The sequence below is a fragment of the Psychrobacter pacificensis genome, assembly GCF_018336615.1.
Taxonomy (GTDB): domain Bacteria; phylum Pseudomonadota; class Gammaproteobacteria; order Pseudomonadales; family Moraxellaceae; genus Psychrobacter; species Psychrobacter pacificensis.
In genome coordinates this window covers 57,672-519,044 of record NZ_CP048752.1, presented here as the reverse complement: position 1 = coordinate 519,044, position 461,373 = coordinate 57,672, and the positions used below count along the sequence as shown (strand labels likewise).

General features: G+C 44.6%; 369 protein-coding genes, 13 tRNA genes, 12 rRNA genes and 3 pseudogenes (2 of these 397 running past the window's edge). 163 read left to right on the top strand and 234 right to left on the bottom strand.

Annotated features, from left to right (window positions below):
• The 4 genes from GYK50_RS02245 to GYK50_RS02230 form a co-directional block, all read left to right on the top strand.
• Window positions 1-109, top strand: partial view of a methionine ABC transporter ATP-binding protein gene (locus GYK50_RS02245; RefSeq protein WP_071002983.1) — the 3' portion only. The gene continues 662 nt to the left of window position 1, outside the view; 109 of the gene's 771 nt are visible here — the last part of the coding sequence; the start codon falls outside the window, past its left edge; the stop codon is at window positions 107-109.
• Between the two features lie 19 nt (window positions 110-128).
• Window positions 129-815 (top strand): methionine ABC transporter permease, encoded by a 687-nt coding sequence (locus GYK50_RS02240; protein ID WP_071002982.1) that lies wholly within the window; start codon window positions 129-131, stop codon window positions 813-815.
• A 169-nt stretch (window positions 816-984) separates the two neighbouring features.
• Window positions 985-1,965 carry a MetQ/NlpA family ABC transporter substrate-binding protein gene (locus GYK50_RS02235; RefSeq protein ID WP_071002981.1) on the top strand — a complete coding sequence of 327 codons (981 nt, stop codon included), beginning with the start codon at window positions 985-987 and terminating at the stop codon, window positions 1,963-1,965.
• Between the two features lie 464 nt (window positions 1,966-2,429).
• The gene (locus GYK50_RS02230) at window positions 2,430-3,278 is read left to right on the top strand and encodes an aldo/keto reductase (protein ID WP_186473639.1); all 849 of its coding nucleotides are present in this window, start codon (window positions 2,430-2,432) and stop codon (window positions 3,276-3,278) included.
• Between the two features lie 81 nt (window positions 3,279-3,359).
• Here the strand turns inward: GYK50_RS02230 and ccmE are convergent, their stop codons facing one another.
• The 5 genes from ccmE to ccmA form a co-directional block, all read right to left on the bottom strand.
• The gene (gene ccmE, locus GYK50_RS02225; RefSeq protein ID WP_186473638.1) at window positions 3,360-3,860 is read right to left on the bottom strand and encodes a cytochrome c maturation protein CcmE; all 501 of its coding nucleotides are present in this window, start codon (window positions 3,858-3,860) and stop codon (window positions 3,360-3,362) included.
• A 254-nt stretch (window positions 3,861-4,114) separates the two neighbouring features.
• Window positions 4,115-4,336, bottom strand: coding sequence for a heme exporter protein CcmD (gene ccmD, locus GYK50_RS02220; RefSeq protein WP_186473637.1), 222 nt, complete (start codon window positions 4,334-4,336; stop codon window positions 4,115-4,117).
• A gap of 16 nt (window positions 4,337-4,352) precedes the next feature.
• A complete protein-coding gene (locus tag GYK50_RS02215) occupies window positions 4,353-5,141 on the bottom strand; it encodes a heme ABC transporter permease (RefSeq protein WP_058025463.1) in 789 nt (262 codons plus the stop codon).
• Between the two features lie 230 nt (window positions 5,142-5,371).
• On the bottom strand, window positions 5,372-6,028 hold the full coding sequence (locus GYK50_RS02210; protein WP_186475475.1) for a heme exporter protein CcmB: 657 nt from the start codon (window positions 6,026-6,028) through the stop codon (window positions 5,372-5,374).
• A 135-nt stretch (window positions 6,029-6,163) separates the two neighbouring features.
• Entirely contained in the window at window positions 6,164-6,793 is a 630-nt protein-coding gene (ccmA, locus tag GYK50_RS02205; RefSeq protein ID WP_186473636.1) for a heme ABC exporter ATP-binding protein CcmA, read from the bottom strand.
• 162 nt (window positions 6,794-6,955) lie between these two features.
• Here ccmA and GYK50_RS02200 point away from each other — a divergent pair, with 162 nt between their 5' ends.
• From GYK50_RS02200 to GYK50_RS02185, 4 genes are all read left to right on the top strand, one after another.
• Window positions 6,956-8,065, top strand: a complete 1,110-nt coding sequence (locus GYK50_RS02200) for a hypothetical protein (protein WP_227517142.1) — start codon at window positions 6,956-6,958, stop codon at window positions 8,063-8,065.
• A 30-nt stretch (window positions 8,066-8,095) separates the two neighbouring features.
• Window positions 8,096-8,863, top strand: a complete 768-nt coding sequence (locus GYK50_RS02195) for a type III secretion system chaperone family protein (RefSeq protein ID WP_071002976.1) — start codon at window positions 8,096-8,098, stop codon at window positions 8,861-8,863.
• A 109-nt stretch (window positions 8,864-8,972) separates the two neighbouring features.
• Entirely contained in the window at window positions 8,973-9,890 is a 918-nt protein-coding gene (locus tag GYK50_RS02190) for a histone deacetylase family protein (protein ID WP_071002975.1), read from the top strand.
• A gap of 56 nt (window positions 9,891-9,946) precedes the next feature.
• The gene (locus GYK50_RS02185; RefSeq protein ID WP_071002974.1) at window positions 9,947-10,153 is read left to right on the top strand and encodes a DUF2905 domain-containing protein; all 207 of its coding nucleotides are present in this window, start codon (window positions 9,947-9,949) and stop codon (window positions 10,151-10,153) included.
• A gap of 155 nt (window positions 10,154-10,308) precedes the next feature.
• On the opposite strand, the gene GYK50_RS02180 is transcribed toward GYK50_RS02185, so the two are convergent.
• Together GYK50_RS02180 and coaBC are read right to left on the bottom strand one after the other, a co-directional pair.
• Complete coding sequence (locus GYK50_RS02180; protein ID WP_212564176.1) at window positions 10,309-11,091, bottom strand: sulfite exporter TauE/SafE family protein; 783 nt, start codon at window positions 11,089-11,091, stop codon at window positions 10,309-10,311.
• Between the two features lie 42 nt (window positions 11,092-11,133).
• On the bottom strand, window positions 11,134-12,516 hold the full coding sequence (coaBC, locus tag GYK50_RS02175; protein WP_212564175.1) for a bifunctional phosphopantothenoylcysteine decarboxylase/phosphopantothenate--cysteine ligase CoaBC: 1,383 nt from the start codon (window positions 12,514-12,516) through the stop codon (window positions 11,134-11,136).
• Window positions 12,517-12,644: 128 nt separating this feature from the next.
• On the opposite strand from coaBC, the gene radC reads away from it, so the two are divergent.
• The 3 genes from radC (at window position 12,645) to GYK50_RS02160 (ending at window position 18,463) form a co-directional block, all read left to right on the top strand.
• On the top strand, window positions 12,645-13,334 hold the full coding sequence (gene radC, locus GYK50_RS02170; protein ID WP_212564174.1) for a RadC family protein: 690 nt from the start codon (window positions 12,645-12,647) through the stop codon (window positions 13,332-13,334).
• A 354-nt stretch (window positions 13,335-13,688) separates the two neighbouring features.
• Window positions 13,689-16,595, top strand: a complete 2,907-nt coding sequence (locus tag GYK50_RS02165; RefSeq protein WP_212564173.1) for an acyl-CoA dehydrogenase — start codon at window positions 13,689-13,691, stop codon at window positions 16,593-16,595.
• Between the two features lie 491 nt (window positions 16,596-17,086).
• A complete protein-coding gene (locus GYK50_RS02160) occupies window positions 17,087-18,463 on the top strand; it encodes a dicarboxylate/amino acid:cation symporter (protein WP_212564172.1) in 1,377 nt (458 codons plus the stop codon).
• Window positions 18,464-18,554: 91 nt separating this feature from the next.
• Here GYK50_RS02160 and GYK50_RS02155 read toward each other — a convergent pair whose 3' ends face one another.
• Window positions 18,555-19,310 (bottom strand): TSUP family transporter, encoded by a 756-nt coding sequence (locus GYK50_RS02155; protein WP_093069277.1) that lies wholly within the window; start codon window positions 19,308-19,310, stop codon window positions 18,555-18,557.
• A 499-nt stretch (window positions 19,311-19,809) separates the two neighbouring features.
• Here GYK50_RS02155 and nhaA point away from each other — a divergent pair, with 499 nt between their 5' ends.
• Both nhaA and GYK50_RS02145 read left to right on the top strand, forming a co-directional pair.
• Window positions 19,810-21,012, top strand: coding sequence for a Na+/H+ antiporter NhaA (nhaA, locus tag GYK50_RS02150; protein ID WP_071002969.1), 1,203 nt, complete (start codon window positions 19,810-19,812; stop codon window positions 21,010-21,012).
• Between the two features lie 382 nt (window positions 21,013-21,394).
• Window positions 21,395-22,747 (top strand): oxygenase MpaB family protein, encoded by a 1,353-nt coding sequence (locus GYK50_RS02145; protein WP_212564171.1) that lies wholly within the window; start codon window positions 21,395-21,397, stop codon window positions 22,745-22,747.
• A gap of 10 nt (window positions 22,748-22,757) precedes the next feature.
• Here GYK50_RS02145 and GYK50_RS02140 read toward each other — a convergent pair whose 3' ends face one another.
• On the bottom strand, window positions 22,758-23,492 hold the full coding sequence (locus GYK50_RS02140; protein WP_071002967.1) for an NUDIX hydrolase: 735 nt from the start codon (window positions 23,490-23,492) through the stop codon (window positions 22,758-22,760).
• A gap of 765 nt (window positions 23,493-24,257) precedes the next feature.
• On the opposite strand from GYK50_RS02140, the gene GYK50_RS02135 reads away from it, so the two are divergent.
• The 3 genes from GYK50_RS02135 to GYK50_RS02125 all read left to right on the top strand — a co-directional run bounded on the left by GYK50_RS02135 (window position 24,258) and on the right by GYK50_RS02125 (window position 27,180).
• Window positions 24,258-25,073, top strand: coding sequence for an SDR family oxidoreductase (locus GYK50_RS02135; RefSeq protein WP_093069274.1), 816 nt, complete (start codon window positions 24,258-24,260; stop codon window positions 25,071-25,073).
• On the top strand, window positions 25,066-26,349 hold the full coding sequence (locus tag GYK50_RS02130; protein WP_339605583.1) for an AGE family epimerase/isomerase: 1,284 nt from the start codon (window positions 25,066-25,068) through the stop codon (window positions 26,347-26,349). The genes GYK50_RS02135 and GYK50_RS02130 overlap by 8 nt, the downstream gene beginning before the upstream one ends.
• Before the next feature lie 267 nt (window positions 26,350-26,616).
• On the top strand, window positions 26,617-27,180 hold the full coding sequence (locus GYK50_RS02125; protein WP_058025448.1) for an NUDIX hydrolase: 564 nt from the start codon (window positions 26,617-26,619) through the stop codon (window positions 27,178-27,180).
• An 81-nt stretch (window positions 27,181-27,261) separates the two neighbouring features.
• Here GYK50_RS02125 and GYK50_RS02120 read toward each other — a convergent pair whose 3' ends face one another.
• Window positions 27,262-30,342 carry an insulinase family protein gene (locus tag GYK50_RS02120; protein WP_212564170.1) on the bottom strand — a complete coding sequence of 1,027 codons (3,081 nt, stop codon included), beginning with the start codon at window positions 30,340-30,342 and terminating at the stop codon, window positions 27,262-27,264.
• A 548-nt stretch (window positions 30,343-30,890) separates the two neighbouring features.
• Here GYK50_RS02120 and GYK50_RS02115 point away from each other — a divergent pair.
• Together GYK50_RS02115 and GYK50_RS02110 are read left to right on the top strand one after the other, a co-directional pair.
• Window positions 30,891-31,331, top strand: a complete 441-nt coding sequence (locus GYK50_RS02115; RefSeq protein ID WP_340050041.1) for a universal stress protein — start codon at window positions 30,891-30,893, stop codon at window positions 31,329-31,331.
• A gap of 174 nt (window positions 31,332-31,505) precedes the next feature.
• The gene (locus GYK50_RS02110; protein WP_058025444.1) at window positions 31,506-31,967 is read left to right on the top strand and encodes a universal stress protein; all 462 of its coding nucleotides are present in this window, start codon (window positions 31,506-31,508) and stop codon (window positions 31,965-31,967) included.
• Window positions 31,968-32,066: 99 nt separating this feature from the next.
• On the opposite strand, the gene GYK50_RS02105 is transcribed toward GYK50_RS02110, so the two are convergent.
• Window positions 32,067-33,002: a LysR substrate-binding domain-containing protein gene (locus GYK50_RS02105; protein ID WP_212564169.1), complete on the bottom strand. Its 936-nt coding sequence runs from the start codon at window positions 33,000-33,002 to the stop codon at window positions 32,067-32,069.
• 222 nt (window positions 33,003-33,224) lie between these two features.
• Between GYK50_RS02105 and GYK50_RS02100 the strand changes: the two genes are divergently transcribed.
• Window positions 33,225-34,319 (top strand): YeiH family protein, encoded by a 1,095-nt coding sequence (locus GYK50_RS02100; protein WP_212564168.1) that lies wholly within the window; start codon window positions 33,225-33,227, stop codon window positions 34,317-34,319.
• A 174-nt stretch (window positions 34,320-34,493) separates the two neighbouring features.
• Here GYK50_RS02100 and cspE read toward each other — a convergent pair whose 3' ends face one another.
• Both cspE and GYK50_RS02090 read right to left on the bottom strand, forming a co-directional pair.
• The gene (gene cspE, locus GYK50_RS02095; RefSeq protein WP_025644841.1) at window positions 34,494-34,703 is read right to left on the bottom strand and encodes a transcription antiterminator/RNA stability regulator CspE; all 210 of its coding nucleotides are present in this window, start codon (window positions 34,701-34,703) and stop codon (window positions 34,494-34,496) included.
• 235 nt (window positions 34,704-34,938) lie between these two features.
• A complete protein-coding gene (locus GYK50_RS02090; protein ID WP_071002960.1) occupies window positions 34,939-35,364 on the bottom strand; it encodes a YbaN family protein in 426 nt (141 codons plus the stop codon).
• An 828-nt stretch (window positions 35,365-36,192) separates the two neighbouring features.
• Between GYK50_RS02090 and GYK50_RS02085 the strand changes: the two genes are divergently transcribed.
• Complete coding sequence (locus tag GYK50_RS02085; RefSeq protein WP_212564167.1) at window positions 36,193-37,089, top strand: ABC transporter substrate-binding protein; 897 nt, start codon at window positions 36,193-36,195, stop codon at window positions 37,087-37,089.
• 103 nt (window positions 37,090-37,192) lie between these two features.
• Here GYK50_RS02085 and GYK50_RS02080 read toward each other — a convergent pair whose 3' ends face one another.
• From GYK50_RS02080 to GYK50_RS02060, 5 genes are all read right to left on the bottom strand, one after another.
• Window positions 37,193-38,239 carry an N-6 DNA methylase gene (locus tag GYK50_RS02080; RefSeq protein ID WP_212564166.1) on the bottom strand — a complete coding sequence of 349 codons (1,047 nt, stop codon included), beginning with the start codon at window positions 38,237-38,239 and terminating at the stop codon, window positions 37,193-37,195.
• On the bottom strand, window positions 38,232-39,203 hold the full coding sequence (locus tag GYK50_RS02075; protein WP_212564165.1) for a hypothetical protein: 972 nt from the start codon (window positions 39,201-39,203) through the stop codon (window positions 38,232-38,234). Before GYK50_RS02075 ends, GYK50_RS02080 begins: the two co-directional genes overlap by 8 nt.
• A complete protein-coding gene (locus GYK50_RS02070) occupies window positions 39,196-41,079 on the bottom strand; it encodes an ORC-CDC6 family AAA ATPase (protein ID WP_212564164.1) in 1,884 nt (627 codons plus the stop codon). The genes GYK50_RS02075 and GYK50_RS02070 overlap by 8 nt, the downstream gene beginning before the upstream one ends.
• A complete protein-coding gene (locus tag GYK50_RS02065; protein ID WP_212564163.1) occupies window positions 41,076-41,996 on the bottom strand; it encodes a phosphoribosyltransferase-like protein in 921 nt (306 codons plus the stop codon). Before GYK50_RS02065 ends, GYK50_RS02070 begins: the two co-directional genes overlap by 4 nt.
• 403 nt (window positions 41,997-42,399) lie before the next feature.
• Window positions 42,400-45,333: a valine--tRNA ligase gene (locus GYK50_RS02060; protein WP_212564162.1), complete on the bottom strand. Its 2,934-nt coding sequence runs from the start codon at window positions 45,331-45,333 to the stop codon at window positions 42,400-42,402.
• Window positions 45,334-45,623: 290 nt separating this feature from the next.
• Here GYK50_RS02060 and GYK50_RS12775 point away from each other — a divergent pair, with 290 nt between their 5' ends.
• Window positions 45,624-45,944: a hypothetical protein gene (locus tag GYK50_RS12775; protein ID WP_227674120.1), complete on the top strand. Its 321-nt coding sequence runs from the start codon at window positions 45,624-45,626 to the stop codon at window positions 45,942-45,944.
• A 29-nt stretch (window positions 45,945-45,973) separates the two neighbouring features.
• A complete protein-coding gene (locus tag GYK50_RS02055) occupies window positions 45,974-46,774 on the top strand; it encodes a formate/nitrite transporter family protein (RefSeq protein WP_227674151.1) in 801 nt (266 codons plus the stop codon).
• Between the two features lie 166 nt (window positions 46,775-46,940).
• On the opposite strand, the gene GYK50_RS02050 is transcribed toward GYK50_RS02055, so the two are convergent.
• The 6 genes from GYK50_RS02050 to GYK50_RS02025 all read right to left on the bottom strand — a co-directional run bounded on the left by GYK50_RS02050 (window position 46,941) and on the right by GYK50_RS02025 (window position 52,027).
• The gene (locus GYK50_RS02050) at window positions 46,941-47,864 is read right to left on the bottom strand and encodes a bile acid:sodium symporter family protein (RefSeq protein WP_212564161.1); all 924 of its coding nucleotides are present in this window, start codon (window positions 47,862-47,864) and stop codon (window positions 46,941-46,943) included.
• Between the two features lie 312 nt (window positions 47,865-48,176).
• Complete coding sequence (locus GYK50_RS02045) at window positions 48,177-48,710, bottom strand: YbjQ family protein (RefSeq protein ID WP_212564160.1); 534 nt, start codon at window positions 48,708-48,710, stop codon at window positions 48,177-48,179.
• Between the two features lie 78 nt (window positions 48,711-48,788).
• Window positions 48,789-49,226, bottom strand: coding sequence for a YbjQ family protein (locus tag GYK50_RS02040; RefSeq protein ID WP_186473610.1), 438 nt, complete (start codon window positions 49,224-49,226; stop codon window positions 48,789-48,791).
• Window positions 49,227-49,334: 108 nt separating this feature from the next.
• Window positions 49,335-49,892 (bottom strand): UPF0149 family protein, encoded by a 558-nt coding sequence (locus GYK50_RS02035; protein WP_212564159.1) that lies wholly within the window; start codon window positions 49,890-49,892, stop codon window positions 49,335-49,337.
• Between the two features lie 248 nt (window positions 49,893-50,140).
• Window positions 50,141-50,377, bottom strand: a complete 237-nt coding sequence (locus tag GYK50_RS02030; protein ID WP_057761656.1) for a PA3496 family putative envelope integrity protein — start codon at window positions 50,375-50,377, stop codon at window positions 50,141-50,143.
• 183 nt (window positions 50,378-50,560) lie between these two features.
• Window positions 50,561-52,027 carry a hypothetical protein gene (locus GYK50_RS02025; RefSeq protein ID WP_212564158.1) on the bottom strand — a complete coding sequence of 489 codons (1,467 nt, stop codon included), beginning with the start codon at window positions 52,025-52,027 and terminating at the stop codon, window positions 50,561-50,563.
• A 478-nt stretch (window positions 52,028-52,505) separates the two neighbouring features.
• Here GYK50_RS02025 and serB point away from each other — a divergent pair, with 478 nt between their 5' ends.
• The 6 genes from serB to hemJ all read left to right on the top strand — a co-directional run bounded on the left by serB (window position 52,506) and on the right by hemJ (window position 58,162).
• Complete coding sequence (serB, locus tag GYK50_RS02020; RefSeq protein WP_186473606.1) at window positions 52,506-53,696, top strand: phosphoserine phosphatase SerB; 1,191 nt, start codon at window positions 52,506-52,508, stop codon at window positions 53,694-53,696.
• A 182-nt stretch (window positions 53,697-53,878) separates the two neighbouring features.
• The gene (locus tag GYK50_RS02015; RefSeq protein ID WP_186473604.1) at window positions 53,879-54,886 is read left to right on the top strand and encodes a DUF368 domain-containing protein; all 1,008 of its coding nucleotides are present in this window, start codon (window positions 53,879-53,881) and stop codon (window positions 54,884-54,886) included.
• Window positions 54,887-55,169: 283 nt separating this feature from the next.
• A complete protein-coding gene (aciT, locus tag GYK50_RS02010) occupies window positions 55,170-55,562 on the top strand; it encodes an AciT family ciprofloxacin tolerance protein (RefSeq protein WP_227517140.1) in 393 nt (130 codons plus the stop codon).
• Window positions 55,563-55,751: 189 nt separating this feature from the next.
• Window positions 55,752-56,258 (top strand): SCP2 sterol-binding domain-containing protein, encoded by a 507-nt coding sequence (locus GYK50_RS02005; RefSeq protein WP_071002949.1) that lies wholly within the window; start codon window positions 55,752-55,754, stop codon window positions 56,256-56,258.
• 281 nt (window positions 56,259-56,539) lie between these two features.
• Window positions 56,540-57,652 (top strand): biotin synthase BioB, encoded by a 1,113-nt coding sequence (gene bioB / locus GYK50_RS02000; protein ID WP_071002948.1) that lies wholly within the window; start codon window positions 56,540-56,542, stop codon window positions 57,650-57,652.
• A 75-nt stretch (window positions 57,653-57,727) separates the two neighbouring features.
• Entirely contained in the window at window positions 57,728-58,162 is a 435-nt protein-coding gene (gene hemJ / locus GYK50_RS01995; protein WP_186473602.1) for a protoporphyrinogen oxidase HemJ, read from the top strand.
• 114 nt (window positions 58,163-58,276) lie between these two features.
• On the opposite strand, the gene GYK50_RS01990 is transcribed toward hemJ, so the two are convergent.
• From GYK50_RS01990 to GYK50_RS01970, 5 genes are all read right to left on the bottom strand, one after another.
• Complete coding sequence (locus GYK50_RS01990) at window positions 58,277-59,041, bottom strand: hypothetical protein (protein WP_186473601.1); 765 nt, start codon at window positions 59,039-59,041, stop codon at window positions 58,277-58,279.
• Window positions 59,042-59,306: 265 nt separating this feature from the next.
• Entirely contained in the window at window positions 59,307-59,798 is a 492-nt protein-coding gene (locus tag GYK50_RS01985) for a hypothetical protein (protein WP_186473599.1), read from the bottom strand.
• Window positions 59,799-59,917: 119 nt separating this feature from the next.
• Window positions 59,918-60,634, bottom strand: a complete 717-nt coding sequence (gene rph / locus GYK50_RS01980) for a ribonuclease PH (protein ID WP_093069240.1) — start codon at window positions 60,632-60,634, stop codon at window positions 59,918-59,920.
• 182 nt (window positions 60,635-60,816) lie between these two features.
• Window positions 60,817-62,616: an AMP-binding protein gene (locus GYK50_RS01975; RefSeq protein ID WP_212564157.1), complete on the bottom strand. Its 1,800-nt coding sequence runs from the start codon at window positions 62,614-62,616 to the stop codon at window positions 60,817-60,819.
• A 440-nt stretch (window positions 62,617-63,056) separates the two neighbouring features.
• A complete protein-coding gene (locus GYK50_RS01970; protein ID WP_212564156.1) occupies window positions 63,057-64,784 on the bottom strand; it encodes an AMP-binding protein in 1,728 nt (575 codons plus the stop codon).
• Window positions 64,785-65,557: 773 nt separating this feature from the next.
• On the opposite strand from GYK50_RS01970, the gene parC reads away from it, so the two are divergent.
• Entirely contained in the window at window positions 65,558-67,867 is a 2,310-nt protein-coding gene (gene parC, locus GYK50_RS01965; RefSeq protein WP_212564155.1) for a DNA topoisomerase IV subunit A, read from the top strand.
• A 303-nt stretch (window positions 67,868-68,170) separates the two neighbouring features.
• Here the strand turns inward: parC and GYK50_RS01960 are convergent, their stop codons facing one another.
• From GYK50_RS01960 to GYK50_RS01945, 4 genes are all read right to left on the bottom strand, one after another.
• Entirely contained in the window at window positions 68,171-68,632 is a 462-nt protein-coding gene (locus GYK50_RS01960; RefSeq protein WP_212564154.1) for a BLUF domain-containing protein, read from the bottom strand.
• A 301-nt stretch (window positions 68,633-68,933) separates the two neighbouring features.
• Window positions 68,934-69,407 (bottom strand): BLUF domain-containing protein, encoded by a 474-nt coding sequence (locus tag GYK50_RS01955; RefSeq protein WP_093071089.1) that lies wholly within the window; start codon window positions 69,405-69,407, stop codon window positions 68,934-68,936.
• A gap of 231 nt (window positions 69,408-69,638) precedes the next feature.
• Window positions 69,639-69,947 (bottom strand): BLUF domain-containing protein, encoded by a 309-nt coding sequence (locus tag GYK50_RS01950; protein ID WP_071002939.1) that lies wholly within the window; start codon window positions 69,945-69,947, stop codon window positions 69,639-69,641.
• A 357-nt stretch (window positions 69,948-70,304) separates the two neighbouring features.
• Window positions 70,305-70,898 (bottom strand): hemerythrin domain-containing protein, encoded by a 594-nt coding sequence (locus tag GYK50_RS01945; RefSeq protein WP_212564153.1) that lies wholly within the window; start codon window positions 70,896-70,898, stop codon window positions 70,305-70,307.
• Between the two features lie 394 nt (window positions 70,899-71,292).
• On the opposite strand from GYK50_RS01945, the gene GYK50_RS01940 reads away from it, so the two are divergent.
• Both GYK50_RS01940 and GYK50_RS01935 read left to right on the top strand, forming a co-directional pair.
• A complete protein-coding gene (locus tag GYK50_RS01940) occupies window positions 71,293-72,132 on the top strand; it encodes a Cof-type HAD-IIB family hydrolase (protein ID WP_286708084.1) in 840 nt (279 codons plus the stop codon).
• 483 nt (window positions 72,133-72,615) lie between these two features.
• Entirely contained in the window at window positions 72,616-73,743 is a 1,128-nt protein-coding gene (locus GYK50_RS01935) for an ABC transporter substrate-binding protein (protein ID WP_212564152.1), read from the top strand.
• An 81-nt stretch (window positions 73,744-73,824) separates the two neighbouring features.
• Here GYK50_RS01935 and GYK50_RS01930 read toward each other — a convergent pair whose 3' ends face one another.
• The 11 genes from GYK50_RS01930 to pilM form a co-directional block, all read right to left on the bottom strand.
• Window positions 73,825-75,036, bottom strand: coding sequence for an FUSC family protein (locus GYK50_RS01930; protein WP_186473585.1), 1,212 nt, complete (start codon window positions 75,034-75,036; stop codon window positions 73,825-73,827).
• A 205-nt stretch (window positions 75,037-75,241) separates the two neighbouring features.
• A complete protein-coding gene (locus GYK50_RS01925) occupies window positions 75,242-76,663 on the bottom strand; it encodes a glutamate synthase subunit beta (RefSeq protein ID WP_186473583.1) in 1,422 nt (473 codons plus the stop codon).
• Window positions 76,664-76,895: 232 nt separating this feature from the next.
• On the bottom strand, window positions 76,896-81,359 hold the full coding sequence (gene gltB, locus GYK50_RS01920; RefSeq protein ID WP_186473581.1) for a glutamate synthase large subunit: 4,464 nt from the start codon (window positions 81,357-81,359) through the stop codon (window positions 76,896-76,898).
• An 879-nt stretch (window positions 81,360-82,238) separates the two neighbouring features.
• Window positions 82,239-83,342 carry a hypothetical protein gene (locus GYK50_RS01915; protein ID WP_212564151.1) on the bottom strand — a complete coding sequence of 368 codons (1,104 nt, stop codon included), beginning with the start codon at window positions 83,340-83,342 and terminating at the stop codon, window positions 82,239-82,241.
• Between the two features lie 135 nt (window positions 83,343-83,477).
• On the bottom strand, window positions 83,478-84,587 hold the full coding sequence (gene aroB / locus GYK50_RS01910) for a 3-dehydroquinate synthase (RefSeq protein WP_212564150.1): 1,110 nt from the start codon (window positions 84,585-84,587) through the stop codon (window positions 83,478-83,480).
• Between the two features lie 78 nt (window positions 84,588-84,665).
• Complete coding sequence (aroK, locus tag GYK50_RS01905; RefSeq protein ID WP_093071072.1) at window positions 84,666-85,226, bottom strand: shikimate kinase AroK; 561 nt, start codon at window positions 85,224-85,226, stop codon at window positions 84,666-84,668.
• Between the two features lie 205 nt (window positions 85,227-85,431).
• Window positions 85,432-87,801, bottom strand: a complete 2,370-nt coding sequence (locus GYK50_RS01900; RefSeq protein WP_212564149.1) for a type IV pilus secretin PilQ — start codon at window positions 87,799-87,801, stop codon at window positions 85,432-85,434.
• 27 nt (window positions 87,802-87,828) lie between these two features.
• Window positions 87,829-88,362 carry a pilus assembly protein PilP gene (locus GYK50_RS01895; RefSeq protein WP_058025948.1) on the bottom strand — a complete coding sequence of 178 codons (534 nt, stop codon included), beginning with the start codon at window positions 88,360-88,362 and terminating at the stop codon, window positions 87,829-87,831.
• A complete protein-coding gene (locus GYK50_RS01890) occupies window positions 88,362-89,096 on the bottom strand; it encodes a type IV pilus inner membrane component PilO (protein WP_071002930.1) in 735 nt (244 codons plus the stop codon). Before GYK50_RS01890 ends, GYK50_RS01895 begins: the two co-directional genes overlap by 1 nt.
• Window positions 89,093-89,743 (bottom strand): PilN domain-containing protein, encoded by a 651-nt coding sequence (locus GYK50_RS01885; RefSeq protein WP_212564148.1) that lies wholly within the window; start codon window positions 89,741-89,743, stop codon window positions 89,093-89,095. Before GYK50_RS01885 ends, GYK50_RS01890 begins: the two co-directional genes overlap by 4 nt.
• Window positions 89,743-90,798: a type IV pilus assembly protein PilM gene (gene pilM, locus GYK50_RS01880; RefSeq protein ID WP_212564147.1), complete on the bottom strand. Its 1,056-nt coding sequence runs from the start codon at window positions 90,796-90,798 to the stop codon at window positions 89,743-89,745. Before pilM ends, GYK50_RS01885 begins: the two co-directional genes overlap by 1 nt.
• 192 nt (window positions 90,799-90,990) lie before the next feature.
• Between pilM and GYK50_RS01875 the strand changes: the two genes are divergently transcribed.
• Window positions 90,991-93,636, top strand: coding sequence for a penicillin-binding protein 1A (locus tag GYK50_RS01875; RefSeq protein ID WP_212564146.1), 2,646 nt, complete (start codon window positions 90,991-90,993; stop codon window positions 93,634-93,636).
• 101 nt (window positions 93,637-93,737) lie between these two features.
• Here GYK50_RS01875 and GYK50_RS01870 read toward each other — a convergent pair whose 3' ends face one another.
• The 15 genes from GYK50_RS01870 to GYK50_RS01800 all read right to left on the bottom strand — a co-directional run bounded on the left by GYK50_RS01870 (window position 93,738) and on the right by GYK50_RS01800 (window position 114,438).
• On the bottom strand, window positions 93,738-94,262 hold the full coding sequence (locus GYK50_RS01870; protein WP_212564145.1) for a DUF6586 family protein: 525 nt from the start codon (window positions 94,260-94,262) through the stop codon (window positions 93,738-93,740).
• 165 nt (window positions 94,263-94,427) lie between these two features.
• Entirely contained in the window at window positions 94,428-98,645 is a 4,218-nt protein-coding gene (gene rpoC / locus GYK50_RS01865) for a DNA-directed RNA polymerase subunit beta' (RefSeq protein ID WP_212564144.1), read from the bottom strand.
• Between the two features lie 151 nt (window positions 98,646-98,796).
• Window positions 98,797-102,915 carry a DNA-directed RNA polymerase subunit beta gene (gene rpoB, locus GYK50_RS01860; RefSeq protein ID WP_212564143.1) on the bottom strand — a complete coding sequence of 1,373 codons (4,119 nt, stop codon included), beginning with the start codon at window positions 102,913-102,915 and terminating at the stop codon, window positions 98,797-98,799.
• A gap of 762 nt (window positions 102,916-103,677) precedes the next feature.
• Window positions 103,678-104,052 (bottom strand): 50S ribosomal protein L7/L12, encoded by a 375-nt coding sequence (gene rplL, locus GYK50_RS01855; RefSeq protein ID WP_093071059.1) that lies wholly within the window; start codon window positions 104,050-104,052, stop codon window positions 103,678-103,680.
• A gap of 120 nt (window positions 104,053-104,172) precedes the next feature.
• Window positions 104,173-104,700, bottom strand: coding sequence for a 50S ribosomal protein L10 (rplJ, locus tag GYK50_RS01850; RefSeq protein ID WP_071002922.1), 528 nt, complete (start codon window positions 104,698-104,700; stop codon window positions 104,173-104,175).
• 474 nt (window positions 104,701-105,174) lie between these two features.
• Complete coding sequence (gene rplA, locus GYK50_RS01845) at window positions 105,175-105,876, bottom strand: 50S ribosomal protein L1 (RefSeq protein WP_071002921.1); 702 nt, start codon at window positions 105,874-105,876, stop codon at window positions 105,175-105,177.
• A complete protein-coding gene (gene rplK / locus GYK50_RS01840) occupies window positions 105,876-106,307 on the bottom strand; it encodes a 50S ribosomal protein L11 (RefSeq protein WP_071002920.1) in 432 nt (143 codons plus the stop codon). The genes rplA and rplK overlap by 1 nt, the downstream gene beginning before the upstream one ends.
• 95 nt (window positions 106,308-106,402) lie before the next feature.
• Window positions 106,403-106,933: a transcription termination/antitermination protein NusG gene (gene nusG, locus GYK50_RS01835; RefSeq protein ID WP_071002919.1), complete on the bottom strand. Its 531-nt coding sequence runs from the start codon at window positions 106,931-106,933 to the stop codon at window positions 106,403-106,405.
• 71 nt (window positions 106,934-107,004) lie between these two features.
• Complete coding sequence (secE, locus tag GYK50_RS01830; protein WP_093071056.1) at window positions 107,005-107,490, bottom strand: preprotein translocase subunit SecE; 486 nt, start codon at window positions 107,488-107,490, stop codon at window positions 107,005-107,007.
• A gap of 51 nt (window positions 107,491-107,541) precedes the next feature.
• Window positions 107,542-107,617: transfer RNA gene (locus tag GYK50_RS01825), tRNA-Trp, on the bottom strand.
• Between the two features lie 374 nt (window positions 107,618-107,991).
• Window positions 107,992-109,182 (bottom strand): elongation factor Tu, encoded by a 1,191-nt coding sequence (tuf, locus tag GYK50_RS01820; protein WP_186473561.1) that lies wholly within the window; start codon window positions 109,180-109,182, stop codon window positions 107,992-107,994.
• A 223-nt stretch (window positions 109,183-109,405) separates the two neighbouring features.
• On the bottom strand, window positions 109,406-111,532 hold the full coding sequence (gene fusA / locus GYK50_RS01815) for an elongation factor G (RefSeq protein WP_212564142.1): 2,127 nt from the start codon (window positions 111,530-111,532) through the stop codon (window positions 109,406-109,408).
• 351 nt (window positions 111,533-111,883) lie between these two features.
• Window positions 111,884-112,357 (bottom strand): 30S ribosomal protein S7, encoded by a 474-nt coding sequence (gene rpsG / locus GYK50_RS01810; RefSeq protein WP_057761735.1) that lies wholly within the window; start codon window positions 112,355-112,357, stop codon window positions 111,884-111,886.
• 208 nt (window positions 112,358-112,565) lie between these two features.
• The gene (gene rpsL / locus GYK50_RS01805; protein ID WP_011281154.1) at window positions 112,566-112,940 is read right to left on the bottom strand and encodes a 30S ribosomal protein S12; all 375 of its coding nucleotides are present in this window, start codon (window positions 112,938-112,940) and stop codon (window positions 112,566-112,568) included.
• Window positions 112,941-113,349: 409 nt separating this feature from the next.
• Entirely contained in the window at window positions 113,350-114,438 is a 1,089-nt protein-coding gene (locus GYK50_RS01800) for an EcsC family protein (protein ID WP_071002916.1), read from the bottom strand.
• A 555-nt stretch (window positions 114,439-114,993) separates the two neighbouring features.
• Here GYK50_RS01800 and GYK50_RS01795 point away from each other — a divergent pair.
• Together GYK50_RS01795 and GYK50_RS01790 are read left to right on the top strand one after the other, a co-directional pair.
• Complete coding sequence (locus GYK50_RS01795) at window positions 114,994-116,229, top strand: beta-ketoacyl-ACP synthase II (RefSeq protein ID WP_212564141.1); 1,236 nt, start codon at window positions 114,994-114,996, stop codon at window positions 116,227-116,229.
• Between the two features lie 3 nt (window positions 116,230-116,232).
• On the top strand, window positions 116,233-117,936 hold the full coding sequence (locus GYK50_RS01790; RefSeq protein ID WP_212564140.1) for an anthranilate synthase component I family protein: 1,704 nt from the start codon (window positions 116,233-116,235) through the stop codon (window positions 117,934-117,936).
• A 114-nt stretch (window positions 117,937-118,050) separates the two neighbouring features.
• Here the strand turns inward: GYK50_RS01790 and hisC are convergent, their stop codons facing one another.
• The 8 genes from hisC to GYK50_RS01750 all read right to left on the bottom strand — a co-directional run bounded on the left by hisC (window position 118,051) and on the right by GYK50_RS01750 (window position 126,191).
• Window positions 118,051-119,184, bottom strand: coding sequence for a histidinol-phosphate transaminase (gene hisC / locus GYK50_RS01785; RefSeq protein ID WP_071002914.1), 1,134 nt, complete (start codon window positions 119,182-119,184; stop codon window positions 118,051-118,053).
• 76 nt (window positions 119,185-119,260) lie between these two features.
• Window positions 119,261-120,556 carry a histidinol dehydrogenase gene (gene hisD / locus GYK50_RS01780; RefSeq protein WP_071002913.1) on the bottom strand — a complete coding sequence of 432 codons (1,296 nt, stop codon included), beginning with the start codon at window positions 120,554-120,556 and terminating at the stop codon, window positions 119,261-119,263.
• A 251-nt stretch (window positions 120,557-120,807) separates the two neighbouring features.
• Entirely contained in the window at window positions 120,808-121,500 is a 693-nt protein-coding gene (gene hisG, locus GYK50_RS01775) for an ATP phosphoribosyltransferase (RefSeq protein ID WP_071002912.1), read from the bottom strand.
• A 96-nt stretch (window positions 121,501-121,596) separates the two neighbouring features.
• Complete coding sequence (murA, locus tag GYK50_RS01770) at window positions 121,597-122,865, bottom strand: UDP-N-acetylglucosamine 1-carboxyvinyltransferase (protein WP_212564139.1); 1,269 nt, start codon at window positions 122,863-122,865, stop codon at window positions 121,597-121,599.
• 111 nt (window positions 122,866-122,976) lie between these two features.
• Window positions 122,977-123,228: a BolA family protein gene (locus tag GYK50_RS01765; protein ID WP_058025509.1), complete on the bottom strand. Its 252-nt coding sequence runs from the start codon at window positions 123,226-123,228 to the stop codon at window positions 122,977-122,979.
• Window positions 123,229-123,392: 164 nt separating this feature from the next.
• The gene (locus GYK50_RS01760; protein ID WP_186473550.1) at window positions 123,393-124,382 is read right to left on the bottom strand and encodes an alpha/beta hydrolase; all 990 of its coding nucleotides are present in this window, start codon (window positions 124,380-124,382) and stop codon (window positions 123,393-123,395) included.
• A gap of 320 nt (window positions 124,383-124,702) precedes the next feature.
• On the bottom strand, window positions 124,703-125,503 hold the full coding sequence (locus GYK50_RS01755; RefSeq protein ID WP_186473549.1) for a BON domain-containing protein: 801 nt from the start codon (window positions 125,501-125,503) through the stop codon (window positions 124,703-124,705).
• A gap of 202 nt (window positions 125,504-125,705) precedes the next feature.
• Window positions 125,706-126,191, bottom strand: a complete 486-nt coding sequence (locus GYK50_RS01750) for a YraN family protein (protein WP_212564138.1) — start codon at window positions 126,189-126,191, stop codon at window positions 125,706-125,708.
• A gap of 131 nt (window positions 126,192-126,322) precedes the next feature.
• Between GYK50_RS01750 and rsmI the strand changes: the two genes are divergently transcribed.
• Both rsmI and GYK50_RS01740 read left to right on the top strand, forming a co-directional pair.
• Window positions 126,323-127,282: a 16S rRNA (cytidine(1402)-2'-O)-methyltransferase gene (gene rsmI, locus GYK50_RS01745; protein ID WP_212564137.1), complete on the top strand. Its 960-nt coding sequence runs from the start codon at window positions 126,323-126,325 to the stop codon at window positions 127,280-127,282.
• Window positions 127,283-127,336: 54 nt separating this feature from the next.
• Window positions 127,337-128,356 carry an adenosine kinase gene (locus tag GYK50_RS01740; RefSeq protein ID WP_212564136.1) on the top strand — a complete coding sequence of 340 codons (1,020 nt, stop codon included), beginning with the start codon at window positions 127,337-127,339 and terminating at the stop codon, window positions 128,354-128,356.
• Between the two features lie 115 nt (window positions 128,357-128,471).
• Here the strand turns inward: GYK50_RS01740 and GYK50_RS01735 are convergent, their stop codons facing one another.
• Together GYK50_RS01735 and nfuA are read right to left on the bottom strand one after the other, a co-directional pair.
• A complete protein-coding gene (locus tag GYK50_RS01735; protein ID WP_212564135.1) occupies window positions 128,472-129,782 on the bottom strand; it encodes an O-acetylhomoserine aminocarboxypropyltransferase/cysteine synthase family protein in 1,311 nt (436 codons plus the stop codon).
• 237 nt (window positions 129,783-130,019) lie between these two features.
• Complete coding sequence (nfuA, locus tag GYK50_RS01730) at window positions 130,020-130,682, bottom strand: Fe-S biogenesis protein NfuA (protein WP_058025134.1); 663 nt, start codon at window positions 130,680-130,682, stop codon at window positions 130,020-130,022.
• Window positions 130,683-131,170: 488 nt separating this feature from the next.
• Between nfuA and GYK50_RS01725 the strand changes: the two genes are divergently transcribed.
• The 3 genes from GYK50_RS01725 (at window position 131,171) to GYK50_RS01715 (ending at window position 134,679) form a co-directional block, all read left to right on the top strand.
• Window positions 131,171-132,238, top strand: coding sequence for a bifunctional nicotinamide-nucleotide adenylyltransferase/Nudix hydroxylase (locus GYK50_RS01725; RefSeq protein ID WP_212564134.1), 1,068 nt, complete (start codon window positions 131,171-131,173; stop codon window positions 132,236-132,238).
• A gap of 165 nt (window positions 132,239-132,403) precedes the next feature.
• A complete protein-coding gene (locus GYK50_RS01720; protein ID WP_212564133.1) occupies window positions 132,404-133,819 on the top strand; it encodes a nicotinate phosphoribosyltransferase in 1,416 nt (471 codons plus the stop codon).
• Entirely contained in the window at window positions 133,813-134,679 is an 867-nt protein-coding gene (locus tag GYK50_RS01715; protein ID WP_212564132.1) for an SGNH/GDSL hydrolase family protein, read from the top strand. The genes GYK50_RS01720 and GYK50_RS01715 overlap by 7 nt, the downstream gene beginning before the upstream one ends.
• Before the next feature lie 89 nt (window positions 134,680-134,768).
• On the opposite strand, the gene GYK50_RS01710 is transcribed toward GYK50_RS01715, so the two are convergent.
• The gene (locus GYK50_RS01710) at window positions 134,769-135,047 is read right to left on the bottom strand and encodes a type B 50S ribosomal protein L31 (RefSeq protein WP_093070385.1); all 279 of its coding nucleotides are present in this window, start codon (window positions 135,045-135,047) and stop codon (window positions 134,769-134,771) included.
• A gap of 506 nt (window positions 135,048-135,553) precedes the next feature.
• Between GYK50_RS01710 and GYK50_RS01705 the strand changes: the two genes are divergently transcribed.
• Window positions 135,554-136,159, top strand: coding sequence for a YceI family protein (locus tag GYK50_RS01705; protein ID WP_071002900.1), 606 nt, complete (start codon window positions 135,554-135,556; stop codon window positions 136,157-136,159).
• A gap of 108 nt (window positions 136,160-136,267) precedes the next feature.
• On the opposite strand, the gene GYK50_RS01700 is transcribed toward GYK50_RS01705, so the two are convergent.
• On the bottom strand, window positions 136,268-136,702 hold the full coding sequence (locus GYK50_RS01700; protein WP_212564131.1) for a COG4315 family predicted lipoprotein: 435 nt from the start codon (window positions 136,700-136,702) through the stop codon (window positions 136,268-136,270).
• Between the two features lie 515 nt (window positions 136,703-137,217).
• Here GYK50_RS01700 and GYK50_RS01695 point away from each other — a divergent pair.
• Complete coding sequence (locus tag GYK50_RS01695) at window positions 137,218-138,846, top strand: FAD-dependent oxidoreductase (RefSeq protein ID WP_420070465.1); 1,629 nt, start codon at window positions 137,218-137,220, stop codon at window positions 138,844-138,846.
• A gap of 137 nt (window positions 138,847-138,983) precedes the next feature.
• Here GYK50_RS01695 and GYK50_RS01690 read toward each other — a convergent pair whose 3' ends face one another.
• Window positions 138,984-139,667 (bottom strand): LOG family protein, encoded by a 684-nt coding sequence (locus tag GYK50_RS01690; RefSeq protein WP_075107332.1) that lies wholly within the window; start codon window positions 139,665-139,667, stop codon window positions 138,984-138,986.
• Window positions 139,668-139,971: 304 nt separating this feature from the next.
• On the opposite strand from GYK50_RS01690, the gene GYK50_RS01685 reads away from it, so the two are divergent.
• The gene (locus GYK50_RS01685; protein WP_093070390.1) at window positions 139,972-140,937 is read left to right on the top strand and encodes an alpha/beta hydrolase family protein; all 966 of its coding nucleotides are present in this window, start codon (window positions 139,972-139,974) and stop codon (window positions 140,935-140,937) included.
• An 85-nt stretch (window positions 140,938-141,022) separates the two neighbouring features.
• Here the strand turns inward: GYK50_RS01685 and GYK50_RS01680 are convergent, their stop codons facing one another.
• The gene (locus GYK50_RS01680; RefSeq protein ID WP_348653752.1) at window positions 141,023-141,751 is read right to left on the bottom strand and encodes a putative quorum-sensing-regulated virulence factor; all 729 of its coding nucleotides are present in this window, start codon (window positions 141,749-141,751) and stop codon (window positions 141,023-141,025) included.
• 196 nt (window positions 141,752-141,947) lie between these two features.
• Between GYK50_RS01680 and GYK50_RS01675 the strand changes: the two genes are divergently transcribed.
• Window positions 141,948-142,538 carry a M23 family metallopeptidase gene (locus GYK50_RS01675; protein ID WP_212564130.1) on the top strand — a complete coding sequence of 197 codons (591 nt, stop codon included), beginning with the start codon at window positions 141,948-141,950 and terminating at the stop codon, window positions 142,536-142,538.
• A gap of 67 nt (window positions 142,539-142,605) precedes the next feature.
• On the opposite strand, the gene phoR is transcribed toward GYK50_RS01675, so the two are convergent.
• The 3 genes from phoR to dtd form a co-directional block, all read right to left on the bottom strand.
• On the bottom strand, window positions 142,606-143,721 hold the full coding sequence (gene phoR / locus GYK50_RS01670; protein WP_093070394.1) for a phosphate regulon sensor histidine kinase PhoR: 1,116 nt from the start codon (window positions 143,719-143,721) through the stop codon (window positions 142,606-142,608).
• Between the two features lie 92 nt (window positions 143,722-143,813).
• Window positions 143,814-144,518, bottom strand: a complete 705-nt coding sequence (gene phoB / locus GYK50_RS01665; protein ID WP_058025125.1) for a phosphate regulon transcriptional regulator PhoB — start codon at window positions 144,516-144,518, stop codon at window positions 143,814-143,816.
• A 112-nt stretch (window positions 144,519-144,630) separates the two neighbouring features.
• Window positions 144,631-145,083 carry a D-aminoacyl-tRNA deacylase gene (dtd, locus tag GYK50_RS01660; RefSeq protein WP_212564129.1) on the bottom strand — a complete coding sequence of 151 codons (453 nt, stop codon included), beginning with the start codon at window positions 145,081-145,083 and terminating at the stop codon, window positions 144,631-144,633.
• A gap of 129 nt (window positions 145,084-145,212) precedes the next feature.
• Here dtd and asd point away from each other — a divergent pair, with 129 nt between their 5' ends.
• On the top strand, window positions 145,213-146,046 hold the full coding sequence (gene asd / locus GYK50_RS01655) for an archaetidylserine decarboxylase (RefSeq protein ID WP_212564128.1): 834 nt from the start codon (window positions 145,213-145,215) through the stop codon (window positions 146,044-146,046).
• Between the two features lie 91 nt (window positions 146,047-146,137).
• Here asd and GYK50_RS01650 read toward each other — a convergent pair whose 3' ends face one another.
• The 4 genes from GYK50_RS01650 to fadB form a co-directional block, all read right to left on the bottom strand.
• Window positions 146,138-146,767, bottom strand: coding sequence for an HD domain-containing protein (locus tag GYK50_RS01650; protein WP_212564127.1), 630 nt, complete (start codon window positions 146,765-146,767; stop codon window positions 146,138-146,140).
• A gap of 130 nt (window positions 146,768-146,897) precedes the next feature.
• A complete protein-coding gene (locus GYK50_RS01645) occupies window positions 146,898-147,473 on the bottom strand; it encodes an isochorismatase family protein (protein WP_058025121.1) in 576 nt (191 codons plus the stop codon).
• Between the two features lie 284 nt (window positions 147,474-147,757).
• Entirely contained in the window at window positions 147,758-148,930 is a 1,173-nt protein-coding gene (fadA, locus tag GYK50_RS01640; RefSeq protein WP_071002892.1) for an acetyl-CoA C-acyltransferase FadA, read from the bottom strand.
• Window positions 148,931-149,163: 233 nt separating this feature from the next.
• Window positions 149,164-151,323: a fatty acid oxidation complex subunit alpha FadB gene (fadB, locus tag GYK50_RS01635; protein ID WP_071002891.1), complete on the bottom strand. Its 2,160-nt coding sequence runs from the start codon at window positions 151,321-151,323 to the stop codon at window positions 149,164-149,166.
• A gap of 810 nt (window positions 151,324-152,133) precedes the next feature.
• Between fadB and GYK50_RS01630 the strand changes: the two genes are divergently transcribed.
• The 4 genes from GYK50_RS01630 to GYK50_RS01615 all read left to right on the top strand — a co-directional run bounded on the left by GYK50_RS01630 (window position 152,134) and on the right by GYK50_RS01615 (window position 156,172).
• Window positions 152,134-153,210, top strand: coding sequence for a polyprenyl synthetase family protein (locus tag GYK50_RS01630; protein WP_212564126.1), 1,077 nt, complete (start codon window positions 152,134-152,136; stop codon window positions 153,208-153,210).
• A 42-nt stretch (window positions 153,211-153,252) separates the two neighbouring features.
• Entirely contained in the window at window positions 153,253-154,071 is an 819-nt protein-coding gene (locus tag GYK50_RS01625) for a DUF72 domain-containing protein (RefSeq protein WP_212564125.1), read from the top strand.
• A 31-nt stretch (window positions 154,072-154,102) separates the two neighbouring features.
• Window positions 154,103-155,257 carry a metal-dependent hydrolase gene (locus tag GYK50_RS01620; protein WP_212564124.1) on the top strand — a complete coding sequence of 385 codons (1,155 nt, stop codon included), beginning with the start codon at window positions 154,103-154,105 and terminating at the stop codon, window positions 155,255-155,257.
• A 177-nt stretch (window positions 155,258-155,434) separates the two neighbouring features.
• Window positions 155,435-156,172 (top strand): DUF4145 domain-containing protein, encoded by a 738-nt coding sequence (locus GYK50_RS01615; RefSeq protein ID WP_212564123.1) that lies wholly within the window; start codon window positions 155,435-155,437, stop codon window positions 156,170-156,172.
• 67 nt (window positions 156,173-156,239) lie between these two features.
• On the opposite strand, the gene GYK50_RS01610 is transcribed toward GYK50_RS01615, so the two are convergent.
• Both GYK50_RS01610 and GYK50_RS01605 read right to left on the bottom strand, forming a co-directional pair.
• Window positions 156,240-156,509, bottom strand: coding sequence for a DUF8051 family protein (locus tag GYK50_RS01610; RefSeq protein WP_212564122.1), 270 nt, complete (start codon window positions 156,507-156,509; stop codon window positions 156,240-156,242).
• A gap of 220 nt (window positions 156,510-156,729) precedes the next feature.
• Window positions 156,730-157,359 (bottom strand): superoxide dismutase, encoded by a 630-nt coding sequence (locus tag GYK50_RS01605; RefSeq protein WP_075107319.1) that lies wholly within the window; start codon window positions 157,357-157,359, stop codon window positions 156,730-156,732.
• 527 nt (window positions 157,360-157,886) lie between these two features.
• Between GYK50_RS01605 and rdgB the strand changes: the two genes are divergently transcribed.
• Together rdgB and tig are read left to right on the top strand one after the other, a co-directional pair.
• Window positions 157,887-158,540, top strand: coding sequence for an RdgB/HAM1 family non-canonical purine NTP pyrophosphatase (rdgB, locus tag GYK50_RS01600; protein ID WP_212564121.1), 654 nt, complete (start codon window positions 157,887-157,889; stop codon window positions 158,538-158,540).
• Between the two features lie 439 nt (window positions 158,541-158,979).
• Window positions 158,980-160,323 (top strand): trigger factor, encoded by a 1,344-nt coding sequence (gene tig, locus GYK50_RS01595; RefSeq protein ID WP_186473528.1) that lies wholly within the window; start codon window positions 158,980-158,982, stop codon window positions 160,321-160,323.
• A gap of 205 nt (window positions 160,324-160,528) precedes the next feature.
• Here tig and GYK50_RS01590 read toward each other — a convergent pair whose 3' ends face one another.
• The 7 genes from GYK50_RS01590 to GYK50_RS01560 form a co-directional block, all read right to left on the bottom strand.
• A complete protein-coding gene (locus tag GYK50_RS01590; RefSeq protein WP_212564120.1) occupies window positions 160,529-161,281 on the bottom strand; it encodes a HupE/UreJ family protein in 753 nt (250 codons plus the stop codon).
• 51 nt (window positions 161,282-161,332) lie between these two features.
• Entirely contained in the window at window positions 161,333-162,022 is a 690-nt protein-coding gene (ureG, locus tag GYK50_RS01585) for an urease accessory protein UreG (protein WP_212564119.1), read from the bottom strand.
• Between the two features lie 57 nt (window positions 162,023-162,079).
• Window positions 162,080-162,874, bottom strand: a complete 795-nt coding sequence (locus GYK50_RS01580) for an urease accessory protein UreF (RefSeq protein ID WP_420070464.1) — start codon at window positions 162,872-162,874, stop codon at window positions 162,080-162,082.
• Complete coding sequence (gene ureE, locus GYK50_RS01575; RefSeq protein ID WP_212564118.1) at window positions 162,864-163,448, bottom strand: urease accessory protein UreE; 585 nt, start codon at window positions 163,446-163,448, stop codon at window positions 162,864-162,866. The genes GYK50_RS01580 and ureE overlap by 11 nt, the downstream gene beginning before the upstream one ends.
• Before the next feature lie 180 nt (window positions 163,449-163,628).
• The gene (gene ureC, locus GYK50_RS01570) at window positions 163,629-165,803 is read right to left on the bottom strand and encodes an urease subunit alpha (protein ID WP_212564117.1); all 2,175 of its coding nucleotides are present in this window, start codon (window positions 165,801-165,803) and stop codon (window positions 163,629-163,631) included.
• A gap of 44 nt (window positions 165,804-165,847) precedes the next feature.
• Window positions 165,848-166,150 carry an urease subunit gamma gene (ureA, locus tag GYK50_RS01565; protein WP_057761815.1) on the bottom strand — a complete coding sequence of 101 codons (303 nt, stop codon included), beginning with the start codon at window positions 166,148-166,150 and terminating at the stop codon, window positions 165,848-165,850.
• Window positions 166,151-166,229: 79 nt separating this feature from the next.
• Window positions 166,230-167,252: an urease accessory protein UreD gene (locus tag GYK50_RS01560; protein ID WP_212564116.1), complete on the bottom strand. Its 1,023-nt coding sequence runs from the start codon at window positions 167,250-167,252 to the stop codon at window positions 166,230-166,232.
• Between the two features lie 803 nt (window positions 167,253-168,055).
• On the opposite strand from GYK50_RS01560, the gene clpP reads away from it, so the two are divergent.
• The 3 genes from clpP (at window position 168,056) to GYK50_RS01545 (ending at window position 171,514) form a co-directional block, all read left to right on the top strand.
• Window positions 168,056-168,682 (top strand): ATP-dependent Clp endopeptidase proteolytic subunit ClpP, encoded by a 627-nt coding sequence (clpP, locus tag GYK50_RS01555; RefSeq protein WP_212564481.1) that lies wholly within the window; start codon window positions 168,056-168,058, stop codon window positions 168,680-168,682.
• A gap of 186 nt (window positions 168,683-168,868) precedes the next feature.
• Window positions 168,869-170,143, top strand: coding sequence for an ATP-dependent protease ATP-binding subunit ClpX (clpX, locus tag GYK50_RS01550; RefSeq protein ID WP_071002879.1), 1,275 nt, complete (start codon window positions 168,869-168,871; stop codon window positions 170,141-170,143).
• 342 nt (window positions 170,144-170,485) lie between these two features.
• On the top strand, window positions 170,486-171,514 hold the full coding sequence (locus GYK50_RS01545; RefSeq protein ID WP_083328923.1) for an SDR family NAD(P)-dependent oxidoreductase: 1,029 nt from the start codon (window positions 170,486-170,488) through the stop codon (window positions 171,512-171,514).
• Window positions 171,515-171,607: 93 nt separating this feature from the next.
• Here the strand turns inward: GYK50_RS01545 and GYK50_RS01540 are convergent, their stop codons facing one another.
• The 3 genes from GYK50_RS01540 to argS all read right to left on the bottom strand — a co-directional run bounded on the left by GYK50_RS01540 (window position 171,608) and on the right by argS (window position 175,580).
• Window positions 171,608-172,702, bottom strand: coding sequence for a PTS sugar transporter subunit IIC (locus GYK50_RS01540; protein WP_212564115.1), 1,095 nt, complete (start codon window positions 172,700-172,702; stop codon window positions 171,608-171,610).
• Window positions 172,703-172,850: 148 nt separating this feature from the next.
• Window positions 172,851-173,663, bottom strand: a complete 813-nt coding sequence (locus GYK50_RS01535; RefSeq protein WP_071002877.1) for an SPOR domain-containing protein — start codon at window positions 173,661-173,663, stop codon at window positions 172,851-172,853.
• Window positions 173,664-173,750: 87 nt separating this feature from the next.
• Complete coding sequence (argS, locus tag GYK50_RS01530; protein WP_071002876.1) at window positions 173,751-175,580, bottom strand: arginine--tRNA ligase; 1,830 nt, start codon at window positions 175,578-175,580, stop codon at window positions 173,751-173,753.
• Window positions 175,581-176,023: 443 nt separating this feature from the next.
• Between argS and GYK50_RS01525 the strand changes: the two genes are divergently transcribed.
• Entirely contained in the window at window positions 176,024-176,242 is a 219-nt protein-coding gene (locus GYK50_RS01525) for a DUF2788 domain-containing protein (protein WP_071002875.1), read from the top strand.
• A gap of 35 nt (window positions 176,243-176,277) precedes the next feature.
• Here the strand turns inward: GYK50_RS01525 and GYK50_RS01520 are convergent, their stop codons facing one another.
• From GYK50_RS01520 to cmoA, 3 genes are read right to left on the bottom strand one after another with little or no spacing between them, the layout of a single operon-like run.
• A complete protein-coding gene (locus GYK50_RS01520) occupies window positions 176,278-176,664 on the bottom strand; it encodes a DUF1176 domain-containing protein (RefSeq protein WP_071002874.1) in 387 nt (128 codons plus the stop codon).
• Window positions 176,651-177,703 carry a tRNA 5-methoxyuridine(34)/uridine 5-oxyacetic acid(34) synthase CmoB gene (gene cmoB, locus GYK50_RS01515; protein WP_071002873.1) on the bottom strand — a complete coding sequence of 351 codons (1,053 nt, stop codon included), beginning with the start codon at window positions 177,701-177,703 and terminating at the stop codon, window positions 176,651-176,653. The genes GYK50_RS01520 and cmoB overlap by 14 nt, the downstream gene beginning before the upstream one ends.
• Window positions 177,704-177,753: 50 nt before the next feature.
• Window positions 177,754-178,539 (bottom strand): carboxy-S-adenosyl-L-methionine synthase CmoA, encoded by a 786-nt coding sequence (gene cmoA, locus GYK50_RS01510; protein WP_212564114.1) that lies wholly within the window; start codon window positions 178,537-178,539, stop codon window positions 177,754-177,756.
• A gap of 210 nt (window positions 178,540-178,749) precedes the next feature.
• On the opposite strand from cmoA, the gene msrA reads away from it, so the two are divergent.
• The 5 genes from msrA to GYK50_RS01490 all read left to right on the top strand — a co-directional run bounded on the left by msrA (window position 178,750) and on the right by GYK50_RS01490 (window position 182,539).
• The gene (gene msrA, locus GYK50_RS01505) at window positions 178,750-179,271 is read left to right on the top strand and encodes a peptide-methionine (S)-S-oxide reductase MsrA (protein ID WP_212564113.1); all 522 of its coding nucleotides are present in this window, start codon (window positions 178,750-178,752) and stop codon (window positions 179,269-179,271) included.
• Between the two features lie 137 nt (window positions 179,272-179,408).
• Window positions 179,409-180,074: a thiopurine S-methyltransferase gene (tmpT, locus tag GYK50_RS01500; protein WP_212564112.1), complete on the top strand. Its 666-nt coding sequence runs from the start codon at window positions 179,409-179,411 to the stop codon at window positions 180,072-180,074.
• Window positions 180,075-180,134: 60 nt separating this feature from the next.
• Window positions 180,135-180,293, top strand: coding sequence for a hypothetical protein (locus GYK50_RS12770; protein ID WP_340050293.1), 159 nt, complete (start codon window positions 180,135-180,137; stop codon window positions 180,291-180,293).
• 11 nt (window positions 180,294-180,304) lie between these two features.
• Complete coding sequence (locus tag GYK50_RS01495; protein ID WP_340050292.1) at window positions 180,305-180,853, top strand: DUF1499 domain-containing protein; 549 nt, start codon at window positions 180,305-180,307, stop codon at window positions 180,851-180,853.
• A 225-nt stretch (window positions 180,854-181,078) separates the two neighbouring features.
• Window positions 181,079-182,539: a lytic murein transglycosylase gene (locus GYK50_RS01490; RefSeq protein WP_212564111.1), complete on the top strand. Its 1,461-nt coding sequence runs from the start codon at window positions 181,079-181,081 to the stop codon at window positions 182,537-182,539.
• Window positions 182,540-182,660: 121 nt separating this feature from the next.
• Here GYK50_RS01490 and GYK50_RS01485 read toward each other — a convergent pair whose 3' ends face one another.
• From GYK50_RS01485 to GYK50_RS01470, 4 genes are all read right to left on the bottom strand, one after another.
• Window positions 182,661-182,960 carry a hypothetical protein gene (locus GYK50_RS01485; protein WP_212564110.1) on the bottom strand — a complete coding sequence of 100 codons (300 nt, stop codon included), beginning with the start codon at window positions 182,958-182,960 and terminating at the stop codon, window positions 182,661-182,663.
• Between the two features lie 236 nt (window positions 182,961-183,196).
• Window positions 183,197-184,300, bottom strand: a complete 1,104-nt coding sequence (locus tag GYK50_RS01480; RefSeq protein ID WP_212564109.1) for a DUF4062 domain-containing protein — start codon at window positions 184,298-184,300, stop codon at window positions 183,197-183,199.
• A gap of 165 nt (window positions 184,301-184,465) precedes the next feature.
• Window positions 184,466-185,356: a glutamate racemase gene (gene murI, locus GYK50_RS01475; protein ID WP_420070480.1), complete on the bottom strand. Its 891-nt coding sequence runs from the start codon at window positions 185,354-185,356 to the stop codon at window positions 184,466-184,468.
• Window positions 185,357-185,631: 275 nt separating this feature from the next.
• Window positions 185,632-186,315, bottom strand: a complete 684-nt coding sequence (locus tag GYK50_RS01470; RefSeq protein WP_212564108.1) for a DUF1285 domain-containing protein — start codon at window positions 186,313-186,315, stop codon at window positions 185,632-185,634.
• Window positions 186,316-186,768: 453 nt separating this feature from the next.
• On the opposite strand from GYK50_RS01470, the gene GYK50_RS01465 reads away from it, so the two are divergent.
• The 4 genes from GYK50_RS01465 to GYK50_RS01450 all read left to right on the top strand — a co-directional run bounded on the left by GYK50_RS01465 (window position 186,769) and on the right by GYK50_RS01450 (window position 192,680).
• Entirely contained in the window at window positions 186,769-188,406 is a 1,638-nt protein-coding gene (locus tag GYK50_RS01465) for an electron transfer flavoprotein-ubiquinone oxidoreductase (protein ID WP_212564479.1), read from the top strand.
• A 1,467-nt stretch (window positions 188,407-189,873) separates the two neighbouring features.
• A complete protein-coding gene (locus GYK50_RS01460) occupies window positions 189,874-190,134 on the top strand; it encodes a DUF4212 domain-containing protein (RefSeq protein WP_071002865.1) in 261 nt (86 codons plus the stop codon).
• A gap of 4 nt (window positions 190,135-190,138) precedes the next feature.
• The gene (locus GYK50_RS01455; RefSeq protein ID WP_212564107.1) at window positions 190,139-192,007 is read left to right on the top strand and encodes a sodium:solute symporter family protein; all 1,869 of its coding nucleotides are present in this window, start codon (window positions 190,139-190,141) and stop codon (window positions 192,005-192,007) included.
• Between the two features lie 139 nt (window positions 192,008-192,146).
• Complete coding sequence (locus GYK50_RS01450) at window positions 192,147-192,680, top strand: hypothetical protein (RefSeq protein ID WP_093070463.1); 534 nt, start codon at window positions 192,147-192,149, stop codon at window positions 192,678-192,680.
• Window positions 192,681-192,732: 52 nt separating this feature from the next.
• Here GYK50_RS01450 and GYK50_RS01445 read toward each other — a convergent pair whose 3' ends face one another.
• Both GYK50_RS01445 and GYK50_RS01440 read right to left on the bottom strand, forming a co-directional pair.
• Window positions 192,733-193,338, bottom strand: coding sequence for a rhomboid family intramembrane serine protease (locus GYK50_RS01445; RefSeq protein WP_212564106.1), 606 nt, complete (start codon window positions 193,336-193,338; stop codon window positions 192,733-192,735).
• Between the two features lie 40 nt (window positions 193,339-193,378).
• Window positions 193,379-194,431: a 5'-nucleotidase gene (locus tag GYK50_RS01440; protein WP_186475376.1), complete on the bottom strand. Its 1,053-nt coding sequence runs from the start codon at window positions 194,429-194,431 to the stop codon at window positions 193,379-193,381.
• Between the two features lie 284 nt (window positions 194,432-194,715).
• Here GYK50_RS01440 and GYK50_RS01435 point away from each other — a divergent pair, with 284 nt between their 5' ends.
• Window positions 194,716-195,609, top strand: a complete 894-nt coding sequence (locus tag GYK50_RS01435) for a pirin family protein (RefSeq protein ID WP_186475375.1) — start codon at window positions 194,716-194,718, stop codon at window positions 195,607-195,609.
• Between the two features lie 308 nt (window positions 195,610-195,917).
• Here GYK50_RS01435 and GYK50_RS01430 read toward each other — a convergent pair whose 3' ends face one another.
• The 12 genes from GYK50_RS01430 to GYK50_RS01375 all read right to left on the bottom strand — a co-directional run bounded on the left by GYK50_RS01430 (window position 195,918) and on the right by GYK50_RS01375 (window position 209,611).
• Window positions 195,918-196,628 carry a hypothetical protein gene (locus GYK50_RS01430; protein WP_186475374.1) on the bottom strand — a complete coding sequence of 237 codons (711 nt, stop codon included), beginning with the start codon at window positions 196,626-196,628 and terminating at the stop codon, window positions 195,918-195,920.
• Window positions 196,629-196,847: 219 nt separating this feature from the next.
• Window positions 196,848-196,961, bottom strand: a 5S ribosomal RNA gene (gene rrf, locus GYK50_RS01425).
• 162 nt (window positions 196,962-197,123) lie between these two features.
• Window positions 197,124-199,974 (bottom strand): 23S ribosomal RNA (locus tag GYK50_RS01420).
• Between the two features lie 340 nt (window positions 199,975-200,314).
• A tRNA-Ala gene (locus GYK50_RS01415) sits at window positions 200,315-200,390 on the bottom strand.
• 97 nt (window positions 200,391-200,487) lie between these two features.
• Window positions 200,488-200,564 (bottom strand) — tRNA-Ile (locus GYK50_RS01410).
• Window positions 200,565-200,637: 73 nt separating this feature from the next.
• A 16S ribosomal RNA gene (locus tag GYK50_RS01405) occupies window positions 200,638-202,178 on the bottom strand.
• Between the two features lie 710 nt (window positions 202,179-202,888).
• Window positions 202,889-203,002: ribosomal RNA gene (gene rrf, locus GYK50_RS01400) — 5S ribosomal RNA — on the bottom strand.
• A 163-nt stretch (window positions 203,003-203,165) separates the two neighbouring features.
• A 23S ribosomal RNA gene (locus GYK50_RS01395) occupies window positions 203,166-206,016 on the bottom strand.
• 340 nt (window positions 206,017-206,356) lie between these two features.
• Window positions 206,357-206,432: transfer RNA gene (locus GYK50_RS01390), tRNA-Ala, on the bottom strand.
• 96 nt (window positions 206,433-206,528) lie between these two features.
• A tRNA-Ile gene (locus tag GYK50_RS01385) sits at window positions 206,529-206,605 on the bottom strand.
• 73 nt (window positions 206,606-206,678) lie between these two features.
• Window positions 206,679-208,212 (bottom strand): 16S ribosomal RNA (locus tag GYK50_RS01380).
• The 16S, 23S and 5S rRNA genes sit together here with 4 tRNA genes alongside, the layout of an rRNA operon.
• Before the next feature lie 697 nt (window positions 208,213-208,909).
• A complete protein-coding gene (locus tag GYK50_RS01375; RefSeq protein ID WP_340050119.1) occupies window positions 208,910-209,611 on the bottom strand; it encodes a DNA glycosylase in 702 nt (233 codons plus the stop codon).
• Window positions 209,612-209,979: 368 nt separating this feature from the next.
• On the opposite strand from GYK50_RS01375, the gene upp reads away from it, so the two are divergent.
• Both upp and GYK50_RS01365 read left to right on the top strand, forming a co-directional pair.
• Window positions 209,980-210,639: a uracil phosphoribosyltransferase gene (upp, locus tag GYK50_RS01370; protein WP_058023728.1), complete on the top strand. Its 660-nt coding sequence runs from the start codon at window positions 209,980-209,982 to the stop codon at window positions 210,637-210,639.
• Between the two features lie 73 nt (window positions 210,640-210,712).
• Window positions 210,713-211,465, top strand: coding sequence for an SDR family NAD(P)-dependent oxidoreductase (locus tag GYK50_RS01365; protein ID WP_186474926.1), 753 nt, complete (start codon window positions 210,713-210,715; stop codon window positions 211,463-211,465).
• A gap of 19 nt (window positions 211,466-211,484) precedes the next feature.
• Here the strand turns inward: GYK50_RS01365 and GYK50_RS01360 are convergent, their stop codons facing one another.
• Window positions 211,485-212,138, bottom strand: a complete 654-nt coding sequence (locus tag GYK50_RS01360) for a hypothetical protein (RefSeq protein ID WP_186474927.1) — start codon at window positions 212,136-212,138, stop codon at window positions 211,485-211,487.
• Between the two features lie 175 nt (window positions 212,139-212,313).
• Here GYK50_RS01360 and GYK50_RS01355 point away from each other — a divergent pair, with 175 nt between their 5' ends.
• Window positions 212,314-213,342 carry an alpha/beta fold hydrolase gene (locus tag GYK50_RS01355; protein WP_186474928.1) on the top strand — a complete coding sequence of 343 codons (1,029 nt, stop codon included), beginning with the start codon at window positions 212,314-212,316 and terminating at the stop codon, window positions 213,340-213,342.
• On the opposite strand, the gene GYK50_RS01350 is transcribed toward GYK50_RS01355, so the two are convergent.
• From GYK50_RS01350 to tyrS, 3 genes are read right to left on the bottom strand one after another with little or no spacing between them, the layout of a single operon-like run.
• Window positions 213,339-213,578, bottom strand: coding sequence for a DUF1653 domain-containing protein (locus GYK50_RS01350; protein ID WP_186474929.1), 240 nt, complete (start codon window positions 213,576-213,578; stop codon window positions 213,339-213,341). The two genes, GYK50_RS01355 and GYK50_RS01350, sit on opposite strands and share 4 nt — an antisense overlap.
• 23 nt (window positions 213,579-213,601) lie before the next feature.
• Window positions 213,602-214,180 carry a GNAT family N-acetyltransferase gene (locus GYK50_RS01345; RefSeq protein WP_186474930.1) on the bottom strand — a complete coding sequence of 193 codons (579 nt, stop codon included), beginning with the start codon at window positions 214,178-214,180 and terminating at the stop codon, window positions 213,602-213,604.
• A gap of 38 nt (window positions 214,181-214,218) precedes the next feature.
• Window positions 214,219-215,433 (bottom strand): tyrosine--tRNA ligase, encoded by a 1,215-nt coding sequence (gene tyrS / locus GYK50_RS01340; RefSeq protein WP_186474931.1) that lies wholly within the window; start codon window positions 215,431-215,433, stop codon window positions 214,219-214,221.
• A 143-nt stretch (window positions 215,434-215,576) separates the two neighbouring features.
• Between tyrS and GYK50_RS01335 the strand changes: the two genes are divergently transcribed.
• The 3 genes from GYK50_RS01335 (at window position 215,577) to GYK50_RS01325 (ending at window position 219,410) form a co-directional block, all read left to right on the top strand.
• The gene (locus GYK50_RS01335; RefSeq protein WP_212564104.1) at window positions 215,577-216,968 is read left to right on the top strand and encodes an anhydro-N-acetylmuramic acid kinase; all 1,392 of its coding nucleotides are present in this window, start codon (window positions 215,577-215,579) and stop codon (window positions 216,966-216,968) included.
• Window positions 216,969-217,121: 153 nt separating this feature from the next.
• On the top strand, window positions 217,122-218,456 hold the full coding sequence (gene fabF / locus GYK50_RS01330; protein ID WP_212564478.1) for a beta-ketoacyl-ACP synthase II: 1,335 nt from the start codon (window positions 217,122-217,124) through the stop codon (window positions 218,454-218,456).
• A gap of 168 nt (window positions 218,457-218,624) precedes the next feature.
• Entirely contained in the window at window positions 218,625-219,410 is a 786-nt protein-coding gene (locus tag GYK50_RS01325; RefSeq protein WP_212564103.1) for a hypothetical protein, read from the top strand.
• 109 nt (window positions 219,411-219,519) lie between these two features.
• Here the strand turns inward: GYK50_RS01325 and GYK50_RS01320 are convergent, their stop codons facing one another.
• Both GYK50_RS01320 and GYK50_RS01315 read right to left on the bottom strand, forming a co-directional pair.
• Window positions 219,520-221,337, bottom strand: a complete 1,818-nt coding sequence (locus tag GYK50_RS01320) for an aminopeptidase P family protein (protein WP_186474934.1) — start codon at window positions 221,335-221,337, stop codon at window positions 219,520-219,522.
• Between the two features lie 272 nt (window positions 221,338-221,609).
• Window positions 221,610-223,112: a peptide MFS transporter gene (locus GYK50_RS01315; RefSeq protein ID WP_186475407.1), complete on the bottom strand. Its 1,503-nt coding sequence runs from the start codon at window positions 223,110-223,112 to the stop codon at window positions 221,610-221,612.
• Window positions 223,113-223,507: 395 nt separating this feature from the next.
• Here GYK50_RS01315 and GYK50_RS01310 point away from each other — a divergent pair, with 395 nt between their 5' ends.
• A complete protein-coding gene (locus GYK50_RS01310; RefSeq protein ID WP_186474935.1) occupies window positions 223,508-224,158 on the top strand; it encodes an IS1595-like element ISPssp3 family transposase in 651 nt (216 codons plus the stop codon).
• A gap of 25 nt (window positions 224,159-224,183) precedes the next feature.
• Here the strand turns inward: GYK50_RS01310 and GYK50_RS01305 are convergent, their stop codons facing one another.
• The 3 genes from GYK50_RS01305 to GYK50_RS01295 all read right to left on the bottom strand — a co-directional run bounded on the left by GYK50_RS01305 (window position 224,184) and on the right by GYK50_RS01295 (window position 227,585).
• The gene (locus tag GYK50_RS01305; protein WP_186474936.1) at window positions 224,184-224,636 is read right to left on the bottom strand and encodes a hypothetical protein; all 453 of its coding nucleotides are present in this window, start codon (window positions 224,634-224,636) and stop codon (window positions 224,184-224,186) included.
• A 184-nt stretch (window positions 224,637-224,820) separates the two neighbouring features.
• Window positions 224,821-226,398, bottom strand: coding sequence for an apolipoprotein N-acyltransferase (gene lnt, locus GYK50_RS01300; protein WP_186474937.1), 1,578 nt, complete (start codon window positions 226,396-226,398; stop codon window positions 224,821-224,823).
• Window positions 226,399-226,685: 287 nt separating this feature from the next.
• Window positions 226,686-227,585 carry a CBS domain-containing protein gene (locus GYK50_RS01295; RefSeq protein ID WP_186474938.1) on the bottom strand — a complete coding sequence of 300 codons (900 nt, stop codon included), beginning with the start codon at window positions 227,583-227,585 and terminating at the stop codon, window positions 226,686-226,688.
• A gap of 263 nt (window positions 227,586-227,848) precedes the next feature.
• Here GYK50_RS01295 and GYK50_RS01290 point away from each other — a divergent pair, with 263 nt between their 5' ends.
• Complete coding sequence (locus GYK50_RS01290) at window positions 227,849-229,144, top strand: Lnb N-terminal periplasmic domain-containing protein (protein ID WP_186474939.1); 1,296 nt, start codon at window positions 227,849-227,851, stop codon at window positions 229,142-229,144.
• Window positions 229,145-229,167: 23 nt separating this feature from the next.
• On the opposite strand, the gene GYK50_RS01285 is transcribed toward GYK50_RS01290, so the two are convergent.
• Complete coding sequence (locus tag GYK50_RS01285) at window positions 229,168-229,752, bottom strand: YcgN family cysteine cluster protein (RefSeq protein WP_186474940.1); 585 nt, start codon at window positions 229,750-229,752, stop codon at window positions 229,168-229,170.
• Window positions 229,753-229,912: 160 nt separating this feature from the next.
• Between GYK50_RS01285 and GYK50_RS01280 the strand changes: the two genes are divergently transcribed.
• From GYK50_RS01280 to ylqF, 3 genes are all read left to right on the top strand, one after another.
• Window positions 229,913-230,650 carry a dienelactone hydrolase family protein gene (locus GYK50_RS01280; protein ID WP_071002843.1) on the top strand — a complete coding sequence of 246 codons (738 nt, stop codon included), beginning with the start codon at window positions 229,913-229,915 and terminating at the stop codon, window positions 230,648-230,650.
• 195 nt (window positions 230,651-230,845) lie between these two features.
• Window positions 230,846-233,803 (top strand): DUF2339 domain-containing protein, encoded by a 2,958-nt coding sequence (locus GYK50_RS01275; RefSeq protein ID WP_212564101.1) that lies wholly within the window; start codon window positions 230,846-230,848, stop codon window positions 233,801-233,803.
• A gap of 150 nt (window positions 233,804-233,953) precedes the next feature.
• Window positions 233,954-234,910 carry a ribosome biogenesis GTPase YlqF gene (ylqF, locus tag GYK50_RS01270; RefSeq protein WP_071002841.1) on the top strand — a complete coding sequence of 319 codons (957 nt, stop codon included), beginning with the start codon at window positions 233,954-233,956 and terminating at the stop codon, window positions 234,908-234,910.
• A gap of 21 nt (window positions 234,911-234,931) precedes the next feature.
• Here ylqF and GYK50_RS01265 read toward each other — a convergent pair whose 3' ends face one another.
• Together GYK50_RS01265 and GYK50_RS01260 are read right to left on the bottom strand one after the other, a co-directional pair.
• On the bottom strand, window positions 234,932-235,327 hold the full coding sequence (locus GYK50_RS01265; RefSeq protein ID WP_186474942.1) for a hypothetical protein: 396 nt from the start codon (window positions 235,325-235,327) through the stop codon (window positions 234,932-234,934).
• Between the two features lie 6 nt (window positions 235,328-235,333).
• A complete protein-coding gene (locus tag GYK50_RS01260; protein ID WP_071002839.1) occupies window positions 235,334-236,458 on the bottom strand; it encodes a hypothetical protein in 1,125 nt (374 codons plus the stop codon).
• A 191-nt stretch (window positions 236,459-236,649) separates the two neighbouring features.
• On the opposite strand from GYK50_RS01260, the gene mutY reads away from it, so the two are divergent.
• Complete coding sequence (gene mutY / locus GYK50_RS01255) at window positions 236,650-237,906, top strand: A/G-specific adenine glycosylase (protein WP_071002838.1); 1,257 nt, start codon at window positions 236,650-236,652, stop codon at window positions 237,904-237,906.
• A gap of 112 nt (window positions 237,907-238,018) precedes the next feature.
• Here the strand turns inward: mutY and GYK50_RS01250 are convergent, their stop codons facing one another.
• Together GYK50_RS01250 and rapA are read right to left on the bottom strand one after the other, a co-directional pair.
• Window positions 238,019-238,921 (bottom strand): acyl-CoA thioesterase, encoded by a 903-nt coding sequence (locus GYK50_RS01250; RefSeq protein ID WP_071002837.1) that lies wholly within the window; start codon window positions 238,919-238,921, stop codon window positions 238,019-238,021.
• Window positions 238,922-239,294: 373 nt separating this feature from the next.
• A complete protein-coding gene (gene rapA / locus GYK50_RS01245) occupies window positions 239,295-242,198 on the bottom strand; it encodes an RNA polymerase-associated protein RapA (protein WP_212564100.1) in 2,904 nt (967 codons plus the stop codon).
• A 418-nt stretch (window positions 242,199-242,616) separates the two neighbouring features.
• Between rapA and GYK50_RS01240 the strand changes: the two genes are divergently transcribed.
• Window positions 242,617-243,564 (top strand): D-2-hydroxyacid dehydrogenase, encoded by a 948-nt coding sequence (locus GYK50_RS01240; protein WP_186475408.1) that lies wholly within the window; start codon window positions 242,617-242,619, stop codon window positions 243,562-243,564.
• Window positions 243,565-243,585: 21 nt separating this feature from the next.
• On the opposite strand, the gene GYK50_RS01235 is transcribed toward GYK50_RS01240, so the two are convergent.
• The gene (locus GYK50_RS01235) at window positions 243,586-245,211 is read right to left on the bottom strand and encodes a flavin-containing monooxygenase (RefSeq protein ID WP_212564099.1); all 1,626 of its coding nucleotides are present in this window, start codon (window positions 245,209-245,211) and stop codon (window positions 243,586-243,588) included.
• Window positions 245,212-245,300: 89 nt separating this feature from the next.
• Entirely contained in the window at window positions 245,301-246,014 is a 714-nt protein-coding gene (locus GYK50_RS01230; protein WP_212564098.1) for an RluA family pseudouridine synthase, read from the bottom strand.
• Window positions 246,015-246,407: 393 nt separating this feature from the next.
• On the opposite strand from GYK50_RS01230, the gene trxA reads away from it, so the two are divergent.
• From trxA to GYK50_RS01215, 3 genes are all read left to right on the top strand, one after another.
• On the top strand, window positions 246,408-246,734 hold the full coding sequence (gene trxA, locus GYK50_RS01225) for a thioredoxin (protein ID WP_058023544.1): 327 nt from the start codon (window positions 246,408-246,410) through the stop codon (window positions 246,732-246,734).
• A 524-nt stretch (window positions 246,735-247,258) separates the two neighbouring features.
• On the top strand, window positions 247,259-248,527 hold the full coding sequence (rho, locus tag GYK50_RS01220; protein ID WP_058023543.1) for a transcription termination factor Rho: 1,269 nt from the start codon (window positions 247,259-247,261) through the stop codon (window positions 248,525-248,527).
• Between the two features lie 343 nt (window positions 248,528-248,870).
• Window positions 248,871-249,074, top strand: coding sequence for a glycine zipper 2TM domain-containing protein (locus GYK50_RS01215; RefSeq protein ID WP_227517137.1), 204 nt, complete (start codon window positions 248,871-248,873; stop codon window positions 249,072-249,074).
• Between the two features lie 161 nt (window positions 249,075-249,235).
• Here GYK50_RS01215 and ypfJ read toward each other — a convergent pair whose 3' ends face one another.
• Window positions 249,236-250,126 carry a KPN_02809 family neutral zinc metallopeptidase gene (ypfJ, locus tag GYK50_RS01210; RefSeq protein WP_071002832.1) on the bottom strand — a complete coding sequence of 297 codons (891 nt, stop codon included), beginning with the start codon at window positions 250,124-250,126 and terminating at the stop codon, window positions 249,236-249,238.
• A 545-nt stretch (window positions 250,127-250,671) separates the two neighbouring features.
• On the opposite strand from ypfJ, the gene GYK50_RS01205 reads away from it, so the two are divergent.
• Complete coding sequence (locus GYK50_RS01205; RefSeq protein ID WP_075106425.1) at window positions 250,672-251,049, top strand: hypothetical protein; 378 nt, start codon at window positions 250,672-250,674, stop codon at window positions 251,047-251,049.
• Between the two features lie 237 nt (window positions 251,050-251,286).
• Here GYK50_RS01205 and GYK50_RS01200 read toward each other — a convergent pair whose 3' ends face one another.
• From GYK50_RS01200 to rpmI, 5 genes are all read right to left on the bottom strand, one after another.
• Window positions 251,287-251,586 (bottom strand): integration host factor subunit alpha, encoded by a 300-nt coding sequence (locus tag GYK50_RS01200; RefSeq protein ID WP_186474946.1) that lies wholly within the window; start codon window positions 251,584-251,586, stop codon window positions 251,287-251,289.
• 247 nt (window positions 251,587-251,833) lie between these two features.
• The gene (gene pheT / locus GYK50_RS01195) at window positions 251,834-254,239 is read right to left on the bottom strand and encodes a phenylalanine--tRNA ligase subunit beta (RefSeq protein ID WP_186474947.1); all 2,406 of its coding nucleotides are present in this window, start codon (window positions 254,237-254,239) and stop codon (window positions 251,834-251,836) included.
• Window positions 254,240-254,341: 102 nt separating this feature from the next.
• Entirely contained in the window at window positions 254,342-255,397 is a 1,056-nt protein-coding gene (gene pheS / locus GYK50_RS01190; RefSeq protein WP_093071232.1) for a phenylalanine--tRNA ligase subunit alpha, read from the bottom strand.
• Window positions 255,398-255,704: 307 nt separating this feature from the next.
• Window positions 255,705-256,061 (bottom strand): 50S ribosomal protein L20, encoded by a 357-nt coding sequence (rplT, locus tag GYK50_RS01185; RefSeq protein ID WP_071002829.1) that lies wholly within the window; start codon window positions 256,059-256,061, stop codon window positions 255,705-255,707.
• Between the two features lie 135 nt (window positions 256,062-256,196).
• The gene (gene rpmI, locus GYK50_RS01180; RefSeq protein WP_058023536.1) at window positions 256,197-256,394 is read right to left on the bottom strand and encodes a 50S ribosomal protein L35; all 198 of its coding nucleotides are present in this window, start codon (window positions 256,392-256,394) and stop codon (window positions 256,197-256,199) included.
• A 434-nt stretch (window positions 256,395-256,828) separates the two neighbouring features.
• On the opposite strand from rpmI, the gene GYK50_RS01175 reads away from it, so the two are divergent.
• The 7 genes from GYK50_RS01175 to GYK50_RS01145 all read left to right on the top strand — a co-directional run bounded on the left by GYK50_RS01175 (window position 256,829) and on the right by GYK50_RS01145 (window position 263,077).
• Complete coding sequence (locus GYK50_RS01175; RefSeq protein ID WP_093071233.1) at window positions 256,829-257,272, top strand: thioesterase family protein; 444 nt, start codon at window positions 256,829-256,831, stop codon at window positions 257,270-257,272.
• Window positions 257,273-257,431: 159 nt separating this feature from the next.
• Window positions 257,432-258,268, top strand: a complete 837-nt coding sequence (gene hisIE, locus GYK50_RS01170; RefSeq protein ID WP_093071234.1) for a bifunctional phosphoribosyl-AMP cyclohydrolase/phosphoribosyl-ATP diphosphatase HisIE — start codon at window positions 257,432-257,434, stop codon at window positions 258,266-258,268.
• Window positions 258,269-258,492: 224 nt separating this feature from the next.
• Window positions 258,493-258,735 carry a Sec-independent protein translocase subunit TatA gene (gene tatA, locus GYK50_RS01165; protein ID WP_075106429.1) on the top strand — a complete coding sequence of 81 codons (243 nt, stop codon included), beginning with the start codon at window positions 258,493-258,495 and terminating at the stop codon, window positions 258,733-258,735.
• 26 nt (window positions 258,736-258,761) lie between these two features.
• Window positions 258,762-259,421, top strand: coding sequence for a Sec-independent protein translocase protein TatB (gene tatB, locus GYK50_RS01160; RefSeq protein ID WP_093071235.1), 660 nt, complete (start codon window positions 258,762-258,764; stop codon window positions 259,419-259,421).
• Entirely contained in the window at window positions 259,421-260,308 is an 888-nt protein-coding gene (tatC, locus tag GYK50_RS01155) for a twin-arginine translocase subunit TatC (RefSeq protein WP_093071236.1), read from the top strand. The genes tatB and tatC overlap by 1 nt, the downstream gene beginning before the upstream one ends.
• Before the next feature lie 162 nt (window positions 260,309-260,470).
• Window positions 260,471-261,970: a UvrD-helicase domain-containing protein gene (locus GYK50_RS01150; RefSeq protein WP_212564097.1), complete on the top strand. Its 1,500-nt coding sequence runs from the start codon at window positions 260,471-260,473 to the stop codon at window positions 261,968-261,970.
• Between the two features lie 75 nt (window positions 261,971-262,045).
• Window positions 262,046-263,077, top strand: coding sequence for a tRNA dihydrouridine synthase (locus tag GYK50_RS01145; protein WP_212564096.1), 1,032 nt, complete (start codon window positions 262,046-262,048; stop codon window positions 263,075-263,077).
• A 49-nt stretch (window positions 263,078-263,126) separates the two neighbouring features.
• On the opposite strand, the gene GYK50_RS01140 is transcribed toward GYK50_RS01145, so the two are convergent.
• A complete protein-coding gene (locus GYK50_RS01140) occupies window positions 263,127-263,555 on the bottom strand; it encodes an MAPEG family protein (protein ID WP_379542902.1) in 429 nt (142 codons plus the stop codon).
• 11 nt (window positions 263,556-263,566) lie between these two features.
• Entirely contained in the window at window positions 263,567-263,980 is a 414-nt protein-coding gene (locus tag GYK50_RS01135; RefSeq protein WP_058023529.1) for an OsmC family protein, read from the bottom strand.
• A gap of 451 nt (window positions 263,981-264,431) precedes the next feature.
• Here GYK50_RS01135 and GYK50_RS01130 point away from each other — a divergent pair, with 451 nt between their 5' ends.
• Window positions 264,432-264,953, top strand: a complete 522-nt coding sequence (locus GYK50_RS01130; protein ID WP_212564095.1) for an RNA pyrophosphohydrolase — start codon at window positions 264,432-264,434, stop codon at window positions 264,951-264,953.
• Window positions 264,954-265,099: 146 nt separating this feature from the next.
• Here GYK50_RS01130 and GYK50_RS01125 read toward each other — a convergent pair whose 3' ends face one another.
• A complete protein-coding gene (locus GYK50_RS01125) occupies window positions 265,100-265,933 on the bottom strand; it encodes an NRDE family protein (protein ID WP_212564094.1) in 834 nt (277 codons plus the stop codon).
• A gap of 90 nt (window positions 265,934-266,023) precedes the next feature.
• Complete coding sequence (locus GYK50_RS01120) at window positions 266,024-267,679, bottom strand: mucoidy inhibitor MuiA family protein (protein WP_212564093.1); 1,656 nt, start codon at window positions 267,677-267,679, stop codon at window positions 266,024-266,026.
• A 388-nt stretch (window positions 267,680-268,067) separates the two neighbouring features.
• On the opposite strand from GYK50_RS01120, the gene urtA reads away from it, so the two are divergent.
• From urtA to GYK50_RS01080, 8 genes and pseudogenes are all read left to right on the top strand, one after another.
• Window positions 268,068-269,420 carry an urea ABC transporter substrate-binding protein gene (gene urtA, locus GYK50_RS01115; RefSeq protein ID WP_071002821.1) on the top strand — a complete coding sequence of 451 codons (1,353 nt, stop codon included), beginning with the start codon at window positions 268,068-268,070 and terminating at the stop codon, window positions 269,418-269,420.
• Between the two features lie 447 nt (window positions 269,421-269,867).
• Window positions 269,868-271,463: an urea ABC transporter permease subunit UrtB gene (urtB, locus tag GYK50_RS01110; protein WP_093070193.1), complete on the top strand. Its 1,596-nt coding sequence runs from the start codon at window positions 269,868-269,870 to the stop codon at window positions 271,461-271,463.
• A 10-nt stretch (window positions 271,464-271,473) separates the two neighbouring features.
• Complete coding sequence (gene urtC / locus GYK50_RS01105) at window positions 271,474-272,544, top strand: urea ABC transporter permease subunit UrtC (RefSeq protein WP_071002819.1); 1,071 nt, start codon at window positions 271,474-271,476, stop codon at window positions 272,542-272,544.
• 83 nt (window positions 272,545-272,627) lie between these two features.
• A pseudogene (gene urtD, locus GYK50_RS01100) lies at window positions 272,628-273,389 on the top strand (urea ABC transporter ATP-binding protein UrtD); the annotation flags it as partial.
• Between the two features lie 101 nt (window positions 273,390-273,490).
• Entirely contained in the window at window positions 273,491-274,189 is a 699-nt protein-coding gene (gene urtE / locus GYK50_RS01095) for an urea ABC transporter ATP-binding subunit UrtE (protein WP_058023522.1), read from the top strand.
• A gap of 260 nt (window positions 274,190-274,449) precedes the next feature.
• Window positions 274,450-275,334 (top strand): prolipoprotein diacylglyceryl transferase, encoded by an 885-nt coding sequence (gene lgt, locus GYK50_RS01090; RefSeq protein WP_186474957.1) that lies wholly within the window; start codon window positions 274,450-274,452, stop codon window positions 275,332-275,334.
• Window positions 275,335-275,487: 153 nt separating this feature from the next.
• Window positions 275,488-276,357 (top strand): thymidylate synthase, encoded by an 870-nt coding sequence (locus GYK50_RS01085; RefSeq protein ID WP_212564092.1) that lies wholly within the window; start codon window positions 275,488-275,490, stop codon window positions 276,355-276,357.
• Between the two features lie 79 nt (window positions 276,358-276,436).
• Window positions 276,437-277,027 carry a dihydrofolate reductase gene (locus tag GYK50_RS01080; protein WP_093070169.1) on the top strand — a complete coding sequence of 197 codons (591 nt, stop codon included), beginning with the start codon at window positions 276,437-276,439 and terminating at the stop codon, window positions 277,025-277,027.
• Window positions 277,028-277,120: 93 nt separating this feature from the next.
• Here GYK50_RS01080 and uvrC read toward each other — a convergent pair whose 3' ends face one another.
• Together uvrC and GYK50_RS01070 are read right to left on the bottom strand one after the other, a co-directional pair.
• A complete protein-coding gene (gene uvrC, locus GYK50_RS01075) occupies window positions 277,121-278,965 on the bottom strand; it encodes an excinuclease ABC subunit UvrC (protein ID WP_093070166.1) in 1,845 nt (614 codons plus the stop codon).
• A gap of 152 nt (window positions 278,966-279,117) precedes the next feature.
• Window positions 279,118-280,644, bottom strand: a complete 1,527-nt coding sequence (locus GYK50_RS01070; protein WP_093070164.1) for a DUF3360 family protein — start codon at window positions 280,642-280,644, stop codon at window positions 279,118-279,120.
• 501 nt (window positions 280,645-281,145) lie between these two features.
• Between GYK50_RS01070 and GYK50_RS01065 the strand changes: the two genes are divergently transcribed.
• On the top strand, window positions 281,146-281,706 hold the full coding sequence (locus tag GYK50_RS01065; protein ID WP_093070162.1) for a DUF4442 domain-containing protein: 561 nt from the start codon (window positions 281,146-281,148) through the stop codon (window positions 281,704-281,706).
• 273 nt (window positions 281,707-281,979) lie between these two features.
• Here GYK50_RS01065 and rplS read toward each other — a convergent pair whose 3' ends face one another.
• From rplS to rpsP, 4 genes are all read right to left on the bottom strand, one after another.
• On the bottom strand, window positions 281,980-282,399 hold the full coding sequence (rplS, locus tag GYK50_RS01060; RefSeq protein WP_058023515.1) for a 50S ribosomal protein L19: 420 nt from the start codon (window positions 282,397-282,399) through the stop codon (window positions 281,980-281,982).
• A 205-nt stretch (window positions 282,400-282,604) separates the two neighbouring features.
• Window positions 282,605-283,369 (bottom strand): tRNA (guanosine(37)-N1)-methyltransferase TrmD, encoded by a 765-nt coding sequence (gene trmD / locus GYK50_RS01055; protein ID WP_093070159.1) that lies wholly within the window; start codon window positions 283,367-283,369, stop codon window positions 282,605-282,607.
• A gap of 105 nt (window positions 283,370-283,474) precedes the next feature.
• Window positions 283,475-284,008, bottom strand: a complete 534-nt coding sequence (gene rimM / locus GYK50_RS01050; RefSeq protein WP_058023513.1) for a ribosome maturation factor RimM — start codon at window positions 284,006-284,008, stop codon at window positions 283,475-283,477.
• A 165-nt stretch (window positions 284,009-284,173) separates the two neighbouring features.
• Window positions 284,174-284,443: a 30S ribosomal protein S16 gene (gene rpsP / locus GYK50_RS01045; RefSeq protein WP_021812802.1), complete on the bottom strand. Its 270-nt coding sequence runs from the start codon at window positions 284,441-284,443 to the stop codon at window positions 284,174-284,176.
• Between the two features lie 437 nt (window positions 284,444-284,880).
• On the opposite strand from rpsP, the gene GYK50_RS01040 reads away from it, so the two are divergent.
• The gene (locus GYK50_RS01040; protein WP_093070157.1) at window positions 284,881-286,365 is read left to right on the top strand and encodes an ATP-binding protein; all 1,485 of its coding nucleotides are present in this window, start codon (window positions 284,881-284,883) and stop codon (window positions 286,363-286,365) included.
• 33 nt (window positions 286,366-286,398) lie between these two features.
• Here GYK50_RS01040 and GYK50_RS01035 read toward each other — a convergent pair whose 3' ends face one another.
• The 13 genes from GYK50_RS01035 to GYK50_RS00975 all read right to left on the bottom strand — a co-directional run bounded on the left by GYK50_RS01035 (window position 286,399) and on the right by GYK50_RS00975 (window position 299,350).
• On the bottom strand, window positions 286,399-286,578 hold the full coding sequence (locus tag GYK50_RS01035; protein WP_058023511.1) for a hypothetical protein: 180 nt from the start codon (window positions 286,576-286,578) through the stop codon (window positions 286,399-286,401).
• A 131-nt stretch (window positions 286,579-286,709) separates the two neighbouring features.
• Entirely contained in the window at window positions 286,710-288,398 is a 1,689-nt protein-coding gene (locus tag GYK50_RS01030) for an ATP-binding protein (protein WP_212564091.1), read from the bottom strand.
• A 322-nt stretch (window positions 288,399-288,720) separates the two neighbouring features.
• Window positions 288,721-289,437: a response regulator gene (locus tag GYK50_RS01025; RefSeq protein WP_071002805.1), complete on the bottom strand. Its 717-nt coding sequence runs from the start codon at window positions 289,435-289,437 to the stop codon at window positions 288,721-288,723.
• A 557-nt stretch (window positions 289,438-289,994) separates the two neighbouring features.
• Complete coding sequence (locus GYK50_RS01020) at window positions 289,995-290,411, bottom strand: F0F1 ATP synthase subunit epsilon (protein WP_071002804.1); 417 nt, start codon at window positions 290,409-290,411, stop codon at window positions 289,995-289,997.
• Between the two features lie 115 nt (window positions 290,412-290,526).
• Window positions 290,527-291,960, bottom strand: coding sequence for a F0F1 ATP synthase subunit beta (gene atpD, locus GYK50_RS01015; protein ID WP_071002803.1), 1,434 nt, complete (start codon window positions 291,958-291,960; stop codon window positions 290,527-290,529).
• A gap of 38 nt (window positions 291,961-291,998) precedes the next feature.
• On the bottom strand, window positions 291,999-292,880 hold the full coding sequence (atpG, locus tag GYK50_RS01010; protein ID WP_071002802.1) for a F0F1 ATP synthase subunit gamma: 882 nt from the start codon (window positions 292,878-292,880) through the stop codon (window positions 291,999-292,001).
• 209 nt (window positions 292,881-293,089) lie between these two features.
• Window positions 293,090-294,634, bottom strand: coding sequence for a F0F1 ATP synthase subunit alpha (gene atpA, locus GYK50_RS01005; RefSeq protein WP_071002801.1), 1,545 nt, complete (start codon window positions 294,632-294,634; stop codon window positions 293,090-293,092).
• Window positions 294,635-294,727: 93 nt separating this feature from the next.
• Window positions 294,728-295,351 (bottom strand): F0F1 ATP synthase subunit delta, encoded by a 624-nt coding sequence (locus GYK50_RS01000; RefSeq protein WP_093070149.1) that lies wholly within the window; start codon window positions 295,349-295,351, stop codon window positions 294,728-294,730.
• A 13-nt stretch (window positions 295,352-295,364) separates the two neighbouring features.
• The gene (locus GYK50_RS00995; protein WP_071002799.1) at window positions 295,365-295,835 is read right to left on the bottom strand and encodes a F0F1 ATP synthase subunit B; all 471 of its coding nucleotides are present in this window, start codon (window positions 295,833-295,835) and stop codon (window positions 295,365-295,367) included.
• Between the two features lie 117 nt (window positions 295,836-295,952).
• Window positions 295,953-296,201 carry a F0F1 ATP synthase subunit C gene (atpE, locus tag GYK50_RS00990; RefSeq protein ID WP_010197960.1) on the bottom strand — a complete coding sequence of 83 codons (249 nt, stop codon included), beginning with the start codon at window positions 296,199-296,201 and terminating at the stop codon, window positions 295,953-295,955.
• Between the two features lie 33 nt (window positions 296,202-296,234).
• Window positions 296,235-297,101, bottom strand: coding sequence for a F0F1 ATP synthase subunit A (gene atpB, locus GYK50_RS00985; RefSeq protein ID WP_058023502.1), 867 nt, complete (start codon window positions 297,099-297,101; stop codon window positions 296,235-296,237).
• Window positions 297,102-297,783: 682 nt separating this feature from the next.
• On the bottom strand, window positions 297,784-298,182 hold the full coding sequence (locus GYK50_RS00980) for an ATP synthase subunit I (protein WP_071002798.1): 399 nt from the start codon (window positions 298,180-298,182) through the stop codon (window positions 297,784-297,786).
• Between the two features lie 286 nt (window positions 298,183-298,468).
• The gene (locus tag GYK50_RS00975) at window positions 298,469-299,350 is read right to left on the bottom strand and encodes a metal ABC transporter solute-binding protein, Zn/Mn family (RefSeq protein WP_071002797.1); all 882 of its coding nucleotides are present in this window, start codon (window positions 299,348-299,350) and stop codon (window positions 298,469-298,471) included.
• A 199-nt stretch (window positions 299,351-299,549) separates the two neighbouring features.
• Here GYK50_RS00975 and GYK50_RS00970 point away from each other — a divergent pair, with 199 nt between their 5' ends.
• The 6 genes from GYK50_RS00970 to gluQRS all read left to right on the top strand — a co-directional run bounded on the left by GYK50_RS00970 (window position 299,550) and on the right by gluQRS (window position 305,459).
• Window positions 299,550-300,128, top strand: coding sequence for a Fur family transcriptional regulator (locus GYK50_RS00970; protein ID WP_058023499.1), 579 nt, complete (start codon window positions 299,550-299,552; stop codon window positions 300,126-300,128).
• A 91-nt stretch (window positions 300,129-300,219) separates the two neighbouring features.
• Window positions 300,220-301,017, top strand: a complete 798-nt coding sequence (locus tag GYK50_RS00965) for a metal ABC transporter ATP-binding protein (protein WP_083328917.1) — start codon at window positions 300,220-300,222, stop codon at window positions 301,015-301,017.
• Between the two features lie 125 nt (window positions 301,018-301,142).
• The gene (locus GYK50_RS00960; protein ID WP_071002796.1) at window positions 301,143-301,958 is read left to right on the top strand and encodes a metal ABC transporter permease; all 816 of its coding nucleotides are present in this window, start codon (window positions 301,143-301,145) and stop codon (window positions 301,956-301,958) included.
• A gap of 527 nt (window positions 301,959-302,485) precedes the next feature.
• A complete protein-coding gene (locus GYK50_RS00955) occupies window positions 302,486-303,328 on the top strand; it encodes a metallophosphoesterase (RefSeq protein WP_071002795.1) in 843 nt (280 codons plus the stop codon).
• A 472-nt stretch (window positions 303,329-303,800) separates the two neighbouring features.
• On the top strand, window positions 303,801-304,238 hold the full coding sequence (dksA, locus tag GYK50_RS00950; RefSeq protein WP_071002794.1) for an RNA polymerase-binding protein DksA: 438 nt from the start codon (window positions 303,801-303,803) through the stop codon (window positions 304,236-304,238).
• A 240-nt stretch (window positions 304,239-304,478) separates the two neighbouring features.
• Window positions 304,479-305,459 carry a tRNA glutamyl-Q(34) synthetase GluQRS gene (gluQRS, locus tag GYK50_RS00945; RefSeq protein WP_379542900.1) on the top strand — a complete coding sequence of 327 codons (981 nt, stop codon included), beginning with the start codon at window positions 304,479-304,481 and terminating at the stop codon, window positions 305,457-305,459.
• A gap of 107 nt (window positions 305,460-305,566) precedes the next feature.
• Here gluQRS and ftsW read toward each other — a convergent pair whose 3' ends face one another.
• Window positions 305,567-306,763 carry a putative lipid II flippase FtsW gene (ftsW, locus tag GYK50_RS00940; protein ID WP_186474963.1) on the bottom strand — a complete coding sequence of 399 codons (1,197 nt, stop codon included), beginning with the start codon at window positions 306,761-306,763 and terminating at the stop codon, window positions 305,567-305,569.
• Window positions 306,764-307,051: 288 nt separating this feature from the next.
• Window positions 307,052-308,488 (bottom strand): UDP-N-acetylmuramoyl-L-alanine--D-glutamate ligase, encoded by a 1,437-nt coding sequence (murD, locus tag GYK50_RS00935; RefSeq protein WP_093070146.1) that lies wholly within the window; start codon window positions 308,486-308,488, stop codon window positions 307,052-307,054.
• A 668-nt stretch (window positions 308,489-309,156) separates the two neighbouring features.
• On the opposite strand from murD, the gene GYK50_RS00930 reads away from it, so the two are divergent.
• The 4 genes from GYK50_RS00930 (at window position 309,157) to GYK50_RS00915 (ending at window position 313,852) form a co-directional block, all read left to right on the top strand.
• Window positions 309,157-310,656: a SulP family inorganic anion transporter gene (locus GYK50_RS00930; RefSeq protein WP_093070144.1), complete on the top strand. Its 1,500-nt coding sequence runs from the start codon at window positions 309,157-309,159 to the stop codon at window positions 310,654-310,656.
• Between the two features lie 171 nt (window positions 310,657-310,827).
• Window positions 310,828-311,682 (top strand): universal stress protein, encoded by an 855-nt coding sequence (locus GYK50_RS00925; protein ID WP_093070142.1) that lies wholly within the window; start codon window positions 310,828-310,830, stop codon window positions 311,680-311,682.
• 462 nt (window positions 311,683-312,144) lie between these two features.
• The gene (locus GYK50_RS00920) at window positions 312,145-312,483 is read left to right on the top strand and encodes a P-II family nitrogen regulator (protein ID WP_010197981.1); all 339 of its coding nucleotides are present in this window, start codon (window positions 312,145-312,147) and stop codon (window positions 312,481-312,483) included.
• 106 nt (window positions 312,484-312,589) lie between these two features.
• Window positions 312,590-313,852 (top strand): ammonium transporter, encoded by a 1,263-nt coding sequence (locus GYK50_RS00915; RefSeq protein ID WP_093070140.1) that lies wholly within the window; start codon window positions 312,590-312,592, stop codon window positions 313,850-313,852.
• A 196-nt stretch (window positions 313,853-314,048) separates the two neighbouring features.
• Here GYK50_RS00915 and GYK50_RS00910 read toward each other — a convergent pair whose 3' ends face one another.
• From GYK50_RS00910 to GYK50_RS00900, 3 genes are all read right to left on the bottom strand, one after another.
• Window positions 314,049-314,432, bottom strand: coding sequence for a DUF2147 domain-containing protein (locus tag GYK50_RS00910; protein ID WP_058023491.1), 384 nt, complete (start codon window positions 314,430-314,432; stop codon window positions 314,049-314,051).
• A 260-nt stretch (window positions 314,433-314,692) separates the two neighbouring features.
• The gene (locus GYK50_RS00905) at window positions 314,693-314,956 is read right to left on the bottom strand and encodes a hypothetical protein (RefSeq protein ID WP_093070137.1); all 264 of its coding nucleotides are present in this window, start codon (window positions 314,954-314,956) and stop codon (window positions 314,693-314,695) included.
• Window positions 314,957-315,008: 52 nt separating this feature from the next.
• Entirely contained in the window at window positions 315,009-315,845 is an 837-nt protein-coding gene (locus tag GYK50_RS00900; RefSeq protein ID WP_227674111.1) for a DNA/RNA non-specific endonuclease, read from the bottom strand.
• A gap of 186 nt (window positions 315,846-316,031) precedes the next feature.
• Here GYK50_RS00900 and GYK50_RS00895 point away from each other — a divergent pair.
• Window positions 316,032-316,122, top strand: a tRNA-Ser gene (locus tag GYK50_RS00895).
• 782 nt (window positions 316,123-316,904) lie between these two features.
• Here the strand turns inward: GYK50_RS00895 and GYK50_RS00890 are convergent.
• Entirely contained in the window at window positions 316,905-317,207 is a 303-nt protein-coding gene (locus GYK50_RS00890) for a hypothetical protein (RefSeq protein ID WP_071002761.1), read from the bottom strand.
• A 357-nt stretch (window positions 317,208-317,564) separates the two neighbouring features.
• On the opposite strand from GYK50_RS00890, the gene GYK50_RS00885 reads away from it, so the two are divergent.
• A complete protein-coding gene (locus GYK50_RS00885) occupies window positions 317,565-318,347 on the top strand; it encodes a YdcF family protein (protein WP_093070132.1) in 783 nt (260 codons plus the stop codon).
• Between the two features lie 35 nt (window positions 318,348-318,382).
• Here GYK50_RS00885 and GYK50_RS00880 read toward each other — a convergent pair whose 3' ends face one another.
• The 6 genes from GYK50_RS00880 to ftsL form a co-directional block, all read right to left on the bottom strand.
• Window positions 318,383-319,333: a putative RNA methyltransferase gene (locus GYK50_RS00880; protein WP_186475411.1), complete on the bottom strand. Its 951-nt coding sequence runs from the start codon at window positions 319,331-319,333 to the stop codon at window positions 318,383-318,385.
• Window positions 319,334-319,461: 128 nt separating this feature from the next.
• The gene (mraY, locus tag GYK50_RS00875; protein WP_186474969.1) at window positions 319,462-320,580 is read right to left on the bottom strand and encodes a phospho-N-acetylmuramoyl-pentapeptide-transferase; all 1,119 of its coding nucleotides are present in this window, start codon (window positions 320,578-320,580) and stop codon (window positions 319,462-319,464) included.
• 3 nt (window positions 320,581-320,583) lie between these two features.
• Window positions 320,584-322,032: a UDP-N-acetylmuramoyl-tripeptide--D-alanyl-D-alanine ligase gene (locus tag GYK50_RS00870; protein ID WP_093070127.1), complete on the bottom strand. Its 1,449-nt coding sequence runs from the start codon at window positions 322,030-322,032 to the stop codon at window positions 320,584-320,586.
• Between the two features lie 83 nt (window positions 322,033-322,115).
• Complete coding sequence (locus tag GYK50_RS00865) at window positions 322,116-323,852, bottom strand: UDP-N-acetylmuramoyl-L-alanyl-D-glutamate--2,6-diaminopimelate ligase (protein ID WP_212564090.1); 1,737 nt, start codon at window positions 323,850-323,852, stop codon at window positions 322,116-322,118.
• Between the two features lie 67 nt (window positions 323,853-323,919).
• Window positions 323,920-326,004, bottom strand: a complete 2,085-nt coding sequence (locus GYK50_RS00860) for a peptidoglycan D,D-transpeptidase FtsI family protein (RefSeq protein WP_212564089.1) — start codon at window positions 326,002-326,004, stop codon at window positions 323,920-323,922.
• Entirely contained in the window at window positions 326,001-326,483 is a 483-nt protein-coding gene (ftsL, locus tag GYK50_RS00855) for a cell division protein FtsL (RefSeq protein ID WP_212564088.1), read from the bottom strand. Before ftsL ends, GYK50_RS00860 begins: the two co-directional genes overlap by 4 nt.
• Before the next feature lie 14 nt (window positions 326,484-326,497).
• Here ftsL and GYK50_RS00850 point away from each other — a divergent pair, with 14 nt between their 5' ends.
• Window positions 326,498-326,656, top strand: a complete 159-nt coding sequence (locus tag GYK50_RS00850; RefSeq protein ID WP_156770989.1) for a hypothetical protein — start codon at window positions 326,498-326,500, stop codon at window positions 326,654-326,656.
• Window positions 326,657-326,898: 242 nt separating this feature from the next.
• Here the strand turns inward: GYK50_RS00850 and rsmH are convergent, their stop codons facing one another.
• Window positions 326,899-327,948, bottom strand: a complete 1,050-nt coding sequence (rsmH, locus tag GYK50_RS00845; protein WP_212564477.1) for a 16S rRNA (cytosine(1402)-N(4))-methyltransferase RsmH — start codon at window positions 327,946-327,948, stop codon at window positions 326,899-326,901.
• A gap of 346 nt (window positions 327,949-328,294) precedes the next feature.
• Here rsmH and gltX point away from each other — a divergent pair, with 346 nt between their 5' ends.
• The 5 genes from gltX to GYK50_RS00820 all read left to right on the top strand — a co-directional run bounded on the left by gltX (window position 328,295) and on the right by GYK50_RS00820 (window position 331,611).
• The gene (gene gltX / locus GYK50_RS00840) at window positions 328,295-329,821 is read left to right on the top strand and encodes a glutamate--tRNA ligase (protein ID WP_186475412.1); all 1,527 of its coding nucleotides are present in this window, start codon (window positions 328,295-328,297) and stop codon (window positions 329,819-329,821) included.
• A gap of 144 nt (window positions 329,822-329,965) precedes the next feature.
• Entirely contained in the window at window positions 329,966-330,331 is a 366-nt protein-coding gene (locus GYK50_RS00835; protein WP_186474972.1) for a hypothetical protein, read from the top strand.
• A 122-nt stretch (window positions 330,332-330,453) separates the two neighbouring features.
• Window positions 330,454-330,529 (top strand) — tRNA-Ala (locus GYK50_RS00830).
• 129 nt (window positions 330,530-330,658) lie between these two features.
• Window positions 330,659-330,734, top strand: a tRNA-Glu gene (locus tag GYK50_RS00825).
• Window positions 330,735-330,957: 223 nt separating this feature from the next.
• Window positions 330,958-331,611: a LysE family translocator gene (locus GYK50_RS00820; protein ID WP_186474973.1), complete on the top strand. Its 654-nt coding sequence runs from the start codon at window positions 330,958-330,960 to the stop codon at window positions 331,609-331,611.
• 117 nt (window positions 331,612-331,728) lie between these two features.
• Here GYK50_RS00820 and acnA read toward each other — a convergent pair whose 3' ends face one another.
• Entirely contained in the window at window positions 331,729-334,569 is a 2,841-nt protein-coding gene (gene acnA, locus GYK50_RS00815) for an aconitate hydratase AcnA (protein WP_212564087.1), read from the bottom strand.
• 286 nt (window positions 334,570-334,855) lie between these two features.
• The gene (locus tag GYK50_RS00810; protein ID WP_212564086.1) at window positions 334,856-335,920 is read right to left on the bottom strand and encodes a DUF3025 domain-containing protein; all 1,065 of its coding nucleotides are present in this window, start codon (window positions 335,918-335,920) and stop codon (window positions 334,856-334,858) included.
• Between the two features lie 126 nt (window positions 335,921-336,046).
• Here GYK50_RS00810 and GYK50_RS00805 point away from each other — a divergent pair, with 126 nt between their 5' ends.
• Window positions 336,047-336,772, top strand: a complete 726-nt coding sequence (locus GYK50_RS00805; RefSeq protein WP_212564085.1) for a metal-dependent hydrolase — start codon at window positions 336,047-336,049, stop codon at window positions 336,770-336,772.
• Window positions 336,773-336,798: 26 nt separating this feature from the next.
• A complete protein-coding gene (locus GYK50_RS00800) occupies window positions 336,799-337,305 on the top strand; it encodes a YchJ family protein (RefSeq protein WP_212564084.1) in 507 nt (168 codons plus the stop codon).
• Here GYK50_RS00800 and GYK50_RS00795 read toward each other — a convergent pair.
• From GYK50_RS00795 to GYK50_RS00780, 4 genes are read right to left on the bottom strand one after another with little or no spacing between them, the layout of a single operon-like run.
• On the bottom strand, window positions 337,277-338,575 hold the full coding sequence (locus GYK50_RS00795) for a PDDEXK-like family protein (RefSeq protein ID WP_212564083.1): 1,299 nt from the start codon (window positions 338,573-338,575) through the stop codon (window positions 337,277-337,279). The genes GYK50_RS00800 and GYK50_RS00795 overlap by 29 nt on opposite strands.
• 50 nt (window positions 338,576-338,625) lie before the next feature.
• Window positions 338,626-339,546 carry a class II glutamine amidotransferase gene (locus tag GYK50_RS00790; RefSeq protein WP_093070101.1) on the bottom strand — a complete coding sequence of 307 codons (921 nt, stop codon included), beginning with the start codon at window positions 339,544-339,546 and terminating at the stop codon, window positions 338,626-338,628.
• Window positions 339,547-339,936 carry a hypothetical protein gene (locus GYK50_RS12765; RefSeq protein WP_240365614.1) on the bottom strand — a complete coding sequence of 130 codons (390 nt, stop codon included), beginning with the start codon at window positions 339,934-339,936 and terminating at the stop codon, window positions 339,547-339,549.
• Window positions 339,937-339,984: 48 nt separating this feature from the next.
• Window positions 339,985-341,151: a homoserine kinase gene (locus GYK50_RS00780; RefSeq protein ID WP_093070099.1), complete on the bottom strand. Its 1,167-nt coding sequence runs from the start codon at window positions 341,149-341,151 to the stop codon at window positions 339,985-339,987.
• A 186-nt stretch (window positions 341,152-341,337) separates the two neighbouring features.
• Between GYK50_RS00780 and hisF the strand changes: the two genes are divergently transcribed.
• The 7 genes and pseudogenes from hisF to glmS all read left to right on the top strand — a co-directional run bounded on the left by hisF (window position 341,338) and on the right by glmS (window position 349,126).
• Window positions 341,338-342,120 (top strand): imidazole glycerol phosphate synthase subunit HisF, encoded by a 783-nt coding sequence (gene hisF / locus GYK50_RS00775; protein WP_071002744.1) that lies wholly within the window; start codon window positions 341,338-341,340, stop codon window positions 342,118-342,120.
• Between the two features lie 185 nt (window positions 342,121-342,305).
• Window positions 342,306-342,824: a 6,7-dimethyl-8-ribityllumazine synthase gene (gene ribH / locus GYK50_RS00770; RefSeq protein WP_057762077.1), complete on the top strand. Its 519-nt coding sequence runs from the start codon at window positions 342,306-342,308 to the stop codon at window positions 342,822-342,824.
• Window positions 342,825-343,041: 217 nt separating this feature from the next.
• Window positions 343,042-343,890, top strand: a pseudogene (nusB, locus tag GYK50_RS00765) (transcription antitermination factor NusB); the annotation flags it as partial.
• Window positions 343,891-343,901: 11 nt separating this feature from the next.
• Window positions 343,902-344,945: a thiamine-phosphate kinase gene (gene thiL, locus GYK50_RS00760; protein ID WP_093070094.1), complete on the top strand. Its 1,044-nt coding sequence runs from the start codon at window positions 343,902-343,904 to the stop codon at window positions 344,943-344,945.
• Between the two features lie 3 nt (window positions 344,946-344,948).
• The gene (locus GYK50_RS00755) at window positions 344,949-345,554 is read left to right on the top strand and encodes a phosphatidylglycerophosphatase A family protein (RefSeq protein ID WP_093070092.1); all 606 of its coding nucleotides are present in this window, start codon (window positions 344,949-344,951) and stop codon (window positions 345,552-345,554) included.
• Between the two features lie 167 nt (window positions 345,555-345,721).
• On the top strand, window positions 345,722-347,098 hold the full coding sequence (gene glmU / locus GYK50_RS00750; protein ID WP_093070089.1) for a bifunctional UDP-N-acetylglucosamine diphosphorylase/glucosamine-1-phosphate N-acetyltransferase GlmU: 1,377 nt from the start codon (window positions 345,722-345,724) through the stop codon (window positions 347,096-347,098).
• A 183-nt stretch (window positions 347,099-347,281) separates the two neighbouring features.
• Window positions 347,282-349,126, top strand: a complete 1,845-nt coding sequence (glmS, locus tag GYK50_RS00745) for a glutamine--fructose-6-phosphate transaminase (isomerizing) (protein ID WP_071002739.1) — start codon at window positions 347,282-347,284, stop codon at window positions 349,124-349,126.
• A 424-nt stretch (window positions 349,127-349,550) separates the two neighbouring features.
• Here glmS and GYK50_RS00740 read toward each other — a convergent pair whose 3' ends face one another.
• Window positions 349,551-349,916 (bottom strand): MerR family transcriptional regulator, encoded by a 366-nt coding sequence (locus GYK50_RS00740; RefSeq protein ID WP_071002737.1) that lies wholly within the window; start codon window positions 349,914-349,916, stop codon window positions 349,551-349,553.
• A gap of 86 nt (window positions 349,917-350,002) precedes the next feature.
• Between GYK50_RS00740 and GYK50_RS00735 the strand changes: the two genes are divergently transcribed.
• The 3 genes from GYK50_RS00735 to GYK50_RS00725 all read left to right on the top strand — a co-directional run bounded on the left by GYK50_RS00735 (window position 350,003) and on the right by GYK50_RS00725 (window position 351,850).
• The gene (locus tag GYK50_RS00735; protein ID WP_071002736.1) at window positions 350,003-350,881 is read left to right on the top strand and encodes an alpha/beta hydrolase family protein; all 879 of its coding nucleotides are present in this window, start codon (window positions 350,003-350,005) and stop codon (window positions 350,879-350,881) included.
• Between the two features lie 61 nt (window positions 350,882-350,942).
• Complete coding sequence (locus GYK50_RS00730) at window positions 350,943-351,260, top strand: hypothetical protein (RefSeq protein ID WP_252962747.1); 318 nt, start codon at window positions 350,943-350,945, stop codon at window positions 351,258-351,260.
• Between the two features lie 65 nt (window positions 351,261-351,325).
• Entirely contained in the window at window positions 351,326-351,850 is a 525-nt protein-coding gene (locus GYK50_RS00725; RefSeq protein ID WP_058023454.1) for a PaaI family thioesterase, read from the top strand.
• A gap of 417 nt (window positions 351,851-352,267) precedes the next feature.
• On the opposite strand, the gene GYK50_RS00720 is transcribed toward GYK50_RS00725, so the two are convergent.
• From GYK50_RS00720 to recG, 9 genes are all read right to left on the bottom strand, one after another.
• Window positions 352,268-353,086 (bottom strand): sulfite exporter TauE/SafE family protein, encoded by an 819-nt coding sequence (locus GYK50_RS00720; protein WP_071002733.1) that lies wholly within the window; start codon window positions 353,084-353,086, stop codon window positions 352,268-352,270.
• 66 nt (window positions 353,087-353,152) lie between these two features.
• A complete protein-coding gene (locus GYK50_RS00715; protein ID WP_201587532.1) occupies window positions 353,153-353,656 on the bottom strand; it encodes a flavin reductase in 504 nt (167 codons plus the stop codon).
• A gap of 103 nt (window positions 353,657-353,759) precedes the next feature.
• Window positions 353,760-354,788, bottom strand: a complete 1,029-nt coding sequence (locus GYK50_RS00710; protein ID WP_212564082.1) for a methionine synthase — start codon at window positions 354,786-354,788, stop codon at window positions 353,760-353,762.
• A gap of 57 nt (window positions 354,789-354,845) precedes the next feature.
• The gene (locus tag GYK50_RS00705; RefSeq protein ID WP_071002731.1) at window positions 354,846-355,838 is read right to left on the bottom strand and encodes a DUF1852 domain-containing protein; all 993 of its coding nucleotides are present in this window, start codon (window positions 355,836-355,838) and stop codon (window positions 354,846-354,848) included.
• 264 nt (window positions 355,839-356,102) lie between these two features.
• Complete coding sequence (locus GYK50_RS00700; RefSeq protein WP_212564081.1) at window positions 356,103-356,621, bottom strand: hypothetical protein; 519 nt, start codon at window positions 356,619-356,621, stop codon at window positions 356,103-356,105.
• Window positions 356,622-356,823: 202 nt separating this feature from the next.
• On the bottom strand, window positions 356,824-359,913 hold the full coding sequence (locus tag GYK50_RS00695) for an efflux RND transporter permease subunit (protein ID WP_093070068.1): 3,090 nt from the start codon (window positions 359,911-359,913) through the stop codon (window positions 356,824-356,826).
• Window positions 359,910-361,265, bottom strand: coding sequence for an efflux RND transporter periplasmic adaptor subunit (locus tag GYK50_RS00690; RefSeq protein ID WP_083328910.1), 1,356 nt, complete (start codon window positions 361,263-361,265; stop codon window positions 359,910-359,912). The genes GYK50_RS00695 and GYK50_RS00690 overlap by 4 nt, the downstream gene beginning before the upstream one ends.
• A 102-nt stretch (window positions 361,266-361,367) precedes the next feature.
• Complete coding sequence (locus GYK50_RS00685) at window positions 361,368-362,051, bottom strand: TetR/AcrR family transcriptional regulator (RefSeq protein WP_071002728.1); 684 nt, start codon at window positions 362,049-362,051, stop codon at window positions 361,368-361,370.
• Between the two features lie 73 nt (window positions 362,052-362,124).
• Window positions 362,125-364,476 (bottom strand): ATP-dependent DNA helicase RecG, encoded by a 2,352-nt coding sequence (gene recG / locus GYK50_RS00680; RefSeq protein WP_093070065.1) that lies wholly within the window; start codon window positions 364,474-364,476, stop codon window positions 362,125-362,127.
• Window positions 364,477-364,882: 406 nt separating this feature from the next.
• On the opposite strand from recG, the gene GYK50_RS00675 reads away from it, so the two are divergent.
• The gene (locus tag GYK50_RS00675; protein ID WP_093070063.1) at window positions 364,883-365,869 is read left to right on the top strand and encodes a patatin-like phospholipase family protein; all 987 of its coding nucleotides are present in this window, start codon (window positions 364,883-364,885) and stop codon (window positions 365,867-365,869) included.
• A gap of 140 nt (window positions 365,870-366,009) precedes the next feature.
• On the opposite strand, the gene GYK50_RS00670 is transcribed toward GYK50_RS00675, so the two are convergent.
• On the bottom strand, window positions 366,010-366,597 hold the full coding sequence (locus tag GYK50_RS00670; RefSeq protein WP_058025061.1) for a hypothetical protein: 588 nt from the start codon (window positions 366,595-366,597) through the stop codon (window positions 366,010-366,012).
• A 341-nt stretch (window positions 366,598-366,938) separates the two neighbouring features.
• On the opposite strand from GYK50_RS00670, the gene argA reads away from it, so the two are divergent.
• A complete protein-coding gene (gene argA, locus GYK50_RS00665) occupies window positions 366,939-368,261 on the top strand; it encodes an amino-acid N-acetyltransferase (RefSeq protein ID WP_071002725.1) in 1,323 nt (440 codons plus the stop codon).
• A gap of 94 nt (window positions 368,262-368,355) precedes the next feature.
• On the opposite strand, the gene GYK50_RS00660 is transcribed toward argA, so the two are convergent.
• Entirely contained in the window at window positions 368,356-369,087 is a 732-nt protein-coding gene (locus GYK50_RS00660) for a BamJ family beta-barrel-assembly machinery protein (RefSeq protein ID WP_058025059.1), read from the bottom strand.
• A gap of 477 nt (window positions 369,088-369,564) precedes the next feature.
• On the opposite strand from GYK50_RS00660, the gene GYK50_RS00655 reads away from it, so the two are divergent.
• Window positions 369,565-371,235: a mechanosensitive ion channel gene (locus GYK50_RS00655; RefSeq protein ID WP_093070061.1), complete on the top strand. Its 1,671-nt coding sequence runs from the start codon at window positions 369,565-369,567 to the stop codon at window positions 371,233-371,235.
• Between the two features lie 137 nt (window positions 371,236-371,372).
• Here the strand turns inward: GYK50_RS00655 and GYK50_RS00650 are convergent, their stop codons facing one another.
• A complete protein-coding gene (locus tag GYK50_RS00650) occupies window positions 371,373-372,812 on the bottom strand; it encodes a hypothetical protein (protein ID WP_212564080.1) in 1,440 nt (479 codons plus the stop codon).
• Between the two features lie 294 nt (window positions 372,813-373,106).
• Here GYK50_RS00650 and budC point away from each other — a divergent pair, with 294 nt between their 5' ends.
• Window positions 373,107-373,889, top strand: a complete 783-nt coding sequence (gene budC, locus GYK50_RS00645; protein WP_093070056.1) for a meso-2,3-butanediol dehydrogenase — start codon at window positions 373,107-373,109, stop codon at window positions 373,887-373,889.
• An 18-nt stretch (window positions 373,890-373,907) separates the two neighbouring features.
• Here the strand turns inward: budC and GYK50_RS00640 are convergent, their stop codons facing one another.
• From GYK50_RS00640 to GYK50_RS00630, 3 genes are all read right to left on the bottom strand, one after another.
• On the bottom strand, window positions 373,908-374,609 hold the full coding sequence (locus GYK50_RS00640) for a lysophospholipid acyltransferase family protein (RefSeq protein WP_093070053.1): 702 nt from the start codon (window positions 374,607-374,609) through the stop codon (window positions 373,908-373,910).
• 167 nt (window positions 374,610-374,776) lie between these two features.
• Window positions 374,777-376,666, bottom strand: a complete 1,890-nt coding sequence (gene parE / locus GYK50_RS00635; protein ID WP_186474995.1) for a DNA topoisomerase IV subunit B — start codon at window positions 376,664-376,666, stop codon at window positions 374,777-374,779.
• A 110-nt stretch (window positions 376,667-376,776) separates the two neighbouring features.
• Window positions 376,777-377,430 carry a YqiA/YcfP family alpha/beta fold hydrolase gene (locus GYK50_RS00630; protein ID WP_186474996.1) on the bottom strand — a complete coding sequence of 218 codons (654 nt, stop codon included), beginning with the start codon at window positions 377,428-377,430 and terminating at the stop codon, window positions 376,777-376,779.
• A gap of 188 nt (window positions 377,431-377,618) precedes the next feature.
• Between GYK50_RS00630 and GYK50_RS00625 the strand changes: the two genes are divergently transcribed.
• Window positions 377,619-377,879, top strand: coding sequence for a DUF1289 domain-containing protein (locus tag GYK50_RS00625; RefSeq protein ID WP_071002718.1), 261 nt, complete (start codon window positions 377,619-377,621; stop codon window positions 377,877-377,879).
• Between the two features lie 166 nt (window positions 377,880-378,045).
• On the opposite strand, the gene GYK50_RS00620 is transcribed toward GYK50_RS00625, so the two are convergent.
• From GYK50_RS00620 to GYK50_RS00570, 11 genes are all read right to left on the bottom strand, one after another.
• A complete protein-coding gene (locus GYK50_RS00620; RefSeq protein ID WP_186474997.1) occupies window positions 378,046-378,543 on the bottom strand; it encodes a hypothetical protein in 498 nt (165 codons plus the stop codon).
• Between the two features lie 146 nt (window positions 378,544-378,689).
• Window positions 378,690-378,803, bottom strand: a 5S ribosomal RNA gene (rrf, locus tag GYK50_RS00615).
• A gap of 162 nt (window positions 378,804-378,965) precedes the next feature.
• A 23S ribosomal RNA gene (locus tag GYK50_RS00610) occupies window positions 378,966-381,820 on the bottom strand.
• A gap of 339 nt (window positions 381,821-382,159) precedes the next feature.
• Window positions 382,160-382,235 (bottom strand) — tRNA-Ala (locus GYK50_RS00605).
• A gap of 95 nt (window positions 382,236-382,330) precedes the next feature.
• Window positions 382,331-382,407 (bottom strand) — tRNA-Ile (locus GYK50_RS00600).
• A 73-nt stretch (window positions 382,408-382,480) separates the two neighbouring features.
• A 16S ribosomal RNA gene (locus tag GYK50_RS00595) occupies window positions 382,481-384,013 on the bottom strand.
• A 710-nt stretch (window positions 384,014-384,723) separates the two neighbouring features.
• Window positions 384,724-384,837 (bottom strand): 5S ribosomal RNA (gene rrf, locus GYK50_RS00590).
• Window positions 384,838-384,999: 162 nt separating this feature from the next.
• A 23S ribosomal RNA gene (locus GYK50_RS00585) occupies window positions 385,000-387,852 on the bottom strand.
• A gap of 339 nt (window positions 387,853-388,191) precedes the next feature.
• Window positions 388,192-388,267 (bottom strand) — tRNA-Ala (locus GYK50_RS00580).
• Window positions 388,268-388,364: 97 nt separating this feature from the next.
• Window positions 388,365-388,441 (bottom strand) — tRNA-Ile (locus GYK50_RS00575).
• Window positions 388,442-388,514: 73 nt separating this feature from the next.
• Window positions 388,515-390,045 (bottom strand): 16S ribosomal RNA (locus tag GYK50_RS00570).
• 1,113 nt (window positions 390,046-391,158) lie between these two features.
• Here GYK50_RS00570 and thrS point away from each other — a divergent pair.
• The 4 genes from thrS (at window position 391,159) to rnr (ending at window position 397,616) form a co-directional block, all read left to right on the top strand.
• Window positions 391,159-393,093, top strand: coding sequence for a threonine--tRNA ligase (gene thrS / locus GYK50_RS00565; RefSeq protein WP_186475373.1), 1,935 nt, complete (start codon window positions 391,159-391,161; stop codon window positions 393,091-393,093).
• A gap of 23 nt (window positions 393,094-393,116) precedes the next feature.
• Window positions 393,117-393,620, top strand: coding sequence for a translation initiation factor IF-3 (gene infC / locus GYK50_RS00560; protein WP_071002713.1), 504 nt, complete (start codon window positions 393,117-393,119; stop codon window positions 393,618-393,620).
• A 332-nt stretch (window positions 393,621-393,952) separates the two neighbouring features.
• Window positions 393,953-395,197 carry a toxic anion resistance protein gene (locus tag GYK50_RS00555; RefSeq protein WP_071002711.1) on the top strand — a complete coding sequence of 415 codons (1,245 nt, stop codon included), beginning with the start codon at window positions 393,953-393,955 and terminating at the stop codon, window positions 395,195-395,197.
• A gap of 139 nt (window positions 395,198-395,336) precedes the next feature.
• Window positions 395,337-397,616 carry a ribonuclease R gene (gene rnr / locus GYK50_RS00550; RefSeq protein ID WP_071002710.1) on the top strand — a complete coding sequence of 760 codons (2,280 nt, stop codon included), beginning with the start codon at window positions 395,337-395,339 and terminating at the stop codon, window positions 397,614-397,616.
• 89 nt (window positions 397,617-397,705) lie between these two features.
• On the opposite strand, the gene GYK50_RS00545 is transcribed toward rnr, so the two are convergent.
• The 3 genes from GYK50_RS00545 to hisA all read right to left on the bottom strand — a co-directional run bounded on the left by GYK50_RS00545 (window position 397,706) and on the right by hisA (window position 400,542).
• Complete coding sequence (locus GYK50_RS00545; protein ID WP_071002709.1) at window positions 397,706-398,005, bottom strand: hypothetical protein; 300 nt, start codon at window positions 398,003-398,005, stop codon at window positions 397,706-397,708.
• A gap of 81 nt (window positions 398,006-398,086) precedes the next feature.
• Window positions 398,087-399,715, bottom strand: coding sequence for a mechanosensitive ion channel family protein (locus GYK50_RS00540; protein WP_228724657.1), 1,629 nt, complete (start codon window positions 399,713-399,715; stop codon window positions 398,087-398,089).
• Between the two features lie 89 nt (window positions 399,716-399,804).
• The gene (hisA, locus tag GYK50_RS00535; protein ID WP_212564079.1) at window positions 399,805-400,542 is read right to left on the bottom strand and encodes a 1-(5-phosphoribosyl)-5-[(5-phosphoribosylamino)methylideneamino]imidazole-4-carboxamide isomerase; all 738 of its coding nucleotides are present in this window, start codon (window positions 400,540-400,542) and stop codon (window positions 399,805-399,807) included.
• A gap of 1,082 nt (window positions 400,543-401,624) precedes the next feature.
• On the opposite strand from hisA, the gene GYK50_RS00530 reads away from it, so the two are divergent.
• The 14 genes and pseudogenes from GYK50_RS00530 to GYK50_RS00465 form a co-directional block, all read left to right on the top strand.
• The gene (locus GYK50_RS00530) at window positions 401,625-402,977 is read left to right on the top strand and encodes a Na(+)-translocating NADH-quinone reductase subunit A (RefSeq protein ID WP_212564078.1); all 1,353 of its coding nucleotides are present in this window, start codon (window positions 401,625-401,627) and stop codon (window positions 402,975-402,977) included.
• Between the two features lie 5 nt (window positions 402,978-402,982).
• On the top strand, window positions 402,983-404,218 hold the full coding sequence (locus GYK50_RS00525; RefSeq protein ID WP_071002705.1) for an NADH:ubiquinone reductase (Na(+)-transporting) subunit B: 1,236 nt from the start codon (window positions 402,983-402,985) through the stop codon (window positions 404,216-404,218).
• Complete coding sequence (locus tag GYK50_RS00520; RefSeq protein WP_093070337.1) at window positions 404,199-405,101, top strand: Na(+)-translocating NADH-quinone reductase subunit C; 903 nt, start codon at window positions 404,199-404,201, stop codon at window positions 405,099-405,101. The genes GYK50_RS00525 and GYK50_RS00520 overlap by 20 nt, the downstream gene beginning before the upstream one ends.
• 1 nt (window position 405,102) lies before the next feature.
• A complete protein-coding gene (locus GYK50_RS00515) occupies window positions 405,103-405,774 on the top strand; it encodes an NADH:ubiquinone reductase (Na(+)-transporting) subunit D (protein ID WP_186475369.1) in 672 nt (223 codons plus the stop codon).
• Window positions 405,774-406,382, top strand: coding sequence for an NADH:ubiquinone reductase (Na(+)-transporting) subunit E (gene nqrE / locus GYK50_RS00510; RefSeq protein ID WP_058025262.1), 609 nt, complete (start codon window positions 405,774-405,776; stop codon window positions 406,380-406,382). The genes GYK50_RS00515 and nqrE overlap by 1 nt, the downstream gene beginning before the upstream one ends.
• Window positions 406,383-406,504: 122 nt before the next feature.
• Complete coding sequence (gene nqrF, locus GYK50_RS00505) at window positions 406,505-407,740, top strand: NADH:ubiquinone reductase (Na(+)-transporting) subunit F (RefSeq protein ID WP_071002702.1); 1,236 nt, start codon at window positions 406,505-406,507, stop codon at window positions 407,738-407,740.
• A gap of 177 nt (window positions 407,741-407,917) precedes the next feature.
• Complete coding sequence (locus tag GYK50_RS00500; RefSeq protein WP_071002701.1) at window positions 407,918-408,718, top strand: SDR family NAD(P)-dependent oxidoreductase; 801 nt, start codon at window positions 407,918-407,920, stop codon at window positions 408,716-408,718.
• A 230-nt stretch (window positions 408,719-408,948) separates the two neighbouring features.
• Window positions 408,949-410,028, top strand: a complete 1,080-nt coding sequence (locus GYK50_RS00495; RefSeq protein ID WP_392397120.1) for an FAD:protein FMN transferase — start codon at window positions 408,949-408,951, stop codon at window positions 410,026-410,028.
• Window positions 410,029-410,172: 144 nt separating this feature from the next.
• Window positions 410,173-410,418, top strand: a complete 246-nt coding sequence (gene nqrM / locus GYK50_RS00490) for a (Na+)-NQR maturation NqrM (protein WP_058025258.1) — start codon at window positions 410,173-410,175, stop codon at window positions 410,416-410,418.
• Between the two features lie 330 nt (window positions 410,419-410,748).
• Entirely contained in the window at window positions 410,749-411,963 is a 1,215-nt protein-coding gene (locus tag GYK50_RS00485) for an MFS transporter (RefSeq protein ID WP_071002699.1), read from the top strand.
• A 189-nt stretch (window positions 411,964-412,152) separates the two neighbouring features.
• Entirely contained in the window at window positions 412,153-413,016 is an 864-nt protein-coding gene (locus GYK50_RS00480; protein WP_186475364.1) for an arylesterase, read from the top strand.
• 25 nt (window positions 413,017-413,041) lie between these two features.
• Window positions 413,042-413,761 (top strand): ABC transporter ATP-binding protein, encoded by a 720-nt coding sequence (locus GYK50_RS00475; protein ID WP_186475363.1) that lies wholly within the window; start codon window positions 413,042-413,044, stop codon window positions 413,759-413,761.
• On the top strand, window positions 413,758-416,385 hold the full coding sequence (locus GYK50_RS00470) for an ABC transporter permease (RefSeq protein ID WP_284718859.1): 2,628 nt from the start codon (window positions 413,758-413,760) through the stop codon (window positions 416,383-416,385). The genes GYK50_RS00475 and GYK50_RS00470 overlap by 4 nt, the downstream gene beginning before the upstream one ends.
• Window positions 416,386-416,460: 75 nt before the next feature.
• A pseudogene (locus tag GYK50_RS00465) lies at window positions 416,461-416,619 on the top strand (DUF3969 family protein); the annotation flags it as partial.
• Between the two features lie 179 nt (window positions 416,620-416,798).
• Here the strand turns inward: GYK50_RS00465 and GYK50_RS00460 are convergent.
• Window positions 416,799-417,641, bottom strand: a complete 843-nt coding sequence (locus tag GYK50_RS00460; RefSeq protein ID WP_212564076.1) for a DUF4760 domain-containing protein — start codon at window positions 417,639-417,641, stop codon at window positions 416,799-416,801.
• A 477-nt stretch (window positions 417,642-418,118) separates the two neighbouring features.
• Here GYK50_RS00460 and GYK50_RS00455 point away from each other — a divergent pair, with 477 nt between their 5' ends.
• Complete coding sequence (locus GYK50_RS00455) at window positions 418,119-419,438, top strand: valine--pyruvate transaminase (protein WP_212564075.1); 1,320 nt, start codon at window positions 418,119-418,121, stop codon at window positions 419,436-419,438.
• 163 nt (window positions 419,439-419,601) lie between these two features.
• On the opposite strand, the gene GYK50_RS00450 is transcribed toward GYK50_RS00455, so the two are convergent.
• From GYK50_RS00450 to hisB, 4 genes are all read right to left on the bottom strand, one after another.
• Window positions 419,602-420,531 carry a DJ-1/PfpI family protein gene (locus tag GYK50_RS00450; protein ID WP_212564074.1) on the bottom strand — a complete coding sequence of 310 codons (930 nt, stop codon included), beginning with the start codon at window positions 420,529-420,531 and terminating at the stop codon, window positions 419,602-419,604.
• A 152-nt stretch (window positions 420,532-420,683) separates the two neighbouring features.
• Complete coding sequence (locus tag GYK50_RS00445; protein WP_212564073.1) at window positions 420,684-421,061, bottom strand: hypothetical protein; 378 nt, start codon at window positions 421,059-421,061, stop codon at window positions 420,684-420,686.
• 170 nt (window positions 421,062-421,231) lie between these two features.
• Window positions 421,232-421,867 carry an imidazole glycerol phosphate synthase subunit HisH gene (gene hisH / locus GYK50_RS00440; RefSeq protein WP_212564072.1) on the bottom strand — a complete coding sequence of 212 codons (636 nt, stop codon included), beginning with the start codon at window positions 421,865-421,867 and terminating at the stop codon, window positions 421,232-421,234.
• Between the two features lie 172 nt (window positions 421,868-422,039).
• Window positions 422,040-422,687, bottom strand: a complete 648-nt coding sequence (hisB, locus tag GYK50_RS00435) for an imidazoleglycerol-phosphate dehydratase HisB (protein WP_212564071.1) — start codon at window positions 422,685-422,687, stop codon at window positions 422,040-422,042.
• 399 nt (window positions 422,688-423,086) lie between these two features.
• Between hisB and GYK50_RS00430 the strand changes: the two genes are divergently transcribed.
• The 4 genes from GYK50_RS00430 to GYK50_RS00415 all read left to right on the top strand — a co-directional run bounded on the left by GYK50_RS00430 (window position 423,087) and on the right by GYK50_RS00415 (window position 425,317).
• Window positions 423,087-423,509 (top strand): hypothetical protein, encoded by a 423-nt coding sequence (locus GYK50_RS00430; protein WP_071002690.1) that lies wholly within the window; start codon window positions 423,087-423,089, stop codon window positions 423,507-423,509.
• Between the two features lie 122 nt (window positions 423,510-423,631).
• Window positions 423,632-423,707: transfer RNA gene (locus GYK50_RS00425), tRNA-Phe, on the top strand.
• 194 nt (window positions 423,708-423,901) lie between these two features.
• Window positions 423,902-424,393, top strand: a complete 492-nt coding sequence (locus GYK50_RS00420; RefSeq protein ID WP_212564070.1) for a DUF4385 domain-containing protein — start codon at window positions 423,902-423,904, stop codon at window positions 424,391-424,393.
• Window positions 424,394-424,633: 240 nt separating this feature from the next.
• Window positions 424,634-425,317 (top strand): phosphoglycolate phosphatase, encoded by a 684-nt coding sequence (locus tag GYK50_RS00415; protein ID WP_186475356.1) that lies wholly within the window; start codon window positions 424,634-424,636, stop codon window positions 425,315-425,317.
• A gap of 49 nt (window positions 425,318-425,366) precedes the next feature.
• Here the strand turns inward: GYK50_RS00415 and GYK50_RS00410 are convergent, their stop codons facing one another.
• Window positions 425,367-426,953 carry a YifB family Mg chelatase-like AAA ATPase gene (locus GYK50_RS00410; protein ID WP_186475355.1) on the bottom strand — a complete coding sequence of 529 codons (1,587 nt, stop codon included), beginning with the start codon at window positions 426,951-426,953 and terminating at the stop codon, window positions 425,367-425,369.
• A 375-nt stretch (window positions 426,954-427,328) separates the two neighbouring features.
• On the opposite strand from GYK50_RS00410, the gene hemN reads away from it, so the two are divergent.
• Window positions 427,329-428,822 (top strand): oxygen-independent coproporphyrinogen III oxidase, encoded by a 1,494-nt coding sequence (gene hemN, locus GYK50_RS00405; RefSeq protein WP_420070492.1) that lies wholly within the window; start codon window positions 427,329-427,331, stop codon window positions 428,820-428,822.
• Between the two features lie 77 nt (window positions 428,823-428,899).
• Here hemN and GYK50_RS00400 read toward each other — a convergent pair whose 3' ends face one another.
• The 3 genes from GYK50_RS00400 to GYK50_RS00390 form a co-directional block, all read right to left on the bottom strand.
• Window positions 428,900-429,781 carry an SPFH domain-containing protein gene (locus GYK50_RS00400; RefSeq protein WP_186475353.1) on the bottom strand — a complete coding sequence of 294 codons (882 nt, stop codon included), beginning with the start codon at window positions 429,779-429,781 and terminating at the stop codon, window positions 428,900-428,902.
• A 92-nt stretch (window positions 429,782-429,873) separates the two neighbouring features.
• Window positions 429,874-430,488, bottom strand: coding sequence for an NfeD family protein (locus GYK50_RS00395; RefSeq protein WP_186475352.1), 615 nt, complete (start codon window positions 430,486-430,488; stop codon window positions 429,874-429,876).
• A 205-nt stretch (window positions 430,489-430,693) separates the two neighbouring features.
• On the bottom strand, window positions 430,694-431,233 hold the full coding sequence (locus GYK50_RS00390; RefSeq protein ID WP_186475351.1) for a porin family protein: 540 nt from the start codon (window positions 431,231-431,233) through the stop codon (window positions 430,694-430,696).
• Window positions 431,234-431,516: 283 nt separating this feature from the next.
• Here GYK50_RS00390 and GYK50_RS00385 point away from each other — a divergent pair, with 283 nt between their 5' ends.
• Window positions 431,517-432,749, top strand: coding sequence for an 8-amino-7-oxononanoate synthase (locus GYK50_RS00385; protein ID WP_186475350.1), 1,233 nt, complete (start codon window positions 431,517-431,519; stop codon window positions 432,747-432,749).
• A 50-nt stretch (window positions 432,750-432,799) separates the two neighbouring features.
• Window positions 432,800-433,657: a methyltransferase domain-containing protein gene (locus tag GYK50_RS00380; RefSeq protein ID WP_212564068.1), complete on the top strand. Its 858-nt coding sequence runs from the start codon at window positions 432,800-432,802 to the stop codon at window positions 433,655-433,657.
• A 128-nt stretch (window positions 433,658-433,785) separates the two neighbouring features.
• On the opposite strand, the gene dnaK is transcribed toward GYK50_RS00380, so the two are convergent.
• Window positions 433,786-435,726, bottom strand: a complete 1,941-nt coding sequence (dnaK, locus tag GYK50_RS00375) for a molecular chaperone DnaK (RefSeq protein WP_071002680.1) — start codon at window positions 435,724-435,726, stop codon at window positions 433,786-433,788.
• A 183-nt stretch (window positions 435,727-435,909) separates the two neighbouring features.
• Window positions 435,910-436,509: a nucleotide exchange factor GrpE gene (grpE, locus tag GYK50_RS00370; RefSeq protein WP_186475348.1), complete on the bottom strand. Its 600-nt coding sequence runs from the start codon at window positions 436,507-436,509 to the stop codon at window positions 435,910-435,912.
• 449 nt (window positions 436,510-436,958) lie between these two features.
• Between grpE and GYK50_RS00365 the strand changes: the two genes are divergently transcribed.
• Window positions 436,959-438,353, top strand: a complete 1,395-nt coding sequence (locus tag GYK50_RS00365) for an alpha/beta hydrolase (protein WP_212564067.1) — start codon at window positions 436,959-436,961, stop codon at window positions 438,351-438,353.
• A 17-nt stretch (window positions 438,354-438,370) separates the two neighbouring features.
• Here GYK50_RS00365 and GYK50_RS00360 read toward each other — a convergent pair whose 3' ends face one another.
• The 8 genes from GYK50_RS00360 to fmt all read right to left on the bottom strand — a co-directional run bounded on the left by GYK50_RS00360 (window position 438,371) and on the right by fmt (window position 448,626).
• Window positions 438,371-439,507, bottom strand: coding sequence for a metallophosphoesterase (locus GYK50_RS00360; protein ID WP_212564066.1), 1,137 nt, complete (start codon window positions 439,505-439,507; stop codon window positions 438,371-438,373).
• Between the two features lie 87 nt (window positions 439,508-439,594).
• Window positions 439,595-440,566: a TIGR01777 family oxidoreductase gene (locus tag GYK50_RS00355; protein ID WP_212564065.1), complete on the bottom strand. Its 972-nt coding sequence runs from the start codon at window positions 440,564-440,566 to the stop codon at window positions 439,595-439,597.
• A 327-nt stretch (window positions 440,567-440,893) separates the two neighbouring features.
• A complete protein-coding gene (locus GYK50_RS00350) occupies window positions 440,894-441,523 on the bottom strand; it encodes an L-threonylcarbamoyladenylate synthase (RefSeq protein ID WP_212564064.1) in 630 nt (209 codons plus the stop codon).
• A 123-nt stretch (window positions 441,524-441,646) separates the two neighbouring features.
• Window positions 441,647-442,900 (bottom strand): DNA-processing protein DprA, encoded by a 1,254-nt coding sequence (dprA, locus tag GYK50_RS00345; protein ID WP_212564474.1) that lies wholly within the window; start codon window positions 442,898-442,900, stop codon window positions 441,647-441,649.
• A gap of 57 nt (window positions 442,901-442,957) precedes the next feature.
• Complete coding sequence (locus tag GYK50_RS00340; RefSeq protein ID WP_212564063.1) at window positions 442,958-444,067, bottom strand: LysM peptidoglycan-binding domain-containing protein; 1,110 nt, start codon at window positions 444,065-444,067, stop codon at window positions 442,958-442,960.
• 323 nt (window positions 444,068-444,390) lie between these two features.
• Entirely contained in the window at window positions 444,391-445,812 is a 1,422-nt protein-coding gene (thrC, locus tag GYK50_RS00335) for a threonine synthase (protein WP_212564062.1), read from the bottom strand.
• Between the two features lie 46 nt (window positions 445,813-445,858).
• Window positions 445,859-447,457, bottom strand: coding sequence for a transcription antitermination factor NusB (locus GYK50_RS00330; protein ID WP_212564061.1), 1,599 nt, complete (start codon window positions 447,455-447,457; stop codon window positions 445,859-445,861).
• Between the two features lie 80 nt (window positions 447,458-447,537).
• Complete coding sequence (fmt, locus tag GYK50_RS00325) at window positions 447,538-448,626, bottom strand: methionyl-tRNA formyltransferase (RefSeq protein WP_212564060.1); 1,089 nt, start codon at window positions 448,624-448,626, stop codon at window positions 447,538-447,540.
• Between the two features lie 314 nt (window positions 448,627-448,940).
• On the opposite strand from fmt, the gene GYK50_RS00320 reads away from it, so the two are divergent.
• The gene (locus GYK50_RS00320; RefSeq protein ID WP_212564059.1) at window positions 448,941-451,805 is read left to right on the top strand and encodes a response regulator; all 2,865 of its coding nucleotides are present in this window, start codon (window positions 448,941-448,943) and stop codon (window positions 451,803-451,805) included.
• A 196-nt stretch (window positions 451,806-452,001) separates the two neighbouring features.
• Here the strand turns inward: GYK50_RS00320 and GYK50_RS00315 are convergent, their stop codons facing one another.
• The 8 genes from GYK50_RS00315 to rpmH form a co-directional block, all read right to left on the bottom strand.
• Window positions 452,002-452,676 (bottom strand): riboflavin synthase, encoded by a 675-nt coding sequence (locus GYK50_RS00315; RefSeq protein ID WP_071002669.1) that lies wholly within the window; start codon window positions 452,674-452,676, stop codon window positions 452,002-452,004.
• Window positions 452,677-453,111: 435 nt separating this feature from the next.
• Window positions 453,112-454,167, bottom strand: coding sequence for a bifunctional diaminohydroxyphosphoribosylaminopyrimidine deaminase/5-amino-6-(5-phosphoribosylamino)uracil reductase RibD (gene ribD, locus GYK50_RS00310; protein WP_212564058.1), 1,056 nt, complete (start codon window positions 454,165-454,167; stop codon window positions 453,112-453,114).
• 113 nt (window positions 454,168-454,280) lie between these two features.
• Entirely contained in the window at window positions 454,281-454,739 is a 459-nt protein-coding gene (gene nrdR, locus GYK50_RS00305; RefSeq protein ID WP_071002667.1) for a transcriptional regulator NrdR, read from the bottom strand.
• An 87-nt stretch (window positions 454,740-454,826) separates the two neighbouring features.
• Complete coding sequence (mnmE, locus tag GYK50_RS00300) at window positions 454,827-456,263, bottom strand: tRNA uridine-5-carboxymethylaminomethyl(34) synthesis GTPase MnmE (RefSeq protein WP_093070253.1); 1,437 nt, start codon at window positions 456,261-456,263, stop codon at window positions 454,827-454,829.
• 207 nt (window positions 456,264-456,470) lie between these two features.
• Window positions 456,471-458,153 (bottom strand): membrane protein insertase YidC, encoded by a 1,683-nt coding sequence (yidC, locus tag GYK50_RS00295; protein ID WP_093070251.1) that lies wholly within the window; start codon window positions 458,151-458,153, stop codon window positions 456,471-456,473.
• A 215-nt stretch (window positions 458,154-458,368) separates the two neighbouring features.
• Window positions 458,369-458,737, bottom strand: coding sequence for a membrane protein insertion efficiency factor YidD (gene yidD / locus GYK50_RS00290; RefSeq protein WP_093070248.1), 369 nt, complete (start codon window positions 458,735-458,737; stop codon window positions 458,369-458,371).
• A gap of 1 nt (window position 458,738) precedes the next feature.
• Window positions 458,739-459,110 (bottom strand): ribonuclease P protein component, encoded by a 372-nt coding sequence (rnpA, locus tag GYK50_RS00285; RefSeq protein WP_093070245.1) that lies wholly within the window; start codon window positions 459,108-459,110, stop codon window positions 458,739-458,741.
• 186 nt (window positions 459,111-459,296) lie between these two features.
• Window positions 459,297-459,431, bottom strand: coding sequence for a 50S ribosomal protein L34 (gene rpmH / locus GYK50_RS00280; protein WP_007394757.1), 135 nt, complete (start codon window positions 459,429-459,431; stop codon window positions 459,297-459,299).
• A gap of 589 nt (window positions 459,432-460,020) precedes the next feature.
• Between rpmH and dnaA the strand changes: the two genes are divergently transcribed.
• Window positions 460,021-461,373, top strand: partial view of a chromosomal replication initiator protein DnaA gene (dnaA, locus tag GYK50_RS00275; RefSeq protein ID WP_212564057.1) — the 5' portion only. It continues 93 nt past the right edge of the window; 1,353 of the gene's 1,446 nt are visible here — the first part of the coding sequence; the start codon lies at window positions 460,021-460,023; its stop codon lies off the right edge, out of view.

Genomic DNA, 461,373 nt, shown 5'->3' with positions numbered 1-461,373 from the left:
TCGCGCAGCATTATTGCATCAAGGTCAGCTATTAGAAGTGGCCGATGTACGAGATGGTCTGATTCAGGCAACTACCCCGATTGGCAAAGGCTTAGTCGTTGAGGACTAATGAGGCAGGAGAAATAAATATGTTAACTGGTACTGAATTATCCGCCTCTATAGACAAGCTGCTTGCCCTACGCAAAGAGATTATGAGTGCGTTTGTTGATACGTTTATCATGCTTGGTATTTCAACCACGGTCGCCATCCTTATCGGTGGGCTCTTTGGCGTATTCTTGTTTTTGTCTAGTGACCGACAATTTTTGCAAAACAAGACACTCTATGGCGTACTTGGCGCCATTACCAACTTTATGCGCGCCTTCCCTTTTGTGATTTTGATGATTGCGATGAGTCCGTTTACCAAAGCTATCGTCGGTACTGGTATCGGTCCTATCGCCGCCTCTCTCGTCCTTGCGATTGCGGGTTCGTTTTATTTTGCGCGTTTGGTTGAGCAAAATTTGCGTGAAGTACCGCGCGGTATTATTGAAGCAACTGAATCGATGGGCGCCAGACCTTTTACCATCATCAAAGTACTGCTCAATGAAGCGCGCTCAGGATTGGTACTCTCGGTCACTATTCTTTGTATCAGCTTACTCTCTTACTCAGCAGCGGCTGGTATGATCGGCGGTGGTGGTTTGGGTGATTTGGCCATTCGTTATGGCTATTATCGCTATCAGACCGAGGTGATGATTTTTATCGTGCTGGTGTTGTCAGTGATGGTGATATCGATTCAAGCGTCTGGCAACTGGCTCGCCAATCGTTTAGACAAACGTTAAACCGCTTTAGAGAATACTTGACATTACGAGCGACTAGGTTTATTTTTGGCAACACTCAACCCTTGTCTCAGCTCTCACAAAAAAGCAGCATTACTATTTATAATGTTGCTTTTTTAATGTTTCGACGATAAACGTTTCACTCAATTTTATTCATTATTAAGGACATATTATGAAATTAACAGATATCAGCCGTCAGTTAGCCACCGCATTTGCCGCGGTTGGCGTATCAGGTTTGGTCTTAGTCGGTTGCAGCAACTCATCAGCGCCAGAAGCGAACCAAGAGCCTGTTACCGAAGGTGCCACTGCAGAAACGACTGCGAGTACTAGCGACATCGATCCTGAACACACCAAAATTGTTATCGGTACGACTGAAGGTGATTTTGCTGATATGGTTCGTAACCAAGTAAAAGGCACACTTGAAGCTCAGGGTTATGAGGTTGAGTTAGTTGCATTTACTGATTATGTTCGTCCCAACCTTGCCTTGGCAGAAGGCGACTTGGACATCAACATCTTCCAGCACAAGCCATATCTTGATACCTTCAAAAAAGAGAACAACCTTGATCTCGTTGAAGTATTCCAAGTGCCAACTGCACCACTTGGTATCTACTCAGGCAAAAAGTCTAGCCTAGATGAAGCATTCAAAGGCATGAGTGTTTCTGCACCGAACGATCCAAGTAACTTTGCTCGTGCGTTGGTCATGATGGACGATCTTGGCTGGATTAAACTAAAAGACGGTATCGACCCATTGACTGCATCAAAAGCTGACATCGCTGACAACAGCAAATACGATATCGATATCGTTGAGCTAGAAGCGGCTCAATTACCACGCGCGCGTGATGAAGTTGACTTTGCAGTAATCAACGGTAACTATGCAACTGACTCTGGCATCAAGCTGACTGAAGCTTTATTCCAAGAGCCAAGCTTTGCTTATGTGAACTGGTCAGCGATCAAATCTGCTGATGCTGGTAAGAAATGGGTTGAAGATGTCACCAACGCCTATAACTCAGAGGCTTTCAAAAAGTACGCGCATGAAACGTTCCCTGGCTACAAGTACCCAAAAATCTGGGGTTCTGACACTAGTGCAAGCACTGATACCGCAGCTAAAACTGACAGTACTGAAACGGTAGAAACAGAAGCCGCGGCTCAGTAAGACACTAAAATCATCAGTGCCCAGCCATACGGGTACCTCGATGATTATCGGCGCTCATCACTTAACCGTGGTGGGCGTTTTTTTAATGTCTTCGTTTTGCTGATCTTACCTCTTTTTAAGCTTCCTATCATCCTAACAGGTTATCGAGTTCACGTTACAGCCTGTTTGTCCTTTGTAGGGATGCGTCACACGCTCTTCCACTTTGCTCTAGTTTTTCTTATAGTAGACAAATTTGATTATTAGATGAGCTAAACAACTGCTAAGTTTTTCTACTAATATCAACTGTATTAAATGTTTTTTTTAAAACCATTTTTAACTCAAGACATACTATAAATTATAAATAAAATATAGTTGATCCAATTTAAGAGTGGTACAAGGCAACCGAGTGCAGATGTATACGTCATACTTCAAGCGAGGTTAACGCTGTAACGCTTTTTTAGTGGATTGACTATAAGGATAAAAATATGAGGACTAAAAACTATACTATTCGTACCGCAGGACAAGCAAATATTCCCGTTTTAGGACTGGGTACTTGGCAATCAACTGGTCAAGACTGCGTAGACGTGGTTAAAAAAGCCCTAGAAATGGGCTACGAGCATATCGATACCGCCCAAGCTTATGGCAACGAAAAAGAAGTGGGTGAAGGTATCAAGCAATCGGGCGTGGCGCGCGATAAATTCTTTTTGACGACCAAAATTTTTCCAGATGACATGAAATTTGAGCCAGAAAAGCTCAAAGCTGCAGCTAAAAAGTCTCTAGAAAATTTGGGCGTGGACTATGTCGATCTATTGCTACTACATTGGCCAGATGATCGTGTACCATTATCTGAGACCATCCCTGCCTTGTGTGAGCTGCAAAAGCAAGGGTTGACCCGCCATATCGGTGTGTCTAATTTTAATATTGATCACATCATCGAAGCCAAAAAATATGCGGATGTACCAATCGTTGTGAACCAAGTAGAATTCCATCCGTTCATCAAGCAAGATACCTTGCAGGCATTTTTGAATAACCATCATATTTTGCTAGAAGCTTACTCACCATTGGCACGTGGCGATGTATTTGATAACGATATCATCAAAGAGATTGCAAATAAGCATAACGTCACGCCAGCGCAGATTTCATTGGCATGGATCTTATCAGACAAACACCGCGTTGCCATCCCGAAAACGTCTAACCCTGATCACCTGCAAGGCAATTTAGACGCCATCAAAGTAGAGTTGAGTGCAGATGAATTAGAAAAAATCGGCAAGCTAGCCAGTTCTGATGGTCGTAAGATTGAGCATCCTGATTATAGCCCTGAATGGGATGACTAATCATTGATTGAATAGTCTCAACTCAAAAAAAGGCCACCGATAATCGATGGCCTTTTTATATGTCATCAATACTTATCATCATTACTGTTGCAGGGTTTCAGTCTCATGAATTCTTTCGGCAGGATTGTATTGCTCAGAAGAAGGCACTGCCCCGCTACGATTGTTTTCTTTCATTGATTTAGCGACTTCTGGTGGCATATAGTTTTCGTCATGCTTTGCCAATACTTCACCAGCGACAAAGGTATCGCCTTGCATCTTGCCTGTAGCCACCACACCTGAGTTTTCGGCAAATAAGTCTGGCAAAATACCTTGATAAGTCACAGGTACGGTTGATTGAAAGTCAGTAATCGCAAACTCAACATTCAATGGATTGTCTGCTGCACGCTGCACACTACCAGCCACCACCATACCACCAGCACGAATACGCTTGTCTTGAGGCGCCTCACCTTGAGCGATAGCGGTCGCATCAAAATAATAGTCGGTTTGCTGCCCGATAGCATAAATAACCAATATGACTGCTACAGCTGCACCTGCCAGCGTAAACATCACCCACGTCAGTTTTTTCCGACGAACTGCATTCATACCTCTACCTCGTTGATGAGTCTCTGTTTTAAATACAATTAGCCCATAAAACAGAAAATATTAAAGAAACGACGATTAGAAAAACGCTTGCAAGAAATATTGTCAAAAAATCTTTCTAATCGTAATCTTCTAATGATCATATGATAGCATTTTTCGGACAAATCAATAAGCCCTATAGCTACTCGCGAGGTCATATTTTTGTCAATAAAAGCATATAGTTTCTTATGCTAAAACCCTGATATTAATATATTTTCTCAGTCAGACTGCTTGGTGATCGGTGTGGATTTTTTGGTCGTGCGCTGTGCCTGACGTACTTGTTGAATCGTCAGCTGCTTGATAAGCGCTTGTCTTTGTCTGCGACTATAAATAATAAAGGCCAGCATCACACCGATGGTAATCGCCCAACATGACCATACAAAGACCCCATGCTTACCCATGGCGACAAACTCAGATATGCTATAAAAGTAAGGCTGCATAGTAGGTTCCTAGCCGTTATTTGTGTTGAGCACGAATGTATTCTTTGACCCACGCTTTGCCTTGGTCACGATGTAAGATCAGCGTATTGGTACGATAAATCGCCATGGTCGCAACCAACAAATAACTACCGATAATCATGAGCAACAGTGGCATCCACATGTCAGCTGACATCTTCGGTGCTTCGGTCAGACTAAAAGTGGCCCCTTGATGTAAGGTATTCCACCATTCTACGGAGTACTTGATAATCGGTAGATTCACCGCACCAACAATAGATAAAATAGCAGCCGCTTTACCACGATTGGCCGTGTGCTCAAAAGCAGCAAACAGCGCCATCACCCCTGCATATAGAAACGCTAATATCAGCATTGAAGTAAGACGCGCATCCCATACCCAGTAGGTCCCCCATGTTGGCTTGGCCCAAATAGACCCTGTGAGCAAACTGATCACACAAAGCAAAAATCCCATCGGAGCCAATGCCTGCGCAACCAAACTGGCTGTCTTAATCTTCCACACCAAATAAATCACCCCCAAGACGGCAAGGGAGAAATAGATAGAGATAGCAAGACTGGCTGCGGGCACATGGATAAAAATAATACGGTAGCTATTGCCCTGCAAATAATCAGGCGGCGCAAAAGCAAGACCCCATACGCTACCAATGAGCAAACAGAGACTGGCTAATATCGCGAGCCACTTGACCCAAGGACTAAAAATCTGAAAGAACTGCTTGGTACCTACGGTGGTCAAGAAGCCCTGCCAAATGCGCTGCCATAGGCTAGGAGACGAGACGTTATTCAGGTTGGGCATGGGAATAAACCTATTACACAGCTTACTGGTCATGACCGATGTGGCCTACAAAAGCACACTATCAGCTCACCTGCTGGCGTTAAACACTGGATAGAATCTACAAAGAGCTGTTTACGTATTCAATTGACTATTATACCAAAATTGCCCGTTTTCAACACAATGATAATACATGGCGTTTAGATAACTGGATTTAGACGACTGGGTTTTTTAATATCTGGCAAATGTATTAATCAATTGAGCCATGACATTTTTAGGGTCAGCGCAATGACCCATGGCATCACTAGGACGGATATAATACTTCCTGCCAGCAATAGCGCCAAGATAGGTAAGCCATTCAGGCCAGTGGCAAATAAATCAACCGCGCCTGTAGCAAAAATTAATACTGGCAATTGCATCGGCAAAGCAATTAAAGGCACTAGCACCGCGCCATTCTTCAATGACAGCGTTAAGCTACTGGCGACTGCGGATAGCATCAAAAGCATCGGACTGCCTGTCACGATAGAGGCCATCAATATCCCCGCCTCAAACCAACTCAGCTGAAATAGCGGCACAGCAAGCAGACTAAGCAATGCCACAATACCACTGCTAAAAATCCAATGAATGACCAGTCTAATCAATACCCATAACGGTAGTGACGCGTTGGCGACGACCAATTGCGCAAGCGTACCGTTATCAAGTGCAGGCTTGAACAAGCCATCAACACCCATCACCAAGGACAGCAATGCAGCAATCCACACGGCTGATACGCCAAGACGCTGCAAAAGCGCAGGCTCACTACCGACCGCTAGTGGAAACAAGGTGATAATCACTAAAAACAGTACCAATGGATACAACCATTGTACCGCCCCTTGCTGCTTAACTTGCCATTCACGGCGCCACAACTGCATAAACCCAATACTGCGCGGCGTTGTGACAATAACATTTGATTTTTTATTCGCGGTTATGGTTGTGCTCACTTGCATTGGACTGTCTGTCATTATTCATCCTTTTACCGATACTGATGGTACTGATAGCAGTCACATTTAGACCATGTAATCTGACAAATCGAGCATTTGATTGGCAACACCAACGGCTTGATGGCTGGTCATCAGTATCGAGCCACCAGCATGAGCAAAGTCGCATAACCGTGCTTCCATACGTGCCACCATATCGACATCTAGCGCGGTAAACGGCTCATCAAGTAACCACAGCGGTGTGACAGCTGGCGTCAATAAATACAATCTTGCCAGCGTGATGCGCCGTGTCTGACCAGCGGATAGATGACTCGAGCTGATCGTTTCAAACCCTTGTAGCCCAACCCAAGTGAGTGCATCGTCAATATCAGTCGTGCTTGGCGTGATGCCATATAAATTCAATAAAAATGTCAGGTTTTGTGCCACGGTTAGATTCGGATGGATACCAAGCTGGTGCGAAACATATAACGGTTGAATAGGTAGACCTGATAGACCTTGATAAGAAATCTCACCTGTTAAAACCGGTAATAATCCTGCCAGCTGCATGAGTAACGTGGTCTTTCCGGTTCCATTTGCGCCAATCAGATGACAAATACTACCCGCTGACAAAGTTAGCGTCACCCCTTCACAGAGCGGTATCTCGCCGCGCTGAACCGTCATCTCATCAAGCGTTAGTACAGGCGTATCCAAAACCGTCATCAAAACCTCTGGTTATTTATCAAGCAGCAGTCAATATTCATCACAAACAAAGGTAATGTTCGTGGCATAATACCCTATGCTCACCACAAACACACAGTATAACAAATTGTCGATTACTCTTACTTCAAAAAGTACGAACTCAAAAAAATACGACCTCAAAATATGACTTCAAAACCTATGCAGACTTCACAAGATAGCCAAAATCAAATGCCAGATGCGGAGACTAATAGTGTCAATGTAGACACCAACTTGTCAAAAGCACCATTAACCAGCCGCTTGACGATAGACAGCTTGATTGACACGCAAGTTGATTTTATGCAGCAATGGTTGTTGCAGCAGGCTGAACCGCTTGCCCTCGAAGCATGGCACTGGTTTGGCGCGCAGCCCTTAAGCAACTACATCACCTGTGACCATTTACAGCATTTAATGAAAGACTGGCTGTTAAATCAGCCAATGACTGATGTAATGCGCAAAGATATTCGTGACATTTTGCATACCATTATCTATCATCCAGTCAATGACAACGTGCCTTTGTCTGAGCTGGTCGATGACACCCAAATTCAGACCCTTGCTAACTATATTGGTAGCCATGAGCAGCAGCGTAACGTCCTCATTCATACGCTGGTGGGTAACGAAACCTTTGCGGATCTATTGACCCAAACGCTCTATCACGCTATCAATGATTTTATGGAGACCACGCTTGATAAAGCGGGCGGTGTTGGTAAACTGATGAAGCTTGGGCGCAGCTCGTTTGAGAAAGCGACCAATAGAAACCTCGATGAAAAACTACAAACGTACTTGCATCGCAATATCAAAGACTTGACGCGCAGAGCTGAGGCCAATGCACAAGCGCATTTGTCAAATCAAGAAGTGGCGCGTCTGATGGTCATGGGCTGGGATCGTATCAAAGACCAACCAATCAGTGAGCTACAAACTTACTTAAGCGATGAACCTGATAATAGCAGCATCGATCATATTGAAGCCAGCATCCAGCAAAGCTACAACCGCCTGCGACTGTCACCCTATCTACACAGTTTGGTATCAGCGAGTATTGATACTTGGTATGCCAATCATCAATCCGACACGATAGCGACCATTGCGGCGAGTTTGCATATCAATGAAGAGGCTATGGCGCAATGTAGCAGCGCTCTATTACCTATCGTATACAACGCCATTGAAACGCCTTGGTTAACGGCTCATATTCGTGACATGCTAGAAGCATTCTATGCACAGCCTGCTATCAAAGAAGGCTTGGCGCTCAATCACGATTAATTTACACCCCTTACTTGTCAGCATACTATTATGAGTCAACCCAATAAACTCAGCTTATGGCAAAAAATCAAACAGTTACTGACTGCTTCTGCCCCGCAGCCAGTAACTGATGCTGCGAGAAAGAAAAACAGGATGGCTTCTGCTAATACCACTCAAGCAGCGGACAGCATCAGCCCTGTAGACGGTTCTCATTCGGGCAATGATCAATTATCAACGCCTGATGCCACGCTCAAAACCGATGAAAAAAACACAGCCCCACCACATCATAACGAGACGCCCATCGTTGATTGCTTAAAACAGTACTTCAATGACAAGCAATGGCACTATACGCACTATCGTCCCAAAACCGGCGACAGCCAGCAATCGCATCATTTATCCCTAAGAATGCGTCATAAAAAAATAGACTGTGGTTACCTGTTTCGTGTTCAGGAAAAAAATAAACTGTTAGCAATCTATGGCATTTTGCCATTTTTGATACCAGAGAGTCATCAGAGCGCTGCCCTACTACTCATCACTCAAATTAACTATGACATGCTTATTGGCAACCTAGAGATGGATGTCAATGATGGGGAAATACGCTACAAAAATGCGATCGATGTCGAAGCGGTTGGTATCGATACTGAGATCATTGAGCACTCACTACAAAGCGTCGTTGCGATGACCACGGTTGCAAGCGAGCTATTTGGCGACTTGATTAATAATCAGGACCCTGCTGAAGATATGCAGACATTACTGACAGAGCTGCGCCAGCAATCAGATGCACGCACATTCTTTTTACCGACGCAGTTTGTTCAGTAATGCGTCAGTTTATTCACTCATATAGTTTACGCAATGAGGCCGCACTTAGCGGTCGCTCATCTATCTATTTGCATATCCAAAAAACCATCAATATTAAGCTAGAATTCTTATGCTAAAAATTGCCTACTCTGACGTCTTTCGCTACTCTGTGCCCGAAAAGCACCGCTTCCCCATGCAAAAATACATCTTGATTCCGGAGCGCTTATTGAGTGAGGGCACGGTCAGTCAAGATAACTTCTTTGCCCCTGCCTGCTTAAGCGAAGAGGAGATTTTGACCACTCATACAGCAGAGTACTGGTATCAGCTCAAAACCCAAACGTTACCGCGAAAGGCGGCACGAGCAATTGGGTTTGAGATGACACCGCAGTTGGTGGAGCGCGGTCGCTATATCGCCCATGCAACTTATGAGTGCGCGCTATATGCTCAGCAATACGGTGTGGCGATGAATGTCGCGGGCGGCACCCATCATGCATTTGCCGATCATGGCGAGGGGTTTTGTGTGTTTAACGATGTCTGTATCGCCAGCAATTTATTATTAAATCGCGGACAAGCGAAGAAAATTTTGATTGTGGATTTGGATGTCCATCAAGGCAATGGCAATGCCAGCATCATGGCGGATGAGCCACGCGTTTTTGTCTTTAGCATGCATGGCGCTAAGAACTACCCGTTTCGCAAACAAGTCTCTGACCTAGACATTGAGCTCGATAATAATACAGACGATGCGACCTATCTTAGGTTATTAAAAGACACCCTACCATGCTTGATTACTGAAGTTGCACCAGATATGATTTTTTATCAGTCTGCAGTTGATGTACTGGCGACCGATAAACTGGGTAAACTTGGCTTAACGCAAGCAGGCTGCAAAGCTCGTGATGAATATGTGCTTGAGCAAGCAAAAGCCGCTAGCATTCCAGTTGCTATCGTCATGGGTGGGGGTTATTCTGAAAATATTGAAGATGTGGTCGAGGCGCACTGCAATACCTTTCGAGTGGCACAGCAGCTGTATTTTGGTGAAATAGCTGGTTAAGGTTCAGCGCATGTATGGTGGAGACAAAAGAGTAAAATAAGATTAGCGAGGCTTATATGGCAAAAATACTGATTGTAATTGGCATCGTGTTAGTGGTTGTCGGGGTCATTTGGCTGGTTTTTCCCAATGCCTTTTCGTGGTTCGGCAATCTGCCAGGCGATATCAAACACACCTCAGGCAATACACGGGTTTATTTTCCAGTGGTCACTATGGTAGTTATCAGTGTTATCGCGACCATCGTGTTAAATTTATTCAATCGTTAACCTGAAAAACACTCCCTATAGTCAACTTACTTTAAACCGAGTCAGTGCTACTGGGATGTTGTTTGTGCCGCATCGAACGATAGCAGCACGTAAGCAAGATTTATACCAGTAGCCTGTAATAGTTGATGGTTTGATTCTGTTTATTACTGACCATACTACAAAAACGCCATCACGCCTTGCCAGCCCACGCGTATTCCAAGCACGACTAGAATCAATAAAATAAGCTGACGAAAACGCGCTTGTGGCAAATAACGACGTAGACGAATTCCGACTAAAAGCGTAACAATAGATATCACACTGAGCAAGGCAATCAGCTGCCACTCATCGCTACTCAATGCCATGATAGGCTCACGCAACACGATAATTTGTGCCACTTTGCCTAAGAAATAACACATGTTGCCGACTTTGGCGATGGTGTTTTTATCATCACTGGCAGAGAGCAGATACATCATCAGTATGGTCGACATCGCATTGGTCGAGCCGCCAATGACGCCTGCACCAAAACCAACAGCAATCAACATGGGCTTCGTATCTGCTAAGCGGATTTGTTTGCCCAGCACGCTACTGGTGACATAAAAACCAATGACCGCCGCCAGCATCAATAGGATATAGGCACTGTTTATCCACAGCAGCAACTGAGCACCCAAGATGCTGCCAAGCAAGCTTGTGAGCGCCAGCAGCCAATAGCGTCTGCCATAGTAGATAAAGTTTTGCCAAACACTGCGCTCACCACCTGCTAGCCAAGTCATGATATTAACCACTAGCGAGGGGAAAATCACCAATACAATGGCATATGGCAATGGGTACATGCTAGCAAGCGCGGTAGTCGTGACGAGCGTCGCACCAAGTCCGCTAATACCGTGTAGCAGCGATGCCAGCGCAAAAATGAGCGTCAGCACTAGCATCTGAGTGCTATCGTCACCAGCTATATTAGTCATATTGTTTATACCATTTGAGGCTCAGCGCCTATATTTATACCACTAGCTGTTTTGACATTGAGCGATTGTTTCACCAATAATACTGGCTAACTGCTCAGCGATCTTGTCTTTGCTGGCTTTGTCTAACGTTATCGCATCACGCTCATAGCGCTCAGAGAAAAATACCTGCATGGCATTATCGTCACTAGCAAAACCAATATCTGCCCGTGAGACATCGTTACAGGCAATCATATCTAGCGCTTTTGCAGCTAGCTTACCACGCGCATAACGCTCGACATCCTGTGTTTCTGCGGCAAAACCAACGACAAACAGTTCTGGATGAGCAAGAGAAATCGTCGCTAAAATATCAGGGTTTTTAACCAAGCTGAGATTCATAGCATCTTGTGTCTTTTTAATTTTTTGCGGTGCGGCTTCTTCAGTACGATAATCTGCTACTGCGGCGGTCGCGATAAAGATATCTGCCTTTACGAATTGGTGTTCAGTATAAGCCTGCGGTAGTTCATGCTCATCACCGCAACCACAATCGCCATGATGGTCATGGGTGTGAGAATGATTATGTTCATGTGCGTGCTCATGAGAATGGTCATACTCATCTTCAAGATCCAATTGAAGCTCGCTATGCGTACCATCCACACATTGCTGGGCAGCGATCAGCATATCTTTGGCAGACAGCACATCAATTCGTGTGACATTAAGCGGCGTGGGCAATGCCACTTTACCACCAGCGATTAGGATCACCTCTGCGCCAGCCGCCACGCAAGCGCGCGCTAAAGCAAAGCCCATTTTTCCTGAAGAATGATTGGACAAATAGCGCACAGGATCGATTGCTTCTACTGTAGGTCCTGCGGTAATGACCACTCTTTTGCCTGCTAATAATTGCGGCGTCGTGTTCATTGCTTTGAACAAGAGCACCTCATCTAATAATTGCTCAGGCTCAGGCAGCCGCCCTGCGCCCACGTCACCACACGCTTGCTCACCGCTAGCTGGCTGGATAATCTGATAGTTCATATCACGCAGGGTTTGTACATTCAGATTTACCGCAGGATGCGCCCACATCTGCTGATTCATCGCAGGAGCGATAATAACTGGTGCGGTTGTGGCAAGGCACACTGTGGTCAACAAATCATCAGCCATTCCCATAGCCAGACGTGCGAGCGTATTGGCGGACGCAGGGGCAATGACAATTAAGTCCGCCCATTTAGCCAGCTCAATGTGCCCCATCCCCGCTTCTGCCTGCTCATCGAGTAATGAGACATGCACCTCGTTACCCGTCAATGCTTGCAGAGTCAGCGGTGTGATAAATGCTTGTGCGCCTGTCGTCATAATGACGCGCACATCAAAGCCTGCTTTAATCAACAAGCGGGCAAATATAGCAGATTTATAAGCGGCGATACCGCCAGTAATAGCAAGCACAATATTGGACATAAGCGTGGCTTCAATCAAAAAGTGAAAAGATAAAATTGCGCTTATAGTAACAACTATGAGATAAATTGGGTAAAATTTTCCGTATTTACCTCAGATAACAATTAGCAATTTATTCTTAAGGAGTGGCAATGGCGATTAAAGACTGGCATGAGGATGACAGACCACGCGAAAAATTATTGAAATTCGGTGCCGCTCACTTATCTGATGCGGAGATACTGGCCATATTTTTACGTACGGGTACGCAGTCACAGTCAGCGATTGAGCTCGCGCGTCATTTGATCGATCAGTTTGGCAGCCTAGCTGAGCTGCTTGCCGCACCGCAAAAAACCGTTCTTGCTTGTCATGGGATCGGTCCCGCCAAGTACGCTCAGATATTGGCATCGCTTGAGATGGGCACACGTTATCTGGATAGTAAGCTAAAAACGGGGCAAGCACTTGGGCGCTCGCAAGTGGTCAAAGATTATATTAGCACCCAGTTACGCGGTGAGCATCGTGAAGTATTTGCTGTCCTCTGTCTGGACAATGCGTTGAACCTGTTAAACTTTGAAATACTGTTCACAGGCGGCATCTCATCGTGTTCCGTCTGTATCAAGCATGTACTCCGGCACGCACTAAGCCATGCGGCTAGCCAGCTCATTATTGCGCATAACCATCCTCATACCGATGCCAAGCCCTCAGCTGCTGACAATCTACTGACCTATGAGCTAAAAAAAGCCTGTGACTTATTAGATCTCTCACTGGTTGATCACATTATCGTTGGACGTAACGATACCTTATCTTATGCCGAAAGCAATCTGATACCTTTTGGCACCGACTAACACGAGCGGCTGGGCGACTTATCAATTTTGATAGTTGCTCACCCCTTAAGGATCGCAGCGTTTTAACGATAATCTTTGATACATATTATCGACACAGCGTAGCACTTTGGCTATTGATAGTCATCAACATCTGTTTCATATTAGTAGCTTGTTCTATGGCAGCTGACGCAGTGCGCTTTTGTTTTAGCCGTATACAGTACAAGAGTCTGCTAGCAGCACCAAGGTTATTTATGCTGCCAACTATTATATGGATAGAACTGTTTGTTATAAACCACAACAATAATCATAACGGTTCATATCTTTTTATTTTCTTATATTTCACACTTTTTATTTAGTATCCCACAGGAGATAGTCATGGCAATTGGCTTGTTTATTTTGGCAGTCATCATTCAATTAGCTGTGGTCTTGGCCATCTTTTTGCTGTCCTTATCACGAGTCACGGGCAGTATTGTTGCCTTGATCACCGTCATTGTTACTGCCATTATCAGTCCATGGTCGCTCCTCTTAGGGGTGCCCATCGCGCTGCTTTGCTTGGTTTTACTCATCACTCCACTGCGCCAATCACTCATTACCAAACCTGTCTATAAGGCTTTGGGTGGTGCAATGCCTAGTATGAGTGATACGGAGCGTGAAGCACTGGATGCTGGTACCAGTTGGTGGGAAAAAGAGCTGTTTATGGGAGCGCCAAATTGGGAGGCTTTTGCCAATTACCCTTATCCAAAGCTCTCAGAGGAAGAGCAAAGCTTCATTGATAACGAAGTAGAAACGCTATGCGCTATGCTCGATGAATGGCAAATCCAGCACAAAGATAAAGAGCTTTCACCTGAAGCGTGGCAATTTATCAAAAGTAATGGCTTTTTGGGGTTAATTATTCCAAAAGAGTTTGGTGGTCTAGAATTTAGCTCTTATGCGCAAAGCCGCGTGATGAGTAAAATCGCGTCGCGCTCACCGACTGCGGCAGTGACCTGTATGGTACCCAATTCGCTCGGTCCTGGTGAGCTACTAATGCACTATGGCACGGACGAGCAAAAACAGCGCTGGCTACCGGGTCTCGCCAAAGGTGATGAAGTACCTTGCTTTGGTTTAACGGGTCCTGAAGCGGGCTCTGATGCAGGTGCGATCCCTGATACAGGCGTCGTCTGTTATGGCACGCATGAGGGCGAGCAGGTACTTGGTCTGCGTATGAACTTCTCCAAACGCTGGATTACATTAGCACCTATCGCTACTGTCGTGGGTTTGGCTTTTAAGATGCATGATCCTGAAGGGCTGCTTGGAGATCCCAACAAAACCGATTATGGTATCACCTGTGCACTGATCCCTGCCAATCATGAAGGGGTGGTCACGGGCCCACGTCACAACCCAATCGGCTCGCCATTTATGAATGGTACGGTCGATGGCAAAGATGTCTTTATCCCCTTAGATTACATCATCGGTGGTGTCGAAAACGCTGGTCGCGGTTGGCGTATGCTGATGGAGTGCTTGGGCGTGGGTCGTGGTATCTCCTTGCCTGCCCTATCAACATCAGCCAGTGAAATGACCTATCTGTCTGTCGGTGCATTTGCAAAAGTTCGCGAACAGTTCAAAATATCAGTCGGTAAATTTGAAGGTGTACAGGACGCCACCAGTCGCATGGCAAGTAATACTTATATGTTAGAAGCGTTCCGTCATTTGGTAACTTGCGGGTTAAACCAAGACGGTACGCCATCAGTCATGACTGCAATGGCAAAATACTATGCCACTGAAACCATGCGCGGTGTGGTCAATGATGGTATGGACGTGGTCGGCGGTCGTGCCGTACAGATGGGCCCACGTAACTTCTTAGCGATACCTTATCAAGCAATTCCTGTATCTATCACTGTTGAGGGTGCCAATATTTTGACCCGCTCGCTGATGATTTTTGGTCAAGGCGCGATGCGTTGTCATCCTTATCTATTCGATGAACTGCAACTGCTACAGAGTGAGGATAAAAAAGCAGCGACTGAAAAATTCGACACGCTTTTCTTCAAACATTTAGGCTATACCTTCAACCGCGGTGCAAAGGCGTTTATCGCAGGTTACGTCGGTGGTAGTGATAATGCGCCACGTTTTGCTGATGCCTTTACTCGTCCTTATTACAAGCATATCAACCGCCTTAGTGCTGGCTTTGCATTGACTGCAGATATGGCGTTAGCACTGTTAGCAGGGGATCTCAAACGTAAAGAAATGCTGTCTGGTCGCTTAGCGGATATTCATAGCCACTTATTTATCGCGACGGCTATTTTGCAATTTTATGAGCATGGTAGTAAATCCGAAGCTGAGCGTTTACATGCCAAAGTTGCACTCCAAAATAGCTTATACACGATTCAAGAAGCTTTTGTGTCTTTCTTTGCCAACTTCCCTAATCGTATGGCCGCCAATGTGGTGAGCTTTGTGACTTTCCCAAGTGGCCGTATCTTTACGCCAGCAAGCGATGAGCTAAAACGTCAGCTGGGTGATACCTTTATGGATGATTTTTCTGCCAACCCATTCCGCGATTATCTCAAAACCATGGTTTATTACAATACCGACCCAGATGATTTGACAGGCCGTATGGAGCATGCTTATCAGACCTTGGTTGAGATCGAACCACTGTGGCAGAAGTTTAAAAAGGCAGAACATCAGGACAGCTTTGAAGGCCTAACCTTCGAAGACCATGTGGTACATGCGAGCCAAAACGGCGGTATTACTGAAGAAGAGGCAGAAGTGCTGATTCAATACAATGCCATGCGCTTTGATTCATTATTAACCGATGTATTTGATAAGCATCTATCAGAAGCTCAAGAGCGCGATAATCCACATACGCTCGAAAATGCAGTCAATCAACTAACAAATTATGCAGCGCTAAAAAAAGAAGTAAAAAACAAAAGTGGCGTAGCGACTGACAGTGAGATGCCAGTCACGCATGAGTTAAATGATACGACAAATACAGAACCACAGACTGGTGATGCCAATCCTAATCACGGCTATGAGAGCGATGGTGATGTAGAAATGGTCAGCGAGCAAGATACTGTGAAAGAAATCAAGTCACAGGCGAATTTTGAGAAATCAAATCCTGAAGCCGAAGCGCTTGATCATCGCTACCGTGATGCAGAGTCTCACCTCAATGAGCGTATGAGTAACAACCACAGTCGCCATATTGCTCCACCTGATGAGGTCGACGAAAGCGCAAGTGACAAACACCTCCAAACCTTAGATGATCAGACGCATCTGCCGCGCGAACGTGAAGAAGATGATAAGGTATAACTAAAAGGTCAATTCAAACGCGTAAACTCATGAGTATCGTGATTATTCATGACGATAAATATAAAACTTCAAAAGCCAGACTGTCCACACGCGACAGTTTGGTTTTTTTTGGAGTTGCCAAAATGTAAACGTATTTTATGACATCAAAGTGATAACACTGGTTTAATATCAATAGTTTGATATATCCATTTACCCTAAAAACTCTTTCATGAATATATTGTTTCATATCAGAAACAAACCGTTTACAATAAATAATCACTATTTTATGGGCACATAGTTGTGACAGGGATTGTTCTCTTGGAATAAAATGATAAAAAAATCTTGCAGTGCCCTTAACTATTCTTTTATATTGTCCTCGAAAATGTGACATCAAGCGACAATCACAAGAACTTAATAGTCATAACACGCATTATAGTTAGATTGGCAAACACGGTCACATAGATTTGGGTGACACTGACTATAGCGCTGTTATGCACACAAAGGATATGGATATGTGGAAAAATATGGGACTAACAGGCAAGATTATCGTTGCCATGGTGCTCGGTATCATACTGGGTCTATTTTTAAACTACTCAGGATTGAATGGCGAAGGCAGCTTCGTTAATACTTATATCACAAATGGTGCCTTTGCTATTATCGGCAAGCTATTTGTTAACTCGCTAAAAATGTTGGTCGTACCTTTAGTACTTATCTCACTGATTTGCGGTGTGTGTGGCATTGGTGATATCCGTCTGCTAGGACGTATTGGTACCAAAACATTTATGATCTATATGATGACAACCGCGCTTGCTATTGCAACGGCGATTGGATTGGGTGTGCTATTTGGTATCGGTAAAGGCATGAATATCGAATCCGAAGCCACGTTTGAAGCTGCATCAGCGCCGCCACTGCTTGATGTATTCTCAAACATTATCCCCTCAAATCCCATCAGTGCGATGGCAAATGGCGACATGCTATCGATTATTTTCTTTGCCATTCTAATCGGTATCAGTATTTTGATGGTGGGTAAACCTGCCAAAGGCTTGGTTCAAAGTCTAGAGCTTATCAATGAAGTCATCTTGAAGATGGTGACCATCATTATGAACCTAGCCCCTTATGGTGTATTTGCACTGTTAGCCAAGGCGATGTCTGAGCTAGGCTTTGAGTTAATTTTGTCACTGCTAAGCTATATGGCAGTATTGGTTGGGTCTTTGGTCTTCCATTTCTTCGTTACTATGATGATTGTACTAAAAGTCTCTTCAGGTCTATCTATCAAGACCTTTTTGGCAAAAATGCGCGAAGTACAAATCTTTGCGTTTAGTACGTCAAGCTCAAACGCAACTATTCCGATTACCTTGCGTACCGTTACTAAGCGTATGGGTGTGAATAACTCAGTTGCTTCGTTTACCGTTCCTTTTGGTGCCACCATCAACATGGATGGTACAGCCATCATGCAAGGGACAGCGACCATCTTTATTGCCAATATTTATGGGATTGATTTGGGCGTGACAGAATATCTAACCGTTATCTTGATGTCAGTACTGGCCTCTATCGGTACGGCTGGTGTCCCTGGTGTCGGCTTGATCATGCTATCGATGGTATTTGCGCAAGTTGGCTTGCCAATCGAAGGTATTGGCTTGATCTTGGGTGTGGACCGTATCCTTGATATGTTACGTACGGCTGTCAACGTGGGCGGTGATGCTGCCGTGACAACTATCGTAGCAAAATCAGAAGGTAAAATGGATCTGGCGCTATACAACGATCCTAACGCTGGTGCTAAAGACGTGTTCGATGGTCACATCGATGAAGAAAACGAGCGTGAATTCTCTAAAGTCATGAATGATGGCATCATGGGTAGTGAGTACGATGACGTTGATCGTCGCCACTAATCATCTCTGCTAGATAGACATTCATAAAACAAAAAACCTCAGTCACATTGGCTGAGGTTTTTTGTTGGATAACGTATTTGGTTACTCTCATTTACCCAAAAACGTATTTGGTCAACATTGCCAAACACACCAGCACAATCATCGGACGAATCAGCTTACTACCGCCTTTGACGACCATATGTGAACCAAAATAGGCACCGATGGTTTGTCCAACCATCATTGCCAATCCCACTTTCCACAACACATTGCCACCCAAAATAAAAAATATCAGTGAGCCGATATTGGTCGATAGGTTCAACACTTTTGCGGTGCCTGTCGCTTCAATAATCTGACGACCACGTAGTGCCACATTACCCAGCGCAAAAAACATCCCTGTGCCGGGTCCAATATACCCATCATAAAAACCAATCAACGGGGCCACCCCTTTTTGCCACTTACCCTCTGATATGCGGGGAGCGGCCTCTACCTCACCAAGCCTAGGGGCAAATAAGGTATAAATACCGATAGCGGCAATCAAAAAAGGGATCAGTTTTTCAAGCAAATCAGGTGGTGACATCTGCACCGCAATGGTACCCAAGACAGAACCGATAAACGCGGCAATAATAGCCACTTTAATACGCTGCGGTTTGACGACGCCCTTTTTTATCATGGTAACAGACGCAGCCAATGCACCTGACGCCGCTTGTAGCTTATTGGTGCCAAGCGTGAGCACTGGAGGGATATTGGCCAGTAGCATGGCAGGTATGGTCAACAGACCGCCGCCGCCAGCAATCGCATCAATAAATCCTGCCAATGCTGCGACAGCCGCAAGCATCAAAATAATCTCTAGTGAGAAGGTTAAGTCCATAATACTGACCTACAAAATATGGTGATAAAAGAAAAGAAAGCCTCAGATACTAGGCTAAAAACTTACTAATGACACTACTATCGTTGGTAATAGCTATTGTTGATAGTAGTAGTGATGAGACGATAAATTCCCTGAAAACTTCTTAAGACATGAGATAACGTCATAATGCGTCGATCATTATAGATATAAAACCGCAAAAAAAGCCAAAAACGTCACAAAGTCTGCTAGATTTAGCCAATAGCGTTCCAAATCTCTCATATAACGGACAATTTGTTAAAAAGATTTAACGACTTACAACTATTTTGCTCATCGCAGCGCCTTTATAATGTCACTATCATTGAGACGATATAATGGGCTAATGGCGTTATTTCAGCGTATTTTATTGTCTATATTAATAAGAGTGTGAGAAACTGTTTTTGTCTGCTTGCTATATCGTCATGAATAATAGCGTGGATATTTGAGATTATTTAGTAAATTGTACTTAGGAGATGAGGATAATATGGCAATACGAAGGATTAAGGCATTTTTTGAATTTGAGGCAGCAGGCGGTATCGTCTTAGCACTGGCTGCCGTTGCTGCAATGATCATTGCCAACTCCCCTCTTAATGTTTGGTACGAAGGTTTTATTCACGCACCAGTTGCCATTCAAATTGGTGAGTTTGCCATTGCCAAAGATGCTCATCACTGGATCAATGATGGTCTCATGGCCGTTTTCTTTTTCTTGGTCGGGCTTGAGCTCAAGCGTGAAGTATTGATTGGTGAGTTGTCTAACGTCAAGCAGATTATCCTACCAGCTGGTGCAGCACTGGGCGGTATGATCATGCCTGCGATTGTTTATCTACTCTTTAACTACAATGAGCCTGAGTTTTGGAAAGGTTGGGCCATTCCTGCGGCAACAGATATTGCTTTTGCGCTTGGTATTTTGAGCCTTCTTGGCAACCGTGTACCCAACTCTCTAAAAGTCTTTTTGGTCTCTATTGCTATTTTTGATGATATCGGTGCGATTTTGATTATCGCTCTGTTTTATACCAGTGAGTTGTCACTAGAGTCGTTAGCTTTGGCTGGCCTATGTCTGCCATTCTTGTACCTTCTTAATCGTCGTAACGTTACTAGCATCACGCCTTATCTACTTATTGGTATTATCATGTGGATTGCAGTGCTCAAATCGGGTATCCATGCAACATTGGCCGGTGTGGTCTTAGCACTATTTATTCCTATGTTTGACCGCACTGATCCTGAGCACTCTCCGCTTGAAGAGCTAGAGCATGACCTACATAACACCGTCGCCTTTGGTATTTTGCCAATATTCGCTTTTGCCAACTCGGGTATCTCACTCGAAGGCGCAGGTCTTGCTGAATTATTCCATTCAGTACCACTAGGTATTGCCGCAGGTCTGTTTATCGGTAAGCAGTTGGGCGTCATGATTATGTGCTGGTTAATCTTTAAGCTTGGTATCTCAACCATGCCAAAAGGTATGAACTATAAGCAAATCTACGGCGCAGCGCTATTGTGCGGTGTTGGTTTTACCATGAGTTTATTCATCGGTAGCTTGGCGTTCGCTGGCGACACCACTATGTTTGATGAGCGCTTGGGTATCATCATGGGTTCTATCGTTTCTGGTATCGCAGGTTACATCATGCTCAAAGTGAGCTTGAAAGATAATGTCAGCGGCACATCAGTCGATTTGACTCGCTCTCATTAATAGCAAAACGAGCGACTTATGAGCCTATTAGCTTATAAGTCGCTTTTTATTATCTGCAAAAACTTTTAATCAAAAATGTGTATTCAGCCAAGGTTGATTATTGTTAATGAACCCGCTGTAGCATTAGCAATACAATAATTGTCATGTCGGCAGACGAGAATATCCAATACATCATGCATCCCCTATCGTTAGTGCGAAAGACGCGCGTGCAAGACTGCTGTTCTTATCTGATGAAATATATGACCTAAAATCTCGTATCAGTACGATACAAAGACAACGAGAGTCATTGAGTCCATCAATTAACGCTTATAAGTGATGGTTATGGATCGCTCTTACGATACGAATGTTGTTTTATAGCTGACTTATAAAGGTGTTTGATCATATGGATAAGAAAATCAGCAATACTGCAAATATTCCCACCAATAAGACGCAGCATCCATCAACAGCGTTGTATTTGCGTCATGGGCGTACGACTGCTATCGATGACCATAGTGATTTGCAAGTGTTAAAGCGGATTAAGCGATATCTACTGCCAAAAGACTTTGCTATCTCGCCTGCGCTACTAGAGGAGATAGTCGCCGGCTACGATATTGGCGATCCACTCGCAGATGATTTGGCCGCTAACAATATCCGCTTTGCAAAGCCCCTACAACAGATTATCAGCAGCGGCGATGGTCTAGACCTAAATAGCAATCTCGCAACCAACGCCTCATTTAATGCACTAACCGAGCAATTTAGCAGTCATCCTGATTGGTTCGAACCCAAACTCGCTCAAATCGGTGCGGTCGCCTATCGACGCTATCCACTGATGCTGATTTGGCTACTGCGTAATGTCGCGCTGATGGCAGGTTATAGCATCCCAGCCCTATCACTACCACTCATTCAGACGGGCGCGTTGATGCACGATGCGCTACCACGGCTCATGCGTACCTATGCCTATATCTTGGCGGTGTCTGAGCATCCACAATCAGATATGGGCATGCGCAATCACTCTCAACCTATCGATCAAGTATTGGCGATTGGCTCTGAGGGCTGGCGACAATCCATCAAAGTACGTCAGATTCATACATTGGTACGGCAAAACTTGCTCAAAGGTAAGGGCAATGCTGCTACAGGCCTGATACCAAACGCCGAGCAACATCACAATCCTGATGGTAGCTGGAATACCGATTATTGGGGCGTGCCGATTAACCAAACCGATATGATTGCCACCCATTTACAGTTCTCGTTGTTAATTATGCGTGGCCTACGCCTGCTCGGCGCCCGCATTAGCCCTGAGGAAGCGGAAGGTATTTTGCACTTATGGAATCTTGCCAGCTACTGGATGGGCGTTGATTTAGAGCGTCTGCCAAAAGATGAAGCGGCTAGCTGGGAATGGCTGTATACCTACTTATCAATACAGCAGCTAGACTTTAAGACGGGGCAGCCGCTGGCAAAAGCCTTGCATGATCTACCGCGTCAGTTGATGGGCGAAGACAATCGACGTGGACGCTTTGTGGAGATGGTCAATGCCAGTGTGACACGCACCTTAGTCGGTGATGACATTGGTGACGGCTTAGCTTTACCAAAATCAAAAATACGCTTTGGCGTATTGTCTTCAGTGCCGATTCTTTTTGCGCTTGATACTGCGCGGCAGCACAATGCAACGGTTGCCCAAAAATTAGAAGCATTTCGTGCCAAGCGCCAAGACAATATGAATTGGTGGCTTAAAAAGAACGATGATTATTATAAGTAGATGATATCTATCAGCGTTTGTTTTCTACGCGGTAATACCATTCTAGCTGACGATCAAACCCAGTTTCTAGCAAACTGGCAATGACGCGCCCTGTCAGTCCCCATACCGTCTCACCATCCACTTGCCAACTCGGCGTCAGTATGGTCGCGGTTTGTTCTTGCATTTTATATTCTACCGCATACTCCACCGTTGGCTGGTTGACTAACGACTCTAAATCCGCCCAAAAGATACGCGATATCTCTCCCACTTCAGGAACTAATACCAGACCTGGGGCGATGAGCGCGACAATGGGACGTACACTCATACCGCTTTTGGACGTTTGGATCGGTAGTTGTCCCAGTAATTGCACTTTATTAGGTGGCAGCGCCGTCTCTTCACAAGCTTCACGTAATGCGGTCACGACGTTGTTGCCATCACCTATCTCATGTTTGCCGCCTGCACAGGAGACCTCTCCTGCATGGCTGTTCATATGAGCGGCTCGGCGCGTCAATAAAAGCTTGGGTCGACGCTCATTGGTAATTGCCACCAATATTGAGGCATCGGCAATCGGTGTCTGATACAAGCTGTCCAAAATACGCGTACTTTGTGAGGTGTTGCCACTCTCGTACATCGCTGGACTCGTGAGCGCATTCAATGTCTCGTGTTGTACTCGCTCGGCCAGTTTTCTGAGTGTGGGATGACGAATAAAGCTTGGGACAGCGACGCTAAACTTATTAAAAAAATCAATATTTTCGGGTACGGTCATTATCAAATCCTATGAGTGGTCATTTTCATATTACTCATGAAAATACCGGTGCCAGCATAACAGTATAACCTGTCGCTAGTATGGCAGCCTTTTTTATTAATCAGATTATCGCTTTTGTAGATGTATCTCATATTTACGTTATTTTCGACAAAGTGCGATTTATTGATGCATCAGCTGACTGCTATACATACAGTAGAACCTCAATAAAATTGATACAGCATAGGAAACGCGCTCGATTAAACGCTACTTTTCTTGCTTGCTGTGACTGCGTCTCCAGAGGCTGCGAAAAATAGCGTTTAATCTTGCTATACCATTTTTATAATGGTTTCACTATATATGTGGTCACTATGATAAATATAAAACGGCTTACCGCTTGTGTATAAGCTTTGTTATATAGACTGAGCCTCTATCCAAGTGAGCCTTTCAACTAAATGTCTATTTTTTTGCCGCGTCTTTACACCTTTCTAAATCACTCAATATCTCATACCGTCTGTCTCAGACGGTGATCGTTTTATTAATTAAGATTTTCTCAATATCCTTTTAGCTTGGTACTTATCAATGATAATAAGTATCATAACTGCAGCTTTAAATTACCAAACATTAACCGAGTAATATTTCAAAAAATGCATTTGGGTATTATGATGACTGCTAGCAAGACTATGAGGCGTACATCCTAAAATAGCATTATAAAAATACTGATGCCAACGTCATAGGATTGCTGTAATAACAATAAACAATACCTCAAAAGAACAAAGGATACAGATTATGACAGACCAAATCGACAACATGATGCCACCTGCTGAATATATCAATGATAACTATAAAGGCTCAGGAAAACTGGCTGATAAGCGCGTTTTAATCACTGGCGGAGACAGTGGTATCGGTCGCGCAGTGGCTTTTCATATGGCACGTGAAGGCGCCAAAGTTGCCATCCTTTATCACTCTGACGAAGAGAGCGCCAATGAGACGCGTAAAGGTATTGAAGCAGAAGGCACAGACGCGCTGGTACTGCAGGGTGATACGGCAGATAGCAGTAGTTGCAAAGAGGCAGTCGAAGCGGTCGTGGCACAATGGGGCGGCATTGATGTGCTAGTCAATAACGCTGGTATGCAAAAGCCGTATCATGATTTGTCTGAAGTCAGTGATAAAGACTGGCAACAGCATTTCGATGTCAATATGGCAGGAATGTTTTATGCAACCCGCGCCGCCCTTGAGCACATGAAAGAAGGCGATAGCATCATCAATACGACATCTGTTAATGCATACGTTGGCAATGATGTATTGGTGCCGTACACCGCAACCAAAGGCGCTATCGTTGGCTACACCCGCGCGTTATCGCAACAACTACTTAGTCGCGGTATTCGCGTTAATCAAGTAGCACCAGGTCCTGTAGTGAGCGAGATTCAACTGGTATTTAAAGACTTTGATAAAGATATTTTAGAATCAATGTCCTCACCAATGGGGCGTATGGGTCAGCCACGTGAGATGGGTGCTGCCTATGTCTTTCTTGCTTGCCAAGACAGTAGCTTCGTGACTGGGCAGACGCTACATATCAATGGTGGGATGATTACCAATGGCTGATATCATGGATTCTCCTGACTCTTCTGACCTGCTATCTGTCTGTTGGGCAGATAGCAGTACTCATCGCCGTTGGTTGCTCGCTGAAGGACAACGTTTGCTCGATCATTATGCCAAAGCGCGCGTGCCATCAGGGTTTGCTACTTTGGGTCACGATGGCAACATGGTAGATGACACAGCAAAGAGCATCATCACTGCGAGGATGGTGCATTGCTATGCGCTAGCGGCACTAATGGGTATACCGGGGACGGCAACACTTGCTGACCATGGCCTAGATGCGTTACTTGATGGCCCATTGCGCGACTCGGTACATGGCGGTTGGTTCAGTGATGCTTCTTCAACTCATGAAAACCCATCACGCAAAAACGCCTATCTGCATGCGTTTGTCGCGCTTGCTGGCGCGTCTGCTAGCATTGCTGGTCGCCCGCGCGGTACAGAGTTGATGGAGGCTGCAATAACAATCATTGATCAGCATTTTTGGTTAGAAGATGAGCAATCAATGCTGCCTTCTTTTGCCGCTGATTGGTCTGATCCCGAAGATTATCGCGGCGCCAATTGCAACATGCATACGACCGAAGCCTGCTTAGCACTGGCAGATGCTACGGGTGAAACGCGCTGGCTAGACCGCGCACTACACTTAGCCAAGCGCTTCGGTCATGATATGCCTAGTACTTACGATGGTCGCCTACCTGAACATTTTGATAGTGAGTGGAATCTGTTGCCCGACTACGATGCGAATGAGCCTTCTGATGACCTGCGTCCTTGGGGACTCACACCTGGTCACTTTGCAGAATGGGCAGGACTGCTGCTCAAGGTTGAGTCTGCTTGTACGGCACGTGATTATGAGGTGCCTGATTGGCTGCTACCTGATGCCATCGCATTATTTGATAGCGCTATCAATCGTGGCTGGGCACCTGACGGTCAGCCCGGCATGGTTTATACCATTGGCTGGGATGATGAGATTTCAATACCAAACCGTCCTTACTGGGTACAGGCGGAGATGGCTAATACCGCACTAATGCTATCGCGCCGTACGGGTGATCCGCGCTTTGAATATTACTACCGCTTAGCTTGGGATTATATTGCCAGTACTTTGATTGATCTTGAGCACGGCGGCTGGCGTCATGAGGTAGATGCAGATGGCAACTTAAGTACGGTCATATATCCGACGCGCGAAGATCTTTATCATGACTTTCAAGCCACGTTGACGCCATTGATTCCTATCTCTGCGTCGGTAGCTGGTGGACTACGCACACAAATGCTCAAAATAAAAACCTAATTGCTATGATCTAATTTTTATGACCTAATTCCTATGTAGGATATACTCGATAATATAAGAACGCTTTGATGGCAATTAAAATGCGCTATCAGAGCGTTTTCTTTGTAATCATAAAAATTAAATAAAATAACTTTTTCGTTAAAAGTAAAAGGATATCCTCAAAAGTATTTGTCACTATCGCTGCTGTATACAAAAGCAAACATCAGAACGGCAAAAAAACTTTTAACATAAGTGGACATACAATATTTACTAATAAAGGTAGTTGGTATGAGCTATTGTCTCCAATGCGGTCATAAAGCAGAACGAAAAATCCCACCTACAGATAATATGCCGCGCTTGGTGTGCCCCAATTGTCACTATATCCACTACGAAAACCCAAAGGTTATCTGTGGTTCGCTAGTCGTACACGAAGACAGAGTCCTACTGTGCCGCCGAGCGATCGAGCCGCAATATGGGCTATGGACGATACCTGCAGGTTTTATGGAAAACGGCGAAACCATGGCTGAAGGCGCCGCACGCGAGAGCTACGAAGAAGCTGATGCCATCGTACTGAATCCGCATCTATACTGCATTTATGACCTACCAGATATTGGGCAGATCTACTCTATTTATCTCGCCGATCTAAAAGATGGTGCGTACGGTATTGGCTCAGAAAGCCTTGATTGTGCGCTATTTAGTGAAGAAGATATTCCATGGGATACGCTGGCCTTTGAGGCCATTCGCCTTACCTTAAAAAACTATTTTTCTGATCGTAAGCAGTATAACGAGTTGTCAGAATTCCCGATCCATCAAGACAAAATCGGCAAAGATTTGAGTATCAAACGGTACTAAGCAAATACTACATACAAAAAAGCCAAGCATCATGCTTGGCTTTTTATATTTAACTTTTAATAAAGAACAAACCTAATTGTCTTAGCTCTTAATTCTACATACTTCAAAACCAAGACCTTTCACCGTCTCTTCTTTATCATAAGGTGCTAACACGGCACGTACATGGTTTTGACCTTGCAGATATTGCTTGGCAACACGCTGCAAGTCATCGATAGTCACGGCTAGGATAGCGGCGCGCATTTTACGTTGCCAGTCAGCACCGCGATGATGCAAGTTGGCAAAGCACGCTTTGATCGCCTCCCCTGCAGGCGAGCCCGGTTTATCCATACCGGATATAATACCCAAAATGGCCTCTTCTAATTGCTCATCGTTTTGTGGCTCGTTTAAGATCCACTCAATACTGGCCTCAAAATGCTCAAAGGTTTCAGCGCACTGCGGATCGCGGTAACTAAAAAATTTAAAGGCGCAAGCATTGGCATCATAGCCCGCACCGCCGCCATAAGCACCGCCGCGCTCACGAATGGCACTGTGCAAATAGCCATTACGTAGGTAAGGCGCTAATACCATGAGTGCGGCAGTATCAGGATGGTCAGCCGCTGGTACCGTATAAGCGCTGGCATTATGGTAAACGTTGGTTGGCACCAGCCATGCTAGATCTGCAACATCGAGCACATCGTTTTTAACATCGTCGCCACTCTCTAATACCTTGACTGCATTAGTCTCACCATTTAACGCAGTATCTATATGCAGATTTGCAAACTCACTTGGAATGTTAGCTTCAGTGTTGATTACATTCTCAGCAGCTTGTAGTGCTTGGCTATCTTTCCAACTATTGACGATGAGGCCACTCAAGCGTTCCGTTTGCTCGGCTTCACAAATGATGATGGCATGCTTAGGTAAGCTGATCAAACGTTGATGCAAGTCCATCAAACTGGTCGCTAATTGATCCCACTGTGCATCATCAGTACTGGCATGACCCAAGAACGCTTTTAGTGCGTTTAGTGCTGGTAAACCACTACGCACATATTCTAGCTGCGCTTGACGACTCATACCGCGACTGGCGGTTTGCATTGCATATGAGTGACCAGAACCTGCCAAATTAGATTGCCAGCTGGCTTGACGCTGCTGCAAGATTTCTTTGATACGGCCATGCTCAGTAAAGATGCTATGCTCCATCACCTCTTTGAGCAAATCAATCGCTTCAGGTTTGCGGTTGAGCGCACGCGTTGCCACGACAAAGTAGCTGCTAATGGACTGGCTGTCATCCACATGAGTACGCTGACTGATACGCGCGGTCACACCCGAAGAATGCGCGGCTTGCTTGGCCTGCATCTCATGAGCACTCATCGAATCAGTACCCAGCTCTGATAGTAGGCTTAAATAAATCGGTAGCAATGGATGATTGATCACCTCGTTCACAGGCAAACTGCTGGTGTCCTGATTGCCAATGGCTTCAGTCAACGGCACAATGACTTGATAGTAATAGATACCATTGGTGCCCGCTTCGTACTCAAATAGCGTACTGTCTTGCCCGCTCAGACGCACCTGCTTTTGGGTGCCTTCTTTAAAGCTAATATCGGTTGGTACGTCTTCTAGACCTACCTTTGGCAGTAAGCTCAAATCATCTGGCGCGGCTTGACGGGCTGCCAGATCGAGTGCTTGCTTGTGCAAGATGTCTTTGTCATCAGCGCTCAAGTCCATCGCGATGGTATCTAAACGCACTTGCTCTGCTGCAGCAAGGCGCGTTGATTTTTCGCTATCTGGCGTCATGGTCACGCGCACACGGTGCTGATTGTCCAGCAGATGCGTTTTGATTAAGTTCGGTAGCCACTGCGGATCGACCACTTGCTCGCGCAACCACTGTAGATGCTCATCCACTTCCCACACATCGATAGGATTACCATCATGAATGGCAGTACTAAAGCCCTCTAACATCAGGTTTAGACCATAAGGAATGCTATCACCGCCGATATGGCGCTGATCGATCTCGATCTGATGCAGAATGGTCTCAATGGTTTCATCATCAACTGGCGAGTTTGCCACCTCAGTCAGCAAATCAATGATGCCCTGCTCGACCGCTTCGGCATGCTCTGGGTTAGAGCCGCGCAGACCTGTATAAAAGACCATTTCATAATGGCTGTCATCCAGCCCTAATAGCGGACTTGGCGCTTTACCTAGCGGGTGACTGTCAAGATAGGCACGCAATGGCGAGCCTGAATGCTCAATCAGTACGCCTTCGAGCAAACGCAGCGCCAAACGCTGCTTAGGATCAGTGATCGACGGCAACAACCAAGCGACCACGTGATGGGTCTGATCTGGACCGGCTTCATCAGCAGTGTACGTGTCAACTGCACTAATAGGTGCAGACAAACGCTGCTCTGGACGCGATACGTGTTTTTTACCTGCTTCGAATTGAATCAAAGCATCTTCGTGTATTTTCGCTTGCGTCTCAGCAACAGGAATATTACCAAAACTCATGATGACACTATTCGATGGGTGATAGTGACTCTCATGAAAAGCTGTCAGCTCAGTATGCGTTAAGTCAGGAATCTGAGCAGGATCGCCACCTGAATTGTAGTGATAAGTCGTCGTTGGGAATAGATGATGCGCAACCGTATGATAAAGCTGATCAATCTCACCACTCATCGCGCCCTTCATCTCGTTAAAGACGATACCTTTAAACTGGGGCTTATCGTTTTCGTCCAGCTCTACGCGGATGCCTTCTTGCGCAAAATCAAGCGGATGAATATTGGGGAAAAACGACGCATCAAGGTACACAGCAAGTAAATTAAAATAGTCGTTTTTGTTTTGCGTGGCATACGGATACGCCGTCCAATCGGCTGCGGTCATCGCATTCATAAACGTGTTTAATGAGCGCTTGATCATTGAAAAGAACGGGTCACGTACTGGGAATTTCTTAGAGCCACACAATGCGACGTGCTCCAAAATATGCGCCTCGCCTTTTGAGTCCATCGGCTGAGTACGAAAACCCACCAAAAACGCATTTTCATCGCTTGGGTGCGCTAAATGATAGTGCATCGCGCCTGTCTTCACATGCTGACTGATCAGCACATCCATCGAGAGCGCCTCAATATGGCGATGCTCAATCAGCTCAAATGCTGGATGCAACGTGAGATCAGCAGTAAATGGGGTATCAGTCATAGTTATCCTTATCGCTTACAATGCGTATCGTGTGCCCTGACTATCAGGGTAAATAGAGTGGTAAAAATTATTGAACTATCAGTCGTAAAATATCAGTCGTAAAAATGGCTATTAAAACATTTTGACTTACAATTTCTGAAAAAACTGAATGCTAAAACCCAATACTGGCTTTTGAACTCAATTATGCAGGTATTTATAGTGACTATATTGGCTAAAAAAGAATTGGCTTAGCGCTATTAGTGGGGTTTGGTCGTTGATAAGTCAAGTCAGCACATGGGCAATAATATATCGTGAAATGCTCGCCACTCTTTCAAACAGCCCAACACAATTCCAACAAAAGCTACATTCAAATGATGGTCATATCGCTTAACAGAGACCGTTTGCACTGCTATAGTCAATCAATATTAAAAGTGGTACAAGGCAGACGAGTGCAAGTACTACAGTAGTAGGCTAAACGAATCTAACGCTGTAACACTTTAATAGTGGTTCGACTATACCATGAAGTTCGCTACCAATAGGAGCACCTCATGAGCTACTAACACGTTTTACTGGTTACTGACTTATTATCCGATGCAGACAAGGTTGCTCTAAAAACCAAACGTATACTCGCAGGCTCTCCTAAGGCCAAACTGTCTGTCCTGCATATTGTGGAAGACGATATGGTGCGCTTTGGGTATGAATTAGTACCTTCCTCTAGCCTATCAGGCGATGTCCATAATGAAAAATGGCAAAAAGCGCGTGCTAAGCTGGCGCAGTTTTTGGAGTGCAACGAGCTAGAAGCAGTCAACTCTGAGGTGACGGCTGCCATTTCTAACAGTAAAGGTATTGTTGACTACTGTCATGAAAAAAAGGTCGACTTACTCATCATTGGACGCCATGAACGTCACGGTATCGCCGCTTTGTTAGTCGGTGCAACAGCCGATAGTATCTTGCCAAACGTCCCTTGCGACAGCCTAGTCGTCAAGCTTGATGAGCCAGTATCAGAATAAGGGGTCTGGCTCATCATTCGAGTTAACCTGTATTCGAGTTAACCTGTTATTTGTTAGCATTGCACTCGGGTGTTGTTCTATATCAAAGTCTATGTCTCAGAGATAGACAAGCATTACTTAACAGCGCTCTATAGTAGTGCTATAGTAAATACTATCTGACATGAGGAAGACGTTATGAGTTACGAACATATTTTACTGGTCACCGACTTACTCTCTGATGCGGATATCGTCGCGCAAAAGGCCAAGCGCATCGTTGAAAACCGTCCCGGTTCTAAGTTGTCTGTGCTGCATATTGTCAAAGATACCATGGTGGGCTTCGGCTATGAGCTGGTACCTGCGTCAAGTCTTTATGATGAAATTGATGACGAACGCTGCCAAGAAGCACGGGCAAAACTGGCACAATTCCTTGAACGCAACCAGCTCAATGCGGCAACGTCAGAAGTCACTACCGCTATCTCTAGCAGTGAAGGTATTGTCAGCTACTGTCATAAACACGACGTCGATCTGTTGGTAATTGGTCGCCATAAGCGCACGGGCATTGCCGCATGGATCAGTGGCGCGACAGCAGATAATATCTTGCCTAACGTGCCTTGCGACAGCTTTGTAGTAAGGCTTGATAAACCAGTTTCGACGTAGCAATTTGCTTTGGCTATATGGAATTATCAGTTAACAAAAAGCGCCCTATCATGATTGATACGGCGCTTTTTTATTCCTCACATTTTGACATTATCTCAGTTAATCTTGTTGGATAATATCTATAAACGTCTGCCAAATGGGGCTTTGATGACGGGCTTTGTGCCATACCAGCCACCATGTCCGCGACAGATCGATTCCTGCAACGCTTACTTGCACCAGCTCACCTGTTGCCAATCCTGTCTCAATCACATGCTGCGATAGGCAGCCAAGACCAATGTCTGCACTCACCATATGTTTGATGGCTTCTGATTGGTGTATGGCCTTTACCACTTCTGCATTGGGTAGATACTTTAGCAACTGCTCATCGATAATCTGCCGTGTGCCCGACCCTGCCTCACGTACGAGTAGCGGCAACTGTGCTAGCTGATTAATAGTCAGCTGATAGCAGCCCTCATCTTGGCTATAGGTAGCGACGTTCTTTAACCATTTACTATCACGTTTGGCAAATATCATCAGCGTATCCGTTCGCCATTCGCGCTGCTCAATGGCTTTCATGTCTATCGGACGCGGCATCCCTTCTACTAAAGCAATATCGATATTGAGCTGCTCAACCTCACTCACCACCTCCTGAGTATTGGCAATATACATATCGACATTGGCATCTGGTAGCGCCTCATATAACTTACCAAGCAATGATGGCAGCACGTAATTGCCAATCGTGGTACTCGCCCCGATATGTATCTGCCCCGCCTGATATTGGTGATAATGTTCAAGCGTGAGCGATTGCCCCAAGATAGCCTGTGCCTGTATATAAATAGGATGGGCATTGGGATGCTGATTAAGCCTGCGACCGACGCGCTCAAACAATGGCATCTGTAATCTAGACTCAAGCTCTGTCAGCGCACTGCTGACTGCCGACTGTGATAAATGCATCTCTTCACTGGCACGGCTGGTGCTACCTGTCTGGTAAATACTGACAAAAACAGCGAGCTGCTTAAGTGTAATCTTTGGCAATGTCTGTACAGATTTTTTCATGTTATTGATGATGCCTTATGTCATTTTTTAGCCTGTCTTATTCGCTATACATGTCTTTTTTTGCTACTCATGCGCGGTATATCTATTTCTACCGTAAACACTAACCTAAAATATCGATAGTTTATATCTTATTAATCTGTTTTTATTATAAATATAGTCAGCTTATACTGTCTACTCATAAGCTTATGCTTATTTTAATATCAGTAATAGGATATGCCTCTTATGCATACACTAGCCAAATCAGTCAGTCGCTCAGTGAGTAAATACATTCCAAGCCAACGCCACTTGGCTGGTTTGGCTGTGGTACTGATCGGTGGTTTGCTTTGCTTATGGTTAAACACGAGTTTGAATATGTGGTCAAACGGGCGTATCGTTGGCTTATCCTCTTTAACGCTCGCCATCTTGCTGGGTATGATATTGGGTAATACCATTTATCCCAAGTTCACTGAGCGTCTAAACGGCGGTGTTTGCTTTGCTAAAGGTCAGATTTTACGCCTCGCGATTATGTTTTATGGATTTAAGCTGACTATGACGCAAGTTGCGAGCGTTGGTATGCCAGCGATTATGACCGATGCACTCGTATTGACGTCGACCTTTCTACTGACCTATTGGCTAGGGACTAGATGGTTAAAAGTCGATAAAGAAACGGTGATTTTGATTGGCTCGGGCGCAAGTATTTGCGGTGCTGCTGCCGTCATTGCCGCAGAGCCAGTGGTCAACGCGCAAGCCCACAAAGTCACCATTGCTGTGGCAACTGTCGTGGTATTTGGTACTATTGCGATGCTGCTCTACCCTTTTTTATATCAGCTTGGTTGGTTACGGCCTTGGCTCAGTGCCGAGCAGTATGGCATGTACACGGGCTCAACCGTACATGAGGTGGCGCAAGTCGTGGTCGCAGGCAATGCAATTAATACTGAGATTGGCGATACCGCTGTCGTGACTAAGATGATACGCGTTATGATGCTCGCGCCATTTTTGCTTATTTTATCATTTGCCTTGACCTCATCTGGTAGCGGTCAAGCTGACAAACCTTCCCTAATGAGCCGTGTGCGACAAGTGAATGTCCCTTGGTTTGCTTTTATCTTTATCTTGGTGGTGCTGTTGCACACTTGGATACCGATGTTCGATGGCTTTGAGCAAAGTATGGTGATGTTAGATGATGTGATGCTGACGATGGCGATGTTTGCGTTAGGCTTAACCACACACATGAGCGCCATCAAACAAGCTGGCGTCAAGCCGCTGATTTTAGGAGCGGTGATGTTTGGCTGGTTAATACTGGGCGGTGGTCTGATCAATATCGGTATTAGCTTTATATAATAAGTCAATTGCTCACGCTTATTTACTTACCTCAGTACCCAGTACAAAAATGCCTCTAACCATCCATATAGTCGGAGGCATTTTTATATCTGTCGTTTCATTTAACACCGAATGACAAACGAAAAAAAAACGAACCCGAAGGCTCGTTTTTTGATCATCTTGCTCTAATAAAAATTAGATAGCAACGATGTTATGTGCTTGTGGGCCTTTTTGGCCTTGAGTTACAGTGAACTCAACTTCTTGGCCTTCAGCCAAAGTTTTGAAGCCTGAGCCTGAGATTTCGCTGTAATGAGCGAAAACGTCTGCGCCGTTTTCTGGAGCGATGAAACCAAAACCTTTAGCTTCGTTGAACCACTTAACTGTACCTTTTTGAACGTCTGACATAGTCATAACCCTGATATTTAATTTATTTGTGGTCTAATAGACCGATAACGCTTGCAAATAGCTACTGAACGATAAATATTAAAACGAAGGATTATAACTAATACTACGAGGTAATGATTTGGTGCAGAACTGCTCTTAAGCTTGGATGTATTATAGGGGGAACATCCTAGTATCGCAAGCCTTATCTCAGGTTTTATGTAACTGGACTTAACTATTGCCCTATATATTGGCGACTTTATTTGGCATTTGGCAGACGAAACAAATAGACGGCAACCCCGCTACAGACCAGTGCTACCAGCCATGCCGCCCATGTCATATCAGCGGGCAGACGATAAAACAACATGGCAGTCGATATCGCCATCATGATGGTCGCAAGCCACTTAGCATAAAGCGGCACGGCATGATTTTCTTCCCAATCACGGACGTATTTGCCAAAGTATTTGTGATTGATCAGCCAAAAATGAAAGCGCTTAGAGCTACGCGCCCAGCAGCCTGCTGCAAGTAGTATAAAAGGCGCAGTCGGCATCACAGGCAATAAAATACCGATAATCCCTAAGACAAAAAACACCCAGCCAAGCGTCACAAAAGTCCAGCGTATCATTGGACTTCTAGATTGGTTGGTCTTAGGCCTATGATAAAACGCTTTTTTATTATGGGTCATATAAGTGATGTCGATGGACGGTGCGGTGAATGATTTTGGTAGCCATCAAAAGTATTTACATAGCTACTTGTATGAATAACCAAGCATGCAATATCACCAAAAATTGTACAAGCCCATTTATACAAGCTTTTTGCTATCGATCAGTATCGTTGGTTAGTGATTGGGTAAGTACCAATGACAAATACTGCGCTCTTCTATTAACACGTCGATTGCAAGCGCTTATAAGATTGAAAGCGCTTATAAAAAGCCGTCACAAATGTGAACTGTTATAAAGGGCGGTTAACGAGCGTCAGTCATCACCTTTCATTGTCATTCCTTATACGCTTGCATCGCCGCTTACAAGTCGTCTATAGTAGAACCTCAATAAAATTGATGCAGCATAGGAAACGCGCTCGATTAAATGCTACTTTTCTTGCTTGCTGTGACTGCGTCTCCAGAGGCTGCGAAAAATAGCGTTTAATCTTGCTATACCATTTTTATAATGGTTTCACTATATGATGATGCAGTAGCTATCGATAATAGCCATTAGCAGTACTGATCAAAAATAATGCAGCACCACTTAACCTTGTCGGGGTGCTTTGCTTTTAACCTTGTAACGATTGTTAAAACCATCGCTGAGACACAACCGTGAACCTGAAGCAGTTAGCACTGACGTAGGAAACAAGCATGACAGACCCTAAGCAGTCTATAAATAAGAGAAACCTCTACCTGACGCGCTGATTTGATAGCGCCTTACATGTTGAGATTTTGCCTTTCTTGTTTTGCCTTTTTTGTTTTGTTTAAACAGCATCAGTCTGATTGTTTTCTATCATTAAAAAGGAAACAACCATGCAGCCGACCACCAAACTTACTCTGACCCTCGAATGGTTCTTAAACCCTGATCACCTGCCCTTTATCGCGGGTGTGACCACGGGCGCGTATGAGCAAGCAGGGCTGGATATCACTATCATTGAACCTGATGACCACTATGATGGCTTTGCTGAATTGCAAAATCAAAGCATCGATCTGCATGTGAATGAGCCGATTCATCTGTTTGAGCATTACGCGCCGAATCTGCGTGCGCTTGGCTGTTTTTTTGAGACCGATGGCGGCATATTGATGCAGCAGTCCAGTATGGACAAGCTCAAGAACAATCAGCCGATTCGCATTTGCACCCCTGCTGCTGAAGAAAAAACCAATCGCATTGGTTTTGAGATATTAGCGCGCTATGCTAAGAAAAACGGCTTTAGTATCAGCCGTGACAATGTGAGCTTTGTACAAAAAGACTTTTACCATATAAAAAACCTGCAAGAAGACCCAAGCCTTGATGGTGCATGGCTGTGCTTTTATAACTTTGAAGGCGTTGAGGCCACTCATGAAGGGCTAGACTTTACGTTTATCGATCAGCATCTGTCACCTTATCCGAATTTTTCGGCGTTAGAGATTCTGACGACTGATGAGATCTATAGCGCGAAAAAAGACGCGATAGATACCTTTATCCAAGTGACCAATCAGATGACGGAGCTGTGTAAAAATGATCCAGAGACTGCCCACCATATGTATTACAACTATAGTAAAACTGAGGCGGATACGCTGATGGATGCGATTATTGATAATACGTTGGGCAGATTGATCACGCCAATCACGCCTGATGCGAGTAAGTGGCAAGAGCTACGCGAGATGCTAGCCGAAATCGATATCGTAACGTTGACCGATGAGCAGTATCAATCGCTGTGGGCGCTATAAGCGTTAAAATAGTTTGAGTAATAAAAAACCGCCATCGTGTTTGGTGTGGCGGTTTTAGATTTAACGATTTTCAATATCTATATATAATATAATTTCACCTAGATTAAAGCTGATCTATTGCTTTAGAAACGTATGTAGTTATTTTCACCAAAGTTGTATAAACCGCCCCAGTACCACTATAATTTTTTTTGAAATCTTTCCAGTCTTTAATTATGAAGGTTTTTAGTTCTTTAGCGTTAATCTCACTATTACATAGGATTGCAAATAGACAATCAGAGATTACTATCTCAGTACCTATAGGTAGATAACAAATTTTATCTTGCGAAAAATTCCCAACTCTAGGTATGAGTAAAGCTGGTCCTACTATAATATGCTCGGATACAACTCTAATACTTGTATTGATATGCACTAAGGCATTATTTAGGTCTGTAGTATGTATCAAAGGGTAACTCAGCTCATCATTACTATGCTTTGCCTTAAACATCTGCATTTTCCCTCTTACTACTGCTACTTTATTACTAGGAACAAAGTTACTTGGTAAGTAATCTTGAACAAAAGCTGGCTTAGCCTTTCTCAGCCGAACAATAGAGACTCTAGGACTAACGTTTTTGAATTTTGAATCATAAAAATCTTCTATTACCTCTAACTCATACAGTTTAGATAAGAAAATAATAGCATCTCTATCCCTATCACTAGATAAGCAACCATTGGGTAAAATTGCGACTAGATAACCATTTTCTTTTAAAAAGCACATAGCGTAATACACAAAGCTTAAAGATATACTGGATTGAATATTTTCAGAACAGTTATTCCAATGTAGCAATCGAACATCATTTTGATTAAAAGGAGGATTGAGTAAGACCAAGTCTATTTTTTGATGGAAACTGAAAATTTCAGAACCAAGTACCTGCTCTGTTTTGAGAAAATCTAAATTATAAACAGCCCAATCATATTTTTTTAATTCAGACACAGTATCTGAACAATAATCATTAGCAACAATTTCAAGATTCTGCCATTTTTTTTTTGCAGCCTTCAGTAAGCTACCTTCACCACAAGAAAAATCAGCAACTATATTAGGCTCAAAGCCATTAGGTACTAAGCTTACTAAGACAGAAGCTAATTTGGGATCAGTATAGTACTTATCAAACATTTCTATTTTTTCTTTTAGTTCTTGAGGTAATCCTATCTGGCTTTGCTTTCACTAACGCAGATACGTGGTAAACATGTAGCTTAGAAGTTCCGTCTGTTCTACCAGCCTTTCTAACAGGGTGATCGTAAATTATTTCTACCTCTGGATGATTTAGATAATACATAATAGCAGCTAAAGCATGTGGCTTAGTTCCAATAGGGGCTATTTTTAGCTGCTTACCTTGGTGATTATTATATATGTTATCTAATTTATAATAACAGCTAAACGGACAGTCACTTGGAACATAAATCATAGACTCCCATGCTCTAGTACCTTTTAAAACGTCCATATTATTTTCTAGACTTTCGAAAATATACCATGGACGGAAGCCTGGTAAACCTACTATTGGAAATATATTCCTATGGTTAGGTTGTACTTGTTCCATAAGATATTTGAAGCGTGCACCTTCAAATCCTAATATGGGTATCAATACGAATTCACTACTTTCTTGATTAAAGTTTGCAAATCCTGGCAATGGATAAATACCTCTAATTTTTTCACTCAAATCATAGAACTGGCCTTGAATTGAGGTATTACTTAACATATAAGAGCTAGGTTCGACATACACTACGAGAACGGTAAAGCCTTCGTCAATTGCAGACTTTAAAATTGCAGACCAAGATGAATGGGACATTCCTGTTATATCTATATATACATTTCTACTTCTATCTATATTTGACCACAGCTTGGATAAACTTTTTGAGCTTCTTAACTGTAGCTCCAGTTCCCCTACGGTAATACTAGAGCCGTCTTTATCTATAATTTCTATCAGAGTTCTGTCCGCATCCAAATTGAAGTTACTAATATGAGTACTTCTGAACTCATCACTTTCACCATAAACATATACACTCTCACTTTTAGGCTCGAACTCTGCTGGTGTGCTGTACGTGTCAGTTAAAATAGGCCTCTCTTTCAAACTATTCATAGTAACCCTCAAATAACTGCATCTGATCGGGCAAATCTAATGAAGGCTCTTGACTTCTATTTGACTCCAATACTTTTTTTATACCTTCATGTGGTCTATAAACCAAAGAAAGTAAATCATTCGAGTTTAGAGTTATTTTTCTTTTTTTGCGATAAGAAAATACAAAAAATGCAGAGAAAATTGGATGTATCATATAATCATAATCTTTAGTACTATTTTCTTCGGTTAGTTTATTTCCTGAATGTCTAATTAGAGCTAAATGCATAATGGCTTGTCTAATTATTTTATTAATACTTTCTTCATCTTCTGCCTTGAACCTAATCTGAAACTGATTAGCTTCAGGAGTTTGATTTAAAGGTTTAGAAGCTAGTACACCAAATATACGACCAAGGCTGAGCAAAAGCTTTGTTAACTTAGCTCCTTCAACACTCAAACCCTCTAACTCAGAGAGATTTTTCTTGCCTACCTTGACAGCAGCATATGTCTGTATGGCAGGAGATATTATCGGATACTCATTTACTTCCTCTTTATTTTTACACTCCTCTAAGTAATCTTTCAAAACTGTATCAACTAATTCTAAAAGGTACCTTATATTTCCATTCGCAAGGGCCAAAAGAGTATCCCAACCACAATAATATTTTCTTATTCCAGTTTTCCCTTCTCTAATACCAAATAATGAGGCATAGAAATGATTATTCAGTCGATTTTCCCACTTACTTTTATCCGTTAACCATTCGTCTAACAGACTACTTACTGACTCCCTTTTCTTTTTACTCCAATAATGAATGAAGTACTTATGACCTAAAGAAATATCTAGAGCAGATTTTATCTCTCTATCATTTAAATTAGCATTAAAATCACTTTCAACAGAGTTATTGCTTCCTAAAAGTAACTCTGCTTCTTCAAGGTTACTCAAAGGCTTTAAAATATCAACAATATTTAGTTTTTCGTCGTCAATGATTGAGTGATTTAAACGAGCATTAACAACTAACTCTGCAAAACCTTTAAAATCTTTTGTCACAAAAACTTCAGTTAAATTTATTTTTACATAGTCAGCAGGAGATGTAAGCTGCTCATTATCATTTAAAGTAGACCTTTCTCTAAAACCTAACTCTCTAACTCCAATCTTAAACGTATAATAATCATTATTGTGCTTAATAAGAGTATTCACTATTTTTTGCTGATAGTCCTCAAAGTTTTCAAACTCATCTATTAGAAAGAAGAACTGTTTATTTTTTAATGCAGTATCTGATGTTAGTGATTGACTTAAAATATCAATTGGAGCACCACACATCGTTATGTTTTTTGGAGGCTCATCGATTGCCTGATTTATTGATGCCTCAAACTCAATTATAATTATCTCTAGTTCTTCACTTAATTCCTCTAAATTTCTAATATCATCTGTAATATGTAACGCTCTAAGTATTTTTTTCCAGTTTTGTTCTGTTATATTTATACTTTCTTCAGTGTGCTTTTCAAACCATAGAGCAAATTTCAACAATTCGAAGCAAAAACTCAAGTTAATATAGTGACCAAAGTAACTAATCCATTTATCTGGGCTGATCTCACTTCCTTTGAAAGCTGATACTCTATTAGTATTAACTCTATAGTAAAGCCCATAAAACTCTAAGGCAGAGCTTTCGAACTTTCTACCTTTTTGCATCTTAAGAGCATATTGACCTTCGTATGACAGCCCTTTTAGTACAGTAGTTTTTCCAGTACCTCTACCACCAATCAACACACAGGGACGGCTTTTCTTCAATTCGGAGAAATATCCTGGCTCATTAAAATAATCGAACAATTTAGTACTAAGCCATTCTGCCTTGTATAAACCGATTAATTCTTGAGCTTCAGTCAATTGTTTTACGTAGTTCATAGTGAATCCCTATTTATTAAAGGCTTCCATCCCCTTTCATTAAAATAAAAGATTGGTAAAGTAGCATCAGGTGTCCCATGTTTAAACCCTATAGCTAAACCTAATTTATGGAACCCTTCCCAACTTACTAACTTAGTTCCGTCACCATTATCTTGCACTCTTCCATTAGCTTGGGGTATGCCTGCTCGAATACTAGCATTTTTGACAAATTCAGGACCACCAGCTTTGAAGCCTTTCCAAATATAGGACTGATTATGCAAAGCTGAATGTTCCTTACCTATAAAATGTGAAGCGATTAGATTAACTTTGGTACAATCATGCTGTATTCTTAACTTGCCTATTTCCGTACAAATTATTGGGATATAGTGAAAAGTACATAACGTATCTTCTGCTAGTGTTTCGAAACAATGAGGCGTATCGAAATAACCTTGCCAGAAATCTACAAATTGATTACCAGATCCAACAAAATCATCCACAAAAACAAAGTGTGCATTTACGCCTGACAAAATAATTTGAAATGCTTCACTTACTGTTTTTAGTCTATTTTCTGGTATACCTAAGATGTCTCTAGCCATTCTGGTAAAAATATAACCACTGTCTGCATCACTAGGCTCTTCTCCTGTGACTTTAACTATATAACAGTTATCTAAAAAATTATGCCATTCTACATCTGCAGAACCATAATTAGACTTCCTAGAATTTGGTATAATTGATTTTGAAATAGCCATAAAATTACTTCTAAACATCTGAGTAATCATATCATCAGAGAAATAGATAAAACTTTTGAGTAATCTTTTTGCATAAGGAAGTTCTTCACTCGTAAAATTCTCTAGCCAATCATTAGGTGAAAAATATTTTCTTTCAGGCCAAACTCCTATGTCAACAAGTTTTGTAAATTCATCGTCTAATAAGTTCATTCTTGTTCCCTAAAAAATACTATTGCTTTCTTTTTCGATATATTAAAGCTACTTTTATGCTTGTTTTTTCAGATGCTTATTTTTGCATGATGAACGAGTGCCGATCTATACTTCAGAGATGTGCTGCTTCATAACTCACTGGCTCTTACTTTATTTAATAATTTCGTTGATGAGGTAGGACTCTATCAGATTTCGCAAACAATACTACATGATTAGTTACATTGTGATAATCGCATTTAGCTTGCGATGATATATCTCATTACAGAACATGTTAAATAATAGCACACAAATATTCAGTTATACTGTAGGATCTAAAGCTATTCAGAGAACTAATCAGTAGACAATAAAAACGCCATCAAAATCGTGACAACGTTCTTTATTACTATAGATATTTATGAATTATTTACAACGCCTTTAACTGCTCCATCTGCCCCGCCATAGTCTTAAGCTGACCTTCTAGCTCAGCCAGTTTCGCCTTCTCCGCATCGACTACTTCGGCTGGTGCTTTACTCACAAAGCCTTCATTACTCAGCTTACGCGAGATACCGTCGGCTTGCTTTTGTAGCTTTTCATGCGCTTTGCCCAGACGTGCTAGCTCAGCCGTTGGATCGATGAGCCCTTTCATCGGTACGAGTACCCGTAGCTGACCGACCATACTTGATGACGAGAGTGGCACCTCATCGCCTTCTTTGACGATGGTTAAGCTCTCGACTTTGGCAAGCGCTTTGAACTGGTTTTTGATACGGGATAGACGCGCTTCTTCGTCGCTAGAGACGTTTTGTAGTAGCACTGGCAGGCGTACCGCGTTACCCAGTTTCATCTCACCACGGATGTTACGGACGCTCGCGATGAGCTCTTGTAGCCACGCCATATCCGCTTCAGTCTGCTCACTGATTTGGCTGGCATCAGTCTGTGGGTAGTCAGCGATCACGATGCTGTCGGTGTTTTTGCGACCCAGTAGCGGCGCGATGGTCTGCCAGATTTGCTCAGTCAGATACGGCATGATTGGATGGGTAAAACGTAGCGCCGTCTCTAATACGTGCAGTAGTACATAGCGGATTTGCGCTTTACGCGCATCCGTCACCGAGTCATCGTTGAGGCTGGCTTTGGCAAGCTCCACGTACCAATCGCAGTACTCGTTCCAGATAAATTCATAGATATCTTGGCTGACCATATCGAGACGATACTGGGCGAAATGCTGATGAATGTCTTTGATACTAGAATTCAGACGACTCATGATCCATTTTTCTGGTAGCTCCCACACGTCAGGGTTCGCCGCTTGGTCAATAGGCTTGGCATTGCTGTCACCATCGACACAGTTCATTAGGACAAAACGGCTGGCGTTCCAGATTTTATTACAGAAGTTACGATAGCCCTCAACGCGTTTCAGATCAAAGTTGATATCGCGACCCGTACTGGCTAATGAGGTAAAGGTAAAGCGCAGTGCATCGGTACCGTAAGCTGGGATGCCTTCTGGGAACTCTTTACGCGTTTGCTTCTCAATCTTGGCCGCATCTTTTGGATTCATCATGTTGCTGGTGCGTTTTTCTACCAGCGCTTCTAGCTCAATACCGTCGATGAGATCGATCGGATCTAAGACATTACCTTTTGATTTTGACATTTTTTGACCGTTGCCATCACGTACCAGACCATGCACATAGACGGTCTTAAACGGCACTTGCGGGCTGCCATCTTCGTTTTTCACGAAGTGCATGGTCAGCATAATCATGCGCGCGACCCAGAAGAAAATAATGTCAAAGCCCGTGACCAAGACGCTAGTTGGGTGGAAAGTCTCCATCACGCGTGGATCGGCGTTGACGTCAGCCCAGTCAAGCGTACTGAACGTCCATAGACCCGAGCTAAACCACGTATCAAGTACATCATCATCTTGGCGCAATACCACATCATCGCTTAGATTGTATTTAGTGCGTACTTCCGCCTCATCACGTGCGACATATACCTCACCTGCCGCATCGTCGTACCACGCTGGGATGCGGTGACCCCACCACAGCTGACGGCTGATACACCAGTCTTGCAGGTCAGTCATCCATGCCATATACATGTTTTTGTACTGCGCAGGCACAAATTCAATACGACCATCTTCGACCGCATCAATCGCTGGTCCCGCCAGCTTATTGACGGCGACATACCACTGATCGGTCAACCATGGCTCAACGATCGTACCGCCACGCTCAGCACGTGGGGCTTTGAGTGCGTAGTCCTCAATGTCTTCTAGCCAGCCCTGATCGCCTGCTTGCTCAACAAGGAATTTACGCGCGGCAAAACGCTCAAGTCCTGCGTACTCGCTAGGCGTAGTCTCTAGCTCTGGCTCACGCGTTTGCAAGTCAGGATAGACTTCCATCGCTGGCAAAATGTTGGCGCGCTCATCGAGAATATTGATGAGTGGCAAGCTATGACGACGACCCAATTCATAATCGTTAAAGTCATGCGCTGGGGTAATTTTGACACAGCCTGTACCGAAGTCACTCTCGACATAGTCATCAGCGACGATAGGCACGACGCGACCCGTAATCGGTAAAGTAATGGTTTTGCCGACCAAGTGTGCATAACGCTCATCGCTCGGATTGACGGCGACCGCCGTATCACCAAGGAGTGTCTCAGGACGGGTGGTGGCGACGACCAGATAGTTTTTGCCATCTTGCGTGGTCAGCTCTGTGTCCGTGAAATAATAGCGGAAATGCCACAAGCTACCTTTTTCATCGTGGTTTTCTACTTCTAAATCAGACAGCGCAGTTTGGAATTTTGGATCCCAGTTGACCAAACGCTTACCACGATAGATAAGACCATCGTCAAACAGGCGTACGAATACTTCTTTTACCGCATTAGACAGACCATCATCCATGGTAAAGCGCTCACGCGACCAGTCAACCGAGCTACCCAAACGACGAATTTGGCTAGTGATACTGCCGCCCGACTCTTCTTTCCATTCCCACACTTTATCGATGAAATCTTCACGTGTCATATCACGGCGGCGGATGCCTTGCGCCTCCAAGCGACGCTCAACGACCATTTGGGTTGCAATACCGGCATGATCCGTACCTGGTTGCCACAGCGTGTTGTCGCCATTCATACGGTGATAACGTGTGAGCGCATCCATGATTGCATTGTTAAACCCATGACCCATATGCAGCGAGCCCGTGACATTTGGCGGTGGCAGCGCGATAGAGAACGACTCGTCTTTATCAAATGTTGGGGCAAAATAGCCGCTTTCTTCCCAGCCTTGATACATGCCTGCCTCGACTTGTGCAGGGTTATAGGCGTTTTCTAATTGATTGAGTGCCGCTTGAATAGAGGCAGTTAGGTTATGGTTACTCATAATGGCATTATCTTTTATTGATTGAATGTGATCAAAGTTAATTGAATTAAAGAGAATATAAAAATTAGGAAAATAATGAATAGAGTGATTTTAACGCAGATAGGCAGATTTTGTTAGATGGTAAGGCAATTTATAAAGCCTGAAGGTCATTTTTCATGCCGTTATCGAACAATTAATAACCGCAATTGGTTAAACACTCAACAGAACCTACCACAGTCATACGCTAAAATAGCATCGATAGCGTTGTATCAGCTCTATCCATATACCAGCCGACCAACAGTGAATCACCCTTGTCCCAAAATAACAGACCTAACCAAAGCCGTCGTCAGGATGCTCAGGATATCCTACCAGATAGCGCGCGCGTGAGTACCACCAGTCATTCATCTCAGGATGATGATGTAAGCGATCCTCATAAAAAAGACAATATGGCGCACAGTCATACGCTACAGCACAGTCACACTCCTGAAAACAACGATATAGATATTCATACGCATAGCCACGCAGATGATCATATAAAAGCCACCGAAGATTTAGACAATGATGACCTGCCAGAAGAAATCAGCGACGAAGACAAAGAAACCATTAAAAAGTTGCCAGTGACGATAATTTAAGCCAAGCGAAAAGCTATGCCAGTATTTTGGTGGAGCAAGTCATCCATGCCAAAGAAACCTTTGAGCGCTCGCTTGGCTCGCTGTTTACCAGCGCCTTTACAGCTGGGCTTGAGATTGGTATCAGCTTTTTTGTGATTTTATCGGCGTTTGCCTTACTTAATGATGTGCTGCCGAGTCGCTATGCGATGGTACTGTCCTCCCTGCTCTATCCGATCGGCTTTATTATCGTGGTGATTGGTCAGTCGTTATTATTCACTGAGCAGACCTCCCTACTCAGTCTACCTGTGCTAAACAAGATTGAACCACTGCATAAGCTGCTGCGTCTATGGGGCATCGTTATCGCTGGTAACATCGTCGGTGGCTGTTTGTTTGCCGCTTTAATAATTGGTTTGGGGCTGCATATGCATCTGTTTACCGACCATGCTATCGATGCTTACGCTGAGCATATCTTAGGGTTTGAGTGGTGGGTCATCTTTGGTAGTGCGGTACTGGCAGGTTGGATGATGGGCGTGGCGGCATGGCTAGTCACATCTGCACGCGATACCCTTAGCCGTATTGTTTTGGTTTCCATTATCACTGGTAGTATCGGGTTTTTGGGTCTGCATCACAGTATCGTTGGCAATATTGAAGTGTTTTCAGCATTGCTGTATGGCAATACGGTCAGCCTATGGCACTATTTGATATTTTTAGTCGTGGTCTTGGTGGGCAATACGGTCGGCGGCGTGGTATTTGTCGCGGTACTCAAAAACCGCACATTCTTGTTTGAAATTGAAAGGGTCAAAGAGCAGGCCGCTGAGGCACGAGCAGAAGTAGATAGGCGCAGATTTTAGCGTTGAGCGATGCTATCCGTATTGAATCAACCCACACACTTTAAGAAACCATGATAAATATAACAGCCCACAATAACTCTCATCATAAAAAGTATATTGTGGGCTTATTTTATTGGGTCGTGCACTGCGTACTTAGCAATGCACTGCGGCTTACATTCTGATTAAACTACATTCTTCTTGCAGCCAATACGCTATTTTCTCTGTCTACTCTATTCGCTTTATTGTGTTGCGCGGTAAATACTCTGACCATGATACCTGCGGTTAAGAACATGATTAGCGTATAAATAGCTGGAGTCAACGACATCTTATAGTTAGCGAGCAGCGTCAATGCCATAAACATCGACAGCGTACTGTTTTGTAGACCCACTTCCATGGTGATTGATCTTCTCTGCGCAGGATTTAGACCGAACCATTTACTGGTGTAATAACCAAGCGCCATCGTCGATACGTTCAATATAAGCGATACAGGGCCAGTGGCAACTAAGGCCTCGACCAAAATATCTCTTTGCACATATCCTAAAAAAATTACCAAGAAGCTCAAAAATATCACACCAAAACGAGACACCATCACCTGTGCCTTATCGGCGAAGCTTGCCGCATAGCGTTTGATGAGCATACCAATACTAACTGGCAGTATCGTCAGAGTAATCAAGCTGATCATGGTCTTGGCGACTGGCAACTGAAACTCACTACCAGCACCCATGAAGTACACGAGCGAAAAACTCAGCACGATAGGAATGGTAAAGACGGTGATAACACTGGCGATCGCCGTCATCGTGACCGAAAGCGCGACATCCCCTTTTGCCAAATAAGTAAATAAGTTAGATGTCGTGCCACCAGGACACAGTACTAGCAGCATAACGCCAACGGCATACTCAGGCTCGAGTGACATGAAAGTTGCCAAGGCAAAACCGACCAATGGTAAGAATAGTAGCTGATTGGTCAGTCCGATTGCGACTGCTTTGGGATATTTGACGACTCTTTTAAAGTCATTGGTAACTAAGGACAACCCCATTCCCATCATGATCAAAAAAATACTAATGGGAATGACTTTTGAATTGACAAACGTGATTAACTCCACACCTTCCATAACTACATCCTTGTAGATATAACCCTTACACGGGCAGGTTTATGACAACGTTATGATGCTCAATCAGCCAATCCTGCTGATATCTTGGGTAAAAGCCACCGACATTGTCAGCGTTTTTATACGACACTTTGTACACAACACTTTTTGGAATCATCACTACTGACATACACCCAAAAAATGTCGAAACATTGAAAGTCAGTATATCGTTGTAAAAGTGTATGTATTTGATTTTTCTGACTACTGGTCAGTCAGCGTTGGGTTTTGTGCTGCGACAACCACAGAGGAGAATCTAAATAGCAGTGCTACAAGGTATTAAGAGATGCTAGGACGTGCAGAAGGTACACGTGCAGGCGATGTGTGTGTAGCAGAAACGATAGGTGTGTGATCAGTACTGATGACCGCCGTGCCATAAGCAATGGCTTCTACCATACTGCCCAATTGGTTGATGTTAGTGACTTCTAGACGTACACCATAAATATGAGTGCAGCCTTTAGCTTTCGCTTGTGTACGCATACGGACGATTGCCTCACGGCGCGCGCGATCAAGCAGGGTCTCATAGGTGGTTAGGTTTTTGCCAAAGAGACTAAGCACGCGAGCAATAATCATCTTAAAGTAATCTTGAGCTATGACCACGCTGCCCAGTACCAGCTCGCCCTCACTACCGACAGCCAGCTCAGGACGGTAGAAACGCTCGCTTGAAACTGTAATATCCCCTAACGCCTGCTCTTCTATGCTGAGCTGAGCCAAATGCTGACGCTCGTGACGTGAGCCAAAAAACCAACCAGCGGCGAATAAAAAGATAAACGGCCCATAATTGATAAGCACTTGCGTGAGTGAGTCATTCATGGGACGTTTCTCATTATAAAAATCATTACGGTTTTTAACATTGTTGTTTTTAGTGCTACAGCTTTTAAAGCGCTAAGATCAACCAAAAGGATTAAAACGCGGTAAATCCTCTGGCGCAGTCTGGACTTGAGGGTTGGGTGTTTGACCGGACGGATAGTGATTATCGCTTGGTGGGTTCTGGAACTGCTGCGATACTGGTACCGCTTTGACCGCTGTTCCATAAACAAACAGCTCAGAAGCCCCTTGTGCGATACTAGAGGTAGAGAAACGCAAGCCGACGACAGCATCAGCACCAAGCGCTTCTGCCTTGACAATCATGCGATCGATCGCTTCTTGGCGTGACTCTTCTAACAGCTCGGTATAAGCGGTCAGCTCGCCGCCAACGATGTTTTTTAGCCCAGCAAACAAGTCTTTGCCCACATGCTTTGAGCGCACCGTACTGCCATACACAACATCTAAGCGCTCGGTAATTTGATAATTAGGTAAGTGTTCAAGATTGGAGAGTTGCACAGCCATAGTAAGACCTTATCGGTGACTTATAATGTATCTAAAAGAATGACCAGAGCTGCATGATGCAGTATAAATAAAAGACAGTACTATCAGCAGTACTGTCTTTTAGAATGACTAGTCATTGGTATGAAACAACAAAAACAGCTCGGTCAAATTGCCTTCGATGCTGTTGGCCATTTGAACCATCTTATCTTCATCGCGACGCATTGCTTCTAGCTCTGGATCTTCATCATCAATGCCGCTTAATACAATCATTGGTAAGGTCAACACAGCCACGTCTTCTGCTGTCTCTTCGTCTTCAAACCAATCACTTGCTTCATCGCCATACATGGCATCAATAAAACCAATCGACCAAGCCACAATATCTGACTCATCTGAAAAATCAACCGCCACTTCTTCGTCACCAGCATCTTCACCAAATGGCAGCTCAATCGGAGTCTCGTTTTTTAGCTCAGCCATGATCGAGTCACGCCAGCGCTGAATACCATCGATGACGTTTTCTGGAATCTCACTCACATGACCCTCAAAAAGCGCGTCCATCCAGTTAGGGAGTGGGCGACCAATGACCGTCGCTGTCAAAAACCCATGCGCGGCGACACTATCGAGCACGAACTGGCTCTCTTGGTTGTCCAAATAATCGAGCAGTTCATCAAAACTTAATTGGTTATTCATGGCTTAACAGTCCTTGAGAGATAGCCAACGTCAATCACAGTGATCGATCGGTTAAAGGCAAAAGGGTTTTAAAACAAAGGCTGCTTGAATAGTGAAAAACAAGCAGCCTTTACAACGTAAATATCATTCAATAGAGCGGGTTACACACGTTTATAAAAAGTAATAAGCATCTGGCAACCTATATGACTGATTAGATGATGGTCAATCATTAGAGGACTTTAGTCAGCTTAGACAATGATGCCAATGAATTAAAAATCGTCGTCATCCCAATCATCACCATCTTCATCAAAATTGTCTATATCATCTAGATCATCTTTTAATTCTTTAGCCAAACGCTTCTCTTCTAACAAATTATCGATCAGTCGACGCTTCTCAAGACTACTTAAACGCGTACGTACACTTGTCTCAGCTTCTTCAACCATCTTTGCGTCATCATCGTCGACAAAATCATCATCAAAATCGTCGTCAATATCAGCGTCACTCATGACAAACTCCTATCATTTTTAGGCAAGGGTATTAAAAACACATCAATATATATGCCTTATAAAGTCTCTATTGAATGTTGTCAATCCTTTTTCTTAATATGTCACATTTCAGCCTGAGTACCAAGACTATGATACCAGTTATATAATGGACAATTGTAGTATAAATGACCCATGTTAATACTGCTATGTCGCTGACTCATCTTCGTCTTCAATCATGAGCACGGCATTACGAACATCTGCCAAACGCTGAATCATCGCGTCGTTCCCGCCATCGAATATCGCACACTCGCGCTCATAGACAGTGGTTGGGCGCATGATGCTATGGACCTGTACATGGTTACTGATTTGTTTGAGACCAGCAGCTGGCAGCAATATCAACAGTTGCTCTTTTTTACCGATGCTCTGTAGTAGATGGGTCATGGGCTCTGACTGCGCCTCATCACTCACGCCTGCTTTTGCTGGTAGTGCAAAGCGCGACAGCTCGATATGCTTGTCATGAATGATTTTGTTGAGCATCAAGTACAGCTTGGCAAGCATGACCCCAGCCAGTGCTACTTTGGCATGGCTGTTGTCCGCTTTTAGCACCACGCTTGCACCATCGTCCTCAAAGTGTGCCTCATTGGTCGCACTGACACCCAGTAGTAATGGCTGTTTGAGTAGTTCGGTCACGGCTTGATTGAGCAGCTGCGTACATAGCGCTAGATAAGGCAGGCGCTGCGCTGGCGCAAGGCGCTCAAGCATATTGAACTCATCATGAAAGAGGATTTGCACTCTCACGCTATCGACTGCGCGTGTGGCAGACAATTTAGACGTCTGACCACCAGATTGCGAACTATGACGCTTTGCGGTGCTAACAACCTTGTCTTCAATATCGCCTTCAGACGTAGCTGTTAGACTGCCAGTTTCGTCGCTGCTGCTTTGGTTTTGCTGTGTTCTTAGGTACTCATTGACTTCGTTATGTACATTGAACGGACGCGCCTGTGCTGCATTGCCAGCTGTCTCGCTCTTGGCAGCCAAACCAGCCATTTGACTATCGCTTGGAGTACCATCAGCTAGACTGCCAGTCGTGCCGCGCTCAAGATCACGGCTGTAGCCGCGCTGATCGCCCTGATTGTACTGCTCGCGATACAAGTCCTGAATATTACGGCTCAGCGCACTGATTTGCTCTTTGGTAGGACGAGCAAGATAACCGTAGATTAACCACAGTAATAAATGCAGCAACATAGTGCCAATCACAAACGGCCACTGCATCGCGATGATTTCACCTTTACTAACGTCTTTTAACGTCAGTGCAACGCTACCAATCACCGCATCGCCGTTAGTTGCGATTTGGCGAATCGTATCGCCTTGCTGCATCGGTGCGTTGCCCACAGGCACCAAAATATCGTCTTTATTGTCTTTAATCAGTATTCTTGTTACGTCCTGCTCGCTGGTATAGCGGTTAGCAATCACACTGAGACTGACACGGTCTTTGTTTTCTAAAGACAACCTTGCTTCATCAATCAGCTGGGCGACCATTTGCTCGCCTTTTAACGCACGACTTTTACTCAGCTGCTGGTCGGTACTGATGACCAACAACAGCGTCTGCAAACAAAAACTAACCAGAAGAATAATGGCAAACAACCCTTGCCGCGGCGCTAAATACGTCATGATATGTTAAACTTTTTTGGAGAAAAGAAATTAAAAAACGAGTCTATTGCTCATTTTTTGGCTAATTTTTGAACAATTGTAATGCGCGAATATTGATCGATATTCACGGAAAATCGATAGTATTTCATAGAAATCAGTCATCATATAAAATGCTACTATGTAAAATGGCACTTATTTATTGAGCTAAGTTTGAACGATGATACTATCGCGCGCTGCCTCATGATTATCGCTGCTATTTTTGCCACAGCATCGTTACCAAGGGGCCAGTTTAAGTCATCTACTATATCACCATAATAAGTCTTATAGCGTTAGTCGATTTATAAATTTATCATAATAACTTTGTTGCATTTCAGCAGATTTTAGGCGCTGATAAGCATTTTTGAACACCCATGATACTTTGCATGTCATCTATAGGCGCTGCTCAGTAAAACTGTTATTATTCCCAATCTTATATGAGCATACAAGGGACAATTGAGCCATGCCAAAAAATACATCTTATTCGTTACCAAAAGACAGCAAAGCATGGCAACAAGCCGTCGACTCTATTGCAGAATTATTACCTGATGATACCAATCTGCGAGATTTTGATGCGCTACAGTCGCTGCCTGTTTTTGCGCTCATTGTCGTGCTGCCTACTCAAGTATCAGCGATGGACATTCATCAATATGTTCAGTCTTGGGTCGATGAGCAGCCAAGTTGGCATTTGGTGACGGTCGCTGAGGATACTGAGGCGAGCTTTGTTAATATTACGGTCTCTGATACAGAGCCAACGGCAGCCGATGCACAGCGTCTGCCCTTTACCAATGCTCAAGTATACCGCTATTTGTTGGTACCTGTGACCGATACGCTGATGCACCCTGGCAAAAAGACCGCCGCCGCTCACATCATTGACGATCAGCTGACCACTCGTCTGCGCCATGACTTGTCTGAAGAATACAACCGCACACGCAGTGCGGATAGTACAGGCAATCTAGACATCGTCGATTGTCACATCCTATCGGTCGGTCATATGCTACGTACTCACAAGCTTGCCTGTTTTGACATGGATTCGACGTTGATTGAACAAGAGGTCATTGTAGAGCTGGCAAAAACGGCTGGTATTGGTGAGCAAGTTGAAGCCATTACTGAGGCGGCGATGCGTGGTGAAATTGACTTTGATGAATCATTTGCTCAGCGCGTGGCCTTATTAAAAGGTATCTCTACCGATGTGCTTGATGATATTTGCAACCGCTTGACGTTATCGGTCGGTGCCCGTACCACCATTAGTGCGTTAAAAGCCTTGGGCTACCATACGGTACTGGTGTCAGGTGGCTTTACTTACTTTGCCCGCTATATCGCTGAGCAGTTAGGGATTGACGAAGTCCATGCCAATGCCTTAGACATCGAAGAAGGAAAAGTGACCGGTCACATACAGCTTCCTATTATCAATGGTGCCAAAAAAGCCGCGATTGTCGAGCATACGGCTGAGCGCTTGGGGATCGAGATGTCGCAAGTGGTCTGTGTCGGCGATGGGGCTAATGACTTGCCGATGATGGCGCTTGCCGATTTAGGAGTGGCTTATCATGCCAAGCCCATCGTGCAAGCACGTGCTGATGCCGCGATCAATGTGACAGGACTTGAAGGGACGCTTTATGCACTTGGCTATCCAGCGCTCGCTCCTACTCAGTAATCGCTAAGTATTCTATATCATCCGTTAAGCTGGGTTAATGTCTGTCTCATTAAGCCAGCTTTTATGCGTTAACACATGTTTCATAAAATGATGTTGCTTTAATTTTTAAGTACGTTTCGTTGTAATAACGCCAGATATTTATTTTTAGATAACATTTATTCTCAGATAATAAAGGACTGTTCATGACGGCACCACAATCCCCACGGCCAAACCAGCCGTCAGTAGCAGAGCCATTAGACGCAAGCACGGTCCCCGTCTCTGTCCCTGTGTATACGAATAACCCAAAAGAGCTGCTAGGGGTTTATATCAAAGGCATGGCGATGGGTGCTGCTGATATCGTTCCTGGTGTCTCTGGTGGCACTATTGCATTGATTGCAGGGATTTATGAGCGCCTGATTAATGCGCTCAGTAGTATCGGCCCCAACCTTTGGCAGATATTTCGACAAGACGGCGGAATCAAAGGACTCGCTGCGGTATGGCGACAAGTTGATGCGACATTTTTATTGTGTTTGATACTTGGTATTGCGACGAGTTTTGCTACCTTGGCTGGTATTATCAAATATTTGCTAGACAATCAACCACTGCTTATTTGGTCGTTCTTTTTTGGATTGGTGGTCGCAACGGTATTTATCTTATTAAGTGAGATTAAGCGCTGGAATATAGGACGTGTGGCGCTGTTTGCTGCCGGACTCATTGCTGCTGTGGTCATTAGTAGTCTGCCATTACTCGCGGCGACACCTAGCTTACCGTACTTATTTTTTGCAGGCGCGATTGCGATTTGCGCCATGATATTGCCTGGGGTCTCAGGGTCTTTTATATTGTTGTTGCTAGGTGCCTACGATACCGTATTGGAAGCCGTGCATACTCTTAACTTTACGGTACTATTAACTGTGATGGCGGGCATGGCAACTGGATTGTTATTATTTACCCGTGCTCTAAAATGGTTATTAGCCCGCTACTATCAAGCCACCTTGGCATTGCTGACCGGTTTTATTGCCGGCTCTTTGGTCAAGGTATGGCCATGGAAAGTAGATGTATTAGGCGCTCTTAACAGCGAGGCGATCAATAACGTTATGCCATGGCAGTATCCTACTGGTCCCCACTGGCTGACCACAGTTGGTCTTATGCTACTTGGTGCTATTTTGGTGTCGTTACTATCTTGGTGGGGCAGACGAACCAATAAGGCTTAACTGTTGATCCTCTGTGTGTAAATATTTGATTAAAAAGCCTCTGTTTGAACCATTACAACGGCTCCTACCCTCCCCAATATAAGCGCCCTTTTTTGCGGCGCTTAGCCTACCAGCTAACGATTAAAAATCGTACAAGCTATCCAAAAAAAAGCAACCTTAATCTAAAAAATCAAACGTCAACGGTTGTCGCAAAGTCGCCTAGCGCCTCTTTAGCTTTGCTCAGCAACCTTCCATAATAGTCTCATTGGAGTTCACCTTATGAATAGCGAGATGAATGATGGCAATGACTATTTTTTCTTTTATTGGCGTAGAGATGTGGAGCAGCTCAGCATGGCTAGGCTATAGCTTACTGGCAGGTATGATCGTGGCGCTCGCTCTATCATCGCAGCGTTGGCTGTTGCTATATCTATTTGGTGGTATGGTCTACTGGTTGGCTGTTGAGATGATACAGAATATCTTGGTAGGTCGTCCGATGCTGTCTGCGCTTTCGGAATGGCACCGTTACGTCATCGCGATGGGAATCAGCTGGTTACCTTTGGCCGGCTGGGTACTATACCGAGCACTACGCTACGAGGATGTGAGTCATGCAGTCAGTCGGCAGCGCAAGTTAGAAGCGGCTCGCTATGTCGAACATACGCCTGTTTACGATGATGATTATAAGCCACGCTTTCATTGATACTGCCATACTGATATGAATACCCTACCCATAACAGTGATATTTAATGTTACAAGATACTTAACGCTTTCTACTTAACTCCTAAAGAGTTGAAATCACTCAGTAGGTTATAATCTAATGATGTATTTATCATAGAAACTGGTATAAAGTACGATTTATTTTTATGCCCCATTCTTTAGGAGTTCCACTATGTTTACTATTCCTGTATTAGATATCAAATCTGACCCATTAGATGCGCTGCTAGCCGTGGTTGGCTATCGTCTGTCCATGCTCGCTGATAGCGACAACGAAGACGTCAAAGCACTCTTTGCCGATCGCAATGTCACGATTGAGTTTGCCAGCACCGAATCTGATATCGCGCGTTCTTTTCGCTTTGATAATGGACAATTTAGTCAACAAAGTGGTCATGCAAAAGCAGCAGATTTGACCATTACTTTCAAAGATTCTATGACGGGCGTCAAGCTATTGACCAAAGGTAGCTTGCCTGCATTTATGACTGCCGTGCAAGAAGGCAATCTAAGCATCGAGGGTGACTATAGCCTAATGATGTGGTTCAACAAACTTGCTAAGCATATCGTGCCAGCTGTTCCAGAAGAGTGTAAACCCTACCTCCAAAAAGCCAAGCCTTATGCGTATAAAGCACAGAAGTTTGCTGAGCACTGGGTGGGTTTTGCTAAGCATAAATTGGGCAAGTAAATAGCTGATCCTTTCCTATAAATGAGTAATGCATTGCATGATATTCACTGGTAAAATGGCTGAAATAGGATCAACTAGATAGTTGCTATTTATGTGCGCTATTGTGACAATTATACATGCTCTCTAGCAGTGTTCTGATTTTCTAAAAAGGTTGCGGTATACTATACGGCAACCTTTTTTATTACCTTATAAATGACAATAGACACATACATTGATACTACCTGAAGACACATACATTGATACTACCTGATACCATTTAATTTTATAAAAGGATTTACCTTATGGCAGGACTGCTTAGCATCTCTGAACCAAACGCCGATAGCACAACTGACCTACTCAGCCAACCTGATACTCACAAAGCCGCTCGCACATACAGTCGTGACGACATCGCTCAGTTGTTTGATTTGCCTTTGATGGACTTGTTGTTAAAAGCCCAGACCATTCATAGAGAGCACTTTGTCGCTAACGAAATACAAATCAGTACGCTACTGTCTATTAAGACGGGTAACTGTCCTGAGGATTGTGGCTATTGCTCACAATCAGGTCATCATCGCGATACGACGAAACTGCAGGCAGAAAAACGCATAGAAGTGGATAAAGTCATCGCCGCGGCCAAACGCGCCAAGGCAACCGGTTCATCTCGCTTCTGTATGGGTGCTGCATGGAAACACCCAAGCGCCAAAGACATGCCTTATGTGGTCGAGCTCATCAAAGAAGTGAAAGCGTTAGGACTTGAGACTTGCATGACGTTAGGTATGCTCGATACCAATCAAGCGGCGCAACTCGCGGATGCAGGACTGGATTATTACAATCATAACCTAGATACCTCGCGCAGCTATTACGAGCAAGTCGTCAGCACGCGTAGCTATGATGAGCGCTTAGATACCATCGAAAACGTACGCAACTCTGGTATCAATGTTTGTAGTGGTAACATCGTTGGTATGGGTGAGAGCCGGGATGACCGTATTGATTGGGTGCATGAGCTCCTAAAAATGCCGAAAGCCCCTGAGTCGATTCCTGTTAACCTGCTAGTCCCGATTAAAGGCACACCGATTGGCGATAAAGTATTGGCAGAAGGCCAGTTATCAGTGCTAGAGTGGATTCGTACCATTGCCGTGGCACGTATTTGCTGCCCGACTAGTTATGTGCGTTTGTCTGCTGGCCGTGAAAGCTTATCAGATTCAGAGCAAGCCTTGGCATTTATGGCGGGTGCTAACTCCTTCTTTTATGGCGACAAGTTATTGACGACGGGTAATGCCAGTCAATCAGGCGACGACAGACTCATGCGTGAGCTTGGTCTCACCAAGCAGTTTGCCGCACCAAGAGCGCCCAAAGTATTGCCTGTGATGGATGCGATGAGCGGTCATCAATCGCAGATGGTATTGGCCGATTAGTTTGGCTGTGTGCGGCTAACAACAATGTATGAAAACAAGCCTGATATTACACGGCTGATAATAAGAGATTAAGTAATGGCAGATTATTTTAACTGGATTAAAGCTGCACACATCATCTCGGTGGTCTGCTGGTTTGCGGCGATATTTTATTTGCCGCGTCTGTTTGTCTATCATGCGATGAGTGACGATAGCATCAGCCAAGAGCGCTTTGCCATTATGGAGCGCAAGCTGTATCGCGGTATTATGACGCCATCGATGATAGCGACATGGATCTTCGGTCTATGGATGCTAGGACTGGGCTGGGATGTTTATAAAACCCAAGGCTGGCTACACGTCAAGCTATTATTGGTCGTACTGCTATCAGGCTATCATGGCGCTTGCGGCTTTTATCGCAAAAAACTGATTGATAACCCTCATTATAAATCCCATAAGTTTTGGCGCTGGTTTAATGAGGTACCTGTTTTTGCCTTGGTGATTATTGTCATTTTAGTGGTCGTTAAACCATTCTAAAATCCAGTCGAAATGCTTATAACTGATGACCTACCAATAAAAAGCGTCCGCCACTTCCATAAGTGACGGACGCTTTTTTATTCGTTTTTTGGACTGTCTACCAAATATTATAGATCAAATACTAGGGCGCATGATTTGATAGACATTGCTCAAATCATAAACACGATAACGCGCCGGCTCACGGCGGTTTTCACCAGCATAGCTTAATATCAATGCTTGCTTAGCACGCTCATCGACCCAACCGACGAACAGTCCACTGTGCTCAATGCCATTGTAGCCATGATTAATATAGTAAAGCCAGTCACCTGCCTCAATCTCACTGCTACTAGCATAAGGCCCTTGCGCATACGTGCCTTTATGTATGGTATTACGCGAAACTCCCGCTCGATTAAACACCGCATTCAAATAATCCCAGCAGCCGCCTTTGATAATCGTCCGCTCATTCAGTGCCATTTTACGTGCCGTGCTGACCACTTCGCGGGCAGCCATACTGCTTTGCGTCTCCGCACTACTCAATAGCGGTAAATACTCGCTATCGACATTGTCATAACTCCCCGATAAAAATGCTGGCAACACGGTGGGTGACTGACGCTGCATTTCAGGATAACGGTAAGTGGTACTTAATGCTGGCTGATTGCCATAACTGCTCATGCTATCATTGCTATATGATGGTGAGCGCGCGCGTTGAATAGTAGATTGTGTACTGACTTTGACGGAGGGAACTGCTGGATAAGAAGACATATAGCGCGCACTAGAGTCAGACTGGACGGACTTTTGAGCGATAAGGGCACTCATACTATCTGCATGGGCTTGTATGCTACAAGTGAATAATAATAAACTGCACGACGCTGCGACTGATGACATAGGCAAACGCGACATGACTAACTCCTGATCAAAAAAGTATCAATGACAGTATGCATAATAGTGAAGATTGAATTTTGTAATCTTACTTATAAACCATTTAGACAGGCATCTGCAAGAACTATTCACCTTAGATTGGCGATAGACGGTATAAAAATCATGACGAATGGTCATAATAAAGAAGAGCGTTCAGAAGGGTCAAAGAAGACAAAGCGCGGTGGTGTTAGATAGGATAGAGACTGGAGTGACTTTTGATGAATCAAGCGACTGAGGCGTAAAAATACTAATCACTACTCATTTTAATATTTACGTGGCGTTTTGTCAGTGCTTGCCCTTCTAATATGGCTTTAGTCACTTTCGCCTCTTGGGCACTCTCAAAACCAGTAATATGATACTTGCGTGCCTCACTGCTATCGACAATCTGCAGCCCATCACCGATAAGCACAACTTTATCGTCGTCAGTCAAATGAATGTGTTCACGTTTGCCTAGATTGTCATGTACCAACTCATCCGCTCGCACCCATAATGTACCGCTACTAATCATGCCACTCATGGCTTTTTTATGCTGCTGACGTTTTTTGTTAAAAATAAAACTACCAACGATAAGCAGTGCCAGCGCACCGATAGCCAATCGCTCAGACAATAAGCTCATTGCCATAGCAACTGCCACCGCCCCTATCAGTAATGCAGATCCAAACCAAAACATACCGTTGTCAGCATTATTCGGCTGACGCTGTAAGGTGATTTTAGCGCCATCATCAGTCAGCTTGAGCATGCATTGTTACCTATTGCGAAATGTAAAAAGTGTTTTTTATGAAAAAACTGCCTATCAGAAACCAACAGGCAGTTATCAAAACTAAAAATAAAGACAGCAAATTTTATCTAAATACCAGACTACCAGCCAAGTGCAGTCTGCTGCATTTTAATCAATTCAGCAATGCCTGTTTCAGCCAATGATAGCATGGCGTCTGCTTGAGCGCGAGTGAATGGCTTTTCTTCAGCAGTACCTTGAAGCTCAATAAACTCGCCTTTTTGAGTCATAACGACGTTCAGGTCGGTATCACAGCTAGAGTCTTCTTCGTAGTTCAGATCCAGATAAGCTTCACCACCTTTCATACCAACAGAAACCGCAGCAACCAATCCAATCAGCGGATCAGCTTTGAGTTTTTTGCTCTTTTGGATAGTTTCTAACGCATCGATCAGTGCAACTGCCGCACCAGTGATACTGGCCGTACGAGTACCGCCATCCGCTTGCAACACATCACAATCAAGATAGATGGTGTTTTCACCAAGCTTACTTAAATCAATCATGGCGCGCAAGCTACGACCGATCAGACGCTGGATTTCCTGCGTACGGCCTGACTGCTTGCCGCGAGCCGCTTCGCGTTGATTGCGAGTATTGGTTGCGCGTGGCAGCATACCGTATTCGGCGGTTATCCAACCTTTACCTTTACCTTTGAGCCAGCGCGGTACACCAGATTCGACACTGGCCGTACATAGCACTTTGGTATCGCCAAAACTGACCAATACTGACCCTTCAGCATGCTTAGTATAGTGGCGCTCAAAGCTGATAGAACGAAGTTGGTCAAGTTCACGATTGTCAATACGCATAAAAATTCCTAGTACAATATTATAAAAGCAGTGTCATAAAAGTACGCTATCAGTGGCTAATAAGCAGACCGACAGGTATCTGGTAGACTAAAATCTTAAGATATCCTAACGTGACAGCGGCGCAATGGCAAGATTCACGCCCGCCATTGCGCCGTCAGTTAGGCAATAATGGACGATAGAGGCTATTCTAAGCCTTCCATCTTACGCAATTCTTTACGTAGGATTTTGCCAACGTTCGACTTTGGTAATTCGTCGACGAACTGTATGTGACGCGGACGCTTGTAGCCAGTCAGTTGTTTTTTGCCGTACTCAAGCAGCTCTTTTTCGGTGACATCGCCTTTTTTGACCACAAATAGTTTTGGCTCTTCACCGCGCTCATCATTAGGAACGCCAATGGCACCGCACTCTACCACAGCTGGATGCTCACTCATGGCTTCTTCGATTTCATTTGGATATACATTAAAACCAGATACCAAGATCATGTCTTTTTTGCGATCAACAATTTTGATAAAGCCTTTTTCGTCCATGATGCCAATGTCACCGGTTTTTAGGTAACCACTAGCGGTAAAGGACTCGGTTGTTTCTTTTGGACGGTTTTGATAACCAATCATCACTTGTGGACCTTTGACGCATATCTCACCGCGATCACCCAGCGCGACGACGTTTTCTTCTTCATCGATGAGCACGACATCGGTGCTAGGTGCAGGAATACCAATCTTGCCAGTAAACTCTGCGATGGTCATTGGGTTAAAAGCAACGACTGGTGACGTCTCAGATAATCCATAGCCTTCAACGATAGGTAGACCTGTGATTTTATGCCACTCTTTGGCAACGCTCGGCAATACGGACATACCACCGCCGATAGAGGCTTTTAGATTAGAGAAATCTAGGTCTGCAAAGCTGTCTTTGTGCACTAAGCCATTAAATAGCGTATTCACAGCTGGGATAAAAGAAGGTTTGTATTTACCCATCTCTTTGATAAGCCCATCGAGATCGCGCGGGTTAGGAATAAGCAAGCCTGTATAACCCTGGTACATGCTACATATACCGCATACCATAAATGAGAACACATGATACAACGGCAGTGCTGTCAAGATGATATCTCTGCTGTCTATATCATCTTCGAACGCACTATTCATCAGTGCACTAACCTGTAGCATATTGGCGACTAAGTTGCCATGAGATAGCATTGCCCCTTTCGCCACGCCTGTCGTCCCGCCTGTATATTGTAGTAATGCCACATCACTCAAGTTCAACTCAGGACGCTCATAATGACTGGCAGAGACTGCGCCCAATGCCTCCTTAAAGCTCACGCTATTTGGGATTCGATAAGGAGGAATCATTTTTTTGATATGACGAGCGACGATGTTGACCACGACCCCTTTGACCGTACCCAGCATATCCCCAATCTTACAGACGACAACATGCTCAATCTGCCCTTTATCTTCGGCATCTTGATAGGTTTTCGCAAAATTCTCAACGATGAATAAGGCTTTGGCACCACTGTCACGGAGCTGATGGGACAATTCGCGACTGGTATATAAAGGGTTTACATTGACGAGTATCATACCGGCGCGAATGACACCTAACGCGATGATCGGATACTGCAAGAGGTTGGGCATCATAACCCCAACCTTATCGCCTTTAACCAACCCTAGCGATTGCAAATAACTGGCAATCTGGCGGCTATATAGGTCTAATTGCTTAAAACTAATCGAGGCGCCCATGCAGATATAGGCCGTTTTTTGGCCATAACGGTTAAAATTACGCTCAAACACATCAAGTAAAGAGGTACTGTCCTCTGGCATCTCAATCGTAGCATCAATGCTATAACGCTCATAAGCGCTCAACCATGGACTGTCACTGGCGATAGTCGGCATAGTAGGGAATGCATTGTCTTGATAGATATACTCAGATGCATTGCCTTTATCACTGGTGCCAGCGTTATTATCTGTTGTCTCTTTATTGATATTGTCCGTCATAATTTTCCTTAAATATTACTGTTAAAAACATAGAATACTTTATATAAAAACTCTGTTTTTTTGATGGTGTAATGTTTGATGCAGCATGGTGAAATCGTATTAGATGAGCTCACAGGTCAGCGTAGCTATATCATTTTTATAGTAATCGCTTTGCAAGTCATATTGAGTAAAATCATCACTCTATTATAAATAAATGCAAAAACCTCTTGGCTGGCACTATAGCATTTTTACTAAAAATTCTCTATCTATACTCCTTATGCCTCACTATTCACAACAGGCACAAAGACAAAAAATGATAAGGCAGCACGAGACAACCTTATCATTTTGGTTATAACAATAACTAAATCTGGTTACTCAGCATATTACAAGTACCAATCAATCATAGAGGTACTTATAAATAGCCAGTGATAAAACCCCATCTAAACATAAGCCTTCGTAGATTAACCGTGGTTTTTCTCTTCGAGTGCTCGTAAGTCTTTACGTAAGATTTTACCGACGTTCGATTTTGGTAGCTCGTCAATAAACTCAACATGGCGAGGACGTTTGTAGCCAGTTAGGTTTTCTTTGCCATACTCAATGACTTCCTCTGCGGTCAGACTGGCGTCACTACGTACCACATAAATTTTGGGCACTTCACCACTCTTCTCATCATCAATGCCAATAACCCCGCATTCCAAAATTTTTGGATGGGTGGACATGGCGTCTTCTACTTCATTTGGATACACGTTGAAGCCTGAGACCAAAATCATGTCTTTTTTGCGATCGACAATCTTAAAGTAACCGTCTTCATCCATGATACCGATATCGCCTGTGCGGAAATAACCGTCAGACGTCATAACCTCAGCGGTCGCGTCATCACGCTTCCAGTAGCCTTTCATTACCTGCGGACCACGAATACTAATCTCACCACGCTCACCCAAGGCCACTTCATTGCCTTCTTCATCCAAGACAGCCATATCAGTGGCAGGCATTGGCAAGCCGATGTTTCCTGAGAACTTACCCGTACCATGCGGGTTCGCTGAGGCAACTGGCGAGGTCTCTGACAGACCATAACCCTGAACGATGATATTGCCCGTTACCTGCTCCCATTTGGTCGCCGTGTCTTTGAGTACTGCCATACCGCCGCCCATGGACATCTCAAGCTTGCTATGATCTAACGATTGGAATTCTTCGTTATTGGCAAGCGCGGTAAATAAGGTATTTACTGCTGGAAAAAACGCAGGTGGATAGTCTTTATATGCTTTGATAAGGCTTGGTAGATCACGTGGGTTTGGTACTAGCAGACCGATACAACCACGGTATAGACCAAACATACCGCAGACCGTAAACGAGAAAATATGATATAGCGGCAGAGCCGTCATAATCACTGGCTGCTCATTACTCTTCTCAAACTTATCAAAAGCATCGCCTAAGTAGGTATCGCTTTGGATCAAGTTAGCCACCAAGTTACCATGCGTTAGCATAGCGCCTTTGGCCACCCCTGTCGTACCGCCCGTGTACTGAAGTACAGCGACATCATCGAGGCTGATATTGTTAGGACGTTTATAGCTTTTAGCAGAAAAAAGGTTCATTGCTTTTTTGAACTTGACGCTGCCTTTGATATGATAAGCAGGCACCATTTTTTTGACGTGACGTACCACGGCATTGACAATAAAGCCCTTGAGCGGACTCATCATATCACCCATTGAGGCAACTACGACATGATCGACTAAGTCTTGGCCGATATCTTCATAAGTTTTGGCAAAGTTCTCAAGCAAAATCAAAACTTTGGTATCTGAATCTGTTAACTGATGTGACAGCTCTTTGCTGGTATAAAGTGGGTTGACGTTGACCAATGTCATACCAGCACGTAGCACCCCTAGCACCGCAACTGGTAGCTGCAAAATATTAGGCATCATTACTGCCACTTTATCGCCTTTTTGTAGTCCTAATGACTGAAGGTAAGCGGCAACTTGTTTACTATAGAGATCCAACTCTTCGTAAGACAGCTTAACATCCATACAGACAAACGCCGTTTTGCCTGCATGATTGATAAAGTTTTGCTCAATGATATCAATCAATGAGGTGTTGGCTGGCGGCATATCAATATCATACTGAATGCCAAGTTTTTCGTATGTTTTGAGCCATACTTTGTCGTTGCGACGAATCAGGTTACCTTGATCTTCCATAATCTTTTCTCTCCTAGTAATAATACATTACCGTCAGCTCATGCAAATCACAGTGTGATAAACAGACGAAAAATCAGAGCGCAGTCTCACCATCATGATGACAAGCGAGGCTGCGATATAGTCGTAAGGTGATGAGCAAACAATGTAGTGGTAAATAGCCCTTTGTTCATTAACATACACACTTTATATAGACTACTCAATACAAAAGATTGTTATACGAGTTCTCAAACTGGCTTGACGGCTGATATTTTCATTAATATCAATTATTTGTACCAACAAAAACTGGTCATGTCACTGAATTTTACCCACAGTATCTCTTTTATTTTAGACACAATATTTACATAATAAAACTGCCTTCGCCTGTGCTCTCGAGGGCATCAGCTGGCCCAGTGAGCGCCGTAAAGTTACATCAAGCTCCCTCTTTGTCGCTGCTCGGTTTAGCTGCGCTGGTTCTGTCACTAATTCGGCACTGTCACTCTAAGACATTTATTAAAAACAAATGTTAGTTTTACTATACTTAACTTTATCTATAAAAGCCACGTACGGGGACATGGTAAGTAAAGTCTATAAAAGCCAGTATAAGCACGTCATGAGCTGTCGTATATTCTGATACATGTCTTTTTAATTGGATCAATATCCTTTACGATAGCACTATCTTATTTTTGCATAAGTATCGAGCCGAACCTAAATGAGCATACGGTGCGGTTCACATTCATACTATGCCTGGCTATATAAACCATACTAATTAAAAACTCATAAGCGAAGTCTATTTTATGTCTGATGTTGTTGATCCTACTATTGCCCCAATCATTCCTAATGAGCCGATGGATACTCGCTCAGTGGCAGAGTTCACTGAGCAGGCCTACCTCAATTATGCCATGTACGTCATCATGGATCGGGCGCTACCAAATATCGCTGACGGCCTAAAACCTGTTCAGCGCCGTATTGTCTACGCCATGAGCGAGCTTGGGCTAAAATCCTCTGCTAAGGCAAAAAAATCTGCACGTACGGTCGGTGATGTGCTCGGTAAATACCATCCACATGGTGACAGCGCGTGTTATGAAGCCATGGTATTAATGGCACAGCCGTTCAGCTATCGCTATCCGCTTATCACGGGTCAAGGTAACTGGGGTAGTCCTGATGATCCTAAGTCCTTTGCGGCCATGCGTTATACCGAAGCCAAAATGTCTGCTTATGCCAACACCCTACTTGCAGAGTTGGGACAAGGCACGGTCGATTGGCAAGATAACTTTGACGGCACGATCCAAGAGCCAACCACACTACCCGCCCGCCTGCCCAATATTTTATTAAACGGCACCACAGGAATCGCGGTTGGCATGGCAACTGACATTCCGCCGCATAACCTTAACGAAGTGGTACGTGCTGCTATTCGTTTATTAAAAAATCCTGAGCTGTCTGTTAAGCAGCTTACCCAGTCAATACCAGCACCAGATTTGCCAACGCCAGCTGAAATCATCACTAGCAAAAAAGACTTGCAGACGATGTATGAAACAGGGCGTGGAAGTTACAAAATGCGCGCGACTTTTCATATCGACCCCAAAGAGAAGAATTTAGTCATTATTGACGCGCTGCCTTACCAAGTCTCAGGCAACAAAATCCAAGAGCAAATCGCCAAACTTATGACCGATAAAAAGCTACCTTGGGTGACGGATATTCATGATGAATCAGATCATGAGAACGCTTGTCGTATCGTATTAGAGTTGCGCTCAACGCGCGTCGATGTCGATCGCGTTATGAGCCATCTGTTTGCTAGCACCGATCTTGAGAGCAACTACCGCGTCAATATGAACATGATTGGCCTCAATGGTAAGCCGCAGGTCAAAAATCTAAAAGAAACCTTAGAAGAATGGCTCATTTGTCGCCGCTCAGTGGTCACACGCCGTCTGCAATATCGTCTTGATAAAATCGATAAGCGCTTGCACGTCCTTGCAGGTTTGCTAATTGCGTATCTCAATATCGATGAAGTGATACGTATCATTCGTGAAGAAGACGATCCAAAAGCAACATTGATGCAGGACTATGACCTGACTGACATTCAGGCCAATGCTATCTTGGATATTCGTTTGCGTCAGTTGGCAAAGTTAGAGGAAATTGAGCTACGCCGCGAGCAAGATGAACTCGCTACCGAACGCGCCAACATTCAGGATTACTTGGACAATCCAGATAGTCTGACCAATCTGATGATTGAAGAGCTCACCGCCGATATGAAAGAACACGGCAATGAGCGTGTGTCGCCATTAGCAGAACGCGAAGAAGCACAAGCATTAAAAGAGTCAGACCTCGTACCGAGCGAGCCGGTCACCGCTATCCTATCGAAAGCGGGCTGGATTCGCGCGGCCAAAGGCCATGATGTCGATGCCGCTGGTATGAGTTATCGCTCAGGGGACAGTTATCAAGCGCACGTGCGCGGCAAGTCCAATGAGAAAATTTACGTCCTCGATAGTACAGGACGCAGCTATAGTATTGATACGCACAACCTTGCCTCCGCGCGTGGTCAAGGCGATCCGCTGACCAGTGTGTTAAAACCACCAGCAGGTGCCAGCTTTGAGCAGCTATTGACTGGTGCTGACGATCAACGCATCATTCTTGCCAGCTCGCAAGGTTATGGCTTTATCAACACCCTTGGTAATTTAGACAGCAATCAAAAGGCAGGCAAGAATGTCATTAACCTCGCTGCCGATAGTCGCCTGCTGTCTGTCGCTCGTATCGATGCGCCAGTAAAAATGGCGGATAACACTGACGACGAGACCACCAAGTTAGAGATAACGCCTGACCATGTCGCAGTGGTAACCAATGCCGGATATCTACTAATATTTGCCCTCGATGATTTGCCCGAACAGGCTCGCGGTAAAGGTAATAAACTGATTAAGCTGAAAGATGATGAAGAAGTGCTGGCTATTACGCCACTCAGTTTACAAAACAGCCTCGTCATTACTGCTGGCAAACGCCACGTGACACTCAAGCCAAATGACTTGGCTAACTATACGGGCACTCGCGGTAATCGCGGCGGACGGTTACCACGAGGCTTTCAGAATGTAACGAGTGTTGAAATAGCAGGATAATTCCTAAGCCCAGTTCAGTAGAATGAATTAAGGAGTAACAAAACATGACTTTAAACACTTATTCAGTCGACCTGCTTTATAGGTAAATCAAAAACAGCTCATTCTCAGCAAAAAGCCGCCCATACACAATGTATGGGCGGCTTTTTTGTACTAATAAAGGTTTGTATTACCAAGAACAAAAATTTGTACTACAGCAGAAAAATGTCTGGCCATATTTGAATATTAAAACTAAGAGCCACCGAAACTAGAAACGATCAAAAGTAGAGTGAAAAAACACAGTTGTAGCGAACAGATACGCTCCATTTACATATCGTTAAGCAGTTCATCTGTGAACAGCGCATCCATAAAACTTGTGATTCGATCTTTCGGCATTAGGTAGGGATTAAAGTCAGTACCTGCCGAAAAATGTCTGAGGGTATGCACTTCATATTCAGGAGTTGGTGTTAAGTATCTGATCAAAAATCCATCCCATTTACGTGTCTCTACCTCTTTAATATCTACAACATGGATAAAAAGATGTGGACGTTCCGTGATAATCCTCGTTATCAGCTCGTTGACATCAAGTCTTGAACCTTCAATATTTTGAATAATATAGTTGTCGTTGATGGCCAGTGCTGAGGTTATACCGCTTTTCTCGTTGTTTCGTCTTGCTATCTCAAAAGTACGGGCCATTTTCACGCCATTATCTTTTTCGCGGTTTTTGCCAATATACGTTAGACTGGTGAGAATGTGAGCACCGTTTTTATTTCTCTCGTCTGAAATCATTCCCTTCTCTCTTCTAAATTAGAATTCAATAAATCTACGCATAAGGTATCTAATTAAAAATCCATTTAACTTAAGATACTATTTAAGAATTACCCTAATCAATAGCCCCTTATTTTTTTGTTATATAGTTACTAATTAATAACCTTAAGTTATTAATTCTCGAAGACCCATCTTGTATTTTTATTCCAATTCCACTCAAAAAAAATCTAAAAACAGCATCTATAATATCTTTCTCTGAGAGTTCTGTAGCGAGAACAACTCATCAACTCTTTCTTCACAAACCTTTTCAGTCATTATGTCGTTATAATTTTTTTTGATCTGCAAAAATCTCATGTAAAAAGTTCTCAATCTGACTACTTCTCATAAGGTAAGGATTATAGTCAGCACCTGTCGAGAAGTTTTTCAAAGCATACAATTCATCTTCATTACTTGACGTTAAATGTTTGATTAAAAAACCATCCCATTGGCGTGATTCTATTTCTTCTATGTTGATAATGTTAGGAAAAATAGTTGGATGCTCGTCGAATATCTTGTGCAAGGCAGTACTGATAGCAGGTCTTGTTCCCTGAAAGCTTTGGACAAAATAGCCTTCACTGATAACTAAAGCTGAAACGATGCCGTTTTCTTCGAAATACCTTCTCCAATACTCAAGTGCACGAGTCAACTCGATGCCTGAGTCTAGATCGACATTTCTGGCGATATATGTCATGTTGATAAGAATGTGCTCGCCATTTCTTTTTTTGTTCTCTGAAGCATGGCTTGTCGTTGTATGCATAAGAAACCCTATTTGCAAAATACTTATCTAAATTAAGATACACTTTATTATAAAATATAATCAATGAAATTGTTACGTTTTGACCGAATTTTTACCATCTATTATTATTTTTTAAATTGTGACATGACCTTTTTGATGAGATAGGACACCAGTATTTACTGCCGCGAATTTTACTACAAATGTTGGTGAAAACTGTGTGATTGTATTATTCTAATAGCTCAAAAGCCTAATCTATATCTGACTATAATTACTATTTTTTAATCCCAAAATAGCAATAACTAAGCTTTCCTTAATCGAAAATCTCGAGTTTTCAATGTTTTGAATAAAATAATGATCCTTAATGACAAGCGCTGAAGTGATATTGCTTTTTTCGTTATTTTTTCGTGCCGTCTCAAAGGTACGAGTCAGCTTTATGCCATTATCTTTCTCACGATTTTTACCGATATATGTGAGGCTAACCAGAATATCTGCCCCGTCTTTATCTCCCTCCTCCAAAACTTCAGTACCAGATTCTGAGATGTAATCAATAACTTTATGCATAAAAGATTCCAATGATCAAAAGCCACTTTAAATTAAGATATCCTTTACTCTAAAGTACAATCAACAACATTTTGTATTTTTTAGTAGGTTTTTACCCGTTATTACTATTTTCTAGAGAGGCAACGTTGCAGTTTCAATAAGATAGCGTACTCATACTCCTATCGCTACATCGTAGTACTATAGTCAATCAATACTAAAAGTGGTACAAGGCAGACGAGTGCAAGTACTACAGTAGTAGGCTAAACGAGTCTAACGCTGTAACACTTTAATAGTGGTTCGACTATACAGATTTTGATACATTCAGTGCGGTAGTCTTGTCTGATAAAAAATGAAGCTGAACTATTTTTCGCTATAACACTAATTCAGCCCCAAAATAGGAATCACCAAATCTTCTTCATCAGTGAGGTGTTGCGACAGTAACTCACTTGCATCCATTAAGCGCTGATGCAATTGCTCAACCAGCGCTTTATCTTCAGTATTGCTTGATGCTAGCCTGCTATTTAGCACTTGCAGCTCATTAAGCAGTGTATCCAAATGCACATGATCACGATCTAATATCTCAAACCCTGCTTTTAGTTGAGGGTACATGCGCATGAACTGTGGAAAGTAGCCTGTATCTTCAATATTATGGTGCTGATGTAATTTAAAAATATATTGATTAATCCGTGGTGAGATTTGTGAGCGGTATTCTAACCATTCAATATCACCTGAACGATAGGCATCACTGATTTGGATAAGAACGTGTTGGCGTTTACGTATGTCAGCGTGAATACTTAGCCAAAACGATGTCTTATAAACATAGTCGTTACTGAACCATTGATCTGGTGGCAGTTTGTCATACAAAAATAGCCATTCTGATTGTAATCGGCTCTCAGGGTGACGTGGCATAGACGCATCGAGCGTGTTATCTGCTATGGCATCATGATTTGATTTTGGGGTAGAAGCAGTCATAATCTTGTCCCTATAAATTATTTTGCTTATTCAATTTTCTCTATAAGTGCTTGAGTCGTTATCAATAAACCCTCTTTAAAGAACTTAGCTCAGAAAACGACATAGTAATTTATTAGATAAAATTCATTAGATGAACTAAAAAAATATTTAATTTAAGTGTAGTCTATATATAGTCTAAACATAGAAGATCAACGGTATCTTCGGTAATACGTTAGCAATTTTATGAATCATCAAAGTGAATAGCGTAAGACCCATGCGTTACACAACCTAGTCAAAACCATCCTCATTTTTGGCTAATGAGGCTGTAGGATAAGACGAATAATAAAGTCGCTCGGGCATTAGTAATCAGCTACTATTACCTTTAGTAGCAGCGCTTAAAATGTAAAGGATCATCATGTTTATCGAAGATAAAATTGCTCAAGAAAGTATGAATACCAAATTTTCTACACCTAAAATCATCTTTTTTGATATCGATGATACCCTGAGCCGTAGCGGTATCATCGCTGAACATAATAAAGCGACTCTTGAACAACTGGCAGACACTGATATCAAACTGGTGATTTCAACTGGGCGCTCCAAGGCCATATTGCCTGAGGATATCTTAGCATTGCTTGATGCAGATATATTGGATGCCATTATTTGTATGAATGGACAGTATAGCTTTGATAAAAAGGGCCGAATCAGCCACTATCCATTGTCAGATGAGCAAACAGATAAAATCGTGCGTCTTTGCCAGCAGAGCGACTTGATTCATAAGTTTGACTCTGCTACTCATATCGCATGGTCAGATGAAAACGACCGCTTGCGTGAATTCAATGCTATCACACCCAACTCTATTCTTGACCCTGAGTATTACAAGTCAAATATCGTCTATCAATGCTCAGTATTTTTTAATAATCAACAAGAAAAAATGCAAGATATCGACTTTGCGCAGTATGATTTAAAACTGGTGCATTGGCATCAAATCGGTGCAGATATATTGCCAATAGAGGCATCAAAAGCTCGCGGTATCAAAGATGTCTGCGAATACTATGCGGTAGATGTTAGCGAGTGTATGGCGTTTGGCGATGGTATGAATGACTTAGAAATGTTTGATTTGGTTGGGTTTGCCGTGGCGATGGGAGATGCTCAGCCCGCTCTGATAGAACGAGCAGATTTTGTCACAGGTACGATTGAAGAGTATGGTATCCAAGCCGTTCTTGAGCCGTTCTATACTGCCGCGTCCATCAAATAAATTCTTATTTGAGCATGTGTTACGTACCTATCAACATTCTGTCAAAGCGTCGTTGGACTACCATCAACAGTCATTGAATCTTCGGTGATAGCGGCGCTCAGTCATTGCGTCGCATCCTTTGCCATTCTGGTGTAGCTAATTATTATGTTAAGTTCCAAGTTCTTGGCGCTATTTGACGCTTGAACCTTCGCTTATCCTTATACTTGTAATAGCATAGGTCTATACGGCCATTACTTGTCTCACCCTTGGCAATACTCTAGAAAACCCACTCAGCATTGACTGTCTTTAAACCAATTTTCATTACTCATTTGATTCGTATTATTAGCGACCTTTATTAGCATAACTAAGCATCGTCTTGATAATAGCCCTTTAAATTGTCTAAAGTAATAACCATAATAGTTTTATTAGCGACATCAGGCATCGACTGCCTGATTATTTTTATCAACTTCTTGATTTGCATTATTTTTATCTAGGAGAAGTATTTTGACCCATTTATCATCGTCCCGTCCAGACAATCCAATTCGTATCGGACGTATAGTACCAAAGGCATTATTAGCGGCAGCTATTGGCTTGGCATTATCCAGCTGTAGCAATTCTGACAATGCGGCAGATGCTAGCGCTGCGGCGAGCACTGAGGCGCTCAATTTGTATAACTGGTCAGAATACATGCCACAAGAGATTTTGGATGGTTTTGAGGAAGAAACTGGCATCGCAGTCAATTATACGACGTTTGATTCAAACGAAGCGATGTACGCCAAACTTAAACTGCTCGATGATTCTAGCCAGTATGATTTGGCCATTCCATCGACTTATTATGTCGAAAAAATGGCCAAAGAAGGGCTACTGCAAGAGTTAGATAAGTCTAAATTAAGTAACTTTAAAAACCTCGATACGTCATTTACCAATACCAAAGTCGATCCTGACAATAAATACTCTATACCGTACATGTGGGGTAGCACCGGTCTTGCGATCAATGGCGATAGTGTCGATCCTGCAACTGTGAATAGCTGGAACGACCTATGGGATCCTAAGTACAAAGGTCAGGTGATGCTTACCAACGATGTGCGTGAAGTGTTCGGTATGGCGTTACTGACGCTAGGCTACTCGGGCAACAGTAGCAATCCTGATGAAATCAAAGCGGCTTACGACAAGCTTACAACGTTAATGCCAAACGTCAAAACGTTTAACTCTGATGCGACACGTATGCCGTACATCGAAGGTGAGACGTCTCTTGGCATGACGTGGAATGGCGAAGCGGTCATGGCGAATGACGAAGGTCTAACGAGCCTGGCTTATAAATATCCAACTGAAGGCGCTATCTTGTGGATGGACAACTTTGTCATTCCAAAAAATGCCAAACAGGTTGATGCAGCACATAAATTTATTGATTACTTATTGCGTCCTGAAAACGCCAAAATCGTGAGTGAAGAAATTGGTTATGCCTCACCAAACCAGGCAGCACGAGAGCTGATGGATGAAAGCGTTCGCAACAATCCGACGATTTACCCATCTAAAGACGTGTTAGCCAAAGCGGAATTCCAAGAAGATGTGGGCGATGAAGCACTACAAGTGTATCAACAATACTGGGATAAGCTAAAAACGGGGCGCTAATAGCCATGGTTTAATACCTTTAAAATAAAGTAAATCTTTAAGAAAAAACGCTGATCCTAAATGGTCAGCGTTTTTTGTGCGTTATAAATGCAAATCTGTCTCGCCGCCCTGCTCTTTCATCCGGCGCTGCTCACGGCGCTGATAACCCAGCCCAGATGCAGCAAACCAGTGTGGCTTAGAGGTTTGTAACAGATCACTCAATTGCTGCAACTGGGTTTGCAACGTCTGTGTTAACCAAAAATACCCCTGCCACTCAAATGCTAAGTGCTGCACACTTGGATATTCTGACACAGCAATACGAGTAATCGGGCGAAACACTTCATCGCTTGGACTTCGGAGTACCGCCGCCATATGCTGCATGGCTTGCGTTAATTCGTGCTGATAATGTATCAGTAACACGTGGTTTTCTTCATCAATTTCGATATTCGCCAAACGCGGAGCAGCGCTTAATAATAAATCAATCGTTCCGATAATATTACGATGGGTACGCTGAATGGTCTCTAGCGTCTCTTTTTCGATTCCTGACTCACTTGCTGTCGCGGCGATATGTGGACGCACAGCCAGCAGGCGTTTGTTGATTTGCTGTAGCGCTGTTACCAACTTCCTATCAACGGGTACTTCTTTAATAGGAAAGGCGATTGGGTTTGATTTTTGAGTAGCATTGTCCATTAACCCATCCGCTGCATCAATATGATGACCCACGCCAGCATAGAGACTGCTACAAGCGTCAAGATTACTACTCAATAAAAACCGCCACATCAACGTTGATTTGAGCGGTAAAATCAGCGTCACTGCTACCGAAACACCTGTACCCAGTAAGATATTTAGCGCGCGGTAGATGCCATCTTGACCGATGCTGTTGTGACCCAAGTCAGAGACAATCATCAACATAGTGATACCCGTTAGCAGCCCTGTATATCCGAGCTTTCTGACGGCTAAATAGCCAATGATGCCGCTTAATATACCGATAAGTGCATAATCGATCCATAGCCATGCACCTGCATTTTGAATGAACCACAGCACCCCAAGGGCCGTACCTATGCCTAATAGAGTACCCAAGACACGCTCTTTGGCTTTGGTATAGATAGCGCCTTGATACTGCAATAATCCCAAAATAATAAAAACCGTAATGGTGGTCCACTCACCATGCGGCAGGTTGGTGAGTTTATTGGCCAGTAACGCCAATATGACAGCCGTTCCTAAGCGAATGGCGTGCAAGACGTCGGCATGTTGATAGCGAACATAAGGCTCAGTAAATGGAGCAGTAATAAGCTGGTAAAGGGTTGATTTCACGCAAGGCTACTCTTTTTAGTGAATAAACGAGTTTTAGTGGATAAATGAGGTAAACGATAAAGCATATAGGGTACGCAAAAACATGCTAGCAGTCGAGCCTCGATTTACCAAGCATCACTCAAAAAAAACGCCTTTTGTCTGATAAAAGACAAAAGACGTTTACATCACAAACCACTAATAAATCGTGGAATCTAAATCGAGGTAATTATACTTCTAAAAAGTCTAGTATACCTTCTGCTGCTTCGCGGCCTTCCCAAATAGCCGTCACGACCAAATCAGAGCCACGTACCATATCACCACCTGCAAAAATTTTGGGATTCTGCGTTTGGAATTTAAAGGTTTGTTTTTCTGCAGCCAACACTCGACCAGAGCTGTCCATTGCCACTTGCTGCGACTCGAACCAATCAGCAGGACTTGGTCTAAAGCCAAATGCCATAATCACGGCATCACATGGGATAATCTCTTCAGAATTAGGAATCGGCTCAGGGCGCTGACGTCCGCGGTTATCTGGCGCACCCAGGTGCGTCGTGACTACTTTTACCCCATTGACCTTACCGTTTAAGCCAATGATTTCAGTAGGCTGGCGGTTGAATAAAAACTCAACCCCTTCCTCACGAGCATTGACTACTTCGCGGCGTGAGCCAGGCATATTTTCTTCATCACGGCGATAAGCACAGACGACTTTTTCAGCACCTTGACGAATACTGGTACGGTTACAGTCCATCGCTGTGTCACCACCTCCTAGTACGACAACTCTTTTGCCTTTAAGGTCGATGTACTCTTCGGCATCTTTTTCCCAGTCATTACAACGGTTGACGTTGGCAATCAGGTAATCTAATGCATCATAAACGCCATCTAGCTCTTCACCAGCAAACCCGCCACGCATATAGGTGTATGTACCCATGCCCATAAAGACCGCGTCATACTCAGCCAATAGCTCATCAATGGTGACGTCTGTACCGATCTCTGTCTCTAAGCGAAATTCCATACCCATGTCTTCAAAGATGACACGGCGGTTACGCATGACGTCTTTTTCCATTTTGAACTCAGGAATACCAAAAGTTAATAAGCCACCAATTTCAGGACGTTTGTCAAAGACGACAGGTTTGACACCATTTCTGACCAAGATATCTGCGCAACCAAGACCTGCTGGTCCTGCGCCAATGATAGCAACTTTTTTGTCTGTCCAAACAACTTCAGACATATCTGGGCGCCAGCCAAGTGCAAACGCGGTATCGTTGATATATTTCTCGACATTACCAATGGTCACTGCCCCAAAGCCATCGTTCAATGTACAAGCGCCTTCACACAAACGGTCTTGCGGGCAAACTCGTCCGCATACTTCAGGCAAGGTATTGGTGCGATGGCATAATTCAGCCGCTTGGAATATCTGTCCTTCTGTCGCCAACTTTAGCCAGTTAGGAATATAGTTGTGTACTGGGCATTTCCACTCGCAGTACGGGTTACCACACTCAAGACAACGATGCGCTTGCTGAGCAACAGCTTCGTTTTCAAAAGGTTTATAAATCTCAACAAACTCTGTTGAGCGCGTTGCAATGTCTTTTTTGGTTGGATCAAATCTCGGTACATCTAAAAACTGGAAGTTATTTTCTAAGCGTTTTGCCATGGTGCTATCTCTTTTATATAAGGCTCTTTTGCAGTGGGTGGCGACAGTCATGCGATGTGTTGTTTGTCTAAAATCAAAGACATATATCACTGCTGTCACGTACCTGCTGAAAACCTGTGAGTTAAAACGTCTCTAAAAACGGAACGCTGGCTACCCTAATTAAAGTCATTGTCGATTCCTCAATACGATCTCTTAAGACAATCGATTGACACGACCGACAATGACAAATCGGCTATTGTGGGTCGGCCATGGTAGTTTTAAGAAGACTTGCAATGTTCGCCGCTTTTGGCTTCACCAAATAGAATTTACGAACATAGTGCTCAAAGTCATCCAATATCGTCTGACCCCACGCACTGCCTGTTTTATCTACATGAGCTTCAATCACTTGTTGTAAGTGAATGCGATGCTCTTCTGTTTGCTCGCTTGAGATACGGTTGAGATCGATCAGTTCATGATTGCAACGATCAAAGAAGTCACCTTCCATGTCGAGTACATAAGCAAAACCACCCGTCATACCAGCGCCGAAGTTGAGCCCAGTACGACCAAGAATCGTGACGATACCGCCCGTCATATATTCACAGCAATGGTCACCTGTACCCTCAATGACTGCATGCGCACCAGAGTTACGGACGCCAAAACGCTCACCTGCGGTCCCAGCAGCATATAACTTACCGCCCGTTGCACCATATAGACAAGTATTACCGATGATGGCGGTTTCTTGTGCCGTAAAGTTTGAGTCTTTAGGTGGATAAATGACAATCTCACCGCCAGCCATGCCTTTACCCACATAGTCATTGGCATCGCCTTCAAGCTCGATATTTAAGCCGCCAGCATTCCACACGCCTAAACTTTGCCCTGCAGTACCTGTCAGGCGAAGCTTGATCGGCATATCGCTCATGCCAAGGTTGCCCCATACTTGTGCAATCTCACCAGAGATACGAGCACCAATAGAGCGGTCACAGTTGCCAACGAAATAGCTATAATCGCCGCCTGAGCCTTGGCGAATATTGACGAGCATATCGCGAATCATCTGCTCAGCGAGCAAGCCTTTATCAAACGGCTCGTTACGCTCCACCTGACACGTTTGGGCTTTGCCCACACTGGCTGGGTGACTAAATAGCAATGGCGTTAAATCAAGATGACGCTGCTTGTCCGTATTACCTTCTAAGATATCTAGCAAGTCAGTACGACCGACCAGCTCTTCCATGCTACGAACACCTAGCGCTGCTAACCATTCACGTGTTTCAGTCGCCACAAATTTAAAGAAATTAATCAGCATTTCTGCTTCACCAATGAAATGCTCATCACGCAGCTTGGCTTTTTGGGTAGCAACCCCTGTTGGACAGTTATTTAAATGACAGATACGAAGGTACTTACAACCAACCGCAATCATCGGCGTGGTACCAAAGCCAAAGCTTTCTGCACCAAGAATGGCAGCCTTGACGACATCCAATCCTGTTTTTAAACCACCATCGGTCTGAACACGTACCTTATCACGTAATCCATTCACTCGTAGAGACTGATGGGTTTCAGCCAAACCTAGCTCCCATGGCGAGCCTGCATGATGGATAGACGATAGCGGAGATGCTGCTGTACCACCATCATAACCTGAGATCGTAATCAAATCGGCATAGGCTTTTGCAACGCCTGTCGCGATCGTACCAACACCGGGACGCGACACCAATTTAACGGATACCAATGCGTCTGGATTGACTTGCTTCAAATCAAAAATCAGCTGCGCCAAATCTTCGATAGAGTAAATATCATGATGCGGCGGCGGTGAAATCAAGGTCACGCCTGGCACCGAATAACGCAAGCGCGCAATCAGCGCATTCACTTTACCACCAGGTAGCTGACCACCCTCGCCCGGTTTTGCGCCTTGAGCGACCTTGATCTGCATCACTTCTGCTGAGCGCAGATATGCAGGTGTCACGCCGAAACGACCAGAGGCCACTTGCTTGATCTTTGAGTTACGCAACGTGCCATAACGCGCAGGATCTTCACCGCCCTCACCAGAGTTTGAACGTCCACCGATAGTATTCATCGCCATTGCAATCGATTCATGTGCCTCAGGAGACAGCGCACCTAGTGACATGCCTGCTGAGTCAAAACGCGTCAAAATCTCAGAGATATCTTCAACATCATCGACATCGATACTGTTGTCAGTCTTTAGTTGCAATAAGTCACGTAAGGTCGCCACTGGGCGGCTATTGACTAGATTGGCATAATTCTGATAATTCTCATAATCGCCCGTACGTACTGCCGTATGCAGGCTGTTGATCACGTCAGGGTTAAAGGCATGGTACTCTTTATTGAAGACAAATTTGAGCAAACCGCCCTGATCTAGTGGCGCACGACGCTTAAATGCGTTGGCAGCCAGTTGCGCTTGGTCAGCGGCAAGATCTGCAAAGGTAGCGCCTTTGATACGGCTTTGTACGCCTTTAAAACATAGGCTCACGACCTCTTCAGACAGACCAACTGCTTCAAACAGCTGCGCACCGCGATACGACACAATGGTAGAGATACCCATTTTTGATAAGATTTTTAGCAAACCTTTATCCAAGCCTTTGCGGAAATTAACGCGGGCTTGAATTGGATCACCAAGCAACTCACCAGTCGCCACCAAGTCATCGATGACATCATAAGCCAAATATGGATACACACAAGTTGCACCAAACCCGATCAATACCGCCACCTGATGCGAGTCACGCGCCAGCCCCGTCTCGATGATGAGATTGGCATCGGTACGGATACCTTCTGCAATCAGGTAATGGTGCACGGCTCCTGTAACCATGATGGCATTGGCAGGTACTTTTTCTGCATCGATCTCTTTATCAGACAGTACGATCAAGGTATTGCCCGAACGGATGTTATCTGCCACTTCTTCGCAAATAGCAACGATAGCATCAGATAACTCTAAAGTACGGTCATAGTTCAGATCGACACGAGCCATCTTGAATGCTGGATCACCCAAGGTTTCAAGCTGCTGCATCTTGCTGGCTGACAAGACTGGTGATGATAAAATAATACGGTGAGCATCTCTTGCTGATGGCGCAAACACATTGGTTTCAGCGCCTAGGCAAGTTTGTAGTGACATCACGATTGATTCACGTAATGGATCAATTGGCGGGTTGGTCACCTGTGCGAACTGCTGCCGGAAAAAATCACCCACATGACGTATCTGCTGCGATAGTACAGCCATCGGCGTATCATCACCCATAGAGCCGACGGGCTCTTGGCCGTTTTCAGCATTAGGACGAATAATCTCTGTACGCTCTTCATTGGTGATGTGATACATCTTTTGTAAAGCTTTTAGCTTATCGCCACGGCACGCTTGCGCTGCTAAGGTTTCTTCTAAGCGCTCATCATCACGGACACGTGTCGCTTCTTCACGCAGCCACTTTCGATACGGATGCGCATTTTTCAGCAACGTTGCAACAGCAGTCGTATCCATCACTTGACCTGTCAACGTATCAATAACCAGCATTTGACCTGGGCCGACACGACCTTTTGCCAACACATCTTGTGGTGAGTAGTCCCAAACACCAACCTCTGATGCAACCGTGATATAACCGTTCTTGGTGGTCACCCAACGTGACGGACGCAGACCGTTTCTATCGAGCATACAGACAGCATAGCGTCCATCTTGGATCACAAGCCCTGCAGGACCATCCCACGCTTCCATATGCTGCGAGTAAAACTCATAAAACGCTCGCAAATCCATATCCATGCTATCGACGTTCTGCCACGCTGGTGGCACCAAAATCGACATCGCATGGAACAAATTCATACCACCAGACATTAGCACTTCAAGCATGTTATCTAGGCTTGATGAGTCAGAACCTGTACTGTTTACAAGCGGCGTCAATTCATTCAAGTTCGGCAGTTTGTCTGATTTGAGCTTTGGCGTGCGTGCTTTAGACCAGTTGCGGTTACCTGTAATGGTATTCAATTCACCATTATGAGCCAGATAACGGAACGGCTGTGCCAATGGCCAACGCGGCAAAGTATTGGTGGAGAAACGCTGATGGAAAACCACGATATGTGACGCCAAGCGCTCGTCTTGAAGATCCAAGAAAAATGCTGGCAGGTCTGATGGCATGACCAGACCTTTATAAATAATGGTCTGGCAGCTTAATGAACATACATAAAACAGCTCGTCATCTGTCAGGCGCTGCTCTGCTTTTTTGCGTGCAACAAACAGCTTACGGTTGAAATCTTCAGCAGCCAAGTCATCTGGCGCATTGACAAATACCTGCTTAAAATCTGGTAATGTCTCACGGCCGATCTCACCCACAATACTCAAATCAAGTGGCACATCACGCCAGCCAGCGACTTCTAATCCTTGAGCGGTAATCTCATCGCTCAATACTTGCTGGCTATGCTTGGCTTTACCATCATCCAAATTGACGAACACCATACCAACAGCAAAGTTGTCTGTGATTGCGAATTGCTGCTCATCAGCGATCTGTTTAAAGAAGTCGGTAGGCGTCGCTAATAGTAGACCGCAACCATCACCAGTTCTACCATCTGCCGCCACACCACCACGATGTGTCATGCAACTTAAACTATGAATGGCGGTTTTTACCAAATTATGGCTGGCTTCACCCTTAATATGAGCAATTAGACCAAAACCGCAATTATCAGAAAAATCATCTGGCGTGGCCAGGTGTGTTTGCGAGGAAATCATTGACATAGCTTGTCCTTTTAAGTAGACGGGCAACTTACATCTCCAATGCGGAGCATAAGCTGGTACCCGTAAGCAGAACGGGCTGATAGTGGATATTCGGATAGTTGAATTAGTAAATGGTGCGAGGCTCAATCAACATCATGCTATAAAAGCAAGTAACCCTTTGACCCTCTTGGTCATTAAGTAATGTCGTGACATATGCGTCATATATTAAAGACAGTGAATGGCAGCCCTTTGAAACAGAGTAATTTATACCCCCAAATGCCAATTGCCCAATCAGTAATACGTTATGTCGTTCGTTTAAGCATCGTGTGTTATGTCGTTATATCTAGCAATGAGAGCTGGACATCCAACCATTTAATAATCGTGCATGTGGTTCGTCTTGAATATCTGACGCTCTGTATTCAAGCGCCTTATTCACTCTAAAAAGAGTGACAATAAGAGAGGTTGCGTCACTTACAATGATCTTGATGTCGGTTATAAGTAGCCGCGCTTGAGACAACAAATTTCAGTAATAAACTCTATAAATGATAGATCTATCACTAAATGCTTGTTTAACAATAGTTTTTTACGATAACTATACAGAACGTCGCCCACAGTTATATTAGTTAATGATTCACAAAAAATCTAGTCTTTTCTATCGATTCATCAGCCATAATTTGTATATGGTCTCATTACTATTGGTTATAGGACGATTAAAAACCTATTAGAAATATAATATAAAGCGCCTATGTTAGGGTTACCTGAGGCAATGGATGATATCTGTCTACCTTGAATACTTTGCCCCAAAATAGCGACAGTAGCCACTAATATATTAAAAAAACGAAGTATAAAAAAACCCACTAACCAATTAGCTAGTGGGTTTTCAATAACAAAAAATGCGTATCAGTTGCTTTTGTCCTCTATTAACGACTTGATACTGTCACTATTATTTTTAGGCGCATTATTATTTTTAGGTGCATTTGCATTAATATTTGCCCCATTGTTGCTCGTATTGGGCGGTTTTGGCGCAGGTACAGCGGGTGGTTTTTTAGCGGTGCTATTATCTGCACCTGCTGTTGACGGCTTTTTATTTTCCTGCTTGGAGTTATTGGTATTACTTTGCGTTTGACTTGATGCCTCATCAGTTGACTGTGGCTCATTACCAACTGTGCGCTCTTCTGTGACAGATAATGTTTCAGAGGTATCTGCAGATTGACGGATGCTTTCTACTGGGGCGCTATCGTTAGAGGAACGTTGACTATCGCGACTCGTATTAGTGTTAGCGGCTTCTTGCTCATTAGCCGTATTGTTGACTGCTTGCGCTTGCTGACGTACTGGTATTTCACGCTTAGTCGGTTTTAGATTGACAGCGCGCGTGCGCTTCGTACTTAAGTCTTTTACTGGATCAGGACGCTCGTAGTTATCGATAATACTTACGTATCGATTGATCTCCTCCGGTAGTACACGTACATTGGCAGGCAGTTTAAAATCTGTGAGCTTTGCTGCCCCAACGGCCTCCTGTGGACTACTCATGATTCCGTAAGTCAGCATATAACGGACTTGATTTTCACTATCAAGATAGCGGAAATAAGCGAACTTATCACGATCTTCACGGCCTTCTAAATAACTGACAATCACGTCATTTTCAGCGACATTCATCACCTGCACGGTCCACTTACCCTTGTTGGCAAGTAGATAGCGCTTGTCTTTAAACTCGTCAGGATAATTACGCAAATCACGGACAGTCGTATCAAAACTAATCGGCTGTACATCGGTATCCAGCTCGTGAAGCGACTCGATTTTTAATGGTTGCTCAAACTCATCAGCCAACATTTGCGGTGCTGATACTGGTTCATTTTCAATTTTGGCACCCATCGCTGGCGTTTGGCTTAGCATCCAGACCAACGCTGTCACAACACCTAATAGTAACGTCGCGACCAGCCAGATCAGGGCTTGACGACTGTATGATTGGCCAGCGGTACGCGTCTTCGATTTTGATGCTGCCATAGGAATATCCTTGGTAAAAACATATTTAAGAGCATTACATCAATGCTCATTCAAATAGAAGTGCAGTGAGTGCAGCCTATGAATCTGCTGTACATATCAAGTTTTGGTACGAATACTCACTAAAATTTTGATACATTATGCGCTGTGTTGTGACAATACTTCGAGCAACAGATCGTTATCGAAGTCATTGGTCACTACTGCACTCCCTATTGATTTTAACAAAATCAGCCGGATTTGTCCGTGTTTCACTTTTTTATCGTGTCCCATCAAGTCCAGAGCAGTTTGTACATCAATGGCAGGCGGTTTGGTTGGCAGGTTACCTAGCATCAAAACACGCTCAATGCGCTCAACCTCATCAAGGGTCAACCAACCAATTTTTTGGGACAGTTCAGCTGCTTGCATCATGCCCGCCGCTACCGCCTCACCATGCAACCAATTGCCGTAACCTTGATGGGTCTCGATCACATGACCAAACGTATGCCCAAAGTTCAACAGGGCACGCACACCTGACTCTCTTTCATCTTGAGCGACCACATCTGCTTTGTATTGACAGCAGCGCTTCACGGCTTCGCCAAGTACTGCCAGATCCAACGCCATCATTGCAGTTAAATTCTCTTCAAGCCATGTCAGGAATGCTTCATCCATGATAAGCGCATACTTGATAATTTCAGCGACTCCTGCTGACAGCTCACGTGCAGGCAACGTTTTGAGCGTACTCATATCAGCCAGCACCATTTGTGGCTGCCAAAATGCCCCAATCATATTTTTACCTTGCGCATGATTGATGCCCGTTTTGCCGCCAACGCTAGAATCGACTTGCGATAATAAGGTCGTTGGAATTTGGATAAAGTTGACCCCGCGCATAAAACTTGCCGCAGCAAAACCTGTCATATCACCCACCACGCCGCCACCAAGCGCGATAAGCGTGACATCACGATTGAAATGCTCTGCCATTAGTGCATCATATATTTGGTCAATGCTTGTCTGGTTCTTATATTGCTCACCATCTGGTAACACGCAAACTTTTACCGTAAACTGCTCTGCTAGCTCGTCTTCTAAAGCTTGCAAATATAGAGGTGCCACGGTATCGTTAGTCACAATCAATACTTGGCAACCCTTAATATAAGGTGCGACTTGCTTTGCCATACTGCTGTCTTTTGACGTCGCATCTTCAGTAATAATGATTGGATAATCATGACTTTGCGTACGAACTGTTAAGCTATCATGAAACAGTGACGTTGCCATGAGACACTCCTTAAGCATTTATAATTGGGTAAAAGTAGCTGAGTATACCTACCTATCATATCAATAGATAATATCGGTCTACTCTTTATTGTCTTTTGGTGTTGTGTCAGTACAATCAAAAAATGCGTTCAGCTGCTGCATTAATTGGCTGACCATATGACGCGGATAAGTGTGACCAGTGGGCATAATAATATGCGCGACCTGACGATATAATGGATCGCGAATACTATATAGATCTTGCAGTATTTTTCTAGGATTAGGCTGTTGTAAAAGAGGCCGTGACTTGTCTTTAGAAGTGCGGGCCATTTGCACATCGACTGGGGCATTGAGATAAACCACGATGCCACGCTGTCTTAAGAACTCTCGGTTTTCAGCAGCCAATACTGCGCCACCGCCAGTTGCTAATACAATTTGGGGGGCTTGAGTCAGCTCATCAATGGCACGTGTTTCACGCTCACGAAAACCCGCTTCACCTTCTTTGGCGAATATCCAAGCAATGTCAGCACCGGTTTGCGATTCGATATACCAATCACTATCTACAAAAGTGCGACCTAACTGCTTGGCCAGTAACTTACCGATCGTCGTCTTCCCCGCTCCCATCGGACCCACTAAAAACACCGACGGCAATTCCTGCACCATAATACTCACTCAGCTAAATTAGCTATCATACAACGTCATTGATATTCTGGCTAGTAATGCGCTGTGATTATTGTTAGTAATATTTAGCGCTTATCGTCCATTAATCCATGCATATAGCTCGCAATATTAAAGATGCTAAGTTTATGCACAAAAAAAAGTAAGCACTAAGGTTTACTTTTTTAGTGAATAATAAACAAATTTATGATTAATTCAAGCGCGCTGTACCATCATTGATCAATTTTGGTGTGACAAATATCAACAGCTCTTCCTTATTGTTATTGCGCACATCTTTACGGAATGCACGGCCAATGTATGGTAAATCGCCTAAAAACGGCACTTTGTCCACATTGTTGTTAGTACGGTTTCTAAAGACCCCACCCAATACCACCGTTTGACCATCTTCAACGATCACATTGGTTGAGATAGAATCTTCATTGATAGCAACGATACCATTGGTAAATAATGGTGTACCATTGGTGATAAGTAACTGCAGACCAATTTTGCCATCAGGGGTAATATTTGGCGTCGCCTCTAAACTCAGTGCCGCTTCTCTAAAACTGGTTGTAGTTGCGCCGCTCGCTGAGGCTTCCTGATAAGGAATCTGGGTACCAGAAGAAACTTTTGCGGTTTGCTTGTCGGCCGTCAACACTTTCGGGGTTGAGATGACTTCACCGCGATTGTCCGCTTGCAATGCTGATAGTTCAAGATCAAGCATCACATCAGATAAACTTAATAGGCCAAAAGCGATACTACCGGCTGGATTATCCACCCCTAAATCAACGTTTAAGTTATCAGGACGGCTGATGTCATATGAAGGATAAGAAACCGTTTGTCCATTGACAGTCGTGGTTTCTACGTCAAACTCTTTTAAGTCCCACAAAGTTTGATCACTACCACCAACCAACAAGCTACGATTATTGGCTGCACCATTTGATAAGATTCCCCAGCGAACCCCAATCTCTTTACTAAAGCTGTCAGTGGCACTAACGATACGCGCTTCAATCATAACCTGACGCACAGGGATGTCAATCTTGCTAATTAAGGTACGAATATTTTCAATGCTATTTGCCACATCTTTGACAATCAAGGTATTGGTACGCTCATCAATTGTTACCGTACCACGATCCGACAACAACGTATTATTGTCATTTCCACGATTTGTAAGTCCGCTCGTGCCCCCTATACCGCTACTACCAGATGAACCACTTCCTTGAGAAATCAAAGTCAGGACATCTTGTGCTTTTGCATAGCTTAAACGAATATATTCAGTACGTAATGGCGCATAAGATTGAACAGCTTGCTGCGCTTCAAGCTCACGTGCTTCTTGTTCAGCGAGTTCAGTAGAAGGCGCAACCAAAATCACATTACCATTTTCGCGCTTGCCTAGATTTTTACTTTTTAGGATAATATCGAGTGCTTGATCCCAAGGCACGTTGATCAAACGCAAGGTGATGTTACCAGCGACTGAATCACTCGCAACGATATTCATCTCGGTAAACTGCGCTAAAATATCTAACACACTGCGAATTTCAACGTCTTGGAATTCCATGGACAGTGGCTCGCCGCTGTATACTCTCTCCTCAAGTGTCGGCTCACGTAGCAGCTCAGGCTTGCTAATACTAATATTTAACTGATTGCCCGATTGGTAAGCTTGATACTCGTAATCATCAAACATATTAATAGTGATGACACCATTTTGTCCTTGGTTTTTAGTATCGATGCTACTCACCAAACCACTATTAATATTTAATCGACGTAGCAAGTTTCTTGGGACCGTACTGCCTGTTAAACGTACGACAAGCTTATTACCTTGGCGTTGTACATCTACCGGAATGGCTTCGTTGGCAAGTACCATGCTGACGTTACCGCCACCATCATTACCTGCCGAAAAATTGACCGCGCTGAGACCATCATAGCTGTATTGCTTACTCACTTGTGCCGAAGCAAGTTGCGGGTTCAACAGTGGATTAACTCTGACTACCATCGTATCGGCTGGTACTTCGTTTTCTACCACGACGGTATTATTTGTACTGACAGCTGCAACGGGAACCGTGCTGGTCTCAACGATTGGCGTGACGACTGCAGTGGTGGTGATGCCGCTAGAGTTATTAAGGACATCTTGTACAGGGTCACTAGTAATCACTGGACGATCAGGATCTGTAATGGTCAGTAGTAGCTCGTTACCCTCAATCGCTGTTGTATAATTGCCTGATTGCTTGAGGCCAACGATAAGACGCGTCGTACTGTCGCTACTCAACGTGGTGACATCATTGACCATACCGATATTGTATTCGTTGAAACGACTGGCAAGACCGTTTTGTACTTGTTCAAAGTCTAATACCAAGCGGCTAGGATCATCAAGCTCGTAGGCTGCAGGCAATACTGGTAAACCTGTGAACCCCAAACGCATTTGTGTCACTGCTGGTGCAGTTTGCACTACAGACACATTATTGATGCGCTGTGCAGCGTGGGCGCTACTACTTACTGCCACCATGCTGACTGCCAGTGCTGAAATGGCAAAAGCAGAAGAAACGCGGTTGCTCATCATCATTACCTTGTTATTGCGTACTGTCATTATTTATTCCTCAAAAAATCTGCCGACTTAGCTTATAGGGGATACCAGCGACTGGGGTTTTTCAATAAACCCAGCGCGGCTGTCTGGCACAATTTCAATCAAATTGATCTGGGTCGGCGTGATTTCAACAATACGGCCGTCATTCAATCCAAGATAATCACCTACCTTCACACTAGCAACTGAACCATCAGGACGTTGTACCAATGCGTATCGCTGACCTTCAGGCGACACTACTACGCCTCGAAAAACCAGTTGCGATAACTCGTATTGTTCAAGTGGTTCTTTTACACGTGTAATATCTGGGCGCACGCCATCAATAGAAGTGGTAGGACCCTCTACATTCACCAAGCTCGGTGGTAAAAACGGGCTGCGCTGTGAGCTTGCACTATAGACGAAGTCTTCTACTAGTTCAGCTTTGGGTGGTGGTTCGATAGGCTGCGCTGGCTGGTTACGGATGTCAGTCATCGCTTGCTCTGCCATACCGATACGATCCGTACAGCCAGTCATCGCTAGCACTGAGATACTTAAAGTCAACAGCATGGGTAGTTTTTGCATACTCATTAGTTACCTCCTGCATTTGCATCAGTAGCGGCGGCATCACCTGCAGGAGCCGTTTCATCTTCAGGAGTCGCTTCTTTTGAACGATAGGTTTTGGTTTGCAAGACTAGATTAAGCTCAGGTAAAACATCTAAGCTCGGTTGTGGGTTACTCACCTCAAAATCGTGCATGGTGATGATACGAGGCAGTGCTGCAAGGCCACTAATAAAACTACCAAACTGATGATATTCACCTAAAGCAGCAATGCGAATCGGTTGCTCAATGAAAAATTCATTTTCAATCTCAGGTTCGACAGAGATGTCTTGAAAACGAATATTACTACCGACACCTGTCATATTGATACCTTCTACCAGCTCTGACACACGCGTGTCTTTTGGCAACTGGTCTAATAAGGTATTAAACTCCGTCTCCATCTGAACGACCTGTGCTTGATAGGCTTGTAGGTGACGCGCGCGCGATTCTTTTTCACGATAGCTTTCAAGCAAGGTCTGTTGCTGACTTTCAGCAGCATTGATCTCATCGATTTTGCTACTAATCGGTAGCGCCCATGATAGGGCCGCTATAAAGGTAATAATAAGACCGATCACCGTCACCTTCACTGGTAGCGGCCAGCTGCCATAATTTTCAGAGTCTAGTGACTCAAAACTGCGACGAAATTCATTAAGATCAAACTGCTTCTTTGGTTTTGAAGCAATTTTTTTGGTCTTAATCAGGCTTTTTTTACGGACAAGTTTCATAACTCCCCTCCCACACCATCTTCCGCAGGGACAGGCGTTTCTGATTGTACTTTAGTCGTCACTACGAACTGTACATAACTGTCTTCAGGATAGACTGGACGCGGTGTCTCACCAGCCGTAGTGACGGTATTATTTAGTACAGGGGCCGCTTCATAAGCGCTAATGTTCTGTTGAATATTGCTAACTGCTGAGTTACCCATCCACTTGCTACTATCAATATTACGAATTAAGCTAGATACAATGTTTGGGTTATCAGCCAGACCAGTCAATGTTAATACATCGCCTTCGCGTTTGAGATTGGTTAGATAAAGCGCTGGTGGAATCGCTCTTGCCAGATCATCCCACAAACGTACTGGTACAGGACGCCGACCTTGCAAGTCTTGAATGACCTGCATACGTGAGATAATATCTTCACGGCGCTGCTCTAAACTGTCAATCTCAGTCAATGCGGTGTCTAAGCGTGCATTTTCTTGTTCAATCAAAGCATTAGCATCAAGCTGTTCATCAAGCTCATTGTTAAAATAGCTCCATGAAGCAAAGGCCGCCAATAAAGTGAGCAAAGTCACCGCAACGATCAGAGTCATAAACTCTTTGTTACGACGCTCGCGCTCTTCTTGTCGCCAAGGTAAAAGGTTAATACGAGCCATTAGTCAAAGCTCCTTAACGCAAGACCGCATGCAGCCATTAATCCTGGCGCGTCAATGGTCAATTGCTCATTATCAATATTAGGCGCAATGGTCATATTGGTAAACGGATTGGCAACACTAACGCTCACACCGAGTTTTTGTTGTGCCATCCCAGCAAGACCTGCAATGGAGCTACTACCACCCGCAAGTACCACGTGATCAATACTGCTATACTGACTTGAGGAGAAGTAAAACTGTAAGGAGCGAGTGATTTGCTGAATGGTATTTTCTATAAACGGGGTCAAAACTTCAGGATAGTAGTCATCAGGCAATGTGCGCTCACGTTTGCTCAGCGTTGCTTCTTCAGCTGACAGTCCATACCGGTTTTGAATCGCTTCTGTTAACTGAACACCACCAAACAATTGCTCTCGACTATAAATAAACTCACCATTTTTTGCGATATATAAAGTGGTTTGATTATGGCCGATATCAACCAAAGCGACCAGTTCAGGCATATTGGGCAGATTATCCGCCATCAGTCCAAAAGCACGCTCTATCGCATGTGATTCGATATCCATGACTTTTGTTTGCATCCCGCCAAAAGTCAATGCATCCACACGTTGATCTACGTTTTCTGAGCGAGAGGCCGCAAGCAGGACTTGAACCATATCTTCGCTAACCAAAGAGGGGCCTAATACTTCAAAATCTAAATTCACATCCTCTAAAGGATAAGGTATGTATTGATCAGCATCGAGACGTATCTGTGCTTCACGCTCAACATCGCTTAGCATCATATCCATATCAATAATTTTGGTGATGACGGCAGATCCTGATACGGCCGTTGCAGCATTGCTGCCCGCAACTTGGCAACGTCTTGCTAGACTCGCTATAATGTTGCCAACCGCCTCTGTATCAACTAGGAGTTTGTCGACGACTACACCTTCTGGTAGTCTCTCAATACCGTAAGATTTTAGGTGGAACATGCCTTGTTGACGCTGTATGTCCACTATTTTTACTGAAGTGGCACAAATATCCACACCAATCAAATGTCGACTTTTTGAAGTAAATAGCCTCACAAACTCTATACCTTATATTAAGTGTACAATCTGATAGTTATTTGTAATAATTGAATACAATACTTTACTTAATTGGTAGATTCAAGCGTTTAAAAATATATTAAGGCCTACTTACACATTTATTATGACCTGTTGATTTTGTTCAAGGTATAATACCTTATCCGCTACAAATTCTAATGAATAAGTCTTATTATGGCTAAAAAAAATGCTACCGCTCGTCTCATTCATTTCTTGGTGGGACTCTTTGTCGCTTGCCTAGCATTGGCAGTTATCTTAGCGCTTGCTGTACCTATTGGTTTTTATGGGATGGCGATGTATTTATCGCCAACTTTGCCCAGTATTCAAGAGATAAAAACTGCCAATTTAGAAATGCCATTGCAGATTTATAGTAGCGATGACAAATTAATCGGCCAATACGGCAATCGTTTATCGTTACCAGTCACATTTGATGAAGTTCCTGAAGATTTGACTCACGCTTTTTTAGCGGCAGAAGATGCTTCTTTCTTTCAGCATAGTGGCATCAGTATCAAAGGTCTTGGGCGCGCGGTCACTGAAGTGGTGACTGATGATGACAGTCAGACTGGTGGCTCAACTATTACGATGCAGGTCGCCAAAAATTATTTTTTAAGTCCTGAGCGTACTCTAAACCGCAAACTGACGGAATTATTTTTAGCACGTAAAATCGAAGACGAGCTGAGTAAAAACGATATTTTGACTTTATATGTCAATAAGATTTATTTGGGCGAAGGCGCTTATGGTATCCGCGCCGCTGCCAAAAAATACTATAGTAAATCACTAGATAATCTTACTATTGCTGAAATGGCAATGCTTGCCGGTTTACCAAAAGCCCCTTCTAAATATAATCCTGTTGCCAATCCTAGCCGCGCGTTGACTCGGCGTAACTGGATTATTGGCCGTATGCATGAGTTGGGTTATATCACCGAAGCTCAGCATGATGAAGCCGTTAACTCCCCCGTTGGCATTAAGCTATATCAAGAAAAACTCGACGTTAATATGCCCTATTTGGCAGAAATGACGCGTGCGACCTTAGTTGAACGCTATGGTGAGCAAGTCATGCACAGTGGTTGGCGCGTTCGTCTTACGGTCGATAGTAAGGCACAAACCGATGCAGAAGCGGCCATATTAACAGGGTTAGTAGCTTATGAGCATCGTCATGGCTGGCGCGGTGCAGAGGCAAATGACGAGCCTCTCGAAAACTTTCAGCGCTATAGCAATATGTCTCCTGCCAAAGTTACCAAGGTCAACTCTCGTAGTTTTGAAGCGATATTACAGTCTGGTGAAAGTGTAACGGTCAATTGGTCTGGCATGAGCTGGGCACGCAAATACATCTCTGCCAATCGTATCGGTTACTATCCTAATAATGCTAGCCAAATAGTGAGCAAAAACGATATTGTCCGCGTGATACCTACCGCAAATGGTAATTGGCAACTAGGGCAAATACCCAAAATACAAGGTAGTCTGGTTTCATTAAATCCAGAAACCGGCGCGGTTAATGCATTAGTAGGGGGCTTTGATTTCAAACACAGTAAGTTCAACCGAGCCTTACAAGGATGGCGTCAACCTGGCTCAACAATCAAACCATTGGTCTATACCGCCGCTTTGGAAAAAGGCTACCGCCCAGACAGTATTGTTTCAGATCGCCCTATTCAAGTAGGCGACTGGAAGCCTAAAAATTCGGATGAACGTTTCTTAGGGGATATCACGCTACGTCGCGGTTTATATTTATCGCGCAACTTGGTTTCTATCCGTCTCCTACAGGCCATTGGTATCTCTAATGCGCGCAACCTCTTAGATGAGTTCGGCCTAGACAAAGAAAAACTACCAACAACTTTATCGTTGGCTCTAGGGGCAGGACAAGCAACCCCATTGCAAATGGCAACGGCGTATTCAACCTTTGCAAATGGTGGTCACCGCGTACAACCTTACTTTATTGAGCAAATTTATAACTATAAAAACGAGTTATTATTTCAGGCCAATCCACTTCAGGCTTGCGCCCTATGCTTTAATGAGCAACTTGAAGCGGTTAATAAAAACCTGATAGAAGAATATAACAAATCATTAGAAGATAAAAACAGTACTACTGAAGAATTGGCTACCGAGAGTACAGAGCTAGAAAATAGTGAAAATGTAGAAGAAACGGATGAAGCAATCGATCTTACTGTCTATGACGCTGGTCCACAATCAGATCGCCTAAAAGCACCTGTCGTACAATACATAGCAGCCAAACAAGCACCAAGGATATTAAAGCCTAGAGTAGCATTTGAAATGGCAGATATTTTACGTGATGTGGTGCAACGTGGTACTGCAGTACGAGCAAAAGCCTTAGGCCGTGATGATATTGGCGGCAAAACCGGTACAACCAACGAAGCCAAAGACGCTTGGTTTGCAGGGTTTCATCCTACCAATGCAACGGTTGTATGGATGGGGTTTGATCAGCCAACATCTATGGGTCGCCGAGAGTATGGTGGTGTGGCTGCCCTGCCTGTCTGGATGGACTTTATGAAAGCTCAGCTCAAAGACACACCAAACCAATGGGTGTCTATCAATAACCGCTCAAAATCTAAAAAGCAGCAACAGCAAATTATAGAAATGACCGATAATGGTATTATAACTGATGATGACGACATCTCTGATAATAGCGCACCAGCAAAACCGGTCAAGACTCAAATTCAGCAGCGTAAGCCGACCCTACCTGAACCAACTACAGATACTAGCAACTCAGCAGCTCAAGCAAACAATAGCCGTAGTAACGATAGCGTGCCGCAAAACCCTTTATCGGTCACGCCGGTCCAGCGTATACCCCCGATGCCAGAATAATCTACTGGTATCTCTAGCTACCGATATAAAAAAAGGCTTGTTCAGTCATCACTGAATAAGCCTTTTTTTGTAGATATTATATTTCGAATAGACTCATCCTGCTAAAACTCAACCATCCCTGCACGTAGTTGCTCGATCAGCTCTAAAAGCTGATTACGCCATTCTCTTATCGTTGCCTCATCAGGTAACCATTGATTTGACAAAGTAACGACATTCACAATAAGGTCGGGCGCAGATAAATCGCTACTTGGTTTTTCATCCACAACCGTATCTGGTGGTACTGCATAGAGACAACGCTTATAAGCGCGCTCTATATTTGCAATAAAGCCTTGCTGCTGCAATTGCTGCAAGCGCTGAATCTCAGGAGATACCTGCGTGCGCTCGCTTAGTGCTTGCTCAATATCTGACAAAGTTGGTGCGGTCATATTTAAGCTATAAAAATGACCCAGTTCTTGAGTGAATGCCAACAATGCCCCGTATAAGTGAAAAATAGCCGTTTCACAATGAGCCTGATATAGCTGCTTATCATTGGTGCTGCCTGCTGCTTGACAAGAGAGACGGCAGAAATACAGTTTTTGATTGGTACGATCTGCTTGATATTTGGCAACGCGAGTTTTACCTGCCATGTGCGACTTATCCTTCTATAGATAGTAAATTGAGGCTTATTTTCCAGTGTACTATTTTTTTAGATACTAGCACCATGCCTTTCTCAGTTTTTATACACACAAAAAAGCCAGCGACTTAGGCTGGCTTTTTCTTAAATTGGGAATGAAACAAAATACTTAATAAGATTAATTATTTTGATTTAGCTCTTGAGCAAAGGCCTCATCAAAGCTTGCAAAGTCTTTGCTGTCAGTGCTTGCAGTCATATCAAACGCTGCATTTAGATCACTGTCTTGTAGCTTCTGATCCGCTGTCTCTTTGCGTGCCTTGTGATAAGCAAGACCCGTACCTGCAGGAATCAAGCGACCAACCACCACGTTTTCTTTCAGACCACGTAGCTCATCCACTTTACCAGTCACAGCCGCCGCCGTTAGTACACGGGTGGTCTCCTGGAAAGACGCCGCTGAGATAAAGCTTTCAGTTGCAAGACTTGCCTTAGTGATACCTAATAATTGACGTTCAAACTGTACTGGGAATTTGTCTTCCGCTTCTAGTTTCGCATTCAACGCTTTGATATCTGCATACTCGACCTGATCACCTTTGAAGTGGCTTGAATCGCCGCCGTCAGTGACTTCAACTTTACGCAGCATCTGACGAATAATAACTTCGATGTGCTTATCGTTGATTTTTACACCCTGCAAGCGATAGACGTCCTGTACTTCGTTGACGATATAATCAGCAAGTGCCGTCTGGCCTTTCAAACGCAAGATATCATGCGGGTTTTGTGGACCATCTGCAATAATCTCACCACGTGCTACCGTCTCGTTTTCAAAGACGTTGATTTGACGCCATTTTGGAATCAGCTCTTCATGTACTTCGCCATCTTCATTGGTAATAATGAAGCGGTTCTTACCTTTGGTCTCTTTACCAAAGCTCACGACACCTGTCATTTCTGCCATGATGGCGTGATCTTTTGGACGACGTGCTTCAAATAGATCAGCAACACGTGGTAGACCACCGGTAATATCTTTTGTACCAGAAGAGGCTTGTGGGACACGGCCTAGAATCGAACCTGCTGCTACTTTTTCACCATCGCTCACGCGAATGATCGTTTCAGCTGGTAAGAAGTAAACCACTTCTTTGCCTTCGTCAGTGTTCAAGATAATGGCAGGACGTAAGTCTTTTGCTGAACTTGAACGGTCACGAGTGGCTAGAATCTCAAACGAGCTCATACCAGTGGCATCATCAACCTTAACGGTCGCCGTTGAACCATCAACGATATCACTGAAACGTGCTGTACCAGCAAATTCTGTGATAATTGGATGGGTATGCGGATCCCATTTAGCGATGGTTTGACCGCTTTCAACCTGCTCTTCGTCTTTTACAAGAACGCTTGAACCGTACGGTACTTTATAGCGCTCACGCTCACGGCCAAGCTCATCAGTCAATGCGATTTCAGCTGAACGCGATACGATGACTAAGTGACCATCAGTATGCTGTACCGTTTTCATGTTTTCAAAGTGCGCTTGACCAGCATTACGTACAGAGATGCTGTTGTCCACAGATGCTGAACTCGCAGCCCCGCCCACGTGGAACGTACGCATGGTCAGCTGAGTACCTGGCTCACCGATAGACTGAGCGGCCATAACACCAACTGACTCACCGATGTTCACTTTATGACCACGTGCAAGGTCACGACCATAACACTGTGAACACACACCATGCTCAACATCACAAGTAATCACCGAACGTACCCAGATATCATCGATCGCGTTGTTATCAAGGACGTTAACCCAATACTCATCAATCAAAGTACCGGCTGGAACCAATACTTTATCAGCATCATCGTTATACGTCACATCACGGGCAGTTACACGACCAAGTACGAGCTCACCTAATTTCTCAATGATTTCACCACCTTGGATGTGCGGCTTCATGAGTAGGCCTTCTTCGGTACCACAGTCATCACTGGTCACAACCAAATCTTGCGCCACATCGACCAAGCGACGAGTTAGGTAACCTGAGTTAGCTGTTTTTAGTGCTGTATCCGCTAGACCTTTACGTGCACCGTGAGTTGAGATGAAGTACTGTAGTACGGTCAAACCTTCACGGAAGTTCGCTTTAATTGGTGTCTCAATGATTGAGCCATCTGGTTTCGCCATCAAACCACGCATACCGGCCAACTGACGAATCTGTGCCGCACTACCACGAGCGCCAGAATCCGACATGATAAAGATCGAATTGAATGATTTCTGCTCGTCTTCTTCGCCTTGGGCGTTGATAACTTTATCTGTTGCCAAGTTATCCATCATCGCCTTAGCGACTTTGTCATTGGTACGTGACCAGATATCAACGACTTTGTTATAGCGCTCACCAGCGGTCACAAAGCCTTGCTCAAATTGATCTTCGATTTCGCGAACTTCGCCTTCTGCCCCTTCGATGATTTGCTTTTTCAGTGGTGGAATGACCATATCATCGATACCGATAGACACACCAGATAGCGTTGCTTGAGCAAAACCAAGATACATCAATTGGTCAGCAAACATAACGCTTTCTTTGACGCCGACTTTACGGTAGCAAGAGTTGATCAAACGAGAGATATTTTTCTTCGTCATCTCTTGGTTACACTCATCAAACGTCATACCTTTAGGCATGATGTTCCAGATAAGTAGACGACCAGCAACTGTATCTTTGATACTGGTTTCTTTGGTCTCGTTACCGTCTTCGTCAATTTGCGTCTCAGTGACACGCACTTTGATCTTCGCGTTTACATGTAGATCGTTTGAACCAATGGCACGCAAAGCTTCGTTGACGGTCGAAAATATCATGCCTTCGCCTTTGGCATTGATAGACGAGCGACTGATGTAATATAGACCAAGTACAACGTCCTGTGAGGGTACGATGATCGGATCACCGTTCGCAGGTGACAAGATGTTGTTAGTAGACATCATCAAGGCACGTGATTCAAGCTGTGCTTCAAGGGTCAATGGCACGTGAACGGCCATTTGGTCACCATCGAAATCGGCGTTGAATGCAGTACAAACAAGCGGATGTAACTGGATGGCTTTACCTTCGATCAATACTGGCTCAAATGCCTGTAAACCCAAACGGTGAAGTGTTGGCGCACGGTTGAGAAGTACTGGATGCTCACGGATAACCATGGCCAGCATATCCCATACTTGTGGCTCTTCACGCTCTACCATCTTTTTGGCAGCTTTAATCGTAGTCGCTAAACCATGAGACAATAGTTTGTTATAAGTAAATGGCTTGAATAATTCTAGAGCCATTTTCTTCGGTAGACCACACTGATGTAAACGTAGTGTTGGGCCTACAACGATAACCGAACGACCAGAGTAATCGACACGCTTACCAAGCAAGTTCTGACGGAAACGACCTTGCTTACCTTTGATCATATCAGCCAAAGATTTCAATGGACGCTTGTTACTACCAGTGATGGCACGACCGCGACGACCGTTATCAAGCAACGCATCCACTGACTCTTGCAACATACGTTTTTCGTTACGTACGATGATATCAGGTGCGCTCAGCTCAAGCAGACGCTTAAGACGGTTGTTACGGTTGATCACACGGCGATATAGATCGTTTAGATCTGACGTCGCAAAACGACCACCTTCTAGCGGTACTAACGGGCGCAAATCTGGTGGTAGTACTGGCAAGATATTCATTACCATCCACTCAGGCTTGTTATTAGAGTCACGGAATGCTTCTAATAATTTAAGACGCTTAGACATCTTCTTAAGCTTGGTCTCAGAACCTGTTTGTGGAATCGCTTCACGCAGCTCATCAATCTCAAGATCCATATCGATATCTTTCAATAGGTCTTGGACAGCTTCCGCACCCATCTTGGCAGTGAACTCGTCGCCAAACTCTTCAAGTGCTTTGTAATAATCTTCATCATCAAGCAACTGATACTTCTCTAAAGAAGTCAGACCAGGATCAGTCACGATGTAGCTTTCAAAATATAGGACGCGCTCAATATCGCGCAATGTCATGTCTAGCAATAGACCGATGCGGCTTGGTAGTGATTTTAGGAACCAAATGTGCGCCACAGGACTGGCTAGGTCAATATGACCCATGCGGTCACGACGAACTTTCGCAGTGGTGACTTCAACACCACATTTTTCGCAGATAACGCCTTGGAACTTACGGCGCTTATATTTACCACATAGACATTCAAAATCTTTTACTGGGCCAAAGATTTTGGCACAAAAAAGACCATCACGCTCAGGTTTGAACGTGCGATAGTTGATGGTTTCAGGTTTTTTTACTTCGCCGTGCGACCATGACTTGATGACGTCAGGTGAGGCTAAAGTAATTTGAATGCTATCAAACTCTGTATTACCGTTGCCGGTAGGGCTTTGCATGATATCGAGTAAATCTTTCAAGTTGCTTCTCCGTTATCTTTATAATCATCTGACAGCGTACCATTGACGCAGATAAGATGAATGAAGGCAATGAATAGGGTTGAGACAAATCACTAAAAGCAGCAGCCATAATGCATACTGCCTTTAGTGGACAACTAAGTTAAACAACGGGCTAGTTGCTTTGTTTTAACTCAATATTAATACCCAATGATTTGATTTCTTTGGTCAGTACGTTGAACGACTCAGGCATGCCTGGATCCATATACTGCTCACCATCAACGATGTTTTTGTACATACGAGTACGGCCTTCAACGTCATCCGACTTCACCGTTAGCATTTCTTGCAACGTATAAGTCGCGCCGTATGCTTCTAGTGCCCACACTTCCATCTCACCGAAGCGCTGACCACCAAACTGCGCTTTACCGCCGAGTGGCTGCTGCGTGACTAGAGAGTAAGAACCCGTTGAACGCGCATGCATTTTGTCATCAACCAAATGGTTAAGCTTGAGCATGTACATGTAACCCACGGTCACTTTACGGTCAAATTTCTGACCTGTACGACCATCATATAACGTCTGCTGACCATCGCGATCCATACCAGCAAGCTCTAGTAGGTCTTTGACTTGGCTTTCTCTTGCGCCGTCAAATACTGCTGTGCCCATTGGTACACCGCCACGTAAGTTGTCTGCTAGCGCCATGATGTCATCATCACTTAAGCTATCAAGATCAACTTGCTCACCGCCTACTTGGTTATAGATTTTGTCCAAGAAGTCACGTAGCTCTTTGATCGCTGCTTGAGATTTGAGCATACCATCAATCTTCTCACCCAATCCTTTCGCTGCCATACCCAAATGCGTCTCTAGAACCTGACCAATGTTCATACGAGATGGTACACCAAGTGGGTTCAATACGATGTCAACGGTATTACCATTTTCATCATAAGGCATGTCTTCAACTGGCATGATGCGCGATACCACACCTTTGTTACCATGACGACCAGCCATCTTATCACCAGGCTGAATACGACGCTTAACCGCTAGATATACTTTAACGATTTTTTGTACGCCATGTTGTAAGTCATCACCAGCAGTCAATTTGCGTTTTTTCTCAGCAAACTTCACATCGATGTCTTTTTGCTTATCAACCAAGTAATCAGAGATTTGCGTCAGACGCTCAGAGATTTCTTCTTCTACTGGTTGAATATCAAGCAATGTTTCAAGGCTCATATCTTTCATATCAGCCAATGCCATAACCGTACCGGCTTTTAGACCAGCACCGCCGCTGACTTTTTGGCCATCTAGTAGAGTACTAATACGACCGCGAGCCGCTTCTTCAAAGATACGTAGCTCTTCTTTCAAATCTTTGCGATAGCTATCAAGCTGCGATTTTTCAATCGCTCTTGCGCGTGCGTCTTTTTCAACGCCATCACGGGTGAAGACCTGCACATCAATAACCGTACCTTTACTTGAAGTTGGTACGCGTAGTGAAGTGTCTTTCACATCCGCCGCTTTTTCACCAAAGATAGCGCGTAGTAGTTTCTCTTCTGGCGTTAGCTGCGTTTCACCTTTTGGCGTCACTTTACCAACGAGAATATCACCAGCATCAACTTCAGCACCGATATAGACGATACCTGCTTCATCAAGACTTGATAGTGCGGCTTCACCAACGTTTGGAATATCAGCCGTGATCTCTTCTGTACCTAGCTTGGTATCACGAGCCACACAAGTCAATTCTTGGATATGAATCGTAGTGAAACGATCTTCTTTTACGACTTTTTCAGATAGTAAGATTGAATCTTCAAAGTTGTAACCATTCCACGGCATAAATGCGATGCGGATGTTCTGACCAAGTGCTAGCTCACCAAGATCCGTTGATGGACCATCAGCCAAGATATCACCCAAAGCAATCTCGTCACCTTGGTTAACGATGATACGTTGGTTGATACAAGTGTTTTGGTTAGAGCGCGTGTATTTGATCAAGTTATAGATATCAATACCCGCTTCACCAGCAACCATCTCGTCTTCGTTGACACGAACCACGATACGTGATGCATCAACATCTTCAATCACACCGCCACGCTTAGCGATGACACAAACACCTGAGTCACGAGCAACGTGACGCTCCATACCGGTACCTACCAATGGCTTATCAGCACGTAGGGTAGGAACCGCCTGACGCTGCATGTTCGAGCCCATCAAGGCACGGTTAGCATCATCATGCTCTAGGAACGGAATCAGACCTGCTGCAACCGATACTACCTGACTTGGTGATACATCCATATGCGTCACTTTTTCTGGCGGCATACGAACAAATTCACCATAGCTACGTACACTGACCATCTCGTCAGATAACGCGCCATCCTCAGTCATCGGAGAGTCAGCCTGTGCAATAACAGTACCGACTTCTTCGATTGCTGATAGATATTCAATATCATCAGTCACTTTACCATCAACCACACGGCGATATGGCGTTTCTAAGAAACCAAAGCTGTTGGTTTTAGCAAATGTCGCTAGTGAGTTGATCAGACCAATGTTTGGACCTTCAGGAGTCTCAATAGGACATACACGACCATAATGCGTATCATGTACGTCACGTACTTCAAAGCCTGCGCGTTCACGAGTTAGACCACCAGGTCCTAACGCTGATACACGGCGCTTATGGGTAACTTCAGACAATGGGTTGTTCTGATCCATAAACTGTGACAACTGGCTTGAACCAAAGAATTCTTTAACCGCAGCCGCTACTGGCTTAGAGTTAATCAAATCTTGTGGTGACAAGTTGTCTGACTCTGCTGAGCTCAAACGCTCTTTTACGGCACGCTCAACACGTACTAGACCAACACGGAATTGGTTTTCTGCCATCTCGCCCACTGAACGAATACGGCGGTTACCTAGATGGTCAATATCATCGACATCGCCGCGACCGTTACGAATTTCGATAAGTTCTTTTAGAACATTAACGATATCATCGTTGGTCAATACACTGCGTTCGCGCTGTACGTCTGGATCATCGGTGTTTTCAAATGGCAGACCAAGACGACGGTTGAACTTCATACGGCCGACGTTAGATAAGTCATAACGATCGGCGTTGAAGAACATGCTCTCAAACAGTTTCTCAGCCGTTTCAACCGTTGGTGGTTCACCTGGACGCATGACTTTATAGATTTCGATCAATGCTTCTTCGCGGGTTGAGGTGCTATCAGCACGTAGCGTATCGGCAATATAACTACCTTGGTCGATATCGTTAGTGAACAGAATGCTGAACTCTTTGATGGCACCACTGGCTTCAAATGAGTTCAATTTTACCAATAACTCGTGGTCGATTGGCGTGTTCGCTTTAGCGATGATTTCATCATTAACAACGATGTCTTCAGCTAAAATACGCTCATATAGGTATTCATCAGGTACCGCAATTTTCGTCATACCTGCTTCTTCAAGCTGACGGATACGGCGTGCGTTAATACGTTTGCCCTGCTCTACAATAACGTCACCTTCAGGTGATACGATATCAAACTGCGCCATTTCGCCACGTAGACGATCAGCAACTAGATCAATTTCAAACGTCTCTTCAGCTTTATAAACAGCAACTTTATCAAAGAACAAATCTAGAATTTCAGATGTAGTCAGGCCAAGTGCACGTAGAATGATAGAAGCCAATAGCTTACGGCGACGGTCAATACGAGCAAAGACTAAGTCCTTTGCATCAAATTCAAAGTCTAACCATGAGCCACGATAAGGGATGATACGCGCGTTATAAAGCACTTTACCACTTGAATGCGACTTACCTTTATCATGGTCAAAGAACACACCAGGTGAACGATGTAGCTGAGATACGATAACACGCTCAGTACCATTAATAATGAAAGTACCGTTAGCAGTCATCAAAGGTATCTCGCCCATGTAAACGCTTTGCTCACGGATATCTTTGATAGCGGCTTTGCTATCTTTATCTTTGCTGTCTTTATCTTTGATGATCAAGCGAATTTTGACACGCATCGGCGCCGCAAACGTTGAACCACGTAAGATACACTCACGCTCATCAAATTCAGGCGTACCTAAATAGTACTCAACAAATTGTAACTCGGCGTTACCAGAGTGACTCTCAATTGGGAAAATAGATGAATACGCAGCTTGCAAACCAGTATTCTCACGAGCTTTTGGCTTTTTATGCTCTTGCAAAAATTGCTCATAAGAATCTACTTGAATAGACAGTAAATAGGGAACGTCCATTACAGTGGGCAATTCAGCAAAACTTTTGCGAATACGCTTTTTTTCAGTATAAGAATATGCCATCGAGAGTCCTTACAGTAAACGTGGAAACAAATTAAAAGCGTGGCCAGTATGCATAAATACGATGCACACTTAGCGACGTAAACGATAATATAAAACGGGTTTTCGTGTTCAGTTCATGTCTTTTCTGTCAATTACTACTTTACTCATCAGTGCTTACCTAGCACACTTCACTTAATCTCGTCTTTGCTTGCTAAATTCATGGTAAGTGAATCAATCTATATGACTGTTGCAACCAAAAAATTCAATATTATATAATCTATAATGCCTTGCCTATGAGGCTTAATTTACAAATACATTGCTGGAAAATCACGTCTATGAAGATTGCATATAAGCCACTTGCCATCTAGACTGCTTATTACCGAACTATGTCCCCTACACATGCAAACTGTCTATAAGAGTTAATATCGACAGTCATGCCGCACCAGATAGGCAACTTATGATCAACAGCTTTTTCAGAATACCGCTTTTGTCAGGATTAATAATCGGGGTAACTATAACTTTAAGAATCAGTATAAACTATAGTGTTGATAGGAAAGCATGCAGACACAAAAAAATGCCAAACATCTACAGACGTTTAGCTGATATTAACTGATTTTAAAACTGCTATGTGTTCTTGCATGTATATCGTCTGTCCTTTTGATGGGTATCCACCGTTAATGCATACGTATGTTGGCAGACACAAAAGGTCAAGCTACGAATTATAATAAAAAAAAGCTGGCAATGCAAGGCATTACCAGCTTTTTTTTCTGTACAGTGTTAAACTTATTTTAGTTCAACAGTTGCACCAGCTTCTTCAAGTTTCTTTTTCAACTCTTCAGCTTCAGCTTTAGATGCGCCTTCTTTGATTGGAGCTGGAGCGCCTTCAACCAAATCTTTCGCTTCTTTTAGGCCAAGACCAGTTGCTTCACGTACGGCTTTAATTACGCCAACTTTCTTGTCGCCGAAGCTAGCAAGAACAACGTCAAACTCGTCTTTTTCTTCAGCAGCAGCAGCGCCACCAGCAGCAGCAACAGGTGCAGCAGCAGCAACAGCAGCAGTTACGCCGAATTTTTCTTCCATATCGCTGATTAGCTCAACGATGTCCATTACTGACATTTCAGCGATTGCGTTTAACACATCTTCTTTAGATAGTGCCATGAGAACTCTCCGTTATCTGATAAAAATTAATTGATTTTAATATCGCTTTGATTGATTGCCGAATGTGGCAATAAAATTCAACCAAAATTAGCAATGTTAAAGTTACGTTAAAACAAGCAATTAAGCAGCTTCTTTTGCGTCTTTGATTGCCGCTACAGTGCGAACGAACTTGCCAGGAACAGCGTTCATAGTCTGGACAAGCTTGGTCACTGGTGCGTTCATAGTAGCCATCAAGATAGAGATTGCTTCGTCGCGAGTTGGTAGCTTCGATACGCGCTCTAGCTCTTCTGGACCATAAACTTCACCACCGACTGATACTAATTTGGTCTCTAAAGCTTTGTTATCTTTACTGAAGTCGAAAACGACTCTGGCAGCAGATCCCAAATCTTCCATAGAGAAAGCCAAAAGTAGTGGACCAGTCATACGGTCTGACATGCTCTCAAACTTAGTGCCTTCAAAAGCGCGTTTTGCCAGGGTATTTTTTACCACTTTCAAAACGACACCTTTTTCACGGGCTTGTACGCGAAGCTGAGTAAGCTGTGCAACACCAATACCGTGATATTCGGCAGCTACTGCTGAGTAAGCATTAGCAGCAACTTCAGACACTTCAGCCACAACTTGTTGTTTTTGCTCTAGCGTTAATGCCATAAGTTGACTCCTTTAATCTTATCAATCTGCTTATCATAAAAGCGCTAAAAATCGAAATTTCTGCAAGCTTAAATTTCAAGCTAGGACTGACTTGATACGACACATTACCAGCGGATTCAATTAATAAAAAAAGCATCTACTGGTAACGACTGATTACGGCACCGTTATCAGAATGACGTTGAGTAATAGTTTGAAGATTATATAAATAACCTTACCGCCCTATTCGCTCGTGTCTTAAACTGTATGGGCCACCGTCTGCGTAGGACAACTAAGATTTTCATCTGTCGTCGATTAACAAAAGTGACTCAGTGTCATATTTAACCATTCGAAAATTGTTACTTATGACGCTAAACCACTCTCTACCTACGGTCTTAGACAGCGTAGCAAATACTACGCTGACCTAATTTTTAAATATAGTATGTGCTCATCATTCAAAATACTTGAAGTTCAAGTACTCAAAAATAGAGACTTTAATTATTTTGCAGTACGATAAGGAACAGCGTCGATCGTTAGACCAGGGCCCATCGTGCTAGACAAGGTGATTTTCTTGATGAAAGTACCTTTAGAAGTAGCAGGCTTAGCACGCTTTAAATCAGAAAGAATCGCTTGCGCGTTTTGCTCGATTTGCTCAGCAGTGAAACCAACTTGACCGATAGTTGCATGGATAATACCAGCTTTATCAACACGGTACTGAGCCTGACCCGCTTTCGCATTAGTCACAGCTTCAGCAACGTTTGGCGTTACCGTACCAACTTTAGGGTTAGGCATTAGACCGCGTGGGCCTAGGATCGTACCCAATTGACCAACAACACGCATAGCATCAGGAGCTGCGATCACAACATCAAAGTCCATGTTACCGGCTTTAATTTCTTCTGCTAGGTCTTCAAAACCAACGATGTCTGCACCAGCTTCTTTAGCGGCTTCAGCAGCAGCGCCTTGAGCAAATACAGCAACGCGTTTGGTTTTACCAGTACCAGCAGGTAGATTGGTTGCACCGCGAACGACTTGGTCAGATTTACGTGGGTCAACGCCCAAGTTTACTGCAATGTCGATAGACTCTTTGAATTTTAGCGCTGGCAAATCGTTTAGGATTTGAACGGCTTCTTCTAGCGTGTATTGTTTTTCGTTATCAACACGGCTTTGAATTTCTTTTTGACGTTTGGTTAGCTTAGACATTATACACCCTCCACGGTAATACCCATTGAACGTGCAGTACCAGCGATGGTACGGACAGCAGCGTCAAGATCAGCAGCCGTTAAGTCTGCATTCTTAGTCTTAACGATTTCTTCTAGTTGTGCACGGTCCACTTTACCGACTTTAGCAGTGTTCGGTGTACCTGAACCTTTAGCGATGCCAGCAGCTTTACGTAGTAAGTACGCAGCTGGTGGTGACTTCATGATGAAGGTAAAAGATTTATCGTTATATACTGTGATCTCAGTTGGGATCGGTAGACCTGGCTCCTGGCCTGAGGTCGCAGCGTTAAATTCTTTACAGAACGCCATGATGTTCACGCCTTTTTGACCCAAAGCTGGACCAATCGGTGGTGAAGGATTTGCTTTGCCTGCAGGCACTTGCAGTTTGATGTAACCATCAATCTTCTTAGCCATGATACTCTCCTAAATGGGTGATAGCGCCAAATCAACGTGATATGACATATACCTGGTTGACTAACAGCTCCCCGGTTGATTAACTTTTTGCTGATTTAGTCTAGTTTTTCAACTTTACTAAACTCAAGCTCAACCTGCGTAGGTCGATTAAATACGTTTACCGTTAAATGTAGTTTAGACTTCTCATAATCCACTTTTTCTACCAACCCTTTAAAGTCAGTAAATGGACCATCGATAACCAATAACTCTTCGCCTGGCTCAAATAGAGTCTTAGGACGTGGGTCAGTTTCAGTCTGGTTCAAACGGTTTAAAATGCGATCAGCTTCTACTTGCGTAATCGGTGCAGGCATCTCAGGCGTACCACCGACGAAACCCATAATACGAGGGCAATCTTTTACGATGTGCCAAGTATTATCGTTCATCTCCATTTGAATCAATACATAACCTGGAAAGAATTTACGCTCACTCTTACGCTTTTTGCCGTCTTTCATTTCGACGACTTCTTCAGTAGGAACCAGTACATCACCGAATGACTCAGCAAAGTCACTACGGTTAATACGATCAGTTAACGAACGTTGTACTTGTTTTTCATATCCTGAAAACGCTTGGACAATATACCAACGCATATCACGCTCCTGATCATTATAAATAAGTCGTTATAAGTAAATCTCTCGTTAATAGTCACTAATACGTGCTATTAACCGATAAAGATACCAACGAACCAATTAAAGAAATTATCTAATAACCAAATAAAAAACCCAACAATTCCGATCACGACAATGACTTGCCATGTGTATTGAAAGGTTTCGTCTTTACCTGGCCATGTCACTCGGCGAAGCTCAACACCTGCGTCTCTTAATAATATTTTAAAAGCACGACCTTGATGCGTCAGCGCCAAGCAAATTAATGCAAATACAACAAGTGCAACAATAATACCAATACGTACCCAGACATCGTTGGCAGGTTGCCAATAGCCTGGTAAATATTGATTAACGAGAGTCGCACCGATCAAAACAATTGCGGCAAGTAGCCACAAAATCAAATCTTTGATTGAGCCAGTCTTAGCAACTTCAACAGCAGAAGTACCGCTCGCTGAGATGTGCTTATTTTTAGACAGCATTCCACCAGCAACCGCCTTGGCATCAGATAACTTAGTCTCGAGGTTATCTTGATTATTGCTCATAAAGAACTCGCTTCGGAGATGATGGGGTACAACAAAGATGAGATAAGAAGATGGCAGGCGATGTAGGACTCGAACCTACAACCCTCGGTTTTGGAGACCGATGCTCTACCAATTGAGCCAATCGCCTATGGATGTAAAGGACAGCATTATACAATATCCAGCATAGAATGCAAGCCTTTGGCGGTAAAATTGTTAATTTTTACCTGATATTACATCTATCAAAAGTCACTATATTAATTATAGGCTTTCTCGTTATGGTTTAGATTAACCATACACGTTAAATGCAGCGCTAATATAGCAAGCTATGCGGCAAATTACAATACAGTGCACTATAAATAAATAGCCAGTATCAAATCAAAAGTCACTCCATCAAAAGAACCATTCTACCAAAGCTTAGATCTAATGCTGCAAATACCCCTATTTATCTCCAAAAAAAAAGCCACCCTAGATAGGATGGCTTTTTTATGACTAATTCATAATCTCATTACTGAGACTTAAGTCTTAGTTCAATACGTTAGCAACAACACCAGCGCCTACAGTACGGCCACCTTCACGAATTGCGAAGCGTAGACCTTTGTCCATAGCGATTGGGTGGATAAGCTCTACGCCCATCTCAACGTTATCACCAGGCATGACCATTTCAGTACCGTCTTGTAATTGGATTGCGCCAGTTACGTCAGTGGTACGGAAGTAGAACTGTGGACGATAGCCGTTTAGGAATGGTGTGTGACGACCACCCTCTTCTTTTGACAGTACGTATACTTCTGCGTCAAATTTGGTGTGAGGCGTGATTGAACCTGGCTTCGCTAGTACTTGGCCACGTTGTACGTCTTCACGCTTAGTACCACGTAGTAGTACGCCACAGTTTTCGCCAGCACGACCTTCGTCAAGCAGTTTACGGAACATCTCTACACCTGTACAGGTGGTTTTTTGAGTGTCACGGATACCAACGATTTCGATTTCGTCACCAACTTTTACGACACCAGATTCAACACGGCCAGTTACTACGGTACCACGACCTGAGATTGAGAATACGTCTTCGATTGGCATTAGGAATGCTTTGTCAACGTCACGCTCTGGCTCTGGGATGTAGGTGTCTAGTACGTTTAGTAGTTCTACAACGGCTGGTTGGCCGTATTTTTCTTGTGAGCCTTTTAGGGCTTCAGTAGCAGAACCGTGGATGATTGGGGTGTCATCACCTGGGAAGTCATAGTCGTTCAATAGTTCACGAACTTCCATTTCTACTAGTTCTAGTAGTTCTTCGTCATCTACCATGTCACATTTGTTCATGAATACGATGATGTATGGTACGCCAACCTGACGTGATAGCAAGATGTGCTCACGAGTCTGTGGCATTGGGCCGTCAGTTGCTGATACAACTAAGATTGCGCCGTCCATCTGAGCGGCACCGGTGATCATGTTTTTAACATAGTCAGCGTGACCTGGGCAGTCTACGTGTGCGTAGTGACGTGTGTCTGTGTCATATTCTACGTGTGAGGTGTTGATGGTGATACCACGTGCTTTTTCTTCTGGTGCTGAGTCAATAGACGCGTAGTCTTTTGCTTCGCCACCAGAGGTGATTGCAGCTACGGTTGCGATTGCAGCGGTAAGGGTGGTTTTACCATGGTCAACGTGTCCGATGGTACCGACGTTGACGTGTGGCTTGCTACGTTCAAACTTGGCCTTTGCCATGGGTATTTCCTCTTTTTTTTGGTTCCAAGGCTTAATTCATATAAATATGACAATTAAGAAAATCTTGGTCACCTTAAGATAATTGTTAAAAGGTTACACATACTAATGTGCAGATATTATAAGAAAATTGCGACCAATAACAAGTCTTTTAACAAGTTATTGGCCGATTCTTTAGTGACAATACACAGAGATACTCTATATTGTCACCTTTAGTAAGTTTTATTTACTCGTCATCATCTTTAGAGTTGTACTTAGAGATGATTTCAGCAGCAACTGATTTTGGAATTTCAACGTACTTTTGGAATTCCATTGAGTAAGTTGCACGGCCTTGTGACATAGAGCGCATTTGAGTGGCATAACCAAACATTTCCGCTAATGGTACTTCAGCACGAATCTGTTTAGTGCCACCAGGTAGGTCTTCCATACCCTGTACCAAACCACGACGACGGTTAAGATCACCCATGATGTCGCCCATGTAGTCTTCAGGTGTTTCAACTTCTACTTTCATCACTGGCTCAAGTAGCGCTGGATCAGCTGCTAAGAAACCTTTTTTGAAGGCCATAGAACCTGCCATCTTAAATGACAATTCATCAGAGTCAACGTCATGATAAGAACCATCATACAAAGTCGCTTTTACGCCAACAACTGGGTAGCCTGCAAGTACGCCGTTTTTCATGCGCTCTTGGATACCTTTATCAACAGCACCGTGGAATTCTTTTGGTACCACACCGCCAACAACTTCTTCAGCGAATTCATATTCAGTGTCGCCAGCTGGATCAAGTGGTTCAAGACGTAACCATACGTGACCAAACTTACCACGACCACCTGTTTGACGTACGAATTTGCCTTCTTGTTCAACAGTGTTACGAATCGTCTCACGATAAGCAACCTGAGGTGCACCGATGTTTGCTTCAACGTTGAATTCACGCTTCATACGGTCAACAAGAATCTCTAGATGCAGCTCACCCATACCACTGATAATCGTCTGACCAGATTCTTCGTCAGTGTGTACACGGAACGATGGATCTTCTTTTGCCAAACGGCCAAGCGCGATTGACATTTTTTCTTGGTCAGCTTTGGTCTTTGGCTCAACCGCTAGAGAGATAACTGGTTCTGGGAATTCCATACGCTCAAGCGTGATCACGTTGTCTTCGTCACATAGCGTATCACCAGTCGTTACATCTTTCATGCCGACTAGGGCTGCGATATCACCTGTACGAATCTCTGCAAGCTCTTCTTGAGAGTTTGCCATCATCTGTACAATACGGCCAACACGCTCACGCTTCATTTTAACTGGGTTATAAACACTGCTACCCTGCTTCATGACACCAGAATAAACACGTACGAAGGTTAAGTTACCAACGAACTTGTCGTTCATGATTTTGAACGCTAGTGCTGAGAAAGGTGCTTCATCTGATGCTTCACGGCTGCCTTCGCTTTCGTCTTTGTCATCAAGAATACCTTTAATAGCAGGTACGTCAATTGGTGCTGGTAGATACTGGATAACCGCATCTAGCATCTTTTGTACGCCTTTGTTTTTAAAGGCAGTACCACAAAGAAGTGGGATGATTTCGTTATCAATAGTCAACTGACGAATAGCACTGTGGATCTGCTCTTCAGTCAATTCACCGTTTTCTAGATATTCGTTCATCAACTCTTCATTGGCTTCAGCAGCACTTTCTACAAGGTACTCGCGATACTCGTCCGCTTTGTCTTGTAGTTCAGTTGGGATATCACGCTCATCATACTGCATACCTTGAGACGCTTCGTCCCAATAGATAGCTTTCATAGTCACTAGATCAACAACGCCTTCGAAGTCATCTTCTTTGCCAATTGGAATAACCAATGGTACTGGCTTACCGCCAAGACGGGTTTTGATCTGTTCGATAACACGATAGAAATCAGCACCAACACGGTCCATTTTGTTTACAAATGCAAGACGTGGTACTTTGTATTTGTTCGCTTGACGCCATACGGTCTCAGACTGTGGCTGAACGCCGCCTACTGCACAGTAAACCATGCAAGCGCCATCAAGTACGCGCATAGAACGTTCAACTTCGATCGTGAAGTCAACGTGACCTGGGGTATCGATGATGTTGATACGGTGTTCGTCAAACTGTTTAGCCATACCTGACCAAAAACAAGTTGTTGCTGCTGAGGTAATAGTAATACCACGCTCTTGTTCTTGCTCCATCCAGTCCATAGTGGCTGCGCCATCATGTACTTCGCCAATTTTGTGGCTAACACCGGTATAGAATAAAACACGCTCAGTAGTGGTCGTTTTACCAGCATCGATGTGCGCTGAAATACCAATATTGCGATAGCGTTTTAGGGGAGTTTTACGAGCCATAGTGTTTTCCTAGGAAAAGTCGTGTATATAATAATGTATTGTGTCTCTACCTCATACTCTATGACAAAGCGTTCAGCTTCGTAATATTACTTACTGATTATTGAGCCTAATACGGACAAAAAAAGAGCAAATACTAAGAATAGTGTGGCATCAAATTTGGGATGTTCTCTAATGAAAGGATGAAAGTCATACTTGTTAAGAGAGACATCTTGATAGATGTCCGCCACCCCAGTCATTAATAAATAACATTTATATATGACCGAATGATGATGGCGGCAATCAATAGAATAAACAACAATGTAAGATTAATGAGTATGAGCTATTAATCTCAAGCTACTGTTAAAAAGTAGCTTAGAAACGGTAATGAGAGAATGCTTTGTTAGCATCTGCCATGCGGTGAACTTCGTCACGCTTTTTCATAGCAGCGCCTTTGCCATCAGCAGCATCATTCAATTCACCAGCTAAACGCAAAGCCATTGATTTTTCAGAACGCTTAGCAGCAGCTTCAGCTAACCAACGCATAGCCAAGGCAGTACGACGGGAGGGGCGTACTTCCATTGGTACTTGATAGGTTGCACCGCCAACGCGGCGAGCTTTTACTTCTACCATCGGGCGTACATTTTCAAGCACTTCTTCGAAGAAAGATACTGGATCTTCAACTTTACGCTTCTCACTTACTGTCTCAAGTGCACCGTAAACGATACGCTCAGCAGTAGATTTTTTACCATCACTCATTACATGGTTGATGAATTTTGCAACAGTTTGGCTACCAAACTTAGGATCCGGTAGGATCTCACGGGCAGCAACGACGCGACGTCTTGGCATAATAAATTTCCTTATCTTCAGGAGTGTCTAACATTCACAACATCGACTACTCATCATTAGGGTATAGCAGCGAGTTATCAGTTAGCCTTACTGCATGGTGGTATGTTTTAAGAGCAAATCACTTATATAAAAGTAATATGACTACTGACACCAAACCCATGCACAGTTATTGGGTAGTACAAAAAGCTTTGTTAATAACGTTTAGTTATTAAACTTTAGGCTTCTTAGCACCGTACTTAGAGCGACCTTGCTTACGGTCTTTAACGCCTGCACAATCTAATGCACCGCGAACAGTGTGATAACGTACACCTGGTAGATCTTTCACACGACCACCACGGATTAGAACAACACTGTGCTCTTGTAGGTTATGACCTTCGCCGCCGATATAGCTTGATACTTCATAGCCTGAAGTCAAACGTACACGACATACTTTACGCATGGCAGAGTTAGGTTTTTTTGGCGTGGTAGTATATACACGAGTACATACACCGCGACGCTGTGGGCACGCTTCCAACGCAGGAACTTTTGACTTTTCCTTGATGGTTTTGCGACCTTTACGAATCAATTGGTTAGTTGTTGCCATAAGGCATCCTTCTCCCGTTTGGTATAAAACAAAAAAATGGGCCAATGCACCATCTATCTGACAATAATTGCAGATTTCTGGGCACCCATTTTTAGGACAGTGTATTATAAAGAGTTGTTGCTGCTATTTCAACCACTTATGAATGGTTTCGCTTTACAACATTTGATAGATATGCATTCATCCTCGCATTATATCACTTTATCGTTTTTTCGCCGAAAAACAGCGTCATAAATAAAGTAAACAAGGCAACCTCAAGCATCATTAAGAAAAAATATTCGAATATAAATGCTACTTGATAGTAACTAAGTGGTGGTATTTATCCTGATTTCAAGTCACCCTACTCAACCGAACCAAAATAAATACCATTTTGCTTATTAATATACAACCTAACTAGCAAATAATATGTCTATTACTTGGCTTTTTTATCAGACGTTTGCTTGTCTGAGTCTTTTTTGCTACTGGTTTCTTCTGTATCGCTATTTTCTTCTGTCTTTTCTGTGTCTTTCTGCGCATCGTTATTACTGGCTTTTTTTACTTCAGCCTCGCTACTACTGTCATCAGTAATGGCACGATTGGCAAGTTTTGCCTCTGGCGCAAAAGTCGCTTTAGCAACGCCAATCACTTCATCAATCAACTGACTGTTATAATGTACGCCGATGGCTACTGCTGTAACGGGAATAAAACGGCGAACCCATAATAGGTTTATTTTGTCCAAATCAATTCCTACTTGTCTAGCAATACTGTCTATTTGCTCAGCATAGTAGTTTACGTTTTGATTTTTTAGACCCAAGTTCTTCAGCTCGCTATGCAACCCGTGGCTCTGAGCATTATCCAGCAAACCTTTACCGATACCCATACCTGCTAGCAATGCTTGTTTTTCTTGCATTTTGCTTAGATCGGCACTTGAGAGCAATTCGTATGCCATTTTCACACCTTGTTTACCTGTGAGCGGCTTATTGTATATAGCTGCAATTTGGTAGACAGTACGTAGAGATACCAATAATAGCCATAAGGTATCAGCAAGTAGACCTGGCAGCCCTGCTAGACCCGTAAGGCCGCCCATTGCTGCAAGTGCACGATTTTGGTTAGCGATGTCAGTTGCAAGTGCATAACGCTCTTCATCATCTAAAGTAGCAATATTGGCAAAGCGATGCTCGTTCGGTAAGTCTAATTGACTCCAGTTTGATGCAAGTTTCGCAACTTGAGCAAACGCGCTATCTACTGTCGATTGAAAAAAGCTGTTTGGTACGACTTTTTTGGCATATTTGCCATAAGTAGCAAAACGTGGACCTAATAATTGCTGCGTAGCCTTTAAGGTTTGCTCACGAAATAAGTCTTGTTGATAATCCTCATCGCCTAAATCTACCGCTTTATATTGGCGCGGTTTGCCTGTTTTGGCATTCATGCTATCAATCATGGAGCCCACGCGCTCTAGGTTGTTGCGTGTGAAAGAGCCAATAGTATTGATACTTTTTGAAAGAGTGCTAGGCTTTGCCATTGTGATGTCCTTAATATGATGAATAATAATGTGATGAATAATTTTTTTAGTAATAGTGATATGAATGTGTTTAATCTTCAAGCTGTCAGTGTAATAAGTCAAGGCCGTTCCTGTCAGTGCGAACAATGTTATCGCAATCACAAATTTTGTATCTAAAAGTACAACTTAATTTTTGTCCGACTTAACCATAGCCTTTAGCTTACCCACATTGTTTTTCATAAACAATAAAGCGATTGCTCAAACAACAAGGTTTCATAGCCACTCAATTTCTCATTACCTTGTAGCGATAGAGGCTATTTCGCCATTATTTTACACTTGTCCAAAGATTTTCACTGCTTGATACGTTATCATGTGCCGTAAGTGAGAGCATAATTGTACACTGAAATGACATTGTCTTTAATAGGCTGTAATTATCTTAATTCATGCTATCGTTATCTACATAGGCTGTTTTTTCATTATAATGCTCAAATTCATTCATCGTTAAACATTACATATAGATTTACAACGATTATTGCAACCAATTGCTAGCAAGTCGTTACTCATAAGGAATAGCATATGCGCCGCGTCGTCATCACTGGAGCAGGGATTGTCTCTTGTATCGGACATGATCTAGACACTGTCACTACCGCTCTTAAAGAAGGGGAATCTGGTATCACATATAATGATTCTTACGCTGAGCACGAGTTTAAATCACACGTGAGCGGTAGTATCAATCAATCAGAACTGGATACTAGTGGTATCGATCGTAAACTCAAACGCTTTTTTAGTGATGCCAGTCTGTACGCTTATGTCAGTGCACTAAACGCCATTGAACATTCAGGACTGTCACTTGACACCATTAATAACAATCCACGTGTGGGTGTGGTCGCAAGCTCAGGCGGTGCGTCAACAGAAAACATCGTGAACGCTGTGGATGCCATGCGTGAAAAAGGTCTACGCGGTGTCGGTGCGATGGCTGTACCTAAAACCATGGGCAGCTCAGTATCAGCAGCCCTAGCCACTGGTCTAAAAATCCAAGGTGTCTCCTACTCGCTTTCCTCTGCTTGCGCGACCTCGACTCATTGTATCGGTCATGCCGCTGAGCTTATCCAACTGGGTAAAGCTGATGTAATATTGGCTGGTGGTAGTGAAGCTGAGCATTGGACACAGTCTTGTATGTTTGATGCGATGGGTGCAGTGAGTACTCAATATAACGACACACCAACACTCGCCTCAAGAGCTTATGATAAAGATCGCGACGGGTTTGTGATTGCTGCTGGTGGCGCGATGGTTGTGGTAGAAAGTTTAGAGCATGCTCAAGCACGTGGCGCCAATATCTTGGCTGAAATCGTGGGTTACGGTGCTACCTCTGATGGTGCCGAGATGGTTGCGCCAAGTGGCGAAGGCGCTGTACGCTGTATGCAACAAGCCTTAGCTGAAGCTGGCTTAAAAAGCGTAGATTATATCAATAGCCACGGCACCAGCACACCGCTGGGCGATATCACAGAACTCAAAGCGATTGCCAAAGTTTTTGATAATGATGTCAGTAAAGTACCTGCTATCAGCTCAACCAAATCGATGACAGGTCATAGCTTAGGCGCTGTTGGTGCGCAAGAGCTGATTTACTGCCTACTTATGCTACAAGACGGCTTTATCGCACCGAGCATCAACGTTGACAACTTAGATCCTGCAGCTGAAGGTTTCGATATTGTTACCCAGATGCGTGAATCAAACCTTGAAACCTTGATGAGCAATAGCTTCGGCTTTGGTGGTACTAACGCCACGCTCATCATCAAAAAATTCGACGCTTAAACCATGCTCGCACCAAATCAAACGATAACTAAGCAGACAGATTCTACGCCATCGCCAGCTAGTAAATCTAGCTGGCGTTTTGGTGATTTGTCAGCGGCTGAATTAATGCCACAGCTAAGACGCCATTTACTTAACCAAGATGATGCAGCAAATTGGCAATTGGCTTGGTTAAATAATGATGGACGACCAGTAATTGGCTTACTGCCTAAAGTCAGCTGGTCGGTTTATCCAACTGATCAAAAACCTGCTAAAGATTCAGTCAATACTTATAGAGTGGTTAAAAACTGCCGTGATAACTGCTCTACTCATAGCGAAAATACCATGACAGCCTATATGAGTTATCTAGAATGGCAAAATGAGCTTATTGCTTATAGCAAAGCTTATGATACCGATAATAATAGCTCAAATAACGTAAACCCGAAAAGCACAAAACCCTGTTATCATCATGGTCTGATTGGTTTTATCGGTTACGATATCGCTGCTTATGAGTTAAGTCCTGCAGACAGAATCGAATTGGCAAATCAGCCTTGTGCCTCATTAGGGCATTACGATATTTATCTAACACCCGCAGCCGATACTGATACTGGTTGGGAGCTAAAAAGTATTCAAACCAATAGTAGCCCTAATGAAGCTGTCGGCAACAAGTCAAAAGATGAGTTCATAGTTGCTCTGACATCCTACCTAGATGAACTGGATAAAAAGCTGTCCGACAAACATCTTAATCAAGCACAATCTAAGCACACATCACATACTATACCTGTCGTCCTAACGGCACGATGGAGTAAGCGTGATTATCAGCAAGCATTTGATCGTACTCAAGACTATCTACAGCAAGGCGATTGCTATCAAATCAACCTGACGCAAAAGTGGTCGGGCTATCTGCCATATAAAAACGATGCGACTCAACCAACTTCAGCGCTTATCGATTATCTGCCTGCGCTACATCATAATACTAAAGCACCTTTTGCAGGCTATTTGAGCGTTGATGGTACGAGCGTTGATGGTACAAGTGTTGAGCACTTTGATATCTTTAACCACAATTTTGAGTTATTAAGCTGCTCGCCTGAGCTGTTCTTTACATTTACCAAAAACAAGGCTACTAATAAACACTATATCCTGACCAAGCCAATCAAAGGCACAATGCCAAGAGGTGCCGATCTTGAGCAAGATACGCGGTATAAGCATCAGCTGACCAATAGCGAAAAAGACCGTGCCGAAAATGTCATGATTGTGGATTTACTACGCAATGATTTGGGTAAATATGCCAAAATCGGTAGCGTAAAAGTGCCGCAACTGTTTGCGATTGAGAGTTTTAGTAACGTGCATCATATGGTCAGCACTATTACTGCTGAGCTAAAAGCGGATACGCATCCATTAGCTGTATTATTTGGCAGTCTGCCTGCTGGCTCTATCACTGGCACGCCCAAAAAACGAGCCGTCGAAATTATCTCTGAGCTAGAGTCTACACCACGCGGTGCTTATTGCGGCACCATGGGTTATATGAATTTTGATGGCAGTGGTCAATGGAATGTGCTTATTCGTACATTGCAAGCTGGTGCTTCATTAACTGATGAATTTAATAAAGAAAAACACATAAATCTGTGGGCGGGTGGCGGTATTACGGTCGCGTCTGATTGTCATGCTGAATATCAAGAGTGCTTAGATAAGGTAGGCAATCTACTGGCGGTGTTGGCGAAAAAAGTATAAACGACTGAAATACTATTTTGCGCTGGCCTCTAAAGAAAAAAGCCTGCTTAACATTGCGCTAGCAGGCTTTTTTGGTACTTATCGATAGCATTTACTACACAAGCAGGTAAACCATTAATCAGCCGTCATGCTAGTCTCTGTATGCAGCTCTTTTAGCGTATCAATCAAGCGCTCATGCTGCTCGGCGGTACCAACAGTAATACGCAAATACTCACTAATGCGCGGCTTATCAAAATGGCGAACGATAATCCCTTGATCACGCAATGCACTCGCCACAGCACTTGCATTACCATCTTTTGGACGGGCAAAGATAAAGTTGGCATGCGAGGGCAATACTTTATAGCCTAGCGCCGTCAACTCTTCGGTCAATGACGTACGCAAATCGATAACCTGTTGGCGCGTTTGATCAAAATAATCCACATCTAGCACACTTGCCGTCGCACCAGCTTGCGCTAGCTTATCCAGTGGATAGCTATTAAAGCTATTTTTCATACGCGTCAATGCTTCAATCAACGAAGCACTACCAAAGGCCATCCCAACACGTAAACCAGCAAGTGACCGTGATTTTGAAAAGGTCTGCGTCACGATAACGTTGTCACACTCATTGATTAAACTGACCGCTGAGACTTGCGAGCCTGTACTGTCTGCATCAGCCTGCGCAAAATCAATGTATGCCTCGTCAATTACAATCACCGCATTGGAATGCTCGCTGGCTAGCTTACGGATATCAGCAAGCGATAGGAGTAAACCAGTCGGCGCATTTGGGTTGGCAATGATGATACCGCTACAAGGCTGGCGATAAGCATCAGGATCAATACTAAAATCGTCTTCTAATGGGATTTTGACAAGATGCACACCAAAAGTCTGTGCATAGACAGGATAAAAGCTGTAGCCAATATCAGGTGATAAAAGCGGACGCTCTTTTAGGAAGAAACTGGCAAATATAAGCGCCAATACTTCATCTGAGCCATTACCGACAAATACCTGATTGACATCAAGGTCATATGCTTGTGCCAATGCAGCACGCAGGTCATTGGACTCAGGTGCCGGATATAAACGCAGCTCTTGCGCTTGCTGGGTGAGTACTTTAGCGATTGCCTCCCCTACTTTTGGTGAGGGCGGAAATGGGTTTTCATTGGTGTTCAGTTTGCATAAATTGTCGTGCTGTGGCTGCTCACCCGGTACATAGGGTGATAAGTTGCGTGCTTTAGACGACCACAGCCTATTATCTATCTTTGACTCACTCATAAATTATCCTACTAATTAGCCATACAGACTATTAAAAATATCTATCAAAAGTAAAAATGAAGACGCTCAAAATATCTTACTGATAACGATAACGGGCTGAGCGCGCATGGGCTTCTAAGTCCTCTCGCTGCGCTAGAATATCAGCCGTCTTGGCCAATGGCTTGCTGCCGGATTCACTGCAATAAATAATTGATGATTTCTTCTGAAAGTCATAGACACCTAAAGGTGAAGAAAAGCGCGCAGTACCAGATGTTGGTAGCACATGGTTCGGTCCTGCACAGTAATCGCCAATCGCTTCAGGCGTGTGACGACCCATAAAGATAGCACCCGCATGACGAATATCATCTAACAATGCATCAGGGTTATCAACGGATAACTCCAAATGCTCAGGAGCAATACGATTAATCAGTGCCATACCCTCGCTACGATCTTTTACCAAAATAAGTGCACCACGATTTTGCAGCGAGTCACGCGCGATATCTGCTTTTGGCAGCTCAGCGAGTGCTCTTTCTATCTCTAACTCGACTTCTTTTAACTGCTCTTCACTGGTCGTCACAAAGATAGCTTGAGCGATACGGTCGTGCTCTGCTTGCGATAACAAATCCATCGCGAGCCAATCAGCTCGATCTTGCGCTTCACCCTCTGCATATACCAACACTTCTGAGGGGCCTGCAATCATATCAATGCCGACTTGTCCAAATACTGCGCGTTTGGCTGCCGCGACATACTTGTTACCCGGCCCTGTGATTTTATCCACCGCTGGAATGGTTTCGGTACCGTAGGCTAAAGCTGCTACCGCCTGTGCGCCGCCAATGGTAAAGACACGATCCACTTTGGCCAAATGAGCGGCTGCTAATACCAATGGATTAAGCATCCCTTTTGGCGCTGGTACGACCATGATGACTTCAGTAACCCCAGCCACTTTGGCAGGGATAGCATTCATCAATACTGATGATGGATAAGATGCCAAGCCACCCGGCACATAAATACCAACGCGATCAAGTGGCGTGACTTTTTGACCTAAGCGATTGCCTAGCTCATCTTCATATTGCCACGTTTCTTGTACTTGACGCTCATGAAAGGTCTGTACCCGAGTAGCTGCTGTGGTCAATGCCGTTTTTACATTCTCATCCAGATTGGCAAATGCATCGGCAAGTGCTTCTTTAGACAGCTCTAATTCTTGCATCGTTGTCGCTGGATGCTGATCGAATTGCTGAGTTAATGCCAATACGACGCTATCTCCATCCGCACGTACTTGTGCGATGATATCGTCAACGGCATGCAATAATTCAGCATCATTGACGGTTTCAAAGGCAAGCAGTTGTGTCAATTGATTGTCAAAATCGGCATCTTGGGTACTTAACTGGCGCATGACCTAATCCTATATCTGAGCATAAAATACTGCTGAAAATAAACGGCGTGAATATAACTAAAGTATGCTTATTATTCACAAATATGGCGACTTACTGGCTGTCTTCTTGTCTAAATTTTACGGTGATTTTATTTTTTCGCAAGCTAAGACAATAAAACCAGTTTAGCACGCTATATCACTCATAGCCTGCTAAACTGGTTTAAAAATTCGCATACCTATACTTTATATTACCAATGATTGACACCGGTTTACTAGGCATTGGCAATACTGTTTTTAAAGCTATCTAAAATGGGTTCTAGTAACGCAAATTTGCGCTTATAGCTGACTTGATTGACGATAAGACGTGATGACACATCACAAATATGATCGCGCGCTTCAAGTCCATTCGCGCGTAGGGTATTACCCGTATCAACCACATCGACAATCAAATCGCCCAAGCCCACCAATGGTGCCAGCTCCATTGAACCGTAAAGCTTGATGACATCAACTTGCTGACCTTGGCTCGCAAAATAAGCGCGCGCTACATTGACATATTTGGTCGCGATACGCAGACGACGATTGGGCAGTGGTGCGTCTTTTACGCCAGCGGTCATCAATTTGCACTGAGCGATTTTTAAATCAAGCAGTTCATACACGTGGTTCGCGCCATGCTCAAGCAGCACATCTTTACCCGCTACACCAAAATCAGCCGCACCGTGCTCGACATAGGTTGGTACGTCGCTTGCACGCAAAATTAATACACGTACATTTGGGTTTGAGGTTGGAAAAATAAGTTTGCGCGAGGCTTCAGGGTCTTCTAAAAGATCAACACCCGCTGCACGTAGCAGTGGCATCGTCTCTTCTAAAATACGGCCTTTTGATAACGCCAACGTTAGACCTGAAAACGCATCGTTTACTTCGTTTAGTAGACCGTCGGCTGGTGCAGGTTTGCTTGTCTCAGTCATAATGACATCGTGTCCATGTGCAGTTAGTTTCCCCATTCAAGGGAAGTTTTAATGTATAACGTAATTCATGTATAAACTACGGTTGACCTATCAGTATTAGCCGTTGGTATTGACACGCTGGATATTCACACCAAGGCTACGCAGCTTGTCTTCGACATGCTCATAACCACGGTCAATATGATAAATGCGGTCAATCAAGCTCTCGCCTTCTGCCGTTGCAGCTGCCATCACCAGTGACATAGAAGCACGTAAATCTGTTGCCATAACTGGTGCTGCCGTAAAGTTCTCGACACCTCTGATCACCGCAGTATGTCCATCCACTTGGATAGATGCACCCAAGCGGTTTAGTTCAGGTACGTGCATATAGCGGTTTTCAAAGATGTTTTCGATAATGGTACTGGTGCCATCAGCCAGACAGCAAATTGCCATCAACTGAGCTTGCATGTCTGTTGGAAAACCTGGATGTGGCTGAGTCCGAATATCCACTGGCTTTGGACGACCTTTCATCTGCGCGCGAATCCAGTCATCACCTGTGGTGATCACTGCACCCATCGCTTCAAACTTCTCAAGCACTGGGTACAATAAAGAGGCTGTAGTTTTTTTGGTCAGCACATCCCCTTGAGTCATCAAGGCACCCGCAAGATATGAGCCTGTCTCAATACGATCCGGTACCACTGAATACTCACAACCGTGTAGACGTTCGACCCCTTCAATGGTCATCGTCGAAGTACCGATGCCGCTGATTTTGGCGCCCATCGCAACCAGCATATTGGCTAAATCGACTACTTCTGGCTCTAATGCACAGTTAGCCAAAACGGTCGTGCCTTTAGCCAATGCCGCTGCCATAATGACGTTTTCCGTACCGCCAACTGTCACCATATCAAATGAGAAGTGGCAACCAATCAGCTTACCACCTTTAGGCGCTTGCGCTTTCACGTAACCGTTCTCTACGCTGATTACCGCACCCATCGCTTCAAACGCTTTTAGATGCTGATCAACAGGACGTGAACCAATCGCACAGCCACCTGGCAACGACACTTCAGCTTCGCCAAAACGCGCCAGTAACGGCCCTAATACCAAAATTGACGCGCGCATGGTTTTTACCAAATCATACGGCGCATAAAAGTTATCAATAGTTTTGGTATCACAAGTGACCGTATCGTCCTGCTTTTGGATATCAATCCCCATGCCACTGATCAATTCAATCAATGTTCGTACGTCTTTTAATGACGGTACATTGTGCAATGTCGTTGGCGTCTCAGCCAATATCATCGCAGCAAGCAATGGCAAGGCGGCATTTTTGGCGCCTGAAATAGTAACTTCCCCTGCGATACGACTACTACCAGTGATTAAAAATTGATCCATAAAGGTGACAACCTAGCCATGAGTATAGAAAATGGTGAAAACGAGCAGTAAAGAATCCTTATGTCTGTTAAACGAACTCTTCGATTGCCAGTTAGATAGATAGCTATATAATTAGCCTTTTGATTGAGCGTCCCACTCAGCAGGCGTTAGCGCTTGAATATTGAGGGCGTGAATATCGCCACTCGCAATCTTATCATTAACCAGCGCATAAATGGCTTGCTGACGTTGAACGGCGCGTTTGCCTTCAAAGCTTGCATCAACCACGCGCACGTCAAATTTATTGCCTTGATTGGCAGCTTGGATAAAAGCGTCTGGGAAGTGAGTCTGTAAAAATGCGATCAAATCGTCAGCGTTCATGCTCATAAAATAGTCTGCCTTAACGTTTAGAATAGGGTATAGATTTAAAGTGATGACATTATAACAAGAGTTTGCCTATCTTACAGTACTGTCTTGCTCAAGTGTATTTGAGGACTGAAACCGTATCGAAAAATAAGTAGTCAAAAGCCCGTGATATAAATAACAACAAGCTATTTGAGCATTGTGTCTAGATACGTCACTACTTGCGCACGCACATCATTGACCCAGCGTAGCGGTGGTGCCATTGCTCCAATGATAGTTGCGTGACTCGCGCCTTCGATCTCACCCGTCTGCACCGTTACCCCTGCCTCTTTCAATGCTTGCGTCATTTTGAGTGCATTGGTTGGATGCACCACTTTATCTTTTTCTGCGGTTAATAACAAATATGGTGGCTGTGCCCCTTTGATCTGACGGTCAGGCATGACTTGATCAGGTGTGGCATCCGAGGGAAAAGCTGACGCACTACTAAACTTACGGAAGTCATAACTGTAAGGCCCTGCAATACCGATAACCGTCGCAATGTCTGTCGGCTTAATACCATAGGGCGCTAAAAAGTCTTCGTTGGCGACGGCTGCGACTGCATTAAACGCGCCAGCAGAGTGGCCCATGACAGCAACACGTGACGGATCAGCATGCAAACTGGTCGCATTCTCGATACTCCAAGCAATCGCTTGGGCCGTATCATTGACATAATCAGGGTAGACATGCTCGGGCACCTTACGATAATTAATCACTGCGGTGACATAACCTGCCTGCGCTAAGCTTTGACCGACAAAGGCATATTGATCTTTATTACCACTCTCCCAAGAACCGCCATGCACGAATACCACCATAGGGTAGTCATTATTGATAGCGCTTTGGGCTTTCATTGCCTGTGCCAAGGGCTTTGGATAGTAAATATCTAAATCTTGCAAAGGCTCATCACCGTATAAGATATCTTTACTTACCCCTACGCCGCCACTAGAAGTAATGCCATTGACAAAGCCTAGCGGTGATAATGCCTGTGCACTTTGGGTGGCAAGCGCGATGCTGCCTAGCGCCAATGCTGCCGCTCCTACAACCCTTAGTCTGCGCGGGTGTTTACCAAAAGAATTATGATCAAAGTTCTTGCAGTTGTTCGCACCTGTCTTTTGTTTTATGTGATTTACCGAATCCTGCATTGCCAATACCTTGTTACAGTTATAGATCTTATAGATATGCATCTTATAGTTATGAATCATGCCTAACATCGTGAGCACTCTATGGTCTCATTAGAACCTCTGATTCTGCTACTTTTCACTATTGATATAGTACTCACTGGCTGAGGATTTCTCGTGCTTTTACTGTTATATCTATTTAGGCTTATTGTGATTAATATCAAAAAAAGCTACTAGCATCCTATGATGTGACGGGTATCACATATAGCTAAGTAGCTATTATACAAGCTCTTATTTATCGTCAATCATTGCTTGGTAGACTCAGCTTGGCAAACTCAGTAGTTTTACTGATTTTGATAAAGATCGATATATGGGCTTGATGATGGTTGCGCCGTAGTAGCCTCTTCTTCCGTTATTACTATCGGCGTTGCGGTACTGACAGCAGTACCTTGGACAGCTGGTGCGACTGCCGGATTGGCTAAGTTATTCTCGTACATAATATCATCATCGTTTATCTTTACACCTCTATCATCGACAACGGTCGTCAGCAGTACCAGCTCGGTCACCCCAACAGTGCTGTTCGCAACATCAATTAAGTTACTTTGTTGGGTGGGTGTCATGCGACCCATAATATAGACCACGCCATTGTTGGTGACTGCTTTGATTTGTGAGGTTTTGACGCCATCGCTGGCGGCTATTTTTGCCAGTAGTTTTGAGGTGATATAACCATCATGAACCGTTGAGCTATAGCCTTTTGAAGCACTTACTTCCATCTCGTTGTAGACGCGGCGTACATCTGGCATGGAGCTGACGACCTTTTCTACTTCTGCTTTGAGCGCTTCAGACGGTACTTCCCCTGTGAGCAGCACTTCGCTATTGAAGCTATCGATACCCATACGGCTGGTCTGCTGCAAGTCTTCTTTTAGCCCATACACGTTGATTTTGGCAGTATGCTCGATACTACGATCTAGTAGACGCTGCGGAATGGTGCGCTCAGTCATTGGCACACCGTAAGTTCCTTCTGTACTGTTGGTCAGATAGTTGGTGGCACAGCCTGTACTGACCACACAAGCAGCAAGCATAATGCCCGTCGTAATACAGCGTGATGAACCAAAAATAGCAGTGCGCAAATGCATCCGTGTCATTGTTTACCTCTTAGAGCATGGTGGTGACGGTGTTATAAATTCAATGAATTGAGTCAATTTTTATCTAGCAGTGATAAGACAAGTTTTGTTAACAGCTACTTTACTTAATTTTGGCCAGCAGCGGTTAGGTTTTTGGTAACGAGTATTGCGCGCTAGATTCAGTCAGGCGCGCGAGTCATCCCGTATTTGCGTTATATATTTACTACCATGCACTGGCTACAAAGGCACCTTTAAGCCATTGCAGCTCATCACTCAACGGATTCTCTTTTGAGCTGAGCTTACCTGCCGTATTATAAGCAATGACATCAAAGCGGCAGTCATAATGAGCGTACTCAGGATGCTGCTGCAAAAAACATTGTGCCGCTTTAATCACTTTACGCTGCTTGCTTGTCGTCACGCTGAGTGCTGCATCGCCATAGATTGACCGCTTGCGTTGACGAACTTCGATAAATACTAGCGTTGACCATGCGGGTCCTGCTTCCATCATAATCAGATCTAGCTCACCTATTTTTGGCTGTTGCCAGTTTTGCGCCACCAACCGTAACCCTTGTGTTTGTAAATACTCACACGCCTGCTGTTCAAACAAGCTGCCTTGGCGTTGTTTCGGTGAGGTTAAGATCAAGGGTTTGTGATTCGCCATAAGGTTAATTCGTCTGCTTAACATTTGAGAATTATCATAGCACAACATGCTAAACTAGCCACTTCTGCGCGTTATGCTCTCAAAATCTATCGATTTATTCACTCACTATTTGACTGAAAAATCATAGATAACGACTGGATATAATGGCGCACTATTATTGTTAATGACCCGAGGTTTTCATGTCTACCCCTACTGCGATGCCAGCTTGTCTCTATATCGTTGCCACGCCGATTGGCAACTTGACCGACATGACGCCACACGCGATTGATGTTTTAAAGCAGGTCGCGATCATTGCCTGTGAAGATACTCGCACTTCAGGTAAGCTGTTGTCGCACTTTGGTATTGATACTAAAGGAAGCAAAACAGATGAGGCAAAAAGCTTAGAGACCCATCATGCCACAAGTAGTGTAGAAGAAGATGATGAGGCTACAACGAAGCAAAAAGGTCATAACAAGCTATGGGCTTATCACGAACACAATAGCGCTATTCAAACGCCTAAAATCATTGAAATGATTGAGCAAGGTCATTCGGTTGCCTTGATTAGTGACGCTGGTACGCCACTGGTCAGTGACCCAGGTTATCAATTGGTACAGGCTGCACATGAAGCTGGCGTGACCGTATCTCCTATCGTTGGGGCTTCTGCTGCTATTGGCGCATTGTCAGTGGCAGGGTTGCCATCAGATCGATTTAGCTTTATTGGGTTTTTACCAGCCAAAACTCACGGCCGTCAAAAACAACTGAACGATTTGATCGCACGTACCGAAACTCTGATATTTTATGAAGCGCCGCATCGCATCGTATCTAGCCTGGAAGATATGGAGACGATATTTGGTGCAGGCCGTGCAGTGACTTTTTGTCGTGAATTGACCAAAACGTTTGAAACCATACATAAGAGCACCCTTGGCGATTTGGTCGAGTTTGTCAAAGCAGATGACAATCAGCAACGCGGTGAGATCGTCGTGGTCGTCGCTGGCGCCGGTATGGCAAAGGATACTGACGACATCAGTACTCATGATAAATTGCTACAGCGTTTGCTAGAGGATCTATCGGTCAAAAAAGCAGCCGCGCTGGCCTCTGATATCACTGGTGTAAAAAAGAATGCACTTTATCAGCGTCTACTAGAGCTGCAAGCTGACTAGTTTTTAACAATAAGAAAGATAACTGTTTATAAATTAATTGAAGAGAGGTAAGCAATGTACGATGTAATGGCGATAGGTAATGCGTTGGTTGATCACGAGTATGTGCTGTCAGATGCGGCACTAGAAGAGACCGAGCTGACCAAAGGTAATATGACATTAGCAGAGTTTGAGGAGCAGCAGCAACTACTGGCTTACTTTAAGCTGGCTGAGATTGAGCCATCAAAACAAGCCGGCGGTGGCTCAGCAGCCAATACAATGTTTACCTTTGCTAGCCTCGGCGGTAAGCCGTTTTATGCTTGCCGCGTCGGTGATGACGATCAAGGGGTGTTTTACCTCAGAGACTTGCACGAAGCAGGCGTCGCAACCTCAGACAAATCTATCCATGAAGGCGGTGTGACCGGCTCCTGCGTGGTGGCTGTCACCGAAGATGGCGAGCGTACCATGCAGACCTATCTTGGCACCTCAAGCGAAATCGCAGCTGACAATGTTGATTTTGATGCGTTGACGCAAGCAGACTGGCTATATTTAGAAGGCTATTTGGCCATGTCTGAAAGCATCCAACCAGCAATGACTCAACTGCGCCAACAAGCCGGTATTCATAATGCAAAAATTGCCGTGAGTTTTGCGGATCCTGCTGTAGTGAAATTTGCCAAAGACGGCCTGCTTAACATGCTCGGCAATAAAGTTGCCGTGATATTCTGTAATAGCGAAGAAGCCAAGCTATTCACCGATAAAAAACAAGTCAAAGCCGCTGCCCGTGCCCTGCTTGAGCATTGCCAAACAGCGGTCGTCACTGATGGTGCCAACGGTGCGGTCATTGCCCACAAACCTGATGACGAGTCGGAAATCGAAGTTTACGACGTGGCAACGCCAGTAGTGACGAGTGTCATCGATACCAATGGTGCAGGTGACAACTACGCGGGTGCCTTCTTGTATGCGCTATCGCAGCATTATAGCTTGCCAGAGTGTGGACGTCTTGCCAGCGAAATATCGTCACAAGTCATCCAGCAGTTTGGCCCCCGTCTTGCCTCGCAGGATTACCGAGATATCGCTCAGCGTGTCCTATCTGCTTAAATGCTGAATATGTATATTTAACGCAAATAAAAAGCCCATATCAAGTCGATATGGGCTTTTTTGTTTATAGATTATAATCACTCAAATAATTTTCCTAAATGAGCACGCTTTTATATTAAGCATTAGCTAATGCTTGCGCAAGATCGGCTTTGATGTCTTCAATGTGCTCGATACCAATAGACAAACGTACCATATCTTCACTAACGCCAGCTTGCTCAAGCTCTTGTCCATTTAGCTGACGATGCGTCGTCGAGGCAGGATGACAGGCCAATGACTTGGCATCACCGATATTCACCAAGCGCGTAATCAGCTGTAGCGCATCGATAAAGCGCGACCCTGCCTCCAAACCGCCTTTTACGCCAAAGGTCAAAATAGCAGAAGGCGTGCCTTTCATATATTTTTTGGCAAGCTCATGCTCAGGATGGTCAGACAGGCCTGCATATTTTACCCAAGCGACCTTGTCATGGTCACGTAAGTATTCTGCAACCGCTTGTGCGTTCTGTACATGACGCTCCATCCGTAGGCTCAGCGTCTGCATCCCTTGCAAGATACTAAACGCATTAAGCGGACTAAGCGCCGCGCCCGTATTGCGTAGCGGTGCGACACGAGCACGCGCGATAAAGGCAGGCGCGCCCACGTCTTTGACAAAATTCACCCCATGATAACTGGCATCTGGCGTGTTCAGTAATGGGAAACGCTCAGGATAATCGCCCCACGCAAACGTACCACTATCGATAATCGCACCACCAATCGACGTCCCCGTACCGCTCATATACTTAGTCAATGAATGCACCACAATGTCCGCACCAAACTCAAACGGACGGCATAGCGCAGGCGTGGCAACGGTATTGTCAATCACGACAGGCACACCGTACTCGTGAGCAATATCACTGAGCGCCTGAATATCTACGATATTACCTAGTGGGTTACCGATACTCTCGGCAAAGACCATTTTAGTCTTATCATCGATTAAATCACGAATGGCTTCTGGATTTTTGTGGTCAAAAAAGCGCACCTCGATACCTTGACGCGGCAATGCATGCGCAAACAAATTGTAAGTACCGCCATATAGCGTCGATACCGCAACGATATTGTCACCTGCCTCACAAATCGTCTGAATGGCATAAGTGATAGCAGCCATACCAGAGGCGACCGCAAGCGCACCGATACCACCTTCAAGCGCAGCAACGCGCTCTTCTAGCACCGCATTGGTCGGGTTCATAATACGCGTATAGATATTGCCCGCGACCTTTAGATCAAACAGATCAGCACCATGCTGAGTGTTATCAAACGCATAGGAGCTGGTATGGTAGATAGGTACGGCGACGGATTTGGTGGTCGGCTCCACGCTATAGCCAGCATGAATCGCCAAGGTCTCAAGACGCTGGTTGTTCTTTAATTCTTGGGCTGCTTGTTCATCACTCATCGTACATTCCTTTGTATGGATCAAATGTATTGATCAAGATTTACTGATTCAAGAGTTCGCGTTTAAAAACTATCTCAAAAAGCTGTCTGCTAAATCATAGCAATAAAAAAAGCTGAGTTCATCATAACTCAGCTTCTTTATTAAAAGAATAGCAAAATACTAATTGCTTAATGACAAACATGCATAGGCGTTTTTATAACCGCTATGCTGCTTTTATTGGTTATTGGATTTTTGCATTTATTTATAATAAGCATTTTCTGTGCGCGTATGGTCGGTATCATCAACCACTTGCGTCAGCTCTGGTATTTGCTGCTTAAGCTGTACTTCAACGCCTTGACGCAGTGTCATGTCAACAGCTGAACAGCCTTGGCAACCACCGCCAAATTTCAACACAGCGGTCAAGCCAATACCTTCTTCTTCAATCAATTCAAGCAACTGTACGTCACCGCCATGTGCTGCCAAGCCAGGGTTAATCTCCGACTGCAAGACATAGTTGATGCGTTCTTCGACACTGGCATCAGCGCCCACTTTGGGTACTTTAGAGTTTGGCGCGCGGAAGGTCAGCTGACCACCAAAACGATCTTTATTGTAATCGATGACCGCATCTTCTAGATAAGGCACCGAGGCCGCTTCGATAAAGGCTGAAAAATCATCATAGGTCAAACACAAATCAGCGCTGTCTTCTTCGCCTGGTTGGTTGTAAGCCATGCAGCACTCCGCACGCGGCGTACCAGGATGCTCAACGAAGATACGCACACCGATGCCATCAGTATCTTGCTTGGCTAACAAGTCTGCCAAATAGCCTTGAGCAGACTCAGTGATGGTGATATTGCTTTTTGCTTCAACTTGCTCAGTATCTAATGCTGACTCATAGTCAGCGGCTTGATTTTGTTCACTCATAATGTTTCCTATGCATTGTGACACAAGCGCAATATCTATTATGGCGACCGTGTCGTGAATTTGAATTTTTCAAAATTTTTATGGCTTATATCAGTTTGCAAGCCATCAGTGCTTGAGGTTTATTATTGTAATGCACTGGCAGCAATAGTCATAAAATTTAATCCGTCTATAATGACCATTATACCTGAATCAAGGAGTAATTCCGACCGCGCTACTGTGAATTGAACCGTGACCGCTGCAAATGGTTGTCATTGGTTTTTTCAATGGCACTACAAGTCAGTAGATTAGGCATTGTTTATATAATGACTGATAAGCTACCCTCTATATAAAGACAGCTGCATTATTTATCAAGCAGATTAAATACAAATAATGCCTACTAAGGATACACCCCTAAACATCTTTCCACTTGTCAGAAAGTCACAGGCTGTGTCAGTATTAGCGTCATTAATTTTTTATCAATAAAAATAAATTGTAGGAAATTAGCGTCTATGAGTGAATTATCAGAGCAAGCTTCAGATAAGCAAAACCCCGAGCAAAAAAACAGTACACACTATCGTTATCTGGTTTTTATCGGGCGTTTCCAGCCGTTTCATTGTGGGCACAAGGCAGTCATTGACGAAGCGCTCAAACGCTCTGATGAAGTGATTATGCTGATTGGTTCGGCCAATCTACCACGCAGCTTACGTAATCCGTTTAGCGTCGCTGAACGCGCTGCGATGATCAAGGGCGCTTACTCAGCAGAAGACGCCGCTCGTATCCATTGCGTCGGTCTAGACGATGCACTATACAACGACACGCGCTGGCTACAATACGTCCAAGCAGGCGTGAAATCGGTCACGGGTGATTTGCAAACAGATATTGGCTTGATTGGTCACTCAAAAGACAGCTCATCATATTACTTATCACTGTTCCCTAACTGGGCATCGGTGTCAGTGCCTAATTATCATAATCTATCAGCCACGCCTATTCGCGACAGCTATCTGATGGGCGCTACGCCAACGCCTGAGCGCACGCCTGAGTCAACGCGCAGCGTCCTCGATGCATTCAAAAAAACGGACGACTATCATCAACTGCATGAAGAAGCGGACTTTATTGATAAATACAAAAGACAGTGGCAATCTGCCCCCTATCCACCAACCTTCATGACGGCTGATGCGTTGGTTGTACAGTCGGGGCACATCTTACTAGTCGAGCGACGTAGTATGCCGGGACGCGGATTGTGGGCATTACCGGGTGGATTTTTGAATCCAAAAGAGACGCTATTTGACGCTTGTATTCGTGAGCTGCGTGAAGAGACACGCCTGAAAGTGCCTGAGCCCGTATTGCGCGGTTCTTGCCACAGTCAGCATACCTTTGATGACCCGTATCGCTCAGCACGCGGACGCACCATTACCCAAGCGTTTTACTTCCAGCTCAAAAACGATCCGAAAGGATTACCAAAAGTAAAAGGCGGCGATGACGCAACCAAGGCTTTTTGGCTGCCACTGGCAGAGCTTGATGCCAAAATGATGTTTGAAGATCATTATGCGATTATTACCAAAATGGTTGGATTGTAGTTTTTCGTTATTAAACGGATGATCAGGTCATAGTCAAATCAACCCTCACTGATATCTACACAATGTATTTTTTAACTTTTTATATCAGTGCCGATAGACGGCACTCAACCGCCGCCACTGTTCTTTCAAAGCAGCTGCGGCAGCTCAAAGCAGAGGAGTTCTGTGATGTACACCAGTAATCTAAACAATTTAATCTTAAATAGTGACAGCTATAAAACCTCACATTGGGTGCAATACCCAAGTGGCAGTGAGTATCTGTCGAGCTACGTTGAGGCGCGTAAAGGCGACTACGATGTGGTGTTCTTCGGTCTGCAGGCTTTTATCAATCTGCAGGCTTTTATCAAAGAGTACCTAAGCACTCCTATCACGCATCAAGATATCGACGAAGCCGAAAAAGTGATTAAAGCGCATGGCTTAACCTTTAATCGTGCGGGCTGGGAGCACTTGATTGAAAAACACAACGGCTATTTGCCACTGCGTATTCAAGCCTTTCCTGAGGGCAGCATCGCTCCGGCATCAAATGTAGTCTGCCAAGTTATCAACACTGATCCTGAGTTTTATTGGCTACCAAGTTATATCGAAACAGCGCTATTACGCGCGATTTGGTATCCGTCAACGGTCGCTAGTGTCTCTCGCTATTGCAAAGAGATTATCCGTCAAGCGCTAGAAAAGTCAGCGGACAATACAGAGTCGCTACCTTTTCGCTTACATGACTTTGGCGCGCGCGGTGCGTCGAGTCAGGAAACGGTTGCCCTTGGCAGCTTGGCGCATTTGGTCAACTTTGCTGGTACCGATTCAATGACAGCACTTATTGCAGCCAGTCGCTGGTATCAGATGGGTGATGACATGCCTGCGTTCTCTATCCCAGCGGCCGAACACAGCACAATGACGGCTTGGGGACGTGATGGAGAAACCGCTGCTTTTCACAATATGATTGAGCAGTTTGGCGGCACAGACAAAGCGTTTTCGGTGGTATCAGACAGTTACGACCTATGGAATGCGATCGATAATATCTGGGGCGACGCCTTAAAAGACGACATCAAAAACATGGGCGGTACCTTGGTCATTCGACCAGACAGTGGCGAGCCGACTAAAGTCATCCGTGAAGCGCTAGAGCGCTTGGCGGTGAAGTTTGGCACGACGGTAAACAGTAAAGGCTATAAAGTTCTACCGGATTATGTGCGCATCATCCAAGGCGATGGCATCAGCCCAAACACTTTGGGCAGCATTATCGATGTGGTGCTAAAGGCTGGGTTTAGCGTGGATAACATCACCTTTGGGATGGGCGGCGGATTATTGCAACAAGTCAACCGCGACACCATGAGCTGGGCGATGAAATCGAGCGCTATCTGTATCGATGGCACATGGAAAGATATTTATAAAGACCCTATCACCAGCCGCTCAAAACGATCGAAAAAAGGACGATTGGCACTGGTACAAGATGGCAATGGCCAGATCAAAACCATAAAAGAGCAAGCATTGAGTGCTCAAACGGACAATCTATTGCGTGATGTCTATGTCGATGGTCAATTATTGATTGAGGATAGCCTTACAACTATTAGGGAGCGTGCAGGATGGTAGACACCAACAAACTGACATCTATAGCAAAAGATGTCCTACTTGCCCCTGTATATCTTTATCAGGGTCGTAAAATCAAGCGTGAAACCGTTCGTTTGCCGGAGCCAAACGGCGAAAGACATGGTATGGTTGAGCTATCAAAAGCAGATGATGGACTGTCATCTAAAAGCCAAGAGACGCTTAATTTGATGGTCGTGGGCGATTCAGCAGCAGCAGGTGTTGGCAGTCAGACTCAGCAAGAAGCGCTGGTTGGTAAGCTGATTCCGATATTGGAACAGAATGCCGTTATTCGATCGAACTTTGCACAGCTCAATTGGTCATTACAAGCGACGACTGGTCATACTAGCTTTGATATTTTACGCAGATTATATGTTCTCCCTACTCCTGACCAACCTATCGATGTGATGCTGCTGAGCGTTGGGGTCAACGATACGACGTCCAATGTGGCAGTCCACAAATGGCAACAGCAGATCGAAGACATCATCCATATTGCACAGCGCAAGTTTGGTGTCCGCGAATTGATTTTTTTGAGCTTACCACCGATGGCGCAGATGCCTGCGATTCCCTCCCCACTCAATAATTTTGTTGGGGCAAAGGCCTCAATACTTGATGAGATATTGCAAAAAGTCTGCGCTGCTCATGACGGTGTCAACTATATGGCAACTGACTTTGCACGCATGATAAAAGAGCATGGCAATGGTCAGCCTATTGATATTGCCGTGATGTTCGCCAGTGATGGCTTTCATCCGAGTAGCCTGATGTATGGTTATTGGGCACAGCAAATTGTAGAAAACATTACGCAGTTATTGGCTCCATCTGCCATTCAGGCTGATGACCAAACACACTCAAGTGTTAGTGCCTAAAAACACATGTGTTTAAAAACAAAAAAAACCGCTGAATCATCAGCGGTTTTTTATTATTTAGCAAAACACATTTACACCATAGGTATAAATTATTCAGCAGCGTCAGCAGCTTTCTTGCTACGGCCACCAAATGCACCAAAGCGTTTGTTGAAGCTTGCAACACGGCCTTCAGTAGAGGTTTTACGTTGCTCACCAGTATAGAATGGATGCGACGCACTTGAGATATCAAGTGGGTAGTATGGGTATTCTTTACCTTCGTATTCGCGAGTCGCTTTAGTCTGAGCCGTTGAACGAGTCAAAAAGAACACGTCAGCATTGGTGTCATGGAATAAAACTTCTTGGTAATCAGGATGGATATCTTTACGCATAATAAACTCTCTAGGTCCGATGTATGTATGGCAATTTGCGTCAACATCATGAGCGATGTCTCAAGCAAACGAAAACATACGTAACTGAGGCACTAAGGACATTATAAGTATGGCAACTGCGTCACTGGCTTATTCCAGCACAAAGCACCACTCTTCTGCTCACTTAGCCTTTCCCCAGCGGGAAAATTAAACCGCGATTTTAACGGTTTTTGTCACCCAACGCAAGCCGCAGTTGTGATAGAGATATGTGATAAGTTGTCACCAATACACAAATAGTGTTGAGATGTACGAGTTAACCCAGTACAATAATTTGGTTAGTTTAATTAATCAATTATATAGATATCTGTAGTTAAGCTAACGAGCTTTAGCTTTTCTTTGCCATTTATCTATTATCTATTATCTATCGAACATTTATGCGATATGGCTAGTCAGTTTTCTTCAAAAAATATCGCACTCTTTGTTCATCGGTAAGCACAACTTCCCTAACACTAAATAAGGACTATTCAATGATAAACACTACCATCAAAACTACTACTAAGGCACTATTAATCAGCTCAGCACTTGCTATCACGACTATGGCAAGCGCTGCTCTACCAACTCAGTGGCAACTAGATAATTCACATACTCGTGTCGGTTTCTCTGTTGAGCATATGGGATTTTCTACGGTTATGGGGCACTTTAGTGATGTCGACGGCACTGTACAGTTCGATCTAAAAAACCCAAATCAAACTCAATTTAACTTTGTTGTAGATACAGACAGTATTGATACTGGTTGGGAAGCCCGTGACAAGCATCTGAAAACCGACGAGTTTTTCAATGTTGAGAAGTACCCTACCATGAGCTTTAAATCCACTCAGGTTAACTTTATCAATCCACAACAAGCAAAAGTCACTGGCGACTTTACTTTACTTGGTCAAACCAAACCATTAACACTTAACCTAACGCTAAAGAAAATCGATAACAGTCCTTTGACCAAAGAACCTGTGGTTGGCTTCCGTGCAACAGGTAATATCGATCGTACAGCGTATGGCATGGACGCTTACTCACAAGGCATCACCACCAATGTGCCTATTCAGATAGATGGTGAGTTGGTAGAAAAGAAGTCAAAATAAGTCTTGTTAGTTTCTAGCATTTACTACTAGCCATAAAAAAGCAGCCTCTATGATAGGGCTGCTTTTTTGTCTTAAGCTACTTTTACCTTAAGATAATATCATGATACCTTATTTGGTTGGAATAACATGCCAAACGTCAAATTTGTCATCGCCGTCTTTGTCACCCATCTTTGTATCATTAGCATAGAAGTATAATGGTTTACCATTCATCGCCCATTGATACTTACCATCTTCACGCTTGAACGCCGCAAACTGGCCAGAAGCTTTAGCATTGCTTGGTGCTTGGAAAATTGGCCACACAACTTGACACGCTGTGCCGCAGTCTGACTTATTCATTGAATCTTTGTCATAGGTATAAAGCGTCATGTAATTGGTTGCATCAACCAACACGCCATTTTTGCTAGCGACAGGGGCCATGTTGTTATTGGTCGCTTGGACTTCGTGCGTGCCTGACATGTCATTTCCAACAACACTTTTTATGGTCGTACAGCCTGTCAATGCTAATACGCCAGTTAGTGCAGATAACATCATGATATTTTTCATAGCAACTTCCTTGTCATTTTGATAATTGTAATAGTAAATTTTGTAAGCCGTTTTTATTTTTTGATGTGAAAGTGATAAAAACAAAGCTTTAACTTCACTTCAGCAAAATGAATATAGCATACAGTTTTTAGCGATAATGGCAGTCAATATACAAACTTACAAAAGTGGCTGAATCTTACAAAATGCTTAAACACAGGGCTTTTTGGCTACAGAAGACTGACCTTATCCCCATTCTCCAGATGTTGCACTCGACCTCGCCTATTAGAAACTGCCCAAGACCACCTCACCTCGTTGACAAAACTCATGCATCTACTTACGTATTTGTCATCATATTGTCTGTAGTTCTTCGTAAAATGAACTTATAGAAATGAAGTATTACTACACAATAGAAAATCCCTCTGTTGTGGCTTATAAATAAATATTGAACTTAGCGACCTTCGCACGCATATCGATAGTTACAAGACATTTAATGATTACACCGAGCATGGCCTGATGCAAATGCTACTAAGGATATAATGACGACAATGACTCAGTCTTCTAATAAAAATCACGCTCATTCTGTCAAACAAGATGATTCTTCTAAGGTACTGTCTTATGGATATCATCAAAACTCGCCTGCCAAACGTCCTACTAAACGCGTCGGCATTTTGGGCGGCGGTACTGCAGGCTCAACGATTGCTATTCGCCTTGCCGCACTAGGGCTTGAGACTTATTTGTTTGAGAAGAAAAAATCACTCATTGATGGTCCACCAATGTGCCATTTGCATGCTGGCGGCAACTTGTACCGCGAGATACCTGATGAAGATTGTGTGGCGCTCCTCAAGCAATGTATTGACATATTACGTCTTTATCCTTATACCATCGACGTTCGTCCTACTGTATTTGCGGTGCCGACACGCGATGAAGGACTGCCTGAAGACTTGCTGCCGCGTTTGGATATTTTGACAGCGGCGTATCAAGAGCTTATCGAGCAGGATGTCAACAATAAAGTACTTGGCGAACCTGAGGATTACTATCAGCTCTATAGCCATGAGCAGTTGCTTGAGTTGTCTGAGCGTGAGCAAGTTGAAGTACCAAGTACGGTTGATGAGTGGATGATACCCGTTGCCAAATACTTAGACTTAAATAAGGTAAAATTTCCACTGATTGTCGTACAAGAATATGGCTGGAATATATTTCGCTTGGCGGCTTCTGCGCAGTTGGCGCTTGAAGAATATGATCATGCCCATGTCTTTACTGACACCACAGTACAAAAAGTAGTCCCTGTGGATTGTGAAAACTGCACCAATGCCGATCACCATGTTACCAAATGGCGCATTGACTATCAGCAAGCAAACGACTCTCAAGCTGAATCTATCGAAGTCGATTATTTGGTCAATGCTTGCGGTTTTCGCACTGGTGTCATCGATGATATGGTCGGCGTAGAAGTCACGCGCATGGTCGAGTTTAAATCCTCTTATGTCACCCATTGGGGCGATGCAGGTGGACAGATACCTGAGATTATTGTGTATGGTCAACGAGGTACGCCCGAAGGCATGGCGCAGTTAACCCCCTATCCGGGTGGGTATTTTCAGATACATGGCATGAGTAAAGCCATTACCTTATTTGATGACGGTCTGGTCGCATCTAGCTCAGACAGCGCTCAGCCTAAACTACCACAGCAATACGTACACTATATCGAGGATGGCTGGGACAAAGCGCCACTACAAGCGCGTAGCCAGCAGGCGATTGAATATGTGGCTGAGTTTGTACCGACATTCAATAGTGCACGCACTGTTGGCAATGCGCTATATGGTGGGCAGCAAATTCCTGGAGAAGATGATACGTTGCGAGTGGCTGACGTAAGCTTGTATTCTAATATACGTTACGCTCGCGCCGAAAACGTCAAAGCATCTTCAACCTTGATCGCTGCTGATCAGATAGTGAATGAGCTGACGACGCTCGGATTGATACAGAACGATACGCCAATGAATCGTAGCCGCTACGCACACGAATGGTCGTACTTGATACATAACGATGGTCTGGCTGTTGATAAGGTTGCACGTGTACTCGCTGAGCAGCGTGGATTTCCAATAGCAATGGCAGATGTCAATCATAGTATTCGTGAAGCAGCACTGGATGATCTCTCACCCGCTGGTGTATAGCAAGTATTAGTCATTTCTAGCGTTTACGGTTAGCTTTATGAATATAAAACTGACTATAAAAAAGGAGCGGACAACCAATAATCGGTTATCTGCTCCTTTTTTACGTGGTTGCTTTTAATTGCTCGATTTTATAAAGCTTAGCTGTTGCTACCAGCCATTTTTTCTGTATCTACATGATCATTGATGGTCACGACGGTCTGTAGCATCTCGATTGCCTCGTTGATGGTATTGCACACCACCAAACGATCTAAATCTTGCTGCTTCATAAACCCTTGCTCGGTGGTATATTTTAGATGCTCAATCATACGGTCATAAAAACCATTGATATTGAGAATAATCATTGGTTTTTCATGTTGATACAGCTGACGCCATGTGGCGATTTCCATAATTTCTTCTAGTGTGCCCAGTCCGCCCGGCAAGGTAATAAAGGCATCAGCATACTCTGCCATAACGGTCTTACGCGTGTGCATGGTATCGGTCAAATGCAAGCGAGTCAGCTGCTCATGAGCGATTTCGTGCTTGAGCATAAAGGTTGGAATGACGCCTACCGCCTCAGCGCCGCCTTTGATGACCTCATCTGCGACCGCGCCCATGAGACCAATGCTAGCACCGCCATATACCAGTCCCATACCATTATCTGCCAACGCACTGCCAAGCTCGCGTGCTGCCTGCTCATACACATCATTGTTGCCCAAGCGTGAACCGCAATATACGGCCACTAGCGGCATCGTTAGTGTTGATTTATCCACGGCTTTTTCTATATTGGTGATGTCTTTGCTCGTAATTACATCATAAGTATCATCGTTGATTTTCATTTGCATATGGTTTCCTTAATTTATCGATCATTTTTTATTGAGTGTTTGTTATTAGTAAAGGTCAAATACCACACGTTTCATTTATAGTGTTATGCACGCCATTTATAGAATGAGTTCAACCAAGTCAGACAAAACTTGAAAGTCATATTTGAGTACCTGTCTCGCTAGTATTTATCTTAACATAAGCAATGCTACCACATAGTCACAACGATTTATCACTACGCAACAACTACATTTTAAAGATGGGAATTGATGACTCATCGCAGTTTAATAATCACTATCTACTCATAAAAGACATGAAGGTATCAAGATGGATAATCACAACGCTGTTTCTGCCGCAGAGTATGCAGAAAGTATTATTAACAATCCTTTGATTAGTCCTAATATTGCTGATGGCGCAACCAATATCGACACGTACTCGTTGAGCATCATGACCGATCGCAATCGAGTGTTGGCCGCGACCGTCTATCGTCCTAAAGAGGGAACGACAACAGCGATTATGATCGCGCCCGCCACAGGAATCAGACGTCATTTTTATCATAGCTTTGCTATCTATTTAGCAGAGAGCGGCTTTGGCGTACTGACTTTTGATAATGAAGGGATTGGTGAGTCGCTTTCGACCAATCTGGCAAAGTGTGATGCTTCGCTCATCAGTTGGGGGCGACACGATATGCCTGCCGTACTTGATGCGCTGCAAGATGAGTTTCCTGAGGCGTCTTACCACCTTATCGGTCATAGTGCAGGTGGCCAGCTTATCGGTTTGATGCCAAATTATCAGGCGATTACGTCCGTATTCAATGTCGCGTGCTCTTCAGGCCGCATCAAAAACATGGGCATGCCTTATAAGCTCAAAGCCATGGGATTTATGGATGCCTTTATCCCACTATCAAACTTAACCTTAGGGTACACACCATCAGACAAAATCGGCATGGGCGAGCCACTACCGCGCGGCGTGGCTCGTCAATGGCGTGAATGGTGTAATGGCGCAGGCTATATCAAGACTGCTTTTGGTAAAAGTATACACACCCATTTTTACGATGCACTCAGCATGCCAGCATTGTGGCTTGGCTTTAGTGATGATGATATTGCCAATAGCGAAAACATGGATGACATGATACGCGTATTTACGAACATGCCCGTCGAAAAGCGGTTTTTAAATCCTGAAGATTTCGGATTAAATCATATCGGTCACATGCGCTACTTTAGCAGTAAAACCAATGCTAAAGCGCCAAAGCTGTGGCAAATGGCAGTAGATTGGTTTAGTAAAGGTGAATAGCGTTGTTCATCCATCAATATAAGAGGCCGTCGCGACTGATATCATTTATTTGTATCAATACACAAAGTCGATAAATGCGCTTTTATTACTTAGCATTGTTTGTTTTTTCTGCTTCTATCCGCTTCTTTAGGGCAGAATACAGTGACGGCTGCATATTATGAATATTGCCTATCATCCATTTAACATAGCTGATAGGCACCTCTTTGATTGGCTTGCCTTTGTGTTTGCCAAATGGCATCTTGCTCACAGGCGTCGCTTTATTTGAGATAGCATGTGCCGCTGCAAAATCGGTCGGTGCAATCTCTAAACGCTCGCAGCAGGCTTGGTAAAGTAGATAACACATCCGCGCATCCCCTAGCGCATCATGAGCGGCAATCGTCATCATGCTCGCCTCGCCCTTACCCAATAATTGCTCGATACACTTAGACTGACCATAAGCGCGCCACTCTGGAAAGGCAGCACGCGCGAGTCTCACAGTACAAATCAGCTTAGCAGAAGGGCTGCCAATCACTCGCCAATCAAAGCGTACATTATGACCAATCAAATACTCTGGCAGCTCAAACTGATCCAGCTCAAAACGCTCAAGACCAGCCACGTCAGCATCAGTAATACCATGCACCTTGATGACGGCAGGGGATATAGAGCGGCCGCTATTGAAGTACTTCATCCATTCAAATCCAGTTGCCACGTTGATCGTCGCCACTTGAATGGGTCTCGGATCACGGCCTTGATCGGTTTCAGTATCGATGACAAGCGCTGTTTCAGCCATAGTAGCCGTATCTGTCATGTCAGCGGTGTTCAAAGCATCATTCATAAAAAATTAACCATTCGTAGCACCATCATCGCTCAACCGAAGCGTTAAGTAGATAAAGTTATATTTGCTGTGCTTGTATTTAACCACACCTGTATTTATGGGGATAAAAGCCATAGATAACAATGCGATACATACCTTAGCAGATAGGGCTTTTATAATATTAGCTCATATAATATAAAACAGATAAGAGACATCAATGCTAGCAGATGGAAAAAGCCAACCACCGAAGCCTTCTTTTGTCAGTCGTGTACTCGGCGTACTGATTAAGGCGGTTGTATTGCTAGGGTTTTTATTTGTCTTTGATAAGCTGCTACCCAGCATTAGCGAGCAGACCCAATCGTTTGTGGTCGCCAAATGGCAGCAGATGAGCCTATTACAACAAGAACTGCCAACAGAGAACAGCTTGCCAAATCCGCTACCAGACAAGCGTCTGACCGATACGTGGGGTGCGGCACGCAGTCAAGGGCGCTCACATGAAGGCATCGATATCTTTGCAGAACGTGGCACGCCGATACAGTCAACCACGCAGGGAATTGTGAGTAAGGTTGGTGAGAATAACTTGGGTGGGCGCGTGGTCGTCGTGGTAGGGCCTGGCGGTGCTGGTCATTATTACGCGCATCTAGAAGACTATGCCGATATTGCGCCCAATGATTGGGTCAATCAAGGCGATATTATCGGTTATGTGGGTGACAGCGGTAACGCAAAAGGGACACCGCCACATGTACATTACGGTATTTATATCAATGGCAGTGCCGTCAACCCTTACCCGCTGTTGCAAAAAGACTAGGTATACTAAATTAGGCATGCTAAATAAATCCGCATGACGAGTCTAAACAATATGGGCAAGGCCTGTACTAATTTGTCGCAGCCGATCTCACATACGCGGCTGGAAATACCACACTAAATGTCGACCCCTCTCCCTCTATTGAGTCAATCTGCAACTGCGCCTCGTGCTGATGCAAAACGTGCTTCACGATAGCCAGCCCTAATCCTGTACCGCCTGTGGCACGACTACGCCCTTTATCAATACGATAAAAGCGCTCCGTCAAACGCGCAATATGCTCTGGTGCGATACCAAGTCCATCGTCCTCAACGGCAAATCGGCACCCATCCGATGTCTGCGTCCAACTGATGGTAATATTACCGCCTTTTGGCGTATATTTAATCGCATTAATGACTAAGTTGGACAAGGCGCTGATCAAGTACACCTCCGACCCATATAACCCGTCATAGGTATCTATGTGCAAATGAATGGTGTGCTTGTACGCTTGGTTATATGCCTGTGCATCATCATAGATATTGGTGAGGAGTTTGGTCATATCGACATCATTAAACTCATGCGTCTCTTCGATTTCAATCTTGGAGAGCAGTAATAAGTCATTTACGATTCGATTCATACGGGCTGTTTGCTGGGTCATCAGCTCAAAACCGCGACGCCACTGTGGCGGCATGTCTGGTTGGTGAGAGAAGTTCTCCAAATAGCCCATCATTACTGTCAGCGGCGTGCGTAGCTCATGAGAGACATTCGCCACAAAGTCTTGGCGCATTTGCTCTAAATGCTGTACGCGGGTCACATCATAAATAAACAATAGCTTCTCGTCACCAAAAGGCGTGAGCTCACACTTTAGATAACGACTGGGATCGCGCCACGATTCTATATGAATACCATCATTGGGCAGGGTGGTGTTTTGATAGTACTGGCGAAACTCGGGCACAATGATAAAGTCAAACACACTTTGGCCTTTGTCAGCTGGCTGCAGTGACAAGAGATCCTGCGCCGCCTGATTCCACCACTCTAACCCATCATCTTCATTCAGTAAGATGACCGCATCTCGCAATGCTCGCAGCGCACTTCTGATTTTCTCTAATTGCTCCGCCGCATTTTGGCTAGCGATTTGTGCTGGCGCATCTTGCTGGTCATTATTATAGTTATGGTCTTTTTTCTTTTTTGCTGGCGCTATCTTGTTCATTTCTTATCCTTACCACTATCCGCTATTTTATTTATTGTTATGGTGGCATTGTTCATACAAGATCAAGTTATCAAAAATCAACTTATATAAGATTAGCTTGGCTCAATAAGACTAGAGAACCGATAGCCTGTACCGCGCACCGTTTGTATCAATGTATCACAATCATAAGGACGCAGTAGTTTACGTAGACGCTTGATATGTACATCAATGGTTCGATCTTCGATATAAACGTTACCGCCCCAAACCTGATCGAGCAGCTGCGTTCTTGTGTAAGCGCGCTCTGGGTGACTCATAAAAAATGCCAGTAGACGATATTCTGTCGGGCCGACCTCGATGACTTTTCCTGCGGCTGTCACGCGCTGGCTTTTGGTATCGAGACTCAGCTGACCAATTTCGATAGGCTTGTCGCTACTCATCGCGCTACTACGGCGCAAGACCGCTTTGATTCTGGAAATCAGCTCGCGCGTCGAAAAAGGCTTGGTCATGTAATCATCTGCACCTGCATCTAGGCCGTGAACCTTGCTGTCTTCTTCGCTTTTGGCCGTTAGCATAATGACGGGTATCTCAGAGAGCATCTCATCGCTTTTGAGCATACGACAAAAATCAACACCGCTCTTGTCTCCGGGCAACATCCAATCTAATAATATTAATGACGGTCTATGATCGACCACTTGCTGATGCGCTTCTGATACGTCAGCCGCTTGTAGGCTATCAAACCCAGCCATTTCTAGCGTCATCACAACCATTTCACGAATCGCAGGTTCATCTTCAACAATCAAAATTTTCTCATTATACATAGGACATTCTCGGTGTTAGCGGACAAAATCTGGCATATAAAAAGGCGATAAATACTCACCAGTCTCTATCTATTAAACGGATTAATTATGACAGCCTGATGACACTCTGATGTCAGATCTCCAATAGAAAATTAAGTGGTCCATCATTGATGCTTTCAACTTGCATATCAGCGCCAAACTGACCAGTGGCTACATTCGGATACTGGGTTTTGGCATAGTCGATGAGTTGCTCGAACAGCACTTGGGCCGCATCAGGTGCCATCGCGCCATCAAAGTCAGGGCGGCGACCTTTATCCGTTTTTGCCATCAGCGTAAATTGTGACACTAATAACAATCCGCCGCCGACTTGCTGGACGTTTTTATCCAGTTTACCAAATTTGGCAGGATCGTCATCATTTTCAAAAATGCGATAGGTCAATATTTTGTCAATCATTCGCTTGGCGGCGGCGAAATCGTCATCATGACCCAACCCAATATAGGCCAATATCCCATGATCAATTTTGCCAACACAATGCTCATCGATAGTGACGCTGGCACGGCTCACTCGTTGTATCAGTGCTTTCATTTACGACCTTCTTTATTTATAAATGGCTTACAGTTTATGGTCAGACAATAATACGCTGTCCATGATAAAATATGGCCATTAACTTGCCTATGCAATAATGACATCACATCCTATTTTGGTAGCCTTATTATGAATGTATTTACCACCTTACAACAGCTGGTACCGCAGCAAAAGCTCAGTAAAGTCGCTGGACGTTTGGCCGCCAGTCGTCATCCTTATGTCAAACGCACCTTTATCCGTGGTTTTGCCAAAGCTTATAATATCAGCCTAGATGAGTATGAGCGCCAGAGCCTTAATGCTTACGAGAGTTTTAATGACTTTTTTACCCGTGAACTAAAAGAAGATGCTCGCACCATCGATACCACCGCAAACGGCATCGTTAGTCCTGCTGACGGTATCATCTCTCAGCTTGGGCAAATTAAAGATCATAAAATGCTACAAGCCAAAGGGCGTCACTATGACGTTGGCCAATTGCTGGCTGATAGCGAAGATGGCCGTTATTTTGCCGATGGTAGTTTTGCGACAATCTATCTAGCCCCTAGCAATTACCACCGTGTTCATATGCCATTTGCCGGTACGCTGACCAAGACTCGCTATGTCCCTGGTACGCTGTTTTCGGTCAACAATACCACGGCAGCTAATGTGCCGGACTTGTTTGCGCGTAATGAGCGTTTGGTCTGCATATTTGATACCAAGTATGGCAAAGCGGCCGTTGTCATGGTAGGCGCTATGATTGTCGCTGGTATCGAAACCGTCGCCACTGGCAAAATTACCCGCACGGATGATATACAAGAAGCGGATCACGATATGCAGTTTGCGGCAGGCGAAGAGCTTGGTCGTTTTTATTTAGGATCAACGGCTATCGTAGTGTTGCCAAAAGCAGCAAAAGCCGACTGGCAAGAGACCATGAAAGCCAATAGTTTTGTAAAAATGGGTCAATTACTGGGTGTCACGAAACCGTAATTTATTTCTAATATAATAAAAAATAAAAGCCCAGTGAAGCGTATATCACAATGCTCAACTGGGCTTTTTTATACCTAGCGTTTTTATAGATTTACGCGTCGATCAACCATCCTTGCTGGGTCACATAGTCAATATTGTGTGATAGCCATTTATGAATAGGAGCAAAGCTGTCTTGAATAAACGCATGTGCACCTGCCACTTGACTACGTGTCACTCCAAGCTCACGCCACGTTTTGCCTTCAGTATTTAAGTTGAGCAAAAATGGCAGTAAGCGATCGACCACTTTAAGTAGCGCAGTCTCTTTACTACTGCCTGTCTCTTGCGCCTCCCAAATCTCACTCAAATTGCCAATCCCATTGCCGCGTTCGCCTTGCAATCTGGCGATACCCGCTCGCTCCTCAACATGTGCATCATGACGCGAGTCGGCGTACAAAAACGTATCGCCCGCATCAATCTCGCCCAAATCATGTACCAGTGCCATCTTTAGCAATTGTTCATGATTGACATCCAGCTCAAACAACTCAGCGATCGACCAGCATGCCATTGCTAAGTGCCAAGAATGTTCGGCAGAGTTTTCTCTGCGATCAGTCTCAGTCACGTAACTACGGCGATTCACGCGTTTGAGCGCATCTAGCTCTAGTAAGAAATGAGTGACGTCCTCTATATCGATAGTTACAACGGATTTTTGATCGGTCAATGACGTCAGTGTGTTTGAAGACATATTTCTCTCTGATTTTTTGATAATTTTACACATTACGGTGTGGCTAACAACAAAATAGCGCTGATGTTATCAAGCGCTATCTCTTATAAGTCATTGGGTCAAATGACTGAGCACCCTATTATATAACCATCTACTTAATCAAATTCAGAATGGTTTTGAAAGCAGGGTCTTCACTGCTACGGCACAACTCAAACAAAATGGTTTCTACTGTCGAGATTATCCCACCTGCACGGCGAATACGGCGAATGGCTTGTTTTTTGTCGTATGGAAAACGCGAACCAACGGCATCGCCAATAATGACCGGTTGCATACCATTGTCTAGCAAATCAAGCGCGGTCTGTAGCACACAGACGTGTGCCTCAACTCCGATAAGCAATACGGTACTACGGTTTTGCTGCGCTAAATGATGCCATGTGTCATTGTTATCGCAGGCACTAAAGGTGACTTTTTCAAAGCTCTTTGCATTGTCGCCCTCTAGCACATCACGAAGCTCTGGCAAGCTATCGCCCAATCCTTTTTTATACTGCTCGTTGAGCATGATGGGAATACCAAGCGCTTGCAGTCCTTTGATTATAGTCACTGTTTTTTTGACGATATTTTCGTGATCATAAATGTACGGCGTGAGGCGTTCTTGTACATCGATAATCATCGCTTGGGTGTTTTCGCGAGCAATTCGGTAAGTACGATCAGTAATCATGGTAGACATAGTACACTCCTTGTACGGCTGATATTTATTATAAAAAGCTATTTTAGAATGGTCATTATTAGAGTTGTCATCAATAACATCTTAGCTCAGCTCACCCTTATTTAGTCACAGTTTCTTGAATGCGTCAATGGAGATAATTTTCATACGTACCTGTGTGCTCTTTACTACGCCAAGCATTAACTCGCTTATTATATTCACAAAAAACCCCCAGCCATCACGGCTAGGGGTCATTATTAGAATATTTTTAATCAACAAATGTTACAAACTGGTTGCCGATTTTAAAATTAAACACGCTCGATAATAGTCGCGATACCTTGACCCAGACCGATACACATGGTTGCAAGGCCAAGCTCGGTATCTGACTGCTCCATTGCATTGAGCAATGTCACTGTGATACGAGCACCTGAACATCCTAGTGGATGACCTAGAGCAATCGCGCCACCGTTGATGTTGACGATATCTTGCTTGTCCGTCAAGTTCAACGCTTTTAAGACTGATAGGCCTTGTGCGGCAAAGGCTTCGTTTAACTCGATGGTTTGCATGTCATCGATGCTCATGCCAGCACGCTTCAAGGCTTTGTTGGTGGCTGGTACAGGACCATAACCCATAATCGCTGCGTCACAACCAGCGACAGCCATGCTACGAATACGGGCGCGCGGCTTTAGACCAAGATCTTTGGCTTTTTGTGCGCTCATGACTAGCATCGCTGACGCACCGTCAGAGAGTGCAGATGACGTCGCAGCAGTCACTGTACCGCCTTTAGGGTCAAAGGCTGGGCGCAGTTTTTGCATTTGCTCCATGGTTGCATCAGGGCGAATCACTTCATCCACGGTACATAGTTGCAAGCGACCATCTGCATCATGACCTTCGATGCCGATGATTTCATTATCAAAACGGCCTTCAGTGGTCGCAGCCCATGCACGGCGATGCGATTCAAGACCAAAAGCATCTTGCTCTTCACGCGTAATGCCATTCATACGGCCTAGCATCTCAGCGGTCAAGCCCATCATATTTGAGGCTTTTGCATAGTGCTTAGAAGCGGCAGGGTTTAGATCAATACCATGCATCATGCCGACGTGACCCATGTGCTCAACACCGCCAATGATAAACACATCACCTTGGTTGGTCATGATTTGTGCAGCTGCGGTATGTAGTGCCTGCATAGATGAGCCGCACAGACGGTTAACCGTTTGTCCACCAGCAGTCTTTGGAATACCTGCCAATAGGCCAATATTACGACCGATGTTCATGCCCTGCTCTAAGGTCTGGTTGACACAGCCCCAAATAATATCTTCGATGTCATTGGTATCGAAGTCGTTACGTTCTACTAGCGCGCGTACCAGTTCAGCGGATATGGTATCCGCACGTACATGGCGGAACATACCGTTTTTAGATCTTCCCATCGCCGAGCGTACGCCATCTACGATGACCACATCTTTTGGACTTAAAGTTGTCATACTATCTTCCTTTTCAATTTTTATTGTCAGTGTTGTCGATTTAATCGGGCTCTATAGCCATCTATCACGCGATCCGTACATCAGTACGATAACTATCTAGATGTTTTCGCGCTGGATATTATCGCGGCAGGCCAGACCTGATAAAACCGACCAAAACGGTGCGTCTGCTATTTTTTTATCACCGATAGCGACGTCAGCAAACGCACCCCACTTATCCTAATACGGTATGTTCGTTACGCTGTGGCGTAAAAAGTCTCGCCAGCGGCTGCCATATCGCGAATCTTCTGCGGCGCTTCATAAGCTTTGCCAAGGTGTGCGTATTTTTCGCATAGTGCCAAGTAGTTATCGAGACCCATTTGGTCGATATAACGACAAGGACCACCGCGGAATGGCGGGAAACCGACGCCCATAATCATCGCCATGTCAGCCTCGGCAGGCGTGCTGACGATGTTGTCTTCTAGGCAGCGAACCGTTTCGTTGCAGAAAGCCAGCATAGTGCGGTCGATGATGGTTTGATCATCAAACTCTTTTTTGTCGCTATCTGTCGTGGTTTTAAGTAGCTCATAAGTGGCGTCGTCAGCGACTTTCTTTGGCTTACCGCGCTTGTCAGTTTCATATTTATAGAAACCTACGCCGTTTTTCTGACCGAGACGCTCATTCTCATATAGATGCTGAATCGCCCCTTTATAGTCTGGTTTCATGCGGTCAGGGAAACCATCCGCCATCACTTCTGCGCCATGTACACCTGTATCTAGACCGACCACGTCGATTAGGTATGCAGGGCCCATTGGCCAGCCGAATTTTTCCATGACTTTATCAACATGAGCAAAGTCAGCACCTTGCTTGAGCAATAAATCAAACGCGCCAAAGTATGGGAACAAGACACGGTTGACCAAGAAACCTGGGCAGTCGTTGACCACAACTGGCACTTTACCCATTTTTGAGGCGAGTGCTACGGTAGTCGCGATGGCTTCTTCAGAAGATTTTTCACCGCGAATCACTTCAACGAGTGGCATGCGATGTACTGGGTTAAAGAAATGCATACCGACGAAGTTTTCTGGGCGCTCAAGCACTTCTGCTAAATGCGTAATAGAGATCGTTGAAGTATTCGAAGCCAAAATCGCGTCTTCTTTGACTAAGCCTTCGACTTCTTTGAGTACCGCGTGCTTCACTTTTGGATTTTCTACGACCGCTTCGATGACGATATCAGTCTCGCTAAAGTCGCCATAGTTCAAAGTAGGACGGATGCGGCTTAAGGTTTCACCCATTTTCGCTGGGGTCATCTTCTTACGTTCAACCATTTTACCAAGCAGTTTGCTGGCTTCACCCATACCAAGATCTAATTGCTCAGACTTGATATCTTTCATGATAATTGGCAAGCCTTTGCTGGCCGCTTGATACGCGATACCGCCACCCATGATACCAGCGCCTAGCACAGCGGCTTCATTGATATCATGTGCAAGCTTGCTGTGTTTTTTGGCCAGTTTTTTGACTAGCTGATCGTTTAAGAATAGACCAACCAAGCTCTCTGCTTGCGGGGTTTTGGCCGCTTTGGCAAAGCCAGCAGCTTCAACTTCAATCGCTTTGTCACGTGGTAGGTTGACGTGCTTTTCAATCGCTTCAATAGCAAGAGCTGGTGCTGGGTACTGCTTAGGATTGGCTTTAGCGAAAATAGCACCTTTGGCACTATTAAATGCCATGGCTTGCTCAAGCTGGTTTAGCTTAACAGGAGCCAGTTTTTCTTCACGTTTTGCTTGCCAATCAAGCTCACCTGAGATACATTTTTTGACCAAATCAATGGCTGCATCTTGCAAGTCGTCAGCTGGTACGGTTGCATCAACCAAGCCGAGTTTTAGCGCATCAAGTGGTTTTTTTGGTGTGCCAGTGGCGATAAGCTCAAGCGCGTTATCGATACCAATGATACGCGTACTACGAACCGTACCACCGAAGCCTGGGAAGATACCTAGCTGAGTTTCTGGTAGACCGATAATCGCTTTGTCACTCATGACGCGGTATTCACAAACCAAGGTCATTTCACAGCCGCCGCCCATTGCCGCGCCATTGATGGCAGCCACTTTCGGGAATGGCAAATCTTCAAAACGATTGAAAGCGTCATTGATATGAACGACCCAATCTTTGATCTCGCTTTCTGATTTTTTGAAAGAAGCCACAAACTCTGTGATATCAGCACCAGCGATAAACACGCCTTTGCCTGAAGTGACGATAAGACCTTTGACGTCGTCCGCTTTTTCTAAAGCAGTAACGGCTTCACCAAACTGTTTGTTGGTTTCGGCATCAAATTTGTTCACGCTCTCATTTTCGGCGTTGTAGTGCATGTTGGCGATGCCATCTTCTAGCATTGTCACCGTGATGCGATTTCCTTGGTATACCATTTGAAACTCCTTTCTATATAACGAAAGCTACGTTTTGAATTAAAATAAATAGCCAGTTACTGTTAGTAAAATGGGTAATAGCACTGTGCGCCGCCTTCAAGACAAGCATCGTCATGACGACAAACCACTAGCGGGCGCACAGTGAAGGTGTCTTTATTATCCAGCGCTCATGATTTGATACTTATTTTGACGTCTCTTGTATTGTACCCCATCACACGGCGCTTCATTTATATGTTGCAAATACCGCTATTAAAATACTGACTGAGACATGGTCTAACACTGACAATTGCTGAAGTAATACGCTCAGTAAAAACCCATTACGGTCAACATCAGACCATTTTCACGTCAATTAGTGTAGGGGATTATGCCCCCAACTGTCACAAGCTAATACCATACTCGCAAGTCACTCTTAAATCACCTGTAGGCATTTACCTTATGCGCAAAGTGTTTTAGTGAATACTTGTATACTGAGCTGCTATTTTGAATGTATTCGGTCTTGCTCGTCTTTACGGTCTACCACCTCAAGGGTGATAAACCGTTGCTGTAGCCCAATTAATATAACTTACTTAGCTTGCGCTTTTATCAAAACATATTCAACCAGCAAGTGACATCAGCGATACGTAACCAAGACTTGTTGTAAGATTACGATTGTATTGCCTCGTTTTTGGATAAATCAGAGCTATAAAATGCAAAAAACAAACGATTGATACCGTGTCTCACACGAGCAATATGGCCTATCATGCTACACTAATACCGTTTTTGCCTTATCCTTAATAAGTTTTCATTGTATCCCTGATAAATGGTTGGATTATGACGGTTTCCCTTACTTCTAGCGCTATCTCTTCTGGCTTTACCCCTTTTAACGCTGTCTCTTTTCAAAGCACTGAGCAATTTCATGGTGCTGTGCGCGCGCAACTGGCAAAAGATATTGAGGTCTTGTTTGCTTATGCCAAGCTGCCTAGTCCACTGGTAGACGCCTGTCTTTATGTCATGACGGGACAAGGTAAATTGGTGCGCCCATTGATGGTTGCCAGTGCTTTTGCCAGTATTAATAGCGGTAATAGTGAACGTACAGACGAGCGCAATGACGACATCGACATGCTCAATGCTGATCTGGACTCATTGCTAGAAAACGACTCAGACTATGATATGTCGCGCCGTGCTGCATTGGCCGTAGAGCTACTACATACCTATTCGTTGGTGCATGATGATTTGCCATGTATGGATGATGACGAGCTGCGCCGTGGGCAACCGACTGCTCATATTGCCTTTGATGAAGCGACGGCACTGCTGGCAGGCGATGTATTGCAGACGCTCGCGTTTGAAGTATTGACCGCAGAGATGCCAACCTTTGCGCCATTCGATGCCAATATCGCAAGTCAGCTGCTCGCGATATTTGCGCCGCGCGCTAGACGCATGGTGTCAGGTCAGATGCTGGATCTCAATGCCGAAGCCAGTACTGATATTGTGCAAAACGATTTAGAAGCCATCCATCGTGACAAGACAGGTGCACTGATTGAAGCGGCCATGCTTATGGGCGGCGTCTGTGCTGGCGCAACTGCCCCGCAGCGTATGGCATTGCAAGAGTGCGCCCAATATATCGGTCTTGCCTTTCAAGTTCAAGACGACGTGCTAGATGTCACCATGACGACTGATACCCTTGGTAAACCTGCGGGTAGCGATGAAAAATTAGATAAATCCACCTATGTAAAGCTGATGGGGGTTGAGCAGGCGACCAGCTATGCGCAAGCGCTATTTAACGATGGACGCGCGGCTATTTCTCATGAACTAAATAGTCGTGAGCTTAGCGACAATGAAGATAACATTGGCAAAAATAATGACGCACTACTGGCACTGATTGAATGGCTGTGGTCACGTAAGAAATAACTTAATAAGCGTCATTATTCTAAAAAATAGCGAGTGGTCAACATGGACAGTAACCCTACCCCGCGCATTTACCTCGGCACTGGTGGCTATAGCGACACGGATTTGCTCGGTACGCTGTACCCACAAGGTACTAAAAAGACCGACTTTTTACGTGAATACGCCAAACAATACGGTGCAGTCGAAATAAACAGCACCTTCTATGCGCCGATTGGACAAAAGGCATTTTCGGGCATGGTGGATAAAGCCTACGTGCAAGCAGACAGCGCGCTCAAATTCGCCGTCAAGCTGCATCAAGATTTTACGCATGCGCGCAAAGGCACTGCTGAGCACGCCGAGGCATTTTTAAATGCACTATCCCCACTTATTGAAGCGGATGCGTTAGCGCCGTTACTGCTCCAGTTCCCACATGGCTTTGACCGTACTCGCGAGCATCGTCTGTACTTAGCAGAGCTTGCCAGCTGGTTTAAGGACTATCCGCTTGCCATCGAGTTTCGTCATAACGCATGGCACACGCCGCAAGTGGTCGATAGCTTTCGCGAGCAGGGGCTGATTTGGTGCAGTGTCGATTATCCCAAAGTCAGCGGGCTGCCGCCCTCGCGCCTGATATTTACCGAGCGTACCGGTTATCTAAGGATGCATGGTAATAATCTGAACTGGTGGGATGCGATGAGCGCGGCTGATCGTCATGACTACCGCTATAGTGAGGCTGAGATGCAGGACTGGGCGCAAGCGATTGCCAATCAGCGCCAGCACTTTGACACGCTTTATATTTTCTTTCAAAACACCGTCAATGCGCACGCGTACTATAATATTGCGATGCTGCGAGAAGCGCTAATAGCGCACAACTTTGACGTACTGTAGTTAACCTAAACCCTAATTTAATAAGAGCGCTATGGATTCACTCAGTCAAATCGTCTTGGGCGCGAGCGTCCAAGGGGCAGCACTTGGCAAATATCAGGGCCGCACAGCCTACCTATACGGCGCAATACTGGGTACGCTGCCTGATTTGGATGTCCTGATTAGCTACCCCGACCCCATCAGCGACATGACCTACCATCGCAGCTTTAGTCACTCTTTATTTGTCCTGACCGCAGTAGGTCTCGCCGGCGCTTGGCTGATTAGCCGCTACCACCACTGGCGCGATATGCCGCTACCTTATTCAACGCGGCGCTTAGCACTCGCCATGACGTTGGTGTTGACCACCCATCCTATCTTGGACAGCTTTACCGTCTACGGCACCCAGCTGTTTTGGCCACTCCAAGAACCTTTGCAGATGACCCCAATCAGTATTGCCTCCGTCTTTATCATTGACCCGCTCTATACCCTGCCGCTCCTGATAGCGGTAATCGTGGGCGTCATAAAAGGGTGCAAACTTGCGGTATTTAAAGCAGGGATGCTGATCAACTGTCAACGCCTTGCGGTTTGGATGCTGCTAATCAGTAGTAGTTATTTATTATTGGGCTTAGGATTAAAATACCACGCCCAATCCAAAGCTAAGCAAACCTTAAAAGCGGCTAATATCCATACGACGCGCATCAAAACCATGCCCGTCCTGCCGATGATACTCATGTGGCGTACCGTTGCCGAAGATAATGAGCATAGACTGATCGAGATACGCGGTAGTGCCTTAGATAGCCGCTTGCCTGAATATCGCTATCTGACGCAGTACGACAACGCGCAGACGCTACGCGCAAACCTGCCAGCACAAAGCCGCCCCTATGCCCAGCGTCTTGATTGGTTCTCTGGTCACTGGACAGGGTATCGCGTCCAAATGCTACCCGCCGCTTCTACTAGCGATGCAGCCGAACAGCTGGTCGTCGATGATTTGCGGATGATGGCAGGTGACACGGCTTTCTTTAGTTTTGTATTAGCGGAGAAAGCCAATGACAATGCGCAGTGGCAAGCCATCATACCGATAGACGCACCTGTCGTTGCAGTAGACAACGAACCTACACCGTCACGTTTTGAGCTGATTCAGCAAGGCTTCAAACGGGTGTTTGATGAGTCGATGGTAGATGGGGATAGTGGCTGGAAAGTGGTTGAATAAGTCGCAATAAATAGCGCCATATATTCAATGTTTAAAATACCGTCAATGCGTATGTTTATTGTAGTACTGTAACGATACGTGATGCGTTCGGTAGGTCTGGGTTTGAAGCGTTACGAGTCAAAACTCAATTTCTTTATTAAGTAATATTTTAAGTACTGTCAATCTACGGAGTATTAAATGATACCAAACTACAGGGATAATAAGTTTCAGTGCCCTCATTGCAATACTGTTGCGACCCAAGAATGGTTTGATGCTGATGATGCTGGAAGTGCAGCGATCAATATTATTAATCATCTGTATCTCAACTACAGATCAAGTATCGAAAGTTTTTATCAAAAAACCATCGTTCAATTCTTGAATGTAATTGATAATGAATTTCAAAAAAACCTTTATCAATTTTGTCCTAAAGGATTTTCAGTGGCAACATGTTCTTCGTGTGAAGAGTTTACATTATGGGTGAATGAAGAAATTGTTTATCCTAAAAAAACTACAGTTCCACCACCTAATGAAGACTTAGATGCAGATATTAAAGCACTTTATATTGAGGCTAGTAACATTTTAATAGACTCTCCAAAAGGTTCTACAGCCTTGTTGCGTTTGGCACTACAAAAACTATTAACACAAATAGGAAAAAGTGGAAAAAATATTAATAATGATATAAAAAATTTAGTAGCAGAAGGTTTAAGTCCTAAAATACAGCAAGCTTTAGACTTACTAAGAGTAGTAGGGAATAATGCCGTACATCCTGGGCAGATAAACTTAGATGATAATGCAGAAGTAGCCGAGAAGTTATTCAGTATTTTAAACTTTATTGCAGACGAGCTCATTACTAAGCCCAAAGAACTAGAGAGTTTGTATGCAGACTTAATTCCGCCTGATACACAAGAACATATTAAGACTAGAGATAAGAAATAGCATCTAAACTAAAAAAGGACACCCACCGCGTCCTTTTTTCACATCACCCCACGCCAATCACATAGATTCAGGCACAGACACCGCCTTCATATACCAACCTGCACTCACAAATAACAACACCGCCAGCGCCGCGCATTGCATGACCGTCAATTCCTGTGAACAGCTGCCACACACTGAGCAGTCCAAGGGTCATCAAAAACACATTAAATAGCGTCATTACTATCGGTGAGTAGTCAGGAAACGCCCGCATCCCTACCAAGTTGCTAAATATCATAAGGCATAGATTAATGACCGACAGTGTCAAAATAGCAAGTACAGCAATGCGCGCTTTGTTCACGAGCTCCCTCCGTGTTAATTCCATTTTTTATTGAAAATCATTATAGCGCTGCTGAACATTTTTTTCTGATAAAGGTTCGCTGGCGATCACTTACTTTCTGTAATGCATCGATAAAGTGTTCTAAAAATACCCGCAATTTTATCTCGCCCACAAAAAAAGAGCACCAAACGGTACCCTTTTTTGTATCAAAACTTAATCATTAAAACAGGGTTGTTAAAGATTACTCTTCAACGCCTGCGTCTTGACCTTTATATTTTGCGTTTGCGTAGTCCCAGTTTACGAGCTTGTCTAGGAAGGTATCTACGTAGTCAGGACGACGGTTACGGTAATCTACATAGTACGCGTGTTCCCATACATCACAAGTCAATACAGCGACTTGGTCGTGTGCCAATGGGGTATCAGCGTTAGCAGTTTTGGCGATTGATAGTTTGCCACCCACTTTATCAGCGACTAGCCATGCCCAACCTGAACCGAACTGAGTCAATGCTGCGTTTTTGAACTCTTCACGGAACTTGTCATAGCTACCGAAATCTTCTTCGATTTTTGCTTTTAGATCGCCAGTAGGCTCGCCGCCGCCGTTGGTTGGCGTCATGCAGTTCCAGTAGAACGTGTGGTTCCATACTTGAGCGGCTTGGTTGAACATACCTTGCTTGCTGTCATCTTTAGCAGTCGCTTTGATGATTTCTGGTAAGGTTTTGTCTTCTAAACCAGAACCTGGTAGTAGCTCATTTAACTTGTTTACGTAAGCAGCATGATGCTTGTCATGATGATATTCTAGCGTCTCGGCACTGATATGTGGCTCTAGCGCGTCTTTTGCATATGGGAGATCTGGTAAAGTAATATTTGACATAATTATTTTATCCTTGCTTATTTGTCCACTCATACTACTGTCTCTCTAAATACAGACATACCTAAAATAGATACGCCTTAAGAATAGAAACACTTGGTATCGAGCTAAATTGGCTGAGTTGATTGTTTGAAGTGAATGTTATCGCTTAATACACGTGATTGCTTAACACTGTATCACGTATTATTATGAATCCAAAATTAACCTAGCTGTTATTGTTCGTCCAAAAGCCAAGTGTTTGACTCTATAGACTTATATTAACTTAATATTCACAAGCTATAAGATATATTTCACTGTAGCTTGGTCACTATTATAACAACAGCCCCTAATAATATCAGTTACCAAATGTTATAGCTCGTATATTCTGCATCGTCACTGGTTATTTATTCAACGATGACCTTTTACCTCGTCAAACCCTATGCCATCAGTACTAACATCGTTATCGAGGTCGATCTTATAGCATCTATAAAAATGCCAAAAGTTAAAGCTCGGCTAATTCATTCATATTTTTTATATAACGGAACGACCCTATGAGCACTACCGATACCGTACAACTTGCTCCCCAATCAACCTCTAATAACCAGTGGGTGCTGGCCAGCAATAACAAAGGCAAACTGGCTGAGTTTAAACGGCTATTTGCCGAAGCGAACTTGGACGTGACGATTGTCCCGCAAGGTCAGCTCAATATCGACGATGCGATAGAAGATGGGCTCAGCTTTGTCGAAAACGCCATTATCAAAGCCCGTCATGCCAGCCGTCTGAGCGGCTTGCCTGCGATTGCTGATGACTCAGGACTGTGCGTGCCTGTACTCGGTAATGCCCCCGGCATCTACTCGGCGCGCTATGCTGGCGAGCACGGTAACGATGACAAAAACAACGCCAAGCTCATTGCTGACTTGCAACCATTACGCACGACCCAGCCTGACACACCGATTGAGGGTATGTTCGTTTGCGTGCTGGCTATGGTGCGTCATGCAGATGACCCGCTACCCATTATTGCTCAAGGCTTATGGCGCGGTGAGATCTTAGACGCACCGCATGGCGACGGCGGTTTTGGCTATGATCCATTGTTTTGGTTGCCTAATCTACAAGCCAGTGCGGCAAGCCTAAGCGCGGCTGATAAAAATCGTCTCAGTCATCGGGGGCAGGCTATTCAGCAATTATTGGCACAACTGCCTTTATAGATTCTCTTATAAAAATTTTATAGGTTCTCTTGTAAAATAAGTGCGCTTGTCATCGCAAAAAACCTTAGAAACCCTGCCGTCAAAGAGATAATTTTTACTTTAATAAGCAGATAGATTATACTGTTCTACTTTTAAAATTTTGTTGAAGGCCGTTATTTGCCTGTATAATTCACCAAAAAGCGTTATTATGCGGTGCATTAACGGTTTATAACTGATATTTGGTAACCCTTGCAACTTCGACAGTGTCACCCTTTAGTATCAGCGGCGATTGCTACTGGTGCTGATTTTGAAGTGGCGGGCTTATCATTATCCCCTATTTATTCCAGCGGCAACCGTCGTACACGCCCGTAATTTGAGGCACGGTTTGTCTATTACCATTTAACCCTAAGTACTATCTCATTAATCAAACGTACTACTTAATCCTAAAGGTGTAATGAACATGGCTACAGATTTGCAAGTCACAACCAACAAGCTATCTAATAAAGAGACTCAGCTGACGGTTAAAGTACCCGTTGAAAAAATTCAAAACAAAGTAGAAGGCCGCATCAGCCAAGTGGCGAAAACCGCTAAAATCGACGGTTTCCGTAAAGGCAAAGTGCCAATGTCGCACATCCGCTCACAGTACGGTGCGGGCATCCAGCAAGAAGTGATCAACGATGTGATCCGTGATACGGTCTTTGAAGCGATCAAATCTGAAGACATCCGCGCGGTTGGCATGCCAAACATCGACGACGTCAAACTTGAAGACGATTTCTTGGTATATCAAGCCACCGTTGAAATCTTCCCAGAAATCGACGTACAAGGTATCGATGAAATCGAAGTTGAGCGTCACACGGCAACCGTCAGCGACGAAGACGTCGACACCATGATCGAAAACCTGCAAAAGCAGCGTCAAGAGTACGTTGAGAAAAAAGGTAAAGCGACTAAAGATACTCAGGTCACTTTCGACTTTGAAGGTTCAATCGACGGCGAGAAGTTTGAAGGCGGTAGCGCTGAAGACTTCAAACTAGTCATCGGTAGCGGCCAGATGATTCCAGGCTTTGAAGACGGTATCAAAGGCATGAAAGCTGGCGAAGAAAAAATTATCGATGTGACTTTCCCAGAAGATTATCAAGCCGAAAACTTAGCAGGTAAAGAAGCTCAGTTCAAGATCAACGTAAAATTGGTTGAAAAACCTAAGTTACCTGAGATCGATGAAGAGTTCCTTGAGCTATTTGGCGTGACTGAAGGCGGCGTAGACAAACTAAAAGAAGATGTGCGCAAAAATATGGAACGCGAAATCAAGAACGCCGCGCGTAGCCAAGTGAAGCAAGCGACTTTTGATGCATTGCTAGAAAAGAACGAGTTTGACGTACCAAGCGCCATGCTAGAGCAAGAAATCGAGCGTCAACGCAATATGATGATGCAACGTTTTTCTCAGCAGTTTGGTGCGAGCGCTGATAGCTTTGATAAAGACATGCTGCCAAATGAGCTGTTTGAAGAGCAAGCGCTACGTGCAGCCCGTCTTGGTATCATCGTTGCCCGTGTTATCGACACCGAAGGTCTAGAAGTGGATCAAGAGCGTGTTGAAACCTTCATCAAAGAAGCGGCTGAAAACTACGAAGATCCAGCGGAAGTGATCGAGTACTACACCAATGACAAGCAGCAACGCGCTAACATTGAGTCTGTGGTACTAGAAGACCAAGTAGTAGATTACTTGATCAGCCAAGGCAAAGTGACTGACAAAGAAGTCAGCTACCAAGATTTGCTAGCGGCTCAGCAGCAACAGCAGCAAGGTATGTAATCTAGACTGAGCGCTGTATGCTGTTAAACCATAACACCACACAGCACGCTTGTTCTACATATCAAAAAATACGGCCCCGATTGATGATCGGGGCCGTATTTTTTTGTGCACGCTCAATGGCTTTTTTGATTAACCAATCGCTAGCATGGTCGTTACGCAAGACGTATCAGCTAAAACTACGCTCAAAGTCTTGCAATAATACACCCTATACTAGAGCAGGTACAAACACCGCACCCAGTCCGAGTACAACCAGACCACGCTGTAACCATAAGTTATTACCTAGGCGCTGCTGTAGCTGCTGGCTGACCAACGTACCAACTGCATATAGCGCCAGCATCGTCACTAGCATCCCTGCATAAAAACCCAACTGACCACTTACGCCAGCATTCGCTGGTACTTCAAGTGCATGTGCCAATCCATGAAAGACCGCCAAACCACCAAAACCAAACAACGATAGTTGCTGGATGCTTGGCGTGTGCGCTGGCTGCGTACGCGCTGAAAAAGCTTCTTGTCGACTCTTATCACTCATCAAAATCAGAGCCAATACGACCACTGATAGCGATATGGCAATCTCAATCCATCCAGATGATGCCGCAAACCCAACACCGCCAACCAACACCCCAATAGTGCCCAATACGGCCCCTAGTGATAATCCAGCTGTCAATGACATCATACCTAGGCGCTGCTTTTGTAGTCCATAAAACAACATGCCCATACCGACTGCCAAAAACAGATGATCAAGACCCGTCACTGGATGCATCAGTCCCGCTTGCAATGTGCCCAAAAACGAAGGCGCTTGTATAGTAGCCGAGTGAAGATGACCCGAATGTGCCTGTGCCAACGACGGTACCATTGTAAAGGTTGCAAGCGTCATTGAAGCCGCTGCTATTTTTCGAGAAGATAAAGCCTGTGAAAAACGGGCTTTATGACCGTGATGCTCTTTTGTATGTTGTGTCATGGGGCTGATTCCTTATGATGAATATTTTAATGATTGATGAGGGGCTATTGGTTAAGCGAGCATACCGTGCTCTTTGATAAAGGCAATAATTTCATCCAGACCATCACCGGTTTTCATATTGCTAAAGACAAAAGGCTTATCGCCACGCATTTTTTTGGCATCGCGCTCCATCACCTCAAGCGATGCGCCAACCATTGGGGCAAGATCGGTTTTATTGATGATTAATAAATCTGACTTGGTGATACCAGGGCCCCCTTTACGAGGTATCTTATCACCCGCTGAGACGTCAATGACATATAAGGTCAAATCAGACAGCTCTGGGCTAAAGGTCGCGGCAAGATTGTCACCACCCGACTCAATGATAATCAATTCTAGGCCCTCAAAGGTTTCTTGCAACTCGGCAATGGTCGTCAGGTTGATCGACGCATCTTCACGAATCGCGGTATGCGGACAGCCGCCCGTTTCTACGCCGCGAATACGTTCAGCGGGCATCGCATTATTGCGTGTCAAAAACTGCGAATCTTCTTTGGTATAAATATCATTGGTGACAACTGCCATATTGATCGTATCACGCAAGTTTTGACACAATTTTAGGGTCAAAGCGGTCTTACCACTGCCGACTGGCCCGCCGATGCCGAGGCGTAAGCAGGATAAAGAAGCAGGCGGATTTGACTGGTCATTATCAATATGTGAGTCAGGTGTAGATTGGGTGCTTTTTGGTTTGATCGGGGTTAGAGACATGGTAAGCTCCTTAAATGTTTCATATAGGAATAGTGATAAATAGAGATAAAGGTACAGTTATGAGCGGAACAACCGGCTGTATTGCTCCTCATGCATACTTGAGAGAATCGCCAAATTGGGCAAGCTATTAGAAATATTGAGCCTGTCATAGAGGTCTTCGCACAGCTTTTGACAACCCTGATGTTCACTCATATTGAGCGTGTCGGTCGCGTTTGATGACGTGATTACGTCCTCAAAGGCTTGCTGTATGCTATCGCTCAGCGCTCCAACTTCAGAGCCAAGATCACTTTGCAGCTGCCACAAGATACGCTGACCCGCCATTTGCCCGAGTGGTACGGTCTTGACAGCAGCGAGCACCATATTTTCCAATTGAGCAAATCCATAGGTGGTCATCGACTGCATGAGTGGCAGCTGCCAATGCTGGGCAATGTGAGCAAAAAGTGGTAAATAACCATCATCAGGTATCTCAGCAGGTATACCAAGATTCAGTACCTCGTTGAGCCAAGATACCATCGCTTGTGCCAACTGCTGCGACTCTAGTATAAACTCTTTACTCTCAAGGCCTGCATGATAATCATGTGCCAGATTTGCCGCTAGCGCTTCATGACCTTGATCAAGCGCACACATGATCAGTGCCAATATAGGTAGCTCGTAGCCAATGACAGCCAGCGCAAGATAGTCTTGCATAAAGGTAAGCGTACTGGCTTCATCAGAGATAATGCCTGACTCAATCGCTGACTCTACGCCTTGTGAGTAGGTATAGCTACCAATCGGCAAGTTACTAGAGGCCAGCATCAACATCTGCCCAAGTTGGACAGACTGAGTAGGCTGAGTACTGCCATCAACCATCATTTGAGTGACCTATAGACGCATTATGTTGGCTGTGGCTGTCATCATGGCTATGCGCGTCATTATGCGAATGCGTATGAGCGTGAGAATGGCTATGCGAATGCCCGTGTCCTGTCTGATAAGCACCCGTTTCAGGCTCAAACGGCACTGATGCAGACTCAGTATTTAGCCCAAGATTTTCTAGCATTTGTGCCAGTACATGATCGTTTTCAAAATACAGCGCGTACCCTGCTGCACTGTGCTCAAACATCAACGGCACATGGCGATTGCCCAAATGATACGCGCCTTTCATTAATAAAAAATCATCGGCTGCCATCACTTTGGTCACCGCTTGCGGCTTGGCAATAACTTGCATTAACTCCCCTGCGGCATTGGTGAGGACGTCATCTCCTTTTAAGACACCAGTACGCGGCAAATCGATACCGACCGCCTCCCCTGAAACTGTCACAGCTCGAAATCGCGAATGCTGACGAGTATCAAAGTCCAAAAGCAGATAGTCATCCGCTTGGCGCTGGGCAGTCAATTGCGCTTGTTGGATATCACTTAAGGTAGGGAGACGGGTATTAAATATTTTCATAAATATAATGCTCTGTTTACTGTGGCTCAAATGATTGAATAATAGTATTGATAATAAAAGTGCCCAAAATGGCTGTCAGCAATCAATGAGAAGATCACGCCAAAACCAGCTCTCTATAAGCCTGTGACACGCTTTTTAAGACAGCCTTTAGCCGTTTGTCTTTAAATCTTAAAATAAAAATCAGAATAAAAAATAACGCTGTGCCATGGGCAGTACCTCAGCAGGCTCACAGGTAAGCGTTTTGCCATCGGCACGTACTTCGTAGGTCTCAGGATTGATGTCCATATCTGGGCAGTAGCTGTTGAGGCGCATATCGCTTTTGCGAATCTCACGTATCCCGTGGACAGGCTGAATCACTTTGGTCAGTCCAAGCTGCTTATCGACTTGTTTGTCTATCGCCGCTTGCGACATAAAAGTGATACTGGTTTGAGCGACTGACTTTGGATACGACGCAAACATAGGACGATAATGCACAGGCTGAGGGGTGGGAATAGAGGCGTTGATATCGCCCATCGGTACCGCAGCGATCAGGCCGCCTTTGATGATGCATTCAGGTTTTACCCCAAAAAACTTGGGCGACCACAGCACCATATCCGCCCATTTACCCACTTCAATGGAGCCGACCATATCGCTAATACCATGCGTAATCGCAGGATTTATCGTATATTTTGCGATATAGCGTTTGATGCGAAAGTTATCATTGTCCGCGCTTTGATCGTAGTCGGTCAGAGTAATATGCTGCGCTTGATGCTCTGTTTGTGCTGTCGCATCTGGAGCCAGATGACCACGCTGAACTTTCATTTTGTGCGCCGTCTGCCATGTGCGAATGACCACTTCACCCACGCGCCCCATCGCTTGTGAGTCACTACTCATCATCGAGATAGCACCCAAATCGTGCAAGATGTCTTCAGCCGCGATGGTTTCTTGACGAATGCGGCTTTCGGCAAATGCTACGTCCTCAGCGATAGCAGGGCTTAAATGATGACAAACCATGAGCATATCGAGGTGCTCGTCAATAGTATTGACGGTATAAGGCCTAGTAGGATTGGTGGAAGATGGCAGCACATGCGACTCGCCAATGGCCTTTAGAATATCAGGCGCATGGCCACCACCTGCCCCTTCAGTATGAAAGGTATGAATACAGCGGTTTTTAAATGCGCCAAGCGTACTCTCAAGATAGCCACTTTCATTTAACGTGTCAGTATGAATCGCAACTTGCACATCATAGTCGTCAGCAACGCTCAGACAATTATCAATAGCTTGCGGCGTCGTACCCCAATCTTCATGTAGCTTGAGTCCGACGGCACCTGCTTCGATTTGCTCAGCAATTGGAGTGGGCACACTCACATTGCCTTTACCCAATAGCCCAATATTCATAGGGATACTATCGGTAGATTGTAGCATTGAGGCAATATGATATGCCCCCGGCGTACAAGTAGTCGCGAGCGTACCTTGGGCAGGGCCTGTGCCACCGCCTAACATCGTGGTCACCCCCGACATCAGCGCTGTCTCACACTGCTGAGGCGCGATAAAGTGAATATGACTATCGACGCCGCCTGCGGTGAGGATTTTGCCTTCACCAGCGATGATTTCGGTCGCGCCGCCAATCGGAATATCGATGGCAGGCTGGATATCAGGATTACCCGCTTTACCAATCGCGCTGATACGGCCATTTTTGATACCGATATCGGCTTTGTAGATACCCGTATAATCTACAACCAGCGCATTGGTAATCACGGTATCTGCAACTTCCGCGCCCAGCAGTTGCCCTTGACCCATACCATCACGGATGACTTTGCCGCCGCCAAATTTGACTTCTTCACCCTTAATCTCGGTAGTATGGCTAGTACCTTTATCACTTTGTGACGTATTCGCTTGGTCAATAGCAGTATCTTTATGGCTGGTTAAATCCGCCTCAACCTGTAGCCAAAGCTCAGTATCAGCGAGACGCACTTTATCGCCGGTAGTCGGACCAAAATGCTCTGCATAAATCTGCCGACTCACCCGCTTTTGCGAAGTATCCAGTTGCTTTTCATCGGTCTTATCTGGTTGAACCGCGCCCATGACACGACCTGCAAAACCATATACTTCCTGCTTGCCCGCATAAGCCACCAATTCTACCTCTCGCGACTGCCCCGGCTCAAAACGAACTGCCGTGCCAGAGATGATATTTAGGCGATACCCACGGGTCTGCTCTCTATCAAAGCTCAGCGCATCATTGACTTCATAAAAGTGATAATGCGAGCCGATTTGGATCGGTCTATCGCCAGTATTACTCACACTGATGGTCTGTACTTGTCGTCCTTGGTTTAGGATAATGTCACCATCTTGGATGTTATATTCGCCTGCTTGCATGGGAGCCGCCTTATGTTGGAGTGATCATTTAGTGATAGACAGAACTATACGATGGGATTGTGTACCGTGACCAATTTGGTACCATCAGGGAAGGTCGCCTCAATTTGCACTTCATCGACCATCTCAGCCACCCCTTCCATGACATCATCGGCAGACAGGTAAGTAGCCCCTTCACTCATTAATTCAGCCACTCTTTTGCCATCTCTAGCCCCTTCCATCAGCAGCATACTGATATAAGCGATGGCTTCGGGGTAATTGAGCTTAACGCCTCGGTTTTTGCGGCGCTCAGCCACCATGCCAGCGGTAAATAGCATGAGCTTGTCTTTTTCTGTTGGCGTCAGATGCATGGCAAATCCTTATTTTATTTATTATAAAAGTTATAGCAGATTATCAGGTCGTGTGGCTTAGCTATGAAAAACCGTAGACTTAGGTGTCCCAAATACGCGGACGGCAAGGCTCAAGCTGCCACCAATGATGTCGCAAGACTTCTCTGATTTGATAAAAAGCTTCAAAACAGCCGCGCACATCTGAACCGATATAACGGATATTCACGGCCTGACCGTTATGAGTACAATAAACCGGTAATCTAGCCTCAGCAATCATATGGCGTAATGCAACGATGGTATTGTCTAAATAGCGAGCTAGGGCCTGCTTCATCGTTGCTAAGGCTGTCTCGTCTGATTGTGCGGCAGAGGCAGGCAGTGCAGCGTTGTCATGTACATCGCTCAAACTTGGCACTGCCCAAAACGATCCATAAATATGCTGATCTGCTAGTCCTAGACTCGATGTAAACCAGCGACTTTGGGCAGCCTGTTTGACCCGATCAGCAACGATAACCTTACCTTCTCGGTAGATATTTAATCCAGTATGGTAGCGCCCTTGCAGGAACTGCTCATCATATGCTTGCCGCCCAAATACGCTAATCTCCCAAGTCAGCAAGCTAGACGAGTCAGCTAAATCAAAACGGCTCACTGCATGCATATTGGCTTCGTTATAAATAATACTCTCTTGTGGTAGCCATTCTAAGCGAACATGTGCGGCGAGTTTGGCTTGCAGATATTGGCTTGCATAGGCAGCTATCTTGTCTTGGCTCATACTTTGGTGCGTGTCGTTGTCGTCCGACCGAGCTTTATGTTTTTGGCTGACACCGTCATTACCATACCACTTGCCCGCCCCTGGTGTGGTGATAACAGCATGGCTGCCATTGTCTAAATGCAACTCTATCGTCAGCGTATCACCGCCTGCGATACCTGCTGGCGGATATAACATCAATATATGGCAAATGCCTTGCTGCACACGTGGCTCAGGATATAGGGCACGCTGTACCATAAGCGCGCCCGTGTGCTTACGATGAGATAGCCGCGTCTTAGCGGTAGCAGCCATACTTTTGACAGTATCTTTGCGCTTAACAGTGTCAAAACTCAATGTTAAAGAAGAAGCCCAACTCATTTTATATACTCATTTGCTCATTTTACTCATTAAATACAATCTAGTAATCTGGTTCCTGACCAAAAAGTCAGTTAATTTCACTGTCTATACAAGCATTATGCCAACTCATATGCAAACACTCTTACATACACTCCACCATCACACCCAACATAATGATTTTACTTTGGTTTTGACTGTATATTTTTTCTTACTAACATGACAAAGCTGGTTTAGCTATTTTTTAATCAGCCTTTTACCGCTGATAACTATTAGATAAATAACGGTTTGCACCAAATTGTGGCGTTTTTCGTTAATATGCACCATTTTTTAGCATTCAAACTTGGACTATTAACACACTATGTCAGGCCGCACTTTCTACTTATAAGAATAACTATGAGTAAATGCGCTTAAGGATTCTTTTGACAACCCACATTTGCACAATTGAATAGTAAGATAGGTAGATTGCAAGGCAGTTAATCAGGTATTCTATGTTAAAAGTATGGTGAGACACTGCTCTATGATATCCATATCGGGGTAAGTTTCTGTGGGATACGCCTGATTTGCAGATAGAATCTGCCTTTTTTGGATATTCTTTCAACTTATATATAAAAATATAGCGGACTCACTTTTTCACCTATTTTATGTACAAACGGGTTTTATAGGCTTGAATAGTGGGCGTAGTCCCCCTATAAACTACCCATTAGCACAAAACATACCAGACAATAAAACCATTTTAACTGTTTTTTATTTTATCCCTTTATCGATAGGACTTTTCTATGACAGATTATGAACGCATCACTGCTAACCCACATTTTGATATGCTAATGAGCGCTCACAAAGAAGTACAAACCACCCAAGCGGCGCTAGTACCAATGGTGGTTGAGCAGTCTTCACGCGGTGAACGCTCGTTTGATATTTTTTCACGCCTATTGCGTGAGCGTGTGATCTTTTTGACAGGCCAAGTCGAAGACCATATGGCCAATCTAATCGTCGCACAGCTGCTATTTCTAGAAGCTGAAAACCCTGACAAAGACATTCATTTGTATATCAATTCACCAGGTGGCTCAGTAAGTGCAGGCTTGGCAATCTTTGATACCATGAACTTTATCAAACCTGAAGTATCCACCATCTGTATGGGCGGTGCTTATAGCATGGGCTCATTCTTGTTGGCCGCGGGTCAAAAAGGTAAGCGCTACTCACTCGCCAATGCTCGCGTGATGATTCACCAGCCATCAGGCGGCGCGCAAGGCCAAGCGACTGATATCGAGATTAATGCTCGTGAAATCCTCAAAATCCGTGATCGCCTAAACCGCATTTTGGCTGAGCGCACCGGCCAGCCACTCGAAAAAATCGAAAAAGACGTCGAGCGCGATTTTTGGTTAGATGCTGAGGAAGCCAAAGAGTACGGTTTGGTTGATGAAGTATTAGAGCGCCGTCCTGAATCTTTGTAATCTCAAATAAGCGCTACGCCTCTCAAACGAGTGCGCCATCATAAGAATAGTTATAGTCTGTTTGTATGGTAAATCAATATGCCGCTCATACCTGATAGATCGTAAGCAGGTATGAGCGTTCAACCAATACAACCATCGATATGTCGCAAATAGACTAACCAGTTTTAAACTTTAGGAGCGCCTTTTATGGCAGAAGATAACACCCCGCATTGTTCGTTTTGTGGTAAAGCCAAAAGTGATGTACAGCAGCTGATTGCTGCTGATGACGCCAATATCTGCAATGAATGTATCGAGCTATGTACTGATCTAATCGCAGACAGTGCAGAACACAGCGATGACGACAGCGACGTAGATACCTCATGGGTCAACAAAAAGCTACCTACCCCAAAAGAGCTGCGTGCCAAGCTTGATGAGTATGTCATCGGTCAGGACGCTGCCAAAAAAGCGTTATCGGTCGCGGTATATAACCATTACAAACGTCTAAAAGTCAGCCAGACACTTGCCAATAACAGCAAAAAAGCCAAAATCGGTGCTGATGACGCGATGGTAGAATTGGCAAAAAGTAACATTTTGCTGATTGGCCCAACGGGTTCTGGTAAGACCTTGCTGGCGCAAACCTTGGCTCGTCTGCTTGATGTGCCATTTGCAATGGCCGATGCCACCACCTTGACCGAAGCAGGGTATGTCGGTGAAGACGTTGAGAACATCGTGCAAAAGCTACTACAAGCGTCTGACTACGATGTGGCCAAAGCGGAACAAGGCATCATCTATATTGATGAAATCGACAAAATTAGCAAAAAAGGTGATAACCCATCGATTACCCGTGATGTATCGGGCGAAGGCGTGCAGCAAGCGCTGCTAAAGCTGATCGAAGGCACCGTTGCTGCGATTCCGCCGCACGGTGGTCGTAAGCATCCACAGCAAGAGCTGATCCAAGTCGATACCAGTAACATCCTAATCATCGTCGGCGGCGCGTTTGCAGGACTTGATAAAGTCATTCAGCAACGTACCGAAAAAGGTGGTATCGGCTTTAACGCAGATGTTAGCTCAAAAGACGACAGCCGTCGTAGCTCAGACTTGCTACAAGAAGTTGAGCCAGAAGATTTGATCAAGTTTGGTTTGATTCCTGAGCTCATCGGTCGTCTGCCTGTGCTTGCAGCGCTCAAAGAGCTTGATGAAGAAGCCTTAGTCCAAATCCTTACCGAACCTAAGAACGCACTGGTCAAACAGTACAAGTACTTGTTCGATATGGAAGGTGCTGAGATCAGCTTTACAGATGAAGCACTTGATGCCATCGCCAAAAAAGCAATGGAGCGTAAAACTGGCGCGCGCGGTCTACGTTCTATCGTAGAAAACGCCCTGCTTGAGACCATGTATGAGCTACCTTCTATGGAAAATGCCAAGACCGTGATGGTTGATGCAGAAGTCATCAATGAAGGTAAAATACCTAAAATTGCTTAATGCATAATGCGACTTAGATGGCTCATTATTAGTAATGAGGTATTCAAAAAAAGCGTCTGGCCTTATAAGCCACGGCGCTTTTTTATGTCTATCGATCGCCTAAATTATTTATCAAAAATTTGATTAACCTTTATATTCCAAGAACACTTAACAGTATAGTGCTTTAGAGATAATTGACGCTCCTCATTACAAAATGATAGCAGTATTTATCAATCGCAAGTAGACCTCATGATTAATCATGCTAATGTAGATAGTCTATTGCGACTTTTATTCTACTGCTGTTTTCCAACGTCTATGGCACCTATGAATACTCACTCTTAATAATACAAAGGACTGTTTATTATGCTTAACAATATAACCACGATGGCGTCCTCATTACGCCAGCACCTGCCCTTTTATACACCCAGCGAACAAGATAATGATATTGCACCTTATTACCAAAATCATGTCGCCGCCATTACTGGCGCAGGTTCTGGGATGGGACGCGAGCTTGCGCTTCACTTAGCAAAAATGGGCTGTCATGTGGCGCTATCAGACATCAATGTAGAACAACTGACACGAACCAAAGAGATGCTGGTTGGTTATGATGTTAAGGTCACCATGACTGTACTTGATGTATCAGACAATGACGCTATGCAAGCGTGGGCGGATAGCGTGATGCGCGACCATGGCAAAGTCAATTTCATCTTTAACAATGCAGGCGTGGCCTTCTCTTCGACGATAGAGGGCGCTAGTATTGAGGAGCTTGAATGGGTGATGGATATCAATTTTTGGGGCGTGGTTTATGGCACCAAAGCGTTTTTGCCACTCATCAAAAACAGTGTCAAACAAAGCGAGGTGACGAGTGATAATCAAAACGATCAACCCCGCCAGTTTAAAGAACATGGTCATGTGATCAATATCTCCAGCTTGTTTGGTTTGACCGCTCAGCCTTCATATTCTGCTTATAATGCCAGTAAGTTTGCGGTACGCGGCTTTACAGAAAGCCTGCGTCAAGAGCTTAACATTCAGAATTGCGGTGTATCAGCGACCTGTATCCATCCAGGCGGTATCAAAACCAATATTGCCAATAGCGCACGTGGCAATGATAGTACCAGTACGGTCGGTATGCCTACTGGTGATAAAGCCATTAAAAGCTTTAATAAACTGTTGAAATTTGATGCCAGCGAAGCAGCTTGGATTATTTTACATGCCGCTGCGACCAATCAGCAGCGCTGCTTAATTGGGAATGATGCCAAAATGGTTGATGCCATTCAGCGGGTATTCCCATCACATTATAGTGAAGTTATAAACGACATCACTCAGTTATCGCGTAAACTAAAACCAAGACGCAATAACAAGCGTAGTGATAAAACAAGTACCGCACCATAACTAACTGACGCTCCTTAAATAAAAAAGCCCTACTGTTTTTGAACAGCAGGGCTTTTTTGTTGTATGGTCACGAATACAAATTTTTAACCGTTTTTAGGGCAGCTTCATATCACCAGCGACTAGCCAGCCCATACGGCGCATGATGTAAGCGACCAAACCTGCAATCACTGCAGGCAATACAAACATCAGAAGGACAATCGCTGTCCATAATTGGGTCGTACTCATGATTTCTTGTGATGCTTCAATAACGCCGAACACACCAACCAGACCAGCGGTACCCATGCCCGCCCCTGTCGCCGTACAAGCCAAGCCAAATCCGACAGTCGCGATAGGGCCAACGATCGCGCTCGCAATAACGGCAGGCAGCAAAACGATAGGTTTTTTTAGCACATTAGGGATTTGCAGCATGCTGGTTCCCAATCCTTGAGATATCACGCCACTAAATCCATTATCCTTAAAACTGGCCACGGCAAAACCAATCATATGCGCGGCACAGCCAACAACTGCGGCACCGCCCGCCAAACCCCCAAGGCCAATCGCAATACAAATGGCAGCGCTCGATGTCGGTAGCGTCAATAAGATACCAACGACGACTGCAATCACGATACCCATCAGCAATGGCTGTAGCTCAGTTGCCGCGTGAATCCCTTGCCCAATCGCATTAACTGCCGCAACAACAGGCGGATTGAGCAGCGCACAGACCAATAGCGCGATACCACACACTGCTAAGGGCACTAATAAAATATCGAGCTTGGTCTTGCCTGCGATCCACGTACCAGCGCGATAAGCGAATACAGACGTCAGATAAGCGCCGATTGGGTTGCCTGGCAGTGCTACAAAGGTCGCAGGGCCACCCTCTTGTGGTATGAATAGCGTTCCTGCCATTAGTGCTTCAGAATGCGCACCCAACATACCTGCTACAAGGCAGCTAAGCATCACGAGTGTTGGCGCTTTTAAATAATAAGCGATACCTACCCCAATGCCCGCCCCCATCAATATTGACGCAAGCTTACCCACGGCGATTAATGCGGGCAAATTCAACCAGCCACCGATTTGCGAGATAATCAAGCCAGCAATTAGTGTGACAAATAGCCCTAACGCCATGCCCGTAAAGGCATTGATAAAGTACTTTTGAAAGAATGCTTTGATAACGCCTGCTTGCGGTACTGCTGAGGGAGATGCTGTCATAACCATACTCTTTATGAATATTTTGATTAAGGAGAAAAGATAATAGAGTGCTTAATAAATTAAAGAGATAAAAAAAGCGTCATGACGACGCTTTTTTATGATCACAAATACTTCTTATATATACCGATTATTATATATAGCGCTTGGACTAACGACGCTGTTCAACGATAATAGAGTCAATACCGTTATTTTGTAGGCGCTGCTGTGCTGTTGTCACTGCCTGACGGTTACTTAACGGACGCGAGATTACCTGATAGATAGGTAAGCCATTACCTGTCGTATTTTTGACTACTCTGGCATCCACGCCTGCCATCAATACTTGGGCGCGGCGACGATCTGCTTCATCTGCATCACTAAAGCTATTGATCTGCAAAATATAGGTCGCAGCAGGTTTGGCCGCTTGAATACTTGCCGTACCTGCTCCTGCATTGTTGTTACGGGTCGCAGAGTTGCTGGTGTTAGCAGGTGGCGTGCCATCATAAGTTGCGTCCTCTTCAACAACAACAATATCGTCGCCCGCAGCAGTATTACTACCGCCACTGGTCTCGCCTGCAGGACTTTCCACATTACCAAAGCTACCAGCATTATCTATACCATTAGCTGCCGTACTATCCGGCTGGGTCACGACGACATCCGGCTCAAACGCGCCAATATCTCCTATCTGATCGTTATCAATCTCAGCGATATCTTCATCAGGAATGGTTGCCATCTCTTGATTGGGCAAAATATCGTAGAATTCATAATCGCCATTATCGGTATCAGTATCTACGCGCGGCTGCACCTGCCTGTCAGGATCGTTCTCGGCGCTACCATCAGCGGGACTAAAGTTGAATAATGGTGAAAGGTAGATAAATACCCCGATCATAAGGGTCAATACCGCCCCAACAAACATCCACAATAAGCCCGATACGCTACTTGATTTGCGCTTTTCTGTTGCGCCTTTCGGTTTTTTGGCTAGCATGGATCTCGTTCTCCCTACTGAATTTAACGGTCATCATCGAATTAATGCTATTGGCTGTCTATACTCATGTCACATGTTAGAAAATGACTACATAGCAGAAGGTGCTGACAAACCAAGCAGACCAAGGCCGTTCGCCAAGACCTGTCTAACTGCTTTGGACAAGCGCAAACGTGCTTGCATCAATGCCATCTCATCTGAGCTTGGTGTTTCACCTGTCGTGAGACTGACAGGCAAAATGCGATTGGTGTCATACCAACCATGGAACAATGCAGCAAGCTCTTTTAAGTAGTTAGTCAAGACATGCGGCTCGTAGCCAGTCGCTGCACGTAATAGTGTCGCTGGATAACCAGCTAACAGTTTAATCAACTCGTCTTCATTGGGCGCATTAAGCAAATCTTGATGTGCCAAACCAACAGCATCATCTACTGCCAAATCGTAGGTTGCCAGTTTTTCTAATACACGGCAAACGCGCGCATGCGCATACTGAATATAATACACTTGATTGTCTTTGCTTTGTGATTTGGCAAGCTCTAAATCAAAGTCAATGTGTACTTCAGGCTTACGCGCGACATAGTAAAAACGCGCCGCATCATTGCCGACTTCTGCACGTAAATCACGCAAAGTAACGAACTGACCTGAGCGTGAAGACATTTGTACTTTTTCACTGCCGCGCCACAATGCCACAAACTGTACGAGCACGACATCAAGACGTTCAGCATCAATCCCCAACGCGAGCAGCGCCGCTTTTACGCGTGGCACATAACCATGGTGGTCGGCGCCCCAAACGTTAATCACTTTGTCAAAACCGCGATCAAACTTGTTTTTATGATAAGCAATATCCGAGGCAAAATACGTCGACTGACCATTAGCACGGCGAACCACGCGGTCTTTTTCATCACCAAAATCGGTCGATTTGAACCAGATGTTGCCGTCTTTTTCGTACAAGTAACCTTTGTCATCGAGTATTTGTAGGACAGGCTCAATCTCGCTATCAATCGATCTTTCACTGAACCAGCACTCGTAGCTCACACCAAAGTCATTCAAATCGTCTTTGATATCGGCCAAAATACTGCTCAAGGCGGCATTTAAAAACAGCGCATAGCTGTCACCAAGCAAGGCTTTGCTACCCGCAATCAAGCCATCAATATGCGCTTCTTTGTCACCTGAAATGAGCGTTTTTTCGCCATCCGCATTGATCTCAAACTTTGCGTCTTCTGGTACGTCTTTGGCAACATCGGCAAAACGATGAACGTAGCTGTCACCATGCTGCGTTTTTAATGTCTGTGCGATATCACTGACATAATCGCCTTGGTAGCCGTTGATTGGGAACGTGATTTGCTCACCATTTAGCGCCAAATAACGCAAATAGGTACTGGTCGCCAAAATATCCATCTGACGACCCGCATCATTGACATAATACTCGCGAGTGACGTCGTAACCGATGGCTTCTAGTAAGTTTGATACGCTCATACCAAACGCTGCACCGCGTCCGTGACCGACATGCAGGCTTGAGGTCGGATTGGCAGAGACAAACTCGACTTGTACCTTTTGACCATCAAACTGATTACTCAGACCAAAACGATCTTGCTGAGTAAAAATATCGTCCAATACCGCAAACTTAGCCTCTGAGTTTAAAAATACGTTGATAAACCCAGGACCGGCGATTTCTACTTGGCGAATGTCTTGATTCTCAGGGAGTGCATTGACGATTTTTTCGGCAAGTTGGCGTGGATTGGCCTTGGCCGCTTTGGCCGCCGTCAGTGCGATATTGCTGGCAAAATCACCGTGGCTTAAATCTTTCGTACGCGTGATTTGGCTGTTGTTCTGCCAGTCGCTTGGTAGCGTACCATCTGCTTGTAGGGTTTGAATGGCATCATTGAATAGGGATGCAAGCGTATCAATTTGGGCTTGTGACATAGGGATTTGAACTCAATTAAATAAACAACAAAAACGGTGCGAATGCGAGCAGTCGATAACTGCTTATTATAGTGCCGACCGACATTGCAGGGATAAAATAATGCAAAAAGATAAGTAATCTGTAAATATAACAATCTTTGCGCTTTATTGCACCATTTGCGCCAAAATTAGCCCTAAAATCTTACCGTTATGACAACTAATATTGATAATTGGGATTAATATAAATTTTGTTCGCTCGTTTGCTGATGCTTAGTAAAATAAATCTGGTATAAATAATATAAAATCAATGAGCGAATGACTTTGTCAATTGTAGCGTTCCTGTTGCCCGATACTGGGCAGTCGTTTATACCCAACCGCTTACACGTTATAATGATGGTTTATATTGCGCTTCTATGACGCTTTTACGCCATAGAAGACGCGTTATTACCCTATAGGATTACGCTATGTTTGCTATTGCTGCCAGTACGGTCACCAGTTGGGGCTTGTACGTCTTACTGCCGATATTCATCGCTTTCTTATTCTTTATCATGTGGGATATCTCTAAAACTTCTGATGCTGGGCGCGCAGGTACCTTTTGGATCTTTTTGGCCCTTGGCGCAGGCTCTGTTGGTTTCATCCTTAAAATAGTCATGGAAGTCGCTTTCAAAAAATGGCTGATATAATCAGTCATTTTTCGTCATTAAATCCCAAATATTTCTTATCGAGCCTTATCGATAATTGCTTGTGTTTGCTTAGCAGATAGATCATATAATGCAGCGTCACTTCCAGCGGGCTGCAATGTCCCATAGTTTTTATTATTTAACCACAGCTCAGCCTTATCTTTGGATACTTTTGATGCCAACTGAATTTGTGCCTTTGGCAGCGCTACTTTTGGCGATACGGTGAATAGCACTGAAACAGGCTTATCTATTGAGGCGTCACTTGAGTAGCCTGCCACTCGGCAAGTACGCGTATTATCACAAACCACTTGCCAGTCGTCTTGTACAAAACCTGAATCTTTGGATGGTGTCCCGTATCCTGCGAGAGCAGGTAGCGATAGCAAGCTGATGGTAGCTACAATAAAAGTCTTGCTACTTTTTCGCAATCAAAGTCGCACGCATGGGTGCAGGATATCCTTCGATGGTCTTAGTTGAGTCATTAGGATCTAAGAAGTCTGCTAACGAATGATAGGTCATCCATTCGGTTTTTCGTTGTTCCTTCATTGAGGTGACAGCCACATCGACACAACGCACTTCTGAGAAACCTGCTTTTTCTAGCCAACCTATCAATGCGGCGACCGATGGTAAAAAATACACGTTATTCATCTGCGCGTAGCGGTCGTGCGGTACTAGGACTGTATTGGCATCGCCTTCGATAACTAACGTCTCAAGCACTAGCTCACCGCCTTTGACCAACTGCCCTTTCAACTGTTGTAAATGCTCGAACGGTGACTGGCGATGATAGAGCACACCCATGCTAAATACGGTGTCAAACAGTTGGCTATGCTCTGGCAAGGCCTCGAGCGGCACAGGAATATAATGCGTACGGTAACGGCCTGTATTATGAGTATGGGCATCCGCGCTACCGACAAAATGACGAATCGCCATAAACTGATGGTAAAACAAGCATGACGGATCAATAATAATGACCGTGTCCGCGCCAGCCCCTGCCATACGCCAACCGTGATAGCCAGAACCTCCGCCCACATCCAATACACGCCGACCATCAAGCCTACTTAAATGCGGCGCAACACGTTGCCATTTCCAATCACTATGCCACTCGGTATCGATCTTAATACCTGACTCATCATCGCCGATTTGACCGCCAATCTGAAATGGGCCTTTACGCCACGGCATCAACTGCTTTAATAACGCCGTTGTTTGTTTGCGCTGAGACTCATTTAGACTTGCCTCAATCGTCAATATATCGCTGTTGAGATCGACGTGATTGACAGCCAATTGTGGTAAACGAGCGACTGACGCTTGATAAGCAGGCGCATGTGCGTAGTTAGCTTTGTCCTTGATGTCATTTAACCATGTTGGCAGTCGCGTCAGCCACTCATAAGCGCTCGGCTGCTGCTGAGCCAGCTCTAATAGGGTTAAATATAGTTCGCGTTCGGCGTGCGTAATTGTGTCGTTTAGCATAGAAGCAGATTACCGTAATGATGAAGAAATAACTGTGTTAAAAGTAAGGATTATTTAAACGCCACAATAGAGACAAAATTTAAAAACTGAAACCACGTCAGATGACGTTTAAAGCCAACCTGATCTAACCGTGCATGATGCTCATCTAGCGTATCGGTAATCAGCACGTTTTCTAATGCATTACGCTTGCCACTGATTTCCATTTCGGTATAGCCATTGGCACGCTTAAAGTCATAATAACGCTCAACCAACCACGCATCATACTGCTCATCAAAGGCATGAGTTTTTTCGGTTAATACCAGTATGCCGCCTTCGCTCAAGGCCGCATAGATTTTTTCTAATACTGCGACTCTATCGGCTGCTGGTAAAAACTGTAGCGTTAGGTTTAAAATCACCATGTCGCATGGCTCAAGCTCAACGTCGCGAATGTCTGCAGTAATGACTTCGATATCGTGCTCAGGATAATTGTCACTCAATAACGTCGTGGCTTCGGACGTCATCGCGGGGGAGATATCAATCGCCTTAATCTGCAAGTCTTGCGGGTCAAACTCACCAGCCAGCGTCATACTGGCGGCACCAAGCGAGCAGCCCAAGTCATAAATACGGCTAACGCGTTGACCACTATCGCCCTGCTGACGATACTTGCAGTGACGACGGGCAAATATGGGCAGCATGGCCAATACCTGACCATAACCGGGTACGCTACGGCGAATCATATCGGGGAAACAAGCCACCACTTGCTCATCAAAAGAAAAACGCGCCGCTTTGTCCAGCGGTGTGGTAAATAGCGTATCATGCTGGATGGCTGGGGCAGTATCGGGCGTTGGCTGGCTCATGGTCACACTCATTATTCAAATAAAATGATTGGCAAACCGCACCGTTTTTATTAGCGCTGCGGTCATACCACACGTAGCAAAAGCCCATTATAACATTACTGTTTGTTACTTATCGCCACCAGATGCCCTGCTAAGCTAAACGATATTGTTTGATAGATAACACCTAGGCAAACAACGATGATTTTATATTTATAAAAATAGGAAAAAATTATGCAAACAATCGTATTAGGCGGTGGCTGCTTTTGGTGCACCGAGTCTGTCTTTTTATCCGTAAAAGGCGTGCAGTCTGTCGTTTCAGGCTATATGGGCGGCGATGCAGTATCAGCCAATTATGAAGCCGTATGCGGTGGTGACACTGGACACGTCGAAGTCATCAAAGTCGAATTTGATGAGACGACCGTCCCGTTGGAAGTCATCCTCGACGTATTTTTTGCCACGCATGATCCCACAACGATGGATCGTCAAGGCAATGATGTTGGCAGTCAGTATCGCAGCGTGGTCTTTTATACTGAGGAAGATCAAAAACCAACGGTTGATCGCACCATTAATAAGCTGCGTGATATGGGCATCAATGTCGTCACAGAAGTACACCCTGCTGTTGAATTTTACCGCGCAGAAGAGGCGCATCAAGACTTCTTTAACAGAAATCCAGGACAGGCTTATTGCAATTTTGCCATACCACCAAAGCTTGCCAAACTGCGTAAAGAATTTAGTCAATATATGACGAGCTAAACGATTGATTAACAAATCCTGCTTGCTAACAGCCAAATGCTTATAAAATAGGTGTTTGGCTTTTTATTGTGTTCAGCATTTTCAAATAAGACGTTATTATAAAGATATCAACAAATACCTATAGATAGGCGTAAATTATGAATCCCGAATTTTGGCACAAACGCTGGCAAGAAAAGCGTATCGGATTTAATCAGTCAGCTGTTAATCCATTATTAACTGAGTATATTGATCACTTAGATTTAGCAGTCGGTAGCCGTATCTTTGTGCCTCTTTGCGGCAAATCTATCGATATGGTTTGGCTCGCGGCACAAGGGTATGATGTGGTGGGCGTTGAGTTGGTTGAGACAGCCGTACAAGCATTCTTTGCTGAACAAAATATCCAACCTATTGTCTCTCAGCATGTAGAAAATCCAGATATTAAATACTACCAAGGTCAGCTGGTAGATGGTGATGAGCAGCGAAATATTACACTCTGGGCCGCTGATATCTTTGCTTTGACCTCTACAGATCTAGGTACTATCGATGCGATATATGATAAAGCAGCTTTGATTGCTCTGCCAGCTGATATGCGTCCCGACTATAGCGAACAGATACGTAAAGTTAGCGACAATGCGCCACAATTGCTAATAACGCTTAATTACGATCAAAACAAAAAAGATGGGCCGCCATTCTCTATCAATCATGAGCAATTGCAGCAATATTATGGCAGTCACTATCAGATCTGTGAGCTATCAAGCGAACCTTCTTCTATAGGGTCTGCACCCAATCTAAAAGTCACAGAGCATATTTGGCTCTTGAAATAAGCAGTAAAGAATTGGTTTGCGCAGCAATGAGTTAGTACTCAATCACAAGGAAGAAGCGCAATGAAAATATTCGTTGATCTGATAAGTTTGATTGCTGTCTTACTGGTCGCGCTTGCAGGGCCACTTTATAAGTTTGGCTTGATTGAGTTAGCGAATGCGTTTACAGGGTTTAAATTTGGGGTATTTTATTTGCTGGTATTGCGGCATCAATACTATTAGCCATACAGCTATTGTTTAAGCGAAATACAGCGAGCATTGGTAGTGCGTTAATCTCAGCAGTGCTTGCTATCACTGCCATTGCCATACCACTCAGCATGATGAATACCGCCAAAAACGTACCGCCCATCCATGATATCTCGACCGACTTGGTGAACCCACCTGCATTTGTCGCCATTGCCCCACTACGCGCTGATGCACCCAATCCAGTCGCTTACGATGGTATCGAGACCGCAGAACAACAGCGTATCGGTTATCCTGAATTACAGACATTACGCTATGACCAAACGCAACCTGAATTGGTTGCGGCAAGCACACAAGCCATTGAAAACTTGGGCTGGGAGCTAGTCAATATTGATGCAGACAAAGGCATTATAGAAGCGACGGATACCACTGCTTGGTTCAGTTTTAAAGACGATATCGTCGTCCGTATCACGGATAGCGAGAATGAACGTTTAGTCGATATACGCAGCAAATCACGAATTGGTGGCAGCGACTTGGGTAAAAATGCGGCGCGGATTCATGGCTTTATTGACGCGTTAGACGGTGAGCTGGCTAACTGAGTCTTTTTTGCTTGCTACGGTCTTTTTAAAGTTAAGTACCAGTTAATGCTGGGCTCTGTCTCTAATGAAATGCTCTTGTAACCTCACGCGAACGTCAGCTTATAGTAACTGAGTGCTGCGATACCTTTTCTTTATTATTGGGATTGGTTACTCTACCTTGATACCACTTTTAGCCTTTTGATTTTTGTCTCTTAGCAACCAACTTAACGTTTATAGGATATTTTCATGCGTTTGAATCCTTTTTCTACCTTGTCATTGCTTAGTGTTGCAGTTGGCATTAGCCTTGCGAGCACTGCCCAAGCAGCTCAGCCGCCCGCTCCAGATCTGTCCAATAGTGAATTTCAGCAATGCTTGGATGGCCTAAAAAATTCGAGCAAGTTTCGCGGTGTCAGTAGCTATACCTTTAACAACTATCGTCCAAGCCAGCCTGATCCTAGTGTCATTCAGTCACTCAACTATCAGCCAGAGTTTCAAAAAGACGTTTGGGATTATCTATCCGCGCTAGTAGACAAAGAGCGTGTCGAAGATGGTATCCGTGCCAAGCGCCAGTGGCGTGACACGCTGCGCCAAATCGAATCGCGCTATGGCGTAAAAGCGGAGCATGTGCTTGGCGTGTGGGGCGTAGAGTCTAACTTTGGTCAGACGCTGGGCAAAAAGCCATTGTTTGAATCGTTAGCGACGTTGTCTTGTTTTGATCGTCGTCAAAGCTACTTTCAAGGTGAGTATGCCAATGCCCTAAAAATCGTACAAAATGGTGATATCGCGCCCAATGATATGACAGGCTCATGGGCAGGTGCCTTTGGGCAAACGCAGTTTATGCCTAGTACCTTCTTAGAGCTAGCAGTAGACGGTGACGGCGATGGACGTCGTGACCTTGTTAATAGTGTGCCTGATGCGCTCGCCTCTACTGCAAATTTTTTAGACAAACGTGGTTATCGCACGGGTGAGCCTTGGGGTTATGAAGTCAAACTACCTGATGGATTTTGGGCGGCTTCCAACCGTAAAGACAAAAAATCTATCAGCCATTGGCGCAATCAAGGTCTAACGCTGGCTAACGGTAGTCCGCTGCCTTATGACTTGAGTAGTGCGGGTTTATTGCTACCAGCTGGTGTCGATGGTCCTGCGTTTTTGGTTGGTAAAAACTTTGATACGTTCTACTCGTATAATGCGTCAGAAAACTATGCTTTGGCGATCGCCCATTTATCAGATTTGATCACTCGTGAAGATAGTAGCAAAACGGACTTCATCACCGCTTGGCCAACAGATGATCCTGGTATCAGTCGTCAACAAGCAAAAGATATTCAGCAAGCCTTACTAAATGCAGGGTACGATATTGGTGGTGTTGATGGCATCATTGGGGACAACACGCGCACGGCTATCCAGCAATATCAGACCAGTCATGGCATTTTCCCAGCAGATGGACGCGCAGGCCAAAAGTTCTATCGTGCTATCGTTGGTAATGCAGCACCAAGTCAAGTCAAGTACGGTCAGCCAGCAAATAGCCGACCTTTGAACCCTGCGCCTGCCGATCGTATGGGGCAGCTAATTGAGCAGCAGACCACTACGCCTAATAGCTATTCTTCTCAACCATCGATAAGTCCTTCAACTTCTACTAATACGCGCTATCGCCGTGTTGCTAGTGCCGATGGGACGATCAAGCTAGTTCGCATTGACGAAGGGTCATAATAATATAACGAATAGTCCTACCGTAAATCATTAAAAAAGCCACGCTATGATTAGCGTGGCTTTTTTAGGTTTGATGCCTAGTGAAGACCTTCACCTATCGCATCGATATTTAAAGAAAGATTTAGACAATAGGTGGCGGATTTGGCTTACCGTTGTCACCGTCCCAGTTTTCACGAGCGTTATCATCTAGATCAGCAGGCGTTTTTGGCTCCCACTTGCCATTTTCTTTCCAAGTCGCATCACCCCAGTCTTCATCTTCTGCTTTTCTATCCAAATCTTTGTAGGCTTGGCTTGGATCGATGCCGCGACGTTTCATATCTGCCACTTGTTCTTCTAGTGTATGAAATTGATCAGCGTCATGCATGTTTTTCTCTAGACCATCAAGCTCTCTTAATAACTCGTCATTTTTAGCGTTGCTCATTGTATGCTCTCCTTAATCGGTCAATAGTGTAATACGTTTTATGCATTTTTAATTTTAATACCAGTTTTAATATAAATAAGATTAGTATCTGATGGTTCTTATTATCACGAGTCTTGAATCGATTCACAACCATTGCCGCGTATGCTTTGTATTACAAAACGTAGTCATGGTCACCGTGAGCATTTCTGCAGAGAATTTTTGATGATATTAAAGGGTAGCAGTCATGAGGATGGATCTTATTCAGACGTTTGAGAATCTTCATTTTCTAGTAGGCTTCTGGCATGAAAAGTAAGCTTCCAAAGCTCTTGTGACAAACGTGTACCGTAGGTCGTCAATTGTATCCAGTTGGCGCTTACTAGCTGACGTTGTAGGTTATTGAGATCATCTTGAGAGATTTGGCAGCGTGAGACAGCGTGAACGTTTGGCATATCGTTTTTGATATCTATCTCAGCTTTTGGGGAGATCAGACGATTAATGGCATTTTGTAGCCCGTAGCTCGAAAATGTAGACGGTATTTTCATTAAGGTGATTAATACTTCTTGCCAAGATAATATTACTTCTCTGGTAACATCCTTCAAGTTACCACCTTCATAAGCTTGAGCACTATATTGCACATCAAACGTTTGTGTCAATACAATTGGTTTGCTAACATTGTCAGCCGCAAAACCCTCATCAATAGAACGTTCTTTCTTGGTATTAGTATTAGTATTAGTATTAGTATTAGTATTAGTATTAGTATTAGTATTAGTATTGGTATTAGTATTGGTATTGGTGTTGGTGTTGGTATTAGTGTTGGTATTAGTATTCTTAGATAAGAGATCAGCAAGTCTTTCGGCGACCGTTTGTCGACTAAATTTAATCATCTCCTCAGTCGCTCTCACCCAGCCACCTCTCACTTTATGACTGGCTACTGCGCTGTAGTAGGCTTGTACGAGTAACGCTTCGATATCGTCCTCTGTATCATAGTAATAAATCTGATTGTCTTGCCTAGAGACGAGTTTAATCAGTTCTTGTAATTGGCGACTGACACCCGTCTCTTGGTAGTGATTTTTGATGAAAATCAGTAGGGGCTTGGCTTTAGCTTTGGCATTCAGGTAACTCAAATGCATTTGGCTCACGCCTGTCTTTTGTACGGCTCCGTAACTGTCTCCAATGATCATCAATGCATAATCACAAGAATCAATACATTGTCGACCATATAGCGAAGCTTTTGGCAACTTGCTAGACACATCATAAGTCAAAAACGCCCGTACTTGAAAAAATATCGCTACGCTGTCCAACACCAATAATTGATCGTTGTCAGCACATATAACATGAATATGATAGCGGCGATGTGGCACGATTACCTCTGAGCTTAGGTTGCGGCATAAAAGGGAATAAAACGAAATAGAGCAAAAATATCTTGTTTTGTATCAACTCGCACAGTCTTGCGAAAATACATTCGACGTATTTTAACCACATCCATGCTGCAATAAAGGTTTTTGCATAAATATCTTTGCTCACCATTACTCAGAATAGTATTGCAGTATAGTCTCTTGACCAAGTAAACGCTCAATCAAAGCGCTTAGTCTATCACTATATTTAGTCGCATGGAAAATTAATGGCTGTCTAATATCGACATTTGTCTTATTAATCGCACTCAAATCCTGAGTACTTGTCTCATTATAAAGAGTGGCTGACATCTGATTTGCGACCAATAGCTGCTTGACTCGTTCAGCGATGGCTTGCCCAGAGTCAACCACCTGTATGGCCAACTGCTGCTGCGCAATTTCGTCTAATAAAAACGATTTGAAAAATGGATAATGTGTACAGCCGAGCACTAGCTGGTCAATACCCTCGTTAGCAAATGCCCGTAGCTGTTGGCGCAAGCGCTGCGCGGTCTCATCTTGTAATGGCATGCCAGCCTCAACCCAAGGTACCAGCTGTGGATCAAAATATTTTGTCACCACCGTACCATTTGGATTGGCAAAATTGGTAATAACGTCATTAAGCAGCCGGCCATTGAGCGTCGCCTTCGTGGCCAATACCGCGACATGACCGCTGTTGCTTGCCAATATCGCAGGCTTTAACGCTGGTACTAGACCTACAATAGGCATATTCGGATAAGATCGTCTCGCTGTATCTAGGGCATAAGCTGATGCGCTATTACAAGCGATCACAATCAGCTTACAGCCTTGCTTATGCAGCCATTCAACGGCTTTTAGCGTGAGCGACTCGATATCATCGCTCTCGCGGTTGCCATAAGGGACATTTAAGGTATCAGCGTAATATATATAGCGCTCATTAGGTAGTTGCTGGGCTAAATGCAAATAAACCGATAAGCCGCCAATCCCCGAATCGAATAGTCCTATCGGAGCACGTTGGGCATCATCAATGCTGATTGCATCGATAATCATTGCATTCATGCCAGCATTGTTAATAGCAGTGTTTGACAGCACATGACTATCCAAAATATTTGTGTGTTCTATATTTGCCTGACTTGTTGTCATCTGATTTGCAGCACTCGCCATCGTTACTTCACCGCCATTTTTAGATACATATCATCATCTCTATATTATCTCTGATTTCTACTCAATCAGAGATATCTGCGTTTCTTGTATTATGACATCTCCACTGATGAAATGGATTTTATTGTCATAATCTATAAATGCTGCTGTTGATGTATTAACGTTTAATGGTCTGGCATAGTCATAGAGTAAGACTTCCCACCGCTTTGTAAGGTCAACATCGTCTTACCATCATGCTCTGTTAGTTCACCAATCTCCGTCAAATGATAAAAGGTATTGCGTCCAATCAGCGCGTTCAGACCATTTCTTACTGGCATATAAGGGCGTACTTGCGACTCATCTATACGGTCTGCGGCATTATCAGGCTGATATGCTTGTAAGCTAATGAGATGCTCATCGTCCAAGCGAACCACGTCACCGGTGGTGGTCACAAACTCCAACCAGCTCACCTCATTTTCTTTTACGATACCGACATCATTGATCAGCAATGGCACATCTTCTACTTGAATACGAATTTTTTGCACAGGAGTTTTCAAAAAATATTCGGTTACACCGTCACTCTCTTCTTTCCACAAAATGGTTGCAAAGAGATTGACGAGTGACTGTCTGGTCATTTCTCCACCCTCATGCCACCACTCGCCATTTGCTTTTATCACCAGATCCATATCGGCAATATTTTCCGGATGCCATTTATCAAGCGGCGGTATTGCCCTCCCTTCACGAGTGGCAGCGGTTGATTTGAGATATTGGCTGAGGGCATTCATATTATTTAGACTGGAGGTCTTATTGACTGGGGCTTCCAAATTATTTCCGTTATTCCCATCAGTATAATTGTTATCATTATTCATCGCACAATCCTTTATCTAGTATTCAAAGTTTGGCAAATCTATTATTACTATAAATTTTTGTTTCGGGTATGATGAAGCTTTATCATCTAAACACCCTTATTGTTTCAATATAACCTTAACACCGTTGCTCATAAATGCGTATCGTGTTTGTAGGACTTTTCTTTTATAATGAGTAACGATTTTTTATTGAAATGGTCAAGTAGATTTTGTATTGATGACACATTTTTATCGGGCAGCCATATGTCTGAGTGACGTTAGCGCCGCAAATCTATTATTCGGTTGTTACGCTAATGATGCCCTGAGATAAGCCACTAAAGTTTAGGAGTAGGTATGCAAGAGCAAGACAATCAAGCGCCAGTTGTAGACAGCACTACTGTAGACGCTGACGCACCAGTAGTAACAGAGACGGCAGCGCCAGTCGTAGAGCCGGAACCTGAGATCGAGCGTGAGTCCATGGAGTTCGATGTCATCATCGTTGGTGGTGGACCTGCAGGTCTCTCTGCGGCTATTCGTTTACGTCAGCTCGCTATTGAAGCCGGTAACGATGAATTTATGGTGTGTGTGGTCGAAAAAGGCTCCGAGTTTGGTGCCCATACCTTATCAGGTGCAGTCATCGAACCACGCGCTCTAAACGAGCTGATTCCAGACTGGAAAGAAAAAGGCGCACCGCTTAACGTACCAGCGACGGAAGATCGGTTTTATTATCTAAACTCTGCCACACGTTCAACTCAAGTACCGCACTCATTGATTCCAGGCCCAATGCATAATGACGGTAACTACATTGTCTCATTAGGCAATGTGGTTCGTTGGTTGGCTGTACAGGCAGAAGAGCTTGAAGTGATGATGTTCCCAGGATTCCCTGCCGATGACATCTTATACAATGACGATGGTTCGGTAAAAGGGATTTTGACTGGTGATATGGGTGTGGCTGCCAACGGCGAAGCCAAGCCTAGCTTTGAGCCTGGCTATGAGCTGCTGGCCAAATACACTATTTTTGCCGAAGGCAGCCGTGGTCACTTGGGAAAACGCTTAATCAGTCGTTTTGATCTAGATAAAGACTCTGATCCTCAGCATTATGGTATCGGTCTAAAAGAGCTGTGGGAAGTCGAGCCTGATAAGCATGAGCAAGGCGTGGTCATGCACGGTCTTGGCTGGCCGTTGACCGAAACCGGCTCAACTGGCGGATGGTGGTTGTACTTCGATGAAAACAACCAAGTGAGCTTTGGCTTAGTGGCGGATCTGTCTTATCACAACCCTTACATGTCGCCATTTGATGAGATGCAGCGCTTGAAGACCCATCCTGTTATCAAGCGTGTTCTAGAAGGTGGTAAGCGTATTTCTTATGGCGCACGTGCTTTGACTAAAGGCGGGCTTAACTCATTACCAAAATTCACATTCCCAGGCGGTGTGTTGGTGGGTGATGATGCTGGTTTCTTGAACCCCGCAAAAATCAAAGGCACCCATACCTCGATGAAGTCAGGCATGCTCGCCGCCGAAGCGATCTTTGAGGCGCTACAGGCAGAGCGTCAGCATGACGAAGTCGTTGCTTATAGCACCATGTACAAAGAATCATGGCTCTATCAAGACAACTATGAGGCACGCAACTTCTCTCCTGCAATCCACCGCATGGGTCTGTTTATGGGCGGTGCTTTCACCTTTATCGAGCACAACTTATTAAAAGGCAAAATGCCACTGACCTTGCATGATAGTGTACCAGATTACGATCAGTTAGAGCGCGCCAACCATGCTTATCAGCCGACTTATCTCAAGCCTGATGGCAAGCTGGTGTTTGATAAATTGTCATCGGTATTCATCTCAAATACCAACCATGCAGAGGATCAACCAACGCATCTGAAGCTGACTGATCCAACCGTGCCTATCTCTATCAACTTACCGCTCTATGCTGAGCCTGCACGCTTGTATTGTCCAGCGGGTGTATATGAAGTGGTCAAAGATGCTGAAGGCGCCAAATTCGTCATCAATGCGCAGAACTGCGTGCATTGTAAAACATGTGACATCAAGGACCCATCACAGAACATCACGTGGGTAACCCCAGAAGGTGGCGGTGGCCCTAACTATCCAAACATGTAAAAGATGATGTTACATCATAAATATCAATAAAAACCGCTCTTCTCTGTATAAAGAGAAGAGCGGTTTTTTCGTTTAAGCAGACTATAGTCAATCAATATTAAAAGTGGTACAAGGCAGACGAGTGCAAGTACTACAGTAGTAGGCTAAACGAGTCTAACGCTGTAACGCTTTAATAGTGGTTCGACTATATGTTGACCTACTACTTATAACTCTAAACTCTCTGACAATAGAATCTAATCCATCCAAGCATGACGATTGGCCTCGTCTTTCGGCTTCACACAACTGTCAGGATTAAAGATGGTTTTCCGTTCTATAAGCTGATTTTACAATCAGCACAATCGCTGCTGAGAGTTGGCTACAGTGAGCCATGTCTTAAAAACATCATGATGACTGCTTGATGGTTATTGTTCACTGCACAAAGACAAAGGCCATTGCTGAAGTACAGTCTAGCGATAAGTGGCGGTATTTTGACTAAAGCGCAGCTATTTCTTTCAGCTTATCTCTTTTTTACCTATTCTATGAACCATAAAATCTATACATTCAATTTATTGCTGCTATTTCATAACCGTATTCATTTGTATCCATACACAATAATTAACTTTTGTTTTACTAAATAGTGGATATCACCTTTATTTCAATTAAAAATACGATATTAGTAATAATTTGCCTACAATGTCCGATTACCGTTATACTCGAATCCACATGAGGACAAGATCATTATTGGGATAAAAAATATTAGCAATCAGCCATATTTTTTAGCATTTTACATCACCATGAAGGTTGTGGATTTAACAAAATTGACATATAACTGTCCATATATCCGATATTTACTGTGGGTAAAACATTACCTGTTTGATACTGAGTAGTTGTATTTATACATATTTTGTTACAAAAAGCTTGTGAAATATACTTATTGTGAATTACTGAGATTTTGTATATATTCCCAATAGGGTTTAGATGATTGATGCTTATAGTATCGATATAACTCTATTATGGCGTACACGTTTGGATCATTACCCAATGACGTTCTACCATAACCATCATGGTGATATAACCACCATGTGAACGAGCCATACTCTCTTTTGTCAAGAAGACAAGAGTTAAAAAAGACAGCGGATTGTCTCTCTTCGGCACCACTCCCTCTTTTTTTCATGATGATGGCAATAGCGTTAAGCACTGATTGGCCAATCGCCGCATGCTTACGCGTAATAATGACCATGTACGACCTGTAATCGTTTGTCTATCTACTGTTTTTAGTCACCACAAGTGTGCTAAAAATATAACAAGCGTTATCCACTTGTTGGTTTGATCGGCCATTTGATCGCTTGGTTTGTATCTAATCTATATACCGTTAATAGCTTCTACAATCAGATTGGGTGTTATTAACAAAGTATTGGTACACATCATCATTGAATGGCTATCGCCAACCACTCACCCTGTTTTATGTAAGACAAAAGGAGTTGTCCTATGAAAAACCATGATGATCCCTCTGGATATTGGCGTGCCAATGTGCGGCTGATTTTAGGTTGCCTAGTCGTTTGGGCGCTGTGTTCCTATGGCTTTGCTATTTTGCTACGGCCTTTATTGGCGGGCATCGCCATTGGCGGTACTGATCTGGGCTTCTGGTTTGCGCAGCAAGGCTCTATTGCGATCTTTATTATCATCATCTTTTTTTACGCGTGGCGTATGAATAAGTTGGATAAACAATATGGCCTAGACGAGGAATAGCCTTATGAGTCAATTTGTAATTAATATTATCTTTGTGGGGCTGTCTTTCGCGCTATATTTTGGGATTGCGATTTGGGCGCGTGCAGGGTCGACCAGCGATTTTTATGTGGCAGGTGGCGGTGTACACCCCGTACTCAATGGTATGGCAACAGGCGCAGACTGGATGAGTGCAGCGTCATTTATTTCTATGGCAGGTCTACTCGCGGCAGGCGGCTACGGTGCGTCTTCTTATTTGATGGGCTGGACAGGTGGCTATGTGCTACTGGCCATGCTACTGGCACCTTACTTGCGCAAGTTTGGTAAATTTACGGTTCCTGATTTTATTGGGGACCGTTTTTATTCTAAGACCGCAGCCATGGTAGCAGTTGCTTGTTTGATTATTGCGTCAACCACCTATGTTATCGGTCAGATGACGGGTGCAGGCGTGGCATTTTCGCGCTTTTTGGAAGTCGATAACAACACAGGTTTGATTATTGCAGCATTTGTGGTGTTCTTTTACGCGGTACTTGGCGGTATGAAAGGGATTACCTATACGCAGGTGGCGCAGTATGTGGTATTAATTATCGCCTATACCATTCCTGCGGTCTTTATCTCGCTTGAATTGACGGGCAACCCGATCCCTGGGTTTGGTATGTTCTCAACTCATACAGAATCAGGCTTACCGCTATTGACCAAACTTGATCAAGTGGTGACAGATTTAGGCTTTGCCTCGTATACCGCTGATGTGCCCAATAAGCTAAATATGGTGCTGTTTACGTTGTCATTGATGATTGGTACAGCAGGCTTGCCGCACGTCATCATTCGCTTTTTTACCGTACCCAAAGTGGCCGATGCGCGCTGGTCAGCGGGTTGGGCATTGGTCTTTATTGCCCTGCTCTACTTCACTGCGCCTGCGGTAGGCTCTATGGCACGTTTGAACTTACTTGATACTATCTACCCACAAGGCGTGAATGAGCCTGCGATCGAGTATGACCAACGTCCAGATTGGATGCGTACATGGGAGCAAACAGGTCTAATCAAATATAACGATCTAAACGGCGATGGCCGCATTCAGATGTATAACGATAGTGGCCTTGGCGCAGCGGAGCTGGCTTTAACCAATGCCGAAACCGAAGGTGGTGATGTTGGCGCAGCTACCACGGCGGTTGACGCCGCTCGCGTCTTACACGATCTTGAAGCTGAAGGCCGCTTTGCTGATGCAGGCTGGGCAGGTAACGAGCTAGATGTCAATAACGATATCTTAGTATTGGCAAACCCAGAGATTGCGCAGCTACCACCATGGGTGGTTGGACTGATCGCAGCAGGTGGTCTGGCCGCGGCACTATCAACCGCCGCAGGTCTACTGCTCGCCATCTCATCAGCCATTAGTCATGACTTGATCAAAGGTCACTTTAACCCCAATATCACGGATAAAGGCGAGCTGATGGCGGCGCGTATCTCGATGGGTGTCGCGATTTTGATCGCCACATGGTTGGGTATGAACCCACCAGGCTTTGCCGCTCAGGTGGTAGCACTGGCCTTTGGTATCGCAGGGGCGTCGCTCTTCCCTGCCTTGATGATGGGTATTTTCTCAAAACGCATCAATAATGTCGGCGCGATTGCCGGTATGCTCACAGGCCTATTTACCACTTTGGTCTATATCTTTATGTACAAAGGCTGGTTCTTTATCGCTGGTACGGCCAACCTACCTGATACGGCTGAATACTGGATTCTTGGTGTCTCGCCACTGTCATTCGGCGCGATTGGCGCGCTATTGAACTTTGCGGTTGCCTTTGCAGTCTCTTACGGTACCAAAGCGCCTCCAAGAGAGATTCAAGAGTTGGTCGAAAGTGTCCGTTACCCACGCGGCGCAGGTGGTGCGATTGATCATTAAGCCGACTTTCGCTTTTATCTGTTAAGATGATCATCACTCATGAGCCATAGCTGCTTGTGGGTGATTTTTTATGGTATCACTGCTTGATTGATGAATTAACCAACTGACACATTGACCCACCGCTTTGAGGATTTATTTTATGATTTATGAGTTTATTGCGACCATCGCTGCTGGGTTTGGTATGGCTGGGTTGGCACTGATTATCACACATTTGAGCAAACTGGCAGGAAAGCGTGCGCCCAAGTGGCTGATTCCATTGTTTGCTGCCATCGGTATTTTTGCGTTTCAGATTCATCAAGAATACAACTGGTACGATCAGCAAGTGGTTCAGCTGCCAGAGGGTGTCACCGTCGTCAAAAAAATCGAGGATACCGCTTGGTTTCGACCTTGGTCTTACCTAAAGCCTCAGACCGTGCGCTTTATGGCTGTTGACAACGAACGTGCGCGCAGTGCCGATCAGGGTCTATATTTGGTCAATTTATATTTGTTTGAACGGCGTATGAGTGTACAGCAGATACCACAAGTGATTGATTGCCGTGCGCCTGCACGTGCCGATTATAGGATACCTGTAGCCAAAGATCGTGAGCTTGGCTTGAGAGAATATGTGGCAAATACCACCCAATGGCGACCGCTAACTACTGACGATCCTTTGTTTTTGAGTGTTTGTCAGTAAAACCAGTAAAACCACACCATGACAAGATGGTTAAATCAGCAGCCTTAAGCACTTATTGATGGCGACTGACACTGGTATAGTGATGCTTGGAAGTTGCGCCCAGCAGTAACCCTGCGCACAATCCCCCAAAATGTGCGGCAAAAGAGACTCCCGGCTGCGGCATCAGACCTTGCTTGATGGTCAGCCAGTAACCTGTTCCCATGATAATACAGGCCAATAAATAGCCCCAACGCCGCGCAAATAATGCGCCGCCTATCATGTAACCAAACATCGCAAAACATAATCCTGATGCACCGATATGAATAGAGGATGGTGACCCAATCACCCAAGTAACCAATCCTGAAGCGATGACCAGTTTGATAATGGTACGGTAAGCGTTTTTCTCAAATAATCCGAACAAAAACAAAATTTGTAGTAGTGTTACTGTGTTGCCAATTAAGTGTGACAAGTTGCCATGCATCGTCCATGAGGCGAATACTCCGATCATGCTACCCACATCTAACGCGCGCGGTACAATTCCAAAGATATTCCACAGTCCAAATAGCACGCTTTCATTCAGAAAAAACATGCCCCACATCGGTATGAGTACAAAAGCGTATAAACCAACAACCTGCTTTATTCGCGCCACAATCAAGTTGAGCAATTGCTGCCAATTCATATACCATCCTATTGTTTAAATTTCGCTTATCTGTACATGCTCAATGATTTACTACAAATAGTGGGCGCACAGCAGGCTTGAATGACAATAATGTTGCATCTTTATCGTTAGTTAGATAGCTATCACCGTGCAGTAACGACGTCGAACGATAAGGAACCAAGGCTGTAGGTATAAATCGACGTGCTGCATCGATATGCTTGATTGAATCATCAAAGAATATATGCGGTGCAAATGTCCTAAGCACTGCTGTTTTTTCCAGCCCTCCTAAAAAAAATGCCATATCGACATTCACGCCCCACTCTCGCAGCGTTTTAATAGCGCGCAAATCAGCAGGTGCATTACGGGCGGTCACAAGCGCAATTTTGATTGGCGAATACTGTAAACCAGCCGGTAAACGTTCCTGTAAATTTGACAGTTTGATCAATAGCTCAGCGTAAGGGCCTTTTTCAATCGGTAAATCACGCATTTTTACTTCACGATCGTGAAAAGCTCGTAGCCCCTTTTGCTTATAGAGTAACTCGCCAGAATCATCAAACAATACCGCATCGCCATCGAAGGCAATACGTAGCTGATCCGTATCTAACTTATAGGTATTGACAGGAGTAGCGTCTAATATGGCACAGGCACAGATATTGGCATCCGCCACTTGCTGCGCATCTTCGCGATTGGTCGTCAAAAACAGATCGACATTAAAATCTTTGATATATGGAGCGACAGGACTTCCGGATACAAAGGCGGAACGTGAAATATTCAAACCGTTGTCACGAATGGCATTGAGCACTTGAATGCCAGTATCAGGACTGCTCTTTGAGACGATGACGACTTCCACAAGTGGCGACTCAGTCGTTAAATCCGCTGATAGACAGTCGTTACAGTAATTATTTAGATTGAGCAGTGCTTTGATTAATGGATATCCTGCACCACTATCTAATGGCTGATCTTCACGCTTCGCCATATAATCGCGAAACTCCTTTACTGCCTCGTCAGGGCGCTGCTGTAGTAGCTGTAAAAGGTGGTTCTCAGACTCCGTTAAATCAAACAATGCTGTCGCTGATATAGCCACTATTAAAGTATTGGTTAAATCGACTGCCATATTATCCGTTCTCTATTCTAAGCATGGTATTGGTTAATGCTCATCAGTTTAGCAACTAAACCTCAGTAGGTAAGTAAGATTTTTATTATTGGCTACTCTTTAATAGTAATCCCTTTTGTACTGATAATGTACTGATAATTTATTAAATAATACTTAATTATCGTTATTACCTATTAATATAAATTATATAATACTATTGAAATATACCCCTTTGGCCTCAAATAAATAGCTAAGAGTAATAAATCAATGCTCACCAACAGATATTAAAAAATCAGGAAAGAATAATGAATAATACTGTAGCGAATAGCAAAAAAGACACCGTTACCCAATCGCGTCAAATCGAGCAGCTTTTTGCTGGGGTTGATACCCAAGACGGTGCTGGTGTTAAACTCACTCGCGTACTGACGCAGCAGCTGCAACAGCGCCTCGATCCGTACTTGATGCTAGATAACTTCAAAAGTGACAATCCAGATGATTATGTCGCAGGGTTCCCCAATCACCCGCATCGCGGCTTTGAAACCATTACTTATATGATTACAGGCCGTATGCGTCATCGTGATAGCGCGGGTAACGAAGGGCTATTACAGAACGGCGGCGTGCAGTGGATGACAGCGGCGAGCGGTGTTATTCATTCAGAGCTACCGGAACAAGAAGACGGCGCGATGGAAGGCTTTCAGCTGTGGCTTAATCTACCTGCCAAAGATAAAATGAATAATCCGTGGTATAAAGACTTCCAAAGTGAGGACTTGCCTAAATACACAACTGTAGATGGCGTAGACGTTACGGTAATCGCAGGTAGATCGCATGGCGTAGAAGGTGCAGTCACCCGCGATATTACTGAGCCGACGTATTTGGATATTCATCTACCTGCAGGGACTAGCTTTAACCAAGCCATTCCAGCCGATCACAATGCGTTTGCCTTTGTGTACCGCGGTACGGTGGATATTGCAGGCGAAACCGTGCTGACTAAAAACATGGCTATCTTGAAAAATGACGAAGATGCCGACGGTGTTACAATCACAGCCGATAGTAGTGAGGATACCAAAGTAATCTTAATCACGGGCCGCCCACTACGCGAGCCGATTGTGCAATACGGTCCCTTTGTCATGAACAGTCAGCAAGAAATCATGCAAGCGGTCACTGACTTCCAAAGTGGTAAGTTTGGTGAAGGGGCTTGATGGCTAGGCTAGTTTGTTAGATACTTTACTGGATGTTAAAGCCCATATTAGTTTCCTAATATGGGCTTTTTTGGTGGGAGAGATTCTGGCTTTAGTTATTTATGGTCATTACTAAACGTCAATTATCGTAAGACGTGAATTGAATACTGAATTTCTTAGAACACTGAAGCTAATCGTAGAGAGTAGATAATATACCGATCATATAAAGTAGCTTAAAATACAGCAGTTAGGGTTTAATTTTCAGCTTATTTTTTAGACTTAATGGCTATTTTAAGTTATATGTAAAACTTTCATACTGCATAGTTTCTTTATTTATGCATATCTACTATCTGTATGATCTGCTTTCTGCGCTCATCCGTTATAAACTTACAGTCATTTAGCAGTTTTATTATAGGTAATAACCTACCATGATAATACAAAATCGTTGGCGAGAACTTGCCTGAATGATTGCTACTATAGTCCTGGAGTATTTCTACCATACTTTCTGTAACTTCGGTCAAAGAATAGACATATGACCAAACCACTGAACCCTCTTGTTGTGCAGTATTTACAAACTCTACATAGCTATCACTCCAACTCAAAGGATTATCTAACCGAGCGCTTTCGATACACATATGAAATATTTTCAATCTAGGCTGTGTTCTTTCTTCAGAAATAACACAATCTAATAAGAATGAAATTTGGACTTCTGCATTCGCAAGAACTGATAATGTTTCATTATCTTGAGTTTGCTGTCTCGTCAACTCTAAGTCATCAGCAGCAATTTTTGCTGTTCTCGCTAAGTAAGTAACTGATTCTTTAAATTCCAGTATTTGAGAAGTCAAAGTCTTATATAACATTATAATAGCAAGCAAAGCTATAAGTGGACTTAGAACCCCACCAAAAAAAGAGCCAAATTCAGCCCAAGAAGTATGTTCTAAAGAGAAGTTAGTACCGAAAAAGTAAATATACACAAAAGTTATAATCGTAATTAGTACTAGTCCTGACACGGGAATCCACACTGTATTATTATTTTCCATTTACGAATACATCCTCTTCAAATGAGTAATTTGAACTTATTATATTTATTTTTGATATTTTATCTTTATAGCTTAAAAATTCAGATTGCATTATGCACTGTATAAGATATCTATATAATGTAATATTCAAAACTATTAAGCAATCTTTCTAATCTCTAAACAATCAGATAAAAAAAGCCCCCTTAACAATTAAGTTAAGGGGGCTAATCAGGAATAAGGAGCTGACGATGACCTACTCTCACATGGGCAAACCACACTACCATTGGCGCAACGATGTTTCACTTCTGAGTTCGGGAAGGGATCAGGTGGTGCCATCGCGCTATTGTCGTCAGCAAAGGGGGTTAGATATGAGTCTGTTTGTGTGACTTTTAATAAGTACCACTTACCCTAACTGAATCAAGGTTAACGGTGATATCGAAATATTCTGTCTGTTTCTATAGCCTAGGCTATATAAGATAGATTAATTAGACTTGATACAAACCACTTGGGTGTTGTATGGTCAAGCCAAACGAGCAATTAGTACAGGTTAGCTACACACATCACTGTGCTTCCACACCCTGCCTATCAACGTCCTAGTCTTGAACGGCTCTTTGGGGAAATCTAATCTTGAGGTGGGCTTCCCGCTTAGATGCTTTCAGCGGTTATCCCATCCGAACGTAGCTACCGGGCAATGCCATTGGCATGACAACCCGAACACCAGTGGTTCGTCCACTCTGGTCCTCTCGTACTAGGAGCAGATCCTCTCAAATTTCCAACGCCCACGGTAGATAGGGACCGAACTGTCTCACGACGTTCTAAACCCAGCTCGCGTACCTCTTTAAATGGCGAACAGCCATACCCTTGGGACCTGCTTCAGCCCTAGGATGAGATGAGCCGACATCGAGGTGCCAAACACCGCCGTCGATATGAACTCTTGGGCGGTATCAGCCTGTTATCCCCAGAGTACCTTTTATCCGTTGAGCGATGGCCCTTCCATACAGAACCACCGGATCACTAAGACCTACTTTCGTACCTGCTCGACTTGTGGGTCTCGCAGTTAAGCGCGCTTTTGCCTTTATACTCTTCGACCGATTTCCGACCGGTCTGAGCGCACCTTCGTACTCCTCCGTTACTCTTTAGGAGGAGACCGCCCCAGTCAAACTACCCACCATACATTGTCCTCGGTATTGTGATACCTGAGTTAGAACCCCAACATGACCATGGTGGTATTTCAAGGATGGCTCCACCAAGACTGGCGTCTCGGTTTCAAAGCCTCCCACCTATCCTGCACAAGTCAGGTCAAAGTTCAATGTAAAGCTGTAGTAAAGGTTCACGGGGTCTTTCCGTCTAGCCGCGGGTACACAGCATCTTCACTGCGATTTCGATTTCACTGAGTCTCTGCTGGAGACAGCGCTGCCATCATTATGTCATTCGTGCAGGTCGGAACTTACCCGACAAGGAATTTCGCTACCTTAGGACCGTTATAGTTACGGCCGCCGTTTACTGGGGCTTCGATCAAGACCTTCGCTTACGCTAAGCCCATCAATTAACCTTCCAGCACCGGGCAGACATCACACCCTATACGTCCACTTTCGTGTTTGCAGAGTGCTGTGTTTTTAATAAACAGTTGCAGCAGCTCGGTATCTGCGACTGCCAGCAGCTCAAGGAGCAAGTCCTATCACCACCAACAGCGTACCTTCTCCCGAAGTTACGGTACCATTTTGCCTAGTTCCTTCAGCAGAGTTCTCTCAAGCGCCTTGGTATTCTCTACCTGATCACCTGTGTCGGTTTAGGGTACGATTCGTTTATAACTATTGCTTAGAAGCTTTTCCCGAAGCATGGTATTTGCCACTTCGCTGTACATGTACAGCTTGCTATCAGATCTCGGTATAGAATAGCCCGGATTTACCTAAGCTATAAACCTACATCCTTTCACCGACAACCAACGCCAGTCTGACATAACCTTCTCCGTCCCTCCATCGCATTATAAACAAGTATCGGAATATTAACCGATTTCCCATCGACTACGCCTTTCGGCCTCGCCTTAGGGGTCGACTCACCCAGCCCCGATTAACGTTGGACTGGAACCCTTGATCTTCCGGCGTGGATGCTTTTCACACCCATTATCGTTACTCACGTCAGCATTCGCTCTTGTGATACCTCCAGCATGCTTTACAACACACCTTCACAGGCTTACACAACGCTCCCTACCACTTGAAAACAAATTCAAATCCGCAGCTTCGGCTCCTAGTTTGAGCCCCGTTACATCTTCCGCGCGGGCCGACTCGACTAGTGAGCTATTACGCTTTCTTTAAAGGATGGCTGCTTCTAAGCCAACCTCCTAGCTGTCTATGCCTTCCCACCTCGTTTCCCACTTAACTAGGAATTTGGGGCCTTAGCTGGCGGTCTGGGTTGTTTCCCTCTCCACGATGGACGTTAGCACCCACCGTGTGTCTCCCGGATATCACTCATCGGTATTCGGAGTTTGCATCGGTTTGGTAAGTCGGTATGACCCCCTAGCCGAAACAGTGCTCTACCCCCAATGGTGTTCGTCCGAGGCGCTACCTAAATAGCTTTCGGGGAGAACCAGCTATCACCGAGTTTGATTAGCCTTTCACCCCTATCCACAAGTCATCCCCTGGCTTTTCAACGACAGTGGGTTCGGTCCTCCGGTGCCTGTTACGGCACTTTCAACCTGCTCATGGATAGATCACTCGGTTTCGGGTCTATACCCTGCAACTAGTCGCCCTATTAAGACTCGGTTTCCCTACGGCTCCCCTAAACGGTTAACCTTGCTACAGAATATAAGTCGCTGACCCATTATACAAAAGGTACGCGGTCACCCAACAAGTGGGCTCCCACTGCTTGTACGCACACGGTTTCAGGTTCTATTTCACTCCCCTCACAGGGGTTCTTTTCGCCTTTCCCTCACGGTACTGGTTCACTATCGGTCAGTCAGGAGTATTTAGCCTTGGAGGATGGTCCCCCCATCTTCAAACAGGATTTCTCGTGCCCCGCTCTACTTAATATGTTAACGCTAATGTTTCGAATACAGGACTATCACCTACTATGGTCAGCTTTCCCACGCTGTTCTTCTACATTAGCATTAATCGGCTTCTCCCCGTTCGCTCGCCGCTACTAGGGAATCTCAATTGATGTCTTTTCCTAAGGGTACTGAGATGTTTCACTTCCCCTCGTTCGCTTCCTAATAAATTAGGATACCTACCTTATGGTAAGTGGGTTTCCCCATTCAGAAATCTCCGGATCACAGGATATTGCCGCCTCCCCGAAGCTTATCGCAGGCTGTCACGTCTTTCATCGCCTCTGACTGCCAAGGCATCCACCATGTGCGCTTCATTACTTGACCATACAACCCCAAGTAGTCTTTCGACTTCTATGTGTCATACAATCTAATTATGATAACGATATCACCTATGTTTATACGCTTGATTCAGTTCTCTTTACTTTTTTAATAACTCACCCCTGGGATAACAAACAATGTCGTTAAGAGGTGAGTTATTAAGGTTAAGATGGGCGCGTGAATACGCTCATCCTAACCCAGACTCATATCTATGTTTTTAAATAGTTCCTATGCTCTCGTCGAGTCATAGTTTTCTGTATAAAACAGAAAGAAGTAATCGTGTGCAAATCACTTGTTTCTATTTGATACCTATTTTATTTAGCACGCTAAGCTTAGCTGTATGTAGTGGTGGAGCCAAACGGAGTCGAACCGTTGACCTCCTGCGTGCAAGGCAGGCGCTCTACCAACTGAGCTATGGCCCCTGAGCGAGGATACAATCGAAGCACTGCTTCGATCCGAGCGCAAGAGGAAATCCCTTAAAGCGGATTTACTTAGGGCTCTTTCACCTACATTTAATAATGGTGGGTCTAAGTGGACTCGAACCACTGACCCCCGCGTTATCAACACGGTGCTCTAACCAGCTGAGCTACAGACCCTAATACGTCCTAAAACGTAAGCTTAAACTAAAGAACAACTTGTTGTGAATTCTTGCTGAGCGAATGCTGTCTATAAGGAGGTGATCCAGCCGCAGGTTCCCCTACGGCTACCTTGTTACGACTTCACCCCAGTCATCAACCACACCGTGGTGATCGCCCTCACTAAGTTAGGCTAACCACTTCTGGTGCAATCAACTCCCATGGTGTGACGGGCGGTGTGTACAAGGCCCGGAACGTAGTCACCGCGGCATTCTGATCCGCGATTACTAGCGATTCCTACTTCATGGAGTCGAGTTGCAGACTCCAATCTGGACTACGATAGGCTTTTTGAGATTCGCATCACATCGCTGTGTAGCTGCCCTCTGTACCTACCATTGTAGCACGTGTGTAGCCCTGGTCGTAAGGGCCATGATGACTGACTTGACGTCGTCCCCGCCTTCCTCCAGTTTGTCACTGGCAGTATCCTTAGAGTTCCCACCCGAAGTGCTGGTAACTAAGGACAAGGGTTGCGCTCGTTGCGGGACTTAACCCAACATCTCACGACACGAGCTGACGACAGCCATGCAGCACCTGTATCACAATTCCCGAAGGCACTCTCATATCTCTACAAGATTCTGTGTATGTCAAGACCAGGTAAGGTTCTTCGCGTTGCATCGAATTAAACCACATGCTCCACCGCTTGTGCGGGCCCCCGTCAATTCATTTGAGTTTTAACCTTGCGGCCGTACTCCCCAGGCGGTCTACTTATTGCGTTAGCTGCGTCACTAAGTCCTCAAGGGACCCAACGACTAGTAGACATCGTTTACGGCGTGGACTACCAGGGTATCTAATCCTGTTTGCTACCCACGCTTTCGAGCCTCAGTGTCAGTATGATGCCAGGAAGCTGCCTTCGCCATCGGTATTCCTTCAGATCTCTACGCATTTCACCGCTACACCTGAAATTCTACTTCCCTCTCACCTACTCTAGCCTAACAGTTTCAGATGCAGTTCCCAGGTTAAGCCCGGGGATTTCACATCTGACTTATCAAGCCACCTACGCTCGCTTTACGCCCAGTAATTCCGATTAACGCTTGCACCCTCTGTATTACCGCGGCTGCTGGCACAGAGTTAGCCGGTGCTTATTCTGCAGCTAATGTCATCGTCCCCGGGTATTAACCGAAGAGTCTTCTTCACTGCTTAAAGTGCTTTACAACCAAAAGGCCTTCTTCACACACGCGGCATGGCTGGATCAGGGTTCCCCCCATTGTCCAATATTCCCCACTGCTGCCTCCCGTAGGAGTCCGGGCCGTGTCTCAGTCCCGGTGTGGCTGATCATCCTCTCAGACCAGCTACAGATCGTCGCCATGGTAGGCCTTTACCCCACCATCTAGCTAATCCGACTTAGGCTCATCTAATAGCGCAAGGTCTAATGATCCCCTGCTTTCTCCCGTAGGACGTATGCGGTATTAATTCGAGTTTCCCGAGCTATCCCCCACTACTAGGTAGATTCCTAAGTATTACTCACCCGTCCGCCGCTCGACGCCTGATAGCAAGCTATCATCGTTTCCGCTCGACTTGCATGTGTTAAGCCTGCCGCCAGCGTTCAATCTGAGCCATGATCAAACTCTTCAGTTTAATCTATCTGAAGCCTTTACCTATAAATAGGAAGACGACTTCTAATCTTGGCTCATTTAATCTGGCAAAATCGCTCGTAATTATGTTCGTAATGAATTAACTTTGAGTTTTTCTGCTGTCTTAAATGATAATTTTTATAGTTGGTGTTCTACCAAAAAGATAGTCGATCAACTTTATTTTTTAGCATTCTGAATCAGCAAAAATCCACACAAGTTGTTCTTTAGTTATGCTTTTAAATAGTCTCAATCACTGTCGTCCAGTCATCGATATATAGGGTATTACTAACGCTATCTGCCTTTTCCGTCTCCGGTTAAGCTATCTAGCGAGCCGACTATCTTATCATAATGATTTGAATTGTCAAGACTTTTTATAATTTGTTTCGCCAGGTTAACCGCGTTATTAATGTGTAATTGACACATCTCTCACTGCCAGTTCGTCTGATGAGGGCGTATTATAGACCCTTTATTGATTTAGTCAAGAAGTATTTTTAATTAGTTTGAAATAACTTAATCGCTTAAGCTTTCTCACCACTTCCCTTTCGACTGGGAAGCATTATACGCGGGTTTGAGGCTGGGTCAAGGCTAATTGACCCTTTTTTATAATTATTTTGCCAAATAAAATGAGAACCTATTGATCAGGAAATTATTATTAAAATGCCGACAAAGAAAAGCCCCCTAACGGTTAAATTAGGGGGCTAATCAGGAATAAGGAGCTGACGATGACCTACTCTCACATGGGCGAACCACACTACCATTGGCGCAACGATGTTTCACTTCTGAGTTCGGGAAGGGATCAGGTGGTGCCATCGCGCTATTGTCGTCAGCAAAGGGGGTTAGATATGAGTCTGTTTGTGTGACTTTTGATAAGTACCACGTAACCTAACTGAATCAAGGTTAACGGTGATATCGAAATGTTTCTGTCTGTTTCTATAGCCTGGGCTATACAAGATAGATTAATTAGACTTGATACAAACCACTTGGGTGTTGTATGGTCAAGCCAAACGAGCAATTAGTACAGGTTAGCTACACACATCACTGTGCTTCCACACCCTGCCTATCAACGTCCTAGTCTTGAACGGCTCTTTAGGGAAATCTAATCTTGAGGTGGGCTTCCCGCTTAGATGCTTTCAGCGGTTATCCCATCCGAACGTAGCTACCGGGCAATGCCATTGGCATGACAACCCGAACACCAGTGGTTCGTCCACTCTGGTCCTCTCGTACTAGGAGCAGATCCTCTCAAATTTCCAACGCCCACGGTAGATAGGGACCGAACTGTCTCACGACGTTCTAAACCCAGCTCGCGTACCTCTTTAAATGGCGAACAGCCATACCCTTAGGACCTGCTTCAGCCCTAGGATGAGATGAGCCGACATCGAGGTGCCAAACACCGCCGTCGATATGAACTCTTGGGCGGTATCAGCCTGTTATCCCCAGAGTACCTTTTATCCGTTGAGCGATGGCCCTTCCATACAGAACCACCGGATCACTAAGACCTACTTTCGTACCTGCTCGACTTGTGGGTCTCGCAGTTAAGCGCGCTTTTGCCTTTATACTCTTCGACCGATTTCCGACCGGTCTGAGCGCACCTTCGTACTCCTCCGTTACTCTTTAGGAGGAGACCGCCCCAGTCAAACTACCCACCATACATTGTCCTCGGTATTGTGATACCTGAGTTAGAACCCCAACATGACCAGGGTGGTATTTCAAGGATGGCTCCACCAAGACTGGCGTCTCGGTTTCAAAGCCTCCCACCTATCCTGCACAAGTCAGGTCAAAGTTCAATGTAAAGCTGTAGTAAAGGTTCACGGGGTCTTTCCGTCTAGCCGCGGGTACACAGCATCTTCACTGCGATTTCGATTTCACTGAGTCTCTGCTGGAGACAGCGCTGCCATCATTATGTCATTCGTGCAGGTCGGAACTTACCCGACAAGGAATTTCGCTACCTTAGGACCGTTATAGTTACGGCCGCCGTTTACTGGGGCTTCGATCAAGACCTTCGCTTACGCTAAGCCCATCAATTAACCTTCCAGCACCGGGCAGACATCACACCCTATACGTCCACTTTCGTGTTTGCAGAGTGCTGTGTTTTTAATAAACAGTTGCAGCAGCCTGGTATCTGCGACTGCCAGCAGCTCAAGGAGCAAGTCCTATCACCACCAACAGCGTACCTTCTCCCGAAGTTACGGTACCATTTTGCCTAGTTCCTTCAGCAGAGTTCTCTCAAGCGCCTTGGTATTCTCTACCTGATCACCTGTGTCGGTTTAGGGTACGATTCGTTTATAACTATTGCTTAGAAGCTTTTCCGAAGCATGGTATTTGCCACTTCGCTGTACATGTACAGCTTGCTATCAGATCTCGGTATAGAATAGCCCGGATTTACCTAAGCTATAAACCTACATCCTTTCACCTGGACAACCAACGCCAGGCTGACATAACCTTCTCCGTCCCTCCATCGCATTATAAACAAGTATCGGAATATTAACCGATTTCCCATCGACTACGCCTTTCGGCCTCGCCTTAGGGGTCGACTCACCCAGCCCCGATTAACGTTGGACTGGAACCCTTGATCTTCCGGCGTGGATGCTTTTCACACCCATTATCGTTACTCACGTCAGCATTCGCTCTTGTGATACCTCCAGCATGCTTTACAACACACCTTCACAGGCTTACACAACGCTCCCCTACCACTTGAAAACAAATTCAAATCCGCAGCTTCGGCTCCTAGTTTGAGCCCCGTTACATCTTCCGCGCGGGCCGACTCGACTAGTGAGCTATTACGCTTTCTTTAAAGGATGGCTGCTTCTAAGCCAACCTCCTAGCTGTCTATGCCTTCCCACCTCGTTTCCCACTTAACTAGGAATTTGGGGCCTTAGCTGGCGGTCTGGGTTGTTTCCTCTCCACGATGGACGTTAGCACCCACCGTGTGTCTCCCGGATATCACTCATCGGTATTCGGAGTTTGCATCGGTTTGGTAAGTCGGTATGACCCCTAGCCGAAACAGTGCTCTACCCCAATGGTGTTCGTCCGAGGCGCTACCTAAATAGCTTTCGGGGAGAACCAGCTATCACCGAGTTTGATTAGCCTTTCACCCCTATCCACAAGTCATCCCCTGGCTTTTCAACGACAGTGGGTTCGGTCCTCCGGTGCCTGTTACGGCACTTTCAACCTGCTCATGGATAGATCACTCGGTTTCGGGTCTATACCCTGCAACTAGTCGCCCTATTAAGACTCGGTTTCCCTACGGCTCCCCTAAACGGTTAACCTTGCTACAGAATATAAGTCGCTGACCCATTATACAAAAGGTACGCGGTCACCCAACAAGTGGGCTCCCACTGCTTGTACGCACACGGTTTCAGGTTCTATTTCACTCCCCTCACAGGGGTTCTTTTCGCCTTTCCCTCACGGTACTGGTTCACTATCGGTCAGTCAGGAGTATTTAGCCTTGGAGGATGGTCCCCCCATCTTCAAACAGGATTTCTCGTGCCCCGCTCTACTTAATATGTTAACGCTAATGTTTCGAATACAGGACTATCACCTACTATGGTCAGCTTTCCCACGCTGTTCTTCTACATTAGCATTAATCGGCTTCTCCCCGTTCGCTCGCCGCTACTAGGGGAATCTCAATTGATGTCTTTTCCTAAGGGTACTGAGATGTTTCACTTCCCCTCGTTCGCTTCCTAATAAATTAGGATACCTACCTTATGGTAAGTGGGTTTCCCCATTCAGAAATCTCCGGATCACAGGATATTGCCGCCTCCCCGAAGCTTATCGCAGGCTGTCACGTCTTTCATCGCCTCTGACTGCCAAGGCATCCACCATGTGCGCTTCATTACTTGACCATACAACCCCAAGTAGTCTTTCGACTTCTATGTGTCATACAATCTAATTATGATAACGATATCACCTATGTTTATACGCTTGATTCAGTTCTCTTTACTTTTTTAATAACTCACCCCTGGGATAACAAACAATGTCGTTAAGAGGTGAGTTATTAAGGTTAAGATGGGCGCGTGAATACGCTCATCCTAACCCAGACTCATATCTATGTTTTTAAATAGTTCCTATGCTCTCGTCGAGTCATAGTTTTCTGTATAAAACAGAAAGAAGTAATCGTGTGCAAATCACTTGTTTCTATTTGATACCTATTTTATTTAGCACGCTAAGCTTAGCTGTATGTAGTGGTGGAGCCAAACGGAGTCGAACCGTTGACCTCCTGCGTGCAAGGCAGGCGCTCTACCAACTGAGCTATGGCCCCTGAGCGAGGATACAATCGAAGCACTGCTTCGATCCGAGCGCAAGAGGAAATCCCTTAAAGCGGATTTACTTAGGGCTCTTTCACCTACATTAATAATGGTGGGTCTAAGTGGACTCGAACCACTGACCCCCGCGTTATCAACACGGTGCTCTAACCAGCTGAGCTACAGACCCTAATACGTCCTAAAACGTAAGCTTAAACTAAAGAACAACTTGTTGTGAATTCTTGCTGAGCGAATGCTGTCTATAAGGAGGTGATCCAGCCGCAGGTTCCCCTACGGCTACCTTGTTACGACTTCACCCCAGTCATCAACCACACCGTGGTGATCGCCCTCACTAAGTTAGGCTAACCACTTCTGGTGCAATCAACTCCCATGGTGTGACGGGCGGTGTGTACAAGGCCAGAACGTATTCACCGCGGCATTCTGATCCGCGATTACTAGCGATTCCTACTTCATGGAGTCGAGTTGCAGACTCCAATCTGGACTACGATAGGCTTTTTGAGATTCGCATCACATCGCTGTGTAGCTGCCCTCTGTACCTACCATTGTAGCACGTGTGTAGCCCTGGTCGTAAGGGCCATGATGACTTGACGTCGTCCCCGCCTTCCTCCAGTTTGTCACTGGCAGTATCCTTAGAGTTCCCACCCGAAGTGCTGGTAACTAAGGACAAGGGTTGCGCTCGTTGCGGGACTTAACCCAACATCTCACGACACGAGCTGACGACAGCCATGCAGCACCTGTATCACAATTCCCGAAGGCACTCTCGTATCTCTACAAGATTCTGTGTATGTCAAGACCAGGTAAGGTTCTTCGCGTTGCATCGAATTAAACCACATGCTCCACCGCTTGTGCGGGCCCCGTCAATTCATTTGAGTTTTAACCTTGCGGCCGTACTCCCGAGGCGGTCTACTTATTGCGTTAGCTGCGTCACTAAGTCCTCAAGGGACCCAACGACTAGTAGACATCGTTTACGGCGTGGACTACCAGGGTATCTAATCCTGTTTGCTACCCACGCTTTCGAGCCTCAGTGTCAGTATGATGCCAGGAAGCTGCCTTCGCCATCGGTATTCCTTCAGATCTCTACGCATTTCACCGCTACACCTGAAATTCTACTTCCTCTCACCTACTCTAGCCTAACAGTTTCAGATGCAGTTCCCGTGTTAAGCCCGGGATTTCACATCTGACTTATCAAGCCACCTACGCTCGCTTTACGCCCAGTAATTCCGATTAACGCTTGCACCCTCTGTATTACCGCGGCTGCTGGCACAGAGTTAGCCGGTGCTTATTCTGCAGCTAATGTCATCGTCCCCGGGTATTAACCGAAGAGTCTTCTTCACTGCTTAAAGTGCTTTACAACCAAAAGGCCTTCTTCACACACGCGGCATGGCTGGATCAGGGTTCCCCCCATTGTCCAATATTCCCCACTGCTGCCTCCCGTAGGAGTCCGGGCCGTGTCTCAGTCCCGGTGTGGCTGATCATCCTCTCAGACCAGCTACAGATCGTCGCCATGGTAGGCCTTTACCCCACCATCTAGCTAATCCGACTTAGGCTCATCTAATAGCGCAAGGTCTAATGATCCCCTGCTTTCTCCCGTAGGACGTATGCGGTATTAATTCGAGTTTCCCCGAGCTATCCCCCACTACTAGGTAGATTCCTAAGTATTACTCACCCGTCCGCCGCTCGACGCCTGATAGCAAGCTATCATCGTTTCCGCTCGACTTGCATGTGTTAAGCCTGCCGCCAGCGTTCAATCTGAGCCATGATCAAACTCTTCAGTTTAATCTATCTGAAGCCTTTACCTATAAATAGGAAGACGACTTCTAATCTTGGCTCATTTAATCTGGCAAAATCGCTCGTAATTATGTTCGTAATGAATTAACTTTGAGTTTTTCTGCTGTCTTAAATGATAATTTTTATAGTTGGTGTTCTACCAAAAAGATAGTCGATCAACTTTATTTTTTAGCATTCTGAATCAGCAAAAATCCACACAAGTTGTTCTTTAGTTATGCTTTTAAATAGTCTCAATCACTGTCGTCCAGTCATCGATATATAGGGTATTACTAACGCTATCTGCCTTTTCCGTCTCCGGTTAAGCTATCTAGCGAGCCGACTATCTTATCATAATGATTTGAATTGTCAAGACTTTTTATAATTTGTTTCGCCAGGTTAACCGCGTTATTAATGTGTAATTGACACATCTCTCACTGCCAGTTCGTCTGATGAGGGCGTATTATAGAGGGTTTAATTTTTGTGTCAACCTGTTTTGTTGATGTTTTTGGAATTATTTTAGTGGAATATAAAATGGTAGTTTTTTCAATGGGTTGGAGTTGGTTATTTTTGATGCACTAGAGATGAGTAGATATGTGCCCTTGATTATGTTTTATCCTAGTAAAAATATTTAGTTCCAGTAGATAGATGCGTTTTACCACCTTTTAGCTTCATTCTATATTGGAACAGTCCTCTCTATAGTTATACTTTACAACTTACCCATCCTCTCAAAAAACGCCTTATATGCAGCGACTTTCTTATCCAACGATAAGGGATAGGCGCGTGAGGTCGATGGTAATCTATATAAGGTTAAGTTATTGACATCCATTTTTTTCTTATCTGCATCCTGCCATTGATAAGGGTAATCCATACTTTGATTGGTTTTTGGATGTTTTGATTTGGCAATTGACTCATCTAATAACCCAAGTAGGACTTCGGTCGCCTTGCCTCCTGTCGTGAACAATGTCGCTACCTTTGGCACTTGCGGCAAAATAACATCTAGATCAACTGGCGTGACGACTGTTAGATTTTTATCCGAAGCATTACCCGTCTCACGAATGGCTTGCTTGACCGTTGGGCAAGAAGCGATGCCACGCTCGAACATAAAATTGCGTATGCGCTCAGGGTCAAAGCGCTTCTCATCGCCGACTCTAAAATAGTCGGCGTCATCAAAAAACACTCGGCCATAGATACGCCACATATCATTATAAAAATTGGGATAATGAAAGTTCATTGCCCATTTATCGCTAGTCGGCGGAAACGTACCCATCATCATGATAGTCGCATTTGGTGGTAAAACAGGCGCAAAAGGATGATTTTCAATTTCTCCTGATGAACTCTCGGTTGCTACTATCTCGTTATTAGCCTTGTTATTAGCGTCTTCTTGGGTGTTTGATGGTGTTATAGTCATGATATTCTTCATCAGAAAAGCGGTTTTTTTGGTATCATAGCAAGCCTAGATACTACTGCACTTATGATAATTTCATACAGTCAAACTTAGTCGATTCAAATAGTGTGACAATATGAAAATAATATAGTCGCTTAGCCTGAGCGGTTTAGGCTTGGCTGCCAATTGTGAGTGTCTAACTGATCACTTTTGGTGACATTACACTCTTATACAAGTAGCACGTTTATTTGATTTGCATGGTCATTGAGGTTTTTATTTTACTATCAATGAGACCAAACAGAGTTAAAGTGGGGTAAGTGTTTGTATCTTTTTATATTAATAGCAACCGCAATGACTGCGCACGCATCAGACAAAAAACCAAGAGAATACTTATGAGTGATTTAAACAACGATTTAAACATTACGGTCATTGATCATCCATTGGTCCGTCATAAACTCAGCCTCATGCGCGAAAAAGACTGTAGTACTTATAAATTTCGTACATTGACCAAAGAGCTTGCACGCTTGATGGCTTATGAAGCAAGCCGTGATTTTGAAATTGAGACCTTCCCAATGCAAGGCTGGTGTGGCGAAATCACGGGTGAGCAAATCATTGGTAAGACAGCGACTATCGTGCCGATTTTGCGTGCGGGTATTGGCATGCTTGATGGGGTGCTCGATCTAATTCCTACTGCTAAGATTTCTGTGGTCGGTTTGCAGCGTGATGAAGAAACGCTGCAGCCAGTACCATTCTTTGAAAAATTTGTCAGTCACATGGACAAGCGTCCTGCGCTAATCATTGATCCAATGCTAGCTACGGGTGGCTCAATGGTTGCGACCATCGAGATGCTAAAGAAAAATGGCTGTACTAATATCAAAGCATTGGTATTGGTGGCTGCACCTGAAGGCGTACGTTTGGTAAACGAAGCACATCCTGACGTAACTATCTATACCGCTGCGTTAGACAGCCATTTGGATGAGCACGGTTACATCATCCCAGGTCTAGGCGATGCGGGCGATAAAATCTTTGGTAAGCAGTTATCAAATAGATAAGTCTCATTAGGGTAAATAAAGCCGTCATCAAGGTTATGGCAACAGCAGACAACATCAATAATAAGGATAGATCATGAACGTATTGATTACAGGAGCGAGCGCGGGTTTTGGCAAAGCGTTGGCAGAGCGTTTGGTGGCTAATGGTCATCGCGTGATTGGTTGCGCTAGACGTATCGATAAGCTGAATGCTTTAGCAGAGATTTTAGGTGAGAACTTTTTACCTGTGGTGATGGATGTGAGTGATACGGATTCTATTCCGCAAATCGTTGCTGACTTGCCTGATGACTTTAAACACATTGATGTCTTGGTTAATAATGCAGGATTGGCGCTGGGTACAGAGCCTGCTCACAAAGCCAGTCTCGATGATTGGATGCAAATGGTCGATACCAATGTTAAAGGTCTAATGTCATTGACTCATGCAGTCTTGCCAGCGATGGTCGAGCGCGATAGCGGATATATCATCAATGTCGGCTCGATTGCTGGTAGCTGGCCATACTTTGGTGGCAATGTGTACGGCGCAACTAAAGCGTTTGTCAAACAGTTCAGCTTAAATTTACGTGCTGACCTTGTCGGTACGCAGGTGCGTGTGACCAATATCGAACCGGGCGTAGTCGCGGGTACTGAGTTTTCAAACGTGCGCTACCATGGTGATGACGATAAAGCAGCTAAAGTCTACGATGGCTTTAAGACCATGACAGGTGAAGATATCGGCGATATATTACTGTGGTTGATTGAGTCGCCTGCGCATATCAATGTCAATCGTTTGGAAGTGATGCCAGTCGCGCAAACCTATAACGGTCTAACGGTGGCTAAAAAAGACCGTTAAAAGCGCATCTATTTAACAATCAACGTAACTCGTAAGACCGAAGCAATATAGATGACTCTATATTGCTTTTTTTTATGTCCTCAATTGTTACCTCATTTACCAAGCGTAAGTCCTGAAAGTCCATAATCAATACTTCATTACGCAGGCGCTCGCTAGTGCGCTTATTATGACGTATGGGAAACCCTAATACTTGCTTACCGACGATGGTGATTTGATTAACGATTACCTTTGAATGAGAAACCTGATGAGTTGCCATTTTTTGTGCGTTAATGATTGCCGTGGCTGGATTGACGGTGGTGGTGAGTAGCTTTGTTTGTCGTACCACTTTTGGCATCTCTCCTGCAAAAAATAATACCTGACCTAATGGCATATATTGCGCATGGCGGGTCAGCTCTTGACGAAACAAAGCGGGCATTTCTACATTAAAACTGTCTTCTGTTTGTTGATAAAACGCGGTAAAGTTGCGATGCAAATACCGTCCGAATACTGTGGTATTGATCCATTCTTGATAAATATCGTTCGCCAGTAGTCGTTTGGTAAAAGTATTGGCATCTATCGTGACCTCATTATCCAACATCGACAATAAAAGCGCTTGTGGACTGGTAAATGTCTGCTGCTCCCAGACCTGTGGATACAAGCTACTATCCAATGACGACAATATCGATTTGCTCATACCCTTCTACCCTTATCAGTTATCGCTACTGCTTTTACCGTTAGCTAAATTCTATGCTATGGTCAGATGACTGCTTCAATATAACAGTCTTTTATTCGCGGTATGAATACGTTTGTAAAAATACATCTTGACCACTCAACCAAGATGGCTTGATAACCAAAAGTGATGTCATTCTATGAAAAACCTCCTTTTTTCTCTACCCGCATCATATCGATTACGAACAATCGATATAAAGACAGCTGATGGTACGGCGCTACCCATATCTGTCATTGGGAATGGTAAACCCATCATGATGATGCATGCTTATGGCATGGATGCGCGTGAGTTTTTACCTTTTATACTGCCACTGATTGGTAAATATGAATTTTACTTGCCACATTTTCGAGGTTTTGGTGCGGCAAAAAATATTGAGTTGACGCAGTTTGATTTCGTGCATCAGTATGCTGAGGATATTGATACAGTGATTGAGCACATCTGCCTGAGTCGTCACGTAGAGTCATTACCCATTGCCGCGATTTCGATGGGTGCGCTTGTGATGTGGTCATATTTTGAACGTTTTGGTACAGCCAGAGTCAGTCGCTATCTAAATATTGATCAAAGCCCTGTGATTCACAATCAACCAGATTGGCAAGGCGGATTGTTTGGGGATCGGCAAAAAGAGAGGTTTGCCGTGTTTCAAGAAATTGTCGATAGGACACTGCCGTACGCGCACGTTGAACACTTTACGCACTTGCCGTTTTCTCTCAAGCGCCGCGTGACCGATGTTGAAAGATTGTTTTCTTTACTGTCTGTCAGCCGTCCACGCTCAAAAGCTGTCGTACAAGCACTTACTCATCAAAACGATCATAAGCTGGCATTTTATAATCACCAAACATGGCAACACAAAATGCGCTGCCTGCAGGCGTATCTCGCCATACCTTATGATTTTCGGGCAGGTATAGAAAACGTCACCATCCCAGTGGTCAGTCTCATTGGTGGTCAATCAAAACTCTATGATCCCAATTGGCAGCAAGAAATCACACGTATGCTACCCAATGCTCGTGACGTCATCCTACCGCGCTCAGGACATGCCGTCCCTATGGATGAGCCGATTGGTTTTCATAAGGTGTTAAAGAAGTTTTGTGAGAATGATTTACGAGTCGCAACCAAAAAGCGACTTAGTAAAGTCGCTTTTTTAGGAGATGCTGCCAAGTTCATGAGTTAATCCACTAGGGGTTTTATCAGCTCAAATCTAGGCACTTCTGTGCCATCACGCATCACAGTTTCAGCAAACATCGACAGCGGTCGTACCCATACGCCGTACTCACCATAAAGACAACGATAAACGACTAAAGCTTCTTCGGTTTCGGAATGATGCGCGGTATGCAATACTTGGTAAAGATTGCCTTTATAGTGTCGGTAAATGCCTTGGGCTACCGAATTTTGATTTTTTTGAGACATAAACCACTCATTTATATTGATAATTAAAAGATGCTTTGTACTTTTGCTGCAAGCTTGGGTTTTATACCCGCCCATTCAGAATAGACCATACTATACATCACGGTATCTGAAATAACGCCGTCACGGCGTACTCGATTGCCACGAATCACACCATCCTTTTTGGCACCTAAGCGCTCGATGGCTTGTTGTGAGCGATGATTATCGACATCTGTACGCCAGCCTACGGTTTGATATTGTAGCGTTTCAAATATATAAGTGAGCAGTATGAGCTTACAGGTTGTGTTGACATGCGTGCGCCAGTAAGATTTGGCATACCAAGTATAGCCAATCTCTAATCTTTTGGTAGTCGGCAAAATGTCATGGAAGCTGGTTGAGCCAATCGCTTTACCAGTACGCTCATCAATGACGGCAAAAGCTTGCCTATCCGTCATTGAATCTGCAACATTAATATAATCCATGACCTTGTCTGGCTCAGGTATAGACGTCTCGTTTATCTGCCACAGCGCACCATCTTGGCAAGCCTCAATCAAGTCAGTAGCATGAGCGTGCGTTAATGGCTCAAGGATAATGCCATTACCCGATAAGGTAACCTGTTCTAGCATTTATCTCTCCTCAAGCCATTATTGATATGGGCAAGCGCTTAAGCAACCGTCACTTTTGCATAAGCCTTTTTACCAGCTTGAATCACAACTGTTTGACCTGAGGTTAAGCTAAAGCCAGCATTGACCACCTCACCATCGACTTTGACTGCATTACGCTTGATCATGTCTTTTGCCGCTGCACTATTTTTTGCTAAACCTGCTTGGTTTAATATCTGTGTGATAAACAAGGCCTCTTGACCCTCTTCAAGCGTCAATGTCACTTCTGGCAAATCAACGGGCAACTCACCATCTGCTAGGACATTGCCCGCTGATTTATGCGCGTTGGCAGCGGCATCCGCATCATGGAAACGCTCAATCAATTCTTCGGCTAGGATACGTTTGATTTCTTGTGGATTACGACCAGCTTCCATTTCCGCCATCAAGCCTTCGATTTCGTCCATTGGCTTAAAGCTCAAAAACTCAAAATAGCGTTGGATTAAGGTATCTGGCATCGACAGAATTTTTTGGTACATGGTGCCTGGTGCATCATAGATAGCAACATAGTTGCCGAGCGACTTAGACATTTTATTGACACCGTCCAAACCTTCTAAGATCGGCACCGTAATACACACTTGCGGCTCTTGACCATAACGGCCTTGCAACGTACGACCCATCAATAAGTTAAAGGTCTGATCTGTACCACCTAGCTCAACATCCGCTTTTAGGGCGATAGAATCATAGCCTTGTACCAATGGGTAGAGAAACTCATGAATTGAGATAGGTGTTTGCGATGCGTAACGTTTCGAGAAGTCATCGCGCTCAAGCATACGCGAGACCGTCTGCTGGCTCGCAAGCTGAATCATATCAGCGGCGCTCATGTCACTGAACCACTCAGAGTTGAAGACCACGCGGGTTTTTTCTTTGTCCAAGATTTTGAATACTTGCTCAGCGTAGGTCGTAGCATTGGCTTTGATTTGCTCATCAGTCAATGGCGGACGCGTGCTATTTTTACCAGAAGGGTCACCAATTTTAGCGGTGTAGTCACCGATTAGAAAATAAATCTCATGACCCAAATCTTGAAAATGCTTGAGTTTATTGATCAGTACCGTATGACCTAAATGCAAATCAGGCGCGGTAGGATCAAAGCCTGCCTTGATACGTAGCGGACGGTTGAGCTTTAGCTTAGCCACTAAGTCGTCTTCAGATAATATCTCTTGCGTACCGCGCTGAATTAGGGCCAGTTGTTCTTCTAGGGTGTAGGTTTGATCGGTCATGATGCTCTCTATATATCGCTTGAATTGGGATTTTTAGGAATATTGGTTACTGGCGCAACCCCTTATGACGTTTAGAAGCTCAAAGGGTTAGAAAAAATGCTAGAATTTGACGGATATACTAGCGTTTTTTAAGGTAAATTGCCATGACCAACCCCGCATCCATTGCTGACACTGAACACAATGCTATCGCCGACTTACTTATGAATAATGGTTTGGGTAATGGCTCAGACGATATTGATGATTTGACCGATGATAATTCGAACTATGCCACACTGACCGACGCGCTTGAGCAAACGGTGTTTGAAAGCTTCGATGATGGTTTATATATCGGCATGATGTCAGGCACCAGTTTGGACGGGATGGATGCGGTTATTTGTCAGTTTAATCATGACATGGGCGATAAAGAAACTACCAACAAAGAAAGCATCAGTGATGAAGGCAGCAGCCAACCACCAATGCAGCTGCTGGCGACGTATAGTCAAGATTTTCCACCACGATTGCGTGAGGTCCTACTGGCATTATGTCAGCCCAATGGTGTGAATCAACTCGTACCAGAGGCCGATGAGCCAACTAGCGAGCTTGACTGGTTTGGTTGGGCAAGCCGCGAATATGCGGAATTTGCCAGCGAAGTAGTCAATACCTTATTACAGCAAGCAGATATCGATGCTGAATCAGTACTGGCGATTGGCTGTCATGGGCAAACGGTACGCCATCGTCCGCAGATGGGTTTTAGCTTGCAATTGGTCGATGCCAATATCATCGCTGAGCGTACTGGTATTAGCGTTGTCAGTGATTTTCGCCGCCGTGACATGGCAGTTGGTGGTCAAGGTGCGCCTTTGGTACCTGCCTTCCACCAAGCACTGTTTGGCACATCCGATAATACACGCGTGATATTAAATTTGGGTGGTATTGCTAATATAACCGTCTTGCCTGCTGATGGAAAAGATCAGGTTGTTGGCTACGATACGGGACCTGCAAACTTACTATTGGATGCGTGGACAGCATTGCATAATGATAATAGCTATGATGCGAGCGGTGCTTGGGCGCAGTCTGGGAAAATTATCGAGCCACTACTCGAGCAGCTGTTGGCACATCCGTTCTTTACTCAGCCTCATCCAAAAAGCACGGGGCGCGAAGTTTTCAACTTAGCTTGGCTACAAGATGAGCTACAAACATTCGATCAGGCTTCTGTCTATACCCGCTACTCATCTGCAGATGTACAAGCCACTTTGACTGAGCTAACTGCCATCAGTGCAAGCGCGCAGATCAATAATTTTATAACTACTGATAAAAATAGCTCGGTGTCTGTCTGCGGTGGCGGTGCTTTGAACGATTATCTGATGACGCGTCTGCAAGCCCATCTACCCCACTCTACGGTAATGACCACAGATCATTTAGGGCTGGCACCAACATGGGTAGAGTCAGTCGCTTTTGCTTGGTTAGCCAGACAAACATTGATGGGTGAAACTGGTAATCTACCCGCTGTAACTGGTGCCAATAAAGGTGTGGTATTGGGGCAAGTTTGCTTTGCCTGACCAGTTAGATTTTAGTTTACATACGTGCACCAATGTGTTTTATAATAACTTTAAAAACGCCATCCTCTTAGGACCCGTAAGTATAGGACATATCGCATGAGCCAACACAGCACTTCACCTATCGACCAAGCCACCAATGATGACACAAATAATATGACCGCAGCTCCTTTATACAAATCGCGTCAAAAACCGCCTCATTATGAGCGCTCTGATGATACGCGTGTGGTGGTGACTGGTATGGGTGCCATCACCCCGCTTGGTCTAGACGTGGATAGCTCATGGACCAAATTGCTCAATGGCGACAGCGGTATCTCACCGATCACCCATTTTGATGCGACTGGCTACCGCGCACAAATCGCAGGTGTGATCAAAGATTTCGATGCCAAGCAGTACATGAGCGCCAAAGATGCGCGCCGCTATGATGAGTTTATACATTACGGGATTGCAGCGTCTTCTATGGCATTGAAGAATGCTGGGTTTATCGATGAAGTCAGCGCTGCTGATGCGCCAGTACAAGAGGTTGACCAAGATCGCTTTGGTATTATCTTGGGTTCAGGTATTGGTGGTATCCAAACCATCGAAAACAGCCGAGATACCCTACGTGAAAAAGGCGCCGCCAAAGTATCACCTTTCATTATCCCAGGATCTATTGTCAATATGGCAGCAGGATTGGTCGCGATCAAACACACACTAAAAGGCCCAAATCTTGCCACATCAACCGCTTGTACCACTGCCACTCATGCTATGGGTTTGGCAGCGCGCTTGATTGCTTATGGTGATGCTGATGTCATGTTGGCTGGCGGTAGTGAAAAAGGCTCAAGCCCGCTTGGTATAGCGGGTTTTAGTGCCATGCATGCCCTCTCCACGCGTAACGATGAGCCAACCAAAGCATCACGTCCGTTTGATAAAGGCCGTGACGGTTTTGTACTGGGTGATGGTGCTGGCATGGTCGTCTTAGAAAGCCTTGCTCACGCCAAAGCGCGCGGTGCCACCATACTGGCAGAGCTGGTCGGGTTTGGCATGAGCGATGACGCGAGCCATATTACCGCACCACCAGAAGATGGTAGCGGCGCTGCAAAAGCCATGCGTAATGCCCTCAATGATGCTGGGATTGAACCCGCAAGCGTCGGTTATGTCAATGCGCACGGTACCAGTACCCCTGCAGGTGATGTCGCTGAATCAATTGCTATCGAAACCGTGTTTTCACCAGTGAAAAACAGTATTTTGGTGAGCTCAACCAAATCTATGACAGGACACCTGCTTGGTGCAGCGGGCGGCGTGGAAGCCATATTTACGGTGCTTGCCCTACAGCATCAGCACGTACCACCGACGATTAACCTAGAAGAGGTTGAGGACAACTGCAATCTCGACTATGTGGCCAACCAATCACGTAAGGTCGATAACCTGCAATATGCTGTATCCAACAGCTTCGGCTTTGGCGGTACCAATGGATCTTTGATATTTGCACGCTGGCCTGTCAATCAATAACTCGTAGCCAAAAGCCTATCATGCGATACGATACCGCTTTATCGTATGCTCACTTTGTCGCTTCGCTACTTTGCCACGTTGTAACGTTGGTGTCAGTTTGGCTACGTTTGTCCACTTGCAGCCCCTTATCGTACTTGCGTATGATAAGGGGTAATTTTTGGAACATTTATGGAAGATACCATGTCAAGCTACTCATTTTCCCATCAGTTTTATCAGCATTGGACGTGTGCACCTGAGACCGTACGCGCAGCCATTACCCAAGAGCTAAAAGACATCACGACCCTACTACAAGCAGAGACTGTATTTGAGAGCTTTGAGTTCAATACACATGATTTAGATGCGTATGTGGATGAGCTGTATAACAACTATAATGCCGAGCAAGCCATTGCCAAAGCGATCATAGACAAACAAGAACAAGAACGCGCGGCGGCTGAAAAGCAGCAGTTGGAAGAAGCCCAGAAGAAAGAGGCCGAAGAGACGGCGCGCAAAGCAGAAGCAGCTCAAAAAGAACAAGAAAAAAATGAGGAGCTGGCTGCAAATAAAACCCATAATAAAAAAGACAATCTAACCGAACAAGAGGCTGTAGACGATGCGGTGGATCACCTAAAAACTGAGAAGGTCAGCACGGGCGCAGCAAGTGGTGAGAATAACAACAGCACTGACAGTCAGACGATTAGCAAACAGGCTGCTACCCTGAGTGATAAACCCATCAAAAATATACCAGACAACGCCAATACCACGATCAACTTGGTACTAGAAGACAGTGAGCTGGATGCGACGGATCAGACACTGATTCGTGAGCTTGAAAACCAAATCGACGACTACTTGAGTGAGCAAATGATGCTCATGTCTGAAAACCTAAAATCTTGGCTACGTGCCGAGATGACACAGCATTTCAGTGAGCAAAATACGTCAGCTACCACTGAAAACGCGCCTAAGAAAAATATTCACTAATGGCAACAATTTCTATTTTCTAAAAAGCCTTGCAGCACAAACATTAAAAAGCCCCGTAAATTATTTACGGGGCTTTTTAGTACTTTTAGTTAATGTTTTGATCTTGGTATTAAATGGCTTTGGTACGTTCAGTCAACCACTCAAGGGCGGCACCTTCTACGCGATCATTTAACTCTGCATAGACTTGACTGTGATAGCTATTTAACCAATCGATCTCGACTTGATCCAGTAGTGATGGCTCAATCAGACGCGTGTCGATTGGGCAATAAGTGATGGTTTCGAAGTGTAAGAATTGACCAAATTCTGTCTCAGTAGGATTGGCAACTGGTGTATTCACAACCAAGTTTTCGATACGGATGCCCCACTTACCCTCACGGTATAGACCTGGCTCATTGCTTGAGATCATACCGACTTTCATCGCACGCTCTTTTGGTGTGCTCGCGCTATAAGCAATGACTTGTGGGCCTTCATGCACATTTAAGAAATAACCAACACCGTGACCAGTACCATGACCATAGTCCATCTGAGCTTGCCACAATGGGGCGCGGCAAATCGCATCAATTAATGGAGAGGCGATACCATCAGGGAAATGGGCATGAGCGAGTGCAATATGGGCTTTGAGTACGGTCGTAAAGTCACGTTTGTGCTCAGCGGTAACTTGGCCAATACCGACCACGCGAGTGATATCTGTCGTACCGTTTTGGTACTGAGCACCTGAGTCAATGAGTAGTAAACCACCTTCACCCTCAGCCACATCAAGATAACTGAATTTCTCTGGCGTCGCGCGGTAATGTGGCAATGCCCCATTTTCATTGAAACCTGCGATAGTTGGAAAGCTTGGCGATACATAATGCGGCTGACGGCTACGCACCTCTATCAGCATACTATCTACATCCAGCTCACTCAGGCGCTCGCCTGCTGCTAGACGCTGTTCAAACTCAGAAAAGAACGCTGCTAAAGCCGCACCGTCTTGACGCATGGCCTCACGCACATGATCGATATCTGAGTCAGACTTGACAGACTTGAGCAGTGTGCTTGGTGCCATTTGCTCAATAAAGCCAATATTGTCTGCCATTTTGGAGAGTGTCCCAACGGCAACTTTATTTGGGTCTAACAGCAATAGATCTTCTGGTGTTAATGAACTCAATGCATCTTGTACAGCAGAGTAATCAGCCAATGTGATACCGCTATCTTTTAGACTTTGTACAATATCTTCGCACGCTTTATCAGTATCAACAAACAATGTTGCGCTGTCTGCATCAATCAGCATATGTGCTAAGAACACTGGGTTGTAATCAACATCAGCACCGCGCAAGTTCGTCAGCCAAGCGATGTCATCTAAGCTTGAGAGCAGATGATGGGTTGCGCCAGCATCCTTCATACCTGCGCGTACTGCTGCAAGCTTTGAGGTCGCAGACTGCGCAACAAACTGCTCATCATGTGCATACAATTTGGCATCTGGCAGCGCAGGACGATCTGTCCAAACGCTCGTCAATACGTCACGTTCAGTGATCAAGGTAATATCATTGGCATCAAATGCACTCAATAGTCGATCTTGCTCAGCGATAGAGAGCACATTACCGTCTATGGCGACGCTATCGCCCTCTTGCAAATGATCGGCCAGCCAGTCGATATGGTTTGGCTGACCAGGTGCCAACTTCTCCAACGTGATACCCGTACCCTCTAGCTGCTCAGCGGCATGTACCCAATAACGACTATCCGTCCATAGACCGGCAAAATCAGCCGTCACAACCAAAGTGCCTACTGAACCTGTAAATCCTGATAGCCACTGACGGGTTTGCCAATACTCTGGCAAATACTCAGACAGATGTGGATCAGCAGAGGGCACGATAATCGCCGTGAGATCTTGAGCCACTAGTGTTTTGCGTAGCGTATCGATACGCGCTTGGATAATTTGTTTATTCATTGAATGTGTCCTTATTTATTTTAGATAAATTATTTAGAAATCGAGAGGTGAGTAGCAACTATGAATAGTCGTCTTATTAGATGCTGCTTGATAGTATTGCAGTAGAACATAACTAGATGTTTGGGCAGAATGTAGGCTTTCAATAGCCTAAAAAATATCTCACTGATTGAAATAATAAAACGTGCTGCCAGTTATGGTAACACGTCTTATCATGAGTTATGGACTGATTCTAAGGGCATGATAGAGGATTTGCATACACCAGTTATCTGTCTTTATTGGCGTACCTCGTCAGCGTGCTCGCTTTTTTGCAGCATATTATTGATAGGCTTAGCCAATACCAACAGTATCACGGCAGAGACTACCAAGAAAATCGTCATAGTGGTAAATAAAGTCGGCAAACCTTCGATTTTGTCCGCTGAAACATGACCACCAAAGAATGCCGCAACCAAATTACCCATCGCAATAGAAGCAAAGAAAAGCCCCATCATCTGACCTTGCATGCCTTTTGGCGCAAGCTTGGTCATTGATGACAGACCTACCGGGCTAAGCGCAAGCTCACCAAGAGTCAATAACAGCAGACTTCCTACCAACCATAAGGGCGACGCTAAACCAGCACCAGGCACTAAGATGCTTTTTGAGGCAAAAATCATCAAGGCAAAACCAGCGGCGGCAAGTAGCATACCAAGTGCAAATTTCGCCATACTGCTCGGCTCAAGGCCTCTGTTTCCTAGCTTGACCCAAATGATACTAACGATCGGTGCCAATATTAAGATAAATAGTGGGTTTAGTGACTGAAACCAAATACTTGGTATCTCAAACCCCATAATATTCAGGTCTGTATAACGATCGGCAAATAGGTTAAAAGAGGTTGGCTGCTGCTCAAAACTTGACCAAAATAGCGTAGAACCAATGATTAAAATAAAACAAATCAATAAGCGCAGTTTGTCCGTCTTATCCAATCGCGGTGAAATAAACATAATGGCAAAGTAAAGGATGACAACGGCTGCAATGATATAGGTCATATACTCCGCCACCATCTCAGGATTGAATGACACCATACCCGTAGAGATTAACAGCACCGCAGCGACCAACAATGCCACAAAACCACCTACCCAACGGCCAATGTTTTTGTACTGATCATTGGATTGCTCCCACTCAGCATCGACACCTTTGGCCTGCGCATAACGCGTCAAGTTCTTGCGGGCGATAAAGCGGTAGGTAAGCAAGGATACGAGCATCCCTAAACCACCAACGCCAAAGCCGACATGCCACATGCCTTTTTCTTTGAATACGCCAACGATGAGCGCCGCCAATAGCGCGCCAATATTGATACCCATATAAAATAAGGTAAAACCGCCATCACGGCGAGCGTCACCCTTAGGATACAAAGCGCCAACCATCACTGAGATACAGGTTTTGAACAGTCCTGAACCCAAGACAATACAGATCAAACCGACAAAAAACAGCGTCATACCAAACATGGCAGAAAGCGCAATACATAAGTGACCAAGGGCAATCACAATACTGCCCCACCACAGGGCACGCTCTTGACCCAGCCAGTTATCTGCTAGCCAACCGCCCGGTACGGCTGCCAAATATAAGGAACCGGCAAAAATACCATAGATAGCAGACGCCGTGACTTCATCGAACCCAAAACCACCACTGCTCACAGTTGCCACCATAAATAGCACGAGTAGCGGGCGGATACTGTAGTAAGAGAAACGCTCCCACATCTCAGTAAAAAACAACGAGCGTAATGGCGCAGGATGACCCATAAAGCCATTGTCTAGTGCTTGCAGCTCAGCCGCACTAGCTTCTGATTTTGATTGTGTACTCACAACTTTATTCCTTTAAAGGTTATTTTGGTAATGACCAAATGCCTAATTATTCCGATAAGCGGTCATATAGGCGGAACATTGTTTCACTTGGTTATACCCAAGTAAAGAAAAAGTTGGCTAAAAATTACACAAATACCCACAAAAAAGCTCGCTCTCAATCGCTGAGAACGAGCTTTTTTGTGGTCTTCAATGCAGTCCTATCGTATTGATATTACTGCTAGTAGAGACTTTGATAACCACTCATTTAAGAGTCGTTTTTTGCTATATAAACAATAAATTGCAATGTCAAAAAGGGGCTGTCCTAGATAAGTAAAATTATTTAGGATAGCACTATGAGAAAGAGTAAACTAAGTTGGTATAAACAAAACAGACTCATCGAGTTATTTGTTGCTGGTTCTACCGCGAGAACAGCAGCAAGCCTAATTGGTGTTAATAAAACCACAGCCAGTTATTACTTTCATAGGCTGCGAGTGCTTATTTACGAGAATAGTCAAGACCCTGGTCTATTTGAAGGCGAAATCGAAGTAGACGAATCATACTTTGGTGGAACTCGTAAAGGCAAGCGAGGGCGAGGTGCTGGTAGCAAAGTGCCCGTGTTTGGCCTATTAAAGCGTAATGGCAAGGTTTACGCTTGTATTATACCCAATGCTAAAGCAGATACTTTGATCCCCATCATAAGAGAAAAAGTTAAGCCTGATAGCATTGTTTATACTGACTCATTTAAAAGCTATAACGCATTAGATGTCAGTGAGTTTACTCATTATCGTATCAACCACTCCAAAACCTTTGTTAATGATAAGAATCATATTAATGGTATAGAGAACTTTTGGAACCAAGCTAAACGGCATCTACGTAAGTTTAACGGGGTTCCAAAAGAGCATTTTCACCTCTATTTAAAGGAATGTGAGAGGCGTTTTAATCACAGTGACCCAAAGTCGCAATTACTACAATTAAAACAATGGGTTAAACAGGGTTTGAACTAGTTATCTAGGACAGCCCCGTCAAAAATTACTGCGCTACTGCTGTGTCATCAGCGGCGGTGCCAGCATCCCCAGCATCTAAGTCACCATCCGCTTGCTCAGCAGTTAAATCAGCATCGGCAACTGCCGCTTGGCTTACTGTACCAGAAGCGGTCGCTGTACCTGCTTCTGCGGTCACAACTGCACTATCCGCCGCATCAGGTGCTGGCGTCACAGTGGCATCTGCGGGTGCATCGGGCGCCGCGGCTTCTGCGGTTGCAACATCCGTATCTGCTTCAATAGCCGTGTCTTCAGTCGCCACGACTTCTGCCTCATCAGCCGCTTCTGATGCTTCCGTTGGCGTCGCCGTGATGTGCTCGCCTGCTGGACGCAAAAACGCAGAAATACCAATAAGTAAGACAATGCCTAAAAACAAGGCAATGCCGCCTAAAGCATATAACAGCTCTTTTTTTGGATTGTTATTGACGATACCTTCTGACATACCTTATCCACCTTGCACAAAATATTTGAAATATTGACCTATTATATCGTAATTTATACCGTTTTGTGAAAACCCTTAAGTATTTAAAGGGATTATTATCGACAATTTTATATCAGCTTTTGGTATTATCGACACCTACTTACCTAACCGACGAGCATGGTCTTGCAACCTTTAATCAATATGCCTATGACTTACCCAAGCGCACTGACGTTTTTGAGCGTTTGCCCAAATAGCTCAATACCAATAACAGTGCCATGATAAATAAAATAGGATATTGACCAAATCGCATAAACGGCGTATTACCAACGCGCGCCTGTATATTACCGCGTAGTACGGTGCGCTCAAACTGCGGAGCACGCGCTACGATGCGACCTTTATGGTCGATGATAGCTGTCACCCCCGTGTTGGTCGCACGCATAAACCAGCGACCATTTTCGAGCGCGCGCATCTGTACCATCTGTAGATGCTGTAGCGGGCCTGCCGACGTACCGAACCACGCATCGTTTGAGATGGTCAATAAAAAGTCTGTACCAATCGCGTTTTTGCGTGTGGTATCTGGATACGCCACTTCATAGCAGATAGCCGCGCCCAAATTATGACCGCGCACTCGTAGCGGTGACTGATGATCACTACCGCGGCTATAGCTCATGATATCTTGGCTACCTGCCAGATTTGGCAGGATATCAAGCACCCCTTCAAATGGAATGTATTCACCAAAGGGTACCAGACGCTGTTTTTTATACAAGCCATCTGCCTGAGCCCCTAGCGCCACCACACTATTATAAAACGGCGCATATTTATCTTTACTGGCATCAAACGCGGCTTCGTCCTTATAAGGGATGCCCGTCACCCATGCCGTGTCCGTCTCTTTGGCCATTTTGACCATTTCATTGATAAAACCAACCGCTTCTGTCTGAAACATCGGAATCGATGACTCAGGCCACAGCACAATGTCACGCCCCCACTCATCGCGAGTCAAGGTTGCGTAGATTTTTAGGGTTTCTATTTGATACTCAGTAAGCCATTTTAGATCTTGCGGGATATTGCCTTGAATCAAAGACACTGATAGATCAGGCGTGCCTTTTGGTTTGGTCCACTGCGGATTGATCAACCATAGCGAGCAGCTAACAACCAGCAAAGCTATCGACGGAATCATATAGCCTGCGCGGCGACGTAGTAGCTCAACGACGCTGGCTCCCAATAATACCGCCACAAAAGAAACCGCGAAAACACCCGCAACAGGCGCCAAGGATGACAACCAATATTGCTCAGTAAATGCATAACCGACGAATAGCCAAGGGAAGCCGGTGAATAGCCACGTTTTCATCCACTCTTGGAGTACCCAAAGCGCAGCAAAAGATAATGGCTGTTTGCCAACCACTCGATTAAAAATCAGCGCCAAAAAGCCATGGAACAACCCCATGCCGAGACCCATCAGCGCAATCATAATCAGCGCAAGCCATACGGGCGTCGAACCATAGACATGGATAGATGTGTACAGCCAAAACGCACCCACACACCAAAGCCCCGTACCGTATGCCTGACCAATTAGAAAGGCGCGGCGACCTGTCATATCCGGCATCAACAACGCATATAAAATGGCAGGTGATACTAATGCAACTGGCCAAATACCATAAGGTGCCAGTGCAAGTATAAAAGCGCCTCCTGCCAGCAAAGCTATTATTACCGTCAGTCCCAGATGTAAGCCTTTTGGCTGTTCAGGGTTCAGGCGTTTTTGTAAATCAACAGTAGACAGACGCATAGCAGTTATCCAAAACCATATTTTCAAAATTTTACAGCTCAGCACTGAGACAAAACCCAAGCAAAAACTGACTGCATAATGCTTTATGCAGGACCATAAATAAAATCCACCCATGATACCAGTCAAAACCCATCAGTGGGTAAATTTGCGTCGCGAAAGTCTCATACCAAAATGCAAAAGGCAGAAAGCAAAAAACACGATGGTTCATCGTGTTTTTCAATTTACTCATAAATTTGATTGAGTACTAAGTTCATACTCCGTTGCTGCGTCATGTCATGATAAGAAGGTTAATGGCTGCCTATCAATATCTGCTGGTCCCCATTGGTTTTGGTCAGCTCTAGATTTTGGATAAAGCGCCCTTCCACATCAGTGATGGTGATTTGCCAATCATCTATCACCACGCTCTCACCCTCTAAATCACCAACGAAACCGAGCGCTTGCATGACCAGACCGCCCATCGTGTCGACATCGGTATCATCAAAACGACTGCCAAGCTCCTCATTACAGTCTTCAATCACCGTGGATGCTTGGACACGCCATGTGTTTGGCTTTTCAGGATCAGGGACGATATTATTAATATCGCTGTCTTCATCAAAGTCATCATGCTCATCAACGATGTCACCAACGATTTCCTCTAACAAGTCTTCCATGGTAACGACACCACCAAAGTTGCCAAACTCATCAACGACGATCGCCATATGCACTTGCGTGCGCTGCAATGAGCGCAGCAGAGTATCTGAACGAGCTGTTTCACTGATATATAATGGCTGGCGCACCAAGTCTTTTAGACGTTTGCTATCGATTTTGTCTTCTTGATTGCGTACCATGTGCACCAGAATAGGAATCAAATCTTTTGCCAATAGGATGCCAATAACGGCATCATCATCTTGACTATCAAAAACAGGATAGCGCGAGTGCGTCGTATCAAGAATGATGTCCATCACTTCAGGGAGACTGGTGCTTTCGTGCAGACCAATCACTTGTGGCCTTGGTGTCATGATTTCGCGCACTTGTGTCGCCGGCAGATCGAGCACGCCTTCTAACATATCGACCGTATCGGGCTCTAAAAACTGGCGCGAGTCTTGTACCAGACGAATCAATTCATCACGGGTTTCGGGGGCGGTCGATAGCCAGCGTTTTAAGCCGCGCATCGACCAACTACTCGGGCTGGGAGTGTCGTCAGACATGGTGGTGTGATTTAACCTCTTTAGTTAATGGCAATTAGAATAACCGTTCATAAAATAAGTAGAGCCTAGATGGGGACAAAAGCGCCAAATAAAACAGCGAGCTTATCATTATCTGTGTAGCAAACAACAGACATACCAGCACAATTTAGCTTCACTTTATCGCAAGCCTCACCGACATTCAACGACAAATTCACTCAAATTGTATTGTCAGTGTGTTATAAACTTTGCTATGGTCAAAGCCATTATTTATCAAAACAAACCTTATGTCGCTACGCTCCGTTTTTTACCGCTTATTATCGTCGCGTTCACGCAGCCAGCTTGCAGATAGCCATTCTGTCAGTCGCGATTTGGACAACAGATCAGCAGATAACAAACCACCAAGACCGACATGGCGACATCGTCTTGTTATTTTTTTGATTGCTATCACAATATTGCTATCAGCAATATGGTTGCTATTAGCGATTTGGTATCAGTACGGGATAAGCTCTGTACTCACTTGGCTTGCAACACTCATCATCGTGGGTATATTAGCTGCGCTGCTAAGTATGCGTTATTGGCATACAGTCACAAAGATACTGCTCAGTGTCTCATTGTCTAATAAAAAATCAATTCATAAAAACACAGCGACTAGATACCTCATTGGCTTATATGGAGCAACTTGGCTCATAGGTCTAGGCTGGTTTTTTTCTATCGAACCCCAGAAAAATCGCGACTGGATGGCTGAGGTCGAGCAGCAAGTGGCTTATGAGCGCGATGCAACCAACCCTGATTTGATTACCTTAACCAATGTCCGTAATTTTGATTGGCGCACAGACAAGGACGCCACAGAGCATTGGGAGACGCGCACGATTGATTTATCTAAACTCTCTGGCGTTGATGTAACCAACTCTTATTGGATGGGGCCACTGATTGCTCATACTTTGGTCAGTTTTCGCTTTGAAGACGATAGACCACTTGCCTTCTCATTTGAGATTCGTAAAGAGCAAGGCGAGGCATTTTCGGCACTGGCTGGTTTTTTTAGACGGTATGAGCTGAGTCTGATTGCCGCCGAAGAGCGCGATATTATCTATACGCGTAGCAACGCGCGCGGTGAGCAAGTCTATCTGTTTCCTATCAGCAATTTGCAGCAACATGAGGTGAGATCGTTGTTTGAATCTTACCTAACGGCAATGGATGAGCTGAATACCAAGCCTGCTTGGTACAACACGTTGACGAGTAACTGTACTAATATTATCTTTTATATGGCGCGTATCGTTAGTGGTGATCGCCTGCCGTGGGATTATCGAATTTGGGTCTCTGGTTGGCTACCAAACTATCTATATGATGTTGGCATGCTGGATGCTGTGCCTGAAAAACAAAACCAGCCTTGGTCGATGGATACGTGGTATGAGCGCACCCATATCAATCCAAAATCTATGGGCTTCAATAACCTACACTCTATTGCCAATAGCCGTCAGTTCTCTCGGCAAATTCGTCAAGATATTCCGACACCACCATTGGCTGACTCTCAAGCTAGCGCTGAAGCAAAAGCCAAATCGACTGCACAGGCATCTCATTAGCGCGATAATCTACCCTATAGCAGTTATGGATTCACCCAATTAACCACGCGCGTTTCCATTTCTTCATCAGACATACCAATCTCCGACACACAGCGGCCAGCGACACCCACATTGGCCGCACGCATCTCGTGCTGGGTGACTACCGCATCCTCAGTCAATAACAGATGCCAGCTTGGTAACCCCTGCCCTTTATACAAACGCTTATAGGCGCAATGCGATGGCAGCCACATCATGTTGGGCAAGTTGTCCATGGTCAGCTGAATACAATCTGGTACATGCTCTTGGCGTGTCGCATAATGTTGGCAATAGCCTGTCGCGCAGTCCATCAGCTGACACGTCACATCGGTATACTCGACCAGCTCTTCGTCATCATCATTATCGATGTATTTGATCAAGCAGCAGCTGCCGCAGCCATCACACAACGCTTCCCATTCGCTATGGTTTAGCTCGTTTAAGGCAAACCGCGACCAAAACTGCGGACGCAGTGGCTCAGATCTAGAGTCAGTGTTAGGAAACAAACTTACCGACTGCGTAAGCTTACCAGCTGGATTGACGCCTGAATGCAAATCTGATTGTTCATCATTTTTGTTTAAGAAATTTATAGTCATAGGGTCGCAGTAGCATTTTGATAAAGAGCGTTACACTATTATAGCTGTTTTTGCTAGATATGGGCGTTAAGGTAGTACGAGTTAGAAAACGAACCATCACAATGACAAATAATCAACACGACGAATAATCAAAACTCATAATATAAAAAAGGACAATCCTATGTCAGTTAAGACTTTCGAGTTAATCAGTACTACCGAAAATGGCGTTGAACTTATCAGCTATGTGGCACTACCAGAAAACGCTTCTGATGATAATCCAGCAGCAGGTATCTTGGTCGCACCAGAATGGTGGGGCGTGGTCGATCATCCAAAATCAGTAGTAGAGCGTTTGGCAGAAGCTGGTTATGCAGCGGTCGCAATGGACGTCTATGGCGAAGGAAAACTCACTACCGATGCGGCTCAGGCCAACATGTGGATGGAGCAAGTGCTTGCTGATCAAGACATGCTGATGGCACGCTGCCGCTTGATTTTGAACGACTTTAGCGATCAGTTATCAGTTGACGGTGACAAGCTCGCGGCAATCGGTTACTGCTTCGGCGGTAAAGTCGTCCTAGACATGGCTCGCGAAGGCATGCCACTAAAAGCGGTCGCTACCTTCCATGGTAACCCAACGCCAAAACAACCAGCAGACAAAAACTTCACTGCAAAAGTACTGGTCGCGCATGGCCGTGATGACTCAATGGTATCAATGGATGCCATCGAAGGCCTAAAATCAGAGCTAGACGCAGCTGACGTAGATTACACTATCGATGTCTATGACAATGCTAAGCATGGCTTTACCAATCCACATGCCGATGAGCGTGCTGAAAAAAATGAAGTGGACCTTGGCTATAACGAAGCCGCTGCTAAGCAAAGTTGGGAAAATATGCTTGAGTTTATGAAAGCCAATTTGGCATAGATTGGCATAAAAAACTTCTGATATAAAACTCATAAAGAAGGGCAGCTTAACTATTAAGCTGCCCTTTTATTTTGGGTTTTGTTTTACCAATGACCTTTTGGGTAAGTAATCAGAGCGGTCTTGTACTTCTTAGCAAATCGCGTCATTATCACATTACTATCAGCTGGATTGAGCAACAAAATGTTATACCTATGGATGACCCAGTTAGGTTGGCTGGCTTTTACAGTTTTATTGATTGTAGTAGTCGCTTTATACACCAAAATAAAGCGAGAAATCACGTATTTGCGCCGCGATGTAACAAAACTACAGGCTGAACTTGAGCAGCAAGCAAAACGTAGCGTAACATCCTCTGCCACGCAGTTGGTTGATGACGGTGCCCATACACGCAAGAATTTTTCTAAAGACACTGATGCCGTTACTGAAACGGATACGATTGCTGGCACTAGGGATAACGCTACCAAAGACCTCATCGTTGACTCAAACCGTCGAATTCCTATATCGTCGCCACCGCCACTACCTACTACTGACTCGACACCAACCAATGATATAAAATCAGACGCTTCTGATCAGAAATCCGTAGCCCCTCTTGACCCAATAGCAGCAAAAAACAACGACAAAAATACCCCCATTGAACCAGATGAGCGCTCACTCCCTATCGTCACCTCGCTCATGCACTCAATCAAAAACTGGTTTTTTGGTGGCAATCTCGTCGTACGAGTTGGCGTATTGGTACTGCTGGTGGGTGTGGTACTGCTGCTGCGCTTGCTTAGCGAATATATCGAGATCTCAATTACCACAAAGCTTGTCACCATCGGTGCTGCAGGTTTGGCATTGGCAGCACTGGGATTCAAACTCACCGCAAAACGCTTTTCGTATGGTATTACGCTACAGGGCGCAGGCTTAGCGATTACATATTTGAGCACCTTTTTTGCTTATAGTGTCTATGAAATCATGCCAAGTGTACCGAGCTTTATTGGGCTTGGAATATTATCTGCCATCACTATCGCCCTCGCCGTACGTCAAAACGCTTTTCCGCTCGCGTTGTTAGCGTTATCTGGTGGTTTTTTTGCGCCGATTTTGACCAGTGAGAGTACGGGAAGTTTGACGGCGCTTTTTGGTTATTATCTGCTTCTCAATATCACCATCGCTGTCATCGCCCACTATCGCCCATGGAAAGTCCTAAATCTGCTTGGGGTAACTGTCACGTTTGGACTGGCCTACTATTGGGGCTTGACCGAAGACTTGCCCGCCATTATTAAGACGCAGCGCTGGTCGCTGGTAATGATCACTGCGCTGCATGTGCTGCTGTACTTGTTTGTGGTCATTCGCTATGCGCAGCATGTTATTGACTACAACACTGCCAGTACTACTAATGATCAAGCGCCCGACAGGCTATCTTTAGCCAACTCATCATCGCAAGCAATTTTCCCCATAGATACCAGCTTACTATTTTCAGCACCCGTACTGGCCTTTGGGGTGCTGGCCGCCTTGCTTGATAGCGTGTCGCATGGATTGACGATTACTGCTGGTATTTTGGCATTGCTGTACTTAGGCACAGGATATGTCTTTGTCAAACAAAGCCCGCGTTATCTACTGGTGACCGAGAGTATGCTGGCGTTGGGTGCTGGGTTTTTGGCGATTATGGTGGCGTTGGCGTTGGACGCTAATTGGATGACCTGTGGCTGGTCGATACAAGCCTTAGCGTTGGTCTGGCTGGGCGAGCGCTCAAAGCGGACTTGGTCCGTCTATTTTGGGCTGGGTCTGCATGTGCTGAGTGTGGCTTGGTTATGGTTGCTCGATATTCCGTCTCGGTTATCTGCAGGTGACACCTCCCTTATGTTAGTGTGGCTACTGGTGGCATGGTTGCCGCTGGTCAGTGCGTATTTACTACGGCATTTTTCACTGTTTGATGCAATCAGCAAATGGAATCAAACCAAAATTGCCCATTGGCAACGTCGCTGGTTGATATATGCTTTTTCACTACTGGCTACCTGTTGGAGTATTTGGGCGACGTATATCGCCTTTGAGTTGTGGTTAGCAGTGTCAGTAACGACGCTGTTTATATTGACCGTCATCATACACAGTCTTGGCTTTTGGCTTATCGATAGCAAAACGCCGTGGGCACAGGCACGCCGTATCAACCGTGCGATATTGCTCGCTCTGTATACGTTTATGGTCACTCTCACACCCATTATCATTATATTTTCCCATCGGTGGGATAACATTGAATGGCGATACTTTATTATCAGCGCGCTTATGGTATTAGGCGTTGCACTACTATGGCTCAAACGCTGGTATCAAGCAGGCGAACAGCGGTATGTGGATCCAACCAGTCTACTGATCACCGCGTTGTCTGTGCTGTTTTATACCTTAGCGCTACGGTCAAATGCTGAGCATATCGCGCCGCCGATGCTACTGGTCGCGCTACTATATGTCATCCCTCTCTATCTAACTTACAAGCAAATCAGTACGTACGCATCTGAGCGCAAACAGACGCTGATCGCGCGCGCTCCTGCTTGGCTCAACCTGCCACATGCGCTGATAGGCACTGGCAAAGCATTGCTGCCTATTGCTTTGTTTTGGGTCGTTTTCAGTAATTATTATAGCGACGGCGCGGTCTGGCAGCTGCCATATTTGCCAGTGCTGAGCATCATTGATGTCAGTATGGGGTTGGTAATAGCTGCTTCCTTGCTATTATTACGACTGCTTCAACAAGTGCGTGCGCCCAATACGGTCTTTACCGAGCGTTATCGCCATACGCTGATCATATTGGCTTTGATTGCCTTTTGGTGGCTCTCAAGTATTTTGGTACGCAGCCTACATGCCTTTATCGGTACACCGCTTTGGGACGGCGCTCAGGGCGGCGCTTGGAGTAGCGAACAAGTACAGACAGGACTGACCATCTTGTGGACGCTCTTGGCTTTGGTCGCGACTATTGTCGCCAGCCGCTACTGGCAGCGCGCGCTGTGGTTTATGGGTATTGGGTTGTTAGGCATCGTTGTGATTAAACTGGTCTTAGTTGACTTATCACAGACCGAGGCAATTTGGCGCGTGATCTCGTTCATTGGTGCCGGCAGTTTAATACTATTGATTGGGTATCTTGCGCCGTTGCCGCCAGCCAACGAAGAGATAGGAGATCCCCCTCAATCGTAACGGCGCATCTGGTCAGGTAAGTAGGTCAGGTGAAATTGTCCCATGGATACATCGGGTTTGTAGTAAACTGGATCCCATGACAACAGACAATGCCAACATAGCGCCATGTCTTTTGCGCGACATTTATGAATAACAAGGTTATAAAAGCAGATGGATAAGAGAGCAAGTATTCAGTGGTTCCCTGGGCATATGAACAAAGCCCGCAACGAAATCAAAGAAATCATGCCGCAGATGGATGTGGTCATCGAGGTCATCGATGCACGTATCCCCTATAGCAGCGAAAACCCAATGGTCGCAGCCCTACGCGGCGAAAAACCTGTGATTAAAATCCTGAATAAAGCTGACCTTGCCGATCCTGAATTGACCCAAATCTGGATGGATCATCTTGAGCAGCAAAGCCAAGTCAAAGCCATTGCGTGCGATACTGAAAAAGCCAATGACGTAAAACGCATCATTGCCATCTGCAAACACCTCGTACCCAATAAAGTCGGGACTGGTCGTCAAATCAAAGCGATGATTATGGGTATTCCAAATGTGGGCAAATCAACGCTGATCAATACGCTAGCAGGTCGCGCCGTGGCAAAGACAGGTGACGAGCCAGCGGTAACCAAGTCGCAGCAGCTGATTAAGCTCGACGATGACATCATGCTCTATGACACGCCCGGTATGCTATGGCCGAAAGTTGAAAATGAAAACTCTGGCTATCGTCTAGCAGCGACAGGCGGTATCCGTGATACTGCTTTTGATTTTGCTGATGTCGCAAGCTATACCGCTGAGTACTTGATGCACGCCTATCCTGAGTCGCTAAAAACCCGCTATAAAATTGACGAGTTACCCAAGACCGATTGGGAGTTCTTTGAAGTGGCAGGACGCAATCGCGGCTGTGTACGCGCAGGCAATCAAGTCGATACCTACCGTATGTCTGAGATTCTCATTAACGAGCTACGTAGCGCAAAGATCGGGCGTATCACGCTTGAGACCCCAGCTATGATTGAGGCAGAAGAAATCGTCGTCGCCGAACAACGCATCGCTGCTGAAGAAAAGAAAAAAGCCCGCGAGGAAGAAAAACGCTTACGTCGTCTAAAAACGCGGAAGAATCGGAAGTAGATTTAATAAACGTAAGACCAATCATGTAGAAGTGAAAATTTTCCCGTCAGGCAAAGAAACTAACCCTAGCAAATAATAAAACACCAACCCATGTTTCTTTGCCAATGGTGCAATTACTCTAGCAGCTTCTTGCATGTTATTATCTGGCAGCGGCAGAGAGACAGCAAATGTATTCTGTAGCTGTACATGAGCGACCGTTGCCCCGAATGCTAATGAAAGCTCAAATGATAAATCACCTTCCTGAGCCAGTTGTTGTAGCTCAGTGGCAAACTCGAATATGTTTTCGCTATGAGCGCTGACTTCTATCTCTATAAGCTGCGGTAGTAATACACCTGCACTATCGTAAGAGATAGGCAGATACTCATCGCCATCACCCAAACTTGCATCCCAAACATAAAACAAAGCGTATTCAGTCATAATCAGCTACTCCAATGGCTCTACGGTAGATAAAATCTCTAAAAGTCTATCCCAGCGCTCATTCATTCTATTCTTAACATAGTCGTTTGGTGAGTTATCAATAAGTTCACGATACTGTATGATCAAATCATCATAGTCCTCTCGACCTGCAAGTTTGGCTAGAATAAGTTGTTTATCCACTCTTTCACCATGGCTGTGCCCTCTTGCAATCTTATCATGCAGTAACAAAAAAAGCTGATTGTAGCTGTCTATTTTATCTACTTCATCCAGTTTACTGGCAAACTCAGTATTAATAAATTCAGTAATCTGTTTTTGCTTATCTGCAAAGTTTTTATCGCATACATTAATGTAATCTAGCTTTAAATAAGGAGATTGCCGAGTAAGCTCAGTTGGCAGCGTTACTTTATCGTAAATCTCTTCAAACGCTGGTGATACAAAATACGCATGAATTTTTAATCTAAAATAGCCGTTCTTACCTTCCGCTCCTCCGGTTAGACGCACATGACCATAAGGCATGGCCTTGGTACAACCATCGACTTCAAGAGAGTCATTAACGTTAGCGCTTGTTACTTGACTACACTGATAACCATAACGTTCTAAACAATCATGCATGAATGGGTGCAGTATTTTTTCAAAGTCCTCTCTATCTCTAGGAACCTGTGCCTCTGGCTTATAAATATCAGCAGACTGTTTTGCCAGCGCCCGCTTTTCTTTTAGCAGTGCCATACCTCTTGCGATGTTAGGCGGATAGATCGTACCATCTGGATAGGCAACCATACCCCGAGTGTCATAAAACACTAGCCCTAACTCTTCACATAGAGGGGTGATAACATCTAACGCTTCACCGTGCAGTGCTTCAGGTGTGGGTATGGCTACGCAAGCGGTTTTAGAATGAGTTTTCATCTCTAAATTTGTATTTACGTAGGCTTCATAAAAGACTTCTGAATAATCCGAGGTTCTGGCTTCGTCCACGAGACGATCTGCTAGCTCAATGATATTTGAGCTGATAGTATCCACTAGCTGCTGGCGCAAAGCTTCAAAGTCGTGCGTTGCTTGTTCCCATGAGCTGTCTTTACTTGGTGTACAAGTAATTTGATGGATATCCCAAACGAAAAAGGTTTGTGCTGACAAGATACTATCTCCTAAACTATTAATGAAAACATTGGTTTTACTTATTATTAAACTGAAAGTGAAGAACACGTAATAACTAACTAATGCTTTTCCTTAAAAACAACAAACCATTGCATAGCGAGTCAGCCCACCCCATAAATTAGTTAACCTTTTATGGTCTAATATTTTTTATTAATTGACAAGGATTATTCTTGCCTACTTTATTCTCTCAACCTGAGTCATCTCTAAACTCCTTTGCCCCGCGCCTACTCGATTGGTTTGCCGAAAATGGTCGCCATGATTTGCCGTGGCAACAGCACCAAACTGACACGCCCAATCCTTATATCGTTTGGTTATCCGAAGTGATGCTTCAGCAAACACAAGTGACCACAGTACTGCCCTACTTTGCACGCTTTATGGAGACGTTTCCGACCGTGCAGGATTTGGCCGCTGCCGACTGGGATGTGGTCGCCGAGCATTGGGCGGGGCTTGGCTACTATGCACGCGCGCGTAATTTGCATAAAGGGGCAAAGCAGCTGGTTGCAGTAATCGAGGAGACGGGCGAGTTCCCGCAGACACTCGCAGGTTGGGAAGCGATTTCTGGCGTTGGCCCATCAACGGCTGGGGCGATTATGGCGATGGGATTGCATCATTATGGCGTCATCTGTGATGGTAATGTCAAACGGGTATTGACGCGCTGGGCAGCCATTGACGGCGATATCACTAAATCTGCTACGACGAAAGAGTTATGGGCATTAGCGGAGCGTTTAACACCGACAGAGAACTCAGGACTGTTCGCACAAGCCATGATGGATATGGGCGCAACGTTATGTACGCGTAGCAAACCTGCTTGCCTATTATGCCCGCTACAAGAAGATTGCTTGGCACATGCTGAGGGGCGCGAGACTGATTATCCTGTCAAAGCGAAAAAACAGCCCAAACCGAGCAAGTTTAGCGATGCATTGCTGATAGAAAATATAGACGGTGAGATATTGTGGCTACAACGCCCTGATAATGGCATTTGGGGTGGCCTATGGAGCTTGCCTTTACAGTTCGTAGAAAAAATTGATGGTAAAGCAAATAGCAAGATAACTGGCAAAACTACTGCTAATAAATCAGTCACGAGCGACGATAAGTCATCAAGCTTGGCAAGTGGCGTGCGCAGTAATGAAAAAATATACGAGACAGAGTTCACCACGGCTGAGCAAATTATCAACGAATGGCTAATAAAGAATGAACTGGTAACCGAATCAGTTAGCAATACCTTATTAGATGACGCCCCTATCAAGCACTCATTGACGCATTTCCATTGGTATTTAACACCGCGCAAACTCACTGTCGATGCTGCGCAAACGATAGAACTCAACGAGAAACTAGCAGCAGCTGAGATTGATTTTAAATGGCTCACCGAACAAACAGCACAAGACAGTCTAGGATTGCCTCGTGCGATGATTAAAATCTTAGAATAAAAATTAGTGTAAAAAACTGGCATAAAAAAAAGCGACTCATTATCAATAGTGAGTCCCTTTTTTATGATCACAAGATGACAGTAGCCAACAATAAATAGCGCTAAGGCTAGGGTTAGGACTTTGGCACACGCAAGCGCATTAGGCCTTCTTGTTGCACGGTGGCAACCAGTTTGCCATCTTGCCAAAACTGCCCATGGTTCAGCCCTTTCGCATTGGACGTGGTATCGCTCCACATGTCATAGAGCAGCCAGTCATTCAAATCAAACTCACGGTGGAAGTGCATCGAGTGATCGATACTAGCAGCTTGCAACCCGCTGGTCATAAAGCTCACGCCATGTGACATAAGCCCCGTGCCCACCAAGTAAAAATCAGACGAAAATGCCAATAGCGCTTGCTGAATCGCCACCGGCTGGTTGCCCAGCTCGCGAATACGCAGCCAGTTGGCTTGCTTAGGTTTCATCGGTTCTGGATTGATCGGATTACGCGGTTTGACAGGCTTTATCTCGACATGACGGCGGCGCATAAACCGTGCTTTGAGCGCATCTGGTACTTTGCCCACGTACTCTTCTTTTAAATCTTGCTCGGTCAATAGATCTTCTGGCGGTGGATAAACAGGCATGTCTTCTTGATACGCAAGGCCATCCTCCATGGGAGAAAACGACGCAATCATCGAAAATATCACTTGCTCAACAGGCGCTTTACCGCGTACTTCTTTGTACTGAATAGCCGTCACTTCACGCGCGGATAAACTGCGACCATCACGCAGACGGCGCACTTGATAGATCACTGGTTGATTGATATCACCACCACGCAAAAAATACCCATGCAACGAGTGACAAGGCTTGTCTTGATCTAATGTATGCGCTGCTGCCATGATCGCTTGGGCCAATACTTGCCCGCCAAATATACGACTGCCCACATAATCATGGCTCTTACCCTCAAAGACATCGGGGGTAACCTCAATAAGCGCGATTGTAGCTAGCAGCTCATCAATCAGTTGTGAATTATCGGACATGACAATATGTTTCCTTATTTTTATCAAACACGCTCAGCATCCAAAAGTAAGCATCTAACAATCTCGATGCCATATAGCCGCTGCGCTTGAATTTAAAATAATATGAGATCGCTTGCTAATATATACAAGAGAGACTTTAGAACAAACACACAGCCATAGCTCACCAGGCCATGGCTATCTGTTCATTTTCGATAGAAAAGGTAAATATCTTACCCAATATTGTTGGCTTTGACTAGTTACTGTCAGCTTACTCATAAGTATTGCTTAACGATTTGCGATAAAAAATCGCATCTACTTTACTCGTCCAAGCAATCTCATTCATAAAAAAACGAGATGTCTAACAACATCTCGTTTTTGACTATCATCTAAAAGTTTATGGCTTTACTGCTACCAGTACGCGAATAGAGTCCGGCACTAGCGATAAGTTACCAAGCGCTTGCTCCCCTTGGGCTTTGAGCTGCTCTAGGCGCTCAATCTCTTCGGGGCGTACATTTGGATTGATGGTTTGCAGATGCTTGAGACGTTTGATCTCACGTGACCACTGCTGACTAAAGCGCGCACTTGCTTGTTCACCAATCTCCGCGATTTGCTTACGTGCGATGTCTTCAGCCTCGTAATAACGCTGCTCGATCACATCGCCGCGCACTTTGATCACTTGACGAGCACGGTTTTTGTCCAAGCGTTCCACATGCGGCATGATCATATCAGCACTGATACGAGCCGACAAGTCACTACCCTGCTCACTAATAAAGACACGGATATTTTGCGTGGTCAAGGTCGCTGGCAGATTGAGCACTTTTGGGGCGATGGCTTCGACACGGAAGTTTACTTCTAACAATACCATCCCCTGCGGCACAGCGGCGCTTTTTAGCATAGCCACTGTCGTATTCCCAAAGGTGCTGGTACTGGCCAGCTCATAGATAGCGCGCATCAATGGATGCTCGTGCGTGATAAAATCGATATCTTCACGCTGAAGCGCTTGCTCACGCTCAAAAGTCAACGTCATACCATCTTCATCACCAAGCGGCAAGCCATCGATATAGTCGCTGATCTCAGTGCTATCAATCGGTGCGATGACCCACGAGCCATCACGCTGGATATTATGGTCGATATTGGCAGAGGCAAAGAAGCGCTCAATGAAATGCGGCAACAAATTATTGCCATCAAAGTCACGCATGGCATCCGCAATACGTCCAGCAACACGCGGACGACACGAGTTGTACTCTAGCAGACGATCACGGCCCGCTTGTAGCTGCGCCTCTAGGCCCAAACGCGTCTGTAGCGCCTCATCAATGATGTCTTGTAAGATAGCATTGTTATCCGCAGTATCCGCGCCTTCAAGTACAGGCTTGAGCTCTTGGATATACTGCTCTTGCACGCTTTGTGCCGTTGGTGATATTTGGTTAAACATATTCAGCGCATCGTTATACCAATGATACAGACGCTCTTGCGCCGTGCCCTGTACGTAAGGCACATGCAGCATGATCTGCTGTGTCTGACCGATACGATCTAGACGTCCAATACGCTGCTCCAAAGTATCTGGATTGGCTGGTAAATCCCAGAGTATCAGCTGGCTTGCAAACTGGAAGTTACGACCTTCAGAGCCAATCTCTGAGCACAATAATATTTGTGCGCCTTCACTATCCGCGAAAAATGCTGCTGCTTGGTCACGCTCAAGCAGGGTCATCTGCTCAGTAAATATAGCGGTTTTGATGCCGGCATGCAGACGCAATACAGCCTCTAAGCTCTCTACTGTCGCGCCACTGCGAGCGATTAATAGCACTTTTTGTTGCTTAAGCTCACCGCGTAAGATATCAACCAACCAAGAGACGCGTGGGTCATCTTCTAGCCAGCCCCCATCTGGTTGATTCTCTTCGCCCCATAGCTGCTCACGCAATTTGCCATTGGTTTGATAGCTGTCTTTCCACGCGTCAGGGAGCGGCAGTGGATGCGGCTGACTGCTACGACCATAGAACCCTTTGACACTCTCGCGCGTGTTGCGGAACAAAATACGACCAGTACCGTGACGATCTAATAGCTCGTTGAGCGCATAGGTACGCAGTTTGTCGTCTTCATTAATCGTAGACAGCTCATCCATCCTGATGTCTAATAAATTGCTCAATGCGGTGATTTGACCGTTATTGAGCGGTTTGTCTTCTATTAATACACCAGCGACTGCTGCCGTCTCCGCAAACGCTTCTTGACCATCAATGAACTCATCTAGATCATCGAAGCGATCTGGATCAAGCAGACGCAAACGGGCAAAATGACTTTGCGCGCCAAGCTGCTCTGGCGTTGCCGTCAATAACATCACGCCTGGCGTCTCTTCTGCAAAGTCTGCCACCAGATCATATTTATCATTGCCGCCTTGCGCCTCATCCCAATGCAGATGATGCGCTTCGTCCACGACCAATAGATCAAATCCTGCCTCCATCGCTTGATCATACAAATCAGGATGGTCAATCAACAAGTCCATACCGGCGATGATGCACTGCTCAGTGGCAAAGACATTTTGCTCAGGATCATGTTCTTTGATCGCAGCAGTGCGCACCAAATCAAACAATGCAAAATTCAGATTAAAACGACGACGCAGCTCAATCATCCATTGATATTGCAAGCTGTCTGGCACCAAAATTAAAACACGCTCAGCTTTACCCGTTAGTAGCTGCTGATGGATAATCATGCCCGCTTCGATGGTTTTACCAAGGCCCACTTCATCAGCGAGCAGGACACGCGGCGCGATACGCTTACCGACTTCGTGTGCGATATAGAGCTGATGCTCGATGATATCAACACGCGCACCCATCAACCCTTTGAGTGGATGGCCTGCCAACGCTGATTGCATACGTAAGATATCTTGGCGCAGCTCGTACCAATCGCCGCGCTCGATACGACCAGCGAGCAAGCGCTCAAGTGGCTTGGCTAGCGTGATATTGGCAGCAAGGCGCGTCTCCATTATTCCTTTAGAAGCAGGGCCGCCCTCGTGTTCATCGACGCCATATTTGAGCACACCCATGACTTCATCGACAGCATTGACTGTATAGCTTTTGCCATCTTGGTCATAGATCGTATCGCCAACCTTAAACACCACACGCGATAGTGGCGCAGAGTTTTTTGCGTAGACGCGCGTCTCTTCACTTTGTGGAAATAAAATATGCACACATCGATCATCGACGTCGATCACCACACCTAAGCCAAGCTCAGACTCCGTATCAGATAAATAACGTTGGCCAACGGCGAATTCAGTACTGTGCAATGAAGCAATAGAGATAGTCATAAGGCGATGTCTTTTGTACTCAGATAATTAAAAATTAGATAGCAATGGTGGCTTGCGATAGCAGTCAGGTTAAAAATGAGGCAAATCATCAATAGATGCAAACGCAGTGTCATAATCTTAGTGAAACCAATAGCCAAGCCTTACCATTATATAACGTTAGCGGCTAGATGAGTGCGTTAAGTTCAATTTTCAAGAGGCGGCTTATGATACCCATGACTTTATAAGGTCTTTGGGCCCAATCATGCTCAGTAAATCCGCTCATGATATAAATTACTTTGTTTTTAAACGCTTATCACCACTTAGCCAATATTTAATGGATTCGTTTTTGACTAAAAACTCCAACGTGCTACATTAAGCCCATAACGATTCATTTGACAACTATTTCTATCTATAGGACAACAATAAATAAGGAATCATGATGCAAGCCGTTTTTTTGGATAAAGGCACTTTTTCTGATGGTATTGACTTACCTGCACCAGCAGGCATAAGCGATTACGTCACTTATAACGATACGCCAAAAGACACGGACCTCATTATTGAGCGCTGTAAAGATGCCGATATCATCATCACCAATAAAGTGCAAATTGGCGCAGAGGTGATCGCTGGCCTACCCAAGCTAAAATTGATTCAACTGACCGCCACTGGCATGAATAACGTCGATCATGAGGCTTGCGATAAACATGGCGTAGCACTTTATAATGTGGCGGGATATGCGGTAAAAAGCGTGCCTGAGCATACCTTTATGCTCATGCTGACTGCGATGCGTGCCGGTATTCATTACCATCAAAAAGTCGCTGATGGCACATGGCTAGCAAACGGGAATTTTTGTCTGCTGGATATTCCGCTGATAGATTTGGAAGACAAGACGCTAGGCATCATTGGTATTGGCACCATTGGCAAGCGCGTAACCGAAATCGCGCGTGCATTTGGTATGACAGTTCTATGGGCGGAGCATCAAGGACGCACGCCGCGCAACGACGATTATACGGCATTTGATGAGGTATTAGCTCGTGCAGATGTCCTCAGTTTGCATTGTCCATTGACTGAACAAACCGAACACCTCATTAATAAAGATACCTTGGCAAAAATGAGCAAACAACCGCTCATCGTCAATGTCGCTCGTGGCGGCGTCGTTGATAGCCAAGCATTGACTGATGCGATTAACAATGAGCAAATCATCGGTTATGCCAGTGATGTATTTGCACAAGAGCCCATCGCGAACGATGACCCATTACTCAGTCTCAGCGACCATCCACGCGTCATATTTAGCCCGCACAATGCTTGGGGCAGCAAAAGCGCCCAAGAGACCTTGTGGCAGATATTAAGCAAACAAGTTGCTGACTTTATCGATAATCAGCATCAATAGCGACTATCGATCAATTAAAACCTAACGACTGAACCGCAACCAGTCGTCTTTTATTTTGCGGTATTTGAGCATCACACGGTCGCTAAGATAGTTGTTGGTCACGTACCACGGGTAGCGATCGCCTTGCTTCGGCAGTCTGTCTTGGGCACGCCTGACATATCCAGACGATAGCGAGCCCATCACCGTATCTGCTTGGGCGTAGGCGGTAGCATTCGCCGCCTGTGCCTGTGGCAGCGCGACTTGGTAGCGGTTTTTGTGCATATAACTCAACAGCCGCACCACATATCGACACGCCAGATCAATCTTTAGCGTCCATGAGGCATTGGTATAGCCAAATAAGGCCGCCATGTTAGGCACGCCTTCGATCATGACTGCCTTATACGTCATGCGCGTACCGATATCAATGGCCTGCCCGTCGATATATACCGCTGCTCCGCCTAGCATTTGCAGCTTCAATCCGGTTGCTGTGACGATGATATTAGCCTCAAGATGCTCGCCTGATTGCAGCATAATACCGGTTTCAGTGAAGTGGTCGATCTGATCGGTGACCACTGCTGCACGTTTACCGTGCAAAGACTTAAATAAGTCACTGTCTGGCACAGCGCATACGCGTTGATCCCACGGATTGTAATCGGGCATAAAGTGCTCGACATCAATGCCGCTACCTTTTAACTCTTTTGTCACGCCGCTTTTTAGCACAGCTTTCATCAGCTTGGGCGCGTGAGTGGCTAATTTATACAGCCCTTGCTGCCGCAACACGTTGCGCGCTCGCAGTACCGTATAAGCCTGCTCTTTTGATAAAGGTGAAAACTTGCCTGATAGCCAGTCGATAGCATGATCATCGCCCGGTACGCTTGCCACATAAGTGGGTGTCCGCTGTAGCATCGTGACATGACGCGCACACTGCTCGCTGCTTTCATCTACCAGTGCCGGCAATAGCGTCATTGCAGTGGCACCGCTGCCAATAATGACCACTTTTTTGTCATTATAATCTAAATTACCCCAATGCTGCGGATGGACAATACGACCGCGGAAATCTTCTTCTCCCGCAAAATAAGGACGATAGCCTTGCTTATAGTCGTAGTAGCCCGTAGCACCGACCACGAACTTTGCCGTCTTAACGAACACTTCTCCGCTGGTATGGTTTTTTATGGTTGCTGTCCATAACTTATCCATACTCGACCATGATATTTGCTGAACTTCATGCTCGTAACGAATATGCTCCGTAATACCAAACTCGCGCGCCGTATCAGCGATATAACGCTTAATATCGCCACCTGCTGCCAGCATTCTATAATCTAGCCACGGTCTAAAGTTATAGCCAAAGGTTAAGGCATCAGAATCAGAGCGGATACCAGGATAGGTAAATAAATCCCACGTGCCGCCCAAATCAGCACGTTTTTCTAATATGGCAAAGCGCTGCGAGCCTCTTTTGTTGTTAACTGATTTGTTCTGCCTTTGTTTTTTTGCACCTTTATGACCAAATAGATTTTTATGCGCTAGTTGCTGTAAGCGGCAGGCCATACCGATACCCGCAATGCCCGCACCAATAATCAGCACTTCATAATCAGCAGGCTTACCCCTTTGCGACTGTCTACGTGCGAGGCGACTTTTAATCGCCTGTTTGGTAGTAGCGATATCAAGCATATTCTCATCCTTGTGTTTACATGATCAGCGATAACCTTAGTGCTTCTATTAATCGCGCGCTTCGACTTCATATTCAGGCAGCTAATGCATCAAAATGGGCATGGACTTTCCCAGTCCATCCAAGCACCCAATACTGGATGCTTTAAGCGCAATTGCTGCGCATGTAGATTTAGCCTTGGCGCAATCTTGAGTGCCGCGCCTTCAGCATATATCGGATCACCAATCATCACATGACCTGCATGCACCATATGCACGCGTAGTTGATGGCTGCGACCTGTCACTGGTTTTAGCATCACTCGGGTAACTGGTTGACCATCACACATTTCGTGCGCTATGACTTCATACAGTGTTAAAGCATGCTTTGACCAGTCATGATCAACGATATGACGCGGCTTGGTCGTCGGCTCATAGCGTACTGGCACCGATATCTCACCCGCTGCGCCCACCTGCTCCCATTCCCCAAAAACTCGTGCTTGGTATTTTTTCTGCGGTAAGCGTTCAATAAACTGTTTACTGATATTGGTTTGGGCGGTGGCATTTTTTGCAAAAATAATCAGACCTGACGTGTCCATATCCAGTCGATGAATCAGTTTTACCGCTGGATTGGCACGCTCAAGCCGAGCAAGCAGGCTTACCTTGAGAGTCTTGCCATCGACACTTAACAGCCCTGCCGGTTTATCCACTACCCAAATATCATCATCTTCGTACACCGTAATCTTTTGCGCAAATTGTTTGAAAAACTCAAGTGGATAGGCATTTTCTTGCGCGTTGAGAGCGTCGACTTCTTCATCAGTAAAAGGCATAAACTTAACTACTTATATAAATTAAACGTAATATGGGGCTTTGGCGGCTGTTATTTTGGCACAGTAGCGCCCTATTTATTGAGAGTAAAAGTGGGATGATTCAATGTAAAAACAGACGGCTAAAAGTGCTCAAAAAGTATGTTTTAGCAAAGCAATGATCACACGTAACAGAGAAAACCCAACCTGTGTCATTCTGTTTTGATTTATTGTGCTAATCGTAATTGTTGAACAATTTAACCAGCCTAAATCTGTCAAGACTGAGCAAACATGTTAATATAATGGCACATTTTCACCACTTCTAAACGATTCTTTGACCACTGACCCACTTATTATTAGATAAATATGACAGCTGGTGTGTGGTGACAGAATAAATAAAACAAGAGAGATAAAATTATGTCAGACCTTATTGTTAATACTACCGACACAAACTTTGACCAAGACGTTCTAGAATCAGATCTTCCTGTATTGGTAGATTTTTGGGCAACTTGGTGTGGTCCTTGTAAAGCGATTGCGCCTATTTTAGAAGATTTAGCGACTGAGTACCAAGGTAAAGTTAAGATCGTTAAAGTTGACGTGGATAACAACCCACAAGCAGCGAGCCGTTTTGGTATCCGCAACATCCCAACTTTATTTGTCTTCAAAGACGGCGAAAAAGTAGATTCAGTGATGGGTCTACAGCCAAAAGCTGAATTGGCCAAAGTATTGGACAAGCATTTATAAGTTGAATGTTCTCATTTCAAAGTTTTTTGAATCAATGAGCTAAAGCGATAAAGAAAGCCATTATCTGATAACGATAATGGCTTTTTGCTTGTTTTTTGTGCAAAAAACTTGATTATACGAATTTTTTGGCAAAATTTATTGACAACGCTATTGTGAAGACCGTATAGTCTGCTGACAAGAGAAAACCATCTGTTTTCCTAGTATCTTGTCGCTATTCTCCTCGTGTTTATCAACAAAAACACAATCGTCATTATAAACACCATTGCTAAACGAAATGACTAAACGCAATGACTGATATTGAGTTTTTGACGCAGACTCTTATGTAGCCTTTTTTATTCCTAATTCTTATGACCTTGCATCTAGCGATAGCAATGCGTCTATAAGCAGACATGCAATACCAACACTACATAAGCCATTGCGCTGTACAAATACCTTCTATCATCATATTACTGTCGTTTTACTCACTGTCGTGACTTGTGCTGCTAATGGCATCTCTCATCTGATCAATTGCTAATGACCTATCTATGAATCTAACTGAATTAAAGAAAAAATCAATCTCTGAGCTGTTGGCTATTGCCAAGGAAATGGGTCTTGATAACATGGCGCGTAGCCGTAAACAAGACATTATCTTTGCTATCTTAAAAACCCATGCCCGCAACGGTGAAGCCATCTATGGTGACGGTGTGCTTGAGGTGCTCCCTGATGGTTTTGGCTTTTTACGCTCATCAGAAGGCTCTTATCTAGCAGGTCCTGATGACATCTATGTCAGCCCTAGTCAAATTCGCCGCTTCAGCTTAAAAACGGGCGACAGTATCGCTGGTACGATTCGCCCACCAAAAGATTCTGAGCGTTATTTTGCGTTACTAAAAGTTGGTGAAATCAACTTTGATACGCCAGATCGCTCACGTCATAAGCTGATTTTTGAGAACCTAACACCGCTATTCCCTACTGAGCAGCTAAAGCTTGAGCTTGGTAATGGTACTACCGAAGATCTGACAGGGCGTATCATTGATTTGATCGCACCAATTGGTAAAGGTCAGCGCTCTATTATTGTCGCACCGCCAAAAGCGGGTAAAACGATGTTATTGCAATCTATTGCTCAGTCCATCACTCGCAATAATCCTGAATGCTACTTAATCGTCCTGTTGATTGATGAGCGTCCAGAGGAAGTCACCGAGATGGAGCGTACCGTGCGCGGTGAAGTCGTTGCCTCTACCTTTGATGAGCCACCTCAGCGTCACGTACAAGTGGCTGAGATGGTCATCGAAAAAGCCAAACGTCTGGTCGAGCATAAGCAAGATGTGGTGATTTTATTAGACTCGATCACTCGTCTGGCACGTGCCTATAACACCGTTATACCATCATCAGGCAAAGTATTGACCGGTGGTTTGGATGCCAATGCGCTTGAGCGTCCAAAGCGTTTCTTTGGCGCTGCGCGTAATGTCGAAGAAGGTGGCAGTTTGACGATTATTGCCAGTGCGCTGATTGATACTGGTAGTAAGATGGACAGCGTGATTTTTGAGGAATTCAAAGGGACGGGCAACCAAGAAATCACCCTTGAGCGCGACTTGGCCGAAAAACGTGTCTTCCCTGCAATCAATATCAAAAAATCAGGCACACGCCGCGAAGAGCGCTTGTTGGACGAAGATAAACTACGTAAAGTCTGGATTTTACGTAAACTGCTGCAGCCGATGGATGGCGTCCAAGCTACTGAATTCTTGTTAGATCGTCTCAAAGAAGCGAAAACCAATGACGAGTTCTTTGAGCAAATGAAACGCAAATCACAGAACTAATTTACGCATATTTTTTCCAAGCATGCCATTGTTTGCTTGATATAAAGACTGCCGTTCGGTGGTCTTTTTTATTTCCGATTGCCAAAATACTCGCCTACCTATTTTTGCGCTAAGTACCTCATATAAGCAAGTACCCGTTTTATGATACAGTGCGGCAACATCAATTACATGTCGTTTGCAAAGTTTAGCGTTTTTACTACGACTAACTATCTACTAACCCACTATTATGGCAGACAGTAGGAATACATTTGAAAATATCATGGACATTGTTTTTTTAAAGGTATTATATTTCAAACTTGACGAATAAATAGGTGATAATGTGAAATTTGCTAAGACGATCGCAATGACAGCAATTACGAGCTCAGCACTCATCATGACTGGTTGTAATTCATATGGTGGTATGAGCAATACCGCTAAAGGCGCAACAGCAGGTGCCGCAGCTGGCGCACTTATCAGAAGTAAAGGCGACAGCAAAGACATCGCTCGTGGTGCATTGGCTGGTGCAGCTATTGGCGGCGCTGGTGGTTACATTCTTGATAACAACTAAAAACTTCTACACTGATATTTCTTAATAATGCGTTGAGTCATATCAGATAGAAGATAATAAAAAAGCCTGCAATTGATTGCAGGCTTTTTTATGTCAAATTTTTGCGTGGTTATTGTTGTACTGATAACCCATAGGCGGAGTTGCAAAAAATAATCTTACTTTTAAAGCGCACCACTAAAGGTATCGCAAGATTGTACATTACCGCTCTCTAAGCCCCGCGTGAACCACTCAACACGCTGCTGGCTAGTACCATGCGTAAAGTTATCAGGCGCAACCGCTCTACCACTCGCCTGTGCCAATCGATCATCACCGATTTGACCAGCCGCATTGATGGCTTCATCAATATCACCCGCTTCTAAAAACTGTACACGCTCTTGGTTACGCTGCGCCCAAACGCCAGCAAAGCAATCTGCCTGCAGCTCTTGTAACACTGACAACTTATTGGATTGTGCTTGGGTCACTTGCCGACGGGCTTCATTGACCTGCTGACTAATACCTAGTAGCGTCTGAACATGATGACCCACCTCATGTGCGATAACATAAGCCTGCGCAAAATCCCCCGCTTTACCTTGGTTTTCCTGAGTCCCAGAGCCTTGCTGATCCCCTGCGATACCCAGATTTTGACGCATCTCCACAAAAAATGATGTGTCTAAATAGACCGTTTGATCGCCTGGGCAATAAAAAGGCCCTGTCGCCGCGCTGGCACTACCGCAAGCCGAATTTACTTGACCATTGAACAGAATTAGCGAGGGCTCTTTATAAGTACTACCCGCTTCGTTAAATATCTGATGCCAGACCTCTTCAGTATCCGCCAGCACAACTTTGACAAACTGGGTATCTCGATCGTCACTTATCGCAGGTTCGCTGGAAGTTCCATTACTACCACCACCAGCGATTACCTGACCTGTTTGCAGCGCAGTCATAGGATTTACCCCAAATACCAACCATAAAATGCCTGCGATGATAATACCGCCAATACCACCACCTATCATTTTGCCGCCGCCCGTACTAGAGCGAACATTAGAACTGCCTCGTCTGCCTTGCCATTTCATAGTTTATTCCTCAAATATACGAGATATAATCACTCGTATTGTTCATTATTCATGTTGTACAGTATGCCGCTCAATACGTTGATTTGATTTTTGGTTTGCTCACTCACAAGCAATTTTTCTTAATATAAATAGCGCTAATTATCATGGCTTATTTGTCCCATATTTACTTGTCCCATATTAATGGCGTACTTGTGCCTCATTAGACGAGACAATCGGCTCTAATTTTACTTAACTAAACACCATACATACGTTAAATTACAACCAAAAGTAGGACTGCATATTGTGCCGTAACAGTCTGATGTCATTGATTATACGTCGATTAATCAGGTTTGTTGTATTAAAAATACTATCGAACAGATGAAGTAAAATATTATTTTAAATATTATTGTTACTTAATTGTACAACCCTATTTCCATTTTCATATAAAACATATAGAATGCGTGGAAGCTGAGTAGCTGTAACTAAGACTAATTGAATTCTGAGAAACCTCGGAATTCGTCCTTTGTTGCTGCTACTGCTCATTTCATTTTTCCGGAGAAAACCTTATGAAACTTAAATTACTTGCTCTAGCTGGTATCATGACTGCAACTATGGGCCTAACTGCCTGTGACAGCAACAAAGAAAACGCTGCTGAAGATCTATCTGACGCGCAAGAAGAAGTGCAAGACGCACAAGAAGAGCTAGCTGAAGGCGCTGCTGACGGTGAAGCTATCCCTGCTGATGCTGACGCTGCTGTTGCTGACGCTGAAGCTGACATCGCTGACGCTCAAGTGGCAACTGCTACTGACGAAATGGACGCTGAAGTTCCTGTAGACGGCACTACTACTAGCGTTGACGTAGCTAGCGAAACTGATACTGCTACTGCTGATACTGCTGCTGTTGACGCTTCTGACGAAGTTGTTGTTGAAGAGCCAGCTCAGTAATTTATTGTTCATACAATAAATAAACGGTAATAAAAAAAAGAGAGCCTATGCTCTCTTTTTTTATGCCTGCAATTTATGATAGCTAGTTACCTATAACCATACTTGGTATTTATTGGCTATACAAGATACATGTAGCGTAAGATATAGAGAATCATAATCGCAGTCATGTGCAAACATATATCAATAGTTTTACAAGGCTATAGCGAAAACAAGCAAGCTGTCATACTCAATAACACACTAAGTATCAAATAAACGCTCATCAACTTTCTGACGAAACTTTTGTCCTGTCTTGAAAGTCACCACGCGGCGCGCGGATACGGCGACAGGCTCTCCTGTTTTAGGGTTACGGCCTGGACGGCTGTTTTTGTCTTTAAGCTCAAAGTTGCCAAAGCCTGAAAGCTTGACCTCTTTGCCATCAATCAAACTATCTGACAGCTCATCAAAAAAGTTCTCCACCAGACAGCGACCTTCTTGGCGTGTCAGATTTAGATGACTCATTAAGTGCTCAATTATGTCAGATTTGGTTAAGGTGCTCACAGTACGACTCCTATGCTATGTCGTGATGTCGAATATCATGGTTTAGCGGTATGAGGGTTAAGTCTAATTATTATAAAGGTTTTTTGAGTAGTTTTTAATAAACTATACATTAAAATCCTTTATTAATAATGACTTAACTTGTTTTACAAGTAAAAGGGTTATAAATAATAGTTTTTACGAATAGCAATGCTCCATAGCCTCATAACTGAAGAGGCTATAGGGCATTGGGTCTTTTAAAGACTAAATATTAGCTGTCACGTAACTGGACTGCGTGTTGATCCGTTAATGCCTGTACAACCTTATCAGTGGCAGTTTTTACAGCTTCATCTGATAGGGTTTGTGTAGCATCTTGCCATACAAGTGCAAACGCCAATGAGCGCTGACCAGTCGGTACTTTATCGCCTTGATACACATCAAATAGCCACAGATCAGTCAACAAATCACCTGCCGCAGCTCGTACCGTTGACTCTAAAGTCTGCAAACTGATATCACTGTCTACTAAAATAGCAATATCACGGCGCACTTGTGGGAACTTGCTAGGCGTCGTAATCGAATGCTGCTCACGAGCAATCGTCAATAGCGGTGCCAGTGACAATTGGGCAACCCATGTCGTTGGCAGATCCAACTGCTTAGCAGTATTTGGATGTAGCTGACCCAACCAACCAACATAGATATCATCGATATATAACTCAGCGCTTTGTCCTGGATGCAGGAAGCTCAGCGCACTACGCTCATAGCGAATACGGGCGCTATCGATCTGCGCTGGTAATAACTGTTCAATATCATGTTTGAGATCATAAAAATCTAAGACGCGGTTTTGATAAGCCTGCTCACTCCATACATCACCCACTGCGACCAATGCAATGCTTGGGGTTTGCACCAAATCACTGATACTTTGTCCAACAAAGCTAAGACCCGTCTCAAAGAAACGTACGCGTGGCTGCTGACGATTCAAGTTATATTGCACGCAAGGCAGTAAACTTGACAGCAAGGTACGACGCATGACCGCCAAATCACTAGAGATAGGGTTTGCCAGTGCCAACACCTCTCCTAGCGCTTCATCATCAAGCAATGCTTCTAATTTTGCATCACTAAAGCTAAAGCTGATGGCTTCCATATAACCGTTATCGACCAGTGCTAGCTTCATCCCATGAGTCAAATCTGCAGTATCGTCATAATCCATGCTGACTTGCAAATATGGCAATACGCTTGGAATATTGTCATAGCCATAGATACGGGCAATTTCTTCGATGAGGTCTTCCTTGATACTCATATCAAAACGGTAAGACGGCGGCTTACAAATCAATGCGTCGTTTTGCTGCTCTACCTCAAAACCTAATTGAGTTAAGATACGTACCATCTCTGATGGCTCGATATCAATACCAATAACATCACGTACTTTCGCGATTGGCAATGTAATCGGTTCGCGTGCTGGCAGATGCTCAAGGTTTTCGGCCGTGACTATTTGACCTGCTTCGCCGCCCGTGATGCTTGTGATCAAGTCACAAGCTCGTGCCAAGGCAAGTTCCGGCAATTCAAAATCGACCCCACGCTCAAAACGCTGTGATGCATCGGTATGCAATCCAAAACGGCGTGCGCGCGCAGCGATAGCCAGTTGATTAAAGAAAGCGCTTTCTACCACGATATTGGTCGTACTATCGGTGACACTGCTACGCTGACCACCCATAATGCCAGCCAGTGCCAAGGCACCTTTGTCATCAGCAATCACAAGCTCATCACCGGTTAGCGTAACCGTTTGCTCGTTGAGCAAAGTAATGGTTTCATCAGGCTGTGCCAAACGCACAACGATATCACCTTCGATGGTATCGGCATCAAAAGCGTGTAGCGGTTGCCCCAATTCCATCAACACATAATTGGTCACATCGACCAAGAAGTTGTGTGAACGTAGTCCTGACTGTACCAATGCATCTTGCATCCATTTTGGAGTATCGATGCTACGATCAATATTGCTAATCGATTGCAACAGATAGCGAGGGCACGCCTCTACCGCATCAACAGTTACAGCGGGCGTTGCACCATTATCAGAAGCGACTACATAGTCAGGAATCTCTGGCAACTGTACAGGCAAGTCATTGATGACTGAAATCTCGCGAGCGATACCGCGAACGCTAAAGCAATCACCACGGTTTGGGGTGATAGAGATATCTAATATCTGATTATCTAGACCTAAATACTCACGGATATCGGTACCAACTGGTGCATCTTCAGGCAACTCAAGCAGTCCATCTATATCATCTACCAAGTCAATTTCAGAGGCGCCGCATAGCATGCCGTTTGAGGCAACACCGCGTAGCTTGCTTTTCTTAATCTTAAAACCTTTTGCGTCATCGCTTGGTAGTATCGCACCAACGGTAGCAACCGGTGCTTTCATACCGACGGTCACATTAGGTGCGCCGCAGACAATTTGCAGCGGCTCAGCGTCGCCAATATTTACCTGCGTGACACGCAGTTTGTCTGCATCTGGATGCTGCTCAACGCTGATAACTTCACCGATGACCACACCGCTAAATGCACGGGCAACTGCGTAACGGTCATCAATCTCAAGCCCTGCCATCGTCAGCTGTTCAGCCAACTGTTCGCTGGTATTTTGGGGATTTACCCATTGACGTAGCCACTGTTCGCTAATTTTCATAAATATCTCGGATCAGAATTTTATAATAAAGATGTTGGAGTAAAGCTTGGCAAATTAACTTGTTGTATTAACAAGGAGCACTTTTATATCAACAAAAGCACGTTAGCCAAATTGCTTTAAGAAGCGCACGTCATTTTGGAAAAACAAACGTAAGTCATCAATACCGTAATACAACATCGCAAAGCGCTCGATACCCATCCCAAATGCAAAGCCTGTGTATTTGTCGCTATCAATACCGCAATTGGTCAATACTTGTGGATGTACCATACCGCAGCCCATCACTTCAAGCCATTTGCCGTTATCATCTAAGATATCTACTTCTGCAGACGGCTCAGTGAATGGGAAAAATGAAGGACGGAAACGTACGGTCAGCTCTTTGGCAAAAAATGCTTCTAGAAACTCACTAATCAGACCTTTTAGCTCAGCAAAAGTGCTCGACTCTGTGACCATAAGGCCTTCTAACTGATGGAACATCGGTGAATGGGTTTGGTCTGAGTCGTTACGATAAACACGGCCTGGGCAGATAATACGAATCGGCGGATCGTTCTTTTCCATGGTACGAATCTGCACTGGGCTGGTATGCGTACGCAGTAGATAATGCGCATCGAAATAGAATGTATCATGCATCGCGCGTGCAGGATGGTGCGACGGGATATTCAACGCTTCAAAGTTATAGTAATCGCTCTCAACTTCAGGGCCGGTGGCAACATTGAAGCCCGCTTGAATAAAGTACTGCTGCATACGCTGAGTAATCATCGTTACTGGATGCAGATGACCTTTTTGACCACCGCGAGCAGGAAGAGTAATATCAATGCTCTCTGCTTCTAGCTTGGCGTTGAGCGCGGCGACTTCTAACTGCTGCTGTTGATCGCTCAGCGCTTGCTGAATGCGGCTACGCACCTCGTGCAACCAGCCACCGTAGGTTTTTTTATCATCAGCATCGAGTTTGCCCATCTGCTTTGACCAGCCCGTCAATGGGCTTTTTTTGCCAGTCAATTGCACACGCAAGTCTTGCAAGGTACGCGCATCAGTTACTTGTAGAATCAAAGCTTCAGCAGCACTCGCAAAGTCGGTAAGCTGAGCTTCATTGAGCTCGTTTAGCTCTGAAGACAAGGTCGGTAGCGCCGACAAGTCGTTGGTAGCAGCAGGGTTAGTCATAAGACGCATTATTCCTGATTTGAACGGACTATTAATTGTAGGGGTTTGACCAAATATTGCAAACCATTTATCCCGTTATCTTCATAAAGATAAGTGGTCTAAAAGGCTTGAATATTTAGACAGATAAAGAGCAGGTGCTGGTATCCACTCAGACTAAGTAAATACACCATAATTTAAAATAAAAAAAGCCACCGACCAGCGGTAGCTTTTATTAATATCGTACTATTAATCAATATTAGTTCTATTCGTTTAGACGCTTACTTAGATAAATTTTATATCTACTTAATCTCTAAAGAGTAGTTAATATTTATGCTAGTTCCGCTTTTGCTTTTTCGACCAATGCTGTGAAAGTCGCTGCATCATGCATAGCGATGTCTGCTAGAACGCGACGATCGATTGCGATGTTTGCTTTTTTCAAGCCATTGATAAAGCGGCTATAGCTTAAGCCGTTTAAGCGTGCACCAGCATTGATACGTGCAATCCAAAGACGACGGAAAGTACGTTTTTTGTTGCGACGGTCACGATAAGCATATTGACCAGCTTTGGTCACTGCCTGTACCGCTACGCGGTAAACACGTGAACGGGCACCGTAGTAGCCTTTTGCGCGTTTTAAGATTTTTTTGTGACGGCGATTTGCCTGTACACCACGTTTTACACGGGCCATAATTTACTCCAAGATTTTGTAATCACTGTTAAGCGAGTGATGATGCTGTCAAATAACAAACATCATTGTCAGATTGCAAAGTCAACTATCATTTCATCAGATAGTTTTCAATCAAAGATAGATGACAGTAGGCTATTAGATGTATGGGCACATACGACGAATGGCTGCTTCGTCAGATTTATGTACCAACTTAAGACCACGCAACTGGCGAATACGCTTAGGTGATTTCTTGGTCAAAATATGGCTTTTGAATGCTTGTTTACGTTTAAAGCCGTTTGCTGTTTTTTTGAAGCGTTTAGCGGCACCGCTTCTGGTTTTCATCTTAACTTTCATGATGATTTGCCTCTTTTTCTGTTTTAGAACCTGGTCGTCAAATAGTCATACCGAATAATCGCTATATAAATAACCACTAAACCTCTATTTGCCTCGAGGTGGGAGGCGGTATTTTAGCAGATAGTGCCTTGTTTTGCCAAGTAAAGTTTTGGCTAACCTTTACTTGGCAATAAAGACCGTTAGCCAGCATGAGTAGCGCTACAGCGCAGCTCTTAAAAACCTCATAAAAATGGTCAATTTTCATCCAAATAGATTGAATGTCAGCTGAAGCTGTGCTTAAGTAGATACTTAAGTTACATCATAATATGAGTGTCATGAAAGCACACTCATTTATTAAGTGTATACAGCCTTTTATTTGTTCATCATTATTATGATTCTGCCAACCTATCGCATGATAAGTAGCATAATTGTTTGCCACCACTTTAGGAGATAGTGTGTCAAAGCAAGAGTTGGTATTTGAGGATTATTTATTTGTTTTTGAGACAGTGATGCGCGTGCGTCATACCGAAATCGACTTGGGACAGCATGTGACCATCGAATCTCTGACTGCCCTTCTGTCCGAAGCGCGACTAAGGTTTCTACACGCTAAAGGTATTAAAGAAATCAATTCAGATAACCAGGGCTTAATTATTGATACATTGCAGTTGGTTATTTTGAGTCGTATACGAGTATGCGAAGAGCTTTTGTTTGAAGTCGGTGTTGAGCCAATATATGATAATGGCGGTAGCATCGTGATAAAGATCACACGTATGCACACAGGTGAAGTGGTCGCCAAAGCAAGACAACATTTTAGGAATTATGATTTTAATCTCAATAAAGTGATTAAGCTCGATAACACGACCAAAGAGGCTCTATATCCTCATTTATTTAGGCTGTAAAATAGCGAGTCAATATCACCTTTCTCATTTTAATGCTCGCGCAGCTTTCATATGACATCATATTTCAGAGCATTTTAGACAATCTCCTCGCTCCAATCATAAGTAGTATAATTACTTATTGATATTTTTACTCTCTAACTATAAGACGACACATACATTATGACTCTACCTGCTTGGCTGACTGCCGTAACTTTTAATGCTGATGGTTTGATTCCTGCAATTGCTCAAGATCACAAGTCAGGCCGTATTTTGATGATGGCTTGGATGAATGCAGACGCATTACAGCTCACCGTACAAACGCAGACCGCGGTTTATTTTTCGCGTTCGCGTGGCAAATTGTGGCACAAAGGCGAATCATCAGGTCATACGCAAACCGTCCACGATATTCGTCTAGACTGTGACGCAGACGTGATTGTGCTAAGCGTGACTCAAGCGGGCGGTATTGCTTGTCATACAGGCCGTGAGTCTTGTTTTTATCAGCGTTTAGATCTATCAGGCCAAACACCTGAATGGCAGACAGTCGATAAAGTATTGAAAGACCCTGCGGATATTTATCATTCTGATAAATCTGCTAGCACCAATGCTGAAAACGAAAATGCTAGCGCGACCATCGACTCTAATAACACTCAAGCGCAAGTCGATAAAGGCTCTGTGCTACAACAGCTCGATCAGGTATTGGCAGAGCGCAAACAAGCCGATGCCGACAGCTCTTATGTCGCCAGCCTATACGCCAAAGGCTTGAATAAAATATTAGAAAAAGTCGGTGAAGAGAGTACAGAGAGCATCATTGCTGCCAAAGATTTTGCTCACTGTGATGAAAATAAAGACAAAGCTGCTTTTGAGGCGGCGCGCCACGAGCTGATCTATGAAGTGGCAGATGTCTGGTTCCATACTTTAGTCGGACTGGCATGGTTTGACATAGAGTCAGACGCTGTACTAAATGAGCTAGGTAGACGGTTTGGCTTATCAGGTATCGACGAAAAAGCGGCTAGATAGTTATTAAGATACAAAAAAAAGCATCGACCCTGTTTGATTATTGTTGATTTCACCTATTTGTAATAACTGCAGGTTATAATATAGCTCTGTTTTATCTCGAATTATATGTGATGCTTTTTTTGATACATAACTTTTTTATCAATTCAAAGCAGGCTTTATCAACACAAAGCAGACATATGAAGACTGAAAACTAAGTCACAAAACCAGGTCACAAGGATACCATTATGGGTAGTTTTTCTATTACGCATTGGCTGATACTATTGGTCGTCGTCGTTGTCGTATTTGGCACTGCAAAACTAAAAAACGCGGGCAAAGATTTGGGCGGTGCGGTTAAAGGCTTTAAAGAAGCGGTCAAAGATGAAAATACAGAGCATGCCAAAAAACGCGTGGTGCTTGACCATGATGGCACGGCCCATACCGACGAGCGCCCAGCAACCACTAAGGTTGATGACAAGCATAATGTATAGCATCTAGACAGTGATAGCGGACCATTATGTTTGATATCGGGTTTTCTGAACTACTTCTCTTTGGCGTAATCGCCCTAATCGTCTTGGGCCCAGAAAAACTGCCACAGGCAGCGCGTACGGCTGGGCAATGGTATGCCAAAATTCGCCGCACCGTCTCCACATTACAGTCTGAAATAGAGGCCGAGCTAGACTTGGCTGAGACACGCCAACAAATGCAAAAAGAGCTGGCCAAAATTCGTCAAACCGAAGCCGATATGAGGCGTGAGATGGCGGAGATGCGCGGCAATATGAAGGCTTTTGAAAGCTCACAAAACCATTCTCTAAAAGCATCAAATGAAGCGGTAGCGAGTGATAGAAATAACAAAGCTGACGACACAAAAAATCATCAGCAATCAGCCATACCAAAAGCATTCGACTACTCTTATGCAACTGACGAGCCACAAGATACTTTAGAGAAAGGTCAGTTATCAAAGCACGGTAACAGCAACGATGATAGTGATATGGCCGCGCCCGTTACTCAAATCCTTAATACCCGACCGTGGGAAAATATGTGGTTCCGTTTGGGTGCTTACGATAAAGCTCGTCGCCTCCCAATGCCACCTTATCTACCGAACTATAAAGCCGATACCTTACTAAATAGCTCGGTAAGTACGCAGACTTCTGATAATAAGCAGGGGACTGACTGATGCAACTACTCAAACGCAAAAAAAGCCGCCAAGAAAAACTCACTGATTCAGATATTCCTGCTTTAAATGGCATTAATCAAGACGGTAAAGCAACAACTGATAGCACTCAAAATGAATCATCAGAGGATGTTTTAAGCGCATTGGGCGATATGCCTATCACTGAGCATTTGATTGAACTACGCCGCCATCTAATCAAAATGTGCGTGGCTGTTTTGATCATATTTTTGGGGTTGGTCGGTTACTCACGTGAGCTGTATAACTTTTTATCGGATCCATTGGTGGCACAGTTGCCTGCCAATTCGACTATGATTGCCACAGATATCACCTCGAACTTTATGGCACCGATACGTTTGACGGTCTTCGTTGCTGCCTTTTTGGCGATGCCTTATATTCTTTATCAGATATGGTCATTTGTTGCGCCAGGTTTATATAAAAAAGAAAAGAGAATCGCTATCCCAGTGCTGCTGTCTTCTATATTTTTGTTTTATGCAGGTGTGGCGTTTTCTTATTTTATTGTGCTCAAAGGGGTCTTAAAGTTTTTTATTCTATTTGCCCCGCAAAACGTACTACCGATGACCGATATCGACAGTTATCTGAGTTTTGCTTTAAAGCTATTTATGGTGTTTGGCTTGACCTTTGAGATTCCAGTTGTGACCTTGCTATTGATATTGGCAGGGATTGTCTCCATTCAGAGTCTAGAGGAAAAGCGTCGTTATATCATTGTGGGCTGTTTTGCTGTGGCTGCCGTGGTCACGCCACCTGACGGGGTATCCATGCTGATGCTAGCAATCCCGATGTGGTTACTGTTTGAGCTTGGGTTATTTTTGGCAAAAATCTTGATCAAAGAAGAACCTAGTACTGACCTGATATCAACAATCAAAGAATAAAGCATTTACCCGTCTGACTTATCTTGTTTTCTTCTTGCCCCACGCGTAAGCTTAGTGCTTATTGTCACGATTGAGTACCACCATCTATGAGCCATTGTTTATCCAGTGGCTTTTTTTGCCCCTTGTGTTTTTAATCACTTCTTGTATTTAGGTAGCTTTATTATGTCCGCATCGATGCCAGCTTATATGAGCGATCCCACTGATGAGCAGCTCGCCGCGCTGAATATGGCGATGGACCAAAAATCATTTAAAGTGGTGGCGTACGCAGGCGCTGGTAAGACCACAACGCTCAAGCTAATCGGTGAGCGTTTGCGAGGTCGCGGACTGTATCTGGCCTTTAACAAAGCGATTGCCAATGATGCTCGTTCAAAGTTTCCACCACATGTCGAGTGCCGTACTTTTCACTCATTAGCTTATCGTCATGTTGCTCGTGATATTACCGCCAAGCTGTCTTTGCCGCGCTTTTCACCTAAGCGCCTCGGTGATGATTTGGGCTTGCAACCTGTGCAAGTGCGTCGGCAAATGGATGGGGTTAATAAATACATTACGCTGACACCAGCACGGTTGTCTCGATTCGTCAGTGACGCAGTAAGTAATTTTTGTAGTACACATGCCAGCTACCCTGCGCCAAGGCACATACTGTTTCCAAGCTGGCTCGATGATTCAGACGCCGAGCAATTACGCGAGATGCTCTACCCTGCCGTTGAACAGCGCTGGCTACAGTCGATCGATGCGCGTCATCCTGCGGGCATCGGGCATGATATTTATCTCAAGCTGTGGGCATTGTCCAAGCCGAGCATCCCTGCGGACTTTATTTTATTTGATGAGGCGCAAGATGCTGATCCATTGATGATGGGTATCTTGACCCAGCAGTCGAGACAAGTTATCTATGTGGGCGACGCGCACCAGCAGATTTATGAATGGCGCGGCGCTGTGAATGCAATGAAAAAGCTGCCGCTACCGCAGACATTATTGACACAGTCTTTTCGCTTTGGTGAGCCGATTGCAGAAGTGGCAAATACTCTATTAAAAGCACTACAAGAAGACGTGCCGCTAAAAGGCAATCCAAACAAACAGTCTTCTACTGATAAAGGTATGGTACACAGTAAAAAAGACGCCATTTTATGCCGTACCAATGCTGCGGCGATGTCGCAATTACTCACAGGGTTAAAGCACGGGCACCGTGTAGCGCTACAAGCAGATACTGATCGCATGCTCAAATTCTGCCAGGCAGCTGAAAACTTAAAAAATGGTAAATCGGCTTATGGTGTACCCGAGCTCGCTTATTTTTATAATTGGGGCGATGTACAAGAGTACGCTGAAACCAATGAAGGCAGTGATCTTAAAACACTGGTCAAACTGGTCGATGATCACGGCACTAATGTACTAAGCCAAGCGGTCAATAGTCTCACCAGTATCGAAAATGCGGATTATGTCATCTCTACCGCGCATAAGGCCAAAGGGCTTGAGTGGGGCAAAGTACAACTAGATGATGATTTTTACTACGATGTGACGACCAATGCGGTCAAGATAAGTCCAGAAGAGCTGCGCTTGCTTTATGTCGCTTGTACGCGGGCGCAGAGTAATCTAGATATTCATAATATTAAAGACTTGATATCAGGATTGCAGACAGGGAAAAAAGTGATTTTTGGCAATACTTAACCACTTTTTTGGTTGCCAACCTAACGCCTCAATCCACTTCACATTATAACGACCTTTTAACAGTGCATCACAAGTATGAATAATATTCAGCAACACCAAGCACATCAAAATACCATGCATCAGTTATTTGCCAATCCCGTCCGCCTTCTCGCCCCCATGGAAGGTTTGACCGATCCTTTAATGCGCCAAATTTTAACGCAAATTGCAGCAGACTTAGGTCGTCCCTATGATTGGTCAGTCAGTGAATTTATTCGTATCACCCAGCATGTCTTGCCAGCCCATGTGTTTTATAAATACGCACCAGAGTTACATCACAATGCCAAAACGGCTTCTGGCACGCCCATTCATGTGCAGCTTTTGGGTAGCGACGCGCAGCTGATGGCAGAAAACGCTGCTTATGCTTGCGAGCTTGGCGCGCCTGCGATTGATATCAACTTTGGCTGTCCTGCCAAGACAGTTAATAGCCATCGCGGCGGCTCGGTGCTACTTGATGAACCCGAAACCATGTATCAGATTATCAGCGCGGTACGTAAAGCGGTACCCGCGCATATTCCTGTGTCTGCCAAGATTCGCTTGGGCTATACCGACACCTCACGGATGGATGACATTCGCGGCGCAATTGCTGCAAGTGGCGCGGATTGGTTGACCATCCATGCACGCACCAAAACCCAAGGTTATAAGCCGCCTGCTTATTGGGACAAAATCCAAAGTTTTAATGCACTTGATATTCCTGTGATTGCCAATGGCGAGATATGGAGCGCAGCGCAAGCAAATGACTGTATGACTCAGGCAGGCACGTCACATCTCATGTTAGGTCGCGGCGCAGTCACACGACCTGATTTGGTTGCGCAAGTCGATAACCATACTGAAAATCATGATGACAGCGGAAAAAACACGGCAACCTTGCTATGGCAAGATTTGATCGCCCATCAAGTTAAGTTTTTGGAAGGCGCAGCAAAGAACGATGTGGTATTGGTTGGGCGTTATAAACAGTGGCTGGGTATGCTCACCAAAGGCTATGCTGAGGCACAAACAGTGTGGGAAAGTATCAAGCGAGAGAAAAACAAAGCGGTGATTATCAATGCACTACAAGCAAGCGTACAATAATAATCACCTGATCATATGTGGTCTACTTAGTAAATATAGACGGGTAACGCTATACACTCACTCGTATTGCCAGATAAAACAGCATCAGACAACATGCCATGGATAGCACCCAGAGAATAGAGCGAAACGTCGATAAGTTGGTGATATAAGCGGTGCAATAACCAATCCGAATGATCACATATAGCCAAGCCAATACGTTGATAATCGATTGTGGCACAAAGAACAGCATAGCCACCAGCACTGCCGCCAAAAACACTGGCAGAGTTTCATAGCTATTTTGCTGCGCAGCATTGGCACGTGCCGCCATTCCAGTTGTGTGCTGAAAAAAATCGCGAGGATGTGCATTATTTATGACCCTAAAGCCGCCAGATACTTTTGCAATTATTGATACAGCCCAAGGCAATAAGCTCGCTACCACCATCGCCAAAATGGCAGACGCAACTTTATCAGAAACCAAGTCAAAAAATGCACTGATCATTATATAAGTCCTTAGCCTGCAATCACTTCGAAATCATGGGTAATATTGACCCCACCTGCGACCAGCATGCGACTGGCTGAGCAGTATTTTTCTGCGGATAAATGAATGGCCTTTTCGACCTGTTTGTCTTTAATGTCTTGACCAGTGACCACAAAATGCAGATGAATATCGGTATAAACAGCTGGTACAGTTTCGGCGCGCTTGGCGGTCAGCTCACAGCGTACATCCGTGACATCTTGACGCGACTTTTGGAGGATTGACACCACATCGTAGCTGGCACAACCACCCAGCCCTAGTAAGACTAGCTCCATTGGGCTTGAGCCTTTTTCTTTGTCCGCATCGATTTGTACATTGTGCCCTGACGGTGACACGCCCATGAACGCTTTGTTCTCTTGCCATGTGACGCTTGCTTTTGATTCTGACATTGTAAATGTTCCTTACTGTAATTGGCATAAGCCTATTTTTATTGTTTGAAATATATGCAGCTTGGCTAGTGTAGCATAAGCCAAAGCAAGATTTTATAAAGCCATTGTTTGGCTATGGTGTCGTGAGAAAACAATTTCTTGGTTTTACTCTCTTCTTCAATAAATGATTTGAGCACTATGAAGCTATCGTTACTCGCATCGATATTTATCAAATTTTTATTTGAAAAACCTACAAAAGTCTGTTTATAAATAATTGATTTTAAAAGGTAAAACTCGTGAAACATTTTATAGCAAAATACTGTTACACATTCTGCTTGTTTCTTGGTTTAATAACGGTAATGAATCTTGTTTTTAGCTGATATTGATAACCATCACCTTATAATAATTATGATTGCTATCGCAGTATCAGATGAAAACAGGCTATTTTTAAACAAATTAAAAAGGTTTAGTCATGATAGATGCAGACGGCTTTCGCGCCAATGTCGGCATCATCTTGGCAAATACACAAGGGCAGGTTCTGTGGGCAAAACGTATTGGTCACAACGCTTGGCAATTTCCGCAGGGTGGTATCGACCGCGGGGAGACGCCGATGGATGCAATGTATCGCGAGCTCTGGGAAGAGGTCGGTTTACACCCGCGTCATGTGGAGCTACTGGCAGTCACTCAAGACTGGCTGCGCTATCGTCTGCCAAAACGTTACGTACGCCATGGCCAGCACCCCTTATGTATTGGGCAAAAACAAAAATGGTTTTTGCTACGCTTAGATGAGCCAAATACCCAACATATCCGCTTTGATGAAGGGAAACCTGAATTTGACCATTGGCAATGGGTCAGCTACTGGTATCCACTCGGACAAGTGATTCACTTCAAACGAGGCGTGTATCGTCGCGCCCTACAAGAGCTGGTACGTGAGCTACCCTTAAAGCAAGAGCTGATCTTGCCTGAGCAAAGCAATCATTTGATCCAGTCTTAATCAGTAAAACGTACTTTTATTGTTTGTCATATTACAAAAAGCCTGTATCCAGTGATGCAGGCTTTTTTGTGTGAATGTTTTTAATAATGATGTATAGGTTCTCGTGAAATCAGTAGAAGTTATCACTGACATTGAATAATAAGTTTTTACTCACTAGCCACTGAATGCGGATACTCTCGACTGACAATGTGAGCGGTGATCTCTGAGCCTTTTCCCTTCTCTTGCCTCAAAGTTAAAATGCTTTGTGTCCGTGTTCCATAAGTAGGCTTGCTGGTGTCAGTATTGCCAAAGCTCACAGGCTCAATATAAACAGAGGATAGGGTCTGCTCAAGCTCAGTGCTCATCCCGGTATCTGGCAACTGATCATCCGGTGCCTTGGTATTATCTGACAACACATTGAATGCAGCTGCTTGCCAGTAGCTAGCCGCGCTGTCCTCGGCAATTAGCGGTAGCACTTCTTGGCGCAAACGTCCACGCAACCGCTCGGTCTTAAACCAGCTATCCTCTGGCTGACCGTTTGAAATCACATGCAATCCTGTATGCAGTGGCGTAGGTGCATGACCACGATTATTAACAATGACTGCTTGCCTAGCGTCACCAATAATCAGATTGAAACCCGCATAAGCTTGTAATTCAATCTGCCGTGCAAACGCCATCGGACTGAGCGTACCGGTCAAAAAACGCGTGACCAATTCACCACGAGAACGCTCATTAATACCTGCCTGCACGCCATCACGAAAGTTCAATACGGCGGCCCAGCGTCCATTTTGTTCATAATATTCCGAACTTTGCGTTTGTAACGCTTGCTGATGGATACCCAACCACGTACCGCCACTTTGCTTATCACGCCCTGCATAGATATCCTGATCGGCCCATTGGTGCAGAGGCTCCGTCGGACGCTGCAAAAACTCATCGCGATTGGACAAGAGTACTAATGGCAGCTCGTCAAACAACTGCCAAGCAATGGCGACAATACACATAGTATTCCTTTGATAAACGTTTATGGGGCGCGAGATTTTTGGTAAAAATAAACATCATCGCTTAAAACTGATTTGCTGAGTAAGTATCATTTATCGATCACCAGTCAATATCTTATTGGCAGGGTAACTGATTTGGGAGGTTGAGCGTATCACTTGTGACTGTTTACTCGGCACGTTAAACTCCCACGCTACCATGCCTTGATTGTCATTCCAATTACGCTCGGTGACAGGCGGCGTGTGGGTGACGGCGACTTTGAGACTGTCATCACGGCTGATAGGCTCGCTCCCCAACACTTGCAGGCGCACAGGGCGGTTATGCTGATTGGTAAATTCATAGGCTTGGGTGGTTGTTAAGGTTTGGGTGCGGTTGAGCACGCCTTTTTCCCCTTGCTTGTCTTCATTGGTCAGTTCTTTGACTATCATGCCAGGATCACGACCAAAACCAATCCCCTGCTCTTTTAGCATTTGATAGTTATAGCGCGATTGTCCAACATAGTTGTCATCACGGTACAGCTGTAGTGAGCCATCTACCCACTCTGGCGTCAGGAACGGCGCTGATGCGTACCAATAGGCGGCCGTCTCAACGCTCGGGGTACTACGAACCCACAGCTTACTGCTGCCAGACTGCTCGCCAATGACAGTACGTACTCGCCTGCCACCACTGGGTATACTCACTCGCTGCGGCAAGCGATAGTCAATAATACCGTTTTTATTTTGGCTACTGACCGTAAAGTTCGGCAGTGGTGCCATATTTGGTGCTCTAGAATCGTCGCTATAACCTTCTCTGGCAGATACTACGACAGGCGTGTTATCCGACATAGGTATTGCATACTCAACATTTTGGTTTTCTTCATAAAGTGATAGGCGCGGCACATGAGGTAGTCGTCCTGTCGCGCGCTGGTTGGGGTTGGCTGTACTGAGAGTGACAGGAACGTTGGTCCAATTCTCGCCCGTTTGTTGGGCGATAATCGCAGAAGCGGTGATATTTAGGTGCTCGCTATTGGTGTTGAGACGCGCCTGATACGTAGGCTCCCAGCCTGCGCCTTGTACTTGATAATGCAATTTAATGCTACTTGGCGCGCGACTGGCAGTGCGTACACTCACTTGGGTCACATTACTCGCCGTTGACGTGACACTGCTTGCCATCATCTGATTCAGTGTATCTTGGGCGCTTGCTTGTCGCCGCTCCATCTCAATAATACTTTGGTTAATACGGGACGCCTGCGCCTCTATATCGCGTGCGTTACTAGCAATCGTACTCGCCGTGTTGACTTGCGTGGCCTTAGTCAAATTTTGCAAATAGGCTTTTGCTAAGCGCGCCGCTTCTAATTCCGCATTAATACTAGCTAAAGTATTTTGCTGTGTTTGTACCTCGGCATCGCCTTGATATTGGCACTGGATTGCTTGCTCTCCTGTTAACTCTTCAATGCTGATTTCACCAATATTGACACCACCTATTGCCTGCACGCTGAGACTGTCTTTATCCATATAAGGTGATAGGCACGAAAATACCACGGTTTGCTCACCGCTACCAGTAATGGGCAATGAGCGTGTCACACTCGCCAGCCCTTGATAGACAGTCACTTGCTCGATACTACTCGTTGCCGCTTGGGCGACGGGTAAGCCTAATACCGTACTGCCACCAAGCACAAGTGGCAAAACCATAAGGCGCGATCGTTGCGAGCGCCGTGATGAGGTGCGAGCATGAGCCGTTAGGCCAGACCACTGTGTTCGGTATGCGTTCATATATCTTTCCTTGGGGGTGTGATTAATCATGGCGTCAGCGTAATCTGTTCATGAGATACGTATGTGAAATAATGTCTATTCTATAGGCATTACCGTAGCCGTTTTGCCAGTCTTTGGCAATAAATGCTTTTGTTCGTTGTGCTATTTTGATAATAACGGCTCTTTTTTTGCTACCAGTCTGTCAATTGCACCAATTTTTTATCTCCTTCCCCGTTATGGTGCGCTCTATTAACAATCGTGCACTAAATTAACGAAAATCATAGAAAATATTTAATTATTGCTCAAATATTATACGATTATTGGCATTTTTGACTTGGCACGGAACTTGAACGCTTAATAACTGTTCAGGAGCCATACTTTATCTTTTGTGTCTATTTAGGAGATGTCCATGTTTTCGTTACCCACTTTAGCCAATCCTCAGTTTGTTAATGCTCACCTACATGGCAAAATCAAATCACGTTTTTCATTATTAGCGATTGCCGTCGTTGGTAGCCTGAGTCTAGCTGGCTGTCAAAAGCCTGCCGAAACTGCGACATCGACAGAGACAACAACCGAAACCACGACAGAAACAACAACCACTCCTGCCGCTGATGGCGACACGATCAAAGTAGGCATCTTGCACTCGCTATCTGGCACCATGGCCATTTCTGAAACTTCCCTAAAAGATACCGCACTGATGACCATTGACGAAATCAATGCCAATGGCGGTGTGCTCGGTAAGCAGCTAGAGCCTGTCGTTGTTGACCCTGCCTCTGACTGGCCCTTGTTTGCCGAAAAAGCGCGTCAGCTGCTTACTCAAGACAAAGTCGATGTGATTTTTGGTGGTTGGACCTCGGTCTCGCGCAAGTCTGTCTTGCCCGTGGTTGAAGAGCTGAACGGCTTGATGTTTTATCCCGTGCAGTATGAAGGACAAGAGCAATCAGAAAACATCTTTTATACTGGCGCGGCGCCCAACCAGCAGGCCATTCCAGCAGTTGAGTATTTGATGAGTGAAGAAGGCGGCGGTGCAGAGCGCTTTGTATTATTGGGTACCGATTACGTCTATCCACGAACTACCAACCAGATTCTAAAGGCATTTTTGAAATCAAAAGGCGTGGCTGATGAAGACATCATGGAAGAGTACACGCCATTTGGTTTTAGCAACTATCAAACCATCGTCTCGAATATTAAGAAATTCTCAACGGGCAAAAAGACGGCGGTGATCTCTACCATCAATGGCGACTCAAACGTGCCATTCTATCGTGAGCTTGCCAACCAAGGCATCAAAGCCTCGGATATTCCCGTCATGGCATTCTCAGTTGGCGAAGAGGAGCTGCGCGGTATCGATACCAGCTTGCTACAAGGACACTTGGCGGCATGGAATTACTTTATGTCGATCAAAAATCCCGTCAATAACGATTTTACCAAACGCTATAAGCAGTACGCCTTGGACAAAAACCTACCGAATGCCGACAAGGTTGTGACCAACGATCCTATGGAAGCCACTTATGTGGGTATCAATATGTGGAAACAGGCAGTGGAAGATGCTGGCACCACCGATGTTGATAAAGTCCGTATTAGTATGGCGGGACAAACCTTTGATGCGCCTTCTGGCTACACCCTCAAGATGGATGAAGAAAACCATCACTTATGGAAGCCTGTCATGATTGGTCAAATTCGCGCCGATGGTCAGTTTGATACGATTTTTAAAACGCCAGAGGTCATCCGAGCGCAGCCATGGAGCGAGTATATCCCGAAATAAATGGCTCTCTCAATAAATAGGTGCTGAAAAGCGCATGGTGGTAGCAAGTATGAATAGTCGACCAATAGACTATATCAATGAACGAGCCACCGCCTACTCGCTATCTTGAAGTTCAGCACTTATTCTCAAAATTTTAAGTACCTCCAAACCTTATCACGGCTTCTATGACTTACTGCGTTAAGTAATAGAGGACAAGGATTTGTTGTCTGTAAAAACAGGGAGCCGCACATGCAGCACCATACTTTACGCCCATTGTTGGGGCAGATATTATCCAAAAACAATAATGATCAGCAAGCATTAGCAAAGACATATGCGGCTAGGATCTCAATGGTTGTGCCGCGACGGCTGCTGGTATTAATTGCCTTACTGTTAGCGGCCTTCACCACCATCGTTCATGCAGATGACGATGCTCAATCGGTAAATATCGCCACTGTGACATCAGAGTCGATGACCGATGGTAGTGACACGCTGCGTACCAATAATGAGCAGTCGTTGACTACCCCGACACAGCCTACGACGGCAGTATCAGGCGATGCTATTCAACAATTTGTGGCGGGCGATTTTAGTCAGCGCCAAGCCATGCTAAGTGCTTGGCCAGGATCGGTTGAGAGTTTGGACAATCTGGTCGAGTTGATTGCCAATGATGAGCTGTATCAAGGCAACCGTGGCCAAACGTATTTGCTCAATGCAGAGGATCAACTCTTCACATATCCCGACAAAACCGAAACGTCCGATTGGCCAAGCGATTTGTCCCAAGTCACCTTGACCAATACCTTGCGCTCGGCGCTTATCTTTGGACAAGCCAAGGTAAAGCTCGAATCTGACAAGCCAGCACAGCGCTTGCAGGCTGTGGAGATTTTGGCAGATAACATTGACCAAGTCGATCCAGCCATTATCACAGCCGCTGCCGCAAATGAGGACAATGCCAACGTTCAAAAAGCACTAACGGCTCTACAGGCTCGTATTGATTTCAAAAATGGCGATTTACCCACTCAGATTGAGGCTGTGAACCTACTCGCTGATAGCGATAATCCGCAGGTATTGGTTGATCTTGAATCTGCCCTTGCATCTGACAACTTGGATCCGGCGCTTGAGGCAGCGCTCAGTGATGCCAGAGATAGCGTGGCACGCCGTATTGAGATAAGCACATGGACAGGTCATATTTTCACTGGCATGAGTACCGCCAGCATTTTACTACTCGCGGCACTTGGCCTTGCGATTACTTTTGGCTTGCTTGGCGTGATTAATATGGCGCATGGTGAGCTGATTATGATTGGTGCGTATACCACTTATGTGGTGCAAAACTTATTTCAAGCTTATCTGCCAGATATGGCGGGCTGGTATTTGCTTGCTGCTATTCCCGCTGCATTTTTGGTCAGTGCTGTTATCGGTATGATTATTGAGCGCATTGTCATTCGTCCGCTATATGGTCGTGAACTAGAGACGCTATTGGCAACCTTTGGCGTCAGTCTAATCTTAATGCAATTGGTACGGATGATTTTTGGCGCGCAAAACGTTGAAGTCAGCAATGTGGCGTGGCTCAGCGGTGCCTATCAAGTCTCATCAAGTTTGGTGCTGCCTTACAACCGTATTGCCATCATCGTGTTTACCGTCATTGTCGTGGCGCTACTGGTGTACTTGCTCAATAAAACCCGCTTCGGATTATTTATACGCGCCGTCACTCAAAACCGTCAAATGGCACGTGCCGTCGGTATCCCTTCTGCGCGCATCGATATGATGGCATTTGGTTTGGGTTCTGGGCTGGCTGGCATGGCTGGTTGCGCGCTTGCTCAAGTGGGTAACGTGGGTCCTGATCTGGGTCAGACGTATATTATCGATACCTTTTTGGTCGTCGTCGTTGGCGGGGTCGGACAAGTATGGGGCGCGGTTTTGGCCGCCTTGGGATTGGGTGTCAGTGGTACGGTGCTTGAGATTGGCATTGGCGCGGTATTAGCCAAGATTGTGTTGTTGGTTCTTGTGATTCTGTTCATTCAGAAGCGGCCACAAGGTTTATTTGCCCTCAAAGGCCGCTTTGTCGAATAAGGAGACTCTTATGATACTGACCAAATTACTGTCTGATACAAGGCGTAGCGCCATTTTAATCGGTTTGTGCTTTGCCGTGCTATTGATACTCCCTTGGCTACACTTAATGCCAGAGACGTCACCCTTTCACCTATCCGCCTACTGGATTACCCTGATTGGCAAAATCATGGCATTGGCAATGGTGGCCTTGGCACTGGATCTGGTCTGGGGCTACGCTGGTATTTTGAGCTTGGGGCATGGTTTATATTTTGCGCTGGGTGGTTATGCATTTGGCATGTACTTAACGCGTGAGACTGCTGGCGATGGCTTGCCTGATTTTATGCGCTTTTTGAGCTGGACTGAGATGCCATGGTATTGGGCCGGCACGCAGCATTTTTGGTGGGCGATGGCATTGGTAGTTTTGGTGCCAGGTGTGATTGCCTTTATCTTTGGATTTTTTGCTTTCCGCTCAAAAATCAAAGGTGTTTATTTTTCTATCATCACTCAGGCCATGGTCTATGCCGCCGCCCTGCTATTCTTCCGTAACGAAACAGGCTTTGGTGGCAATAATGGCTTCACGGGCTTTACTACCCTCTTAGGTTATGACATTACTGCTGCCTCAACCCGTTCTATGCTGTGTTTTGTTACCGCCTTGGCATTACTCCTCTCTTACATGGGACTGCGTTATTTGATGAATCAGCCGTACGGGCGAGTGCTAGGCGCAATTCGTGATAGCGAAAACCGCTTGCAGTATTTAGGCTATCGCACGCTGTGGTACAAGCTCTCCGCTTGGGTATTGTCCGCCGTCATTGCTGGTATCGCAGGTGCGCTCTATGTGCCGCAAGTCGGCATTATCAATCCAAGTGAGATGAACCCTGTGAACTCAATTGAGATGGCCGTTTGGGTAGCCACTGGTGGTCGAGGCAGCTTGGTGGGTGCGATTTTGGGAACAGGTGTGGTGAATGCAGTAAAAACCTATTTCACGGTTGCCTATCCTGAGTTTTGGCTATTGATATTGGGCGGGCTGTTCGTTGTAGTCACCTTATTTTTGCCCAATGGCATCATGGGCTTGTTCGATCGCTTCAAAAAGGAGAAACAGTAATGCTAACTGATAAATCAACACCATCTGAGCAGTCGAACCATGAGTATGGGCGTACTCATGGTGGTACGGGTCGCAGCCACCCAAAGCCAGCAGGCGTCGATTTTAGCCATGGCATTGCGCTATATCTAGAAGAGGTGAGCGTTTGGTTTGACTCGTTTCGCGCACTCAACAATCTGTCGCTCTATATTGAGGAAGGTGAGCTGCGCTGTATCATCGGCCCCAATGGCGCGGGTAAAACCACGCTGATGGATGTCATCACTGGTAAAACTCGACCTACCGAAGGCAGTGTGTTTTTTGGTCAAACGCATAATCTTGCCAACCTATCTACCGAAGAAATCGCTGAAGCGGGTATCGGGCGTAAGTTTCAAAAACCCACCGTGTTCGAAAATTTTACGGTAATGGATAATTTGCTACTTGCTGCGCCAAAAGACAAGCGCGTGGTCAAAAGCTTGTTCAACAAACTCGATGCCGATACGCGCGATACCCTCAATTCGACCCTTGAGCAAATCCGCCTGACGGACAAAATCAATAAGCCAGCAGGCTTACTCTCTCATGGTCAAAAACAATGGCTAGAGATTGGTATGCTGTTGATGCAAAGCCCCAAGCTCATTTTGCTTGATGAGCCTGTCGCAGGTATGACCGATGCCGAAACCGAGCATACTGCCGAGCTGTGCCTGCGCCTCAAACAGAACCATACCTTAGTGGTGGTCGAGCATGACATGACTTTTATCGATGCGATTAGTGAAAAAGTCACCGTATTGGCTCAAGGGGCGATATTGGCCGAAGGTACCTTGGCGGAAGTGCAAGCCAATGAAGCGGTGATTGAGTCCTATCTGGGTCGATAGTTGGACAATGACTCAGTACATCATTAGCCCATAAACCGCGAAACTATGCAAATGCGAAACTATGCAAATATTAAAAATCATTGAAAGATTAGGAGACCGTCATGTTACAAGTCAATGGTATCAATCAATATTACGGCGGCAGTCATATTTTACGAGATGTCTCGTTTACAGCGCCTGTAGGCGCGTGCAGTGTGGTACTTGGACGTAATGGCGTGGGCAAAACCACGTTACTCAAATGCCTGATGGGGATATTACCGATCAAATCAGGACAAATTTTGCTCAATGACCAAGACATCAGCAAACTCTCCCCCGAGCAGCGCGTGCGAGCAGGTTTGGCTTATGTGCCGCAAGGACGTGATATCTTTTCGACACTAACGGTAGAAGAAAATATCTTAATTGGTATGGCAAAGTTTTCACGCGCTAAAGCCAAGCAAGTACCCAAGCATTTATATGATATTTTCCCAGTGCTTGATGAGATGAAACATCGCCGCGGTGGTGATTTGTCTGGCGGTCAGCAGCAGCAGCTTGCCATTGCTCGTGCGCTCGCCTCCGAGCCGTCTGTCCTTATTTTGGATGAGCCAACCGAAGGTATTCAGCCGTCTATTATCAAAGATATCGGTCGTGTGCTTCGCGACTTGGCTGACAAAGGGGACATGGCGATTGTACTGGTTGAGCAGTTTTATGAGTTTGCCGAAGAGCTTGCTGACAATTACACCGTGCTCTCGCGTGGCAAGGTCATCTCTCAAGGTGCAGGCGATACGATGGTCGACAACAAGGTACAAGATTTGGTCGCCATTTGATGACTCTTTCTCATACTTAGATAGTCATGCTTGCTCTTTGCCACTGATAATTGTGTCTCTATCTTACGCTGTGCATCATGAGAAACTCTTTATGATCGGTCTAAACCGCTCGCCTCTCTTCTATCATCCATATCTAGGGCATCAAATCAATGCCCTAAATCGTCAATACCGCGTGCTTGCCTTGATAGCAATTGTGTATGACCAGCGCTTGAAATTTGCTATTATAGTCAGCACTTTATTATCGATATTATGACACTCTTATGATGATTCATCCTCAGTACGATCCTGTCGCCTTGGCACTTGGGCCCGTCGAAGTCCACTGGTATGGCCTCATGTATTTATTGGCGTTTGCTGCCGCTTACGGTCTGGCATGGTATCGCAGCACCAAGCGTGAGGGCTGGACAACAGATATGGTCTCAGATCTTGTGTTCTTTGGTGCACTGGGCGTTATCTTGGGTGGCCGTGTCGGTTACGTGTTGTTTTATCAGTTTGGCGAGCTGCTACAAAACCCAGCCTACCTCTTCAAGGTTTGGGAAGGCGGCATGTCATTCCATGGTGGCCTGATTGGTGTCATGCTTGGGATGCTGTACTTTGCTCGCAAATATAAAAAGACTCCGTTTCAAGTGCTCGATTTTATCGTGCCTTGCGTGCCGACGGGCTTATTGTTTGGGCGTATTGGCAACTATATCAATGGCGAGTTATGGGGCCGTGTCTCTGATGGTGGCTACAATTGGCTCACCTACTTTCCCCAAGCGGCTGGCTTTGATATGCAGCAGCTACAAGCCAATCCTGCGCTACAAGAGGTGATGACCGAGGTCAATGGTCAGTATTTATTGCCTCGTCATCCGTCACAGCTGTATGAAGCCTTTGCTGAAGGTCTGCTGTTATTCTTGTTCCTGTGGTGGTACTCATCAAAGCCTCGTCCGCGCATGGCAGTAACTGGTGTTTTTATGCTGGGCTATGGCTTGAGCCGCTTCATCATTGAGTTCTTCCGTCAGCCTGATGTTGACCAAGGGTTTATTTTGTTAGGCTGGGTGACCAAAGGGCAAATATTGAGCACGCCTATGATTATTATTGGTCTGTTTTTAATCGGTTACGCTTACAAGCGCGGCATCTACGATTGGGGTAAGCATGCCGCTTACTAAGGCTATCGCCTTACCGATAAAACGATTAATCACTTGAATAAGAGGGTACGCCTCATAACGCCTACCCTAGCAATACTTTTAACAATGACAGCTTCTATGTGGATTATTAGCCTAATCTGTGGACGCTGTCAGCAGTAATTAAAGAGCACTTTTATGAGCAATGGCACCCAAAGTAACAACGAGCAAGCGTATCTTGATTTGCTGCGCCACGTCTTAGACAATGGCACTGAAAAAGGCGATCGCACGGGTACGGGTACGCTGAGTCATTTTGGCGCGCAGCTGCGTTTTGACTTAGCGGCAGGTTTTCCATTATTGACGACCAAAAAAGTCCACTTTAAGTCCATTGCTTATGAGCTACTATGGTTTTTGAGTGGCAGCACCCATGTTCAATATTTGCAGGACCATGGCGTGCGTATCTGGAATGAGTGGGCGACAGCGGAGCAAACCGCACGTTTCAATCGTCCTGAAGGTGAGCTGGGCCCTGTCTACGGTCATCAATGGCGTAACTATGGTGCAAGTAAAGACGCGGACGGCAGCTACAACGATGATGGTGTCGATCAAATCGCACAGGTCGTTGAGCAAATCAAGACCAACCCCAACTCGCGCCGCTTGATTGTTTCTGGCTGGAATCCAGGAGAGGCAGAGCAAGTGGCACTACCCCCGTGTCATACACTGTTTCAGTTTTTTGTGGCGGATGGTAAGCTCTCTTGCCAGCTGTATCAACGTTCGGCTGATCTTTTCCTAGGTGTGCCCTTTAACATTGCCAGTTATGCGTTATTGACGCATATGGTCGCGCAGGTTTGCGGCCTAGAAGTTGGTGAATTTGTTTGGACAGGTGGTGATTGCCACATTTACCAAAACCACCGCGAGCAGGCTGAGCTACAACTGACACGTTCGCTATATACACCGCCAACATTGACCCTAAACCCAGAGGTGAAAGATATTTTTGCCTTTAAATACGACGATATTAGCGTCAATAACTATGAGTCTCATCCGACCATCAAAGCCAAAGTTGCCGTTTAAAATACGTCTCATGCACGACAATAAATAAGACGGTGAGTTAAAATACAGACGTTTAAAAATATAATAGAAAGGACCCATTATGAGCTATGCCCACACTGAAGTTGCCCAAATCGCCGCCATAAGTAGCAATCGCTGTATCGGTAAAAACAACGAGCTGCCGTGGCATATCTCACAAGACCTGCAGCACTTCAAAAAAATGACCACACGTGACTCGCAAAATACGGCCTCTAGTAGCGATATTCAGGGCATCGTCATTATGGGTCGCAAGACGTTTGAATCCATGGGTAGCAAGCCTTTACCAAAGCGTGTGTGCTTTATCATCTCTACTCAAATGGACTATGCAGAACAGCAAGGACTGGTCGGACATGAATACGCGCATGTGGTGCATAATTTAGATGATGCCCTTACTCATGCCGCAAGTTTGGCACATGGGCTACATCTGGAGACGATCTGGGTGATTGGCGGTGAGCGCGTCTTTAGCGAAGCACTGATGTATACCGACCGCATTGAGCTGACCCACGTAGATACTGATATTACGGATGGCGATGCGTTCTATCCTGAGCTACCAGATCGCTTCAAAGTAGCAGAAGAATCTGAGCAAATGCACGATGAAAAAAGTAATTTGAGCTTCAAATTTACGACCTATAAAGTAGAAAAGACTGACCAATAGTATTTGATTGACTCAAAAAAAAGGTCAGCTTCAGATATGTATATTTATCAAAGCTGACCCTTTTTTATTTACTATCGTTTTAGCGTTACAAATCTACTCGTGTAATACTTTATAAACCGTCTTTGCCAGTACAGGGCCAATCCCTTGTACACCTGCCAACTCTTGCTGTGACGCGCCAAGCAGTTGCTGCATACCACCAAAGTGATTGAGTAAATCGCGGCGGCGCTTTTCACCCAGACCTGGAATGACCTCAAGTACCGATGAGGAGCGGCGCTTATCGCGTTTTTTGCGGTGCGCGGTGATCGCAAAACGATGCGCCTCATCGCGAATATGCATCAGTAAATGTAATGCTTTGCTATCCATGGGCAAATCTAATGGCTCATGATCCAAAAAGTGCAAGACTTCAAGTCCCGCCTTACGCCCTTCCCCTTTGGCAACACCAATGAGCAAGGTATCACCAAGAATGCCCAATTCAACCAGCACTTCTTTCGCCATACTCAGCTGACCCTTACCACCATCGATAAGCAACAAATCAGGCAACGGCTGCTTTTTATACCGCCTTGTCAGCACTTGCTTCATGGCTGCATAGTCATCGCCGCCTTGGATATCATGAATGGCATATTGACGGTAATCACGCCTGCGCGCACCGCCTTGATCAAATACGACGCAGCTACCAATGGTCGCCTCGCCCATGGTATGCGAGATATCAAAACATTCAATGCGATCAATGGTGCGATCAGTCACCTCAGCCAGTACGTCTTTTAGTGCGCCAAAGCGTGCGTGCAATTCTAAATAATCACCAAGCTTAGTCTTTAGCGCATTACTGGTATTGAGTGTTGCCAAATCTAGCCACTCTGAGCGATGCTCACGCACATTGGTTTTGATGACTACTTTGCTGCCAAAATGCGTTGCTAGTGCTTCGCTTACCGCTACCTGATCAGGAATCTCATGACTCAATATAATCTCTGCTGGCAGATCGTCCGTCACCTGAAAATAAAACGAGGTAATAAAATCTGATAGGTTATCTGCTAGCGGCTCGCTACTGTCCACATCAGGGAAATAGTTTTTACCGCCTAACACGCGACCACCGCGCACGGTCAGCACGTTGACGCAAGTCATGCCCGCCTGACTGGCAATGGCAATCACATCTGCCTCACCTTGCACCGTATAGACAGCTTGCCTTGCCTGTACTTCGCGTAGCATCGACAATTGATCACGGTACAATACCGCCTTTTCAAAATCTAACGTTTCGGCAGCGCCTTCCATTTTCTCGATCAGCGTACTATGAATATCACTAGAGTCACCCTTCAAAAAGCGAATGGTGTTATTCACATCTTCTGCATACTCTTCCGGCGATACCAGTCCAACGCAGGGCGCGCGGCAACGCTTAATCTGATACTCCAGACAAGGGCGCTGGCGCTGCTTAAAAAAGGTGTTGGTACATTGGCGCATTTGAAACATTTTTTGCATCAACACCAGCGTTTCTTTTGCTGCATGGGCAGAGGGAAATGGGCCAAAGAAACGACCTTTTTGATGATTGCCTTTGCCGCGTCCATACGCCAAACGTGGATAAGGCTTATCCGCTGAGATAAACACGTATAGATACGACTTATCATCACGTAGCAAGACGTTATAAGGCGGGCGATACTCTTTAATTAAGTTCTGCTCGAGCAACAACGCCTCGGTCTCACTACGCGTGATAATGGTCTCAATATTATGAATCCGTGCCACCAGTGCCCGCGTTTTTGGATGATCGATCGTCTTGGCAAAGTAACTATTCACACGGCTTTTTAGCGACTTGGCTTTACCAACGTATAAAATATCGCCGTTTTTGCCCAGCATCTTATATACCCCTGGCAAATTAGGCAAGTTCTTGATCAGATGCTTAAGACGGGCTTTTTTGTCATCGACAGGATTCAATTCTGAGACAGTAACCATAGAATGTATTGCTCTTAAAAATCTTAGTAATACTGCTAGTTATGGGGCAGGAATCGTGGTTTTGCAAGCTGATTATTGCCTCGATAGCACGCACAAAAAAGCCAGCTTTATGCTGACTTCGTTTGTTCGGTTATATGCTAATCATCAATGGTCTAATGACGGAAGTTTGCCATTAATGCTGGAATACCTGGCAACATACCGACGATAGCCATCACGCCAGTCAGTACCACGAACATAATACCTGGTATGATCCATCGGCTCATTTTAGTCAAATTAGCACTGCGCTCTTTTGAGCCAATCAAGCCCAAATTATCAAGCAATAGCGTGAGCGACCAACCAAAGGCTGGGTTCACTAAGGCAGAAGCAAACACCACAATAGCAGCAGACTGCGTGGTTTTACCTTCGCGCGTCATCTCCATGCCAGCCTCTAAGAGTGGGATGAAAACCCCAACGATCAATGCCACGCACATCACGGGTTGCCAGATGGCCAAATCCATTGGATAGCCCCAAACACCTGCGATAATACAGAACAAGGCCGTCAATAAAGCACCAGCAGGAATCGGACGCCTAGCAATCGCCGCAGGGACAATATACGTTCCCCAAGATGACGCAAAGTTGGCACCGCCTAGCACAGAGCCCACTACCTGACGAAATGAAGCGCTGGTCATCGTGTCATCGATGTTCATGAGCACTTTTTCAGTACGCTTAGGGTAGCTGATTTTTTGGAATACCTGATGACCCAAGAAATCTGGTGACCACATAGCAACTGCCAAGATAGCAAACGGCAATACCACAATGAAGCTTTCAATCGTCGGTAGCCCTAACATCCAACCTGTATTCTCACCCCACCAATACATTGGGTTCATATGCGGTAGACCTGGTGCCGTTTTGAACGCAAAAGGTGCGCCTAGTGTAAAAGCAAGTCCGCCACCTAACACGCAACTGAGCGGAACCGCAAGCCAGCGCTTTTGCCAATGCTCAAGCAATGCATATAGCAGGATAGTCGCTAGAATAATAAAGAAAGCAATGTGCGACATACCAATCCCTTCTGCCCAAGCAAAAAGGTTCTTAACCTGTGACGTCGTACCGATAAACCCTAAGTAAATTAAGAGACCACCGCATACGCCTTTACTGGTTAAATTGGCCAGTAAGCTTCCTCCTTTACTAATAGCAAGCAGCAGGCCAAAAGCCCCAATGAGTAGGCCAAAAGCCATTGGATGCCCACCTGCAGCAACGACAATGGGAATCAATGGAATAAGTGGCCCATGAGTACCAGCGAGGTTGGCTGTCGGTAGCAGAAATCCAGAAAATAAGATAATAAAGAACGAGACAATCAACAGCTCATAACGAACGTTTTCTAAAACAAACGCATCACCTAAGCCGAGTGGTCCTGCAAAGGTTGCTGCAATAGCGCCCACCATGACCACTTTACCGATGGTCGCTGCCATCGCTGGGATAGTATCTTCATACTCAAAACGATAATCACGAAATGGTAAATTGGGACGCCAACGTTTTGGCTGCATGATTTGTAATTCGTGGTTGAGATAGGCATCTCGACTGTCGAAGCTTGAGCTTGGCTTATGCAAATCTATATAACTGCCTTGCAATTCGCTGTCTTGATTGGCTGGGTTTGGTCGCGGCGTATTAGACCCTGAAGATGAGGCCTGAATATTACTCATCACATTTCCTTGTGTTGATTAGGTTTTGATTGAATACTTTTTTGGTTTGGCGTTAGCTAAATGACCAATCGGTCATGATAAGCGGAAAACCATTGTATGTTAAGGCATAAGGAAATGCGAATTTAAGGTGAATTAAAAAGACTACATATATCGTTATAAAAATAAATGAAAGTTTTCATTGGGTACAATAATAAACTTAATAGGAAACTATTGGGAATAAACAGCGCTAATTTGGACATAAAATTAAATTAAAGGCCAATTTTCTTAAGAATAACTGACATCTGAACATTTTTTATCATATATCTAAATACTAAAGATAGTTATATTAAATATTGCTTTGCGATAACTATAAAGACTATGCTTAGTTACGCTTTGAAACTAGCGAGCGCAGTCATTTTTAACTATGATAAATGTCTTTGTCGTTTATCGTCTAATAGCAAGCACTAAGAAACAGCGCTACCAATATCACTGAAAAATCAATAAAAGCAACAGGATAGATTTATGAGTGTGCTACCCAGCAATTTTGAGACTTTGAAGCGTCGAGCCAAGCAAAGTATCATGCCGCTACTGACCCCGCATCTTTTAAAGCTGCGACTCAATACTTACGCGCCCTATATCGGTGCAGGCATCAAAATCGACCACATCAGCCTCGATCAGGGATTGTGCGTGGTCAGCATGGAACTGACCACTCTCAACAAAAATATCGTCGGTACTCAATTCGGTGGTAGTTTATACTCCATGGTAGATCCCTTCTATATGCTCATGCTGATGCATCAACTGGGTAGCAACTATGTGGTCTGGGACAAAAGCTCACATATTGATTTTATCGCGCCCGGTAATAGTAAAGTCACCGCACGAATGAAAATACCTAGCACTGAGGTGATTACCATTCAAGAGTTGGCAAAAGACGGTGAAGCTGTATTTCGGGAATACCAAGTCGATATCGTCGACGACCAGCAAAAGCTCATTGCTACCGTCACCAAAACCTTGTATATCAGACTACGCAAATACAGCAAATCTAAAGAGCAAGCCAGCCGAATTGAAACACCCCATACTGAATAGTTTTTGGCTACTTTACTGGTAAGGCTTTTTGACTAATGACAAGGCATAGTATCTATCAGCTGTGAATATCCAGTTAACACCCAGCAAATTTAAATTGATAAGCGCGCACATACAAAAACCCCAATCTAGCATTCGCATAGACTGGGGTTTTGTCTTTTTTGGTATGGCCCGCTTATTTATAAATAAACCTATGAATAAGGGCTTGTATCTACTATTACCTTATTTGAGTCAATCCTAAAATAATACGATCAACTCAAAACGGCAAACTTGTACTTAGATACCAGGTGCAGTATCAACGGCATCAGGTACACCAGCGTCAGTCTTTTTCTGAGCTGGACGTGGCGCAAGTTTTTCGCGGATACGTGCTGATTTACCAGAACGCTCACGTAAGTAGTACAGTTTCGCACGGCGAACAGCACCGCGGCGTTTCACTTCAATGCTATCGATCAGTGGTGAGTGCAGCTGGAATGCACGCTCAACACCAACGCCGCTTGAGATTTTACGTACGGTAAACGCTGAGTTTAGACCGCGATTACGCTTAGCAATTACAACGCCTTCAAAAGCCTGTAAACGCTCACGCTCACCTTCACGTACTTTTACTTGTACCACAACGGTATCGCCGGGTGCAAAGTTTGGGTGTTCACGCAATTGAGCGTTTTCGATGACCTGAACCAATGGATGCTTGTTGCTCATGAGAGTTATCTCCTCACATTAGATAATAGAGGCTTTACGCATATCACCTGTTTGTAATAATTAATTGTATCTCTTTATAATAAGACACAACGTAAATGGGTTATAACCAACGGCCACTATGCGATGACTCGTTTTATTATTGCTCAAAATTCTATTTGTTAACTGTTTATCAAGCTTAATGACGATAAAGTCAGGTATCAACAACCTACTTTTTATCTGCTTTTGCTAGTGCTTCAAGCCATTTCGCTTGCTCTACCGTCGGAGTAAACGCTTGCCACAAATCCGGACGACGCGTTTGCGTACGACTGACTTGCTGAGCAAAACGCCACTTAGCGATATTGGCATGGTGTCCTGACAGTAACACTTCAGGAACCGCCATACCCGCAAACTCATGCGGCTTGGTATAGTGTGGACAATCAAGCAAGCCATCGACAAACGAGTCCTGCTCTGCTGACTTGTCATCCCCCATGATATCGGGCAAACGACGTATCACACTATCCATCAGCACCATTGCTGGTAGCTCACCACCAGTCAACACATAATCGCCTAATGATACTTCCATATCGACATATTGTGACAGTAGGCGCTCGTCGATGCCTTCATAACGACCGCATAATAAAATCATGCCATCATAATAAGTCATACCGACGACACTACTCTCACTAAGCGTTTGCCCTTGCGGTGACATATAAATCACCGGACAATGCTCACTATCGACACGGCAACCGTATTCCTTGGCACGCAAGCGTGCATCCTCAATGGCTTTTGACAATGGCTCAGCCATCATCACCATCCCAGGACCGCCACCATAAGGGCGCTCATCAATACGGCGATAGTTATCAGTGGTATAATCACGTGGATTAATGCATTCAATCGTAACTTGCTCCTGAGTCACTGCCCGTCCCGTGATTCCAAACTCACGAATCGTGGCAAACATCTCAGGAAAAATACTAATGACGGCAAAATACATCTGATGTCTACTTACATTGAGGCTAAAACAATCGGTGTGACTATTAATAAATTCTGATAATAAATTCTGACTAAAAAGCCAGAAGCGATATCACCAGAGGCAATATTAATAATCACTTGGCCATGCCACAAGTACGGTTTTTTCAGTCGTATCGACTTCTATCACCGTTTGCTTATGCCATGGAATTAGGCGCTCTTCATTATCCAAACTGTCTGAATTGGCTGCCACGCGCATGATGTCATGGGCACCAGTTTCAAACATTTCAGTGATATTGCCTAAATACTCGTTCTGCTCGTTCATCACGCGCATACCGACCAAATCCGACCAATAATATTCGTCTTCAGCTGTTTCCGGCAAGACATTTTGTTCGACCCAAACGGTCACACCGTTCATGGTCTCAGCAACATTGCGATCAGGAATCTGCTCAAATTGAGCCACAAGTCCTGTGCCTTGCTCACGCCAAGCTTTCACAGTCAAAGGTTTCATGCCAGTAGCAGTTTTCATCCACCACGGCTTCATGTCGAATATTGCTGTACGATCATCCGTATCGCTAAATACCCAAAGCCAACCTTTGATGCCATAGGGCTTCTTGAGTTGACCAATTTTCATGAGATCACTAGCGTTTGGAGTGGATGACATAGCAGCTAACCTAACAATGATTACAACAACAATTGCAAAAACAATTGTGTCAAAAGCGATAAACAGTTAATGGCGCACCCTGGTCAGACCAGTTACGCTATGTGTTCTAAAGTCTACTGAATCAGCTTGTAATAAGACTACGAGCGACTCAATAACAACGGAAACTTAAGCAGTTGCTTCAGTTTGTGCTGCAGACTTGTTGTAAGCTTTTGCTAATGAAGCAACGCGATCTGAAGGTTGTGCACCTTTTGCGATCCACGCATTGTACGCTTCCATGTTTAGGCGTACTGCTTCTTCAGACTCTTTAGCGAGTGGGTTAAAAAAGCCGATGTTTTCAATGTAGCGACCGTCACGCGCGCGGCGTTGATCAGCAACAACTACTTGATAAAATGGGCGTTTCTTGGCACCGCCCCGTGCTAAACGAATAACAACCATGTGAATTCTCTCTTTCGCAGGTATACCAAAAAGGGCATAATTATATCACAGTCTTGATTTATTGAAAACATAAACTGTGCTTATTTAATTATTTATTAACAATAGCTTAAATACCCGTCTATGTAAAACATAATCGAGCATAACCGTACGTTTTATACAATTATTAAGGACTCTCTATTTTAATCAGTTACTAAAATATACCGCGCTTTAGATTTGGTATTATTAAAATATTGGAGAGGCACATAACAAACTGCTTAAATGAATAGCGTCACAGTAAGATTCATCGATTATGCTATTCTATGGTGTGTTGAAATAGACTGGCACACCCTACTCTCAGCCGCCATGTTTAGAAATAACCTGCTCTTTCTCCAAAATACAATTGCGGCTTAACTCAAAACCAAATTTAATCAGACATTTTCTTAATCTGCTGGATTTATATGATTACTCCAAACTCAAAGCCCCGTCGCAAAGGTTGGCTGCCACGTTCTTATTCCAATACTTGGCTGACAACCTTGATGGTCGCTTTTATTGTTCTCATAAGTGTGAGTTTGTCGATTTTATTCTTTTGGCGCAGTCTTTATCTGCCAGAACTCAAAAACCATGCGCGTTATTTGACAAGTGAGCTGCGATTAATCAATAGCGTAAACGAAGACTGGCAATATCGTCCTGATATCCGCCAATGGGTGTATCAACATTCTCATGTCGTGGTGGTGAACAACCCCAGTGACTTTCCAGAGGTGGCTGACAAAGCATTTGTGAGCTTCTTTACTGATGTGCTGCAGTATGAGATTGGTGCACAGCTGGGTCGACCTGTCGAAGTTTATTTCAAGTTCAAACCAACACCGCAGCTTTGGGTACAAGACAGCCGCGATGACAGTTTCTGGATTCGTGAGCCAGTGGTTTATTACTCGCAGTACAGCCCAACATTGCTCATATTGTTTTTGATTGGTTTGCCTATCTTATCGCTGCTAACGATTATTTTGTTAGCTAGGCAATTGAACCGCCCTTTACGTTATCTACAACGTGCAGCGACTAACTATATTCGTCTGGGTCATGCGACCACACTGCCAACGCAAAAAGGCCCTACCGAGATACGTCAAGTAAACATGGCTTTCAACCGTCTATTTACAACATTAAATCAAGCCCAAAAAGAGCGAACCATCATGCTCGCTGGTATCTCACATGACTTGCGTACGCCATTGACTCGTATGCGTTTGACTGCTGAGATGCTACCAGATGATTTTTTTCGTGAAGGGCTAATTTACGACATTGAGGATATGGATGCGATTTTAGAGCAGTTCATCTCATTTATGAAAGACGGCTCCGATGAGCCAGTTAGCTTGACCAATTTGGACACGATATTTAATGAGATCATGGTGCAGTTCGCACCCATGAAGTTCGTTTATCAATCAGAGTGTCACAAGGTCATTCCTGTACGCCCCTTATCCATCAAGCGTCTCATCATCAACCTGATCAATAACGCCAATCGTTATGGCAAACCGCCGATTTATCTATCAGCCACGGTGATACCAACATTTATAGAAACGGTTGAAGAAGAAGATAGCGATGTCGTCAGTGAGAACGTTGTCAATAAAGAAGCACAAGAGCAACTGATGATTTGTGTGCGTGACTGCGGTGACGGTGTGGCAGAGGATCAATTGGAGCGTATCATGCAGCCATTTGAGCGTGGGGAGACCGCACGTACTACCCAAGGTAGCGGTCTAGGACTAGCCATTGTAGACCGCATTGCACGATTACATCATGGCACAGTTGAGGCCATCAATCATCCCGATGGTGGGTTGCAAGTATGTGTGCGTATACCTCTACTCTCTAAAGTTGCTGGAGACAATACTTTGGCTGCTGATGCAGTCGATGACACATCTACAGTCGATAGTATTACATCGAATGCAGACAACTCTTAACACTATAGCTCAGACAAACCCTGCGTGGATAAATTAATCTTTGCTACCAATGATAGGCGGAATATATTCAGCACTATTAGTAAATGCTAATGGCTGAGTAATTTCTTCTTTGGCTGTCTTTAGCGTTTGGGTTGTTGATGGCTGCTTTAGAAACAAGTAGTAACCCAGCGTAATCGCATTCAATAGCACCAAGCCACCAAATAAATATGGCATCCTTTGCCTCCTGTATTGTCAAACTATCCTAGAATAAGCTGCTGCAAGCATGACACCTGATTATCAAAATATTGGTAATCAGGTTCGTTTAATGATGACAACTTTTTACTTGTCATCATTGTTCAGCATTGTTATTTAGTATCAAAATCGCGTTCGCTTTTTTCTTGCGTCAATTCATCAGCAGCCAAAACTTGTGTCAATGGTTTGATAGGCCATGTCATTACGAATCTTGCGCCGCCAAGTTCTCGGCTCTCATCTACTTTCATACTACCATTAAACCAAAAGGCAATGCGCGATACAATAGACAGACCTAGGCCGTAGCCGCCTGATGCTCGTGTACGGCTATCATCCAAGCGCGAAAACGGTATAAATACTTTTTCACGATCAGCCTCAGGAATACCATGACCGTCGTCTTCGACGCTAACGAAAGCATTGCCCTTCTTAACACCAGCACTCACGATAATAGTAGTTTCAGCATAACGTAAAGCATTACCTGCAAGATTCTGAATCACACGGTGCAGATAGCGTCGATCAGCAATCGCGGTTACTTTCGCATTTGGCAAGTTGGTCACTATTTTAATCGGCTTACCTAGTGCATTGGTCTCACGCTCAATCTGCTGTAGCAGCTCTCTGAGATTTACTGGTTCTAAATCTAATTTTGGCGAGCCCTCTTCGAGCTTGGCATAAGTTAAAATCTCATCAATCAAGCCATTCAGTGATTCGATATCTTCATCGATATAGTCACGCTGCATAAAGCGTGAATCTTCGTCATCAGTATCAGCCAGCATATCTACCGCAAATCGAATACGAGCAACTGGCGTACGAAGCTCATGTGATACGGCTCGCGTGAGCTCTCGTTGCGACTCAATCAAACGCTTTATATGTGACGTCATTGCGTTAAAGGTGGCTGATAGACGTGCGATCTCATCTTGACCAATGACTTGTACTTGAATATCAAGGTTGCCTTTACTCACCTCATTAACACCAACTTGAATCAGCTGTAGCTTGCGCTCAAGTGGGAAAATGAGCGCATAAACACCCAAACTGATTAAAAACATACTAATCAGGATCATACTAATAATCAAATTAAGTGGAAACCAGTTAAATAAGGGTACAGGGCCTATCAAGACTGCCATATCATTGATTTCAGACGGAACCACTATCTTGATGGCCGAGCTACTGGTACTACTATTAGGGTCTTGTAATGAGATGACCACTTCATCGCGGCGTAGGCGTGACATTTGATCTGAATCTAAATCGAGCGTGTTAACAGGCACAAATGCCAGAGGAAAAGAAAATTTCTCCTCAAGTTCGGCCAAGCGTGCACGTTTATCAGACAAGGTGACTTCATAAGACAAATCGTCCAATAAAAAGACCGCAATTGCTCTGACTTGTTGCTCCGTAACCTCCGATATCCGTGCTGTTAGGACATTCTCATTATCCGGCAAGCGATAATAAACATCTGCATACACAGGCTGTTCGACATAACGCACAACGGTATTGTCATTTTCAAAACGTCTCAGCTCGCTTGCGGTAAAATCTATGTCATCAATAGGTATGATTTTAAAATTTGCCCCGAACAAACTACTTGCATCAGACAACCAGTATTCACGCTCTTCTGCAGTGTTTTGGTGAGAAATACCTTCGCTCACCAAATGAAAAGCCCCCATTGCCATGTTTTCACGGTAGGACTGTACACGCTCCTTATTGATAGTACCCATCAATAACTGCGCAAACAATGCTACGCACAAACAGACTATGAGTAGTCCAGCATAGATACGAACAAAAATACTGTGTTTTAAAGAAGAGACTAATGACATACGTGCCGTGACCAACTTAATAAATAAAAACTGCTGATATCTTATAGCCTATGAGCACTGCTATATTACTAATATCAAGCTCTGTAGAATAGAATGATTAAACGCCAAATAATATACTCAAGTTCATATACCATTATGTTCCATAAAAAACGTGCAAATAGTTTATGTATTTAATCAGCGTCTATAATAATTGCTTAATTAAACCACATAACACCGCATTTAAGTTTAAAAATTAAAATTTAGCCACAAAAAAACCAGCATAATGGCTGGTTTTTTTGTGAAGTGATTCTCAATATTTCATGACTATATGAATCAGTTCGACCTAGTTACCTTCTTTCACGAACAGGTAGCCTTTACTACGTACTGTTTTGATACGTTTTGGGTTCTCTGGATCATCACCGATTTTTGGACGGATACGCGAGATACGCACATCAATGGAGCGGTCTTGACCATCATATTCAATACCGCGCAGGCGCTCAAAGATATCTTCACGCGATAAAATGCGACCAGCATTCGATGCAAGTAACCATAATAAGTCATATTCGGCGCTAGTAAAATCTACCAGCTCATCACTAAGCGTGACTGAACGACCACCGTTATCGATGACCAACTCACCAAACTCTAGACGCTGTGGCACATCTTCTGATGGTGCATTTTCTGAGCGGCGCAATAACGCACGAATACGAGCTAATAGTACGCGCGGCTGCGCCGGTTTGGCAACATAATCATCAGCACCCATCTCAAGGCCGAGTACTTGATCCATGTCTTCAGTACGGGCAGTCAACATCAGAATTGGATTTTGATAATGCGGACGCACTTCACGGCATACGGTCAGACCATCGCTACCAGGAAGCATAACATCAAGTACGACCATATCTGGTTGCTCATTGACGATACGGCGAATAGCGCGGTTACCATCAGTTTCAATTGCTACTTCTAAACCATTTTTGACCAAGTAATCTTGAGTCAACATGGCCAGACGCTCATCATCTTCAACAATCAAGATTCGGGGGGTGTTGTCTTCTTCAGTCGTTGTCATTGTTATATCCTCTAATACATCTAAATTAAAAGCAGTAAAAGTAAGAGCGGTAAAAATTAATAGCACCATAAAGTGGCACAATCGATGTTCGTATAGCTGTTACAAACTTAGCAGCACAGTATACTATTAAACCTATCGCTTCCCATACTATAGCTGATAGTCGTTAACAAAACCTATAAACTATACCGAATAAAACTTTAGTTTACGTCCAAGAATAAAGTGATTTATCCTCTACTGGCTAACCGTTTTATTCTGATTTGCCAATCACTGCCTAAATACATATAAATTGTCAAAATGAGTGATACATTACGCTTACATGCGCTCAATCATCACTCCCTATTTACAATGTTTCATTGACTAATATAACGACATATTACGATTGTCGCCAGTCACTTTTGGACAAATTCTCATATTATTTTATGTGACAATGGATGAGTGGCTATATTTTAAAGAAGACTGACAATAAAAAATCCATAGGCACAAAAAAACAGTCCATAAAGGACTGTCTTATTGTTGCTTGAGGATCCAAGCTAAAAATATCTAACCACAACTCTGCTTTACGCGCGGTTTTTGTACTTACGAATAGTTTGTAATTGTCCGACTGACTCTGCAAGCGACGCTAAAGCTGCATTGGTTTGTAGTGTATCAGACTGATTGACCAGCATTTGCTCTGCTTTTTTGCGTGCTTCAACGATTTTGCTTTCGTCAAGATTGTGCGCACGCATAGCGGTATCAGCCAATACAGTTACCATTTTTGGTTGTACTTCTAGTACACCACCTGAAACATAAATGATTTCTTCTTCGCCGTTTGCTTTTTGCACTCGCATTGCACCCGGTTTTAGCAAAGTAATCAGCGGTGTGTGACCTGGCAATACACCAATCTCGCCTTCGGTACCAGTAGCTATTAACATGCTAATTTCGCCTGAATACAACTCTTCACGAGCACTTACGACGCGACATTGTAACGTTGCCATACTTAACTCCTTACCATCAAAGCGCAATCAAAAAACAGTAAACACTGCGATGCGTTACTAAAGAGTAGATATAAAATTTATATTATACCTACTCATTAACTCATGCTCATACAACTTACGCTGCAGAAGACTTCATTTTTTCAGCTTTAGCAACAACTTCATCGATGCTACCAGCCATGTAGAATGCTTGTTCTGGCAGGTCATCATACTCACCTGAGATGATTGCTTTAAAGCTAGCAATGGTATCGCGTAGTGGTACGTATTTACCAGGTGCACCCGTAAAGACTTCAGCGACGTGGAATGGCTGAGACAAGAAGCGCTGAATCTTACGAGCGCGATAAACAACCAATTTATCTTCTTCTGATAGCTCATCCATACCCAAGATAGCAATGATGTCTTTAAGCTCTTTATAACGCTGCAATACTTCCTGAACACCACGAGCAACGTTGTAATGCTCTTCACCGATAACTTGTGGATCTAGCTGACGCGACGTCGAATCTAATGGATCAACCGCAGGATAGATACCCTGTGATGCGATATCACGGCTTAGTACGACTGTTGCATCCAAGTGAGCAAACGTTGTAGCAGGTGATGGATCGGTCAAATCATCTGCAGGTACATAAACGGCTTGAACTGAAGTAATCGAACCTGACTGCGTTGACGTAATACGTTCTTGCAGTAAGCCCATCTCTTCAGCGAGTGTTGGCTGATAACCAACCGCTGATGGCATACGGCCAAGTAGTGCTGATACTTCTGTACCCGCTAGTGTATAGCGGTAGATGTTATCAACAAACAACAGTACGTCACGACCTTTGCCAGTAACAGGATCTTTGGTATCACGGAAGTACTCAGCCATGGTCAAACCAGACAGTGCAACGCGTAAACGGTTACCTGGTGGCTCATTCATCTGGCCATATACCATTGCTACTTTAGACTTACTAAAGTCTTCAGTGTTTACAACGCCAGCTTCCTGCATTTCGTGATAGAAATCGTTACCCTCACGAGTACGCTCACCAACACCAGCAAATACTGATAAACCTTCATGTTTTAGAGCGATGTTGTTGATCAGCTCCATCATGTTAACGGTCTTACCAACACCAGCACCACCGAACAGACCAACTTTACCACCTTTAGCAAACGGGCAAAGTAGATCAATAACTTTGATACCCGTCTCTAGTAGCTCAGTGCTGTTTGATTGCTCAGCATAACTTGGTGCTTCACGGTGGATAGACCATTTATCGTCAGCAGTAACAGGACCTTCTTCATCGATAGGACGACCAAGAACATCCATGATGCGACCTAGCGTACCAGTACCTACAGGCACAGAAATCGGTGCGCCAGTATTAGTAACAGGTAGGTTACGCTTTAAACCTTCGGTTGAACCCATTGCAATAGTACGTACGATACCATCACCTAGCTGTTGCTGTACTTCTAGGGTGGTTTCGGTACCATCTACTTGCAAGGCATCAAAAATTTGAGGAACTTCATTACGGTTGAACTCAACGTCAAGAACCGCGCCAATAATCTGTACAATACGACCGCTACTCATTGCGTTCTCCTTGAACTTCTATATATAGGTGTAGTCAATTATGAAACAGCAGCAGCACCGCCAACGATTTCCGAGATTTCTCGGGTAATCGCCGCTTGACGCAGCTTGTTATAAACCAACTGTAAATCGTTAATAAGGTCACCAGCATTATCTGTTGCCGCTTTCATCGCGACCATACGTGAAGACTGCTCAGAGGCAATGTTTTCCATTACCGCTTGATAAACAATCGACTCGATATAGCGACCAAGCAATTCATCAATCAACGTCTTGATGTCAGGCTCGTAGATATAATCCCAGCTAAGTTCTGTCTGTAGACCACTGTCTTCATCATCAAATGACTGCTCTGGTAGAGGTACCAACTGATTAACCGTTGGCTTCTGAGTCATCGCATTGACGAATCGGTTGTAGACCACATAGATACGGTCAAGTTTACCGTTACTGTAGTCCTCAAGCATGGCTTGAACCGGTGCATTTAATTGCTCAAACGTTGGTTTGTCACCATAATCGGTCACAGCCGATGTAACATTACCACCAAAGTTTTTGAAGAAGCTGACACCTTTGGCACCGATGACTGCAAACTCAGCTTGTACTGACTGATCTTGATAATCTTGGATACTTTTAGTTAAAGCTTTGAATAAGTTAATATTCAAACCACCCGCTAGGCCACGGTCAGAGGTGATGACAATATAGCCAACCTTATTGACTGGACGCGATACCATATACGGATGTTTGTAGTCTGATGAGGCATGCACCAAATGTGAAATAACCCGGCGCATACTATCAGCATACGGGCGACCCACTTCCATACGCTCTTGAGCACGGCGCATCTTACTCGCTGCTACCATTTGCATGGCACGAGTGATTTTCTGGGTGCTTTTAATACTGGTGACTTTGGCACGTATCTCTTTTAAGCTTGCCATAATGATTCCAATATAAGAGGGTTAAAAAGCATTGGCGCATGCAACAATCATTTGATATACAACATCACTTTTATAGAATAACATTTTATATCTTGTGGCATTACGCGATCTAATACCGATCATGGTTAAGACAGTGGCGCCAATATCTAGTCAGACAACGCGCCACCTTTCAAACGACAGTCATAACCACTTTGGCTTAACCCGTTAAATTAATAACTGTGATTTTGTTTAAAGGTCTCTAACGCTGACTTTAAACGACCTGCGATATCATCATTGTAGTTCGCAGTGTCATCAATCTCACGCATCAATTCACTTTGTTCATCATGCATATAACGCAAGTAGGCTTCCTCAAAAGAACCAATCTTCTCGACTGGTACGTCAGCTAAAAAGCCTTCGTTTGATGCATAGATAACCGCTGCTTGCTCAGAGATTGACATTGGCTGATACTGCTTTTGCTTCATCAATTCAGTCACACGCTCACCATGATCAAGCTGTTCGCGAGTGGCGTCATCAAGATCTGAGGCAAACTGAGCAAATGCTGCTAGTTCACGATACTGAGCCAGTGCGGTACGAATACCACCAGAAAGCTTTTTGATGATCTTAGTCTGAGCAGAACCACCAACACGCGATACCGAGATACCAGCGTTGACTGCTGGACGGATACCTGAGGCGAATAAGCTAGACTCTAGGAAGATCTGACCATCAGTGATCGAAATGACGTTGGTTGGTACGAATGCAGATACGTCACCAGCTTGTGTTTCGATGATTGGTAGTGCGGTTAAAGAACCAGTTTTACCTTTCACTTCACCGTTAGTGAACTTTTCTACGTAATCCGCGTTTACGCGTGATGCACGCTCAAGTAAACGTGAGTGTAAATAGAATACATCACCAGGATAGGCTTCACGACCTGGCGGACGACGTAGCAATAGTGAAATCTGACGATAAGCAACGGCTTGCTTTGATAAATCATCGAATACAATCAGTGCATCTTCACCGCGGTCACGGAAGTATTCGCCCATCGTACAACCTGAGTAAGGCGCGATATACTGTAGTGCTGCAGGCTCCGACGCTGAAGCTACCACAACAGTGGTGTATTCTAGTGCGCCAGTTTGCTCAAGCTTACGTACCACGTTAGCGATGGTCGAACGTTTCTGACCGATAGCCACGTATATACACTTAATGCCTGAAGCTTTCTGTGCGATGATCGCATCGATAGCCATTGCTGTTTTACCAGTCTGACGGTCACCAATGATAAGCTCACGCTGACCACGACCGATTGGGATCATAGTATCTACGGCTTTATAACCAGTCATCACTGGCTGATCTACTGACTGACGATCGATAACACCAGGGGCGATCTTTTCAACTTTGTCAGTCATCTTGGCATCGATAGGACCTTTGCCATCAATAGGATTACCCAAAGCGTCAACAACACGGCCTAGCAGCTCAGGACCTACGGGTACTTCAAGAATGCGACCAGTACAATAGGCTTTTTGACCTTCTTGTAATTTTAGGAAGTCACCTAGTACTACTGCACCAACAGAATCACGCTCTAAGTTAAGCGCCATTCCGTAGACTTCACCTTCAAACTCAATCATTTCGCCGTACATGGCATCTTCAAGACCATGAATCTGCACGATACCGTCAGATACTTTGACAATCGTGCCTTCATTCTTTGCAGTTGCACCCGCATCAAGGTCTTGAATACGCTGCTTAATCAGGTTACTGATTTCCGCTGGATTCAATTGTTGCATTGCCTTGTTTCCTTTAATTTATGATAACCCGCCCACTGACTCAAATGCTCTTACTGTCACGCAGACATTATATGACTGCGTCGATAAATGGCATTAGGCAGTTAGCTGTGTTTTTAACTGTTGTAACTTGCCGCGCATCGAATCATCAATGATTTTGTCACCGACTTTGATTGTAGCGCCTGCCAATAAGCTTGGATCCACTGATTCATGAATGACTATGCTTGCATTTAGTGATGTAGCAAGACGCGTTTGCAGCATTTGACGCTGTTCATGGGTCAATGGGTAGGCAGAAGTCACATATGCGTCAAGCTGCTTTAAGCTTATTGCCTTGTGACGGCGATAATGCTCATAAACTTCAGGAAGCAGCGCCAGACGCTCTTGTTGCGCCAACTGCTTAACAAAATTATTGAGCTGGGGTGATACTTTAGGGTAGCTAATACTGTTACCGTAGCGAGAACCTTTGCTCTCGCCCAGTAGCTGTTTAAAAGCAGAGTCGCTATCACCGGCTACTTGTGAGCCATAAAGATCGACCAAAGCAGCTGACTTATGCTCAGCAGAAACAGCTGGATTGTCTAGCCAAGTACTGAACGACTTGTCATTGACAACAGTGCTAGCGACAAGTAAGAAATCTTCCCACTCGTTTACAGCGCCGTTTTCATTGGCATAGTCAAACGCGGCTTTAGCGTACGGTCGTGCTAAGGTTGATAAGTCAGCCATTATATCCTCACAATTACAGCTTCGCCGCCAGTTGGTCTAACATACTGGCATGTTTTTGCACATCGACTTTGTCTTGCAAAATCTTCTCTGCACCAAGTACAGCCAGTTCAGCAACTTGGGCACGTAATGATTCACGCGCTTGATTGATTTCTTGGTCGATAGACGCTTGCGCTTGTTGACGAATGCGCTCGCTTTCCGCTTGGGCTTGCGATTTTGCATCTTCGATGAGCTGATTGGCACTCTTGTTTGCTTGCTCGATTAGAGCGGCAGCCTTGGTCTTTGCAAGATCAAGTTCCTGCTGGACATTTTGCTCCGCGGTTGCCAAATCTGCTTTTGCTTTTTCTGCGGCATTCAAACCTTCAGAGATTTTGCGCTGACGCTCATTGATGGCACCGATAAGTGGTGGCCACACGAATTTCATGCAAAAAACCACAAATATTGCAAAAGCAATGGCTTGACCGACGAGGGTAAAATTGATATTCACGTGATCACCTCTTTGTTAATGAAAAACCAGTTTCATTGATCATGTTTGGTAGTCAAATCTTGACTATATTTAATAGAAAACCCTTGAGCACCAAACATGTACAACTGAGCTTTCGGATTAACCTGCTAGAGGGTTAGCGAACAACAATAGCATAGCAATACCAACACCGATCATCGGAATAGCATCCAAAAGACCTGCTACGATGAACATACGAGTTTGCAACTGTGAGCCAAGCTCTGGTTGACGAGCAACGCCTTCTAAGAATTTACCACCTAGAATAGCAAAACCAATACCTGTGCCAAGTGCGCCAAGACCGATAAGTAGTGCTACTGCGATAACTGTGTAACCACCTAATACTGGATCCATTGATGTATCCTCATTTACCTATTGAATGTCTAATTAATGTTCAGTTGATGATGCAAGCGACATATAAACTATCGTCAGCATCATGAATACGAACGCTTGAAGTGTAATAACTAAGATGTGGAAGATAGCCCACGGTACCGATAACGCCCATTGAATCCAAAACGGCATTAGAGCAATCAGTATGAAAATCAATTCCCCAGCATACATGTTACCAAACAGACGCAAACCGAGTGATACAGGTTTTGCTATTAAGGTAACTGCTTCTAGGATGAAGTTGATCGGGATCAAAATCGCTTGTACGATTGGGTTTTTGGCACTAAATGGATGCAGTGTTAACTCACCGATAAAGCCGCCCAACCCTTTTTCTTTAATGCTATAAAAGATAATCAGTGCAAAGACAGAGAACGACATGCCAAGCGTGATGTTAGGATCAGTCGTTGGAACAATCTTAAAGAAAACATGATGGGGATCATGACCCATAGCAGCGCCAACTTGGCCAGCTAAACCTGGAATAAAATCAACAGGGATCAAATCCATCAAGTTCATCAAGAAGATCCAAACAAAAATAGTCAACGCCAATGGCGCGATCAATTTTGATGTACCACTATAAGAATCACGAACGTTGTTATCAACAAACTCAACGATCATCTCAACCGCTGCTTGAGTTTTACTTGGTACGCCTGAAGTAACCTTTTTGGCAACCATCCAAAAGATGGTACAAAATAAAATACCCAGACCCACTGACCAGAGCATAGAATCAAGATGGATAGCGTTAAAGCCCATTTGCGCTGCTTCTTCAGCAGTATGAGCGACTTTCCAACCTTCGCCCGGCAGATAACCGTACGTCCAATTCGTTAAGTGGTGAGAGATATATTCTGATGATGTTTGCTCGGATGCCATAATGTAAGCTTCTTATTAATCAACGATTTAATCAACTACCAAAAATATGGTTGTCATCTGATGGGGTTTGTTATTTCTATTTGCCCTGCAATTAAGCAAACAAATAAATCATACTAAAAGCACCCATGTAACCAACAACATCCAACCCATAGTTCTATTACTAATGCTATATTTGATAACTTGACATAAATTTTAGCTATCAAAAAAGGGCTTATGATAACTCAGTAATAGCCCTTGCATGTATACGCAAAATTATTATATATGTGCTTGTCTACTGGCCGTTTTTTACGACCGGCGCTTAGTGCAGCGCTTATAAACAAAATATTTAGCTGTCTATATTAATGCAGCGTAGTATTCGTGTAAAGTCAATTATGATTTTATTATCCAATGTATGAATAAGTTAGCTGACAATAACGGCTACTAATATAGTTAGTCGTCCATAACTAAACTGTAAAAATTTAATCATCAATGATATTAGTAGCTAAATTGACTCTACCCTATCATTGTGTCGTTGCATACTACGCCTCATATAAAGGCTCATACTTCGATTTTTATAATCAATGGTGCTGTCATGGGACAGTTTTGTACTTTGACTTTTTGAACTAGTCATAGAGAAGTTGGACGGCAGGGTGACTTGCCATTACTATGAATAAATTATCTATGTAGTGATCATTTATTAGCGCTAGCGTATATGCCACAACATCCAACTGTGACTAATTTGCATTACCATAAAACCGATAAATAGCGCAGGTGCCGATAGGGGTTGTACGGTAATAAAAATTAGTGCGAAACCAAACACAGTCAATAGCCATTTAGCCATCTGACCTCGATATAGCTGGCTAACGATATGTTGGCGCGCGCGATATCCAGTGTACCAAAAGATAAAAAAAGCAAAAACAACTTGAGTCGTAAAACTGAGCAGCGCACCAATGGCGGCGCTTTTTGCTACAGTAAGCTCACTACGTAACCAAATCGTATCTATAATCCAAGCAATAATGATAAGGATAAACAATATCCATGCTTGCCGTTTGATATAGATGCCTATTTTATCTTTTTGCGTGCGTTTGGCAGGCTTGGTCATCGATATTCCTATAGCCTTTCAGCATTGGGATAATATAGCATACTTACATCACTTTTATCCGTAAATGACTTACTCTACAGGCATTATCTTTAAACCAAAATAAAACGCCACTTATTATAAGGAGACAGCCACTATTAAGCAAGTAAAATATGACTTTTATCAGTCACCTAACGCAACCCACTAGTATTGCTATGTTACGTAGCCGTACCAGATACTTGAAAAACAGCTGTCTCACTCTTTTTAAAACTTTAGCTTATAGAACAACCCTAACGAATAGATTCCTATTCTAGGATATACATTGGTGGATTTGCTGAGCCATTTCTGTCCATCCTTCTACAAAGTCTTCGCTATCGCTCATGTCTTCGATTTGGACAGTGGTATTGATAGGCTGCAATTTGACAAGCAATCCTTTGCTAGCGGTGCTCTGATTGACTAAGCACATTTGTTTGGTTGGACGATTATCATTAAGCCAGCGCAATTGACTTGCTTTTGGAGCAAGGTGATGGTCTGGGCTTAAGCTACCTGCCAGCTTTATTTTTGTGGCATTTTCAATATATTGATAGGCATCGTGATAGGCCCAATAAGGACGCTGTTTTTGTGTGGATTGCTGTATTTTCGCTACAGCATTGTCCATACGCTGTGCAAATTTTTTGGCGTTGGCTTGGTAGGTACTTTTATACTCTGGATTGGCATGGCTATGAATAACAGCTAAGGCACGAGTAATGGCCTTTGCATTTTCAGGATCGAGCCAGATATGTGGATCAAACGTGCCCGCAATAGGCTTTCCTTGAATATCACGAAGAGGATGCCGAGTAAAAGCATCAAAAGCAAATAAGTCAATGGCATTAGGTGCCATCTCTAAACTGCCAGTCAGGCTGTTTTCTAATGAGGGACCAAACCAAACCACAAATTTACTGTCTTGAATGGCTTTCTTATCACTTGGACTAATACTGCCATGATGCCCCACATCGCCAGCTTGTAAAATTTGGTTAGCAGAAGGTGTGCCTTCCGTTACGGCTTGACTGAGTAAAAACATGGGATGATTGCTGACACTGACCGTTGCTGCGTGCGCGCTTAATGTAAAAGAGCCTAAGACTACCAATCCTGTAATCAGTAAGCGCTGTAACGTAATGATTGAGCGTCGTAAATAAGTAAAAGCAGAGTTCATGGTAAGCTCTTTAATCAATGAGTAACAAAGTTATGAGTCACAGTGTCGTGCCGCATCATTGGATAAAAAATGATCAATATATATAAGCGATGTGAGACAACTGATTCGATTTCACGTTTATTATGTTATACTATAACAATAGAAAACGCTATCATAAAAAACGTCATGCGATTACCATGCTATTTTGGGAGCCTGTACTATGTCTACTACCTCATCGAATTGCGAACATTTACATGATGTGCAAGATTTGACTCCGCATGACGTTATTGAACGCTTAGCAGCAGCAAAAGAGCACTGTCGTCTAAGTGGGGCACGTTTTACCCCTTTGCGCCAGCAAATATATCAGCTGGTTTTAGAGTCTGATCAACCTGTTGGTGCTTATGACTTAATCACGCAATTGCAGCAAATGCGCCTCTTTGAGATGGATGATAGTGATACGCTAAAAGCATCTGGCTTATCAAAGCAATCTGTAGAAAAACCATCAACCAAAAAGCGAGCGCCAAAAAATGTTGCGCCGCCGACGGTTTACCGCAGCTTAGAGTTTTTACTAAGTGAAGGGTTGATTCATCAATTAACGTCTATCAATGCTTATGTTCCTTGCTGCCATCCCAGAGCACAGCACACAGCTGCCTTTTTAATCTGCGATCAGTGCCAGCGAGTTCAAGAATGTAGCAGCTTACCAGTACAAGAAATGATGAGTTTCGCTGAACAAGATGTCGGTTTTACGGTTGAGCGTAGTGTTATTGAGCTGAGTGGTCGTTGCCAAGTTTGCCAGTAAGATTTATTGAGGCTCTTTGGTTGCCTGAAAAGTACGTCGCTGTCCTTGATTGTTTATTTGTATTATCCATTTACCTATTCGTTGTTATCCTATGAGCCTGTCTACCTCACCCTCTAACCAGTCGACTACTGCTATTGTGAATAGTAGTACCACGAATGAAGCTGGCAAACTGCTGAGCTTGAACGACGTCAGCTACCATATCGGCCACCAACGTTTGCTCTCACATATTGATATCGATATTGCAATCAATGAGACCGTCAGTATTATCGGACCTAATGGTGCGGGTAAGTCAACGTTGGTCAAGCTTATTTTGGGTCTGATCGAATCCACAAAAGGCAGTATCACAGCTCATCAACAGCTACAGTTTGGCTATGTACCGCAGCGATTCGCTGTGCCACCCATATTGCCGCTGCGCGTCTGCGATTTGTTGGGACAAGCAGATAAGAGACGCCTTACCGCTGAGCAGCGACAGTTTATCTTTGATAATTTATCACTAACGCATTTATTGTCACGACAAATGCTGCAATTATCAGGTGGTGAGACGCAGCGAGTGCTACTGGCAAGGGCGCTATTAGATAAGCCCAATTTACTTATTCTAGATGAACCGATGCAGGGTCTCGATCCTGATACCGAGGTTTGGTTATATCAATTTATCGATGAGTTGCCGGAGTTTTTGCGCTGTGCGATGCTGGTAGTATCACATGATCTGCACTGGGTAATGAAAGGCAGTCGCCGTGTCATTTGTCTCAACAAGCACATTTGCTGTGAAGGACAACCAAGCGAGCTTGCTATGAGCTCTGAGTTTCAAAAGCTATTTGGTCATCATTATGAGCAGCCATATGTGCATCAGCCACATGCTTGCGAGCATCATGCACCAAGCGAGCTATAACGATAATGACCAAAAACAATGATGAACTAAATCGAAAATAGCTAACATCAAATTCGTTAAAGCCAGCGTTACCAGACCGATAGACAGCACTAACTTTTCTTATAAAAATTTTACGGACACTTCTTATGACCGCTTGGTTAGCCATTATTGCACCTGCTTGGATCGCTGGCAGTATTTTAGCCCTACTATCAGCGCCTTTAGGATGCTTAGTCTTGTGGCGACGCATGGCATTCTTTGCCGATGCTTTAGCACATGGTACCTTGCTTGGAGTCGCACTTGCTGCTTGGTGGCAGTTGCCCATGGGTATAGGTGTGGCATTGGTTAGTGCAGCGGTGGTGCTGTGTCTGGTACTGATGGATGATGACCGTCTGCCAGCTGATGCCGTGCTTGCGGTGGTAGCCGTCACGCTGTTGTGTTTGGGGCTATTGACTTTAACGCAGCTGACCAATCAACAAGCCAATGTCTTGGGGTTTTTATTTGGCAATTTACTTGAACTGGACTGGGCGGATTTGCCACTACTCGCTGGTAGTGTACTGGCTGGGTTGGGGCTACTATTGTATATTTGGCCCGCTCAAATAAAACTTGCAACTCATGAAGCATTAGCTCGCATTCAAGGCATTAACCCGACCCGCCAGCGACTATTTTTTATGGGTGTTCTTGCAGGGTTCTGTGCGATTGCGCTACAAGCTGTTGGAAGCTTATTGATCAGTGGTTTATTGGTATTACCTGCACTAACGGCACGCTTATGGTCTTCATCACCAAAACAAATGGTGATCACAGCGTTTATCATTGCGCAGCTCGGCGTGACGCTTGGCGTGTGGGGAAGTATCTGGCTAGATATCCAGACTGGACTCTCTATCGTATTGATATTAGCGATATTGTTTTTTATCGCGCTAATGATTTCGAAGCTAGCCAAAATAAAATTTCGGTCAGCGCGCTAGCGTGCTGATATATAGGCTATAGCAGCATTATACATCTGCTTTAGTCAACTTTATTTCATTGATATCACTAGAGCTTTCATTGGCTTTATGTTATAAACTTGCTTTGCCATTATTTGTACCGATTCACTATATGACTCGTCATTAATTAGTGTTAATAATAGATTAGGGCGTGTTGAACATTCACAAATAGGCACTGCTGATCGCTAAAATTGTTCCAGACAAGGCACAAAGCGACGATAATGCAGATGCCTTAGCGAGATTTGTAACGCAGTATGGGGCAATTTTAGCATCAGTCCCAACGATAAAAGCAGGGGACAGGACTCTTTTTTGCCGCTTCATCGTTAAAAATAAGCGCTTAGAATGACTAAACTTATTATTTTTAACATCGAATCGCCTAAAAAATAGTCGCTGTCAGTGCCATGGTCGAATGTTCAACACGCCCTAATATAATTTTGAAAATAGTAGATCATTTATCCATATTCGTTCTCACAATGACCATTGTTTTGATTCGATAAGGGACCGACCCAATGCCGAACTATCCCGTCAATAAAATCAGCACGTCCGATGAACAGATAAATATTTTACAAATCACTGATTTGCATCTATCTACGCCTGTCGCTGCTGATACTGACAGTAGTCATGTCAATGAAGTGGGTGATTGTCAGCGTAATTTTGAAGCTGTACTGCAGCAAGCACTGAGTGAAGATATTCGCTGTGATTTGATTATCGTGACTGGCGATCTGGTCAGTAAAGTAAAGCCCGCCACCTATGACCATATTTTTGCCGTACTACAGGCAACTCAAATTCCTTTTGTATGTATCGCTGGCAATCACGATGTGACTGATGAGAATGGTGAAGACTTGCCGTTTTTTCAGCGGACACTCATTGCCCAGCCTGCTGACTCACGCTTACTCAGTCGGCACATCATTGAGAGTGATCACTGGCAGCTACTGTTATTAGACTCGTCTATCACAGGGAAAGTGGCAGGTGAGATAACCACTACAGATATTGATTGGTTATGCAAACGGCTTGAGGCATGTGATAAGCCTGCGCTTATCGCCCTACACCATCACCTCATCCCAGTAGATTCTGACTGGATTGACACCCATATGGCGCAAAACGCTGAAACTTTTTGGGAGTATATGGCGCCTTTTGAGCATTTACAGGTAATCATTAGCGGTCATACTCACCAAGAGCAGATTCGTCATCGTCAAGGTGTGACTGTTTATAGCACACCATCTACCTGCTATCAATTTAAACCTTATTCGCATGATTTTGCTTACGATGAAGCTTGCTTGCCTGGTTACCGCTGGTTGCAATTAGCCAACAATGGAAAGGTTGCAAGCTGGATTGAAAGACTGGATACTTAATGCCCATATTTATTGGTGCATAAAATAGCTATAGCGCTTACACGTCAAGGATTTAGCACCTATTAACTGAAGTGGCACTAGAGAGTAGATTAAGCAAAAATGAGATCAGGATAAAAAATAACTTCATTATTATTAAAAACAATGATACAACTTGTAAAATGAAGCGAAATGACCTGATATCTCACATTAGTCAGCAATATAGTAGCTAAAATCGTTTTTCACAGTCAGTCATTTACCACATGATTGCAGCCATGCTATTGAACGAAAATTTTGCATCGCAGTATACCTAAGCAATGGTGTGTCGATACCGATAGACCAGCATAACGATATTATTTGATCAGCTGTGTTACTTGTGTTACCAAGTGGTAAAACGTTTGATAAAAGGACAAATTATAGCGTTTGTAAAACTGATAACGTCTTGTCTTTTGATACGTCGTTTTATTGAATTAATTTGAAAAAGTAGGATACCTATATGAGCACCGTGACCACAAATCCAAGTGAAGTCAAGTTTACTCCTTATGTGCCAGCCCCAGACGAAGAGTATATGTCTGATGCACAGTTAGAGCATTTTAAGGCGATTTTGTTGGAATGGAAAAACCAACTGATTGGCGAAGCGGATCGTACCAAAAGCTACATCCAAGACGAATCAAGCGCCATGCCTGATATCAATGATCGTGCCACTCAAGAAGAAGAGTTTGCCCTTGCTTTACGCACACGTGACCGTGAACGCAAACTTATCCGCAAAATCGACAAATCCATATTGGAAATCGAAAATGATGACTATGGATTTTGTGAAACTTGTGGCGTAGAAATCGGTTTGCGCCGTCTAGAAGCACGTCCAACCGCAACCCAATGTATCGACTGCAAGACCTTGTCTGAGATTAAAGAACGCCAAAACCAAGGCGCTTAAATCAGATAGAACTAAGATGACTGTAAAACAAAGCGACCCTATGAGTGGTCGCTTTTTGCATTTTAGACGACCGTTTAGATGACTGCCTCTTCACGCAAACGCTCCCCCTACTCTGTGTTGAGTAGAGGGAGCGTTGGTGAAATGTTGCCTTTGCTCACGAAACAATCTCATTTAATAAATATCTTTTGGACCTGATTTTTATTATTCTATCTGTATTATTTTTATCGATAGCCATTTATTGTGAAAACTATTCCTACTGATACGCCATCTCACACCAAATCATCCCAGCCTATTGGCCGCTTTGCCCCTTCACCAACGGGTGAGTTGCACCTTGGTTCTTTGACCACGGCACTTGCAAGCTTTTGCCATATCAAATCGCTCGGTGGACAGTGGCTGCTGCGTATCGAAGATACCGACACCGAGCGCTGTGATAGACAGTTTACTGAACAGATTTTGATGGACTTAGAGGTGCTTGGGTTGCACTGGGACGGTGATGTCATTTATCAGTCTGAACGTATTGATATTTATAACGAATACTTGTCTTCATCGTTACGCCCATTGACCTACGGCTGCCAGTGCTCACGCAAATACCTAGAGCAATATTGGGCGCAAGAGGAAATTAATAGACATCACAATAATGCTAACTTAACACAACCATGCAATCAAACGCAGCCAAACAGACAGCGTTACCCACGACGCTGTGTTGCATCTGGCCTTGATAGGCAACAGCATAAATTACGTATACAGCTGCCAGACTATAAAATTGGCTTTCACGATGGTATCCAAGGACTGCAATGGGACAATCCGCAGCAGACACTAGGAGATATGGTGGCTCGTCGTCAAGACGGTATGATCAATTATATACTGGCAGCCAGCATTGATGACGGCCTACAACAGGTAACTCATATCATGCGTGGTTTGGACATTTTACCCATGACCACAGCACAGATCAGTATCATGCAGGCGGCACAACTGCCAACCATCGACCATTGGTATCATTTACCATTAATCAATAATGCTGACGGTCAAAAGCTCTCTAAGCAAAATCTTGCGCAGCCAATTGATACCTCAGACCCAAGCCGTCTCATTACTCATGGATTAGAGCTACTCCAGCAACCAAAGGTCGATATCGACACACCAGCCAATATGCTCAAGCAAGCAATTGCTCAATGGGACAATACGCCGCTACGAGGGAAGCAGCAGTTGAATTCGCCTTATTGAAGATAACTAAAAAGCAACTCACAAAAAAAATAGATAGCAAAAAGCGCCACTGTTTGCGGCGCTTTTTTAGTGCTTGATCATAGAATGTATAGACTAATTTAAACTTTTTAGTAGTAGCGGCATTGGCTCTTTTCAATCTCAGGACTTTCTTTATATATTTTTAATAATAAAGCCACCATCATCAAGCTAATCAACATTGAAGAACCGCCATAACTAAAGAATGGCATGGTGAGACCTTTGGTAGGAATGGCACCCATGTTCATCGCCGCATTAATAATCGTCTGCGCAATAAACACCACACCGATACCGAACGCGGTATAGCTCATGCGCATTTGGCGACGTTTTAGCGCGTTGTAACTGATACGCATCGCACTACCGATAATCAATGCTTCAAGTATCAATACCATACTGACACCAACAAAACCCAATTCTTCACCCGTAATCGCCAATAAAAAGTCAGTATGCGCCTCAGGCAAATGCGACAGTTTTTGCACGCTTTCGCCATAACCAACCCCGGTAAACTGTCCACGGCCAAAAGCAATCAGACTACGTGCCAGCTGATAATCGGTATCCTGCACATCATCAAACGGATCCATGAACGACATCACACGTACCAATCGATACTCTGCCGTGGTCACCATCAACACTGCGCCACCAACGGCTGCCGCACCCAATGCTAAGAAATGCTTATAAGGTGCTCCAGCGATATAAAAAATCGCAAATAGCGTCCCCAAAATAACGACAAAAGAACCAAAATCTGGCTGCGACAATAGCAGTATCGTTATCAGTACCACCACTAGCATAATGCGTAAAAAGCCGTCTAGGCCATTACGAACCTCAAAAGAGCGGCGCACCACAAAATCAGAGACAAACACAATCATGACAAGCTTAGCCAACTCGGCTACCTGAAAGTTAAAGCCTCCCAGCGTGAGCCAGCGCTTAGAGCCGTTAATGGGTGTACTAAACAGCGTTGCCACCAGCAAAATACCAGTAATACCCAACAAAAGAAACTGCGTTTCAGTCTTATATAGCGTCCGTAACGACACACCATAATAAGGGATAATGGCGACGATTAACCCAATCGTCATGTAAAGTAGCTGATTATTGAAAAAATACAGCTCCGTCATACCGCGACTGAGCGCAAAAGGAATAGAAGCAGAAGCCACCATCAGCAGACTAAGTACCATCATGCAACCTACGCTCGATAGTAAAATTGCGCGCGCTGATGGCATAGAAAGCACACCATCTGAGCCAGAGGCTTGCTTGGTTTTGGGCGAAGAACGAAAAAAAGAAGAGAGCGCCATAATTTTATATACACTAACAAACGAAAAAACACGACGTCTATGAAACGCCACCGTTTAAAAAATCATAAAGTAAATCTTACTAGATAGACGATGATAAAAACCCTCAATCATCAAAAAATGCTTGAGCAATCATTTATCTAGCAACCAGAGTCATTACGATCGACAGTAGCAGCAATTTATAAGCAAAACAATCATTTATACGAGAAATGCTGCTTTGGTTAATAAGTAACTCACATGCTACTACACTATCTAAGCTAATCTGTTCGAGCCCATAGCCATTTAAAACTTTTAACTGATAATCGTGCTATCTGATTGTGCCGTGTCTAACTGAGCAACCAATCGACTGAAATGCTCACCGCGAGCCGCATAACCACTGTATTGATCAAAACTGGCACAGGCAGGTGACAACAATACCGCTTGCACTTGCGATAGGCTGCTGGCAGTGACTTGCTGAATAGTGACAAAGGCGTTTTCTAATGTTTGGCATTGATGCAATGCCACATCGTCGCTTAATTTCGTTGCGCGTAAATGCTGCTCAATCTGCTTGCCATCCTCACCAATAAACAGCACTTGGCTGACATACTGATTGATAAAGGGCGTCAACTCGCCAAACTGCTGACCTTTACCTTGCCCGCCCAAAATCAATAATAGCTTACCATCTTTTGGTGCATAGACCGCGCCTAGCCCTTCGATAGCAGCCATGGTCGAGCCAATATTGGTGCCTTTAGAATCATCAAAATAGTCGATATTAGCAAAGCTCCCTATATACTGGCAGCGATGCTCAAGACCTGTGAATTGCTGTAACGTTTCGAGCATACTCTCAAGGGGCAAACCTGCAAGCTCACCGAGCGCTAAAGCTGCTTGCGCGTTTAGCAGATTATGACGTCCTTTCATCAACAGTTTGTCTGCGGACAGTAACCTTTCTGTACCACGCGCAATAAATGTTTGACCTTCCCCATCTGTTATCAGGCCGTACTGTCCTTTGTCAGGCGCATGGATGCCAGTACTGATCCTTGGCAGATTGTCTGCAACCAATGGACGGGTGAGTGCATCCTCACGGTTGATGACGACGGACTTAGCGCCTTGGAAAATACGATGTTTGGCCTGATGGTAGCCCAGCATATCACCATGGCGATCGAGATGATCTGGTGACATATTGAGGACAGTGGCAACCTTTGCCCCCAAATTTGTGACGGTTTCTAGTTGAAAGCTAGATAGTTCTAGCACCGCCAGCTCCATGTTCGTATTATCCAGCAAAGTGAGTGCTGGTATCCCTATGTTGCCGCCTACACCCACATTGATACCAGCGTCTGCTGCCATTTGCCCAACTAAGGTGGTCACGGTGCTTTTGGCATTGGAGCCTGTGATCGCCACGATCGGCACCGTACAAGCCTCACAAAAAAGCTGAATGTCGCTGACGACGGGAATATTTGCGTGACGAGCTGCTGCAATGGCAGGTGTGTCAAGCGAGATACCAGGACTGATAATAATGCGGGCAGCTTGCTGCAATAATTCTGCGTCAATGGTACCAAACTGACGAACCTCAATCTCATCTGGCAATTGTGCTGCCAGTGTAGGCGCGACCTGTGCATCTGTTACCGCCACTTGATAGCCTTGTTTGGCAAGATAATGCGCGACCGATAACCCAGACTGTCCCAAACCAACCACGACCTGTAGACCATTACCCTTGTGGATCAAGGTTTCTGTTGCGTTATGAGCGGTCATATCTATTCCTTCTATTGAACGAGCGAGATGTCATCAAGCACACTGATGCGGATAGCGACTCCAAATGACACCGTCGAGATGACAAGCATCATAACGGTATCGTTCAGATTTCGGTACTGATTTTTTATGTGTTTGTGCTATTATTCGCCTATTTTTATATTCAGTGGCTAATGCTATAATAGCTAACTTAATTGATGCGTGACACTGCTATATGATAAAGCAGTTCACCCAAGCATTTTAGTTTATCATGTTGTCACATTAATCGCGCTATTGTCACGTCTCTTTAGCAATGATTCATGTGTTACAACGAGATGTCAGACCCGCATTCTTTTCTGGCAGATTATTGATTACCCTCTACTGCAGCAAGTGATTGCTGATTCTATGTCTTACGATAGGTCTTTTTTATAGCCTATTTTAAGCAATCTGGTTCAAACCATATTTTAGGTAGTTTTATTGCTCTTATCATCTTTTTGAATATTGATGAGCGTATTTGTGATACCAAAAAAATCAGTAGACATACTTATGATTGACCTTTCACATTCCAACACGGCAACATGACCTGTGCATGTTGACGTAAAAGAAAAATGAATAGCTATTTTTAGTGACACGATCATTTTATAAATGAGTAATGATTACTTTTTTTGCCTCTAACCCTATGTAGTTTACTTATGATATCTTTTGTTGATAACTTGCGTGACGAGTGGTTCTCCAACGTTCGCGGTGACGTTTTATCGGGCTTGGTTGTCGCCTTGGCGCTTATTCCAGAAGCCATTGCTTTCTCTATTATCGCAGGTGTGGATCCAAAAGTCGGCCTATATGCCTCATTCTGTATCGCTGTGGTGATCAGTTTTGTCGGTGGTCGTCCAGGTATGATTTCGGCAGCAACGGGTGCTATGGCCTTAGTCATGGTTGATTTGGTTGCCGATCATGGTTTGCGGTATTTACTGGCTGCGACCTTATTGTGCGGCGTCATTCAGGTCGTCATGGGCATCCTAAAGCTTGGTAATTTGATGCGCTTTGTCTCGCGCTCAGTCGTCATTGGCTTTGTCAACGCACTGGCAATATTGATATTCGCCGCCCAGTTACCAGAATTAAATCCCATGACTGAGCGTGTCGGTATGACGGTATATATCATGACAGCTGTGGGTTTGGCAATTATTTATCTGTTTCCACTTATCCCTAAAATAGGCCGTGTGATTCCCTCTCCATTGATTTGTATCGTTGGTTTGACAGCGGTCGCCATGTATATGAATCTTGATATTCGTAACGTCGGTAACATGGGTGATTTGCCAGATTCGTTGCCTGTGTTTTTATTGCCTGATATTCCATTGAACCTAAATACATTGTTGATTATTGCTCCTTATTCTATTGCGCTTGCCATTGTGGGTTTATTAGAGTCTATGATGACTGCGACGATTGTCGATGAGCTGACCGATACGCCAAGTGATAAGAACAAAGAATGCCGTGGTCAAGGCATAGCTAACGTGGTGTCAGGTTTCTTCGGTGGTATGGCAGGCTGTGCGATGATTGGTCAGTCAATGATTAATGTAAAATCCGGTGGACGCACGCGCCTTTCTACCTTGATCGCAGGTGTAGTACTGCTTATCATGGTGGTGTTTTTGAGTGAATGGGTCAGCCAAATCCCAATGGCAGCCCTCGTTGCTGTCATGATTATGGTATCGATTGGCACGTTTAACTGGCAATCTATTCGCGAATTCAAAACCCATCCGATGTCATTCAATATAGTGATGCTAGCGACGGTATTGACCACTGTCTTTACGCACAACTTAGCTTATGGCGTTGGTGTTGGCGTGTTGCTATCTGCCTTAGCATTTGCCAATAAGATTGGTCAGTTCTTAACCATATTCAGTGAGTACGATGATAGTAGCAATACCCGTTATTATTATGTTCAAGGACAGGTATTCTTTGCCTCTACGACACAGTTTTTGAATAGCTTTGATACCAAAGAAGCGGTAGACAGCATTCAAATTGACGTCAGCAATGCACATTTTTGGGACATCAGTGCTGTTGATACCTTGGACAAGCTGGTCATGCGCTTGCAACGTGAAGGTATTAATGTCAAAGTGGTAGGACTCAACAATGCGAGTCGAACACTGATTGACCGCTTCTCTATTCACGATCGCCGAGATATTGGCTTATTAGATTAAGCAAATCTACGTCTAACTTGTCATTGATGTATGGCAAGGTTGTATGGCAAGGTTTTGTGAATCGATGGATAAATAGACAGCTGCGTTGGTCAAAAGAGTTGGGTATGTACGTGATGCCTTAGCCCTACGCTGAGTGGCTGATTTTGATGATTAGAATGATGTGGCCGTTTTATGAGTAACTTAAAACCAGATAGTGTCATTGCTTGCTTGGACTGTCCTGATCATGTTCAAGCTGTATTAGAGGCCAGCATGTGGGCTTCTATTCGCTTGCGCGCGCCTGTAGGACTGCTACATTCAGTCCCAAGCTTACAGCAAAAAGCTGCAATCAATTATTCTGGTTGTCTCAATATCGATGATGAAAATGCCTTGCTTGAGCAGTTCACAACCAAAGAGCATTTGGGCAACTGTGAACTAAAAGCACAGGGCAGACTATTACTGTCTCAAGCTACCACGTATTGCGAGCAAAAGCCTCATAAGCTTAAAACTTATACCTTGCATCGTCATGAAAACCTGAACCAGAGTATCGATTACGTCGATGACAAAGCACAATTGATCGTTATCGGTCATCATGTCACGTGCAAATCGACATTAGGACAACTGATTAGAGTCAGCCACTGCCCCATTTTGGTGACACATGCACCATTTTTGCCCCCTACTACCGCTTTGTTTGCTTTTGACAACAGTCCAACATGCCATAAGTTACTTAATTGGTTGTGTAAGACCCCGCTCGTGCGTGCCTTGACCATTCATATTGTCATGATCGGTAAAGAAACCTCTGATAACTGTGACGCCCTACGTGAAGCATACGCGAAGCTCAAGCAAGCAGGTATCAAATCTAAAAAAATATTATTAGACTGCCGTGATGTTGCGGCGGCTTTAAATTACTACCAAAACCAAAACGATATCGGCCTACTCATAACAGGCGCGTTTGGCCAATCGCGTTTACGTGAGTTGCTACAAGGCAGCGATACTAAGAAGTTATTAGGCAGCACCAAAACACCATACCTCCTTTTTCCTAAGGCTTAAGCATCGTTTTATCTACACACATAGCCTATCTATATAAGCGCAGAGCACCAATGACTCTTTTGGTCTCTGCCGCTTACCGCGACCTCTCCTCTATTTAGCTTTAATCAGCTGTCATCAAACGTTCATTTTATTACTAAACTCAAGTTAGCAAATCGTCACATGAAATAGAGGGATAGCCTCCCCAAGCACCTACAAAGTTGGTTATAATAAAGTTTTCATTAACCAAACGCTAAAGGTTGATTCGCTTTTACTATGTTTATAATGATGGCTCTCATCATTACATCGTCACCCATATACTCTGTTGCAACCGCGGTTATTTTTGAATAAATAAACCCAATTCTACCTCCCCCTTGAGTAGGTTGGCACAGTTCTTGAATAACTTATCGTAAGCAAAGCAGAGATACGACGATGCACCATAATGCCTCTATCAATCTGCGGCATCACACAAATAAGGAATTTTTTATGAAGCTAATCACTGCGATCTTAAAACCGTTTAAGCTCGACGATGTGCGTGAAGCGCTTTCTGACATCGGTGTTAAAGGTGTTACCGTCACTGAAGTCAAAGGTTTCGGTCGTCAAAAAGGTCACACAGAGCTCTATCGCGGCGCAGAATACGTGGTGGACTTTTTACCTAAGGTAAAAGTCGAAGTCGCTGTGATCGACGAGATGGTCGAACCTGCTATTGAAGCAATCACTCGTATCGCTAGCACTGGCAAGATTGGTGACGGCAAAATCTTCGTCACTGCGCTTGAGCAAGTCATTCGTATCCGTACGGGCGAAACCGGACCTGATGCTATCTAGATTTGAGGCCATATCTATAAACATCGATTTATAGAGAAAGGCTCTTACTGCATTTTTATCTATCGGTCATACCGATATCTATATTGTAAATTCAAGGGGAATTTAAATGGAAAGTCAAATCTTTGAGCTCCAGTATGCGCTCGATACGTTTTACTTTTTGATCTGTGGGGCATTGGTCATGTGGATGGCAGCTGGCTTCACTATGCTAGAGGCCGGATTGGTCCGATCAAAAAATACGGTCGAAATCTTAACTAAGAATGTCGCGCTATTTGCGACCGCCTGTACTATGTACATGATATGCGGCTACGCTATTATGTATGGTGGCGATCTGTTCTTGAGCGGAATTGCAGGCGGCGACACCTTGGTAGAAGACGCGTTAGCAGCCTCTGCCGAAAATGGCTTTAGTGGTGACTCTGTCTACTCTGCAGCCTCAGATTTTTTCTTCCAAGTAGTCTTTGTAGCGACTTGTATGTCAATCGTTTCAGGTGCTGTTGCTGAGCGTATGAAGCTATGGGCTTTCTTATTATTTGCTGTTGTCATGACTGGTGTTATCTATCCATTAGAAGGCAGTTGGACTTGGGGCGGCAACGATGTCTTTGGGTTATTTAACCTAGGTGACATGGGTTTCTCTGACTTTGCAGGCTCTGGTATCGTCCATATGGCGGGCGCTGCTGCTGCTCTAGCAGGTGTATTACTCCTAGGACCCCGTAAAGGTAAATACGGTCCTAAAGGTGAGATACGTGCGATTCCTGGCGCCAATCTTCCACTTGCGGCGCTTGGTACATTGATCCTATGGATGGGTTGGTTCGGTTTCAACGGTGGTTCAGTACTCAAGCTTGGCGATATCGCCAGTGCCAACTCTGTTGCCATGGTATTCTTGAACACCAATGCTGCTGCTGCTGGCGGTGCTGTGGGTGCTCTGATAATCGCTCGTATCATCTTTGGTAAAGCGGATCTAACCATGCTCCTAAACGGTGCATTAGCCGGCCTAGTCGCCATTACTGCAGAGCCATCAACCCCTTCTGCGCTACAAGCCACTCTTTTCGGTGTTGCCGCTGGTGTCATCGTCGTATTATCAATCTTAGCGTTAGATAAAATCAAAATTGATGATCCAGTGGGTGCAATCTCAGTTCATGGCGTGGTTGGTCTGTTTGGTCTACTAATCGTACCAATTACCAACCCAGCATCTACCTTCATCGGTCAGATTGCAGGCGCTGCGACCATCTTTGTTTGGGTATTTGTTGCAAGCTTCATCGTTTGGGTCATCATCAAAGCTGTCATCGGTATCCGTATCTCTGAAGAGGATGAATATGAAGGTGCTGATATTGCAGAGTGTGGTATGGAAGCTTATCCAGAATTTATCAGATAAGACCTCTTAATAGTCTAAACCCTATCGTTCGATACGCTGATACTACTTACCGTAGTGTCAGCGTTTATTATTTTATTGAGTAACCTCCCCTTACTGACACAATAAAATGTAAAACATAAAAAATCCCGCAGTACCTTTCGGTAGTGCGGGATTTTATCTATTAAGTACAGATCTGATAAAAAACTACTTGATCGACTTATTTCTTTTTCCACTCTTGGCTACGAGAGAATGGACCAATATAGCCTCTTAGCTTCAAAGTATTACCACTTAGATTTGCCGTCATACGATAATCTTTGCCTTTTTCAGGATCAGTAATCGTACCACCGCTGTATTTACCGCCACCATCAGATTTTAGACCTCTAATAATGGTCGTGCCTATATGCTTTTTGCCTTTGGCTGAGTTAGTAGCAATAAGCGTACCTGTCAGTACCCCATTTGACTCAGTAATTTTTACCGTACCTTTTGGCTTGCCTTCATCATATGTCTGCCAAGTCGTATTGGCTAATGGGTCAGCAGCAAATGCCATACTAGCAATACCAATACCAGCAACGGCTAACGTGGTTTTTGTAAATAACTTCATAGATTGACTCCCTTCATACAATGATTGCTCGAAACATTATGTTTCTGATCTCCTATGCTTATCCTTTGCTAGAATCTTTTATTACAAGCTTTGCGATTCCCTACTTATAAAGCGTAGGTTATCGATATTGCTCATAACTCTTTGTCAAAGATTTTGAGCGACATAAGCGATGTCTTGACTCATTATAATCAATTTTCCGACTTTGCCTAGTAATTTTTTTATACTTTATTATTTCTATAAAATAAAACCATATCAAAGACTTACAAGAAGGGATTGTCGATATCTTTGCCCAATTGGTCATCATTTTCCTTTGACTTATCATCATTATTATTATAAAGGTTTTTACTTTCAAATATGTTTATGACCCGACTCATTAGCTCATGCAATTGCTGAGCGTGTTCATATCCGGATGCATCCAAAGTCAGGTCAATATCACCATAGATGATGATTTTGTCCTTTTGGTTTTCAATAACAAGATCACCAACCTGCATGCTTTGGTGATCATTGGCGAATGGGTCAATCATGTGTGTATCCTTATGGTGTATTTAAAACTCAAAAAGTATTCTACGTTTTGCTCTATGCCTTTAACTGCGCAAGTAACCACTCCAAAATAGCCCAGACGAATAGCATCCAATCCGGCTCCTGAGCTGACGCATCAGTTGTGTCTGAACTCTCACCTGCCTTCAATGGCAAATCCAATGCTTCTCGCTTGGTTTGAATGTCCAACATCGGCAAGACATCGATACCGGTTTCAGCGGTCAGCTCATCGATACTAATAACATCAATGCGTTCAGATTCGTCATTTGGTGCGTAATATACCCCTGCCTGATTGGTCGCGGGTATATACACTGCTTTGAAAAAATGGCTGGGTACAAGCACACGATTGGCAAGCTGCTTGGTCTTTTTATTGGTAAATGCGACGCCAGTAATGGTATAAACCTCACCGTATTGCTGGGTCAAATAGCGAGTAGCAGACTCAATATTACGCCAAATATAACGATTATTGCGCGGCGACTGCGGCGCGATATTGGCCAGACTAAAACTATCATATTGCTGGCTGCGCGTTGCCATATTGGCATTTGGTGCTAGGTGTCCGCGATCATAACCAGAACCTGAATAGTCAGACAATGACGCGCGTGCTGTTTCTGGGAGCTTGCTTTCTTCGTGAAAACTGTCTTCACGGTCGATCTGTTTGGCTTGCTGCAGACGCGCACGATCTAGATGTTCTGCTGACCACAGCGGTGTCCGTGATACACCAGAGTACATAACGGCAAAGCCATCCATGCATAGTGTTTGTGTCTTATTACTTAGCTTGGTGTTGGTAAATTCAGGATAGATACCACCATAAAAAGATTGGCTACACTGCGTGAAATTATCAGCATGTGCCTGATTAACACCTATTACAACTGTCATGACAGTCATTAGTATGCTGTGTTTAACTCCATATGTGCGCTCACGGAAACTTATCATTCAATCTTCAACCATTTATACTCATCATTGCGTATCTGCTATCCTAGCAGGCAGTTAGCAATAAAGAAAGATAGCGCGCAAGTCGTGACATTTTAAATGGTATCCGCTATACTTAGGCGTTCAAAAAACGGTGAAGTGGGTGAGTGGCTGAAACCGCACGCCTGGAAAGTGTGTATACGTTAATCGCGTATCGAGGGTTCGAATCCCTCCTTCACCGCCAATCTTATCTATTCTGAGAAACGCACTAGTTTTTCTGTACTGTCATACTCTATCCTAAATAAAATCCAGACACCTTAACAGTAAGACTGTCAGTCTGATCGTCTAATGCTGCCTAAATGGTGATTTTTATCCTATCTATCAAAAAAAACCACCAATAAAGAATATTGCTGGCTCATATCACTGCTCTATTGCTGCTAATATCTAAATCTACAGCTGTTTACTGCCTATACATCTCTTTATTGCTTCTTTTTCACTGTCACTTAGATTCATATGTAACTTGTTCAACCCCAAACTTATGCGGCAGTCTCGTCTGATTTTTTTCGTTTCAGCAGACATGACTGGTTTTGGAGTCGCGTTTACTGCTTCTGCAAAAGCAATGCTTGGTACCATCGCGTTGGCTGAGTAGCCTATTACACTGAATAAGGTGATAAATAGTACGAACAAGGTTTGTCTCATGGGCGCTCTCAGTCGATTTTTAAGATGATTATTTAGGACAGTCAATGAATATTTAACATCACTGGTTTGATTGAAAAGCACTACTTGAGATAACTAGCGCGCGCAGATGATGTTAATACTGTCTCTTATCATAGCCAGTTCCTATGTTAAGTAGCTTGATGAAAGTTTAAGAAACGTTAAGGTGTGAGCGTTTTGCATATCTGCTAAACCGTAATATCTCTTCAAATAGAGATACAAGACCAGATATATCACAACTACTAGCCAAACCATTGCACATAAAAATGACGCCTACTTAGGGCGTCATTTTTAAATAATCAGATATCACTTTTAAGAGCGGTGTCTGTAGTCGTTTTTGCTTTGTTTATCGTTTTTATATTTGCCCTGATATTTGTCTTGATGCTTTTCTTGTGCTTTATGCTTGGCAGCCACTATTTTTGCTTTTTGCTGTGATACCTTTGCCTTGTTTTTGACAACTTTATGTTTACTACCTACTTTGGCTTTAGCATCATGCTTTTGATGCTGTACTTGAGCGGCATGAGACTTTGAGTAGTCAGGTGCAGCGTTGGCTTGACCAACCATAGATAAACAAGCGGTAGCGGCTAAAATCGAACTTACTATTATCTTTTTCATTGTTTTTTCCTAATGTAATTCATATTAATAAATGATGATTAAAGATACCTTATGAAGTATCACGATAAAGCATCGCTCTATCGACAAAGAAAATGATAACTGGTTCTCGTATTAAGTAGCTTTATGAAACTTGAAGAAAGGTTGCGATTGTTACCTTTATTTGGCATATTCGTCCACTAAACTGCAGACAGTTGTATAGTTGTGCCACTGGTGTAAATAGACGGGCAGACCTAGAAGTATGTATAACGCTTTTGGTCGCTGTTGATGTGGCTGTAGCGTTTAATATTTGATGCTGAATGTTTGACACTTATATAGAAAGCGTGATTGATCTATCAGTGCTGACAGGATAAAAAATTTATGTTTGGATTATTACGTATCGTATTGATAGCGCTTGGATCCATACTCATCATTGACTGTACTGCTCTGATGGCCGTAGATAAGGTTAATTTTGGTACAGTGCTGCCTTTTTTGATAGGCGTGGTTTTTGTAGGGCATGGACTAGGTGCTCCTTTAATTATAAAAATACTTGCTAAGAATCCTTTACTGCGACGTATTTGGTACGGATTGTGGCTAGCGTTTGGGTTATGGTTCATAAGCTTTTTGCTCTTTGTTTATTCATTGCAGCAGCAGATTGCCCAGGGCAGACAAGATTTGCCACCTGTAGCAGCTATTATTATACTCGGTTCTGGGACGGTCGATGGCAAGCCGACCCCTACCTTAGCTAGTCGCTTGGATACGGCAGCAACACTGATTGAGCAGCAACCACAGGCATTGATTATTACCAGTGGCGGTATGGGCTATGAGCACACGCGCAGTGAGGCGGACATCATGGCGACTTACTTGGCGCAAACCCATGACATTCCACTAGATCGTATCTATCAAGAAGGGAAAAGTACCAGTACTGAGGAGAATTTGGCGTACAGCCAAATCATACTTGAACAGCATGGTATTGATAAAGAGGTACCGATTGCGATTGTCACCAGCGACTTTCATACCATCCGCGCAGCCGCCATTGCCCTCCATCAAGGTTATACGCAACCAATCACGCTTGCCAGCCCAACCCCACTGTCTATTCGCTACAATGCATGGTTTCGAGAGTATTTTGCCTTTGGTAGCGGTTGGCTACTACAAGAATACTGATTAGTGGATGCCGTAACAAAAATATTAAAAGGCTCTCAACTGGACGCCTTTTTTTGCAAAATATAAACCACAAACTTGGCCTCTGTATTAAATGGCGCGTGCTTACTAAGCTCCAGTAACGCTTGTCTTTTTTCACTACGTGCGCGGTAGGCATACGGGGTCATGGTCATTAAATCAGCCAAATCATCCGCTGATAATGTCATCTCTGTACTAACATGGTCAGTCCCCATCAACGTAAAGTATGGCGCCAACTCGTGTAAAAACTTATCAGAATCATGCTCACGCACATCATCGAATAAGGCATCTCGCATCGTCGCCAAGTGTCCGGCATCTGGTTTGGCAATGATTAAATAACCATCATCGGCCAATACCTCAGCGAACGCTTCAGGTAAAATAGGACTAAAAATACTGCTAATACCCGTCACACTATGAGAGCGTAACGGTAGATGCGCGGCGCTGGTCACTAGCGGATAAATCACCGTTGTTTTGGCAGCATTAGTATTATTGCGCTGATACCAAAGACGACCTGCCGCCTTACTGACTTTAGCCAATTCCACCAATGCAGGTTTGCTGATATCCGCTGCGAGTAAGTTATCAATAATACCTGAGCCAAGTTGTGCCATTGCCTGCGTGTAGTAGCCCTCGCCGCAGCCAATATCAAGCCAATTCACAGACTGAGTATCCTGCTCCTCTATGGCCTCACTTTTTGACAGTAGCGCTGCCATCTTTTGGCTAATCAGATTCTGTAACGGCCCATAGTGCCCATGGTTCAAAAATCGCTTGCGGGCATTGATAGATTCTTGACTGTCGCCAGGTGCTTTTGATTTCTTCTGCTGTACAGGCAACAGGTTGACGTAACCTTGGCGAGCCACATCAAAAGGGTGTGAGGTGTTTTTGGGGTGCAAACTACCGTCACAGCGCCACGTATCGGCTGCAGGCTGCATGGGTGACTGGCAAAGGGGACAAATAAATAAGGACACAGGTATCTCAACGTCATAGCAATATGACCCACATTTTAACAAATTTCGTGTTGCTTAGACGATAAAAAGCCACCTCAATAATCATCGAGATGGCTTCTAAGCAGGAAAGTTAGGTATGTTTGAGGCTTGTTTTTCTAACGCAGCTTCAAAGTCATTAACCCAAGGATGACGAGAATGATGGCGATAATCCAAAACCGCGTCACCACTTGCGTCTCTTTCCAGCCAATTTCTTCAAAATGATGATGTAGCGGAGCCATACGGAAAACGCGTTTTTTGCGCAATTTATAAGAGCCAACTTGCAGCATTACTGATAGCGCTTCAGCGACAAATAGACCACTCATAATGGCAAAGGCAATCTCTTGTCGCGTCATCACGGCAATCGTACCGAGCATCGCACCCAGTGCCAACGCGCCCACATCACCCATAAATACTTGTGCAGGATGCGCATTGAACCACAAAAAGCCAAGACCCGCCCCGACCATGGCGCCACAAACGATAATGACTTCAGAGTTATAGGGAATATACGGAACGTGCAAATAATCCGCAAAGCGCACATCGCCTGACACATAAGCCATCGCACCCAAGCCTGCTGCGACAAGCACTACTGGTAGGATTGCTAAGCCATCAAGGCCATCAGTTAAGTTAACCGCATTGGACGCACCATTGATCACAAAGTAGGTAAAGATAATAAAACCAATACCAAAAGGTACTGCCGAAAATGGAATCATCCAATCTTTAAAAACCGGCACCAACAGATCTTGCATCTCGTGAGTCGTATTGATATCCGGCTGTAGTGTGGCGATGTAGTATAAAGAGACGCCGACGAATAATGCGCCCATCGACAACCAAAAATATTTCTTGCGCGCAATCAGACCTTTGGGATCTTTATACTTGATTTTGAGCCAATCATCCGCCCACCCTACAGCACCGAAGATCACCATAACAACGAGCAAAATCCACACATAAGGATTGTTCAAACGTGCCCATAGCAGAGTCGATACCCCAATAGCACTGAGAATCAATACCCCGCCCATGGTTGGCGTACCGGTCTTGACCAAATGCGATTGCGGCCCATCATTGCGAATGGCCTGACCGTATTTGAGCGCACGCAGATGCTGAATGACCCGCCCGCCAAAAAACATACTAAACACAAGCGCTGTGATAACCGCAAGCAGCGCTCGCAACGTCAACGAAGAAACCGCAGAAAACGGTGTATAATACTGGCCAAGCCAGCCAAACAACCAAACTAACACCGCCTACTCCTCTACTAGCGCATGAATAAGTGTTTCCATTGTCATGGAACGCGAGCCTTTGAACAACACCGTACAAGGTTTTGCTTGGTGCGCTTGTAAATACGGCTGCAAATACTGCAATAAGCTGTCTTTGTCTGCGAATGCCTGAGCATTGATATCAGCAACCTCTTTCGCACCAGCAACGGTGGCCTTGGCATATTCGCCAACACAGAGCAGCACATCGATACCTGTGGTCGCGATAGTACGGCCGAGGCTTTGATGCTCACTAACTGCCGCCTCTCCTAGCTCGCCGATATCACCCAACACCATCACTTGCGTACCCGTTTGTGCAGCCAATACTTTGGCAGCGGCGCGTACCGAGTGTGGGTTGGCGTTATACGTATCATCAATCAGACGGTGCTTACCCAGTATCTGACTGTTCAGACGACCTTTGGCTGGACGCGCGTTTTCAAGGCCGATAACAATATCACTGACGTTGATATTTAATGCATGCGCACAGGCTGCAGCAGCCAAAGCATTATTGACATTGTGCTCGCCTGCTAATGGCAAATTGATATCATGAACCTGATTACCGATATGTAGCTTAAACTCACTACGCTCAGGCTCTACATCTAGATGGCTTGCGCTCACATCGGTATTACCAAACCCAATCACATGTGACGTGTGCTTTTCAGCAATGCGGCGTAACTGATTGGTAAAATCGTCTTTATCAGGAACAATCGCAAACTGCGCATCCGTTAAGGTGTGATAAATCTCCGCCTTGGTTTGGCAAATACCTTCACGGCTACCGAACTCACCCAGATGAGCCGTACCAATATTTAGGATACAGGCCACATCAGGGCGCACAATCTCAGTCGTATAGGCGATCTCACCAATGTGGTTGGCACCCAATTCTAAAATGGCATAGCGATGATGGTCTGATAACTCAAGCAGCATCATTGGCACACCCAAATCATTATTGAGGTTACCACGAGTAATCAATGTCGGTGCCAATCGACCAAAAATACTGCCTAGCATTTCTTTGCAGGTGGTTTTACCGCTAGAACCAGTAATCGCTATCACGGTCAGATCTTTATGCTGCTGACGACGATAGCTTGCCAACTGCCCTAACGCCAAACGGGTATCACTGACAACCAGCTGCGGAATCGCATTTGACTCAGATAAGATAGGACGAGACACAATGACAGCAATGGCACCTTTTGATGCTGCCATATCGATATAGTCATGACCATCGAAGTTCTCACCACGTAACGCCAAAAAGATATCACCAGGCTTTATCGTACGAGTGTCGGTCGCAATACGCTGACTGGCTAGGGCTGGCTGGCCTGCATCTGTATAGTCTTGTGGCAATTGCCAGTGACCATCGAGCGACGCTGTCGCCTCGAGCATATTATCCATTTGCCAGACATAAAGCCCTTGCGACTGGATGGTGTTATCGTTGTCGGCTGTCATAATGGTTACCTTATATAATGACTACTCAATTTTTATATTTAATGTTTAATTTTTTGATAATAGGGGTATCGATAATCACTCGACTATATAGGGCCCGCTTGCGCTAACGCCTGCTGCAAAATCACACTGTCATCAAAATCGTAACGGACGTTGTTAATCTCTTGATAGGTCTCATGGCCTTTACCAGCGATGACGACAATATCGTCTGGACCTGCCTGCCTGACGGCATATTCAATGGCTTTTTGGCGAGCAGGTTCTATATGTGTACGCTGATATTGCTCAGCACTCATCCCAGCCTGCATATCCTGTAAGATGGCATTAGGGTCTTCGGTACGTGGATTGTCAGCGGTCAAGACAACTTGATCAGCACCTGTGAGGCCCGCTTGCGCCATCAGTGGGCGCTTACCTGCATCACGATCGCCGCCACAACCAAACACTGCCCATAGCTGGCCTTTACAGTGAGTTTTCAGGCTCGCCAGCACTTGACTTAAGGCATCTGGCGTATGCGCATAATCAACGATAAAACAGCCATAATTTGATGGCACGCGCTGCATACGCCCAACTGCACCTTGTAGCTGCGTGACCGCAGTCGCAATGCGTCCAATATCCACATTTGAATCAGTAGCAGACTTAGTACCAGTAACAGTCGCTACTGCTGCTGCGATAGCGGCAAGCAAATTGGCAACATTAAAGCGACCGAGTAATGGACTGACAATCTCGATAATATCCGTTTTCTCATCACCAACTGTTTTATCATTAAAGTCAGTACGCAGACTTATCTTGACGCCCTGTAGACTTGGCTCGATATCAGCAGCGACAAAAGTAGCAGATGTTGCAGGCTCTAGACTGTACGTCCATACCGTCAAGTCACTAGCAGTGGCTGTATCCAACATAATCTGAGCATATTTATCATCGACGTTGATGATGGCATGGGTCAAATCTGGGAAGTGAGCTTTATCAAATAGCTTGGCTTTGGCAGACGCGTATTCTTCCATATCAGCATGATAGTCTAAGTGGTCACGACTCAGATTGGTATAAATCGCAATGCTAACTGGCACGCCTTGTAAACGCTGCTGATCCAGACCATGAGAGCTGGCCTCTAATGCCAATATTTCAGCATTCTCGGTACCCATTTGATATAAAAACTGCTGTACAGCTAAGGCGTCTCCAGTGGTATGGCTGGCTTGCACCAAAGCGCCAAGGCGACCATTACCTGCCGTACCCATCACTGCACTGCTCATGCCTGTTAATTGGGTCAGCTGTGCCACCAATTGACTGATGGTGGTTTTACCATTGGTTCCCGTGACAGCGACTACCTTTGGCAGGGTCACTGGCTGCTGATATTGCAAATATGCTTGGATTAAGCTGCCTAAGAAATCACGAATATTAGGGACGTATAAGATTGGGCACGGCAGCGCTGCTAATTGCTGCTGTGCGTTAGACTCGCCATCCATCTTCAGAGGGGTATTTGCTTCGCTAATCAAGGCAGCAGGATCCATCTCTGAGAGGATAAAAGCAGCCTTCTCAGCGGCTTGTAACAAATAATTTCGGCTCTTTTGGTAATTTGGATTGTGGCTTTTTAAAAGGATGAATACGTCATTATTGGAGAGTTGACGGCTGTCTAGTTGGAGCTGCTGAAAAGGAATATGAGCAATTGATTGAATCTGATCCGCCCCTGACTGACTCGACGCCTGTTGAACCGATGCTGCGATCATCGCGGTTAGCTGTTGCGCCAGCCTATTATCGCTAGTATCGATAAGCTGCTGTAGAGTGGCCGTCGTAACAGTGGCGCTATTTGGCGATAAGGTAGGCATGGTCATGAGCAAATCCTAAACAGTTAATACAAATCAGCCCGTAAAGAGCTGACTACTTAAAATCATTGAACGCCTACTGTGGTTCTGTTTTGAGCGGCTTATCTAAAGGCACATTATACAATCGTAACGCTTCTTTCATCACGTTGTGGAACACAGGTGCGACCGTTAGACCCGCATAAATCTGTCCGCGCGGATCTTCAATAAGCATGACGCCCACAAGCTTTGGATTAGACGCTGGTGCCATACCAGCAAAGACGTTACGGTACTGGTCAGAATAATAGCCACCCTCTGGATTGATACGGCGCGAGGTACCCGTCTTGCCTGCCACACGGTATCCGTCAATGGCGGCAGCTTTAGCTGTTCCACCTGCCTCGGTCACGCTCTCAAGCATCTGTACAATAGACATCGCCTGCTCGCGCGCCATAATGCGTTTGCTTGGTTGTGGTTTGTCATCTTTGATCAAAGTCAACGGGTGCATCACTCCGCCTGCTGCGAGGGCTGAATAAGCCTGCGCTACCTGCGCTAGTGTCACTTGTAAACCATAACCATAGCTGACTGTCGCACGGCGTGAGGTTTCTTTCTCTTTTGGCGTCACAATCAGACCACTGCCCTCACCTGGGAACTGTAAAGGCGTTTTTGAACCAAAGCCAAACTGTCGTTGCATATTAGTAATGGCATCAGGCGGTAGCGACAACGCAATCTTAGTTGAAGCCACGTTACTAGACTTCTGTAATAGCGTCGCCATGTTGATCATGCCCAAGTTATTATGATCGCGGATGGTATAGCCACGCACGCGAATTGAGCCAGGATTGGTGTCAATTAAAGTGGTCGGCGTATATTTGCCTGAATCTAAGGCTGCCGCAACGGTGAACGGCTTCATCACCGAACCGGGTTCAAACACATCCAATAGCGCACGGTTACGCTGGTTTTCACCGGTCATCTCGTTGAGATTGTTTGAGTTGAATGATGGCCATGTGGAGAGCGCCAGTACTTCACCAGTCTGTACGTCGACGATCATACCCGTCGACCAGCGCGCTTTTTGCAGACGCCCTGCTTTTTCTAGCTCTTTGTAGAGCAAATATTGCAATCGCGAATCAATCGTCAGTGCCACATCTTTGCCTGGTATCTCAGGCTCAAGTTGCTTGATCTCTTTTAAGCTGTTTTGTTTGGCATCTTTTAAAACAAGCACTTTGCCATCGTCGCCTGCTAAATCTTTTTCATACTGGCGCTCAATACCAGCACGTCCTTCGTAACCACCCTCAGGGTCGTTGGCGTTTTGCCCCATAAACCCTAACAACTGTGCGTTAGATTGCGGCTGCGGATAATAGCGCTGAAAGAAATTTTTCTCATGGACACCAGGGAAATCAAGCGAGCTAACACTTTGCGCAATCTCAGGTGTGACTTTATTGAGAAGGGGTAAATAATGCGAGCCTGCACCAGAGGGCAGCGCCGCTTTGACTGCTGCTTCATCGGTCACATCAATACTGTCATCGATTGCCGTGGCTTTTTTTAGCTCATCGACAGAGATGTTGGCAGCCGCAGCCAGCGTCGTCAGATCCATATTGTCCAAACGCTTTTGCATACGCGCCTGCAATTGTGGACTATTAGGATTGGTCAAGATAATACGTTTGAGCTCGTAGTATTCGCTCGCGTAATCATGCGGGCTAAATGACACGGTCGCCAGCGGTGCGCTCACTGCAAGTGGTAAATCATTACGGTCAGTAATCATACCGCGATAGGATTTTTGCGTGCGCTCACTGGTAATGAGCTCATTACCTTTGTCTTGATAAAACTGCGCGTTGGCCACCTGAATATAGTATGCACGGCCAATCAATAGCACCAATATAACCAGCGCCAAACCCCAAACGGTACGAAAGCGGTTTTTATCCTGCTCAAAGCCGCCACGAGAGGACGCGCCAGAGGCTTTACCTAAAAACCCTCTTTTACTCTTTGGGTTTCTGGCACTAGCATGCGTCCTTTTCGTGTCACTCTTTTTGATACGATCAAATAATTTGGCTTTACGACTGCCTGCCGCTTTATCACTCGTTTGTCTAGATTTGGCAGCGCTCGCACGGCGTAATGGTTTGGTCACCTTGCCACTGGCTGGTTTTTTGCTGGTATTTTTTGCTGATGTGGATTTAGGTTTTTTGTCGCTCATTGTCCTGCCTCCGCTACCGGTTCTTCAGGGGAGATATCGGTAGAAGCTCGTGGTCCGACCACATCTAAATCTAACTCATCGTCGTCATCAGAGACTACTGGTGCCAAGGCGGTGGCGACACCAGGCTGAATAATCAGCTTATCCTTTAGTGTCGGTGAGTACATACCCAATTCCGCCACTGCACGACTGGCGATTTGCGGCGTGGCGCTAAAGGTTTGCTGCTCAATCAATAGACGCTGATGTTCTATTTGTAGCTTACGCTCTTGTTTTTTCATGTCTTGCAAGGTTTTATAATCCTGATGATATTGCTGAACGGCTTCGGCAGTCTTGATGCCGCTCCATACGATTGCGGCTGCCAAGAGCAGTAATACGACCACATAAATGCTCACCACATTGAACCGACGCACAAATAGCTCGCCGATATCGGTGTTATAGGGCGCGGCGGCGCGGCGGCTTGCAGGTTTGTCAGATATTGCCATGACGATCTCAAAAAGTGAACGTAAACGATAAAGTAGATAATGGTCTGCAAGCAATGAACGCATCATTGCTCAGCCATACCATTGATAAAAATAAAACCAAAGATGACCGTCTTATAGCGGCAACAGCCTACCGCTATAGCGATATGTCATATCAAAACCTGCTGTCTTACTAAACCTGCTATCTTGCAAAGTCGAATAGGTCGAATAAATAATCACGTTATTTTAGAGTAAAGAATGACTGAGTCGCTTGATATCTCAGACACTCTCAACTAATAAATGACGGAAAATTATTTGCTGAGCCTAACAGACAATATTTACAGCTTTTTAACAGTGGCGTAGCGATTAAGACATTTATGCATCATTCAGACAAACAATAGCAATCATATGCGATTTACTCAGTGTTTTCATCCATGATTTATGGCGCGGCCGTCTGCTGATACTCTGTGTCGGTGCGAGTTGCCATACGCAACCATGCACTGCGCGCGCGCGGGTTTTGGCTCGTTTCAGCTTTGCTGGGGCCAACGCGTTTTGGCTTGCTAAAATAGCGCGGACGATTGGGCGGCATCGGTAGATTTTCATCTTCTGGATATTGCCCTTTGCTATGGCGCTGCAAAAACTGCTTGATGCGGCGATCTTCTAATGAATGAAAGCTAATGACCGCAAGCTGCCCGCCTGACTTTAAGATAGCAATACTTTGCGCTAAAAAGTCGTCAACATCGCCCAGCTCATTATTAATAAAAATACGCATGGCCTGAAAGCTTTGCGTGGCTGGGTGCTTGCCGCGTTGCCAATTGGGATGCGCCTCTTTGATTACCTCTGCCAACTCAAGCGTAGACTCGTAGCTCTCCATCTGTTTGATAGCGCGCGCAATACGGCGACTATGACGCTCTTCACCAAATTCATAAAGCACATTGGCCAATGTCTCATCGTCAACCTGCTCAAGCCACTCGGCAACTGACTGGCCGCGACTGGTATCCATACGCATGTCCACTGCCCCATCGCGCATAAAGCTAAAACCGCGGCTACCATCATCAATTTGCGGTGATGAAATACCCAAATCCGCCATCAAGCCATCCACTTCACTAATGCCCATAGCAGCCAGACTATCTGTCAACGTTGCAAAGCTGTCATGAACCACATGCACACGGCTGTCTTTACTTGCCAATTCCTGCGCCACACTAATGGCTGTCGGATCTTTGTCAAAGACAATCAGTGTGGCGTCATCGGCAAGCTGACTTAATAGTAACCTGCTATGACCGCCACGACCAAAGGTCGCATCAACGTATATACCGCTTATATTTAAGCCATTTTGGTCGCCGTCTTTTTGCTTGGGTAGGGATTTTACCCCTAGCACGGCAGCGACGGTCTCCTCTAGCAGTACCGCATCATGGACAAAACTTAATTCATCAGACGTGATATCACGCTCACTATCGGATTGAGTCGGGTTTAGGGGTTCATCTTGCATGGTGACATCCTCATTAGAGAATGGACTGGGCGCTGATTCAGTGCGGTCAGTGGGAGCAAGACTGGCTTTCGATTTTGGCGTAGACTTTGATAGGGACACAAACAACTCAATAGATGACGACCATACTGGCCAGTAATTGGATGAAAATAAACAAGTTATGACTTGCCTAGCATTATTATCGCAAGGATACACGGGTAGTCAAGCACTAGAAGGGCTTTTCATTAAAAATATCACATGTCTCTGTTATACTAGCGCTATATTTTACGCTATTTCTTAGCACCCTCTTCATATCTTTCATCGCTATTTATACTAATAGCCTATATTGATAGTAAACTTTGAGACTTTTATCATGCAAACCTCTACTGACAGCAAGCGCCCTGTACGCACGCGTATCGCACCTTCACCCACGGGCTTTCCACACGTAGGTACTGCCTATATTGCCCTATTTAACTTGGCTTTTGCCAAAGCACATGGCGGCGAATTCATCCTACGTATCGAAGACACTGATCAGACGCGCTCGACTGAGCAATCAGAGCAAATGATTTTGGATGCCTTGCACTGGGTTGGCCTAGACTGGAGCGAGGGTCCAGATATTGGCGGCCCGCACGCCCCTTATCGTCAGAGCGAGCGTAGTGATATCTACAAAAAACACGCCGAGATACTCATAGAAAAAGACCATGCGTTCCGCTGTTTTTGTACCCCTGAAGAGCTCGATGCCATGCGCGCTGAGCAAATGGCCAATGGCGAGACGCCGCGTTATGACGGTCGCTGCGCACATCTTGCTCCAGAAAAAACCGAGCAATTAGTAAGCGTGGGCAAACCACACGTGATTCGTATGCGCGTGCCGACCGAAGGCACCTGTCAGGTACAAGACATGCTACGCGGTACAGTTGAGTTCCCTTGGACCCAAGTCGACATGCAAGTACTGCTAAAAACCGACGGTATGCCAACCTATCATCTCGCCAACGTCGTCGATGACCACTTGATGGAAATCACTCACGTCATGCGCGGTGAAGAGTGGCTGAACTCTGCGCCCAAGCATCAACTGCTGTATGATTATTTTGGTTGGGAAATGCCAACACTCTGCCATATGCCACTACTGCGTAACCCTGACAAATCAAAACTGTCTAAGCGTAAAAACCCAACCTCTATCACTTACTATCGTGATGCAGGCGTGCTGCCTGAAGCGTTGCTCAACTATCTGGGTCGTATGGGTTACTCCATGCCCAATGATGCTGAGAAATTTACCTTAGATGAGATGATTGCAAGCTTTGATATTCAGCGTGTGTCGCTTGGTGGTCCTATCTTCGATATCGAAAAGCTTAACTGGGTCAATAGCGAGTGGCTACGTGCGCTTAGCCCTGAAGAGCTAAAAAATAAAATCCTTGAATGGGCCAGTAACAGTGACAAGCTGACCGCTATCGCCGCTGCGATTCAGCCACGCATCGAGCTGTTGTCTGACGCGGTCAACTGGGGCGGCTTTTATTTCCAAAACCTGCCAGACATCACCGCTGAGAGCTTCACCCATAAATCGCTTGAGCCTGAGCAAATCATCGAGCTGCTACAACTGGCGCTTTGGCAGCTTGAGACCCTGCCGACGTGGTCGGAGGAAAACATCTATACCACGCTAAAAGGCCTCGCCGCTCACCTCGATATCAAGATGCGCGATTTTATGGCGCCGTTCTTTATCGCGATTGCGGGTAGCACCTCATCGACGCCCGTTATGAACTCGATGGCGATTATCGGTGCGGATATGACCTTGACGCGCTTGCGCCATGCGGTTGATGTACTCGGCGGTCTTGGCAAAAAGAAACTGAAAAAACTTGAGAAGCAGGCGGCAGAGTTGCCAGATTTTTTGGCTGCTGCTGAGTAATTCAGAAGCTGAATAACTTATCTACTAAACAGTTAATTAGCGAAACTTGTCGAATGTAAAAGGGTCAAGCCATCTCTGACCCTTTTTTTGTTGTTAGTCAATACGGCTACTTCCATATCATCAAATTTTTAATTGGAAATAAACATGGCCGCCAAAACCGTCACGATAGAAAGCAAAGATTATGTGTTTAACACTCTAAAAGAAGCGCAAAAATACTACGATGCCATCGTAAAAGAGCTTTTTGAGACAAACCTTACCCAAACCACAGGTCGGGATTTTGAAGATTTAAAATGGATATACCGCACTTACTGCGGTTATACCAAGCATAATCTAGATAAATTAGGCAAATATGACATCATTGGGGTCAAAAGTATCAGAACGATCCGAGAAAAAGGCGGTCAATATGTGCCAACCGAATGCTGTGCGATTATTTTGTCTGATGGCAGCGAAGCAGAGTTTTATACCGATAAAGCCATTAAAGAGATCGCGCTTAAGCAAAATCTACGCTAATTTGGACTTCTTGGGCCTTTAAAATAGGCTAAAACGCTTTTTTTTGCATATTTATGCATTTTTTTAAAAATATCGGTTGACAAGACTGCTGGTCTTACCTAAAATACGCACACTCTTAGCGAGGGGCTATAGCTCAGTTGGTAGAGCACTTGCATGGCATGCAAGGGGTCAACGGTTCGACTCCGTTTAGCTCCACCATACTATTTATCGCTCAACGGATAAATATTGCTTTGAGAACAATGTCAGCACCTAGGCAAGGCTTATTAATAAATAAGCGCTCTGATATTGTGAAGTACCGTTATAACCATAGGTTATAACACTCTATGCGTCCCCATCGTCTAGAGGCCTAGGACACCGCCCTTTCACGGCGGTAACGGGGGTTCGAATCCCCCTGGGGACGCCACTATTCGGCGTCACTTATTAGCACTTTTGCTTAGCATCAGGTTAGACTAATAAGCGAACACTAAAAAATCCCAGTCATCATCCAGTGACTGGGATTTTTTTCGTTTGTCGTTTATAAAAATCATCGATATGAGCTGCTCATGACGACCGATACCAGGTAAACTACGAAATAAACGATAAATAAAACACTCCCCTATTATTGCTATCACAAGGAAGTATGAGCCATGTTCGGTATCGAAAACTATCTGGGCTTTGTCTTGGCGGCGATTTTGTTAAATCTCACTCCAGGCACCGATACGATGTATATCATTACCCGCAGCGTCTCACATGGCAGCGCAGCAGGGTTTTATTCTGTCCTCGGTATCATTTCAGGCATCTTGGTACACACGGTATTCGCCGCATTGGGTCTATCGATCATTTTGATCAACTCGCCTCTGGCCTTTACGGTTGTAAAATATATCGGTGCCAGCTACTTATGCTATCTGGGTATAAAAATGCTGATGAGCAAGCAGCCTTCTTTACTGGCAAATCATTTACCAAAAAGCAGCCCATCTGCACCTGCCAACTCTATAGCGCACTGGCAAATATACAAACAGGGCGTATTAACCAATGTCTTTAACCCAAAAGTCGCGCTATTCTTCCTCGCATTTTTTCCGCAGTTTATCGATCCTAGCTATGCTCATAGCGCCTTGTCATTTCTGATCTTAGGATTGAGTTTTGCGCTGACGGGCTTTGTATGGTGTTTGTGCCTTGCTTTATTGGCATCAAGATTTAGTGCCAACTTAAGAAAAAACCCAGCTATCGAAGTTCTGTTAAATAAAATAAGCGGCGTGGTTTTTATTGGTTTGGGGGTTAAGCTATTGACTGAGAAGGGTTAAAAAAGCTGCTATAAATGTCCAAATAAGCTACTTTCTATAAAATCTAACTACCCATAAAAAAGCCCAATCCCCTACATTAAGGAGACTGGGCTTTTTCGTTGTAAGTCTAACGAACCACTAAGCAGCGCTCTTACTCTCCGCCGCTAGCTGACGTAATACATAGTGCAGTACGCCGCCATGACGTACGTATTCGCGCTCTTTTGGTGTCTGTAGACCGACATTGACCTCAAAGGTTTCAGTCGAGCCATCGGCGCGGGTGGCAGTGACTTGAGCGGTTTTGCTCTCGCCATTGTTTAGGCCAGTGATGCTCAGCACTTCAGAGCCATCGAGCTTGTAGGTTTGAGCGTCTTCGCCATCTTTGAAAGTCAATGGCAGCACGCCCATACCGACGAGGTTTGAGCGGTGAATACGCTCGAATGAGGTGGTGAGTACCGCTTTGACACCAAGCAAAATCGTACCCTTCGCTGCCCAGTCACGGCTAGAGCCTGAGCCATACTCCGCCCCACCGAGGACGACGAGTGGACGCTTATCTTCTTTATACTTCATCGCTGCATCATAGATGGCCATTTCTTCGCCATCTTGTAGCGTCGACTTGTCATCTTTGAAGTAATAGGTATAACCGCCTTCTTTGCCGCCCATCATTTGGTTTTTGATACGGATATTGGCAAAGGTACCACGGGTCATGACTGCATCATTACCACGGCGTGAGCCATAACTGTTGAAGTCCGCTTCCATGACGCCGCGCTCTTGCAGGTACTTACCTGCTGGTGAATTTGGATCAATATTGCCTGCAGGTGAGATATGGTCGGTGGTGATTGAGTCACCGAATAGACCTAAGATACGCGCGCCTTCGATATCAGGGATACCTTCTGGCTCCATGGTCATACCATCAAAGAACGGTGGGTTTTTGATGTACGTTGAGCCTTCATCCCATGGATATAGCTGACTATCGGCTGAGCTAATCGCGTTCCACTCTTTACTACCATCGAACACTTCACCATAGTTTTTACGGAACATATCAGCATCGATATTATTGGCAATCAGCTCGTTGATCTCATCTGACGTTGGCCAAATGTCTTTTAAGTACACATCGTTGCCGTCTTGATCTTGACCGAGTGGGTGGGTAGTCAAGTCAATATCGACTGTACCTGCTAAGGCATAAGCGACAACCAATGGCGGCGATGCTAGGTAGCTGGCCTTGACGTGTGAGTGAATACGACCTTCGAAGTTACGGTTACCAGAGAGCACCGCTGAGGCGACTAAATCGTTCTCTTCGATGCCTTTTTCGATCACATCAGGAAGCGGCCCTGAGTTACCGATACACGTGGTGCAACCATAACCAACGAGATAAAAGCCTGTTTTTTCTAGCTCATCCATCAGTTTGGTTTTTTCTAAGTAATCCGTCACTACTTTTGAGCCGGGCGCCAATGAGGTCTTAACCCAAGGCTTGGCTTTGAGGCCTTTGGCAGCGGCCTTTTTGGCGACCAATCCAGCACCAATCATAACGGCTGGATTTGAGGTGTTGGTACAAGAGGTAATAGCGGCAATCACCACGGAACCATCGCGCAATTTGTGCTCTTTGTCGTCAATATTAACGCTTGAGAACACGTTATTGGCTGGCTGGTAGCCTTTGCTATCGTCAGTTTCGGTATCAACGTCGATGTTGGGTTCAGCTGCCAAGTGTTCCGCTTGCTCTTGCTCGCCGCCTTCTTGATCAAAGCGTACTTTGCCTTCAACTTCTGCCTTGCGGTCCTTGGTCATCTTCTTAAGCGTTTCGCCGAATTTTTCGTGCATATCAGACAGGTTGATACGCTGCTGCGGCAGATTAGGGCCTGCCAGTGCTGGCTGGACAGAGGACAGATCAAGCTCTAGCTTACTTGAGTAAGTCGCCGCTGGTGTATCGGCATCATGCCATAAGCCTTGCGCCTTGGCATATTTTTCGACCAGCTCAATTTGCGCTTCGTCACGGCCTGATAGACGCAGATAATCAATCGCCATTTGGTCAATCGGGAAGATACCACAAGTCGCACCATACTCAGGCGACATATTGGCAATCGTCGCCCGATCCGCTAATGGCATTTGATGCAAGCCTTCACCGTAGAATTCGACAAACTTACCGACTACGCCATGTGCTCGTAGCATCTCGACCACACGCAATACCAAATCCGTCGCGGTGACGCCTTCACTGAGTTTGCCTGTCAGCTCAAACCCGACGACTTGCGGAATCAGCATAGAAGATGGCTGACCGAGCATCGCCGCTTCAGCTTCGATACCGCCAACGCCCCAACCCAGTACGCCAATACCATTAATCATCGTCGTGTGACTGTCGGTACCAAATACCGTGTCAGGATAGGCGGTCAGCTCGCCATCGACCTCTGCTGCCATGACCACGCGCGCAAGATACTCAAGGTTGACTTGGTGCACGATACCCGTCGCGGGCGGGACAACGACAAAGTTCTCAAAGGCATTACGGCCCCAATGTAAGAACTCATAACGCTCATTATTACGCTTAAATTCAATCTTTTCGTTGAGATCCAGCGCATCCTCACGGCCATAAGCATCGACCTGTACCGAGTGGTCGACGACCAGTTCACTAGGGATAAATGGGTTGATTTGCTCAGCACGACCTCCAAGCTCGACCACTGCATCACGCATCGCAGCCAAATCAACGACTGAGGGCACACCGGTGAAATCCTGCAATACCACACGCGCTGGCATAAAGGCGATTTCTTTTGACGCCTCGGCGCCTGCATCCCAATTGGCAACCGCTTCGATATGGTTTTTGCCGACTGACTGACCACCGTCTTCGTTACGCAGTAGATTCTCTAACACGACCTTCATACAAAATGGTAGCGTTTTGATATGCTCGTAAGTTTCGGTAAGTTTGGGCAGGCTGTAGTAGGCATGTTCCTTGCCAGCAACTGAAAGGGTGTCTTTTACATTAAAAATATCACTCATGATAGCTTCCTTATCGTTGTTATAGATCCTAGACATAAATTCTTATAAGTTTATGTATAACGGGTGGCTCAATAGATGATCGATATATCTTTAATCAGCAGAGCAGTTTAATAAAACGGTCTGATGTGACTCTGTGTTAACAAAAGAGATAACCATCTCTTTGCTGTTTAACAGAAACGTCCTTTTACCATAACAAACATATGAGGCTTTGTTAACGTCTGGACGTTGTCAAATCGTGGCACAATCGTAAACGTACCAAAGGTTTGGCTAACCGATCTTGAGTGACTCATTCCTTTTTATTCTTTTGGCGTCGACCACTGCGAAATACATAGCTGTCTTCATAAAAGCTAGGTTCTGCGTTTTCTGCCCAGAAATGCGGCACACCTAAGATTGGCAATGGCGCAAGCTGGCGCGGTGTCACGTCATCTTTTGATAATAATGTGTCCATGTATTCGGCAACTTTGTCATCCAAAAAACGTATACACTCAGCTAATGGTAGGGTAAAGAAACGTTGGGTCACATGGATGACAATGCTGTGCGCACATAAGGGTTTGCGCGGATAGAGTAACTGCTCTAGTAAGGCATGCCCAAAGATATACACGGCTGCCTGAGCGCTGTCATCAGGCTGTGTTGGATCGTCCCATTTATCACGGGGTCTCACCAAACTTGACTGCCAGTCGAAATCAACCAATGCCTCACCAATATTAGGGTCTGCCGTGACCAGAACTGCCCCATTCTCATCAAACACCGTAATAGTGTCGCGAACACGCCCTCGGCGCTCACTGATGCCTTGTTTGGCGATTTCCAGCATATGGTAATAATTCAGCACCGCTTTGGTCTTGGGAAACGTCAGCCAAATACTGCCATTAAATAGGTCATGCAAGTTATCACGCGTCGGAATGTTTCCAGTTGTACCGATGAAATGCTCGTAAGCCTCCCCTTCAGGCAATGCATTTTGAGAGACAAACTGTAGCGTTTGAGGCGTTTGGTTATGGGTAGGTTTGGTCTGCGGTAATGGCTGTTCTAAATGACTGGCCTTCTGCTGCATCGCCGTTTTTAAGACGTTGGCAATCGTGTCAGGCGTGCTGATGTTACAAGCATTGATACCATGCGTATCTAGACTTTCTGCATTATCCAAACTATCCAATTCATTAAAGCTATTCATCTGCTGACTTGGTCTACTAAGGTGCTCAATAGTGGTGCTCAAGTAATGTCGTTGAGTAATGTGCAACAGCCACGGCGCTTGCCAATCAATCTCAGCAAAGCTGTTATCAAGTGTGCCCTCTATTTTAGACGGCGGCTCAATACAGGCGGTAGAATCAGGTTTGGTAGGTAAATCACTGGCAGGCATAGGCGCTATCTCTTAAAGGCTATCTCTGTTAGATGTCTGGCTACTCTATGGTATCATGGGGCGCTTTTTTACAGCTAGATGCACCGCTCGAAAGGTCTTTTTGAGCGCTATGGATGAATGAGTTTTATGGCAAATTTTAATACCCACTTAAATGTCGCTTTTATGGTCAGCGGCACTCTGAGTTTGACGGTTTATAAGGCAGGCTTGATTGATGATTCAGGGTTTTTAGTATGCGTGGCGCTTGGTACTATCGGTGGATTACTACCAGATTTGGATTCAGATAATTCAACACCGATTAAGCTCGGTTTTAATATCACCTCGTTTGTCTTTGCTTTTGGTCTGGTCATGCATTGGCGTAGCGATCTGAGTTTGCTCGCATTGATCGCATTATGGCTCGCGGGGTATGGTTTTATGCGCTATGTGATCTTTCATATTTTTACCACTATGACGGTGCATCGCGGCGTCATCCACTCTGTGCCTTATATGGCGATACTTGGACTGGGGTTAACCTGTCTAAGCTATTATGGTCTGCATCTACCGCTGACAACCAGTTGGTTTTATGGTCTGTTTTTATTTGGCGGCGCGATGGTGCATTTGGCACTGGATGAAATCTATAGCGTCAATCTGACAGGCATGCGCCTAAAACGCTCGGCAGGTACGGCGATGAAGTTTTATCAGCACAAGGATAAATGGTGGTATTTGCTGATTTATGGCGTACTGGCATTACTGATTTATGCTGCACCGCCTTTTGCGCCTTTTGTGGACGATGTCAGTGACCCCACCCATTGGCAACAGTTGCGCCAAGGCTTGCTGCCGACACTGCTTGAGACGTGGTGGACGCACAAAGGCTAGTTTTATTCATCTATTAAGGAGCGTCTATGTCCGTCTGTCCCTGCCGTATCACGCCGCCGTCTGTTAGTACGCAAGATAGCAGCGCGTCTTATGAAGACTGCTGCCAGCCATATCACGAATCACTTGCCGCGCCCGATGCCGAGCGCCTGATGCGCAGCCGCTATAGCGCCTTTGTATTGCAGCTGCCTGACTATATCGTTAAGACCACCGTACCTGCACAACAAGCGCTGCTGGATAGTGACGCGATAGCGCAATGGGGCAAAGACACGGACTGGGCGGGACTTGAGATTGTGCAGCATCGACCTAAACTGGGCAAACGCCACGCGCAGGTAGAGTTTAAAGCCTATTTTCATACCGATAATGGTGTGCAGGCGCATCACGAACTGTCAGGCTTTGTGAAGATTACGGATAAAGACAAGCAAGCGCGCTGGTACTTTATCGACCCGACCGTGCGCATGACTGTGAGCCAAAAACAGCCTTGTATTTGTGGCTCAGGGGAGAAATTTAAACGGTGTTGTGGGATGTATTTGTAGCCGATTGAACATCAATAAGTCCTAAGCTTTTGACACTCTCAATAAATGAAACGATTTCATCAGTGGTTTGTTCAATCCACTGTGCTCTGTCATTATTATTAGCAATTTTATAAAGACTCTTAATTTTATCAAATTGTATAGGCTGTGTTGGTTTAAGATCTCCTCCTAAAGCCCATTCTTTAGTATTACCAACTATTGGTATATTCAAGCTACCGATTTGAGTTGCTAGGTTATTTAAAGAAGATGGATACCCAATAGGTCTGCCCTCTCGAGAACTAATCATACCGAAATAAACATTCTTATAGACCTGTATAAAACAATTAATATCGTACTCTTCTAAACTACCAATTTTACACTGAATACCGTATTTTCTAGATGGTTTCTGAGGTTTATAGTAGTTCTTAATTTTTTTATTCCTATCACACAACTGTAGATTCTCATCACAAAAATTGAAATCATAGCCTTTCTTCTTTAATACTTCTTGTAACTCTTGCCAAAGTTTCTTTTGTAAATCAATTTGAAAGCTGACAAGCGACTCGCTCAGCTCATGCGCCAGTTTAAAATTGTCTTTTTGGTATAACAGTTCAATATGCGCTTGTTTCATTTTTGCCGACCTTGTATCACCCGTCAATTTTCCAACCAATCTTCTGTACTGTAACAATGTGTGCTCAATATGGGGATATGGTTTTGCCTCAATAATACAAGCATCTAACCAATTTGCCACATCCTCTTTATAGCTTATTTGCGCAAAATCACTGTCTTTTAAATTCCCTTTACTATAAGTACTAACTGGATCACCATATTTATTTAAATATAAGATATAGATATTTTCTGGTTCATAGTTCATATTTCTACAAGCTTCATAATAGCGCTGGAGCTGTGCTCTTTGATCATAAGCATTGATTTTGTTTTCAACAACGATGATATTTTCGTTATTTTTTAAAATAATATCTATCCGACCAGAATTTGTGATAGCCACTTCAGTTTGACACGTATAGGGTTGATTTAGACAAAGTGGCAGACGTTTTTCATCTTTATTTTTAAAAGCTACATTCACTACCTGATCGATAAATAGCTTTTGAAAGGCATCCATACCATGGCTACCTGTTGGACTTAAAAGCTCCGCTAAAAACTTAGAATGTAGACCCACTTCTTCATCATCTCTTCTCAAGATAGAGAATATATTGAAACCATACTTTGTATTGGATGCTTCTTCTGTCGCTGCCTGATCAATTTTCTCTAACGCTTGGAAAAGATTGTTGTAGACCATAATCGCTCGTTATTTTTTGTAAATGTTAATGTTGACTGCCACACTGATTCCTAAACACTCGCCCCCACTTCCCGCGCAATGGCGATACCTTCATCAATGGTCAAAAATTTACGCAGGCTTGGGCTGTCTTTATAAATGACGTCACCATCTTGAAAGATTAAGCATTCATTGACGGCGAGCTGCTGCCACTTCTCATTTTCAGTCAATGGCACGGTCACCAAAATCGTCACCTTATCGGTATCGGTGGTGACATCGCTAAAATTAATCGCCATATCATCGTCCGCCAGTTTGGCTTCACCAAATGGCGCTTTGCGCGTGAGATAAAACAGTAAGCTACCTGCATACGCCAGTTGCCACCTGCCATTGGATATTAAGCAATTAAATAACCCATTGGCCGATAGATAGCGACATTGGGTGGTCAAAAAATTAAACAGTGTCTTGTCATCAGGACGGGTTTTAAAGCTGCTCTTTAAACGATTGACCAAATAGCAGAATGCCATCTCAGAATCAGTACTGCCTACTGGTTGACAATGCGCGGCATTGCCGTTGTCTTGCAAGCGCTGACAGCGTTTGATAAATTCGCTATTCATCTGTCCATTGTGCGCAAATACCCACTGTTCGCCCCAGACTTCACGGACGAATGGATGGGTGTTTGCCAAGCAGTTCTGCCCTTGCGTCGCTTTACGAATATGCGCAATAACGTTCATGGCTTTGATTGGATAGTTGTTAACCAAATCAGCGACTGGCGATAGATGGCTTGGACGATTATCATGAAACAAACGCAGACCCGTTGAGTCATTTGCCGTCTCATCATTGGTTTTGTCATTATTGCTGCATTCGCTGCGCTCAAAAAACGCAATACCAAAGCCATCTTCATGACTGTCCGTCATACCGCCGCGCTTGCGAAACCCTGCAAAGCTAAAACCAATATCTGTTGGGGTATTACAGTTCATTCCTAAGAGTTGACACATTTATAAAGTACCGCCGTTATTGTCATCTATTATTGAGTTACCTTGAGTAGCATTGCCTTGAGTAGCATTGCCTTGAGTAGCATTGCCTTGAGTAGCATTGCCTTGAGTAGCATTGCTTTGATTGGCAGATAGCGCATCAAAGTCAGCATCACTCATCTCATCAAGCAAAGCGGCACCATCAGTTGGGATGGTATCCAAAATGCGCTGAGCTTCTGCCAAGACGGTGTCTTCTACCCAGAGAACGATACCCGAGTTCATACCAGGGATTGCGCTGAGCGGCTGCAAGGACACGGTTATGCCGTTATTACGTAATAGATTGGCATGCAGCTCGCCTTGTATATTGGTATCAAAGCGCGCCAGTTTGTGCCAGTTGTCAACGTGATCGGTCATGGGATCGCCTTCAAAGTGTTGGTAGGTACATACCTGAGTAAAACATACTTATGCCAATTGGTCTAACGTATATGTTTCAATCGTAAAATCATTGGTGTTGGTTAAGTGATCATGTGCTTGCTCAGCTTGGGTAATACTGCTAAACACACCGACTATTTGATTGTCTGGTTTGCTTAATAGTACAAATACGGTGTTTTGCGACTTTTCAACATGCGCCCAATGGTAAGCGGCCAGACGCTTCATTAGGTCAGGGTTTTTGACCATGATGTTATCACCCGTACGACCTTCGGTACGGTTGTAATGAATCACATTGAGGCGCAATAACCAAAAAATCACGGCCGCTTTTGCTAGCATCACAGGTAGTGCACGTTTTTCCTCACCATTGAGTGGACGTATCGATTCATAACCTTGTAAGAACGCTGCCATTTTACTGCGGTCAAAGTTCACAGATTCACCTTGTTCTGCGCCGCCCCACGTGGTACAAAAATCATTGATAGTGATCGCAATATCCATCACGTAATGCTCGACGCTGACTTCGGTGAAGTCTAGTAGACCTGTCAGACGCGCCTCGCCTTTTTGTAGATTCCATAAGGTATTGTCGGCAAACATATCTAAATGGCATAGACCTTTTGGCAAGGTATCTAATGGCAGCTCTGAATAAGCGCGCCAAATATCGCTCATCAGCTTGCCTTCGTCACCTGGCATGAACTGCATTTCACGGTCACGCACGTCGCTCCATGGATACAAAGGCACGCCGTACTGCTCACTTGGCTGCAATGCTTGCAGCGTCTCATGTAGCGTCGCCAATGCTGCGCCAATATCGTGACACATCGCTTGCGTAGTTTGCTCGGGATGTGAGCCTGCTAGACACGGCACTAAAGTGATGGCTTTGTCTTCATAATGGATGACATAGCGTTTATCATCACCATCTGTTCGCGAACCATTTGACTCAATAACGGCTAACGGTGCGGCGACTGGTAATTTGCCATTTAACTGATTGAGGATAACGGCCATTTTTTCGATATCAGCAGGAGGACGCTCTTCAAATAATGTAAACACGTAAGAGTAGGTGCCGTCTACATCGTCAGTCGTTTGAATAAACCAGTTTGAGTTTTTAATACCTTGAGTGATCGGAATCGCGCGGGCAAACGATACGCCAAAACTTTGGCAAAAGGCGGCAAACTGATCATCGGTTAACTGGGTATAGACGGACATGACATCTCACTTATAGCAATTGGGTAAAGAGGTTAGATAGAATAAATTGATGCGGTAATGACCGCAATTGTACCGCACATCATAAAACGATGGTGAAAAGCGTAATAATCTTGCGAAAACCTGCCTGAAATAGCAGTGATTTTGCTAGACTAGCGCCTATGAATTGATTATAAGGTGAAAGACCCTATGTTAGCAAAGCGTATCATTCCTTGCTTGGACGTTGACAATGGCCGCGTGGTCAAAGGCGTACAGTTTGTCGATATCAAAGACGCAGGCGACCCTGTCGAAGTCGCTCGCCGCTACAATGAACAAGGCGCTGATGAGATTACTTTTTTGGATATTACTGCGACCAATGACGAGCGCGATACCACTTATCATACGGTCGAGCGTATGGCTGAAACGGTATTTGTCCCACTCACCGTAGGCGGCGGCGTGCGAAAAATCGCTGATATCCGCAATTTGCTCAATGCGGGCGCAGATAAAGTCGCAATTAACTCAGCTGCGGTATTTACGCCTGAGTTCGTCGGTGAAGCCGCGCAGAAGTTTGGCAACCAATGTATCGTTGTGGCCATCGATGCCAAACGCGTCGCTGACATCAACGTCGATGGGATTACTGTGCCGCGTTGGGAGATTTTCACCCATGGTGGCCGTAAGCCAACCGGTATCGATGCCGTCGCTTGGGCGAGCAAAATGGCTGAGCTGGGCGCTGGTGAATTGCTGGTCACCTCAATGGACGGTGATGGCACCAAAAAAGGCTACGATTTGGCACTCATGCAACAAATTACGAGCCGCGTCAATGTGCCCGTCATTGCCTCAGGCGGCGTCGGCAACCTGCAACATTTGGCAGAAGGCGTGTTAGAAGGCGGCGTCGATGCGGTACTTGCCGCCAGTATTTTTCACTTTGGTGAGTATACCGTGTCGGAGGCCAAAGCCTATATGGCAGCACAAGGGATACAGATGCGTCTGTAGCACGCTCGTAAAATACAAATAACACCCAAAAAAATGCTATCATAGTGCTAACCATTTATTTTCGTTCAATTAACTAGAGCAACGCCAAAATAATAGGCGGCCAAGTCGATTGAACGCATCAGACTGTTTAGCTATTTATTGATGCCTATATTTCAATTGAACGCTTATTAAGCAAAGGATTTTTTATGTCGAATTTACAACAGCAGCGCAACGACGTGACTCATATCGATGGTAACTTGCATCAAAACGCTGACGCGCGCATTGGTATTGTCGTCGGTCGTTTTAATGGTTTTGTCGTTGAGTCATTGGTTGATGGTGCGATTGATGCCCTACTCCGTCATGGTGTATTGGGTAGCAACATTACTGTTATTCGTGTGCCTGGAGCATTCGAGCTGCCACTTGTGGCCCAGCGTGCTGCGGAATCAGATCGTTTTGACGCCATTGTGGCATTGGGTGCAATCATCCGTGGCAGCACGCCACATTTTGATATTGTAGCCAGCGAGTCGGCCAAAGGTTTGAGCGCTGTGGCAATGGATTATAATATTCCTGTCGCCAACGGTATCATCACTACTGACAGCATCGAGCAAGCTATCGAGCGCTCCGGTACCAAAGCAGGTAATAAAGGCTCTGAAGCTGCGATGGTCGTATTAGAGATGATTGCTGTTCTATCACAGCTTGATATTGATGATATCGATGAAGCTTAAGCCTTAAAGCTCAAATTTATTAGTCTAACTGGTGCTGCTATTGAGCAATAGCAGCACCTTGTAACATGACGCCAGCTATCAACACACTGGCTATTTTTTGAATTTTCGCCGTATTTCTATACTCTTTAAAGTTTTAAATAAACAAAGCTAAAAAGCTACTTTGTTAATTTATATTTTGACTGGGTATCATCTCAAAAAATTTAGGTACAGACCCCCTATGACTGACCAACTCAAGCGCGCGATTCGCGCTGCGAAAACCGCACAAGCCAATCAAGCTGAAGCTACCCGTATAGCGAGCAGTAGTGCAGGTGATCAAACCTTCGATATGAGTGAGTCTTCTTACAAGACCAGTCATACCGCTATCCGTAAGGCGCGCCGCTTTGCTATGCAAGGTCTATACGAGTGGCTTGTCACCGACCGCCGCTTTGATATAGATGGCAAGCTTGGCTGGAAAGACAATGCGCCGCATGATATCGCGGCACGCACGCGCGCAACCAACGCTATGCACACCGTCCATATCGGCTACTATCACGAAATGATGCGCGATATCCCAGAGCAGATCGACGCCCTAGACGCGCTTATCAGCCAACACCTTGATCGTGAGATTGATAAGTTAGATACGGTTGAACACGCTATTTTGCTGATTGGTGCGTACGAGCTACAAAACCGTATGGAGATTCCTTACAAGGTTGTACTCGATGAAGCAATGAAGCTGAATAATCACTTTGGCGCGACTGACGCTCACAAACTGATCAATGCGGTACTGGATAAAATGGCTGGTGAGCTACGTGCTTTAGAGGTACAAGCAGATACCAATGCCAACCTACGTACGTCACAAAAAGCGGCGGCTAAACAATCTGAAGCGAGTTCGGCTGAAGTAACGGTAGCTGACAATATCGAAGCGGCTGCTGAAACAGAAAGCGCGATCGATAATGCGCCGACTGCATCAAATAAGCCACGTATCAGCGCTAACAAAGCTAACGTTAAACGCAGTAGTGCCAGTAAAGCTAGTGCCAATATCAGTGACTTCAAGGCGAGCAAGAAAAGCGCTAACGATACCAAAGACTAAGACTAGTTATGAACGAGTTTGAGCTGATTGAGCGTATATTTTTGCAGCGGCAAGCGGCACAGAGCGCAGCGGCTGGTACTAAAAACAGCATCGAAAAAGGTATCGGTGATGACGCGGCTGTGATGGCATTGCCAGCAAGATCACGCTTGGTTAGCTGCATTGATACATTGGTTCAAGGGCGTCACTTTCATGCTGACTTTGCACAAGTAGATAAGCTTGCGTTTGAAATTGGTTATAAAGCTGTTGCGGTTAATGTTTCAGACATTGCAGCGATGGGCGCGACGCCGCATAGTATTTTGCTAGCGTTGGCATTGCCTGAGCGTCTAGCGAATCATGAATGGCTCACGACATTTGCCAAAGGATTGTTTCATGCCTGCCAGCTGTTTGGCGTGACGTTGATTGGCGGTGATACCACGCGCAGTGCGCAATTGGTGCTGAGTGTCAGTGCGCAAGGATTGCTTGCCGCAGGTACACCAGCTGTTTATCGCTCAGGGGCACAAGTTGGCGATAAAATCTATGTTTCAGGCACCCTTGGTGATGCTGCCTATGCCCTCAAGCACCCCGATAGCCCTATTGGTAAGCAACTGGCGCATCGCTTGCACATGCCGACGCCGCGCATTGCCTTAGGTGCCGCCTTGGCACAAGCTGGCGCAACCTCGATGATCGATATCTCTGACGGTCTTTATCAAGATCTTGGACATATCTGTCAGCAAAGCTCAGTCAGTATGCGTATTCATTTAGATCAATTACCGAGTAGCAAGTCACTAGCCACGGTAGAGTTATCTGAGCGTTTGTTATGTCAATTAGCGGGTGGCGATGACTACGAATTGGCGTTTACCTTGCCTGCACATATTGAACCACCTACTTCTAATACGCCTGTCACTTGTATTGGAGAAATCGTTGCGCGCGCAGATTCTATTGCGACAGATGCCAAATCGCCTAATCACTCACGTCTTGAACTGTTTTATCAAAATCAGCCAGTCACACCGACTCAATCTACCCCCTTCTCTACGTGGCCTAATCTCACCGGTTATCAACATTTCACAGGCTAATCCATGACTGATCAACACTTATCTAAGCCTGATATTCGACAAGCAAATGACTGCCCGCCTCTACCAATCGGTGCCAGTATGCTTGACCGCATGGTTTATTGGCTCGGACTAGGTTTGGGCAGCGGCCTACCTCGACGCGCGCCCGGTACGTGGGGCACGGTTGGTGGTCTGATTGTGGGCGTGCCGCTTATGAGCTTGGGTTTCGTTCCTTTTTTAATCTTGACGATTTTGTCGTGTTTGGTTGGTGTTTGGATTTGCGGGCGTACGTCTGAGTTGATGCAGGTACACGATGATCCGCATATTGTGTGGGATGAATGGGCTGGCATGTGGATTACCCTATTGCCGTTATCTTATATATTATCATATGTATTTCCTACGTCTGAAAATACCTTGTCGATAATGATTCTGCCGATGTTTTGGGGCTGGCTACCGACTGCTTTTATCCTATTTCGCGTATTTGATATTTTAAAGCCACCACCGATTGGTTGGGCAGACAAAAAGGTTGCGGGTGGCCTTGGGGTAATGTTGGATGACATTATTGCAGGGGTTATGGCAGCAGTGATTTGGTTGATTATTTACATCATTGTGATGATGTTTATGTCTTTTTAATATTATTCCGCGGAAATCATTACTTCGGTTTAGCCATCTTACGTATTTGATTTTGCTTGCTTAAGTTTTGAGTATTCAAGTTACAAAGCTTGCACGTCATAATTTTTTTTGTGCAAGTTTTTACGCTATAATTCAACATTATATTTTGTTACATTTGTAGGCTTATTATGACATCTCCTCTTTCTGTGATTATTTTAGCGGCCGGTAAAGGCACTCGCATGCAGTCTGCAAAGCCAAAGGTTTTGCAGACCCTAGCTGGTAAGTCATTATTGGCCCACGTATTAGATACTTGCAATCAGCTCACTGTTGATGAAACCATCATTGTCCATGGTTTTGGCGGTGATCAGGTAAAGTCAGAGATTACCAACCAATATACACAGTCGTCGTTTACTTGGGTTGCTCAAACTGAGCAGTTAGGAACAGGTCATGCGGTCAAAGTGACACTGTCTGATTTACCGAAATCAGGGAAAAGTCTCATTCTATATGGTGATGTGCCATTGGTCAGCTGCCAGACATTAGCTGCTTTAAAAGCTGCCAATACTGACGGTATGTCTATGCTGACGTTGACTGTCGATAATCCGTTCGGGTTGGGTCGTATCAAACGTGACCAAAACGGCAACATTGAAGCCATCGTTGAGCAAAAAGATGCCAGTGCTGACGAGCAAAATATTAAGGAGATCAACAGTGGTATCTACTGCGTAGACAACGCCCTACTGCATAAGTATTTGCCAGAGCTCTCTAACAATAACGCGCAACAAGAATATTACCTCACTGACATCGTCAAAATGGCCGTCGCTGATGGTATTACGATTGCCGCGATTGAGCCTGAGCATACGTTTGAGATTGAAGGGGTTAATAACCGCCAACAACTCGCAAGCCTAGAGCGCACGTGGCAACGCAAGATAGTCGCCGACCTACAAGAAGCGGGCGTTCAATTTGCCGATCCCACGCGCGTGGATATTCGCGGGTCGTTGAGTGCCGGACAAGATGTGTTTATTGACGTCAATGTGGTATTTGAAGGCGACTGCACTTTAGGCGACAATGTCTATATTGAAGCAGGCTGCGTCATCAAAAACGCTCAGATAGGCAATGCTTGTTATATTAAGCCTTACTGTGTGATTGATCGCGCTGACATCGGAGCTGGTGTCGACATAGGACCTTTTGCACACCTGCGTCCTGATACGGTATTGTCTGACAACAGCAAAGTCGGTAACTTTGTTGAAATCAAAAAATCAACAATCGGTCAAGGCAGTAAAGTAAATCACCTAAGCTACATCGGTGATGCAACTGTCGGCACAGGCGTCAATGTCGGTGCAGGTGTCATTACTTGTAATTACGACGGTGTCAACAAGTCGCAGACCATCATTGGAGATAATGCCTTTATTGGTTCCAATGCAAGCCTAGTCGCGCCAGTAACCATCGGAGATACGGCTACCATCGCTGCAGGTTCTGTCATTACCAAAGACGTTGATAGTAGTGCTTTAGCATTTGGCCGAGCTCGTCAGGTACAAAAAAATGACTTTCAACGACCGACTAAAAAATAACTGATTTATTGAAAGTTTGATCAATCGTCGTCATTCTTGAGTAAACCTAAGCAGTACGGCAATCGTGGTAGTACTGCTTCATCATACTTTTGAGCTAATAACTGAGCATTGGTAGCTAACGACACTTATTAGTCTTGTACCATCATATATTGAATTATTAAAAAACAAATTTAAGGAGATGCCATGTGTGGAATCGTTGGCGCAGTTGCTGAACGCAATATTGCGAATATCTTGCTTGAAGGTCTTAAGCGTCTAGAATATCGAGGCTACGATTCGGCTGGTTTAACCGTCATTCGTGATGGTGAGCTACATCGCGAGCGTCAAGTGGGCAAGGTTCAAGCCTTGGTCAATGCGGTTGAAGCCAGTACCGATTTTTTTGATGGGCATATTGGTATCGCTCATACTCGCTGGGCCACGCATGGCGAACCTGCACAGCGCAATGCCCATCCGCACATATCTGGTAAGATTGCCGTCGTTCACAATGGTATCGTCGAAAACTACGCTGAACTCAAAAAAGAGCTCATCGCTAAAGGCTACGAGTTTACCTCACAGACCGACACCGAAGTGGTGGCACATCTGATTCATGACATTTATGAGCAAACCAATGATTTGCTAGAAGCGGTACGCGCAGTGATTCCTAAGCTGCATGGTGCATTTGCTTTAGGCATCATTCACGTGGACACACCAGATGAGCTGGCCGCGGTACGTTTAGGCTCGCCTTTGGTCATCGGTGTTGGTATTGGTGAAAATTTTATCGCCTCAGATCAGCTGGCACTACTGCCAGTCACCAACCGCTTTATGTACCTAGAAGAAGGCGATATTGCCAAATTGACCCGTGACAGTATTAAAGTCTATGTCAATGGCGAGGAAGTCAGCCGCGAAGTGCATGAAATCGATGCCAAGCAGCATAATGCTGACAAAGGCGAGTTCAAGCACTATATGCTCAAAGAAATCTATGAGCAGCCAGATGCAGTCGCGCGTACGCTTGAGATGGCGATTGATAACCGCCAAGCATCAGCCCTGCGTGATGACTTTTTAGCACGCAATGAAGCGCAATTATCAGGCGTACAGCATGTACAGATCATCGCTTGCGGCACCAGTTATCATGCGGGGATGGTTGCTAAATATTGGTTTGAGAGCTTGATGCGCCTATCCTGCTCTGTTGAGGTTGCTAGTGAATTCCGCTATCGCAATCCTGTAGTACTCGACAACTCGCTGGTGATTTGTATCTCTCAGTCTGGTGAAACAGCCGATACCTTATCAGCCCTGCGTGAGATCAAAAAACAAAACCCAGCAGGACTGGTTAGTCTAGCACTATGTAACGTGCCTACCTCATCCTTGGTTCGCGAGACAGACATATTCTTGCCGACCCTTGCAGGTCCTGAGATCGGTGTAGCATCGACCAAAGCTTTTACCACCCAGCTGGTCGCACTCATGCTATTGGTCTTAAAAACAGGCGCAGTACAGCAGCGTATCGACAGCGCAAACCTAAGCACCTTACTTGGCGAGCTACAAAAGCTGCCCGGTCAACTCTATGCCAGCTTGCACCTTGATGCTCCGATCAAAGCGATGGCGGAGCACTTTGAAGATAAGAAAAGCTGCTTATTTTTAGGGCGCGGTCTACAGTTCCCTATCGCTCTGGAAGGCGCATTGAAGCTCAAAGAAATCTCTTATATCCACGCTGAAGGCTACGCCGCAGGTGAGCTCAAACACGGTCCGCTAGCGCTTGTTGACAAAGACATGCCAATCGTCGTGCTGGCACCCAAAGACAGTATGCTCGATAAGCTCAAAGCCAACATGCAAGAAGTACATGCCCGTCACGGCGAACTGTTCGTCTTTGCTAGTGAAGATAGTCACATCAATGCTGAAGACCGCCTACATGTAGTATATGTTAAAGCAGTTTGCGAGACGCTTGCCCCTATCGTCTACAGCGTACCCATACAGCTACTGTCTTACCATGTGGCCGTGATGCGCGGTACTGATGTCGATCAGCCACGCAATCTTGCCAAATCAGTGACGGTTGAGTAATACAAGTTATTGATTTTATTATAATTTTTATTAATAAATTACCCGTCACACTATTGTGTGAGGATTCATCCTTTGCTATCTTGTATCAACGAGGTGGCAAAGGATTTTTTTGTGAATAACAAAAATAGAAAAGGACCCACAACAACTGAGTCTTCGAAAGATTATCAGCCATTTGTCAAAATAGCTGATATATTCTCACTTGGAAGATCTCACCGTGTCTTTGGTCACAAGACTAAACGAACACACCACTATAGGCCTATGTCAGCAACCAAGGAAGAGATAGCTGAGTTCATGAAGTCTGAGTTCCCTTAAGCAAAGTACAAGATTGAGGCAGTAAATAGCAGTAGGTCAATTTTATCCCATGATATTGGTTTAGATGATTTGAGACCTGGAGGTACTGTATCGGGACCTTTCATAACTTAGATTAAAGCGCTAGCTTATCCTTATAAGAACACATGCCTTTTAATGCATCATCTATTAACGCTTTCATTTTAGATAACTCTAGAATCTTAACTTCAATTTGCTTGTTTTTTTCTAGAAGCTTTTCACCCATTTGTGATTGCGTCAGGTTGTTTGAATACAATAGCTCTGTTAGCTCTCTAATCTCTTTTAAGGTGAAACCTAACTCCTTCGCCATAATAATCATATTGAGCTGTTCTACAATCCTGTTATCGTAATCTCTATAACCATTAGATTTTCTAGATGGTGACGAAATTAATCCTTCCCTTTCGTAAAAACGAATGGTATCTCTGCTTAGTCCGACTGTTTCAGTTAATTCTTTTATATTCATTAGCGAGCACCCTCAATTAACGCTTGACTGTGGAGTAATGTCCATAGTTTATAGTAGGCGTTAATTAACAACAAGTAGGTTCTTTTATGGATATAAATATTCTGACGGACGACAACGTCGAGCTGCGTGCAACCCTCTATAAAGCGAATAACCCTAAGGCCGTTGTTCTAATAAATCCAGGAACCGCTACTAAAACTTCTTATTATTTGCCGTTTGCTAAATACTTAAGAGAGCATGGTTTTCATGTCATTCTTTGGAACTATAGAGGGTTTTGCGATTCTAAAATAAGTCATCTAAAGGAGTGTCATTACCAGTATTCTGATATTGGGCGCTATGACATTCCAGCTGCCATCGATACAGCTAAGCGCCTATTTAAGGATTTACCCTTGTATTGTGTGGGTCATAGTACTGGTGGTCAACAGGTAGGTCTGGCTCATAACGCCGATCAATTAGATGCTCTAATTGCAGTGGCTGTCTCAGCAGGATACTTTAGCTATATGCCGCTTCGCTATCGTCTTAAGGCTAACTTCTTTTTCCGTTTTTTAGCCCCGCTTAGTAATAAAGTCTTTAATTATGTGCCGGCTAAAAGCTTCAAACTCATGGAAGATTTGCCAGCTGGTTTTACAGATGAATGGGGGGCTTGGTGCCGAGAAAAAGAGCTGTTTTTCTCAGATAAATTCTATGGGAAAACCATTCCCCTTGGGACTTACAAGAATTTTAATGTGCCAACTTTCGTCTTCACTGCCGATGATGATGAAATCTGCACTGAACGCAACCTGCATAATTTTTGGAAAAATGTGACTAGCGATCAACCCATCACTTTTAAACGCTATACCATTAGCAAGGGATCAGACCAATCAATTGGGCATTTTGGCTATTTTAGAAGCAAGAACACTCATATTTGGCAAGATATTTTAGAGACGATCAACAAGGTACACCATGATAAATCGTTACAAACATTATAAGACCTTAATTTTCATTGTATTACTTAATGTGTTCTCGAGCATTTTGCACTATGTTCATAATGTGGTTTATTTTGACCACTATCCTGAGCCTGATTGGTTATCCCCTCATCTGGTAGATGCTTTTTGGTTCGTCATGACACCAATCGGTATCTACGGCTTGATCGTGGCTGTCAAAAGCCAGATGAGCAAGGGGCATTGGTGGCTTTATTTGTATGCCTTGATGGGTTTATTGTCACTACTACACTACAACGTTGAGACTGATAATATTATGACGATCACCATGCACAGTCTTATCTGGTTTCAAGCAATATGTGCTTTTTGGTTAATCGGCTATGTAACGATGTATTTTAAAAATAAAAGCAAACATCAAGAACACTAATTGATAAAACTTTGGTCTTTATAAGAATGAGCTAACCTCTTATTTATCGTTTTAAGGAATTGAAAATGAATGTTGAAGAAACTATAGCAACATGGGAAACAGAAGAAGCACTCATTAGAGAAAAGCTAGGTGACGCTGACGTCATTCCATTATCAGACTTAACCACTCGCAGCGGTATGGACATTTTTAACGCTATGTTTGCAGGAGAGCTGCCTCATCCTCCTATTGGTCTAACGCTCGACTACACTCCTATTCATATGGAAAAAGGTATTGCCGTTTTTCAAGGGCGTCCAAAGCGTCATCATTACAACCCATTGGGTACAGTCCATGGTGGCTGGTTTTGTACGCTTTTAGATTCTGCTGTTGGCTGCGCTGTACATACCCTTTTACCAGCAGGAAAAACCTATACAACTTTAGAGATAAAAGTAAATATGGTGCGAGCTTTGACAGTGGCAACACCTTTAGTACGGGCTGAAGGTAAAGTCATTCATGCTGGTCGAAGAACAGCAACTGCTGAAGGAAAAATTGTAGGGCCTGATGGCAAGTTGTATGCTCATGCCACCACAACCTGCATCATTCTTGATGTTTAGATAGAATTTTCGATATAGTCAATACACTCTAAAAATGTCATAGCGCTACTGGGATGAATTTTGCGCAGCCTCTGGGAACGCAGCACGCAAGTAAAATTTATACCAGTAGCGCGTTTAAATCCATAACAGTTTTACATTCAGCTAACTATAGTTAATGAAGCTTACCTGACAGTCTCAAGTCTAATAGCTTCTAAACCAAAGAAAACCGCTAAGAATATAATGGATGTTATAGTGAAACCATTATAAAAATGGTATAGCAAGATTAAACGCTATTTTTCGCAGCCTCTGGAGACGCAGTCACAGCAAGTAAGAAAAGTAGCATTTTATAACAGATTACTAAACTAGGCGTGATTTTCAATATTAAGCAATATCATATCGTTCTTAGTCTTCATATTTCAAACACACCAATCCAAATCTTCAAAATAACCCTTTATACAGAAAATAAAGTCCCACTACGAATAACAATACCGAAAAGCACTTCTTTAACAGGGGTGGTGAGAGCATATGAGCAACTTTTGCCCCAACTTTAGCGGTAAAAAAGCTCATACTCGCAATGCCCAAAAAGGCATAAATATGCACAAAGCCAATGGTATTGGGTACATCAACTTGCTGCTGCATACCAAAGAACATAAAGCCGAGCGCACCAGCAATGGCAATAGGCAAACCACACGCCGCCGACGTGCCTACCGCCTTTTGCATGACCACATTATAACGGGTGAGATACGGCACCGTTAAGCTGCCACCGCCAATACCAAAAATGGCCGAAGCCACACCAATAATACCACCTGCCGCAAGTTGCTTGGGTTTAGACGGTAATACCACAGGCGTATGACTCGCATCACTCATATGTGTACGTCTTTTACCAGCGGTAAACATTCTATAAGCGACCCACAGTAAAAACACCCCGACAATCAGCTGCAGATATAACCCTGATATTTGCCCTGCTATCCCTGCTCCCAAAAAACACCCTAGCGCCAAACCAGGTGCTAGATTTTTAAAGACCGGCCACATGACGCCGCCCTTTTTATTATGCGCCATCAAGGAGCTGATCGAGGTGACGATGATGGTCGCAAGCGACGTTCCCAAAGCCAGATGCATAATGGTATCGGCATCGTAGCCCATTTGGGTAAAGACGATAAATAACAGCGGTACGATAATGGTGCCACCGCCCACGCCGAAAAGCCCGGCCGCAAAACCTGCTAGTGCACCTATGATTAAAAAAATGAGTAGTTCCACGGGATAGTGTCTTCTTATATAGATTTATTTTCTGAGCAAGTGCTCTATATTAATGCCAGTTATGACTTATACAAGCTCAACTTGACCGACGTAATGATAAGCACGGTTAAAATACACTAAACTCTCATCTTGCCCGCTTGGGGATTCTGGAGGTTTGATAGCGACCACTCGGCACATCAGCACACTATGCGTACCCACTTCTTGAATGTGCTCAATCTCACAATCAAAGCTCACTAGCGCATCTTTCAGGATAGGCGCGCCTGTCACAAGCTCAGTCCAAACCCCTTGCTCGAAACGCTCATCTGAGCTTAGTTTAGAAGCAAAAGCATTGGATAAGTGTTCATGCTGGGCACCAAGCACATTGACGCTCAAGACTTTATTATCCACAAAATGCCTATGCGAGCGCGCGGCTTGATTCATACACACCAGCAGTGTCGGCGGTGTATCAGTGACGCTACATACCGCCGAGGCAGTAAACCCATGAGTGCCTGACGGACCATTGGTGGTGATCAAATTGACCGCCGTGGGCAATAGCGCCATGGCATCTCTAAAATCAGTGGCTTCAATCATATCTTTTATCATTACTACAATCCTGAGAAACGTTAAATCTATAAGTACCTTGTTAACTGAGGCCACTCATAAGCTTAAACAAGCCAGAACTTGTTAAGTTTTGCTAAACGCTCAGCTCTTGCCGCACGATTGCCGCACCAGCGCTCAGCGCATGTAGCTTGCCGCGTGCCACCTCACGAGACAACGGCGCCATACCGCAGTTGGTCGAGGGATACAGCTTGTCCGCATCGACAAATTGTAAGGCCTTGCGTAGCGTATCGGCTACCTCCTCAGGAGTTTCAATATCATTAGTGGCGACATCGATTGCACCAACCATCACTTTTTTACCGCGGATGAGCTCTATCAAATCCATCGGTACGCGCGAATTTTGACATTCCAAAGATACGATATCGATCTTTGACTGCTGCAGTTTAGGAAACGCTTGCTCATACTGACGCCACTCTGAGCCCAGCGTTTTTTTCCAGTCGTTATTGGCTTTGATGCCGTAACCGTAGCAGATATGTACTGCTGTCTCACATTGAAGTCCTTCTATAGCACGCTCTAACGTAGCGATACCCCAGTCGTTGACATCATCGAAGAATACATTAAATGCAGGTTCATCGAATTGGATAATATCCACACCAGCCGCTTCCAATTCTTTGGCTTCCTGATTAAGAATCGTCGCAAACTCCCATGCCAGTTTTTCACGGCTTTTGTAGTGACCATCGTACAAGGTATCAATCATGGTCATCGGCCCTGGCAGCGCCCATTTGATCGGCTTGTCAGTATGCTTACGTAAAAACTTGGCATCTTCTACAAACACAGGTTTTTGGCGGCTCACGGCACCAACCACTGACGGTACGCTGGCATCATAGCGATCACGAATTTTAACGGTTTTACGGTTTTCAAAATCGACGCCGTCTAAGTGCTCAATAAATGTAGTCACAAAATGCTGACGGGTCTGCTCACCGTCACTGACGATATCGACGCCTGCTTGCACTTGCTCTTGTAGCGATACTAGCAGCGCATCCTGTTTTGCCTGAAGCAATTCTTCACCGTCAAGTTGCCACGGCGACCAAATTTTTTCAGGTTCTGCCAACCAAGAGGGTTTTGGCAAGCTGCCAGCGGTCGATGTTGGTAATAATAAAGTCATGTCGTATTGTCTTCTCTATTTTAGGTGTTATAGCGTGCGCTTTTATATTTGGATTTTTTAAGCGACGTTCTTGTTTACAGCGTAATTGGCTGCCCATGCTTCAAGAATATCTTGGTAAGGCTTGATAAAATGCGTTTCGGTAAATTTGCCTTGTTTGACCGCCATTTGGCTACGCTCTTCACGGTCATAGACAATCTGCGTGAGCGAATAGTCTTGGTATTTTAGGCTTGGCTGATAGACCTGACCTGCCGTTGAATTGGCGTTATAAATCTCAGGACGATAAATCTTTTGGAACGTCTCCATCGTGCTGATTGCGCTGATCAGCTCAAGATCGGTATAGTCGCTGGTCAAATCACCCGCAAAATAAAACGCTAATGGTGCAGCGCTGCCCTCAGGCTTAAAGTAACGTACGACTAGGCCCATCTTATGAAAATAATCATCGGTCAATGAGTACTCATCTTGCTTGTATTCTACGCCCAATACTGGATGCTGATTGGCAGTACGATAATAGGTCTTGCTGGTTGAGACACTCAAGCAAATCACAGGCTGTTTGTTAAAGTGGGCTTTGTAGGCCTCTGAGTTCAATAAATATTGAAACAATTTGCCGTGTAAGTCGCCAAAGTCGTCAGGCGCTTTGGTATTTGGATGCTTATTAAAATGCTCCAGTAGCACCACGCTAAAATCATAATCGCGCACGTAAGATGAGAAACTGTTGCCAATCATGCCATCGATGCGCTTGTTTTCTTTATGGTCCACGATGGTGGTTTGTAGCATCTCAATCACAGGGAACGCATCGCCATTGCCCTCGATATCCATGTTGGCAGACACAATGTCGACTTCGACCGAATAACGATCGGCATTGGGGTTGTCCCAATGTGCCAGCGCGTTAAAGCGGTTATTAATCATGGTCAACGCTTTACGCAGATTGTCTTCACGCTGCTCGCCGCGCGCCAGATTGGCAAAATTGGTCGTCATGCGCGTGCTGCTGGCAGGCTGATAGTTTTCATCAAAACGAATGTGCTTGATTGAGCATGCAAAAGGCTTAGTCATGGTGATTCCTACCCTACAAATTGAGATAACACTAAATGTCTGTATGAGTATATTAAACCAAACCTTTAACATGAATAAAAACGATATAAACTTGTTATAAGATGAATTTTATTAATTTTAAGAAAATGACCTGCTTGTTTTTTTTGAATAAAGTACATCTCTATATATAAGAAACCCCAAGATAACAGCACTGCTATCTTGAGGCTTAAGTCTTTACGTATGAAAACGCTCAAATATATCGGTCACTAAAAACCTTGCTCTTCGCTACACCCCAAACCCACAGGTAAGGCTGTTATCTTTTTTATCAAAGGTTAAATGCTTGTAGCCCTCGCCCGTCACTTGATAGCCACTACTGTCGTTTTTGGTTACGGTGTTAATATCATGTTTATCAACAGGCAGCGTGAATTCACTGCGTAGCGACTGTGGGTTATTGGCAAAATACAGCTTCAAATGCGACCATTCAAAACCGCTGAGATATTCAATTTTTGAGAGCTGTTTACCAAAGGCGGTCGCGTTATTTAGCGTGTAAGTGGTGATGGTTTCGTCCAAATGCTCCAGTTGCTCCTCATCAGACGAATTGTAAGGTTTGATACGTGTATCGGTATCAATAATGGACTGCTGATACGTTATGGGCAAGCTGCTGGTTGTCGGGTTAGGATAATCACAGCCTTTTTGCATGGATTTGAGATATGGGGTCCAGTCGGTACTGGCTGCCTGCCGCGTTGCACAACTGGTTAGTGATAAGGCGGCGACCATACTGAAAATGATGGCGGTTAGCTTCATGAGTGCCTCCTAATGACAAATCATAGAATACGGTTTGATAATGGCGTTACTATAACGTATTGATATATCAGACAATTAAACGATAGGTAAAAAGGCATATGGGTTCTATGATAGTTTGGTTGTGAGAAGTATCAAAAAACCCCATACGCGGTAGTCACGTATGGGGTGCATGATCATCATGATGACTGTGTATTGCAGTATGTTAAATATGTGGGCTTCTCTTCTTCCCATGTGGCACCAGCCATTTGGCAAACCATCCTGACACATCGTCCATCAACGTATAAACCACTGGGATGACTACCAGACTGAGGAGCGTTGAGGTGACCAGACCGCCCAATACGGCGGCCGCCATCGGTCGCCTAAACGTAGGATCAGCATCACCCCAACCAAAGACCAGGGGTAACATGCCTGCACCCATCGCAATGGTGGTCATGATGATAGGCCGCGCACGCTTGCGACAGGCATCCATAATGGCCTCAAAACGCGCGAGCCCGCGGCGCTGAGCAATCAACGCGTAATCGACGAGTAGGATTGAGTTTTTGGTTGCGATACCCATGAGCATAATAAAACCAATCATCGAGGGCATCGACAGACTACTATTGGTAATGACCAAACCCACAAACGCGCCGCCTATCGATAACGGCAGTGCCATCAAAATGGTAAATGGCTGCAATAAACGGCCAAATAATAAAATAAGAACGCCTAAGATACAGACCACACCCACCGACATCGCAATGATAAACCCACTAAACAGCTCCGCCATATTTTCGGCTTGACCTTGATCAATGATGGTAATCGATGGCGGCAGCGTCTGCATCGCTGGTACCGACTTGACCGCCTGCACCAAGTCGCCAAGCTCGCCATCAGAAGGCTGCACAGTAATACTAATGGCGCGCTCACGATCGAGCCGGTTGATCTGGGCCGGGCCTGTCCCAAAGTTTAGATCGGCCACCTCGCCCACGCGTACCCCTTGTCCTGCAGGCAGCGCGCTTGGCACGTATAGGCCTTCTAATTGGCTGACGTTTTGTTTGGCGACATCAGGCAGTCGCACCACAATAGGAATCTGCCGAGTATCGAGATTAAGCTTAGATAAGCGCTGCTCATAGTCGCCGACCGTCGCCACTCGTAGCGTGGTGGCGATATCTTGCGTGGTGACGCCTTTATCTGCCATTGCCAGTCTGTCAGGCATGACCGTAAGCTCTTGCCTCGGCAGGCTACGGTCACTGGTCACTGCGCCGGCGCTAGGCAGCGCTCGGATTTCAGTCATAATCTGCTGGGCGGTCTGCTCTAGCACCTCTGGATTGGTACTGGTCAAAGAAAAGTTATAGCCCGTCTCGCCGCCGCTCGATAGACCAACGGTAAAGCGTGCGCCAGGTACCTCCGCGAGCAGATGACTGATTTTACGCTCAATCTCTTGCTTAGAGATACGCTCTGCTCGTGGCGCAAGGACGATATCTAGCCCTGCGATATTTTCGGCTTTGCCGCCAGAGCTGGGCTCCATAGCAGCTTGCGCCTCCCCTACCGAGGTAAAGATATTGGTCACTTCGGGCATGGCCAAGATACGCTCACTGGCCATCGCTGCCACGCGCTCGGTATCTTCGAGCGCCACATCTGGCGTCAGCTCAATCTCAACACGCGTCTGATCGATATCATTGTCAGGAATAAAGGAGGTCGGTAGCAACTTCACCAGCATCAATGAAGCGACAAACAGCACCAAAGTTGCGCCGATGGTGATCCAGCGTTGTCGTAAGGTCCATGAAACAATCTTAAGATACCAATCCATCAGCGCGCTTTGTTTTTCCACGCGATTTTTTTCTGGCCGCAGTACGTAAGCTGCCATCATCGGCGTGATCAGTCGCGCTACCATCAAGGACGCAAATATCGATAAAGCCGCTGTCCAGCCAAACTGACGGAAGAACTGCCCAACAATACCGCCCATAAAGGCCGTCGGCAAAAACACAGCAATCAAGGTAAAGGTAGTAGCAACGACTGCCAGACCAATCTCATCAGCCGCTTCCATCGCCGCCTCATAAGGTGTCTTGCCCATACGCAGATGACGAATGATATTTTCGACCTCTACGATGGCATCATCGACCAACACCCCAATCACCAATGACAATGCCAATAAAGAAATAATATTGAGACTAAAGCCAAACAGATACATACCCAAAAAGGTAGGAATAACGGACAATGGCAACGCCACAGCTGCGACAATGGTCGCACGGATATTGCGCAAAAATAAAAACACCACCACGACGGCCAATAGTCCACCTTCTATCAGCATACGCAGTGATGCTTGATAATCCTCGGCAATAGGGGTGGCTCGATCATAGACTTTTTCGATGCTGATATTACCCGTATCGGCCGCCAGTTTGGCAAGCTCGGCATCGACGCGCTCCATGACCTCGACCTCACTGGCACCGCGCGAGCGGGTGATGTTAAACGCCACCACCGTCTGCCCATCGAGCTTAGCAATCGAACTTGGGTCAGCAGCACCATCGGTGATTTGCGCCATACGTCCAAGCGCTTGCGTGCCACCTGTCGGCACGGCCACTTGTAGGTCGTTTAATTCGCTTGCGCGCTCGACCGCCCCAAGCACGCGAATGGTTTGCGTGGTTTTACCGACCTCGGCTTCACCACCTGAGCTGTCCTGCTGAATCCCAGCGATTTGCTGCGATAGCTGAGAGATAGGAAACTTTAAACCACTGAGCGCAATCGGGTCCGCTGCCACGGTGATCTCACGCTGCAGGCCACCGATACGGCTAACGGTACTGACACCAGGGATATCAGATAACCGTTTGGTGACCGTATCATCAACGAACCAAGACAGATCTGCCACATTCATGTTTTCTGCGGCGACAGAATAAGTCACCACCGGAAACCCTGCGGTTGAGACCTTAGTAATAATCGGATCATTGGCCGCGGCTGGCAGATCCCCTCGCACCTCACCGACGGCTGAGCGCACATCATCGACCGCTTCTTGGATGTCTTTTTCTAGGACAAACTCAGTGACCATGGTGGCAGCGCCGGTTTGTAGGGTGGTGCGAATATGCTTGACACCTTCGATACTGGTCAGCTTATTTTCGACTTTTTTGGCAATGTCGTTTTCGAGCTGGGTAGGTGCCGCGCCAGGCAGGGTGACGGTCACTACCACGGCAGGCAAATCAATGTCAGGGAACTGCTGCACCTTCATTTGCATAAAGCCATAGATACCGCCCAACGTCAGCAGTACAAACAGCAAAATAGCGACCAACGGATTTCTAATCGAATAAGCAGATACATTTAGGCTCATGAGCGCGCCTGCGAAGCTGTATCAGCGTTATTATTGGATTGATTCAGACCATCGACGATGCGCACCAAATCGCCATCGTTTAAAAAACTACCGCCTTGCTTGACGATTTGACTGTCGCTCGGCAATGGCTCTGTGACCGCCACACTATCGCCGAGACGCTCACCCAAACTCACACGCTGCTGCTTGATACGGCCTGTTTTTTGCGCTGCGTGGTTGGTGCGAATTTGTGTGACCATCATCACATAGTCATAGCCATCATTGCTGACCACCGCACTGTTAGGAACGGTTTGGGTGTTGCTGCTACCCAATAAAAACTCACCCGTTTGATACATGCCAGCGCGTACTTTTGCGTTGGCCGCTAGGCTAGCATAGATGGTGATTTGGCGATTATTATCTGCCGTCGGTGCGATACGGTTCACCTGTCCCATCACACTATCATCACCGGGTAGAGCGACTCGTACAGGTGTACCAATATTGATATCGCCGACAAGCTTTGGATCGATATCTGCGCGCCATTCTAATTCCCCGCCTTTTATGATGGTAAATAGCGGTTCACCGCCTGCGACCATGCCGACGACCATGCCGACCTCCACCATTTTATCACTGATGACGCCGCTGACTGGCGCAACTACTGTGGCATTATCAAGGGTCAAACGCTGATTGCTTAAACGGGCTTTGGATGCTTGCAAAGCTGCGCGGGCACGTACCTCAGAAGTACGGTAGCGATCGGCTTCTTGTTTACTAATGGCGTCAATATCGATGAGTGGCAATACGCGGGCCGCATCGGCGCTGGCGTTGGCAAGTGTGGCTTCTGCCTCTGCCACATCTGCCTCAGCTTGCAGCACTTGCTGCTCCATCGCATCGGTATCAAACATTGCGAGCACTTGCCCCGCTCTCACGCGGTCGCCCTCTTCGACCAATACACGCTCGATGGCCACACCACTGACTTTTGCACTGACACTAGCGATATCTTTGGCGTTGATGGTGCCATCAGCGCTAAGTGTGCGACCGATATCATCTTGGCTTGGGCTAACGGTTTCTACTGACAAAACAGACTGCTCCATACTCGCAGTGCTATCAGCTTCATTGCCACCTGCCACACCACTAGAGGCGACTGGCTCCTCTCGTAACTCGTCTGCACTACCGCCCCAATACTTACCTAGCACAAACCCAATCACCAGCACCGCAATCAATGCAGGTATGAGCAACGGGGGTAGTTTTGCAGATTTATTGGTAGAGGTAGCCTCAGCTTGACGATACGGGGGTAGCTCAGCGTGTTGAGGTGTCTCAATATTGGTTTGCTGTCCGCTAGTCGGTTCTTGCTTATTATCAGGGTCTTTAAAGTCACTCATAGTCGGTCTCTATAAATACGGATAATAATAAAAGCAGCGCTTAAACGCTCACTTAAACCATTACTCAAAAACAATTACTGGACAGCCACTAGTCAGAACAGCTTATGAATTAGTGGTTAGTGCGCTATTTCTTTGTAGCAAGCTCATTGCGAGATTTTTTGCAAACGATTTAAGCTGTTGTTGTAACTCTGGTTGCTCATAAACCGACCCGCCAAGCGTGGCTTGTTGTAGTGACGAGTCTGTAAACATACCGATGGTAAAATAAAGCAAGGTGAACAGGCGCAATGGCTTAGTATGATCGTCAGTTGGACCAAGAAATGTAGACAGATAGCCTTGAAACCGCGCCAATACTTGAATGTCATGTTCAAACAAAGTCACCATTTCTGGGTTATTTTGTACTGAGATATTCTGTGACGCTAGCTTAGCAATCGCTGGATTCTCAATCAGTAAATCCAAAGTTTTATCGATCCACTGCTCTAACGCTTGGGCGGGCTCAAGTGTACTATCTGCAATCGCGGCTTCTGTTTGAGACACAAAAGCCAACAGCTGACGAGCATGCATTCTACATACCGCTTCATACAGCGACCGTTTGCTTTGCCAGTGAAAGTGAATGGTGGAAATATTCTTGCCAGAAGCCTTGGCAATATCTCGAGTAGTAACCGCTTTAAAGCCTTTAGCCGAAAACAGCGCTTCGGCGCATCGTAAAATAGAGGCGGCGCTACTACTAGGTTCAGATTCGACTCGATCAAGCGCGGTTTCAAAGTCAATTTCAGATAATTTTGTCATGGGTCATTATTAATCAATCAATTGATTGAGTCAAACGTTTTAGATATCCAAACGGTATATAATAATAGCCCTTTTAAGCATTGGTATAACGACTCGCCTCAGGCATCCAGCGGTGAATCAGTTGGCTGACATCCGCTTTTCTGGTAGGGTCTGCAATCAAGTGCTTGGCCAAACGCTGCGCAATCGCAAATAACTGCTCATCACGGATAAGATCGGCCAAACAATAGCCAATATTGCCTGTCTGACGTTTACCGAGCAGTTCACCCGGCCCGCGCAGCTCTAAGTCTTTTTGAGCGATAACAAAACCATCGGTGCTATCACGTAGCACGTTCAAACGCTCTGTGCCTGTTTCTGATAACGGTTTTTGGTATAACAACACACAAAAGCTCTTGGTTGAGCCGCGCCCGACGCGCCCGCGAAGCTGATGCAATTGTGAAAGCCCTAGACGCTCCGCATTTTCGATCACCATGAGTGAGGCATTGGGTACATCGACCCCCACCTCAATCACGGTTGTGGCAATTAACAAATCCAAATCACCCGCCTTGAACGCCTGCATGATGGCTTGTTTATCCGCAGACTTCATTTTGCCGTGTACTAAGCCAATGCGAATGTCTAAGCGCTCATTTAAATCTTCATACGTGGCTTCAGCTGCTTGTGCATCGAGCACGCTAGACGCCTCGACTAAGGAGCACACCCAATAAGCTTGCCTGCCTGCCTCGCAATTCACGGCAATACGTTCGATCACCTCATCGCGGCGATTGCGATCGATGGTCACCGTGGTAATGGGGGTACGCCCTGGCGGCAACTCATCAATAATGGAGGTGTCCATATCGCCATAAACGCTCATGGCAAGCGTTCGCGGAATCGGGGTAGCGGTCATGATTAGCTGATGCGGTGTGCTATTGGCCACGCCTTTATTGGTCAATGCCATACGCTGCTCAACACCAAATCGATGCTGCTCATCAATGATCACGAGCCCTAGCTTGGCAAACTGTACTTGCTCTTGAAACAAGGCATGCGTACCAACGACAATTTGTACCGTGTTTTCCGCAACCGCTTCCAATGCTTCGCGGCGCTGTTTGGCAGTTTGCTTACCCGCAAGCCAACCCACACCGATACCTAGCGGCTCAAACCATTGCTTAAAGTTCACGAGGTGCTGCTCTGCTAAAATCTCAGTCGGCGCCATGACTGCCACCTGCCAACCACTATCAAGCGCATAACCCGCCGCTCCTGCTGCAACCAACGTCTTGCCAGCGCCCACATCACCTTGTACCAGTCGTAGCATTGGGATAGAGGTTGCCATATCAGTCGTGATGTCTTTCATCACTCGTTTTTGTGCACCTGTTAGATCAAACGGCAATGCACCAAACAGCTTATCAGCTAGCGGACTGTGGGTCGTACATTTGGGTGCTTTGTGCTGATGCAGCTGCTGACGACGGTACAACAAGCTGAGCTGATGGGCGGTTAACTCTTCGATAATCAAGCGCTGACAGGCAGCATGAGTACGCGCCGTCAGTTGGGTCAACAGCTTATATTGCTGACTTGCGTTGGTATAAGTCGGCGGTGTATGCAGCAGTACTAGCGCTTCAAATATCGTTAAGTTATAAACATTGCTATGAGCGATGCGAGCAGCTGCGCTATGGCTATCATTATTGACGTCATAAATGGACGTAGTAGGCCTATTCACACTATTACCAATCACATGATCAGGCACACTTCGCGCCAATGTCGAAAAAATATCTTCTGGAAACTCTGTCTCTAGCAGTACAGATTTGGCTGGCTCAAAAGGTACTAATGGTAAGTCAGCCACGACGGCAAAATCCTCCTTCGTAAACAACGTCATCGGTAGACCCTGACTACGAACTGTTTGCAGGGCCAGTTTGATCAAAGTCCGTAGCTTATTTTGGTGTAAGCCTTTCACACTAGGATAAATGGGCTGTAGACCCGTATCAGTCGTAGCTATATTATCTGTGATAACTTGATATTCAGGATGGTGTATTTGTTTGCCGTAACGACTGACTTTGACTTCACCAAACAGCTGTAATCGCGTCCCCACATTCATGGTCTGCGCAAGGCCGCGATAGACTTTAAAAAACCGCAAAGCTATGGTGCCCGTATCATCATCCACAGTTACGGTCATGCCGCTACGTTTAGTATCGACATGGACCACACGTCCGGTAATCATAGCCGACTGTCCGTGCGCCACTTCTGCGATTGATACCAGTCGACTGCGATCTTCATAATCACGCGGCAAATGCAGTAGCAAATCAAATATCCGCTTGATATTCAATTGTGCCAATTGCTCAGCTACCTTTGTCCCAACACCTGCCAACGCTGTCACTGGCATATCTAACGCCGAGAGTGGCAAGTCAGACCTTATATGGTCTGCTGAATTGGCTGAAGAAACATTCATCGATACTGGCATCAAAGATCCTAACAAGGTTATTTATTATTTTTATCTATGTCATCGGCTGTTTTAAATATAACTCACCTAAGAAAGATTGTCATAAAATGACCCGTAAAAACAGCAAAATATAAATATCGATTCATCTCATTATAGCTGAACAGTCAATGACTTATGCTAAGCTATTCCGTCATGACTGCAAAACCCTTTAAGACAACTTGTTTACATCTATTATAGTCGAACCACTATTAAAGTGTTACAGCGTTAGACTCGTTTAGCCTACTACTGTAGTACTTGCACTCGTCTGCCTTGTACCACTTTTAATATTGATTGACTATATATAAATAGTAGCTGTCTTATTTTCTACAACATGGTTTTTCTGCATCATGGTTTTTATAAACCACGGTCATTTTATAAGGTGTTTTTTATGTCAGACTCTGCTCTATATCGACCGTCTCATCAAGGTTTAAGTATATTACGTCTTAGCATGTTTGCCGTAGCTGGGTTATGCGTCAGTGCTTGCAGTACCCTAACACCCACTGCTCAAACACCTAAAACGCCAGAGCCTATCGTGGAGTTACCTAGCGTCGCATTGGTCTTGGGTGGCGGCGGTGCCAAAGGGTTTGCCCACGTGGGTGTGATAAAGGCATTGGAAGAGAATGGCATCAAACCTACCCTGATCGTCGGCACGAGTGTCGGCAGTTTAATCGGTAGCCTGTATGCCAGTGGATACACGCCGTTACAGCTTGAGCAGTTGGCACTGACCACCACCGATAGCCAGTTGACGGACTTTACGTTGTCTAATCAAGGCTTTGTCGAAGGCATCAAACTCAAAAACTTTGTGAATGAAAAAGTTCGCGGACAAGTCATAGAAGACTTTCCAATTGCCTTTGCCGCCGTTGCAGCAGAAAAAAACACCCTAAAAAAAGCCGTCTTTACCACAGGTAACGCAGGGCTTGCTGTCCAAGCATCCTGTAGCGTGCCCAATATTTTTATTGCCCCACGTATTCCAGAAAAAGTCGGCAAAAAATATATTGACGGTGGCGTGGTCAGCCTCGTACCCGTTGACAGCGCACGCGACTTGGGCGCTGATATTGTTATTGCTGTTGATGTGACTGCCGCTCAAGTTAATGGGCCTACTGATAATAGAGCGTTAACCATCAGCTCATTAAGCGACTTTTGGGGCTTTCTCGAAACCAATATCGTATCCCCTACCAATCGCTCCCCATCAATAAGCCGCGAACGAGATCGCGCGGACATTGTCATTACGCCTAATGTCGGTCGTAATAGCTCAATAGATACCAGGCAGCGTCGTGCGCTGATAAAAGCAGGTGCACAAGCCACGACGCCAAAAATTAACGCCATCAAACAGCTGATTCGAGAGAAATCTACTAGCAAATATGCGACGCTTTAATTAACTTTATTGCGTACTCATCACAAGAGTTAAGCGACATTAAATCCAATGCATAAAAAAGCACCACGGTTATAAACGGTGGTGCTTTATCAATAATAAACATCATTATCTGACGAACTTTTACTATAAAAGTCTTAGCGTTACTTTACGCGCGCGCGATATTTCACTGCAACGGTGTCGTTCAAACCGACACCTTCAAGATCCCAACGAACCGCTTTATAGTATTTTAGTGCCACATCTTGTAGTTGATTGTCTACCTTGGTACGTAGTGGCATACGGGCGAAGTTGTTGCCATCGACACTCCCATATGGGAACTCAGGTGCCACTGTACCAAGCAATTCTACTTGATCCGGAATACTCATGGTGACCGTCATCTTACGGACGCGATCGGCATTGGTGTTGGTAAAGTAGCCTTGATACTCCAATACGTTACCTGATTGCAAACGAGTATTTGTATCGACAGGGACGAGTACTTCTTGTCCATTGGCATCAACACTGACCAACGATGCTGTGATTTTACTATTAACCGCTTGGGCACTTGAGTTGCTGCTCGCATTTGTATTGGCTTGAACTGCCATTGAGCTATCAACTGCTTGCTCTGGTGTCGGCAGCATGGCAGATGCCTGCGTGACTACCATCGCACCGATGAGCGTACCGGCAACAACGTGAAATAAGCGATGACCGCTCCAAGCACTAAATGGGCTAGCAAATTGGTTACTTTTTTTCATAATTCTCATTATCCCTGATTGATATATCGGTAAAGCACAGATGGCAAAAACTGAGTTTTCTTAACACATAGTCAATAATTAAAAGAATCAGATTCATTATTTTTATTGATTATCTTCGTTCATTGACAGTAAAGCAATAGCGCTTAGCATAGCAAAAAGCATTTGTGGGTACATTAACCCCGTGTTGAGGTTGTGTATATCACCGATGGGCAATAAAAAGACCTCAACACAGCTGAAATAAAAGATAGCTCATAACCGCGTTTTTTGCTATGGTAAATCTTTAGCGTTAGGCATTTTTTTGCTACGCCCTTTTTCTTATTCTAACGACTACTGCTCCCATTATGACTACTAGTTCCATGCCACAGATTAACCCTGAATACGTCCATTGGTTCCGTAACTCTGCCCCATACATTAATACGCATCGCGGTAAGACTTTCGTGATTATGTTTGGCGGTGAAGCGGTCAATCATCCTAACTTCAGCACGCTGATTCATGACTTTGCCTTGCTCCATAGTTTGGGTATCAAGCTGGTACTGGTACACGGGGCGCGACCGCAGATCGAAAAAAACCTAAAAGACGACAATATTGAATCTCCGCTGCATCAAGACATTCGTATCACGCCGCGTGCCGCAATGCCCGCTATCCTGCAAGCGGTTGGCGCAATTCGCTTACAGATCGAAGCACAGCTGTCGATGGGACTGGCCAATTCGCCGATGTACGGCTCACGTATTGACGCCATCTCAGGCAATTTTGTCACGGCGCGCCCTTATGGCATTCGTGAAGGCATTGATTATCAAATGACGGGTGAAGTGCGCTCTATTGACGTTGAGGCCATCAAAAACAACCTACTGCATGACCACATCGTGATATTGGGCTCGATGGGCTACTCTGCGACAGGTGAAGTGTTCAATTTGCTCGCTGAAGACGTTGCACTTAGCGCCGCAGTAGAGCTGGGTGCTGATAAGCTGATATTTTTAGGCGAAGAAGCAGGTATCAATGATGGTGATCGTTTGCTACATGAGATGATTCCTAACGAAGTGGATCGCTTCTTACGTGACCGTGATTTGAACTGTGAAATCAATTATTTCTTGAACTGCGCAAGCTTGGCTTGCCGTCAAGGTGTCCATCGCACGCATATCATCTCCTATGCCAAAAACGGTGCATTATTAGAAGAATTATTCACTCGTGACGGTTCTGGTACGCTAATTAGCCATGATCCTTACGAAGAAATTCGCCGTGCCAATATCGATGACGTCGTTGGCCTTATCGAGCTGTTATCCCCTCTAGAAGAGCAAGGTATCTTAGTCAGCCGCTCACGTGAACGCTTAGAGCAAGAAATCGACAACTATAGCGTCATCGAACGTGATGGTATGATTTTGGGTTGTGCAGCCTTGCATACGCTAGACGCAGAGTCCGCAGAAGTCGCTTGTGTTGCCGTACGTCCTGAATATCGCAATGGTAGCCGCGGTGCTGATTTGCTCGCGTTTTTAGAGCAGCAAGCGCGCAGCCATGGTCTACATAAACTGTTTGTACTGACCACGCGTACCGCCCATTGGTTCGTTGAGCAAGGCTTTGCGGAAGTTGAGGCAAGTGCCTTACCAGCAGCACGTCTGGAGAAGTACCACAATGGTCGCAACTCTAAAGTCTTTCAAAAAAACCTATAATTTATAGACAAACTGATATAAAACCTCTGCGCATAAAAAAGCCTTCATAATCATTATGAAGGCTTTTTTTATAGATGAATGCTTCAGCCGCGCATTACTTTACTTTTAATAGCTCAACCGTAAAGATAAGCGTGCTATTTGGCTCGATACCAGCGTTACCCGCTTCGCCATAGGCGATGTCTGATGGGATATAGAACTCGTACTTGCCGCCCTCTTTCATCAACTGTAGACCTTCCGTCCAGCCAGCGATTACTTGGTTTAGTGGGAACTCAATTGGCTCACCACGCTCATATGAGCTGTCAAATACGGTACCATCGATCAATTTACCTTCGTAGTTCACTTCCACCACGTCAGTTGCTTTTGGCGATTTACCTGTACCTTCTTTCAATACTTTATATTGCAGGCCAGAATCCGTTTGCTTCACGCCTTCTTTTTTCGCATTTTCTGCTAAGAATGCTGTGCCAGCAGTTTTATTTTCTGTTGCTTTGGTTTGCATGTCTTTTGCGAACTGCTCTTCTTGCTCTTTTTGATACGTCATCAATACTTCTTGCATTTGCTCTTGGGTCAATGCTGAATCATTGCCTTCGTAACCATCACGGAAACCTTTTTCAAAAGTATCCAGGTTCAAATCTTTGACAGCTTCTTTATTGCCTTCTGCCATCATGAATCCTAAGCTATAGCCCACTTTTTCACTTGCTGAGCTTTGCTCTGTGATAGAAACGCTTTGAGCAGCTGTTTCTTGACTGCCGTTATTGGTGCTACAGCCTGTCATTAACAACATAGCACTAGCAAGGGCACTAATGCTTAAAGTAGTGATTTTTTTCATAGATTACTCTCTGATAGATTACTCTCTGATTGTAAGAATAGTGGCGAGATGTCACATTGCTCTATAATAACAAATCTTAGTTTTGGGAACCACGCTTTACATGAAATTATCGGGCGAATGTACAGTCTGTGTTAATATTTCCTATTATAATAACAAGTTATCACACAAATATAGTGGCAGGTAAAGCTTTCTATCTTTAAATCCATCAATACATAGGCTAAGCTAAATTAGGTAAGGAGATAAGTAATCGAATGTTGGTATTTATCATTGATATATGATTGTCAGTAGCAAAGCGATAACTAAAAACCAGCCTGATACTTTTGATAATTACTTTTATTCGAAAATGATAATATCTTCCCATAACTCAATTTAAAGACACTATTTATAATAAACTATCTGTATATTTGTCTCATTCAACAGTGATTGTAATAACAATACTTTTGAGTGTTACCTATAGAATGATTCAAGGAGGATAAGATGAACCCAATGTATACATCTTTTAACGGTTATCTTGGTGGGCCTATCGGTTCTATCATTGGCGCTATCTTGATATTTATCATTGGTTGGCTGGTCGCACTTGGTATCGCAGCACTTGTGCGCGGTGTCCTATCTAAAGTCAATCTTAATCAACGTATGAACTCTTCAACCGGTAAAACTTACGATCTTGAGGGAATTATCTCCAAGATTGTTTTTTGGTTTATTTTTATCATTGCTATTTCAGGGGCGCTTAACCAACTAAATTTAAACTCAATCTCGGCGCCATTTGCAAATATGGTTAATCAAGTATTGGCATTTATCCCTAACCTCGTCGGTGCGATCGCGCTTGGTGTAATTGGTTGGGTTATCGCCACTGTCGCACGCACTGCAATCAATGCGGCGCTTTCTAAAACGACAATGGACGAGCGTCTAAGCGCACAAGCAGGCGTAAAACCAATGAGCAGCACCATCGCTGATATGGTTTACTGGTTCATCTTATTGGTTGTTTTAACCATGGTACTCGGTCAGCTAGAGCTTGATGGTTTGTTTGCACCATTGACTAATATGGTCGACAAAATCTTCAGCTTTATCCCTAACATCCTAATCGCTGGTGTGGTCTTTGTTGTTGGTTATATCATTGCCAAAGTCGTACGCGGCATTGTGACCAATCTTGTTTCTACTTTTAATGTTCAAGAGTTAGCGACGAAAGCTGGCTTAAGTGAACAAAACAGCCTACCTAATATTGCCGGTTCGCTAGCATTTTTAGTGGTTATTATCCCAACGATTATTGCTGCTTTGAACGCATTAAAAATCGACGTTATTGCTCGCCCTGCGACCAATATGTTGAATAAAATCATGGAAGCATTGCCTAACATCTTCATGGCAGTGGCTATCTTATTTGTGACTTTTTATGTTGTACGTATGGTTGCAAATATCGTCAAAGGATTGCTTGAAAACACTCAAATCAATCAAATGCCTGCCAAAGTTGGCTTGCAAGAGACTATGGGTGACAAGAGAATCTCTGACTTAGTTGCTTATGCGATTATCTTCTTTGCTATGCTATTTGCTGCTATCGCAGCTGCTGATTTACTAGGTTTCGAGCCTATCTCAGCAATTATTACGATGTTTATCGCATTTGGCGCTAACATCATCTTAGGTGCGATTATCCTGTTCATCGGATTTTGGCTTGCCAATATTATTGCAGGTGTTGTTGAGCGTTCTGAACAAGGTTCACAATTCTTAGCAAACATTGTGCGTGTATTGATTATGGGCCTTGTACTTGCTATGGGTCTAAAAGCAATGGGTATTGCAGATTCAATCGTGAATCTAGCATTTGGTCTAACGCTAGGTGCCGTCGCCGTCGCCTTTGCCCTATCATTTGGTCTTGGTGGTCAAGAAGCAGCCGCACGTTTCCTACGTAAAATGCAAGATAGAATGGATCGTGAGCGCGACGAAGCAAAAGCAAAATCCACGCTGCAGCCAAGCTCATCAACGCAAGAAAAAGTTGCTGATTCAGTTCGTGACAACACACCTTCAGCTGCTAGCACGTCAACTACTGATTTGCGCACTGATGTGATTGACACTCCTCGCGTAGATACTGATACCAATGATATCTATAACAGTAATCAAATCCTTCCTGGTAATGATCTTAACGATGATATCAATAAATAAGTATCAGTAATTACCTACTCTTAGATAAGAAAAAGACAGCCTAGGCTGTCTTTTTTTGTGAGTGTCAGTATAAGTTAGACTTACAGCAGCTTCTAGCAGAATACTCAGCTCGATTTTCAAAATATGTTACGTGCTCATTATTTCTTTCGCGCTGGTATAGAAAGGCTTAGACGTACTTGAGGCAACTTGTCAGATTGAGGATGACTTTCAGAGTTTTGAGCAGCTTGCTTCTTTGCCTTTTGCGTATTTTGAAGCGACTTTTTACTCTTTAATTGTTGTATTTGCTTGGTTAGCTGTCGCTCTCTTTGCGTCATCGCGTCCACTGACTGAATCCACACATCAATATCGATGAACGTTTCATTTACCTCAGTAATAAAGTCGATACCGAGTACAACGATATGATGCAGCTCTGCTATTGGCAATCGAGTCGCAACATCCTGTGCAATTTTTGCTAGATTCGGTTGAATAACATTTTTGCTATTCTTTGCTTGAGCGTTTTGTCCATAGAATATCAGTACATAATGCCGCCCCAAGGTTTCGTAGGAATGCTGATGTACGATATATCCATCTTGTTGCAGCGTCTTACTTTGCTTAGGATGTCTATATAGCGTACGGATCAGCTCATGACGCGAAAATAAAGACTCATCTAATAGTTGCTGCTGCCAACGAAACCCCAACGGCTCAGTTGATGATTCTTGGTCATTACTAGATGTCTGCTTATCAGCATATGCTGCTATCATTTGTGTACTGAGCTGTGACCATAGCGTGGCTGCCTGCTGCATATGCTGTTGGTACATCTGCGCAGTCGTGCTCTGATTCTTATATGCAAGCGCCATGGCCACCAACGCTGGATTAGGTTTGTCCTGAATGTCGTACTTGATAAGTGCATTGTCTACTGTGATCGCAGGTGTGAATAAAGAGGCGCTTTGCAAAAATTCAGCGACTAGCACTTCTTCTGATACAAAACTTGGGACATGGCTGATAGCCGAATATTGTAGTTGCTCTAAGTGATAATTCAAAAACCGCCATAACTCACAGGGTGTCTGTACCGCAACCAGTATTAAGTGCCAGTCATGCCAGCTGAAGACTTGCAATTGCTGCCCGCCCTCACTCATGTCTACAACCAAGTCCTCCAAAAAGTAACGAGCACCAAAAGCATGTTGCAAGTGATTTAATTGCTTGCTGTCCTGACTATCAGTATTTTTCTTATGACCATCTACTACATTATCAGTCAGCTGAATATCGAAAACCAAAATATCATGAGTCTGTGCAATATGTTCATTTTGAGACAATGAAGATTTATGCCATGCCAGCGCAGCTTTTACAGCAGTCATACGTGCTCGCTCAATATCAGCTGAGCTTGTACTCATTGGCAAGTATAATATCAGTGCCAGCAGTTGCAGCTTGCCCGACGAGAGCTGGTAATGATACGAGCGTGCGCTATAGCGAGCATCATATTGCTGTTCAGTAGTCTGCATACCAGCCAGAGCGATGTCTACCGCTGCTGTCTGTAAGTAACAGGCCAGCTCACTAGCAAGGTAGCCCCCATCGGATATTATAGTAGACGAATGAGACACAGATTCTAGCCCTTTATAATCTTATGATATGTGATGAATGACATTTTGGCTGATTAAAATGGTGGCATATTTATAAACATAATCATCAGCATTTCAACATTTTTACGAATGTAAAATTACGCTACATAAGCACTATCAGACGCAGTCGCTTTCAACGTAATGACTTGTTATGATGATATCAAAGCAGCAATGCTTGTGCGTGGATCTTATAGTTATAAGCTGCGCTCACGTATCAATGTCAGGTACGTTTATCGAATTTTAATAAGCACTATATAATAACAAGGATTGAGCATTATGAAGCGTTTCAAAGAAAAAACCGTCATTGTCACTGGAGCCGGCTCAGGTATGGGACGCGCCACTGCTCTGCGTTTCGCTAATGAAGGCGCGACTGTGGTACTAGTGGGACGAACCTCTGAAACTTTAGAGGAGACCGCAAAACAGTTTCCAGAAGATCATACATGGATTCATACCGACAACTACATGACCATCACCTGTGATATTAGTGTACAAAGCCAAGTACAAGAAATGGTAAAACGAGTGATTGAGAGATTTGAAAAGCTCGATATCGTCGTCAATAATGCGGGCAAAGGTATGGAAGGCAAAATAACGGACTTATCTAGTGAGGATTGGCACGCAGCTATTGATGTCAATTTAAATGGTACTTTTTATGTCTGTCAGGCTGCAATGCCGCATCTCATCAAGACACAAGGCAATATCGTCAATGTCTCATCGCTCTCAGGTATCGGCGGTGATTGGAACATGGCCGCTTACAACGCTGCCAAAGCAGGCGTCACCAACTTGACACGTACGTTAGCGATGGATCATGGCCCTGATGGTGTGCGCGTCAATGCGGTCAACCCTACCGCGACTAAGACCAACATGACCAAAGACATGCGAGAAGATCAAGAAAAGGTCGATAAATTTTTAGCACGCTGCCCTCTAGGACGCTTTGTGACTCCTGAAGATATCGCCGCCGCGATTACCTTTTTAGCCAGCGAAGATGCGGCGATGATTACGGGCGTTAATTTGCCTGTCGATGGCGGCGTGAGCGCCTCGAACGGACAGCCTAATTTCTAAACCTGCTATACTCTACGATTATCCTTTAAAGAAGGCTTGATTAACATCTTGTAGCGGCTGTGAGAGCCGCTCAGGATGATAAGGCATTACCCCGCCGTACTGGGCATAAATCTTTGGCAAATCCTCTTCGATATTACCCGTCGGGTAAACCATCTCCAAAAATCGCACTTCTTTAGTATTATAATCTAACGCTACTGGTAAGATAGGTACATTGGCTCCTACTGCCAAGTAATAAAACCCAGTTTTCCAGCTGTCAGTATATTTGCGCGTGCCTTCAGGCGCTAAACCCAAAAACAAAGTCTTATTATTTTTAAACTTATCGATACTCGCTTGTAGCACTGAGCCTTTGGCTTCGCGATTAATAGGTATGATACCAAGCCAGCGCATGAGCTGCGCCAGCACTGGTATTTTGAACAGCGTATGCTTGCCCATAATACTGATTTTGAGATCCAGTGCAAACAAGCAAGGTAGCGCATATATCCCGTCGATGTTGGAGGTATGAGGGACAGCCAAGACCACCGCTTGTGAGATATTAGGGATAGAGCCTACGGTCTTCCAGCCCGCCGACTTCATCAGCATACGACCTATTTTAGGAGTCAGTTTACCGCCGCGCTTAGGGATTAAGTTGCCCAGATCTTTTTTATTAAGCTCAGGCAATACTTTAGAGCGTCTGTTCGCAGTAGGTTTAGCAGTGGGACTGGTTTTTGGGTTTGAGGACATAATAGCACTACACAATGAGAATACCCCATCATAGCATTAACCTGAGCGGACTAACTTATTATTTATATTTTGCTTTATCTGTATAGCTTGACTAGATTTTAGTCATAAAAAAGGGATAACGCTTAACGCTTATCCCTGTGTGAAAATCGTTTAAAAACTTTGTAACTCTATAACGCAATATCGGCTAAGTTACCTTTATTCTCAAGCCATGACTTGCGATCAGCGGCACGTTTTTTCGCGAGTAGCATATCCATGATGCCATTGGTCAGTACCATATCGTCCATATCAAGCTGCACCAAGCGGCGCGTATCGCGGCTCATCGTCGTCTCACGTAGCTGCTCAGCACTCATCTCACCCAGTCCTTTAAAGCGGGTGATTTGCGCTTTTTTATTGCCCGGTACCTTGGCTAATATATGCGCAAGCTCTGGCTCATCTAGCGCGTAATGCACCTCTTTACCCACATCGACACGGTATAACGGCGGCATGGCAACGAATAAATGACCGGCATCCACTAGCGCAGGGAAATGCTTCACAAATAACGCGCAGATCAGCGTCGCAATGTGCAGGCCATCAGAATCAGCATCTGCTAAGATACATATCTTGTCATAGCGCAGCTCGGACAGATCATCAGAGGCAGGATCCACACCGATCGCAATAGCAATATCATGAATCTCTTGGCTTGATAGTACCGTATCCGAAGAGACTTCCCATGTATTCAAAATCTTACCCCGCAGTGGCAATATCGCTTGATAGTGACGATCACGTGCTTGCTTAGCACTACCGCCTGCCGAGTCACCCTCTACTAGGAACAGCTCTGCGCCATCGCGCAAATCACCGCGACAATCCGCCAATTTTCCCGGTAACGCTGGTCCCTGAGTGATTTTCTTACGAGCGACTTTTTTGGCTGACTTTAGGCGACGTCCTGCTTTATTAATCGCCAATTCAGCAATCTGCGTGCCCATATCCGCATGTTGATTTAGCCACAAGCTAAAGGCATCTTTTGCCAAGGTCTGTACAGCGGCTGCAGCTTCGCGGCTAGAGAGACGTTCTTTGGTTTGACCAGAAAACTGCGGCTCAGAAAACTTCAGGGATAAGATATAGTTCACCCCATCCCACACATCTTCTGCGGTTAGCTTCACACTGCGTGGTAATAAATTATGAATATCACAAAACTCACGCAACGCTTCTAGGATACCTGTACGCAGTCCATTGACGTGGGTACCGCCCTGCGCTGTCGGAATCAGGTTGACATAGCTTTCTTGAATCGGTGTACCACCCTCAGGCAGCCAAGACAAGGCAAAGGTCACACCCGCACGTTCGCCCGCTTTTGCATCATAATTATAATAAAACGGTGCTTCAGGTAGTGTCTCAAGACCGTCTAGCTGCTCGCTTAGATACTCGACAACCCCATCGGTAAATTGCCAAACGACCTTTTCATCATTGATATCATCGGTGAACTCAATCGTTAGTCCCGCGGCCAAAACCGCTTTGGCTTTCAAGTTGTGCTTGAGCTGTTTAACATTAAATTTGGGCGTATCAAAAAAGCTACCATCTGCCCAGAAGTGCACTCTGGTACCACGTTTGCGTTTGTTTGAGCTGACTGATTCCGTCAACGGCGTCACGGCTGCGCCATTTTCGAACGCCATATCAAACTGGGTGCTATCACGCCATACCGTCACTTCGACGCGCGTAGATAGCGCATTGACGACAGAGATACCTACACCATGCAGACCGCCCGATACTTCATAATTAGAAGTCGAGAACTTACCACCCGCATGCAAACGGGTCAAAATCAACTCAATCCCTGATTGACCAAACTCAGGGTGAATATCGGTTGGCATACCGCGCCCATCATCTTCGACAGACAGCGACCCATCACTATGCAGCTGCACTTTGATGGTTTTGGCATAACCCGCCAACGCTTCATCCACCGAGTTATCAATGACCTCTTGCGCCAAATGGTTTGGTCGCGTAGTATCGGTATACATACCTGGGCGACGACGTACGGGTTCCAGCCCTTCTAAAACTTCTAACGATTGCGCATTATATTGACTCACAAATGCATCCTTAACTATTCATGTGCGTTTAACTCTATAAAACCATTATAACCAAAAACAGCGACGTTAAGGTCAATAGTCCATCGTTCACGTCATATAATGTCGTCTATCTAAGACCTTACTAACTCTCGTAGCATCTCTATCACCATCGGTAGCTGCTCACCAAAGTCACTAAAGCGATGGTCTCCTCCTGCTTGTACGGTTACTGATGCGCCCTGACTTTGATAAAAGGCCTGAGACAACTCAGCGTTTAATAGCTCATCACCTTGTTTCAGCAGTACAGCAACTTTATTGGGATAAATAACTTGAGATATCCGATGATCTGCAAACCATTGCAAATCTGACGGCGTAATACGCCAACCGCCTGCCGTCGTATGCAGGACTTTATTATCCGATGACTCATCACTACTATCTTGATTTGATGCTGAATTATCAGAAAAGCGCTGTAGCGTAACGTGAGGCTGCGTGCTAGGATTTAGCAGCAATGCAGGACAATCTATTTGATTACTGATTAAGGTAGAAAAATACCCACCCAATGAGCTACCGACCAATACCGTGTTGGACGATCCCGTCTGTTGGTCTTTGCTACTGCTTAGTTCTTCTACCAATGACAATAACTGCTCACGCACTTGCGCAGGTGATTTATTCAAATCAGGACGCAGTACATTGATATCAGGATGATACTGCTGGCAATATTTTTCTAACAGCAGCCCTTTAGTCGAGTTTGCATCGCTGTCCAGTCCATGGATATAAATCAGGTTCACGTATCATCTCACTTATTAATTTTGTTATGATTGTCTCATATAGACCAGTGACGCTAAGCATAGCACCCGATGCACAAAAATAATAACAATAAAACGGCACACTATTAGTCAATATTTGCGACATAATAATATGGTCATAATCGTCCGGTACCAGTCAAAGGAATGACGGTAATCGCAATGGAGTCGCCATGAATCAACAGTTTGAGCTGTTCGACATTGACAACCCTTGTATCGGTGTCTGTCAAAGCAATAAAAAAGGCTATTGCTTTGGATGCCTGCGCAGTCGAGCCGAGCGCCAACGATGGCATGATATGACGACAGAGCAGCAACGCGAGGTGCTAAGGCTTATCGCAGGACGTAAACTACGTATCGAGCTCATGCGGCTGCGTAAAAATGAGCAGCTAGGATTTGATTTTGAAGAAAAGTTTGAGATGGGTGAGTTGTTTTAGGAATTAGAATTGTGATAAATACATAACACTTCGAATTTTTCACGTAGAAAATTAATCTCTAAACTTATAAATATTGAGAAAATTATGTATACAATACAGCCGATGTATTCAATTACAGAAAATAGATAAAATTAATATGTGATAAGTATTGTAGAGTATAGGATTTTTAGGTTCTCTTCCACTGAAACTCAACACCTAACGTGCAGTCAACCTTACCTGGTGTACTTTTATGAGTAAGCCCTCCAGTCATAATTAGTCGCGATTTACTATTAGTTATATAAAGAAGTAATGTAATAGCATCTACATGTCGATTAGACTTTGGGACTGCTGTAGCAAGAAAGTACATATCCCTAATACGACCTTGAAGCACATACTGATCAATTTCTTCATCACCTCCTTTATGAGAATATATACCCTCAACAACATCACCACTTTGCTTAAGGGATAGCTTGATAAAACCATCACTATCTTTGAGGTCTTTAAGATTTACTCCCTTAAATTCGCATACCTCCCAGTCTCCATCAATTCTTACTCCTCTATATATTTTGTCGCCATACCAAGGCAAAACTTTTCTCCTAAAAAACTCACTAACTAATATAAATAAAGCTGTGGCAAAAAGGCTGCTACTAATTCCTACAACTAAAGAAACCAAAAAACTATCCATTTTTCATCCTTGATTTAAAAAAAACTATGTTTTATAGTTCAAAGCTTTTAAAAATAATTTTTATCAATTGAATAGTATAAGTCTATATCGTAAGCAAAGAAAAGCCCCTTGATACTAACGTATCAAGGGGCTAATCAGGAATAAGGAGCTGACGATGACCTACTCTCACATGGGCAAACCACACTACCATTGGCGCAACGATGTTTCACTTCTGAGTTCGGGAAGGGATCAGGTGGTGCCATCGCGCTATTGTCGTCAGCAAAGGGGGTTAGATATGAGTCTGTTTGTGTGACTTTTAATAAGTACCACTTACCCTAACTGAATCAAGGTTAACGGTGATATCGAAATATTCTGTCTGTTTCTATAGCCTAGGCTATATAAGATAGATTAATTAGACTTGATACAAACCACTTGGGTGTTGTATGGTCAAGCCAAACGAGCAATTAGTACAGGTTAGCTACACACATCACTGTGCTTCCACACCCTGCCTATCAACGTCCTAGTCTTGAACGGCTCTTTAGGGAAATCTAATCTTGAGGTGGGCTTCCCGCTTAGATGCTTTCAGCGGTTATCCCATCCGAACGTAGCTACCGGGCAATGCCATTGGCATGACAACCCGAACACCAGTGGTTCGTCCACTCTGGTCCTCTCGTACTAGGAGCAGATCCTCTCAAATTTCCAACGCCCACGGTAGATAGGGACCGAACTGTCTCACGACGTTCTAAACCCAGCTCGCGTACCTCTTTAAATGGCGAACAGCCATACCCTTAGGACCTGCTTCAGCCCTAGGATGAGATGAGCCGACATCGAGGTGCCAAACACCGCCGTCGATATGAACTCTTGGGCGGTATCAGCCTGTTATCCCCAGAGTACCTTTTATCCGTTGAGCGATGGCCCTTCCATACAGAACCACCGGATCACTAAGACCTACTTTCGTACCTGCTCGACTTGTGGGTCTCGCAGTTAAGCGCGCTTTTGCCTTTATACTCTTCGACCGATTTCCGACCGGTCTGAGCGCACCTTCGTACTCCTCCGTTACTCTTTAGGAGGAGACCGCCCCAGTCAAACTACCCACCATACATTGTCCTCGGTATTGTGATACCTGAGTTAGAACCCCAACATGACCAGGGTGGTATTTCAAGGATGGCTCCACCAAGACTGGCGTCTCGGTTTCAAAGCCTCCCACCTATCCTGCACAAGTCAGGTCAAAGTTCAATGTAAAGCTGTAGTAAAGGTTCACGGGGTCTTTCCGTCTAGCCGCGGGTACACAGCATCTTCACTGCGATTTCGATTTCACTGAGTCTCTGCTGGAGACAGCGCTGCCATCATTATGTCATTCGTGCAGGTCGGAACTTACCCGACAAGGAATTTCGCTACCTTAGGACCGTTATAGTTACGGCCGCCGTTTACTGGGGCTTCGATCAAGACCTTCGCTTACGCTAAGCCCATCAATTAACCTTCCAGCACCGGGCAGACATCACACCCTATACGTCCACTTTCGTGTTTGCAGAGTGCTGTGTTTTTAATAAACAGTTGCAGCAGCCTGGTATCTGCGACTGCCAGCAGCTCAAGGAGCAAGTCCTATCACCACCAACAGCGTACCTTCTCCCGAAGTTACGGTACCATTTTGCCTAGTTCCTTCAGCAGAGTTCTCTCAAGCGCCTTGGTATTCTCTACCTGATCACCTGTGTCGGTTTAGGGTACGATTCGTTTATAACTATTGCTTAGAAGCTTTTCCTGGAAGCATGGTATTTGCCACTTCGCTGTACATGTACAGCTTGCTATCAGATCTCGGTATAGAATAGCCCGGATTTACCTAAGCTATAAACCTACATCCTTTCACCTGGACAACCAACGCCAGGCTGACATAACCTTCTCCGTCCCTCCATCGCATTATAAACAAGTATCGGAATATTAACCGATTTCCCATCGACTACGCCTTTCGGCCTCGCCTTAGGGGTCGACTCACCCAGCCCCGATTAACGTTGGACTGGAACCCTTGATCTTCCGGCGTGGATGCTTTTCACACCCATTATCGTTACTCACGTCAGCATTCGCTCTTGTGATACCTCCAGCATGCTTTACAACACACCTTCACAGGCTTACACAACGCTCCCCTACCACTTGAAAACAAATTCAAATCCGCAGCTTCGGCTCCTAGTTTGAGCCCCGTTACATCTTCCGCGCGGGCCGACTCGACTAGTGAGCTATTACGCTTTCTTTAAAGGATGGCTGCTTCTAAGCCAACCTCCTAGCTGTCTATGCCTTCCCACCTCGTTTCCCACTTAACTAGGAATTTGGGGCCTTAGCTGGCGGTCTGGGTTGTTTCCCTCTCCACGATGGACGTTAGCACCCACCGTGTGTCTCCCGGATATCACTCATCGGTATTCGGAGTTTGCATCGGTTTGGTAAGTCGGTATGACCCCCTAGCCGAAACAGTGCTCTACCCCCAATGGTGTTCGTCCGAGGCGCTACCTAAATAGCTTTCGGGGAGAACCAGCTATCACCGAGTTTGATTAGCCTTTCACCCCTATCCACAAGTCATCCCCTGGCTTTTCAACGACAGTGGGTTCGGTCCTCCGGTGCCTGTTACGGCACTTTCAACCTGCTCATGGATAGATCACTCGGTTTCGGGTCTATACCCTGCAACTAGTCGCCCTATTAAGACTCGGTTTCCCTACGGCTCCCCTAAACGGTTAACCTTGCTACAGAATATAAGTCGCTGACCCATTATACAAAAGGTACGCGCGGTCACCCAACAAGTGGGCTCCCACTGCTTGTACGCACACGGTTTCAGGTTCTATTTCACTCCCCTCACAGGGGTTCTTTTCGCCTTTCCCTCACGGTACTGGTTCACTATCGGTCAGTCAGGAGTATTTAGCCTTGGAGGATGGTCCCCCCATCTTCAAACAGGATTTCTCGTGCCCCGCTCTACTTAATATGTTAACGCTAATGTTTCGAATACAGGACTATCACCTACTATGGTCAGCTTTCCCACGCTGTTCTTCTACATTAGCATTAATCGGCTTCTCCCCGTTCGCTCGCCGCTACTAGGGAATCTCAATTGATGTCTTTTCCTAAGGGTACTGAGATGTTTCACTTCCCCTCGTTCGCTTCCTAATAAATTAGGATACCTACCTTATGGTAAGTGGGTTTCCCCATTCAGAAATCTCCGGATCACAGGATATTGCCGCCTCCCCGAAGCTTATCGCAGGCTGTCACGTCTTTCATCGCCTCTGACTGCCAAGGCATACCATGTGCGCTTCATTACTTGACCATACAACCCCAAGTAGTCTTTCGACTTCTATGTGTCATACAATCTAATTATGATAACGATATCACCTATGTTTATACGCTTGATTCAGTTCTCTTTACTTTTTAATAACTCACCCCTGGGATAACAAACAATGTCGTTAAGAGGTGAGTTATTAAGGTTAAGATGGGCGCGTGAATACGCTCATCCTAACCCAGACTCATATCTATGTTTTTAAATAGTTCCTATGCTCTCGTCGAGTCATAGTTTTCTGTATAAAACAGAAAGAAGTAATCGTGTGCAAATCACTTGTTTCTATTTGATACCTATTTTATTTAGCACGCTAAGCTTAGCTGTATGTAGTGGTGGAGCCAAACGGAGTCGAACCGTTGACCTCCTGCGTGCAAGGCAGGCGCTCTACCAACTGAGCTATGGCCCCTGAGCGAGGATACAATCGAAGCACTGCTTCGATCCGAGCGCAAGAGGAAATCCTTAAAGCGGATTTACTTAGGGCTCTTTCACCTACATTAATAATGGTGGGTCTAAGTGGACTCGAACCACTGACCCCCGCGTTATCAACACGGTGCTCTAACCAGCTGAGCTACAGACCCTAATACGTCCTAAAACGTAAGCTTAAACTAAAGAACAACTTGTTGTGAATTCTTGCTGAGCGAATGCTGTCTATAAGGAGGTGATCCAGCCGCAGGTTCCCCTACGGCTACCTTGTTACGACTTCACCCCAGTCATCAACCACACCGTGGTGATCGCCCTCACTAAGTTAGGCTAACCACTTCTGGTGCAATCAACTCCCATGGTGTGACGGGCGGTGTGTACAAGGCCCGAACGTATTCACCGCGGCATTCTGATCCGCGATTACTAGCGATTCCTACTTCATGGAGTCGAGTTGCAGACTCCAATCTGGACTACGATAGGCTTTTTGAGATTCGCATCACATCGCTGTGTAGCTGCCCTCTGTACCTACCATTGTAGCACGTGTGTAGCCCTGGTCGTAAGGGCCATGATGACTTGACGTCGTCCCCGCCTTCCTCCAGTTTGTCACTGGCAGTATCCTTAGAGTTCCCACCCGAAGTGCTGGTAACTAAGGACAAGGGTTGCGCTCGTTGCGGGACTTAACCCAACATCTCACGACACGAGCTGACGACAGCCATGCAGCACCTGTATCACAATTCCCGAAGGCACTCTCGTATCTCTACAAGATTCTGTGTATGTCAAGACCGGTAAGGTTCTTCGCGTTGCATCGAATTAAACCACATGCTCCACCGCTTGTGCGGGCCCCGTCAATTCATTTGAGTTTTAACCTTGCGGCCGTACTCCCGTGCGGTCTACTTATTGCGTTAGCTGCGTCACTAAGTCCTCAAGGGACCCAACGACTAGTAGACATCGTTTACGGCGTGGACTACCAGGGTATCTAATCCTGTTTGCTACCCACGCTTTCGAGCCTCAGTGTCAGTATGATGCCAGGAAGCTGCCTTCGCCATCGGTATTCCTTCAGATCTCTACGCATTTCACCGCTACACCTGAAATTCTACTTCCCTCTCACCTACTCTAGCCTAACAGTTTCAGATGCAGTTCCCAGGTTAAGCCCGGGGATTTCACATCTGACTTATCAAGCCACCTACGCTCGCTTTACGCCCAGTAATTCCGATTAACGCTTGCACCCTCTGTATTACCGCGGCTGCTGGCACAGAGTTAGCCGGTGCTTATTCTGCAGCTAATGTCATCGTCCCCGGGTATTAACCGAAGAGTCTTCTTCACTGCTTAAAGTGCTTTACAACCAAAAGGCCTTCTTCACACACGCGGCATGGCTGGATCAGGGTTCCCCCCATTGTCCAATATTCCCCACTGCTGCCTCCCGTAGGAGTCCGGGCCGTGTCTCAGTCCCGTGTGGCTGATCATCCTCTCAGACCAGCTACAGATCGTCGCCATGGTAGGCCTTTACCCCACCATCTAGCTAATCCGACTTAGGCTCATCTAATAGCGCAAGGTCTAATGATCCCCTGCTTTCTCCCGTAGGACGTATGCGGTATTAATTCGAGTTTCCCCGAGCTATCCCCCACTACTAGGTAGATTCCTAAGTATTACTCACCCGTCCGCCGCTCGACGCCTGATAGCAAGCTATCATCGTTTCCGCTCGACTTGCATGTGTTAAGCCTGCCGCCAGCGTTCAATCTGAGCCATGATCAAACTCTTCAGTTTAATCTTGCTTGAAGTCTTCACTATAAATAGTAAGACGACTTCTAATCTTGGCTCATCTAATCTGGCAAAATCGCTCGTAATTATGTTCGTAATGAATTAACTTTGAGTTTTTCTGCTGTCTTAAATGATAATTTTTATAGTTGGTGTTCTACCGAAAAGATAGTCGACCAACTTTATTTTTTAGCATTCTGAATCAGCAAAAATCCACACAAGTTGTTCTTTAGTTATGCTTTTAAATAGTTTCAATCACTGTCGTCCAGTCATCGATATATAGGGTATTACTTACGCTTTTCGCCTTCCCTGTTGCCAGTTAAGCTATCTAGCGAGCCGACTATCTTATCATAATGATTTGAATTGTCAAGCTTTATTTTAATTTGTTTCAACAGGTTAACCGCGTTATTAATGTGTAATTGACACATCTCTCACTGCCAGTCCGTCTGATGAGGGCGTATTATAGACCCTTTATTGATTTAGTCAAGAAGTATTTTTAATTAGTTTGAAATAACTTAATCGCTTAAGCTTTCTCACCACTTCCCTTTCGACTGGGAAGCATTATACGCGGGTTTGAGGCTGGGTCAAGGCTAATTGACCCTTTTTTATAATTATTTTGCCAAATAAAATGAGAACCTATTGATCAGGAAATTATTATTAAAATGCCGACAAAGAAAAGCCCCCTAACGGTTAAATTAGGGGGCTAATCAGGAATAAGGAGCTGACGATGACCTACTCTCACATGGGCGAACCACACTACCATTGGCGCAACGATGTTTCACTTCTGAGTTCGGGAAGGGATCAGGTGGTGCCATCGCGCTATTGTCGTCAGCAAAGGGGGTTAGATATGAGTCTGTTTGTGTGACTTTTGATAAGTACCACTTACCCTAACTGAATCAAGGTTAACGGTGATATCGAAATATTCTGTCTGTTTCTATAGCCTGGGCTATACAAGATAGATTAATTAGACTTGATACAAACCACTTGGGTGTTGTATGGTCAAGCCAAACGAGCAATTAGTACAGGTTAGCTACACACATCGCTGCGCTTCCACACCCTGCCTATCAACGTCCTAGTCTTGAACGGCTCTTTAGGGAAATCTAATCTTGAGGTGGGCTTCCCGCTTAGATGCTTTCAGCGGTTATCCCATCCGAACGTAGCTACCGGGCAATGCCATTGGCATGACAACCCGAACACCAGTGGTTCGTCCACTCTGGTCCTCTCGTACTAGGAGCAGATCCTCTCAAATTTCCAACGCCCACGGTAGATAGGGACCGAACTGTCTCACGACGTTCTAAACCCAGCTCGCGTACCTCTTTAAATGGCGAACAGCCATACCCTTAGGACCTGCTTCAGCCCTAGGATGAGATGAGCCGACATCGAGGTGCCAAACACCGCCGTCGATATGAACTCTTGGGCGGTATCAGCCTGTTATCCCCAGAGTACCTTTTATCCGTTGAGCGATGGCCCTTCCATACAGAACCACCGGATCACTAAGACCTACTTTCGTACCTGCTCGACTTGTGGGTCTCGCAGTTAAGCGCGCTTTTGCCTTTATACTCTTCGACCGATTTCCGACCGGTCTGAGCGCACCTTCGTACTCCTCCGTTACTCTTTAGGAGGAGACCGCCCCAGTCAAACTACCCACCATACATTGTCCTCGGTATTGTGATACCTGAGTTAGAACCCCAACATGACCGGGGGGTAGTTCAAGGATGGCTCCACCAAGACTGGCGTCTCGGTTTCAAAGCCTCCCACCTATCCTGCACAAGTCAGGTCAAAGTTCAATGTAAAGCTGTAGTAAAGGTTCACGGGGTCTTTCCGTCTAGCCGCGGGTACACAGCATCTTCACTGCGATTTCGATTTCACTGAGTCTCTGCTGGAGACAGCGCTGCCATCATTATGTCATTCGTGCAGGTCGGAACTTACCCGACAAGGAATTTCGCTACCTTAGGACCGTTATAGTTACGGCCGCCGTTTACTGGGGCTTCGATCAAGACCTTCGCTTACGCTAAGCCCATCAATTAACCTTCCAGCACCGGGCAGACATCACACCCTATACGTCCACTTTCGTGTTTGCAGAGTGCTGTGTTTTTAATAAACAGTTGCAGCAGCATGGTATCTGCGACTGCCAGCAGCTCAAGGAGCAAGTCCTATCACCACCAACAGCGTACCTTCTCCCGAAGTTACGGTACCATTTTGCCTAGTTCCTTCAGCAGAGTTCTCTCAAGCGCCTTGGTATTCTCTACCTGATCACCTGTGTCGGTTTAGGGTACGATTCGTTTATAACTATTGCTTAGAAGATTTTCCTGGAAGCATGGTATTTGCCACTTCGCTGTACATGTACAGCTTGCTATCAGATCTCGGTATAGAATAGCCCGGATTTACCTAAGCTATAAACCTACATCCTTTCACCTGGACAACCAACGCCAGGCTGACATAACCTTCTCCGTCCCTCCATCGCATTATAAACAAGTATCGGAATATTAACCGATTTCCCATCGACTACGCCTTTCGGCCTCGCCTTAGGGGTCGACTCACCCAGCCCCGATTAACGTTGGACTGGAACCCTTGATCTTCCGGCGTGGATGCTTTTCACACCCATTATCGTTACTCACGTCAGCATTCGCTCTTGTGATACCTCCAGCATGCTTTACAACACACCTTCACAGGCTTACACAACGCTCCCCTACCACTTGAAAACAAATTCAAATCCGCAGCTTCGGCTCCTAGTTTGAGCCCCGTTACATCTTCCGCGCGGGCCGACTCGACTAGTGAGCTATTACGCTTTCTTTAAAGGATGGCTGCTTCTAAGCCAACCTCCTAGCTGTCTATGCCTTCCCACCTCGTTTCCCACTTAACTAGGAATTTGGGGCCTTAGCTGGCGGTCTGGGTTGTTTCCCTCTCCACGATGGACGTTAGCACCCACCGTGTGTCTCCCGGATATCACTCATCGGTATTCGGAGTTTGCATCGGTTTGGTAAGTCGGTATGACCCCCTAGCCGAAACAGTGCTCTACCCCCAATGGTGTTCGTCCGAGGCGCTACCTAAATAGCTTTCGGGGAGAACCAGCTATCACCGAGTTTGATTAGCCTTTCACCCCTATCCACAAGTCATCCCCTGGCTTTTCAACGACAGTGGGTTCGGTCCTCCGGTGCCTGTTACGGCACTTTCAACCTGCTCATGGATAGATCACTCGGTTTCGGGTCTATACCCTGCAACTAGTCGCCCTATTAAGACTCGGTTTCCCTACGGCTCCCCTAAACGGTTAACCTTGCTACAGAATATAAGTCGCTGACCCATTATACAAAAGGTACGCGGTCACCCAACAAGTGGGCTCCCACTGCTTGTACGCACACGGTTTCAGGTTCTATTTCACTCCCCTCACAGGGGTTCTTTTCGCCTTTCCCTCACGGTACTGGTTCACTATCGGTCAGTCAGGAGTATTTAGCCTTGGAGGATGGTCCCCCCATCTTCAAACAGGATTTCTCGTGCCCCGCTCTACTTAATATGTTAACGCTAATGTTTCGAATACAGGACTATCACCTACTATGGTCAGCTTTCCCACGCTGTTCTTCTACATTAGCATTAATCGGCTTCTCCCCGTTCGCTCGCCGCTACTAGGGAATCTCAATTGATGTCTTTTCCTAAGGGTACTGAGATGTTTCACTTCCCTCGTTCGCTTCCTAATAAATTAGGATACCTACCTTATGGTAAGTGGGTTTCCCCATTCAGAAATCTCCGGATCACAGGATATTGCCGCCACCCAGAAGCTTATCGCAGGCTGTCACGTCTTTCATCGCCTCTGACTGCCAAGGCATCCACCATGTGCGCTTCATTACTTGACCATACAACCCCAAGTAGTCTTTCGACTTCTATGTGTCATACAATCTAATTATGATAACGATATCACCTATGTTTATACGCTTGATTCAGTTCTCTTTACTTTTTAATAACTCACCCCTGGGATAACAAACAATGTCGTTAAGAGGTGAGTTATTAAGGTTAAGATGGGCGCGTGAATACGCTCATCCTAACCCAGACTCATATCTATGTTTTTAAATAGTTCCTATGCTCTCGTCGAGTCATAGTTTTCTGTATAAAACAGAAAGAAGTAATCGTGTGCAAATCACTTGTTTCTATTTGATACCTATTTTATTTAGCACGCTAAGCTTAGCTGTATGTAGTGGTGGAGCCAAACGGAGTCGAACCGTTGACCTCCTGCGTGCAAGGCAGGCGCTCTACCAACTGAGCTATGGCCCCTGAGCGAGGATACAATCGAAGCACTGCTTCGATCCGAGCGCAAGAGAGAAATCCCTTAAAGCGGATTTACTTAGGGCTCTTTCACCTACATTAATAATGGTGGGTCTAAGTGGACTCGAACCACTGACCCCCGCGTTATCAACACGGTGCTCTAACCAGCTGAGCTACAGACCCTAATACGTCCTAAAACGTAAGCTTAAACTAAAGAACAACTTGTTGTGAATTCTTGCTGAGCGAATGCTGTCTATAAGGAGGTGATCCAGCCGCAGGTTCCCCTACGGCTACCTTGTTACGACTTCACCCCAGTCATCAACCACACCGTGGTGATCGCCCTCACTAAGTTAGGCTAACCACTTCTGGTGCAATCAACTCCCATGGTGTGACGGGCGGTGTGTACAAGGCCCGAACGTATTCACCGCGGCATTCTGATCCGCGATTACTAGCGATTCCTACTTCATGGAGTCGAGTTGCAGACTCCAATCTGGACTACGATAGGCTTTTTGAGATTCGCATCACATCGCTGTGTAGCTGCCCTCTGTACCTACCATGTAGCACGTGTGTAGCCCTGGTCGTAAGGGCCATGATGACTTGACGTCGTCCCCGCCTTCCTCCAGTTTGTCACTGGCAGTATCCTTAGAGTTCCCACCCGAAGTGCTGGTAACTAAGGACAAGGGTTGCGCTCGTTGCGGGACTTAACCCAACATCTCACGACACGAGCTGACGACAGCCATGCAGCACCTGTATCACAATTCCCGAAGGCACTCTCGTATCTCTACAAGATTCTGTGTATGTCAAGACCGTAAGGTTCTTCGCGTTGCATCGAATTAAACCACATGCTCCACCGCTTGTGCGGGCCCCGTCAATTCATTTGAGTTTTAACCTTGCGGCCGTACTCCCCAGGCGGTCTACTTATTGCGTTAGCTGCGTCACTAAGTCCTCAAGGGACCCAACGACTAGTAGACATCGTTTACGGCGTGGACTACCAGGGTATCTAATCCTGTTTGCTACCCACGCTTTCGAGCCTCAGTGTCAGTATGATGCCAGGAAGCTGCCTTCGCCATCGGTATTCCTTCAGATCTCTACGCATTTCACCGCTACACCTGAAATTCTACTTACCTCTCACCTAATCTAGCCTAACAGTTTCAGATGCAGTTCCCAGGTTAAGCCCGGGATTTCACATCTGACTTATCAAGCCACCTACGCTCGCTTTACGCCCAGTAATTCCGATTAACGCTTGCACCCTCTGTATTACCGCGGCTGCTGGCACAGAGTTAGCCGGTGCTTATTCTGCAGCTAATGTCATCGTCCCCGGTATTAACCGAAGAGTCTTCTTCACTGCTTAAAGTGCTTTACAACCAAAAGGCCTTCTTCACACACGCGGCATGGCTGGATCAGGGTTCCCCCCATTGTCCAATATTCCCCACTGCTGCCTCCCGTAGGAGTCCGGGCCGTGTCTCAGTCCCGGTGTGGCTGATCATCCTCTCAGACCAGCTACAGATCGTCGCCATGGTAGGCCTTTACCCCACCATCTAGCTAATCCGACTTAGGCTCATCTAATAGCGCAAGGTCTAATGATCCCCTGCTTTCTCCCGTAGGACGTATGCGGTATTAATTCGAGTTTCCCCGAGCTATCCCCCACTACTAGGTAGATTCCTAAGTATTACTCACCCGTCCGCCGCTCGACGCCTGATAGCAAGCTATCATCGTTTCCGCTCGACTTGCATGTGTTAAGCCTGCCGCCAGCGTTCAATCTGAGCCATGATCAAACTCTTCAGTTTAATCTTGCTTGAAGTCTTCACTATAAATAGTAAGACGACTTCTAATCTTGGCTCATCTAATCTGGCAAAATCGCTCGTAATTATGTTCGTAATGAATTAACTTTGAGTTTTTCTGCTGTCTTAAATGATAATTTTTATAGTTGGTGTTCTACCGAAAAGATAGTCGACCAACTTTATTTTTTAGCATTCTGAATCAGCAAAAATCCACACAAGTTGTTCTTTAGTTATGCTTTTAAATAGTCTCAATCACTGTCGTCCAGTCATCGATATATAGGGTATTACTGATGCTATCTGCCTTTTCCGTGTCCGGTTAAGCTATCTAGCGAGCCGACTATCTTATCATAATGATTTGAATTGTCAAGACTTTTTATAATTTGTTTCGCCAGGTTAACTGCGTTATTAATGTGTAATCTACACATCTCTCACTGCCAGTTCGTCTGATGAGGGCGTATTATAGAGGGTTTAATTTTTGTGTCAACCTGTTTTGTTGATGTTTTTGGACTTATTTTAGCAGAATATAAAAAAGATAGCTTTTTCAATGGGTTGGAGCTGGCTGCTTTAAAAGGAAAGAAAATAGAAGTGTGCTCTGATTGACAGTTTTATCAGATATGTATTGCCGTTTATTATCTTTGAAGTATTTTTACCTCTTTGAATTTGCTTCTACTTCTTCCACCTTCAATATTGATATTACTACAAACATCGCTATACAGAGGGTCAATCGCCAAGTTTTATATAGTTTTGCCAACATTCTGTTTTGAAATGTTCAAAAATAACTTTCGCAGTTTATCTCTTATTGAGCTTAAGGCTCTACCCCTTGCTATCTAGTCTTGGTAGACGGTTTTTGCTATAATCACCCTTTTATTGCATTACTTATTTTTACTGATTATCTGTATTAGATAGATGACAAAGTTCTGTCTATGATGTCGTTATTGGTTAAACACTCTTGAATAACCAATAAAACCCACAATATATAGCAGTACAAAGCAGTAGCAAGTAATGTGTCACTCTTACTATATATCACAATGATTAGATATAATTGATGCGGTCTTACGGTTATATGATTGATGGTTGCAATCATCACTGCCAACGGACCTAATAACAGGCGAATAGATTATGGTAGCGATTACTTTACCCGATGGTAGCGTGAAAAACTTCGAAGGTCATACAACAGTCATGGAAGTGGCGCAAAGTATTGGGGCAGGGCTCGCTAAAGCGACAGTTGCTGGACGTGTCAATGGTCACCTAGTAGATGCGTACGATCCTATCGTCGCTGATGCCAACGTTGAAATCGTGACACCAAAAGACGATGACGGTGTCGATATCATTCGTCACTCATGCGCTCACTTATTAGGTCATGCAGTTAAACAGCTATATCCTGATGTGAAGATGGTCATTGGTCCTGTTATTGATGATGGTTTTTATTACGATATCTTTAGTGAAACGCCATTTACGCCTGAGCACATGGAAGCTATTGAAAAACGCATGATGGAGCTGATCAAGCAAGATTATGACGTTATCAAAAAAATGACGCCACGTGCCGAAGCAATTGAGATCTTTGAATCACGTAACGAAGACTATAAGCTAAAACTGATTAATGATATGCCAGGTGAAGAAGCTTTTGGTCTGTATCATCATCAAGAATACGTCGATATGTGCCGTGGCCCGCATGTGCCCAATACGCGCTTTTTGAAAGTATTTAAACTGACCAAAATGTCAGGTGCCTATTGGCGCGGTGATGCGAAAAACGAGCAACTGCAACGTATTTATGGTACTGCTTGGGCTGATAAAAAACAGCTAAAAGCCTATATCCAGCGTATTGAAGAAGCAGAAAAACGTGACCATCGTAAAATTGGTAAAGCGTTAAACCTATTTCATATGCAAGAGCAAGCCCCAGGTATGGTGTTCTGGCATGCCAATGGCTGGACAATTTATCAAGTACTTGAGCAATATATGCGTAAAGTACAATACGATAACGGCTACGAAGAGATCAAAACGCCACAAATCGTTGATCGCAGTCTGTGGGAGCGCTCAGGACATTGGGGCAACTACGCAACTAATATGTTCACGACCTCTAGTGAAAATCGTGATTATGCCGTAAAACCAATGAACTGCCCTTGTCATGTGCAAGTGTTCAATCAAGGCTTAAAGTCTTACCGTGATTTGCCACTACGTATGGCAGAATTTGGTTCTTGCCATCGTAACGAGCCATCAGGTTCATTGCACGGTCTGATGCGCGTACGTGGTTTTACGCAAGATGATGCTCATATCTTTTGCACGCAAGCACAGATTCAGCAAGAAGTAGCAGAATTTATCAAGCTAACGCTTGCTGTCTATGAAGATTTTGGCTTCGATAACATTATTATGAAGCTCTCTACTCGTCCCGAAAAACGTGTTGGTAGTGATGAGTCTTGGGACTTTGCAGAAAAGGCGTTAGCAGATGCGCTTGATAGCTCAGGCCTAGACTGGGATTATCTACCTGGCGAAGGCGCTTTCTATGGTCCAAAGATTGAGTTTAGTCTAAAAGACTCGTTAGGTCGTATTTGGCAATGCGGTACCATTCAGGTAGATCCCAATATGCCTGAGCGCCTCGATGCTGAGTTCGTCAATGAGCAGAACGATCGTGAAGTGCCTATTATGTTGCACCGTGCCATCTTAGGGTCATTTGAGCGCTTCATTGGTATTTTGATCGAACACTATGCTGGTTGGATGCCAGTATGGCTAGCACCGCAACAAGTTGTGGTCATGAACATCACTGATAAGCAAGCTGATGCCTGTGAAAACGTGGTTAGTGAGCTCAAAAATGCAGGTTTGCGTGCCGTTAGCGACTTGCGTAACGAAAAGATTGGATTTAAGATACGAGAGAAAACATTAGAACGTATTCCCTATATGCTAGTATTAGGGGATAAAGAAGTGGAATCGGGCAGTGTCAACGTCCGAACGCGCGAAGGTGAGAACCTTGGCGTGATGAGTGTTTCTGAATTTATTACATTAGTACAGACCGCTGTCAGTAAAAAAGGCCGACAGACCCCAAAAACAGATGAGGAGTAATACCTATTAAACAGTCCAACCGTTTGAACATCAACGAAGATATCAACGTCAAAGAAGTCCGTCTCGTCAAAGAAGATGGCGAGCAAATGGGTGTGGTTGATATCGCAACCGCGATGAAAGCGGCACGTGATGAAAACCTAGATTTGGTTGAATTAGTTCCTGAAGCTAAGCCGCCAGTATGTAAGATCATGGATTATAAACATTTCCTCTATGATCAAAAGCAAAAGGCTAAAGAAGCTAAGAAAAACCAAAAGCAGACTCAGCTCAAAGAGATGAAGCTACGTCCTAGTACCGAAGAAGCCGATTATCAGGTTAAACTGAGAAAAATTATCAGCTTCTTGGAAGATCAAGACAAAGTTAAAATTAGCATCCGTTTCCGCGGACGTGAAATGGCGCACCAAGATCTTGGTCGCAAACAACTTGATCGTATCATTGAAGATACTGCTGATATCTCAAACGTCGAACAATATCCTAAGATGGAAGGTCGCCAAATGGGTATGCTGCTTGGACCTACAAAGAAAAAATAGTCTTTTATGAGATTGCTTTAAGTAGTGGCTGTCAGTCCATATAGTTATTTATAAATCTAACCATCAATATGCTACGGGATATTGATGGTTTTTTATTATTTGGACTGCCTACTGTCTCTTTTAAATGTATTTAGCCAGATATAATTGGCTGACGCTATTTTACAAAATCTACCTTCTCAACTATTTGATTACGCGGTAGTCTAAAGATCTGTTTTATATTTGCTAATCAGCATTTATCAAAATTTTTAGTCAGTGTACAACAATAATCTATATCACGACCAATAGAGTCGTTTATAAAAACACTGCTTTTATCTGACATCAAGGGAACTTTCATGCAAGAATTAACACCACCAGAAAACGCCACAACTCCTAGTATCTCTCTCACAGCGCCTGAACCTGTCAAAGAAATACAAAAAAGTGAAGCCGATCAAATGGTTAAGTTGGATGAAAGCCAAATTCCGGAGCTGGATGCCAAAGTGGATGCGTTCGTCGATCACGTGATTACTAACTCCGTGCACAGTCCAGAATTTCAGCAAAACGTCCAATCCATTCATAATCTGGGCACCAAAGAGATTCGTGAATCCGCTCAAGTCTCTAATCGTATGCTTGAGCTACCGGCCAAAAGCCTCAATGACAGCTTGTTTGACAATTCCCCTATTGCCAAATCTTTAACCGAATTACGCGGTATCGTCGAAGATTTAGACCCAAGCAAAAAAGAGCTGACCAATTCACGTAAGCTATTCGGTCTGATTCCATTTGGTAATAAAGTGCAAGACTATTTCCGTCAGTATGAGTCAGCGCAATCGCATATCAATGCAGTAGTAACCAGTTTATATAACGGTAAAGATGAATTGCTCAAAGACAATGCAATGATTGAGCAAGAAAAAGTTAATATGTGGGAGCTGATGCAGTCTATACGCCAGTATATCTATGTTGGCAAAAAGATAGATGAGCAACTAGAGCAAAAAGTCTACGCCATAGAAGCGACTGATCCTGAAAAAGCGCGTATTATCAAAGAAGAGATGCTGTTTTATGTGCGTCAAAAAAACACTGACTTTTTAACTCAGTTGGCCGTCAACGTACAAGGTTATCTAGCGCTCGACACCATCCGTAAAAACAATCTAGAGCTGATTAAAGGGGTTGATCGAGCAACGACGACCACTGTTTCAGCACTACGTACGGCGGTGGTAGTTGCTCAAGCCATGACCAATCAAAAGCTGGTACTTGATCAGATTACGGCATTGAATAAAACCACGAGTAGCTTGATTGAATCAACCTCTGCCATGCTTAAGCGTCAGTCAGGTGAGATTCATGAACAAGCAACAAGTAGTAGCATTGAGCTTGATAAACTGCAAAATGCCTTCAATAATGTCTATGACACCATGGATATGATTAGTAATTATAAAATCGAAGCATTAGAAAATATGAAACAAACGGTCAATAGCTTGACCACTGAAGTCGATAAAGCACAGAAATACCTGGATAAATCAAATCAAACCACAGTGCTAGAAGTCTCAAAAGAGCTAGACAGTAAAAAAATCACCAATCAATCAAGCAGTGTTGATATCGATATTTGATTGATCCCAATAGCGTTCATTTAAAAATGCAACGCTTTTTGCTATTGAAGGCACATAAGGCAATTGACGCAAGATATTGCGCTGCCGTTCGTGTTAAGATAGTCACTATTAATAATTTAAAAAATAGATACGGTAATTTATGAGTTGGAATGATCCAAACGCCTCAAGTGAGGCACAAAAATACGACAACCCAATCCCTAGTCGTGAGTTGATACTCAGTACGATTGGTGAGCATGGGGAAGTCACTCACAAGCAGCTGGCGCAGATCTTTGAGATTGAAGATCCAGATCAGTTTGATGCTTTGGGCAATCGCCTAAAAGCCATGGCACGCGACGGTCAAGTCAATCGCGAAGGCCGTCCCTATCGCTATCGCACAGTCACTAAGCAAGATATCGTTACAGGCACCGTATCTGCACATCCAAAAGGCTTTGGCTTTGTGGTGCTAAGTGATATGCCAGATTTATTTTTGCATGAAAAACAAATGCGCTGGGTATTCAATGGCGATACAGTAGCAGCAGTTGGCACGTCAACAGACAATCGCGGTCGTACTGAAGGTCGTATTGTCGATGTGATTGAGCGCCGCCAGAACAACTTTATCGGTACACTTGCGCGTGATGAAGACGGCTATTGTGTTGAGCTTGGTAGTCCAAACAGTCATCAACCAATCACTGTCACTGATGATAATGTCCAAGCCCTCAATATCAAACAAGGCGCGCCTGTCAAAGTCGATATCATCGACTGGCCGAACCAGCATGAATTTGCCACTGGCAAAATCACTGAGGTATTGTCTGATGATAACGATCGAGAGCTGATTATTGAGACCACTTTACTCAACTATGATATCCCATCAGATTTCAGTGAAGCGGCGCTCAAACAAGCTGCTGAATATCAAGAACCAACTGAGAAAGACATAAAAGGTCGCAAAGATTTGCGTCATCTGCCACTCGTTACTATCGATGGTGAAGATGCTCGTGACTTCGATGATGCCGTATTTGCTGAGAAGCGCTCAGGCGGCAACTACCGCGTCGTGGTCGCAATTGCGGATGTCAGCTACTATGTCACGCCAAACTCTCCACTAGATCAAGATGCTTACGAGCGCGGTACGTCTGTATACTTCCCGCATCGTGTGATTCCGATGCTCCCTGAAGTCCTCTCTAATGGCCTGTGTTCATTGAACCCTAACCTTGATCGTCTATGCATGGTGGCTGATATTAAAGTATCACGTGCAGGTAAGGTCACAGGATATGAGTTTTATCCATCAGTGATGCACTCACAAGCGCGTCTCACGTATAACCAAGTGAACGACTATTTTGTCAATCCGACTGATAAGAGACTTCCTAAATCATTAACGGGCAATAAAGACGTCAAAAAATCGATTGATACATTGCATCAGCTTTATGAGTTACTGCTCAAAAAACGTGAAGAGCGTCATGCCATGGAGTTTGAGACGGTCGAAACCTACATCAAATTTAATGAAAAAGGCGGGATTGACGCTATATTACCGCGTACTCGCGGTGACTCTCAGAAGCTGATTGAAGAGTGTATGCTCCTCGCTAATACCTGCGCGGCAAACTTTGCACTCAAACATGAGCTGCCAGTCTTATATCGTAACCACGATAAGCCTGATAATGAAAAATCAATGCGTATTCACGAATATGCAAAAAACTTTGGCCTACCCTTCCCAGAAGAGAATCCAACGCAAGCCGATTATCAGCGTATTATTGAAGCAACCAAAGACAGACCAGATGCGATTAGCATTCATAGCATGTTGCTGCGCTCGATGATGCAGGCAAATTATGCCCCTGACAATATTGGTCACTTCGGCTTGGCTTATGATGAATATAGCCACTTTACCTCGCCGATTCGCCGTTATCCAGATCTAATGCTGCATCGTGCGATCAAAGCAAAAGTAACAAACAGCAAGCAACCTGTCATGGATTTTTCACTTGACGGCGCGGGTACACAGACGTCTGATACAGAGCGCCGTGCAGAAAAAGCATCTCGCTTTGTAGAGTCTTGGCTCAAGTGTCATTATATGACGGATCATGTCGGTGAAGAGTTCGAAGGGGTTGTGACGACCGTGACCAACTTCGGCCTATTCGTTACGTTGACTGATCTATACATCGATGGCTTGGTACATATCTCCAATGTGGGCGATGATTTCTTTGTTTATGATGAGCAGCAACAGCAGCTCATCGGCAAAGACAAGGGCAAGCTGTTTGGACTTGGTGACTTGGTCAAGGTACAGGTTGCTGGCGTCAACATGGACTTACTGCAAATTGATTTTGATTTGAAAGAAAAACTTCAGTCTAGTGCCATGAATCAGACCAAAAAACAGCCTGCCAAAAAACAGCCGTCTAAGAAAGGTCCAGCAAAGAGAAGTAGTCGTAGAAGCTCTAGCAAAAAAAAGCTAATCTGAAACTGTAGCACCATAAATAAAAAAGGGCTAACGATAACGTTGGCCCTTTTTTATGCTTTGTTATTTATAGTTTTAGGTTAAATATTTTTTTACTGTGCATTACTCATCTGTTCCAAACGATCTTGCTCAGATTGCTGTGCTTGATCGATTTTATTGGTTGCATCATCTAAAATGGCTTTTGGCTGTTCGCCAAGTGGTTTGCTGGCGATATTTGCAGAGCTATTCTTAAAGCTATCTGCATCAGATACAGCTGCTGTAGGCTGTTCAGAAACAGTACTGCTAATGGCAACCTCTCTGTTTTTCTCATGACTATTGCCATTGATGATGTTAAAGCCCAATAGTGCCACGATGCCGATTACGGCAAATATAGTTACATGCTTCATTTCCATAAAAAATCTCGTCTTTGATTAGCTACCAAATACGAGTTCGATTGCACTTTTTGTGCCTATTTTTAAACCTACTATCTCTTACTATTCTTGCGGACTATTATTATTGAGCAAATCCGTTTCATCTGAGCTTTGAGCAATCTCTTGCTCGACCTTTTCCATCAGCTTGTCATCAGGGCGAGCATCGAGGACATCATCAGCATTACGGCCTTGCAAAATAACTTTGGCTCGCGCCTTCGCTTGCTTTTTATCTTTATCGTCAACAGGACGCTCATCAGCTTGAGGCTCGGCAACAGGCTCAGGCGTGGTTGGGGTGATGGTCATGTCAGATTTAGCGCTATCCGCACTGCCCTGCATGTGCTCAAAGGCTTTTTCTAATTTGTTATTAAACCGCAGGCGATAAATAGGCTCAGGTAAACTAAAGCCCTCGTTTTCGAGTGCATGCTTGGTCTCACGAATGGCAATACTACGGGCCTTGGCAAAGTCCGTCTCTGATTGATCTACCCAAACCTGAAACTCTAGCACAATATTGGAATCACCCACATTGGTAATCACCGCGATGGCTTTGGGCTCATCCAATACAAATGCGAGCGTATCGATCGCATCCAGTCCTACTTTGATGGCTGCTAGCGGATCATCATTGGCATCCACTCCTAATTCAAAAGTAAAGCGGCGCTCGGGATTTTTGGTATAGTTGAGAATGGTGCCTTTAAACACCTCAGCATTGGGAATACGCAGCTGGTTACCATCTAGCGTCATCAAGATCGTGGCTCGCGAAGTAAGGCGAACCACGATACCTTCTTGACCATTGATAACCACCTGATCACGGGCGCGAAATGGCTGGCGGATACTGAGCATTAGTGAGGCAATATAGTTTTCGATGGTATCTTTGACCGCAAAACCAACGGCAATACCGATGACACCTGCGCCGCCAAGCAAAGTACCTAAGATGGTTTCTGCCCCGATAAGGCTCAGTCCCAAGATCAGACCAAAAATAATAAAAATAACTTTGACTGTTTGTGATAATAGCTCGGCGACAAACGGATTTGGCGTTAAGCGCTGCCACATTCTCTTGCGATTAGATAACCAACTGCCAAACCATGTCACCAATGCAAAGATAACGATGCCGACTAACAGTAAAGGTAACGCCTTCACTAAGTTTTCCAGTTGCGCTTTCAGTCCTTGATAAACTGTCGAGACATTCTCTTGAACGTCCAACGTTCGATTGATATTGTCATCAACGGTGACTACATCAGTCAAACGGTTGGTCAGATTGATGGCCTGCTGCGCTTTTTTTTCGTTGGCAGTCTCTCCTGCCAAGGTGACCACGCCTTGGCTCACACTGACAGTAACGGCTTGTAGGCCTTCGATTTCAGAGAAAATACCATTGATACGCTGACGGATTTCATTATCTTTTTGCGGGGTGGGTGTGATTTCAATTTGACCGTTATTGGTGCTCTCGCCGCTGATGACAGGGGGCTGAGCAGGTGTCGATAATGAGGTGGCGGGGTCTGATGCTTCCTCGTCTGGCGCAGAATCACTATCAGGTGTTGCCTCTTGTGTACTTTCCACGCCAAGTACGGTTGCAATGCCAGAGAGTTCTTCACCAGCAGCATAGGTGGGCCACGTACAAAAGATGCTTAACAGCAACACCATTTGACCCCACGCATTTATAAAGCGGCGTATCATTGGACGGTCAAAATAACTGGCCATAAGCATCCTTTATTTTTTACGGGTTTTTCTCGCTTAGCTGATTGCTGATAATTAGCTGTCTGATTTTAACCGACTAATTTTTAATTTATTTAGCTATCTAAGTAAAGCTGCGCTTCGCTCAAATTCAACGTGCCTTCATAGATAGCACGACCAGTAATAATACCTTCGATACAATCACCATAAGGCTTTAATAGCTCGATGTCTTTCATATCAGTAACGCCGCCTGATGCAATCACAGGTAATCCGCCTTCACGCGCCAAATTGACGGTTTGTTCAACATTCACGCCTTGCATCATGCCATCGCGGGCAATATCAGTATACACAATAGAAGAAACACCCACATCAGCGAAGCGCTTGGCAAGCTCGGTCGCCTTGGTATCGGTAACATTGCCCCAGCCATGAGTGGCGACCATACCGTCTTTGGCATCGATACCAACAATGATGTGTCCTGCAAATTCACGGCAAGCTTCTGCCACAAAATCCGGCTCTTCAACAGCTTTTGTACCAATAATAATGTAGGTCAGACCGGCAGTAATGTATTGCTCAATAGTATTCATATTACGCACGCCACCACCCAATTGAATAGGCAGGTTCGGATATGCTTTGGTAATATCATTGACCACTTGTCTGTGTACTGGCACGCCATCAAAAGCACCATTCAAATCGACCAAATGCAGACGGCGTGCGCCCTCATCTACCCAACGTGCCGCCATGGCAACGGGATCATCAGAGAATACCGTATCATCTTCCATACGGCCTTGTTTTAAACGTACGCACTTACCATCTTTTAAATCAATAGCCGGGATAATGACAGGCACAGCACACATATAGCATTCCTTATAAAGCATAATATTGGCAATAAATTTAGACAATTACATTGTTGAGAATAAAACGAAATCGAAGCATCAGACCACGATAGAAAACACCACGCAAACGCGGCATAAATTATAGACAAATTCGAGAAACCAAATAAAATAGGTCAGAAATCTGCTCAAATAGAGATAGGATACAATCGAAACCAAACAATCATAACCATAAGTTGTAATACGTAGAATCACTACCAACATTCGTTAAATTCTATTACTGACTGGCAATTTTAGGTCAATTTAGCGTATAATCCTAGGTAAATTTTTATTTGTTTCTATGTGATAGTAACCATGCGTTACGCTTTTTGTTGAGACGGTATTGCTTAATCGCACTTCATAATGCCTCAGAGACAATGAGCAATGGCTCAATATATCCGTATGATATTAACTGATATATTGCCCAAAAGGGTTATAATAGAAATCTAATCTGGTAGTCTGTATACCACCGATACTGCAGTATAAAGCCCCATTGGATGCCGTTTAAAACCCTATTACTAGCTAACAATATAAAATAGTTATGACTAGAGTTTGGCAGCTCACAAAAATGATGTGATGCTTGCTTATCTAGGTTGTCTTTTAGCCAGTTTATCATCTACTTCAATAGATCGTTTTTAGTCACACCTCTAAAAAATTGCGTATTTTTGAATGATGCTGATTGGATAAAAGTGGCCCATCATACTGGTATTACAAGTTTTTAATTTCAATGAAACGTATGATAAGGCTGTTATTTTCAAAGTAATCTCTGTTGGCAATGTGCTTTTGGCGATTGATTTTGATTCAATAGTTTTAGCATACACCTTGGTAGCCAGTCGCCACTTTGGTAATTCGAATAAGACATTAACGTGTTGTTAAGGAGTCTAAGGTCAGCGTTAATACTCTTAATAGTAGTTATGATCATGTATTATCTTCAGAGAGCTTTCATCCTTATTTCAGTATAGAAATAGATGATTGAAGGCTTTATTGAGTGAGATAAATGTTCAAGCTACCGATGTACCAAACAGGATGTCTGGTATCGTTTTAGACTATGGACTAAGTTTTCGCTTATGATTACCATCAAAAAAGGTTTGGATTTGCCCATCACCGGTGAACCCTCCCGCGAGATATCTGAGCACCAACCGACACATGTAGCACTTATTGGCTATGATTACGTGGGCATGAAGCCTACGATGAATGTCAAAGAAGGTGACATTGTAGCCAAAGGTCAGCCCGTTTTTGAAGACAAAAAGCGTGTTGGCGTCATCTATACTGCCCCTGCTGCTGGTAAGGTCGTCGCTGTTAAACGCGGTGAGCGCCGAGTGTTTGAAAGTCTTGTGATTGAGGTCGACCCGAATGGTGAAGAAGTAGACTTTGAGCGCTATGACTCACAGCAGCTTGCTGACCTAGACTCTGAAGTCGTTGAAACCCAACTGATTGCCTCTGGCGAATGGACTGCGTTTCGCACACGTCCCTATAGCCGTGCGCCCGAAATCGGCGCTCGTCCACATGCTATCTTTGTGACAGCAATGGACACCAATCCACTCGCCCTTGATCCAATGCTGGTAATCAATGAGCAGCTACAAGCGTTCAATGATGGCCTAGCAGTACTCTCAACACTCACGCCCAAGACCTTTGTCTGCCACCATGGCGACGCCCAGTTGACGCCAGTTGCAAAAACTGCGGCTAATAATGTCACTGAGTATCATGCCTTTGCGGGTAAACATCCAGCAGGTCTTGCAGGTACGCACATTCATTTCTTGCACCCTATCAGCCGCGGCGTGACCGTATGGACGATTGGTTATCAAGATGTGATTGCGATTGGTAAGCTGTTCACAACTGGACATCTATATACACGTCGTATGCTAAGCTTGGCTGGCCCTGCGGTTACCAATCCGCATCTGATTGCAACCGAGCGTGGTGCTGATATTACGGCATTAACCAAAGGTCAGCTAGCGGCAGGCGAGAACCGTATCATCTCAGGTTCAGTATTGTCTGGTCGCAGAGTATTTGACAATATCGCTTATCTTGGTCGCTTCCACAACCAGATCAGTGCACTGCCTGAAGGTCGTGAGCGTCCTGCGTTTCACTTCTTTAGCCCCGGTAAAAACCGCTTCTCAAAGCTGCCTATCTACATCTCGCAGTTTTTTGGTGGCAAAAAGTACAATTTCACCACAACAAGTAATGGCTCACCTCGCGCCATGGTACCGATTGGTGTCTTTGAAGAAGTCATGCCTCAAGATTACCTGCCCACTCAATTGTTACGTGCTTTGATTGTCGAAGACATCATCAGTGCCACTGATTTGGGTGCACTTGAGTTGGATGAAGAAGACTTGGCACTATGCACCTTTGTATCTCCTGGCAAATATGAGTTCGGTGATATTTTGCGTGATAACTTAACGCGCATTGAGCTGGAGGGCTAACCACGATGAAATTTTTACACAATATGTTCGATCGTATGGAGCCATCTTTTACCAAAGGCGGCAAACACGAAAAGTATTATGCTATTTTTGAGATGTTTGATACGTTTCTTCGGCAGCCAGGCACCACAACGTACGCTTCATCACACGTTCGTGACGGTATCGACTTAAAGCGTATTATGATTACGGTATGGCTATGTACTTTCCCAGCAATGTTTTGGGGTATGTACAACATCGGTCATCAAGCACTAACCGCTATCGCTCAGCTCGGTCTGCAACCTGAAGGCTGGCGTACCGTCATCACTAGCATGGCAGGCTACAACCCAGACAGTATCTGGGCAAGCTTTGTTTATGGAGCCATGCAGTTTTTGCCGATTTATATCGTGACGTTTGCCGTCGGTATTCTCTGTGAGATTATCTTTGCGGTCGTCCGCGGACACGAAGTTAACGAAGGTTTCTTTGTGACGTCAGTCCTGTTTGCACTATGTTTACCACCTGATATTCCTTTATGGCAAGTTGCTCTAGGTATTATCTTTGGTGTGGTGGTCGCAAAAGAAGTGTTCGGTGGGACTGGTAAAAACTTCTTGAACCCTGCCCTATCAGGCCGTGCGTTCTTATACTTTGCCTATCCAGCCTATATGTCTGGCGACTCAGTATGGACAGCTGTAGATGGCTTCTCAGGTGCGACCCCGCTTGGGCTTGCCGCGCTTGGTGTGGTTCCTCAAGACTTTGTTGATGTCTATGGCAATGCCATCACGTGGAGTGATGCATTCTTAGGCAACATGCAAGGTAGTATCGGTGAAGTATCAACCTTGGCTATCTTGATGGGTGCTGCCGTATTGTTATGGACGCGTATCGCTTCTTGGCGCATCATGGCAGGCTGTGTGGTTGGTTTGATTGCCACTTCATTGGTGTTCAACCTGATTGGCTCTGATGACAATATGATGATGAGCTTGCCATTCTACTGGCACTTGGTTATCGGTGGTTTTGCGTTCGGTGCAGTATTCATGGCAACCGATCCCGTTTCTGCTGCCCACACCAATAAGGGCCGCTGGGCTTATGGTATCTTGATCGGTTTTATGACCGTTCTGATTCGTGTTATTAACCCAGCTTTCCCAGAAGGCATCATGCTGGCTATCTTGTTTGCCAACTTATTTGCTCCACTGTTTGATTATTTTGTGACCCAAGCAAATATCAAACGCCAAACTGCTCGGAGGGTTCGTTATGTCCAAGCCCAAAAGTAATAATGCCAAAACCATCAGTGTGGCTTTGACGCTGTGCTTGGTTTGTTCAGTATTGGTCTCAGCTGTCGCTGTTGGCCTAAAACCTGCACAAATCGAAAATGCACGCTTGGATCGCAATAAAAACATTTTGGTCGCCGCTGACATGTACAATACTGAGTCTGATACAGCAGATGATGTCGCCGAACGTTTTAAAGATTTTGATGTCAAAATCATTGATCTAAATAAAGGCAACTACCTTGATGATGATGAGTTAAAAACGGCGGGTATTCCTGATCGTAATGCTTATGACGCCAGTCAAGCGACCAAAAACCAAGCCTTAAGCGAAGACTTGGGCGACAATGATCCTGCTGGTATTGGCCGTAAACCAAAATACGCCAAAGTCTATGTCAAAGAAGATGACGCAGGCAAACCTGAACTGGTTGTATTGCCTATTCAAGGCTACGGGCTATGGGGTACGATTTATGGTTTCTTAACGCTTGAAAGTGACATGAATACCATCAAAGGTATCAGTTTTTATGAGCATAAAGAGACCCCAGGTCTTGGCGCTCGTATTGAAGAGCCAGAGTGGCGCGCACAGTGGAATGGCATCCATTCTTATGATGACAATGGCAACGTTGCTACTGGTGTGACCAAAGCGGGTAATCCGAAAGACAATTGGGTCGATGGTATCAGCGGCGCAACACTAACAAGCCGCGGCGTCAGCAACATGATTCAGTTCTGGTTAGGCGATCAAGGCTATAAGCCTTATCTAGATATGCTACGTAAAGAGAGCGGTCAGACCCTTGATGATGCAGATACACAAGCAAATCAGTCAACGTCGGCCGCTCAACTTAACACCGAATTGGCAGCCGCGCTACCAATAGCTAATGGCAAGGAGGCATAAAATGGCTGACACTAAAAGTATTTTAACCACGCCTATTTTTGACAATAATCCCATTGGTTTACAGATTCTTGGTATCTGTTCGGCACTGGCAGTCACAACGAGTATGGCCAATGCCATGGTCATGTGTGTGGCACTCACCTTGGTGACGGCATTTTCAAGCTTCTTTATCTCTATTATTCGTAAGCAGATTCCATCGAGCATTCGTATCATCGTACAGATGACCATTATTGCTTCATTGGTTATCTTGGTAGATCAGGTACTAAAAGCGGTCGCTTATGATGTGAGTAAAGGTCTGTCGGTCTTCGTTGGTTTGATTATCACCAACTGTATCGTTATGGGCCGTGCTGAAGCATTTGCCATGAGTAACCCGCCAATCCCAAGCTTTTTAGATGGTATTGGTAACGGTCTTGGTTACTCAGCGGTCTTGCTATTCGTTGCCACCATTCGTGAGCTGTTAGGCGCAGGTACTTGGTTTGGTATCACTATCCTACAACCAGTTACTGATGGCGGTTGGTATATACCAAACGGTCTGTTGCTATTGCCACCATCAGCGTTCTTCATTATTGCTTTGTTTATCGCAATCGTCCGTACCTGGAAACCAGAACAAGTGGAAGAAGCTGAGTTTGTAATGAAGCCGCAGTCTAAAGGCATGGCACATGGAGGCGGTCACTAATGGGACATTATATTAGTTTATTTATAACCTCAGTCTTTATCGAGAACATGGCACTTGCCTACTTCTTAGGCATGTGTACTTTTTTGGCCGTATCCAAAAAAGTCTCGACAGCGATTGGTCTAGGGGTTGCTGTGATTGTCGTGATGGCCATCACCGTTCCGCTAAACAACTTGCTATTCCAGTTCATCCTAAAAGATGGTGCATTGGCTTGGGCAGGCTTCCCTGATATCAACTTGAGCTTCTTAGGGTTGCTTAGTTACATCGGTTTGATTGCAGCCACCGTACAGATTCTAGAGATGTTCTTGGACAAGTTTGTACCAAGTTTATACAACGCGCTTGGGGTATTCTTACCACTAATCACCGTAAACTGTGCCATCTTGGGTGGTGTACTATTTATGGTCGAGCGTGATTATAACTTTGGTGAATCTGTCGTCTATGGTGTGGGCGCAGGCTTCGGTTGGGCACTTGCTATTACTGCATTGGCAGGTATTCGTGAAAAGCTCAAATACTCAGACATTCCAGCGCCATTGCGCGGTCTTGGTATTACCTTTCTCACGGTTGGTCTTATGTCGCTCGGCTTTATGTCGTTCGGTGGTATGTCCATCTAAACTACTAAGCTCAAAGCTTCTATTAGCTATTTGATCTATTTAATTCATTTATTCGGTAAGGGTTCGGACACAGCATAAAAAATGTCTTCGCACCCCTACCCCATAGATTAAGGATACCTACCATGGATTACGCTACGGCGATTGGTGGCGTTGCTATGTTTACCTTGATCATCATGGGCCTCGTCGCTATTATTTTGGCGGCGCGCTCAAGACTGGTCAGTTCAGGCGATGTCACTATCCATATTAATGATAATCCCGATAATGACGTGGTGACACCAGCAGGCGGTAAACTACTGCAAACGCTAGCGGGCGAAGGCATCTTTTTGTCTTCAGCGTGTGGTGGCGGTGGTACCTGTGCGCAGTGTCGTTGCCGCGTTATTGAAGGTGGCGGTTCTATTTTGCCCACCGAAGAAGGCTATTTTACTCAAGGCGAGATCCGCAATCACATGCGCTTGGCTTGTCAGGTAGCTGTTAAGCAAGACATGAAAATTGAGATTGATCCTGAATTCTTTGATGTACAAAAATGGGAATGTGAGGTTATCTCAAACGATAACGTTGCGACTTTCATTAAAGAGCTGGTGCTAAAAATCCCAGAAGGCGAAGAAGTCAACTTCCGCGCTGGTGGTTATGTGCAGCTTGAAGCGCCACCGCATGAAGTGCATTATAAAGACTTTGTGATTGACGAAGAATATAGAGAAGACTGGGAAAAATTCGGTATCTTCAACTATGTCTCGAAAGTTGATGAGCCCGTTATCCGTGCTTACTCAATGGCCAACTACCCTGAAGAAAAAGGCATCATCAAATTCAACATCCGTATCGCAAGTCCACCGCCACGTGGTCCTGACGGCATTCCACCGGGCAAAATGTCTTCATGGGTGTTTAGTCTGGTCCCTGGCGACAAAGTGACGGTTTCAGGTCCTTATGGTGAATTCTTTGCCAAGAAGACTGAAGCTGAAATGATCTTTGTCGGTGGTGGTGCTGGTATGGCTCCCATGCGCTCGCATATCTTTGATCAGCTCAAGCGCTTGAAAACCGATCGTAAGATCAGTTTCTGGTATGGTGCTCGCTCGATCCGTGAAATGTTCTATGTTGAAGATTACGATCAGCTAGAAGAAGAGTTTGACAATTTTGAATGGCATGTGGCTCTGTCTGACCCATTACCAGAAGATAACTGGGAAGGTCCAACAGGCTTTATCCATAACGTGTTGCTCGAAAACTATCTGAAAGATCATCCAAACCCAGAAGACTGTGAATACTACATGTGTGGGCCACCGATGATGAACGCTGCTGTGATCGATATGCTACACAGCTTGGGCGTAGAAGACGAAAATATCATGCTTGATGATTTCGGTGGTTAAATAACCCCGCCAGATAAACTTAAAAGTGTATATAATATATAAAAAGAGTCTCAATTGAGGCTCTTTTTTTGTGTGATTTTTAGCAATCATTGTGGTTGTTGAAACTACAAATCTAACTGGTAGATCAGCATTGCTATCCTATATCATGAACGCTCTAAATATTAAGAAAGGACGCTTATGAAAACCAAATACAAAGATCTGACCATTTGGATCACGGGTGCTTCTAGTGGTATTGGGCAAGCATTGGCGATTGCCTTTGCCAAGCGTGGTGCTAGAATTATTCTCAGTGGCCGTGATAACCAAAAACTAGAATCCGTCAAAAAAAGCTGTAAGCGTGCGAATAGGCATATTGTCATTCCGTTTGATATCAGTGACGCTGCTCAAGCAAAAGCCGCCTATGACAATGCCAAAGCTCAGGCTGGAAACATTGATTGGCTCATCAATAACGCCGGTATTAGCCAGCGCTCACTCATCATGGAAACTGACGAAGACGTCGAGCGTCAGATTATGGAGGTAGATTACTTTGCTCAGACGCGACTAACCAGACTGATACTGCCTGATATGATCGCACAAGGTGGCGGCAAAATCGTCATGGTATCAAGTGTCGCAGGATTACTAGGGACACAATATCGCGGCGCTTATGGCGCAGCCAAAGCCGCATTGCATATGTGGGCAAACAGTTTACGGGCAGAGTTGCATGACAAAGGTATAGAGGTTGCGACGATATTCCCAGGATTTATTCAGACCAACATCTCTATCAATGCCTTGACAGGTGATGGCAGCGCTCAGGGCACCATGGATGAAGCAACCAGTAACGGTCTCACGGCAACTGATTTTGCAAAGCAAGTGGTGAAGGCACTCTCAAAAGGTGGAGAATATATCGTGGTCGCTGGCAGTAAAGAAAAGCTGGCAACACGGGTCAATCGTGTCTCACCGCCCAAACTTTATAAGCTCATACGCGAGTCGCAAGTAAAATAGCTTGGTATGCAGTAGATTAGTATGCAGTGGCTTGGTATGCAGTAGATTGTCACCGAACATTGCCATCATTGGTATTTGTAGGGTTAAGGGGTGTAAAATAGGCCTGACTTATTTTATACCCCAACTCATTTCTGCGTTATACCGAAGATCCTATGAAAAATACCCGATACTGCTCCGCCTCCTCAAAACCCATAAATGCTTCTTTGCTTGGCATCGCGGGTCTCGCTAGTATGGTGAGTCTCAGTGCTTGCCAGCAAACACCAGATTATAACTATCTGACTGGTGAAACGATGGGGACAAGCTACCATATCAGCTATCAGCTCCCTGATAATGCAGATGAAGCTGCCATACAAGCGTCAATCGATGAACGCTTGAAACAGATTAATGACAGCATGTCGACCTATCAGAGCGACTCGACCATCTCTAAATTTAATCGGTTGAATAAGAATACACCGATTACCATCGACGCTGATTTTAGTCGGGTGCTGGATGTGTCAAAGATTGTCTACGAGCAATCTGGCGGCGCATTCGATCCTACGGTGATGCCGCTTGTCGAGACCTGGGGTTTTGGCAGCACCATGACAGTCGAGCGTCTACAAAGTCCGCCTACAGCGCTCGAGATTGCCCAAGCAAAAGCACTGGTAGACTTTGAGAGTATTATAAAAAAAGACCAAACGGTATCCAAAACCAAAGATGGCGTTGAGCTTGATTTTTCTGCCGTTGCCAAAGGGTATGGCGTCGATGTCATCGCCGATGTGCTGAGAGAGGATTATCAAATTCGCAATTATATGGTTGAGATTGGCGGTGAAATTTCGACATCTGGCGTTAACAACCAACAGCAGCCATGGCAAATTGCGATTGACGCCCCTATTGAAGGCAGCACTGTCAGCGAGCGCCAAACGATATCTGCCATTCGTCAGCCAAAAAACACAGCGACCCAAATGCATCTGGCAACCTCAGGAAACTATCGCAACTCCGTCATATTTGATGGCAAACGCTATAGCCATACCATCGATCCGACCACTGGAAAACCCATCGCAGGCGGTGCGCCCTCCGTCACTGTCGCGGCTGATTCAGTTGCATTAGCTGATGCATGGGCGACAGCGCTGACAGCGATGCCCTATCATAAAGCACTAGATGTCGCTAAAGCTCAAAACTTGGCTGCTATGTTTGTGGTGTTGGCTGACGATATAAAAACAGACGGGTCTGAGAGTAATGTTTCTGATAACGTGTCTGATGATAATATCGATGACTGGCAAGTGGTTCAGACACCAGCAATGCAAGCATTACGCGCTGACAAAAAGCCCTAGTAAGTTTTTGGCATTGAAACAAGAGAATACGATAACGCGCAACGAGCAACACCAAAATTTGCTATACTATTAGTTAGTTGCCATTAAAAGTACATCATTATCATTAACAGCAACTGCCCCACTTTTGACAATGAGGTTTCCTCTATGCTTAGCCAATTGCTTCCTATGCTTGCCATTACCTTTACAGTGTTTATCCTATTTTTCGTTTTTATGGGCATCGGTTATATGGTCAAAAAAAAGCCGCTCAAAGGCTCTTGTGGTGGTGTTGCCAAATTGATGGGTGATGAGCAGTGCTCATTTTGTGGCGATGATCCCAACAAGTGCGACTCATTGATGGCAGAACAACAAGAAAACGCGTTAAGAGCTGCCCAACTCGGCAAATCTGTGTAAAAACTCATTGGTTACCATACGCAGGTAGTATTTACCTAACATCTGTTCGTATAATAGCGTCAAGTCATTCAAAGTGACTTGGCGTTATTTTCATGTCGCCATCTCTTATTATTCCTATTTAGACACTCTCTATCTAGATATTTTCTATTTAAAAAATTGGCCAGCAAACTTATCTGTTTTGCCCTCTGCAAATTTTTAGTTCTGTTTGACGTTATTGATTACCGTTTAGGTACGTGTCTGAGTAAATGATCTTTGGTGTTGTTTTACAAGCGACGATTTTTCGGCGCTGTCTTATAACGTGTCCTTTTTCCCTGTTATCGTTGTGCTGCTATGTCTACCTCATCCAATCTGCCTTCATCACGTTTCACCTTTTGGTTAGTGCTATGTGCCATGATTTTGCTAGCGACCAATATGCGTGCCCCTATCGTTGCGCTGGGCGCTATCGCGCCAGTGGTGAAAGAAGCACTCAATATCTCGGAGATACAGATTGGCTGGTTGGGCGCGGTGCCGATGCTGGGTTTTGCCCTTGGTGCGCTGATCTCGCCAGCCATTGGCAAGCGCTTCGGACTTGAAAATACGCTGATTGCCATGATCGCGCTATTAACCACTGGCATGATTCTGCGTACCGTTATCCCGACGTGGACTGGGTTTTTAATCGGTACTTTATTGCTGACTCTAGCCATTGGCTTTGCCAATACACTGGCCGCGCCTGTCATCAAGCAACATACTCCGCAACATATTCCGCTGATTACGGGTTTGTTTAGTTTAACAATGACGGTGACCGCTGGGATAGTCTCAGGCATCGTCCTCCCTTTGTCTGAGCAAGTAGGCTGGCAATGGGCGCTGGGTGGATGGACGGTTTTAGGTATTTTTGCGTTATTGATTTGGTTATTTTTGCGTGTGCGTTTGGGCTCATCCAACCACCAACTCGTCATATCTACAGATAAAGATGCCTCTGTTATCTCTATTTGGCGAACGGCGTTTGCTTGGCAAATTGCTGTCTTTATGGGGCTACAATCATTACTGTTTTATACCGTTGCCAGTTTTTTGCCTTCTATTTTGGTTAGTAAAGGGCTATCTGCCGTGAGCGCTGGCCAAATGGGTTCTGTGTTTCAGTTTATGGCACCCATCTCTATCTTGAGTCTGACATGGCTGATTAATCGTGGTCGTCCTATTCAAGCACTCGCCGTGTTTGCCGCTGTGCTCAATGTCATTGGCGTATTAGGTATCAGCTATCTATCTACTGAGTTGGCGTGGCTATGGTCAGCCATGATGGGGATTGGTTGCTCAGCGATTTTTACCTTGAGTATGATGCTGTTTTCCCTGCGTACCTATACTACCAATCAATCAAGTGAGCTGTCTGGTATGGCACAGGCCGTCGGTTATTTGATTGCCTTTTTTGGTCCGCTTGGCACAGGCGGGCTCCATGAAGCGACTGATAGCTGGAGTCTGCCGCTTTTTATTATTCTGATACTGATGATTGCAAACGTTGTGATTGCTTGGCTCGTCAGTCGTCCAGTGATGGTCGATGGTAAATACATTTGATATTAGCTTATCAAAATATCTACATACTGCTGTCTATAAGTCCTTGATTTCTAACGCGCAATAAAGCTGTCTTGAAATTAACCTTAGGGCAATATTGGTGGCTGTCTTATTTTGCTATAGTCAGTGCAAGATGATTTAAATCTTGAGCTGACTCTACATCAGCTTGATTGCTTATAGGACATAACACCCATGCTAAATACCCCTTCTCGGCTCGCTCAGCACCTGCCTGCTATTGCCATGCTCGCTGCTATCATGGCGATCAGTGGTTGTCAAAAAGAGACTGAGCCGACCACACCGAATCAACCGACTGACACCCAACGCTCAGATACTGAAACGACAGCCAACCAAGCCAATACAACGTCCGTAGACACCAATGCTGATGCACCCACCGATATGCAAGTCAATTCATCACCAATCACTATTTTAGCGCTTGGCGACTCACTGACGGAAGGTCTTGGGGTGGATAAAAATGATAACTACCCTGCGCAGTTAGAAGATCGTCTGCAGGCAATGGGTTATAAGAATACCGAAGTGATCAACTCAGGGCTGAGCGGTGAAACCAGTACGGGACTCGTCAATCGCTTAGATTGGGTATTACAAACCAAACCTGATGTGACGATTTTGACCATTGGGGCTAATGATGCTATACGCGGTATCGACGTGGCGACGATTGAAGCCAATATTCGGACAGCTGTTAAACGTTTGCAAGACAATGGCAGTGTCGTCATTTTGGGCGGGATGTCGATCTATGATAATTTGGGCGATGACTACGTTGCCGCATTCTCAGACATTTATCCTCGCGTCGCGAAAGACATGAGCGTCCCTCTAATACCATTCTTTTTGGAGGGTGTCGGTGGTGAGGCTGAGCTCAACCAAGCCGATGCCATTCACCCAACCAAAGAAGGCTACACGATCATCGTCAATGACAATATCTTGCCTATTCTAGAGCCGAAATTAGATGAGTTAAAAGAGCTAAAAACAACCGATCCAGAGAATACGGCTGAAACCGTTCAAGCCGAAACGACAAAAAGTACGCCAAATGAGACTACTTAACGAGACCATTTAACGAGACACTGTAATGACATCATCACCTTCGGTTACCGCATCCACGCCACAAGCAGACGCTAAGACACCAGCCCTACTGACCGCCTCACAGCTAAACAAAACCGTGCAAGTCGGTGAGCAAAAATTATCTATCATTAAGGACGTCGATATATACGTCAATGCTGGCGAGTTTGTGGTCATTATGGGTAAATCAGGCTCGGGTAAATCGACCTTACTAGGATTGCTCGCAGCACTAGATTATCCTGATAGTGGTACAGTATCGCTGGCAGATCAAACGCTCAGCAGCTTGGATGAAGACTCACTTGCAGTTATTCGTCAACAGGACATGGGTTTTGTCTTTCAGTCATTTCATCTACTGCCGACCCTAACTGTCGCCGAAAACATCGCCTTTCCTCTTGATATCGCAAGGCATCCAAACCCAGCACGAGTCAACGAGCTGATTGATGCGGTTGATTTGGGTCATCGCCGTCACAGCTTACCCAATCAGTTATCAGGTGGTGAGCAGCAGCGTACGGCTGTGGCACGAGCGCTAGTATCGCATCCTAAAATTGTCTTTGCCGATGAGCCAACGGGTAACTTGGATGAGCAAAATGCCGATCAAGTTATGCAATTATTATTAGACTTACGCCAGCAGGTTGGCTCGGCACTGGTAGTCGTGACTCACGATCCTGCGCTTGCCGAGATGGCAGATCGCGTCATTACCATGCATGACGGCCGGATTGTACCGACATGAATGAAAAGCTGACAGACAACACATCGACTGATATAAAAAAGACTGATACCAGTATGCGTCAAGAGACCAGTTATTCTAGCGGTATCCTCAATCAACTTTTCACCAAAACACTAGGCTCGCAAGCACTCAGCCGTAGCTGGTGGCAGCGCTGGGTGTATCCAGTGTTGTTTCTACTCACATTGACCTTGTCACTTGCAACCTACCTGACCCTCGATTCTGTGCAGCAGTCTGTCGATCGTTATATCAATGACAATCAGCGCGCACTCGTTGGTGGGGATTTGATCTTAAACAGTAAGCAAGATTGGCCAAGCGAGGTATTGGCGCAAGTAGAAACCATCCCCGATACGCAGACCGTGTATGACTATCAGTTTAGCGCCATGCTCGTCACCGATGAGCAAACTTTGCTTGCCAGCGTCAAAGCCGTCACACCGTCTTATCCTTTGTACGGTACCGCTGAGCTTGCCTCAGGAAAGCCACTGTGGGAGCAACTAACCGCTGACAATATCGTCGTCGCCCCAGAAGTGCTCAGTAGCCTAAATGCTAGTGTCGGCGACCGTATCGATATTGGCGATGCGCAGTTTACGATCAGTGATGTGCTGACCAAAGAGCCTGATCGACCTTTGACCGCCTTTGGTTTTGGTGGGCGGGTCTTAATGAAACAAGATGCGTTAGAGGCGACCAATCTACTCGGTCAGCGCAGCCGCATCAATTACCGTATCGAGATAGCAGGTGATCCTGAGCTGATAAACACGCAGCGCAAAAAGCTCACAGGCATACTGACCAGCTATCCTGATATCGAGCTCTCTGATGCTGATTCGGCGGACACTTCGGTCTCGCGTATCTCTGATAATGTATTGATGTTTTTAAAGCTACTGGTCATTGCCGTACTGCTACTCTCGGCGGTCGCCATGTACGGTGTCATTAGTGCGTTCGTCAGCAAGCAGCAGTCCAATAATGCCATTCGTTTGGCGTTAGGCGAGCCGCTTGGTTCACTCAAACGTAGCTATTATCAACTGCTTATCGTCACGACTGCCATTGCTTGTATCGCAGCAGTTGTACTTAGTCTGGGTTTGCTTAAAATTGGTCAGCCGTATCTCGTGGCTATCTTACCTGCTGACGTGGGTCTATCTATCAATCCAATTAGCGCGATTAAGACCATTGTGATTGCCTTAGCCCTCACGTTGCTGATTGCGCAGCGTGGTTTAAGCGCGCTTAACACCACCAAACCCGCGGCCCTACTCAATCAAGGGGCGAGCCAGCAGTCGCAAAACTTGCCTTGGTATCGACGCGTGCCATTACTGTGGTATGGCTTGGTGATGACAGGGCTGTATGCCTTCTTTGCTTATGAAGTGGGCTCGCTGTCATTGGGCGCGCAGCTATTGGGCGGCTTGATCGGCTTTGTGGCGATATTTTGGCTATTGGCGCGTGGGTGGCTGTGGTTGCTTAATAAGCTAGCGAGCAATGCCAAGGTCAGTTGGATGCAGCGTATCGCCATTCATAATCTGGCGCGCAAGGGCAATCAATCCGCATTATTCTTTGTCACTTTATCGCTATCGGTTGCGGTGCTGACGCTCATCACCACACTCAATCACAGTATCAATGCGCAGTTTATCAATGCCTATCCTGAAGACGCGCCCAATCTGTTTTTGCTCGATGTGCAAAGCGATCAACATGACGATATTAATGCGATCATTGAGGCGCCTGTCACTTATTATCCCATCATTCGCGCGCGTGTAGAGACGGCCAATGATGTACCGGCAAAAGATATCGAGCCTGAGGATGGCTTTGATGACCCCACGCGGGTGTTTAACTTAAGCTACGCCGATACGGTCATGGATACTGAGTACATCACTGAATCGCTCACAGACGATGCGCTATATACGCCTATCGATGCGACAAATGAACAAATCAAACCCCTATCTATCTTGGACACTGCCGCCAGTATGCTCAATGTCGGCATGGGCGATCAGGTGCGCTTTAATATTCAGGGTATCGAAATCGTCGGGCAGATCACCAGTATTCGCACGCGCTATGAGCGTGGTCCAAGCCCGTATTTTTACTTCTTGTTTGAGCCGTCGGTGCTATCCGCTGCCCCGCAGATTCAGTTTGCCACCGCGCATGTATCAGAAGATACCATTCCAGAGCTACAAGGCAAACTGGTACGCCAGTTCCCTGCGGTCACGACCATCGATGGCACGGCTATTGCCAAGCAAATTCAAGAGCTGGTGGTACAAATGAGCCGCTTGGTCTATGTGTTTACTTTGCTTGCCCTACTCACTGGCGTCATGGTGCTGATCAGCTCGCTGCTGTCTACTTCGCAAGATCGTATGAAGGACAGCGCGTCCTTTAGACTGCTCGGTATGCAAAAGCGCGACTTGTATACGCTCAATATATTAGAGCTGGGTGTGCTTGGTATTAGCGCGGCAACCTTTGCCGTGATCATCGCCAGCGTCGGCGCCTGGGCGGCCATCACGCAGTGGTTTAATCTACAATTTAGTGTGCCGTGGACGAGCTTGGCTATTGGCGGTGCAGCATTAATCGTATTGCTATTTGCCATTGCCATCATTTATGTAAGACTGGTGATTGGGCGCGGGATTATGGCACGGGTCAGGGCGATGATTTAGGAAATATGCAATGAACTCAAATGACCTAATAGTTAGTACTTTTTTGATAGGAATTATTCACTTTTACGCCTTGGCGAAATTAGCATCGACCAAGCTCATTTTTTTATTTTCAGATCTGGTAGATTATCAAGAATTGAGGGAAACAATGACTTAAAAGGGTTAGCGCCTATTATCCATCAGGCGCTTGAACTTGAAGATATACTTTCTATATTAGGTATTGAAAAGTATCAGTAGGAACGAACCAATTTAGAACAGTGCTTGGGCAATCATTTAGACGATGTAGATTATTATGAAAGTTTGCATGAGGTACGAAGATGGTTGTTACACTAAAAGGCTAGTAAAGATTTACAGTAAAATATGTAGAAGTTTTGATTATAGTAATAAAAATTGCTATAATCAAAACTTCTAAACATTTACTTTTTTTCTATCGTCTGACTGTTAATTTTAATAGGTTCTCTCTTCCATTTCGTTGCAAGCCATTCTATCTCTTGATATATCGTATCTTTATTGCTTAAAGTTCTTATTTGAATAATTAAAGGTTGAGAAAATTTCCAAAGCTTCATGAAACTCGAATAATGTAGATTTTTAAATAAGTTTTCTTCAAACGCTCCTTCTCTAATACCTAAAGAGATAAATTCATAATAATTTAAAACATAATGAATATCATCTTTTAGCTTTTCATCTTCTAGTATTATACTGTCTCGTTTCCTTTTTTCTTCCTCAATATCGTTTTTTATTTTCTTACCGTTCTTTAAAAAGCTTTTATTTATTTTTACATATTTACCTATTACAAAATCTTCTTTACTTATCAATTCCTCTGCAATTTCAGTATCAGACTTATTCTTATATTCATGATTATCTAGCTTGCTATAATACTGTGTAAGGTTATTACCTTGAAGAAACATTAAGTTCTTAGTTTCCTGAAGCTTTTTATCTGCGTTTAGATCTGTTACTAGCTTTATAGTTAGCTGTTTTTTACTAGATTCTCGACTACTTTGTATAGAAAAATATGTCAGGGTAATACCAATGTAAGCAATAACAGCTAGTAGAAAACTAGGGAACATTCCAACAATTATTTTATACATACTGTTTTGAGAACTTATTGTAATAGCCTCATTCGATATAAGAGTACTTACATTCGCATAATTAGATTCATAATATAACCATAAAAAAATAACCCCTACTGCAAGAAATACAATAGGGGCTATTAATAAGAACTTAGCTGCCTTTTCTAGTTTAACCATCCCAGCCTTCATGAATGACCTTCTTAAATGAATTAAGTTTTAACATTTGAATTCTCCTTAATAAGTAGAATTATAAAATTGATTGTACTTCCTTACTGATTTAGTCTATATATAAAATTTACTATTTGTTTATATATAGTATAAAATTTCTATAATTATAAATGTAAGTTTAGTACTAAATTACGTAAATTAATGTTTGCTTCTACGCCAGTGCCTTTAAGCAATATATTAAATATATTGCTTAAAGGCACTGGCGTTATTATATACAAATTCATCTATATTGTCAATAGATTAATTTTAGAATACACGACAAATTGGGTATAGACAAGACCTTTATATGAGAATTATATCAGTAATATATATAAACTCTTTTTAATCAATATCCACCTTTCAACATCCCTTCCCTAACTCTTACCATTTGCTATACTAGCCCAACTTTATCGGTTAAATACCCATTTATAACACCCTCCCAAACAGCATGGTAGCCTTATGAAATTCTCAAAGTTCGGTCAAAAATTTACCCAGCCTACGGGCATCTCACAATTGATGGATGATCTGGGCGACGCGCTAAAAAGCGATCAGCCAGTCAACATGCTGGGCGGTGGTAACCCTGCCAAAATTGATGCCGTCAATGAGCTGTTTTTAGAGACCTATAAAGCGCTGGGTGTTGACAACGATGCAGACGTGCCCAACAGTAGCGCGATTATCAGCATGGCGAACTACTCCAATCCGCAAGGGGATGCCGCCTTTATCGATGCGTTGGTTGGCTTTTTTAACCGTCATTATGATTGGAATTTGACGGCAGAGAATATCGCACTGACCAATGGCTCGCAAAATGCGTTTTTCTATCTATTTAATCTATTTGGCGGTGCGTTCACAGATGAGCAGAACGAATCTGTCGATAAGTCTATTTTATTGCCATTAACGCCTGAATATATCGGCTATAGCGATGTGCATGTCGAAGGTCAGCATTTCACCGCGGTATTACCGCATATCGATGAAGTTACCCATAATGGTGAAAATGGTTTCTTTAAATATCGTGTTGATTTTGACGCGTTAGAGAACTTGCCTGCATTGAAGGAAGGTCGTATCGGGGCGATTTGTTGTTCGCGACCGACCAATCCGACTGGCAACGTGCTGACCGATGAGGAAATGGCGCATTTGTCCAAGATTGCTAAGCGTTATGATGTACCGCTGATTATCGATAACGCTTATGGTATGCCCTTCCCTAATATTATTTATTCAGACGTTACCCTTAATTGGGATGACAATACCATTCTGTGTTTTAGCTTATCCAAAATTGGTTTGCCGGGAGTGCGTACCGGCATTATCGTGGCCGCGCCTGAGGTGATTGCAGCCGTCAGTGCGATGAATGCGGTGGTCAATCTAGCACCGACTCGCTTTGGGGCAGCGATTGCCACGCCTTTGGTTGAAAATAACGCTATTAAAGACTTATCTGATAACGATATCAAGCCTTTTTACCAGCAACAAGCCAAGACAGCAGTTACCCTACTTAAAAAAGAATTGGGCGATTATCCGCTAGTAATTCATAAGCCTGAGGGCGCAATATTCTTGTGGCTGTGGTTTAAGGATTTACCGATTAGTACCTCTAAGCTGTATGAGACTTTGAAAGAAAAAGGTACGCTTATCGTGCCGAGTGAATACTTCTTCCCGGGTGTCGATATTAGCGATTACCAGCACGCACACGAGTGTATCCGCATGAGTATCGCTGCTGATGAGCAAACACTGACGGATGGTATTGCGGTGATTGGTGAGGTGGTACGCGGGCTGTATGATGGGGCTAAGTAGAATCATTTACGCTTAGGCATAAGTTGCATGCCATCGCACCAGTCGTAGGCTATTACCCCGCTATCGGTGCGCGGGGCACATCCTACAAAAGCTTTCTTTTTGGACATAAAAAACGGACTAATAAATAGTCCGTTTTTTTATATGATGACTTTATGAAAACGATCTAACCAAACTCTTTTAGTAAAGCTTTAGCACTTATCTTACCAAAGTTATTCGCTGCTAACGGCCCATCACCTGAGATTAGCTTACGATCTTGATGCGTTTGTCCTGAGGCCAGTTTATTATCAATAGTAACGCCCAAATCTTCTAACTTTTCAGCAAAGTACCACGGCATAGGTCCCGGCAGATAACCGATTTTTGGCATTTGCTTATCCATAACCGTCGGGAATGCGACCATCTTATAACCTTTAAAAATAAAGTCACGCTCGGAATTGCCTTCATCAGAACTGTCAGGACTATTAAGGTCAGCCGCCAATAACGCTGCAGGCCCGTGACAAATCGCTAAGGTAAAGAGATCCTTTTCATGACCCCAGCGTAGTAATGCACCGAGGTTTTTATCTTCCGGCAAGCCCAGCATCGCGCCATGACCACCCGGGATAAAAATCGCTGCATAGTCGTCGCTCTTGGCCATGTCATTTTTAACAAAATCAGCGATGCTGTTTGGACTGTTAAGCTTGGACTTATACTCGCTATAGATTTGTTTAACGTCGTCATCGTCTTCTGGCATCGCCCACTGCTCGACCTTGACCGCCTCGCCTGTTGGCGTAAACACATCGACATCAAAGCCTGCTTTTTTAAAATGTAATAACGGCACCATCATCTCCACCGGATGATTACCGGTATCAAATTTATTGCCGTTCTCCATAGTCATATACTGCTCTTCGGTACAGACCATCATGATTTTCTTATCGCCCTTATAGGGATTATCGTAATTAGTATGATCGTAGTTGGTTTTATTCGGCGCAGCTATCTTTAGCGATGATGTTGAGGGAATATAAATGCCTGCTTCAGTTTCTTGCGGCTCTAAGCCTAGCGTATTTTTGGCGTTGTCTAAGGTGTCTTTAGCTTTATCTAATAGATCTTGCATATTCATAGTGGCTTCCTTTTTTATGATTTATATTTATTGAGTAGCTATTTATTAAGTAGCTAGAAATGATAAATCTAAGGTAACAAATGAAGACAGCATTAAATAGATGAGAATTTTTATGTTTCGTAAGCTTTGTAAAGCAGGATTGAAAAACTGTTTTAACGGGTTTTCTTTAGTAGCTTACTTGGTGAGCTGCTCGCTTGAAAAATCCTTGTCCACTTATTTAGAGCAAACAGCACGAAAGGCAGCAGGCAGGTATTAATGAGATCATGAATACTTGCTTTGATATCTGTACCTTTTAGAGCCAGAAGGCCTTTTGGCACAATGATGTGACGATTGTCGAAATATTCACCTAGCAGTGCTACGCTAATGACGACTAATAGTGCTAAAAAGGCTCTGATAGTCTGATTCTTAATGATAGGGCGTAAGATAAACATGCTGAGCAGATAGACGCCGACGCCGACGTAAATGTGTAACGCGTCTTTGGCAAGGCCAGTTGTTTCAACAACGTTTATTTTAAAGGCGCTAAAGTCCACTAGAGTATTCCAAATATAAGCGAGCAGAAAATGGTTGAGCGTATCATCGAACCATAATAACCAAAAATTGAAAACGTAAAATGAAAATAATAAGAAATAAAAAGGCAGACTATACAAGTGATAACCTACCCTATTCTGAAGCAAATGTGCAATTTACGTTTACTGCCTATCTACACATTCCACTCGACAAAATTCTTTAGCAGTTGCAAGCCTGCGGTATGGCTCTTCTCAGGATGGAACTGAGTGGCAAATAGGTTGTCTTTGATGATACTGGCACAAAACGGCTGGCCATAATCACAGATAGCGGCGACTTGAGAGTTATCGTTAGGCGCGCAGTAGTAACTGTGCACAAAATAAAAGTGCGCGTTGTCCTCGATATCGTGCCAAAGCGGATGGTCAAAATCCATACCACTAATCGTATTCCAGCCCATATGTGGTACTTTTATCGTTGCGCCTTGCTTGTCTTTCCACGTAGGGTCAAACGCTTCTACCGTGCCGTTTAAGATGCCAAGGCAATCTGTACCACCATTTTCAGCCGATTGCTCAAACAACGCCTGCATCCCCACACAGATGGCCATAACGGGCTTGTTAAACACTGCATCGCGTACCACGTCATCAATGCCTGCCTCATGCATACCAGCGATACAATCACGCATCGCACCGACACCAGGGAAGACAATTTTATCTGCTGCCGCGACAACTTTTGGATCATTGGTGATAGAGACGTCTGCCCCGACTACCGACAAGGCTTTGCCAGCTGAATGCAAATTGCCCATGCCATAATCTAATAGCGCTACTTTGGTCATCAATTGGTTCTCGTTTTTAAATATTTTGACTACTATACTATGTATACTATTTTCTGTTCCTAAGGTGTAGATAAGGTTTTGCTACAAGGAAGTTAAGCGCAGGCTGTACAACCAGTACGCCAAGCTTAACTGACCCTCTTGAGTAACCTTGTAGAACAGCCTTAAATGCGTCTTAGAAAGCCTCTTTGGTCGATGGCAAGGTATTTAGCGCACGCTCATCATATTCGCAGGCCATACGCAGCGCACGAGCAAAGGCTTTAAAGGTTGATTCAATCTGGTGATGGCTATTTTTGCCTTTGAGATTGTCCAAATGCACGGTCATCCACGAGTGATTGACGAAGCCATAAAAGAACTCACTGAATAGGTCAACATCGAAGCGGCCAACGTGCGAGCGCGTAAACGGAATATCCATGTGCAAGCCTGGACGCCCTGATAGATCGACGACCGCGCGCGTCAACGACTCATCTAATGGCGCATAAAAATGTCCGTAACGGCGGATGCCTTTTTTATCGCCCAAAGCTTTGTTAAACGCTTGGCCCAAAGTAATACCGGTATCCTCGACACTATGGTGATCATCGATATACGTATCGCCGACGCATTTGATATCTAAGTCAAATAAACCATGACGCTTAATCTGATCAATCATATGATCCAAAAATGGCACGCCCGTGTCTACCACGCCTTTGCCTGTACCATCGAGGTTGACGGTACAAGTGATTTGCGTTTCAGCAGTGATGCGCTCAACGGTCGCGATGCGCTCAGGGCGACCATATAAATTTAGGTTTGTTGCTTGATTTTGCTCAGTTGCATTGGCTGTCATGGCTATTCTCTATCGGTTTTTTATCAGTGAAAAGCGGTCAATTATAAATAGGGTAGAACATCGCCCATTGCTGTCTGTTACATTGAGGCTAGCGCTGCCATCAGCGTCAGCAAAAAATGTATGAAAAAATGATATATACAAAAGATATCAATATATTAGGGTTGATGTGTATCACATATGATTTAGCATCATCATAGCAAACCCTAACATTTACCGCCACGACCAAGCGCTAAACCACGCACAAATTTACGTCATTCTGCTAAAATAGTGTGTTTAGTATTATCAATCATGACTGGCGCGAACGTTGACAGTCTCACCTTTATGGCACTACTCTCTATGACATAGTGCGGTGTCATACTGACTTTATACTATAAAAACCCTCTGTTTATAGGAACTGCTATGCCTTTAGAAGCGATCGCCATTAATAGCTTGGATGCGCCACTTATCAAAAAACCTGCTCGCGATAATGAGCTAGCAGAACGCTTGCAGGCATTGTACGATAGTGATGATGCGCAGCCTGATGGTGCTGAAGTGTTAAGCATAGTGGCGCAAGGATTCAAACGCGGGCAATACCTCTATGTTGGTATGTTCAATGATAAGCCTATCGCTGCGGTTGCCTGTTTTGATGATGGACAGACCGATGCCAAGCGTTTGCAATATCTGACGGTACATCCAGAGAACCGTAAACGCGCCATCGATGCCAAATTTATTAAACTGGTCTATGATGCCGAGGTCAAAAAAGGCGTGCGTGAATTTGTCCCTGCGGATGCTGATATTCACCGAATTATGAGCGAATACGAACTCCTGCGCGTAAAAGACTAAATATAGAGTAAATAGGGTTTATTTCGCCAATATTTGATTATTTATCATCTTTTATTCGATATAATGCAAAAATCACTTGACAGTCGTGCTCATATTTAGTTTAATAGCGCCTCAACGAAGACGGCTCGATAGCTCAGTCGGTAGAGCAACGGATTGAAAATCCGTGTGTCGGCAGTTCGATCCTGCCTCGAGCCACCATTCGTTAATAGATTCTAAAAAGCCCCGAACAGCAATGTTTGGGGCTTTTTTTATGTCTGTTATTTATACCCATCGCTCGCTTTACTCACGGTTGCATAACATTTTTGTGCTGTTTTCTACACCGCTTGGCTCAGTATACTCAGTAACTATAAATGGACAGATACCTATTATAATACAGAGCCTAGGTGGCAGATATGAGAGAATTTGATTACGACTTGGATTATAAAAATCTTGATCTACGCGCGCATCCTGAGTTATATCGTGTTGGTCGTGGTGAGCAAGGCGTGTTACTGGTAGAGCCTTACAAGTCTGAAATCCTCCCGCATTGGCGTTTTGCCACGCCTGATATTGCAAAAGAGAGTAGTGAGACGATTTACCAGATGTTTTTGGATTATCTAGCTGACGATGATTTTGTCGGTGCAGATATGGCGCGTAAATTTATTCAAATGGGCTATACCCGCGCGCGTCGCTATGCCAATCACAAGGGCGGTAAAAAGTACAAAGGTCCTGTGCCCGATGATAAAAAAGGCCAAAGCGGCGCCCATGGTCGCGAAGAGTTACCACGACAAGCCGAAGACCCGATCAAGGCAGAATCGGCGCGTATTTTTAAGCAAAAATGGGACCAGTGTCGTGAGAACGAAGATTATCTAAGAATGAAAAAAGAACACCGCGCGCGTTATAGTTGATCCAATTTAAGAGTGGTACAAGGCAACCGAGTGCAGATGTATACGTCATACTTCAAGCGAGGTTAACGCTGTAACGCTTTTTAGTGGATTGACTATATAAAGATGTCGAGTAACTGCTAATGCTCATCACCTTGAGAATATAACAACACTAAATTGACCAGTCTTAAAATACTACCGTGCCAAGGTATAACACGGAATATCTAACACAATAAATATAATGATTTTTAATAGTGAGGAACAATGAATAAGCAACTCTTAATTTTTGATTTTGATGGCACACTCATTGATAGCGTGCCCGATTTGGCCGATGCCACCAATGCAATGCTGACCACGCTTGGTAAAGACACCTACCCTATCGAGACGATACGCAATTGGATAGGCAATGGTTCACGAATGCTTGTAGAGCGTGCTTTGGTCGGTGATATCACTGTCCCAGAGGGCGCACTGACCAAAGCCGAGGCCGATCACGCAGAGCAGATATTTTTTGAAGCATATACTAAGATTGGTGGTAGCAAAACCGTTGCTTATCCCGATGTCGATAGTGGCCTTAAACAACTTCACGCGGCTGGCTACACGCTCGCTCTAGTGACCAACAAACCGCTTCGTTTTGTCCCCAAAATATTGCAAACATTCGGCTGGCAAGATCTGTTTAGTGAAGTGATGGGCGGCGACAGTCTATCCACCAAAAAGCCAGATCCAGCGCCCCTACTGCATGTCTGTACTCAATTGGGGATTACTCCTGACCAAGCGATTATGATTGGCGATTCTAGAAACGACATCTTGGCGGGTCAAAACGCCAATATGGACACGCTTGGTCTGTCTTATGGCTATAACTACGGACAAGACATTCGTGAGCTAAATCCAACCGAGGCGTTTGATCATTTTGCGGATTTGGTTACTTGGATTATGAAAGATAACATCTAACCCATAAAAGCCTTTATCAAACGGATGTGATAGTTGGCTCAAACGAAGACTACTCCTTACTACGATAGCTGAGCGCCTCTGACACATGGGCGCTGTTAATATCTGTACTGTTGGCCAAGTCCGCGATAGTACGCGCGACTCGTAACACTCGATGGTAGCCGCGTGCGGATAAATTCAAGCGCTGCTGAGCAAGTTGCAATAGTTGTTTTTCGCTGTCGCCTAATTTGATATATTCATCGATTTCGCTCGGGCTTAGCTCATTATTGACTTTTTGTTGTCGTTTTAATTGATGCTGATGCGCGGCTGCTACTCGCTCGCGTACTTGTTTGGATGTTTCTCCTGCCTGCGCGCTTTGCAAATCAGCAATCGGCAATGCTGGTACGGTAATATGCAAATCAATACGATCTAATAGTGGCCCTGAGAGTTTGTCTTGATAGCGTTTGATTTGCTCAGGTCGACAGCGGCAGCGCCCTGAGGTATCGCCATCATAACCACACGGGCACGGATTCATCGCAGCGACTAATTGAAAGTTGGCTGGAAAGGTCATTTGCGAGTTAGCACGGCTAATAGTGATTTGTTTGGCTTCTAACGGCTGGCGTAATACTTCAAGCACGCTCCGATCAAACTCTGGTAACTCATCAAGGAATAACACCCCTTTATTAGCAAGCGTAATCTCGCCCGGTTTGGGCCGTGAGCCGCCGCCAACCAACGCCACGGCTGATATGGTGTGATGCACTTGCCTAAAGGGACGTGTGCCGTAATCGTAATCACTGTCTGCCACTGAATACGTACTAGCTACCTCGAGTGCATCCTCATCACTGAGATCAGGCAATATCGTCGGCAAACGTGAGGCCATGAGCGTTTTGCCAGAACCCGGTGGCCCTGTAAACAATAACGAATGACCGCCAGCTGCTGCTATCTCTAGCGCGCGGCGGGCATGGTGCTGTCCTTTGACATCGGCTAAATCCACTTGATAGCCTACATGCTGCGGTGCTGGACTGGGCGTTACCACCTCCAAGCAGTCATAAGATCCGCTTGGATCCGCCAGTGACTGCAAGTGGTTACATACTGCTTTTAGACTCTTCGCTGCCAATATCGTCACGCCATCCACACGGCTAGCCTCACGACCATTGTCAATCGGTACGATTAATTGTGGTGCGCTCTGTAAGGTAACATGTTGCTCATTTTTTACAGAGTCACTCGCCTTTGACAACGTTTTCGACAACGTTGATGCCAATCCTTCTGCCTTAATCGCGCGAGCGACAGCCAAGCTACCGGTCACCTGACGCAGCTCACCGTTGAGTGCCAACTCGCCAATAAACTCAAACCCTGATAATACTTCTGGCTCAAGTTGTCCGCTTGCCGCCAATATACCAATGGCTATCGGCAAGTCAAGACGCGCGCCATCTTTAGGTAAATCAGCGGGTGCTAAATTAATCGTTAGACGCCGATTGGGAAACTGAAAACCTGAATTAAGAATGGCAGAGCGTACTCTGTCTTTACTCTCGCGCACGGCCGCTTCAGGTAGACCAACGATGGTTAGTGCTGGTAACCCTTGCGATAAGTGAACTTCGATGATGACTTTAGGTGCATGCAAACCGACAACTGAGCGAGTATAGACTTGAGCAAACGACATCAGCGTTTCCTAATATTAGAGATTAATCGATGATAAAGTATTATTTATCAGCGTGCAAATGTCGTGTTTTATAAAAAATATAGGTAGGACATTAAAACAATCATCTCAAACCAAAGCCGTCAATATTAATGCTAAAAACCATCACGATATACCATACTAAAAGTAGGGATTTGGTATAATAATGACCATATTTTAAGACAGTTGCTATAATAGCCAAGCTGTTACTGCAAACGTTATCATCTGGCAGCACAAAAAAGCGACGCTATAGCCACTATGGGTCAAAACGAGGAATACCGCATGACAGATTATTCAGCACAAACTAACCCGCAGCCCTACAATGATGCGGAAGCGCCGCCGTCGACCACGCGTCCTGTTATGCAACCAGACAACCCTTATGCCAGTACCCGCGGTAGTATTACTAGTAAGCAGCTACCAGCATTCGATGAAGCCATCATCAATAAGTACAATCGTTCAGGTCCGCGTTATACCTCTTATCCAACTGCTCTAGAGTTCACGCCGATACCTGAGAATATTGGAGTAAATGGTTTTGAGGCAGTTGGTCTTGAGACGAAAATCTTGCAGAATCGTGAGTCACGCGCGCCGTTGTCTTTATACTTTCACATTCCGTTTTGCCGTCACCTTTGCTATTACTGCGCCTGCAATAAGATTATTACCAAAAAAAATAGCGACTCTGGTGATTATCTGCAGTATTTAATGGCTGAGATTGCCCTTAAACGCCGCTTGCTGTCTGTGCCAGAAGGTAGCGATAAGCCCTTGGTCAAGCAGCTGCATTTGGGCGGTGGTACGCCAACGTTTTTGCGTGATGAAGAGATGGTTAAGCTGTGGGAGTTTTTACAGACGCAGTTTGAGTTTTTGAGTGATGATGAAGGCGACTACTCTATCGAAATCGACCCGCGTGAGCTGAGTGATAATACGCTAAAGATATTACGAAACCTTGGTTTTAATCGTATCAGCTTAGGCGTGCAAGACTTAGATGAAACGGTACAAATCGCGGTCAATCGTGTGCACTCAGTAGAGCTTATTGAGAATGTATTAACAGAGGCGCGAGGGCTTGGTTTTCACTCCATCAATATCGATCTGATTTATGGTTTGCCGCATCAAACGCCTGACACGTTAGACAAAACGGTACAACGTATCATTGAGATGTCACCAGATCGTCTGTCTGTCTTTAACTATGCGCATCTACCTGAGCGTTTCAAAGCCCAACGTCAGATCAAAGATGAAGACCTACCTAGCCCAGCAGCTAAGCTCGCTATGCTCGGCAACACCGTTAACACGCTAACCGAAGCGGGCTATCAATATATCGGTATCGATCACTTTGCTAAGCCTGACGATGAGCTAGCGATTGCACAGCGCGAAGGAAAATTACATCGTAATTTTCAGGGCTACACCATCATGGGCGATTGTGATTTATTGGGCTTTGGTGTCTCATCCATCAGTCAAATTGCCAATAGCAATACGCGCTATATCCTGCAAAATGATACTGATTTGCAAAACTATCAAGCTAAGATTGATGCTGCCAAAACCAATCCTACGGTCATGCCCGCGGTGAAATATATTAAGACATCCATCAAAGATCGCTTACGTGAATATGTCATCATGAACCTGCTCTGCCACGACTATCTCGATTTTAAAGATGTGAATCAAAAATTCGGTATCGATGCGATTACCTATTTTATTGATGAGATTCAACAGCTGGGAGAGATGCAAGCAGATAGACTGATTGATATGGATGCAGCAGGCATTCGCGTCTTACCTAGGGGCCGCTTGCTTGGTCGCAATGTCGCCATGGTATTTGATGAATATCTAGAAAAAAAACACAAAAACCGCTTCTCAAAAGTTATCTGACATAACGATTTGGCAGCCAATTATTAGCCATTAAAAAGACCTCAAACGAGGTCTTTTTTAGATATTTTTTGAAATATTTACAGCTTTAATTTATCGCCTACCATCCCTTTAACAGTGCTCAAGATATCGGCTGGCAACACCACCATTTTTGAATTGTCAGACTCCGCTAGTTGACGAATAGACTTGATGTACTGCTCGCCAAGTAAGTAGACAATCGGCATCTCTTCATCACCCATCGCCGCTGTGATAAGACGAATTGATTCCTCAGAACCTTTAGCTAGTACCACTTGCGCTTCAGCATCACGGCGCGAGGCTTCCAGACGACCATCAGCTTCTAAGATAGCCGCTTGCTTTTGACCATCCGCGCGCGTTACGGTAGCCCGGCGTAGACGCTCTGCCGCGGCCTGCTCTTCCATAGAGGCTTGCATAGTTTGCGAGGGGTTAATGTCTTGAATCTCTACGGTTTTAAGCGTAATACCCCAATCGGCGATGTCTTCTGAGATCGCCTGTTTGAGCAAGGCTTTAATCTCATCACGACTCGATAAGGCATTATCCAAATCCATCTCGCCGATGATCGAGCGCAAGGAGGTTTGTACCAAATTGCGGATACCATGTTCATAATCTTCAATACCGTAGACCGCTTTGTCTGGACGCAAGATGTTGATATAAGCCACGGCATTGGCGATGATCACGACGTTATCACGGGTGATAACCTCTTGTGACGGGATGTCTAATACGATGTCCTTTGTGGTGACTTTATAAGCAACTCTATCCACAAAAGGAATGATAATGCTAAATCCTGGCTCCAGCGTTTGCTGATACTTACCCAGCCGCTGCACGACCCACTTGTATCCTTGCGGGACAATACAAACGCCTTTAAAAACGGTAAAAATCACCAATGCTATTAATACCAGCATCACGATACCGACACCATTTAAACTACTCAAGATACTGTTCATCTCATTCTCCTTGACCCTTGCTTTATTTGCCAGCGACGTGATTTATGTCCTTTTTTGTCTTGATCCAAAAACTTTTGGAATGTCATAACGCGTTATTTGCTAGTGCCTGTCTCTTTGAGATCAGGTTTGTGCAAGCTTAGTCTACTCGCTTTAGATTGTTTGGTCGGCATTTGGCTACTTGCAGGTACTTCACTGTTGATCGTCGGGGTGATATTGGGGTGCATACTTTTAGGTGCTTGGAGGCGCTGCGAGGGCGCAACGATTAGCTCATCGCCGACCACCTTTATAACCACCACACGATCTCCCGCCTCGACTTTCACGCCTGCTGTGCGGCATGGCCACTCATCTGCACCCCAAATGGGCACATTAAAGCGCACCGTACCTGAAATACCTTTTTGTGGTTTGACGACGATCATGCCCGTTTCACCAATAATTAAATTACTATGTTGCGCAGCCTTTTTACGGCTCATGGACAACGGCTTGATGTATTTGACCCAAGCGAACATAAATAAAACCGATAGCGTAAGCCAGATCAATACCTGAAATAATAGTGGAATGGGCAGCAACCATGCTAAGGCAGCAACGATCACCGCAGCCGCACCGAACCAAAGACTGGCAAAGGTTGGAATAAAAATCTCAGCAATCATCAAGGAAAAGCCCAACACCAGCCAATGCCAAGGTTCAATCATCCAGATAGTCTCAATCATTGCTGTCTACTCCTGTCTCTGCTCACCTTCCAATGTAGCACAGTTTTGTAGCTTATATTATCTTAAAAATCAATTACCTATTATTATTTATGGTGCGTTGTTTCAATAAAACAAGCATGGTGAATATTAAAATTGGCACAAAAAAAACGACCATATATAATGGTCGTTCTTTATGTTCAACTATGTATGACTACATAATTTTATCTTAGAATTTCAAGTTAGCGCCTACAGTAAGCAGCTTAGTATCTGCATCACTATCCATCATGGCATATTCTGTTTCGACATTGAAGTTAGGATTCACTGCGTAACCAAGACCGATACCACCAGCAATGCCAGTATCACTGACTGAGTCATTGTTACCGTTATCAAAATCAGCTTCTAATTCTGTTTTGGCAACACCAAGTTTACCTTTGGCATATAGTGCAGTATTTGGGAACATATAACGATAAGTACCGTACGCACCATAAGTTTTGGTATCATAGTCGCCAGCATTGTTATCTAGGTCAGCATCATCTGAACCAACATATTCAACTTCCATACCAAAGTTAGGATCAAAGTTGTAACCAGCATATACACCATAAGCAGTTGGATCATCACCGTCTACATCATTGTCAAATTGACCAATCTTAGCACCAACATAAGGTTGGCCTGTATAGCCGTTACCATAGTTAACAGCGGCGTTTGCACCTACAGTAAGTAAAGAACCAGTTGCTAGTGCAAGTATAGTTTTTTGTAGAGTTTTCATTATTAGCTCCTTCAAGTAAATTTGGACAAACAAGTTATTTAGTTGTATTGACCATTTGGCCGTATCGCCTTGTTTGCTAACGATGGGTACATAGTAACAAACTATTTCAGACACTCTGTCAGTGTTTAATGGTATGAGAGTTAAGATTTGAAAGCATTTGTCAGTGCTCGGGTTACAAAGGCTGATATATGAAACTTTTTGTTACACATCCCGTTTTTGTGCAATAATCCCTACTCATTGTGTTCCGCATATACTGACGAATAAAGAAAAAGGACGGCTCTGCATGTCAGCTTTTATCGACGCGCAGCTACAAACTGCGCTCTTACAACTCAAAGACAAACAGCAGTATCGCAAATTACCAGATATCGAACACCACGGACGGTATGTAATCGCTGATGACCATACCCTATTAAATATTGCTAGCAACGATTATCTAGGTTTGGGCAGTGATGCTGAGTTGCAGCGTGAGTTTTTTGAATTTATTCAGCAATCAATGGACTGTTTGCCCAAAATGAGCGCAACATCATCGCGTCTATTAACTGGCAATGATACACAGCTACAGGCGTTAGAGTATGAGCTACAAGCATGGTATGAAACCGCAGCTGGAATAAATCAAACCGCGACGAAATCTGCGTTGGTATTAAATAGTGGCTACCACGCCAATATCGGGATCTTACCTGCATTGACTGCACTACCAGTAAAGACGGTTATTTTGGCAGACAAGCTGGTACATGCCAGTATGATTGATGGTATTAAACTCAGCGAAAGCAAACGCTGTCTGTATCGCCGCTATCGACACAATGATTATGCGCATTTGGCTACTATGCTCGCGCAGGTTGAGGAGGATGTGGAGCGTATCATCATCGTCACCGAAAGTATTTTTAGCATGGACGGGGATCGTGCTGATCTACCCGCTTTAGTTAAGCTAAAAGCCACTGACAGTCGTATTGAGCTGTATGTCGATGAAGCCCATGCCGTCGGTGTCCTTGGCGCGCAAGGATTAGGGTTAGCCGAAGAAACAGATACGCTCACTGAGATGGACTACCTAGTGGGTACGTTTGGTAAAGCGTTTGCCTCGGTTGGCGCTTATATTCTATGTGATGAGGTGGTGAAATCATGGCTCATCAATCAGATGCGTCCGCTGATTTTTAGTACCGCGTTGCCACCAATCAATCATGCTTGGACACGGTTTATTTTGGCAAAAATGCCACAGCTACAGACGCGGCGACAGCATTTGGCGCAGATTTCATTACAACTGAGCCAAGCCATTAGCCCTGAATATCGCGTGGCATCGGCAGCAAAAGATCCTATTTACGAGTCACCCATTGTGCCTTATATTTTAGGTGATAATGCTCGTACGATGACAAAGGCAAAACAACTCCAAGACGCTGGATTTTATGCGCTGCCTATCAGGCCACCGACCGTTCCTACTAATACGTCACGTATTCGCTTGGTACTAAACGCAGCCATTACCCATGCTGAGTGCGAGCGCCTAATCATGCAATTATCCATATGACGGCAGCAGTTTTTGATGCTCATTATAAACTTTTATGCGAAAGAACGATTATGGAACACCATCCTGCTATCTCTAAGCTCAGTGCCCGCAAGCAGACCATTGCGCGGCATTTTTCTCAAGCCAGTCAGTACGATAAACATGCTTATATTCAGCAGCAGGTTTGTCAGCACTTATTAATGGCTATCGATAATACCAATCAAGACAGTGTGCTTGAGGTCGGTGCAGGCACGGGACAACTAACGCAGCTACTGGCAAAATATGTACAAAGTGAGCGATGGTCTATCAACGAGTTATGTGAGCAGCAAGCCACTCATTTACAGGAATTGTTGCCACAAGCACAAATCCTTATTGGCGATGCGGAAACCACGGATTTAGGCGGTAAGCATAGCTTAATCATTAGCGCCAATGCGATTCAGTGGTTTGACAATCCACTTAGCTTTATCGCACAGTCAGCCTCACGGCTAAAACCTAATGGACAATTATTACTAAGCACCTTTACCCCAGATAATTTCTTGCAAATAAAAACCCTAACAGGACAAGGACTGCATTATCCAGATATTAGTGAATGGCAATCAGCGCTAGATCAAGCGGAATTTCAACACATAAAGCTATCAACACAGCGTTTCAATGTGCCATTTGCCCAGCCTTATGATGTGCTCAAACATATGAAGATGACAGGTGTATCGACCAATCAAATAGATAGCAATCAAACCTATGACAAGCAAACCTATGACAAGCAAACGATTGGTAAGCAAACGTCTAACACACAGCCTTTTGTCTGGACCAAAACCCGCTTGCAAGCATTCGAGCGCGATTATTGGCAGCAATTTTCGGGCATAGATAAGGACGGTCAACCTTGCGTGTATCTGACTTATGACGTACTAATCGTTGATGCGCATTTACCATAATGGCACGCTTGAAAATATATACTTAAATATCAGGCATAAAAAAAACGCATCTCGAAAGATGCGTTTTTTTGATCTAGCTAATTTAATCTAATTAACGATTAAATCAGCCTTGAACATCAAGTAATTGCTTACTTTTTGTCTTCGTCTACTTCAGTAAACTCAGCATCAACGACATCGTCATCCGCTTGGTTGCTACCAGTAGCGTCAGCACCTTGTTGGAACTGGCTTGGATCCATACCCTCGCTACCTGCGCCGCTGTCAGCATAAATCTTCTGGCTAACTGGCAAGAATGCATTGTCTAGCGCTTCAAGCTTGGCTTTGATTTCGTCATGGTCATCTTCTTTCGCCGCCGCTTCAAGCTCAGTGATCGCAGACTCTACTGTTGATTTTTCTTCATCAGTGACTTTATCTTCTGCTTCTTTCAGCGCTTTTTGTACGGCATGGATACGACCATCTGCTTCGTTACGAACTTGCGCTAAGTTAGCGAACTTCTCATCTTCAGCAGCATTAGCCTCTGCATCACGTACCATTTGCTCGACTTCTTCGTCCGACAAGCCAGAATCCGCCTTGATCTGGATGCTTTGTGCTTTACCAGTACCTTTATCAGTTGCTGAGATGTTCATGATACCATCAGCGTTGATGTCAAAAGACACTTCGATTTGTGGTAAGCCACGTGGTGCTGGTGGGATATCCGTCAAGTCAAAACGACCAAGCAGTTTGTTTTGGTTGGCGATTTTACGCTCACCTTGATATACCTGAATCGTTACTGCTGGCTGGTTGTCTTCAGCGGTTGAGAATACCTGTGATTTCTTAGTAGGAATCATGGTGTTTTTCTCGATAACTGGCGTCATAACACCGCCCATCGTTTCGATACCTAGCGTCAATGGCGTTACATCAAGTAGCAATACGTCAGTTTTATCACCAGACAATACCGCACCTTGGATTGCCGCACCAGCTGCCACAGCTTCATCAGGGTTCACGTCTTTACGTGGCTCTTGACCAAAGAACTCTTGTACTTTTTGTTGTACTAGTGGCATACGAGTCTGACCACCAACCAAGATTACATCGTTGATATCGCCAATTTTTAGGCCAGCATCTTCAAGGGCAGTTTTACAAGGGTCCATGGTGCGCTGTACTAGATCTTCGGTTAGACTTTCAAGCTTAGAGCGGCTGATAGTGATGACCAAGTGCTTAGGACCACTGCTGTCAGCAGTAATATAAGGCAAGTTCACTTCAGTGCTTTGTGCACTTGATAGCTCAATCTTCGCTTTTTCAGCTGCTTCTTTTAGACGTTGCATCGCAAGAGAGTCACCTTTTAGGTTTACATCTTGCTCTTTTTTGAACTCATCTACCAAATAATCGATCAACGCTGAGTCAAAGTCCTCACCACCTAGGAACGTATCACCGTTGGTCGCTAGTACTTCAAACTGTTGCTCGCCATCGACGTCTGCGATTTCGATAATTGAGATATCGAAAGTACCACCACCCAAGTCATATACAGCAACGGTGCTATCGCCTTGCTTTTTGTCCATACCGTAAGCAAGTGCCGCAGCAGTTGGCTCGTTGATGATACGTTTTACATCAAGACCTGCAATTTTACCCGCATCTTTGGTTGCTTGACGCTGTGAGTCATTGAAGTAAGCAGGTACGGTTACAACTGCCTCAGTCACGCTCTCACCAAGATAGTCTTCTGCTGTTTTTTTCATTTTTTTCAAGATTTCAGCAGAAACCTGTGGTGGCGCAAGCTTTTTACCGTTGATTTCTACCCACGCATCGCCGTTGTCTGCTTTAGCGATTTTGTAAGGTACCATACCGATATCTTTTTGCACGACTTTGTCATCAAAACGACGACCGATCAAACGCTTAATCGCAAACAAAGTGTTGCTTGGATTGGTGACCGCTTGACGCTTAGCTGACTGACCAACCAATGTTTCGTCATCTTTATAAGCGACGATTGATGGTGTGGTACGCGTACCTTCAGCATTTTCAATGACTTTAACTTTGTCACCTTCCATTACTGCTACACACGAGTTAGTCGTACCTAAATCAATACCAATTACTTTACCCATAATCAATTGCTCCTAATTTATTTTTAACTATAAATACTTATTTATCCAGACCGTAGTCGGTCACTTGTTGCTATATATCGGTTTGCTTGTTGTATTTTTCAAGGCGATAATCAAGCAAAAACAGTCTTTCATGTGATTTTTTGTGAAAAACCTTCATATTAGTAGGGTTTAGCCCCAAAAATATTATTGACCAACACGTACCATGGCTGGACGTAGTAGACGACCGTTTAAGCTATAGCCTTTTTGTAGGACTGTACCGACGGTGTCAGCTTCTGCTTCTGGATCGATACCCACTGCTTCATGGAAATCAGCGTTGAATTTCTCACCTTCTGGATCGACCACTTCTACGCCGTGACGTGTAAGTACAGAGACCAATGCTTTGTGGGTTAATTGCACCCCTTCAGCGACTGGGTCATTCGCGTCTGCGTTTTCGATAGCGCGCTCTAAGTTATCGACGATATCGAGTAGCTCTTTTGCAAATTTTTGAAGAGCGAATTTTTTACTCTTATCCGCTTCTTGCTCGGCGCGCTTTTGTGCATTGTAAGCTTCAGCGTTGGCGCGAGCAGTGCTTTCTTTGGCTTGCTTCACTTCACCTTCTAACTCAGCGATACGCGCTTTGAACGTATCAAGATCGATCTCGTTTTCGATAGTGGCTTCTTCACCTGAGTTGTTCTGTGGATCAAACTCGTTCATGGTTTCTTCTAAGATGCTGTCTTTGTGATCAACATTATCATGTGCCACTGTTTGATCAAAGTTTTCTTGGTTGGTATTTTGCTCGCTCATGATATCTCCTTGGAATGTCAATAATAATTGAGATAAGACACAATAAATCAGCCAATCGCTGGCTGTATCATGCCTTTATCAGATACTTAACGGTTATCACTCATTTTTTTTATTAATATGCTCTAATAGCTGCTTGATAAAGGTAATAAGTATAAATTTCAAGCCTGAAGTAAAGGAATTTTTCGCATTTACGACAAATATGGTTAGATCTTTCTTTAAAACAAGTACTCAGCATTTCTGGGCTGTGTCAACTGGTCTCAATATACGTTAACAAAACGTACAAAAAACCGTCAATTACTCTAAATAGGTTACCGTTGCTACCCACGCCATTACTAAATAACACCCTGCTTTACGCACTACTGCCTTATTATTGCTATAAATATTATTCCTTATCTTAAAGTGTACGCTGATGTAACAGTAAACACTCAAAAACAGTTATGAGAGATATTATGTCTAATTTAACACTATCATCAATCAATACCTTACTGAATAAACCATTGATGACGCTTCATTTGGCGTCGAACGGTGAGATGGTTGGTGAAGTGAAAGACAACGGTGTACAAAAAAAGCGTTTGAGCGTGAAAGAAAAAATGCTCAGTTATAACCCAATAGCACATTGCCAACCACACACTCTGCACTATGCGATGAAAGGTCTTGGCTATCTACCAACACCAGTATTAGAAGGTTTGATTGGTTACTTAAAAGGGCCTCACTCAAAACAATATTTGCACGCCAATGCTCATTTGCGCCTGATCCTCGCGGTGAATAGTCATCTTAAGACGCCATTAGAGCTAACGCCCATGCATGAACTCCGTGAAAGGTTTGCTGCTGATGCGGTGGCGATGCAAGCACCAAGCGTATGGCACCAAGCAGGTGGCAGTATGCTAAGTAACATCAAACCTTTTATCAAAAAGGGTGAAACACCTGTCAATTGGGAAGATAAAACCATAGCCAACGCGGATGATGGCGATATGACCATTCGCTGCTATCAGGCAGGTACCAAAAGTATTGGCGCTAAAAAAAGACGTGCTCATAACCCTGACCAAACAGTCATGTTGTTTTTTCATGGTGGTGGTTTTTGTATCGGTAATGTCGATACACATCACGAGTTCTGTCACGCAGTCTGTGAGCAGACTGGTTGGCCTGTGGTCAGTGTGGATTATCGCTTGGCTCCTGAGTGTCCTGCACCTGCAGCGTTAAAAGACTGTATCACCGCTTATGCTTGGTTGGCTGAGCATTGCCATACCTTAGGTGCCTTACCGTCACGCATCGTTCTTGCAGGCGATAGCGCAGGTGGTGGCCTTTCTACCTTGATTGCACAGCAACTCACCGCACCAAACGAAAACGCTTGGTTAGATTTGGGTGCAGATGGTCAGAAAATGTTTGATCTATTAAAGAAGCTACCTGCGCCGCTAGCACAGATGCCGCTGTATCCTGTGACTGATATCGAGACAGATTATCCGAGTTGGGAGCTGTATGGTGAAGGCCTGCTGTTGGATCATGCTGATGTGGCAGTATTTGACGCCGCTTGTCTTGAGAATAGTCCGTTGCCACGCATACATGTACTAAACTCGCCAATGCTTGGTGATAACAGCAAAGTATGTCCCACCTATATCATCGCCGCTGAACTCGACGTATTGCGTGATGAGGCATTTGCTTATGCCAAACAGCTAAAGAGTTATAAAGTCCCTGTTGAGACCCATACTGTGCTGGGCGCACCGCACGGCTTTATTCATTTTATGAGCGTGCATCAAGGACTTGGGCAGGAAACAAAAAATATTATTCATGGTTTTGGCGGCTTCGTCCGTGAGGTCATTAGTACAAAATCGCGGCTCGCGGCATAGCGGTTAGCTGGAACTAGCTATTTATTAGTATGACCAAAAACGGTAATTAACCAAATTTCTGAGCGTGAGCCCAATCGAAACGGAATACCCCAAAAGCCATAACCCGAGGACACCACAAAATGTCCTCTGCCAATGGCCTCATACCCATAGCCTAATCGGTTGATGGCGCTCACGATAAAGTTGGCGGGGAATACTTGTCCATTGTGAGTGTGTCCTGATACCTGTAGATCGATTGGTAACTGGCTGTGCTCATCAATATCGCTTGGTCTATGATCCAGCAGTATCACTGGCTGTGAAGTATCAACGCGCGCAAGCAAATCCGTTGTCGCGACACGCTGGCGTTTATGATTATCAAAACGTCCAACCAGCCATATAGGCTGACCCTCATGTTCGATACCAAACACGTCATCATTTAATAAATGTACGCCTGCATCGACTAACGCTTGGCTGATTGGCTGTTCGTGCCCATACAAATCATGATTACCCAATGTTGCATAGACGCCGTATGGCAGGCTACTGCATAGCTCAGCTAAGTTTTTCGCCATATTATAGCTATTAAACGCATCTGTATTGTCATCCATGATGTCGCCTGGCATAAGCAGCATATCAGCCTGCGAGTCAATCATTAGACGGTTCAACCTATCTATCGCTGCTACGCCAAATAGTCGTCCTAGATGCAGGTCACTCGCGATTGCAATGCGCAGTGGCTTAGCGAGCGGTTTGTTGATACTAATGGACAGCTTACGTACGACTGGCACATAAGCACTATATAATGCGAAACCGAACAACCCTAAGAATATCACCAATGCAAGCGCTCGTAGGCCAATAAAAATCATATTAGATTCATATGACGAGGCGCCTAAGAGTGATGTTACTAGCCAGTATCCACCATAGAATAGGCTTATCAGCAATGCCGTGAGCAGCATAAAATGCATAACCAACATCCAACCGCTAACCCAGCGGTAGCTATTGGCAAATACTCTTTTGACACTTAATATCAACAATCCATTAGTAATAATAAATATAGCAGACCATATAGCGATCTGAAGCGCTGGCGTGATCCAAGGCTGTAACCACCACTGTAAGCTTAGAGCAGCACCCACACTAAACAGCTGCAAGAGCAAAAAAATGATGATGAAAAATGCGTAACGCATGGATTGCCCTTAGACAGAAATACAATCTAGTGAATATTTAATATAAGCCGACCTTCTTATGTTTCACATGAAACAATCATGATGTAACTACTTTTGATCCTCTAATGCCTGTTTGAGTGTCACGTGCTTGAATGCGTAACCTGCATCTGATAGCGCTTGTGGCAGCACCTTTTGACCATCTATTAGTAGCGTCGACATCTCACCAAACATGAGCTTAAGTAAAAACTCTGGCAAGGTAAAAAGTGTCGGCCGATGTAACCATGAGCCAAGCGTTTTAGTAAAAGTATGGTTACTCACAGGATTGGGCGCCGTGAGATTATAGACAAAGGCTGGCGTATCACTTCTTGTCTCTATGATATTATCGTTATGTGAAACTCTTTGTTTATGACCAAATTGACTGAAAAGATACTGCTCAATAATAAAAATCACCGCCCCCACCCAATCGTCACGGCTAATCCAGCTCATAATTTGTTGACCATCACCCAACTGCCCGCCAACGCCAAACTTAAATGGCAATAGTAATTTTGCCACCATACCACCTTCAGGATGTATCACAACGCCTGTTCGTACAATAGCGACAGGGACATCGTAATCAGTCGCTTTGAGCGCCAAGCTCTCCCACTCCTCACATAAGCGATGGGCAAAGTCTGTCTCAAAACTGCTGTGTTCAGTCAATGGCTTATCACCTTGCGTGCCGTACCAACCGATTGCTGAGCCGCTTACCAGTAGTTTTGGCTTTGTTGCCGTACGTTCGATGAAGCTTAATATCGATTGAGTAGGCTTAATACGACTGGCTATTAATTGCTCTTTGCGCTCATCGCTCCAACGCGCGTCAGCAATACCTGCGCCAGCTAAGTTCATTATGACATCAAAGCTCATGTCAGACTTTTTAAGCTCGTCATAAGTCATCATATTAATGTCATCAGGATGAGCTTGATTGTTATCTCTGGTCAGCCAAGTAATCATCACCTCTTTACCTTGTGTGCGATACCGTTCGATTAACTCTTGGCTAAATGCACTACCCAAAAACCCTGAGCCACCACTAATTAAAACCTTCATACCCTACTCCCTATGTGCATCAAATATCGCAGCGATGACCTGTTGCTGAAAGATTCATCGTTCAATAAAAATCAGCTCCTTTTAACTATCGTCTACTTTTTTGTCGTTTTTATCAAAATGACTTTTACATACTTTTAGTAAAGCAACGGGAACTAAGGAAGCGGGTTTAGCGATAGCTAGCGCTGAGACGGTATATTTTGCTATGGCTACAGCACGATAACCATAGTAATCTTCAGCTAGTGAAATATGGTCTATCGATGGCGACAGCACAAAAACGACAGTACAAAAGACTAGGCTATAATGGTATGAAAGGTCGTTTATTGCCTACTAACGAATGACTGAGCCTGTCGTTGCATCACGGATTTGGCTGGGTAAGATATAACCTAGAGTATCAGCCTGAAAATAGCCAATCTGCTCACCGAAATAACCATAGGCAGTGTCAAAGGTGCTAGCAGGCGCTTGACCTGATGGGTTGCAGCTAGTCGAAACAATGAAGCCAAATGGGTTATTTGCGCTGACCATCTGTTGGCACAGTTCTCGTATGATAGGATGGGCGATGACCCTGACTGCAATGGTCTGATGCTCACCCATTATCCATGAGGGCATCGTGGTCGAAAGTGTCTGAGGAATGGGTAATAACCAAGTATGCGCTTGGCGATTGTGTAGCTCGCTGTCATTAACATCTGACTGCCAGCTATCGATAATTTGCTGGCGCTGGGCATTATTTAAAGACGCTAGTAGAGGTGACAAACGCTCTACGCTATCGGTAATGACGATCATGCCTTTGGCTTGCGGACGTTGTTTAATATCCAAGATACGCTGCACAGCGGCTTTGTTATAAGGGTCGCAACCAATACCCCAAACGCTTTCTGTTGGGTATGCAAGTAGCTTTGCTTCTTTAAGCCAGTTTGCAGCTTGTGTGGCAGAGTCAGTGATAAAAGGTATAGATTGGCTCATAGCTTACATGATTCATGCTGGAATAGAGACACTAATAATAGCACAAGAGACAGTCTGACTAAGGTAGCGATATTTAGAACCCATTCTACTTATTCTTATGTGGTAGTTAGGAGTATCGATACGCTATACACGTAAATAGCGTCCGCCTTGCACACTGATGACGCCCATTAGTTCAAGTTCCATCAGCTGTCCAATGAGCTGTGGCGCGGATAGTTTGGTTGCGATAATCAGCGCATCTAAATCCTGTCCGTGCCAGTCAAGACGCTCATAAATGTCGATCAAATGCTCAGGTACAATAACCTCACTACGGCTAGATTTTATATTAGAAGATTTTTGCTCACTATGCGCGGTAAGCGAGCGTTTGTCTATATTTGACACAGCGAAGGGATGGCGAATGTCCGACTGAGACTTATCAGAGCGCATCGTTGCCTCCTTTTGTATATACGATCGACGATCATAATCAAGCTGACCATTGACGTCCTCTAACACCTGCTGAGGATGATAAATCAGCGTTGCGCCTTCACGTATCAGATGATGACAACCCTCGGCATTGCTATTATCAATATGACTTGGAATGGCAAAGACTTGTTTGCCTTGCTCAGAGGTTAAACGGGCGGTAATGAGCGAGCCACTTTTGATCGTCGCTTCGGTCACAATCGTGGCTAGACTCAGCCCAGCAACCAGACGGTTACGGCGCGGAAAGGTATGTTTGTGCGGCTGAGTATGCGGTAGTAGCTCACTAATAATGCAGCCACCTTGCTCGATGATTTGAGCAAATAACTGGTCACGATGATTGGGATAATTCACATCAATCCCTGTCCCCATCACGCCGATAGTACGACCTTGATATTCAAGATCAGTCTGCGCCAAAGCTCCTAGATGAGCCCGTTTGTCCACGCCTATTGCCAGACCACTGGTGATGACATACCCTGCCTGTGCCAGATATTGCGCCATATCGAACGTGATTTTTTGGGCATGGGCTGTTGGTTTTCGGCTGCCCACGATAGCAATTTGAGCCTGATGCAGACGCGCGCTATTTCCTCGAAAGAACAATAATGGCGGCGGATCATAAATATGAAGAAGCTGAGCAGGATAGTCGGGCTGACCGGCAAACAATAAACCATAGCGACCGTCTGTAAGTGCTTGCTGGATCTTATCAATAGCAGCACGTGTTTGCTCTGGCTGCTCATGGCGTTTGAGATGGGTATGATGGAGTCCTAACTGCTTCCAAGCGCCTACTGTAGCCTGCCAAGCAAGCTGCGCATCACCATAAGTCGTTATGAGCTTATGATAAGCAGACAATGATGCATTCACCTCATACCATAGCGCCAATATGGCGCGCTGATCATCGGATAAAGAAGAGGTGACTGCGGTCATTGTCATCTGTCTCGTTTGGGCAAACTTAGTAAAATCGCTTCACAAAGCCTTATGTGCTTATAGATAAGGGGGTGGCAATAGCTGATCGCCAACATTGAGTGGTAGTTCAGAGTCAAGTACGTAAGCATAGCTGATGTTGTCAAAGGTATTAAACACCATCACCATACCGCTTGGCTCATTGGGCAAGCGTACCGGCATGTCATTGTCTCTTACGTCCCTGACCAGCGGGCCTTTTTGATAAACGGTCAGTACATCACCTGGTTTGGCACCATGCAAGCTGCCTAAATTGATCGCTACCACGCTGCCTTTAGCGGCAGAGCTGATTGAGTCCATCACCCGCACAATCATACCACCACGACTGACGCTGGCAGGCGTTGGATAAAAGACAGGTGGGATAGCGTTGTCTAGCTCGACAAACACGCGATCGCCTTCACGTACTTCTTTGTCGTAGCTGTCCGTCAGCTGCAGGCTAGTGACGCCATTCGTTTCTGTCGATGTGACAAGACCAGTCGCTACCTGTGTAACCTCTAATCCGATAACCTCTTGAGTTTTGGGATCGACATACAGATCACCCTCGCGGTATACCCCGTAGCGCTGACCCACGATAAGCGGGACGCCTTTGGCATAGACTTTATCCCCGCTTGCGGTGATTAGATTGCGATTTTTGGACGCCAAAATATAAGGAGTAGTGTTGAAATCTTCTGGATTTACAATGAGGGTTTTATCCAGCCAATGCTGAATAGCAGACCATGGTACAGGCGGGATACTATTAGCAGTCGAGGTGATCGCGACGGTGCTGGCAACCACATTACCTGTTAGCTGCTTTTCGATACCTGCACAGCCCTCACCAGTATCAACCCCCACCAAAGTCTTGCCCTGAATCACACACAGAATAAGAATATCATCAGGATAAATAAGGTTTGGATTTTTGATTTGCTTGTTGGTAGCCCAAATCTCTTTCCAGCGCCATGGACTGTCGAGGTAGCGACCTGAGATATCCCATAGCGTATCGCCTTTTTTGACGATATAGCGATTGGGGGCATCTGCTTTTATGGTAGGTGGTGGATTATTGGCGTGGGCTGTGGTCATCAACATGGCACTGCTAAATGTCGTAACTAATAATCCTTTTGCCAGTGCTTTTGCTGTCTTTTTTAAGCTCATCTTCATCGTTATATCCACAATAGGTACCACTGTTTCGGTCACAATAAACCACGCTCGTTTTTTACCAAATCTATATTTTATTTTATAAAAATAACTTAGATTATCAGTAGTTTATAGGTGATTTTATCATAACAACGATAGGGCAGCTGTTCAGTATAATTGGCTAGAAATATTCCAAAAAAGCGTCTAGCAGCATGATGACTCGCCGACGCTGTTTCTAATACTACAATTATCTATACCATAACACAATCATAAACACTTTATTACAATGGTGTAACTTTTATACAAACGCTTCTATCTATAGAAGATGAACTCAAAACGTTTATCGCTTATGCTGGATTTGGCGCAATATGCTGACGAATTTGCTCAGCAACCAATTCAGCTTTGTTCTCTAGTACAGTCACATGTTGTGGCAGGCTCTCTAAGCCTTCCGTGTGAGCCGGACGCTGAATGTCGATTTGCCCCACTGCTTCGATGATAGTGTCTGCAAACTTAACAGGCAAGGCCGTCTCTGCACAGATAATGACTTCGCCTTCACGCTGCAATTCTTTGGCAACCTTTATCCCATCAGCCGTATGTGGATCGACAAGTTCGCCATGCTGTTCATACAATGCTTTGATCGTGTTTAAGCGATCGCTATGGGTTGATTTGCCAGCAGCAAAGCCATAACGCGTATTGACCGCCTCCATCAAATCAGACAAGTCAAAGCCTTGACCTGATTTTACACCGTCAAATAACTCATGAACGCGTGCGCTGTCTTTATCCAGCAACAAGTAAACAAAACGCTCAAAGTTTGAGGCTTTTGAGATATCCATTGATGGACTTGAAGTGACATACGTTTTGTCAGTAGGACGCGGCTGATAAGACCCTTGATTGAAGAAGTCATTGAGGACGTCGTTTTCGTTGGTGGCGACGATCAAACGCTCAACGGGCAAGCCCATTTCACGAGCGATGTGACCGGCACAAATATTACCAAAATTACCTGAAGGAACGCTAAAGCTGACTTTTTCATCATTGCTTGTCGTCACCGCAAAATACGCTTTAAAGTAATAAACGATCTGCGCGAGGATGCGTCCCCAGTTGATAGAGTTGACCGTGCCCAAGTCGTACTGAGCTTTAAAGTCAGCATCTTGTTGCAGCGCTTTGACGATATCCTGACAGTCATCAAACATACCGTCGATGGCGATATTATGAATATTATCGTCGGTCAAGCTGTACATTTGTGCGCGCTGAAACTCACTCATTTTGCCATGCGGTGATAGCATAAAGACTTCGACGTTTTCTTTACCGCGCAGGGCATACTCAGCTGCACTACCCGTGTCGCCACTGGTCGCGCCAATAATAGTGATACGCGCCCCTTTTCTTTTGAGGACATATTCAAAAGCATTGCCCAAGAACTGCATAGCCACGTCTTTGAATGCCAGCGTTGGGCCGTTTGATAATCCTAAAATGTATAAATTGTCTTCGAGCTTGCGGACAGGAACAATGTCATCAGAGCCAAATATATCAGCCGTATAAGTGCGATCAATAATGTCTTTTAGATCCGCATAAGGAATGTCTGTAGCAAAGCGCTGCATAATCGCAAGTGCCAGCTCTGGATAGCTCAGCGTACGCCACTCATCAAGGACAGCGCCGTCAACGGTCGGGTAATGCTCAGGCAACATCAAGCCACCATCTGGCGCAAGCCCCATTAATAGCACTTCACTAAAGTCCATTGGTGCTGTCTGACCACGAGTACTGATATATTTCATTAGATTGTCCTGTCTACAATAATGTTATTCAATAGTTAAAAGCGGTTTATTCAGCAGTCTTTTGCAATAACGCATAATAAAAACCATCGCCACTCTCGCTATCGATTGGCAAGCACTGGCGACCAATCGCTTGGGCAATACCCCAATTGCAGTCCTCAGTAAACTCAATCGCTACCGCATCATTATGATGAGTGATAAAGTCCTGCATTTGCTCGACGTTTTCTTGCTTTAAGATAGAGCACGTGACATACAGCAAATAACCGCCAGCTTTCAATTGTGGCCATAGGTTATGCAAAATATCGGCTTGTAGCAAGGCGGTTTGCTCGATGTCTTTTTCGGTACGCAAAATACTAATATCAGGATGACGGCGAATCACGCCCGTTGCGGTACAAGGAGAATCCAATAATATTGCATCGAATACTGGTTCATTTGTCGCAGCTTTTTTATTTTTACCATGCTGCCATCTGGTGGCATCAGCGCAGACAACGTTAAGGGCGATATTTTTTTCAGCTTGCTCTAAGTCTTGCTGTTTGAGATTGAGACGCTGTAGATTGTCATAGATGCGTTCGATGCGCGGTGCTTCATTATCGATAGCGGTCAGCTTGAGTTTAGAAGCTAAAGGCTTTGCTTCCGCATCATCTTGTTTCACGTGAAACAACGATGAAGAGTCATTTGAGCTGAGTAACTGCAACCAGTGGGCAAGCTTGCCACCAGGCGCCGCGCAAGCATCTAAAATATGTATCTCGTTATTGGTATTTTCCGTATCAGATTTTTCAGCGTTGAGCTTTGCCATTAACGCTTTATTGATGATAGGTGCCGCAAGCTGAGCATGCATATCTTGCACGCTGGCAATGCCTTCGAAAAAATGAGGCAAAGCATTGACAGCGGTAGTCTGATGCAGTCTTAAGCCTTTGGTCGATAGTATTGTAGTAGTCTCTGACGAGTTTGCTACGTTAAAACCAGTCGTTAGCTCAACGATATCTGCATCAATTTCTGCGCCATACAGCGACTGTTGATAATCCTCTACTGAAGTAACTGCAGAGTTGACTCGCAAAAACATCGGTGCCACTTGGCGTAAGCCTTGGGTCAGCGCATCGTACTGCTCACTCCAATCTTGCTTAAGCTGATAGGCAAGCCAATTCGGTAAGCTGTGTTTTTTATCGCACTTTTTACGAAATTTACTTGGGTTCTTAGCGACTTTGCGCAAAATAGCGTTGATTAAACCAGTTGCATGGGCAAACTCAATCTCTTTTGCCGCTTCAACCGTTTCATGAATCGCGGCATGATCTGCCACTTCCAAATACAGTAACTGCACCAAACCCACTTGAATTGTGGTACGAACTTCGACCTCGTCAATAGGGTTGTCCGCTAGCGTGTCGAGCAATCGTGCAAGGGCATGCCATTGGCGTAATGTTGTGAGCAATAAAGCATGCGCAAAACCTTTATCACCATCGTGCAGACTGTTTAGTAATGGGTCAAGCACGCTTGAGAGCGAATGACCATTTTGAATAGCAAGCAAGGTACGAATCACGCGAACGCGAACGCTGCCATTCATGATTAGATTGCTTGATGGCTTGAGCTTGTTGTTTCTAAGTGCATTGTTTCTAGGTGCATTGTTTTTAGACGCGCTATTGGTTTGTCTCATGAAGTTGTAGTTCCTTGACGTATGATTGATCGCGTCTTGTGCTAGTAGGGTTAAATGTCGTTAAAGCTATTTAGATGAAGCTATTTTGATTCTGCTGTGAATTGATCACCGTCGTTTAGCTGATTACCATGACAAAGCTGTTCCGCGGTCATCGGCTTACCACCAGCAAACTGTAATTTAGTTATCGCCAATGTGTTGCTGAGTTGTACGTCATGAGCGGCATTATCATTTGGTTGTTCAGCCTCTTGACCACAAGCCACCAAAATTGCCTTGCGCCCGACACTCACGACTGTACCCGCAGGCTTATCTGTTTTTTGCGTGGTATTGATGGGTAGTGCCGCGAGTATTTTGACGCGTTGCCCATTTAGAAAGGTATAAGCGCCTGGCCACGGGGTCAATCCACGAATTTGGCGCTCGATGGTAGCAGCGGGCTTTGTCCAGTCAACCTCGCCTTCGGTTTTTACGAGCTTTTCGGCATAATTTGCCTGACTGTCATCTTGGGCAACGGCCTGTGATTGATAATGTGATAACTCTTTTAATACTGTTGCGATAGCCGTCGCACCAAGCGCTGCCATCTTATCATGTAGGCTCGCTGCCGTCTCATCAGGCTCTATACTAGCGCTCACCTTATAGAGCATATCACCAGTATCAAGCCCTTTATCCATCTGTATGATGGTGATACCTGTCTCATCATCACCTGCTAATAATGCACGATGAATAGGTGCGGCACCGCGCCAACGTGGCAACAATGAGGCATGAATATTTAGACAACCATGCGTGGGTGTGGTCAATACACCAATAGGCAAAATCAAACCATAGGCGGCGACAATCATAAGATCTGGCTGATACGTACGCAACGTCTGTCGTGCTGCCATGCCCTCTGTGCTGGATTTTTTGAAGGTGACTGGCTGCTCTACCGCAATATCGTTCGCTAATGCCACTTCTTTGACAGCAGAGGCTGATAGCTTTTGGCCGCGTCCTGCTTTGCGATCTGGCTGGGTATATACTGCGACAATATCGATATTAAGGGCGTCTTGCTGGCGAATGAGCGCTTCTAGACTAATGGCAGCAAACTCAGGCGTGCCTGCAAATACCACCCTTAGTCGCTCGGTAGATAGTTTATTATTGTTTATAGATGTATTAGACAGATCAAAAGTGGCAGTAGTCATAGTCTTGCATTATATAAGGTTAATTTGCCCATTATAGGTGAGTTTACGATGTTGTGCCATAATTGTGGTAGTCTCAATCCAGTATGACTAATGACGATTTTTGCCTTTATAATATAAAAAGTGTCATTGCTCTAGTTATCGACCTTTTTATAGAATAAAAATACTTCTTCAGCAATACTCTATAAATAACACACTATTATTCTGCTATAGATAATAAAAAGGTATCAGCACCAAGGTTTTGAATAAATCAATTACTATAACAAACGATGATGATTTCACTATATGTTTTTGTGTCGATATAGGGCCATGCTCTCATGCAACAGTTTAAGTCCTTACAGCGATTATTGATCTTCTATGCATCGACCTTGCTGGTCATGCTATTGCTGTACTATGTCACGTTTTTTGATGGGTTGAGACATCATAGCGAACAACACAGTATAGATACTTTTCATGCATTACAGTACAGTATTACTGAGCATGCCGCGCCTATCGATGTAGAAATAGAAAAAATCCTAAAACAGCCTGCTTTTGACCATATCAGTTATCAGCTTATTTTGATGATGCCATCTGGGCAAACCTATATCCATCGTAAGACTCGACCTAATGAATCAGCTTTTACGACAGTAACGTTTCCAACAGTCAATGCCGCCACTTTTTCTAAGGACAATCAAAGTGCTTATACAGTCAGTAGTAGTGCTTTAACAGGAACGATAAAGCTCGAAAGTGGTCATCAGGTTTATATTGTGTTGCGCTATGAGCCTTTGACTGTCGAATGGACCTCGTACCGTTATTGGCTACCATTAACGGTGGCTCTGATACTATTTTTTATTGCTTTATTTTACATGCTCCACCGTCGAACCAACTGGGAGCAGCTAATAGCTTACACTGATAATTTAAGTGTTCATGCAAAAGAGTCTTATACGCCGCCGCCCTTTTTACAAGAAAAGTCCACCACTGAGTTTTTGCTGCTAGGTCATGCACTGAGCCGTGTCAGTTATCAGCTACACAACGACTATCGACGTATCAAAACATTAAATCATCGTTTGGAGCGCTTGGTTGATCAGGCACCACTGCCAATGCTGATGAGCTTACGTCATGGTCAGATTAGTTTCTATAACCAACGCTTTGAAACAATATTTACACCTTCTACCAAAAACGGACACAGGCATATAATCACTGATTTCGTCATGGGCAAAGACGAGGCTACTCAGCACATACTTCAAACGCTAGCTGGTTTACAAGTCTCGCGTACATTGACCGTCTACGGAATACAAAACAAACAAAACTACCAGTTGCATGCCACTCCATGGTTCGGTGAGCATGGACAAGTTCATGGTTTTACGGTAATGCTTAATGATATCAGTGAGCTAGTTAATCAGAACGAGCAGTTGCAACAGCAAAATAAACAGCTACAGCAAAAGGTTGATGAGTTCAATAAACTTAGGTTTGTCATCGGTCATAAGTTGCGCATACCGCTAGAAGCTATGATCGATATCCTTGAGCCAATCGATCCGAACACATTGAATGCAAGACAAAACAAAACATTAGATACTTTGATTACCACCAGTCAGAACATGCTCACCGCACTCAACGAGACGCTACATATAGGAAATATCGAGGTTAGAAAAACCCGCCTTAATATTGAGCCCGTCGATATTTATAAGCTTGGTCAGGAAGTTAATGAGCTAATCATAAATGATACGAGGCAAAGAGAGCTTGAGCTGATTTACTTTTTTGCCCCAGACTGTCCACGCTCTATTGGTACTGATGACGTGCGTCTCCGGCAGATTTTGCTGAATCTACTGCATAATGCCGTAAAATTCACCCCCTCCGGATATGTCGCACTTATTATAGAACAAACTGACTACGAGCAAATGTCAGAGGCTAACAAAGAGACCTTACAGTCTATCAATAAAAACCTTACCGCAGATGCAGTGAGTTGCTGGGTGCGCTTTAGTGTGCAGGACACTGGTATCGGTATCACATCTGCCAAACAGCATCAGCTCTTGTCGTACTTAAATAAACCCCATAGCCAAGATATCAACCCAGTAGCGCAAAATGCTATCGATGCAGGGTTGGGACTAAAAAACGTCAATAGCTTTGCGCGACTACTAGGCGGCTTTATAGAACTAACCAGTACCGTGAATGAAGGTAGCGTGTTCAACCTTTATTTGCCTTGCCGACGCCCAAACTATCAGTCGGTATATCATCCTAGTCAGCACCTAAATCATATTTGCCTAATCGCGGTCGTCCACCAGCCGCTTGTCGCGCAACATTTACAGCGGCTTTGTGAGCACTTAGCGATATCTAGCACTATTTATACTGCTGTAGACCTAGCGACTATAGAGCAATTAACAGAACGCCTAAGTCAAGATCAGCAAAGCTTGGCACCCATACTTCTACTAGATTATGAGTACTATGATACCAGCGCGATCTTAGTTGGTAATAAGCCCGATACTGACAGCTCAGCGAAACATCAAAACTCATTATCACAAGAGCAGGCTGACCTCACAAAACCCCATTTAACGCACAGCAATCACATAGTCATTAGCATCGATAGACGGCAGGCATTAAATAGCCTACTCGCTCATACATCCTTACCTAAAATACTATTTAGTATGAAACCTGAGCGCCGTATACCCTCTATGTTACTCGATCAATGCGATGGCTTTTTGGCAAAACCTTTAGATAGTGCGCTATTACTGTCTGAAATCCTGCGCTTGACAATGCCAGCTAGAAAAAAGCTAACACAAACACAAGATATTAAAGAGAACATTAGCGAGACAACTGCTCAAGAAGAAAGTTCGCAGCCATTATCACCCCTTATCTTAGTGGTGGAAGATAGCCCAACCAATCAAAAAATAGCCTGCAAAATGCTGATTAAACTTGGCTATCGCAGTATCGTTGCAGAAGATGGTCAGCAAGCGCTTGATATATTAGCCAGCCAGCGTGAGGAGATCTCCCTCATTTTGATGGACTGCCGGATGCCAGTCATGGACGGTCTACAAGCTACTCAGGCAATCCGCGCACAAGACGACGATATACCTATTGTCGCGCTAACGGCGAATAATACAGAAGAGGATCGCAAGGCGTGCATGCAAGTGGGAATGGATGAGTTTTTATCCAAGCCTATTCGTAAAAAGGATCTAGAAACCGTTCTACAAAGCTTTATACCCTAAACGTTAATAAAAAAATCACCCTCTCAACATTATAGTTGATTCAATTTAAGAGCGGTACAAGGCAACCGAGTGCAGATGTATCTGTCATACTTCAAGCGAGGTTAACGCTGTAACGCTTTTATAGTGGATTGACTATACTTTGATTTCGTAATATGGACAGGGTGAATATTTAAACAGGTAAGTACAGCCTCAAACGTTATTTCATAAAGCCATTATCTGCTAAAAAAGCTTCTGTAATTTGGCTTTGAGGATTTGCAGTATTCATACCACCAGATTGTGATTTATTTAGCAAACGCTCCAAATAGCGTGCAACGATATCCACCTCTATATTCACCTTACTGCCTACCAACCAATGTTTCGCAATATTAGTCACTTGAGCGGTATGCGGAATAATATTTAAAGAAACGATATTGTCACGTACCAGATTGGTAGTCAAACTAATCCCATCTACCGTGATAGAACCTTTGGTCGCTGTATAGTGCGCCAACTCTTGTGGTATCTCAATCTCAATATAAATAGAACGTGCGTCTTGCTGTAGTTTACTGACGACGCCTACCCCATCCACGTGACCGGCAACAATATGGCCACCAAAACGAGTCGTTGGTAGCATCGCTTTTTCTAAATTGACCGTATGACCTGCTTTTAATGCTTCTAGCGCTGTTCGAGCAATAGTTTCACGTGAAACATCAACAGAGTAATGGTTATTACCTAGCTCTACAACGGTCAAACAGATACCGTTCGATGCAATAGAATCACCGAGCTTTACGTCGCTAAAATCTAGGTCGTTAGACTCTATTGTTAAGCGTATATCACCGCCCGTTGGTTGCATCGATTTTACGGTTCCAACGCTTTCTATAATTCCAGTAAACATATCATCCTCATCTCGTTATTATAATGCTGCTATAAACACATCACTTTATTTATCAAATACTTAACCAAATTTCTTAGTACTGTCTTTCTGAGTACACTTCGCAGTGAAACACACGGTAAATGCAGGCGGTCATAGGATATATTGTGGATAAGTAAGTATAAGTCAATAGAATATTCTTAAAGTCTTTATTAATTATAGAGTTATCCACAATGAGGCTAAATTTAGTTTAGCGCTCGCAACGTAAGATTTAAAAAACATAAGTTATTGATTAATATATAATTTATCATAAAAACTCAAAAATAATCAGCTTTTATGTTTCATGTGGAACAAAGTTATACACAGTTTCATGTGGAACATTTAAAATGGTAACGTACTTATCCACATATAGTTCACATCATAAGCATATTGCGGATAACAAAAACACAAATAAGAAACCTACAAAGGCAATAGCGTTAATTTAAGGTCAGAACCAAGTTTCTCATAATTATAAATATCGAAGCGCAACTGTTGAGCCAGTGAGATAGGATTAAAATTGACCATTGGTCGCGCTTGATCACCAAGTAGACAAGGCGCCTGATAAACAATCAATTCATCGACGAGCTGCTGACTCAAAAAACTTCCCGCAACGCCAGCACCCGCCTCCACCAAGACATCATAACACTGATGGTCTCTGACTAATGTTGCTAGTAAATCAGTGAGATCGTCTGTGCGCCAATAAATCGTATCTGTACGGCGGCACAATTGATAATCAGACTGAGCACTGTGCTCTAAACGCTGACGTCTATCGAGCACTATAATCTGAGGTGATGGTATTTTTTCGGGTAATACGCCTAGTTGATTTGAACGCACGTTGAGCTGCGGATCATCAGCTATCACTGTCTCACTACCGGTTATGATTGCCCCACTTCGTGCGCGTATCTTTTGCACATCTTCGCGGGCTGCGTTTGATGTAATCCATTTTGACTCACCAGATGCCATCGCGGTGCGACCGTCTAGGCTAGTCGCTATTTTTAATCTGACATATGGCATCTGAGTCCGCATGGCTTTTAAAAACCCGCGATTTAATGCTTCTGCCTGCTCCGTCAGTATGCCAACCGTCACTTCAATACCAGCTTGCTTAAGTAGCTTTACCCCGCGACCTGCCACTTGTGGATTGGGGTCTAGACCGGCAATCACAACACGCTTTACATTAGCTTTAATAAGTGCCAACGCACACGGCGGTGTACGCCCTGTATGGCTGCATGGCTCTAGAGTCACATAAGCCGTTGCGCCCACTGCTCGATCGCCTGCTACTTTTAATGCAAATACCTCTGCATGTGGCTCACCAGCTTTCGGATGAAACCCTTGACCGACCACTTCTTCAGCTTGGACGATGACACAACCTACTACTGGATTTGGCCTAGTAGTATATAAACCGAGCTTAGCTTGTTCGATAGCAAGCATCATAAAGTAGCGATCTTGCGCATCTTGAGAGTGATTTATAGTTGGCATAACAGTAGGCTTATGAATGATTGATAATAATTACGGACAATTTTATTTAATAATCTAGGCGCTTTGAACTCAAAATCAGTTTAATAGTTAGACATATTTATTGATGTACCAGCTTATTTGTCATTTGGACGGATATTGGCAATTTCCTGATGAAAAGCATCAATGTCTTGAAAGTCGCGATAGACGCTAGCAAAGCGCACATAGGCAACATCATCTAAAGTTTTTAGCTCACTCATGATGATTTCGCCCAAGACTTTACTACTGATTTCACGCTCACCCATCTGTCTGACGCGTTTTTCAACTCGGCTGATCATTGCTTCTTGCTCATCGATAGTGATGGGGCGCTTTTGCAAAGGCAATAAGATAGACCGACGCAGCTTTTCATTGTCGTAAGGTTCAATCTTGTTGCTGGATTTGATAATCCTTGGCATCACCACTTCTACCATCTCAAACGTTGTAAAACGCTCTTGGCAACTGTTGCATGAACGGCGGCGACGCACTTGCGCACCTTCTGCAGCAAGACGTGAGTCAATCACTTTTGTCTCTGATGCATTACAATACGGGCAGTGCATAGCAATTCCTTCTTTTATGACTAAGAATAAAAGCAAAACTTATGAGATAGACAAATGTATTGAGTAATAGATAGAGTTATTCAACCGTTATTTACCAATACAAAAACTACCAAATATTTTGCCAAGCAAATCATCAGCACTAAACTCACCTGTAATCTCACCCAAACTCTGCTGGGCCTGACGCAAGCTTTCAGCAACCAACTCACCTGCTTGGAATACCGTTAACTGCTCATGCGCCTCTGTTAAACAGTTGGCTGTCCGTCTGAGAGCATCTATATGACGAGTACGAGCGATTAAGCTATTTTCTGGTGGATGAAAACCTACCTTAGCGCATAGTGCTTCGACTAAATTATCGATACCAGCGCCTGTTTCACATGAAACATTAACTTGTTCGTAGCCTCTATCTTTGATTTCGGCTTGCATCGTAGAGGCAGATTTTTCGCTACTATCATCGCTCAGTAGATCACTTTTATTGGCAATGATGAGTAAGCGTTTGGCATCTGGCAGCTCGCCGAATAACTGCTCAGCCAATTGCAACGGTGTGCTTTCTTCTTCAACATCGCGAGTCACATCGTAAACCATCAGCAGCATATCAGCTTGGGTAATGGCGGTACGGGCACGTTCAATGCCGATACGCTCTACGGTATCCTCTGTATCACGTAAGCCTGCCGTATCGGTAAGGTGAAGTGTCAAACCATTGAGCACGACCGTCTCTTGTAACGTATCACGCGTGGTGCCAGCGACATCGGTCACGATAGCACGTTCTTGCCCTGCTAGACGATTTAGCAGGCTTGATTTACCAGCATTTGGCCTACCTGCTAGGACAACATGGATACCATCACGTAAGAGCTGACCTTGCTTTGCTGTGGCTAAGACTTGCTGTATCTTATCTTGCGTTTGCTCAAGTTTGCTCTGTATCACGCCGTCAGATAAAAAATCGACATCCTCTTCATCAGGGAAATCAATGGCAGCCTCAACGTGCAAGCGCAAATGAATCAACTGTTCTAATAGCTGGTTTATTTTTTGGGAGAACTCACCACTTAGTGAACGAATCGCACTACTCGCGGCCGCCGCACTGGTCGCATCAATCGCATCAGCGATCGCCTCTGCCTGCACCAAATCCAACTTATCGTTATCAAAAGCGCGATAAGAAAACTCTCCGGCACTCGCTTGTTTGGCGCCTAATTCAAATACACGTGCAAGCAACTGGTTCTGTAAAATAACGCCGCCATGCCCTTGCAGCTCAATCACATCTTCACCCGTGAATGAGTGCGGACTTTTAAAGAACAGTACGAGCCCTTCATCAATAACGGTGCCATCCGCCTGATAAAAGCGGCAGAAGCTAGCCATACGCGGCGTAAAAGCAGATTTACCCGTCAGCGCGCAGGCCATGGCGTAAGCACGGCTACCTGACAGACGTATAACACCCACACCCCCTCGCCCGAGTGGCGTTGCAATCGCAGCAATCGTGGCGAGTCCCGATGTATTAGATTTTTCAGAATGATTCGGTGTGGCTAATGCCATCTCTAAGGAATCCACAATAACTCTCAATAACTAAAAATCCCATTATAGACGTCTGTGCTCATAGTGACAAAGCAAACTTTGAAACGCGGCCTAATCGTTGATATTTTCTCTTTAATGTTGATAAGCTGTGGATAACATTTTAGCACTTATAAAAAAACCACCGCTTGCGCGATGGTTTTTGTTTTTATCCTTCTGATAGAGCGTCAATTAGTCAACTATTTTTACCGTGCGACGTTTCTGCTCTTCTTCGACTTTCTTATTTACAATATATTGCTGAGTCATACTGAACAAGTTGTTCACTGTCCAATATAGTACCAAACCTGCTGGGAAGAATAGCATGAATGCGGTAAAGATAATTGGCAAGAACTTCATCACTTTTGCTTGCATTGGATCTGCTGGCTGCGGATTCAACTGCTGCTGGATGAACATGGAAACACCCATCAATAGCGGCAAGATGAACCAAGGATCCATGGCTGAAAGATCGCGAATCCACAAAATCCAAGGCGCATGACGCAGCTCGACACTCTCTACGAGCACCCAATACAAAGCTAAGAAAATTGGCATCTGCATCAAGATAGGTAGACAACCCGCCATCGGATTGACATTCTCTTCTTTGTAGATGGCCATCATTTCTTGCGACATTTTCATGCGGTCGTCGCCATGCTCTTCTTTTAGCGTTTTTAGTCTCGGCGCAATAGCGCGCATTTTTGCCATTGAATAATAGCTCTTATTAGAGAACCACATCAAAGCAATTTTGACTAAAATGGTGAGGATAATGATTGACCAACCCCAGTTACCCACAACTTTATGCACACCTTCCAAGATAGCAAACAAGACTTTCGATATTGGCCACAATAAACCGTAATCAACCGTCTTATTCAGACCAACTGCCACATCTTTTAGCTCAGACTGTACTTTTGGACCTGCGTACAGTGTGGCATCCAACGTCACTTGCTTATTCGGTGCGACATTGACTGGCTGACTGTTAAAGCCGATAAAGTAGTCGTTACCAGTCTCGCGGGTAAAGAATTTACCCGTGAAGTTTTCAGGCGTCCATGCAGAGACAAAGTAATGCTGTACGATGCCAACCCAACCTTTATCACTGGTCGTCGTCAACTCACCATCGCTGAAGTCTTTAAACTTCAGTTTATTGTATGGATCATCTGGCGTACCCCACGCACCACCTAGATAAGTCGCCATGCTCAGCGCGCCTTTATCAGACATGCCAGGATCTTTACTATCGTCGCGTTTTAGCTGCGCAAACATCTGACCTTGCCACGCATTGGTAGAGGCGTTTTGAATTTTGTAGCTAATATCGATCGGATATTTGTTTTCAGTAAAGGTGAATGTCTTGGTGATTGTCACGCCATCTTTTTTGTAAGTAAGCGGTACTGACAATGTCTGTTGCCCTGCTTCCATTACATAATTGTTGGCGGTGTGGCTATAAATCGCACGGCCTTCTGCCGTATCAATACCATTTTGACCAATCAAGCCAGACTGAGCCACGTATACACGGTTGCTGTTGTTTTCTAGCAATACGAAAGGCTTATCGCTATCGAGCGTCGCGTCATACTGCTTGAGCGCAGCATAGACAATATCACCGCCTTCTGGGTTGATTTTGATTTCATAGCGATCGGTTGTTACCGTGATTAATCCTGTGTCCTTTGCAGGGGTCGCTGTCACAGCTGCGTTATCCACAGGTAGGGTCTGAACCGGAATATCGCCTGCGGCACCAGTGGTAGAAGGAATGTCAGCACCTACTGAACTTGTAGTTTCTGGCACTGCTTCTACAGCTGGTGCATCGGCATAATCATCTCGCCATGCCAAAATCAGCAGATAAGCGGTAATTAGCATCGCAATGATGATCATCACCCGAAATATCTTTTGCATAAACCTTTCCTAGATTAAAAATTAGGGAATGAAAAATTAGGGCATGTGTCATGACTGTATTGCATAGTTATCATCATGATCGATAACCGCGTTGAGAGTCATTTACATAAAATGTGCATCATTTTACTAAAAATCTGCTTCAAATGATACCAAGAGTGTGGATAACTTGTGGGTAAGTCATTGAAGATGATATCTAAAGCCCGAAGTTATGATTTTTATGTTGTCTTCATTAAGTAGTTAAGACGTGGCACATACCCCTGACGATCTCGGTAAACACCCCATCCTCTACTATCGCTACTCGTTGTAGAAGGTATATATTGATACCGATAAGAAGATAAAGGGAGCGGGACAAAATCAATGCCGTGTCCACCAAGCGGATGACATTTACTAAGACGTTTTAACAGCAACCAACTACCTACACGAGTGCCATGCCACGCCAAAGCTTGTTTACCATAGTTTGAACAGGTGGGATAGTAACGGCAGCGAGCAGGTATGATAGGGCTAATTATTTTTTGATAAAATTTTATTATATTTAATATAAAAACAAAAATTATTTTATTTATTAAAACTAATAATTTTTTCATTTTATTTTTTTTCTATTTTTTTAAAAATATTATTTATTTCTTTTTTTAATTCTTTATTATCAATATCCTTTATCGATTTTTTTACTATAAAAACAATATCTTTATTTTCTAATTTAAAAGCTTTTGTACGGAACTGCTCACGGATATGTCGTTTAATCAAATTTCGAACGACAGCAGTAGGCACTTTACGCTTAGTAATCGCCATACCGATACGTGGCTTGTCACAGGCACTGGGTCTCACAAACGCCATCAAGTGGCTCTGATGTATCTTACGCTCAGGTGCGTCAAACACTTCACGAAAAGCTGCTGGTGTCAGTAGGCGCTGCTCTTTAGTAAAATTGGCTGTAGGTGTAGCTAAAAGAGATTTGGGCATGGTATGACCTAATATGATAGGGAATGGCGATATTAAAGATAATAGCAAAATATAGAAACAAAAAAAGCGCCGATGCGGGCGCTTTTAATATATGGCTAAGTGTCAGTTGTGATGATTGACTATTGCAATCTATAAACAATAGGAGCACAACAAGCAATATTAGCCATGCTTATCGCTATCTACTGATTATACAGTTAGACGATGACGTCCTTTAGCACGGCGACGAGCTAAGACCTGACGGCCTTTTTTAGTTGCCATACGAGCACGGAAACCGTGAGTACGTTTACGCTTGATCACGCTTGGTTGGAATGTACGTTTCATAACTCACCTATCAAAATAATGGACTAAATTCGTAATAACGGAGGATTATACCATCCAGTATAGTTTTGGTCAATAAACTAATTTAGCCTGTTTTCAGAGATTCAGTTTCTGCTATCAGATTGCTAGATATTATTTGTTCAATACTTCCGTTTTGTTTAATCAGTGTTTTTAGTTGACAGTAAATAATTTCTGAAGTTATCCACAGTTTTGCATGAAATCTATAATAATAATTAATTAATATATATAGAGTTGTTGTTATTGGGGCTTTACTTATCTGTGGCTAACTCCACTTTATCCTTATTTATCAAAACACTAGGCTATGGGTAAGGTTGTGGATAACCTGTGGGCTAAATATGGATAACTTATCTTGTAGAGTTATCCACAAAACTATCCACAGTCTTATCCCCAAAAAACAAGGTTTTATCCACAGGGTATTTATGTTAGATTAGCCCCTACTTCGTGTGTGGCTTCTCATAACTTTCCAGTGTGACTTTTGACACAGTTAATCACTGTTGATACCAAGTATTTCTGTAGAAGGTCAGGCTATTAAAGTTAATTATTATTGCAAATTATAGGGTTAGTATTTTTCATGATAGACACAGCAAATATTTGGGATAAATGTCTGAACGATTTGCGCTATAACGTTAAAGACAACGTTTTTACCATGTGGCTGAGGCCTCTATCAGCTTATCAAGAAGCACAAACTCTGATCATTCTTGCGCCTAATGATTATTTTGTCACGTATATCAAAAAGAACCATCTTCAAGATATTCAGCAATTGGTTGCTAAGCACAGTCAAGGTAGCATTGAGGAGGTTGTTGTCCGTGTTGATAATGCTGGACGTGAGGTAGACGATAGTCAGCAGACAAAATCAGGCTCATTATTTTTGGAGGATAAGCCCTCCCCTACTCCATCTGAGCATAAATTTGAATCTATCCATCATAATAATTCAAAAGCAGATATCGACGCTAATATGCGTCAGGGAGAACTAAACGACTCGGCTGATGCTAAATCACTGAGCTATCTCAACCCTGACTTTACTTTTGAGACATTTGTCACTGGTAAGTCGAACAATCTGGCCTACAAAGCTTGTTACGAGCTTGGTAAAAAACAATCAAAAAATCGACACAATCCTTTATTTATATATGGACCTTCTGGATTAGGAAAAACGCATTTAATGCATTCTGTAGCACATCGTTATCTAAAAAATAATCAAAGTTTTTATTATTTTACTTCTGAAAAATTTATAAACCAATTAGTTTATTCATTAAGAAATAATAAAATAGAAAATTTTAAAAAGAAAATAAAAAAAGTAGATTTATTAATTGTAGATGATATTCACGTCTTAGCCGGAAAGACCAAAAGCAGTAATGAGTTTTTAACATTGTTTGCAGATTTTACTAGTGGTGACAAACAACTGATTTTGGCTTCTGATCGTCATCCATCACAAATGACGGAATTTGATGAACGCTTTAGATCGCGATTTTCTTGGGGATTGACAGTCGCAGTTGACCCTCCTGAGATTGATACTCGCGTGCAAATTTTGCAGAAAAAAGCCGCTTCTTATGGCATGGTGCTGCCTAAAGAGTGTGCATTATTTATCGCTCAAAACGTGGTATCCAATGTCAGACGTTTGGAGGGTGCTCTCAATCAAGTTTTTGCAAATGCTAATTTGACAGGTGCACAGATTACTCTTGAGATGGTGCAATACGCGTTAAAAGACATCGTCGCTATGCGTGTACAAGCCGTAAATATGGATAATATCCGAAAAATAGTCGCTGAATACTATGATGTAACGGTGAAAGACATTATGGGGCGTAAACGTACGCGTAGCATCGCCAGACCTCGCCAAATAGCGATGGCCTTATCGCGTGAGTTAACAGGTGATAGTTTTCCTGAAATTGGTCAATCATTTGGTGGACGTGACCATACTACAGTGATG

Coding starts and splice junctions, on each gene's coding strand:
- GYK50_RS02240 (WP_071002982.1), top strand. CDS start 129: ATGTTAACTGGTACTGAATTATCCGCCTCTATAGACAAGCTGCTTGCC.
- GYK50_RS02235 (WP_071002981.1), top strand. CDS start 985: ATGAAATTAACAGATATCAGCCGTCAGTTAGCCACCGCATTTGCCGCG.
- GYK50_RS02230 (WP_186473639.1), top strand. CDS start 2,430: ATGAGGACTAAAAACTATACTATTCGTACCGCAGGACAAGCAAATATT.
- ccmE (WP_186473638.1), bottom strand. CDS start 3,860: ATGAATGCAGTTCGTCGGAAAAAACTGACGTGGGTGATGTTTACGCTG.
- ccmD (WP_186473637.1), bottom strand. CDS start 4,336: ATGCAGCCTTACTTTTATAGCATATCTGAGTTTGTCGCCATGGGTAAG.
- GYK50_RS02215 (WP_058025463.1), bottom strand. CDS start 5,141: ATGCCCAACCTGAATAACGTCTCGTCTCCTAGCCTATGGCAGCGCATT.
- GYK50_RS02210 (WP_186475475.1), bottom strand. CDS start 6,028: ATGCAGTTGTGGCGCCGTGAATGGCAAGTTAAGCAGCAAGGGGCGGTA.
- ccmA (WP_186473636.1), bottom strand. CDS start 6,793: ATGACGGTTTTGGATACGCCTGTACTAACGCTTGATGAGATGACGGTT.
- GYK50_RS02200 (WP_227517142.1), top strand. CDS start 6,956: ATGACTTCAAAACCTATGCAGACTTCACAAGATAGCCAAAATCAAATG.
- GYK50_RS02195 (WP_071002976.1), top strand. CDS start 8,096: ATGAGTCAACCCAATAAACTCAGCTTATGGCAAAAAATCAAACAGTTA.
- GYK50_RS02190 (WP_071002975.1), top strand. CDS start 8,973: ATGCTAAAAATTGCCTACTCTGACGTCTTTCGCTACTCTGTGCCCGAA.
- GYK50_RS02185 (WP_071002974.1), top strand. CDS start 9,947: ATGGCAAAAATACTGATTGTAATTGGCATCGTGTTAGTGGTTGTCGGG.
- GYK50_RS02180 (WP_212564176.1), bottom strand. CDS start 11,091: ATGACTAATATAGCTGGTGACGATAGCACTCAGATGCTAGTGCTGACG.
- coaBC (WP_212564175.1), bottom strand. CDS start 12,516: ATGTCCAATATTGTGCTTGCTATTACTGGCGGTATCGCCGCTTATAAA.
- radC (WP_212564174.1), top strand. CDS start 12,645: ATGGCGATTAAAGACTGGCATGAGGATGACAGACCACGCGAAAAATTA.
- GYK50_RS02165 (WP_212564173.1), top strand. CDS start 13,689: ATGGCAATTGGCTTGTTTATTTTGGCAGTCATCATTCAATTAGCTGTG.
- GYK50_RS02160 (WP_212564172.1), top strand. CDS start 17,087: ATGTGGAAAAATATGGGACTAACAGGCAAGATTATCGTTGCCATGGTG.
- GYK50_RS02155 (WP_093069277.1), bottom strand. CDS start 19,310: ATGGACTTAACCTTCTCACTAGAGATTATTTTGATGCTTGCGGCTGTC.
- nhaA (WP_071002969.1), top strand. CDS start 19,810: ATGGCAATACGAAGGATTAAGGCATTTTTTGAATTTGAGGCAGCAGGC.
- GYK50_RS02145 (WP_212564171.1), top strand. CDS start 21,395: ATGGATAAGAAAATCAGCAATACTGCAAATATTCCCACCAATAAGACG.
- GYK50_RS02140 (WP_071002967.1), bottom strand. CDS start 23,492: ATGACCGTACCCGAAAATATTGATTTTTTTAATAAGTTTAGCGTCGCT.
- GYK50_RS02135 (WP_093069274.1), top strand. CDS start 24,258: ATGACAGACCAAATCGACAACATGATGCCACCTGCTGAATATATCAAT.
- GYK50_RS02130 (WP_339605583.1), top strand. CDS start 25,066: ATGGCTGATATCATGGATTCTCCTGACTCTTCTGACCTGCTATCTGTC.
- GYK50_RS02125 (WP_058025448.1), top strand. CDS start 26,617: ATGAGCTATTGTCTCCAATGCGGTCATAAAGCAGAACGAAAAATCCCA.
- GYK50_RS02120 (WP_212564170.1), bottom strand. CDS start 30,342: ATGACTGATACCCCATTTACTGCTGATCTCACGTTGCATCCAGCATTT.
- GYK50_RS02110 (WP_058025444.1), top strand. CDS start 31,506: ATGAGTTACGAACATATTTTACTGGTCACCGACTTACTCTCTGATGCG.
- GYK50_RS02105 (WP_212564169.1), bottom strand. CDS start 33,002: ATGAAAAAATCTGTACAGACATTGCCAAAGATTACACTTAAGCAGCTC.
- GYK50_RS02100 (WP_212564168.1), top strand. CDS start 33,225: ATGCATACACTAGCCAAATCAGTCAGTCGCTCAGTGAGTAAATACATT.
- cspE (WP_025644841.1), bottom strand. CDS start 34,703: ATGTCAGACGTTCAAAAAGGTACAGTTAAGTGGTTCAACGAAGCTAAA.
- GYK50_RS02090 (WP_071002960.1), bottom strand. CDS start 35,364: ATGACCCATAATAAAAAAGCGTTTTATCATAGGCCTAAGACCAACCAA.
- GYK50_RS02085 (WP_212564167.1), top strand. CDS start 36,193: ATGCAGCCGACCACCAAACTTACTCTGACCCTCGAATGGTTCTTAAAC.
- GYK50_RS02080 (WP_212564166.1), bottom strand. CDS start 38,239: ATGTTTGATAAGTACTATACTGATCCCAAATTAGCTTCTGTCTTAGTA.
- GYK50_RS02075 (WP_212564165.1), bottom strand. CDS start 39,203: ATGAATAGTTTGAAAGAGAGGCCTATTTTAACTGACACGTACAGCACA.
- GYK50_RS02070 (WP_212564164.1), bottom strand. CDS start 41,079: ATGAACTACGTAAAACAATTGACTGAAGCTCAAGAATTAATCGGTTTA.
- GYK50_RS02065 (WP_212564163.1), bottom strand. CDS start 41,996: ATGAACTTATTAGACGATGAATTTACAAAACTTGTTGACATAGGAGTT.
- GYK50_RS02060 (WP_212564162.1), bottom strand. CDS start 45,333: ATGAGTAACCATAACCTAACTGCCTCTATTCAAGCGGCACTCAATCAA.
- GYK50_RS02050 (WP_212564161.1), bottom strand. CDS start 47,864: ATGGAAGGTGTGGAGTTAATCACGTTTGTCAATTCAAAAGTCATTCCC.
- GYK50_RS02045 (WP_212564160.1), bottom strand. CDS start 48,710: ATGAATGACTCACTCACGCAAGTGCTTATCAATTATGGGCCGTTTATC.
- GYK50_RS02040 (WP_186473610.1), bottom strand. CDS start 49,226: ATGGCTGTGCAACTCTCCAATCTTGAACACTTACCTAATTATCAAATT.
- GYK50_RS02035 (WP_212564159.1), bottom strand. CDS start 49,892: ATGAATAACCAATTAAGTTTTGATGAACTGCTCGATTATTTGGACAAC.
- GYK50_RS02030 (WP_057761656.1), bottom strand. CDS start 50,377: ATGAGTGACGCTGATATTGACGACGATTTTGATGATGATTTTGTCGAC.
- GYK50_RS02025 (WP_212564158.1), bottom strand. CDS start 52,027: ATGACGTATTTAGCGCCGCGGCAAGGGTTGTTTGCCATTATTCTTCTG.
- serB (WP_186473606.1), top strand. CDS start 52,506: ATGCCAAAAAATACATCTTATTCGTTACCAAAAGACAGCAAAGCATGG.
- GYK50_RS02015 (WP_186473604.1), top strand. CDS start 53,879: ATGACGGCACCACAATCCCCACGGCCAAACCAGCCGTCAGTAGCAGAG.
- aciT (WP_227517140.1), top strand. CDS start 55,170: ATGACTATTTTTTCTTTTATTGGCGTAGAGATGTGGAGCAGCTCAGCA.
- GYK50_RS02005 (WP_071002949.1), top strand. CDS start 55,752: ATGTTTACTATTCCTGTATTAGATATCAAATCTGACCCATTAGATGCG.
- bioB (WP_071002948.1), top strand. CDS start 56,540: ATGGCAGGACTGCTTAGCATCTCTGAACCAAACGCCGATAGCACAACT.
- hemJ (WP_186473602.1), top strand. CDS start 57,728: ATGGCAGATTATTTTAACTGGATTAAAGCTGCACACATCATCTCGGTG.
- GYK50_RS01990 (WP_186473601.1), bottom strand. CDS start 59,041: ATGTCGCGTTTGCCTATGTCATCAGTCGCAGCGTCGTGCAGTTTATTA.
- GYK50_RS01985 (WP_186473599.1), bottom strand. CDS start 59,798: ATGCTCAAGCTGACTGATGATGGCGCTAAAATCACCTTACAGCGTCAG.
- rph (WP_093069240.1), bottom strand. CDS start 60,634: ATGCGTATTGACAATCGTGAACTTGACCAACTTCGTTCTATCAGCTTT.
- GYK50_RS01975 (WP_212564157.1), bottom strand. CDS start 62,616: ATGACGGACAATATCAATAAAGAGACAACAGATAATAACGCTGGCACC.
- GYK50_RS01970 (WP_212564156.1), bottom strand. CDS start 64,784: ATGGAAGATCAAGGTAACCTGATTCGTCGCAACGACAAAGTATGGCTC.
- parC (WP_212564155.1), top strand. CDS start 65,558: ATGTCTGATGTTGTTGATCCTACTATTGCCCCAATCATTCCTAATGAG.
- GYK50_RS01960 (WP_212564154.1), bottom strand. CDS start 68,632: ATGATTTCAGACGAGAGAAATAAAAACGGTGCTCACATTCTCACCAGT.
- GYK50_RS01955 (WP_093071089.1), bottom strand. CDS start 69,407: ATGCATACAACGACAAGCCATGCTTCAGAGAACAAAAAAAGAAATGGC.
- GYK50_RS01950 (WP_071002939.1), bottom strand. CDS start 69,947: ATGCATAAAGTTATTGATTACATCTCAGAATCTGGTACTGAAGTTTTG.
- GYK50_RS01945 (WP_212564153.1), bottom strand. CDS start 70,898: ATGACTGCTTCTACCCCAAAATCAAATCATGATGCCATAGCAGATAAC.
- GYK50_RS01940 (WP_286708084.1), top strand. CDS start 71,293: ATGTTTATCGAAGATAAAATTGCTCAAGAAAGTATGAATACCAAATTT.
- GYK50_RS01925 (WP_186473583.1), bottom strand. CDS start 76,663: ATGGCAAAACGCTTAGAAAATAACTTCCAGTTTTTAGATGTACCGAGA.
- gltB (WP_186473581.1), bottom strand. CDS start 81,359: ATGTCAATGATTTCCTCGCAAACACACCTGGCCACGCCAGATGATTTT.
- GYK50_RS01915 (WP_212564151.1), bottom strand. CDS start 83,342: ATGGCAGCATCAAAATCGAAGACGCGTACCGCTGGCCAATCATACAGT.
- aroB (WP_212564150.1), bottom strand. CDS start 84,587: ATGGCAACGTCACTGTTTCATGATAGCTTAACAGTTCGTACGCAAAGT.
- aroK (WP_093071072.1), bottom strand. CDS start 85,226: ATGGTGCAGGAATTGCCGTCGGTGTTTTTAGTGGGTCCGATGGGAGCG.
- GYK50_RS01900 (WP_212564149.1), bottom strand. CDS start 87,801: ATGACAGTACGCAATAACAAGGTAATGATGATGAGCAACCGCGTTTCT.
- GYK50_RS01895 (WP_058025948.1), bottom strand. CDS start 88,362: ATGAGTATGCAAAAACTACCCATGCTGTTGACTTTAAGTATCTCAGTG.
- GYK50_RS01890 (WP_071002930.1), bottom strand. CDS start 89,096: ATGAAACTTGTCCGTAAAAAAAGCCTGATTAAGACCAAAAAAATTGCT.
- GYK50_RS01885 (WP_212564148.1), bottom strand. CDS start 89,743: ATGGCTCGTATTAACCTTTTACCTTGGCGACAAGAAGAGCGCGAGCGT.
- GYK50_RS01875 (WP_212564146.1), top strand. CDS start 90,991: ATGGCTAAAAAAAATGCTACCGCTCGTCTCATTCATTTCTTGGTGGGA.
- GYK50_RS01870 (WP_212564145.1), bottom strand. CDS start 94,262: ATGGCAGGTAAAACTCGCGTTGCCAAATATCAAGCAGATCGTACCAAT.
- rpoB (WP_212564143.1), bottom strand. CDS start 102,915: ATGGCATATTCTTATACTGAAAAAAAGCGTATTCGCAAAAGTTTTGCT.
- rplL (WP_093071059.1), bottom strand. CDS start 104,052: ATGGCACTATCTAAAGAAGATGTGTTAAACGCAATCGCTGAAATGTCA.
- rplJ (WP_071002922.1), bottom strand. CDS start 104,700: ATGGCATTAACGCTAGAGCAAAAACAACAAGTTGTGGCTGAAGTGTCT.
- rplA (WP_071002921.1), bottom strand. CDS start 105,876: ATGTCTAAGCTAACCAAACGTCAAAAAGAAATTCAAAGCCGTGTTGAT.
- rplK (WP_071002920.1), bottom strand. CDS start 106,307: ATGGCTAAGAAGATTGATGGTTACATCAAACTGCAAGTGCCTGCAGGC.
- nusG (WP_071002919.1), bottom strand. CDS start 106,933: ATGCGTTGGTATATTGTCCAAGCGTTTTCAGGATATGAAAAACAAGTA.
- secE (WP_093071056.1), bottom strand. CDS start 107,490: ATGAGCAATAATCAAGATAACCTCGAGACTAAGTTATCTGATGCCAAG.
- tuf (WP_186473561.1), bottom strand. CDS start 109,182: ATGGCAAAGGCCAAGTTTGAACGTAGCAAGCCACACGTCAACGTCGGT.
- fusA (WP_212564142.1), bottom strand. CDS start 111,532: ATGGCTCGTAAAACTCCCCTAAAACGCTATCGCAATATTGGTATTTCA.
- rpsG (WP_057761735.1), bottom strand. CDS start 112,357: ATGCCAAGACGTCGCGTCGTTGCTGCCCGTGAGATCCTACCGGATCCT.
- rpsL (WP_011281154.1), bottom strand. CDS start 112,940: ATGGCAACAACTAACCAATTGATTCGTAAAGGTCGCAAAACCATCAAG.
- GYK50_RS01800 (WP_071002916.1), bottom strand. CDS start 114,438: ATGGCAAAGCCTAGCACTCTTTCAAAAAGTATCAATACTATTGGCTCT.
- GYK50_RS01795 (WP_212564141.1), top strand. CDS start 114,994: ATGCGCCGCGTCGTCATCACTGGAGCAGGGATTGTCTCTTGTATCGGA.
- GYK50_RS01790 (WP_212564140.1), top strand. CDS start 116,233: ATGCTCGCACCAAATCAAACGATAACTAAGCAGACAGATTCTACGCCA.
- hisC (WP_071002914.1), bottom strand. CDS start 119,184: ATGAGTGAGTCAAAGATAGATAATAGGCTGTGGTCGTCTAAAGCACGC.
- hisD (WP_071002913.1), bottom strand. CDS start 120,556: ATGCGCCAGTTAAGTACCCAAGATGCCGATTTTGACAATCAATTGACA.
- hisG (WP_071002912.1), bottom strand. CDS start 121,500: ATGACTGAGACAAGCAAACCTGCACCAGCCGACGGTCTACTAAACGAA.
- murA (WP_212564139.1), bottom strand. CDS start 122,865: ATGGATCAATTTTTAATCACTGGTAGTAGTCGTATCGCAGGGGAAGTT.
- GYK50_RS01765 (WP_058025509.1), bottom strand. CDS start 123,228: ATGAGCATGAACGCTGACGATTTGATCGCATTTTTACAGACTCACTTC.
- GYK50_RS01760 (WP_186473550.1), bottom strand. CDS start 124,382: ATGCAGGATTCGGTAAATCACATAAAACAAAAGACAGGTGCGAACAAC.
- GYK50_RS01755 (WP_186473549.1), bottom strand. CDS start 125,503: ATGACACGGATGCATTTGCGCACTGCTATTTTTGGTTCATCACGCTGT.
- GYK50_RS01750 (WP_212564138.1), bottom strand. CDS start 126,191: ATGTTGTGCTATGATAATTCTCAAATGTTAAGCAGACGAATTAACCTT.
- rsmI (WP_212564137.1), top strand. CDS start 126,323: ATGTCTACCCCTACTGCGATGCCAGCTTGTCTCTATATCGTTGCCACG.
- GYK50_RS01740 (WP_212564136.1), top strand. CDS start 127,337: ATGTACGATGTAATGGCGATAGGTAATGCGTTGGTTGATCACGAGTAT.
- GYK50_RS01735 (WP_212564135.1), bottom strand. CDS start 129,782: ATGAGTGATGAACAAGCAGCCCAAGAATTAAAGAACAACCAGCGTCTT.
- nfuA (WP_058025134.1), bottom strand. CDS start 130,682: ATGAGTGAACAAAATCAAGCCGCTGACTATGAGTCAGCATTAGATACT.
- GYK50_RS01725 (WP_212564134.1), top strand. CDS start 131,171: ATGAGTGAATTATCAGAGCAAGCTTCAGATAAGCAAAACCCCGAGCAA.
- GYK50_RS01720 (WP_212564133.1), top strand. CDS start 132,404: ATGTACACCAGTAATCTAAACAATTTAATCTTAAATAGTGACAGCTAT.
- GYK50_RS01715 (WP_212564132.1), top strand. CDS start 133,813: ATGGTAGACACCAACAAACTGACATCTATAGCAAAAGATGTCCTACTT.
- GYK50_RS01710 (WP_093070385.1), bottom strand. CDS start 135,047: ATGCGTAAAGATATCCATCCTGATTACCAAGAAGTTTTATTCCATGAC.
- GYK50_RS01705 (WP_071002900.1), top strand. CDS start 135,554: ATGATAAACACTACCATCAAAACTACTACTAAGGCACTATTAATCAGC.
- GYK50_RS01700 (WP_212564131.1), bottom strand. CDS start 136,702: ATGAAAAATATCATGATGTTATCTGCACTAACTGGCGTATTAGCATTG.
- GYK50_RS01695 (WP_420070465.1), top strand. CDS start 137,218: ATGACGACAATGACTCAGTCTTCTAATAAAAATCACGCTCATTCTGTC.
- GYK50_RS01690 (WP_075107332.1), bottom strand. CDS start 139,667: ATGCAAATGAAAATCAACGATGATACTTATGATGTAATTACGAGCAAA.
- GYK50_RS01685 (WP_093070390.1), top strand. CDS start 139,972: ATGGATAATCACAACGCTGTTTCTGCCGCAGAGTATGCAGAAAGTATT.
- GYK50_RS01680 (WP_348653752.1), bottom strand. CDS start 141,751: ATGAATGATGCTTTGAACACCGCTGACATGACAGATACGGCTACTATG.
- GYK50_RS01675 (WP_212564130.1), top strand. CDS start 141,948: ATGCTAGCAGATGGAAAAAGCCAACCACCGAAGCCTTCTTTTGTCAGT.
- phoR (WP_093070394.1), bottom strand. CDS start 143,721: ATGAACAAGATAGCGCCAGCAAAAAAGAAAAAAGACCATAACTATAAT.
- phoB (WP_058025125.1), bottom strand. CDS start 144,518: ATGTATAATGAGAAAATTTTGATTGTTGAAGATGAACCTGCGATTCGT.
- dtd (WP_212564129.1), bottom strand. CDS start 145,083: ATGAAAGCACTGATACAACGAGTGAGCCGTGCCAGCGTCACTATCGAT.
- asd (WP_212564128.1), top strand. CDS start 145,213: ATGAATGTATTTACCACCTTACAACAGCTGGTACCGCAGCAAAAGCTC.
- GYK50_RS01650 (WP_212564127.1), bottom strand. CDS start 146,767: ATGTCTTCAAACACACTGACGTCATTGACCGATCAAAAATCCGTTGTA.
- GYK50_RS01645 (WP_058025121.1), bottom strand. CDS start 147,473: ATGTCTACCATGATTACTGATCGTACTTACCGAATTGCTCGCGAAAAC.
- fadA (WP_071002892.1), bottom strand. CDS start 148,930: ATGACAACTTTAAGTCCAAAAGATGTGGTCATCGTAGATGGCGTACGC.
- fadB (WP_071002891.1), bottom strand. CDS start 151,323: ATGGTATACCAAGGAAATCGCATCACGGTGACAATGCTAGAAGATGGC.
- GYK50_RS01630 (WP_212564126.1), top strand. CDS start 152,134: ATGACGGTTTCCCTTACTTCTAGCGCTATCTCTTCTGGCTTTACCCCT.
- GYK50_RS01625 (WP_212564125.1), top strand. CDS start 153,253: ATGGACAGTAACCCTACCCCGCGCATTTACCTCGGCACTGGTGGCTAT.
- GYK50_RS01620 (WP_212564124.1), top strand. CDS start 154,103: ATGGATTCACTCAGTCAAATCGTCTTGGGCGCGAGCGTCCAAGGGGCA.
- GYK50_RS01615 (WP_212564123.1), top strand. CDS start 155,435: ATGATACCAAACTACAGGGATAATAAGTTTCAGTGCCCTCATTGCAAT.
- GYK50_RS01605 (WP_075107319.1), bottom strand. CDS start 157,359: ATGTCAAATATTACTTTACCAGATCTCCCATATGCAAAAGACGCGCTA.
- rdgB (WP_212564121.1), top strand. CDS start 157,887: ATGAGCACTACCGATACCGTACAACTTGCTCCCCAATCAACCTCTAAT.
- tig (WP_186473528.1), top strand. CDS start 158,980: ATGGCTACAGATTTGCAAGTCACAACCAACAAGCTATCTAATAAAGAG.
- GYK50_RS01590 (WP_212564120.1), bottom strand. CDS start 161,281: ATGACACAACATACAAAAGAGCATCACGGTCATAAAGCCCGTTTTTCA.
- ureG (WP_212564119.1), bottom strand. CDS start 162,022: ATGTCTCTAACCCCGATCAAACCAAAAAGCACCCAATCTACACCTGAC.
- GYK50_RS01580 (WP_420070464.1), bottom strand. CDS start 162,874: ATGATGGTTGATGGCAGTACTCAGCCTACTCAGTCTGTCCAACTTGGG.
- ureE (WP_212564118.1), bottom strand. CDS start 163,448: ATGAAAATATTTAATACCCGTCTCCCTACCTTAAGTGATATCCAACAA.
- ureC (WP_212564117.1), bottom strand. CDS start 165,803: ATGCAAGCAGGCGAATATAACATCCAAGATGGTGACATTATCCTAAAC.
- ureA (WP_057761815.1), bottom strand. CDS start 166,150: ATGCATCTGACGCCAACAGAAAAAGACAAGCTCATGCTATTTACCGCT.
- GYK50_RS01560 (WP_212564116.1), bottom strand. CDS start 167,252: ATGAGTTGGGCTTCTTCTTTAACATTGAGTTTTGACACTGTTAAGCGC.
- clpP (WP_212564481.1), top strand. CDS start 168,056: ATGAGCGCTCACAAAGAAGTACAAACCACCCAAGCGGCGCTAGTACCA.
- clpX (WP_071002879.1), top strand. CDS start 168,869: ATGGCAGAAGATAACACCCCGCATTGTTCGTTTTGTGGTAAAGCCAAA.
- GYK50_RS01545 (WP_083328923.1), top strand. CDS start 170,486: ATGCTTAACAATATAACCACGATGGCGTCCTCATTACGCCAGCACCTG.
- GYK50_RS01540 (WP_212564115.1), bottom strand. CDS start 172,702: ATGACAGCATCTCCCTCAGCAGTACCGCAAGCAGGCGTTATCAAAGCA.
- GYK50_RS01535 (WP_071002877.1), bottom strand. CDS start 173,663: ATGCTAGCCAAAAAACCGAAAGGCGCAACAGAAAAGCGCAAATCAAGT.
- argS (WP_071002876.1), bottom strand. CDS start 175,580: ATGTCACAAGCCCAAATTGATACGCTTGCATCCCTATTCAATGATGCC.
- GYK50_RS01525 (WP_071002875.1), top strand. CDS start 176,024: ATGTTTGCTATTGCTGCCAGTACGGTCACCAGTTGGGGCTTGTACGTC.
- cmoB (WP_071002873.1), bottom strand. CDS start 177,703: ATGCTAAACGACACAATTACGCACGCCGAACGCGAACTATATTTAACC.
- cmoA (WP_212564114.1), bottom strand. CDS start 178,539: ATGAGCCAGCCAACGCCCGATACTGCCCCAGCCATCCAGCATGATACG.
- msrA (WP_212564113.1), top strand. CDS start 178,750: ATGCAAACAATCGTATTAGGCGGTGGCTGCTTTTGGTGCACCGAGTCT.
- tmpT (WP_212564112.1), top strand. CDS start 179,409: ATGAATCCCGAATTTTGGCACAAACGCTGGCAAGAAAAGCGTATCGGA.
- GYK50_RS12770 (WP_340050293.1), top strand. CDS start 180,135: ATGAAAATATTCGTTGATCTGATAAGTTTGATTGCTGTCTTACTGGTC.
- GYK50_RS01490 (WP_212564111.1), top strand. CDS start 181,079: ATGCGTTTGAATCCTTTTTCTACCTTGTCATTGCTTAGTGTTGCAGTT.
- GYK50_RS01485 (WP_212564110.1), bottom strand. CDS start 182,960: ATGAGCAACGCTAAAAATGACGAGTTATTAAGAGAGCTTGATGGTCTA.
- murI (WP_420070480.1), bottom strand. CDS start 185,356: ATGATTATCGATGCAATCAGCATTGATGATGCCCAACGTGCTCCGATA.
- GYK50_RS01470 (WP_212564108.1), bottom strand. CDS start 186,315: ATGAATAATGATAACAATTATACTGATGGGAATAACGGAAATAATTTG.
- GYK50_RS01465 (WP_212564479.1), top strand. CDS start 186,769: ATGGAGTTCGATGTCATCATCGTTGGTGGTGGACCTGCAGGTCTCTCT.
- GYK50_RS01460 (WP_071002865.1), top strand. CDS start 189,874: ATGAAAAACCATGATGATCCCTCTGGATATTGGCGTGCCAATGTGCGG.
- GYK50_RS01455 (WP_212564107.1), top strand. CDS start 190,139: ATGAGTCAATTTGTAATTAATATTATCTTTGTGGGGCTGTCTTTCGCG.
- GYK50_RS01450 (WP_093070463.1), top strand. CDS start 192,147: ATGATTTATGAGTTTATTGCGACCATCGCTGCTGGGTTTGGTATGGCT.
- GYK50_RS01445 (WP_212564106.1), bottom strand. CDS start 193,338: ATGAATTGGCAGCAATTGCTCAACTTGATTGTGGCGCGAATAAAGCAG.
- GYK50_RS01440 (WP_186475376.1), bottom strand. CDS start 194,431: ATGGCAGTCGATTTAACCAATACTTTAATAGTGGCTATATCAGCGACA.
- GYK50_RS01435 (WP_186475375.1), top strand. CDS start 194,716: ATGAATAATACTGTAGCGAATAGCAAAAAAGACACCGTTACCCAATCG.
- GYK50_RS01430 (WP_186475374.1), bottom strand. CDS start 196,628: ATGGAAAATAATAATACAGTGTGGATTCCCGTGTCAGGACTAGTACTA.
- GYK50_RS01375 (WP_340050119.1), bottom strand. CDS start 209,611: ATGACTATAACACCATCAAACACCCAAGAAGACGCTAATAACAAGGCT.
- upp (WP_058023728.1), top strand. CDS start 209,980: ATGAGTGATTTAAACAACGATTTAAACATTACGGTCATTGATCATCCA.
- GYK50_RS01365 (WP_186474926.1), top strand. CDS start 210,713: ATGAACGTATTGATTACAGGAGCGAGCGCGGGTTTTGGCAAAGCGTTG.
- GYK50_RS01360 (WP_186474927.1), bottom strand. CDS start 212,138: ATGAGCAAATCGATATTGTCGTCATTGGATAGTAGCTTGTATCCACAG.
- GYK50_RS01355 (WP_186474928.1), top strand. CDS start 212,314: ATGAAAAACCTCCTTTTTTCTCTACCCGCATCATATCGATTACGAACA.
- GYK50_RS01350 (WP_186474929.1), bottom strand. CDS start 213,578: ATGTCTCAAAAAAATCAAAATTCGGTAGCCCAAGGCATTTACCGACAC.
- GYK50_RS01345 (WP_186474930.1), bottom strand. CDS start 214,180: ATGCTAGAACAGGTTACCTTATCGGGTAATGGCATTATCCTTGAGCCA.
- tyrS (WP_186474931.1), bottom strand. CDS start 215,433: ATGACCGATCAAACCTACACCCTAGAAGAACAACTGGCCCTAATTCAG.
- GYK50_RS01335 (WP_212564104.1), top strand. CDS start 215,577: ATGACCAACCCCGCATCCATTGCTGACACTGAACACAATGCTATCGCC.
- fabF (WP_212564478.1), top strand. CDS start 217,122: ATGACCGCAGCTCCTTTATACAAATCGCGTCAAAAACCGCCTCATTAT.
- GYK50_RS01325 (WP_212564103.1), top strand. CDS start 218,625: ATGGAAGATACCATGTCAAGCTACTCATTTTCCCATCAGTTTTATCAG.
- GYK50_RS01320 (WP_186474934.1), bottom strand. CDS start 221,337: ATGAATAAACAAATTATCCAAGCGCGTATCGATACGCTACGCAAAACA.
- GYK50_RS01315 (WP_186475407.1), bottom strand. CDS start 223,112: ATGGGTCATCCTGCGCCATTACGCTCGTTGTTTTTTACTGAGATGTGG.
- GYK50_RS01310 (WP_186474935.1), top strand. CDS start 223,508: ATGAGAAAGAGTAAACTAAGTTGGTATAAACAAAACAGACTCATCGAG.
- GYK50_RS01305 (WP_186474936.1), bottom strand. CDS start 224,636: ATGTCAGAAGGTATCGTCAATAACAATCCAAAAAAAGAGCTGTTATAT.
- lnt (WP_186474937.1), bottom strand. CDS start 226,398: ATGCGTCTGTCTACTGTTGATTTACAAAAACGCCTGAACCCTGAACAG.
- GYK50_RS01295 (WP_186474938.1), bottom strand. CDS start 227,585: ATGTCTGACGACACTCCCAGCCCGAGTAGTTGGTCGATGCGCGGCTTA.
- GYK50_RS01290 (WP_186474939.1), top strand. CDS start 227,849: ATGTCGCTACGCTCCGTTTTTTACCGCTTATTATCGTCGCGTTCACGC.
- GYK50_RS01285 (WP_186474940.1), bottom strand. CDS start 229,752: ATGACTATAAATTTCTTAAACAAAAATGATGAACAATCAGATTTGCAT.
- GYK50_RS01280 (WP_071002843.1), top strand. CDS start 229,913: ATGTCAGTTAAGACTTTCGAGTTAATCAGTACTACCGAAAATGGCGTT.
- GYK50_RS01275 (WP_212564101.1), top strand. CDS start 230,846: ATGACCCAGTTAGGTTGGCTGGCTTTTACAGTTTTATTGATTGTAGTA.
- ylqF (WP_071002841.1), top strand. CDS start 233,954: ATGGATAAGAGAGCAAGTATTCAGTGGTTCCCTGGGCATATGAACAAA.
- GYK50_RS01265 (WP_186474942.1), bottom strand. CDS start 235,327: ATGACTGAATACGCTTTGTTTTATGTTTGGGATGCAAGTTTGGGTGAT.
- GYK50_RS01250 (WP_071002837.1), bottom strand. CDS start 238,921: ATGTCCGATAATTCACAACTGATTGATGAGCTGCTAGCTACAATCGCG.
- rapA (WP_212564100.1), bottom strand. CDS start 242,198: ATGACTATCTCTATTGCTTCATTGCACAGTACTGAATTCGCCGTTGGC.
- GYK50_RS01240 (WP_186475408.1), top strand. CDS start 242,617: ATGCAAGCCGTTTTTTTGGATAAAGGCACTTTTTCTGATGGTATTGAC.
- GYK50_RS01235 (WP_212564099.1), bottom strand. CDS start 245,211: ATGCTTGATATCGCTACTACCAAACAGGCGATTAAAAGTCGCCTCGCA.
- GYK50_RS01230 (WP_212564098.1), bottom strand. CDS start 246,014: ATGCCTTTTACTGATGAAGAAGTCGACGCTCTCAACGCGCAAGAAAAT.
- trxA (WP_058023544.1), top strand. CDS start 246,408: ATGTCAGACCTTATTGTTAATACTACCGACACAAACTTTGACCAAGAC.
- rho (WP_058023543.1), top strand. CDS start 247,259: ATGAATCTAACTGAATTAAAGAAAAAATCAATCTCTGAGCTGTTGGCT.
- GYK50_RS01215 (WP_227517137.1), top strand. CDS start 248,871: ATGACAGCAATTACGAGCTCAGCACTCATCATGACTGGTTGTAATTCA.
- ypfJ (WP_071002832.1), bottom strand. CDS start 250,126: ATGAAATGGCAAGGCAGACGAGGCAGTTCTAATGTTCGCTCTAGTACG.
- GYK50_RS01205 (WP_075106425.1), top strand. CDS start 250,672: ATGAAACTTAAATTACTTGCTCTAGCTGGTATCATGACTGCAACTATG.
- pheT (WP_186474947.1), bottom strand. CDS start 254,239: ATGAAAATTAGCGAACAGTGGCTACGTCAATGGGTAAATCCCCAAAAT.
- pheS (WP_093071232.1), bottom strand. CDS start 255,397: ATGACTAACCCTGCTGCTACCAACGACTTGTCGGCGCTACCGACCTTG.
- rplT (WP_071002829.1), bottom strand. CDS start 256,061: ATGGCCCGTGTAAAACGTGGTGTACAGGCAAATCGCCGTCACAAAAAA.
- rpmI (WP_058023536.1), bottom strand. CDS start 256,394: ATGAAAGTTAAGATGAAAACCAGAAGCGGTGCCGCTAAACGCTTCAAA.
- hisIE (WP_093071234.1), top strand. CDS start 257,432: ATGACTCTACCTGCTTGGCTGACTGCCGTAACTTTTAATGCTGATGGT.
- tatA (WP_075106429.1), top strand. CDS start 258,493: ATGGGTAGTTTTTCTATTACGCATTGGCTGATACTATTGGTCGTCGTC.
- tatB (WP_093071235.1), top strand. CDS start 258,762: ATGTTTGATATCGGGTTTTCTGAACTACTTCTCTTTGGCGTAATCGCC.
- tatC (WP_093071236.1), top strand. CDS start 259,421: ATGCAACTACTCAAACGCAAAAAAAGCCGCCAAGAAAAACTCACTGAT.
- GYK50_RS01150 (WP_212564097.1), top strand. CDS start 260,471: ATGTCCGCATCGATGCCAGCTTATATGAGCGATCCCACTGATGAGCAG.
- GYK50_RS01145 (WP_212564096.1), top strand. CDS start 262,046: ATGAATAATATTCAGCAACACCAAGCACATCAAAATACCATGCATCAG.
- GYK50_RS01140 (WP_379542902.1), bottom strand. CDS start 263,555: ATGATCAGTGCATTTTTTGACTTGGTTTCTGATAAAGTTGCGTCTGCC.
- GYK50_RS01135 (WP_058023529.1), bottom strand. CDS start 263,980: ATGTCAGAATCAAAAGCAAGCGTCACATGGCAAGAGAACAAAGCGTTC.
- GYK50_RS01130 (WP_212564095.1), top strand. CDS start 264,432: ATGATAGATGCAGACGGCTTTCGCGCCAATGTCGGCATCATCTTGGCA.
- GYK50_RS01125 (WP_212564094.1), bottom strand. CDS start 265,933: ATGTGTATTGTCGCCATTGCTTGGCAGTTGTTTGACGAGCTGCCATTA.
- GYK50_RS01120 (WP_212564093.1), bottom strand. CDS start 267,679: ATGAACGCATACCGAACACAGTGGTCTGGCCTAACGGCTCATGCTCGC.
- urtA (WP_071002821.1), top strand. CDS start 268,068: ATGTTTTCGTTACCCACTTTAGCCAATCCTCAGTTTGTTAATGCTCAC.
- urtB (WP_093070193.1), top strand. CDS start 269,868: ATGACCGATGGTAGTGACACGCTGCGTACCAATAATGAGCAGTCGTTG.
- urtC (WP_071002819.1), top strand. CDS start 271,474: ATGATACTGACCAAATTACTGTCTGATACAAGGCGTAGCGCCATTTTA.
- urtE (WP_058023522.1), top strand. CDS start 273,491: ATGTTACAAGTCAATGGTATCAATCAATATTACGGCGGCAGTCATATT.
- lgt (WP_186474957.1), top strand. CDS start 274,450: ATGATGATTCATCCTCAGTACGATCCTGTCGCCTTGGCACTTGGGCCC.
- GYK50_RS01085 (WP_212564092.1), top strand. CDS start 275,488: ATGAGCAATGGCACCCAAAGTAACAACGAGCAAGCGTATCTTGATTTG.
- GYK50_RS01080 (WP_093070169.1), top strand. CDS start 276,437: ATGAGCTATGCCCACACTGAAGTTGCCCAAATCGCCGCCATAAGTAGC.
- uvrC (WP_093070166.1), bottom strand. CDS start 278,965: ATGGTTACTGTCTCAGAATTGAATCCTGTCGATGACAAAAAAGCCCGT.
- GYK50_RS01070 (WP_093070164.1), bottom strand. CDS start 280,644: ATGAGTAATATTCAGGCCTCATCTTCAGGGTCTAATACGCCGCGACCA.
- GYK50_RS01065 (WP_093070162.1), top strand. CDS start 281,146: ATGAGTGTGCTACCCAGCAATTTTGAGACTTTGAAGCGTCGAGCCAAG.
- rplS (WP_058023515.1), bottom strand. CDS start 282,399: ATGAGCAACAAGCATCCATTGGTTCAGGTCATCGAAAACGCTCAATTG.
- trmD (WP_093070159.1), bottom strand. CDS start 283,369: ATGTATTTTGCCGTCATTAGTATTTTTCCTGAGATGTTTGCCACGATT.
- rimM (WP_058023513.1), bottom strand. CDS start 284,008: ATGTCATCCACTCCAAACGCTAGTGATCTCATGAAAATTGGTCAACTC.
- rpsP (WP_021812802.1), bottom strand. CDS start 284,443: ATGGTTGTTATTCGTTTAGCACGGGGCGGTGCCAAGAAACGCCCATTT.
- GYK50_RS01040 (WP_093070157.1), top strand. CDS start 284,881: ATGATTACTCCAAACTCAAAGCCCCGTCGCAAAGGTTGGCTGCCACGT.
- GYK50_RS01035 (WP_058023511.1), bottom strand. CDS start 286,578: ATGCCATATTTATTTGGTGGCTTGGTGCTATTGAATGCGATTACGCTG.
- GYK50_RS01030 (WP_212564091.1), bottom strand. CDS start 288,398: ATGTCATTAGTCTCTTCTTTAAAACACAGTATTTTTGTTCGTATCTAT.
- GYK50_RS01025 (WP_071002805.1), bottom strand. CDS start 289,437: ATGACAACGACTGAAGAAGACAACACCCCCCGAATCTTGATTGTTGAA.
- GYK50_RS01020 (WP_071002804.1), bottom strand. CDS start 290,411: ATGGCAACGTTACAATGTCGCGTCGTAAGTGCTCGTGAAGAGTTGTAT.
- atpD (WP_071002803.1), bottom strand. CDS start 291,960: ATGAGTAGCGGTCGTATTGTACAGATTATTGGCGCGGTTCTTGACGTT.
- atpG (WP_071002802.1), bottom strand. CDS start 292,880: ATGGCAAGCTTAAAAGAGATACGTGCCAAAGTCACCAGTATTAAAAGC.
- atpA (WP_071002801.1), bottom strand. CDS start 294,634: ATGCAACAATTGAATCCAGCGGAAATCAGTAACCTGATTAAGCAGCGT.
- GYK50_RS01000 (WP_093070149.1), bottom strand. CDS start 295,351: ATGGCTGACTTATCAACCTTAGCACGACCGTACGCTAAAGCCGCGTTT.
- atpE (WP_010197960.1), bottom strand. CDS start 296,201: ATGGATCCAGTATTAGGTGGTTACACAGTTATCGCAGTAGCACTACTT.
- atpB (WP_058023502.1), bottom strand. CDS start 297,101: ATGGCATCCGAGCAAACATCATCAGAATATATCTCTCACCACTTAACG.
- GYK50_RS00980 (WP_071002798.1), bottom strand. CDS start 298,182: ATGACCAAGCCTGCCAAACGCACGCAAAAAGATAAAATAGGCATCTAT.
- GYK50_RS00975 (WP_071002797.1), bottom strand. CDS start 299,350: ATGAACTCTGCTTTTACTTATTTACGACGCTCAATCATTACGTTACAG.
- GYK50_RS00970 (WP_058023499.1), top strand. CDS start 299,550: ATGTCTACTACCTCATCGAATTGCGAACATTTACATGATGTGCAAGAT.
- GYK50_RS00965 (WP_083328917.1), top strand. CDS start 300,220: ATGAGCCTGTCTACCTCACCCTCTAACCAGTCGACTACTGCTATTGTG.
- GYK50_RS00960 (WP_071002796.1), top strand. CDS start 301,143: ATGACCGCTTGGTTAGCCATTATTGCACCTGCTTGGATCGCTGGCAGT.
- GYK50_RS00955 (WP_071002795.1), top strand. CDS start 302,486: ATGCCGAACTATCCCGTCAATAAAATCAGCACGTCCGATGAACAGATA.
- dksA (WP_071002794.1), top strand. CDS start 303,801: ATGAGCACCGTGACCACAAATCCAAGTGAAGTCAAGTTTACTCCTTAT.
- ftsW (WP_186474963.1), bottom strand. CDS start 306,763: ATGGCGCTCTCTTCTTTTTTTCGTTCTTCGCCCAAAACCAAGCAAGCC.
- murD (WP_093070146.1), bottom strand. CDS start 308,488: ATGACCGCTCATAACGCAACAGAAACCTTGATCCACAAGGGTAATGGT.
- GYK50_RS00930 (WP_093070144.1), top strand. CDS start 309,157: ATGATATCTTTTGTTGATAACTTGCGTGACGAGTGGTTCTCCAACGTT.
- GYK50_RS00925 (WP_093070142.1), top strand. CDS start 310,828: ATGAGTAACTTAAAACCAGATAGTGTCATTGCTTGCTTGGACTGTCCT.
- GYK50_RS00920 (WP_010197981.1), top strand. CDS start 312,145: ATGAAGCTAATCACTGCGATCTTAAAACCGTTTAAGCTCGACGATGTG.
- GYK50_RS00915 (WP_093070140.1), top strand. CDS start 312,590: ATGGAAAGTCAAATCTTTGAGCTCCAGTATGCGCTCGATACGTTTTAC.
- GYK50_RS00910 (WP_058023491.1), bottom strand. CDS start 314,432: ATGAAGTTATTTACAAAAACCACGTTAGCCGTTGCTGGTATTGGTATT.
- GYK50_RS00905 (WP_093070137.1), bottom strand. CDS start 314,956: ATGATTGACCCATTCGCCAATGATCACCAAAGCATGCAGGTTGGTGAT.
- GYK50_RS00900 (WP_227674111.1), bottom strand. CDS start 315,845: ATGACAGTTGTAATAGGTGTTAATCAGGCACATGCTGATAATTTCACG.
- GYK50_RS00890 (WP_071002761.1), bottom strand. CDS start 317,207: ATGAAAAAGATAATAGTAAGTTCGATTTTAGCCGCTACCGCTTGTTTA.
- GYK50_RS00885 (WP_093070132.1), top strand. CDS start 317,565: ATGTTTGGATTATTACGTATCGTATTGATAGCGCTTGGATCCATACTC.
- GYK50_RS00870 (WP_093070127.1), bottom strand. CDS start 322,032: ATGACAGCCGACAACGATAACACCATCCAGTCGCAAGGGCTTTATGTC.
- GYK50_RS00865 (WP_212564090.1), bottom strand. CDS start 323,852: ATGACCATGCCTACCTTATCGCCAAATAGCGCCACTGTTACGACGGCC.
- GYK50_RS00860 (WP_212564089.1), bottom strand. CDS start 326,004: ATGAGCGACAAAAAACCTAAATCCACATCAGCAAAAAATACCAGCAAA.
- ftsL (WP_212564088.1), bottom strand. CDS start 326,483: ATGGCAATATCTGACAAACCTGCAAGCCGCCGCGCCGCCGCGCCCTAT.
- rsmH (WP_212564477.1), bottom strand. CDS start 327,948: ATGCAAGATGAACCCCTAAACCCGACTCAATCCGATAGTGAGCGTGAT.
- GYK50_RS00835 (WP_186474972.1), top strand. CDS start 329,966: ATGGCCGCCAAAACCGTCACGATAGAAAGCAAAGATTATGTGTTTAAC.
- GYK50_RS00820 (WP_186474973.1), top strand. CDS start 330,958: ATGTTCGGTATCGAAAACTATCTGGGCTTTGTCTTGGCGGCGATTTTG.
- acnA (WP_212564087.1), bottom strand. CDS start 334,569: ATGAGTGATATTTTTAATGTAAAAGACACCCTTTCAGTTGCTGGCAAG.
- GYK50_RS00810 (WP_212564086.1), bottom strand. CDS start 335,920: ATGCCTGCCAGTGATTTACCTACCAAACCTGATTCTACCGCCTGTATT.
- GYK50_RS00805 (WP_212564085.1), top strand. CDS start 336,047: ATGGCAAATTTTAATACCCACTTAAATGTCGCTTTTATGGTCAGCGGC.
- GYK50_RS00800 (WP_212564084.1), top strand. CDS start 336,799: ATGTCCGTCTGTCCCTGCCGTATCACGCCGCCGTCTGTTAGTACGCAA.
- GYK50_RS00795 (WP_212564083.1), bottom strand. CDS start 338,575: ATGGTCTACAACAATCTTTTCCAAGCGTTAGAGAAAATTGATCAGGCA.
- GYK50_RS00790 (WP_093070101.1), bottom strand. CDS start 339,546: ATGTGTCAACTCTTAGGAATGAACTGTAATACCCCAACAGATATTGGT.
- GYK50_RS12765 (WP_240365614.1), bottom strand. CDS start 339,936: ATGACCGATCACGTTGACAACTGGCACAAACTGGCGCGCTTTGATACC.
- GYK50_RS00780 (WP_093070099.1), bottom strand. CDS start 341,151: ATGTCCGTCTATACCCAGTTAACCGATGATCAGTTTGCCGCCTTTTGC.
- hisF (WP_071002744.1), top strand. CDS start 341,338: ATGTTAGCAAAGCGTATCATTCCTTGCTTGGACGTTGACAATGGCCGC.
- ribH (WP_057762077.1), top strand. CDS start 342,306: ATGTCGAATTTACAACAGCAGCGCAACGACGTGACTCATATCGATGGT.
- thiL (WP_093070094.1), top strand. CDS start 343,902: ATGAACGAGTTTGAGCTGATTGAGCGTATATTTTTGCAGCGGCAAGCG.
- GYK50_RS00755 (WP_093070092.1), top strand. CDS start 344,949: ATGACTGATCAACACTTATCTAAGCCTGATATTCGACAAGCAAATGAC.
- glmU (WP_093070089.1), top strand. CDS start 345,722: ATGACATCTCCTCTTTCTGTGATTATTTTAGCGGCCGGTAAAGGCACT.
- glmS (WP_071002739.1), top strand. CDS start 347,282: ATGTGTGGAATCGTTGGCGCAGTTGCTGAACGCAATATTGCGAATATC.
- GYK50_RS00740 (WP_071002737.1), bottom strand. CDS start 349,916: ATGAATATAAAAGAATTAACTGAAACAGTCGGACTAAGCAGAGATACC.
- GYK50_RS00735 (WP_071002736.1), top strand. CDS start 350,003: ATGGATATAAATATTCTGACGGACGACAACGTCGAGCTGCGTGCAACC.
- GYK50_RS00725 (WP_058023454.1), top strand. CDS start 351,326: ATGAATGTTGAAGAAACTATAGCAACATGGGAAACAGAAGAAGCACTC.
- GYK50_RS00715 (WP_201587532.1), bottom strand. CDS start 353,656: ATGATTGAAGCCACTGATTTTAGAGATGCCATGGCGCTATTGCCCACG.
- GYK50_RS00710 (WP_212564082.1), bottom strand. CDS start 354,788: ATGACTTTATTATTACCAACATCGACCGCTGGCAGCTTGCCAAAACCC.
- GYK50_RS00705 (WP_071002731.1), bottom strand. CDS start 355,838: ATGACTAAGCCTTTTGCATGCTCAATCAAGCACATTCGTTTTGATGAA.
- GYK50_RS00700 (WP_212564081.1), bottom strand. CDS start 356,621: ATGAAGCTAACCGCCATCATTTTCAGTATGGTCGCCGCCTTATCACTA.
- GYK50_RS00695 (WP_093070068.1), bottom strand. CDS start 359,913: ATGAGCCTAAATGTATCTGCTTATTCGATTAGAAATCCGTTGGTCGCT.
- GYK50_RS00690 (WP_083328910.1), bottom strand. CDS start 361,265: ATGAGTGACTTTAAAGACCCTGATAATAAGCAAGAACCGACTAGCGGA.
- GYK50_RS00685 (WP_071002728.1), bottom strand. CDS start 362,051: ATGACAAAATTATCTGAAATTGACTTTGAAACCGCGCTTGATCGAGTC.
- recG (WP_093070065.1), bottom strand. CDS start 364,476: ATGCCAGTATCGATGAATGTTTCTTCAGCCAATTCAGCAGACCATATA.
- GYK50_RS00675 (WP_093070063.1), top strand. CDS start 364,883: ATGTCAGACTCTGCTCTATATCGACCGTCTCATCAAGGTTTAAGTATA.
- GYK50_RS00670 (WP_058025061.1), bottom strand. CDS start 366,597: ATGAAAAAAAGTAACCAATTTGCTAGCCCATTTAGTGCTTGGAGCGGT.
- argA (WP_071002725.1), top strand. CDS start 366,939: ATGACTACTAGTTCCATGCCACAGATTAACCCTGAATACGTCCATTGG.
- GYK50_RS00660 (WP_058025059.1), bottom strand. CDS start 369,087: ATGAAAAAAATCACTACTTTAAGCATTAGTGCCCTTGCTAGTGCTATG.
- GYK50_RS00655 (WP_093070061.1), top strand. CDS start 369,565: ATGAACCCAATGTATACATCTTTTAACGGTTATCTTGGTGGGCCTATC.
- budC (WP_093070056.1), top strand. CDS start 373,107: ATGAAGCGTTTCAAAGAAAAAACCGTCATTGTCACTGGAGCCGGCTCA.
- GYK50_RS00640 (WP_093070053.1), bottom strand. CDS start 374,609: ATGTCCTCAAACCCAAAAACCAGTCCCACTGCTAAACCTACTGCGAAC.
- GYK50_RS00625 (WP_071002718.1), top strand. CDS start 377,619: ATGAATCAACAGTTTGAGCTGTTCGACATTGACAACCCTTGTATCGGT.
- GYK50_RS00620 (WP_186474997.1), bottom strand. CDS start 378,543: ATGGATAGTTTTTTGGTTTCTTTAGTTGTAGGAATTAGTAGCAGCCTT.
- thrS (WP_186475373.1), top strand. CDS start 391,159: ATGGTAGCGATTACTTTACCCGATGGTAGCGTGAAAAACTTCGAAGGT.
- GYK50_RS00555 (WP_071002711.1), top strand. CDS start 393,953: ATGCAAGAATTAACACCACCAGAAAACGCCACAACTCCTAGTATCTCT.
- rnr (WP_071002710.1), top strand. CDS start 395,337: ATGAGTTGGAATGATCCAAACGCCTCAAGTGAGGCACAAAAATACGAC.
- GYK50_RS00545 (WP_071002709.1), bottom strand. CDS start 398,005: ATGGAAATGAAGCATGTAACTATATTTGCCGTAATCGGCATCGTGGCA.
- GYK50_RS00540 (WP_228724657.1), bottom strand. CDS start 399,715: ATGGCCAGTTATTTTGACCGTCCAATGATACGCCGCTTTATAAATGCG.
- hisA (WP_212564079.1), bottom strand. CDS start 400,542: ATGTGTGCTGTGCCTGTCATTATCCCGGCTATTGATTTAAAAGATGGT.
- GYK50_RS00530 (WP_212564078.1), top strand. CDS start 401,625: ATGATTACCATCAAAAAAGGTTTGGATTTGCCCATCACCGGTGAACCC.
- GYK50_RS00525 (WP_071002705.1), top strand. CDS start 402,983: ATGAAATTTTTACACAATATGTTCGATCGTATGGAGCCATCTTTTACC.
- GYK50_RS00520 (WP_093070337.1), top strand. CDS start 404,199: ATGTCCAAGCCCAAAAGTAATAATGCCAAAACCATCAGTGTGGCTTTG.
- GYK50_RS00515 (WP_186475369.1), top strand. CDS start 405,103: ATGGCTGACACTAAAAGTATTTTAACCACGCCTATTTTTGACAATAAT.
- nqrE (WP_058025262.1), top strand. CDS start 405,774: ATGGGACATTATATTAGTTTATTTATAACCTCAGTCTTTATCGAGAAC.
- nqrF (WP_071002702.1), top strand. CDS start 406,505: ATGGATTACGCTACGGCGATTGGTGGCGTTGCTATGTTTACCTTGATC.
- GYK50_RS00500 (WP_071002701.1), top strand. CDS start 407,918: ATGAAAACCAAATACAAAGATCTGACCATTTGGATCACGGGTGCTTCT.
- GYK50_RS00495 (WP_392397120.1), top strand. CDS start 408,949: ATGGTGAGTCTCAGTGCTTGCCAGCAAACACCAGATTATAACTATCTG.
- nqrM (WP_058025258.1), top strand. CDS start 410,173: ATGCTTAGCCAATTGCTTCCTATGCTTGCCATTACCTTTACAGTGTTT.
- GYK50_RS00485 (WP_071002699.1), top strand. CDS start 410,749: ATGTCTACCTCATCCAATCTGCCTTCATCACGTTTCACCTTTTGGTTA.
- GYK50_RS00480 (WP_186475364.1), top strand. CDS start 412,153: ATGCTAAATACCCCTTCTCGGCTCGCTCAGCACCTGCCTGCTATTGCC.
- GYK50_RS00475 (WP_186475363.1), top strand. CDS start 413,042: ATGACATCATCACCTTCGGTTACCGCATCCACGCCACAAGCAGACGCT.
- GYK50_RS00470 (WP_284718859.1), top strand. CDS start 413,758: ATGAATGAAAAGCTGACAGACAACACATCGACTGATATAAAAAAGACT.
- GYK50_RS00460 (WP_212564076.1), bottom strand. CDS start 417,641: ATGAAGGCTGGGATGGTTAAACTAGAAAAGGCAGCTAAGTTCTTATTA.
- GYK50_RS00455 (WP_212564075.1), top strand. CDS start 418,119: ATGAAATTCTCAAAGTTCGGTCAAAAATTTACCCAGCCTACGGGCATC.
- GYK50_RS00450 (WP_212564074.1), bottom strand. CDS start 420,531: ATGAATATGCAAGATCTATTAGATAAAGCTAAAGACACCTTAGACAAC.
- hisH (WP_212564072.1), bottom strand. CDS start 421,867: ATGACCAAAGTAGCGCTATTAGATTATGGCATGGGCAATTTGCATTCA.
- hisB (WP_212564071.1), bottom strand. CDS start 422,687: ATGACAGCCAATGCAACTGAGCAAAATCAAGCAACAAACCTAAATTTA.
- GYK50_RS00430 (WP_071002690.1), top strand. CDS start 423,087: ATGCCTTTAGAAGCGATCGCCATTAATAGCTTGGATGCGCCACTTATC.
- GYK50_RS00420 (WP_212564070.1), top strand. CDS start 423,902: ATGAGAGAATTTGATTACGACTTGGATTATAAAAATCTTGATCTACGC.
- GYK50_RS00415 (WP_186475356.1), top strand. CDS start 424,634: ATGAATAAGCAACTCTTAATTTTTGATTTTGATGGCACACTCATTGAT.
- GYK50_RS00410 (WP_186475355.1), bottom strand. CDS start 426,953: ATGTCGTTTGCTCAAGTCTATACTCGCTCAGTTGTCGGTTTGCATGCA.
- hemN (WP_420070492.1), top strand. CDS start 427,329: ATGCAACCAGACAACCCTTATGCCAGTACCCGCGGTAGTATTACTAGT.
- GYK50_RS00400 (WP_186475353.1), bottom strand. CDS start 429,781: ATGAACAGTATCTTGAGTAGTTTAAATGGTGTCGGTATCGTGATGCTG.
- GYK50_RS00395 (WP_186475352.1), bottom strand. CDS start 430,488: ATGATTGAGACTATCTGGATGATTGAACCTTGGCATTGGCTGGTGTTG.
- GYK50_RS00390 (WP_186475351.1), bottom strand. CDS start 431,233: ATGAAAACTCTACAAAAAACTATACTTGCACTAGCAACTGGTTCTTTA.
- GYK50_RS00385 (WP_186475350.1), top strand. CDS start 431,517: ATGTCAGCTTTTATCGACGCGCAGCTACAAACTGCGCTCTTACAACTC.
- GYK50_RS00380 (WP_212564068.1), top strand. CDS start 432,800: ATGGAACACCATCCTGCTATCTCTAAGCTCAGTGCCCGCAAGCAGACC.
- dnaK (WP_071002680.1), bottom strand. CDS start 435,726: ATGGGTAAAGTAATTGGTATTGATTTAGGTACGACTAACTCGTGTGTA.
- grpE (WP_186475348.1), bottom strand. CDS start 436,509: ATGAGCGAGCAAAATACCAACCAAGAAAACTTTGATCAAACAGTGGCA.
- GYK50_RS00365 (WP_212564067.1), top strand. CDS start 436,959: ATGTCTAATTTAACACTATCATCAATCAATACCTTACTGAATAAACCA.
- GYK50_RS00360 (WP_212564066.1), bottom strand. CDS start 439,507: ATGCGTTACGCATTTTTCATCATCATTTTTTTGCTCTTGCAGCTGTTT.
- GYK50_RS00355 (WP_212564065.1), bottom strand. CDS start 440,566: ATGAAGGTTTTAATTAGTGGTGGCTCAGGGTTTTTGGGTAGTGCATTT.
- GYK50_RS00350 (WP_212564064.1), bottom strand. CDS start 441,523: ATGAGCCAATCTATACCTTTTATCACTGACTCTGCCACACAAGCTGCA.
- dprA (WP_212564474.1), bottom strand. CDS start 442,900: ATGACCGCAGTCACCTCTTCTTTATCCGATGATCAGCGCGCCATATTG.
- GYK50_RS00340 (WP_212564063.1), bottom strand. CDS start 444,067: ATGAAGATGAGCTTAAAAAAGACAGCAAAAGCACTGGCAAAAGGATTA.
- thrC (WP_212564062.1), bottom strand. CDS start 445,812: ATGAAATATATCAGTACTCGTGGTCAGACAGCACCAATGGACTTTAGT.
- GYK50_RS00330 (WP_212564061.1), bottom strand. CDS start 447,457: ATGAGACAAACCAATAGCGCGTCTAAAAACAATGCACCTAGAAACAAT.
- fmt (WP_212564060.1), bottom strand. CDS start 448,626: ATGACTACTGCCACTTTTGATCTGTCTAATACATCTATAAACAATAAT.
- GYK50_RS00320 (WP_212564059.1), top strand. CDS start 448,941: ATGCAACAGTTTAAGTCCTTACAGCGATTATTGATCTTCTATGCATCG.
- GYK50_RS00315 (WP_071002669.1), bottom strand. CDS start 452,676: ATGTTTACTGGAATTATAGAAAGCGTTGGAACCGTAAAATCGATGCAA.
- ribD (WP_212564058.1), bottom strand. CDS start 454,167: ATGCCAACTATAAATCACTCTCAAGATGCGCAAGATCGCTACTTTATG.
- nrdR (WP_071002667.1), bottom strand. CDS start 454,739: ATGCACTGCCCGTATTGTAATGCATCAGAGACAAAAGTGATTGACTCA.
- mnmE (WP_093070253.1), bottom strand. CDS start 456,263: ATGGCATTAGCCACACCGAATCATTCTGAAAAATCTAATACATCGGGA.
- yidC (WP_093070251.1), bottom strand. CDS start 458,153: ATGCAAAAGATATTTCGGGTGATGATCATCATTGCGATGCTAATTACC.
- yidD (WP_093070248.1), bottom strand. CDS start 458,737: ATGAAAAAATTATTAGTTTTAATAAATAAAATAATTTTTGTTTTTATA.
- rnpA (WP_093070245.1), bottom strand. CDS start 459,110: ATGCCCAAATCTCTTTTAGCTACACCTACAGCCAATTTTACTAAAGAG.
- rpmH (WP_007394757.1), bottom strand. CDS start 459,431: ATGAAACGTACATTCCAACCAAGCGTGATCAAGCGTAAACGTACTCAC.